Below are 455979 nucleotides of genomic sequence, written 5' to 3'. Positions count from 1 at the left end.
GCCAGTGGGTAGACCCGCTCGCGCCGCACGATCTCGAGGTCATCAACCCCGCCACCGAAGAGGCGATCGCCGTCATTTCGCTTGGCACCGAGGCCGATATCGAGCGTGCCGTGGCGGCCGCCAAGCGGGCGTTCCAGAGCTACAGCCTGACCTCGGTCGAAGAGCGGCTGGCGCTGCTTGAAAAGCTGCTCGCGATCTACGAGCGTCGCTACGAGGAAATGGCCCGGACCATCACGCTCGAACTCGGCGCACCCGCCACGATGAGCCGCGAGCAGCAGGCCGATGTCGGCGTCGGCCACCTCAAGGGCTTCATCGACGCTCTGAAAAACCTGCACATGCGCGAAAAGCTGCCGAATGGCGACACGCTGCTGCGCGAGCCGATCGGCGTCTGCGGCCTCATCACGCCGTGGAACTGGCCGATCAACCAGATCGCGCTCAAGGTCGTGCCGGCCCTGGCGACCGGCTGCACCTGCGTGCTGAAGCCGTCGGAGTTCACGCCGCTCAACGCCATGCTCTATGCCGAGATGGTGCATGAGGCGGGCTTCCCGGCCGGCACGTTCAACCTCGTCAACGGGGAGGGGGCGGCCTGCGGTGCGGCCCTGTCGCGCCATCCCGATATCGAGATGATGTCGTTTACCGGCTCCACCCGCGCCGGCAAGGCAGTGACCCGGGACGCGGCCGAAAACATCAAGCGCGTGACGCTGGAACTCGGCGGCAAGTCGCCCAACATCGTGTTCGCCGATGCCGACCTCGAAGACCGCATTCCGGCCAGTGTCGCCGAGATCTTCAACAATTCCGGCCAGTCCTGCGATGCGCCGACCCGCATGCTGGTCGAGCGCTCGGTCTACGACAAGGTCGTTGCGCTGGCGGAAGAGGCCGGCAAGGCGGCTCGCGTCGGCGATCCGACGGAGGAAGGCGACCATATCGGACCGCTCGTCAGCGACATCCAGTTCGGCCGCGTGCAGGCGCTCATCGAGGCCGGCATTGCCGAGGGTGCGCGCGTGCTCGTCGGCGGGGCGGGCAAGCCGGAAGGTTTCGAGAAGGGCTATTTCGTCAAGCCGACGATCTTCGCCGATGTCACCAACGACATGAAGATCGCCCGCGAGGAAGTGTTCGGCCCGGTGCTCGTCCTCATTCCCTTCGACACGGAGGAGGAAGCGATCGCGGTTGCCAACGACACGCCCTATGGCTTGGCGGCTTACGTGCAGAGCGGCGATCTCGAGCGCGCCCAGCGCGTCGCGGCCCGACTGCGTGCCGGCATGGTTCACATCAATGGCGGTCCGCACCGCTACGGCAGCCCCTTCGGCGGCTACAAGCAATCCGGCAACGGCCGCGAGGGCGGTCGCTTCGGGCTGGAGGATTTCCTCGAGGTGAAGACCGTTCACCTGCCGGATGTGGCGTGACGTTCGAGCCTGCTTCGCCCCGCGCTGCTCTGTAGCGCGGGGTTTTTTCTCGTGCCGCCGTCAGATGCCCGGCAGCACGAAGGTCCGCAGCCGCTCGCGCAACTGGTCGATGACCTCGACGCCGGCATTGGCGAAGGCGAAGCGGAGATAGGCGTCCTGGCCGGCGCCAAAGAAATCGCCGGGCAGGCAGATGATGCCGGCGAGCTTGGCGAGCTTCTCAGCCACGAAGGCGCTGTCGATATCCGCGTAGGGGTGGCGGATATAGGCGAAATAGGCGCCGATCGCCTGGATCGACCAGTCCGGCACATCAGCCATCACTACCTTCAGCGCATCGGCGCGCCGGACGATCTCGGCGCGGTTGTCGGCGCGCCAGTCATCGAGGGCCGGCAGGGCCTTTTCCAGCGCGATCTGGCCGGCGCGGGGCGCGCAGATCTGGACATTGTCCATGACCTTGGCGATCTCGGCGACGGCGGCCGGGCTTGCCGTGATTGCGCCAAGGCGATGGCCGGGCACGCAAAAGGACTTGGAGAAGGAATAGAGCCCGATCAGCGTGTCCTGCCAGCCGTCCCGCGAGAACAGCGCGTGCGGGGCTTCGCCGCCCGGCAGGAAGTCGCGATAGGTCTCGTCCAGCACCAGCCAGGTGCCGTTCGCCTTGCAGAGCGAGAAGATGTCTTCGAGCAGGTCCGGCGGATAGATAGCGCCGGTCGGATTGTTGGGCGTCACCAGCGCCAACGCCCGCACCTTCGGCGTCAGCGCCTCCTTCAGCGCACCGAGATCCGGCAGGAAGCCGGTGGTCTGGTCGCAGGGCACGAGATCCACGTCGATGCCGAGCATGGTCAGCGTCGTCTCGTGGTTGAAATAGAAGGGATTGGTCACCAGCACCGTGTCGCCGGCGCCGGCCAGCGCCATCATGGTGACGATGAAGGCCTGGTTGCAGCCGGCGGTGATGTGGATGTTGCCGGCCGTGACATCCGCGCCGTAGAGGGCGGCGACATGGGTCGCATAGGCGGCACGAAGCCCCGCTTCGCCTTCGATCGGCCCGTAGCCGGACGACGCGGTCGAGGCGGCGGCCTCGCCGAGCCACCGCAGCATGTCGGGGTGGGCGGGATAGCCGGGCACGGCCTGCGAAAAATCGATCAGCGGCCCCTGGCTGCCGTCATAATCCTTCGCCCAGGCGAAAACGGAGGGGATCGGCGGCGGGGCGAGCGCTGCGACGCGGGGATTGAAGCGGGGCATTGTCGGAGTTCCGTGGTTGGACGTCATCGTCATCGTCATTGTGTCTTGATCATCGGGTCTTGCGCGTATTCGCCTTTGCCGGAAGCGGCGCGGGCTCCGTCCCGGATCGTCGTCTGGATATGGGGTGTTTCTGTCGTTTGTCCGTGCCGTCAGCGGGGGCTGCACCATGTCCGCTGCTCATTTTTCCGTGACGGGTGCGCAGGACGGCGCGGCCGGAGGATTGCGGTTCCGGCAGAGGATCGGCTTCCAGTGCTGCGAACACCCAGTCGATGAAGACCCTGACGATGGGTGCCGCGCGGTTTTCCGGCCGGCAGGCGACGTAGAAGGCATCGTTGGCGGGCACCGAGAGATCGAAGGGGGCGATGAGTTCGCCCTGAGCGATCAGGCTGCCGGCGGTGATGGTGTCGCCGAGCGCCACGCCCTGGCCGTGCAGGGCCGCTTCGGTCGACAGGCGCGCGTCGCTCATGAAATGCTGGCGGCCGCGTACCACGTCGGCAGCGTCGGCCGCAGCCAGCCAGGTGTTCCACTCGCGCCCGTCATCGCCATGCAGCAGCGTGTGATCGCCGAGATCCTTCACCGAGCGCAGCGGGCGGCTGGCAATGAGCGCCGGGCTGACGACGGGGAAGAGCGACAGGCGGCTCCAGAGCCGTGTCCAGACATCCCCCCAGGTGCCATCCCCGTAGAGCAATGAAAGGTCCACCAGCGGGTTGAAGACATTGGCCGGATCGTTGGAGGCCGTCAGGGTCAGGCGGACATCCGGATACTGCTCTGTGAAGAGATGCAGGCGCGGGATGAGCCAGAAAGACAGCAGTGCCGGCACGCAGGTGATCGACAGCGTGCCGCTGGTCGCGGGTCGTGTCATCGCGGCCGTGGCGGCGGCGATCTCGTCAAAGGCGCGGGTAACGGCCGGCAGCAGCAGCGCGCCCTGCGGCGTCAGCTTCAGCCGCTTGCTGCCGCGCTCGAAGAGCGGCGTGTTGACCGACAGTTCGAGCGCCCGGATCTGGTGGCTGATCGCCCCGTGAGTGACGTTGAGCTCCCGCGCCGCCGCAGAAACGGAGCCGCGCCGGGCCGTCGCCTCGAAGGCACGCAACGGATTGAGGGGCGGAAGGCGGGCGGCCACGGATGGATGCTCCGGTGTTTCATCATGTGAGCTTTTCTCAACTGTGACGCTATAACAATGTCAATTGATTTTCAAAGGCGTTTCGGCTCTATTTTGATCAACGATCAAAAAAGACCGAAGGGGAACACAAGGGAGATGCGGGGGACCGGCCGAGGCCGTGCCTGCGCGTGCTCCCCGGTGCGCATCTTTTGCGATGTGCGCGTGCCACCTCTTCGCTCCGGAAGAAGGGCGAACGACCATGGCCATCGACGAGACGAAATTGCAGGAGCTGCGCCAGAAATACGGCGAGGCGCATGGGGGCGAGATGTTCGATCCCACCTTCCGCAAGGTCGCCGACAAGATCTTCTCGAAGAACGGTACGCGTCTTGCGCCCTATTCCGGTGTTCCCACGCTTTTGGCGGCGCCGCACATGCCGATCAATGCCGGCGATCCCGATTTCGGCAACCTGCAGGTCGCGCTGCTTGGCGTGCCCATGGACCTTGGCGTGACGAACCGCCCGGGCGCGCGCTTCGGGCCGCGCGCCATGCGCTCCATCGAACGCATCGGCCCCTATAACCATGTGCTCGGCTGCGCACCCATCCATGACCTGCGCGTGGCCGATATCGGCGACGTGCCGTTCCGCAGCCGCTATCGGCTGGAAATGTGCCACGAGGACATCGAGGCGCATGTGGCGAAGATCGTTGCAGCCGGCGTCATCCCGCTGTCGGTGGGCGGCGACCACTCCATCACGCATCCGATCATGCGCGCGGTCGGCAAGGATCGCCCGGTCGGCATGATCCACATCGATGCCCATTGCGACACGGGCGGGGCCTACGATCTCACCAAGTTCCACCATGGCGGGCCGTTCCGCAATGCGGTGCTGGACGGCGTGCTCGACCCGACCCGCACCATCCAGATCGGCATCCGCGGCTCCTCGGAATATTTGTGGGAATTCTCCTACGAGTCCGGCATGACCGTGATCCACGCGGAAGAGGTGACCGGCATGGGTATCCCGGCCATCATCGAGAAGGCCAAGGCAATCGTCGGCGACGGCCCGACCTATCTCTCCTTCGACATCGATAGCCTCGACCCCTCCTTCGCGCCGGGCACCGGCACGCCTGAAATCGGCGGGCTGACGACGCGGGAAGTGCTGGAGCTGGTCCGCGGGCTGAAAGGGCTGAACCTTGTTGGCGGGGACGTCGTGGAGGTCGCGCCGCAGTATGATTCGACAACCAACACAGCCCATGCCGGCGCGCAGGTGCTGTTCGAGATCCTGAGCCTGATGACGTTCAGCCCGGCCGTGACCGGCAAGGCGTGACCGTCACCGGCATCAGCCATTTGCATGCCAAACAAGGGAACGGACCCGGTACGCCGAATGCGGTGGCCGGCCAAAACAGGAGAAGACGATGAAAGACAGTCTCAAGACATCCGTCAGCCGCCGCGCCGTGCTTGGTGCGGGCCTTGCCGGCGCCTCCATGCTTGCGATGCCCTCCGTGCTGCGGGCGCAGGACAAGTCGCTGAAGGTCGGCGTCTACGGCGGCTACTTCAAGAACAGCTTCGACAAGCATATTTTCCCCGACTTCACCAAGGCGACCGGCATTGCCGTTGAAAGCGTCGCCGAGCCGACGGGTGAAGCCTGGCTGGTGCAGCTGGAGCAGGCCGCAAAGGCCGGACAGGCGCCGGCCGACGTCTCGATGATCTCGCAGGTCGCCATGATCAAGGGACAGTCCACGGAGCTCTGGGCGCCGCTCGATGCGGCAAAGCTCAAGAACATGGGCAACCTCAAGGACAATTTCATCAACAAATATGCCGATGGCCGCATCGCCGGCATCGGTGCCGTGTCGTGGTACATCACGCTCGTCACCAACACCGACACGTACAAGGAAGCGCCGACCAGCTGGGCGGCACTCTGGGATCCGGCGAACGCCGACAAGCTCGGCCTGATGTCGCTCGTCTCCAACTCCTTCCTGCTGGAAGTCACCGCCAAGACCTTCATGGGCGGCACCAATGCGCTCGACACGGAAGAGGGCCTGCTGAAGGCTTTCGAAAAGCTCGCGGAAGTGAAGCCGAACGTGCGCCTATGGTATCGCGACGAAGCGCAGTTCGAGCAGGCGCTGAAGTCTGGCGAAATCCCGATGGGCCAGTATTACCACGACGTGACGGGTCTTGCGGCGGCCGACGGCAATCCGGTGCGTTCCACCTTCCCGAAGGAGGGCGGCATTCTCGACAGCGGCAGCTGGGCTGTCTCGCGCGCGTCGAAGAAGAGCGAAGAAGCACACGTCTTCATCGACTACATGTCGCAGCCGGCCATCCAGGCGACCCTGTCGCGCAAGGTCGGCACCTCGCCGACGGTCAAGCGCGACCTGCTCGACCTCAAGCCGGAGGAATTCGCTGCCGTTTCCTCCGATATCGAGCCGATCATCCCGCGCTACGACCTGCAGACCTCCAAGGCTGACTGGCTGAACCAGAAGTGGACGGAGCTGATCGTCGGTTGAACCGGACTGCTGGACGTGGCGGTCCTTCGGTGGCAATGTAGTCACGCGTAACCATAAGAGGTCGCCATGTCCAAGGTCAGCTTGCGGGATGCGAAGGCGGGGCTTTCGAGCCTCGTCGATGCCGCCGTCAAGGGCGAGATTACCACGATCACCCGTCACGGAAAGCCGGTCGCCGCCATCGTGCCCATCGAAGCGGTGGAGCAGGTGTTGACGGCGGGGCGCAAGGCGCAGACAAGCCTCACCGGCTTTCTGCGCAGCTTTCCGGCGGATGATCTTGAGATCGAGCGCAACGCGTCGCCCGGCCGGGACGTTGCGTTTTGACGGGGTATCTCCTCGATACGAACTGCCTGTCGCTGTTCTTCAACAACCGCGCCAGCGCCGCCTTCGATGAATGGGTCGAGAGACAGCATGCGGATGGTCGGATCTTCGTTTCCGTCATCTCGCTGCAGGAAATCGAGAAGGGCGGCGTCAAGCTCGGCGCGACGAAGGGCGGCAGCCAGACCAAGGCGCTCGACATCGGGCGCTGGGTGCGCGAACTCTCCGTCCGCTTCGCTGGTCGGGTGCTGCCGGTGGATATGACGGTGGCGCTGGTGGCGGGGCGGATCGAGGGCGCGGCCGTCGCCCGTGGGCATACGCCTTCGCTGGCCGACGTGTTGATCGGGGCGACGGCGGAGGCCTTCGATCTCACGGTCGTCACGCTCAATCTCAGGGACTTCAAAGCCCTCGGGGTGCGGTGCGAGGCGCCTCTATAACATCATCGGGACCTGCTGCGTCAGCATGTTCGGTCCTTGAAAGCATGCATTCCACGTCGCGCGACTTGCTGCCCGCGTCTCTGCCGGGCTCGTTGCGAGACCGTCTTTCCTCCTGTCGAGAGCGTTCCATGTCAGGTCTTGTCCTCCAGAATGTCGTCAAGGAATTTGGACCGTTCACGGCCGTCAAGGGCGTGGACCTCGAGGTGCCGAACGGCACCTTCGTCTGCCTGCTCGGGCCATCCGGTTGCGGCAAGACCACGCTGCTGCGGATGATCGCCGGGCTCGACCTGCCGACCCGCGGGGCGATCCGGCTGGGCGGGGAGGACATCACGGCGGTGCCGACCCACAAGCGCAAGCTCGGCATGGTGTTCCAGTCGCTGGCGCTGTTCCCGCATCTGACGGTCGGTGAAAACATCGCCTATCCCTTGCGCATCCGCGGCATCGACAAGGCGACGCAGGCGCGCCGGGTCGAGGAGCTCCTGGCGATGATCCACCTCAAGGGCTATGCGGACCGGCCGGTCTCCAAGCTTTCCGGCGGCCAGCGGCAGCGCGTGGCGATTGCGCGCGCGCTCGCCATCTCGCCGAAACTCTTCCTGCTCGACGAGCCGCTCTCGGCGCTCGATGCCAAGCTGCGCGAGGCCATGCAGGTGGAACTGCGCCAGTTGCAGCAGAGCCTCGGCATCACCACCATCGTCGTCACCCATGACCAGCGCGAGGCCATGACCATGGCCGATACCGTCGTCGTCATGCAGGCGGGGGAAATCCGGCAGGCGGCTTCGCCGATCGAGATCTACCGCCGCCCGGCCGACAGTTTCGTGGCCGACTTCATCGGCCAGACCAACCTGATCGAGGCGGAGACCACGGCCGGTAGCGCCACAGTTCTCGGCGTCGCTGTGCCCGGGCTTTCGCTGCCGGCGGCCGGCAAGGCGCTGCTCTCGGTCCGGCCGGAGGATGTGCACCTGACGGCGCCGGGCGGATCGGCTATCCCCGCCACCGTCACCTTCGTGCGCGATCTCGGCGGCACGATCGAGACCTTCCTCGATGCCGGCGGCCGGCAGGTCGTTGCCGTCTCCACCCCGCGCGAGCGGCCGGAGGTTTCGGTCGGGCAGGCGGTCGGCATTGCGCTCAAGGCCGAAGACTGCGTGGTGCTGAAGTCATGAGACGCGAAGCTCCCCGCCATCCGCTCGACTATCTGCCCATCGCCTTTCCCGGCCTGATGCTGATCGTCTTCTTCGTCATTCCCTTCGGCACGATGATTGCCGTCTCCTTCTTCCGGCGCGATCCGGCCGGCTTCTATGCGCCGGATTTCGTCTTCGACAATTACGCCCGTTTCCTCAGCCTGTTTTTCGCCAATGTGCTGGGCTTTTCGCTGTTCCTGGCGATTGCGGTCGCCATCGTCTGCGTGGCGCTGGCGCTGCCCTTCACGCACATGCTGGCGCGCCTGCCGCGTCGGGCGCAGGTTGTCTGGCTGGTGGCGCTGCTGTCGGTCCTGTCGCTGTCGGAGGTCATCATCGGCTTTGCCTGGTCGACGCTTTTCTCGCGCACGGCCGGCATCACCAATCTCTTCGTCTGGCTCGGCATCATGGAACAGGCGCAGGCGCTGACGCCCTCCTTCGGGGCGGTGCTGACGGGCATGGTCTACCAGGCGTTTCCCTATACGGTGCTGGTGCTCTATCCCGCCATCGTCCGGCTCGATCCGACGCTGACGGAGGCGGCGCGCACGCTCGGTGCCTCACCGCTGAAGGCCTTCTTCACGGTCGTCGTGCCGGCGCTGCGCAACACGCTGGTCGCAACCCTCGTCATGGTCTTCATCTTCGCGCTCGGCTCCTACCTTTTGCCACAACTGCTCGGGCGTCCGCAGCACTGGACACTGTCGGTGCTGATCACCGACCAGGCGATCTATCAATCCAACATGCCCTTTGCCGCCGCCATGGCCGTCTTCCTCGTGCTTGTCACGCTGGGGCTGGTGGCCGTGACGGTGCTTCTGGGCCGGAAGGGAGAGGCGTGATGGACAGCGTTTTCCGCAAACTCTTTTTCGGCGCCATCGGGCTTTTCCTGGCGCTTCCGATCATCGTGGTCGCCGGCGTTTCGGTGAACCAGAAGCAGTCGCTGACCTTCCCGCCGCAGGGTTTTTCGCTCGGCTGGTATGGCCAGATCTTCACGGATCCGGAATGGCGCAATGCGCTGATCGCCTCGCTGACGCTGGCCGTCACGTCGGCGGCGGTGGCGGTTGCCATCGCGCTGCCGCTCGCCTGGTTCCTGTGGCGGCGCATCGCGCCGTGGGCCAACATCTTCCAACTGCTGGGGGTTGCACCCTTCACGCTGCCGCCCGTCATCACTGCGCTCGGGCTTCTGACCTTCTGGGCGACGGCCGGCTTCTACGGCCAGCCGTGGACGGCGGCGGTCAGCCACGGCATCTTCTTCGTGACGCTGCCGCTCGTGACGCTGTCGCTCGGCTTTTCCTCGATCGACCGTTCGCTGGTGGAAGCGGCCGCGACCATGGGGGCCGATGACCGGACGATCTTCCGCACGGTGATCCTGCCGCTCATCCTGCCCTATGTCGTGTCGGGCTATGCCTTTGCCTTCGTGCTGTCGCTCAACGAATATATCGTTGCCTACATGACGGTCGGCTTCACCATGGAGACGCTGCCGATCAAGATCTTCAACGCGCTGCGCTACGGGTACACCCCGACCATGGCCTCGGTCACGATTCTCTTCGTGGCGACGGCGGCAGTCGTCTTCGGGCTCATCGCCCGCTTCGGCGACCTGCCGAAGCTGCTGGGCGCGATGTCAGGCGATGACAAGTAAGGAGTGAGACCATGGCACGCATTGCGGCCTTGCAGATGAAGGTGGCCTGCGGCGATGTCGCGGCCAATCTGGCGCGGATCGCGACGGCGGCGGAGGAAGCGAAGGCCGCCGGCGCCGACCTCCTCATCCTGCCGGAACTGGCCCTGACCGGCTACGGCGCCGATGCCGCGCTTGCCGGCATGGCCGAGCCGGTGGACGGGCCGCAGGTGATGCGGCTGCGGGCGATTTCGCGAGAGACGGGCGTCGCGATCATCGCCGGTTTCGTGGAGCTTGATGGCGGGACCGTCTACAACAGCGCGGTTTATCTCGATGGTGACGGGCCGGCGACGGTCTATCGCAAGTCGCATCTCTACGGCGACTACGAGCGCGGCCATTTCACGCCCGGCCAGCCGGCCGCGACCGTCTTCTCCCACCGCGGCCTCTCCTGCGGCATGCTGATCTGCTACGACGTAGAGTTTCCGGAGAATGTGCGGCGGCTGGCCGATGCCGGCGTCGATGCCGTGCTGGTGCCGACTGCGCTGCCGGCGGGCTGGTCGGGGAATGTGATCACCGATGTGATGATTGCGACGCGCGCCTTCGAAAACCAGGTGCTGGTCGCCTATGTGAACCATTGCGGGGCCGACCCGCTCTTCACCTTTGCCGGCCAGTCGCGCATCGCGGCACCCGATGGCACGATCCTCGCCAAGGGGCCGGCGTCGGGCGAGTGCCTGATGGTGTTCGACTATGATCCGGCCGACTATGCCGTGTCCAGGGCGGAGAATACCTATCTCAAGGATCTGGTGCGCCTGCCTGCCTGAGGGGGCGCATGAAACCGGCGGCGGTGTTTTTCCGTATGAGGCTCAAACAGCCAAACGGGAGACCGCCCATGTTTCGCACACTTTCCGCCTCGCTCCTTCTTGCCGCCGGCATCCTTTCCGCCAGTGCTCCGGCGCAGGCCGCCGATACGCTGATGGAAACCTTCTTCCGCGGCAAGACGACCGCGACCGGATCGTTTTCCGCCATCAACGGCGTTCGACGCCAGTTTGATGTGAAGCTGACCGGCACCGTGCGCGGCGATATGCTGACGCTGCGCGAAGACTTCGTCTACAAGGACGGCGAGCGCGACACGAAGACCTGGCGCTTCAAGCGGACCGGTCCCACCACCTATGTCGGTACCCGGGAGGATGTGATCGGCGAGACCGTGCTGACGGTTTCCGGCAACACCGCCACCTTCACCTATCTCGTCGATCTCGATTCGGGCCCGGGCGAAAACATCGTCCGTTTCCACGACCGGATGACCCTGTCCAAGGATGGCAAGACGATGGAGAACACGGCGACCGTCACGAAGTACGGTTTCCCGGTCGCGATCGTCGCGGTCCATTTCCGTCGCTGATCACGGATTTGTCGTTCACGAATAGTGAACACTACGTGCTTGTCGGCCATCTTTATCAAACGCTCGGAACGTCCGATATTCCACCCATCGAACGAACCAAGTGCCCGAGAGGATGCCGGAAAGCCCGGCATCCGGGCCGAGGAGGATCTGTCCATGACCCTGCAACTGACCGGCATTCACCACCTGACCGCCGTCACCGGCAATGCGCCCGGCAATCTTGATTTCTACACCAACGTGCTCGGCCTGCGCCTCGTCAAGAAGACGGTGAACCAGGACGACACGACGGCCTATCACCTGTTCTATGCCGACGGTCTCGCATCGCCGGGCTCTGACATCACCTTCTTCGACTGGCCGGTTGCGCCGGAAAAGCGTGGCACGCATTCCATCGTACGCACCGGCCTGCGCGTTGCCGGGGCGGAGGCGCTCGCCTACTGGAAGGCCCGCTTTGCCGAGCTCGGCATCAAGGCCGGCGAGATCGCCGAGATCGATGGCCGCGCCTCGCTCGATTTCGAGGATCGCGAGGGCCAGCGCCTGCGGCTCGTGGATGACGGTGGCAAGACGCCCGGCCATCCCTGGGAAAAGAGCCCGGTGCCGGCCGAATTCCAGATCAAGGGTCTCGGCCCGATCGTCATGAGCGTGCCCGATATCACCAACACGGAGATCGTGCTCACCCAGTTGATGAACATGGAGAAGGTGCGCGCCTATGCCTCGCCTGATGGCGTGGGCGAGGTCCATGTCTTCTCCATGGGCGAGGGCGGGCCGGCTGCGGAATTGCATGTGGCGGTCCAGCCGAGCCTTGCGCCGGCGCGCCAGGGTGCCGGCTCCGTCCACCATGTCGCCTTCCGCGTGCCCGACAATGCCGCGCTCACCCAGTGGGCCAACCGGCTGAACGGCATGCGGGTGCCCTCCAGCGGCGAGGTCGAGCGCTACTATTTCCGCTCGCTCTATTTCCGCGAGCCGAACGGCGTGCTCTTCGAGATCGCCACCGACACGCCCGGTTTCGACGTGGACGAGCCGATGGAAACGCTGGGCGAAAGCCTGTCGCTGCCGCCCTTCCTCGAGCCCAAGCGCGCCCAGATCGAGGCCCGCCTGAAGCCGCTGACGTAAGCCAATGACGACGACGCCCCTTGAGATGTTCTCCGGGGGCGTCATCTTATGGGCCAACGACATCCATCAGGAGCTATAGATGACCCGCCTCGTCGGCCTTTCCGGCAGCCTTCGCCGCAATTCGTTCAACCGGTCGCTTCTGAAGGAAGCCGTGCGCCTTGCGCCCGACGGCGTCGAGATCGAGCCGCACGGCATCGAGGGCGTGCCGCTCTACAATGCCGATGTGGAGAAGGAAGAGGGCGTGCCGGAAGCCGTGGCGCGACTTCGCTCCGCCATCACCTCGGCCGACGGGCTCATCCTCTTCACGCCCGAATACAACAATTCGCTGCCGGGCGTCTTCAAGAACGCCATCGACTGGATCACCTCGAGCGGGTCCGACGGCGGCAAGGTGCTGTCGGGGAAGCCCGTGGCGCTCGCCGGCACGACGCCGGGCGGCTTCGGCACCATCCTCTCGCAGAATGCCTGGCTGCCGGTGCTTCACACGCTCGGCGCCGACATCTTTTCCGGCAAGCGGCTGATGCTGGCCCATGCCGGCAAGCTGTTCGACGCGGACGGGCACATTGCGGATGGAGAAAACCGCGACAAGGTGGTGCAGTTCCTGAAGGCATTCGGGGAGTATGTGAGCGCCAGGGTGTGACGGCGCCACGCTCTATTCCAGCCGTCCCCCCTCGGGCTTGACCCGAGGACCCACGCGGCCATCCGCGTGCTTGGCTGTGGATCCTCGGCTCGAGGCCGAGGATGACGGAGTGTGGAGTGGCCCGTCTTGCCCAAACGCGAGGCGGCAGACGGTTTGCGGTAGCGTGAAGAACTTCTCTGATCGGCTCGTCACCGACCTCTGCGTCGTCGTCCTCTGGCTCGACCCGAGGACCCATGCGGCCTGCGGCGCCGTTCACGCCTGCTGATCCCCACCCTCATCCAGAAACACCGTCAGCCCATGCTTCACGGTCTTCAGGGTGATGAGGCTTTTGTATTTGCGCACGAGCCCCTGCTGGTCGTCCATCATGCGGCTGATGAAGGCGTTGTACTCGTCGAGGTCGCGGACGGTGACGATGAGTACGAAGTCCATGTCGCCCGTCACGTAGAAGCAGGATTGCACCTCCGGCGCCTTCGCGATCCAGCGCTGGAACTGCTCGATGCTGTGCCGGTGCTCGTTCTGGATTTCGAGCTCAACGAGAATGGTCAGCGCCCGGCCGGCGGCCCTGGGATCGACGATGGCGACAACGCGGTCGATGATGCCGTCGCGTTTCAGGCGCGCGATGCGGCGCTCGACGGCGCTGGGGGAGAGGCAGACCTGTTCGGCGAGTGCCTTGGCGGGGCGGTCGGCATTCTCCTGCAAGAGCTCCAGCAATGCGTGATCGATTGCGTCCATGCGGCGCCTCTCCGTATCATCACGCGGAATTCCAGCGTCTATGGTCGTACAGACGCGGTTTTGCCGCCGGTCGAATGCGTATCATCCCGGCCATGACCCATCAAGCACCCCCATCCCCCGCCCGTATCCGCGACGCCCGCGCCGCCATCGATCCGGTGTTCCTGAACGCGCCGCTTCTCGAAAGCCACAGTCTCGGCCTTGCGGCCTTCGTCAAGGACGAGACGGACAATCCGATCCGCAGCTTCAAGGGCCGCGGTACCGGGTGGTATGTCGCCTCGGGTGCCGGCGGGCCGGGGCCGCTCGTCACGGCATCGGCGGGAAATTTCGGGCAGGGGCTGGCCTATGCCGCCACGCGTGCCGGCCGGGCGGTGACTGTGTTTGCCAGCGTCTCCGCAAACCCCGTCAAGATTGCTGCCATGCGGGGCTTCGGGGCGGATGTCGTTCTGGAGGGTGAGGATTTCGATGCCGCGAAGGCTGCGGCGCGGGCCTATGCCGCGGGCCACGGGCTGACCTTTGTGGAGGATGGCGCGAGCGCGGCCATTGCCGAAGGGGCGGGGACGATGGCGGCTGAGCTGACGGAAGCTGCCGGCGATCTCGATGCTGTCTTCGTGCCGCTTGGCAACGGTGCACTGGCGGCCGGCATCGGCTGCTGGTTCCGGCATGCCTCGCCCCGGACGCGGGTGATTGCGGTGGCGGCACGAGGCGCGCCCTGCATGGCGCTGTCCTTTGCCGCGAAAGCGCCGGTCTCGACGCCGGAGGCGCTGACCATCGCCGACGGGATCGCCGTGCGCGAGCCGGTGCCGGAGGCGGTCGCGTGGCTTGCCGATACGGTGGACGAGGTGATGCTGATCGACGACGACGCGATCATCGAGGCGATGCGCTTTGCCCATGCGGCCTTCCACCGGCTGGTGGAGCCGGCGGGGGCAGCGGGGCTGGCCGGGCTGATGGCGCGGCGCGGCGATTTTCGCGGGCGCCGCGTCGCCACCATGCTGTGCGGGGCCAACCTCACCGAGGATCAGCGCCGCCGGTGGCTGCCGGAGAGCTTTCGCTAGAGCCCGTCCAGCAAAAGTGCGTCAGCGGTTTTGCGTCCGGACTGCGTCAGAACAAGCGCTCCAGATCCCGTCAGACAGCCGTGATGACGTCGCGGGCGAGGCGTACGTCTTCCATCGTCAGCTCGTGGCCGGCGGAGAGAAGACGGTTGTCGACCGTTGCGCCGGCCTTCGCCAGAGCCGCTTCCAGCGATGCGGCGTAGCGGCCGTAGGGATCGTGCTGGCCGGTGGTCATCAGTACGCTCGTGCCGGCGAGGTTGGCGGCGGGGATCGCCTCCAGCACGTTCATGGCGCGGATGAGCACGGCGTGCCGGATGAGGCCGGGATGCGCCAGCATGACCGCGCCCAGAATGTTGGCGCCGTTCGAATAGCCGAGAAAGACCGTACGGGCCAGATCGAGGCCGTAGGCATCGCGCGCTCCCTCGATGAAGGCGGCCAGCGCCGCGCTTTCGCCGATAATGTCCTTCTGGTCGAAGGTGGTCGCGGTCAGGCGGCGGAAGAAGCGGGGGAAGCCTTCGTCCAGACTGCGTCCGCGCAGCGACACCATCAGCGCCTGCGGATCGAGCTCGCGGCCGAGCGGCAGCAGGCTGGTCTCGTTGCCGCCGGTGCCGTGCAGCAGCACCAGCGTGCGGCCATTGGCGTTTTCGGGTTCCACGATGCGGTGGATGAAGGGGAGTTCTCTTTCGGTCATGCGGGGTTCTCCGGGGAGGGCGAATTGCGGCAGGGAGGCGCGAACCGTCTCTGCCTGGCCCTCGAAGTGGGGTGGAATGAACAGGATTTCGCCGAGCCGATCGGCCGGCTCGTCGATCGCCATGCCCGGTGCATCGGTGGCGAGCTCGAAGAGCGTGCCCTGGGGTTCGCGGACATAGAGCGAGTGGAAGTATTTGCGGTCATGGGCGTTCGTCGCGCCCGCATCCGCAGCCTTGAGGCTGGCCTCCACGGTGGCGAGTTCACCCGTCGTGGCGGCCCTCAGCGCAATGTGGTCGATGGTGCCGGTGCCGGGGGCCGAGGTCCAGAAGCCGCCGGCATCGCGCACGTCGACTGCGTCGCCATCACGGCCGGTGAGCCGCGTGGTCGTACCCTCGCGCGCGCTTTCGGCAAGCCCGAAATGGCGGGTCAGGAAGGCGGCCGTCGCCTCCGGATTTTCGGAGAGCACGGTGGCGGCGCGAAGGCCGAGGATCGCGTCTTCGTCGGCGATGTCGCGAACGGGCGAGGCGAGCGGCGTGCGGGCGAGCGCCGCCGTGCCGACCAGCTTGACGATCACGCCGTCGGGATCCTTCAGCCGTAGCACGGGCTCGCCGAATTCCTGCGCGGGACCGCTGACGGAGACCTGGAAACGCAGCGCACGGGTCAGCCAGAAGCCGATCGCCTCGGGGCGGATGGAAAGTGCGATTTCCAGGGGCTGGCCGTGGCCGACGCGGCCCGGCGCGCCATCCTGCCAGACGAGGAAGGAGACGAGCGAACCGGGGCGTCCTTCGGCGTCGCCGTAAAACACGTGCAACTGTTCAGCATCCTCGAAGCCGGCGGTGCGCTTGACGAGCCGAAGGCCGAGGAAGCCGGCATAGAAATCAACGTTCGGCTGCACCTTGCGGGTGATCAGCGTGACGTGGTGCAGGCCGGCGCTTTTGAAGGCGGGGGCGGTGTCGATGGCGGAAGACATGGTGGTCTCTCCTTTCTGCCGCCACCAGACATCATTGCGATTGTTCACGATAGACCGTGCATGGTCGATGCACTGTCAACAGAACGCGACCTTATCGGGCCGTCTTCTCCACATGCGCCTTGAACCTGTCGGCGTAATCCGGATGCCAGCGCGACAGGGGCGGACGGTTTTCGACGATGTCGCCGGCGGCCCAGAGGATGCGCTTTTCGTCGAGCGCGCGGGGCACGTCGTTGTCCGGGCAGAGAATGTAGAAATCGCCGCGCTCGAGGCTTTCCAGCATGAAATCGACGGTCTGGTCTGCGGTCCAGGCTGCGGCCGGCTTTTCCGTGCGCCCACCGGCGGCGAGCGGGGTGAAGACGAAGCCCGGAATGAGGAGGTGGGCGGTGACGGTGCGCGGATCCCGGTTGCGCAGCTCGTGTTCAAGCGCCTCCGTGAAAGCCTTCAGGCCGGCCTTCGAGACATTGTAGGCGGGGTCGCCGGGCGGCGTGGTGATGCCCTGCTTCGAGCCGGTGTTGATGATCATGGCCGGCTCGCCGTGCTCGATCATGCCAGGGCCGAAGACGCGGGTGCCGTTGACGACGCCGAAGAGATTGACGGCGAGCACCTGCTCCCATTCGTCCTGCGGGCCGAAGATGCTGCTGCCCGGCTGCACGCCGGCATTGTTCATGAGAAGGTGGACGGGCCCGAGCTGGCCGCGCACCTCGCCGGAGAGCGTTTCCAGTGCCGCAAGGCTCGCCACATCGCAGGCAAGATCGAGGATGGTGCCGCCCTTGGCGATCTCCACCAGTTCGCGGGTTGCGGCATCCAGCCGCTCGCCGGGCCGGTCCACCGCCACGACATTCATGCCGGCGCTGGCGAAGCGACGGGCGGCGGCAAGGCCAATGCCGGAGGCGGCGCCGGTGACGACGGCAGTCTTGCCGGGGGCGATGACGGTTTTGGCGGACATGGGGCGGACCTTTCGAAGCAGTGTCGGGTGAGGCGCAACATAGGGCGGCGAGGGCTGCAGGCCAATGGCGGCAAGGCGAAAGCCCTGGTCTGCGCCCACGCACAGTCCTTTCGTGAAAAAAGCGTCTTTCTCCCTGAACTTAGCGATGTGGATGCAAGCTCTCTTGCACTGCGGCAGGCGCGCGATAAGTTCGTTGCGGGGTCACAAGACAGGACGGACGTGCCGCATGGCATCAGGCAATGGGAAGACGGCTGCGCGGACGGGAAACGGAAACGGGACCGGCGCGGTGGAGAACGGGCGCGGTGCGTCTGCGGATGCGGAAAGCCGGATCCGGCGGGCGGCGGGGCGCACACCGTGCGAGCTGTGTCCGCTGCGCATGCTGGACCACTTCCGGCCCTTCACGCAGCCGGAGCTGGATTTCGTCTCCACGTTCAAGATGGGCGAACTGGCAGTGGAGGCCGGTACGACGATCCTTGCCGAGGGCACGCGCAGCGCGCATCTCTACACGGTGCTGGATGGTTGGGGCTTCCGTTACAAGATGCTGGAGGACGGGCGCCGGCAGATCCTGAACTTCATGATGCCCGGCGATCTCGTCGGCCTGCAGGGCTCGCTGATGGGCGAGATGCAGCATTCGGTGGAGGCGCTGTCGCCCATGGCGCTCTGCGTCTTCGAGCGCGCCCGCCTGCACGAGATTTTCACGAACTATTCCGATCTCGCCTATGACCTCACCTGGATCGCGTCGCGCGAAGAACGGATGCTGGACGAGAATCTTCTGTCGATCGGGCGGCGCACGGCGCTGGAGCGGGCGGCCTATCTGCTCGTCTTCCTGTTCCAGCGGGCGCGGGCGGTGAAGCTTTTCGCAGGCCCGAGCGGCATCATTCCGATTACGCAGCAGCATGTGGCCGATACGCTCGGCCTGTCCATCGTCCATACCAACAAGACGCTGCGCAAGCTCGCGCAGCGTGGCCTGGTCCGCTGGGCAGACCGGGGCTACGAGGTGCTGGACGAACAGGCGCTGATGGAGGTCGGTCACTGGGACGGCTACAAGGAAAAACGGCGCCCCTTCATCTGAAGGAGCGCCGTTGGACATGCCTGGTCTGACGATCGATTACTCGGCGACGATGGCGCGGAGCATCCACAGGGCCTTTTCGTGGAAGGTCAGCCGGTCGGTCAGCATATCGGCCGTGACGACGTCTTCGTTCTCGTCGGCCTTGGTGGCGGCCTTGCGCATGGCCTGCACGGCGGCCTCGTGTTCGGCGATCAGGTCCGCGATCATGCCGGCGGCGGAGAGGTTTTCGACGTCACCGTTCTCGGGTGCGAAACGGGTAGCGTCGCCGATCTTGGCGGGCGCAAGGTGGCCAAGCGCGCGGATGCGTTCGGCGATGATGTCGATGGCGCCGAAAAGGGTCGTGTAGTGCTCTTCCGTCAGCTCATGCAGGGGCTTGAACAGCGGGCCGACCACGTTCCAGTGGTAGATGTGGCTCTTGATCATCAGGCGGTAGCTGTCGGCGAGGATGTCGGAGAGCGAGGCTGCGATTTCGCGGCGGTACTTGTCGGCAAGGCCGATATTCATCGTCTCGGAATGGGCCTTCGGCTTCAGGGTGGCGGCAACGGCCATGGTCGGTCTCCTTGTTGCGGGTTCGGCGGGTTCGCTCTGGCGGGAAAATCCGGTTTGGGTATGCTCGCAAGGGAACGCATTGGCCGCGCGCTTGTTCCGCCGCGATGGTGAGGAGGGGATTGCTGCGGGCGCTATGTCAAAGTTAAATGCCGATTAAGGCGGATAACCCTATGGATGGCATCGAGAATCGATCCGGAGGCTACCGGTTGCGGTAGGCCGAACGGCCTTAGCGCCGTTTGGGCCTAGACTGAGGAGGCTTCGACATGACTGAGGTGAATGCACTGGCCATGGCCCTGCCCGAAACGGTTCTGGTCCTCGAGGACAACTTCATCATTGCGATGGAAGCGGAGGATATTCTCCTCACGCTCGGATGCCGCACGATCGTGATCGCTGCGACGCTGGAAGAAGCGCAGGCGGCGATCGAGGCGACGCTGTTCGATTTCGCGCTGCTCGACGTCAATCTCGGCCAGCAGACGAGCTTCGACTTTGCCGCGACGCTGAAAGCACGCGGCATCGCCTTCGGTTTCGTCAGCGGCTACGGGGAGGACGAGGTGTTCCCGGCCGAATTCCGCACCGCGCCCCGGACGCTCAAGCCGTTTACGGCCGATAGCCTGTCGAGCCTGTTCTTCTCGGCCGGCTGAGCTGCCTTTTCAGAGCATCACCAACACGAGTTCGGTCTTGTTGAGGCCGAAATCCAGCGGCGTCGTGCCGGTGTGCCTCAGCGCCAGCCAGTCGCCGGCGGTAAGCATGGCAAGGCCGACGGCACTGCGCTGGTAGGCTGCGGTGGCCGTGTCGTTGTCGGCGATGCGGGCGAGCGCCGTCGCGCCATTGGCCTCGACCGTCACGGTGAAGGCACCGCTCGGATTGGCATCGACGCTGAGCGCGACCAGATACGGACCGGTGACGGGCACGATCAGTCGGTTACCGATGCCGCCGGGTACGGCTGCACCGAGACTGACATTGCCCTGCGAGACTGCCAGCGTCTGGAAGCCGGTGAGGCTGTTGTCCGCGGGGGTCTGGACGCCGCCGCCGAGCGTGGCGCGGGCCAGCGGCCGTTGCGGCATCAGCACTGCGCCGGCGGAGGAGATGGAGAGCGCGGTCGCCCAGCTTACGCCGTTGGCGCTGGTCTTGATGGTCAGCTGGTCGCTGCCGGTGAGGCCGATTTCGGCGCGGCCCGACCAGTTCGACTGGAAGAGCAGGCTTGCGGTTTCAGCGATCGCCGCCTTGTTGACGGTCATGCGGTGGCCGTTGCCGACATGGGTGAAGAGGCTTGCCGCACTCGCCACCGCAAGCCTGTTGGTGTCGTCTGGGCTCGTGTTGATGCCGAAGCGGGGCGGGTTGCCGATGGGATCGAAGATCTCCCAGCCCGCGCCGTCATGGACCATCATGCGATTGTCTTCAAGGAACCAGGCCCGCCAGCCGGCGCGCGGCGTGAGATAGATCCAGTCGCCATCCTGCCGGAGCGCGAGCTTGCCGGCGCGGCCGGCCCATAGCCCCGAAGCGCCGGCAGCAATCTCGAAGCAGGTGCCGTCGTCTGCCGTCGCGGGCGGGGCAGCCAGCGTGCCGAACACGGCGAGCTGGGCGACACCATCCAGGATCTGCAGGGCCTCGTTGTGCGTCACGTGCTTCATGGCCTGCGAGGGCAGGATGTAGGGCATTGCGAGATTGGGGGTGGTGTCGCTCATCGGTGTCTCGTCCTTCGGCAGGCTGCAATCGATGCAACGAGCCTAGGAGCGGGGTGAGCGAGGGGGATGGCGGAGCAGGGGGCGATTTGTCCCGAAACGGTTTTTCGCTGCTTTCTTCCCCGTTGTCTGACGGTTACGGGCGACCGCGCGAGACGAAGAAGGGGTTGGCGAAATCCTCCTTGCCGCCCATATCGCGCTTGCCATAGGCCAGCGGTGCGCCATCCATGGTCAGCGTTTCACCGCCTGCGGCCCGCAGGATGGCATCACCGGCCGCCGTATCCCACTCCATGGTGCGGCCGAAGCGTGGATAGATATCGGCAAGGCCTTCCGCCAGCAGGCAGAATTTCAGCGAAGAGCCGACCGCCTGGAAATCCTGAAGCCCGTGTTCGTGCAGGTAGGCCAGGGTTTCCTCGCTGTTGTGGGAGCGGCTGGCGACCGCCACGATCCGGTCGCCCCGGTTGCGGCAGCCGATGACGACGGACGGCTGTTCCACCGCATCCTCGCCGATCACCACCTTCTCGGCCCGGCCGCCGGCGCCGGTATAGAGCAGGCCCAGCGCCGGGGCGTAGATGACGCCGAGAACCGGCTTTCCCGCTTCGATGAGGGCGATATTGACGGTGAAATCGTCGTGGCGGGCGATGAATTCGCGCGTGCCGTCCAGGGGATCCACGAGGAAGAAGGTGCCGCCGGAAATATCCGGTACGCAGCCGGCCGCCACCGATTCCTCGGCGACCACGGGAATGTCCGGGAAAGCCTTCAGCAGTGCCGCGAGGATGATGCGCTCGGCCTCGCAATCGGCATCGGTGACCGGTGAGCAATCCGGCTTCCACTCGACAGACGCGCCGCGGCGGTAAATGGCGAGAATCGCCTGGCCGGCTTCGATGGCGGTCTGCCGGAGAATGTCGAGCATTGCTGGTCCTGTCTGCCTTTCGGCGTCTGACGACGCATCCGGGGAAGCATCTTCCCCGATCTTTCGCTACAAGCAAGGCCGAAGACGGCATTTCGGCCTCGGCCGGCGGCGACGTGCCAGCCTTGCCACACCTCGCCGGCAAAAGCGCGGTGCGGCGATTGCGATGCTTTGAAGCGTCTTCGGCCTATGCCAGTGTAGGCGCGAAACATACGGGTTGCTGCATGCGCTATTCGGCTCTTTCCATCCTTCGCAACGCTCTCAAGGGAAATCTCGGCTGGACGCCGGCCTGGCGCCAGCCGGAGCCGAAGCCGCATTACGATGTCATCATCGTCGGTGGCGGCGGGCATGGTCTATCGACGGCCTATTACCTCGCCAAGGAGTTTGGTGTGCGCAATGTCGCGGTGCTCGAAAAGGGCTATCTCGGCTCCGGCAATGTCGGGCGCAACACGACCATCGTGCGTTCCAACTACATGATGCCCGGCAACGAGCCCTTCTACGAGTTTTCCATGAAGCTCTGGGAAGGGCTGGAGCAGGACCTGAACTACAATGTCATGCTCTCGCAGCGCGGCATCATCAATCTCTACCATTCCGACGGCCAGCGCGACGAATATCTCAGGCGCGGCAATGCCATGTGGATGGAGGGCGTGCCGGCGGAGAACCTGACGCGGGCGCAGCTGAAATCCATGCTGCCTTACCTCAATTTCGACCATGCGCGCTATCCGATCCTCGGCGGCCTGCTGCAGAAGCGGGCCGGCACGGCGCGTCATGATGCGGTGGCCTGGGGCTATGCGCGCGGCGCCGACCGCAATGGCGTCGACATCATCCAGCATTGCGAGGTGACGGGCATTCGCCGCGAGGACGGCGTCGTCACCGGCGTGGAGACCTCGAAGGGTTTCATCGGCTGCGGCAAGCTGGCGCTGGCGGCGGCAGGCAACACGACCGTGGTCGGCGCCATGGCCGGGCTGAAGCTGCCGATCGAAAGCCATGTGCTGCAGGCCTTCGTGACCGAGGGCATCAAGCCGGCCATTGACCATGTCATCACCTATGGCGGCGGACACTTCTATATTTCGCAGTCCGACAAGGGTGGCCTCGTCTTCGGTGCGGAGATCGACGGCTTCACCTCCTATGCGCAGCGCGGCAATCTGGCGACTGCCGAGCATGTGATGGAGGAGGGGGTGACGATGATCCCCGGCCTGTCGCGGGTTCGGGTGCTGCGCGCCTGGGGCGGCGTCATGGACATGAGCATGGACGGCTCGCCGATCATCGACCGCACGCCGATCGATAATCTCTACCTCAACTGCGGCTGGTGCTATGGCGGCTTCAAGGCGACGCCGGCCTCCGGTTTCTGCTTCGCGCATCTGATCGCAAAGAACGATCCGCATCCGGTGGCGCGTGCGCTGCGTCTCGACCGCTTCGAGCGCGGCTACGAGATCGACGAACACGGCGCCGGGCCGCAACCGAACCTGCATTGAGAAGAACGCGTCATGGCAAGTCTGATCGCCTGCCCGCATTGCGGCATCCGTCCCAAGGAAGAATTCGTCGTGCGCGGTGATGCCGCGCCGCTGCGGCCCGATCCCGCCGCTTCCGACGAGGCGTGGACGGACTACGTCTTCGTGCGTGCCAACCCGCGCGGGCGCACCTTCGAGCACTGGCAGCATGTGGGCGGCTGCCGACGTTTCCTCGTCGTGGAACGCGATACGGTGAGCCACGAGGTCTATTCGGTGACGGATGGCGCGGTCTTCGCGCGGGGGAGAACGGCATGAACGCCCATCGTCTCGACAATGGCGGGCTCGTCGATCGCGGCGCCAGCCTCGACTTCTCCTTCGACGGGCGGCGGATGCGCGGCCTTGCCGGCGACACGCTGGCCTCGGCGCTGCTGGCGAACGGGATCACGCTGGTTGGCCGGTCCTTCAAGTATCATCGCCCGCGCGGGATCGTGACGGCGGGTGCCTCCGAGCCGAACGCGCTGGTGACGATCGGCAGCGGTGCGCGCAGCGAGCCGAATACGCGCGCCACGGTCGCCGAGCTCTATGACGGGCTGACGGCGAAGAGCCAGAACCGCTGGCCGTCGCTTTCCTTCGATGTCGGCGCGGTCAACGGGTTTCTCTCGCCGATGATCTCGGCTGGGTTCTACTACAAGACCTTCATGTGGCCGGCTGCCTTCTGGGAGAAGGTCTACGAGCCGATCATCCGCCGCGCCGCCGGTCTCGGCCGGGCCGTGTTGGAACGCGACCCTGACGGCTACGAGAAGAGCTGGGCGCATTGCGACCTGCTCGTCATCGGTGCCGGTGCCGCCGGCCTGATGGCCGCGGTGACAGCCGCGCGCGCCGGGCTCGACGTCATCCTCGCCGACGAAGGGTTCCGCCCCGGCGGCGGGCTGCTGGGCGAGACCGATGTCATCGACAACCAGGCGGCGCCCGTCTTTGCCACACATATCGTGGACGAGCTGAAATCGCTGTCGAATGTACGCATCCTCACACGCACCACCGTGTTCGGCTGGTACGACGACAATGTCTTCGGCGCGGTGGAGCGGGTGCAGAAGCATGTGGTCGAGCCCGTCTCCACGCGGCCGGTGGAGCGCGTCTGGCGCATCGCGGCGGCGCGCGCGATCCTTGCTTCCGGCGCAGAGGAACGGCCGCTGGTGTTCGGCGGCAATGACCGCCCCGGCATCATGACGGCGAGTGCGATCAGCACCTATGTCAACCGCTATGCGGTGACGCCCGGCCGCTCGGTCGCCATCTTCACCACCGGGCCGCAGGGCTACCAGACGGCGGCGGATCTGGTGCGTGTCGGCGTCTCCGTGCCTGCGATCATCGACGTGCGTCCGGGCGCGCAGGATGCCGCGCCGAAAGGCGTGCGCGTCATTGCCGGCGGTGCCGTGGTGGATAGCAGCGGCGGTCTCAGGGTCGATGGCATCACCGTCGAGCGATCCGGCTTCCGGGAGACGATCGCCTGTGATGCGCTCGCCATGTCGGGCGGATACAGCCCGGTCATCCATCTCGCCTGCCAGCGCGGCCTGAAGCCGGTGTGGTCTGAGGCGCATGCGGCGTTTCTGGCGCCCGACACCGGGCCGCAGCTCACCGTTGCCGGTGCGGCCGCGGGCCACGGCTCGCTGTCGGCGGCGCTCGCAGACGGTGTCTCGAAGGCGCTTGGCGCCGTTGCCGATCTCGGCCGTCGCGCTGCGCCTGCGCCCCTGCCACAGGCGGAAGCGCGCGAGGCATCCGAGCCCGCGACCCTGTGGTTCGTTCCGGGCGCGCGCTCGAAGGCCTTTGTCGATTTCCAGAACGACGTGACGTCGGACGATCTGGGGCTCGCGCTGCGGGAAGGCTTCGGTCACGTCGAGCATGCCAAACGCTACACCACCAATGGCATGGCGACCGACCAGGGCAAGCTCTCCAACATCAACGCCATCGGCATTCTGGCCGGCATGCAGGGTGTCAGCCCGGCCGAGGTCGGCACCACGACCTTCCGGCCCTTCTATACGCCCGTCTCCTTCGGCGCACTGGCGGGGACGGCACGCGACATGCATGCAAGCCCCATCCGCCGCTCGCCGCTGCATGGCTGGGCGGAGGCCGAGGGCGCGCGCTTTGTCGAGGCGGGGCCGTGGTATCGTTCCTCGCATTTTCCGCGTCCGGGCGAGAAGGGGCTGAACGACACCGTCAACCGCGAGGTGCTGGCGGTGCGTAATGGCGTCGGTATCTGCGACGTTTCCACGCTCGGCAAGATCGAGGTGTTCGGCGCGGATGCTGCCGAATTCCTCAACCGCCTCTATTCCAATGCCGTGCTGAAGCTGCCGGTCGGCCGCGCCCGCTATGGGCTGATGCTGCGCGAGGACGGGATCGTCTATGACGACGGCACCGTCAGCCGGCTCGCTGATACGCACTACCTCGTGACGACGACCACGGCGCTTGCCGCCGGCGTGCTCTCGCACATGGAATATGCCGCGCAGGTGCTGTGGCCCGATCTCGACGTGCGCTTCGTCTCGGTCAGCGACCAGTGGGCGCAGATGTCGATTGCCGGGCCGAAGGCGCGCGCGGTGCTCGCACCCTTCGTGGAGGCCGATCTCTCCGACGCTGCCTTCCCCGCACTTGCTGCCGGGGCCGTGACGCTGAAGGGCGGTCTTCGGGCCCGGCTGTTCCGCATCTCGTTTTCCGGCGAGCTTGCCTATGAGCTGGCGGTGCCGGCAAGCCATGGCGAGGCGGTGGCCGAAGCTCTCATGCAGGCCGGCCGCACTCACGGCATCACCGCCTACGGGCTCGAGGCGCTGAACGTGCTGCGCATCGAGAAGGGCTTCGTCACCCACGCGGAAATCGACGGCCGCACGACGCCTGACGATCTCGGCCTCGGCAAGATGCTCTCGACGCAGAAGCCCGACTTCATCGGCAAGCGGCTGTCCTCCCGCTACGGCCTGACGGCGGCGGACCGCATGCAGATGGTCGGCCTGCTGCCCGTCGACAAGGACAAGGCGATGCGGGCCGGGGCGCATCTCTTGCGGGAAGGCGCCAAGCCCTCGACGCTGAACGACCAGGGATGGGTGAGTTCGGCCTGCTATTCGCCCGTCGTCGGTCGCCACATCGCGCTTGCCTTCCTGAAATCCGGTCGCGAGCGCTATGGCGAGCGCATCGTGGTCTGGGATCGCATGCATGGCGAAGAGGTTGTCGCCGAAGTCGTACGGCCCGTCTTCGTCGATCCCGACAACCAGAAAATCAACGGGTGAGGCAAGCGCCATGACGACGACAACGCCTTCTTCCTCCGCCACCTTCCGCAAGGTCCATCCGCTCGATGCCCACAGCGCCATCCGGCTTGGCCTTCCTGCGCCCGATCACCTCGCCGTCATCCGCTCCGCCGCCATGGCGAGCGTGCTCGTTGCGCCGGCCTTTGAGGCGGAGGCAAAGGCCGTTCTGCTGTCGGCACTCGGCGCCGGCCTGCGATACGTTTCACCCGGCGAGTGGCTGGCGGTGTCGCGGGACGAGGTGCCGGAAGGGCTTCTCGGCCGGCTCTCCATGACGCTGGCCGGCATGGCCGATGTCATCGACCAGTCGGATGCCCGTGTGCTGCTCGACCTTTCCGGCCCCGCCGTGCGCGCCATTCTCGCCAAGGGGGCGGGCGTGGATCTGAGGCCCGATGCCTTCCCCGTCGGCCGCTCCGCAAATGTCGTGATCGGCCATGTCGCGGCCAATCTCGCCGCTGTCGCGCCTGACCGATTCGAGATCGCGGTGACGCGAAGCTATGCGGTTGCGCTCACCGACGACCTCCTTCTGATGGGGCGCGAATTCGGGCTTTCCGTGGGCTTTTCCGACTGACGACGGAATGCGTCATGATGTGACGCAAACGAGACGCTTATCGGCCAGAAAATGGCGCAATCGCGCCAATCGTCTTCGTCAGGATGGCTTTTGCGGCGCACGGATTCTGGGTAGCGTGGTGGAAATCGCGGTGCCCGCCGGTCGCTGTTTCCGGGTGGTGCCGCGCCAGAGCGCCCATTCCATCCCGGAGAAATCTTCATGAAAAGCCATGCCAGGGTCGTCGTCATCGGTGGAGGCGTCGTCGGCTGTTCCGTGCTCTATCACCTGACAAAATTCGGGTGGACGGATGTCGTGCTCGTGGAGCGCTCGGAGCTGACCTCCGGCTCCACCTGGCATGCGGCCGGCGGCATGCACACCATCAACGGTGATCCCAACGTCGCCAAGCTGCAGAAATACACGGTGGAACTCTACAAGGAGATCCAGGAGTATTCCGGCCAGGATATCGGCCTGCACATGACCTCCGGCATGATGCTGGCGGCGACCAAGGAGCGGTTCGACTGGATGAAGTCGATCCTCGCCAAGGGCCGCTACATGGGTCTCGACGCGCATCTGCTGACCCCGAAGGAAGCGCATGACCTGATGCCGCTGATCGATCCCGACCAGTTTGTCGGCGCCGTGTTCGATCCCGTCGAGGGCCATCTCGATCCCTATGGCACCACCCATGCCTATGCCAAGTCCGCCAAGAAGAACGGCGCGGAGATCTATCTCCACACCAAGGTCGAGGATCTCGTGCAGCGCGAGGACGGCCACTGGCGCGTCATCACCAACAAGGGCGAGATCATCGCCGAGCATGTCGTCAACTGCGGCGGCCTGTGGGCCCGCGAGGTGGGCCGCATGGTGGGGCTGGAACTGCCGGTGCTCGCCATGGAGCACATGTATCTCATCACCGAGGACATGCCTGAGGTCATCGAGTTCAACAAGACGCGCGGCAAGGAGCTGATGCACTGCGTCGATTTCGACGGCGAGATCTATCTGCGCCAGGAACGCAACGGCATGCTGATGGGCACCTATGAGAAGGCCTGCCGGCCCTGGTCGCCCGTCAACACGCCCTGGGATTTCGGCCACGAGCTGCTGGCGGAGGATATCGAGCGCATCACGCCCGAGCTCGAAGTCGGCTTCCGCCACTTCCCGGCCTTCAACAATGCCGGTATCCGCAAGATCATCAACGGCCCCTTCACCTTCTCGCCGGATGGAAACCCGCTCGTCGGTCCCGTGCGCGGCATGACCGGCTTCTGGTCGGCCTGCGCCGTCATGGCCGGCTTCAGCCAGGGCGGCGGCGTGGGGCTGGCGCTCGCCAACTGGATGATCCACGGCGATCCGGGCTTCGATGTCTTCGCCATGGACGTTGCCCGCTACGGCAGTTTCGCAACGCTCGGCTACACCAACAAGAAGGTGCGCGAGAACTATTCCCGCCGCTTCTCGATCCGCTACCCCAACGAGGAATTGCCGGCGGCCCGCCCGTTCCTGACGACGCCGATCTACGACCGGCTGAAGGATGCCGGCGCCGTCTTCGGCGCCTCCTACGGCCTCGAGGCGCCGCTGTGGTTTGCGCCCAAGGGTGTCCAGGATCACTTCTCCTGGCGCCGCTCCACCGATTTCGACACGGTCGCCGCCGAGACGAAGGCGGTGCGCGAGGGCGTCGGCCTGATGGAAACCTCCGGCTTTGCCAAATATGCGGTGAAGGGACCGGGTGCCGAAGCCTGGCTCGACCGGATGCTCGCAGCCCGCATTCCCGCCACGGGCCGCATGACGCTGGCACCGATGCTCAAGGAGGACGGCAAGCTCATCGGCGACTTCACGCTCGCCAAGCTGGGCGAGGGGGATTTCCTCGTCATCGGCTCCGGCATTGCGGAAGATTACCATATGCGCTGGTTCGAGAGCCATCTGCCGAAGGACGGGTCGGTGACGATCGAGGCGCTGAATCTCGCGCTTGTCGGCCTTTCGGTCGCCGGGCCGAAGGCGCGCGACGTACTGCAGGCGCTGACGCATCTCGATCTCTCCGACGCGGCCTTCCCCTTCATGGACATCCGCCGCATGGATCTCGGGATGGCGCCGACCATCGTCGGCCGTGTCAGCTATACCGGCGATCTCGGCTACGAGATCTGGATGAAGCCGGAATACCAGCGCTACCTGTTCGACGCGATCCTGGAAGCGGGAGCGCCGCATGGCATCCGGCTTTTCGGCCTCAGGGCGCTCAATGCGCTGCGGCTGGAAAAGTCCTTCGGCAGCTGGTCGCGCGAATATCGTCCGCTCTACGGGCCGCTGGAAGCCGGGCTCGGCCGTTTCGTGGCACTCTCCAAGCCCGCCGACTTCATCGGCAAGGCGGCGGCGGCGGCCGAAAAGGCCGAGGGCGGCACGCTGCGGCTGCGCACCTTCATCATCGATGCCCGGGATGCCGACGTGATCGGCGACGAGCCGATCTATCACAAGGGCGAAGTGCGCGGCTGGGTCACGTCGGGCGGCTATGCACACGCCTCCGGGCTTTCGGTCGCCATGGGCTATGTGCCGAAGGAGATCGCCGACGAGGCGGACGGCTGGTCGGTGGAACTGCTCGGCGAGGTGCTGGCGGCCCGTCTGCAGGCGCAGCCGCTGTTCGACGCGAACGGATCGCGCATGCGCTCCTGATTTTCGTCATGTGGCGACACCGGGGCGCGGTCACGACCGCGCCCTGCTTTCGTAGAAAATTCGAAAATGCGCTCAAAATCCACAGAATAATGCCGCCAAAGCGAGCGAAACGGCAGGAAATGCGGCAGATTCTTGCAAGTGTTACAAGAACCTGTCCTTTTCGTGATTTTTGACTTTCAATTTCGATCCAAACCGCTATGGAATCCTCATCCGCAGAAAAAGCCCGCAAAGGGTGCGAAAACAAGAGATATGACCGCTCAAGGATCATATCCGGGGGATTGGTATGGAATATTTCATCCAGCAGCTCGTGAACGGGCTGACTCTTGGCTCGATCTATGGCCTGATCGCCATCGGTTACACGATGGTCTACGGCATCATCGGCATGGTCAACTTTGCCCATGGCGATATCTTCATGCTCGGCGGGTTCGCCGCGCTCATCGTTTTTCTCCTGCTCACCTCCTTCTTCGCCGGCATTCCGGTGGCGCTGGCCCTGCTCATCATGATGGTGGTCGCCATGCTGATGGTCAGCCTGTGGAACTGGACGATCGAGCGGGTGGCCTATCGTCCGCTGCGCGGCTCCTTCCGCCTGGCGCCGCTCATCACAGCCATCGGCATGTCGATTGCGCTGTCGAACTTCATCCAGGTGACGCAAGGCCCGCGCAACAAGCCGATCCCGCCGCTCGTCACTTCGGTCTATGATGTCTTCGGCATCTCGATCTCGCTGAAGCAGCTGCTGATCGTGGTCATCACCGCGGTGCTCCTGACGGCCTTCTGGTACATCGTCAACCACACGCCGCTGGGGCGCGCCCAGCGCGCGACCGAACAGGACCGCAAGATGGCCGCCCTGCTCGGCATCGACGTGGACCGCACGATCTCGGTCACCTTCATCATGGGGGCCGCGCTCGCCGCCGTCGCGGGTACGATGTACCTGATGTATTACGGCGTCGTGGTCTTCACCGATGGCTTCGTACCCGGCGTGAAGGCCTTCACGGCGGCCGTTCTGGGCGGCATCGGCTCTTTGCCGGGCGCTGTCATCGGCGGCATCCTCATCGGCCTGATCGAATCGCTGTGGTCGGCCTATTTCAGCATCGACTACAAGGATGTGGCGGCGTTCTCGATCCTCGCTATCGTCCTGATCTTCAAGCCGTCCGGCATTCTCGGACGACCGGAAGTCGAGAAGGTTTGATCCCATGGCAAATCCTCAATCCAACACGCCCGCCGCCGGACCCTCTCTGACGGCGCAGGCCCTGCGCGAAGCCTTCTATGCCGGCCTCGTCTCGCTCGGCCTCTTCATCCTGTTCGTCGGGCTCAAGACCGACCAGAACATCCGCAACGAACTGGTGCTGGTGCAGCGCTGGGGCCTGCTGGCGATCTTCATCGGCGTGGCCATGGTCGGCCGCTTCATTACGGTCGCCTATCTGCGTCCCTACATGGCCGCCCGCAAGGCGACCCGGGATGCGGCGGTTGCCGATACGGAAGAGAGCTTCCTGAAGCGCAACTTCTCCAAGCTCGCCGTTCTCGCGCTGGTGCTCTTCCCGCCCGTCGTCATCGCGCTGTCGGGCGTGCAGGGCTCGCTGAAGTGGGTGGACAATTTCGGCATCCAGATCCTCATCTACGTGATGCTCGGCTGGGGTCTGAACATCGTGGTCGGCCTTGCCGGTCTGCTCGACCTCGGCTACGTCGCCTTCTATGCGGTCGGGGCCTATTCCTACGCGCTGCTGGCCTCCACCTTTGGGCTGTCCTTCTGGATCCTGCTGCCGCTCGCCGGCATTCTCGCCGCCTTCTGGGGCATGATACTCGGCTTCCCGGTGCTGAGGCTCAAGGGTGACTATCTCGCCATCGTCACGCTCGCCTTTGGGGAAATCATCCGTCTCGTCCTCATCAACTGGACGGACGTGACGCGCGGCACCTTCGGTGTCTCGGGCATCCCGAAGGCGACCTTCTTCGGTATCTGGTCCTTCGACGTGTCTGCGCCGAACAATTTCGCCAAGGCTTTCGGCCTGCCGATGTCGTCCGCCTACTACAAGATCTTCCTCTACTACCTCATCCTGGCACTCGCGCTGCTGACGGCTTACGTCACGATTAAGCTGCGCCGCATGCCGATCGGCCGTGCCTGGGAAGCGCTGCGCGAGGACGAGATCGCCTGCCGCTCGCTCGGCATCAACACGGTGACGACGAAGCTGACGGCTTTCTCGATCGGCGCCATGTTCGGCGGTTTCGCCGGCTCGTTCTTCGCGGTTCGCCAGGGCTTCGTCTCGCCGGAATCCTTCGTCTTCCTCGAATCCGCGATCATCCTCGCCATCGTCGTTCTCGGCGGCATGGGTTCGCTGATCGGGATCGCGGTTGCGGCGGCGCTCATGATCGGGGGTACGGAACTCCTGCGCGAAATGACCTTCCTCAAGGCCGTGTTCGGACCGGACTTCACGCCGGAACTCTACCGCATGCTGATTTTCGGCATCGCCATGGTGGTCGTCATGGTCTGGAAGCCGCGCGGCTTCGTCGGATCGCGTGAACCCACCGCCTTCCTCTATGAGCGCAAGGCCGTCTCCGGCAGCTTCACCAAGGAAGGTCACGGCTGATGGCTTCGACGGGTACGACAATGACCAAGGACAGCATTCTCAAGGTCGAGCATCTCTCGATGCGCTTTGGTGGCCTGATGGCGATCAACGACCTCTCCTTCGAGGCCAAGCGCGGCGATATCACCGCGCTGATCGGCCCCAACGGCGCCGGCAAGACGACCGTCTTCAACTGCATCACGGGCTTCTACAAGCCGACCATGGGCATGATCACCATGACCCAGAAGTCCGGCAAGTCCTACATGCTGGAGCGGCTGCCGGACTTCATGGTGACGCGCGAAGCCAAGGTCGCTCGCACCTTCCAGAACATCCGTCTCTTCTCGGGCCTGACGGTTCTGGAAAACCTGCTGGTGGCGCAGCACAATGCGCTGATGAAGGCATCGGGCTACACCGTTCTCGGCCTGCTCGGTCTTCCCGCCTACAAGAAGGCGGCGGCAGCCTCGATCGACAAGGCACGCTTCTGGCTGGAGAAGGCCGATCTGCTCGATCGCGCCGACGATCCGGCCGGCGATCTGCCCTACGGGGCCCAGCGTCGTCTGGAGATTGCGCGCGCCATGTGCACGGGGCCGGAATTCCTCTGCCTGGACGAGCCGGCCGCCGGCCTCAACCCGCGCGAGTCGCTGGCCCTCAACACGCTGCTGCGCGCCATCCGCGACGAGACCGGCACGTCGATCCTGCTCATCGAGCACGACATGTCCGTGGTCATGGAAATCTCCGACCATGTCGTGGTGCTGGAATACGGCCAGAAGATCTCCGACGGCACGCCGGAGCATGTGAAGAACGATCCGAAGGTCATCGCGGCCTATCTGGGCGTCGAGGACGAAGAGGTCGAAGAGGTGATCGGAGAGATCGAGGTCGTGGCCGAAGGCGCAGGGGAGGGCAAGCACTGATGAGCGAGACTCTTCTCAACGTAAAGGGCGTCGAAACCTACTACGGCAATATCCGCGCGCTCGGCGGTGTCGATGTCGAGGTCAAGAAGGGCGAGATCGTCTGCCTGATCGGCGCCAACGGTGCCGGCAAATCGACGCTGATGATGACGATCTGCGGCAGTCCGCAGGCGCGCACCGGAACGGTCACCTTCGAGGGCCGCGACATCACGCGCATGCCGACCCACGAGATTGCCCGTCTTCGCATCGCCCAGTCGCCGGAAGGGCGCCGCATCTTCCCGCGCATGACCGTCTATGAAAACCTGCAGATGGGCGCGAGCCTCGACAACCTCAAATATTTCAACGAGGACGTCGAGAAGATCTTCACGCTCTTCCCGCGCCTGAAGGAGCGCCAGAGCCAGCGCGGCGGCACGCTGTCGGGCGGCGAGCAGCAGATGCTCTCCATCGGCCGCGCGCTGATGGCGCGTCCGAAGCTTCTGCTCCTGGACGAGCCGTCGCTCGGTCTTGCGCCGCTGATCGTCAAGGGCATTTTCGAGGCGATCAGGAAGCTCAACGAGACGGAAGGCCTGACGGTCTTCCTCGTGGAGCAGAACGCGTTTGCGGCGCTCAAGCTGTCGCACCGCGCCTATGTCATGGTGAACGGCAAGGTGACCATGACGGGTTCGGGTCGTGAGCTTCTGGCCAACCCCGAGGTGCGCGCCGCGTATCTCGAGGGCGGGCGTCACTGAGGTCGGAGGACAGCATCATGCTTCAGGGTATCCTGCACGAAGAACCGTCGATCCTGCAGTTCTTCTTCATCACGATCATCATGGGCGGCTGGACGGCCTGGCGCACCGGCAAGAGCGTGGCCGAGGCCTGGCAGGGCACGACAACGCTCCTGATCTACACGCTTCTGCTGGGTGTCGCGATCCGTTTCATCCATCACGCACTCTTCAACGGCACGATGTTTTCGTTGCAGTTTTATGTCGTGGACACCGTCATTCTTTTGTTGTTTGCTGTCGCCGGATTCCGCTTCTACAGGACGAAGCAGATGACCAACAACTACTACTGGCTCTACGAGAAGGCCTCGCCCTTCTCCTGGAAATCGAAATAATCGGGAACACGGCGCGCGGGCTTCATCTCCCGGCGCCTCATAAATACCGGCGCAATTTTGGTGGGTTATTGCGACCGGTCCTAAACAGACACCCGCTTGGCTATTGGGAGTTACAAGATGAAGAAGTCTCTTTTGTCGGCCGTCGCTCTTTCGGCAATGGTCGCTTTCAGCGGCACTGCCTGGGCTGACATCCTGGTCGGCGTTGCCGGTCCCCTCACGGGCCCGAACGCTGCCTTCGGTGCACAGCTCCAGAAGGGTGCCGAGCAGGCTGCCGCAGACATCAACGCTGCCGGCGGCATCAATGGCGAGCAGATCAAGATCGTTCTCGGCGACGACGTGTCCGACCCGAAGCAGGGCGTTTCGGTTGCCAACAAGTTCGTTGCCGACGGCGTGAAGTTCGTTGTCGGTCACTTCAACTCGGGCGTTTCCATCCCGGCATCCGAAGTCTACGCCGAAAACGGCATCGTGCAGATCACGCCGGCTTCCACCAACCCGAATTTCACCGAGCGTGGCCTGTGGAACACCTTCCGTACCTGCGGCCGTGACGACCAGCAAGGTGCCGTTGCCGGCGCCTATATTGCTGCGAACTTCAAGGACGCCAAGGTCGCCGTCATTCACGACAAGACCCCCTATGGTCAGGGCCTTGCCGACGAAACCAAGAAGGCGCTCAACGCTGCCGGCGTGACGGAAACCGTCTACGAAGGCATCAATGCCGGCGACAAGGACTTCTCCGCCCTCATCGCCAAGATGAAGGATGCCGGCGTCAGCATGATCTATTACGGCGGTCTGCACACCGAATTCGGTCTGCTGGAGCGCCAGGCTGCCGACCAGGGCCTGAAGGCAACCTTCATGTCGGGTGACGGTATCGTCTCGAACGAACTCGCCTCCATCGCCGGCGACGCCGTCGACGGCACGCTGATGACGTTCGCGCCCGATCCGCGCAAGAACCCGGCCGCCAAGGAGCTCGTTGAAAAGTTCCGTGCCGCCGGCTTCGAACCGGAAGCCTACACGCTCTACTCCTACGCCGCTCTGCAGGTGATCGCCGAAGCCGCCAAGGCTGCCGGCAGCACCGATGGCCAGGCCGTTGCCGAAGCCATCAAGGCCAAGGGCCCGTTCGCAACCGCGATCGGCGAACTCGGCTTCGACGAGAAGGGCGACATCACGCGTCCGGACTACGTCATGTACACCTGGAAGAAGAACGCCGAAGGCAAGTACGACTACGTGCAGAACCCGTAAGGTTCAAAGCCGCGCCCTGCCGTCTGGTCGGGCGTGGCGACAGGATCGCTTTTGCGGAACGCCCGGCCATCGTGCCGGGCGTTTTCGCGTTCAGATCCCTGTTTGAAATCAGACGATGCCGCCTATGTCTCGTGCAGCACGTTGGCGGCGCGCACGGCGGCGGAGGCGCGGTTTTCGACGCCGAGCTTCACATAGATCTGTTCCAGATGCTTGTTCACCGTGCGCGGGCTCAAGCCCAGGATCTCGCCGATGTCGCGGTTAGACTTGCCATGGGCGATCCACAGCAGCACCTCCGCCTCGCGTTCGGTGAGCCCGAAGCTCTGGCGCAGCAGGGCGTCACCCGCCGCCCGGGTCGCGCTCGTCAGACGGAAGAGGAATTCGTCCGCGCCGATGGCGCCGACAAAGGCGAGATTGAGGGCGGGCGTCCCGCCGATGGCGATGACCAGCGTGTCGCCGCCGCTGCCGGCGGCGCGATCGGCCATGAAGGCGCGGATGTCGGCGGCGATCGCGCCCAGCCCCTCGTTCGTGCCGCTGGCGGCATCGACGAGGCGGGCGGCCTGCGGGGTCGCCCAGCGCAGCGCGCCATCGCCATCGACCGCCAGCAGGTGGCGCCCGGCGGCATCGAGGGCGGCGCGTGCGCTCTGGGCGGAGCGGGCATTGGCGAGGTGGACGCGGATGCGGGCGCGCAGCTCATCGATATTGATGGGCTTGGTGAGATAATCGACACCGCCCGATTCCAGCGCATGGACGATGTGCTCGGTCTCCGTCAGCCCGGTCATGAAGATGACGGGAACGTCCGCGACGGCGGCGCGGGTCTTCATCTGCAGGCAGGTCTCGAAACCGTCCATGCCCGGCATGACGGCATCCATCAGCACCACATCCGGCGTGATGCGATCGGCCACGTTGAGCGCCGCCTTGCCGGAGGTCGCGATCAGCACGGAAAAGCCGGATTGTTCCAGCGCATCGGTGAGGAAGCCGAGCGTTTCGGGGCTGTCGTCCACGATCAGCACGATGTCGCGGGGATGGGCTGCCGTGTCAGGAGGGGCCACGGGTCTTTTCCTTCGTGGTGAGGGCGTGCAGGAAGTCGGCGTAGCCGGCAAGGTCGAAGGCCTGTACGAAGCCGCGCGCCTGCTCGACGAAGGACCCGTTCTCCTCGTTCTTGGCGAGGTCCGCAAGCTTCGCCTCGATGCCCCTGACATAGCCGATCTCGCCGAGCCGGATCAGCTCTTCCAGATGCGCCGTGCCGGGGCTGACGACGGCACCCTTCGCTCGGGCGGCGGCGGCCGGCGCCTCGCCGGTGTCATGGACCCATTCGAGGTTCAGGTGGATGGCGAGCTTGTCCTGCATGCGGCGGATGTCGAAGGGCTTGGCGAGCGCATCATTGTGGCCGCTCTTGCCCTCGGCGGCGGAGACATCGCCGATATTGGCGGAGACCATGATGATGGGCGCCATCTGGCCGGTTTCGCGCAGGCGCGTCACCAGTTGCCAGCCGTTCATGCCGGGCATGGAGATGTCCACGAAGAAAAGGTCGGCCTTGACCCCCTCGATCAGCGCCAGACATTCCGGGCCGCTCGCCGCCGTCAGCACGATGAAGTCCATGGGCTTGAGGATCTCGCCCATGAGGTCGCGGTGGTCCTCGTTGTCATCGACCACGACGATGGTGCGGCGCGGGCCCTTGTAGGTGGCGATCTTGCGCTGCGAGGGCGGCGGGGCGGGGCGATCGACGGCCGAGAGCAGCAGGCGCACGCGGAAGGTGGAGCCGGCGCCGCGCTCGCTGGTGACGGCGATCTCGCCGCCGAGCGTCTGGGTCAGCAGCCGCGTGATGGTGAGGCCAAGGCCGAGGCCCGGCATGGGGCGGATATGCTCGGCCTCGCCGCGCTGGAAGGGCTCGAAGATGCGCGGCAGGTCGCTTTCGGAAATGCCGCGGCCGGTATCGGCAATGGTGAAGGTGGCGACCTGGCTGCGGTAGTCCACCTCGAAGCGGATCGTGCCCTGCTCGGTGAATTTCATGGCGTTGGAGAGCAGGTTGACGAGAATCTGGCGCAGGCGCTTCTCATCCGTCTTCACATAGAGCGGCAGGTTGCCGGCGCGCCGGTGCACGAAGGCAAGGCCCTTGGCTTCGGCCTGCGGGCGGAACATGTCGGCGATCTGGTCGAGGAAGTCGGCGATGTTGATCTCGTTGGAGTAGACCTGCAGGCGCCCGGCCTCGATCTTGGAGATATCGAGGAGACCGTCGATGAGGCCCGAAAGGTGGTCGGCGGAGCGGCGGATGACCTTGATGGCGGACTGGCGCGGGGCGGGGATCGTCTCGTCGCGTTCGAGGATCTGGGCGTAGCCGAGTACGGCGTTCAGCGGCGTGCGCAGCTCGTGGGAGAGGCCGACGACATAGCGGCTCTTGGCGCGGTTGGCGGCTTCGGCCGTTTCCTTGGCCTGCTGCAGGGCGGCGTCGGTCTTCTTGTGGGCGGCGATTTCTTTGAGCAGCAGCGTGTTCTGGCGGGAGGATTCCTCCTCGGCCACCACGCGGCTGTCATGGGCGAGCACGTAGAACCAGCAGACGACGCCGGCGACGACCGCGAAGACGAAGAAGACGACGGCGATCGTGCCGTTCACCACCTCCGCCGTCTCCGGCGAGGCTTCGCCGGCCTGATGGCCGATGAGGGCGAGGATGGCGCCGATGGCGCCGATCGACAGGCAGGCGCTCAATGCGTAGCGGCCGAGGCGGGTGGCGAGCTTTTCGATGATCCATTCGGGCAGCAGCTTGCGGGCGACGGTGACGGCCTGCGCGTTGAAGCGCGCATGGGGCTTGCACATGTCATGGCAGCGGCTGTCGAGCGAGCAGCAGAGCGAACAGATCGGCGCGGCATAGGCCGGGCACCAGGCCATGTCCTCGGGTTCGAAGGGGTGTTCGCAGATGGAGCAGGCGATGGTCGTCTGGTTGTGCCAGCTGGCGCGCGGCTTGCGGGCGAGGTAGTAGCGCCCCTTCGTCGCCGCCGCGATCGCCGGGGACGCGATGAAGGCGACGATCAGCGTGATGTAGGGCGCAAGCGAGGCCGCGATCTCGCCGAAGACGCCGAAATGGGCTGTCAGCGCAATGCCGGCCGACAGCGCCATGGCGCCGACGCCGACGGGATTGATGTCGTAGAGATGGGCGCGCTTGAACTCGATGCCGGGGGGCGCAAGGCCGAGCGGCTTGTTGATGAAGAGGTCGGCCGAAATCGCCGCGAGCCAGGACATGGCGATGATGGAGAAGATGCCGAGTGTCGCTTCCAGCAGGCCGTAAATGCCGAGTTCCATCAAAAGGAGCGCGATCACCACGTTGAAGACCAGCCAGACGACGCGGCCGGGGTGGCTGTGGGTGAGGCGGGAGAAGAAGTTCGACCAGGCGAGCGAGCCCGCATAGGCATTCATCACGTTGATCTTCAGCTGCGAGATCACCACGAAGGCGGCCATCAGCAGGAGGGCTGCCGTGTCGTTGGGGATCATGTAGCCGAAGGCGGCGAGGTACATGTGGGCGGGGTCTGCCGCCTCGCGGGCCGGAACGCCGGTGGAGAGCGTCAGCACGGCAAGGAAGGAGCCGGCCAGCAGCTTCGGCACGCCGAGCACCACCCAGCCGGAGCCGGCGAGGAAGACGGCAATGCGGTGGCGCAGCCTGTGGCTGCCCGTGGGCGGCAGGAAGCGCAGGAAGTCCACCTGCTCGCCGATCTGCGGCATCAGGGCGAGGATGACGGCGGAAGCGGCGCCGAACTCGATGAGGTCGAAGGGTGCGGCGCCACCGACCTCGGCATTCGAGTGGCCGATGCCGGCAAAGGCGCGCCAGAGGTCGATCTTCTCCCAGTCCAGAAAGGCGATGAAGATAAAGGGCAGGATGTTCAGCACGATCCAGAAGGGCTGGGTGACGAGCTGGAAGCGCGAGATGAGCCGGATGCCGTAGGTGACGAGCGGAATGACAACGACGGCGGAGATGATGTAGCCGAGCCAGAGCGGAATGCCGAAGGCGAGCTCAAGCGCGCCCGTCATGATCGATGCCTCGATGGCAAAGAGCATGAAGGTGAAGCTCGCATAGATCAGCGAGGTCACCGTGGAGCCGATATAGCCGAAGCTCGCGCCGCGTGTCAGCAGATCGATATCGACGCCGTGGCGGATCGCGTAGCGGCTGATGGGCACGCCGACGACGAGCATCAGCACGGAGGCGACGAGGATGGCGAAGAAGGCGTTGGTGGTGCCGTAGGCCAGCGTGATCGTGCCACCGATCGCCTCCAGCGCCAGGAAGGAGATGGCGCCGATGGCGGTCTGGGAAATGCGCTCGGAGGAAAAGCGCCGCGCGCTCTTGGCCGTGAAGCGCAGCGCATAGTCTTCCAGCGTCTGGTCGGCCACCCAGCGGTTATAGTCGCGCCGGACGGGAATGATGCGTTGGCGGGCGGTCATGCCTGTTTTCTGGCGCCTGTATCGGAGTGCTTAACCTGCGGGCACTTTTGGCCAAGGCGCGTCCAAAGGCAAGGGAAATGGGGGCGGGAAGGCCGCCCCCATCCTCTATCCAGCGTTCAGAGCCGGTCGAGCAGGTCAGCCTTCTTCGAAGAATATTCCTCGTCCGTCAGGACGCCCTTGGCGTGGAGGGCGGCCAGGCGTTCGATCTTGGCGAAGATCTCGTCGTCGGAGAGCGGCGCGGTTTGCGTCGGCTGCACAGCGGGCGCTGGCTGACGGATCTCCGCGGGAGGCTGCGTGGGGGTGAAGGACTGCGTCACGAAGGGCTCCTGCGCGACGGGCTCGGCTGCGGCCTGCGCCGGTTCCGGCACGCTGGCGGGAAAGCCATTTGCTTCGCCGTTCGCCTGCCCGTTCGCCGGGGCGTGGGTCTGTTGCGAGCCGTTCTGCCGGTCGGTGGAGGCGGTCAGTTGCGGCAGGTCGGCAACGCGCACCAGGCCGAACTGCGAGGTGAAGGTCAGCGACTGATCGCCCGACTGCTGCTGGCCGAAGCCGGAAATCTGATGGTCGCCGGTGTCATAGGTGGTCTGCTGGCCGTTGATCTCGATGACGAGGCGGCGGGAGGCGGGGAAGAAGGCGTAGCGCAGATTGTTCTGCGAGCCGACCGCCGAGGGGTGGCCGAATTCGCCCGGCCAGCCGCCCGAGGACATGGAGGTGCCGCCGGAGACGAAGAGGCTGGAGGTGCCGCCGCCCTGCTGTCCGGACGCCTGGCCCTGGAACTGGCCGTAGCCGCCGCCCTGCTGCTGCGACTGGCCGTAGCCCTGGCTTTGGCTCTGGCCCTGGGACGGCCACTGGTTCTGCGACTGCATCTGCTGCGGCACCGGGGCGGGCGCCGGCTGGCTGGCGAGGAGGTCTGACAGTTCCTGGCAGAGCCAGTCCACCTTGGCCTTCAGGCCATTGTTGAACATGTCGCCGATCATGGTCATGCCGCCGCGCGACCACTGGCCCATGCCGCCCACTTCCGGATGGTTGAACTGGGCCTGCGTGCCGCCGCCATTGGCGACCGCCATCAGCATATGGGTCGCGGCATCAAGGCTGACGCCATGGCGCGCGGCAAGATCCGTCAGGATGCGACGGCCGTCTTCGCTAAGGGGATGCATGGAATGTCCGATCGTGGGAGGAGGCGTGACCTGCGGAGGTGCCGGCCCTTGCGTCTGAAGAAAGACTAGCACGTCCATGTGACAGAAGACAGGAGAACGGCCCGTTTTCTCAGGCACCGGCACGCTTTCCCCCGCCGCCTACGTCAAACTACGTATACGGTTTTGCGGCGCAGCATCGGATAGTTCGTTTGCGAACGGTTAACGGCTCCCGAGGGACGGAAACGGGGTTCGCCAAACGAACGAGAGGGGTTCACCATGACATTCAAGGCGCATTTGATGAGCGCGTTTCTGGCCGGCGCTCTGGCCACCACGGCCATGACGACCGCCTTCGCGGAAGACACGATCAAGGTCGGCGTCCTGCACTCGCTGTCCGGCACCATGGCGATTTCGGAAACGACGCTGAAGGACACGATGCTCTTCCTCATCGACGAGCAGAACAAGAAGGGCGGCGTTCTCGGCAAGAAGCTCGAGCCCGTCGTCGTCGATCCGGCGTCCGACTGGCCGCTCTTTGCCGAAAAGGCCCGCGAGCTGATCGAGAAGGACAAGGTCGCCGCCGTGTTCGGCTGCTGGACCTCGTCGTCGCGCAAGTCCGTCCTGCCGGTTTTCGAAGAGCTGAACTCCATCCTCTTCTACCCCGTGCAGTACGAGGGTGAGGAATCCTCGCGCAACATCTTCTACACGGGTGCTGCCCCGAACCAGCAGGCCATTCCGGCCGTCGATTACCTCGCCGAGAACGAAGGCGTGGAGCGCTGGGTTCTCGCCGGCACCGACTATGTCTATCCGCAGACGACCAACAAGATCCTGAAGGCCTACCTGATGTCCAAGGGCGTCAAGGAAGAGGACATCATGATCAACTACACGCCTTTCGGTCATTCCGACTGGCAGACGATCGTCTCCGACATCAAGAAGTTCGGCTCGGCCGGCAAGAAGACCGCCGTCGTCTCCACCATCAACGGCGACGCCAACGTTCCCTTCTACAAGGAACTCGCCAACCAGGGCATCAAGGCCGAGGATATCCCGGTCGTCGCCTTCTCGGTGGGTGAGGAAGAGCTTGCCGGCCTCGACACGGGCCCGCTCGTCGGCCACCTCGCGGCCTGGAACTACTTCCAGTCGGTCGATACCGAAATCAATGCCGAGTTCATCAAGGAATGGCACGCCTTCATCAAGAACGACAAGCGCGTGACCAACGACCCGATGGAAGCCGCCTATATCGGCTTCAACGCCTGGGTGAAGGCCGTAGAGGCCGCCGGCACGACCGACACGGACAAGGTGCTCGACAGCATCATCGGCGTTTCCGTTCCGAATCTCTCGGGCGGCTACTCCACCGTCATGCCGAACCACCACATCACCAAGCCGGTGCTGATCGGCGAAATCCAGGCAGACGGCCAGTTCGAAATCGTCCAGCAGACCCCGCAGGTCGTCGGTGACGAGTGGTCCGACTACCTGCCGGACTCCAAGGACCTGATCTCCGACTGGCGCAAGCCGATGTCCTGCGGCAACTTCAACGTTGCCACCGGCAAGTGCGGCGGCAAGGGCAGCTGATAGCGCGAGGGGGCGTGCGGCGGGACGGGGCCGGCGAGATCCGGCTTCGTCCTTCCGTGCTGATTACCCCCCTCTGCCCTGCCGGGCATCTCCCCCGCAAGGGGGGAGATCCGCAGGCTGCAACGATGTCGCCTCTTCCGAAAACGCTTTGTTCTGGCAGGCGGCCGCTCCAACCGATCTCCCCCCTTGCGGGGGAGATGCCCGGCAGGGCAGAGGGGGGTATCCCCGCCCGATGCCCGCCCAGATCAGCACCAACAGGGGGCACGCATCGTGATCCAACGTCTTTTCCAGATCCTCTGGTTCATATTGGTGCTGGCCACGCCGGCGTTTGCGCAAGGGGGCGCCGATCCCAAGCCGCTCATCGACCAGCTGGGCTCTGCCAATTTCAAGCAGGCGGAAGACATTCTCGGCCAGATTGCCGCGACCGGGGACACCCGCGTGGTGCCGGCGCTGGAGGCGTTTGCCGAGGGCGATCTTTATCTGCGCAAGGCCGACAATGCCGTCTTCATCGCCAAGTCCGCCTCGGGCGGCTTCGATCTCATTGACCCCCTGACCGGCGAGAGCGCGGGAACCGCTGCCAAGGCCGATGTCACCAAGATCAAGGTCAACAACACGCTGCGCCGCGCCATTCGCTCGGCGCTGGGTGGCCTGACGCTGCTGTCGCCGGATCGCGACGTGCGGCTCGCCGCCGCTGACTCCGTGCTTAAGTCGCCATCGGCCGACAACCTCGCGCTGGTCGAAGCCGCGCTCGCCAAGGAAACCGATCCGGTGGTGAAGGTGCGGATGGAAGAGGCCCGCGCCGTTTCCGTGCTGACCTCCGACCGTCCGGTGGACGACAAGCGCCAGGCGGTTGCCACCATCAAGAACTTCGGCGGCCGCGAGGCGATCTCCATCCTCAGCGGTGCCGCCGCCAATGCCGATCCGGCGCTGGCCGAGGACATCAATTCGGCCATCGCCTCCATCCAGAGCGAGCAGGAGCTGTGGGATGTCGCGCAGAATGTCTGGTACGGGCTTTCGCTCGGCTCGGTTCTGCTGCTGGCCGCCATCGGCCTTGCCATCACCTTCGGCGTGATGGGTATCATCAACATGGCGCATGGCGAAATGGTGATGCTGGGCGCCTACACGACCTTCGTGGTGCAGGAGGTGATCCGCACCTCCTTCCCCGGCCTCTTCGACTGGTCGCTGATGATCGCGCTGCCGCTCGCCTTCGTCGTCACCGGCGCGGTCGGCCTGGTCATCGAGCGCGGCGTCATCCGCTTCCTCTACGGCCGGCCGCTCGAAACGCTGCTTGCCACCTGGGGCATCTCGCTCATCCTGCAGCAGGCGATCCGCACGCTCTTCGGCCCCACCAACCAGGAAGTCGGCAATCCCTCCTGGATGTCCGGTTCTTTCCCGCTCGGCGGCATGACCATCACCTATAACCGCATGTGGATCATCGCCTTCTCGCTGTCCGTCTTCGTGGCGCTGCTCATGCTCTTGAAGCGCACGCCCTTCGGCCTGGAGATGCGCGCCGTGACCCAGAACCGCAAGATGGCGGCCTCCATGGGTATCCGCACGCCTTGGGTCGATGCCTTCACCTTCGCGCTCGGCTCCGGCATCGCCGGCATTGCGGGCGTGGCCCTTTCGCAGATCGACAATGTCTCTCCGAACCTCGGTCAAGCCTACATCATCGACAGTTTCATGGTCGTGGTGTTCGGCGGGGTCGGCAATCTCTGGGGCACCTTCGTGGGCGCGCTGACGCTCGGCGTGCTCAACAAGTTCCTCGAGCCCTGGGTCGGCGCCGTGCTCGGCAAGATCCTGGTGCTCGTCCTCATCATCCTGTTCATCCAGAAACGTCCGCGCGGCCTGTTCGCGCTCAAGGGAAGGGCGGTGGAAGCATGATTACGAGCTTCATCATGCGCGCGCTGGAAGGCCGCATAGTCATCGCCGCCTCCATTCTGATGGCGATCGCCATTCTCGTGCCGGCCCTCAATCTCCTCGTGCCTGCCGGCAGTCCGCTGCATGTGCCGACCTACATCATGTCGCTGATGGGCAAGTATCTGTGCTATGCGCTGCTGGCGCTGGCGCTCGATCTGGTCTGGGGCTATTGCGGCATCCTCTCGCTCGGCCACGGCGCCTTCTTCGCGCTCGGCGGCTATGCGATGGGCATGTATCTGATGCGCCAGATCGGCCCGCGCGGCGTCTATGGCGATCCGGTGCTGCCGGACTTCATGGTGTTCCTCAACTGGAAGGAACTGCCCTGGTTCTGGCACGGCATGGACATGTTCTGGTTCGCCATGCTGATGGTGCTCTTCGTGCCCGGCCTGCTTGCCTTCGTCTTCGGCTGGTTCGCCTTCCGCTCCCGCGTCAACGGGGTCTATCTCTCGATCATCACGCAGGCCATGACCTATGCGCTGCTGCTCGCCTTCTTCCGCAACGACATGGGCTTCGGCGGCAATAACGGCCTGACCGACTTCAAGGACATCCTCGGCTATTCCGTGCAGGCGGATGGCACGCGCGCCGTGCTCTTTGCGCTCTCGGCCGGGATGCTGGCGCTCTGCCTCGTGCTCGCCTCGGCCATCGTGCGCTCCAAATACGGCAAGGTGCTGGTGGGCGTGCGCGATGCGGAAAGCCGCACCCGCTTCCTCGGCTACCGCGTGGAAAACGTGAAGCTCTTCGCCTTCGTGGTCTCGGCCATGATGGCGGGCATTGCCGGGGCGCTCTTCGTGCCGCAGGTCGGCATCATCAATCCCGGCGAATTCGCCCCGGCCAACTCCATCGAAGTCGTCATCTGGACGGCGGTCGGCGGGCGCGGCACGCTGATCGGGCCGATCGTCGGCGCCATCCTCGTCAATTTCGGCAAGAGCTTCTTCACCGGCGTCTTCCCCGAACTCTGGCTGTTTGCGCTCGGCGGCCTCTTCATCGCCACCACGCTCTTCCTGCCCAAGGGTATCGTCGGCACGGTGCAGCAGGCGCTGGCGAGCCGCCGCGAGCGGCAGGCGGCCACGCCGGGCGCCGGCCCCTCGGCCACCGTGCCGCCCGCATCCGATGCCGGCACGCCCGCCAATCCTCAAGCTGCGGAGTGAGATCATGACCGTCGTCAATCCCGATGCCAAACCCCGCAGCCTGCTCTATCTCGACGGCGTTTCCGTCGCCTTCGACGGGTTCAAGGCGCTGAATTCGCTCTCCTTCGTCGTGGAGCCCGGCGAGCTTCGCGCCATCATCGGCCCGAACGGGGCCGGCAAGACCACGATGATGGACATCATCACCGGGAAGACCCGGCCCGACAGCGGCGAGGTATTCTTTCAAGGGACGATCGACCTTACCACCAAAGACGAGGCCGACATCGCCCAGCTCGGCATCGGCCGCAAGTTCCAGAAGCCGACGGTCTTCGAAAGCCATACGGTGTGGGACAATATCGAGCTGGCGCTGAACCGCAAACGCGGCGTCTTCGCCACGCTGTTCTACACGCTCTCGCCCGCCGACAAGGCACGCATCGAGGAGATCCTCGCGACCGTGCGCCTCTCGCACCGCAAGGACGACCTCGCTGCCAACCTCTCCCACGGCCAGAAGCAGTGGCTGGAGATCGGCATGCTGCTGGCGCAGGAACCGAAGCTCCTGCTGGTGGACGAACCCGTCGCCGGCATGACCGACGCCGAGACGGCGGAGACCGCGATCCTGCTGAAGGAGATCGCCAAGACCCGGTCCGTCGTGGTCGTCGAACACGACATGGGCTTCATCCGCGACCTCGGCGTGAAGGTGACCTGCCTTGCGGAAGGCTCCGTGCTCGCCGAAGGCTCGATCGATTTCGTCTCGAACGATCCGAAGGTGATCGAGAATTATCTGGGGCGGTGAGGGGGATGGCGGAGGCGGAGGTTTGGCGCACCCCCCTTTGCCCTGCCGGGCATCTCCCCCGCAGGGGGGGAGATCCGGTGGAGCAACTGCCTGCCCCAAATCACAGGTCTCCTTTGAAGAGATGCGCAAGCCGCCTGCCAATCTCCCCCCATGCGGGGGAGATGCCCGGCAGGGCAGAGGGGGGTATTGCCCCGCAACGACACGCCAACCACTGGGGGCACCACATGCTGACCGTCGATAACGCAAACCTTCATTACGGCGCCGCCCAGGCCTTGCGGGGCATCACCATCCGGGCGGAGATGGGGAAGATCACCTGTGTGCTGGGGCGCAACGGGGTGGGGAAGACGAGCCTGTTGCGCGCCATCACCGGGCGGCATCCGCTGAGTGGCGGGGCGATCGCGTTCGATGGCAAGCCGCTCGACGGGGTCGCGGCCTACAATCGGGCGAAGATGGGCGTCGGTTTCGTGCCGCAGGGGCGGGAGATCTTTCCGCTTCTGACGGTGAAGGAGAATCTGGAGACCGGCTATGCGCCGCTCGCGCGCAAGGACCGCTTCATTCCCGACGACATCTTCTCGCTGTTTCCGGTGCTCAACACCATGCTGTCAAGGCGCGGGGGGGATCTGTCGGGCGGGCAGCAGCAGCAGCTCGCGATCGGCAGGGCGCTCGTCACGCGGCCGCGCATTCTGGTGCTGGACGAACCGACCGAGGGCATCCAGCCGTCGATCATCAAGGATATCGGCCGGGCGCTCAAATATCTGCGCGATTCCACGGGGATGGCGATCCTGCTTGTGGAACAGTATCTCGATTTCTGCCGCGAGCTTGCCGATCACGTCTATATCATGGATCGTGGCGAGATCGTCCATGAGGGGGCGGCCGAGACGCTGGATACGCCGGAGGCGCGCCGGCACCTGACGGTGTGAGGGCGCTGATACGGGAATGGCAGGGCAGATGGGTGAGACTGCGATGATCGCGCCGCAGCGGGCGTGGGGGCGGGGCCGGTTGACGGCGAAGCCCGCCGGCGGGCGCACGCGGCTCGACACCTTCTATCAGGAAGGCTGCGCCAAGATCCGCGTGCCCGAAAGCTTCGACGGCCGCATGGAGGCGATCCTCATCAATTCTTCCGGCGGGCTGACGGGCGGGGACGACCTCGCCTGGCGCTTCGAAGCCAAGGCCGGCACCGATCTGACGCTGACGACGCAGGCCTGCGAGCGCATCTACCGCGCGTCCGGCGGCGTTGCGCAAGTGGAAACGCGGATAACGGTTGGCGATGGCGCCCGGCTTGCCTGGCTGCCGCAGGAGACGATCCTCTTCGACGGCTCGACGCTGTCGCGGCGGCTGGAGGTCGATCTGGCGGCGGATGCGGGCTTTCTGGCGGTGGAGGCCGTGCTGCTCGGCCGCAAGGCCATGGGCGAGACGATGCGGCGCGGGCTGTTTCAGGACCGCTGGCGCATCCGCCGCGCCGGCCGCCTGCTGCATGCGGAAAATCTGAAGCTCGACGGCGACATCACCGCGCTTACCGCGCAGCCGGCCGTGCTCGGCGGCGCCCTCGCCTTCGCCACCATCCTCTATGTCGGGACGGATGCAGAGGGGCATGTCGCGCGGCTGCGGGCGCTGATCAGCCCGGCGCTTGGCGGCGTCAGCCTCGTCAGCAGCGCCGCCGGTGAAAGGCTCGTCGCGCGGCTTGTCGCGGCGGACGGTTTTGCCTTGAGAAAAATCCTCGTGCCGGTCATTTCGCACTTGCGCAAAGACGCGCCAGTGCCGAAAGTCTGGTCACTCTGACCCTTCGACTTCTGTGTGATGACGCAAACGCCTGACGCGAAACCGGTTCCCATTTTCGCTGGATTTGCTCCAACCATTGGTGACGACGCATGAACCTGACGCCGAGAGAAAAAGACAAGCTATTGATTTCCATGGCGGCCATGGTCGCCCGGCGGCGCCTGGAACGCGGCGTGAAGCTCAATCATCCCGAAGCGATCGCGCTCATCACCGACTTCGTGGTGGAAGGCGCGCGCGACGGCCGCTCGGTGCCGGACCTGATGGAAGCGGGCGCCCATGTGCTGACCCGCGACCAGGTGATGGAGGGCATCCCCGAGATGATCCATGACATCCAGATCGAGGCGACGTTTCCGGATGGAACGAAGCTCGTGACGGTGCACGAACCGATCCGCTGAGGTCTGCCGATGCTCGCGCTGCGCCCCAACTGCGAATGCTGCGACACGGATCTGCCGCCGGAGAGTGCGCGCGCCCGCATCTGCACCTTCGAATGCACCTTCTGCGCCGATTGCGCCGAGGGGGTGCTGGCCGGGAGCTGCCCGAATTGCGGCGGAGAGCTGGTGCGCCGTCCGGTCCGGCCTGCGGCCATGCTGGCAAAGTATCCTGCCTCCACAACGCGTATTCTCAAGGCCGAGGGCTGCGCGCCCGGCAAGGCGGCCTGAACCCCGCTCGACCAAAGGACGATACCCATGATCCCAGGTGAAATCATCGCAGCTCCCGGCGAGATCGAGCTGAATGCCGGCCTCGATGTCGTGACGCTCGACGTCGCCAACACGGGCGACCGGCCGGTGCAGGTCGGCAGCCACTATCACTTTGCCGAAACCAATGCGGGCCTCGTCTTCGATCGCGACGCCGCACGCGGCCGGCGGCTCGACATTCCAGCGGGGACAGCGGTGCGCTTCGAGCCGGGCCAGACGCGGACCGTGTCGCTGATCCCGCTGTCGGGCAAGCGCGAGGTCTACGGGTTCCGCCAGCAGGTCATGGGAAGCCTGTGATGCGCGCTGCCGTCGTGGCCATGGGTGTTTTCTTGTCGGCGCTCCCGGTTTGCGCCGAGGATGCGCCGGCGATCGACTGCAACAATGCCATGACGCAGGCGGACATGAACGCATGCGCGGCCGAGGATTTCCAGAAGGCCGACAAGGCGCTGAATGCGCTGTGGCCCAGAGTGCGCAAGGCGATGGCCGACTGGGACAAGACGGTGGCGGAGAGCGCGCTCACGACCGGCGCGGAAGCGGCCCTCCTCAAGGCGCAGCGCGCCTGGATCGACTATCGCGACGGCCAGTGCGAGGCGGAGGGTTTTTCCGCCCATGGCGGCACGATGGAGCCGCTCTTGATCGAAAGCTGCAAGGCGACGATGACGCGTTCGCGCACGCAGGAGCTCGAAGCCCTGCTGAAGATGTATTGAGGAGAGCCCCAGTGGCGGGACGGCGCTTTGCCATTGTGGGGAACGGACCGGTCGCGGCTGACGCCGAGGCGGCGATCCTTTCGGCCGATTGCGTGATCCGCTTCAACGACTGCCGTTCGGCGGGGGCTTTGGCCCATCGCACCGATATCGTTGCCGTCTGTAACACCGGCCGGCCGGGCAAGGCGATGACTGAAGAGCCGGCGTGGCGGCTCAATCCGGCAGTGATGGCGGCCGGCGAGATCTGGTCGATCCGCGATCCCCGGATGTTTGCCGCCATGCGCGCGCCGCTGTCGTTGACGCATCCCGAACTCGACGATTTCTGCGACGACTACACGGATGGCTTTGCGGCGATCTGTGCGGCCGATGGCAAGCGGCATGTCGTGCTGCCGGCGGTAACGCATAAGCGGCTGGCCCAAGAGTTGTCAGCGCTCGACCCGGCGCCCTTCGTGGTGCCCTCGACGGGCCTCATCGTCATTGCCGAGGTGCTGTGGAACCATGCGGGCGCGGGCGACGCCATCCTGCTTTCCGGTTTCGGGCATCAGGGCTGGGAGTGGCATCCGTGGGAGGCCGAGCGGCTGTGGGTGGAGGCGCATGTCGCGGCCGGCCGGCTGTCCCGGCTTGTGGCGGCGCCTGCGGAACTGGCCGGATAGGCCGACGATGATCGCGGGAGGCGCCAGGCTTCCCCGGGGCGGCCCCGTCAATGCCGTGGGTCTGCCGCAAGGCAGGGCCAGAGTGACGTGACCGAACGAGATGAGAGGGATGAACCCATGTCCTACAAGATGCCGCGTGCCGCCTATGCTTCCATGTTCGGTCCGACCACGGGCGACAAGGTGCGGCTGGCCGATACGGAACTCTTCGTCGAGGTGGAGAAGGATTTCACCACCTATGGCGAGGAGGTGAAGTTCGGCGGCGGCAAGGTCATCCGCGACGGCATGGGCCAGAGCCAGGTGACACGGGCGGCGGGCGCCGTCGATACCGTCATCACCAATGCGCTGATCGTCGATCACTGGGGCATCGTCAAGGCCGATATCGGGCTGAAGGACGGGCGGATCGTGGCGATCGGCAAGGCCGGCAATCCCGATACGCAGCCGGGCGTCGATATCATCGTCGGCCCCGGCACGGAGGCGATTGCCGGCGAAGGCAAGATCGTCACGGCCGGCGGCATGGATGCGCATATCCACTTCATCTGCCCGCAGCAGATCGAGGAAGCGCTGATGAGCGGGCTGACCTGCATGCTCGGCGGCGGCACGGGCCCGGCGCATGGCACGCTTGCGACGACCTGCACGCCCGGCCCCTGGCATATCGCCCGGATGATCGAGGCGGCGGACGCCTTTCCGATGAACCTCGCCTTTGCCGGCAAGGGCAATGCCTCGCTGCCCGGCGCGCTCGAGGAAATGGTGCTCGGCGGCGCCACCTCGCTGAAGCTGCACGAGGACTGGGGCACGACGCCGGGCGCGATCGATTGCTGCCTGTCGGTCGCCGATCAGTACGACGTGCAGGTGATGATCCACACGGATACGCTGAACGAGAGCGGCTTCGTGGAAGACACGATCTCGGCCATCAAGGGCCGCACCATCCACGCCTTCCACACGGAAGGGGCGGGCGGCGGCCATGCGCCCGATATCATCAAGATCTGCGGCCAGCCGAACGTCATCCCGTCCTCGACCAACCCGACCCGGCCCTACACGGTCAATACGCTTGCCGAGCATCTGGACATGCTGATGGTCTGCCATCACCTGTCGCCGTCGATCCCGGAGGACATCGCCTTTGCCGAAAGCCGTATCCGCAAGGAGACGATCGCGGCCGAAGACATCCTACACGATATCGGCGCCTTCTCGATCATCTCTTCCGACAGCCAGGCCATGGGCCGTGTCGGCGAAGTCGCGATCCGCACGTGGCAGACGGCCGACAAGATGAAGCGTCAGCGCGGCGCGCTCAAGGAAGAGACGGGCGACAACGACAATGTCCGCGTCAAGCGCTACATCGCCAAGTACACGATCAATCCGGCGATCGCGCATGGCCTTTCCCACGAGATCGGCTCGGTGGAAGTCGGCAAGCGCGCCGATCTCGTGATCTGGAACCCGGCCTTCTTCGGCGTGAAGCCCGACATGGTGCTGCTCGGCGGCATGATCGCGGCCGCGCCCATGGGCGACCCGAATGCCTCGATCCCGACGCCGCAGCCGGTGCATTACCGCCCCATGTTCGGCTCCTACGGCAAGGCGCGCACCAATTCCTCCGTCACCTTCGTCAGCCAGGCAGCCCTCGACAACGGCCTTGCCGGCCGGCTCGGTGTGGCCAAGCAGCTGGTTGCGGTCAAGAACACCCGCGGCGGCATCTCCAAGGCCTCGATGATCCACAACAGCCTGACCCCGCATATCGAGGTGGACCCGGAGACCTACGAGGTGCGCGCCGACGGCGTGCTTCTGACCTGCGAACCCGCAACCGTGCTGCCGATGGCGCAGCGCTACTTCCTGTTCTGATATCTGCCGCAATCACGCGGGATGCCCGGTTCAACGGGCACCCGGAAACAATCGAGGAGACATTCATGATCTACGTCCTGGCCGAACACCGCATCCATCCCGACAAGACCGCCGCCTTCATCGAGGCGGCCAAGATCGTGGCGGCTGCGACGCGCAAGGAAGAGGGCTGCATCCACTACACCGTCAACGTCGATGTCGAGGATGAGAACTTCGTCGTCTTCGTGGAGCGCTGGGAAAGCCGCGATCATCTGCAGTCGCATTTCGGCCAGCCGCATGTGGCGACGTTCCTGAAGGCGATCGAAGGCATGGTGGCGTGGCGCAATCTGGAAGTGGTGCATTCCGAAAAGGTCGAGGTGCTCTGAGATGACGCAGCGCTGCACGCGCATCCTGCCTGCCGGCGCCGAGCATCCGGTGCCGGTCGATGTCGTGGTCCTCGCTCACGACCAGCGGCACCTGCGTCGCAAGCTCCTGCATCTCCAGCATGGCGAGATGGTGATGCTCGATCTTAAGGAAGCTGTGATGCTGGCGCATGGCGACATGCTGGCGCTGGATGACGGCAACGTCGTCGAGGTGATCGCGGCGGAGGAGAAGGTCTACGATATCCGCCCGCGTGACCGGTTGCATCTGATCGAGCTCGCCTGGCATCTCGGCAACCGGCACCTGCCGGCGCAGATCGAGGAGGAGCGCATCGTCATCTTGAGCGATCCCGTCATCCGCACCATGCTGGAGGGGCTGGGCGCGTCGGTGAGCGAGGCGAACGAGCCGTTCCATCCCGTGCGGGGTGCCTATCATCAGGCCGGGGGCGGACATTCGCATGGTCATTCCCACAGCCACGGGCACGATCACTCCCACGGGCACGACCATTCCCGTGGCCATCATCACCATGATTGAGTCGCCATGACCGGGGCACCAAGGGCCGATGACGGGACGGCGGAAGCGGGCGGCGCGGCAACGCGCGGTCTGCTGCGGCTCGTCACCTGGCTGTCGCCCTCCTTTCCGGTCGGGGCCTTCGCCTATTCCGGCGGGCTGGAGCAGGCGGTGAGAAGCGGTCTCGTGACGGATGCCGCCTCGCTCCGCGGCTGGCTGGAAAGCCTGTTCGTTTCGGGCAGTGTCTGGGCCGATAGCGTGCTTCTGGCGGCGGCGCATCGGGCCGAAAGCGATCAGGCGGCTCTGGCCGAGATCTGCGAACTTGCCGTTTCCATGCTCGGCGGACGAGAGCGGCAGATGGAGGCTTTGCTACAGGGCGAGGCGTTTCTGACGGCCGCACGAAGCTGGCCGCATGGACTTTTCGATCGCCTGCCGCGGGATGTACCCTATGCCGTTGCCGTCGGGGCGGTGGCGGGTGCCCATGGCGTGTCGCTCATCGATGCGATCGCCGCCTATCTGCATGCCGGGGCGGCCAATGCGGTCTCGGCTGCGATTCGCCTGGGCGTCACCGGGCAGACGGGTGGCGTGGCGCTGCTTGCCGGCATCGAAGACACCACGCTCGATATCGCACGCCGCGCGGCGGCATCGTGCCTCGACGATCTCTGGTCGTCGACGCTGATCGCCGATGTGATGGTGCTGCAACACGAAACGATGGAACCCCGGTTGTTCCGCTCCTGAGGCGGCGGGATCACATGGAAGACGAGGACAGATGATGGCATCGAGAAACGGACCGCTTCGGGTGGGGATTGGCGGGCCGGTCGGCTCGGGAAAGACGGCCCTGACCGACAAGCTCTGCAAGGCGATGCGCGACCGCTACTCCGTGGCGGTGGTGACCAACGACATCTACACCAAGGAAGATGCCGAAGCGCTGGTGCGCATGCAGGCGCTGCCGTCCGAGCGTATCGTCGGCGTGGAGACGGGCGGTTGCCCGCATACGGCCATCCGCGAGGATGCGACGATCAATCTGCAGGCCATCGCGGAGCTCAATCGCCGTATTCCCGATCTCGATGTCGTCTTCATTGAATCGGGCGGCGACAATCTCGCCGCGACCTTCTCACCCGATCTCGCGGACCTGACGATCTATGTCATTTCCGTCTGCCAGGGCGAGGAAATTCCGCGCAAGGGCGGGCCAGGCATTACCCGTTCCGACCTGCTCGTGATCAACAAGACCGATCTCGCGCCCTTCGTGGGCGCCGATCTCGGTGTCATGGAGGCGGATGCGGGGCGGATGCGCGCGGCGCGGCCCTTCGTCTTCTCCGACATGAAACGGGGTGCGGGCGTCGATCGGATCGTCGATTTCCTGACCATCAATGGCGGGCTCTAAAATGGCGCCTGCCGCGCAGGCGCTCGCCGTCGAGCCCGGTCAATATGGCGCGCCGATGCGTGTGGGGGACTACACGGTCACGCGTCTTGTGGATGGTATCTTCAATGCGCCCGTTTCCGCGCTGACGCATCCCGACGGCGCCGCACCTGTTGCGGCTGCCACCGCGGGCTTCGGCGAGGTGATCCCGGTTCCGGTCAATGCCTTTCTGCTGGAGGGGCCCGGCGGCCTCAGCCTGATCGATTGCGGGACGGGAAGCATATGGGGGCCGAACTTCGGGCATGTGCCGGCGGCGCTTGCCGCCCTGCATGTCGAGCCGGCCGCGATCTCCCGCATTTTCATCACGCACCTCCACGGCGACCATGCCTATGGGCTGGTAACGGATGGCTTGCCCCGTTTTCCCAATGCCGAGGTTCTGGTGCCGGAAACCGAACTCGCCTTCTACACCGATCCGGCTGCGCGGGAGGCAACACCGCAGGCGCGGCGTGGCGGTTTCGATGTGGCGGCCAAGCTGACGGCCACGGAGGGATTGCGGATTCAGACGATCGCGCCGGGTTCTGTCGGTCCGGCCATCACCTGTCTGCCGATGCCGGGACATACGCCCGGCCACGCCGCCTACAGGATCGGCGAGGGTGAGGGCGCCCTGCTGCTGTGGGGCGACGTGCTGCACCTGGAAGCGCTCCAGCCGCAGGATCCCGCGCTCTCGCTCGTCTACGACCTCGCGCTTGCGACCGGACAGGAAAGCCGCCGGGCGGCGCTTGCCCTTGCTGCCGACGAGGGGCTGGTGGTCAGCGGTGGTCACATCGACGGGTTCCGGTGGGTCAGCCGGGAGGGCGAGGCGTTCCGGATGTCGCCGGCATCGTTGACCGGCTGACGGCCGCTGGCCCTCAGGCCTCGCGCAGCGCGGTCTTGTCGTGCACCTCGATGACCCGCCCACGCACGACGACGCCGCGCTGGCGTAGATGCGAAAAGGCACGCGACAAGGCTTCGGGCGCCAGGCCGAGCTTTCCGGCCAGCACGCTCTTCTGGAAGGGCAGACGGAAGCTGACGGGGCCATCGCCCTCCGGGCAATGCCGCAAAAGATAATGTGCGACGCGCTGGTGGGCGGTGAGCAGCCGGTCATCGGCCAGGGAATTCTGGAGATCGTGCAGCCGCCGGCACAGGAGCCCCATGACGGCGCTGCCGAAGCTCGTATCCTCGGCCAGCAACTGGCGGGCGCGGTGCATGTCGATATGGGCGATCAGGCTTGGCTCGAGCGCCTGGCCATGGGCACCGGCGATGCGCTCCTGCGAGAGGATCGCGCACTCGCCGAAGACGTCGCCGGCGGAGAACACGCCGAGGTCGGCCTCGCGGCCCTCACGGCCGCTGCGATAGACGCGCACCAGACCGTTCAGCACGATCATCAGGCTGTCGATAGCCTCGCCTTCACGAAACAGGATATCGCCGGACTCATGACTGGAGACATGGGCGCCATCGAGCAGTCGGTTGACCGTATCCGGGCGCACGCCCTGAAAGAGCTGGCATCTGACCAGCGTATCCCTGTCCCTGGAGTTCAATCGCAACGTTTTCAACATTCTCCCCTTTCCGGCTGCGCCGGTTCCTTGCCCGCCGCAGCCGCACGTTTCACAGGCGCGCGGGCGCCCTTGTCGCGAAGCATCCCCGCGCCGGGTCCTGGACCTGCCGTCTGACAGGATCCTGAACCGTGCAGCGGTTGTGGCCTTCCGCCACCATCGCGTCTGGTCATTGGGAGGATCATTGCAGGAAGACGGGCCAGCGGCCTTGATCTTGATCAAATGCGCGCGGAGCCCGGGAACGAAAAAGCCCCCGGCGTGACCGCCGGGGGCTTTGCAAACATATCACGCGCTCTAGAGGCTACTCGGCCGCCAGCGCCGGGTGGTTGATCACGTTGGACTTGGCGGGTGGGCCGCTTTCCTCGGTTTCCAGCTTGGCGAGGCGGGTCTGGAGCGCATTGATGACGCGGCTCTGGTCGATGACCGTTTCCGTCAGTGCCTCATTGTCCATCGGCGGGCTTTCCTCGTCCTTCTGGCCGACGAAGCGACCGAAGATGCGGCCGAGCAGGCGCGACAGATCATCCATGATCAGGAAGAAGGACGGCACGACGACGAGGCTCAGCACCGTCGAGACGATGATGCCGCCGATCACCGCGATCGCCATCGGCGCGCGGAAGGAGCCGCCTTCGCCGACGCCGAGCGCGGAGGGCAGCATGCCGGCCGACATGGCGATGGACGTCATGATGATCGGGCGCGCGCGCTTGCGGCCGGCTTCGATCATGGCTTCCACACGGTGCATGCCATGGCGCTTCATCTCGATGGCGAAATCCACCAGCAAGATGGCGTTCTTCGTCACGATGCCCATCAGCATGAGGATGCCGATGAGAACGGGCATGGAGAGCGCATTGCCCGTGAGGATCAGGCCCATCGCCACGCCGCCGATGGCAAGCGGCAGCGAGAAGAGGATGGTGAAGGGCTGGATCACGTCCTTGAAGAGCAGGATCAGCACCACGAGCACCATCAGCAGGCCGAGCAGCATGGCATTGCCGAAGCTCTGTGTCATTTCCGCCTGCACCTTGGCATCGCCGCTTTCGGCGAGGCGGACGGTCGGCGGCAGCTTGGTCTCCGCGACGATCTTCTTGAACTCGGCAGTCGCCGTATCGAGCGCGGTGCCGAAGGGCACGTCGGAGCCGATGGCGACGACGCGGTTGCGGTTGTTGCGCTTGATGGAGCTCGGGCCTTCCGCATAGTCGATGTCGGCCACCGTATAGAGCGGCACGCTGGCACCGGCGGCGGTCTTGATCTTCAGATTGCGGATCGACTGGAGGTCGCGGCGAACGTCGAGCGCCATTTGCACGCGGATCGGGATCTGCCGGTCGTCCAGCGAGATCTTCGCGAGGTTCGCGTCCACGTCGCCGATGGTGGCGACGCGCACGGTCTGCGCGATCTGCTGCGGCGTGATGCCGAGGCGGGCGGCTTCGGCCGTGCGCGGGCGGATCTGCAGTTCCGGCCGGGGCAGGGCGCCTTCGGACGAGACGTTGGCGAGCACGGAGGAGGCGCGCAGGCGCGATTCCAGCGTACCGATCGCCTCGTTCAGATCCTGCTCGTTGGTGGAGAGGAAGTTGAACGTCAGATCACGCTCGGCGCGGTCGTTGACCTTGGAGATGCGCACGTCCGGGATGGTGCGTACGGCCTGGAAGATCTCCCGCTCGATATCCCACTGCGGGCGCGTGCGGCCGTTGTCTTCCACCTTCGGTACGAGGTGGCCGACGAGCGGCAGGTTGCCGAGGCCCTTGTTGACGAGGGTCTTCAGGAGCGAATGGTCGATATGCTCGAGGATGACGCGCACGGTGGCGCGGCGCATTTCGAGGTCGCCCTTCGGCGACGCGCCACCGAGAACGAAGACGCTCTCGACGCCCGGGATGTCGCGCACGGCGGCATAGATGGCATTGGTCGTGGCGCTGGTTTCATCGAGCGTCGCGTTCGGCGGCAGCTCGACGGACAGCGTGACGCGCGAATTGTCTTCCGGCGGCAGGAAGCTGCCCGGCACCTGGGCGAGCAGCATGACGGAGCCGATGAGGAAGGCGATGGCGCCCATCAGCGTGGTATAGCGCCAGTACCAGCGGCGGGTCGTGCCGGAGACGAGTTTCGTGTAGGCCCGCATGATCGGGCCGTCCTTGTCGTGATGCTCGTCCATGCCGTCGCCGGAGCGCATCAGGTAGGCCGCCATCAGCGGCGTGATGAGGCGCGCCACCATCAGCGAGAAGAACACCGAGAAGGCAACCGTCAGGCCGAACTGGATGAAGTACTGGCCGGGAATGCCGGGCATGAAGGACACCGGCACGAAGACGGCAATGATCGTAAAGCTCGTCGCGATGACGGCCAGCCCGATTTCGTCGGCGGCTTCCAGTGCTGCGCGGTAGGGTGTCTTGCCCATCTTGATGTGGCGGGCGATGTTCTCGATTTCCACGATCGCGTCGTCGACGAGAATGCCGGTCGCGAGCGTCAGGGCCAGGAAGCTGACGAGGTTCAGCGAGAAGCCCATGATGTCCATGATCCAGAAGGTCGGGATCGCGGAAAGGGGCAGCGCCACGGCGGCAATGAGGGTCGCGCGCCAGTTCATCAGGAAGAGGAAGACCACGATGACGGCGAGCAGGGCGCCTTCCATCAGCGTGTGGAGCGCTGCTTCATAGTTGCCGTAGGTGAAGTAGACGCTGTCGTCGACCATGGCGATCGAGACATCCGGATGCGCCTTGCGCACGCCGGCGAGCGCTTCGGCCACGGTGTTGGAGACCGAAACCTCGCTGGCGCCCTTGGCGCGGAACACGGCGAAGGTGACCGTCGGCGCGCCGTTGAAACGTGAGAAGGACTTCTGTTCCTGATAGGTGTCCGTGATGGTGCCGAGCTCGGAGAGCTTGACGAAGGTGCCGGTCGGCAGGGCGATGGTGGTGTTGGCGAGTTGCTCAACGCTGCGGGCGTCGCCGAGCGTGCGTATCGTCTGCTCGTTGCCGGCCACCTGGCCGCGGCCGGAGCCGAGATCGACATTGGTGCCGCGCAGCTGCGCGTTCACGTCGGGCGCGGTGATGCCGTAGGCGTTGAGCTTGTCGGGGTTCAGCGCAATGCGCACCTCGCGGTCGGCCCCGCCGTAACGGTCGATGCGGCCAACGCCGGGCTGGCCCTGAAGCGCGCGCTTCACGGTATCGTCCACGAACCAGGACAGCTCCTCCAGCGTCATGTTGGGGGCTGTCACGGCGAAGGTCTGGATCGCCTGGCCCTCGACATCCACCTTGGTGATGACGGGTTCCTCGATGCCGGCCGGCAGGTCGCCGCGGATCTTGTCGATGGCGTCCTTGGTTTCCTGCAGCGCCTCGGCTGTCGGCTTTTCGATGCGGAAGACGACGGCCGTCTGGGAATTGCCGTCGGTGACGGTGGACTGGACTTCATCGACCCCGCTGATGGAGGCGACGGCATCTTCGATTTCCTTCGTCACCTGAACTTCGAGCTCGGCGGGAGAAGCCCCGCTCTGCTGGACGCTGACGGAAATGACGGGAACGTCGATATTCGGGAAACGGGTGATCGGCAGGGCGTAGAAGGACTGGATCCCCATGAAGAGGAGCAGGGCAAAGCCGAGAAGGGGCGCGATCGGATTGCGGATCGACCAGGCTGAAAAGTTCATGTCCTACCCTCAGTTCGAGGCAGCCTGGGTCTCGTCGCTCAGGATCGGCTTGATCTTGTCGCCATCCCGCACGAAAGCCCCCGCCTTCGCCACCACAAGGTCACCGGCCTTCAGGCCATTGACGATCTCGATGAAGCCGCCATCCTGGATGCCGGTTTCGATTTTGACCTGCTTGACCACGCCATCCTGCACGGCGCGGGCAAAAGACCCGTCGCGGCCGGTGGTGATGGCAGAAAGCGGCAGGGCGAGGCCCTCTTCCGCGCGAATGACGATCTCGGCCCCGGCATACATGCCGGCGCGCGCGCCATCCTTGCCGTCGACGACGATATGGACAGAGCCGAGGCGCGTGACGGGATCGACAGTCGGGGAGATGAGGCGCACCTTGCCCTCAATCGCCTCGCTGCCGCCAGCGACGGTGACGCTTGCGGTCTGGCCGACCTTGATCTTCTGGATGTCGGTCTCGGAAAGGTCTGCGACGAGCTCGATCGCGTTGTCGCGGATGATGGTGAAGAGCGGCTGGCCGGCGCCGCTGGCAATCGCGCCCACCTTGGCGGTCCGGGCCGAAACCACGCCGGCGACCGGCGCCTTGACGGCGGTGCGGGCGAGCCGGAGGTCGATATCGGAAATCTGCGTTTCGGCGACCTTGATGTCGGCCTTGGAGACAGCGATTGCCTGTTCGGCGGAGTTGACGCGGGCAAGCGCTGCCGTCGCAGCGGCGCGCGTCTGGTCGGCCAGGGCGGTGGAGATCACGCCGTTCTTGACGAGGCCTGCATTGCGGTCGCGGGTGCGGACAGCCTCGTCAGCGTTCGCCTGCGCTTCGGCGAGAGCGGCTTGGTACTGGGCAAGGCCGGCCTCGGCCTTTGCCAGCGTCGCTTCCAGCTGGCTCTTCTGCAGCAAGAGCTGGTCATCGTTGAGCACGGCCAGAACCTGATCCGTCGTGACGGTGTCGCCGACATCAGCCTCAAGGGTGCGGATCGACAGGCCTTCGACGAGGGGGGCGGCATAGACTTCCTCGACGGCGCGGATCGTGCCCGTCGCCATCACGCGGTCGACCATGTTGCGGCTCGTGGCCGCCGTCACCACGATGGCAGGCAGGGCGTGTTCGGCAGCCGGCTGTGCCGCCGCTTCTCCGGCCGGCTTGGCAGCCTCCTCAGCAAAGGCCGGCAGCGGCGCTGCGGCAGCAAGCGAGAGCGCAGCGAGCAGGGCGCCGGCTAGAAGGGGGGTCGTCGTGTCGGCCATCTTATATACTTTCAAAACCAAAGACTTCGCGCCGGTCACTTGCGCTTGTGCCCAACCGGGCAAATAGCGGACCTGCCGCTGTCCATTTCGCTGCGGTCATTTCTGGCGATCATCCCGCCTCAGGTCACCGCTTTTGCAGCATCCCCTTCGCATTCAAAGCCGACGCGAATGTAATTACGGCGCGAAATGCTTACAAGATTGCAAATCTTGTGGTGCCTCAATATTTTTTTATCCTGCTTTTCACTGCACTGCAATATGGGAGTTTCTCCCATGCAAAAGGGGCGTGCAGCGTCTGGCCGCACGCCCCTCTTACTCCTGGCCCGGCTGGCTGGATTACTTCAGCGCAGCATCGGTGACGTCATGCGTCCAGGCGCCTTCCGGCTCCTTCGAGATCACGGGGTCGGAGCCGCCGGCCAGAAGCGAGGCGACGGTGCGCTTGTAGTCGGCCTCATCCAGCGCGCCGTTCGAGCCGGCCGTCAGCTTGGCGACTTCGCCCATCATACGCTTCTGGTGCGCTTCCGTCTGGGCGCCGGTCGAGTCGTTTTCGAGCACGATTTCGGCGGCTTCGTCCGGGTTGCCTTCGGCATATTTCCAGCCCTTCATGGAGGCGCGGACGAACTTGACCATCTTCTCCTTGAAGGCCGAGTCCTTCAGCTTGTCTTCCAGCACGTAGAGGCCGTCTTCCAGCGTGGCGACGCCCTGGTCCTCGTACTTGAAGGTGACGAGGTCTTCCGGCTTGATGCCGGCGTCGATCACCTGCCAGTACTCGTTATAGGTCATGGTGGAGATGCAGGCTGCCTGCTTCTGGATCAGCGGATCGACGTTGAAGCCCTGCTTCAGCACCGTCACGCCATCAGGCCCGCCATCGGTCTTCAGCTTCAGCTGGCTCATCCAGGACAGGAACGGATATTCGTTGCCGAAGAACCAGACGCCGAGCGTCTTGCCCTTGAAGTCGGCGGGCGTCGCGACGCCGCTTTCCTTCAGACAGGTCAGCATCATGCCGGATTTCTTGAAGGGCTGGGCGATGTTGACGAGGGGCACGCCCTTTTCGCGGGTGGCAAGTGCCGACGGCATCCAGTCGACGATGACATCGGCGCCGCCGCCGGCGATCACCTGGGCCGGGGCGATATCCGGGCCGCCCGGCTTGATCTCGACATCAAGGCCTTCCTCCTCGTAATAGCCCTTTTCCTTGGCGACGTAGTAGCCGGCGAACTGGGCCTGCGTGACCCACTTCAGCTGCAGCGTCACCTTGTCGGCGGCATGCGCGGCAAAGGCCGTCAGCGCCAGCGCGGTGCCCGCGATCAGCGATGCGATGGTGGTCTTCATTGTCGTTCCCTCTTCTTGTTAGGCCTGCCCACCACGGACAGACGGATGCCAGAAGGTGACCATGCGCTCGATGAGCGCGACGGCACCGTAGAAAGCCGAGCCGGCGAGCGCGGCGACCGCGATCTCGGCCCAGACCATATCGACATTCATGCGGCCGACCTCCGTGGAGATGCGGAAGCCCATGCCGACGATCGGCGTGCCGAAGAATTCCGCGACAATGGCGCCGATGAGCGCGAGCGTCGAGTTGATCTTCAGCGCGTTGAAAATGAAGGGCCAGGCGGCCGGAAGGCGCAGCTTGACCAGCGTCTGCCACCAGCTCGCCGCATAGGTCCGCATCAGGTCGCGCTCCATGTGGCTGGCGGCGGCCAGGCCCTCAACCGTGTTCACCAGCATGGGGAAGAAGGTCATGATGATGACGACGGCGACCTTGGACTGCCAGTCGAAGCCGAACCACATGACCATGATCGGTGCGACCCCGATAACGGGAAGCGCCGAGACGAAATTGCCGAGTGGCAGCAGGCCCTTTTGCAGGAAGGGCGAGCGATCGATGAGGATGGCGACGAGAAAGCCGAGGCCGCAGCCCATGGCGTAGCCCGTCAGCACCGATTTCAGGAAGGTCTGGCGGAAATCGGCGGCGAGGATCGGCACCGAATTGATGAGCCGCGCCCAGATCATTGAGGGCGGCGGCAGCAGCACCGAGGGCACGTTGAAGCCGCGCACCAGCCCTTCCCACAGCACGAGGATGGTGATGCCGAAGATGAGCGGCACGGCAAGCCGCACGGCGCGGCGGGCGAGCGACGATGGGAAGCTCTGCCGCACGAGCCATTCATTCACCGCCCAGGCGGCGGCCCAGAAGAGAAGCGTGGCGAGGATGAGTCCGGTGTTGATCTCTCCGCTCATGGACGCACTCCCATGCGGCGCAGCACGGCGGTGTGCGCCATGCCGACGATGGCGACGAGGATGGCCGCAAGCGCTGCAGCCATGAAGAGCGCCGACCAGATCTGCACCGTCTGGCCGTAATAGGAGCCGGCCAGCAGCCGCGCGCCGAGGCCGGCGACGGCGCCCGTCGGCAGTTCGCCGACGATGGCGCCGACGAGCGAGATCGCGACGGCCACCTTCAGCGAGGTGAAGAGGTAGGGCATGGACGCAGGCCAGCGCAGTTTCCAGAAGGTTTGCGCCGGTGTCGCATTGTAGGTGTGCATGAGGTCGAGCTGGATGGTTTCGGGGCTGCGCAGGCCCTTCACCATGCCGACCACGACCGGAAAGAAGGAGAGGTAGGTGGAGATCAGCGCCTTGGGCAGAAGGCCGGAAATGCCGATGGCATTCAGCACGACGATGATCATCGGTGCGACCGCCAGAATCGGGATCGTCTGGCTGGCGATGACCCAGGGCATGAAAGAGCGGTCCATGGCTCTGTTGTGGACGATGCCGACGGCCAGCAGAATGCCGAGCGCGGCACCGATGCCGAAGCCGAGCAGGGTGGCCGACAGCGTGATCCAGGCGTGGTAGACGAGGCTGCGCTTGGAGGTGACCGCCTTGTTCACGGTCGTATCCCAGATTTCCGCGATCACCTGATGGGGGGCGGGGAGGACGGGGCGCTCCTGCGCCATCGTTCTCGGCAGGATCTCGGCAAAGGTGATCTCCGTGCCGGCGCGGGCAGCCGTATCACGCTCGAACGGCGCATTGAGGAAGACGGCGGCCACATACCAGAGGGCGATCAGGATGGCGATAACGGTGCCGACGGGGATGAGGCGGTCGCGCAGGAAACTTGGCTTGTCCATCGTTACGCCTTTCCGCCTGTTGGCAGCATCATCAGCGCCATCGCGACAATTCCAAGGCCGACGCCGGCCATCTGGATCGCGGTCAGCCGTTCGCCGAAGACGAGGAAGGCGATGATGTTGATGGCGACGAGCTGGACGACGGCCGACAGCGAGATGGCAAGGCCAAGCCCGCCCTCGCGCATCAGCTTCACCATCATCAGGTTGCCGGCGCAGTAAAGGCCAAGCGAGAGCGCCAGCATCCAGATCTGGTTGCTGGAGACATAGGCGCGCGAGGCGGTCGCGGCGGCGAGGAAAGTCGCCATGGAGACGGCGAGGACCACGAGGAAGGTCGGGGACATCCTAGACATGCTCCTCGTAGCTGTGGCCGGCGCGCAGGCCCTCGCGGACGCGGTGGGCGATTTCGAGGAATTCCGGCGTCTCGCGGATGTCCAGCGGGCGTTCCTTCGGGAGCGGACTGTCGATCACGTCGGTGACACGGCCGGGGCGCGGGCTCATCACCACGATCTTGGTGGAGAGATAGACGGCTTCGGGAATGGAGTGGGTGACGAAACAGATGGTCTTTTCCGTCGCCGCCCAGAGCTTCAGGAGCTGTTCGTTGAGGTGGTCGCGGACGATCTCGTCGAGCGCGCCGAAGGGCTCGTCCATCAGAAGCAGGTCGGCATCGAAGGCCAGCGCACGGGCGATCGAGGCACGCTGTTGCATGCCGCCGGAGAGCTGCCAAGGGAATTTCTTGCCGAAGCCGGTGAGGTTGACGAGGTCGAGCGTGCGGGCAATCCGCTTTTCCTGTTCGGCTTTGGTGTAGCCCATGATTTCCAGCGGCAGCGCGATGTTCTTCTCGATGGTGCGCCATGGATAGAGCGCGGCGGCCTGGAAGACATAGCCATAGGAGCGGTTCTTGCGCGCATCCTCGGGCGTGGTGCCGTTGACGGTGATGGTGCCGGACGTCGGCTTTTCCAGATCGGCGATGACGCGCAGGAAGGTGGTCTTGCCGCAGCCGGAGGGGCCGATGAAGGAGACGAAATCGCCCTTCTTCACCTCCAGATTGACGCCGGTCAGCGCATGCACCGGTCCGTCGCCGGTGTTGAAGGTGAGCCCGAGATCACGGGCGGAGACGACGGAGGCGTGGGGCGACGTCATGCGGCAAGGCTTTCGTGAGTGGAGGTTTTCCGCGTGTCCCGCGCGACGTTGCGCGGGCGGCGGAAATCATGCTTCTTTCGGTCATCGCAACAGGAGGACCGGGGATGGACGAGACGACGAAACCGACCTGCCATATCGTCAGGCCGGAGAGCACCTATGACGGCAAGCAGGGCTTGAGCTACTTCGCCGGCATTGCCGCCGAGACGGTGGGGTCGAAGGGCATCTGCATGCATCTGCTGACCATTCCGCCGGGCGGCCGGGCAAAGGCGCACCGGCACGAAAGCCACGAGACGGCAATCTACATGCTCTCCGGCGAGGCCCACACCTGGTACGGCGACCGGCTGGAGCACCACGTGATCGTGAAGGCCGGCGAACTCTTCTACATCCCGGCCGGCGTCCCGCACCTGCCCGCCAACCTCTCGGACCAGCCGGCCTGCGCGGTGATTGCCCGCACGGACCCGAACGAGCAGGAGAGCGTGGTGCTTATGCCGGAGCTGGATGCGCTTGCGGTGTGAGAGGGGGGCTGTAAGGGGCGGCGTTTGCAGGGCACCCCCCTCTGTCCTGCCGGACATCTCCCCCTCAAGGGGGGAGATTGGCGTGTGGCTCGCCCATTGCCTCAAACAACCAACGAAAGCGCGGGAAAGACCATCTTTCCCTGTGGATGCGGATCTAGCGCCCAGCGGATCTCCCCCCTTGAGGGGGAGATGTCCGGCAGGACAGAGGGGGGTGCTCCCGCCCAGCGCACGCATGCTTACTTCCCGCATCGCTTCAGCGGCCCCCATCGATTCCCATCCGCGAAGCGTACCGTATAGGCATCGCTGGATGGCTCCAGCGTGACGATTTCCTTCTCACCGACGCCGTCTTCGGCTTCGCACTGGATCTTGACCCGAAACGACTTTCCGGCCTTCTCGGCCGGGCCGAGAATGGTGCAGACCGATGCCGCGGTGGTGATGCTTTCCGCCGTGAGCAGGAAGAAGACATCGGCGCCCGAGCTTTCCCCCGTCGTGGCGTAATGACAGCCCTCCTTGTCCCCATAGGACGCGCCTGCGAGGAAATCGGCAGCGCCGGCGGGCGGCGCAAAGGTGGCCAAGAGCATCACGGCGACGGAGGCGTTGCGCATCACACCCCACTCGCCGGAATGCCAGTGCGCTCCACCTTGCGCGGCGCGGTGATCTCCTTCCAGGTCGAGAGCGCCTTGGAGACGGCGGGGAAAGGCTCGCGGGCAACGAACTGGCCGTGGCCCTCGCGGGTCTTCACGGCGCCATCGTCGATCGCCACAACGCCGCGCGTCAGCGTATAGCGCGGCAGGCCCTTCACGGCCTTGCCCTCGAAGACGTTGTAGTCGATCGCCGACTGCTGGCTTTTCGCGGTGATCGTCTTTTCCTTCGCGGGATCCCACACCACGATGTCGGCATCGGCGCCGACGAGGATGGCGCCCTTGCGGGGATAGACGTTGAGGATCTTGGCAATGTTGGTGGAGGTAACGGCGACGAATTCGTTCATCGTCAGGCGGCCGGTTGCGACACCATAGGTCCAGAGCATCGGCATGCGGTCTTCAAGGCCGCCGGTGCCGTTCGGGATCTTGCGGAAATCGCCGATGCCGAAGCGCTTCTGCTCGGTGGTGAAGGCGCAGTGGTCGGTGGCGACCACCTGCAGCGAGCCGCTGGCAAGGCCGGCCCAGAGTGAGTCCTGATGCTGCTTGTTGCGGAAGGGCGGGCTCATGACGCGCCGCGCCGCGTGGTCCCAGTCCGCGTTGGCATATTCGCTCTCATCCAGCGTCAGGTGCTGGATCAGCGGCTCGCCATAAACGCGCATGCCGTTCTGCCGTGCGCGGCGAATGGCTTCGTGGGCCTGTTCGCAGGAGGTATGCACGACGTAGAGCGGCGCACCGGCCATGTCGGCGATGATGATGGCGCGGTTGGTGGCCTCGCCCTCGACGGAGGCGGGGCGCGAATAGGCGTGCGCCTCCGGGCCGTTGTTGCCCTCGTCCATCAGTTTGGTCTGCATGGCGGCGACCACGTCGCCGTTTTCGGCATGCACCAGCGGCAGCGCGCCGAGCGCTGCGCAGCGCTGGAAGGAGGCGAACATCTCGTCGTCGTTCACCATCAGCGCGCCCTTGTAGGCCATGAAGTGCTTGAAGGTGTTGATGCCCTTTTCCTCCACGATGGTCTTCATGTCGTTGAAGACCTGCTCGCCCCACCAGGTGACGGACATGTGGAAGGAATAGTCGCAGGTGGCCCGGGTCGATTTGTTGTCCCAGCGCTTCAGGGCGTCCAGCAGCGACTGGCCCGGATCGGGCAGGCAGAAATCGACCACCATCGTCGTGCCGCCGGAAAGTGCTGCCCGCGTGCCGCTTTCAAAGTCATCGGCCGAATAGGTGCCCATGAAGGGCATTTCCAGATGCACATGCGGATCGATGCCGCCCGGCATGACATAGCAGCCGGTCGCGTCCAGAACGGTGTCGCCGGCAAGGTTCGGCCCGATCTCCACGATCTTCCCGCCCTCGACCTTCACATCCGCCTTGTAGGTGAGATCGGCGGTCACGACGGTGCCGTTTTTGATGACTGTGGTGGTCATGGTCAATGGTTCCCTCGTTTATTGCGGCCATGGAATGATGGATTGCCGAAGGCCGGTAATGTTGATCAGAGCGCTTTCGAGTCGTCGAAGATCGTCTGTGCCGAGTTTGCCGATCACCTGCCGGATCGAAGACTTCTTCAGGTGTGTCGTCTTGTCCACCATGATCTGTGAGGTGGTCTGCAGGCCGTTCTCGGCGGTTGGGTCGATCGTCGGTCGAAAGTTCGGAGAGTTGGCCAGATAGGTTGTCAGCGGACACAAAAGCAACGCCTCGTGAAGCTCGATATACTCGTCCGCATGAAGGATGACGGCTGGACGAGGCTTCCCGAGGTCGCCTTGAAACGCTGCCGTCACCATATCTCCCCGGCTCAACTTCACGGCTTGTCCCAATCCTCGTGAGCGGCCGGATCGATCAACTCCTGTATTCCTGCCTTTTGATCCGCTTCCACCGAAGCCCGGGCCTGCCGTGCAGCCTCTGCCCGATAGGCTTCGCTTCCCGTATCCGGAACCCAGATCTCGATCGGCTTGTAACCCTGCCGCAACAAGGCGGCCCGCTCTTCAGGCGTGATCTCCGTCGGTCTTCCCATGGCGGTTCTCCATCGTGGATGACGCTACCCATCGTTCATCAGGGTGCGGATCGTTGCTCAGCTTCTGCTATTTGATGATCTGGCGGCCGGCCTGTCGAGGGTCTTTCGCACCACCCGCCCCATCACCCCGCGATCCCCGCCGTCTCCACCACAGCGCGCAGCAGCACGTCGCAGCCGGCACTGGCCCATTCCTTCGAAATCTCCTCCGCCTCGTTGTGGGAGAGGCCGCCGACGCAGGGGCACATGATCATGGTGGAGGGCGCGACCTTTGCTGTCCAGCAGGCATCGTGGCCCGCGCCGGAGATGATGTCCATGTGGGAATAGCCGAGTTCTTCGGCCGCCTTGCGCACGGAAGCGACGAGCGTCGGATCGAAGGTGACGGGATCGAAATGGCCGACGGCTTCGACCGAATAGCCGACACCGAGCGCCGAACAGATCTCGGCGGCTTCCTTTTCGATGCGGGCGCGCATGCCATCGAGCTTCGTCTGATCCGGCGAGCGGATATCGACGGTGAAGATGACGGTGCCGGGCAGCACGTTGCGGGAGTTTGGCGAGAACTTCACCTGGCCAACGCCGCCGACGCATCCCGGCTGGTTTTCCATGGCCACCGTCTGCACCATCTCCATGATGCGGGCCATGGCGAGGCCGGCATTGACGCGCATGGTCATCGGCGTGGAGCCGGTGTGGGCCTCGCGGCCGGTGAGGGTGAATTCCAGCCACCAGAGGCCCTGGCAGTGGGTGACGACGCCGATCTGCTTGCTCTCGGCTTCGAGGATCGGGCCCTGCTCGATGTGATATTCGAAATAGGCGTGCATCTTTCGCGCGCCGACCGCCTCATCGCCGACCCAGCCGATGCGGGCCAGCTCCTCGCCGAAGCTCTTGCCGTCCATGTCCTTGCGGCCGTAGGCGTAATCCTGCGTCAGCACGCCGGCAAAGACGCCGGAGGCGAGCATGGCGGGGGCGAAGCGCGCGCCTTCCTCGTTCGTCCAGTTGGTGACGACGATCGGGTGCTTTGTCTTGATGTTCAGGTCGTTCAGCGAGCGGACGACTTCGAGGCCGGCGAGCACGCCGAGCACGCCGTCATATTTGCCGCCGGTCGGCTGGGTGTCGAGGTGGGAGCCGATATAGACGGGCAGGGCATCCGGATCGGTGCCGGGGCGCGTCATGAACATGTTGCCCATCGTGTCCACACCCATGGTGAGGCCGGCGGCTTCGCACCAGGACTGGAAGAGGCGGCGCCCCTCGGCATCGGCATCGGTCAGCGTCTGGCGATTGTTGCCGCCGGCAATGCCGGGGCCGATCTTCGCCATGTCCATCAGCGAATCCCACAGACGGTCGGCGTTCACGCGCATGTTTTCGCCCGGTGCGGCCACGGCGATGCTCCCATATTTGTCGTGGAGCCTTTGCGGCTCCCTCTTGTTCCCGCCGACCCAATCGGGGCATTCTTGCGTCACCCTCGCATCGACCGTTGCTCTTCCTGGCAAACTGATCGATAATTTGACCGGTTGGTAAACATTACTCTTTCCGGTGCGGCACTCAAGACGAAAATTGCGGGAATACGTGTTGTTTGCTCAAGTTTTTGGCTGGCCTCAAAATTGAGCATGTGCCTTGATGGAAAGGGTGTGCAAGCAAGGGGACAGGCATCGATGGCACTTCCGAGGGCAGCGAAAACCCAACGCCGCACCCGCATCCAGGAAGAGAAGGAGGAGCGCATCCTCGAGGCCGCTCTGGAGGTGTTTTCTCTGCACGGCTTTCGCGGCGCGACCATCGATCACATCGCCGAGGTCGCGGGCATGTCGAAGCCAAACCTGCTCTACTATTTTCGCACCAAGGAGGCCATGCACCGTGCCTTGATCGACCGTGTGCTGGAGACCTGGCTGGATCCGCTGAAGGCCTTCGACGCCACGGGCAATCCCGAAAGCGAGATCCGCAGCTATATCCGGCGCAAGCTGGAAATGGCGCGGGATTTTCCGCGCGAATCGCGGCTCTTCGCCAATGAGGTGCTGCAGGGCGCGCCGCATATCGAAGACATGCTGAAGGGGTCTCTGAAGAGCCTGGTGGACGAGAAGGCGCAGGTGATCCGCGCCTGGTCCAAGGCCGGCAAGATCGCCAAATGCGATCCCTACCACCTGATCTTCTCCATCTGGTCCACGACCCAGCACTATGCCGACTTCGACGTGCAGGTGCGCGCCGTGCTGGGGCAGGAAAATGACGGCGAGGGGCGCTTCGAGGATGCCGCGCGGTTTCTCGAGACGTTGTTCGTCAACGGCCTCAGGATGCGCGAGACCTGAGGCCGCTCAATCCGGCAGCAGCGCCACGACCAGAAGGCCGAGGGCCGTGACGACCGCGCCCATCACGACCGTCATCGTCGTCCAGCCGTGGCCGAGCAGGCCTTCCAGCAGGATGATGAAGCTCGGCGTCAGGTAGTTGTAGCCGAGCATCTTGGAAGCCGGCAGGCGCATCGAGGCGAATTGCAGCAGCATGAAGGTGATGGCCGTGGTGACGACGGCGAGATAGGCGAGGATCAGCCAGATCGTTGCCGGAACGGCGCCGTAGTCGATCGCCAGCACAGGGCGCAGCCCGAAGGGCAGGAGCCAGGGGACGGTGAAGACCACGACCCAGAACCCGAAGGCGACCGGATGTTCGCCGCGCTCGAACTTGCGGATCAGCGGGACATAGGCCGCGTGGGCGGTGACGCCGACGAGATAGATCAGCTCGCCACGGCCGACATCGAAGGCGAGGATGGCGTCGATATTGCCGCGAAAGATGACCCAGACGGCGCCCATGGCGGCAATGACGAGGGAGACGATGACGCCGCCCCTTGTCTTCTGGCCCATCAGCAGGAAGGCGAGAGCGGCGCTCAAGAGCGGCATCAGCGTGAAGACGGCGCCCGTCGCCACCGGGCTTGTGATTTCCAGCGCCGTGAACATGGTCAGCATGTAGATGGCGATGAGGCCGCCGAGCACGGCAAAGCGCCAGGGCTGGCGCGGAAAGACGCGCGGCGCCCGGAAAAAGCCGAAGGCGACGACGCCCATGACCACGACGGTCATCAGATAACGCAAAAGTGTAACGGGGGCCGCGCCGAGCGCCCGGGACGCCAGTCCGCCGAAGGAGAAGGAGCCGGCGACCAGCGCGGCAAAGAGCAGCATGGCGGCATGCGCCATCAGCTTTTCCCGGCCCTTGGCGTGGATATTGGCGGTTTGGGCGGGCTTTTCGAGGGGCATCGGGCATGGTCTCGTTGCAATGCGGGCGCTGACCGGGACGGCATTTTCCGGCGGCCTGGATGGTGCGGATCGGGTGGCCAAACCGCCCGGTCAGGCCTTCGGCGCGCCGCGTTTTCCATCGGGCGGTTGCCAACGGGAATGCGGCTTGCCTATCTCATGCGGGTGGCGGCGGTCGTCGCACGACTGTTGTCTTCCCTACTGCATAAGAGGCGGGCGCGGATATGGCCCCGCTCGGATTTTTTGCCGCCTGAAACGGTGGCGCAAGGATGATTGTACCGGTCCCGGCTATCGGCGTGAACCGCATGCCGGCCAACCGGCAAGAGGCTCTCGGGTTTAAGGATTGAGATGACGATCGAATTTCAGGATACGGAACGCCGCAGCAGCGATGCGCTGGCGGAGGTCATTGCGGCGATCAAGGGCGAGCGCGTGACGCTGCGTGACATCCTCGCCCAGATGGGGGAGAGCGGCCTGCTTCTGCTCTGCGGCCTTCTGAGCCTGCCCTTTCTGGTTCCGGTCTCGATCCCCGGCGTCTCCACCGTGTTCGGCGTCGGCATCGTGCTGATCGGTATCGCCATCACCTTCAACCGACTGCCCTGGCTGCCTTCGCGCCTTGCGGACAAGCCGCTGGATGCGGAAAAGCTGGTGCCAGTCTTGGAAAAGGGCCTGCGGATTCTCCGCCGCTTCGACCGCTTCTTCCGCGTGCGTCTTCACGCGCTGACCGATGGACGGCTGGTGAACCGGGTAAACGGACTGGCGCTGACGGGTGCCGGCGTTCTCCTGATGATGCCGCTGTCGATCATCCCCTTCTCCAACACGCTGCCGGGTGTCGCCATCCTCTTGCTGTCGGCCGGCATTTCCCAGCGCGACGGGCTGGTGGTGGCCGGCGGCTATCTGATGATCGTGCTGACGCTCGTCTATTTCGCCGTGCTGGCCTGGCTGGCGTTTGCTGCGGGGCAGAGCGTGCTTGGGGGGTGAGGGGCGGGATTGTCCGTTTAGCATGGACCCCCCTCTGTCCTGCCGGACATCTCCCCCGCAAGGGGGGAGATTGGCTGGGAGCACTGGCACAGCGTCCCTTCGACGTATCGCCATGCGGCCCCGTGTCGAATGGAATCGGAGTGTGCCGCCTGCCGATCTCCCCCCTTGCGGGGGAGATGCCCGGCAGGGCAGAGGGGGGTAGGCTCCACCCTCTGACGCCCTCTCTCACTCCGCCGCCTGCGTGGACATCGGGTTGTTCGGATGCGTCGTCCAGTTGGCATAGGTGGGATCGACGATCTTGCCGGTGCGCCTGTCGATGGCGCCGGGTTCGAGCGGCTGCATGGTAATGCAGTTCTCTACCGGGCAGACGTTGACGCAGAGGTTGCAGCCGACGCACTCTTCCTCGATCACCTCGAAGTGCCTGACGCCATCCACGAGTGATGTGATGGCCTGGTGGGACGTATCCTCGCAGGCGATGTGGCAGCGGCCGCACTTGATGCAGGCGTCCTGGTCGATATGGGCCTTGGCGACGTAGTTGAGGTTCAGGTACTTCCAGTCCGTGACGTTCGGCACGGCGCGGCCGCAGATGTCGTCGAGGGTCCGGTGGCCCTTGGCGTCCATCCAGTCGGAAAGACCCGTGATCATTTCCTGAACGATCTTGAAGCCGTAGGTCATTGCCGCCGTGCAGACCTGCACGTTGCCGGCGCCGAGCGCCAAGAATTCGGCCGCATCCCGCCAGGTGGTCACGCCGCCGATGCCGGAGATGGGCAGGCCGTGGGTTTCCCCGTCACGGGCGATTTCGGAGACCATGTTCAGCGCGATCGGCTTGACCGCCGGGCCGCAATAGCCGCCGTGGCTGCCCTTGCCGCCGATGCTCGGCACGGGGGCGAAACTGTCGAGATCGACCGACACGATCGAGTTGATCGTGTTGATCAGCGACACGGCATCCGTGCCGCCGCGTTTTGCGGCACGGGCAGGGTGGCGGATGTCGGTGATGTTGGGTGTCAGCTTGGTGATGACGGGCATGCGGGTGTACTGCTTGCACCAGCGCACGACCATTTCGATGTATTCCGGCACCTGGCCGACGGCCGAGCCCATGCCGCGCTCGGACATGCCGTGCGGACAGCCGAAGTTGAGTTCGATGCCGTCGGCGCCGGTCTCTTCCACCAGCGGCAGGATCGCCTTCCACTCTTCCTCCACGCAGGGCACCATGATGGAGGCGATGAGGGCCCGGTCCGGCCAGTTCATCTTCACCTGCTTCATTTCGCGCAGGTTCACGTAAAGATCGCGGTCGGTGATGAGCTCGATGTTGTTGAGGCCGAGCAGCCGGCGGTCGGCGCCCCAGATCGCGCCGTAGCGCGGACCGTTGACGTTGACGACCGGCGGCCCCTCGGAGCCCAGCGTCTTCCAGACCACGCCGCCCCAGCCGGCCTTGAAGGCGCGCTCGACATTGTAGGCCTTGTCGGTCGGCGGTGCAGACGCCAGCCAGAAGGGGTTGGGCGACTTGATGCCGACGAAATTGTTTCTGAGATCAGCCATAATTCAATCCTCCCCCGCTCTCAGGCCACGGCCGTGACGGGCGCTGCGGCGCTCATCAGGGCCCGGTTGATGCTTTCGGCCGCATCGCGACCCATGGCGACGCCCGAGACCGTCAGGTCCTGGCCGCCGAAGGCACAGTCGCCGCCGGCCCACACACCGGAAAGGGAGGTGCGGCCTTCGCCGTCCACGGCGATCTTGCCGCCCTGGAGCGCAAGGCCGTCGAGCGCGGGATTGTCGAGCCTCTGGCCGATGGCGACGAGGATCTGGTCGGCGGCAATCGCGCCGGTCTCGCCGGTGCCGGAAAGGCGGCCATCGACGAGCGCGGTATATTCCACCTCGATGCCGGCGACCTTGCCGTCCTTCTCGATGATCTGCTTCGGGGCCAGCCAGTGGCGGATGAAGACGCCCTTGGAGGCCGCGAGCTCCTGTTCGTAGACGGAAGCGTTCATCTGCTCCTTGCCGCGGCGGTAGCAGATCGTCACTTCCTCCGCGCCGAGCAGCTTGGCCTGCACGGCCGCGTCGATGGCGGTCATGCCGCCGCCGATCACGACGACGCGCCGGCCGACGGGAATGGTCGCCTTGTCGTCGGCGCTGCGCAGCCGCTCGATGAAATCGACGGCATCCTCGACGCCTTCGAGCGTTTCGCCTGCGACCCCCAGCGTGTTGACGCCGGCAAGGCCGAAGCCGAGAAAGACGGCGTCGTAGCGGGCCGAGAGATCGGCGAGCGTGAAATCGCGGCCGAGCGCCTTGCCGTTGACGACCTCGATGCCGCCAATGGCCAGCACGTAATCGACTTCGGCCTGGGCGAAATCGCCGGGCGCCTTGTAGGCGGCGATGCCGTATTCGTTGAGGCCGCCGGGCTTGGGGCGCGCGTCGTAGATGACGACGTCATGGCCGTTGAGAGCAAGACGGTGGGCGCAGGCAAGCCCGGCCGGGCCGGCGCCGACGACGGCGATCGTCTTGCCCGTGGCGGCGGCGCGGCTGTAGAACTGCATTCCGGCGGCCATGGCCGCGTCCGTCGCGTAGCGCTGCAGACGGCCGATCTCGACCGGGCGCTCCTCCGCGGTGTTGCGCACGCAGGCCTGCTCGCACAGCGTTTCGGTGGGACAGACGCGGGCGCACATGCCGCCCAAAATGTTCTGGTCGAAGATCGTCTTGGCCGAGCCGATCGGATTGCCGGTCGAGATCTGGCGGATGAAGAGCGGAATGTCGATTGCGGTCGGACAGGCCGTCATGCACGGCGCGTCGTGGCAGAAATAGCAGCGGTCGGAGGCAACCAGTGCCTCATGCCGGTCGAGCGGCGGATGGAGATCGGCGAAATTCGCCGCGTAATCGGCCGGCGCGAGGCGCCCCGCCGCAATCCCAGTCTGGTTCGTTCCCATTATCGGCTCCCAATGTTGTCTCAGGATGTCGAAACGGTAACACGGAAAATATTTTTATCAAACGGTAAAATATTGGTTCGGGCCTTTTCTCAATTCCTTGAAATCACGCGCTATTTTTCATTTCTGCTACTCCCTTTTGCAGGTGGTTTGACAGCATGCGGAAAAAAATGGCAGCAAAGTCGGATGTGAGGAAAGCCGATGGCCCGACGACCCGAAAGCACGACGAAACTGGATGATGCCGCCCGCGCGGGCTGGCTCTATTATGTCGCGGGCCGCACGCAGGACGAGATCGCCAGCCAGATGGGCATTTCCCGCCAGTCGGCACAGCGGCTGGTGTCGCTCGCCATGTCGGAGCGGTTGATCAAGGTGCGCCTCGATCACCCGATCGCGGCCTGTCTGGAGCTTGCGGCGGCGCTGAAGGCGCGGTTCGATCTCGGCCATGTCGAGGTGGTGCCGAGCGACCGGCAGTCCTCCTCCACCACGATCGGCATTGCAGAGGCCGCGGCGGAAGAGATCAGCCGCTGGCTGAAGACGGAACGGCCGATCATCATGGCGCTCGGCACGGGGCGGACCCTGAAGGCCGCTGTCGACCAGCTGGCGCCGATGGAATGCCCGCAGCACCGCATCGTCTCGCTCACCGGCAATATCGGCCGGGACGGGTCGGCGGCCTATTACAATGTCATCTTCTCCATGGCGGATGCGGTGAAGGCGCGGCATTTTCCCATGCCGCTGCCGGTGCTCGCCTCCACGCCGGAAGAGCGCGACATTCTCCACAAGCAGCAGCTGGTGCAGTCGGCGCTGGAGCTGGGGCGGGCGGCGGATGTCGCCTTCGTGGGCGTCGGCGAACTCGGGCCGGAGGCGCCGCTGGTGCTGGACGGCTTCCTGGAGCGCGAGGAGATGATGCGCCTCATCGCGGAAGGGGCCTGCGGGGAGATCTGCGGCTGGATGTTCGACGGTGAGGGACGGCTGATCGAGCGCGGCGCCAACGAGCGGGTCGCGTCCGTGCCGCTGCCGTCCCGCGACAGTGCCTCGGTGATCGGGATTGCCATGGGGCCGCGCAAGCTCCCGGCCCTTGCCGCCGCGCTCAAGGGTCGTGTCGTCAACGGCATCATCACGGATGAGGCGACGGCGCGGGCGATTCTCGGCGCCTGATCCACAGGCGCGGCCGTCGCCGGTAATCAGAAATTTCTCTTTCCAAACAATGACGAGACATTGTCCTTCGGCAGTGCAGCGACGATTGCTGTTGACAGTTCGCGGCAATTTGTGGGTAATTGCTCACGAGCGAAGCAAATGCTCACTCTTGCTTCTGGGAGGAAGACCATGAATTTGAAAGCTGTGTTGCTGGGCACCTGCTCGGCTGTTGTACTGTGCGGCCTTGCCCATGCTGAAACCTTGACGATTGCGACCGTGAACAATGGCGACATGGTTCGCATGCAAGGACTGACGTCCGAATTCACCGCGAAGAACCCCGACATCCAGATCGAGTGGGTCACGCTGGAAGAAAACGTGCTCCGCGAGCGCGTCACCACCGACATCGCCACCAAGGGTGGCCAGTACGACATCATGACGATCGGCACCTACGAGGTTCCGATCTGGGCCAAGCAGGGCTGGCTTCTGCCGCTCGACAATCTCGGCGCCGACTATGACGTCGACGACCTGCTGCCGGCCATCCGTTCGGGCCTGACCGGCGAAGACGGCAAGCTCTATGCCGCGCCCTTCTACGGTGAAAGCTCCTTCGTCATGTACCGCAAGGACCTGATGGAGAAGGCCGGGCTCACCATGCCCGACGCGCCCACCTGGGACTTCATCGCCGACGCCGCCCGCAAGATGACCGACCGCAATGCCGGCATCAACGGCATCTGCTTGCGCGGCAAGGCCGGCTGGGGCGAGAACATGGCCTTCCTGACGGCAACGGCAAATGCGTTCGGCGCCCGCTGGTTCGACGAAAACTGGAAGCCGCAGTTCGACCAGCCGGAATGGAAGAACACGCTCGATTTCTACGTCAAGCTGATGAACGACGCCGGCCCGCAGGGTGCTTCCTCGAACGGCTTCAACGAAAATCTGGCGCTCTTCCAGCAGGGCAAGTGCGGCATGTGGATCGACGCCACCGTGGCGGCGTCCTTCGTGACCAACCCGAAGGACTCGACGGTTGCCGACAAGGTGGGCTTCGCGCTCGCTCCGGATACCGGTCTTGGCAAGCGCGGCAACTGGCTGTGGGCCTGGAGCCTTGCGGTTCCCGCCGGCTCGCAGAAGTCTGCTTCTGCCGAGAAGTTCATCTCCTGGGCAACCAGCAAGGCCTATGCCGAGCTCGTCGCGTCCAAGGAAGGCTGGGCAAACGTTCCTCCGGGCACGCGCACCTCGCTCTATGAAAATCCGGAATACCAGAAGGCAGCGCCTTTTGCGAAGATGACCATCGACTCCATCAACGCCGCCGACCCGAAGAAGCCGACGGTAAAGCCGGTGCCCTATGTCGGCGTGCAGTTCGTGGCCATTCCGGAGTTCCAGAGCCTTGGCACGACCGTCGGCCAGCTCTTCTCGGCCGCCCTTGCGGGACAGTCGAGCGTGGATGATGCGCTCGCCCAGGCCCAGCAGGTGACCGAGCGCGAAATGACCCGCGCCGGCTACATCAAGTAAGCCATCAAGCTCCAAAGGACGGCTCGCCCGGCAGCAGCCGGACCAGCCAAGCCGGCCTCTTCCGCAAGGGGGAGGCCGGTCCTTCCGCAGGGCATTCCGCCAGGCGGACAGGGTTGCGCGACGCCAGAGTCGAACCTCAAGATGCGCCTGAGCATCTTGGAATACAGGCGAAATCTACCATCCGTCATCCTCGGGCTTGACCCGAGGATCCATGGCCACACCCGTAAGCGCTTGAAAAAGTGGATCCTCGGGTCAAGCCCGAGGATGACGTCGAGGAGATGTTCGGCCTTACAGGAACGTTATGCGGAAGGCCTCCCCGCACAGATGGCAGCGGGGCGCTTCACGGGGGAGGAGATTTCATCATGTCGACCCGCAACACGCAGGGACTGGCCCGAGCCATGATGGCGCCGTCCGTCGTCCTGCTTCTCATCTGGATGATCGTGCCGCTGGCGATGACGCTGTGGTTCTCGTTCCAGAACTACAATCTCCTCAATCCCGCCAATGTGAGCTTCACCGGGCTCTTCAATTATCAGTATTTCTACACCGACCCGGCCTTCTTCCAGTCGATCTGGAACACGCTGGTCATTGTCGGCGGCGTGCTTCTCATCACCGTCGTGGGCGGCACGGCGATCGCGCTTCTGCTCGACCAGCCGATGTTCGGGCAGGGCATCGTGCGCATCATGATCATCTCGCCCTTCTTCGTCATGCCGCCGGTGGCGGCGCTGATCTGGAAGAACATGATCATGCATCCGGAATACGGCGTGCTGGCCGACATCAACCGTTCCCTCGGCTTCCAGCCGGTGGACTGGTTCGCGCAATATCCGCTGCTTGCCATCGTCATCATCGTCGCCTGGCAGTGGCTGCCGTTTGCGACGCTCATCCTGCTGACCGCGCTGCAGTCCCTCGACGGCGAGCAGAAGGAAGCGGCCGAGATGGACGGTGCGGGCTTCGTGTCGCGCTTCATCTACCTGACGCTGCCGCATCTGGCGCGCGCCATGACGGTCGTCATCCTCATCCAGACGATCTTCCTGCTTGGCGTCTACGCGGAAATCCTCGTCACCACCAATGGCGGGCCGGGCTATGCCTCGACCAATCTCGCCTTCCTCATCTATCGCACCGCGCTTCTCGGCTACGACGTCGGCGGCGCCTCGGCCGGCGGTATCATCGCCGTCATCCTCGCCAATATCGTCGCCTTCTTCCTGATGCGCGCCGTCGGCAAGAACCTCGATCGCTAAGGGAGCAAAAGATGGCCCGCGCCGTTTCCACCCGCCGCAAGTTCGCCGCCACGATCGCCGCCTGGGCTGTCGCGCTCGTGATCTTCTTCCCGATCCTCTACACGGTCATCACCTCCATCAAGACCGAAGGCGAGGCCATCTCGGGCTTCCACCTGATCCCGTCCTTCACGCTGGAGAACTATGTCACCGTCCAGACGCAGAAGGACTACTTCAAGCCCTTCATGAACTCGGTGGTGCTGTCGCTCGGCTCCACGCTGCTGGCGCTTCTGATCGCGGTGCCCTCGGCCTGGGCCATGGCCTTTTCGCCGACGAAGCGCACCAAGGACATCCTGATGTGGATGCTCTCCACCAAGATGATGCCGGCGGTGGCGGTGCTGGTGCCGTTCTACCTGATGTTCCGCGATTTCGGCCTGCTCGACACCCGCATCGGCCTCATCGCCATGCTGACCATGATCAACCTGCCGATCGTGGTGTGGATGCTCTACACGTATTTTCGCGAAATTCCGGGCGAGATCCTGGAAGCGGCCCGCATGGACGGCGCCTCGCTCTGGGGCGAGATCGTCTACGTGCTGACGCCGATGGCGGTGCCGGGCATTGCCTCGACCATGCTGCTCAACATCATTCTCGCCTGGAACGAGGCCTTCTGGACCATCCGTCTGACGACCACCAATGCTGCGCCACTGACGGCTTTCATCGCGTCCTTCTCCAGTCCTCAGGGGCTGTTCTGGGCGAAGCTTTCGGCTGCATCGACGCTCGCCATCGCGCCGATCCTCATCATGGGCTGGTTCAGCCAGAAGCAGCTGGTCCGCGGCCTGACCTTCGGCGCCGTCAAGTAAAACACGTCTTACCGCGGGGAGCGGGCATATGGGCAAGATCATCCTCAAGAATGTCACCAAGTCCTTCGGCGCGACGACCGTCATTCCGGACATCAACCTGACGATCAATGACGGCGAGTTCGTCGTCTTCGTCGGTCCGTCCGGCTGCGGCAAGTCCACGCTGCTGCGCCTGATCGCCGGTCTCGAGGACACATCGAGCGGCGTCATCGAGATCGACGGGCGCGACGTGACGGCGGAAGCGCCGGCCAAGCGCGGGCTGGCCATGGTGTTCCAGTCCTACGCGCTCTATCCGCATATGAGCGTGCGCAACAACATCGCCTTCCCGCTGAAGATGGCCAAGACCGATCCGGCCATCATCGAGAAGAAGGTGACGGAAGCCGCGCGCGTTCTCAACCTCAGCGCCTATCTCGACCGGCGACCGGGGCAGCTGTCCGGCGGCCAGCGCCAGCGCGTGGCGATCGGCCGGGCCATCGTGCGCGAGCCCTCGGCCTTCCTCTTCGACGAGCCGCTGTCGAACCTAGATGCGGCGCTGCGCGGCACGATGCGGCTGGAAATCTCCGAACTGCACCAGACGCTCAAGACAACGATGATCTACGTCACCCATGACCAGGTGGAGGCCATGACCATGGCCGACAAGATCGTGGTTCTGAATGCCGGGCGCATCGAGCAGGTCGGCTCGCCGCTCGATCTCTACAACAGGCCCGACAATCTCTTCGTCGCCGGCTTCATCGGTTCGCCGCGCATGAATTTCGTTCCGGCAGCCAAGGCCGGCATTTCTGACGCGCATACGGTCGGCATCCGACCCGAGCACATTCGCATCAGCGGGGAAAAGGGCACGTTCCGCGGTACGGTCGGCGTTGCCGAGCATCTGGGCGCCGACACCTTCCTGCACGTCAATGTCGATGGCGTCGGGACCATGACGGTGCGTGCCGGGGGCGAAGTTCCGGTGTCGCATGGCGATATCATCTACCTGACGCCCGATATCGGGCGCGTGCACCGTTTCAATGACAAGGGAGTTGCAATCCGATGAAGAGACTGGACGGCAAGAGCGCCATCATCACGGGTGCTGCGCGCGGCATCGGCCGGGCGTTTGCCGAAGCCTATGTGCGCGAGGGTGCGACCGTTGCGGTCGCCGATATCGACATGGAACGCGCCAGCGCCACGGCAGCCGATCTCGGCCCGCAGGCCTATGCGGTGAAGATCGACGTCTCGAACCAGGAGTCCATCGATGCGGCCGTTTCGGCGTGCGTCGAAAGGGCCGGCGGTATCGACATCCTCGTCAACAATGCCGCGATCTTCGATCTGGCGCCGATCGTCGAGATCACCCGCAAGAGCTACCAGCGGATCTTCGACATCAATGTCGCCGGCACGCTGTTCACGCTGCAGGCGGTCGCCAAGCAGATGATCGCGCAGGGCCGCGGCGGCAAGATCATCAACATGGCGAGCCAGGCCGGCCGTCGCGGCGAGGCGCTGGTCGGCGTCTACTGCGCCTCCAAGGCTGCCGTCATTTCGCTGACCCAGTCGGCCGGCCTCGATCTCATCAAGCACGGCATTCGCGTCAACGGCATCGCGCCAGGCGTGGTGGGCAGCGAGATGTGGGACGAGGTGGACGCGCTGTTTGCCAAGTACGAGAACCGGCCGCTCGGCGAAAAGAAGCGCCTCGTCGGCGAGGCCGTGCCGCTCGGGCGCATGGGCACGCCGGAAGACTTGGCCGGCATGGCCGTGTTCCTCGCCTCCAGTGAGGCCGACTACATCGTCGCCCAGACCTACAATGTCGATGGCGGCAACTGGATGAGCTGATATATGCGCTGTTGCGCATGACATTTGTATGGAAAGGCAACGATGTCCGTTTCCTTTCCCGGGCCGCGCGCAAGGCAGGGGCGCGGCTCTACAGACCGTTATCGGCGGACGACCGCTTGTGAGGATGAGACCATGACGACCAGACTTTCGCTCGGCACGCTCGATGCCATCAGCAAGACGGCGACGGTGCCCGCCTACAGGCGCGACCAGCTTTCGGCCGGCATCCTGCATTTCGGCGTCGGCAACTTCCACCGCGCCCATCAGGCGGTCTATCTGGACGATCTCTTCAATCTCGGCCTCGACCACGACTGGGCGATCGTGGGTGCAGGCGTGCTGGCCTCCGACGCGGCCATGAAGGACAAGCTCGCGGCGCAGGACTACCTCACGACCGTGGTCGAGCAGGACAACAACAAGAGCGGCGCACGCGTCACCGGCGCCATGATCGATTTCGTCACGCCCGGCGATCCGGCCGCGATCATCGCGCGGCTTGCCGATCCGGCCATCCGCATCGTCTCGCTGACGATCACCGAGGGCGGCTATTTCATCAATCCGGCGTCGGGCCATTTCGATCCGGCCCATCCCGCGATCGCGGCTGATGGTGCCAATCCCGATGCGCCGAAGACGGTGTTCGGCCTGATCGTCGCGGGTCTGAAGGCCCGCAAGGCCGCCGGCGTCGCGCCCTTTACCGTCATGTCCTGCGACAACATTCCCGGCAATGGCGAGGTCACCCATGCCGCCGTCTCCGGTCTGGCGCGGCTGTCGGATGCTGGCTTCGCGGACTGGATCGATGCGAATGTCGCTTTCCCGAACGGGATGGTCGACCGCATCACGCCCGCGACCGGCCAGCGCGAAATCGGGATTGCGGCTTCGGACTATGGCATTGACGATGCCTGGCCAGTGTTCTGCGAGGAATTCAAGCAGTGGGTGCTGGAAGACAATTTCCCCCTCGGTCGCCCCGCACTCGAGAAGGTCGGCGTGCAGTTCGTGCCTGACGTGGCGCCCTACGAGCACATGAAGATCCGTATCCTCAACGGCGGCCATGCGGCGATCGCCTATCCGGCCTCGCTGCTCGACATCCATTTCGTGCATGAGGCGATGGAGGATGACGACATCCGCGCCTTCCTCGCCAAGCTCGAACATGACGAGATCATCGCCGTCGTGCCGCCGGTGCCGGACACCGATCTCAATGACTACTTCAAGCTGATCGAGACCCGCTTTCTGAACCCCAAGATCGGCGACACGATCCCGCGGCTTGCGCAGGACGGCTCCAACCGCCAGCCGAAATTCATCCTGCCGTCGGCGGCCGACCGGCTGGCGCGGGGCGAGGATGTCGTCGGGCTTTCGCTGGTGTCGGCGCTGTGGTGCCGCTATTTCGCCGGCACATCCGACAGCGGCAAGGCGATCGTCTTCAACGATGCCAGCGCCGAGCGGCTTCAGGCGGCGGCTCTTGCAGCCAAAACCGATCCGGATGCCTTCCTTGCGCTCTCCGACATCTTCGGCGATGTTGGCCGCTCGGATCTTTTCCGTCGGCGCTTTGCCCATGCGCTCGCAACCCTGTGGGAGAAGGGCACGCGCCAGACGCTCAAACTGTATGTCGAGGGACGGCTGGCGGACTGAGGCCGCCGGCGGCTTTCGAGCGACCGTGGAGACGTGACTGACATGGACTGGACGCCGCCCGCGCTGGTGATCTTCGATTGCGATGGCGTGCTCGTCGACAGCGAGCCGATCTCCATGGACGTGATGCTCAGCGTTCTCTCCGAGGCGGGTGTCGAGATGACGACCGAGGAGGCGACCCATCGCTTTCTCGGCCGCAGCATGAAGACGATCACCACCATTCTCCATGATGAGTTCGGCCTTCGCGCCGACGAGGCGATGCTGGAGGCGATGCGGGCGCGGCTTTACGATCGTTTCCGTGCGGAGTTGCAGCCCGTGGAGGGCATTGCCGAGGCAATCGACGGGCTGGATGTGCCGCATTGCGTTGCTTCCTCGAGTCAGCCGGAGCGCATTCGCCTGTCGCTCGGCGTCACGGGCCTGCTCGACCGGTTCGAGCCGAACATCTTCAGCGCGACGATGGTCGAGCACGGCAAGCCGGCACCCGACCTCTTTCTTCATGCCAGCCGCGCCATGGGTGTCGCGCCTTCCGACTGCATCGTCATCGAGGACAGTCCGGCCGGCATCGTGGCGGCACGGGCGGCGGGCATGCGGGTCTTCGCATTTGCCGGCGCCGGCCACTCCCGCAATGACCGGCATCGCGCGGTGCTTTCGGATCTCGGGCCAGACCTGCTGTTTGACGATATGCGCGCACTGGTCCACCTTGTGCGTGAAAAACAGGTCAACGGAAAAGCCATTTGATGCGTGACCTCGTCATCGCCCCGCGTGATCTCGTGATCGCGGTCGATATCGGCACGGGCAGCGCGCGTGCCGGCGTCTTTGACGTGCAGGGTGCTCTTCTGGCGCGTGCCGATCATCCGATCGCCATCAACAGGCCGGGCGAGGGCCGGGCCGAGCAGGATTCCGATGACATCTGGGAGGCCGTCTGCGCGGCCGTGAGGACGGCCAGGGCAGAGGCGGGCGTCGAAGCCGCACGGATTGCCGGCATCGGCTTCGATGCAACCTGTTCGCTCGTGGTGCGCGACGCGGATGGGCGCAAGATTTCGGTGAACGAGGCGGGCGAAGCGCGCTGGGATACGATCGTCTGGCTCGATCACCGCGCCAGCGCGGAGGCTGAAACCTGTACGGAGATCGGCCATCCCGTCGTGGTCGGCTCCGGTACGGTGATGTCGCCGGAGATGCAGATGCCGAAGCTCATGTGGCTGAAGCGGCACCTGCCGGAGCGCTGGGCCCAGGCCGGCCTCGTCTTCGATCTCGCCGATTTCATGTCATGGCGGGCGACCGGCTCGCCGATGCGCTCACGATGCACGCTGACGGCCAAGTGGAACTACGGGGGTCGCCCCGGTCGCGGCTGGGACGCCAGCTTTCTCGACGCCATCGGACTTTCCGACATCAAGGCCCGCTGCGGCCTGACGGATGAGGCCCTGCCGGTGGGGGCTGCGGTCGGCCAGTTGACGGCGGAGGCTGCTTGCGGACTTGGGCTCGACACGGACTGCGTGGTCGCAAGTGGGCTGATCGATGCCTATGCGGGTGCGCTCGGTGTTCTCGGCGGCCAGGCGGAGGATGCCGGCGCGCTGAAGCGGCACATGGCGCTGATCGGCGGCACCTCGGCCTGTCTCGTCGCCTTTTCGGATGCGTCTGATCCCGTCCGGGGGCTTTGGGGGCCTTATTACGAGGCTGTGCTGCCCGGGCTTTCGCTTGTCGAGGGCGGCCAGTCGGCCGCCGGTGCGCTGCTCGACCACATCGTGCGTCTGCATGGTGCCGGCCTGACGCCGGACACGGAAACGCACCGGCGCATCATCGCCCGCATCGCGCAGTTGCGGGCCGAGCAGGGCGCGTCCTTCGGCGAAAGGCTGCATGTTCTGCCCGATTTCCACGGCAATCGCTCGCCGCATGCCGATCCCGCAGCACTCGGGGTCATCTCGGGGCTGACGCTCGACAGTTCCTTCGATGCCCTTTGCCGGCTCTACTGGCGCACGCTCGTCGGTCTGGCGCTCGGCATCCGCCAGATCCTCGACCTCATGGCAGGGGCCGGCTATCCCGCCGAGACATTGCATGTAACCGGCGGGCATGTACGCAACCCGCTGCTGGTCGAGCTTTACGCCGATATCACCGGCTGCCGGATCGTGGTGCCGAAAACGCCGGATGCCGTACTGCTCGGCACTGCGATGGCCGCGAGCGTTGCGGCGGGTTGCCATGCCGACCTCGTCCGTGCGGGGCTTGCCATGCGGCCTGAAGGCGAGGTCAGGACGCCTTCGCCGGAGCGCGCGCGTCTCTACGACCGTGACTATGCGGCTTTCCTGCTGATGCAGCGGCAGCGCGCGGAGATCGATGCGCTGGCATAGGCGCAAAAAAATCGCATGCTGTAGGGAACCAAGTTCAGTGTCGCCTCGTTCTAGGGGTGTTCCTGATGCGTGCATGCCCCCAACTGCACGTCCGATGCATCGGAACGATCCAACTCACGCCCCCCGGTGAGTTGCGAAAAATCAGCCAGTGCCCCCCCTCGGCACTGGCTGTTCTTTTTTGTGCTGTGTATCGCGCCGGCGACAAGCCAATCGGGCTCACGCTGTTCTGCGTCCGCCCAGGCCCGGGCATCTCAGCCGGCGATGATCTCGTATTCGTTGGCGGGAATGGTCAGCCGGTATTCCACGCTGTGCTTCTCCGGCCGGTATTGCGACGCGCCGCCGACGGCGGTGGGGACGACACGTTCCAGTACGGTGCGGGCAAAACCGCGCGCTTCGCCCGCGTCGTCGCTACCGGTGTCCGGCCGGTCCTCTCGCCAGACCAGATCGATGGCGTCCTTTTCCTTGAAGGTCGTCGGCTCCGTGCTGATGTCGATCGGCTTTTCTCCGGCCGCAAGCGCGCCGTTCGTTGCGGAATTGACGATGAGTTCGTGGAGCGCGAGGCCGACATGCAGGGCGGCGTTCGGTGTGAGGCGGATATCGGTGCCGCTGCGGCGGACAGCCTCGCGCGCATCACCGGCGTAGGAGGTCATCTGCTGGTCGATGAGTTCGAAGAGATCTGCGCCGCGCCAGCTGGAATCGGTCACGAGATCCTGCGACTTTGAGAGCGAATGCAGGCGACCGCGAAACTGGGTCAGGAAGGCATCCAGCGAGTGGGCCTGACGGGCGGTCTGGGTGGCGATGCCCTGGATGATGGCGAGCAGGTTCTTGGAGCGGTGGCTGAGTTCGCGCAGCAGCGTCTTCAGCACCTTTTCCCTGTGGCGGGTCTCGGAGATGTCGGTGAAAACCAGCAGAACGCCTTTGTCGTCACCGGCTTCCAGCCATTCGAGGTCGATACGGTAGCTGCGCGCCCCGTCATTGGCGGCCATGTCGAGTTCGAGGGATTGGGGTGCTGCGCCCGGGATGGTGGCGCCAAGTGCCGAGCGGAACGTATCGCCCGCTTCCGACTGGAAAAGAAGCCCGGCATCACCGTCCTCCTCCATGAGGCTCGCAAGGGGCCCCGAGAGATTTTCGGCCGCAATCAGCCGCCCATCGCCGCGCTGGAACCGGAAGGCTGCTCCGCTTCGGGAAAGCACCGTTCTGAGGACCCGTTCCACAGGGTGCATGTCATCGTTTTGCTGCGTTCCGTCCGCCGTATCAGTCACGGTCTGCCTCATTGTTGTCGCCCGCGGTCAGCAGAAGACAGTGCGCGGACAGTGGGCGCCGCCGGACGGGTTCAAGGCGGCGCACCATTGCGATTGCGGATAAGCTAGGGGAGTGCGGGGCCACCGCAAGGGGCGGCCCTGCAGGATCAGGCGGCTGCCTTGGTGGATTCGTTGAAGAACAGGGCCTGGCTGATCAGCGCCTTGACCATGTCCGGGTTGAACGGCTTCGTCACCAGGAAGGTCGGCTCCGGGCGCTCGCCGGTCAGCAGACGCTCCGGGAAGGCGGTGATGAAGATCACCGGGATGGCGGCCGTCTTGAGGATATCGTTGACGGCGTCGATGCCGGACGAGCCGTCGGCGAGCTGGATGTCGGCGAGCACCATGCTCGGGCGTGTGTTCTTGTAGAGCGTCACCGCTTCCTCATGGGTGCGTGCGATGCCGACGACGCGGTGTCCAAGGCTTTCCACCATTTGCTCGATATCGATGGCAATCAGCGGTTCGTCCTCAATGATCATGATGTCGGTCGCAACCTGGCGCGAGATTTCGTGAGAGGCGCGGTCGAGGACGGAGGAAATCTGGCGTGCATCGATATCGAGGATATCGGCAGCCTCCGCCGGCTGGAAGCCTTCGACGGCCACGAGCAGGAAGGCCTGGCGGGCGAGCGGCGAGACGCTGGCGAGATTGAGCGAGGCGCGTTGTTCCCAGGCGAAGGGCGAGACGGGCTCGGGGATATCGAGCGAGGTCTGGCCATAGAGCTTGGTGAAGAGGCGGAACAGCGCGACACGGTCGTTATCGGAATCCGGGAATATCGAGATATCGGCAATCAGCGCCTCCAGCACGGCGGCGACATAGGCATCGCCCGATGTCTGGGAGCCCGTCAGGGCACGCGAGTAACGACGCAGGTACGGAAGGTAAGGCGCGATCCGGGTGGACAAGGACATTCAAAAAACTCCCTCATGCGGGGGTGTTCATCCCCCAATGGTGCCAGAACGCAAATCTTAAAAAAAGGTTCCGGGGGCTGGAACAAAAAATGACGCCGCGCATTACTGGTCAGGAAAATGTGCACAGGATGGCATCCGATTATGAAACACCAGCACGGGGAGGGGCGTCCGCCGGTACGCACGGTTGCGACCGACGACCCCAACGCGCAGATCGCAACACGGCTGCGGTCTCTTTACCTATCGGTTCAGGAAGAGGCGATTCCGGCTCGCTTCCTGGATTTGCTCGAGCAGCTCGACGCCGTCGAGCAGGGCTCGAAGAAGAGCTCCAACGAGTGAGCCCCAGCATGGAACCCGAAAAGACGAGCTTCAAGCGCGAAATGCTCGCGGCCTTGCCGAGCCTGCGCGCCTTTGCCATGTCCCTCATCGGTCGCCACGACAAGGCGGACGACCTCGTGCAGGATACCATCATGAAGGCCTGGGCCAAGCAGGACCACTTCGAGATGGGCACCAACATGAAGGCATGGCTCTTCACCATCCTCCGCAACGAACTCTACAGCCAGTTGCGCAAGCGGGGCCGTGAGGTGCAGGATAGCGACGGCTACTTCACCGAATCGCTTGCTCAGCACCCTTCGCAATACGGGTCGCTGGACATGCAGGATTTCCGCAAAGCTCTGGACATGCTGCCGCCCGACCAGCGTGAGGCGATCATCCTTGTCGGAGCGTCGGGCTTTTCCTACGAAGAGGCCGCTGAAATCTGCGGTTGCGCGCTCGGCACGATCAAGAGCCGCGTGAACCGCGCCCGCCAGCGGCTTCAGGATTTGCTGAAGGTGAACGGCGAGCACGAATACGGGCCGGATGCGACATCCGCGCCGCTGACATCCCGCGCCTTCGTGTCGTAGGCCAGCGGCATAGTGATGCCCGCGAGCGATGCGGTGGCTCGCAGGCAGGACGAGTCAAACGAGGCCGGCGGGGGATACCCGCCGGTCTTCGCATGAGGGACGAATTGGTTGAAACGGACACCTTGATGACTTTGGGCGCGCAGGATCTGATGGTGGCTCCCCCGCGTCTTGACGTGCTCAGCACGGTCGTGCCCCATCCAGATCGGGCGGACGATGACTTCCGCGATCTTGCCAGCATGGCGGCAACCGCCTTTTCCGCGCCGATCGGACTGGTGACGCTGGTCGGCGATCGCATCCAGTGGTTCGTCGCGGCCGAGGGAACAAAGGAGACCCAGGCGCCCGCCGATATCTCCTTTTGCGTCCACACGCTGACGGTTCCGGATGGCGAGATCTTTTCCGTGATGGATGCGACAGCCGATGCGCGCTTTTCGGGTCACCCGCATGTGGCAGGCGGGCCGAAGCTGCGCTTTTATGCCGGCGCGCCCATCCTCGTGCATGGTCAGCCGATTGGAACGGTATGCGTCTTCGACGTGGTCGCACGCGACGGCGTCTCGCCTGACCAGACGGCGCAGCTTCTGCGGTTGTCACGCATTGCGGCGCGGCTCTTCGAAATGAAGGATGTGACGAGGCGCCATCAGGCCGCAGAGGCGGCTGTCGCGCGCGAGGAGCAGCGCCATGCCGCTGCACTTGAAGCCGCCCAGGTCGGCCGCTGGCTTTGGGACATTCGCCGCGGCACCGTCCAGGGCAACAAGACGCTCGCCTGCATGTTCGGTCTGCCGCAGGCAAGCGAGATTTCCGCGGCAGCGCTGCTGAACGCCATCGATCCCGCCGACCGCCCGGCCATGCTGCGCCAGCTGAAAGCGGCAGCGCGCGGAACGGAGGACTATGACGGCACCTTCCGCATTCCTTCCAAAAATCGCTTCCTTCTGGGGCGCGGGCGCGTCTACGAGCGCGACGCCAGCGGCAAGCCGACCCATCTACTGGGTGTCACTTTCGACGTGACCGAGCAGCAGACGTCGGCGCGGCGCACCAAGCTCCTGTTGCGCGAATTGAACCACCGCGTGAAGAATACGCTCGCCATGCTGCAGTCCCTTGCCCGCCAGACGTTGCGGCGGACCAGCGACCCAGAACAGTTCATGACGGCCTTTGCCGGCCGCCTTCAGGCGATCTCCGAGTCCCACGGCCTGTTGTCGGACCACGAATGGGGTTCGATCCGGCTTTCGGCGCTGCTGCAAAAGCAGCTTCTGCCGCATGTGCGCGACTATGAGGGGCAGATCGAGATCCACAAGGACGAGATCGAACTCGGGCCGGACCAGGCCCTCGGGCTTGGTCTCGTTCTGCATGAGCTGGCCACGAATGCGACGAAATATGGTTCCCTTTCGGTGCCGACGGGCAAGGTCGTGATCACGGCGCGACGGATCGAGGAGGAAGGGGTCGGTCTCCTGAACCTGACCTGGACGGAAATCGGCGGGCCGCAGGTCGAAACGCCCGACAAGCGTGGTTTCGGCTCCATCCTCATCGAGCGCAGCCTGGACAAGGTTCTGGGCAGTGCAGTCTCCGTCACCTATCTGCCTTCCGGCTTGACGGCGCTGATCCGCCTGCCGCTCTGAGCCTGCCGGACGGCAGACGCGAAAAAACCCCGCGGCCGGTAGCGCGCGGGGCTTTGTGTTGCAGCACCTTTGGATGCAAAGCCAGTTCAGGCGTCGTTGTCGTCATCTCCGCTTCGCATCATCGCGAAGACGGCCGTGAGTGCAATGGCGGCACCAGCGGCAAGCACCGGCTTCTTGCGGGCAAGCGCGAGCGTCGTCGCTGCAATCAGGTTCGTGCGGGCCATGGCGCGACGGCGTTGGATTTCCCGCAAGCGCTTGTCGCGGGCATTCAGCACCATTGCCACGACGACCAGCACGAGGATCAGGCCGATTGCAATCCCCGCAACCGTGGCCACCGCGAGATGCGGCGGCATGCGCGTCGAGAGGTAAAGCGCCAAGGCCACGACCAGCGTGATGTAGGCCGTCAGGGCGAGAACGACGGCCACCCCGTAGACGATTGCGTTGCGCTTCATGCGATGGGTTGTGGCTGCGGCATCAAAAGACGCCGCAGCAGCGAGGAGTCCCGCAAGCGATCCCATGGAGGGCGTCTTAGCGGCGGCTGCTGAGCAGCGAAGCGACGATGAGGCCGAAGGCTGCGGCAGCGCCGACGGCAATCAGCGGGTTTTCGCGGACGGTCTTGGACACCTCGCGGCCAGTGCGCAGCGAAGCGCGGCGCAGTTCGCGCAGCATGGCTTCGCTGGTTTCCAGGAGGTCTTCGACGCCTTCCTGGGCCCGCTCGCGGGCGACGTGGGCCTTGGCGCGAATCGACTTGCCGGCATCCTGGCCACGATCGGCCAGTTCGTCCGTCAGTGTGGAGAGTTCGGCGCGAAGGGCCTCGATGCGTTCTTCGATCGAGGACTGAAGGTGGGCGCCATTATGCTTCTTGCTCGAGCTGGAAAAGAGACCGGTTGCCATTGGTTCAACTCCTTCATCAGGACAAATCTGAAGGCCGCGTGAGCGGCCGGGTTCGCCATCACAACGCGCCTTCAGGAGAATTGTTCCCGACTTTTCTAATGGAGGGCAGTCTGGGGCAGAATAAAGGGCATGCCGGCGGGGGGCGATACGCCAACCTGCATCGGGCAGCCGAAGACGGTCCGCATGGTCTCGTCGGTCAAGACGTCGGCTGGCGGGCCCGATGTCTCGACACGGCCGGCGCGCATCATGACGACGTGATCGGCGAACATGGCCGTGAGGTTGAGGTCATGCAGGATGGCGATGACGCCGCCGCCGGCATCGGCAAAGCGGCGGGCAAGCCTCATGATCGACAGCTGGTGGCGGATATCGAGGCTGGAGACGGGTTCGTCGAGCAGCAGGAAGGCGGGCTCGCCGTGTTTCACCGGCTCCGCGACCTGGCAGAGAACGCGGGCGAGCTGCACGCGCTGCTGCTCGCCGCCGGAAAGCTCCTGGTAGAACCGGCCGGCAAAGCCCGCGAGATCGACGGCCTCCAGTGCGCGGTCGATGGCGTGCCGTTCGGCCTCCGGCGACACCGCGCCGGTGCCGGCCGTGACGCCCATGCCGACAATCTCGCGCACGGTGAAGGGAAAGGCGATGACGGTGTGCTGGGCGAGCACGCCGCGCCTGAGGGCCAGCTCCCATGGCCTGAAGCTTTCCAGCGCGCGGCCGAACAGGCGGACGCTGCCGGCCCTGCGGATCTCGCCGGAGACGACCTTCAGCGTCGTCGTCTTGCCGCAGCCGTTCGGGCCGACAATGGCGGTGAGCGCGCCGGCGCGGGCGGTGAAGCTGACGCCGTCGAGCACGTGTTTCTTTCCAAGGAAGAGGCTGAGGTCGCGGGCTTCGAGCGTCATGGCCGGTCACAGTCCGAGCTGGGTGCGGCCCTTGAGCAGGAGCCAGAGGAAGAAAGGGCCGCCGACGAGCGCGGTGATGATGCCGATCGGCAGTTCGGCCGGGGCCACGATGGTGCGGGCGATCATGTCGGCAAACATCAGGAGCGTGCCGCCGAGAAGCGCGGAGGCCGGCAGAAGCGTGCGATGGTCCGGACCGATGACGAGGCGCAGCAGATGCGGCACGACAATGCCGACGAAGCCGATGCCGCCGCTGACGGCGACGGAGGCCCCGGTGGCGGCCGCGACCGCGATGATGGCGGTGCGCTTCAGCCGCTCGACGGGAATGCCCATGTGGAAGGCCGCGGCTTCGCCGAGCGTGATGGCGTTCAGGCCGCGGGCGAGGATGGGGATGACCGTGAGCGAGACGAGGATGATCGGCGCGATAGCGACGACCTTGGTCCAGGTGGCGCCGGAGAGAGAGCCGAGGCCCCAGAAGGTCAGGTCGCGCAATTGCTTGTCATCCGCCATGGAGACGAGGATGCCGGTGACGGCGCCGGTCAGGGCTGCAAGCGCGATGCCGGCGAGCAGCAGGGTTGCGACCGAGGTTTGCCCGCCGCGCGTGGCGATGCGATAGAGCAGGAAGGTGGTGGCGAGGCCGCCCAGGAAGGCGGCGAGCGGCAGGGTGTAGATACCGCCAAGCGCGAACAGGGGCGCCAGCGCCGTGCCGCCGAGCACGATGACGCCGACCGCGCCGAGGCTGGCGCCGGCGGAGACGCCGACCAGACCGGGATCGGCCAGCGGATTGCGGAACAGGCCCTGCAGCACGACGCCTGAGACCGCAAGCGAGGCGCCGATCATCAGGCCAAGCAGGGCACGCGGCAGGCGGATGTCGAGGATGATGATGCGGTCGCGCGCCGACAGCGCGCCGCCGGCCGCGTCACCGCCCAACACCGAGGCGAGAAGGCCGGCGACGGAGGCATCCGACGCACCGACCGTGATCGAGACCGTAAACATGGTGGCGGTGGTGGCAAGAAGGGCCAGGATGACGAGCGTGGCGAGGCCTGAGCGGTCGCCGTGCCGCCAGGCGGCGAAAGCGGCGGAAAGCCCACGCGACGGCATCATCTCCGCGCGCTCCGGCCCGAGATCCCGCAGATCACTGTGCGACATGGGGCTTGGCCTCGTAGATCGCGGCGTTCAGCTCTTTCACGGCGCTGGCCGTGCGCGGACCAAAGCCCAGGAGATGCAGGCCATCCATCCGGATGATCGCCTTGTGCTCGCCGGCCGGTGTCAGCCGGATTGCGGGGTGGGCGAGGAGGTCGCCGTCTGCGGCGCCATGATCGCCGCCGCGATCCATCATCAGAATGACGTCGGGCCTTGCGGTGATGATGGCCTCGTCCGACAGCGGCTTGTAGCCGGGAAATCCGGGCGTCGCATTCGCCGCGCCGGCAAGCCGGATGATCGCATCGGCGGCCGTGCCGGTGCCGGAGGCCATGATGCGGCCGCCCTGGGTGCTGAGGATGAAGAGCACGCGCCGGCGCTCGCTTTCCGGTCGCTGCGCGGCCTTGGAAGCGGCCTGCGTGACATCGGCTTCGACGGAGGCTGCCAGCGTTTCGGCCTTGGCATCGACGCCGAGGAAGCGGCCGATGGCGCGGACCTTGCCGGCAATCCCATGGGCGTCGAAGGTTTCGGGTACCGTCAGGAAGGCAATGCCGGATTTTTCCAGCGTGGCGAGCGCTTCCGGCGGGCCGCTGCCCTCGACGGCGAGAATGGCGGTCGGGTTCGTGGCCAGCACACCCTCGGCCGAAAGCTGGCGCATGTAGCCGACATCGGCGATCCCGGCAGCGGCGGGCGGGTAGATGCTGGTCGAATCGCGGCCGACGAGCCGCTTTTCCTCGCCGAGCGCATAGACGATCTCGGTGACCGCGCCGCCGATGGAGACGAGACGGGCCGTGTCGGCCGGCTTGACCTCCTCGGCAATCGCTGGCGCGGCGGCGAGAAGGGTGAGACCCACAAGCGCCTGGACAAGCCGCTTCGTTGGCGGAAAGGGGAAGGTCATGGTGAAATTCCTCGTCGGCAGGGAAGGACGGTGCGCCGGTTGCGCATGGCGCTGCCGGGCGGGGTACAAGCCCCGCCTGACATCGGCGACCGGGAACGTTCTGGCGCGGCCTGTGGATCAGGCTGCCGCGGTCTGGCTCAGGCGCGGCAGCGCTTCGGCCAGCGCGCGCCAGTCGTCGCGTTCCATCTTGCCTTCCTTGCGCTTGCCGAAGAACTGGATGATCAGCTCGCCGCGCGCATCCAGCACTTCCACGGATGTCACGTGGCCGTCGCTGGTCGGCTTGCGCACGAGCCATGCTTCCGCGATGTGATCGGTGCGCAGATGCAGGTGGAAGGTCGGGTCCATGACATTCAGCCAGGGGCCCATGGTCTGGACATTGGCGACCGGGCCGGAATGGATCTGGATCACCCCGCGATTGCCGACGAAGCACATCAGCGGCAGGTCCGCAGTTGCAGCACCGCGGAACATGGCCTCCACGGCTGCGGGCTCCAGCGCCTCGGCATAGTCGTCACCGGCATGGTGAAGGGCATCGCGGCGCGAGACGTTGAGACTGCGCAGCATTCCGTGGAACTGGTGCGTGTCCGTCATGCGGCTCCAGCGGTCGCGCAGTTCCAGCGCATCCACGTCGCCGGTCGGCATGTCGGCGGGAAGCGCTTCTTCCGTGAAGGTCTGCGACTGGTCGTCAAGTCTGAGATCCTCGAGGATCGCAGCGTAGGCGTCGAGGTTCGAGGCGGGGCGCATGTGCACCTTGTGAACGGCGGTGCCCGCGCGGTCGAAGAACTGGAAGCTGCGGCGGACCGTGTCGCCATCCGTCTTCGTCACCCCAAAGCCGTGCGCCCAGGCGGACGGGAAGATGCGCAGGTCGATCTCGCTGCCGAGCACCAGCGTAGCCTGCTTGCCGGCCTGGACCTTTTCAAAGGGGCCGATCTTCTCATGCACGGCGCTGTCGTTGCGGGTCAGCGCCATGACCTCGCCGAGTTCGCCGACGCGGGCGAGGAAGCGGTTGGCGTCGGCGTCGATCCGCACGACCGAGAGGCCGCATTCGGCCGCGACAAGCGCGGCTTCGCTGACGCCGAGGCGTTCGGCCGCATCGCGCTCGCGCATCTTCGGGTTTTCGGCGCGGAAGGCGCGGATTTCGGCGGGGGTCGGGCGACGGTCAATCATGGTCAGGCCTATTTGTTGAGAATGAGCTTGTTCTGGCGGGTAATCTTCATGCGGTAGAGCGCTCCGTCATGGCGGATCAGGATTTCGGTGCGGCCGGCAAAGAGGTCGCGGCTCTCCAGCACGGCGGGCGCATCGCGCGCCGGCGCGGCGGCGGTGGTCGATTCGGTTCGGATGGTGTCGGCGATCACGCTCGTCTGCCCCTTCGGCGCGGCCATCTCAGGCGCGCAACAGTCGCTTTCTTTCTTGACTGCATAACTCATCTTTTTCTATGACTGCAATACCGGATTTTTACATTCAAGTTTTATTGTGGTGGAGCGGCAGGCATGGCGAGCGTGGCAGGCAGGCGGATTTGGACGGTACTTCTGGGCGTGTGTTGCGTCGCGCTCCCGGCTGTTGCGCAGGAGGCCGCGCCAAGGGCCGCGGCCCCGTCGCTCTCCATCGAGCTCAACGATCTCGCGGCCTCGCAGAAGGGCTGCAAACTGACCTTTGTCGCCGAAAACGGCCTGTCGCAGTCCCTCGACAAGGCCTCGTTCGAAGTCGTGCTCTTTGATCGCAAGGGCCTGGTCGAGCGGATGGCAGTGCTGGATTTCCGGGATTTGCCGAGCGGCAAGACCAAGGTGCGGCAGTTCGATCTGGCCGGCACGCGCTGCGAGGATCTTGGCAGCCTGCTCATCAACGACAGCCCCTCTTGCACGGGTGAGGGTATCGCCGCGGATGCCTGCATGCGCGGGCTGAAGGCGGGGTCGAAAGCCGATGGCGTGACGCTGAAGGGCTGAGACGGGTTCGCGAACAGGCGGTCATGAAGGCCGACGGGACGAGACGCATGAAGACGATGTTGAAATGGGGTCTGGCGGTTGCCTTTTCGCTCGCGGCGCATGCGGGCGCAGCGGCTTATCTCATGCAGGCGGGACCGGAGGAGGCACAGGTGGCCGGCGGCGAGCCGATGGAGATCGCCGTTCTCGGCAATGCCTTCGAGGAGACCTTGCAGGCCGGCGCGGCGGCCGATGCGGTGACCCCGAGCGCGGTGCAGCCGGAAGAGACGCCGCCTGAGGAGGTCGCAGCCCTCCAGCCGGAAACGCCAGCGGAGCCTTCCGCCGATCTCACGCCCGCCCTCACGCCCGATATCACACCCGAGGTGAGCGAGGTTGCGCCTTCCGAGAGTGCGCCGCCCGTTGCGGCGGATGTGGTTCTGCCCGCCGGGGCAGAGCCGCCGGTAACGGCTGACGATCCGCTGGTGACTGCTTCGCTCCAGCCCTCCGAAGAGCTGATGCCGGACCTCGCCGACGTGGTGACGCCCCTGCCGCGGCCGGAACCCGCGACGGTCATGGAAAAGCCCGCGCCGAAGAAGACCGAGAAGAGAAAGGTCGAGAAGAAGGAGCCGCCGCGCAAGGTTGCCGAGCGTCAACAGGCCGGTGACGAGGGCAAGGCGGCCGAAACGAAGGTGCGGGGGGTGACGGATGGCCAGCAGCAGGCGAAGGCCAACGAGGGTGGCGAGGCCGCACGCAGCCAGCGCCCGCAGGCGGCCGGCAATGCGGCGGTCTCCAACTATCCCGGCAAAGTCCGCGCCAGGCTGACCCGGGCGCTGCGCTACCCGTCGGAAGCCCGTCGCGGCGGCATCAAGGGTGACGCGCAGGTGCGCTTCACGGTGCGGGCCGACGGGCAGGTGGCGAGCATCGCGCTCGCCCGCAGCACCGGCTCGCCCATCCTCGACGAAGCGGCGCTTGAGGCCGTGCGCCGGGCCGCTCCTTTCCCGAAGATCCCGGAGGGCGCGGGGCGTGACAGCTGGGCCTTCACCATTCCACTCGGCTTTTCCCGCTGAGGTCTGCGGACGGTCTCCGGGCGTTGACTTCTGCTCCGGCAGGGCGACGCCCATTGGTTTTGCAATATTTTCTTCCTGCGATGAAAATATGAGTTTTATCGTCAAGATTATACTTTACTGCTTTTGTCATGTTTTGTAGGGTCGCCGCATTCCAGCCGCCGCGGGGCGGATTCGATGTGAGACAGGCCGCCCGAGGCGGTGCCAGCGAGGGACAATCGACATGGCCGACAAGCGCCGGAAGAAGGATCAGCGGCAGGACAGGAAGGCTCCTGCCGGCATCGACACTCAGGCCCCGTCCGGGGACAGGCTTGCCGGCCGCAGCTTCCTCTATGTCGGCGGGCGGGATTGCCAGGTGGCGCATCTGCGCGAGATCGCCAGTTCCTTCGGCGCCGAGCTCATCCATCATGATGGCGGGCTGCGCGAGGCGGTGTCGCGCATCGACCGGGTGCTGCCCTCCGTCGATTGCGTCTTCTGCCCCATCGACTGCATCAGCCATGATGCGTGTCTGCGGGTGAAGACCGGTTGCAAGAAGTGGGGCAAGGCCTTCGTGCCGCTGCGCAACGGCAGCAAGTCCAGCCTGGAGCGGGCGCTGCAGGATCTCAAGACGGCCGGCGGCAACTGATCTTCGAGGAGGACGCGCATGCGCGACGAGAGACCCGACCCCTATCTGCTGATCGGCCTGCACAAGCTGGCGGAGATGCAGGGCGAGGGGATGCTGCCGGAACTGCACGACGCCCTCTTGCGCCTGCCGCAGCCTGGCGCGGAACGTCCGTCCGCGCTCATCCTGCCCTTCATCCGTAAAGAGGGGGCGCGTCTTCGCCGCAGGATCGCCGATGGCGGCCAGGTCATCCTCTTCGGTGCGTCATCGGCGCGGCGTTCGTAAGGGCAGGTCTTGTAACGGGCCTTAGTCCGGCCCATCCTTTGGCCTCAAACAAACCGGGGGAGAGCCCATGTTCATTGCCATGAACCGCTTCAAGATCGTCGCGGGCCACGAGGAAGCCTTCGAGGCCGTCTGGAAGAACCGCGATTCGACGCTTGCGGAGAATCCCGGCTTCATCGAGTTCCGCCTTTTGCGCGGCGAGACGAAAGCGGATGAGGGCTACACGCCGTTCATCTCCAACTCGCTCTGGGCAAGCCGCGAAGCCTTCGCGGCCTGGACGACATCGGAAAATTTCCGCGCCGCCCACCGCAATGCCGGCGACAACCGCGCCATGTATCTCGGACCGCCGCAGTTCGAGGGCTATACGGTGGTTGAGGGCGCGTAGCCCGATTACCGGCCTACCGCCCCTGCGGCAGCAGCGCGCCGATGGCCAGCACCACCCAGCCGAGAATGGCCGTCGTGCCGCCCGTGGGCGCAGCCATCGGGAAGACCGGGCCTCCCCAAAAGTGGCGGGAGGCCATGTCCAGCGAAAACAGGCCGGCGCCGGCAAAGAGCAGGATCGCTGCCAGCGCGCCGAGCCGCAGCCGGCCGCCGGAAAGCCCGAGCGCCAGCAGTGCCGGGGCATGGGCAAGGCAGATCGCCGAGGCGGCGCCGAGTTCGCGGGCGTCACCCCCATGGGCGGCAGCGGCGGCGAGCGCCACACCGGCAGCCCCCATCAGGCCGGCCACGGCCACGAAACTGCGCTGGGTGAGGGGAAGGGGCGCGTTGGCAGTCATGCTCTGTTCCTTGATGTCGTGGCGTTCGGGCGGGTCGGCGCCATCTACTCGGTGTTGCGCATATGGTGGGCGAGCCGCGTGATCGGCTCGCGGATGATCTCGCGAAGCTTCGGATGTGCTACGGTTTCGTCCAGTGCGCGATCAAAGCAGAGCAGCCATTCCTCCACCTCCACCGGGCCGATCGCTGCGCCGAAATGGCGTCGGCGCAGCATGGGGTGGCCGTAGCGCTCGACATAGACGGGCGGGCCACCCAGCCATCCCGTCAGGTAGAGGTAGAGCTTTTCCCGGCTGCCCGTGAGGTCGTCAGGGTGAAGGGCGCGGCAGCGGGCAGCTTCCGGCAGCGTGTCCATCAGCACGTAGAAGCGCTCCGTCAGCGCCTTCACCGCCTCGTCACCGCCGATCGCCTCATAGAGCGTGGTGGTCTCGCCTTCCGCCATGATCCGTCTCCCGTTCTCGGTTCCAGATAGGGCAGGCTGGCCGTGGCATGCAATGCGCCTCGCGACATTCATCGCGGGCTTCAGGCCTTGCCCCCTGCGGCAAATGGCGCGCAGCCGATGCGTGCGCAGGGATATGCGCCTCTCTTGCAAACCGTCCAGACGGTATGTTAGAGAGAGTGCATGACGAACGCGCACCGCAAATCGAAGCAGCCGGAACAGGTCCGCCAGCAGGTGCTGGCCGTAACGGGCGCGCTTGCGGCCGAGGCCGGCATTTCAGGCGTGACGCTGGATGCGGTGGCGGCGGCTGCGGGGGTCAGCAAGGGCGGGCTCCTGCATCATTTCCCAAACAAGGCGGCGCTGATCGATGGCCTGTTCGAGCGGCTTCTGGTCGCGTTCGACGCGGCCGTTACCGCCGCCATGGCCGCGGACAGCGTGCCGGCCGGGCGGTACTCACGGGCCTATGTCGCGGTCTGCTTCGACCTTGAGGATGCCCCTGCCGGCGCCGGCTGGCGCGTGCTGACCGTCGCGCTGCTGGCGGACCCGTCGCTGAAGGCGCGCTGGCAGGCTTTCGTGGCGGAGAAGGCCGCGCACCACGCCGAGACGGATGCCACGCCCGGCTGCCTTGCGGCGCGGTTTGCGGCGGACGGGGTCTGGCTGGCCGACATGCTGGGCAGCCACCGGCTCGAGCCCGGGGAACGGCAAGCGCTGAAGGCGCGTCTGATGGCCCTCACCACCGAGTGAGCCTTGCTGCGGCCCCCTTGGGCCGTCTCTTTTCCTATCCCGCCGCGCAGACCTGCGGCGCGCGGATCTTCCCCTTGTCGTTTCCTCTTGTCGTCCGGCGGGTCTTGCCGCCGTCTCCGGAGCCCTTCCATGAGCCCTGTTGCCGTCTACTCGCTTCTCGTCATCGCCATCGTCTTCGAGGTGCTGGGCACTTCGGCCATGCAGGCGGCGCAGCATTTCACCCGGCCCTGGCCGACGGCGATGATGGTGGTCTGCTATGCCATCGCCTTCTACTTCCTGTCGCTGACGCTGCGCACCCTGCCGGTCGGCATCGCCTATGCGGTGTGGAGCGGGCTCGGCATCGTGCTGATCTCGCTCGTCGGTTTCGTCGTCTTCGGTCAGACGCTCGATCTCGCCGCCGTTGTCGGCCTCGGCCTCATCATTGCCGGTGTTCTGGTCTTGAACCTTTTGTCGTCCTCCACATTTCACTAAGGCATGTCTCCTGAAAGTGTGTCGCGGTTTCAGGAAAAAGACATGCAAAACAGAATTCTCCAGCATGTCGCGTGAACCCAGGATCAGGCGACATGATGGAGGCGCCGGCACCGATGGTGCCGCTTCACGGAAACCGGAGCGATCCGCCCTTCACCAAGGCGCGGCATCATCCATGCGCAAGGGCTGAATTTCTTTCGCAGGCCGCCGTCACCCCGTCTTGCGGGCGGCGCAGGAGCGTTGTAACGCTTCATTTGAAAGCGGTTTCAAATTCCATCCATCTGGGGTCCCGATAGCGGACCGGAAAGGCGTGACGTCATGGCGATCAGAGCGGTCGTTTGGGGCGAGAACATCCATGAGCAGACCAATGATGTTGTCCGCAGCATCTATCCCGAGGGCATGCACACGACCATTGCCCGGGCGCTGAACGCCGATCCGGCGATCACCGCCACGACGGCGACGCTGCAGGAGCCGGAGCACGGGCTGTCCGTCGATCGGCTGGCCGAGACGGACGTGCTGCTCTGGTGGGGCCACAAGGATCACGGCGCGGTGGACGATGGCATCGTCGAGCGGGTCGCGGCGCGCGTGTGGGAAGGCATGGGCCTGATCGTGCTGCATTCCGGCCATTTCTCCAAGCCCTTCAAGCGGCTCATGGGTACGCCCTGCGCGCTGAAGTGGCGCGAGGCGGGCGAACGCGAGCGCATCTGGGTCATCAATCCCCGCCATCCCATCGCCGAAGGGCTCGACGAGAACTTCGTGCTGGAAAACGAGGAGATGTATGGCGAGCAGTTCTCGGTGCCGGAACCGCTGGAGACCGTGTTCATCTCCTGGTTCCAGGGCGGCGAAGTCTTCCGTTCGGGGCTGACCTGGCGGCGCGGCGCCGGGAACATCTTCTACTTCCGCCCCGGACACGAGACCTACCCGACCTATCACGATGCCAACGTGCATCGCGTGCTGACGAATTCGGTGAAGTGGGCGCACAACCCGCAGGGCACCTACGCGGCGATCCATGATGCGCCGAACGTGCCGGTCGAAAAGGCGCTGGAGCCGATCGAGGAGCGCGGCCCGAAGCTGCATCAGGCCGGCGAGGCGGGGTATCGCTGATGACGATCCGTCTTCTGGTGCTCGGTACGGGCGGCATGGCCAACAGCCACGCCGCCGCCTTTTCGGCCATCGATGGCGTGGAGATGGTCGCCTGCGTGGATGTGGACCCGGCCCGGGCCGCAGCCTTTGCGGAGCGGCATGCCATTCCGAAGACCTTTCCCTCGCTAGAGGCGGCGATCGAATGGGGCGGCTTCGACGCGGCCACGAATGTGACGCCAGACCGCATCCACTACCGAACCACCCTGCAACTGATCGCGGCCGGCAAGCATGTCCTGTGCGAAAAGCCGCTGGCCGAGACCTATGCCGAAGCCGACGAGATGGCGACGGCGGCGGAGAAGGCCGGTCTGATCGGCATGGTCAACCTCACCTATCGCAATGTCGCACCGTTGCAGGTGGCGCGGCAGATGGTGCTGGATGGCACGATCGGGCGCGTGCGCCACATCGAGGCCTCCTATCTCCAGAGCTGGCTGGTCTCCAAGGCCTGGGGCGACTGGGCGAAGGAGGCACAGTGGCTCTGGCGGCTGTCGCGCAAGCACGGCTCGAACGGGGTTCTCGGCGATGTCGGCATCCACATTCTCGACTTTGCGAGCTATGGCAGCGCGGCGGATGTGGAGCGCATCTTCACGCGGCTGAAGACCTTCGACAAGGCGCCGGAAAACCGCATCGGCGACTACGACCTCGACGCCAATGACAGCTTCGCCATGACGGTGGAGTTTTCCAACGGCGCCATGGGTGTCGTCCATTCCAGCCGCTGGGCGACCGGCCATCTCAACGAACTGCGCCTGAAGCTGCACGGCGACCGCGGCGCGCTGGAGGTGATCCACACCCCGCAGGGCTCGACCCTGAAAGGGTGCCTCGGCGAGGACATCGAGACCGGAACCTGGCGCGACATCGACGCCGGTACGGTGCCGACCAACTACCAGCGCTTCGTGGACGCCGTCACCACCGGCCACAGCCAGGAGCCGGATTTCCGCCGCGCAGCGACCTTGCAGCGCGTGCTGGACCTCTCTTTCGCGACGGAGACGGAGCGGCGGGAAATGAAGGTGTGAGGTAGGGTTGCGCCTCGGCCCGCTTGTGGCGGTAAGTCCTTCTCCTGCGTCATGCTCGGGCTTGACCCGAGCATCCATGCGGCGGACTCGGTGCCCGGCGTGTGGATCCTCGGGTCAAGACCGAGGATGACGGCTGGGGGCGAGGATGACGGCTGGGGGCAATGATGGCGGTTGGGGCAATGCGCCCCTTGGGCACCCCTCCGTGCCAATCGTAGACTACAGCCGGCATCTCACCCCGTCGCCCGTGGCCGTCCCGTCGAGCGGCGGATGACGAGTTCGACCGGCCAGACCTCGCGCAACTCTTCCGCCGGCCGGCCTTTCAGGCGTTGCAGCAGGAGTTCGGCGATGCGGGTGCCGGCGGCGCGGATGGAGGAGCGTGTGGTCGTGAGCGTCGGAATGAGGTTTTCGGGGCTGAGATAGGCGAAGACATCGTCATGGGCGATGAGGGAGACATCCTCGCCGGCCGTCAGCCCGGCCGCGCGGATGGCGCGCATGGCGCCGAGTGCGGACATCATGGAGCCTGCGATGATCGCGGTCGGCGGATGGGCACCGGCGAGGAAGGACTGGGTGAGGCGGAAGCCCATTTCGTCGGTGAAGTCGCCATTGCCGGTCAGCGAGGGATCGATGGCGATGCCGGCCTCACCGAGCGCCTCGCAATAGCCTTCGTGGCGGTGTTCGGCAAAGACCATGCCGCGGTGGCCGTTGACAAGGGCGATGCGGCGGTGGCCGAAATCGAGGAGCAGGCGGGTCGCCTGCCGGGTCGCGCCCCTGTTGTCGATGTCGAGAAAGGCGCAGCCGGGCGCCTGCGCGCGGCCATGGACGATGAAGGGCAGGCCGAGCTCTTCCAGCAGCGCAAGACGGGGATCGCCGAGGCGCGGCGAGTGCAGTACGAAGCCATCGACGCGCTTGCTGGCGGCCAGCCGGCGGTAGATCGACAGTTCCGCCTCCTCGCTTTCCACCGTCGAGATCAGCATGTCGATGTCGTCGGCCTGGAGGCGGCCGCCAAGGCCGCCCAGGAATTCCGTTGCATGCGGGCCGAAGCCCGTGCCGCGCAGCACGATGCCGATCGCGCCGGCCCGGCCGGTGGCAAGGCCGATGGCGGCCGTGTTCGGCCGGTAGCCGAGCTCGCGGGCGGCACGCATCACGCGTTCGCGGGTTTCGGCGCGGACCTCCGGATAGCCGCTCAGCGCCCGGCTGACCGTCGTCTGCGACAGGCCGAGATGGCTGGCGAATTCCTTGAGGTTCATGGCTGTGGCTTTGCCTTCACATGGGTGCCGGTGGTGCCGACCGTGTTCTGCACGGAGCGGCCGAGGCGTTGCCACTGTTCGTCGTAGTTCTCCCGGGTCTTCGGGTCGAAGACGAGGATCGGCGTGGACACGGCGACGCTGGCGGCTGTGCCCACCGTCTGGGCCGCGCCGAGCGCCACAGCACCCAGACGATCGCCGAGGCCGATATTGCTGTCAGTAATCGTCTGGCCGGCGATCAGGCGGTTGCCGATGAGTTTCACCACTTCAGGGCTTTCGGCGAACTTGCCGTGGTTCAAGTCGTCATCGCTGTCGAGATCGGTGAGGTCGAAGACGGTAATGCCGCGCTGCTCCAGCGCGCTGCGATAGGGCTCGACGGTCGGGTCGATCTGGCCGAGGCGGTCGATATCGCCGGCGATGATGCGCGAGGCAGCCAGCGCCCGGTCGTCGCGGGAGACGAAGATGGTGAAATGCGGCTTGTCCCGGCCCATCTGCTCCCACTGCTTGGCCACGACATCCACGTCGATGTCCGGAGAGGCGAGGATGACGTTCCTGATCTTGGGCGCGACGCGGCCGTCGCGGATGGCCATCTGGCGCAGCGATTCCATGGCAAGCCAGGTGCCCATGGAATGGGCCATGACGGTGATTTCGCCGACCTTCGGGCTGTTGGCGGCCTTGCGCAGCAAGTCCTCCAGCGCATCGCGGGAATAGTTGGTGCTCTCGCGGTCATAGACGTAATCGAAGACGCTGGCGCGCGAGGGCCATGTGAAGAGCACCGGCGCCACATCCGCCTTGGAATCATGCACGATCTGGGCGAAGCGATAGACGGCGTCTTCGTAGCGATTGTTGAAGCCATGCACGAAGATCAGCATGCGCCGGCTCTTCGGAATGTTGTCCTTCGCCCAGAGATTGACGCCTGTGTCATCATCGAGCGGCGTGACGCTGACCGTCGAAAACTCCTTGCGTGGATCGGCCGGCAATGTCTGCGGCCACTGAACCTGGCCGATCTTGCGGTTTTGATCCGGCGGGATGGACACAACGATTGAGGCGACCGAGATCTGGTCGCCGCGATCGCCGCCAAAGAGGACGCCAGGCTCGGTGGAGGGCGCACGCGTTGTCGCGACGAGAAGGTTCACCTCGCTTGCGCCGGGCGCTGTCCCGTTCGGGATGAGCACGCCTTCCGGTCGTCCGGCGCAGGCGTACAGCAGAGCGGCAGACGCTATCACCAGTGTCAGCCGCTTGAATACCGTCGTGACCGCCGTCATGGCTCTCCCGTTCCGCGGGCGTTTCCGAGGCTTGAAGCCGCCAGTCCGCCGCGGCGGGCCGGTGGCGATCCTTCGCCCCGTGGCCCGCATGTCATTTCTTCTTCGCCGGCCACGGTGTCCTTGCCGGCCAGGGTGCTACCTTTGCCACAAATCGCCATATTCGCAAGGCTTCAAATCCGGGCCGGCAGCGCCTTCCCACGGGAACATCGTGGGCTCTGCGTGGTTGGCGGGAGCGCGGCATTGATGCGGAGGGGTGGGTCCAGTACCGTCGCCTCCCATCGCACAATGATTCACGCCGTCCGCCAGACGGTGGCGCAACATTCCCGGAAAGGCAGACCATGCAGGCGGTATTCGACGGTCACAACGACGTTCTCTTGCGCCTCTGGTCGCTGAAGCGAGGTGGCGGCGACCCGGTCGCCGATTTCGTCAACGGCGCGGCCAACGGCCATATCGATGCGCCGCGCGCCCGCGAGGGAGGGTTGGCCGGCGGGCTTTGCGCGATCTACATTCCCTCGGGCGGCCTGATCCTGCGGCAGCCGGACGAAAACGGCCATTATGATACGCCCATGTCTGCGCCGCTCGAGCGGCAGCCTTCGCTCGGCATTGCGCTGGACATGGCCTCGATTGCCCTGCGGCTTGACCGTGCCGGGGCCTGGCGCCTGTGTCGTTCGGTCGGCGATATCAGGAACGCCATGGCCGACGGGGTGTTTGCCGCGGTCCTGCACATGGAAGGCTGCGAGGCGATTGGCGCGGACCTGTCAGAACTTGACGTCTTCTACGCTGCCGGCCTGCGCTCGCTGGGGCCGGTCTGGAGCCGTCACACGATCTTCGGTCACGGAGTTCCCTTCGCCTTTCCCCGCTCGCCCGATACGGGGCCCGGCCTGACGGAAGCGGGCGAGGCGCTGGTCAGGGCCTGCGACACGATGGGCATTCTCGTCGACTGCGCCCACATGACGGAAAAGGGGTTCTGGGATGTGGCGCGCGTCTCGACACGGCCGCTGGTGCACAGCCACTCGAATGCCCATGCGCTCACGCCCGTTGCCCGCAACGTCACCGACCGGCAGATGGATGCCATTGCCGAACGAAAGGGCGTGGTCGGCCTCAATTTCGCGACGACCATGCTGCGTGAAGACGGGCTCGAAAATGCGCTGACGCCCATGTCCGACCTGATCCGCCATATCGACTACATGGTCGAGCGCATGGGGATCGACTGCGTGGCGATCGGCTCGGACTACGACGGCGCGACGATCCCCGCCGAAATCGGCGATGCATCCGGCACCCAGGTGCTGGTCGATGCCTTGAGCGACGCGGGCTACCGCGGGGACGATCTTGCCAAGCTTCTCCGGGAAAACTGGCTTCGCGTGCTCGCTGAAACCTGGGGCGAGACGCCGTAACCCCGCCCGGCACATCCGGGCGAGGCGGGCCGCGCACGGTTCATTTTGCCGGACGGCAGGTCATTTCCGGCGCCTGGTAACCCCAGGTGATGGTCGCCTCGCCCTGGTGCTCCCAAAAGGTCTCGTTGCGCCCGGCATAGCGGGCGCCGCTGGCGGCCGGCGCGGCAAACATCAGCGATGTCTCGTCGCCGCGCTCGGCGATCATGGTCGGTGGTTCGGTCTTGAAGAAGGTGGTGATCACCTCATTGGCCGGGTTCTCATCGCAGATCCAGCGGTACGGGCCCAGAGACTTCACCAGCCGGTAGCGTGCCTGCAGTTCGGCAATGCGGTTTTCGTAGGCGAAGGCAATGCAGTCGCCGATGTCCTTCGCCTTCCAGCATTCGTCGCGGCCCTTGATCCAGCCGCGCTGCTCGGCGGCAAGGAGCGGCGGGTGTTCGTTCTTCGCTTTCCGAGCTGCCTGACGATAGACGGCGTCGAGCTTCCGGTCGGCGGCCGACAGTTTCGGATCGTTGCAGACCCGCTCGGCGATCGAACCCTTCTCGACCTTGCGGCAATCGAAGGTCGGGCCCTTGCCGGCGGCCATGCCCGGAGCGGCCGGCACCGCCAAAGCGAGCAGGCCCAGCGACAGCATGGCGGCATATCGTTGTCGCGACCCGGTCTTCGTTCTGTACATGGATGCCTCCCAGCTGTTCCAGTGCTGTTGCCCTGCCGACACGATAGCCCAAGGCAGCACGGCTTTGAACGGGCTTGCGGAGGAAAGCCCCGCTCCCGGTCTTTCCTTTGGGCGGCGGGCGTGGCAAAGGCCAGCCAAGCATCGCCCCGGCCTTCGCGCGGCCGCAGTCCTCAGGCCCGACCGTTCCATGATCCGCATCGACAATATCAGCAAGCAGCTCAGCCACCGTATCCTGTTCATCGAGGCGTCCGCTGCGCTCAACAAGGGCGAGAAGATCGGTCTCGTCGGTCCGAACGGGGCCGGCAAGTCCTCGCTGTTTCGCATGATCACCGGGCAGGACCAGCCCGACGAGGGGCAGATCTCCGTCGATCGCGGCGTTTCGATCGGCTATTTCGACCAGGATGTTGGCGAGATGGCCGGCCGCAGCGCCGTGCAGGAGGTCATGAACGGCGCGGGGCCCGTCAGCGAGGTGGCGGCGGAGCTTGCGAGCCTCGAGGCGGCGATGAGCGATCCCGACCAGCTGGACCGCATGGACGAGATCATCGAGCGCTACGGCGAAGTGCAGGCGCGCTACGAGGAACTGGACGGCTACGCGCTGGAGGGCCGCGCCCGCGAGGTGCTGGCCGGGCTTTCCTTCAGCCAGTCGATGATGGACGGCGATGTCGGCGGGCTTTCGGGCGGCTGGAAGATGCGCGTGGCGCTTGCCCGCATCCTGCTGATGCGCCCCGATGTGATGCTGCTCGACGAACCTTCCAACCACCTCGATCTCGAAAGCCTGATCTGGCTGGAAAACTTCCTGCGCGGCTATGACGGCGCGCTGATGATGACCTCGCACGACCGCGCCTTCATGAACCGCATCGTCGACAAGATCCTCGAAATCGACGGAGGTGGACTTACAACCTATAATGGTGACTACGCCTTCTACGAAGAGCAAAGGGCGCAGGCGGAGAAGCAGCAGCAGGCGCAGTTCGAGCGTCAGCAGGCCATGCTCGCCAAGGAAATCAAGTTCATCGAGCGCTTCAAGGCGCGCGCTTCCCATGCTGCCCAGGTGCAGAGCCGCGTCAAGAAGCTCGACAAGATCGACCGTGTGGAACCGCCGCGCCGCCGACAGGTGGTGGCCTTCGATTTCCAGCCCGCGCCGCGCTCGGGCGAGGATGTCGTCGTCATCAAGAACGTGCGCAAGGCCTATGGCGACCGTGTGATCTATGACGGGCTCGACTTCACCATCCGCCGGCGGGAGCGCTGGTCGATCCTCGGCATCAACGGCGCGGGCAAATCGACGCTCCTGAAGCTGATTGCCGGGGCCAGCACGCCGGACGAGGGGACCGTCAATCTCGGCGCCAGCGTGAAGATGGGCTACTTCGCCCAGCATGCCATGGAAATGCTCGATGGCGAGGAGACGATCTTCGAAGCACTCGAAAACGCCTTTCCGCGGGCCGGGCAGGGGCCGCTCCGGGCGCTTGCCGGCTGCTTCGGCTTTTCCGGCGACGATATCGAAAAGCGCTGCCGCGTTCTCTCGGGCGGAGAAAAGGCGCGCCTCGTCATGGCAATGATGCTGTTCGATCCGCCGAATCTTCTGGTTCTGGACGAGCCGACCAACCACCTCGACCTCGACACCAAGGACATGCTGGTGAAGGCGCTCTCGACCTTCGAGGGCACGATGATCTTCGTGTCCCACGACCGCCACTTCCTCGGCGCCCTGTCGAACCGCGTTCTGGAACTGACGCCGGAGGGCGTGCTGCGCTACGATGGCGGCTATCACGAATATGTCGCCCGCACCGGCCAGGAAGCGCCAGGCATCCACGCCTGACAGCCGGAACCGTATCGCATGCTCCGGCGCACCTGCATTTTGCGGGCAGGCGGCAGATGGCCCGCGAGCGCTTTGGCGGAGGCTACCACGTCGTTCCCGTCTGGCGACGGCAGGTCGGCGGTGCCGCCAGTCCCGCGCGGTTCCTGAAAAGATTGCGTCCGGCGCGCGCGGTTCCACCGCAACCATCATCGGTTGATTTTATAAGTGCTTTTATTCTAAGTTAAGAACAGTTGGTGCATGCTCAGGTCCTCGCGGATTTGCAGGTATCGCCGGTGGTTCGCGAGGCGGGTTCCGGGCCATGATACGGTCTGGAACAGGTGCCTGCGAGACCCGGCGGAAACGGGTTCGCTCAACATGATGAACGCCTGAATTGGGGTTGGGTGTGCTTGTTAACGTTCCGAAGAAATCCCTTCGTAAGGGGATGTTCATCGAAGCCGTCATGTGTCCTGAGGCGGAATTCGCCAAGCGGCGGTTTCTGCTCGAGACAGAGCTTGACTATCGTGCGATCGTCGCGTCTTCGGCTGACCTCGTTCTGGTGAATGCGGCGCGCAGCACCGTCTCCATCGACTCGACGGCCGGGCGAAGCGCCAAGGCGGCGGACCCCGTCGTCGCGGCGCGGACGCGCACGGCCATTGCCAACAACATCAAGGTTCTCGGCGACAGTCTCGACGTCATCCGTCAAGGCGACGAATTCGATTTCGATTCGCTCCAGCCGGCCGCAGCGTCCCTCGTCGACAGCGTGACGGAAGCGCCCGCCGTTCTGCTGCAGATGACGCGGCTGAAGAGCAAGGACCAGGGCACATTCGTGCATTCCATTGCCGTCGCCGGCCTCATGGCGCGCCTCGGCGCCGCCACCGGCATGGATGCGGATGCCATTCAACTGCTTGCCACGGCCGGCCTGCTGCATGACCTCGGAAAGCTCTTCATTCCCGACGCGATCCTGAAGAAGCAGGGCGAACTGACCGATGCGGAACGCAAGGTCATTCGCACCCACCCACAGATCGGCTATGACATTCTGAAGCGCTATCCCGGCGTTCCGCAGATGGTGCTCGACATCTGCCGCCTGCATCACGAGGCCCTGGATGGCAGTGGCTATCCGCTCGGCCTTTCCGGTGATGAAATCAGCCAGATCGTGCGCCTGTCCACGGTCTGCGATGTCTTTGACGCCCTGACGACGGTTAGACCCTACAAGCGTGCCTGGACACGCGAACAGGCCATCCACTGGATGTTCGACCGCGGCCATCTCTTCGACCGCAAACTTGTCCTCTCGCTTGGCCGACTGCTCGACGCAATGGAGTGAGGCAACGCCCTCACGCCTGCCGTTTTGCCGCAGTGAGGACTTTGATCGACCGACAGTCTCGGAAGGTTAAATGGCGCACCCGACAGGATTCGAACCTGTGACCTTTGGAATCGGAATCCAACACTCTATCCAGCTGAGCTACGGGTGCATCCGGTGACGACCCTCGGGGGAGGGTGTCGAAGCAGGCTGTGAGGGGTTCATAGCTCAGGTCGGGGCTGCCTTCAATGGGATAATCGGAGGATTGTCGGTGGCGGGGCGTTTGCGCTTCGCTTTCCCGTGCCGTCTTTTCTGCAATCCGCTGCTTCATGGTCCGCGTAGAGGGCCCACGGAAACGGAAGCGGGTCGGGAGTGCGTGCGCATGCAGAGGCTTCAGGATGGGTTCAGGGCTGTCGTCATCGGGGCGAGCGGGGGAATCGGGGCGGCGGTGCTGTCGGCTCTGGCGGCGGATCCGCGTGCGGGGCGGGTGATCGGGCTGTCGCGGTCGGTCGACGGGCTTGATGTGACCGACGAGACGGCGGTTTCGGCGGCGGCGGCGCGGCTGAAGGGCGATGGGCCGTTCGATCTCGTCTTCGATGCGACGGGCGCGCTGACGATCGACGGGGTCGGGCCGGAAAAGACGGTGAAGGCGATCGATCCGGCCATGATGATGAAGCAGTTCGCGCTCAATGCCATCGGGCCGGCGCTGATCGTCAAGCATTTCGTGCCGCTTCTGCCACGCGACCGGCGGGCGGTGCTGGCGACCTTGTCGGCCCGGGTCGGCTCGATCTCCGACAACCGGCTCGGCGGGTGGATCTCCTACCGGGCGTCGAAGGCGGCGCTGAACCAGATTTTCCGCACGGCTGCGGTCGAAGTGGCGCGCACCCATCCGCAGGCGGTGCTGGCGACACTGCATCCCGGCACGGTCGATACGGCGCTCTCCTCCAGCTACACGGTGAGCCACGCGAAGCTTTCGCCGGCCGAGGCGGCGGCGCATCTTCTCTCCGCGCTCGATGGGGTCGAGGCGGCGGAAAGCGGCGCCTTCGTCGCCTATGACGGCGAGAGGATCGGCTATTGAGCGGGTGCCGCCATCTCGTCTTCATTCTCGGCGACCAACTTTCCGAGGGCCTGTCGAGCCTCGAGGGCTTCGACGCCGCGCGCGACCGCGTGCTGATGGTGGAGGTGATGGAGGAGGCAACTTATGTGCGCCATCATCCCAAGAAGATCGCCTTCATCTTCTCCGCCATGCGGCACTTCGCCGAGGGGCTGAGGCAGAAGGGATTTGAGGTCGATTATGTGGCGCTCGACGATCGCGGCAACAGCGGGTCGTTTACCGGCGAGCTGGAGCGGGCGGTCAAGCGGCTGAAGCCGGAGGGTATCCGCATCACGGAGCCGGGCGAGTGGCGCGTGCTGCAAATGGTCGAGGGCTGGGAAGAGGCGCTGAAGCTGCCCGTGGCGGTGTTGCCGGACAGCCGCTTTCTCTGTTCGCGCGCGGAATTCGCCGCCTGGGCCAAGGGGCGCAAGCAGTTGCGCATGGAGTATTTCTACCGCGAGATGCGCCGCAAGACCGGGCTTCTGATGCGCGGCGAGGAGCCCGAAGGCGGCAAGTGGAATTACGATGCGGAGAATCGCGAGCCGCCGTCGGGCGGGCTTTTCTCGCCGAAGCCGCCGAAGACGCGGGCCGATGCGATCACCAAGGAGGTGCTCGATCTCGTCGGCAAGCGCTTTGCGGATCATTTCGGCTCGCTCGATGGCTTCCACTTTGCCGTCACGGCGGAGGAGGCGGAGGCGCATGCGGCGGATTTCATCGCCCACCGTCTCAAGGATTTCGGCCGCACGCAGGATGCGATGGTGGCGGGCGACCCCTACGGCCATCACTCGCTGCTCTCCTTCTATATCAACGTCGGGCTGATCGGCCCGATCGACCTCTGCCGCCGGGTGGAGCGGGCCTATCACGAAGGGGCGGTGCCGCTGAATTCGGCTGAGGGTTTCATCCGCCAGATCATCGGCTGGCGGGAATATGTGCGCGGCGTCTACTGGCTGTTCATGCCGGACTATCTGGAGATGAACGAACTGAAGGCGACCCGCGACCTGCCGGCCTTCTACTGGAGCGGCGAGACGCAGATGGCGTGCCTGAAGCATGTCATCACCGATACGCGCGAAAATGCCTATGCCCACCACATCCAGCGGCTGATGATCACGGGGAATTTCGCGCTGCTGATCGGCGCCGATCCAAAGCAGGTGCATCGCTGGTATCTGGAAGTCTATGCCGATGCCTTCGAATGGGTGGAGCTGCCCAATACGCTCGGCATGAGCCAGTTTGCCGATGGCGGCAAGCTGGGCTCGAAGCCTTATGCGGCCGGCGGCGCCTATATCGATCGCATGTCGGACTATTGCGGCGGCTGCCGCTACGATGTGAAGAAAAAGACGGGCGAGGGGGCCTGCCCCTTCAACGCGCTCTACTGGGATTTTCTGGATCGCAACGCGGCCAAGCTCAAGGGCAACCAGCGGCTGGCGACGGTCTATGCGTCGTGGGGGCGGATGAAGGAGGCGCAGAAGGCGGCGTATCGGGAAAGTGCGGCTGCGTTTTTGGAAGGGCTGGATGGGATGGCGGGGTATGGGCAGGGGTGAGGCAACGGCGATTTGCTAAAGAGCCTGGCCCGAATTCTCGTCTCTGAAAATGAGGTTACTGATTATACGATCTCCTTGAAAAGGGTTGACATATGACTTCGATCTCAAACAATAAAATTCTGTCTTCTGGAGCCATTTAATAATTTTTAATACAGTATCTGCGATTTATATTATATAAATGTGGGAATTTATACGTCTTCTATTTGTACAAGTTTGTGGAGAAGGATTCAGGACTCAAATACTCTAATTCGGGATCAGCAGCATTTACGCGCAGACGAGGCGGATTTGGAATGAGGGTAGGGCGTTCGCGTCCTATCGCTTCTAGCCAACCCAAAGCTGCGACAACCTTCCCTTTAGTCACCGGCTCATCCGTTATCTCCAGCGTGATGGAATTGAGCCGGTAGCCGCGGCCGAAGCTTGCCGGGAGGTCGCCGGGATCGACGCGGCGGACGCTGGCGGGGTCGTTGATGTTGTCGAAGGTGACGAGCAACGGATAGTTTTCGCGGGCGAGCGCACGGCTTTCCCGCATGTGTTCGAGCCGGTCGAACATGGCGTGCGCGTCGGCCTCGGTTCGCGGATGATCCTTCTTGTCAATGAAGGTCTTGCGTGCCGTCTCGTGGCTGTAGTTTTGCAAGAGCGCAAATAGGTATCGCCCTTTTCCCAGGTCGACCGTCACGGCTTCTCCGGAGAGGCTGCTGCTGCCCGAACCGGCCGCGTCACCGACACCCCACCAACGCGGCGAGGCGCCGACATTGACGCGGGTCACCGCGCTTCCGGTCTTCATGCCATCAGGCGTCATGACCGACACGGTCAGTTTCTGGTTCCACTCCCATGCGTGAAAGCCGAGCTGATCACAGCCCGAAATCAGGCTCAGCGACATGAGGCTGAAGGCCAGCCATCGATGTCGGGCTATCCGCTTTGCCGCGGCAACCAGCCTGGTGGTTTTCTGATGGCCCAGCGAATGATGCATGTGTTTCCCCAAAGGCTTTCCGACTTTTCGATAGGCCGAACAGTCTTATCGCCCTTGGATTGAATGATGGTGCAATCCAGACCTGCATTCGCTTGGAATGGTTGACGAATGGTGAAGGGGCGGGTGAAGCGCAACGCATCTGATTTGTTGCGACCGGCAGGTGCCTCAGTCCACCCGGCCCCCTCGCACGCTACTCCCTCACGCCGTCTGCATTGCCCCCGGTCCCGGGATCGCTTTTGGCGGCACCTTGCCGAGGATGATCATGCCCAGCACTTCGTCCTTGGTCACGTCCTCGGTGCGGGCGTGGCCCACCACCTGGCCGTTCTTCATCACCGAGACGCGGTCGGCGAGGTCGAAGACGTCGTGGATGTCGTGGCTGATCAGGAAGATGCCGATGCCTTCGCGCTTCAGCTGCTTGATGAGCTCGCCGACCTGGGCGGTTTCCTGCGGGCCGAGTGCTGCCGTCGGTTCGTCCATGATGAGGATGCGGGCGTTGAAGAGGATGGCGCGGGCGATCGCCACCGACTGGCGCTGGCCGCCCGAGAGCGCCTTCACCGGCTCCTTGAAGCGCTGGAAGTTGGGGTTGAGGCGGCCCATGACTTCGCGGGCCTTCGCCTCCATCGCGACGTCGTCCAGCGTGCCCCAGGGGGTGCGCAGTTCGCGGCCGAGATAGAGGTTGGCGGCGGCATCGACGTTATCGGCGACGGCGAGCGTCTGGTAGATGGTCTCGATACCGTATTTCTTGGCGTCGCGCGGGTTGCCGATATCGGCCGGCTCGCCATTGATGAGGATGTCGCCGGCATCGCGCTTGTAGGCGCCGGAGAGGATCTTGATCAGGGTCGACTTGCCGGCGCCATTGTGGCCGAGGAGCGCCACGACTTCGCCGGGATAGAGGTCGATCGAGGCATTGTCGACCGCGTGGATACCGCCGAAGGAAATCGAGATGTTGCGCATTTCGACGAGCGGCGTGCGTTGTTCTGTCATTGTCGTCTTCCTTCTTACTTGGCGCGGGCGCGGTAGACGGTGTCGAGCCAGACGGCGACAACGAGGACCATGCCGACCACGATACGCTGCAGCGGGCTGTCGATGCCGAGCAGCACCATGCCTGATTGCAGCGACTGCATGACCAGCGCACCGAGCATGGCACCGGCAATCGTGCCCATGCCGCCGGCGAGCGAGGTGCCGCCGATCACGGCGGCGGCGATCGTGTAGAGTTCGTCGAGCTCGCCCTGCGCGTTGGTTGCGGCGTTGAGGCGAGCGGTGGAGATGGCGGCGGCGATGGCGCAGAGCATGCCCATCAGCGCGAAGATGCGCACCGTCACCCAGCGGGTCTTGATGCCGGCGAGTTCGGCCGCTTCCGGATTTCCGCCGATGGCGAAGACGTAGCGGCCGAAGCGCAGGCGCGTCGAGATGAAGGTCATGAGGATGCCGACGCCGATGGCGATCAGCACGGGAATGGCAATGCCGTGGGCGATGAAGAGGCCGCCATCCGGCCAGGCGATGCCGTTTGCATCCGCATATTTGCGGGCAATGGCGACTGGCCAGGCATAGGAATTGACGATGGCGACGGCGCCGAGAACGATGACGCAGCCGACGCCGACGAGGAAATACTCCGCCCAGATCGGCCGCTGCGGGAAGCCGAAGCGCTGGCGCTGCTTGCGCGAATTGATGATGGCGAAGACGATGGCGATGCAGGCGAGAACGCCGACGACCCAGCTGGCCGTTGCGCCGATCGAGCCTTCCGTGCCGCCGCCCATGAGGCGGAAGGTGGAGTCCATCGGGGCGACGGTGCGACCCGATGTGACGAACCATGTCGCGCCGCGCCAGACGAGCAGGCCGCCCAGCGTGACGATGAAGGAGGGCACGTTCAGGAAGGCGATGATCGCGCCATGCAGCGCACCGATGGCGCCGCCGAGCGCGATGCCGCACAGAAGCGTCACGATCCAGATGGCCGGATGCTCGAAGCCGAGGAACTGCGGCAGGACTTCGGCCTGCAGCACGCCCATGATCATGCCGACGAAGCCGAGGATGGAGCCGACCGAGAGATCGATGTTGCGGGTGACGATGACCAGCACCATGCCGGTTGCCATCACGGCGACGGAGGCGGTCTGGACGGAAAGGTTCCACAGATTGCGCGGGGTGAGGAACAGGCCGTTCGACAGAAGGTCGAAGCCGATCCAGATGATCAGCATGGCGCCGATCATGCCGAGCAGGCGCGTATCGATCTCGGTCGCGCGGAAAAAGCGCTTCACCGGATTTTCCGCCGCGGCGCGGGCGCGGTTTGCATGTGTGGTATTCGTGATGTCGGCCATGATTTTGCCGGTCCCCCACTGGTCAAAACAGGTATGTGCAGCGCGGTGCGCGGGGCCTCTTCAGGGAGGCCGATTTCTCGCGCGGCCATCGCGGCGGTCACGTCGCTGGCGGGTTCATCGTGAACCAGACAGACGGTCGGTACTTTGGCTGCCGGTTGTCTTTTCGGGATAATCGGGTTCCACCTATCCCAGACAAACTGCAGGGCCGGTCGCCATCCGGCGGCGGCGTTTGAAGAAGCGCCGCAACGATGTCGCTGCGGCGCCTTTCAGAGGTTCAGGCGTCAAGCCTTACTTGCAGGCGGCGACGGAGCCGGCGGCTACGCCCTGGCAGACGGTGTCCTTGGTGACCCAGCCGGCGTCGATGACGACGTTGAGGTTGTCCTTGGTCACCGGCAGGGGCGTGAGGAAGACCGACTGCATGGCAACACCCTTCGGGCCGCCGGAGAAGGTCTGCACGTCCTTGATTTCCGTCATCTTCTTGCCGGATGCGAGTTCGGAGGCGATTTCTGCGGCGCGCTTTCCGAGTTCGCGGGCGTCCTTCCAGACCGACACGGTCTGGGTGCCGAGCGCCACGCGGTTCAGCGCCGCCTGGTCGCCGTCCTGGCCGGAGACCGGCACGGAGCCGGCAAGGCCCTGGGCGGTCAGTGCGGCCACGACACCACCGGCGGTGCCGTCGTTGGAGGCGACGACGGCGTCAACCTTGTTGTCGTTGGCCGTCAGGAACTGCTCCATGTTCTTCTGGGCGTTTTCCGGCTTCCAGCCATCGGTATAGGCCTCGCCGACATTCTTGATCTTGCCCGCGTCGATGGCTTCCTTCAGCACTTCCATCTGTCCGGAGAAGAGGAAGTCGGCGTTCGGGTCGGAAGACGAGCCTTTGATGAAGACATAGTTGCCTTCCGGCTTCACCTTGAAGACCTCGCGGGCCTGCATGCGGCCCACTTCCTTGTTGTCGAAGGTGATGTAGAAGGCAGCCGGGTTTTCGATCAGGCGGTCATAGCCGACGACCGGAATGCCTTCTGCGGCAGCCTTTTCGATGGCCGGGCCGATGGCTTCCGAATCCTGGGCGAGAACGATGAGGGCATTGGCGCCCTGCGAGATCAGGCTTTCCACGTCGGTCAGCTGCTTTGCAGCGGACGACTGGGCGTCGGCGGAGATGTACTTGTCGCCGGAGGCTTCCAGCGCGGCCTTGATGGCGGCTTCGTCGGTTTTCCAGCGTTCTTCCTGGAAGTTGGACCAGGACACGCCGATCACCAGGTCCTTGGCGATGGCGGCAGAATGCATGGAGACGATGATGGCAGCGCCTGCCATCAGCTTCATAACGGAATTCATCAATGTTCCTCCCAAAGAGCTGGCTGACCGCATGCGACCTCCCGCATGACAAACCGGTCAACCCGGATACTGTCGTCAAAAGTCCACCGTTCAACGGGTTCGAGACTTTTTTCTCGACAGTCGAGAAAATAGATGTCAGAGATTTTTAAGGCTGTCAACACACCCAACGGGCGCTTGAACAGCAGTCGAAAGGGTGCTTTGGGAGGAGCATGCGCTTTCGCTAAGATGTCCTCCCGCACGTTGTCGCCATGCTCACGAAATCCAGCACAGAACTCGTGCGGCAACAGAACAGCAGCCTGGTTCTGTCTGCCTTGCGGCGCGGTGGGCCGCTTGCCCACACGGATCTCTCCGCACTGACGGGGCTGTCGTCTGCGACCGTCTCGGCGATCACTGCGGATCTGGAGCGTGTCGGCATTCTCGAGCGGCTGGAGCAAAAGCCGGCCGCAGGGCGTGGCCGCCCCCGGGTGCTTTTCTCGCAGCGGCGCGACGGCGGCTATATTGTCGTGGTGCGCATCTCTTCCGATACGGTGCAATATTCGCTCGCCGACTACGGCGGCACGTTGATGGACCGGTTTGAGGAGGCGCGCGGCAGCCAGGGGGCGGCGCTCGGCGGCGGGGCCGGCGATACGCGGGCCTTTGCGGCCGGCTTCATGGCGGCGCTCAATCGGCTGGTGCAGCGTTCGCGGCTCGATCGGCGCCAGATCGTCGCCGTATCGATCAGCAGCAAGGGCGTCGTGGACAGGGAGGCCGCCCGTCTCGTCTGGTCGCCCGTCTTCGGCACGGCGGCGGTGGATTTCGCGGCGCTGCTCTCCGCCGATGGGTGGGATGCGCAGGTGGTGCTCAGCAACGAGACGCTTTTGGTGGCGCAGGCGCTGATGGCCAAGGAGGCGACGACGGCGATCCCGGCGCTCGCGGCGCTTTCGCTCGGCCACAGCATCGGGCTGGGCATTGCCCGGCGTGGCCGGGGAGGGGAAATCGAGGCGACCGCACCGAATTTCGGGCACATGCCGCATACGCCGGACGCCGGCCTGTGCCGCTGCGGCGCGCGCGGCTGCGTCGAGGCGGCGGCGGGCTTTTACGGCATCCTGCGCAAAGCCTTCGAGGTGCCGTCCGACACGATCCCGGCGAAATTCGTGCCGCTGGCCGAGATGGACAAGATCGCGCTTTCTGCCCGCCAGAAGAACCGGATGGCGGGCTATGCCTTCCGCGAGGCCGGGGCCGCCCTCGGCCAGGGACTTGCCCGGCTCATCAGCCTTCACGGCGCCATGCCGATCCACGTGACCGGGCTGGGGTTGCGCTACTTCGATCTCATGCACCAGTCGATGGAAGAGGCGCTGGCGCAGTCGCATGCCGCCCGTATTGGCGGCATGCCGGCCATCCACCTTGTTTCGGACGAGACGGGGCTGGTGTTTTCCGGCCATCTGGAGCTTGCTCTTCAAGTGGTGGATGCGAGCATTCTGGCTGCGCGGCTTTAGGATCGAACCCCCGTCAGGATCGGTGCTCTTCCGATGAGGACGGGATCGAATGGCCTTGAGTCCGCCCAAGGCGCGGCTTGGGTCCCTGTCGGGCATTGTTCGCCGGAAGCCGCCAAGCACGCCTCGACCTTTCAAAGCGCGTATCCTGAGTGGGTTCTGGACTTGCGGCCCGTCTTGGTGGCGGCGATGCATCTGCTGGATGCAATGATGAACGAGATTCCCGCAGGCTCTTGTTCTTTCTACATTTAAAACCTCTCAATCTTCGTAAGTTAACGTTTAATCAACCCGGTATCCCCAGTGTTCGGGATCTGATTTTCAGGTGGTCAGGGCGTGTCAGCCCGCTTCCACCGAAGGCACTGCGCGCTCGCTGCCATCGCTGGAGAGGTGGCCGTCGTGTGTCGAACCGCTCGGCGGTCAATGGAGGGGACACGGTGAAGCTTACCATCTCGAAGAGCCTGATTGCCTTTGCGGGCTGCGTGACGTTCGGTCTTGCCGTGGCCATCGGCCTGCAGAGCCAGACGCTGGAGCGGCTGAAGGTCAGCGGCCCCGTCTATCAACAGATCGTCGATGGCAAGGATCTGGTGGCCGACATCCTGCCGCCGCCGCTTTATCTGGTCGAGGCCTATCTGCTTGCCAACGAGTCCGACATTCGCCCGGATCTCGGCGGTGAGAACGCGGCCCGGATCCAGAAGCTGAAAACGCAATATGACGAGCGCAAGCTCTACTGGCAGTCATCGACGCTGCCCGCCGATCTCACCGCGCAGCTCTACGATCAGGTGCTGAAGGAAGGCGATGCCTTCTGGGCGCATATGCAGCAGGTCTATCTTCCGGCGCTGAAGGCCGACGATGCGGCGGCCCGGCACGCGGCACTTGCCACGCTGCGCACGCGCTTCAAGGCGCATGAGGCGGCGGTGTTGCAACTGGTTGGCATGACCGACCGCTACATGGTCGCCCGCGAGGCGGAGGCAAAGGCGGAAATCTGGCGGGGCAGCGCGCTGGCGCTCTCGGCGGGCATCGCCTCGCTGCTGCTGTTCCTTGCCGGTGTCGTCTATCTGCACCGCCGCGCCATTCGCCCGGTCGTCGGCATGACGGACCGCATGAGCCGTCTGGCGGCGGGTGACCTTGCCAGCGAGGTTCCCCATGCCGGGCGCGCCGACGAGATCGGCAGCATGGCGGCAGCCCTCGCCGTCTTCCGCCAGTCGGCGCTGGAGCAGATCAGGCTTGAGGCCGAAGCCGAGGCGGCGCGGTCTGCCGCCGAAGAGGATCGTCAGGCCCGCGAGGCCGTCGCGCTCGGTGAGGCGACCAATGTCCGGTTCGTCATCGAAGAGCTTGGTGCCGGTCTCGCACGCCTGGCCGAGTGCAACATACGCCAGACACTGGACCACCCCTTTGCCGGCCCCTTCGAACGGCTGCGCTGCGATTTCAATACCTCCATCGGCATGTTCCAGTCGGCGCTCGAAGAAGTCCTGCATGAAACCAGCCAGATGCAGGGCAAGAGCCAGGAGATGCGCGACGCTGCCGGCAATCTCTCGAAGCGCACCGAGCAGCAGGCCTCCGCGCTCGAGCAGACGGCGGCCGCGCTGGAAGAGGTGACATCCACGATCCGCTCTTCCGCCGAGCGCACGCAGACGACCCGATCGCTGGCCCGCGAGGCGCGTGACTGCACGCGTCAGTCCGGTACGGTCGTCACCGGGGCCGTGGAGGCCATGCAGCGCATCCAGAAGGCGTCGTCCGAGATCACCCAGATCATTGCCGTGATCGACGAGATCGCCTTCCAGACAAACCTCCTCGCGCTGAATGCCGGGGTCGAGGCGGCGCGTGCCGGCGAAAGCGGCAAGGGATTTGCCGTCGTGGCGCAGGAGGTGCGCGATCTGGCCCAGCGCTCCGCCACGGCGGCCCGCGAGATCAAGGGACTGATCGGCAATTCCGGCGTCGAGGTCTCCGCCGGCGTGAAGCTCGTGGCTGAAGCGGGTGCGGCCCTGCAGCGCATCGAGGATTTCGTGACCGCCATCGACGAGAATGTCGATGCGATCGCCACCGCCACGGCGGAACAGTCGGCCGGCCTTCAGGAAATCAGCACGGCCGTCAATCACATCGACCAGATGACGCAGCAGAATGCGGCGATGGTGGAGGAAACGAGTGCCATCAGCCAGTCGCTTGCCGAGGGCTCGATCACGCTGGCTTCGCTCGTCGCCCGCTTCAAGCTCAACCGCCGGCGGACCATTCGCGATCCGAAGGATGCGCAGGGCGGCGCCGTGCGGCGATCTTTCCAGACGGCGGCCTGAGGCGGGTTTTCCCCATGCCAGACATGCAAACGCCGGCCCGAAGGCCGGCGTTTCCCGTTCAGGCGCGGCAATCAGCCGATCGTGACACGGCGCTTTTCGGCAACCGACTGGACGGCGGCGTCGGCCAGCAGCAGGGCGGCGAGGCCATCATCGCCGGTCGGCGCGATCGGTGTGCCCTTTTCGATCGCCGAGATGAAGGTTGCGATCTCGTTGGCATAGGCCTGCGTGTAGCGCGTCATGAAGAAATCGTAGAGCGGCGGGCGGGTGTAGCCGCTGCCATTGGCGATTTCGATGGATACCGGGCGCTGGTTTTCGGCCGAGACGAGGCCCTTCGAGCCATGCACCTCGATGCGCTGGTCATAGCCATAGGTGGCGCGGCGGGAGTTGCAGATGATCGCCTGGCGGCCGGACGCCGTTTCGAGGATGACGGAAGCGCTGTCGAAGTCGCCGGCCTTGCCGATTTCGGGATCGACCAGCACGGAGGCATGGGCCGTGACGCTCACCGGCTCTTCGCCGAGCAGGAAGCGGGCCATGTCGAAATCATGAATGGTCATGTCGCGGAAGATGCCGCCGGAACGCTTGACATATTCGGCCGGAGGCGCGCCCGGATCGCGCGAGGTGATGGTGACCATCTCCACGGTGCCGATGGCGCCATCTTCGATCGCCTGCTTGACGGCCATGAAGTGCGGGTCGAAGCGGCGGTTGAAGCCGACCATGAGCTTGGCACCGGTTTCCTTGACGACCTTCAGGCAATCGCGCACGCGCTGGGCGTCGAGATCGACCGGCTTTTCGCAGAAGATTGCCTTGCCGGCGCGGGCAAAACGCTCGATGAGGTCGGCATGGGTGTCCGTCGGCGTGCAGATGACGACGGCGTCGATGTCGTCGGCCGCCTCGATCGCCTCGATGGTGCGGACCGCGCAGCCATATTGGGCGGCGATGGCTTCAGCCGCGGCGGGCATGGCGTCGGCAACGGCAACGAGAACGGCGTCCGGATCGCCGGTGACGGCTTTTGCATGGACCTTGCCGATGCGCCCTGCGCCAAGAAGGCCGAATCTCACTGTCATGTTCGTCTCTTTTCAAAAGCCGGCCGCGGCCAGCGGGAGGCGGTCGTGCTCATCGCCCACGATCGCAAAGGCGCAGGGCGGGAACCGCCACTGGAAACAGGGAGGGCACGAGCCGGTCCATCATCGGCCCACGCAATAGAATGAATGAAGCATTTCCTCCGTTGCGGAATTTTTATTCCATAACGGTCGCCGGCGTCAAGCTTGCCTGCGGCCGACCTTGCCCCTAAAAGATCGCGCAGATGGGCAAGAAGATGGCAGCTGAAAGATCCGCGCCGTCTCGTCCGCTGCCGGTCGGGCTTGAGGGCCCACCCGGTGACGTCCAGACACCCGAAAAGGCCCGCTGCCATGATGCTGAAATTCATTGACCCCGACCATCCCTTTTATCGCCCGCTCTGGGTGCGGCTCGTCATCGTCGGTTTCACCTCCGGCTGGACCGTTGTCGAGTTCATGAACGGCAACGAAATGTGGGGTTACATCTTTCTCGCCATGGCGGCCTACACGGGCGCCGCTCTCCTGGTGTTCTACAAGCCGAAGGATCCCGCGGCCGAGGTGACGCCGGCAGCCGAGGAGGCCGAGGCGAAGGCCCCGGCTGAAACCGACCGCAAGGACGGCTGACGGCTTCGATCCCGCCCGGCTCAAAAGGGCGAGGGCCGTTGCAGGCGGCGCAACGCTTCGTCGACCAGCATGTTGGCGATCATCATCCGCCGAGTCGCCTGCGCGCGGAAGACCGGCAGGTGACGGTCCGGATGGTTCAGCGCCGCGAAAGCCCGGCGGCGCAGAGCGAGGCTTTCGGGCGTCTCGCGGTCGGCCAGGGCAAGGTCAGCGGCGATCTCTTCGGGTGACAGGCGCATCAGATGCTCCGGCATGACCGGTTCGGGAGGCTCCAAGCCTTGCGCGGCTGACTCTTCCACGACCTGCGTCCGCCCGTCGTCATCCAGAGAGATGTCGTCATAGGCGCGGCGCACCATGTCGGTGTTTGCGGGGCGGGCCTCCTCTGGCTCGCCAACGACGAATCCCGCGCCGAGGCCGCGTGGACCGGCAGAATAGGCCTTCGCCGCCAGCGACTGGCCATCTTCGTCCGCATCCATCTCATGCTGCAGCCTTTCCAGGACCGACTGGAATACCGATCGTGCGAACATCGCGCCTGCCTCCGTGGCGGCAGGAAACCATGTCGCCGTTACGCGAGGCTGGCGGCAGGCATGGCACGGGCCTGCTTGAGGATGAGGTCGTAGAGCAGCTTGGCGCTCGGCGGAAGCGCCCGGCCATGGGCGGTGATCAGGCTGTAGGGTCGGATGCGAATCGGCGCGGTGATCGGCAGCACGCGAATTTCCCCGATGGCCGTGCCGTTGCCGGCGATCATGGTGGCCACGTCGCGGGCCACGGGGGCGATGGCGTTGGAATGGCGTACGATCGACAGCGTCAGGATGATCGAGGAGGTGTTGATGACGGTCGAGGGGAGGCGCACCCCGGTCGTGGCGAAACTGTCCTCGACGGCCCGGCGCAGAAGCGTGCCACGGGGCTGGAACACCCAGTCGAAATCCGTCATGTCCGCGAGCGTTGCGCCCTCCTGCTCCAGAAGCGGGTGGCCGTCGCGGACAATCAGGCAGACGTCTTCCTCGCCGATTTCGACGAGGTCGAAGAGGCGCGGGTCAACATCGTCGGGCACGCGGCCGATCACGAAGTCGTGGCGGGCGGCGAGCAGTTCGCGCGTCAGGACATTGCTGTTTTCGATCTGCACGTTGATGTAGATGCCGGGATAGGCGGCCGAGATCTGCCGGATGGCGGGGACGGCGAGGCTGAGGGCCGGGCCGGTGACCGAGCCGAGCGAGACCGAGCCGCCGCTGCCGCTTTTCAGCTCCGAAATCTCGCGCGCCGCCTCGCGCAATTCGAGAAGCACGGCGCGGGCGCGGCGGGCGAGCGCACGGCCATATTCCGTCAGTTCGATGCCGCGCGCGGCCCGTTCACACAAGGGTGCCTTGAGGATCGCTTCGATTTCCCCCAACATGCGCGAAGCGGCCGGCTGCGACATGTTGAGGGCTTCGCCGGCCGCGCTGATCTGGCGGTGCTCCTCAAGCGCGAGAATCAGCCTTAGATGGGTGATCTTCAGGCCGGCGCGCAGCATGGCGCCTTCGGAAATCTCTCCGCTGAGGGCAGGGTTGCGCGGGTTCATGACGCCGTTTCCCGTTCTGGTATGGATCGCACTTCGGGCTCGCGGATCGTTCGCATTTGCGAAAAATCACACTGTTTATATTCATCATAACAAAATTGGTATGTGAATACCCAAACAATGAATTTGACAGTTATGTCGATTGATTCCAGTTTGCGGCCAATGCGCCAGTGCACGTGGGAGCGTGTCAGGCCGGGAGGCAACCTTTTCTTCTTGAACCTCCGCCGGAAACTTCCGGACGCACGACGCCTTGCGCATGTCGCCCCGCCTTCCAGGTGGGGCACCAACACTCAGGGAGAGACGTATGAAATTTATCACTTCGCTTCTTGCAGCCGCCGCGATGAGCGTAGCCGCGTTCATTGCCCCGGCCGTTGCACAGGACAAGGGCGTCGTTGGCATTTCCATGCCGACCAAGACGTCCACGCGCTGGATCTCGGACGGCGAGACGATGGAGAAGCTGTTCAAGGAAGCCGGATACACGCCGGACCTGCAGTTTGCCGACGACGACATTCCGAACCAGCTCGCCCAGATCGAAAACATGGTCACCAAGGGTGCCAAGGTTCTCGTCATCGGCGCCATCGACGGCACGACGCTCTCCGACATCCTGCAGAAGGCTGCCGACGCTGGCGTGAAGGTCATCGCCTATGACCGCCTGATCCGCGATTCGGGCAACGTCAACTACTACGCCACCTTCGACAACTTCCAGGTCGGCGTTCTCCAGGCCAACACGCTGGTCGACGGCCTCAAGGCCAAGTTCCCGGACGTCAAGCCGTGGAACGTCGAGCTGTTCGGCGGTTCGCCGGACGACAACAACGCCTTCTTCTTCTATGACGGCGCCATGTCCGTTCTGCAGCCGCTCATCGACAAGGGCGACATCGTGATCAAGTCCGGCCAGACCGGCATGGAAACCGTTGGTACGCTGCGTTGGGACGGTGCTGTTGCCCAGGCCCGCATGGAAAACCTGCTGTCCTCGACCTACACCGATGCCAAGGTCAACGGCGTTCTGTCGCCCTATGACGGCCTGTCGATCGGCATCCTGTCGGCTCTCAAGGGCGTCGGCTACGGCTCTGGCGACATGAAGATCCCGGTTGTCACCGGCCAGGACGCCGAACTTCCGTCGGTCAAGTCGATGCTTGCCGACGAGCAGTACTCGACGATCTTCAAGGACACCCGCGAACTCGCCAAGGTCACCGTCGGCATGGTCAACGCGATCATGGAAGGCAAGGAGCCGGAAGTGAACGACACCAAGACCTACGACAACGGCGTCAAGGTCATCCCGTCCTACCTGCTGAAGCCGGTTGCCGTCACCAAGGCCAACGCCAAGGAAGTGCTGGTCGGTTCGGGCTACTACACCGAGCAGCAGATCGACAACTGATCCGTTCCGGATCCGTCATCCGGGGCCCGCTTCTCAAGCGGGCCCTTCTTCACTTCACGGATGGATGCCAGCGGCCCGACGTTGTCCGGCATCCGGATCTGGAATGCGCAAGATGGACAAGATCATTCTTGAAATGCGGGGCATCACCAAGACGTTTCCGGGCGTCAAGGCCCTGAACAACGTCAATATCAAGGTGCGCGAAGGCGAAATCCATGCCCTCGTCGGCGAAAACGGCGCCGGCAAGTCCACGCTGATGAAGGTGCTGTCGGGCGTCTATCCGGCCGGGACCTACGAAGGCGATATCGTCTATGACGGCGAAGTCCGCCGCTTCTCCACCATCGCCGACAGCGAACATCTCGGCATCATCATCATTCACCAGGAACTGGCGCTGGTGCCTCTGCTCTCGATCGCGGAAAACATCTTCCTCGGCAACGAGATCGCATCCGGCGGCGTCATCGACTGGCGCGAGACCTTTTCGCGCACCCGCGAGCTATTGGCCAAGGTCGGTCTCAAGGAAGCGCCCGCGACCCTTATCACCGACATCGGCGTCGGCAAGCAGCAGCTGGTGGAAATCGCCAAGGCGCTGTCGAAGAAGGTGCGCCTGCTGATCCTCGACGAGCCGACCGCCTCGCTCAACGAAACCGATTCGGATGCCCTCCTGCGCCTCCTTATGGAGTTCCGCGCGCAGGGCATGACCTCGATCATCATTTCGCACAAGCTGAACGAGATCAAAAAGGTCGCCGACAACATCACCATCCTGCGCGACGGCGGCACGGTGGAAACGCTCGACTGTCACACGCAGGACATCAGCGAAGACCGCATCATCAAGGGCATGGTCGGCCGCGACATGGAAGACCGCTATCCGCCGCGCGAGCCGAAGATCGGCGAGACGCTGCTGGAGGTGAAGAACTGGAACGTCTTCCACCAGCATCACCGCGACCGGCAGTTCCTGCATGACGTGAACTTTACGGTGCGGGCCGGCGAAGTCGTCGGTATTGCCGGCCTGATGGGCGCGGGACGCACGGAGACGGCGATGAGCCTCTTCGGCCGCTCCTGGGGTCACAAGATCACCGGCGAGGTGACGATGCGCGGCAAACCCGTGGACGTCTCCACGATCCCGAAGGCGATCGATGCGGGTCTTGCCTATGTGACCGAGGACCGCAAGCATCTCGGCCTCGTGCTGATCAACAACATCAAGGAAAACACCACCCTTGCCAATCTCGAGGGCGTGTCGCGCTCCGGCGTCATCGACGACCGGAAGGAAACGAAGGTGGCGACGGACTATCGCTCGCTGCTGCGCATTCGTTCCCATTCCATCTATCAGGAGACCGTGAACCTCTCCGGCGGCAACCAGCAGAAGGTGGTGCTGTCGAAGTGGCTCTTCACCAATCCCGAAGTCCTCATTCTCGACGAGCCGACGCGCGGTATCGATGTCGGCGCGAAGTTCGAGATCTATTCCATCATCAACCAGCTTGCCGCCGAAGGTAAGGGCATCCTGATGATCTCTTCGGAGATGCCGGAGCTGCTTGGCACCTGCGACCGCATCTACGTCATGAACGAAGGGCGCATCGTGGCCGAGCTCTCCAAGGCGGAGGCAAGCCAGGAAACCATCATGCGCGCCATCATGCGCTCCGGGGAGAAACACTAATGGCCGGTCAAACCAGCGCAGGCACCCAGACCTCGATCGGGGCCTACCTCAAGAACAACATCCGCGAATACGGGCTTCTCGTTGCGCTCGTCGTCATCATGGTGTTCTTCCAGATCCTCACCCAGGGCGTTCTGTTCCGGCCGGTCAACATCACCAACCTGATCCTGCAGAACTCCTTCATCGTCATCATGGCGCTCGGCATGCTGCTGATCATCGTGGCGGGGCATATCGATCTTTCGGTCGGCTCCATCGTCGCCTTCACCGGCGGCCTTTCGGCCATCATGCTGGTGAAATGGGGCATCCACTACTCGATCGTCGTGCCGATCTGCCTCGTGCTCGGCGGTCTGGTCGGCGCGGCGCAGGGCTACTGGGTCGCCTACCAGAAGATCCCGTCCTTCATCGTGACGCTGGCCGGCATGCTCGTCTTCCGCGGCCTGACCTATCTCGTCCTTGAAAACCGCCCGATCGGGCCGTTCCCGAAGGACTTCCAGATGCTGTCGACCGGCTTCGTCCCGGATCTGCTCTACTTCCTCAATCCGGCGCCGGAGACGATCACCAACCTCTTCGCTCTCGTCGTCGTGCTGGTGCTCGTGGCGCTCGCCGTCTATTTCGGCCTGAAGAACCGTGCGGTGAACGACAAGCACGGCACGGAGAACGAACCCTTCGTCTTCTTCGTCCTGCAGATGGCCGTCACCGGCGTGGTTGCGATCTTCATCGGCTACCAGCTCGCCACCTACAAGGGCTTCCCCAACGTGCTGGTGGTGATGGCGCTTCTGATCGCGCTCTACACCTTCATCACCAACCGCTCGACCATCGGCCGTCGCATCTACGCCATGGGTGGCAACGAGAAGGCCGCGAAGCTTTCGGGTATCAACACCGAACGGCTGACCTTCTACACCTTCGTCAACATGGGCGTTCTGGCATCGCTCGCCGGCATGATCATCGCGGCCCGCCTCAACTCGGCAACGCCGAAGGCCGGCGTCGGCTTCGAGCTTGACGTGATTGCGGCCTGCTTCATCGGCGGTGCCTCGGCATCCGGTGGTGTCGGCAAGATCACCGGCGCCGTCATCGGTGCCTTCATCATGGGCGTCATGAACAACGGCATGTCGATCGTCGGTCTCGGCATCGACTACCAGCAGCTCGTCAAGGGTCTGGTGCTGCTCGCCGCCGTGTTCTTCGACGTCTACAACAAGAACAAGGGCTGATCCTTCGGACAGTCCAGGCGGTCACCCTGCAGGCCGCCGCCAGCGTCGGCCTGCAGATGGTGCCGAAAGAGAAGATCGGCGCTGCACCCTCAGCGATCTTCGACGGAACAATGAAAGGGAATGCCTCGTGCTGATTTCGCAGTTTTTGAATTCCGACGGCTCGGTTTCCGTTGCGGTACGTACCGCAGTTGGTGAGCCGGCCCGCGTCGTGGCCGGTGCTTCGAGCGTCTATGCGCTGGCGCTCGAGGCCGCCGACAGTGGCAAGAGCCTGTCCGCGGTGATCGAGGCGAAGGGTTACGGCGAGACCGTCGATCTCCAGGCGGTCGCGGAGGCGGGCCGCTTCCTGCCGCCGATCACCCATCCGGATCCGGCGCACCTGCACCTGACCGGGACGGGCCTGACCCATCTCGGCTCGGCCGCCACGCGGGATGCCATGCATGCCGCCGTCTCCAAGGTGGAGGAGGGCGCCACCGACACGATGAAGATGTTCAAGATGGGGCTTGAGGGTGGAAAGCCGGCCGCCGGCCAGATCGGCGTGCAGCCGGAATGGTTCTACAAGGGCAACGGCTATCAGTCGGTCGCGCCCGGCGCCGATCTCGTCTCCCCCTCCTTTGCGAAGGATGGCGGTGAGGAGCCGGAAATGGCCGGCATCTACGTCATCTCCTCCAAGGGCGATGTGTTCCGCCTCGGCTTTGCCGTCGCCAACGAGTTTTCCGACCATGTGACGGAGCGGGTGAACTACCTCTACCTCGCCCATTCCAAGCTGCGTCCGGCAAGCTTCGGCCCGGAAATCCGCGTCGGTGCCCCGCCGGCCGATATCCGCGGCACCTCGCGCATCTGGCGCGACGGCGCTGTCCTTTGGGAAAAGCCGTTCCTGTCGGGCGAGACGAACATGTCGCACAGCTTCGCCAATCTGGAGCATCACCACTTCAAATACGGCCTCTTCCGCCAGCCGGGCGACGTGCATGTGCACATGTTCGGCACGGCGACGCTGTCCTTCGGGGACGGCATCGAGACGAAGGCCGGCGATATCTTCGAAATCGAGGCCGAGGGCTTCGGGGCGCCGCTGCGCAACCGGCTGGCCATCGCAGAGACTGAAACCATCGCGATCCACGACCTCTGAGGTCTGGCGGATCGCGCCGGAGCCTGTCCGCTGGGGCAGGGGCCGGAACTGAAGCCGGACTGGACGCCGGCATTGAGGATTGAGACATGACGAAGAAAGCCGAATGGCCGCGCAAGCTTCGGTCGCAGGAATGGTACGGCGGCACCAGCCGTGACGTGATCTACCACCGCGGCTGGCTGAAGAACCAGGGACACCCGCACGATCTCTTCGACGGGCGCCCGGTGATCGGCATCATGAACACCTGGTCGGACCTAACGCCCTGCAACGGCCACCTGCGGGAACTGGCCGAAAAGGTGAAGGCGGGCATCTGGGAAGCCGGCGGCTTCCCGGTCGAGGTTCCCGTCTTCTCGGCGTCTGAAAATACCTTCCGCCCGACGGCGATGATGTATCGCAACCTCGCCGCACTCGCGGTCGAGGAAGCGATCCGCGGCCAGCCGATCGACGGCTGCGTGCTCCTTGTCGGCTGTGACAAGACCACGCCGTCGCTGATCATGGGCGCGGCGTCGTGCGACCTGCCGTCGATCGTCGTCACCGGCGGCCCGATGCTGAACGGCTATTTCCGCGGCGAGCGCGTCGGCTCCGGCACGCATCTGTGGAAGTTCTCCGAAATGGTGAAGGCCGGCGAGATGACGCAGGCCGAATTCCTGGAAGCCGAGGCCTCCATGAGCCGCTCGTCCGGCACCTGCAACACGATGGGCACGGCCTCCACCATGGCCTCCATGGCGGAAGCCCTCGGCATGGCGCTGTCGGGCAATGCCGCGATCCCGGCCGTCGACAGCCGCCGCAAGGTGATGGCGCAGCTTTCGGGCCGCCGCATCGTGCAGATGGTCAAGGACGACCTGAAGCCCTCCGACATCATGACCAAGCAGGCCTTCGAAAACGCCATCCGCACAAATGCGGCCATCGGCGGCTCGACCAATGCCGTCATCCATCTGCTCGCCATGGCCGGCCGCGTCGGCATCGACCTGACGCTGGATGACTGGGACCGTTGCGGCCGTGACGTGCCGACGATCGTCAACCTGATGCCGTCGGGCAAATACCTGATGGAAGAGTTCTTCTATGCCGGTGGCCTGCCGGTGGTGCTGAAGCGTCTCGGCGAGGCCGGCCTGCTCAACAAGGATGCCATCACCGTTTCCGGCGACACGATCTGGGACGAGGTCAAGGATGTCGTCAACTGGAACGAGGACGTGATCCTGCCGGCCGAGAAGGCACTGACCCAGTCGGGCGGCATCGTCGTCCTGCGCGGCAATCTGGCACCGAAGGGCGCCGTTCTGAAGCCGTCGGCCGCCTCTCCGCATCTCATGGTGCATCGCGGTCGCGCCGTGGTCTTCGAAGATATCGACGACTACAAGGCCAAGATCAACGACGAGGCCCTCGACATCGACGAGACCTGCATCATGGTCATGAAGAACTGCGGCCCGAAGGGCTATCCGGGCATGGCCGAGGTCGGCAATATGGGCCTGCCGCCGAAGGTGCTGCGCAAGGGCATCACGGACATGGTGCGCATCTCGGACGCCCGCATGTCCGGCACGGCCTATGGCACCGTCGTGCTCCACACCTCACCGGAAGCCGCCGTCGGCGGTCCGCTGGCGGTGGTGAAGAACGGCGACATGATCGAGCTCGACGTGCCGAACCGTCGCCTGCACCTCGACATTTCCGAGGAAGAGCTGGCGGCGCGCCTGGCCGAGTGGAAGCCGTATCCCGACCTGCCGACCTCCGGCTACGCCTGGCTGCACCAGCAGCACGTCGAAGGCGCCGACACCGGCGCCGACCTCGACTTCCTCAAGGGATGTCGCGGCAATGCGGTGGGCAAGGACAGCCACTGAGCGGGCTGACGTGATGGATCTGGAGAGGGGCGGCGCGCGTGCGTCGCCCTTCTTGCGTTTCGGGGTGTTGCTTGACGTGAGGGGACAGACTACATCTGATGTGGTCAGGAGACATAGTCATGTCAGGGAAGATGATTGGGGCTGCGGAGTTTAAGGCAAAGTGCCTGTCGCTGATCGACGAGGTCGCCGAGACCCGGGAGCCGGTCATTGTCACCAAACGTGGCAAGGCCCTTGCTGTTCTCACCCCCTTGCCGCCGTTACAGCCGAGCCCTTCGATCGTCGGTGCCCTGCGGGGTAGCGTGCTGCGGTTTGATGATCCCTTTGCACCTGTCGCTGACGGTGATTGGGACGCCAACCGTTGATCGTTGTTGACACGCATGTGCTGGTTTGGGCGGTTGAGGGAAATCCGCGCCTTGGTCGCACGGCTCTCAGCCGCCTGGAAGACAGTACGGATGCCGGATCCGTGCTTCTCGCCGCAATCAGTCTCTGGGAAATTGCCATGCTCGTCGAGAAGGGCAGGCTACAGCTCGACGGATCGATTGATAGATGGTTCGAGCGTGTCGTTGCTCTCCCTAGTTTGCGTCTTGTGCCACTGGATGCCCGCATTGCGATTGAGAGCGTGCGACTTCCAGGCTCCTTTCACGCTGACCCCGCCGACCGCATGATCGTCGCCACGGCTCGTGCTCTTCGATGCCCCCTTATGACCGCCGACGGGGCTATCCTTGCCTACTCGCATTCGGGGCACGTCGACACCATCGACGCGCAAAGCTGACTATCGACCGGATCGACTTCGGAAAACCCGAGCGTAAACCGCGCCGTGCCGTGGGCTGACACCCCAGCCATTCACCCCTGTGACTGGCTCTGGCTCTGTCCGCCGTCCTGCACCGTCAAGGTTACATCCAGCGTCTCGTTCACTGCGCCGTGGACGAGACCGGAGATGGGGGCGGCGTCGGTATAGTCGAGACCGGTGGCGATGCGGACGTAGCGGGCGTCGGGGCAGATCTTGTTGGCGGCGTCGAAGCCGACCCAGCCGAGGCCGGCGAGGTGGACTTCGGCCCAGGCGTGGGTGGCCGTCTGCTCGTCGGTGTCTTCCATCAGCAGGTAGCCCGAGACGTAGCGGGCGGGCAGGCCGATGCTGCGGGCAGCGGCGATAAAGATGTGGGCGTGGTCCTGGCACACACCTGCTTTGGCTTCCAGCGCCTGTTCGGCCGTCGTGGTGCTTTCCGTCGCGCCGGGCGTATAGGCGACGGTGGTGTTGATGAGTTCCATCAGCGCATGCATGCGGGCAAGGTCGCTTTCGCCCGTCGCGCTGCGGGCAAGGTCGCGTATCGGCTTACCGGGTTTCGTCAGGGGCGTGTCCCGCAGGAAAAGCCAGAGCGGCGTATAGGCCGTGTGCGGGCCGAAGACGCCGGCGCGGTCTTCCGTCTCGATCTCGCCCTGCGCCGTCACCACGATCGAATCGCGGCCGCTGGTCACGCTGACGAGGTGGGTCTGGTTGAGGAACTGGTCGGCGTAGCTCACCTCCACGGCGGCGCCATCGACCTCGACGGTCCATTCGACGACGGTCTGGCCGGGCCCGGTCGCGGGCGTCAGGCGCAGGCGCTGGAGGGCGAACTGCACCGGCTCGTCATAGCGATACTCGGTGCGGTGATGGATGGTCAGTCGCATGCCGCCTCCGCCTTACTGGTAGAATCGATAGCCATCGGAGATTTCCTGTCCCAGCCGGTTGTTGCTGGTGACGAAATCCTCGATGAATTCGTGCAGGCCGCCGTTCATGATGTCGGCGATGGAGCCCGTGGTGAGCGAGGCCAGCGTGTCTTCCGCCGTGCGGTGCGCGGCGAGCTTCTCGCCGTATTCCAGCGCGAGATAGTTCAGGTTGCTGACGATCTTCTCGTAGCTGTAGGCGAGAGAGCGCGGCTGGCGGCCGTTGAGGATCAGGAAGTCGGCGATGTTGGCCGGCTTCAGCTCGGCATCATAGACCCAACCGTAGGAGCGGTGGGCCGAGACCGAGCGCAGGATCGATTCCCACTGAACATTGTCCATGGAGGAGCCAACCTGCGTGACCGCCGGCAGCAGGACATAGTATTTCACGTCGAGAATGCGGGCGGTGTTGTCGGCGCGCTCGATGAAGGTACCGATGCGGGAGAAGTTGTAGAGCTCGTTTCTCAGCATCGTGCCATGGAAGGCGCCGCGGATGAGGCCGGCGCGGCGCTTAATCGTGTCGATCACGCCCGGCAGGTCCGTCGGCTTGACACGCTTGGCAAGCAGCGCCTTCAGCTCGATCCAGCATTCGTTGACGGCTTCCCAGGTCTCGCGGGTCAGCGCGGTGCGCACCATGCGGGCATTGTTGCGCGCTGCCTCGATCGATGAAAGCACGCTGGAGGGATTGGCGCGGTCGCGCAGGAGGAAATCGACGGCGTCCTGGCTCGTCAGTGTCTCATGCGTCTCGTCGTAGAGGGCGCGCACGTCGGCGCTTTGCAGCACGCCGTCCCAGTCGTCCTCCACCCCTTGCGAGCGGGTCAGCGACATGCGCAGGCCGGCATCGACGAGGCGGGCGGTGTTTTCGGCCCGCTCGATATAGCGGAACATCCAGTAAAGGCCGTTGGCCGTTCTTCCGAGCATCGATCAGTCCTCCAGAACCCATGTGTCCTTGGTGCCGCCACCCTGGCTGGAATTGACGACGAGCGAGCCCGCCTTCAACGCCACGCGGGTGAGCCCGCCGGGAATGATCTGCACCTTGTCGGAAACAAGCACGTAGGGTCTGAGATCGACGTGGCGGGGCGCGATGCCCTTGTTCACGAGGATCGGGACGGTGGAGAGCGACAGCGTCGGCTGTGCGATGTAGTTGTTGGGCTTGGCGGCGAGCTTTTCGGCGAAGAGCTGGCGCTCCTTCTTGGTCGCCGTCGGCCCCACCAGCATGCCGTAGCCGCCGGACCCGTGGACTTCCTTGACGACGAGGTCGGCGAGGTTTTCCAGCACGTATTTCAGGCTGTCCGGCTCGGAGCAGCGCCAGGTGGGAACGTTTTCCAGCAGCGGCTTGCGGCCGGTGTAGAACTCGACGATCTCCGGCATGTAGGAATAGATCGCCTTGTCGTCGGAAATGCCGGTGCCCGGCGCATTGGCGATGGTGATGTTGCCGGCGCGGTAGACGTCCATGATGCCGGGCACGCCGAGACAGGATTCCGGCTTGAAGGTCAGCGGATCGAGGTAGTCGTCGTCGACGCGGCGATAGAGCACGTCGATCGCCTCGTAGCCGCGCGTGGTGCGCATCTTCACCTTGCCGTCCATGACCTTGAGGTCCGAACCCTCGACCAGTTCCACGCCCATCATGTCGGCGAGGAAGGCATGTTCGTAGAAGGCGGAATTGTAGATGCCGGGGGTGAGGACGGCGACGCGAGGCTTGCCCTTGCAGCCGGGCGGTGCGAGCGAGGCGAGGCTCTGGCGCAGCAGGTAGGGGTAGTTCTCGACCGGACGCACGCGGTTCTCGTGGAAGAGCTCCGGGAACATCTGCATCATCGTCTCGCGGTTCTCCAGCATGTAGGAGACGCCGGAGGGCGTGCGGGCATTGTCTTCGAGAACGTAGAACTGGTCCTCGCCGGTGCGCACGATATCGGTGCCGACGATGTGGGTGTAGACGCCGCCCGGCGGACGGAAGCCGATCATCTGCGGCAGGAAGGCGACGTTCTTTTCGATCAGTTCGCGGGGGATGCGACCGGCGCGGATGATTTCCTGCTTGTGGTAGATGTCATCGAGGAAGGCGTTGAGCGCGATGACACGCTGCTCGATGCCTTGCGCCAGCTTGCGCCATTCGCGGCCGGAAATGATGCGGGGGATGAGGTCGAAGGGGATCAGCTTTTCAGAGGAATCGGCATGGCCGTACACGGCAAAGGTAATGCCGGTCTTTCGGAAGATGGTCTCGGCATCCTTGGATTTCGAGATCAACCGGGACCGATCCTGGCTTGCATACCAGTCATGATAGGTCTGGTAGGGTTGTCGCGGCGTGCCGTCCGCGTTCATCATTTCATCGAATGCCAATGCAGCGGTCCCCATTCATTTTGCAGCATTTGAGTACAACGACATGCACAATGCAAGAAGCATGCACATTTCGCGCGCAGGAATTTTGCAGCGCGAGAACAGCAGTATTCCTGTCTCAAATAGGTGCGTCTGCTGAGGATTTCGGCAAGCCGTGATTAGATTTTAAGTTGTGACTTCGCCGCAGTCCTGATTGCTGCGGGTGAGGCAGAAGATACTGCATTTAATTTGTGCAACACACTGCCGCGGCAGGCGGAGTTCGGGCGCTTTCGAAGCAGTGGTTTCGTTGATGGTTGCGATCAGGAAAATTCCTTTGACCCGAGCCGGTCTCAGGCCTAACCCGCGCGGACGATACCGGGGCCATGCGGGAAACGTTCGGCCGGCCAGGGCGACAGGAGTTTTCAGATGACACTCGACAGGATGGCGCCGGCGATTTTCGTGCTGCTCTGGTCGAGCGGCTGGGTGCTGGCGAAATATGTCGGTCCCTATGCCGATCCCTTCACGCTGCTGGCGCTGCGCAATGCGCTGACGGCGCTGGCCTTCGGCGCGATCGTCGTCGCCTTCCGGGCGCCGTGGCTGTCGCGGCCGCGTGATGTCGGGCATGCACTCGTCACCGGCGTCTTCCTGCACGGGCTTTATCTCGCCGGTGTCTGGTGGGGCGTGCGCCACGGCGTGCCGGCCGCGCTGTCGGGCATCATTGCGGGCCTTCAGCCGCTGATGACGGTGGCCGCCGCCCCCTTCATGATTGGCGAGCGCGTCAGCCGCCTGCAGGTCGCCGGCATCCTGCTCGGCTTTCTCGGCATTTCGATCGCCGTGCTGCCGCGGGTCCTCGCGATTGATCCCGGTATTACGCCAATCAGCCTCGTTGCCGTCGGTGTCAATGTGCTCGGCATGGTCTCGGTCACCTTCGGCACGCTCTATCAGAAGCGGTTTCTCGCCGAGGGGGATTTGCGCACGGTTGCGGCGCTCCACTATGTCGGGGCGCTGCTGGTGACGCTGCCGCTGGCGCTGGTGTTCGAGCCCGAACACCGGCTCGTTTTCGGCTGGCCGCTCGTCTTCATCCTGTTCTGGTCGGTCGCCGTTCTCTCCATGGGGGCGGTCGGGCTGCTGCTCTATCTCATCCGGCGCGGGCAGGTGTCGCGGGCAGCTTCCCTCATCTACCTCGTGCCGCCGCTTGCCGCCGTGCAGGCCGCCATCGTCTTCGGCGAGGCACTGACACTGCCGATGATCCTTGGCACGGTGATCGCCGTCACCGGCGTGTGGCTGACAAACCGCAAGGCTAAATCGCCGCCGGTTGAGGTGACGCCGGCTGAGTGATGGGAGCGGAGCGATGGCGGGTCGAGCGATGGGCCGGAGCGACGTGGGCAACGTGGCCCCGACATGAAAAGACCGGCGCGGCCTGTGCGGGCTGCGCCGGTCTTCGTCATTCTAGCCGGGCCCTCGCGGAGCCCTGTTGCCCGTTACGCCGTTTCGCGGCGGCGCTGGCCGTTGCCGCGGTTCTGGCCGCCGGCGTTCTGGCCGGCATTGCCGCCATTGTTCTGGCCGCCGCTCGGGCGGGCCGGACGGTTGTTGCGGCGGTTGCGCTTGGCCTGGGCGTTTTCGTGCGCGGCCTGGGCGGCCGGGCCCTGGCCCTTGCGGTGCTGGCTCTGCTTGCGCTTCGGCTGCTGGCCGGCGGGGGCGCCCTGGGCGCGGACCGGGGGCTCGCCGCTGGCAACGGCGATCTCGATCTTCATCAGCTTTTCGATGTCGCGCAGCAGGCGCACTTCATCCGGCGCGCAGAAGGCAATCGCGATACCGTCGCGGCCGGCGCGGGCGGTGCGGCCGATGCGGTGGACATAGGCGTCCGGCACTTCCGGCAGATCGTAGTTGAAAACGTGGGTGACGGCCGGGATGTCGATGCCGCGGGCGGCGACGTCGGTGGCGACCAGCACCTTGATCGTGCCGTCCTTGAAGCCGGCAAGCGCACGCTCGCGCTGGCCCTGGCTCTTGTTGCCATGGATGGAGGCGACCTTGAAGCCGATGGTTTCGAGGTGCTTCGACAGCTTCTCGGCGCCATGCTTGGTGCGCGAGAAGACGATGGAGCGGCCATCGGGATTGTCGGCCAGCGTCTTGCGCAGGATGTCGGTCTTCTGTTCCTTGCCGGCCACGAAGTGCACGTACTGCTCCACCTTGTCGGCAGCCTTGCCGGGCGGTGTCACTTCGACGCGCAGCGGATCGGTCAGGTAGTCGCCGGCCAGTTCCGCGATCGCCTTCGGCATGGTGGCGGAGAAGAGCAGCGTCTGGCGCTTCTTCGGCACGAGTCTCGAGATCTTGCGCAGGTCGTGGATGAAGCCGAGGTCTAGCATCTGATCGGCTTCGTCGAGCACGAGGAAGCGCGCCGTCGTCAGCGTCACGGCCTTTCGGTTGATGAGGTCGAGCAGGCGGCCCGGCGTGGCGACGAGAATGTCGGTGCCGCGGGCCAGCGTTTCGATCTGGCGGTTGATGGAGACGCCGCCGACGACCGTCGTGATGCGGATCGGCGACTTGGCGACGAAGGTCTTCAGGTTCGCGGCGATCTGGTTGACGAGTTCGCGGGTGGGCGCGAGCACGAGAGCGCGGACGTTGCGCGGATCGGCGCGGCGGTTTTCAACGGTCAGGTTCTGGATCATCGGCAGGCCGAAGGCGGCCGTCTTGCCGGTGCCCGTCTGGGCGAGGCCGATGACGTCACGGCCTTCGAGCACGATCGGGATCGCCTTTTCCTGGATGGGGGTAGGGGTCTCATAACCGGCGGTCGCGAGCATGGAAAGCAATTGCGGCGACAGGCCGAGGTCGGAGAAGGTGGTCAATATCTTTGCCTTTCGGGGGCGCCAAAGCACAATCCCCGGGACGGCCGCATGCCGATCCGGTGTCTCTGGCGTCAAGAACCCCGCGTGATTGGGAACTTGTGGGTTGATTGAGTTGGCGTCAGGCGGCTGGCCACGGAGTGCGGCAACAGGTATCTCGCGCCCGCCTTCCTCGCAGAACAGTCTCTCTGCACGGCGCTCACGCGGCTGCCGGAAGGTACGCTGGCCTGCATGTCGGTGTTTTCGCCCGGAAAGTCAAGCGATTTTCCCGCAGTGCGAAAGGCGCGCCCGGCCCGGTGTGCCGTCCGGATGGCCGGAGCGGCCCTTTCCAGGGTGCCGTTTCTGTCGGCGCCCTCTGATCCGTTCCGCGATCTCACGGCATCGTGATGGAAACGGGATGGGAGAGCTGCGTTGGGCCCGGGTGCTGTTTGCGTCCGATTGTTGCTGTCCGGCGCACAGCCAAGCGATATCGATGAAAGGACCACCTTATGACCATGACGAACACCTGGATTCTCGCCGCCGATGGCAACAGCGCCCGGCTTCTGAAGGGCGTCAATCTCGTGAAGGACACGGGCTCGCTGCCGGAGCAGGAGGTCTTCGAGATCGAGACCAAGCAGGCCAAGGACATCATGAGCGACAAGCCCGGCCGCAGCCACTCCTCGGTCGGTCCCGGTCGCTCGGCGATGGAATATTCGTCCGATCCGGTTCAGGTGGAGCAGGAGCGGTTTGTGGCCGACCTCGCGGCCAAGCTGGATGCCTATGCGGCCGATGGCGCCTTTGACGGGTTGGTCGTTTGCGCGGCGCCGCAGACGCTCGGTACGTTGCGCACCGTGATGGGCGCCAAGGTGCGCGAGAAGACGGTGGCTGAGATCGACCGCAACTATACGAACCTGCCGACGGAGCAGTTGATCAGTTCGGTGCGGTCGGTGGTGTTTCACTGAGGGTGGGCTGGCGGAGGCTTACCCCCCTCTGCCCTGCCGGGCATCTCCCCCGCAAGGGGGGAGATCGGCTTGGAGCAACACCTTCGCCAGGACATGGCATTTCGGCATTTTCCGCGCTGGCTGAGAGCGAGCGTTTGCCTCCAGCCAATCTCCCCCCTTGCGGGGGAGATGCCCGGCTGGGCAGAGGGGGGAACCTGCGGGCGCACCGTCGGTTCCATGCGGGCCACGCCGCAGTCCCCCTCAAAAATCCGTCGCCACGCCGCCTTCCGCCTTCCGCTTCGCCACGAAGGCATCCAGCTCCTCCTCGATGGCCGGGTCGAGTGGCGGGCGCTCATACTGGTTGAGCTTGTCCTTGAAGATGCGGTTGGCGTGGTCGTAAGTGGTGGGGCGGCCGGCTTCGGTCCAGGTTTCGAAATTGCGCCAGTCGGAGAGGATCGGCGAATAGAAGGCGGTCTCGTAGCGGGCGAGCGTGTGGGCGGTGCCGAAATAGTGGCCGCCGGGGCCGACGTCGCGCACGGCGTCGAGGCCGAGCGCATCGGTGCTGACATCGAGCGGCGTCAGATATTCCGCCACCATCTGCAGGAGATCGACGTCGAGGATGAATTTCTCGAAGGAGGCGGTCAGGCCGCCTTCCGTCCAGCCGGCCGAATGCATGATGAAATTGCCGCCGCCCTGCGTGACCGCCCAGAGCGAGAGCGCCGATTCATAGGCCGCCTGCGCGTCGAGCGTGTTGGCGGCGTTGGTGTTGGAGGTGCGGTAGGGGATCTTGTACTTGCGGGCGAGTTGCCCGCCGGCCACCACGGCTTTCATGTATTCCGGCGTGCCGAAGGCTGGGGCGCCGGTCTTCATGTCCACGTTGGAGGTGAAGCCGCCATAGACGACGGGCGCGCCCTTCCTGACCATCTGCGTGAAGGCGATGCCGCAGAGCGCCTCGGCATTCTGCTGCACCAGCGCGCCGGCGATCGTGACGGGCGCCATGGCGCCGGCCAGCGTGAAGGGGGTGACGACGACGACCTGCCCGCGCGAGGACATTTCGATGATGCCCTGCAGCATGGGACCATCGAGGCGCAGGGGCGAGGAGGTGTTGATGATGGTGAAGAGCGAGGGTTCGCGTTCCATCTGCTCCATGGAAATGCCACGGCCGATGCGGGCGATCTCGATGCCATCCGTGTTGCGCTGCTGGCCCAGCGAATAGACGTGGAAGACCTTGTCGGTGAGTTTGACGAGGTCCGAAAGGCAGTCGAGGTGGCGCACGGAGGCGTGGATATCGACGGGCTCGACGGGATAGCCGCCGGTGGTGTGAACCACGTCATACATCTGCGCGAGCTTCACCAGCTTGCGGAAATCCTCCTGATTGCCGGTGCGGCGGCCGCCATCGCGGTCGGCCACGAAGGGGGCGGAGGCGATCTGCGCGAAGACGAGGTTGTTGCCGCCGATCCGGACGTTCCGCAGCGGGTTGCGGGCATGCATGGTGAACTGCTCGGGAACGCTCGCCATCATTTCCATGATGAGGCCGCGGTCGAAGCGCACACGGTCGGTGCCGGGCGTCACATCCGCGCCGGCCGCCTTCATGCGCTGGCGGGCCTCCGGCAGGATGATGTCCATGCCGATTTCCTCGAGGATGGTCAGTGATGCCTCATGAATTGATTCAAGGGCTTCGGGCGAGAGCACAGAAGACTTCTCGATCGTATTGATCAGATTGAGATATTTCGATCCGGGGCCGAGCTTTCGGCCGCGCTCCGCGCCGCGTCCGCCGCTGCGCCGACGGCGCTCCACCGGGGTTGCGCCCGTCTCGATAGCTGCACCCTCGTGCTCGTCCATGATGCTCTTCCCGTCCTCGATTCCGATGGTGGGAAGCTCGCAGATTTTTCCGACACGGGCTCTGCCAAATGCGACAAGCCAGTTCGACCGCAAGGGCTTGTTTTGCTTCGATTGCGCCGTTTGCGTGTCAATCCGCGACGGATGGCGCCACGGCAGGCTTTTCGCCGCATAGCATCTCGCGTTTTCCCGCATAGCCCTTGCGGCGTTCGATGGCAAAGCCGGCGGCCTGCAGGTTGCGGCGCACGAAGCCCGCCGCGGCATAGGTGCCGAAGCGGCCGCCGGGGCGGGTGAGATCGTGGACGCGGGCGAGCGTTTCGAGCGACCACATGGCGGGGTTGCGGGACGGGGCGAAGCCGTCGAGATACCAGGCGTCGAAGGGTGCTGCCCAGGCTGGCAGCGTTTCCATCACGTCGCCGCAGACGACGGTCAGGGTCACGTCACCGGTAAAGGCAAGCTTAACGTGGCCTGCGGGCGCCGCGGGCCATTGCGCGACAAGTTCACCCCGTTCGCGGTCGATTTCCGGCCAGCGGGAGAGCGCCCGGTCGATCTCTTCTGCCGTCATGGGGTAGCGTTCGAAGGAGGTGAAGGCGAGGCTCGATCCTTGCACCTGCGTTTCCCGCCACTGGCGCAGCGTCTCGCAAAAGTTCAGGCCGGTGCCGAAGCCGAGTTCGCCGATCGAAAAGGCGGCGGGTCGGCGCCAGCGTTCCGGCAGGCCGTTGCCGCCGAGGAACACGTGGCCGCATTCGGCGCGGCCGTCCTCGCGGCAATAAAAGTGATCGCCAAAGGTGGGGGAATAGGGCATATCGCCGTCGTGCCAGGTCAGCGGCGCGGCGGCTTCGATACCGGATTCCGGGTTCGGATGCTGCGTGTTCGACATGGTGGTCGCGATAGCGCAAAACGGGGCGCGGCGAAAGCGGATCCGGGAGTCGCATCAGCGGTTTGCCGGTGGACCTTCATGTTTTCGTGAGCATGTTTTCTCAAAGGATGAGCAATGGCGGATCTGGTGATCGTCGGCGGCGGCATCATGGGTCTTTGGGCCGGTGTGCACGGCGTGCGGGCCGGGATGGAGACGCTGGTGCTCGATGCGGGCCACCCCGGTTCCGGCGCCAGCGGCGGTCTGCTCGGGGCGCTGATGCCGCATCTGCCGGAGCGCTGGAACGAGAAGAAGCAGTTTCAGCTCGAGGCGCTGGCAAGCCTTGAGGGCGAGATCGCGGCACTGGAAGCGGCGACGGGACTTTCCGCAGGATACAGGCGCACCGGCCGCCTCCTGCCGCTGTCGAAGCCGCATCACCGGGTGCTGGCCGAGGCGCGCGCGGCGCAGGCTGCGACTCTCTGGCAGGTCGCGGATCAGGTGTTTTCCTGGCGGGTCATGGACCGGCCGGAGGTCGAGGGCTGGCCGGATCCCGCGGCCTGCGAGGCCGGCGTGGTGGTGGAGACGCTCGCCGGGCGGGTCTCGCCCCGCGCCATGATCGCGCTTCTGGTGCGGTTTCTGGAGATGTCACCGCTTGCCTCCATCCGGCCTCACGCGAAGGTCGTGGCGGTCGAGGGGGGCGGGAGCGCCGTGGTTCTGGCCGATGGCGAACGGATCGGCTTCGGCCATTGCGTGATCGCTGCCGGTCCCGGCGCCTTTCCGCTGATCGACGGGCTCGTGCCGGATCGCGCTGCTGCCAGCGGCCGACCCGTGAAAGGGCAGGCGGCGTTGGTGGCCGGCGGCGGGGCCGAAGGTCTGCCGGTTCTCTTCCAGGACGGGCTCTACATCGTCCCGCATGACAATGGCACGGTTGCCATCGGCAGCACGAGCGAGGATGCGTTCGACGATCCCTTCGGCACCGACGGGCAGCTGGACGATCTCCTGTCGCGGGCCGTTGCGCTGGCGCCCGCGCTGGCCGGTGCACCCGTCATGGAGCGCTGGGCGGGCCTGCGGCCCCGGGCGATCGGGCGGGAGCCGATGGTGGGTCGGCTTGGGGCACACCCCGCCGTTTCGGTGCTCGCCGGCGGGTTCAAGGTCAGTTTCGGGCTGGCGCATCTCTTGGCGGAGGCGGTCATCGACGAGGTGGCCAGGCAGCCGCCCAAACGAAAGCTCCCCGCATCTTTCGATGTCGGGGAGCATATCAGGCTCATGCGGCGCGGGTGATCGTCAGACGGCGAACTTCATGTTCTGAATCAGAGTCACATCCTGCCGCCAAGCCATTGATGCCGATTCACAATTACATCCAGTAGGGCGGCACGCCGTAGTAGTCGTAGATCTTGCGGCCGTTATCGGCGCTCCAGCTGTAATCGTCATCGCTGTCATAGCGCGGGGCGTTTTCCACCTGGTCGCGCGTCACGTCGGTGCGGTAGCCGCCGAGGCTTTCATCATAGGTCAGCTTCGACCAGGGCAGCGGGTAGTGATCGTGGCCGATGCCGAGGAAGCCACCGAAGGCGAGCACAGCATAGGCGACGCGGCCAGAGCGCTTTTCGATGATGACGCGCTCGATGGAGCCGATGTGCTTGCCATCGCTGCCGTAGACCTTCGTGCCTTCGACCTTATCGCTGGCGATCAGGTCGTGGGTTTCGCGAACGGAGGCGTCGCGGACGCCATGGGTGGAGGCGGTGTCCTGATAGGTCATGGTGTTTCTCCCTGTTGTTGTCTGAAGGGGAAATGCGGGAGAGTCGGGATGGTTCCGCGTCACTTTCGCGTGCCCACCGCAGGTTTCGTCAAGCTGTCACGCAAATCACCTAGCAAGCGGCCTCAAGAACAGGCCTGCGCCAATGCGTGCGCGGCCGAACGGAGAGATCCCGATGCGGTATGCGATTCATTTCACGCCGCCGATCCATCATCCGCTGGCCATTGCCGCGGCAGGCTGGCTTGGTCGCAATGTCTATTCGGGCGATCAGGTGGATCATCCTCCGGTTGCCGGTTTCACCCAGCGCGAGATCGCCTTTCACACCGCCCTGCCGCGCCGCGACGGTTTTCACGCGACGATGAAGGCGCCGTTCCGGCTGGCCCCGGAGGTCAGCGAAAGCGACCTGCTCAAGGCGCTGATGCGCTTTGCCGGCACGATCGAGCCGATCGTCATCGAGCAGCTGGAGGTGGCGCGCCTTGGCGAATTCATGGGGCTCCTGCCGCATGCGCCGAGCGAGGCGGCGGCCTATCTTGCGGCCCGCACCGTGCAGGAATTCGATCATTTCCGCGCACCGCTGACGGAAGCGGAAATCGAGCGGCGCGATCCCTACCGCCTGTCGGCCGCGCAGTTCGCCAATCTGCACCGCTGGGGCTACCCTTACGTGATGGATGAATATCGTTTCCACATGCCGCTGACGGGGCCGGTGGACCGCACGCTTGCCATGCGGCTGGAGCCGGCGCTCAGGCAGGTGTTCGAGCCGCATCTTGCGGAACCGCTGAAGATCGCCAGTCTCGCGCTCTTCATCGAGCCGGAGCCGGGCGCGCCGTTCCGCGTCCATTCCCAGCATCCGCTCGGCCGCATCGGCGTGAAGCGTTCGGCCTGAGGACGCGCGGCCGGCAGGGCGAAATCGTCCTGTGCATGTGCAGCAAATCCATCTCGACTTTCGCAAGGCCGATGCTACCGTCGGGCAAAAGACGAGAGGGTGACAGAGCATGACAGACACGGCCTATCCGCGCGATCTCATCGGCTACGGGCGCCATCTTCCCGAGGTGCGCTGGCCGGGCGGGGCGAATATCGCGGTGCAGTTCGTCGTCAATTACGAGGAGGGCGGCGAGAGCTGCATTCTCGACGGCGATCCGGCATCGGAGTGCCTGCTGTCTGAGATCGTCGGGGCACAGCCCTGGGCCGGGCAGCGCAATCTCAACATGGAATCGATCTACGAATATGGATCGCGCGCCGGCTTCTGGCGCCTGTGGCGGATGTTCACGCAGCGCAACCTGCCGGTCACCGTCTATGGCGTGACGCTTGCCATGGCGCGCAATCCGGATGCCGTGGCGGCCATGAAGGAAGCGGGCTGGGAAATCGCCAGCCACGGCTATCGCTGGCTCGAATACAAGGATTTTCCCGAAGATGTGGAGCGCTGGCACATCACCGAGGCGGTGCGCCTGCACACGGAGCTGACCGGATCGCACCCGCGCGGCATGTATCAGGGCAAGCCGTCGGCCAATACGCTGCGGCTGGTGATGGAGGAAGGCGGTTTCCGCTATTCCTCCGACAGCTATGCCGACGAATTGCCCTTCTGGGTGCCGGGGCTGACGGCGGACAAGCCGCATCTCATCATTCCCTACACGCTCGATGCCAACGACATGCGCTTTGCGACAAGTCAGGGCTTCAATTCGGGCGACCAGTTCTTCACTTACCTCAAGGACACGTTCGACGTGCTCTGGCAGGAGGGCGAGGAGGGCAGCCCGAAGATGATGAATATCGGCCTGCATTGCCGGCTCGTCGGACGTCCCGGCCGTGCGGCGGCGCTGGCGCGGTTCCTCGATTATGTCCAGTCGAAGGACAAGGTGTGGGTGACGCGGCGCATCGACATCGCCGATCACTGGTACGCGCACCACAAGCCGGCCTGAGGGCCGGGACGCGGCTTGTCCACAGCTGCTGCCTTTGCACGATTTCGTGAAGGGCGCGTGCAGGGGCTGGCGCAAAGCGGGCGCTAATCTTTCCCACCGCGCAAAGGCTTGCGCGCCACCTTCACGATCAAGTGGGCCCGCAGCCTGCTTCATCATCTGTTGCGCGCTTGCGTCACCGCCTGGATCGCTCATGGCGTGGCCTTCCGGTGGGGTGGACAGGGCAGGGTGGGGCGGTATCTCTCCGGGCAGGGCCTGCATCCTCCCGGCCGGCCCAGGAAGAAGAGCCTCAGATGTCACCGATTTCCCGCCGTACTTTCGTTTTCGGGGCGCTTGCCGCGCCCGCCATCCTTTCCGGCTGCGCGACCACCGCCGGCAACGGCGCGCCCGCAGGGCCGGTCGCCACGCCGGTCGTGGCCCGCCGCCCGATCGTGTCCACCACGGAGGCCGAGCTTCAGGCCCGCTATGCCGCCTTTGAAGATGACGGCCATCTTGTGCCGGCCGTGCCCTATGAGCGGATGGACCCGAAATACTACCGCCAGCGTGTCATCGACCCCACCGGCGAGGCGCCCGGCACGGTGGTCGTCGATACGCCGGACCGGTTCCTCTATCTCGTCGAGCCTGGCGGCACGGCCATGCGCTATGGCGTTGGCCTCGGCCGCGAAGGTTTCGCCTGGGAAGGCGAGGGCGTGATCCACTGGCGGCAGAAATGGCCGCGCTGGAAGCCGCCGGCAGAGATGATCGCGCGCCAGCCGCAGCTTGCCCAGTATTCGGTGGAGAATGGCGGCATGGAGCCGGGCGTGAAAAACCCGCTCGGTGCGCGTGCGCTCTACATCTTCAAGGAGGGCAAGGATACGCTCTACCGCCTGCACGGCACGCCGGAATGGAACTCCATCGGCAAGGCTGTGTCCTCGGGCTGCGTGCGCCTCGTCAACCACGACATCGTCGATCTCTACGAGCGCGTGCCCTATCACGCCCGCATCGTCGTCTACCAGGGCGAGATGGCGCGGGTCTGAGACAGGCATCTCATCCTGCGGTTGGAGAAAGGGCGCTTGGGCCTTGTCTTCAGGCCGGCTGCGCTTTTATGGTCGTCGTCTTGAGTTTGATGAAGGACGGCGCATGACCCGTGATGACTTCGTCGCCCGCTTTGGCGGCGTATTCGAACATTCCCCCTGGATTGCCGAGCGGGCTCATGATGCCGGTGGCGTGGATGGCGGCGGGGAACTGACGGCGGGACGGGTGCACGGGGTGCTTGCAGCGCAGTTTCGCGCCGCGTCTGACGCCGAACGGCTTGGTGTGCTGAACGCCCATCCCGATCTCGCCGGCAAGCTCGCCATTGCCGGCGGGCTGACGGAGGACAGCCGCAAGGAGCAGGCCGGCGCCGGCCTCGACCGCCTGTCGCCGGAGGAGCACGCCCGTTTCACGGCACTCAACAGCGCCTATGTCGAAAAATTCGGCTTTCCTTTCATCATCGCAGTCAAGGGGCTGACCAAGGACGATATCCTCGCTGCCTTCGAGACGCGCATCGACAACAGCGTGGCGGCCGAATTCGAGACGGCCTGTGCGCAGGTCGAGAAGATCGCGCGCCTCAGGCTGGAAGCCATGCTGCCGGGAGAGGCAGCATGAGGGGAAAGTCGTTTCATCGGGCGGGGAGGGCCTGAGATGACGGAACCTGCAGGCACCGCACTCACCCGGCTTTCGCCGCCCATCGGCCGGGCGCCGGAACTCCTCACCATAGAGCCTTTGACGGCAGAGGCCTTCAAGCCGTTCGGCAGCGTGATCGAGGCCGATCCGGCATCCATGCGCCTCATCAATGGCGGCACGACGGAGCGCTACCATGCGCTGGCCGAGGCCGAGGCGCTGGGGGCTGGCGCGAAAGTCATCATCAGCCTGTTTCGCGGCCGGCCGCGCAGTTTTCCCTATCATGTCGGCATGATGGAGCGGCATCCCGAGGGATCGCAAAGCTTTTCGCCGATCGACAATCAGGACTGGCTGGTCGTCGTTGCGGCGGACGAGGGCGGGCGTCCCGGTGTGCCCCGCGTCTTCCGCGCCACGGGCCGGCAGGGGATCAACTACCGCGCCAATGTCTGGCATCACCCGCTGATGACCTACGGGGCCGAGCAGGACTTCGTCGTCGTGGACCGGATGGGCCCGGGCGGCAATCTGGAGGAGCACGTCTATGCCGTGCCCTTTCTCATCGATGCACCGGCCTGAGCGGGGCAGGACGCGTGACGAACCGGCAGGAACAGGGGAACGAGCCATGAGCGCAGGCAGCACGGAAAAAGTCGGGCGATTGACCACCCATGTCCTGGATGCCGCGGCGGGAACGCCGGCACGGGGGCTTGTCATCGACCTCTACCGCATCGAAGGCGAGGCGCGGATCTGCGTGAAGCGGGTGGTGACCAATGATGATGGCCGGGTCGACGGGCCGGTGCTGACCGGGGCCGAACTGACGGTCGGTGTCTACGAACTTGTGTTCCACGCCGGCGACTATCTGCGCGCGGCGGGCGTCGCCCTGCCTGAACCGGCCTTTCTGGACATCATTCCCCTGCGCTTCGGGATCGCCGATGCGGGTGCGCATTATCACGTGCCACTGCTTCTCTCGCCCTACAGCTACTCTACCTATCGCGGCAGCTGACGCCGGCTTTCTTCCAGTCGGGCAGCGGAGCACTTTCAGTGCCCTGCAGGGCGCGCCTTGCATCTGCGGCAGGGCCGGCCTGACGGGATGAGGGTGGTCTTTGTGGATGACATGCGTTAGGCGACTGTTTCCAATCGCGGCGAATCTGCATGTAAAACCGCAGGCTTGCCGAGGGGCGGTCGCGCGTGGGGCGTGCACCGGACCACGAAACCGACGACAGAGAAGCGGACAAACGGTTCAATGCCTGCGGCTACACTGCCCATCGTCATCAATATTCTCGTGGCGGGCATGTTCGTCGCCAGCTTCCTGACGATTGCGCATCTCAATCCCGAGTTTCCGCGCATTCGCTGGTTTGCCCTGAGCTATGCGGCGGGCATGCTGACGCCGGTTGCGGAATTCCTCCTGCCATTGATGCCGGTGCAGGCACCCTTCCTCGTGATGAGCTATGCCGGGCTTTTCATCGGTATCGTGCTGATGTCGCCGGCGCTTTCCATGCTTTACGAGCGGCAACCGGCCTGGCGGGTGGTCGGTGCGATCATCGTGGCGGGTATCGCCGTTCGCATCGCGATCTGGAACGGGCCGCGCGGGGTCTTCTGGTACGAGATGGCCTATCAGATCCCCTTTGCCGTCGCGTCTTTCCTGTGCGTCGTCACCTTCGTCAAACATGGCCGCAATACGGGTTTCGACCGGGCGGCCAAGATGCTGTTCTTCATCATCGGGCTGCACTTTCTGCTCAAGCCCTACTTTGCCGTGACGATGGGGCCCGGCATGACCGCGGCCGACTACATTCGTACCCATTATGCGCTGATCTCGCAGGCGACATCGGGGATTTTGCTGATTGCAGCCGGCCTGCTCGTGCTGATGAACGCGCTGCATGTGGTGGTCCTGCGCGACCGGCAGAGGGCCACGACGGACCCGCTGACGGGACTTGCCAACCGGCGCGCCCTGCATGCCGCCTTCGAACGCCTGATGCGCAAGGATGGCGGCGCCAACCTCTACGTGGCCCTGTTCGACATCGACCGTTTCAAGGCGATCAACGACAGCTGGGGGCATGATGAGGGCGACAAGGTGATCTGCGGCTTCGCCGACTGCCTGAGACAGACCGCGCCGGCAAACGGGCTTGTGGCGCGGATCGGTGGCGAGGAGTTCGTGCTGCTGATGACGGCGCCCGACGTGGAAACGGCACAGGCGCTGTGCGAGGCGGCGCGCATGTCTGTCTCGCGCATCTCCTTCGGGCTGGCCGGCACGGTGACGGCGAGCGCGGGCTTCACCGGCGCGCTTGCCGGAGAGGATCTGGGCGCGGCGCTCGCCCGCGCGGATCTGGCGCTCTACCGCGCCAAGGAGAACGGCCGCAACCGTGGCCTCTACGAGCCCGCGATCACGCGGGGGGCGCGCCCCGGCATGACGCGGTTGCGGTAAGGCCGGCCGCCGTTATCCCTCGAGATCGAGTATGTCGCGGTCTATGCCGTTGATGTCGCGGCGGCCGCAGAGCGCCATGGAGAGGTCGAGTTCCCTGCGGATGATCTCCAGCACGCGCGTCACGCCCGGCTTTCCCATGGCGCCGAGCCCATAGAGGAAGGGGCGGCCGATATAGGTGCCCCTGGCGCCGAGTGCCACCGCCTTCAGCACATCCTGTCCGGAGCGGATGCCGCCATCCACATGCACCTCGATCTTGTCGCCCACCGCCTCGACGATGCGCGGCAAAGCGGAGATGGAGGAGCGGGCGCCATCCAGTTGCCGGCCGCCATGATTGGAGACGATGATGGCATCCGCGCCGCTATTGGCGGCCATCTTCGCGTCCTCGACATCGAGAATGCCCTTGAGGATGAGCGGCCCGCCCCAGAGACGGCGGATCTCCTCGACATTTTCCCAGGACAGGCGCGGGTCGAACTGCTCATGGGTCCAGACCGCCATGGAAGCGATGCTTTTGACATTCTGCGCATGGCCGATGATGTTGCCGAAGCTTCGGCGCTTCGTGCCGAGCATCTTCAGCGCCCAGCCGGGCCGGGTCGCCACCTGCCACATGTGCTTCGGCGTGAATTTCGGCGGTGCGGACAGCCCGTTGCGCAGATCCTTGTGACGCTGGCCGAGGATCTGCAGGTCAATCGTCAGGACGAGCGCCGAGCAATGCGCCGCCTTGGCGCGGTGGATCAGATTTTCCACGAACCTGCGGTCGCGCATCACGTAGAGCTGGAACCAGAAGGGCTTGCTGGTCGCAGACGCCACGTCCTCGATCGAGCAGATGCTCATGGTGGACAGGGTGAAGGGGACGCCGAACTCTTCCGCCGCCTGCGCCGCCAGCATCTCGCCATCTGCATGCTGCATGCCGGTCATCCCGGTCGGCGCCAGTGCCACGGGCATGGCGACCTTTTCGCCGAGCATGGTGGTCTCGAGATTGCGGTCGCTCATGTCCACCAGCACGCGCTGACGCAGCTTGACCTTCGCGAAGTCCGCCTCGTTGGCGCGGTAGGTGCTCTCCGTCCAGGCGCCGCTATCGGCATAGTCGAAGAACATTTTTGGCACACGACGCTTGGCGAGCGCCTTCATGTCGCTGATATCGAGGGGCAAGGACATGGGGAGATCCGGCTATCTTGTTTTGCTGGAAGCGATCTAGCACTTCACGGCATGGACGGGCAGTGGGAAAGTTCCGACTGGTCAAGCGGATTGACCAGTGCTCCGATCTCAGAGCGCAGCCTTCAGCGGCTCGCCGGCGACGTAGGTTTCGACGATGGTGCGGTCGTCGCCCATGGTCTGCATCAGGAAAAGCTCTTCGGCGAGCGTCGTGACCACCTCGGCCTTGAGCGCCATGGCGGGTGTCGCGCGCATCGACAGGACGACGATGTCGGCGTCGCTGCCGGCTTCGAGCGTGCCGATGCGATCGACCAGCGACAGCGCTTCGGCATTGCCGCGCGTCATCAGGTAGAAGCTCTCCATCGGGTTCAGCCGTTCGCCCAGCAATTGCTGGATCTTGTAGGCCTCGTCCATGGAGCGCAGCATGGAATAGCTGGAGCCGCCGCCGATATCGGTGGCGACGCCGATGCGAACCGGCTTGTCCCGCCGCGCCAGTTCCTTCAGCGGGAAGAGGCCGGAGCCGAGGAAGAGGTTTGAGGTCGGGCAGTGGACGGCGACCGAGCCCGTCTCGCTCATGGCATCGCGCTCGCGCTCGGAGAGGTGGATGGCGTGGCCGAAAAGCGTCTTTGGACCCATCAGGCCATAGCGGGCATAGATGTCGGTATAGTCGGCCGCTTCCGGGTAGAGCGAGCAGGTGAAATCGATCTCGTCGCGGTTTTCCGACAGATGTGTCTGGATATGCAGGTCGGGGAATTCGGCGGCGAGCGCCTGAGCCGCCGACATCTGCTCCGGCGTCGAGGTGATGGCGAAGCGCGGCGTGATGGCGACGTGGTTGCGGCCCTTGCCGTGCCATTCGGCGATGACGGCGCGGGTCTCGTCATAGCCGAGTTCGGCTGTGTCGAGCAGGCCCTGCGGGGCGTTGCGGTCCATCATCACCTTGCCGGCCACCATGCGCATGTTGCGGCGCATGGCTTCCGCAAAGAAGGCATCGGCTGAAGTCTTGTGGACCGAGCAGTAGGCGACCGCCGTCGTCGTGCCGTGGCGGATCATCTCGTCGAAGAAATGCGTGGCGATGCGCGCCGCATGGGCGCTTTCCACGAAGCGGCATTCCTCCGGGAAGGTATAGGTGTTCAGCCATTCCAAGAGATTGGCGGCGTAGGAGCCGATGACCTGCATCTGCGGGAAATGCAGGTGCATGTCGATGAGGCCGGGCAGCAGAAGATGCGGGCGGTGATCCACCTCCTCGGCATCGCCGGGGGCTGCGGCCTTGACCGTGGCGTAGGGGCCGGCAGCGGCGATCACGCCATCCACCAGCAGCAGGCCGCCGTCTTCCTCGTAGGTCCAGGCGGCGGTGTCGTCGATGGCAAGCGGCGCGCGGTGAAAGGTCAGCGTGCGCCCGCGCAAGAGGCGGGCGGTCATCGGGTGGCCTCACTGGCAACGGCGCTCTCATACCAGGCGGTCACGAGCTTGCGCTCCTCCGGCGTCATTTCGGAGACATTGCCGGGCGGCATGGCGTGGCTGCGGCCGGCCTGCAGGTAGATTTCGCGCGCATGGGAGGCGATCTCGGCATCCGTCTCCAGCTTCACGGCCTTGGGCGGGCGCACGATGCCCTCATAGACGGGCTCGGCCGCATGGCACATGGAGCAGCGGGTGGAGACAGTGTCCTTCACGGCCGGGAAATGGGCATTGTCGGCAAAGCGCTGGAAGACGGGGGCGGGCGCCTCAGCGGTTTCGTCCTCGCCGGTCAGCACCTTCGGCACAGTGGAAAGCCACATGATCAGGATGAAGAGGATCAGCGTCACGATCCAGGTCCAGGTCGGCTTTCCCTTCCGCGCATGGGTGGTGTTGAACCAGTGGCGGATGGTGACGCCCATCAGGAAGACCAGCGCCGCGATCACCCAGTTGAAGGCGGTGCCGAAGGCCAGCGGATAGTGGTTCGACAGCATGAAGAAGATGACGGGCAGCGTCAGGTAGTTGTTGTGCAGCGAGCGCTGCTTGGCCTGGGCGCCGAGCTTCGGGTCCGGCGTCCGGCCGGCCTTCAGATCCGCCACCACGATCTTCTGGTTGGGGATGATGATGAAGAAGACGTTGGCCGACATGATGGTGGCGGTAAACGCGCCGAGATGCAGAAAGGCGGCGCGGCCGGTGAAGAGCTGCGTATAGCCCCAGGCCATGGCGACCAGCACCACGTAAAGCAGCGCCATCAGCCCCCAGGTGTTCTTGCCGATCGGCGACTTGCAGAGCAGGTCGTAGCAGATCCAGCCGACCGAGAGCGAGGCAAGCGAGATGAGGATGGCGACGGGGGCGGAAACGTCGAGCACGTGGCGGTCGATGAGGAAAAGATCGGCGCCGCCGTAATAGACCAGACAGAGCAGCAGGAAGCCCGACAGCCAGGTCATGTAGCTTTCCCACTTGAACCAGGTCAGGTGCTCGGGCATGGCGGCCGGGGCCACGAGATATTTCTGGATGTGGTAGAAGCCGCCGCCGTGGACCTGCCACTCCTCGCCATAGGCGCCCTGGGGCAAATGCGGCCGCTTCACCAGGCCGAGATCCAGCGCAATGAAGTAGAAGGATGAGCCGATCCACGCGACGGCCGTCACCACATGCAGCCAGCGGACAGCGAAATGCAGCCATTCCCAGGCGATGGCGAATTCATACATGCGGTTCCCCTTCTTGTTTTTCCGCACTGCACATTGCGCAAAATTCGCGGCGGAGGGAAGGGGCCGCATGCGGCATCCACGGCTGATGGCCGCCGCGTTCGCTCACATGGTGCTTGCCGTGCCATCCGTTGCAAGGGCTGCGAGGATCCAGTCGCGAAAGGCGCGGATCTTCGGCACGTTGCGGCGGCTTTCGGGATAGGTGAGCCAGTAGTCGCGCCCGTCATTGGCGGTGAGCGGAAAGGGCTGGACGAGCCGGCCGGCGGCGATGTCCTCGGCGTAATGCTGCGGGCTGACGATGGCGACGCCGGCGCCCGCCATGGCCGCGCCGGCATCGAGCGCCTGAAGGCCGAAGGCGTGTGGCGGGCGGCGGTCGAGCTCGGAGGCATCGACGCCGGCGGCGGAAAACCAGACTTTCCACCAACTGTCGCCAGGGCTGATGATCGGCAGCGTCAGGAGATCGGCGGGGGTCTGGAGATTGGCCTCGGCCGCAAGCCTCGGGCTCATGACGGGCGCGAAATCGAGCCGCATCAGCAGATGGGCGGCAATGCCCGGCCAGTTGCCGTCACCCCAGCGGATGGCGAGATCGGCGGGCTCGCGGGCGAAATCGAAATTGATGGGAATGGTTGTGAGCCGCACCGCAATGGTGGGGTTGCCGAGCTGGAAGGCACCAAGCCGGGAGGCCAGCCACTGCTGGGCAAAGGTCGGCGTCGTGTAGAGGTTGAGGATATCGTCGCCGGCGCGCATGGAGGCGAGCGCCTCATCCAGAATACCGAAGGCCTCGCTCACGCGCGGTTGCAGCCGCTGGCCGGCTTCCGTCAGCGCCACCTGTCGCGGGCGGCGCAGGAAGAGCTGTTCGCCGAGCCGGTCCTCAAGCTGCTTGATCTGGTAGCTGACGGCGGTCTGGGTGAGGCCCAGTTCCTGTCCGGCGCGGGTGAAACTCAAATGCCGGGCGGCGGCCTCGAAGGTTTGCAGCGCGTTCAGCGGCAGGCTGCGCGGGCGTTTCATGGATCAGCTTTCCTCATGCATGCAGACCGATCTTCCATTGATCAATCAGCATGTTCGCTCGCATCCTGCAAGGGCGATGCATGAAGGAAGCGGGGTTTCGGGATGGTCATTCTCGAACGCGATGCGGCGGTGCCGACGGACCCGCAGGCTGCCGGGGCGACGGGTGGATATCGCTGGCGTTTCACAATCCGGCTCGTCGCCCTGTTGCGCCGGATCGGCAAGCTCAGCGACAGGCTGGCTCGGCAAGCGCTGGATCTGGAGATCCTGTCGGACGAGAGGCGCCGCGACCTCGGCTTTCTTGACGGGCGGCCGATCTATCGGCCGGATGATGTGCCGCGCTGGTGAGCGGCAAGCGCCGTCAGGATTTCGGCGGCCGTCAGGGCCGCGATCACGGCGGGGCGTTTGTCGCGCACCGCGCTGCCGCCGATGGGGAGCGTCAGGCGATCAAGGGCTGCGGGATCGCCGCCCTCGGCGGTGAAGGCGTGGGCGAAGGTGGCGCGTTTCGATTTGGAGCCGATCATGCCGACATAGGCGAGGTCATGGCGGGCGAGCGCGCGGGTCGCGATGAGGAAATCGAGTGCATGATCATGGGTGAGGATGACGATGGCCGCGCCCGGTGCGGCGCGATCGATCTCCGCTTCCGGAAGCGGCGTGGCGATGGCGGTCGTGTCCGGCGGAAGGTCCGTCAATTCCTCCGGGCGGGTTTCGACGACCATGACGGTGAGCGGCAGGGGGGCGAGGGCTGCGGCGAGCGCCTTGCCGACATGGCCGGCACCGAAGAGCCACACTTGCGGCCGGGCGGCGCGCTCGTCGCTTTCCTGCATCAGGAGCGTTTCGCGCAGGCTGGCGTTGCAGGCGGAGAAGACGAGTTCGGTGCGGCCGCCGCAGCATTGGCCGATTTCGGGGCCGAGGGGAATATCCAGCCTGTCCGGCATGCTCTCGCCGGCCAGCATCCGGCGGGCGTGATCGATGGCGATGAATTCGAGTTGCCCGCCGCCGATCGTGCCGAAGAGGGTGTTGCCGGAGACCAGCATGAAGGCACCGGCCTCGCGCGGCGTCGAGCCTTTCGCAACGGCAATCGCCACGTGGATGAGAGCGGGGTGGCTGTCGAGGAAGATTGCGAGCGGCGTCATGGGGTCAGGCATGACGAAGCGGCGTGATGGGCTTCGCCCCCCTCATCCGCCTGCCGGCAACTTCTCCCCGCCGGGGAGAAGAGGGCTGGGCGAGAGCGCTCGTTCGCGGTCGGGCGTTCTGGAAGAAGAGCAGCCGAGGGAGATCACGGCATGAGAGAGGAACGGTGACGGTGCCGACGACCCTTCTCCCCAGCGGGGAGAAGGTGGCCCGAAGGGTCGGATGAGGGGGGACTTTCGGCGCTTTGTGCATCGTGTTCATCCCCGGCGGCTGCCCTCGCACCTCAGCAGCCCTCGCCGTCACCCACGGGCGGGCGGGGCGGCTGGTAGCGCAGGCCGGGATGGGCGGCGGGGTCGAGGCGGCCTTCGAGCGCATCGAGGATGATGGCAAGGATGTCGCGGCGTTGCGCGCCGATATCCTGCGCCCAGAAGCGCAGCACGCCGAAACCTTGCATGGCCAGCCAGTTGTCGAGCTGCCGGTCGCGCGGGTCGCGGGTCTGGCGCAGGCTGTCGATCTGCACGGCGAGCTTTGCATCGCGGCAGAGATAGTCGATCACATAGGGGCCGAATGGCGCCTGGCGCACGAAGCGGTGGCCCTCCAGTTGCCCGTCGCGCAGGTCATGCCAGAGGCGCAGCTTCTCTTCCGTCTCGCGGCTTTCGCGCGAGCCGGCAATGCCCATGCCCGAACCGGGACCAGGGCCGGAGGGGCCGCCGGCGCCCGGACGCCGGCTGTTGCGGTCGCCGGGGCCGCCCCGCCCGATCATGCGCCCGCCTTCAGCCGCTCGACGGCCATCAGCACGCGTTCGGGCGTTGCCGGCGCATCGAGACGCGGGCATTCGCGGTAATCGGCAACACTCGCCACGGCCATGGAAAGCGCTTCCAGCACGGAGATCGGCAGCATGAAGGGCGGTTCGCCCACGGCCTTCGAACGGCCGATGGTCGGTTCGGCATTTTCCGACCAGTCGGCGAGCCGCACATTGAAGACCTTGGGTCGGTCGGAGGCGAGCGGGATCTTGTAGGTCGAGGGCGCATGCGTGCGCAGCCGGCCCTTGCCGTCCCACCACAGTTCCTCCGTCGTCAGCCAGCCCATGCCCTGCACGAAAGCGCCTTCGATCTGGCCGATGTCGATGGCCGGGTTCAGCGACTTGCCGACATCGTGCAGCACATCCACCCGGTCCACCATGTATTCGCCGGTCAGCGTGTCGATGGAGACTTCGGAGACGGAGGCGCCATAGGCGTAGTAGTAGAAGGGTGTGCCGCGCCCCGTTGTGCGATCCCAATGGATCTTCGGCGTCTTGTAGAAGCCGGCGGCCGACAGCTGCACGCGGGCGAAATAGGCGAGCTTGATGAAGTCAGGGAAGGGGATCAGCTCGTCGCCGACCTTCACGTGATGGGGCACGAAGCGGATATGCTCGGGCGCGACCTGAAAGCGTTCGGCGGCGAAGGCCACGAGGCGCTCCTTGATCTGGCGGGCCGCATCGAAGGCGGCCATGCCATTCAAGTCGGAGCCCGACGAAGCGGCGGTGGCCGAGGTGTTCGGCACCTTGCCCGTGGTGGTCGCGGTGATCTTCACCCTGTCTATATCGACCTGGAAGGCATCGGCCAGCACCTGCGCGACCTTGGTATAGAGGCCCTGGCCCATCTCGGTGCCGCCATGGTTCAGGTGGATCGAGCCATCCTGATAGACATGCACCAGCGCGCCCGCCTGGTTGAAGGCGGTCATGGTGAAGGAAATCCCGAACTTCACCGGGGTCAGCGCGATGCCCTTGCGGATGACGCGGCTTGTCCGGTTGAAGTCGAGGATCGCGGCGCGGCGGGCCTGATACTGGCTCGTCTCTTCCAGTTCCGCGACGATGCGGGCGGCAATATTGTCCTCCACCGTCTGGTGGTAGGGCGTCAGATCCCGGCCGGAGCCGACCGCGCCGTAGAAATTGCGCTTGCGGATCTCGAGCGGATCGACGCCGATCCGGTAGGCGATCTCCTCGATGATGCGCTCGCCGCCCACCATGCCCTGCGGGCCGCCGAAACCGCGATAGGCGGTGTTGGAGACCGTGTTGGTCTTCAGTGGCTCCGAAGTCAGGAGCACATGCGGATAGAAATAGGCATTGTCGGCGTGGAAGAGGGCGCGGTCGGTGACCGGGCCGGAGAGGTCGGAGGAATAGCCGCAGCGGGCGGCATAATTGGCTTTCACCGCCTGAATGCGGCCCTCGGCGTCGAAGCCGACATCGTATTCGACGAGGAAATCATGGCGTTTGCCGGTGGCCGTCATGTCCTCGTCGCGGTCGGGGCGGAATTTCACCGGGCGCTTCAGCTTCTTGGCCGCGACGGCGGCGAGCACGGCGAACTGGTTGCCCTGCGTCTCCTTGCCGCCGAAACCGCCGCCCATGCGGCGCACCTGCACGGTGACGGCATTGGAGGGCACGCCGAGCACGTGCGCCACCATATGCTGCACCTCGCTCGGGTGCTGGGTGGAGGACCACACCGTCACCTCGTCATCCTCGCCGGGAATGGCGAAAGCGATGTGGCTTTCGAGGTAGAAATGCTCCTGCCCGCCGATGCGCATGCTGCCCTGCAGGCGCAGATCCGCCGTCTCCAGTTCGGCTTCGGCCTCGCCACGGCGCAGCGTCAGCGGCTTGGTTACCAGCGTACCGCCGGCGGCGCGGGCATCAAGGATGTCGGTGGCGTGCGGCAGATCGCTGTACTCGATCTTCGCCTTGCGGGCGGCACGCCGCGCGATGTCGCGGGTCTCGGCGATGACGGCGAAGGCGGGCTGGCCATGGAATTCAACCAGACCATCCGCCAGCACCGGCTCGTCATGCAGATGGCTCGGCGAGATGTCGTTGGAATGCGGCATGTCGCGGGCCGTCAGCACGGCAACGACACCGGGCGTGGCGATGACGGCGGAGAGATCCATGGAGACGATCTCGGCATGGGCCCGGTCGGTCATGCCGAGTGCGCCATGCAGCGTGCCGGCCGGTTCGGGAATGTCATCGATGTAGTCGGCGGTGCCGGCCACATGCTTGTGGGCGCTGTCGTGGCGCAGCTTGGTGTGCATGCGGCCATTGACGGCCTTGCGGTCCTCGAAGGTCGATCCGTCCATCAGGCCACTCCCTCGTAGCGGACGAGTTCGGCGCTTTCGCCCTTCGTTTCCAGGTAGAAGCGCGTGAGCAGGTTCTTCGCCGTCAGCAGGCGGTAGGCGGCGGTGGCGCGCCAGTCCGTCAGCGGCTGGTAATCGGCCTTGAAGGCGGCGCGGGCGGCGTTGACCGTCTCCTCCGTCCAGGGCTTGCCGATGAGGGCAGCTTCGACCGCTTTCGCGCGCTTCGGCGTGCCGGCCATGCCGCCGAAGGCGATGGTGGCCGACGTCACGGTGCCGTCGTTGCCGAGCGCGATGCGGAAGGCGCCGCAAAGCGCCGAGATATCCTCGTCACGGCGCTTGGAGATCTTGTAGACCGCGTAATGCGCACCCGGTTTCGGTGCCGGCACGAAGACGCTTTCCAAGAACTCGTCCTTGCGGCGGTCCTGCCGGCCGTATTCGATGAAGAAGTCTTCGAGCGCCAGTGTGCGGCTGCCGGTGCGCGCCGTCAGCGTGACGGTCGCGCCCAGCGCGATGAGGGCGGGCGGCGTATCGCCGATGGGCGAGCCGTTGGCGATGTTGCCGCCGATCGTGCCCATGTTGCGCACCTGTTCGCCGCCGATGCGGTCGATCAGCCGGCCAAGCGCGGGATGGAGGCGGGAAAGCGCCGTGAAGGCACGCGAATAGCTCACACCCGCGCCGATGGTGATCCCGTCAGGCGTCTGCGAGACCGTCTGCAGCGCATCAATGCCGGTGATGAAGACGACCGGGTTCAGGGCCCGCATCTGCTTGGTCACCCAGAGGCCGACATCGGTGGAGCCGGCGACGATGGTGGCGCTGTGATGTTCGGACAGGATATCGGCGAGTGCCGCCGGCGTCTGCGGCACCATGAGGCGCTGGTCGCCCTTGCCGGTGACGATTGTCTGCTCACCTTTCATGTCCGCGAGGCGCTTGCGCACCATTTCGCGGGTCTTTTCGATGGGGTCGAAGACATCCGCCGGTCTTGCCTTGGCGGCCGCTTCCGCCGCCTTGACGATCGGCTCGTAACCCGTACAGCGACAGAGATTGCCTTGCAGGGCCTTTTCGATTGCCGCGCGCGACGGGTTGTCGTTCGTGAGCCACAGTCCGTAGAGCGACATGACGAAGCCCGGCGTGCAGAAGCCGCATTGCGAGCCGTGATAATCCACCATTGCCTGCTGCACGGGATGCAGGGCGCCATCCTTGCCGGCGAGATGCTCGACCGTCACCACATGGGTGGCGTGGAGCGAGCCCACGAAGCGGATGCAGGCATTGACGCTTTCATAGGCGAGCGCGCCATCGACGATACGGCCGACGAGCACGGTGCAGGCGCCGCAATCGCCTTCCGCGCAGCCCTCCTTGGTGCCGGTCAGCCGGCGGGCGAGCCTCAGATAATCCAGCAGCGTCTCGGTCGGGTGCAGTTCCGACAGCGCTACTTCGGTGTCGTTCAGCAGAAAGCGGATGGTGTTGGCGGTCTCGCTCATCGAACCCCTTCGTCGTGCTGGCCGGTTGATCCGGCATCTTGTCTTCGGTGCGGTGCCGGCCGTTCTCCTGCGGCCGGACCCCGCAAGGTTACTGCGCCGTCCAGCCGCCGTCGATCGACTGGTGCGTGCCGGTGATCTGGGCGGCGACATCGGAGGCGAGGAAGGTGGCGAGCGCCGCCACCTGCTCCACCGTCACGAATTTCTTGGTCGGCTGCGCCTTCAGCATCACGTCGTTGATCACCTGTTCCTCGGTGATGCCGCGTGTCTTGGCCTGATCGGGGATCTGGCGCTGCACGAGCGGCGTCAGCACATAGCCGGGGCAGATGGCATTCACGGTGATGCCGGCCTCGGCGACTTCCAGCGCCACCGTCTTGGTCAGGCCGAGAATGCCGTGCTTGGCAGCGACGTAGGCCGACTTGAAGGGCGAGGCGACCAGGCCATGGGCCGAGGCGATGTTGATGATGCGGCCTGTGCCGGCCTTCTTCATGTGCGGCACGGCGGCGCGAATCGTGTGGAAGGCGGAGGAGAGGTTGATCGCGATGATCGCGTCCCATTTCTCGACCGGGAAATCCTCGATCTTCTCGACATACTGAATGCCGGCATTGTTGACGAGGACATCCACGCTGCCGAAGCGGCTGGCGGCCTCCTCGATCATCGCGGCAATTTCGGCCGGCTTCGTCATGTCGGCCGGGTTGTGCACGACATCGGCCGCGCCAGCGGCCTTGACCTTGTCGATGCAGGCGGCGATCTCGTCGGCCGTACCGAAGCCGTTCAGAACGATGCTCGCGCCTTCGGCCGCAAAGCCCAGCGCCACGGCAAGCCCGATGCCGCTGGTCGATCCCGTTACCACTACCGTTCTGGCCATGTCAGCGTCTCCCTGGCGCGATGCGAAGTGATCGTTTCATCTTGTTTTTGCATCGCAACAGAGGCCAGACTATGCCCAAATCAGGGCGGCTGTCCATGCTGCTTTTCAGCCGGCGGCGGGTGCCCAAAGGGCGCGTTTGTTTTCGTTTGACATTCGTTTTTGGCTTGTATTGAAATTCGGCGAAACAGCGGTCGGGCCAGGGAGGGCGTGCCGCGGGGAGGGAGACATATCATGGCAGGTTACGTTCTCGCCATCGACCAGGGCACCACATCGAGCCGGGCGATCATCTTCGACGCCGACCAGAAGGTGGTGGGCGTCGGGCAGAAGGAATTTACTCAGCACTATCCGAAATCCGGCTGGGTGGAGCATGATCCCGAAGAGATCTGGGACACGGTGGTGACGACCGTGAAGGCGGCGCTGGACAAGGCGAAGCTTTCGGCTTCCGATATTTCCGCGATCGGCATCACCAACCAGCGCGAGACCGTCGTGCTGTGGGATCGCAAGACGGGCGAACCCGTCCACCGCGCCATCGTCTGGCAGGACCGCCGCACCGCCGGCCATTGCGAGAAGCTGAAGCAGGCGGATCTCGAGGCGACGTTCACGAAGAAGACCGGCCTGCTGCTCGACCCCTATTTCTCCGGCACGAAGATCGCCTGGCTGCTCGATAATGTGAAAGGTGCACGCAAACGGGCGGAAAAGGGCGAATTGTGCTTCGGCACCATCGACACCTTCCTGATCTGGCGCCTCACGGGCGGCAAGTCCTTCGTGACTGACGCCACCAACGCGTCCCGCACGCTGCTCTACAATATCGCCAAGAACAAATGGGACGAGGATCTGATGATGATTCTCGATGTGCCGGCGCAAATCCTGCCGGAGGTGCTGGATTGTGCCGCCGATTTCGGCGTGACGGACAAGGATCTATTCGGCGCTGAAATTCCGATCCTCGGCGTTGCCGGCGACCAGCAGGCGGCGACCATCGGCCAGGCCTGTTTCGAGCCGGGCATGATGAAATCCACCTATGGCACGGGCTGCTTTGCCATTCTCAACACGGGTGCCGACATGGTGCCCTCGAAGAACCGGCTCCTGACCACGATCGCCTATCGTCTTGACGGCAAAACCACCTATGCGCTGGAAGGCTCGATCTTCATTGCGGGTGCTGCCGTTCAATGGCTGCGCGACGGTCTTGGTATCATCAAGTCGGCGTCCGAAACGGGTGCTCTGGCTGAAAAGGCTGACCCGACGCAGGAGGTCTATCTGGTGCCGGCCTTTACCGGGCTCGGCGCGCCGCACTGGGATCCGCAGGCGCGCGGCGCCGTTTACGGCATGACGCGCAATACGGGGCCGGCGGAGTTTGCCCGCGCGGCGCTGGAGGCCGTCTGCTACCAGACCCGCGACCTCCTGGACGCCATGCACAAGGACTGGAAGAAGAAGGGCGGGAAGGGCGAGAAGGAAACGGTGCTGCGCGTCGATGGCGGCATGGTTGCCTCCGACTGGACCATGCAGCGTCTTGCCGACCTGCTCGATGCGCCCGTCGATCGCCCCGTGATTCTTGAGACGACGGCGCTCGGCGTCGCCTGGCTTGCCGGTAGCCGTGCCGGTGTCTGGCCGGACCGCTCGGGCTTTGCCGCCACCTGGAAGCGCGACCGCAGCTTCGAGCCCTCCATGGACGAGAAGACGCGAAAGGCCAAGCTCAAGGGCTGGCACAGGGCGGTGGAGCGCACGCTGGGGTGAGGGGGGCGCGGCTCACGTTTGAGCCGGCGCTCAGCATGGTGTAGACTGGCGGCACACCGGAGGCGCCGCCATCATGACCTTCAACAAGCCCCTGTCCTTCAATACGCCGATGACCATCCCCTCGACCCGCTTCGACGCGGAAGGCGGCCGTGCGCTGAAGGCTGCCGATGGCGGCCCGGTGATTATCACCGAGGCCGGCGCGCCCGCCTATGTGATGATGCCGATGGAGGATTATCGGCGGCTGAAGGGGGAGGAGGGGGAAGATGTGTCTGAACCCGAGCCGCCGAAAAGCTTTGCAAGCCGTCTTGCCATGCCCGGAATCGAAGACATCGAGCTCGATATCCCGCCGCGCCTCCATGAGGAGGGTCGCCCCAATCCTTTCGCGGGGGACTGATGTATCTGCTCGATACGAATGTCCTTTCCGAGGCGCGGAAGATCGAATCCGGGCGAGCTGATCCACGGGTCGTTTCCTGGTTCTCGATGGTGTCCGACGTCGATCTCCACATCTCGGTGCTGACGCTCTTCGAAATTCAAAAAGGCATGCTGTTGAAGGCGCGCCGTGACGCCGTGCAGGCGCGGCAGATCCAGATCTGGCTGAGCGATTGGGTTCGACCGGCCTTCGAGGGCCGTATCATCGGCCTCAACGAAGAAACGGCCCTCAAGGCTGCAGAACTTCACGTCCCGGACCCACGTCCGCTGCTTGATGCCCTCATCGCCGCCACTGCCCTCATCCATGGCCTGACGCTCGTCACCCGCAACACCCGCGATTTCCGCAACACCGGTGTTTCGCTCCTCGATCCCTTTGATGCATCCTCTTCCGATTGAACACTGCGTTCGCCGCGCCTGCGATAGGCAAGGCGGGTGATTGCCCTTATGTGTGGGCAAACACTTGGAGATACTGCCATGGAATTCGGGCTCTATACCTTCGCCGACGTCGATCCGAACGCTGCCGACAAGGGCAGGGAGGGCGAGCGACGGCTGAAGAACCTGCTGGAGGAAATCGAACTGGCGGACAAGGTCGGGCTCGATGTCTTCGGTCTCGGCGAGCATCACCGTCCGGATTATGCGGTTTCGGCGCCCGCCGTCGTGCTGGCGGCGGCGGCGGCGAAGACGGCGCGCATCAAGCTGTCGAGTGCGGTGACGGTGCTGTCGTCGGAAGATCCGGTGCGCGTCTTCCAGCAATATGCGACACTCGATCTCATCTCCGGCGGGCGGGCCGAGGTGATGGCGGGGCGGGGCTCGTTCATCGAATCCTTCCCGCTCTTCGGCCAGTCGCTCGATGATTACGACGATCTCTTCTCCGAGAAGCTGGATCTTCTCATGGCGCTGCGCCAGCAGGAGAAGGTGACGTGGTCCGGCACGATGCGCCCGCCGATCGAGGGGCGCGGCGTCTATCCGCGCCCGCTGCAACAGGAACTGCCGCTGTGGATCGCGGTCGGCGGCACGCCGCAGTCGGTGGCCCGCGCCGGGGCGCTCGGGCTTCCGGTCGCGCTGGCCATCATCGGCGGTGAACCGCGCCGTTTTGCGCCGCTCTTCGACCTCTACCGGGAAGCGGCCCGCCGGGCGGGGCAGTCGGCGACGCGGCTCAAGACCAGCATCAACGTCCACGGCTTCATCGACACGACGACCGAGCGGGCGGCCGATATCTTCTATGGCCCGCAGGCCGAGGTGATGAACCGGATCGGCCGCGAGCGCGGCTGGGGTCCGACGAGCCGGGCGCATTTCGATCAGGCGCGCGGGCCGGACGGCAATCTCTTCGTCGGCAGTCCGGAGCTGGTGGCCGAAAAGATCGCGCGCCACCAGAAGCTCTTCAAGAATGACCGCTTCCTGTTGCAGATGGCGATCGGCCTGATGCCGCACGACGCGATCCTGCGCGGCATCGAGCTTTACGGCACCAAGGTGGCGCCGATGGTGCGCGAGATGCTCGCGGCGGATGCGCCGGTCGAGGCGTGAAGCACAGGCAACGCACAGTTTTTGCGCTGTCCCGTCTCGCTTCGCGTTGCGCGCCGCGCTAGATGACGCGGCGAAAGCGAGACGGACATGACCCTGAGAGACGAAGGCGACCTCGAAAAGCTGAAGGATATCGGCCGCATCTGCGCGCGGGCGCTGAAGCTGATGGGCGAATCGCTCGAGCCGGGGATCACCACCGCCGAACTCGACGACATCGGCCGGCGCTATCTGGAGGCGCATGGCGCGCAGTCGGCGCCGGAGCTCTGCTACCGCTTTCCGGGCGCGACCTGCATCAGCGTCAACGAGGAAGTGGCCCACGGCATTCCGGGTGCCCGCGTGATCCAGGCGGGCGATCTCGTCAATATCGATGTCTCCGCCGAGAAGGCAGGGCTTTTTGCCGATACGGGCGCCTCCTTCCCGGTGCCGCCGGTCAGGCCCGATATCGAGCGTCTGGTGCGCGACGGCCGCCGGGCGCTGTTCGTCGGCCTGAAGACCGTGAAGCCCGGCCAGTCGCTGGCCGCCATCGGCAATGCCATCGGCGAATTCGCCCGCAAGAACCGCTACACGCTGATCACCAACCTTGCCAGCCACGGTGTGGGCTATTCCCTGCATGAGGAACCCGGGGAGATCGCGACCTGGCCGGACCCGTCCGAACGCCGGGTCATGAAGGACGGCATGGTTTTCACCATCGAGCCGTTTCTCTCCACCGGCGCTCACTGGGCGGAAAGCGGGGAGGAGGACGACTGGACGCTCTACAGCGAGCCGCGCGCGCCGACCGTGCAGTTCGAACACACGCTCGTCGTCACGCGCAACGGGCCGCTGATCGTCACGCTGCCGGACTGACCTGCCACCTGCCTCAATGGCCCGAGGGCAAAAAGCGTTAAATCTCCGTAAGGTGGGAGAGGCGCGATTGTTGCGGCGCGCAAATTGTCCTAGGTTCGCGCCTCAGACGGGCCTTTCAAACGACTGATTGCGCGCCCGGAAGAAAGCGAGTGCCCCGCCCGTGTTCAAGTCCTTCTTTCCCAATCCCAAACTGTTCTTCTCGTCCGTCGTTCTCTGGTCGCTGGTCTCCGTGGCGATCTGGTACGTCTTTGGCGAGCAGGCCGGGTCTTACTTCGGCATGCCGCCGGTGGCTGCCGATGCGCCGCCGGTTGTCGGCGTCTCCGCCTTCTGGTCGCCGGCCTTCATCTGGTTCTACATCTACTTCGGCATAACGGTCTTTCTGTTCGCCGGTTTCTGGTACTGGTTTTCCCCGCACCGCTGGCAGAACTGGTCCATCCTTGGGTCCGCGCTGATCCTGTTCGTCACCTATTTCCAGGTGCAGGTGAGCGTGGCGATCAACAACTGGTACGGTCCGTTCTGGGATCTCATCCAGGGTGCAGTGTCGAAAACCCAGGTGGTGACGGCCGAGCAGTTCTATGGCCAGATCGGCGTGTTCCTGGGGATCGCGCTCGTTGCCGTGACCGTCGCGGTCATGACGCGTTTCTTCGTCAGCCACTACATCTTCCGCTGGCGCACGGCGATGAACGAATACTACATGCACCACTGGCCGAAGCTTCGGCATATTGAAGGCGCCTCGCAGCGTGTGCAGGAAGACACGATGCGCTTCTCGAGCACGGTGGAGGGCCTCGGCGTCAGCCTCATCGACAGCGTCATGACGCTGATCGCCTTCACGCCCGTGCTGATCCGCCTCTCGGCCAATGTCACCGAACTGCCGATCGTCGGCGCCATTCCCTATCCGCTGGTCGTGGCGGCCGTTCTCTGGTCGCTGTTCGGGACCGTGTTTCTGGCACTTGTCGGGATCAAGCTGCCGGGGCTGGAATTCCGCAACCAGCGCGTGGAAGCCGCCTATCGTAAGGAACTGGTCTACGGCGAAGACGACGCCGCCCGTGCCCAGCCGCCAACGGTCGCCGACCTTTTCTCGGATGTGCGCAGCAACTATTTCCGGCTCTACTTCCACTATCTGTATTTCAACGTCGCCCGCATTTTCTATTTGCAGATCAACAACATCTTCTCGCTGGTGATCCTGGCGCCGTCGATCATCGCCGGCAAGATCTCGCTCGGCGCGCTGAACCAGATTACAAACTCCTTCGGGCAGGTGACGTCCTCGTTCCAGTATCTCGTCTCGTCCTGGCCGACGATCGTCGAGCTCCTGTCGATCTACAAGCGCCTTCGCGCTTTCGAAGCCGCCATCGAAGACGAGCCGCTGCCGGAGATCGACCAGCGCTATCTGGCGCGGCAGACGGAAGATTGAGAGCGCGGCATCTGCCGCATTCCTCTCGATGTCACACTCAGAGGGCGGCTCCGGCCGCCTTCTTCTGTTTCGGTTCCTGCCGCACCTCCGGCATTTTCAGCGCGTCGGCATAGCTGACGCAGGCAACCTCGGGGCGTTTGCAGGTTTCGGTCAGGAAGCGTTCCAGCGCGCGCCAGTAGGCGCCGCCATTCATCTCCACGAAATGGAAGCCGAGCTGGAGGGGGATGCGCTCGCCGGCATATTGCGCCTCGAAGGCCTGCCGGTAGGCGGTGAGCGCGCGTTCCTCGAAGGCGGCGCTCTCGCGGCGGTTTTCGACGCCCATGGAGTGGCGGATGAAGAGGTTGTAGTCCATGGCGATCACGGGCCGCCCGCTCGGACCCTCCGGCACCAGCGGCAGGGCGAAGCGCGGCAGGCCGTCGCGCCTGTCGGGGGTGGCCGGCCCCTTGGAGACGAGGCTCGCGTCATAGGTGAAGCCGGCGGCCTTCAGCGCCGGCACGAGCCCCGGACTCGTGGCGAGATAGGGCGCACGGAAGCCGAGGATGTCGGTCTTTACGAAATCCTGCCAGCCGGCGGGTTGCCTGTCCGCCACCCTGCCGGTCGTCCAGGCGTTTTCAAGCGCGGTGCGGAAGGCGGAAAACTCGCCTTGCCAGTCGGCCTTCGACCAGTCGCTGCCATCGAAATGGCCGCAGGCATGGCTGCCGATGTCGTGCCCGTCGAGATGCGCCTGCCAGATATGGCCGACACGTTCGGCGATTTCCGCTTCGCTCTGCGCGAAGCCCACATTGGAGCGGCCGAAGGCCTTGCCCGGGGCCTTGTACCGGCTGCCGTCGCCGGCCTTGGTAATCAGGAAGGTGCAGGAGAGGAAATAGGTGAAATGCGCGCCCGTGCGTTTTGCCATGTCGAGGCTTTTCATCCAGAGCCGGTTGTCGTGGGCGCCATCGAAGGAGACGATGACGAGCTGGCGCGGCCTGGCGTTCATATCCGACTCTGCCGTTTCTTCGGCTGCTGCCAAGGCGGGCAGGGCGACGAGGGAGGCGGCAAGGACACAACGCAGCATCGGCAGGACTTCCGGAATCATGGCATGGGCGAGACCGGTTGCCGCAGGAATGCGGCGCGGATGTGATGCGGCTGGCATTCACGCCGCGCTCGGGCTATTGGCTGAAGGAAAGAATTCGGAGCGAAGCACCCATGGCCATTCTTGTTCTCGGCATCGTCATCTTCCTTGTCACGCATCTCGTGCCGGCCTTCGGACCCGGCCTGCGCGACCGCGTGATCGCCAATCACGGCAATGGTGTCTGGTATGGGGTGCACGGCGCCGGCTCCATCCTCGGCGTGCTGCTCATCGCCTATGGCTTTAGCGAATCCCGGCTGACGACGGGCATGCTCTATACGCCGCCGACGTTTCTTGCCCACATCACCCTGACGCTGATGCTGTTGGCCTGCATCTGTCTCGTGGCGGCTTTCCTGCCGCCCGGAAAGATCCGCGCCGTCCTCAAGTTTCCGGGACTGGTCGCCATCAAGATCTGGGCGTTTTCGCATCTTCTGGCCAATGGCGAGACGAACTCTGTGCTGCTCTTCACCACCTTCCTCGCCTGGGCGGTCATCGTGCGCATCCGCAAGAAGCGGCAGGTGCGGGCCGGCCTCATCGCCTATCCGGTCTTCGTGTCCTATCGCTACGACCTCATGGCGCTGATCGGCGGCGCGGTGCTCTATGTCCTCATCCTCCTGAAGCTGCATCTGTGGCTGATCGGCGTTTCGCCGATCGTGATGGGCTAAGCGTCCGGCGGATTCGCTTTTTTCCTTACAATCGGCGCGAAATCGGCTAGAAGGCGCGTCTTCGGACAATGCGACAAAAGGGCCGGGACATCCGGGCAGGCAATGGTACAGCAGGACGACAGCTTCATCCGCGAGGTCAATGACGAGCTTCGCTCCGACCAGGTCAGACTGGTCTGGACGCGGTTTCGCGGTGTCATCATCGGTATCGCCGTTCTGATCGTGCTCGGCACGATCGGCAAGGTCGGCTACGATTACTGGGACGAAAGCTCTGCGTCCGCCTCCGGCGACCAGTTCCTGACGGCCATGCGGCTTGCCGGCGAAAACAAGCCGGATGAGGCGCTTGCCCAGCTGACCGCCCTGGAAAAGGACGGCTACGGCTCCTATCCGCTGCTCGCCCGCATGCGTGCCGCCACCATCCTGCAGCAGAAGGGCGATGCCGCCGGTGCCGCGCGCGCCTTTTCCGAAATCGGCAAGGATGGTTCGGTCGCCGAACCGGTGCGCGATGCTGCGAAGCTGCGCGCAGCCTACATCCTCGTCGATACCGGCTCCTATGCGGATGTTTCGGCAGAGGTCGAGGCCTTCGCCGTTCCGGAAAACGGCATGCGCCATTCGGCGCGTGAGGTTCTGGGGCTTGCGGCCTACAAGGCGGGCGATTTCGCCAAGGCGCGCGACTGGTTCCAGGAAATCACCAATGATGCGCAGGCACCGTCCAACGTTTCCAATCGCGCCCAGATCATGCTCGACCTGATCGCGGCGAGCGGCAAGGCCGCCTGATCGCCTCTCTCCCGGATGTCCGGGAGGCGGCGCGTCCCGGCATCGGCAGGAGAGACACCATGAATTTCACCGTGGCCATCGTCGGGCGCCCCAATGTCGGCAAATCGACGCTCTTCAACCGTCTGGTGGGCAAGAAGCTGGCGCTGGTGGACGACACGCCGGGTGTGACGCGCGACCGGCGGCCGGGCGATGCCAAGCTCATCGACCTGCGCTTTACCATCATCGATACGGCCGGTCTCGAACAGTCCGGCCCCGATACGCTGCAGGGCCGCATGTGGGCCCAGACGGAAGCGGCGATCGAGGAAGCCGATCTCTCGCTCTTCCTCGTGGATGCCAAGGCGGGCCTCACGCCCGCCGACCAGACGCTGGCCGAAATGCTGCGCCGGCGCGGCAAGCCCGTCGTGCTCGTTGCCAACAAGTCCGAAGCGCGCGGCTCCGATGCCGGTTTCTACGATGCCTTCACCCTCGGTCTGGGCGAACCCTGCCCGATCTCGGCCGAGCACGGCCAGGGCATGATCGACCTGCGCGATGCGATCGTTGCCGCGCTCGGCGAAGAGCGGGCCTTTCCGCCAGAGGTGGATGAGGCCGAGACGAACATCGATCTTGCGCCGACCTCCGATGACGTCGGAGATGATGAGGTGGAGCCGGTCTATGACGAGACCAAGCCGCTGCGCGTCGCCGTCATCGGCCGCCCGAATGCCGGCAAGTCCACCCTCATCAACCGTTTCCTCGGCGAAGACCGCCTGCTGACGGGACCGGAAGCGGGCATCACGCGCGATTCCATCTCGGTCGAATGGGAATGGCGTGGCCGCAGCATCAAGATGTTCGATACGGCCGGCATGCGCCGCAAGGCCCGCGTGCAGGAGAAGCTGGAGAAGCTCTCCGTCGCCGACAGCCTGCGCTCGATCCGCTTTGCCGAAACGGTCGTCATCGTCTTCGACGCCACGATCCCCTTCGAGAAGCAGGACCTGCAACTGGTCGATCTCGTGATCCGCGAGGGACGTGCGGCCGTGCTCGCCTTCAACAAGTGGGACATGATCGACGATCCGCAGGCGGTGCTCGCCGATTTGCGCGAAAAGACCGAGCGGCTGCTGCCGCAGGCGCGCGGCATCCGCGCCGTGCCGATCTCGGGACAGACGGGTTACGGCCTCGACAAGCTGATGCAGTCGATCGTCGATACGGACAAGGTGTGGAACCGCCGCATCTCCACCGCGCGGCTCAATCGCTGGCTCGAGACCCAGCAGGTCCAGCATCCGCCACCGGCCGTCTCCGGCCGCCGGCTGAAGCTGAAATACATGACGCAGATCAAGGCTCGCCCGCCGGGCTTCATGATCTCCTGCACGCGCCCGGATGCCGTGCCGGAATCCTACCTGCGCTACCTGACCAACGGCCTGCGCAACGATTTCGACCTGCCGGGCGTGCCGATCCGCATCCACCTGCGCGCGGCCGACAACCCGTTCGAGAACCGTGCGAAGAAGCGGTAGGGTTGTTGCTTGTTTCGCGCCATTCCGGACGCGAAACGGCTGCACACTTCTGCTGTAATTGCTACGGCCTCTACCAGGTGATGAAGGTCGGGCTGTAGGCCGCGATCTTGCTGTCGCGGGTGATGAGGGCCAGCGGCTCGGTGATGGCCTGCGCGATCAGCAGGCGATCGAAGGGGTCGGCGTGCGCGGTGCTGATCTGCTCGACGGCAGCGGCATGCTCCGGGGTGATGTCGAGCAGATGCAGGTTCGATTGCCGGAAGAGCGTCAGGGCCGAGGCGGAATCGAGCGGCATGGCCTTGGCCCCGCGCCGTGACCGCTTGATCGCGATTTCCCACACGCTGACTGCGGAGACGTAGGTCCGGTTCTCCGGGTTGGTCAGCAGGGTGCGGATCGACAGCGGTAGTTTGTTGGGCTCGCTGACGATCCAGATGGCGACATGCGTATCGACCAGCAGCTTCACGAAAAATCCTTCTCAGCCTCGAACATCTCTCGAATGAGATCGTTGTCGGCGTCGAACTCTTCCAGTGTCATGGGCGGGTAAAGGCCCTCGGCGAGACCCAGACGCACGCCGCGTTTCTCCTCAACGATCGGCACCAGCCTTGCCGCCGGCTTGCCGTTGCGGGCGATGATGATCTCGCTTTCGCTGCCGTCTTCCACCGCTGCCACGAGCTGCGACAGGCGGGTCTTAGCTTCCAGCATGTTGATGACGGGCATGATCGCCTCCCTGGTCAAGTCTGACCAAGGATAGGCTGTCCAGCGCGGATTTTCAAGGTTGGGTGCCGGTCAGGCCGGTAGCAGCGCCTTCTCGATCAGGGCGCCGTGATGGGCGATGACGGCGGATGCCACGCGGGCGGCAAAGGCTGCGGCGCCTTGCGGGTCGCCGTGCTGGGTCAGATGCGCGAGGAAGGCGCCGTTGAAGCTGTCGCCGGCGCTGGTCGTGTCCACGATGGCGGTCGGCTTTGCAGCGGGCACCAGAACCGGGGCTGCGGCCCCGAAGGCCACGGTCGCGCCGTTCGCGCCGTCCTTGACGACGATGTTTTCGACGCCGAGGGAGCGGTAGCGCGCGATGGTGTCGGCCACGGTCGCATCGCCGAAATGGGTGGCCTCGTCGTCGAAGCTCGGCATGACGAGGGTGGCCGCGCGCGCGCCATCGGAGATCGTCGCCAGCATGCGGGTCTTGTCGCTCCACAGGCGCGGGCGGATGTTGGGGTCGAAGACGACCGTGCGGCCGGCGGCCTTGGCGCGGCGCAACTCGGCGAGCAGGGTTTCGACGGCGGTTTCGGAAAGGATCGCGAGCGTCACGCCGGTCACGACGATCGTATCGGCGCTGTCGATGGCGGCGCGCAGGGCGTCGGCATCGTCGGCAAGACATTTGGCGGCGGAGGTGGAGCGCCAGTAGGAGAAGCTGCGCTCGCCATTCTTCAGGTGGATCATGTAGAGGCCGGGCATGCGGCCCGCGATGCGGCGGATGTGGCGCGTGCTAACGCCGGTGCCGGCCATGAAGGCGAGCATCTCCTCCGACACCGTTTCGTCGCCGACGGCGGTGAAATAATCGACGGTGATGGTTTCAGGCAGGAAGAGGCGGACGTAATAGGCGGTGTTGAAGGTGTCGCCGGCATAGCCCTTCTTCAAGAGGCCGTCGCCCGCCTGCATGAGTTCCACCATGCACTCACCGATCGACAGAATATGTCCAGCCATGTTTTCCTCCCGCGCCGGTCGTCAGCCAGGCGGTGATACGGTCATGCAGGGCTTTCGGCAAGCTGATCCCGTCCCGTTCTGCGCGGCGACGGGCGGCCAGCTTGCGCCGGCCGGGAATGTGGACGCCATGGATCCGCTCCAGCCGCTTCAGTTGGGCCGAGAGGCGGGCGGAAAAATCCCGATCGAGCACCGCCGGCGCGATGGCGACAATCAGCAGGCCGGCGCCGGGCGAGGCCTGGCCCTCAGTGAAGGGGGCCGCATCGAGCGACCAGTTGGCACCGGTCAGCCCGGCCGCGAGCACTTCCACCATCAAGGCGATGTTGGCGCCGCGCTCGGCGCCGAAGGTCAGCAGGGCGCCGCGAAGTGCTGCGGCGGGATCGGTGGTCGGCGCGCCGCTCACATCGACGGCGATGCCTTCGGGCAGGCTCTCGCTCCTGTCGGCTGCCGCGCGGATGTTCACGAAAGCCGTGGCGCTGGAGGACTGGTCGAAGAAGACGACATCGCCATCGGCGGCCGGTGCGGCGAAGGACACGGGGTTGGTGCAGTAGACCGGTCCCGTGGCGCCGGGCACGCTCATGATTGCCGGCCCATTGGTGGCGGCGACGGCGACGAGGCCTGCCTGGGCGATGCGGCGGGTGTAATAGCCGAGTTCGCCCGTCGTGTAGGAGCCGGAGAGGCTGAAAAGCGCGATGCCGAAGCTGCCCGCGCGGGCGACGAGATCGTTGAAGGCGAGCGCAAAGCCGTGCTGGGCGATGCCGCCGGCGGCATCGATGCGGATGATGGCGGGGGCGGGGTCGTCGCGGCGGGGCTCGGCAGCGCCCTTGATCCGGCCTGCCTGGAGGCTTTCGAGATAGTCCACGAGGTGGACAAAGCCGACCGCCGGCTGGCCGTGGGCTTCCGCATCCACTGTCGCGGCGGCCAGCGCGCGTGCCATGTCACGCCCCGCGCCGGCGGCCAGAAGCGCGCCTTCCGCCAGTTCGAAGGCTTCGGCAAGCGGCAGTTTCACCGGTCTTTCGCTGCGGGCCGTCGTTGCCGTCTCCACCGGTGCTCCTTCACATGTGTTGCGATGCGAGCGGCAATCTTCGGGGGTGGGGGCCTCAAGGTCAATGCGGGATGTTGCAGGCGCGAGATGGCGATTGTCGGGGCGGGCGTTTACTCCGGCCTTGCCCGCCGCTACCTATGGCGGAGCAGACAGGCGAGCGAAGGGATACGACATGGCATCGCAATCGGAATGGTGGCGCGGCGCGGTCATCTATCAGGTCTATCCGCGATCTTTCCAGGATACGAATGGCGACGGCATCGGCGATCTCAGGGGCGTCACGCAGCGCCTGCCGCACATCGCCTCGCTCGGGGTCGATGCCATCTGGCTCTCGCCCTTCTTCACCTCGCCGCAGGCCGACATGGGCTACGATGTCTCGGATTACTGCGATGTCGATCCGATGTTCGGCACGCTTGCCGATTTCGACGCCATGATGGCGGAGGCGCATCGCCTCGGCCTCAAGGTCATCATCGACCAGGTGATTTCACACACCGCCGACAAGCACCCGTGGTTTGTCGAAAGCCGCTCCAGCCGCAGCAACGACAAGGCCGACTGGTATGTCTGGGCCGACCCCAAGAAGGATGGCACGGCACCCAACAACTGGCTGTCGATCTTCGGCGGTCCGGCCTGGGAATGGGACGGCGTGCGCAAGCAATATTACATGCACAACTTCCTGACCTCGCAGCCGGATCTGAATTTCCACAATCCGAAGGTTCAGGATGCCGTGCTGGAAACGGTGCGCTTCTGGCTGGAGCGGGGCGTCGATGGCTTCCGGCTGGATACCGTCAACTTCTATTTCCACGATGAGGAACTGCGCGACAACCCGCCGCTGATCCCCGACCCGGATGCGACGGGCCTCGATGCGCCCGACGTGAACCCCTACGGCATGCAGAACCATCTCTACGACAAGACACAGCCGGAAAACATCGGCTTCCTGCAGCGCTTCCGCGCCCTGCTGGATGAATATGGCGATCGGACCTCGGTCGGTGAAGTCGGCGACGGCGCCCGCTCGCTGAAGACGGTGGCGGCCTATACGTCCGGCGGCGACAAGCTGCACATGTGCTACACCTTCGACCTGCTGGGGCCGGATTTCACCGCCAGCCACATCCGCAAATGCGTGACCGCCTTCCAGGCGGCTGTCACGGATGGATGGGTCTGCTGGGCCTTCTCCAACCATGACGTGATCCGCCACGTGAGCCGTTTCATCTGGTCGCCGGAGGAGCGTGAGCGGGTGGCGAAGCTTGCGATCAGCGTGCTTGCGGCCCTGCGCGGTTCCATTTGCCTCTATCAGGGCGAGGAGTTGGGGCTGACGGAGGCGGATCTCGCGTTCGAAGACCTGCGCGATCCCTACGGCATCCGCTTCTGGCCGGCCTTCAAGGGCCGCGACGGATGCCGCACGCCGATGGTCTGGGAAGCAGGCGCCGAGCACGCCGGCTTCAGCACGGGCAAACCCTGGCTGCCGGTGCCGGTCGATCATGTTCCCCTGTCCGCGGACCGGCAGGAGGATGCGGTGAGCGTGCTCCAGCATTATCGCGACACGCTCGCCTTCCGCCGCAGCCATGCGGCGCTTCTCGACGGCGGCATGCGCTTCCTGGACACCAATGCCGACGTCCTGGCCTTCCTGCGCGAAAAGGCCGGCGATACGCTGCTCTTCATCTTCAACCTGCACCGCGGCCCGCAGGAGGTGCTGCTGCCCGATGGCATCGGCATCCGCGAAACCTGCACCATGCCCGGCTTCGGTGAGGCGCATCTCGATGGCCGCACGGTGAAGCTTGAGGCCTTCGACGTGTTCTGTTGTGCGATCTGAGAACGGGAGACGCGCGAGCCTGCGGGTCTGCTGATCGTCACCCGATCAGTTCGAACTTGTCCACATCCACCATGCCCCTGTCCGAAATCTTCAGATGGGGGATGACGGGCAGGGGCAGGAAGGCAAGCTGGAGGAAGGGTTCCTGCAGCGTGGCGCCGAGCGCGAAGGCGGCCTGGCGCAGGTGGTGCAGGGTGTCGCGGACGCTTTCGTAGGGTTCGAGGCTCATCAGGCCGGCCACGGGCAGGGCGATTTCGCCGGTGACCTTGCCGTCTTCCACGACCACGAAGCCGCCGCCGATCTCGCCCAGGCGGTTTGCGGCGGTGGCCATGTCGTCCTCGTTGACGCCGACCACGCAGATATTGTGGCTGTCATGGCCGACGGTGGAGGCAATCGCCCCCTTCTTCAGGCCGAAGCCCTGCACGAAGCCATTGGCGTGGTTGCCGTTGATGCCGTGGCGCTCGATGACGGCGACCTTGATGATGTCGCGGCCAAGGTCGAGCCCGGTGCGGTTGCCATCCGCCGGCAGGCGGTAGCGGCGGTGTTCGGTGATGATCTTGCCGGGCAGGACGCCGATGACGGAGGTTTCCTCCTCGCGATAGGGCACGCCGAAATCGGCGGCGGCGACGCGGCCGGCCTTCACGCTTTCCAGACCGACCGGAGCCACGGCTTCGCGGGTGGCGAAGAGGGCGGCATCGACGCGGCGGCCGGCCGAGAAGACGTGCGCCGCGCGGCAGCTTTCGAGGCTGTCGATGATGACGAGGTCGGCGCGCCAGCCGGGTGCGACGAGGCCGCGGTCGCGCAGGCCGAAGGCGCGGGCAGCCGAGATCGAGGCGGCACGGTAGACGGCGAGCGGCTCGACGCCGTTCCGGATCGCCTCGCGGATCATATAGTCGAGATGGCCTTCCTCGGCGATATCGAGCGGGTTGCGGTCATCGGTGCACAGCGCAAGGAACGGTGACAGGCGCTCGGTGAGGATCGGCAGCAGCGCGTGCAGATCCTTGGAGACGGAACCTTCGCGGACCAGAATGTGCATGCCTTTGCGGATCTTTTCGAGCGCTTCCTCCGCGCTCGTGCATTCGTGGTCGGTGCGGATTCGGGCGGAAAGATAGCCGTTGAGATCGAGGCCCCGCAGCAGCGGTGCGTGACCGTCGATATGCCCGTCCTGAAAGGCTTCCAGCTTGGCCATGCAGACGGGATCCTTGTGGATCACGCCGGGGAAATTCATGAATTCGGCGAGACCAATGACCTTCGGATGGTCACGGAAGGGCAGCAGCGTCTCGATCGGCAGCGAGGCGCCGGAGGTTTCGAGATGGGTCGCGGGCACGCAGGAGGAGAGCTGGACGCGGATGTCCATGATGGTGCGTTCGGCCGACTCCAGGAAGAAGCGGATGCCCTCGGTGCCCAGCACATTGGCGATCTCGTGCGGATCGCAGATCGCCGTCGTCACGCCGTAGGGCAGGACGCAGCGGTCGAATTCATGCGGGGTAACGAGGGAGGATTCGATGTGGAGATGCGTGTCGATGAAGCCCGGCACGACGGTGAGGCCGGAAATGTCGATCTCCTGCCGGCCGGTATAGCTGCCGCAGGTGCCGACGATGGTCTCGCCGCAGATGGCGATGTCGGAGGTGACCAGTTCGCCCGTGACCAGATCGAAGAAGCGGCCGCCCTTCAGCACGATCTTGGCCGGCTCGCGGCCCGTTCCCTGGTCGATGCGGCGGGCAAGGTCGGTCGTCATGGGCGGGTTCCCCGTATTGGGCCGTGAAGGCCGGATGTGCAGTGCCGGCGCATCGGGGCGCCGGCCACGATGGGTCGGCGGCTCAGAGGGCGGCGGAGAAATCGACCGTCATGGCATAGCGGGCGCTTTCGCCGGGCGGCAGCGTGACGTTGAAGGGGCGGGCGGCAAGCTCGCTGCCGGCGCCGGCCAGCGCCGCCATGCCGTGCCAGGGCTCGACGCAGAGATAGGGCGCGCCCGGCTTCTGCCACAGCGCAAGGGCCGGCAGGTTTTCGAAGCGGAAGGCGAGCGCCGGGCCGTTCTCGGCGGCAAAGGTCATGCTGTCGCCGGCGCCCTCGGGCATGATGAGGGCATCGTTGAGGAAGAGGTCGTGATGGAGCGCCAGCCGTCCGTCGACGAAGGGCGTGGGCAGGCTGGCGGGGCCGATCAGGCCGCCTTCGAGGCCGACCAGGGGCGGGCTGGCGCCGTTGCCGAGCGTCACGACATGCGGCCTGCCTTCGCCTCCCGGCAGCGGCCAGGAGAAGGCGGGGTGGAAGCCGAAGCCGTAGAGGATCGGGCGGCTGTCGGTGTTGGTAACGGTCGCGGTGATGACGAGCGCCTTGCCGTTGAGGCGATGTTCCAGCGTCAAAAGGAAGTCGAACGGGTAGATCGCCCGGCTTTCGGCATCGGCGGCGAGCGTGTGGGCCACCTGATCGGCGGCGTCATCGGCGCGGGTGAAGATGCGCTTGCGGGCAAAACCGTGCTGCGCCATCGGGAAGGCTTCGCCGTCGATGGTGATCGTGTTGTCGGGCGCGCGGCCGACGATAGGGAAGAGGATCGGCGCGCGGCCATTCCACCAGGCCGGGTCGCCGTTCCACAGCCACTCGCGACCATCCGCGCTTTTGATGCTGTGCAGTTCGGCGCCGAGGCGGGACACTTCGACGGTCAGGTGCTCGTTGGCGATGCTGTCGATGACGGCTGGCTGTGGGGTCTCGGTCATGGCGGGTCTCCGGTACGCCCCTGTGCGGCGCTACCCGACCATGCCGCAGAGATCGACGCCGATCAAGGCAAGACGGCGGCCAGCCACAGGCCGCCGCAAAGCACCCCTCAGGCCAGCCAGACGCGGGCGTAGGGCGGCAGGGCGATCGCGCCGTCGTGGAGTTGAAGATCGGCATCCGAGAGAAGATCGTGGAAGCGGGTGACGCCGTGATGGGCGGCGAGGCCCGAATCGATCGAGGTCCATTCCTCCGAAAAATTGAAAAGGCAAAGGAGCGGGCCGGCGGGCGCCTTGCGCAGGAAGGCGAAGAGGCGCGGATTGCCGGTGTCGATGACGATGGTCGGATTGGCGCCGTGCAGGGCCTTCACGGTGGCGCGGCGATGCAGGATGTGGCGCACGCCGTCCCGCACCCGCCCGGCCGGCGTGTCGCTGGCGGCCTCGGTGCGCGCCCAGTCCATTTTGGGCCGGTTCAGCCAGCGGCTGTCATGGGCGTGCTCGGGCACGGCGGTATAGCTGTAGTCATTGGTGAGCGCGATTTCGTCGCCCATGTAGATGAGCGGCACTCCGCCATAGCTCGCGATCAACGCATGGCCCATCAGGATGCGGTCGATGGCGCGGTCGATCTTGCCCGCATCGCCTTCGTCCTCGGCCTGTTCGAGGCCGGCGAGCGAGGCGAGCGCACCCGTGATGCGCTTGTCGCCGGTGTCCGGGTTTTCCTGAAAGAGGGCACCGCGCGCAAAGGAGCCCGGGAAGGTGCCCTCGTAGAAATCCGAGAGAAAGGCGCGGTGGGCGCGTCCGCCGATGCCGATGGCGGAGGCATCCTCGTCCGTCACAGCCCAGCCGATGTCGTCGTGGCAGCGCAGATAGGTCGCATAGGTGGCGTTGGTGACGACGGGCGGGAAATGCGTCTTCATCACATGTGTCATCAGCCGCGTATCTCGGGCGGCGAGTGCGGACCAGAACTGCACCATCAGCGAATTGTGGTAGGCGAGGTTGCCTTCCTTGCCGTCATGTTCGCCGCGGCCGAGATAGGGCAGCATTTCCGAGGGCGAGACGATCGCCTCTTCCAGATGGATGACGGCAGGCGCGACGATGCGGGAGACGGCGCGCAGCGCCTGCAGCAGCATGTGCACCTCCGGCTCCGACTGGCAGCGCGTGCCCATCCGCTTCCACATGAAGGCGACGGCATCGAAGCGCAGCACATCCACGCCCTTGTTGGCGAGGAAGAGCATGACCTCGGCCATTTCCAGGAAGACGTGCGGATTGGCCCAGTTGAGATCCCACTGGTGTTCGTTGAAGGTGGTCCAGACCCATTTGCCGAACTCCGGATAATGGGTGAAGCTGCCCGGCGCGTGTTCCGGGAAAATCTCGATCAGGTCACGCTCATAGGCCTTGGGCTCGGCGTCGTCGTCGAACATCAGGTAGTAATCCTGATAGTGCCTGTCGCCGGCCGCCGCCTTGACGGCCCATTCGTGTTCCTTGGCGGTGTGGTTCAGCACGAGATCGATGCAGACGCTGATGCCGTTGTCGCGCAGGAGCTTCGTCGCGGCTTCCAGGTCGGCCATGGTGCCGTAGGCGGGGTTCACGGCGCGGTAGTCCATGACGGAATAGCCCCCGTCGCTGTCGCCGGGGCGCGGTTTCAGGCACGGCATGAAATGCACGTAGCTGATCGCGAGATCCTTCAGGTAGGGCAGCTTGTCGGCCACGCCCTTGAGGTCGCCGGCGAAGCGGTCGATGTAGAAGACATAGCCGTTGAGGTCGGAGCGCTGGAACCAGTCGGGTTCCAGATCACGCTTCAGGTCCAGCCGCTTGAGATCGTCGGAACGCTCCGCCCAGGCGCGCCGCATCACGCCGTCGAGTGCCGTCAGGAACTGCTCGTAATTCCGGTGCCGGCTGTAGAGCCGCTCCAGCATGCCGAAGAGATCGTCATGGCTGCGCTTCAGGCGCAGGTCGAAAATCTCGCGGTTGAAATCCGCGATAACAGGCTTTTTCGGCACGGTGTCTCGTCCTCCCGGCGCGCAGAACGTCGCGCGCGTCAGCGGAAATTAGCGGGGAATGGCGGAGGCGGGAAGGGGGCGGCGCCGCGTGGCTGCGGCTTTGCACGGGGAGTTTTCGGGGCGGATGTCCGATCCGGGTGCCGCGCGGGTCTGGGGATGCGGAGAGCCTGCCCCTCATCTGCCTGCCGGCATCTTCTCCCCGGCGGGGAGAAGAGCGGGTGGGGTGCGGTTGTGCGCCAGAATCCCTTCTACCGCCGGGGAGAAGGTGCCCGAAGGGCGGATGAGGGGGGCTTTCTTGCCGTATCTTTCGGCGACGTTCCGGCCCCCCGAGCCATCTTCAGATGTTGTTGACGAGCACCTTGCGCAGCTTGTCGAAGAGTTCGTCGATCTCGTCCTTGGAGATGATCAGCGGCGGCGAGAGCGCGATGATGTCGCCGGTGGTGCGGATCAGGAGGCCATCATTGTAGGCGTTGAGGAAGGCGTTGAAGGCGCGCTTGGTGGGCTCGCCGTCTATGGGCTTCAGTTCGATGGCGCCGATGAGGCCGATGTTCCTGATGTCGATGACATTCGGGCAGTCGGCGAGCGAATGTAGCTTCTCTTCCCAGTAGGCGGCCATGTCGGCGGCGCGGGTCAGCAGGCCCTCGTCGCGGTAGGTGTCGAGCGTGCCGAGGGCTGCGGCGGATGCGATCGGGTTGCCGGAATAGGTGTAGCCGTGGAAGAACTCGATCATGTGTTCCGGGCCGTTCATGAAGGCGTCGTGGATTTCCGACGTCACGAACACGGCACCCATGGGAATGACACCGTTGGTCAGGCCCTTGGCGGTGACGATGATATCGGGCTTCACGTCGAAGAACTGGGCCGCAAACGGCGCGCCGAGACGGCCGTAGCCGGTGATGACTTCGTCGAAGATCAGCAGGATGCCGTGCTTGGTGCAGATGTCGCGCAGCTTCTGCAGATAGCCCTTCGGCGGGATGAGGACGCCGGTAGAGCCGGCGACGGGCTCGACGATGACGGCGGCGACGGTGGAGGCGTCATGGAGCGTCACGATGCGCTCCAGCTCCTCAGCGAGGTCGGCGCCATGCTCCGGCTGGCCCTTTGTGAAGGCGTTCTTCGAAAGCTGGTGGGTGTGGGGCATGTGATCGACGCCGGTCAGCAGCGTGCCGAACATCTTGCGGTTGGCGACGATGCCACCCACGGAAATGCCGCCGAAGTTGACCCCGTGATAGCCGCGCTCGCGGCCGATGAGGCGGGTGCGTGAGCCCTGACCCTTCACGCGCTGGTAGGCGAGCGCGACTTTCAGCGCGGTATCGACCGATTCCGAGCCGGAATTGGTGTAGAGCACGTGGGCCATGTTGTCGGGGGCGATATCGATCAGCCGGTTGGCGAGTTCGAAGGCCTTGGGATGGCCGAGCTGGAAGGCCGGGGCGTAGTCGAGTTCGCCCGCCTGTTGCTGGATCGCCTCGGTGATCTGCGGGCGGCAGTGGCCGGCATTCACGCACCAGAGACCCGCCGTGCCATCCAGAACCTGCCGACCGTCATGGGTCGTGTAATACATGTCCTTGGCGCCCACGAACATGCGCGGCTCCTTCTTGAACTGCCGGTTCGCGGTGAACGGCATCCAGAAGGCGCGCAGGTCATTGGGGGTGGCATTGAGGCGGTTCGACATTGTTTTCTCCGTGGTCCGTCCATCCGGACGGCAAAGGCGGCGCAAGCGAGGTGATTTGCCGGCGTTTTACTGTTTGGTCAACGTATCAGGGCGCCTATCGGCGTCAAGCGCGCCGGGGGGATGCCGAGGGTGCGTCCGTTTATCCTCTTTAGAGGATATTGTGGCTGAATGGCGCCGCTTGGGAGGGATCGGCTGCTGTCCGCCCGGTCTTGCCCGAACACTGATTTCGCCTGCCGAAGGTGTGGCGAGCCTGATGACATCGAACGAGGACATGATGGCGTTTCATTGGACCATATCCGGGCTCACGGCGCCGCTCATTCTTTCCACCTCCGTTCTCACCCTTCTTCCATCTTGGCCGGCGCGGGCGGCCGGCGAAATGATCGCTGACGGAGGTTTCGAGACAGGGGGCGACGGCTTCTGGACGGGTGATGGCGTGACAGCCGAGCGGCGCGGGGGGCGGCTTTGCCTCATGGTTCCCGCCGGCGGCCAGCCATGGGACCGGCTTGCCGGGGTCAACGGCCTCCTTCTCTCTCCTGGGCAAAGCTACCGGCTCGCGCTGACCCTGGCGTCGGAGCCTGCAGGTGCGGTGCGGGTGCGTGTCCAGCGCGACGGCGAACCCTATACGACCCATATGGAGGTGCCGGTCGACGCGCTGCCGGGCGGTGTCCTTGTGGAGGAAACGTTTCGCGCCGTCGAGCGCCAACCGGCGCAGCTCCTCCTGCAACTGGGCGGGCAGGGCGCCGACCGTACGGTCTGTCTCGACGATGTCTCGTTGACAGCCTCCAAGCCTGCCGGAACCGCTGACGGGGTGACCTCGGCCAAAGCCGTGCTCGTCAACCAGGCAGGCTATTTCGCCGACGGACCGAAACGGGCGACGATCGTCTCGGATGCTGCAGGCCCTATTCCGTTTCGCGTATTGAGTGCCGACGGCGCCGTTGTCAGCGAGGGAAAGACCACGCCGGTCGGGCTGGATCGCAATGCGGGAGCGGCCGTCCATGTCGCAGATTTTTCCGGGGTATCGGACAAGGGCGACGGGTTTCGACTGGAGGCCGGCGGCCAGACGAGCGCCGCCTTCGGGATCGGCGCCCCCCTCTACGGGCGGCTTCGCATCGATGCGCTTTCGTGGTTCACCCTGCAACGCAGCGGCATTGCCATCGATGCCAGCTTTGCCGATCCGGCCTATCAGCGGGCGGCCGGGCATCTCGGGCTTTCGCCCAACAAGGGGGATACGGATGTCGGCTGCCTGACGGGCGGGGTGGCGCAGAGCCTCTATGGTGACTGGCGCTGCGACTACCGGCTCGATGTCTCCGGCGGCTGGTACGATGCCGGCGATCAGGGCAAATATGTCGTGACGGGTGCGCTCTCGGTCGCGCAGATGATGTCGGCCTTCGAGCGCGGAATGGCCCATGGCGGCGGTGCCTCGCCTGTCGTCAGCGACACGCTCGGCCGCATGCCGGAAAACGGCAATAGCGTGCCCGACATCCTGGACGAGGCGCGCTGGGAACTTGAATTCCTGTTGAAGATGCAGGTGCCGGACGGGCAGCCTCTGGCCGGCATGGTGCATCACAAGGTGCATGATGTGGCCTGGACCGGGCTGCCGATGCTGCCCGCCGACGATCCGCAGGAGCGTGCCCTGCACCGTCCCTCGACGGCAGCGACCTATGATTTTGCCGCAGCGGCGGCCATGGGCGCCCGGGTCTTTGCCGATTACGATGCGGATTTCGCAGGCGAGCTTCGTGACGCTGCCCTGACGGCCTATGCCGCAGCCGAGGCCCATCCAGATCTCAGGGCCCCGTCATCCGATGGCTTGCAGGGTGGGGGCGACTATTCGGACGAGACGGTAACGGATGAGGCCTACTGGGCAGCGGCCGAACTCTTCATCACGACCGGGGAGGACCGCTTTCTCGAGGCCGCCAAGGCTTCGCCCTTCTGGGCAGGCAGCGTGTTTTCGCCCGGTGGCTCCTATGACTGGGCCAATGTCGCGGGCTTTGCGCGGCTGCAGCTGGCCGCCCACGGAGACCAGCTGCCGGCCGGGGATCGGCGGGCCGTGACGGCAAGCGTGGTGGCCGGCGCGCGCGATCTGCTTGCCCTGCAGGAGGCGGATGCCTTCGGCCAAGTCTATCAGCCCGGGGGCGCCGGATACAGCTGGGGCTCCAACCATGCCATGCTGCAGAACATGACCGTGCTCGCAGCCGCCTTCGACCTGACGGAAGATCCGCGCTACCTTGCCGCTGTCCGGCAGGGCATGGACTACATCTTCGGCCGCAATGTGCTCGGCCTTTCCTACGTGACGGGGTATGGCGAAACCTTTGCCCGCAACCAGCATAGTCGCTGGTATGCCCATCAGCTCGACCAGGGCCTGCCGTCCCCGCCTGCCGGAACGCTTGCGGGCGGGCCGAACGGTACGCTGCTCGACGATGTCGCCAAGGAAAAGCTTGAGGGCTGCGCGCCGCAGGCCTGCTATATCGACGACATCATGTCCTGGGGCACGAACGAAATGGCCATCAACTGGAATGCGCCGCTCTTCTGGCTCGCATCCTTCCTGGCCGATGCGCGATGATCCGTCGTCGCGCGCGTGGAGATCGACCGCAGGAGACTGCGATCGCATTCGGTACATTGACCGGCTTTCAGCGCGCGAGGCCTCCCGAGAAGCCTCGTCCGTCGCTTACTTCGCAGCGCGCAGGCCGGCGGAGTGAATGACCGGCTTCTGCTTCGCGTAGGGGAGGCCATCCCCATAGATATCGGTAATGGTGTGAAGCACCTTGGCAACCGATTCAGACGACGTCGAATAGTAGATCGTCTGTGCATCACGGCGCGTCGAAACCAGATTCTGGGCGCGCAGCTTCGAAAGATGCTGCGACAGCGCCGACTGGCTGAGCCCGACACGGTTCGCAAGCGCGCCGACCGGCATCTCCGTCTCCATCAGAGATGACAGGATCAGAAGCCTTTTCGGGTTTGCCATTGCAGACAGAAAGTTCGCCGCAGCCTCCGCAAACTCGTTCTGTTCAGGTGTTATTTCTTGCATTTTTATCTCCATGCCGAATCCGTTGTCCCACGCTTACGGAGTCGGCCACGCGATATTTAAGGCCGGCTCGACAAAGGACAACCGGCGATGGCTAAATTTGGGGGGCCTTATGCCCCGCCAAATTTGAGATATTTGAACGCAGTCCGTAAACTCGTCACATCCGTGACAGGTTCCACGAATCGAATGCGCCGAAGCTGGTCGCCGAGCGCCAGATCAATGCCTGCCACATCGATGCCGACCAGCTCCCATCCGGCCGCATCGCTCTTGAGGTAACGGAGCGCGTAGGCAGCGATCGCGTCCGCATGATCGGTATTCATATGCGATATGGCATCGGCTTCGATTTCTGCCAGTGGCCAGACGGCCGCGTTGGTGAGCAGAAAATCGTTGCCTTCGAGAAGATAGGCTCGTCCGAAGCCGCCATTCAGGCTTGCCCGCAGCGGATCCAGCCGGAAAAATCGGAAATCCGGGAAATCCGCGTAAAGCCTGGCCTTTGGATGCCGGCGCAGAAACCGCGCACGGATACGCTGGTGGTCGGCACTGTCGCGCTCAACGGGCGCTGCCAGACATTGCAGCGTCAGCCGAGGATGGGCGAGCGGATCGCCCTTGCCCGCTTCGCCTGCAAGCAGCGAACAGCGCGGGTCCACCGACAGCGCCTTCGTGTGGGCGGACAGGCCGGAAACGAGAAGCGTGGGCCTGCCGTCGCAGTCGATCCCGAGCAGGACCCGGCTTACGAACGGAAATCCGCTTTCATCCGGCTCCGACGTCGCAAGCGCCACCGCGCGGGCCTCGCGCAGCAATGTGAGCGCGAGATGCCGTGCCTCGTCGTCCGTCTCCCTGACGACGGAAGGTCTATCGGCTTTTTCTGAGTTCGTCATCTAACTGGTATGACAAGGGTGGCCGCGCTTTCCAAGATACCCGCCTATCGATCACGGAGACGTGAACGCGCGGGATCGCTTCGCACAGGGGGGATCGACGCTCCTTCGCGTCGATCGATCGGTCTCAACCTTGCTCCCGGCTGCGATGGCGGGTCAGGCCTTCCACCACGTTTTGCGCGGTGATCGTGCCGAGCACGGCGCCGTTTTCCACCACGCCGATCGCGCCCGGCTGGCGCGACATGGCGTCCAGTATGTCGATCAGCGGCGTGGCAGGCTTGGCCGTGGCCGTGACGCCGCCCGTGGTGTCGTGGGCAGTACCCGTCTTCATCACGTCTTTCGCCGTCAGCATGGTGATGGGGTTCATGTGCTGCACGAAATCGGCCACGTACTGGTTGGCCGGGTTCTTCACGATTTCCTGCGGCGTTCCGCACTGGATGATGCGGCCGCCTTCCATGATGGCGATCCGGTTGCCGATGCGGAAGGCCTCGTCGAGGTCGTGGCTGACGAAGAGGATGGTCTTCTTCAGGCGCGACTGGAATTCCAGGAGTTCGTCCTGCAGGCGGTTGCGGATCAGCGGATCGAGCGCGGAAAAGGGCTCGTCCATCAGCAGGATCGGGGCTTCCGTCGCAAAGGCGCGGGCGAGGCCGACACGCTGCTGCATGCCGCCGGAGAGTTCGCCTACCTTGCGGTCGGCCCATTTGGCGAGGTTGACGAGTTCGAGCTGGGTCGCCACGCGGCGCTTGCGCTCGGCATCCGGCACGCCGGCGAGTTCAAGGCCGAAGCCGACATTTTCCGCGACCGTGCGCCAGGGAAGCAGCGCAAACTGCTGGAACACCATGGAGACGGTGTTCATCCGCAGGTCGCGCAGCGCCTTGGCGCTTGCCTTGTAGGGATCGACATTGCCCGTCGTCGTCTTGACGCTGACATTGCCGCGCACAACGGGAGCGAGCCCGTTGACGGCACGCAGGAGGGTCGATTTGCCGGAACCTGACAGGCCCATGAGAACGAGGATCTCGCCCTCCTTGACCGCGAGCGAAGCGCCGGCCACGCCGAGAACGAGGCCGGTGGCAGCGCCGATTTCGTCGCGGGTCTTGCCCTGATCGACCATTTCCAGCGCCTTGGCGGGGTTCTCGCCGAAGATGATGTCGACATTTCCGAAAATGACGGCGTCGCTCATGCTGCGTCCTCCGAGCTGTCGGTGCGGAACATACGGTCCAGGATGATGGCGAGGATGACGATGCACAGGCCCGCCTCGAAGCCGCGGGCGATGTTGACCGTGTTGAGGGCGCGCACCACGGGAACGCCGAGACCGCTCGCACCGACGAGTGCGGCGATGACCACCATCGACAGCGAGAGCATGATGGTCTGGGTCAGGCCGGCCATGATCTGCGGCGTGGCATAGGGCAGTTCCACCTTGCGCAGCACCTGCATGGGCGTTGCTCCGAAGGCGACGGCGGCTTCCACCAGCGAGGGCGGGGTGGAGACGACGCCAAGCCGCGTCATGCGGATGGGCGCGGGGATGGCGAAGATGACGGTGGCGATGAGGCCGGGCACCATGCCTAGCCCGAAGAGGATGAGGGCCGGGATCAGGTAGACGAAGGTCGGGATCGTCTGCATGAGGTCGAGCACGGGCCTCAGGAAGGCGTAGAACCAGGGCCGGCGCGCGGCCGCTATGCCGAGCGGGACGCCGACCAGCATGCTGACCCCGGCCGAGGCACCCACGAGCGCCAGCGTCTCGGTCGTTTCCTTCCAGTAGCCCTGGTTATAGATCAGCAGGAGCCCGAGACAGGTGAAGAGCGCTGCGCCGACCGAGCGGCGCAGATACCAGGACAGGCCCGTAAACAGTGCGATCAGCACGAAGGCGTGCGGCCATTGCAGCACGAAGAGGATCGCGTCGATGGCGCGGGAGAGGACGGCGGAGAGCCAGTCGAAGAACCAGCTTGCATTAGCCGTCAGCCAATCAACGAAGGTCTTGGCCAAAATGCCGATTTTCAGCTTGCCGCTGGAATCGACCATCCATTCGGGGAGGAAGTTCACGGGGTGACACCTGCCAGATCAAAGAGAACGAGGGAGAAGCGAAGCGGGCCGCCGAAGCGACCCGCAGGCAAGTACCGATCAGAGACCGAGGCCGGACTTGACAGCCTCGAGGCCCGGTTTCCCATCGAAGGTGGTGACGCCGGCAAGCCAGGGTTCGACGGCTGCGCCGTTCGCCTTCAGCCATTCGGTCGCGGCCACTTCCGGATCCTCGCCGTCGTTCAGGATCTTGCCCATGATGGCGTTTTCCATGTCGAGGGAGAATTTGAGGTTGGTGACGAACTTGCCGACGTTGGGGCAATCCTCGACGAAGTTGGCGCGGGTGTTGGTGTAGACGGTCGCGCCGCCGAAGTTCGGGCCGAAGGTGCTGTCGCCGCCGGTCAGGTAGGTCATCTTGAAGGTGTTGTTCATCGGGTGGGGCGCCCAGCCGAGGAAGACGACCGGCTTGCCGTCCTTGTCGGCACGGGCGACCTGCGCCAGCATGCCCTGTTCGGAGGATTCCACGAGTTCCAGGCCACCCATGCCCATCTCATTCTTCTCGATCAGCGTCATGACCAGACGATTGCCGTCATTGCCCGGCTCGATGCCGTAGATCTTGCCGTCGAGCGCATCCTTGTGCTTGCCGATGTCGGAGAAGTCCTTGATGCCGAGTTCGGCGCCCTTCTCGTTCGTGGCGAGCGTGTACTTGGCGCCTTCGAGGTTGGCGCCGAGGGAGACGACGGTCTTTTCCTCGAGGTAGGGCTTCACGTCCTTTTCCTGGGCCGGCATCCAGTTGCCGAGGAAAACGTCGATGTCCTTGTTCTTCAGCGACTGGTAGGTGACCGGAACGGAAAGCACGGTGATCTGCGGATCATAGCCCAGCGCCTTCAGCACGACGGCGGTGGTTGCGGTCGTGGCGGTGATGTCGGTCCAGCCGACGTCGGAGAACTTCACGGTCTTGCAGCTCTCGGCATCGGCGGCGAAGGCAACGTTGGTTGCGAGCGCGGTAAAGGACACGGTGGCTGCGAAGATCATTCTGGTGGCGGTGGTCATGATGTCATTCCCCTGTGTTTCTTTTTTAGCCAATCACCAATGGCGCCCTGTTTCAAGCACCTTGATCGGCGGCGAGTGTATGGCCAGAGTCTGCCGGGCCGGTTCCGACATGCGACGCAAAATGTCGCATGATCAATTTATTGCCAGTCCGCGCCGAAATTTCTGTGGTCTTGGCGTGGCGACGCTGGCCTTTCCGGCCCCGCTTCGCCATGGGGTTTGCTCACAGCATCCCAGACGCTGCGGGAATGGAAAATGGCCAAGCTCTACTTCAATTACGCCACGATGAATGCCGGCAAATCCACCATGCTTCTGCAGGCCTCCTACAATTACCAGGAGCGCGGCATGCGCACGGTGATCCTGATCGCCGGTTTCGACGACCGGGCGGGGCGGGGGCGGATTTCCTCGCGCATCGGGCTTTCTTCCGATGCCGTCGCGTTCGAGCAGGATGACAATCTCTTCGAGATGATCGTCCACCTTCATGCCGAGGCGGAGGTCGCCTGCGTCTTCGTGGACGAGGCGCAGTTTCTCTCCGAGGCGCAGGCCTGGCAACTGGCGCGCATTGCCGATCGGGTCGGCATTCCCGTCATGTGCTACGGTCTGCGAACCGACTTCCAGGGCAAGCTGTTTCCGGGCTCGCAGGCGCTGCTGGCGATTGCCGACGAGATGCGCGAGGTGCGCAGCATCTGCCATTGCGGGCGCAAGGCCACCATGGTCGTCCGGCTCGCACCGGACGGATCGGTGGTGCGCGAGGGGGCGCAGGTCGAGGTGGGCGGCAACGAGAAATACGTGCCCTTCTGCCGCCGTCACTGGGAAGACAAGATGAACGGGCATTGATCTGGCGCAAGGCGGGTGACGCGGCGCAACGCTACCGGCATGATGCCGAGGTATCAGCCTCTTTCGTCCCGCCATCCAAGGAGACCGCTCCGCATGTTCATGAAATCCACCTTCATCCTCGCACTGTCGCTGGCCGCCGCCGGCATCGTCGCCCCGTCTGCCCGCGCCGACGGCGATGCGGCTGCCGGCAAGACGGTGTTCGGCAAGTGTGCTGCCTGCCACACCGCGACGGAAGCCAAGAACAAGGTCGGGCCGAGCCTGATGGGCGTCGTCGGCCGGCCGGTCGCCACCGCCGAGGGCTATAAATATTCCGAGGCGATGACGGCCTTCGGCGCCGGCGGCAAGGTCTGGGACGAGGCGACGCTGACGCAGTATCTCCTGTCGCCGAAGGGCGTCGTGCCGAAGACCAAGATGGCCTTTGCGGGGCTGAAGACGCCGGAAGAGGTCGCCAATGTCATCGCCTATCTCAAGGCGCCGGTGAAGTAATCCGCGCCGTCCTGTCGCTGTCCGAGGGCGGATCGATCCGCCTGGCGCTAAAATAACCGTGAGCGCCGTGTTGCCGCGACAGGGGCGAGGCCATATCTGAAGCGCCAGACCCACATGTCCCGCCGCCCTTATCCGCCCTGCGGGCGCGCGGCGGGGCCAGAGACAAGGATCGTGCCTGCGATGTTTGAACCCGTCATCGCCTTCTTCCAGCGCATTGGCTATCTCATCGGCCGCCCCTTCGTGGCGATCGGCCGGTGGTTTTCGCAGCGCCGCTGGATCGTCAAGGGGCCGATCGCGCTTGTCGCGGTCCTGATCATCGTCGGCTATGGCTACTTCCTTGTGCAGACGCAGAGTTGGACGAATTTCAATCCCGACTACGTGGATGCCTACAAGCTCTCCGAGCAGACGGTGGATGCCGGCATCGCGCTGCCGACGACGGCATCTGCCGCACCGGCCACAACGACCGGGACAGGCACGACGCCAGCCACGCCCGTGCAGCCGGCGGCGCAGACCTGCCAGCGCTCTGCCATCGTCAACGTCACGGCAGGCCTGATCGACTTCAACGTGGATGAGAATGCCTGGGTGTCGTCCATGCTGCTCTACAAGCTTGGCTTCTTCGGCATCGACTGGGACCACACGCCCTGGCTCGACAACAAGGCCGCCTTCCAGCGCGGCGTGAACCAGGCGATCCGCCGCACCAGCGTGGAACTTGTGGATTCGCTCGGCCGCATGCGCGGCACGTCAGGCATCAATAACAATCTGCAGGCGGCCCGCGGCAACATGCAGTTCGACGAGGAGAGCTGGTATTTCGGCCTCAACCCCTTCGGTCCGAAAACCCCGAGCCCCAGCTATTACCGTGCGGCGGCCCGGGACCTTCGCCTCTTCGACGATGCGCTGGCGACCTGCGCTGCCATTTTCGACGCCCGCGCCGACAATCTGGTCGAGTTCATCGACCGGGTCACCAGCGATATCGGCGACACCTCGTCCATCCTGCGAGAGCGCTCCGAATTCTACAATGGCGGCTGGTTCGACACGCGCGCCGACGATCGCTTCTGGTTCGCCTACGGCCAGCTCTACGGCTATTACGGCATCCTGAGCGCGGCGCGGGCCGACTTCCAGACGGTGATCCAGCAGCGCAACATCGCGCCGCTCTATGCCGAGACCCTAAAGCAGTTGCGTGCGGCACTGCGCATCCAGCCGCTCATCATCTCCAATGGCGCCGAGGATGGCTGGATCATGCCGACGCATCTGGCCACGATGGGCTTCTATATTCTGCGCGTCCGCTCCAACCTCGTGGAAATGCGCGACGTTCTCGCCCGCTGACCGGCACCGGCTTCCGCATGGTCCGTCAACGGCAGAAGCGGAAGCCGCCCTTGCGCTCGATCGTGTCGAGATGCAGGTGCGTCTCGTGCGTGGCGTCGCTGCCAGGTGAGAGCACGGTCGAAAAGTGAAGGCAGGCGGCGGCCGTGAGGCTGCGCTGCAGGGCGCCCTCCATGGTTCCGTCTTCCTGGCGCGGCTTCATCTCAAGCCGTGTGCCGTCCGAGAAGACGAGGGCTGCGATGTCGACGGCGTTGCCGTGGGCGTGTTCGGAGATCTTGCCCGTCGTCGCGCCGTTGCGACGCTTGCAGACATAGGTGGAGGCCTGTTCAAGGGCCGTCAGCGTCGCCGTCCGGCCGGACAGGCGGGCTGTCGGCACGACCGTTTCCTTCGTCCAGCGGGCGAGGGCCGATGCGGTGCGGCAGCCCATGACGCCTGCGGGTTCCAGCCGGATGCCCGGCAAGACTTCCGAGACGCTGATCGGTGCCGCGATGCCGCACCCGTCGCCGTCATCGATCGGCTTTGCGGCTTCGAAGCGCGCGCCAAGGATTTTCAGGTTTTCACGGCACGCCGCGTCATCAGCCGGGGTTGGCGGGATTGCTGCGGCGACGACGTCAGCTCCGTCTTCCGCGTCCTTTCTTGAGTCCGGAGTTGCCGGTTGCGGGGTGGCAAGGGTCGATGGAGAGCGAGTGTTCGTCCCTGCCGGCACGTCATTCGTCCGGTCCGTCGTCGCCGGCTTTTCGGCCGGAATCGGCGGTGCTTCGTCCCGCGCCGATTCGGACATGTCGCCTGTCTGCGCGGTGGCCGGCTTCGGGTCGGGCAGGGGGCCTTTCGGTGGCAGTTCGGCTGCGAGGGTCGCCTGCGACAGAAGCATCGTCGCGGTGGACAGGAGCGCGATCATCCGTGCCATCTCGTCTCTCCTCATCGTTTCAGAGGAAACAAACGCGTCGAGAGCCGTTTCGTTCGGCAAGGCGCGGGAAGGGCGAGGTTCCGCGCGGCCGTGGAGAAGCCTGTTTTATTTCTTGACTAACGTAATCATGTTTTTTAAGTGACTGAAATCGGGCGGTCATCTGGCCGCGCCCGCGCCCTTCGACCCAGCCAGCCATGAGCGCCGCAGGCGCCTCGCCAGCCCGGTCCTGTCGTCTCAAAGGATTGGTTATGTTGCTCCGGCTTTCCCGCTCGATGCTGCGCGCCTGCACGGCGCTCGCGCTCGTTTCCGTTTCATGTGCCCTGCCAGCCATGGCTGAGGATGCCAGCCAGCAGGAGGGGGCAACGCAGCTGAAGAAGATTTCCGTGAAGGGCAACCGTCTCGGCGTCACGGATACGCCGGTTGCGACAACCGTCGAGGCCGAGCAGATCGCCGACAGGCAGGTGACCGACATCAACGACCTCGGCCGCACGCTGGAGCCGGGCGTCAACTTCAACCGCACCACCGGCGCGGTCAACATTCGCGGTCTGGAAGGCGTGCGGGTGCTGACGACCATTGACGGCATTCCGGTGCCCTATCTGCAGGATGCGACCCGCGATGCCGACGGGGGCGTCGACAGTTTCGACTTCTCCTCGCTTGCCTCCGTCAGCGTGGTGCGCGGCGCCGATTCCAGCCGCGGCGGTTCCGGCGCGCTTGGCGGCATCCTCGCGCTTTCCACGCTGGAGCCGGAAGACCTGATCCGCGACGGCAAGGACTGGGGCGGCGCCTGGAGCTTCACCTATGACAGCGCCGACACAAGCTTCAGTCCGACGGCGGCCTTCGCCAAGTCCTTCGGCGATACGTCGATCCTCGTGCAGGGCGGCTATCGCCGTGGTCACGAGCGCAAGAACCAGGGCACGATCGACGCCTACGGCACGACCCGTACCGAGGCAAATCCGTCGGATTACGATCAGAACAATGTGCTGGTGAAACTGCGCCACCACGCCGAGGGCGGCCATATGTTCGGCATCACCGCCGAACGCTATCGCAAGGACCGCGACACGGATGCGCGCACCAGCCAGTCGCTGACCGGCAACTATCGCCCCGGCAATTATACCACGACGGATGACAGCGACCGGGACCGCGTCTCGCTGGACTATGCCTTCGAGGCGGAAGAGGAGGGCACGCTGTTCGACCGCGTGGCGGCTTCGGTCTACTGGATGAATCAGTTGCGCGGCAACGGCTACAATGGCTATCGCTCCACCTCGGTCATCGGCCCGATCGTGCGCGACAATACCTATGACGAGAAGACCTGGGGCGCTGTGGGCACTGCGGAGAAGACGCTGGAACTCGGCGGTCTTGAGCACCGCTTCTCCCTCGGCTGGGATTTCGCGACCACATCGACGGAGCAATATTCCGCGGGTTCCGACAATTGCCGCCTGCCTTATACCGGTGCGTTTGCGGGCTGCGCCAATCTTCACACCAATCAGGCCGACACGCCGAAGGTGGACAGCAACAAGATCGGTCTTTCTCTGGAAGACCGCATTGCGCTCGGCGCCTCCGGCTTCACGCTGACGCCCGGCGCGCGCTTCGACTGGATCGAGCATTCGCCGGTCATGACCGAGGGCTATGCCAACAACGCCAACCGACCGGCGCTTCCGGCCGGCTTCGACGATACCGCAATTTCGCCCAAGCTGCGTCTCGGCTACCAGCCGAGCGAGGCGGTGGAGCTTTACGCCCAGTGGGCCATGGGCTTCCGCGCCCCAACGGCGGGTGAACTCTACGCCGTCTTCGGCGGTCCCGGCACCTATCTGAGGCTTGGCAATCCCGCGCTCCAGTCCGAGACCAGCAACGGCATCGAACTCGGCGCCAATATTGGCGACGATGATCTCGGCGCCCGCGTGTCCGCTTTCTACAACCGCTACCGCAACTTCATCGATGCCCGCGCCCTGAGCGCGGCGGAAGCGGCCGCCGCAGGCTATACGCTCGCGGCCTATCCCCAGGGCGGCATCACGCAATATGCCAACATTGCCAAGGCCGAGATCTACGGCGCCGAGCTTTCGGCTCACAAGCGCTTCGACAATGGCATCACGCTACGCGGTGCGGTCGCCTATGCGCGCGGCAATGACCTGACCAACGACACCTTCCTTGCCTCCGTCGCGCCGGCCAAGGTGGTGCTGGGCATCGACTACGATGCCGGCGAATGGGGCGTGGGTCTCGACTGGATCGGGGTCGCGGCAGCACGCGGCCAGACGGTGCGCAGCGGTTCGAACGTCACCTACTTCAAGACGCCGGGCTACGGGATCGTCGATCTCTCCGCCTGGTGGGAGCCGGAGCAATTCAACGGTCTCAAGGTCAATGCCGGCATCTTCAACGTGCTCGACAAGACCTATTATGACTATTCCTCGGTCCGCAACGGTGGCTCCATGCCCTCGGAGTTCTATTCGGAGCCGGGTCGCACGTTTAAAATCTCGCTCTCGCAGAAGTTCTGATGCCTTCGCCGGCTCCGGATGTCGTCCGGGGCCGGCCTTCCATCGACCACAGGCAATCACGAAAATTCCGCAGCATTCCCGCTTGCGCGCCCCTCGCACTCACGATAACAGTTTTGTCCATGACACAGGCACGCAACATGTCCGGTTGGTGGTGGGCTCGCTGAAGCGGCCTTGACCAGTCATGCGTGAATGGAACCAGAGCCGCCCGAATTTCGAGGCGGCTTTTTTCGTATCCGGGCCGCTGCGAATGTCGGGCCTCAAGCGGAGCGACTGAGAATGGTGACGACACTTCTTGCGGATGGATCGGAAAGCTATGTGACGAAGGGTGGCATCACTGTCCGCCGCCAGCGTCGCGATGCCGATTATGCCGAGGCGATCTCTTCCTATATCGATCGGCTGGACGAGCGCCGCGGCGCGGTGTTTTCCTCGAACTATGAATATCCCGGCCGCTATACGCGCTGGGATACGGCCGTGGTCGATCCGCCGCTCGGCATTTCCTCCTTCGGGCGTTCGCTCTGGATCGAGGCCTATAACGGCCGCGGCGAGGTGCTGCTGGAGATCATCGCGGAGCATCTGAAGGGTGTATCCGACCTGACGCTCGGCGCCCGCAGCGCCACGCGCCTCGACCTCACCATCAACCTGCCCGACCGCGTCTTCACCGAGGAAGAGCGCTCGAAGATGCCAACGGTCTTTACCGTGCTGCGCGCCATCACGCAGATCTTCCATTCGGAAGAGGATGCCAGCATCGGCCTTTACGGCGCCTTCGGCTACGATCTCGCCTTCCAGTTCGATGCCATCGACCTCAAGCTCACCCGGCCCGACGACCAGCGCGACATGGTGCTGTTCCTGCCGGACGAAATCCTCGTCGTGGACCATTATTCGGCCCGCGCCTGGATCAACCGCTACGATTTCACCAGGGGCGGCCTGACCACCGAGGGCAAGGCGGAGACGATCGCGCCGGAGCCGTTCCGCACCGTCGACAGCATTCCCCCGCATGGCGATCATCGTCCGGGCGAATATGCCGAGCTCGTCGTCAAGGCGAAGGAGAGTTTTCGGCGTGGTGACCTTTTCGAAGTTGTGCCGGGCCAGAAATTCTACGAGCGCTGCGAGAGCCGGCCATCGGAGATTTCCCGCCGGCTGAAGGCGATCAATCCGTCGCCCTATTCCTTCTTCATCAATCTCGGCAATCAGGAATATCTGGTCGGCGCCTCGCCGGAAATGTTCGTCCGTGTCTCCGGCCGCCGCATCGAGACCTGCCCGATCTCCGGCACGATCAAGCGCGGCGACGATCCGATCGCCGATAGCGAACAGATCCTCAAGCTCCTGAATTCCAAGAAGGACGAGTCCGAACTCACCATGTGCTCGGACGTGGACCGGAACGACAAGAGCCGTGTCTGCGTGCCCGGTTCCGTCAAAGTCATCGGCCGGCGCCAGATCGAGATGTATTCGCGCCTCATCCACACCGTGGACCATATCGAGGGCCGGCTGCGAGACGACATGGACGCCTTCGACGGGTTCCTCAGCCATGCCTGGGCCGTGACGGTGACCGGTGCGCCGAAGCTGTGGGCGATGCGTTTCATCGAAGCGCATGAGAAGAGCCCACGCGCCTGGTATGGCGGGGCGGTCGGCTGGGTCGGCTTCAATGGCGACATGAACACCGGTCTGACACTGCGCACCATCCGTATCAAGGACGGCATTGCGGAAGTTCGGGCCGGCGCCACGCTGCTCTACGATTCCGTGCCGGAAGAGGAAGAAGCCGAAACCGAACTGAAGGCCTCCGCCATGATCGCCGCCATCCGTGATGCGAAGTCGAATTCCGCGGCCAAGGGCGCGCGCGACGTGCAGGCTGTCGGGGCCGGCGTCAAGATCCTGCTCGTCGATCATGAGGACAGTTTCGTCCACACGCTGGCGAACTACTTCCGCCAGACGGGTGCGGAGGTGGTGACCGTGCGCACGCCGGTGCCGGAAGCGGTGTTCGACAGCGTCAATCCGGATCTCGTCGTGCTCTCGCCCGGCCCCGGCAGCCCGAAGGATTTCGACTGCAAGGCAACGATCAAGAAGGCGCGGGCGCGCAACCTGCCGATCTTCGGAGTCTGCCTTGGCCTGCAGGCGCTGGCCGAAGCCTATGGCGGGGATCTGCGCCAGCTCGCCATCCCCATGCACGGCAAGCCCTCGCGCATCCGCGTGCTGGAGCCCGGCATCGTCTTCTCCGGCCTCGGCCGCGAGGTGACGGTCGGCCGCTATCACTCGATCTTCGCCGATCCCTCGACGCTTCCCGCCGAGTTCATGATCACGGCCGAAAGCGAGGACGGCACCATCATGGGCATCGAGCACATGAAGGAGCCGGTCGCCGCCGTGCAGTTCCACCCCGAATCCATCATGACGCTCGGCGGCGACGCCGGGATGCGCATGATCGAGAACGTGGTCTCGAAGCTCTCGAAGCGGGCAGATGCGAAGACGCGGGTGGCGTGAGATGAATTTCAACGCAGCGCGGGGGGCGCAGCCTCCGCGCCTGCTTGCATTGCGTCTTGATCGGCCTATAGTAACGATATCATTTTTTGATATCGTTCCGACCCATGAGCCGTCGCCATCATGCTACGCTGACCCAGATATTTGCCGAGCCCGTCCCGGCAGGTATCGCGTGGCGGGACATTGAGGCTCTTCTCCTGTTTCTTGGTGCGGAGATTTCAGAAGGGCAGGGATCACGCGTGCGCATTGCGCTGAATGGCGTGCGGTCCGTGTTTCATCGTCCGCATCCGCAAAAGGAAACGGATAAGGGCGCGGTCAAGTCGATGCGACGATTTCTGACAGAGGCAGGGATCAAACCATGACAGTGATGCACCACCAAGGCTATGAGGCCGTCATCGAATTTGATGAGGATGCCAATCTCTTTCATGGAGAGGTGATGAATCTGCGCGATGTCATCACCTTCCAGGGCAGTTCGGCCGACGAATTGAAGCAGGCATTTGCCGAGTCGATCGAAGACTACATTGCTTTCTGCCGGGAACGTGGCGAGGAGCCGGAGAAGCCGTTCTCCGGGCAGTTCATCGTGCGCACAGACCCGGCTTTGCATCGTGCCCTGACGACGGCTGCCCGCCGCGCGGGCGTCAGTCTCAACAAGTGGGTGACGACGGCGCTGGAACGGGCTGTGCTGTAGCTTCCAGGCTTTGAGTTACCGGTGATTGCTATGCTGTGTCTGCAACGCTGCAACGCCGACATTCCCCTTTGACATCCCCGCCGACTTCGCCGATATAGCCGCCCATTGACCGTCCGATCCCTTGCCGGGGCCGGGCGGTCATGCCGTTTCAGGGCGGCATTTCTTGCAACTCGTTCGCATCCGCAGGGGACTTCCGATGGACGCTTCTCAAAACGCTTTTGTCCGGCGCCTCGCCTTCTGGGGCATTCCGCTTGCCTTCGGGGTCATGGGGCTGAAGCTGGTTGCCTGGTGGGTCACCGGATCGGTGGCGCTGCTTTCGGATGGGCTGGAATCGACCGTCAACGTGATCGCGGCCTTCATCGCCTATTTCGTCATCCGCTATGCGCAGAAGCCGGCCGATGACGACCATCCCTATGGCCACCACAAGGCGGAATATCTCTCGGCGGTTCTGGAAGGCGTGCTGATCGTGGTCGCGGCGCTGCTCATCATCCGCGAGGCGGTGCCGGCGGTGATGGCGCCGCAGCCGATGGAGGCGCCGGTGCTTGGCCTTGCCATCAATGCGGTGGCCGGCATCGTCAATCTCGTCTGGGCGCGACTGCTGATCCGGGTCGGCGCGTCGCATCGCTCGCCGGCTCTTTCGGCCGACGGGCATCACATCATGTCGGATGTGGTGACGTCGGCGGGCGTTCTCGTCGGCCTCGTGCTCGTCATCTTCACCGGCTATGCGGTGCTCGATCCGGCGCTTGCCATCATCGTCGCCTGCAACATCATCTGGCAGGGCTGGAAGGTGATCTCGCACTCGATCGACGGCCTGATGGACAAGGCGGTGGAGCCTGCCGAGGAAGACGCCATCAAGGCGGCGATCGCGGCGGAGGCGAAGGGCTCGCTCGGCGTGCATTTCCTGCGCACGCGCCGCGCGGGGGCCGCGACCTTTGTCGGCTTCGACCTCGTGGTGCCCTCGACCATGACGGTCAGCGAGGCGCATGATATCTGCGACCGGCTGGAGGCGGCGATCCATGCCGCCCAGCCGGGCTCGCGCGTGGCGATCCATGTGGAGCCCGAAAGCGAGCGGGCGCATGGGGTAAAGGTCAAAGTGGAAAGGGCGGCGGAATGACGATGACGGATGTTTCCGGGCTGACGCAACTCGGGGAAAAGGTGGGGCTGCCGGATAGTCCGGAGACGGCGGTGCTGGAGCGGGTGCCGAGCGGCCATGCCGGCACCGATTTCGTCGTGCGGTTTACCGCGCCGGAGTTCACCTCGCTCTGCCCGATGACGGGCCAGCCGGACTTCGCCCATATCGTGATAGACTATATTCCCGATGGCTGGCTGGTGGAATCGAAGTCGCTGAAGCTCTTCCTGCATTCCTTCCGCAATCACGGCGCCTTCCACGAGGATTGCACCATCGACATCGCCAAGCGGCTCGTCGATCTGCTGGCGCCGAAATGGCTGCGGATCGGCGCCTACTGGTATCCGCGCGGCGGCATTCCGATCGATGTCTTCTGGCAGACGGGCGCTGTGCCCGCTGGTGTCTGGCTGCCGGAGCAGGGTGTCGCGCCCTATCGCGGGCGCGGCTGAGGTTTTCCGGCGACAGCCTGCTGTAGTCAGACGTCGAAGCTGTCGCTGCCGAAATCGTCGCCGCCGCCGTAATCGGCCGTATCATAGCCCTGGTCGTTGCCGGCGTCGTTATCGACGGTCTGCCAGCCGCTGTCATCCTGCTGGCCGACATCCTGTTGGGCGTTGTCTTGCTGGTTCGGGGCCGTGTCATAATAGTTGTTGATCACGGTTTCCTCGACAACCGGCTGTCCCATGGCGGCCGCTGCCGGATTGCCCCAGCCAAGCCCGCCGAACTGGCTGCCGAAGATGTGCGAGAGGCCGTTGGCGAGGAGCATGCCGCCGGCAACACCCGCCGCTGTCGTGGCGGCACCGGACAGGAAGCTCGATCCGGCCGATGGCGCGGCCTGCTGGCGACCCCAGGGGCCCGACGCGAAGGGACCGCCATTGCCGTAGGCAGCGGGATCGGGCTGGCGCTGCTGGGCGGCCCAGGCGGGGGCGGCTGCGCCGGGGCGGTCAGCACCGTTGCCCCAGGGGCCGCTCTGCTGCGGGCGGGCATTCTGTGCGTAGGCGTCCGTTTGGCGCGGCGCGCGGTCGGCGTCCGGGTCGCGGCGGCTGCCGAAGATGGAGGCGAGGAAGCCGCCTTCACCGGCGGCGGGCCTTTCGGCCTGCGCGGCTTCGAGATCGCGGATGCGGGATTCCAGCTCGCGAATGTGGTTGCCGGCCGCTTCGAGACCCTTTTCCTGCACGATCACGGCCTGGGCGAGATAATAGGGGGCGGCGGGTTCGGCGCGGATCTGGTCGGCGATGAGCGCTTCGGCCTCGCGGTCGCGCGGCGTGCCGCTTGCGGTGCGCACGCGATCGAAGAGGGCGGTGAGAAGCTGGCGTTCTTCCGGTGACATGGCGGCCTCCTTGGGCTCGTCTCGGGTCAGTCTGTCACGGAAGCATGTGGGCGTGGATTCCGGCAAATCAACGCCGGAATCCATGACAAATTTTTAATTTTGCTGCCGATCAGCCCGCCATCAGCGCCACGCCCGCCAGCGCCGTCGCCGCGCCGGTCAGGCGGGCGAGGATGCGGCCATGGCCGAGCCGCGTGAGGCCAAGACCGAGCCCGATGCCGGCGGCGTGCAGCAGCGCGGTCGCGATCGCAAAGCCGATGCCGAAGGAGAGTGCGCCGGCGCTGCCGAGTTCGGCGCCATGGGCATGGCCATGGAAGAGAGCAAAGAGGCCGACGAGGCCCATGGCCAGGCGGGTGTCGAGCTTCACCGCCATGGCGACGAGGAGGCCGAGTGCCACGACGGACGCGAGGATCGCCGGTTCCACGAAGGGCAGCGGCAGGCCGGCGAGCGCAAGCCCGAAGCCCAGCATCATGACGGTGACGAAGGTGGCGGGAACGGCCAGCACGGCGCGCCCGCCGATCTGCGCGGCCCAGAGGCCGACCGCGACCATCGCGAGCACATGGTCTGCGCCGAAGATGGGGTGTGAGAGGCCGGCCATCAGCGAGCCGTGCTCTTCGGGATTGAGATGCGCGAAGGCCGGGGCGGCGGAGAGCACCAGCGCGGCGAAAGCGGCGAGCGGCAGTTTTTTCATGGACGGATTCCCTCTCAAGATGGCCGCAACGGCACCCCTTGGGAGGACGGGCGACGGGCGGCCGGATCGGCATGCGAAGGCCGATCTTAAGCCGGATGGCGGCGCTGTCCATACGGCAAATGACGGTCGCACGGAGTGGCGCCGCACGGCGGGGTCGCGTCGCGGAAGGCCGGCCTTTACCATCTTGGCAGGAGGGCGCGCGACGGCCTTTCGGAGCGGCGGGCTTTTGTTGCATTGTTTTCGGGGTCGAGTCGCATTATCTCACTCGACAGACAGAACGGATGAAAACGGAGAATCGCCGATGAGCGACGAGGAAGACAAGAAGACGGAACTGCCGCTCGGCAAGGAAACAGAGGCGAACCTCTTCAAGTCGCGCTCGATCTTCATCTACGGCCCGATCAACCAGGAACTGGCCCAGAAGGTCTGCTCCCAGCTCGTGGCGCTCGCCGCCGCCAGCGACGAAGACATCCGCATCTTCGTCAATTCGCCGGGTGGCCACGTAGAATCGGGCGATTCCATCCATGACATGATCAAGTTCATCAAGCCGAAGGTCTGGATGATCGGCACTGGCTGGGTGGCGTCTGCCGGCGCGCTCATCTACGTCGCCGTTCCCAAGGAACGCCGCCTGTGCCTGGAAAACACCCGCTTCCTGCTGCACCAACCGTCCGGCGGCACCCGCGGCATGGCCTCCGACATCGAGATCCAGGCCCGCGAAATCATCAAGATGAACCAGCGCCTCATCAAGATCTTCTCCAAGGCCACCGGCCAGTCGGAAGAAAAGATCGCCAAGGACATCGACCGCGACTACTGGCTGTCTGCCGAAGACGCCGTCGGCTACGGCCTCGTCTCGAAGGTCATCACCTCGCAGGCCGATATCGGCTGAGTGTGATTGCCCATTCCACGCATTTAGAACCCCGTCGGTGGAAGCCGGCGGGGTTTTCAATTTTAGAGAAGCGCAACCTCGCTGATTGCCTGTCTCCGCTACGTCGCGGCTGATGCGGAGGCGAGCTCGTGCCTTCTTGCCAGCCAGATCGTTGCGTTACCGCAGGCCGGATCCTGCTCCGCATGCTGAACAAGGTCAAAGCCGTTTGCCTCCAGCAGAGCAGCATACTCCGCCTTATCGAGGCTCGCGTGATAAAGCGGCTGCCCTTCAAACGTGCCGATCGACACGCCTTCGCGGGCGCCACTCGTGAAGAGAAGCGCCGCCCCGGGAAGAGCCAATGCCGCAAGGCGGGGAAACATTGCGCGCTGTTCAGCGGGCGTCAGGTGAAAGAGGCTGTGCCAGGCGATCACGCCGTGGAACCGGCCAAGCGGCGGCAGGGCGCGCATGTCGGCCGTCAGCCAGCGGTGATCGGGAAAGGTTCGGGCGGCCATGTCGACGAGCGGCGCGGCAGCATCAACGCCGGTCAGCGCACAGCCGCGCTCGATCAGATCTGCGGCGATAGGGTGCCCGGAGCCGCAGCCGAGTTCGAGCACGGAACGCCCGTTTGCCGGCAGGACGCTGACGAAAGCGTCAAGCCATGGGCGTTCGATCGTGCTGTCACGCCGTAGCGCCGCCCAGGCCGAAGCGTTTGAGGCGTAGAGGTCGATCACCCTTTCGGCATGTTTGGCTTGCTCAGCTCTTTCGGGGTCGGCACCCGCGATCATTCCTTCACAACCCCTGCGCCGCGTTGATCGAGGCCACGAAGCGGCCGGTGCGGGCCTGTTTCGGGTTGCGGAAGATGTCGGCGGAGGAGCCGGATTCGACGATCTCGCCGGCTTCGAGGAAGACGACGAGGTTGGCGATGCGGGAGGCGAGGCGCAGGTCATGGGTGGCCATGACCATGGTTGTGCCTTCCCTGGCGAGGTCGCCGAGAACGTCTACCACTTCGGCCGAAAGTTCCGGGTCGAGCGCCGAGGTCGGTTCGTCGCAGAGCAGCACCTTCGGCGAGGGGGCCAGCGCGCGGGCGATCGCCACACGCTGCTGCTGGCCGCCGGAGAGGTTGGCGGGCCAGGCATCGGCCTTGTGGGCCATGCCGACCTTGGTCAGCAGTTCCATGGCGCGGGCGCGGGCCTTGTCCTCCGGCCATTTCTGCACGACGCGCAGGCCCTCCATGACGTTTTCGATTGCGGTCAGATGCGGGAAGAGCTGGAAATTCTGGAAAACCATGCCGGTCTGGCGGCGGATCTTCTGGATGTCCTTCCAGGCGGGCTTGCGCGGGCCACCGAAAGACAGGCTTTCGGTGCCGATGCTGACGGTGCCTTTCGAGGGCAGTTCAAGCAAGTTGATGCAGCGCAGGAGCGTGCTCTTGCCGCCGCCGGAGGGGCCGACGAGGGCGGTCACGCTGCCTTCGGGGAAGCTCGCCGAGATGTTCTTCAGGATGACGGCGTCGCCGAAGCGCTTTTCGATATGGGTGAGTTCGATCATCGGTTGGCCTCCACCATGCCGCCATAGCGCGCGAAGCGCTTTTCCAGCCGTCCCTGAAGTGTCGAGAGAACGGAGGAGAGCGCGAGATAGATGAGTGCGGCCTCGATGTAGAGGATCAGGGGCTCATAGGTGGTCGCAACGATCCGCTGGGCCGACTGGAAGAGTTCCGGCACCGTAATGGCGGCGGCAAGCGAGGTGTCCTTCACGAGCGAAATGAAGGTGTTGGACAGCGGCGGCACGGCCACGCGCGCGGCCTGCGGCAGGATGGTGCGCTGCATGGCCTGGCGCCAGCTCATGCCAATCGAATAGGCCGCTTCCCACTGGCCCTTCGGCACGGAGGAGATGGTGGCGCGGATGATTTCGGAGGTATAGGCGCCGATGTTGAGCGTAAAGCCGATCAGCGCTGCCGGGAAGGCATCGAGCAGGATTCCGATGCTCGGCAGGCCGTAGAAGATGACGAAGAGCTGCACGAGCAGCGGCGTGCCCCTGATGACCCAGACGTAGAAGCGGGCGATCCAGGCAAATGGCGCCGGCGCAAAGAGCCTGACAACGGCCGTCAGCAGGCCGAGCGCGATCCCGAAGGTGAAGGAAAGCAGGGTGAGCGGAATGGTGAACTTGATGCCGGCCCAAAGCAGCGTCGGCAGTGAGTCGATCATCAGTTGAAGCCAGTGCGGCACGGGTCACCTTTGAAAGCAGAGCGTCCGGCACGGGGGCCGGACGCGGGGGTCGATGCTCGATTGGACGTCACCGCGCCGGGTGATGCGGCAATCGTCCTTTAGCGGTCGTCGGGACCGCTTACTTCGAGACGTCCTGGCCGAAATACTTGTCCGAGATGGTCTTGTAAGTACCGTCGGCCTTGATCTCGGCAAGGGCCTTGTTGATGGCGGCGACGAGGTCGGCATCGCCCTTGCGCACGATGATGCCGGAATAGTCGGCATCCGGCTTCTCGGCGACGACCTTTACGGGGGCCTGCGGCTGCTGCTTCTTGAAATCGAGGAAGGAGAGGCTGTCATTGATGGTGGCGTCGGCGCGGCCGGTCAGGACGAGCTGGATCGACTGGTCGAAACCGTCGGTGCCGACCAGTTCAGCGCCGGCGGCCTCGGCGATCTTGCCGAAATTGCTCGACAGCGACTGGGCGGACGTCTTGCCCTTCAGGTCGTCGAAGCTCTTGATGTCCTCGTTGCCTTCCTTGACGATGAGGACGGCCTTGGAGGCGATGTAGGGCTCGGAGAAGTCATACTTCTGCTTGCGGGCCTCGGTGATGCCCACCTGGTTGATGACGGTGTCGTAGCGGTTGGCGTCGAGGCCGGCGATCAGGCCGTCCCACTTGCCTTCGATGAATTCGGCCTTCACGCCGAGCTTGGCGGCAACCGCTTCGCCGATCTCCACGTCGAAGCCGACGAGCTTGCCGCTCTTGTCGTGGAAGGTGAAGGGTGCGTAGGTGCCCTCCGTGCCGATCTTGATCACCCCGGCCGACTTGATCTGGTCGAGGTTTTCGCCTGCTAATGCCGGGGCGGCGACGAGGGTGGTGAGAGCGGCAGCGGCTGCGGCGGTCTTGAACCAGTTCATGAAATGTCTCCTTCAGCACCATCGGGTGCGACAGCGATCTTGCGAAATCTGCAATTATGTTCTCAATGGCAGAATGTGGCGCGCGTCGCAGGATAGAAAAGAGCGAAAAAATGAGGCAGATGAGAAAAATCTACTCATTCCGCTGATGTTGCTCCTGGCCGTCAGGCGGATCCACCGATCCGCGCCGCCCCGTTCGCAGTCTTGTCGTCTGGATGCCCCGCATGCTCAAGGATTTCTCCGTTCAAAGCCTCTTCATGGGCTGCCTCGTCGCGTTTGTCGGCTTTGCCAGCACGTTTGCCGTCGTGCTGCATGGCATGAAGGGCGTGGGGGCGAGCGATGCGCAGGCGGCATCCGGTCTGATGGCCCTGTCGATCGCCATGGGGCTCTGCGGCCTCCTGCTCAGCGCCATCACGCGCAAGCCGCTCAGCGTTGCCTGGTCGACGCCCGGCGCGGCGCTGCTGGTGACGGCCGGGGTGCCGGAGGGAGGATATGCGGCCGCGGTCGGCGCCTTCATCATGGCGGCCGTGCTTCTAATCGCGGCCGGCCTCTTCCGCCCCATCGGCCGGGCGATCGCCGCCATACCCTCGGCTGTCGCCAATGCCATGCTAGCGGGCGTGCTGATCACGCTCTGCTTCGCGCCGGTGAAGGCCGTGGGGCAGAATCCCTGGCTCGGCCTGCCGATCGTGCTCGCCTGGCTGATCGCCGGGCGGTTCAACCGGCTGCTGGCCGTGCCGGCGGCGCTCGGCGCCTTCGTGCTGGTGCTGATCTTTGGCGTGCCCATGCCGGCCGATGCGCTGTCCAGCCTTTCCGGCAGGCTGATGCCGGAGCTGCATCTGATCACGCCCGTCTTCACGGTGGCCGGTTTCGTCAGCATCGCGCTGCCGCTCTTCATCGTCACCATGGCCTCGCAGAACATTCCGGGCATCGCCGTCCTGAAGGTCAACGGCTATACGCCGGAGCCGGGGCCGCTCTTTGCCGCGACCGGCGTCGGCTCGCTGCTGGCCGCACCCTTCGGTGCCATTCCGATCAACATGGCCGCGATCACGGCGGCCATGTGCGCGGGGGAGGATGCCCACCACGATCCGGCGCGCCGCTACTGGGCCGGCATGATCGCCGGCATCGGCTATGTCCTCTTCGGGCTCGCGGCGGGGGCGGTCACCGCGCTCGTCTCGCTGGCACCGCCGATCCTGATCGAGGCCGTCGCAGGTCTGGCGCTGGTCGGCGCCTTCTCCGCCTCGGCGCTCGCCGCTTTCAAGGATGTGGAAACGCGGGAGGCGGCGGCCATCACCTTCCTCGTCTCGGCCGCCGGCATTCCCTTCGGCGGCGTGTCTGCCGCCTTCTGGGGGCTGATCTGCGGGCTTCTCGCGCTCGGCCTCGGCCGCGTCCTGAAGCGGTGAGGGGAGCGCCTTGCGCTTTTTCGAATCAGCCGATATATCGATGGGCATGATCACCGCGCCGACCATTGCGATCCGTTTTGCGCCTGCCGTCTCCGGCATGAGCGCGGGCGCGCGTGCTGTTTCCTCGCTTCTTCTTCTCGGCCTTACGCGCGGTTGCCGGGTTTCCTGAGGAGCGCCCGGCGGCCGATGAAGCCAGCCGGCAATCGCTCCTTGAACAAACCCCATCAAAACCCTTTCCGCCCGCAGCCGATTTCCGTCGCAAAAGCCAGACGTATCGGCTATCTCAGCCCGGCGGTCGAGACTGAAGAGACGTGAGAACCATGATCCAGAAGAGCCATACTCCCAAGCAGGGCATGCCCGAGGCTGCCACCAAGTATCAGCCCTATCCGCAGATCAACCTGCCCGATCGCCAGTGGCCGTCGAAGGTGATCGACAAGGCGCCGATCTGGTGCTCGGTGGACCTGCGCGACGGCAATCAGGCGCTGGTCAACCCGATGGGCCATGACCGCAAGGCCCGCATGTTCCAGCTGCTCCTCGACATGGGCTTCAAGGAAATCGAGATCGGCTTCCCCTCGGCCTCGCAGACCGACTTCGACTTCGCCCGCTGGTGCGTGGAAGAGGGCAATGTGCCCGACGATGTGTCGCTGCAGGTGCTGGTGCAGTGCCGGCCCGAGCTGATCACCCGCACCTTCGAGGCCTTGGAGGGCGCCCGCCGCCCGATCATCCATTTCTACAATTCCACCAGCGAATTGCAGCGCCGCGTCGTGTTCGGCAAGGATGTGGCCGGCATCAAGCAGATCGCTACCGACGCCGCCAAGATGATCATGGACATGGCCGCCAAGGCCGGCGGCGACTACCGCTTCCAGTATTCGCCGGAAAGCTTCACCGGCACGGAGCTGGAAGTGGCGCTGGAGATCTGCAACGCCGTCACCGAGATCGTGAAGCCCACGGCCGCCAACAAGCTGATCCTCAACCTGCCCTCCACCGTCGAGATGTCGACGCCGAACATCCATGCCGACCAGATCGAGTGGATGTGCCGCAACCTCGACAACCGCGAGAACGTCATCGTCTCGCTCCACCCGCACAATGACCGCGGCACGGGCATTGCCGCCACCGAACTCGGCCTGATGGCCGGCGCCGATCGCGTGGAAGGCACGCTGTTCGGCAATGGCGAGCGCACCGGCAATGTGGACGTGGTGACGCTGGCGCTCAACATGTACACGCAAGGGGTCGATCCGGGGCTGGACTGCTCCGACATCGAGCGGATCAAGGCCGTCTACGAATATTCCAACGAGATGACGATCCCCGAGCGCCATCCTTACGTCGGCGAGCTGGTCTACACGGCCTTCTCCGGCTCGCACCAGGACGCCATCAACAAGGGCATGAAGGCGCTGCGCAAGGCCAACAAGCCCTTGTGGGAAGTGCCCTATCTGCCGATCGACCCGCAGGACGTGGGCCGTTCCTACGAGGCGATCATCCGCATCAACTCGCAGTCCGGCAAGGGCGGCATCGCCTATATCCTGCAGGAAGACTACGGCATCAACCTGCCGCGCAACCTGCAGGTGGAGTTCCGCGAGGACATCCAGCGCATCACGGACGAAGAGGGCGTCGAGCTGCCGTCGAAGCGCATACATGGCCGCTTCCTCGAGCGCTATGTGGAGCAGCCCGGCGCGCGGCTGAAATTCGTCGATCACCACACCTATCCGGCCGACAAGGATCACCGGGGCGTACGCGTGGTCGCAGCCGAGATCACCGACAATGGCGAGGTGAAGCGCATCGAGGGCAAGGGGACGGGGCCGATCGACGGCTTCATCAATGCGCTCTCCATCTATCTCGGCATCGACCTGTCGGTGGCAGACTATTCCGAGCACTCGCTGCAACACGGCTCGAATGCGGCGGCCATTGCCTATGTCGAGGTGGAGCATCCCGGCGGCAAGCTGTTCGGCGTGGGCATCAACACCAACATCGTCGCCGCTTCGCTCGAGGCGATCGTGTCTGCCGCCAACCTCGTGCTGCAGGCGCAGGCCCGCAAGGCCTGAGGGCTTTCAGAGACTGACACAATCGAGATCCTCGGCTTTCGGGCCGGGGATTTTTTGTGCGTCACTTTCCGGCGGGATCAGATTTCCTGGGATATGTCGGAGGCGATGGCTTGCAGCGCCGCATCGGATGATGGGCCGACGATCACGAAGGAGGCACCGGGCTTTTTCCAGGAGATCAGAGCGAGATCGTCGCGGATGTCTTCCTTGGGATCGGTGACGGATGTGTTGTCCGAGTTGCGCAGGAAGCAGAAGCCGATCACATCGCCTTCCTGATCGCGATACATCAGTTGCGCGACGGGCTTGCCCTGCACCACCAGCAGGCGGGCGCCCTGAAAGGCGAGGCCGCGGCTTGTGAGATCGGGAATGCGGAAGGGCACGCCGACGCTGGCGTTCAGCCAGCTCTCGATCTGCGGCTTTTCATCAGCGGCGAGCTCCACCAGATGGTCTCGCTGGCTGGCGTAGATGCGGTGGTAGTCGGCGATTTCGTCAAGCCAGCCGCGCGACGCGGCGGCCGTCTGGGGCAGGTCCGAAAGGCCGCCCTGCTTGCTGCCGATAATGTAGCCGGCCGTTCCGCCGAAGAGCAGGAGCGCCAGCGAAGCGGCCAGCGCCCGCGGCCAGAGCTTGGCGTTGGCTGCGGACGTGCGTGCCTCGACGATGCGCTCTCCGGCCGGGGAGACGCTGGCGCTCCCCTGCTTGATGCGGCGCACGACGTTGAGCGGCACGGGATCGTGCAGGAAATCCTGGAAGGCGGTGTTTCCGAAGGCGCTGCCGGCCTTCAGCGTATCGAGGATCTGTCGGGCTTCGTCGCTGCGTGTCAGGAGATCGTCGAGTTCCCGGCGTTCGGCATCGCCGAGTTCGCCATCCAGATAGGCCGAGAGACGGACTTCGAGGGCAAGACCCTTGGTATTCAGCAAGGCTCAGGCCCTCCTTTCCGTGTTCTTCTCAATCATCGCCGCCAGCCGGATGCGGGCGGCCGACAGGCGGCTCATCACGGTGCCGATCGGGATGCCGAGAATATCGGCGGCTTCCCGGTAGCTATGGCCTTCCACATTGACCAGCACGAAGACGCTGGCGAGCCCGTCCGGCATGGACAGGATCATTTTCTGGATCTGGTTGGCATAGACGGCCTTTTCGCCGGCCGCATCCACCACCAGTTCGTCCTGCTCCTCGGCGGCAACAAGGCCGGTGCCGGCGCGGACCTTGCGCTTGCGCACCTCATCCACCCACAGGTTCCGCGTCAGCGCGTAGACCCAGCTTTCCAGGCGTCCCTCGCCATTCCAGAGATGGTGGCGGGTGATGGCCCGCTCGCAGGCCTCCTGTACCAGATCGTCCGCATCAGTCGCATTGCGGGTCAGCGACAGGGCAAACCGGCGCAGCTTGGGCAGCAGGCTGACCAGCTCGCGTCTGAAGTCGTTCGGTTCCACCGCTGAACGCATCGCTCTTCCACAGGAACGGGCCAGGAGGCCGTCTTATTCGCCTTTCCGGAAGAAAAGCCGCCTTGAAGGGCGCGACCCTCTTTCCGGACCGCCCTGTGCTGCGCCGCAGGCGCGGAGGGGACGAGGTCTTCCGATCCGGGCTGCGGTCATCAATCAGGCGGGTCGAAGCGTTATGGGACGTTCGTCCCTGCTTCGCAAGACGGTAAGCCGAAGCCATCCGCAGATTTCGCGGGTGCGGGCGCCCGCGCGATCACGCCCTGCTAGGTGGAACCGCGCCTCCCTCGAGAGGCGCGCGCAATCGTAGCGGAAGTGTCTGTCGCTCAGTACTGGCGTTCGCCGCCGAGTGTCTTGAACAGCGCTTGATAGGCCCAGGTGTTTTCGCCGCCGCGGTCGCGGATCTCGATCAGCTGCGCCTTGGCTTCCTCGATGCGGCCCTGTTCGACGAGCGCCTGACCCATGTAGGAACGGGCGAGGATGTAGTTGGCGTCGACAGCCAGCGCCTTGCGGTAATAGTCCATGCCGATTTCCATGCGGCCGGCCTTGCGGTTGGCGTAGCCGCGATAGTTCAGCACGCGGGCGCTGTTCTGGTCGCGGACGGCGTCCAGCACCTTCAGCGAATTCTCGTACTGGCCGGCATAGGCCATTTCGCGCGCGGCCTTGAAGAGGATGTCGTCGCTGAGATCGCTCTTCTTGGGATCGACGCATTCCTTCTTGGCTTCGTCCCAGACCTTGCCGTCCTTGCATTCGGTGGTGGTCTTGGTTTCTTCCGGCGGCTTGGAGGTGTCTTCACCGGCGGCAAAAGCGCTGCCCGCAAAGGCGATGGCAGCGGCGCCTGCCAGGATGGTGGCGGCAAAATTACGGGTTTTCAGCATGTGCGGTTCCCTATTCTGACGAAGCAACCCGTGCGGCGCGCGGGTCTGCGGGGCAGGCTCCCGGCGCCAGTCTAGCGCCGTTACAGGAGGAACGGATAGGGCATGTCGATTATTCGTGGATTTATTCCAATTTTTGTCGATCGACCGAGAATCCCGCTTCATCCGGAAAAGCGCGTGGTTTCCGCCAGCCTCAGCGTGACGCCATCCGGCATCATTTCGTGGCGCTCGCGGAGCACCTGCCAGTGGCCTGGACTGCCGGTGATGGTGAAGAGGTTGTAGCCCGCCGGCGGCTTGTGGCCGCCCGGCCCCTGGGATGCCGAGGAGATGCCGACAACCGGCACGTTTCCGGTCTGGCCCTTCAGGCTGTAGACCGTGTTGAGATGGGTGTGGCCGTGCAGCACGAGTTCTGCGCCGCCAGCCCTGACGGTCGCGGCAAAGCGACGGATGCCGAGCATGCGCTTGTGCATGGAGGTGGCGCCGCGGATCGGCGGGTGGTGGATCAGCACGACGCGGAAAAGGCCGGCCTCGCCGGTGGCCCGCAGCATGTTGACCGTCTCGCGGGCCTGCCGCCGGCCAAAATAGCCGCTGGCCGCAAAGGGCGGCGTTGCGACCGCCGTCGAGCAACCGATGATGGCGACTTGGCCGCGCACGCGCAGATAGGGGAAGCAATGCTCGATATCGGCGGCACTTTCGGGCGCGATGTCGCCGCGCATGTAGGGATACCAGGCGGCCGTCGTGCGCTCATAGGCACCGGGGACGTAGGCATCGTGATTGCCTGGTACCAGCGAGATCATGTCCGGCTTGCCGGCCGCCGCCAGCCAGTCCGTGACAGCCGTGATCTCGCGGCCGGAGGCGAGGTTGACGAGGTCGCCGGTGATGACGAGGTGGTCCGGATCCTTCGTCTCGATATCGGCGAGAACGCTTGCCAACGTGTCGCCGAACATCTGCCGGCGCCGGTTGCGGTGCCAGTTGAAGAAGCCTGTGATCCGCTTGGAGGCGAGTTCACGAACCGTGAGGCGGGGCAGGGGGCCGAGATGGACATCGGAAATATGGGCGAGCTTGAACATCAGACCTACCTAGCGCAGCCTGCGCCGAAACCGAGAGCGAAATCGAAACGCTGCCCTCAAAAAGCCGTCAAGGCGCATGGCTGTCCCAGGAATGCAAGCCTGGTTGTTCGGTGGCCGATCTTGCCTGACACGGTCACGCCAGCATGGACGATCAAGTGATCCGGAACCGTTAACGCCAACCGGCCCGAAATAGAAATCATTAAGGCTGCGCGCCTGACTTCAGGCTGCTTTCCGTATTCCCGAACACCCATGGATTGTGCGGTTAATTGATATATGTGACAATTAGACGATAAAAGCATATCCCGTTGCTTTGCGGGTTTAAGGGAGGTCGTTCAAGTGGCTGATGAAGTGCCGCCCGAGAGGCGCAGCTGGCGCAAGCGCCTGCTGACGAAGGCCTTGCATTCGTATTTCTTCCTGACACGCGGCATGACGATTGGTGTGCGTGCGGCCTGTTTCAATGAGCAGGGGGAACTCTTCCTGGTCCGCCACAGCTATGTGGACGGCTGGCACATGCCGGGCGGTGGCGTCGAGCGCGGGGAGACGGCGCTGGATGCGCTTGCGAAGGAATTGAAGGAGGAGGGCAACCTTGAATTTGGTGCGCCCCCCGTCCTGGTTCACGTCTACTACAACCGTCTGACCAGCAAGCGCGACCATGTGCTCTTCTATCGGTGCGACGGCGTCACCCAGACCGGTCCACGCAAGCCGGATGCCGAAATTGTCGAGACCGGCTTCTTCTCGCTGGAAGATTTGCCGGAGGATACAACCTATGCCACGCGACGCCGGCTCGTCGAACTGATGGGCTACGCCCCGCGCGACGATGTCTGGTAAGGCCTTCAGCTGCCGATCGTGTCGCGACCGTGCGGGGTATCAAGCGCAAGCTCCGGGCCAACGGGCACGATACCGGTCGGGTTGATGGTGTTGTGGCTGCGGTAATAGTGGTGCTTGATGTGCGTCATGTTGACCGTGTCCGCCACGCCCTCGACCTGATAGAGGTCGCGCAGATAGCCGGAAAGGTTCGGATAGTCGGCGATGCGGCGGATGTTGCACTTGAAGTGACCAACATAGACGGGATCGAAGCGCACCAGTGTCGTGAAGAGACGCCAGTCGGCTTCGGTGATGGCATCGCCCGTGAGGTAGCGGCGCATGGCAAGGTGCTCTTCCAACCAGTCCAGCGTCTTGAAAAGCGTCGTGACGGCGTCTTCGTAGGCATCCTGCGTCGTCGCGAAGCCTGCCTTGTAGACGCCGTTGTTGACGTCGTCATAGATGCGGGCGTTCAGGGCGTCGATCTCGGCGCGGAGCGGTTCGGGGTAAAAATCCAGGCCGTTGCCGGTCAGGCCGTCGAAGGCGCTGTTGAACATGCGGATGATCTCGGCGGATTCGTTCGAAACGATCGTCTGGCGCTGTTTGTCCCAGAGGACGGGCACCGTCACGCGGCCGGAATAGGTGGCGTCGGCGCGGGTATAGACCTGCCAGAGATAGTCGGAGCCGAAGAGGTGATCGGCCGTGCCGCCGTCACGATCCTTGAACTCCCAGCCGTTTTCCAGCATCAGGGGATCGACGATCGACACGTCGATCAGCCCTTCCAGGCCCTTCAGCTTGCGGAAGATCAGCGTGCGATGCGCCCAGGGGCAGGCGAGCGAGACATAGAGATGGTAGCGGCCGGTTTCGGCCTTGAAACCGGCTTCGCCCGTCGGGCCGGCACTGCCATCGGCGGTGACGAAGTTGCGGAACTGCGACTTCGATCGCTCGAAGCGGCCCTTGGTTGCGGCGGTATCATACCAGACGTCATGCCAGACGCCGTCAACAAGCTTGCCCATGATCTTCCTCTCGCTTCATTCGTTGGGCGCGAAGATAGCGGTTCGGTCGGCGGGGCATAGGGTCCGTTCGGTGAACGATGCGTTTTTGCTTTGACGAAGAGCGATTTTCTGATATCCGGCCCTCCGACCATCTTTTGAGGTGAGGCCGTGCCGGCCGTACCCCTTCAGGAACCCGATCACGCCATGATCATTGCCGGAAGCCTGCGACGACGCTGACCCTGCCAACGCCCCGACGGGCGATCGCATGTCCGCACCCTCTCGTCCTGCCTTTCCGGTTCCTGATACCATGCTCATGATGCACAAGCACGACCTCGTCTATCTGACGGAAGATGCGTCGCACGACGCTGCCATCGAACTCATCAACGAAGAAGCCTTCGGGCCCGGCCGTTTTGCCCGGGCGGCGGCGCGTATCCGCGAGCAGGGGCCGCATGACCGGTCGCTGTCCTTCATCTGCGCCGATGACGGCGAGACGATTGCATCGGTGCGGATGACGCCGGTGCTGGCAGGCGGCGTGCGGGGCCATCTTCTCGGTCCGCTTGCGGTGCGGCCCTCGCACAAGAACAAGGGCATCGGCCGCGAACTGGTGCGGATCGCTGTCGATGCTGCCCGGCGCAAGGGATCGGAGGCCGTCGTGCTGATCGGTGACGGTCCCTACTACATGCCGCTCGGCTTCGAACGGGTGGCGATGAATGCGCTCATCTTCCCCGGTCCGGTCGATCCGGCCCGCGTGCTCGTCGTTCCCCTCGCGGACAATGTCCATCCGCGCCTGAAAGGCGAGATCGGCTGGCGGCGCGGCTAAGCCGCTTCCGGGCTCATGCGAGGCGGGCGGTTCCTGTACGAAATCGCCTGCGTTAACCTTCACTCTGCGAAATCGCCACGGCCTTTGCGAATCGGAACATTTCGAGTCGACAGGCGTTAATTTCGCGTGTTTTATATATTTGTTAATCAATTCTGGCCGTGAAAACGGTCCTTTTTCGCGGGATAATGACCCGCAGAAGAAGACGAAAGCTTTATCCCTTTCAGTCGCCCGCGGTGGCGGCGGATTTTTGTGTCGACGGACTATTTCCCGTTAAAACATTGAGATTGCGAGGGCACACCCATGGCATTCGCACACAGGCTCGCAGCAACACTTCTCATTCTGCTGATCCCGGCCAGCGGCCAGACGTCCGTCGATGGCGGAATGGAAGCGCCGTGGCGCGCGGTCAGGGGGCCTCAGCCCATGCCTGCGCCGGAGGTGAGCGGTTTCGCACCCATCCGTGGCATCCAGATGTATTACGGCATCTATGGCAAGGGTCATGGCACGCCCATCCTGCTCGTGCATGGCGGGATGGGCAGCAGCGATGTCTGGGGTTCCGAGGTTCCGGAACTTGCCAGGAACCATGAGGTCATCGTGGCCGACAGCCGCGGGCAGGGGCGCTCCACCCGCACCAACATCCCTTTTACCTACCATCTCATGGCCGAGGATTATGTCGCGCTGCTTGACTATCTCAAGATCGACAAGGTGGCGCTGGTCGGGTTCAGCGATGGTGGCATCATCGGCATCGACATGGCCATCCACCATCCGGAACGGCTGACCAAGCTTTTTGCCCAGGCCGCGAATGTCAGCCCCTCGGGCCTCTTTCCAGAAACGATCGCTTCGGCGGTCAACGATGTGAAAGCCAGCGCGGCAACGGGAGACGGGCAGACGGCGAGCGATGAAATGCCGCCGCTGCAGCAGGCCATCGAGACCATGTGGGCGACGGAACCTAACTATACCACAGCGGAACTGCGGTCGATCCGCGTGCCGACGGAAATCGTGGTCGGCGACCACGACGAGTTCATCAAGCCATCCCACTCACGCTACATGGCCGATACCATTCCAGGCGCGAAGCTCGTGGTGCTTTCCAATGTCAGCCACGGGGCGCTCTACCAGAACCCGCGCCAGTACCTCGACGCCATCGAACGCTTCATCGGTCGCTGAAGGCCATTCCGGCCAGACCTGTCGGAGATCGGAAGGGCTCAGCGCCCTTCGCGATACCACATGGCCGAGAAGGCGAGGATGAGGGCCGAGAGGCCGATCAGGCCGGCGAAGAGCGGCAGCGACAGAATACCCTTCAGAACGGTCTCATCGGTCATCTGGATCGACAGGCGCGCCGGATCGGCGACACGCAGTGCGCCGGATAGCGGCAGGACAGGCGGCACGCTGACGGTGGCATTTTCCGCGATGCGGGTCGCCAGGCCCTTGGTCTTCTCCACGACGGGCGCGATGATGTCCGGGGTCGATGTGGTCGCCTTGAACTCCGGCGCATCGACGGTGCCGACATGCACGAGGGTGGAGAGATCGCCGTTCTTCACTTCGAAAAGGCCGGTCTCGCTCGTCCGCAGCGTGGCGCGGAACAGGCCGGGCTCGGCCTGCGTCAGCGTCAGCGACTGGCGCTCGCCGGACGGCAGGGTGATCTCGGCCGGTCCGGGATCGGTCCCGAGCGTCTGGCGGCTGACCTCGATGGAGCGGCCAAGGGCGCGAGCCGTCAGGGCCTCTTCCTCCAGCGCCGGTTCCTTCATCAGCCAGTGAGCGGTGCGGCGGTAGAGCGAGGCGCTTGGTCCGCCACCTTCGAAGCCCCGCGCCCAGAGCCAGCCCTGATCCGACAGAAGCATGGCGACGCGGCCTTCGCCGACGCGGTTGAGCACCAGCAGCGGCTTGCCGTCGGCAGCCTGCATGACGGTCTCGCCCTGCGGGCGATCCACATCCACGGTGCGGAACCAGCGCCCCCAGGCCGGCGGCTCGCTGGCAGCACCTTCGAGCCCGCGCGTGACCGGGTGCTTCTTGCCCTCGTCAGACAGGCGCGGGAAGAAGGCCTTCTCGTTCATGCTGCCGGTCGGGTTGGCGGGCAGGACGGCCTGCAGCGGCGTCATGGCGATGGAATCCTCGCCGGCATGTTCCGGGCCGGCGGCGATCAGCAGCGCGCCGCCCTTTTCCACATACTGGGCGATGTTGTCGTAATAGAGGATCGGCAGCACGCCGCGATGCTGATAGCGGTCGAAGATGATCAGGTCGAACTCATCGATCTTGTCCACGAAGAGCTCGCGGGTCGGAAAGGCGATCAGCGACAGCTCGTTGATCGGCGTCCCGTCCTGCTTTTCCGGTGGCCGCAGGATGGTGAAGTGGACGAGGTCGACGGACGCATCCGACTTCAGCAGGTTACGCCAGGCGCGCTCGCCGGCATGCGGTTCGCCGGAGACCAGCAGCACGCGCAGGTTTTCCCGGATGCCGTCGATCAGATGGATGGCGCGGTTGTTGGCCTCGGTGACTTCGCCGGCAAGCGGCGACACCGCGAATTCGAGGATGTTGTTGCCGCCGCGCGGCACCTTGAAGGTGAAGGGGATCTCGGTGCCGGCGGTCGCGCCCTGACGGGCAATCTCGTTGCCGTTCAGGCGGATCGTCACCTCGGCCTCGCCGCCGGGCGAGGGGCCGTCATCCACCACCTTGAAGGTGACGGTCTGGTCCTCGCCGACGATGCCGAAGCGCGGGCCGCGCACCACTTCGATGCGGCGGTCGAACTCGTTGGCGCGGCCGGTGATCAGCGCATGGACGGGCGCGTTGAAGCCGAGTGGCTGGTTGACGTCGGGCACATCGTGGATGCGGCCATCGGTGATGAAGATGGCGCCGCCGACGCGGGACGGCGGCACATCGGCAAGCGCCGTGCGCAGGCTTTCGAAGAGGCGGGTGGAGGGTGCCTCGGACTCGCCGTCGTCGCGGGCTTCCACGATGCGCGCCTCGATGCGCGGGAAGGCGGCGAGGCGTTCGCGCAACTGGGCAAGTGCCTGATCCGTCTCGGCCTTCCGGGTGCCGTAGTCCTGGCTCTGGCTGCGATCCACCACCACGGCGACGACGGTGGAGAGCGGTTCGCGCTCTTCCTGCCGGATGACGGGATTGGCGAGTGCGAGGATCAGCAGGATGCCGGCGAGCGTGCGCAGCCAGACACCGCGCACCCCGCGCCACAGGCCGAGCACCGAAAGAACGGCGGCCGCGACGATGAGGACAACAAGTGCGGGAAGCGGGATGAGGGGCGAGAGATCGATGGTCATGCCGGTTCCTTACTGGCCGAGGCGTTCGAGCAGGGCGGGAATGTGCACCTGGTCGGCCTTGTAGTTGCCGGTGAGCATGTACATCATGATGTTGACCCCGGCGCGGTAGGCATATTCGCGCTGGTTCTCATCGGCCGGAACGGTCGGCAGCAGCGGATTGCCGGCCTCGTCGATCGCCCAGGCGCCGGCGAGGTCATTGCCCGTGATCATGATCGGGCTGACGCCATCGGCCGAGCGGGCGGGGCGGTCGGCCGCGCCATCCTGCTTGTCGAGCTGGGATTCGATCCAGAGCGGACTGCCGGAATAGCGGCCGGGAAAACTTGTCAGCAGATAGAATGACTTGGTCAGCACGTGATCGGTCGGCACCGGCTCCAGCGGCGGAATATCGAGATTGCCGAGGATCTGCTGCAGGCGCTCAGTGTTCGGGCTGTCGCCGCCGGAATTGCCGAGTGCGGAGATCTGGTCGCGCGTGTCGAAGAGCACGGTGCCGCCGGCGCGCATATAGGCGTCGATGCGGCTGACGGCCTGCGCACTCGGCATCGGTGCGCTTGCCGAAACCGGCCAGTAGATGATCGGGTAGAAGGACAGTTCGTCCTTGGAGATATCCACGCCCATCGGCGTGCCGGGCTCCAGCGTCGTGCGATAGGTGAGAAACTGGGTGAGGCCTTCGAGGCCGCGTTCGGAGATGCGGTCCACCTCCGCTTCGCCCGTGACGACGTAGGCGAGATGGGTGGTGTCGAGCCGTTTCAGGATCTCGTCGTCGCCGGGCTTCGTGTCATCGGCGAGGCCGATGCCCGGGGCGGCGAGCAGGCCAGCGCCGAGCATGGCGACTGCGAGGATCGTCGCGGCGCGGGCGGCGGGACGCGTGACGGCGCGCAGGCGGGCGAAGGCGCCGCCCATGACGAGCACGATGATGCCGTCGAGGATCAGGAGAAGCATGGCTGCCGTCAGCAGCCAGGGTTTCAGCGACCAGGTCTCGGCGCCTGCGAGCGGTGCGGTGGCATAGGGGATTGGAAGGCCCGTCAGCGTCAGCGGCTTCAGCACGGCGTCGCGCTCCATCAGGTTCAGCGCCGTGAAGCCATCCTCCGAGCCATAGAGGCCCGGCGGATTGTCAGGCGTCGCCTTCGGTGTGGCGCCGGCAGCGATTTCCAGAGGACGGGCGCCACCGGTCTCGCCGGTCAGAACGCCATCGGCGTTCAGCAGACGGTAGGGCGGCAGCGTGCGCGCGGCTTCCCCATTTCCGGCCGCGACACGGCCGCCGCGGGCCAGTTGCACGGTGCGGCGGAGCATTTCGACGAAGCTGCCCGAGATCGGCAGGTTCGACCAGGTCGCCTCGGCCGAAACATGGAAAAGCACGATGCGGCCCTGACCTTGGACCCGGGTCGTAACCAGCGGCGTGCCGTCGGCAAGGCTCGCCCAGGTGCGATCGGCGAGGTCTGCCGTCGGCTGGGCCAGAACCTGACGCTTCACCAGAATATCGGTCGGCTTCGGCATGCCGGCGAAGGGGCTGTTGGCGGGATAATCGGCGAGCGGCTGCGGCTCCGCCCAGGAGAGCGCACCGCCAAGGGCTCGTTCGCCCTGCCGGAGGATGACGGGCACCAGCGGGTCTTCGGCCGGGGCAGCGGCAAGACGCGGCCCGGCGAAGCGGATCAGCGTGCCGCCATTGTCGATCCAGCTTTCGAGCGGCCCATAGACCTCCTCCGGCAGGCGGCCGATATCGGCCATGATCAGCACGGAGGGTTTCTGTTCCAGAAGTGCGGGAACAGCCTTGGCGAGGTCGGGCTCTTCCGGCGCGACAAGATCGGCAAAAGGCGCAAGCGCGCGGTTGATGTAGTAGAGCGGCGAGAGCAGCGGCTGCGCCATGTCGCGGGCCTCGCCGCTTAAGAGCGCGACGCGGCGGCGGCGGAAGCCGTCATCCAGCAGATAGGTGGCGCCGGCATTGGCGTTGCCATTGATGCCGAGGCGGGCGAAATCGTTGCGCAGTTCGAAGGGCGCGGTGACGGTGGAGCGGGCGACACCTTCGCCGGGCGCAAAATCCAGCCGGCCCTCGCCGATGGCGCGGCCGCGCGTGTCATAGGCGGTCACGCCGAGGCTTTCGGCCTCGGCCGTGGCAAGGCGCGTGGCCGTGACGGCAAGGCCGTTCGCCTCGTTGGCGGCGGCTGACAGGGCCACCGGCCTGCCGGCTTCGGTGCCGATGACGCGCAGGTCGGCGGGCTGAAGGGATGCGAGCTCGGCCATCACCGGCGTACCGGCACCCTCCATGCCATCGCTGACGAAGGCAATCGTGCCGGGGCGCGTGCCGGCAAGCGCGGTGCGGATGGCGGCGATCGTGGCCGGATGGTCTGTCGGCAGGGGCTGTGGCCGCGCGGCGGCGAGGCGGCGGCGCGCTTCCTCCGCGCTTTCCGGGGCGGCATTGTGGTCGCGGTCGGCGGTAAAGGCGATCGAGACCGGCAGATCGCGGCTGGCGGCATCGTCGATCAGGCTGCCGGAGGTTTCCACGCGGCGTTCCCAGTCTTCCGCGCTCGCCCAGCCGTTATCGACGACCAGCACCAGCGGCCCCCCGGTCGACAGCGTGTTCACGCGCGGGTTCATGACGGGATCGGCGATGGCGAGGATGACGAGCGCCGCCATCAGCATGCGCAGCAGCGTCAGCCACCACGGGCTTTTCGATGGCGTTTCCTCGCGCTTCAACACGCGGGCGAGGATGCGCAGCGGCGGGAAGACCTCCGCCTGCGGGCGCGGCGGCGTCATGCGCAGCAGCCACCAGATGGCCGGCAGCGCGACGAGCGCCGCCAGCAGCGCGGGATTGGTGAAGAGGAAGGGCAGGCCGCTCACAGCTGTCCTCCATGGTTGGCGCGGCCTGGCGCGCCGGAAAGATACATGTGCACGGCCACCAGCGCTTCGGAGGCGAGGTGATCGGTGCGGTGCGGCGTGAAGCTCCAGCCGAGATGGCGAAGGCTGGCGCCGAGGGCCTCGCGACGGCCGAGATAGGCGCGGCGGTAATCCTCCGCCACGATCTCGGCGCGGCCGGCCGTCAGCTTCTCGCCCGTCTCCGGATCGGTGAATTCGGTGCGGCCGGCATAGGGGAAGACCTCTTCGGCGGGATCGGCGATCTCCACCACATGGCCGCGCATGCCGCGCCGCGAGAGCGGCGTCAGCCGCGTCATGATCGCATCGGAGGGGTCGAGGAAGTCGCCGATGAGCACGAGGTCGCTCGCGCCGCGGATCATGCCCGTGTCCGGCAGGCCGGCGCTCGGCGGGCGGTGGGTCAGCGCCGCCGCCAGACGCTCGGCCGCATTGCGGGCCGAGACCGGCTCCATGACGCCGGGGCAGCCGATGCGCTCGCCGGAGCGGGCGAGGATTTCGGCCAGCGCCAGCATCAGCACCAGCGCGCGACTTTCCTTGGAGACGGTGCCGAGGGTCGACTTGAACATCATGGACGGCGAGAGATCGGCCCAGAGCCAGATCGTGTGCGCCGCCTCCCATTCGCGGTCGCGCACATAGGTATGGTCGTCGCGAGCCGAACGGCGCCAGTCGATGCGCGACAGACTTTCGCCGACGCTATAAGGGCGGAACTGCCAGAAATTCTCGCCGATGCCGCGCTTGCGCCGTCCGTGCCAGCCGGCAATGACCGTATTGGCGACGCGGCGGGCCTCGACGAGGCAATCCGGGATGAGCCGGGCGCGCATCTGGGCGCGGGCCAGAACTTCTCCGGATGGTGTGCGTTCGACGATCTGTCCGATGGATGCCATGCGGTGTTCAGGCGCTCCTTCAGCGCTGAGCCAGCCGGTCGCACCACTTGGCGCCGCTGTCTTTACGAAGCAATGCCGGCCGCGGACCGCTTCATGCGCCCCGCGAACGGCCGGCGGCCTCAGCCGCGAGCGTCCTTGACCAGCGTGGCGATCACATCGCGCACGCCCATCCCTTCGGCGCGGGCCGAGAAATTCAGCGCCATGCGGTGCTGCAGCACGGGTTCGGCCAGCGCGAAGACGTCATCGATCGAGGGCGCCAGACGCCCGTCATAGAGCGCGCGGGCGCGTGCGCACAACATGAGTGCCTGGCCAGCACGCGGGCCGGGGCCCCAGGCCACTGTCTTGTCGGTCAGGCTGTGGCCGTTGCCGGGGCGGGCGGAGCGCACGAGCTTCAGGATCATGTCGACCACGGTATCCGGCACCGGCATCTGGCGCACCAGCTGCTGGATGGCCGAAAGGCGCTGGGCGTCGATCACCGCGCGGGCACCGGCTTCGCCGACGCCTGTGGTTTCAAGCAGGATGCGACGCTCGGCCTCGTATTCGGGGTAGTGAACGTCCACTTCCAGCAGGAAGCGGTCGAGCTGCGCTTCGGGCAGGGGATAGGTGCCTTCCTGTTCCAGCGGGTTCTGGGTCGCGAGCACGTGAAAGGGCTGCGGCAGGTCGTTGCGCTGGCCGGCGACGGTCACATGATATTCCTGCATGGCCTGCAGGAGAGCCGACTGGGTGCGCGGGCTGGCGCGGTTGATTTCATCGGCCATCAGGAGCTGGGTGAAGATCGGGCCGGGCACGAAGCGGAAGGAGCGGCGGCCACTGTCGTCCTGGTCCATCACCTCGGCGCCGAGAATGTCGGAGGGCATCAGGTCGGGCGTGAACTGGATGCGGCTGGAATTCAGGCCCAGAACCGCACCGAGCGTCGTCACCAGCTTGGTCTTGGCCAGGCCGGGCACGCCGACCAGCAGCGCATGGCCGCCGGAGAGCACGGCCAGAAGCACCTGCTCGACAACGCTTTCCTGGCCGAAGATGACCTTGCCCACTTCGGCGCGAATGGCGGCGATCTCTTCCAGCGCGCTTTCGGCGGCGGCGATGATCGTCTTTTCGTCGAGGGCGGTGTCGGCGGTCTTCATCATGCTCATCGCGCATCTCCCTCGATGTGTCCAAGGTGCCGGTCTGGCCGCGCCCGAATCGATGCGCTGCCGGTTACGGCGGATAAATTCAATTTAAGCGCGGGGTCTCGGCTGACAAGCCGGCCGGACCGCACTATCTCGTGACGGAGCGTGTCATCCACGCAATGTCGTCATCGACGTGCAAGAATAGGACCAAACGGGACGGAACGATGGCAGAGGCAGACACAACGACATCGCCCTCCAGCGGCGCGGCGACGGGCATTGCCGGCAGCGCGGACGCGTCCGGGCTCGCGGCGCTGATTGCGCGGGCGCAGGGCGACGCCGGTGGCGAGGGGCGCGGCCTGCCGCCCGTGGAGCGCTGGAACCCGCCCTTCTGTGGCGATATCGATATGGAGATCCGCGCCGATGGCACCTGGTTCTACCTGGGCACGCCGATCGGGCGGCAGCCCCTGGTGCGGCTGTTTTCGACGGTGCTGCGCAAGGATGAGGACGGCCGGACCTATCTGGTGACCCCTGTCGAGAAAGTCGGCATCCGGGTGGTAGATGCGCCCTTTCTCGCCGTCGAGATGAGCGTCGAGGGCGAGGGCGCCGGACAGGTGCTGACCTTCCGCACCAATGTGGGCGACGTGGTGACCGCCGGCTCCGAACATACGCTGCGCTTCGAGACGGGCGGCCTTGACGGCGAATTGAAGCCCTACCTGCATGTGCGCGGCCGGCTGGAAGCGCTGGTGTCGCGCGCCGTCATGTACGATCTCGTTGCGCTCGGCGAGCGGCTGGAGGTCGAGGGCGTCGAGATGTTCTGCCTGCGCTCGGGCGGCGTCGTCTTTCCGGTCATGCCGGCCGGCGAGCTCGATCGCCTGTCGCAATGAGTGCCATGTCCTTTTCCGCCGCCGATTTCCGCCACCGGGCGCTGTCCGACGGTGTGCAGTCGAACGCCGACGCCTGGCGGGAGCATGGGGATATCCTGCTCAATCCTGGTGTCGTTCCCTATCTGGAAGGGCTGACGCTGCGCGACGCTGCGGTGCTGGTGCCGGTGGTGGACGATCCGGATGGTGCCAAGGTTATCCTTACCCAGCGGACGGCAAAGCTCAGAAAGCACTCCGGGCAGATCGCCTTTCCGGGCGGCGGCATGGACCCGGAGGACCGCACGCCGGAGGTGGCGGCGCTGCGCGAGACGGAGGAGGAGATCGGGCTCGACCGCGGCTTCGTGGAGCCGGTGGGGCGGCTGCCCTATTATATGGCCATGTCCGGCTTCCGCATCACGCCGGTGCTGGCCGTCGTCAGGCGCGGCTTTTCCATCGTGCCCAATCCGGACGAGGTGGATGCCGTTTTCGAGGTGCCGCTGTCGTTCCTGATGAACCCGGACAACCACATTGTCGGCAGCAGCGTCTGGCAGGGTCGTGAGCGGCACTATTACCGCATGCCCTATGGCGAGCGGAACATCTGGGGTATCACGGCGGGCATTCTTCGCACGCTCTATGAAAGGCTTTACGCATGACCGCTGAAACGGCGCCCTCGGTGGCCGGGGAGACCTGGTTTCGCGACAGTGCGCTGACGCGCATCCTCACGGTTTTGAACGGCGATGATGCGGAGACGCGCGTGGTGGGTGGCGCGGTGCGCAACAGCCTGATGGGCCTGCCGGTCGCCGATGTTGATCTCGCGACAACGCTGCTGCCGCAAGCCGTCACGGCGCGGGCCGAGGCCGACGGCATCAAGGTGGTGCCGACGGGGATTGCCCATGGCACGGTGACGCTCGTGGCCAATGGCCGCGGCTTCGAGGTGACGACGCTGCGTCGGGATATCTCCACCGACGGGCGCCATGCCGAGGTCGCCTTCGGGACGGACTGGCAGGCGGACGCGGAACGGCGCGACCTTACCATGAACGCGCTCTATGCCGACCGCGAGGGGCGGGTCATCGACCTCGTCGGCGGTCTCGCCGATATCGAAACGCGCGCCGTGCGCTTCATCGGCGATGCGCATCAGCGCGTGGCGGAGGATTATCTGCGGGTTCTGCGCTTCTTCCGCTTCTTTGCCCAGTATGGCAGCGGCCGGCCGGATGCCGAGGGCCTGCGGGCCAGCGCGCGGGCGAAGGACGAACTGACGCGGCTTTCGGCCGAGCGCATCTGGGCGGAAATGAAAAAGCTGCTTGGTGCGAAGGACCCCGGCCGGGCTCTCTTGTGGATGCGCACCTCCGGCGTGCTGACCGTGGTGCTGCCGGAAACGGAAAAATGGGGCATCGATGCCATTCCGGGCCTGATTGCGGCCGAGGCCGCCTATGGCTGGGCGCCGGATGCGCTGCTGCGCCTGATGGCCATCGTGCCTCCGGGTGCGGAGCGTTTGGCCGCGCTTGCCGAGCGCCTGCGTTTGTCGCGGGCCGAGGCGGGGCGGCTCAGGGCTTTTGCCGAGGCGCCAGTGGTGAAGCCCGATCTCGCAGGAACCGCGCTCGACCGGCTTCTCTACCGCACGGGTCGCGAGGGTATCGTCGACCGCCTGAGGCTGGCGCTTGCGGTTGCGCGCGCCAAGGCCGAGATCGAGACGGAGAAAATGGCGGAAGCCGCGCGGCTTCTCGACCACCTCAAGCGGGCGGAGGGCTGGGTGAAGCCCGCGTTTCCGCTCGGCGGTGCCGATCTCATGAGGGCGGGCGTCGCGGCGGGGCCGGAGATCGGTCGCGTGCTTTCAGCGCTTGAGACGATCTGGGTGGAAGGGAACTTCCACCTCGACCGCCAGGCCTTGCTCGCGCGGCTGCCGGCGGTGCTGGAGGCGGGGGAGAAGGGGTGAGGCAGAGACGCCTCACGCCACCTTCTGCTCGTCACGCACCCGCGCCTTGATCGCTTCCACCATGGTCTCGCGAATCATCGGCTCGTTGTGCGCTTCGCGGATGTGCTCGACGGCGCGGCGGATGACTTCGGCTTCGTTGTCGGCGCGGGTGTGCCAGTTGCAGCCGGGAACGAGAGTTCCGCATTCGAAAAGGCGCATGATGTCCTCCATCGGTTGAACGTGCATTGTTTCGTGCTGTGTGAGGCCGCTCCTTCGGCGACCGCATGGTCGAACTCCGGGGTGCTCGAAAGGTTCCGGCATTGACAGAAAGGCGTTGGGCAACGCCGCCGGCGATGCTAAGGCTTGCGGCCGAATGTTCCGCAGAAAGACCAGCAGAGGCAGCGCTTTCCCATGACGTCTTCTCCCCTCGAAGCCGAACTGATGGCCGCGATCCGCACGATTGCCGATTATCCGAAGCCGGGCATCCTGTTTCGCGACATCACGACGCTTCTCGGCAAGCCGCGTGCCTTCCGCCGCGCCATCGACGAACTGGTGCACCCCTATGCCGGCACGAAGATCGACAAGATCGCCGGCATCGAGGCACGCGGCTTCATCCTCGGCGGCGCGATTGCCCACCAGCTTTCGGCCGGTTTCGTGCCGATCCGCAAGAAGGGCAAGCTGCCGCATGACACGGTGCGCATCGCCTACAGCCTGGAATACGGCGTGGACGAGATGGAAATGCACCGCGACGCCATCGTGCCCGGCGAAAAGGTGATCCTCGTGGACGACCTGATTGCGACCGGCGGTACGGCCGAGGGCGCCGTGAAGCTCCTGCAGCAGATGGGCGCCGACATCGTCGCCGCCTGCTTCGTCATCGACCTGCCGGATCTCGGCGGCCGTGCCAAGCTCGAGGCGCTCGGCGTCAACGTGCGCACGCTGATCGCGTTTCCGGGCCATTGATGGCGTAACGGGCGTGGTGCCAGTCGCCTCGCTTGCGAGCCGATGCGGCGGCGCAGCCCCCACCCTTACATGAACTCGATCACCCGGTTCTCGAAGCGCATCACCTCTTCGCCGTTCTGGTTCTCGCCGCTTCCGATGCCGCAGGCAATGCGGCGGTCGGGGCGGGTCTGGGGTTCCGGGTCATGGGCGGTGAGGTAGAAGGTGATAGTGTCGCCGGCATAGACCGGTTTCAGCCATTTCAGATCCTTGAAGCCAGGCGACGGGCCCATGCGGGGCAGGGCGCGCCCTTCGGCTGCCAGCCGGCGCGCCTCGTCCTGGCAGAAGCGGACGTAGCATTTCATCCAGCCGGCGGTGGTATGCCATCCGGAAGCACAGAGGCCGCCGAAGAGCGAGGCTTGCGCCTTTTCCGCGTCGAGGTGGAAGACCTGCGGATCGAAGGCTGTGGCGAAGCGGATGATGTCGGCCGGCGTATAGGTGAGCTGGCCGAGCGCGACCTTCACGCCGCGCGGGAAAATGTCCTCGAAGCTCATTCATGCACCTGCTGCTTGGCCGCGCTGCGGAACAGGATCGGACCTTCCGAGATTGCCACGGTCTCGCCGTGCTGGTTCATGACCGTGTTGCGGAAGCGCACGATGCCAATGCCCGGGCGCGAGCGCAGCAGGCGGGCTTCAAGCACCTCGCTGTGGCCCGACAACGTATCGCCGGCCAGAACCGGGCGGCGCCAGCGCATGCTGTCGATGCCGGGCGAACCTTGCGAGGTGGAGCGGCCGACGAAACTGTCGCACATCATGCGCATGACCATGGCGCAGGTATGCCAGCCCGACGCCGAAAGGCCGCCGAGGATGGAGCGTCGGCCGGCCTCTTCGTCGAGATGCATGGGCTGCGGATCGAACTCCATCGCAAAGGCCACAACCTCGTCGGCGGTGACCGTATGCGGCTGGTAATCGAAACGCTTGCCGGGCGTGAAATCCTCGAACATGAGCGTGGCGCTCATCCCCGTCCTCCCCTTGTCGGGCTGCCCTTTTCGGGCGTGCCTCACTGCTGACCGAAGAATGGTGGCGTGGCCGGCGATTTCAAGCGCCGCCGGCCGATCTCCACCGCTTCCGTGCGGCAGAGGCCTGATCAGGTGTTGAAGCGGAAGTGGATGACGTCGCCGTCGCAGACCACGTATTCCTTGCCTTCGTCGCGGCCCTTGCCGGCTTCCTTGGCGCCGACTTCGCCCTTGTAGGCGATGTAGTCGTCATAGCCGATCGTGAAAGCGCGGATGAAGCCGCGCTCGAAATCCGAATGGATGACGCCGGCGGCGGCGGGCGCCTTGGTGCCGCGCACGATCGTCCAGGCGCGGCATTCCTTGGGGCCGACCGTAAAATAGGTGATGAGGTCGAGCAGGTGATAGCCGGCGCGGATCAGGCGGTCGAGGCCCGCTTCCTCCAGCCCGAGGGCGGAGAGGAATTCCGTGGCTTCGTCTTCCGGCAACTGGGCGACTTCGGCCTCGATGGCGGCGGAGATGATGACGCATTCCGCACCCTGGGCCGCGGCCATGGCGGCGACGGCTTCCGTGTGCTTGTTGCCCGTCGCGGCGTCACCTTCGGCGACGTTGCAGACATAGAGCACGGGATGCGAGGTCAGGAGGTTGAGACCCTTGAGGATGGCGATGTCGTCGGTGGCGAGCGTCTTCAGCAGCAGGCGGGCCGGCTTGCCCTCGTTGAGCAGCTTGATGACGGCTTCCATGACGGGCAGGTTGGCAAGGCTTTCCTTGTCCTTGCTGGCGGCACGCTTGCGGGTCTGTTCGACGCGGCGCTCGAGGCTTTCGAGGTCGGCGAGCATCAGCTCGGTCTCGATCGTCTCGGCATCGCCGACCGGGTCGATGCGGCCTTCGACATGGGTGATGTCGGTGTCTTCGAAGCAGCGCAGCACGTGCACGATGGCATCGACTTCGCGGATATTGGCGAGGAACTTGTTGCCGAGACCTTCACCCTTGGAGGCGCCGCGCACCAGGCCGGCGATATCGACGAAGGAGATGCGGGTGGGGATGATTTCCTTCGAGCCGGCGATTGCCGCGAGCTTGGCCATGCGCGCATCCGGCACGGCCACTTCGCCGGTGTTCGGCTCGATGGTGCAGAACGGATAGTTGGCGGCCTGGGCGGCGGCCGTCTTTGTCAGCGCGTTGAAAAGGGTCGACTTGCCGACATTCGGCAGGCCGACGATACCGCATTTGAAACCCATGGGGGAGGCCTCTTGATCCTGAAGACACTGGTTGGGCCCGCTATGGTCGAAACGGCCGGGCGGGTCAAGCCTCGGCGCCTGCAGCGGGGTGCGTGGGCGCTTGCCGCAAGCGCTTGCAAGGCCCATATCAACGGAGTACCTCACATCTGCCGCGAAAAGCGCCCTGCGCTGCACGCGGAGCGGCAGGCGGACCAAACCGGCATGCGACACGAATGGACGACCCAGGGATGAGCGACAAGGACATCGCCCTCAAACCGAAAACCGTGACGAAGCCGAAGCTCGAACGGCCACGTCTCTACAAGGTCATTCTCTACAATGACGACTATACGCCGCGCGAATTCGTGACGGTGGTGCTGAAGGTCGTCTTCCGCATGTCGAACGAGGCGGGCTACCGGGTGATGATGACGGCGCACAAGCTCGGTTCCGCCGTCGTGGTGGTCTGCGCCAAGGATATTGCCGAGACGAAGGTGGCCGAGGCCATGGATCTCGCCAAGGAAGCGGGCTTTCCGCTCATGCTGAAGGCCGAGCCCGAGGAGTAGGGTGCCGGGGGCAGGTCGCGCGCCTACTTGTCCTCGGTCTTCGAAAACATCCGCTTGAGCATGTCGGCCATCGGGCCGGTCGTCGGCAGCATCTTCGGAACGTCAGGCCGCGCCTGCCGGATGTGGGACTTGCCGCCAGGCTTCGGTGAGGAGGGGGCTGCGGGCGGCTTCGGCCGCGCGGGCTGATCCGGCTCGGCCGGCGCGCCGGTGGCGATTGCCAGCTTGTTCAGGAACTGCGAGTCGAGCCCCTTCACCAGCAGGTCGGCATTGTCCGCCAGCGCATCCAGCAGGGGCTCCAGCCAGGCGGCATCGGACTTGGCGAAATCGCCGAGCACATGGCCGTTGACGAGCTCCTTGGCGCCCGGGTGGCCGATGCCAAGGCGCAGGCGACGGTAGTCCTTGCCGCAATGGGCATCGAGTGACTTGATGCCGTTGTGCCCGCCATGACCGCCGCCTGTCTTCAGCCGGGCGCGGCCGGGCGCAAGATCGAGCTCGTCATAGACGGCGATGATGTCGGCCGGCGTCAGCTTGTAGAAGCGCATGGCTTCGCCGACGGATTCGCCCGAGACGTTCATGTAGGTCTGGGGTTTCACGAGCAGGATCTTCTCGCCGGCGAGTTCCCCTTCGGCGATCTCGGCCTTGAACTTGCGCGTCCACGGGCCGAAGGCATGGCGGCGATGCAGTGCGTCCACGGCCATGAAGCCGATATTGTGCCGGTTGCCCGCATATTTCGGGCCGGGATTGCCAAGGCCGACGATGATCTTCATGTCACTTCTTTCGCACTTTTCTGCGCATTGCTGTGGCAGAAGCCACGCACGGGATCAACGGCTTGCGTCAAAACACGGGCAGTAGCGCGGAAATAAGGCGGTCGCCCCGGCGCGATTTTCAGAGTCTTCGCAATTTAGCGGGCATTGCCCATTCCGTAGCGGTCCAGGATCTGGTTCTGTCGCCCATCCGCGATCAGGCGGCCGAGTGCGGTGTTGAGGCGGGCGATGACCTCGTCGTCGACAGCCTTGTTGCAGGCCATTCCGAAAGTGCTGCGAACGATCGGCATGACTTTCTCGAGCTTGGGGCGCTGCTTCCTCGCGTTCTCGATCATGCCGTCGGCCATGACGGTCATGTCGATGCGGCCATTGTCGAGCTTTCTGAGCGTGGTTTCGAAATCGGTCGAGACATCGAGATTGGTGAAGTTCTCGGCCGCAAGGATCTCGCTTGCGAAATCGCCCCGCTGAACGCCGATGCGGCGCGTCTTCGCGTCCTCGGGCGAGGTGGGTGCGGGCGCTCCGTCCGACAGGCGCACGAGGCTTGCAATGTCTTCATCCAGCGGCTCAACCCATTTGAAGAGGGCGTCCCGCTTGGGCGTGTGGGCTGCGCCGAAGACACAATGATCGTCTTCGGCGAGCGCGAGTGAATAGGCCCGCGCCCAAGGGATGATTTCGATCGATCCGGCAACGCCGGCTTCGTGGGTGATGATCCTGATCTGATCCACCATGCTGCCCTGCATGTGGCCGTCCCGCGTGAAGGCGAGGGGGTAGTATTCCTGCGTCACGAAGGTCAGGCGCGGATTGGCCTCGGCCTTGGCGGCCATCAGCAGGAGAAAGAAGACGGCGAGGCGTTTCATGCGCTCTCCACGTTGAGGTGGGCGGTGTCATGATGCGATTCCTTGGCTTCGGAATCACTTTCGAGCATGGCCATCGTGCTGTTGATGTCGAGCGGGCGTGCGAAGAGGTAACCCTGGCCGAAGTCGATGCCGAGCTTGCCGAGGACTTCGGCCTGTTCGGCCGTCTCCACGCCCTCTGCCACTACGGAACAGCCCATCTGGTGGGAGATGGTTCTGATGCCCTTGATCAGCATGCGGCTCTTGCGGCGCGCATCGCTGTTGCCGATCGTCAGCGACCGGGTGAAGGACTGGTCGACCTTGACGATATCGACCGGGAAGCGGCTGAGATAGCTTAGCGAGGAGTAGCCGGTGCCGAAGTCGTCCAGCGCGATCTGGCAGCCGAACTCGCTGAGCTGGGCAAGAACGGCGTGCACGTCGGGATTGTCGAGCATCAGCACCGCCTCGGTGATTTCGATCACGATGCGCTTCGGGGCAATGTGGTGGCGCAGCAGAAGTGCCGCGAGCCGGCTCGGCAGGCTGATGTCGAACTGCAGCGGCGAGAAGTTGATCGCGAGGTAGGTCTCCTCGGTGCCTTCCAGTTCCGATATCCGGGCGAGATGGGCGATCGACTGTTCCATGACGCGTTCGCCGATGCGGCCGATCGAACCGTTCTCTTCGGCGATCTCGATGATCTTGCCGGGGGCGATCAGGCCGCGTTCGGGATGCTTGATGCGCATCAGCGCCTCGAAGCCGGCAATCATGCCGTTGCGCAGGCTGATGATCGGCTGCAGATGCGTCTCGACCCAGTCGTTTCGCAGCGCTGCCTCGATGCTCTGCTCCAGTTCGTGGCGCTCGCGGGCGTCGTCCAGCATGGAGCTGTCGAAGATGCACAGGCCGTTCTTGCCGGCGCGCTTGCGGTCGTACATGGCCATGTCGGCCTTGAGGATGAGGTCGGCGGAACTGTCGGCCTGCAGCGGGTAGATCGCCATGCCCATGCTGGCGCTGATGCCGACTTCGGTGCCGCGCAGGTTGAACGGGTTCCGCAGGGCGGCACAGACCCGCTCGCCGATCTCGCCGGCGATCGTCTGGGCCCGGGGCGCCGTGATCAGGATGGCGAACTCGTCACCGCCGAGGCGCGCCATGATATCCTTGTCGCGCAGATGCTCGCGGCTGCGTTCCACCACCTTGCGCAGGAGGTCGTCGCCCGCGGCATGGCCAAGGTTGTCGTTGATCCATTTGAAGCGGTCGAGGTCAATGAAGAGGCAGGCAAGCTGCTCGCCGCTTTCATCGGCGGTGCGGATCGCCTTGTGAAGGGCCGCCTCGAAGCCCTGGCGGTTCAGCTGGCCCGTCAGATGGTCGGTGATGGCGAGGGACAGGTTGCGGCTTTCGGCCTCCTTGAGGGCCGTGACGTCGGTCATCACCGACAGCGAGTTCAATTCGCTGTGGTCTGCCGGGCCGGTCGTTTCCAGGATCAGCACCGTCATCCAGGTGCCGTCTGCCTTGCGCAGCGGCAGCGTTACCTCGCAGGTCGTGCCGCCCTTGTCGTCGGGCCTGCCGGTGCGGTCGCGGTAGATGTCATGGGACTGCGGATCGAGGAGTTCCAGGAAGGAGCGGCCGATGACGTTTTCGCGGCTGTAGCCGGTGGCCGCCAGCCAGTAATCGCTGACGGCGGTGATGCGATCCAGGCTGTCGAGCGAGAAGAGCATGGCCGGCGTGCCGTTGTAGATTTCGGTCGCGCGGTCGTGCGCGCGTTTGAGTTCCAGTTCCTCGCGCTCCAGCTTGTCCTGCATGCGGTTGAAGCTTGCGGCGAGCGCGCCCATCTCGTCGCGGGAGTGCCAGTCGACGCGGCGGCGCGAGCTCAGCTGGTCCGTCGCCTCGATGGCCGCGGTCAGGCGGTTGAGGGGACGCATCACGATCAACCGGTTGCAGATCACAGCGGCGGCAAAGACGACGCCGACGGAGAGCAACAGCACGGCGAGCATGCTGATCTCGTCCTTCTCGAATCCGGCATGGGTTGCATGCTGGTCGATCGTCAGGGTGAGCGTGCCGATCTTGCGCGAGCCGTCGCGGTCGACATAGTTGATGTCACGCGTGACGATCTTGCTCTCGCGGCGGGTGGCTGCCTCGTCCTGCGCATTGCTGGCATTGACGGAAATGACGCCGGAGGTATCGCGGATCGATACGGCCGTCACGACGTCATCGAGAAGAAGCGAATTGGCGATGCGGCTGACGCTCTGGCTGTCGAGATCCCAGACCGGCTTGCCGAGCGACTGGGTCGCGGTTCCGATCAGAACGTCCACCGAATTCATGCGCTCGCGAACGATACGTTCGGATGTCAGCATGAAATAGACGGCCAGAAGCGGCACCACCACCAGAAGCGTCGTCGCCGTCACGATCGTCAGAAAACGGTTTTCCACCGAATGCATAGTCATCCGCCCCAAAAGCGCAGGTTTCCCTGCTCTCGGACCAGCTCGTCGGCCCGGTTGCTCCGAGGACATCATGAAAAGCTTAAATGTTATTGAAAAGTCACCACACACCTCCGGCATCGCTGTCTGCCCGTTCGATGCGGGCCGCTGTTTTCGTTCGATAAACAGCCCTGACATGCCGGCAACGAAAAGCCCGCCCGGCGATGCCGGACGGGCTCCAAAAGTCTTTCGTCAGCGATAAGAGTTTACTCTTCCTTCGCGCCTTCTTCTTCGGTCGCTTCGTCTTCCAGAACATCAGGAGCGGCGATCGTGGCGATCGTGAAGTCACGGTCGGTGATCGTCGGTGCGGCGCCTGCCGGCAGCTTGATGTTGGAGATGTGGATGCCGTCGCCGATCTTCAGGCCGGCGAGATCGGCCGTCAGCGATTCCGGAATGTCGTCGGCGGACACGACGAGTTCAACGGCGTGACGAACGATGTTGAGAACGCCGCCTTCCTTGATGCCCGGTGCCTTCTCTTCATTGATGAAGTGGACCGGAACTTCGACGGTGACCGTGCTGTTCTTCGACACGCGCAGGAAGTCGACGTGCATCGTGAAATCGCGGACCGGATCCAGCTGGTAGTCCTTCGGCAGGACGCGGATCTTTTCGCCAGCGACGTCGATGACGGCGACCGTCGTCAGGAAGCCGCCGGCGTGGATGCGCTGCGTGACGTCCTTGGTGGAAATCGCGATGGAGACAGGGGCCTGCTTGTCACCATAGATGACAGCGGGAATAAGACCGTTGCGACGAAGTTCACGGGAGGACCCCTTACCGACCCGTTCGCGCGTCTCGGCCTTGAGCTCGTAAGAAGCTTTGCTCATGGCAGTACCTTTCTTGTGTTCTGGAGAGCTTTCCGGTCCATGACCGGGAAAGCCGAGGCGTGAGCCCCATCCGCGTTGCCTCCAAGGGTGTCTACGCGGACGCGCGTCTCTAGCGGAGAATGCCCGGGAAAGCAAGGCTGAGCTGGTTCATTATCCCTGCGGATGCCGCATCTGGCTTTCCGCAAGTCCATGACGCGGTTTCAAGGCTCGGCTCGCTTTGCGACGTTCGCCTGACTGGACGTTGCGGCCGAAAGCTGCCACCATCACCGGATAACGATGCGTCTGGAGGAAGCCGCACCGGGAGGAAGACCCATGAGCCAGCACGTCGATCATTGCGAACGTGTCTACAAGGTCGCGACCGAAAAGTCATCGGCGGCCAGTTCGCCCATTGCCGCCTCGTGGCGGCGCTGCATGAGCCTGCATCATCTGACACCGGAAGAGGCCAAGGGGCCGCAGCGCCTGTCGGAGGCCGAATTCCGGCTGGTGCGCGAGCGCGCCACGCCGCTGATCGAGGAGGCCTCGGACGAACTCGACCGTCTCTTCTCGGTTGTCGGGCGTTCGGGCTGCTGCCTGCTGTTGACGGACGGGCAGGGGGTGGCGATCGATCGCCGCGGTGCGATGGGCGACGACAAGGAGTTCCGCTCGGTCGGCCTGTGGTCCGGCACGGTGTGGAGCGAGGCGAGTGCCGGTACCAACGGCATCGGTACGGCGCTCGCCGACGAGCGGCCCGTGATCATTCACCGCGACCAGCATTTTCTGGCACAAAACACCGGTCTTTCCTGTGCCACCGCGCCGGTGCGCGATCATCTCGGCCGGATCGCTGCCGCCATCGACGTCTCCACCTGCCGGGAGGATGCCACCGACATGTCGATGGCGATCCTTGCCCAGGCCGTGCGCGATGCGGCCGGGCGCATCGAGGCCAATCTCTTCCGCCGGGCCTTTTCGCGCGCCCGCATCCTTCTGTTGCCGCAGGCGGCGCGGTCGGGTCCGGCGCTTTTGGCCGTGGACCGCGACGATCTCGTGCTCGGGGCAACACGGGCGGCGCGCCATGCGCTCGATCTCGACGACAAGCGGATCGCGGCCGGCATTCCGGCAGCCGATCTCCTTGGCGATCGGGCGGACGAGGAGGCGGAACTGCCGGATGCCGAGCGTGCCGCGCTTCGCCGTGTTCTCGCGCGCGCCGATGGCAATGTCTCCCGGGCGGCGGAGATGCTCGGCATCAGCCGCGCTACCCTCTATCGCAAGATGCGCCGTTTGCAGATCGACTGATTGCCTGAATTTGCGGCAATGCAACATGGCAACCTGCCTTTTTCTGTCGCAGATGTGAGACAGATGTGACAGTCGGACGGCCCGGGCGGGCTGTTCAAGCGACCCAACTCGGCCCACCTTCTTCCCGACGGCCCCTGGAGGAGCCCTCACAGTTTGCCAACACATTCGGGAGGAATGGCCATGTTGCATCAGAAGATCGTCGAGAACCCCTTCAAGCAGAAGTACGGCAACTTCATCGGCGGCGAATGGCGCGAGCCGGTTGCCGGGCGTTACTTCGACAATACGACGCCGGTGACCGGTGGCGTCCTGTGCCAGATCGCACGCTCGCAGGCCGAGGACATCGAACTGGCGCTCGACGCCGCCCACGCCGCCAAGGACAAGTGGGCCCGCACCTCCACCACCGAGCGCGCCAACATCCTCATGAAGATGGCGCAGCGCATGGAGGACAACCTCGAACTGCTCGCCAAGGCCGAGACCTGGGACAACGGCAAGCCGCTGCGCGAAACCATGGCTGCCGACATTCCGCTCGCCATCGACCACTTCCGCTATTTCGCCTCCTGCGTTCGCGCCCAGGAAGGCTCGATCGGCGAGATCGACCACGACACGATCGCTTACCACTTCCATGAACCGCTCGGCGTCGTCGGCCAGATCATTCCGTGGAACTTCCCCATCCTGATGGCCGCGTGGAAGCTTGCGCCCGCGCTTGCCGCCGGCAACTGCGTGGTGCTGAAGCCGGCCGAGCAGACGCCGGCCTCGATTCTCGTCTTTGCCGAAATCGTCGGCGATCTCCTGCCGCCGGGCGTGCTCAACATCGTCAACGGCTTCGGTCTGGAAGCCGGCAAGCCGCTGGCGTCCAACCCGCGCATCGCCAAGATCGCCTTTACCGGTGAAACCTCCACCGGCCGCCTGATCATGCAGTATGCCTCGCAGAACCTCATTCCGGTGACGCTGGAACTGGGCGGCAAGTCGCCGAACATCTTCTTTGCCGACGTGATGGCGGAAGACGACGACTATTTCGACAAGGCGCTCGAAGGCTTTGCGATGTTCGCGCTGAACCAGGGCGAAGTCTGCACGTGCCCCAGCCGCGCGCTGGTGCATGAGAAGATCTACGACCGCTTCATGGAACGCGCCATCAAGCGCGTCGAGGCCATCAAGCAGGGCAACCCGCTCGACGTCTCCACCATGATCGGCGCTCAGGCCTCCTCCGAGCAGCTGGAGAAGATCCTCGCCTATATCGACATCGGCAAGCAGGAAGGCGCCAAGGTGCTGACCGGCGGCGCGCGCAACGAGCTTGAAGGCGATCTCGCCGGTGGCTTCTACGTCAAGCCGACGGTCTTCCAGGGCCATAACAAGATGCGCATCTTCCAGGAGGAAATCTTCGGGCCGGTGGTTTCGGTCACGACCTTCAAGGACGATGCCGAAGCGCTCGAAATCGCCAATGACACGCTCTACGGCCTCGGTGCCGGCGTGTGGAGCCGCGATGCGAACCGGTGCTACAACTTCGGCCGCAACATCCAGGCCGGCCGCGTGTGGACCAACTGCTACCATGCCTACCCGGCCCATGCGGCCTTCGGCGGCTACAAGCAGTCGGGTATCGGCCGCGAGACGCACAAGATGATGCTCGATCACTACCAGCAGACCAAGAACATGCTGGTCAGCTACTCGCCGAAGGCGCTGGGCTTCTTCTGAGCCGGAACCCGCAACGACGGCAAGAGACGGGGGGAGCGGCACGGCGCCGCTCCCCCATTCCTGTTTGACGGGGCGCCCGCGGGAGGAGACGCGGCCGGTCCCGAAGGCATTCGAAGGAGGTTTTCATGACGGACGATGTGGTGCGCGTCAGCGCGACGGCTGAGGCGCGGGCCTTTCTGGCCGAGATCCGGCAGGATCATCCGGATGTTCTGTTTCACCAGTCGGGCGGCTGCTGCGACGGGTCTTCGCCGATGCTCTATCCGGCTGACGACTATATTGTCGGCGATCACGACGTGAAGCTCGGCGAGATCGACGGCGTGCCGGTCTATATCTCGGCCTCGCAGTTCGAGGTGTGGAAGCACACCGAACTCATTCTCGACGTGGTGCCGGGACGCGGCGGCATGTTTTCGCTCGACAACGGCCGCGAGCGGCGTTTTCTCACCCGCTCCCGGCTTTTAAATGGCGGCGGCGAGGCCTGCGCCATCCCGACTGTCCGCCCCAGCGTCACGCTGGCCTGAGGCGGAAGAGACGGAGGGACGCGCCTTCCGGCTGCGGGATCGGTTCCAGGAACGCCGGTATCTCGTTTCGGTCCAGACGGGCGTAAAGGCCATCCGGCGCGCGGGTGGCGAGGATTCGCGTTTGCGGATCCTGTGCGCAGAATGTGACGATGGTGACGCCAAGCGCGCGCATCTGCGCTTCGGCTTCCGCAGGCGGCGCCATGCCAATCTTAAGCTCCGCCAGCATGCCGGCCTGGTTGCGGTGATAGGGTGCGGTCAGGACCCGGTGCGGCGTGAAGCGCAGCAGGGCGACGCCGAGGTCGGAAGGGGCAAGTACCGCGGTCGGCGCTTCGTTGGCGAGCGCTGCGAGATTGGCGGGGCTGCCGCAGGCTTCTCGGTGGCCGACCGTCTCGCCGCTGATTTCGGCAAGCTTGCGATCCCGTGCCTCGGAGGGGATGGCCAGTGCCAGTATCGACCAGACCGGACTGATGCTGGCGAGCGTCAGGCCCGCGAAGGCCAGGCCGCGGCCGATGTTTTTCGGCTCGGCGGTGGCGCGGGCGCGCAGGTCGGCAATGGCGGCCGACAGGGTGATGACGGCCAGAAGATCGAGAAAGAGCACGCCGCGCACCTGAAACAGGGTGACGCCATAGGCCGTCAGGATCAGCGGCAGCAGCACGAGATGCTGCGCGCGCCGGTCGTTTTGCGCAATGCGCCACAGGCAGACGAGAAGCGCAAGCGTGCCGGGGACATAATAGGTGGCGAGCTCGGCCGGCTCGCGGGCGAAGACGGCGGTCACCGGCTGCGCCTCCTGAATGCCGCTCAGCCACAGTTCGATCAGAAGCGGGTCCATGGTTGCGAAGGGGTCGGCGAGGCATTGCGGGGCGACGCGTAGGGTGACGACGACGACGGCTGCGCCGACCAAGGCGAGGCCGGCGAGGCGCGCGGGTAGGGGTGTCTTGCCGAGGGTCGCGGCAACGGCTGCAAGCGCCAGCGCGCCCGTCAGCGCCGGTGCGAGGAAACCGAGCGAGATGTTGTCGCAGGTGACGCGCAGGTAATGTGCGGGCGGGATGGTGGCGAGGAAGCTCGCAGCAAGGATGCCGGCAAGCGTGAGCGTGAAGGCGAGCGTTGCACCGCGGACTTCGGCGCCCAGCACGCACCACATCAGCGCGACCACGGTGCAGCTTGCCGCCACGAGCGGGATGGTCTCCACGCCGATGCAGATGGCGAGGGCGGTGCAGAGACCGGACAGTGCAAAGCTTAGAGGATGTCGGCCGCGATCCAAGAGGCCGGCGACCGTCAGCGCAATCAGCGACATCTGCACATTGTGATGATCGATCGCGCCCGGGCGGAACTTGACCCCCGCGATTAGCATGATCGATCCGAGGACCAGCGCGATCTGCAGAGCAGGCCTTCCGCCGAGATTCTGCCCGCTGCGGCCAATGCCGTAGAGAATGGGGACGACGAGGATGAGCGGCCAGATCGTGACCGCGATGCGCTCGGCAGTGACGGGATCCGTGAGGAGGGAGAAGCCGCGGATCATCGTTGCGATCGGCAGATCCACGAAACGCGACCAGTGCATTTCCGTGCCCCCCGGCGGGCCGAGACGATACTGCGTCGTGTCGAACCAGGACTGGCCGTTGACGAGGTCGCGGACCTCCACAAGGCGCATGCCGTCATCATTGTCGATGCCGACATAATCGGTGTTGTTCTTCAACCCAAAGAGGAAAAGGAGAGCGATGGTCAGGCCTGCGGCGATGAGCACGGCCTTCCATGGTGAAGCGGAGGATGCGGCCGACGAGAGGCCGGTACCGTTCGGCTGGATGGCAGGGGAAATGCGCGTGGTCATCGCTGTCTCCGGGCGTTTCGCAGGGCGTTGCGAGGCCCTGAACCCTAGCCGGCGCTGTTAAAGCAAATCTAAAGACTGCCACGGAAGTCGCCAGAAACCGGCTGTTAACCCTGTTTGCCTAGATTCGCGCGAGGGCTGTGCATCACGCCAAGCCCGCGTTTCTCCTCCACGGTGGTCGAGCCATTTCTGCGACGCCGCGACTGAAGGTTTTCATGCTCGCCGATCTCGATATTGCCGTGCTGCTGCCCTGCTACAACGAGGAAAAGACCATTCTCGATGTGGTGCGCGGCTTTCGCCAGGCGCTGCCGCGGGCGCGGATCTATGTCTACGACAACAACTCGCGCGACGACACGGCGCTGAAGGCGGCGCTCGCCGGCGCCATCGTCCGGACCGAGCGGCGGCAGGGCAAGGGCCATGTCGTGCGGCGCATGTTCGCCGATATCGATGCCGACATCTACATCATGGCCGATGGCGACGGAACCTACAGCCCGGAGGATGCGCCGCAACTGGTGCTGAGCCTTTTGACCGAGCGCGCCGACATGGTGGTCGGCACCCGCCGCGGGGTCACCGCCGATGCGGGCCGGCAGGGGCACGCCTTCGGCAACCGTCTTTTCAACCGGCTCTATCGCACCGTCTTCGGAGCGGATTTCACTGATATTTTCTCGGGTTACCGCGTCTTCTCGCGGCGTTTCGTCAAGAGCTTTCCCGCGCTGTCCGGGGGCTTCGAGATCGAGACGGAGATGTCGGTGCATGCCTCGCGGCTCAAGCTGCCCGTCTGCGAACTCGCGCTCGATTACGGCCGCCGGCCCGAGGGATCGACCTCCAAGCTCTCGACCTTCCGCGACGGCGGGAAGATCCTTTGGATGTTTGCGCTGCTGATGAAGGAGACGCGCCCCTTCGCCTTCTTCGGTGTCGTCGGCCTTGCCTTCATGCTGGCGAGCCTTGTGCTGATGGAGCCGGTGCTGGTCGAATATTTCCGCACCGGTCTCGTGCCCCGCCTGCCGACATGGGTGCTTTCGGTCACGCTGATGCTGATCGCCTTCCTCATGGGAACGGTCGGTCTCATTCTCGATTCGCTGGCACGCTCGCGGGCCGAACAGTTGCGCATCCATTATCTGTCGCTGCCGCAGGTAAGGTCACCGGCGTCTCGCGGCGGGTCGTCGTCCGAAGAGGATGCATCGTTGAGCGGCGGCGAGACGCTGTCTCTGGCCGCCCGTTCCGGAGGACATCGATGAACCGCGAAACCACCAACCGCATCCGCTTCGTCATCGAGGACGTGCTGCCGCCGATCCTGCGCGATTCCGCGATGTTCCGGGGGCTGGCGAAACTCGTCTGGGGCGAGCACATCGTGCATCTCGCCAGGTTCCGTGAACGCGCGCCGCTGCTGACCCCGGAGGAGTACGAGACGCTCTACCGCCATCATCCGCGTGTTCATGCCGGCACGGACAATTCCGAGGCCTGCATCCGCCGCATCGTGGGCGCGATCGAAGGCGAGAGCGTGTGCGATGTCGGCTGCGGCACGGGGGCGCTGCTCACCCATATCCGGGCCGGCAATCCGGGCCTCAAGCGCCTGACGGGCGTCGATTTCGTGGTGGAGGATGCCGCCCAGCTCGACGGCATCGATTATGTCGCGGCGCGCATCGAGGACCTTCCCTTTGCCGATGGCGAATTCGATACGGTGGTCTGCACCCATGTGATCGAGCATGTGCTGGATTACCGGCAGGCGATAGCGGAACTGCGGCGGATCGCGCGCCGCCGGCTCATTATCGTCGTGCCGCGCGAGCGAGAGTATCGCTACAGCTTCAACCCGCACTTCAATTTCTTCCCGTACACGCACTCCTTCCTTCGGGCCATGCATCCGCTGCCGGCCGATTATGTCTGCGTCGATATCGGCCGCGATATCTTCTACAGCGAGGTGAGGGGCGAGCAGGCGAAGGTGGCGGCGTGAACGGCGCGCCGCAATCGCCGCTGATCTGGGCGGGGCTTCTCGGCACGCCGCTCCTGATCGCGGTCGGGCAACTGCTGTTCAAGCTGACGAGTGCCCAGGTGGGAGAGCCGGGGGTGCGCAGCCTCCTCGGCCTGTTTCTCAATCCGACGCTGATTGTGGCGCTCGTCATCTACGGGCTCGGCACGATCATCTGGATCTTCGTGCTGCGCAGCGTACCGCTGACGCTCGCCTATTCCTTCATGGCGTTGACATTCTGCTTCGTGCCGGTGCTGGCCAGCCTGTTTCTCGGCGAAATCCTGACGGCGCGCACGCTGATCGGCGCGGCGCTGCTCGTTGCCGGCACCATCGTCATCAACAGCTGATTTTCGCTGGGGAAAAGAACGCCGGCAGACTCCGCCGGCGGTTCGGCGCGTCAGTCGAAGAGGCTCGAGACGGATTCTTCCATGCTCGTGCGGTTGATCGCTTCGCCGAGCAGGCTCGCAGTCGAGATGACGCGGATGTTGTGGGCCGACTGGACAGCCGTCGTCGGCTGGATCGAGTCGGTGATCACGAGTTCCTTGAGCTTGGACGCGGTGACGCGGGCAACGGCGCCGCCGGAAAGCACGCCGTGGGTGATGTAGGCCGTCACGCTGGTCGCGCCGTTCTTGAGAAGTGCTTCCGCCGCATTGCACAGCGTGCCGCCGGAATCGACGATATCGTCGATCAGCAGGCAGTCCTTGCCGGTGACGTCGCCGATGACGTTCATGACTTCGGATTCACCCGGGCGGTCGCGGCGCTTGTCGACGATGGCCAGGAGACAGTCGAGACGCTTGGCGAGCGAGCGGGCGCGCACCACGCCGCCGACATCGGGCGACACGACCATGACGTTCTTCAGATCGTAATTGTCCTTCACGTCGCGGGCGAGGATAGGGATGGCGTAGAGATTGTCCGTGGGGATGTCGAAGAATCCCTGGATCTGGCCGGCATGCAGGTCGAGCGTCATGACGCGGTCGGCGCCGGCTTCGGTGATCAGGTTTGCAACGAGCTTGGCGGAGATCGGCGTGCGCGGACCGGGTTTGCGGTCCTGACGGGCATAGCCGAAATAGGGAAGCACGGCGGTGATGCGCTTGGCCGAGGACCGGCGCATTGCATCGATCATGATCAGCAGTTCCATCAGGTGGTCGTTCGTCGGGAACGAGGTGGACTGGATGATGAAGACATCCTCGCCGCGCACGTTTTCCTGGATTTCGACGAAGATTTCCTGGTCTGCGAAGCGGCGGACCGTGGCTTTTCCAAGCGGTAGGCTGAGATAGGAGCAGATGGCTTCGGCAAGGTGTCGGTTCGAGTTGCCTGCGAATACCTTCATGGATGGTCCGCCTGTCTGGGCGCGTCACGGCAAAAGGCCGTGCGAGCGTTGGTCTGCAGCCCCGTCACCGAAAGAGGCTGCCTTTTCGGGCTTAATAACCGCCCACGCCCCGATTGCAAGGGGGCGCTGATGGAATCCTCAAAACGTAATCGGTTTAAAGGTGCAAAACCGTTGACGGGGCAAAGCCTTGCGGGGCGCCTCCGACGTTTCGATTTTGGTTAACGGCCGTTGCGCCAGGCAAGGTAGCTGTCGATCGTCTTGCTGGCGATGGCCTGCATAGTGGAGGCAGGGACACCGGCCCAGGGATCGCCGCCGCCGCCCGGTGCGGTCTCCTGTCCCTGGATGCGGTTCAGCCGGTTGCCGGAAGCATCCAGCACGTCCCAGACATAGGTGACGGTCGTGTTGGAGCCGTCGGCGAAGGCGGAGAAATAGCCCTTCAGCATATGCTCGGCTGAGGCATCCGTGGCGCTCTTGATGGTAATGCCCCTGGCCCGGGCATCCGCACCGAGCTGTCGGGACAGCGGCGTGACGGCCTGGACGGGAGCGCCAATGATCGGCAGGAAGCGCACGGAAAGCGCCGTTGCCTGCGGGTTGACCGCCGCGGTCTGGGTGGCCGGCTGCTGTTGCGTCGTCGTGGGCGTCGTCGCCGGCTGGGTCTGGGCCGCCTGGGTCTGGGTCGGCTGGGTGGCAATCTGCTGCTGGGCGGTGGCCGGCTGGTTGCCCAGCGCCGCAGCCTGTCCTTCCAGCGTGCCGGCCGGATCGCGGTAGGTGCCGTTGCCCGCAACCGTCGTCTGCTGCAGGGACGTCGTCGCGCTCGAGGGCGGGGCGGCAAGCGTCTGGCCGGTGATCGGCTGTTCGCTCTGGACCGGGCCGCGGTTTGCGGCCAGTTGCTGGCCGCCGGTCACGGGCGCCTGGTTGTCCATGCCGTCGAGGTCACGCTGGGTGACGGGCGGCGAGTTGAAGCTGGTGCCGTTTCCCACATCCACCTGCGGGGTCAGGGCATCGGTGCTGTTGCAGCCTGCGATGATGAGCAGGAGCGAGAGTGCGAGAGGGCCGCGCCCGACCAGGGTCAAAAGCCGCCGCTCGCGTGGCGCGGCACTCTGCGCCGGAGGGATGATCGTCTGGTCCTGTCGGTCGCACACGGGCGTCATCAGCTACTCCTACCTGCGTCCATCCGGGCAATGGGGATCATCGACCGGATCGACAGAAGCGTAGTTTCAAGGACCGATAACACCCTGGATGCGTCGAGAAAGAGGCGTGGCACGGATCGGCCCGATGATGATCAGGGCGTCTCCACCCTGTCAATCAGCCATCCTCGCCAGAGAATCTTAAGCAGAGATGAAGTCGAGCCCATATCGGGAAAGGGCGCGGGGCTCGCCAGCCGTCGTCAGGTAGGTCTGGCCGAGTGTCATGGCCGTGCCCGTCTCGCTGTCCATGATCACCATGTGGACGAAGAGCGACATGTCCGGCTCGATCGGATACGGATTGCCGACATGGAACATCTGGCTCTCCATCCAGGAGGGCGAGAAGCGCGCGCCGACGGAATAGCCGCAGGCGTTCAGCCGGTGCTTGGCAAGGCCGCGCTCGTCCATGATGCGGGCATGCACGTCGAAGACCGTGCCGAAGGTGTTGCCGGGGCGCAGCACCATCTCGATCGCCTGCATGGCCTCACGGCAGGCGCTGTAGAGTTCGCGGTGGCGGTTGGTGGGCTCGCCGATGATGACGGTGCGCATCATGGGGGCGTGGTAGTGGGCGCTGACGCCGGCCCATTCCAGCGTCAGCTGGTCTTCGGCATCGAGCTTGCGTCGGCCGGATTTGTAGCGGACGAGGAGGGCATCCGTGCCGGAGCCGATCACGAATTCGTTGGCGGGATAATCGCCGCCGCCGGCCAGCACCGCGCCCTGCATGGCGGCGAGGATATCGGCTTCACCAGCGCCGGGGCGGATGAGCGGGAGAGCGGCATCAAGGGCGGCATCGGCCAGTTCGCCGGCCTTCACGACGTGGGCGATCTCGGCCTCGCTTTTGACGAGACGCAGGTTGCCGACCAGCGCGGAGGCATCGACGATCGCGCCGAAGCTCGTCAGCTGATGGTCGAGCAGGCGGGCGATGCGGCCGGTCATGCCGTGGGTGTCGAATTCCACGCCGATGCGGCAGCCGAGCAGGTCGAGATCGGAGAGCATGTTCTTGAGATCGACGGTCGGATCGGCATTGACGCGGTCGACCCAGATCTGGATGCGCTCGATATTGGAGGTGTGGCGGGCCTGGCGCAGGTCGGCCGAGCGGGTCAGCAGCGTCATGGAGCCGTCGAGCTTCACCACCAGCGTCTGGAAAAAGCAGTAGCCGAAGGTATCGTAGCCGGTCAGCCAGTACATGCTTTCCTGCGCGAAGAGCAGCATGGCGTCGAGCTTTTCCTCCCGCATGCGGGCCGTCAGCCGCGTCAGGCGCGCGGCATATTCCTGTTCGGCGAAGTGCAGGGCCATGGCTTAGCGCTCCCGGATCATGATGGCAGAGATCTGCCGGCCGTAATCGGGCTCGGCGCGATGGGTGGTGCGGCGGTAGGAGAAGAAGCGGTCCTCGTCCGGATAGGTGCAGATGTCGAGATTGTCGGCGGCGACGCCGGCATCCGTCAGCCGCTTCACAGTCAGGGCCGGCAGGTCGAACATGAAGTGGCCGGGACGGGCGGCCGCGGTGAAGAAGCGGACATAGTCCGGATCATGGGCGAGGAATCGATCGTAGAACTCCTGGCCGACCTCGTAGTTCCGCCGGCTGATCGACGGGCCGAGGCTGGCTGCGATGCGCGTCCGGTCGGCGCCGAGCGCTTCCATGGCCGCGACGGTTGCCTCCAGCACACCGCCGAACGCGCCTTTCCAGCCGGCATGGGCGGCGCCGATGACGCCTGCTTCCGGGTCGGCGAACAGGATCGGCCCGCAATCGGCCGTCAGCACGCCGAGGATGAGGCCGGGCGTGGCGGTGACGAGGGCATCGGCCTCAGGCCGCGCGCCGTCATAGGTCCCGTCCACGGTGACGACGTCGGGCGAATGGACCTGATGGACGGTGGCGAGGCGGGCGGGTTGCGCGCCAAACCAGGCGGCGACGCGGCGACGGTTTTCGTGAATGGCTTCGCGGCTGTCATGCGAGCCGAGGCCGACATTCAGGCCGCGGTAGAGCGGGCCTTCGGAAACGCCGCCCGCGCGGGTGAAGTAGCCGTGCAGGATGCCGGCAGCCGACAGCGCGGCAAGACGGGGCGACTGGATGGGATCCGGGCCGGTGGATGTTTGCGCGGCGGTCTCGATTGGGGTCACGGTGTTGCTGTCTCCGCTGGTTCAGGCGTTGGCGGGGGCCTGTCTGCCAGTTCCTGGCCCTGAAGGGCGCGTCGTCGGGTTGAAACTACGGCTCGGGTCGATCGATCCTCGTTCGGCTCCGGCGTGGTGGGCGGATGCTGTCGCCCGAAGGTTTTGGTGCCGCGCAAGTCTCAGTGCGCGTGCGGACCTGTGATTTGCACCAAGGGTGGCGGCTGGCGGCGGCGCTGTCAACGCTGCAGACGCGTCCACCGTCGACCGGTGCGCTCCGTCATGGCACCCGGCCCGCTCTCATTTCTGGAAGGGGGCGATGCCGATGTCGGGGTGGCTGACGGCCAGAACCTTGAAAAGCTCGCCCATGCGGCCTTCGCCACTCCCGGCCAAGCGTTCCACAGCGGTGCGGATCTCCTCCTGCGTTTCCAGATCCTTGCCGGAGCCTAGCGCGCCGGCCCTCTCCGCGATGCCGAGCGCCAGCAGGAAATCGCCCTGGTGAGCGAGGCCGTTGACCTTCAGGCCCTCGGCTTTGGCGCGGCGGGCCAGCTGTTCGAAATCGACGTGGCTCGTCAGATCGGCGAGGCCGGGATTGGCGAGCGGCGGATCATAGGTGTGATCACGGATCGCCTGCAGCGTATCGCCGAAGCCGGTGGCCATGTGGCCGTAATCGATGATGAGCGCCGTGCCGTCATGGCTGGCGATACGCTGGCAGAGTGCTGCCATCACAGCGTCGCGGGCCGGCGCCACCTCGAAGACTGTGCCGGGCGGCACAGACTGGGCGGGCACGGGCAGGAGATCGGGATCGATGGTCGCGATACCGGGCACGAAGGTCAGGTGGTCCTCCGCATCGAGCCCGACGAGCCGTTCGCGAAAGCCCTGCGGCGTCTTCACGAACTGGCGGATGGGCACGGCATCGAAGAGTTCGTTCGCCACAAGCAGCAGAAAGCCCGGCGGCAGCGTGTCGAAGCTCGTATGCCAGGAGATCTTCGGCTTGTGCTCGACAAGCGTCTGGCTCTGTACCTTCTGCAGCCGCTCGCTGGTCTCGATGAGATGCACAGCGCAGAGTTCGTAGAGGCCCGGCGAGACACGCTCGATGACACGCAGGATATCGGCCATCATCGTGCCGCGGCCGGGGCCGATCTCCGCCAGGATGACAGGTGCTGGCGAGCCATGGCGCTCCCAGGCATTGACGAGGAAGATGCCGATCATCTCGCCGAAGAGCTGGCTGATCTCCGGTGCCGTGACGAAATCGCCTGAGCGGCCGAAGGGTTCGCGAATGCGGTAGTAGCCGTGTTCGGGGTCGGCGAGGCAGAGCGAGAAATAGTCGGTGACGCTCAGCGGGCCGTTGAGGCGGATGATCGACTTGATCTTCTGGGCAAGGGGCGTGGGCATGGCTCAGGCTCCCGCCTTGACCGGCTCACGCGGGGTCGAGAGGCCGCGGTAAAGCGCCCACAGGCCGGCAAGCAGCATCGGAAGCGACAGCAGCATGCCCATGGTCAGCCAGCCAAAGGCGAGGTAGCCGAGCTGTGCATCCGGCTCGCGGAAGAATTCGACGAATATGCGCGAGATGGCATAGCCGGTGGCGAAGATGCCGCTGACGAGCGCCGGGCGCTTCAGCGCGCCGAAGCGGAAGATCGCGATGGCGATGACGGTGAGCAGCAGGATACCTTCGAGCGCCGCTTCGTAAAGCTGGCTCGGATGGCGCGGGAAGGGGCCGCCAGTCGGGAAGATCACGGCCCAGGGTGCGGACGAAAGCCGTCCCCACAGTTCGCCATTGATGAAATTGGCGATGCGGCCGAAGAACAGGCCGATCGGCACGACGGCGCAGACGAGATCGAAGAGGCTCCAGGGCAGGATGTCGCGCTTCTTGGCAAACAGCAGCATGGCGATCAGCGTGCCGATCAGGCCGCCGTGGAAGGACATCCCGCCGTTCCAGATCTCGAAGGCGCGCAGCGGATTGGCGGCAACGGCCGGGAAATCGTAAAACAGGATATAGCCGATGCGCCCGCCGCCGACGATGCCGGCGGCTGCCCAGAGCAGGAAGTCGTCCATCTGCTCGGCGGTCACGGCAGGCGTGCCGTTGCGCCAGAGGGGCGGGCGTCTCGTCATCAGGACGGCGTAGCGCCAGCCCAGCACGATGCCGGCGACATAGGCAAGCCCATACCAGTGGATCGCCAGCGGTCCGATCTGGATGAGGACCGGATCGATCTCCGGAAAGGGCATGATGGCGAGAAGGCTCTCGAGACTGTGCACGGCGCGCTGGATCCGCTTCGCGAAGGGGCAGGGGGACAGGCATGTCCCGTTTGGGCGGGAACATGGCGTTCGAATCCGGTGTGGTCAAGGCAAGCGCGGCGTTGCGCCGCCACCCTCAACCGCATTTTTCCTTGCAACGCGAGCTGACGCACCCTACCTCAATCCCATGGACGGCGGCCCGCCGCGCGGGCGTTACGACAGGGAGCTTTCGACCATGACGACCGGCACCAACCGCATCTTCGACGATTTCGCCAAGCTGATGACCGATGCCGCCGGCGCGGCGCAGGGCGTGCGCACGGAAGTGGAGACCGCCTTCCGCGCCCAGGCCGAGCGCTTCATGAATTCGATGGACGTGGTCAAGCGCGAGGAATTCGAAGCCGTGCGCGAGATGGCGATTCGGGCCCGCGAGGAAAACGACGCGCTTTTGAAGCGGATCGAGGCTCTGGAAGCCCGTCTCGCTGGCAACGCCGGCGCCTGAACCGGACACGCGATTTCGACGGCATTTTCACTTTTCAGCAGGCCGCCGGCGTCATCCGGCGGCCTGTTTTGATTCCAAACGGTTTTTCCGCGAAAAGTTTTCCACCTGTGGACATGCCGGAAAAAGCCTTACGGCAGAGTCGGTTAAATCGCCGCGCTGACTCAATCTGGAAGGCATGTTGCGGCTTGGTGAGCGGGAAATTGCGGCGGGGGGGCTTTCTTGCTGACTCCGCCGTTATACACTGATTTTAAATGATGATTCGAAACGGACCACGCAAGCTCCAGGCAGGGTAGTGTCGCCAGGGTTGGCCGCGGGTCCGCAAATCAGAAGTCTGTTCCGGTGTTTGGTGTGTGTTGTCCCCGTCGACAAGGCAGGGCTGCGCGCGTCCGACCGGATTTTGGGGTGATGCATGAGCCTGATGGAATGGGAGCTTGAACGGCAATCGAACCCGGTCGACATGATCGAGTTCGTGGCCGCCAACAACGACTGGTCGTTCGAGCGTTCCGGCGAAGACGAAATCGCCATGACGGTCGAGGGGCGCTGGACGGATTACCACGTCTCCTTCTCGTGGATGGAGCAGTTCGAGGCCCTGCATCTGGCCTGCGCCTTCGACATCAAGGTGCCGGAAAGCCGCGTCAACGAAGTCATCCGCCTTCTCTCGCACATCAACGGCCAGGTGCTGATGGGGCACTTCGACCTGTGGCGGCAGGAAGAGGTGGTGATCTTCCGCCAGTCGCTGCTTCTGGCCGGCGGCGCCGAGCCCACCAACCAGCAGGTGGAGGTGCTTCTGTCGAGCGCCATCGATGCCTGCGAAAGCTATTTCCAGGCCTTCCAGTTCGTCGTCTGGTCGGGCATGGACGCGCAGCGCGCCGTCGATGCCGTGCTCTTCGAAACGGTCGGGGAAGCGTGATGGCATCGACTGCGGGCAAAGGGCCGATCGTTCTGGTCGGTGCCGGCAATATGGGCGGTGCGATGCTGGCCGGCTGGCTGAAAAGCGGTGTTGCGGCGTCCGACCTCCTCGTTCTCGATCCTGGCCCCGCGCCGGCCATGGCCGCGCTGATGGCCGAGCATGGGGTGACCCACGCGACGGCTGCGCCCGCTGGCCTCTCAGCATCCATGCTTTTCTTGGCGGTCAAGCCGCAGGTGATGGACGCCGTCCTTCCGCCGCTGAAGGGGCTGGTCGGACCCGATACGGTCATCGTCTCCGTCGCTGCCGGCAAGACGCTTGCTTTCCTCGAAGGCCATCTGGGCGCCGCCGGCATGGTGCGCGCCATGCCCAATACGCCGGCCATGATAGGGCGCGGCGTCACGGGCGCCTTCGCCAATGATCGCGTCACCCCGGAAGCCCGCGCTTCCGTCCACGAGCTGCTTGCCGTGAGCGGCCCGGTGGAGTGGGTCGATACTGAGGAAAAGATCGATGCCGTCACCGCTGTTTCCGGCAGCGGGCCGGCCTATGTCTTCCATCTTGTCGAGTGCATGGCGGAAGCCGGTCGAAAGGCCGGTCTTCCGGCGGACCTGGCCATGCGGCTTGCAAGAGAGACGGTGTCGGGGGCTGGTGAACTTCTTCACCGGTCCCCCGATGACGCCGCAAAGCTTCGCCAGAACGTGACATCGCCGGGCGGCACGACGGCTGCAGCGCTTTCCGTGCTGATGGCCGAGGATGGCATGCAGCCCTTGTTCGACAAGGCCATCGAGGCAGCCCGCCGCCGCGCCCAAGAACTCGCGAACTGAGGTGGATCATGGCTGACGCAGCGCCGACCTGGACGATCACCTTCGCCGATTTCGAGCGTGTCGATATTCGTGTCGGCACGATCGTCGAGGCCGTGCCCTTTCCGGAAGCGCGCAAGCCGTCGATCAAGATGGTGATCGATTTCGGCCCGGACATCGGGCTGAAGAAGTCGTCGGCTCAGATCACCGTCCACTATACGCCGGAAACGCTCGTCGGCCGGCGTGTCATGGGCGTGGTCAACTTTCCGCCGCGCCAGATCGGGCCGTTCCGTTCCGAAGTGCTGACGCTCGGCTTTGCCGACGAGACCGGCGCCATCGTGCTCGCCGTACCGGACAAGGCTGCGCCGAATGGCGCCAAGCTCTGCTGAGGCACTGCATTTCCTGAAATAAGAACCGTGCTGCCGCCTTACGCCGGAACGCGGATGATGGCGCGCAGGCCACCGAGCGGGCTGTCGGCCAGCGTCACATTGCCGCCGTGGCTGCGGGCGATGTCGCGGGCAATGGCGAGGCCGAGCCCGGTGCCGGAGGCATCGAGATTGCGCGCCTCATCGAGCCGGTAGAAGGGCTTGAAGACGTCCTCGCGATCCTTTTCCGCAATGCCGGGGCCGTCGTCATCGACGGTGATGGTCAGCCACTTGGCGCCGTGGCGGATATCGACGGCCACCGTGCCGGCGTAGCGGAAGGCGTTGGAGACGATGTTGCCGACCAGGCGGCTGAAGGCGTTCGGGCGGACGCGCACGTCGTCACTTCCTTCCATCGTCGCGGTCAGCGTCTTGCCCAGCAATTCGGCCTCGGCCTCCATGCGGGCGAGGAGATCGCTGAGCTTCAGGTTGCCCAGGTCTTCCTCCGCCTCGCTGCGGGCAAAGGCGAGGTAGCCCTCCAGCATGCTCTGCATGTCCTCGACATCCTGGTTGAGCCCTTCGAGGTCGGGATTGTTGCCGGCCAGCGCCAGTTGCAGCTTGAAGCGGGTGAGGATGGTGCGCAGGTCGTGGGAGACACCCGTGAGCATGGCCGTTCGCTGCTCGATCTGGCGTTCGATGCGCTCGCGCATGAGGATGAAGGCAAGGCCCGCCCGGCGGATCTCCTCGGCGCCGCGCGGCTGGAAGCTTGCGATCTTCTGGCCCTTGCCGAAGCTTTCGGCGGCCTGCGCCAGCGCGAGAATCGGCCGGATCTGGCCGCGCAGGAAGAGGATGGCGATCGTCAGCAGCACCAGCGAGGCCCCGACCATCCAGACGATGAAGATGTGCGTGTTGGACGCATAGGCGCTGTTGCGGCGGGCATAGATGCGCAGGATCCGGTCGCCATCAATCTTGATGCGGATCTCGACAATGTCGCTGTCGCCGACCGTGTCGATCCAGAAGGGGCGCCGGATCTGGCTCGAAATCTCTTCGCTGAGGATCTGGTCGAGGATCTCGAAAAAGGGCTTGGGGCGCGGGGCGGGCAGTTCGCCGCCCTGCTCGATCGAGAGGTTCAGGTTCAGGCGCTCGCGGGCAATGCGGATGATATCGGCATCGCTGATCGTTTCCGGCGAGAGGTCGATGAGGTCGATGAGGGCGGCGATATCGCTGGTAACCGCTGAGGAAAGGCGCTGCGTGACGAGCTGCCAGTGGCGCTCCATGAACACGAAGGCGACGACCGACTGCAAAAGCACCATGGGAATGATGACGATGAGCAGCGAGCGGGCGTAGAGGCCCATGGGGAGCTGGCGGCGCATCCAGCGGGTCATGCGCGTCCAGGCCTCGCCGCCCTTCTTCAGGCGCCGCCTCGCGGTCTCCAGGGGTGCGCCGACGTCTGCCAAGGTCCCGTCCTCAATCCGTGCTCAGCCGGTAGCCGATCCCACGCACGGTCTGCAGCCAGACGGGGTTGGACGGATCTTCCTCGATCTTGCGACGCAGGCGGTTGATCTGCACGTCGATGGTGCGCTCGCCGACTTCGGTGTCGTCGCTGATCAGTTCGTGGCGGGGGATCGTCTCGCCGGCACGCTCGGAAAACAGCGTCATGATCTCCTGCTCGCGGTCGGTGAGGCGGATCTGCTCGGCGCCCTTGCGCAGCTCTCGCTTGACGGGGGAATAGGTGTAGGGGCCGAAAATGACCTGGTCGACCTTCGACATCGAGGCGGGCGCGTTGCGGCGCAGGATGTTGTTGATGCGCAGAACGAGTTCGCGCGGCTCGAAGGGTTTCGGCAGATAGTCGTCGGCACCCGCTTCCAGTCCCTCGATACGGGCATGGGTTTCGGCCAAAGCCGTCAGCATGATGATCGGCACGGTCTTGATGGCGCGCAGGCTGCGCGTCAGGGATACGCCCGTTTCACCGGGCATCATGACATCGATGATCAGGAGGTCGAAATCGAGGCCTTCCAGCTTTCGCCGGGCCTCGGCCGCGTCGGCGGCGGCGGTGACGCGAAAGCCCTGGTCCACGAGGTACCGGTTCAGGAGGTCGCGGATACGCCGGTCGTCATCGACCACCAGCAGGTGGGGCGCGTCATCCGCGATCACCGGTCTTGTCGTCACGCTCTTCCCCTCCCGTCATCTGGCCTGCTCTCGCCCGTTCATGCCGCATCTTCAGCGTTGCGCATCGCTTCCAGAAAGCGGGCGATGGTCTCGCGCGCGTCCGGCCCGGCCTTTGCCAATGCCTCCGCGATGCGGCGGGACTGTGGCTCGGCCAGCGCGCGGGCTAATTGCCGGCCGCTTTTCGTCGTGTAGAGCTTGCGCTGGCGGCGATCCTCGGGACCGGCGACCTGGTGGATATAGTCGTTGTCGATGAGTTGCTTGAGAACGCGGGCCAGCGACTGCTTGGTGATCTTCAGCGTGTCGAGGAGATCGGCAACCGTCATGCCCGGCTCGCGGTCGACGAAGTGCAGCACGCGGTGATGGGCGCGGCCAAAGCCGCTGCGTTCCAGAATAGCGTCGGGATCGGAGGTGAAGTCGCGATACGCGAAGAACAGGAGCTCGATGATCTCGTAATCGATGCCGCCCGTTTCGGCGTCGCCGGCCGGCGCGCCGGTGCTCTCGGTCTGCAATGCCACTCTTTCGTTCCTTCGCGTTGCGACGTTTGCCGCATCGAAAATGTCCGTCATCCCGACGCACTTAGTGCCTGCTTTCGTCACAGTCCAGCAGGCACGCTTCGCGAGGATAAGCCGGGCGGCCCGGTGCCGCCAAACGAAAAGGAACCGCGGAAGCGGCGCAGGGGGGCCTTTCCACGGTAATTGCGCCCATTAGATGGGAAGGCCGCCCGGAATGGGCGGCCTCTGCCTCGGCGCATGGCCCGAAGAGCGGGCGCTTCTAGCGATAGACGTAGACGATGCGCCGGGTCTGCGGCTCGACCAGCACCGGCTGGCCGTTCACGCGGACGTAACGGTATTGATAGGCGGGGATTTCGCGGAAGGTCACCGTTTCCGGCACGGTGGCGCCCAGCACGACTTCGCCGTCGAGATAGACGGGGTCGGACGGGTTGCCATCGATATAGGTGCGCACGGTGGCCGGCGGCTCGATCGCATCGACAGCTTCGACCGGACCGATCAACTCGCCACCCATGGGGACTGAGGCGGTCGTTTCGACAGCGGGACCTTCATAGGTGACGGTCGGGATGGAGAGCGCCTCCCGCTCGTTCTCGATCACGACCGTGGTGCCGCCTTCATTGGCGGAGAGGTAGGTGGAATAGGCCCATCCGCGCGTTCCGTTTGCGTCCACCTGGCACCAGCGGCTGCCCTCAATGCAGCCATCGACGACCACGGCGCTGCCGCGACCGGCAAGGCCGACGGCCGGGTATTGCGGGCCCGGGCCCGAGCGGATGTTGAGATCGGTGGTGGCGGTGGCCGGGGTCGCTGCAGCGGCCGGGAGGGTGAAGACGGAAAACGCGATGGCCGTGGCGGAAAGGCCAAGGAGAAGGGGGCTGTTCTTCATTGCAATCACTCCGTTGTGAACGCGGCCTCAACCCGTAAGCCGCAGCTTCTGTTCCATTCTCGCTTTTGTCCGCCTGTTCCATCGGTGACGGCGGGCCGGCTTGCGGCGTGGCAAAAAGGCCGCAGACGCAAAAACGTCACGGTCTTTTCACGATTTCGGGAACTTCCGATGCCCTTCGGAATTGTGGGGGCGCGGAGATTCGATGAAGGACGCGTTCCAAGTCCGTCGAATATCAGAACAATCTGATCGGTTGCGGGTATGGGCCGGTCAGAAAAACAGAGCCTGCTTTGGCAGTGAGGGTGGACCCATGAAGACGATGTCAATGAACGCGGCCGGTGCCTTTTCGGATGACCGGGCGGACGACCGGGCCGGTGCCCTGAAGCCGGTAGTTATCGTGGTGGTGGCCGCCAAGATCGCCGTTGCCGGCCTGCTCATGGCGACGGTCAATCTGAACAGCCCGATCCAGACGCCGCTCGAAATCGCCGAGCTCCGGTAGGCTTCAAAAGGCAGGCTGACGGTCGGGCTTTGACTCGACCGTCGCCACCGGCTAGGCCTGCGCTGTCCATTTTAGCCTCGCCCGTTTGCCTCCCACAGCGCGCGCGGCGCGCCGACAAGGAGCAAGCCATGTTGCAGGCCGGTATCATTCCCGTCACCCATTTCCAGCAGAACTGCACCGTTCTCTTCGACAGCGAGACGAAGCGCGGCGTGGTGGTCGATCCCGGCGGCGACGTGGAGGTGATCCTCCAGACGCTGAGCGAAAACGGCCTCACCATCGAGGCCATCTGGCTGACCCACGGCCATATCGACCATGCCGGCGGCGCAAAGGCGCTGAAGCAGCACCTGAATGTCGACATCATCGGCCCCCACATCGACGACAAGCCGCTTCTGGAGCGGCTGGAAACCCAGGCCGAAAAATACGGGCTGGCGATGAAGGTGGAGAATGTGCTGCCCGATCGCTGGCTGACGGATGGCGAGACGGTGTCGTTTGGCGACCACGTCTTCGAAGTCTATCACTGCCCCGGCCATGCGCCCGGCCATGTCATCTATTTCAACCGCGCCCAGAACTTCGCCCATGTCGGCGACGTGCTCTTCCACGGTTCGATCGGCCGCACCGACCTTTATGGTGGCAATCACGAGCAGTTGCTGGAATCGATCCGCATCAAGGTGCTGCCGCTCGGCGACGATGTCGGCTTCATCTGCGGCCATGGTCCGGGCGGGCGCATCGGCGACGAGCGCCGTACCAACCCCTACCTGCGCGGGCTTTGACCGCTACCGTTTTCCCGAAGCAAAAAGCCCGCGGCCGGGAGGCGCGCGGGCTTTGTCGTTTCAGATGGCTGCAGGCAACTCAGCTTGCTGTGCAGAAGTAGTTGCGGCCATCGTGACCGCGGAAGGTGCCCGTGTCGGGGTTGAACGAGCGGTAGCGCTGGGCGCAGAAGCGGTACCAGGACGGTGTCCAGGGCTGGTAGCTGCCATAGGCCTGAACCGGACGCGGACGATAGACCGGCTGCGGACGGTAGACGGGTGCCGGACGATAGAGCGGCTGGCCGTCATAGGCCGGGCTGTAGTCGTTGTCGTAGGTTTCGCGATAGACGCGGCGCTCGCGGTAGACCGGGGCCGGCTCGTAATCGTCATAGGGCGGATCGATGTAGACGCGGCCGCGCGGCTGCTGGTTGGCGAGTGCGCCGCCGACGATCACGCCGGTGGCGAGGCCGAGTGCGCCGAGCGCGATCGCGTCGCCACGATCATGGTGGCGGCGCCAGTCGCCGGCTTCGGCAGGCGCAAACGCCGTCAGCGTGGTGGCGGCGGTGGCAAGGGCAAGGACGGCTGCTTTGACGAACCTGTTCATGGCGATTTTCCCATTCAGTCCCTGAAGGACCGGGTCATCCGGTCCGGGTTTATGGTGCGAAGATAAGGCGCTGCGGCTGAACGGCTGCTGAACAAAAAAACCCGGCATGATGCCGGGCTTCAACGTCAAACACTGCTGTCTCTTGCGATCAGCCGGAGACCTGCAGATTAACCGCCTTCGGGCCCTTGCCGCGGCGATCCGGTTCGGTGTCGAAGCTTACCTTCTGGTTTTCCGTCAGTCCGGTCAGGCCGGAAGCCTGGACAGCAGAGATATGCACGAAGATGTCGGCGCCACCGTTGTCGGGCTTGATGAAGCCGAAGCCCTTATCGGTGTTGAAGAATTTTACGGTGCCAGTTTCGGCCATGCGTCAGGTCCTTTTCACTCTGCCCGTTCGGGGGGCAGCATTACAATGTTTCCCCGAAGGGCGTGCAGCAGGCACTTCTAGACTAAGAGGAAAGGTCCCTGTTATCGCAGCCTGGCCCCCAATCATCCCTCTCCCGAGATGTTGCGTGCCCCTCCGCCCGAAGCTTTTTGCGTCTCCGGTCCGCATTCCTTGAAGGTCTTCCCGTTCTCGCAGATTGCCCGAACGCAGTAAGAGTGATGAGTTTATCTTCACTTGGCAAGCAAAAGTTTTTTGAACCGCAACGGAGTTTTCACTTTGTCCAAAAAACGGTCATCTGCCTGATTCTTCGCGTTTTGTGCCCTTGCATCGCAAGCTATTGAAGAAAAAGAGATTTGCGGTTGCGACAGCAAATGGCGCGCACAGGATACGCCCATGTCATGCGCATCGCGCCTGTTCGCAGAGGTGGTGGTCGAAGGCCGAAACTAAACTGACCATCTGGTCAATTTTTCTTTGAGCCTCAAGTATCGGCGCTTTCAGGCCGCGCGCCGCCGCCGTGACCCAGTCTGTTCTTGCCGAGTTCGGGCACGATTTCGACGCTCAGCATGGCGACGAAAAGGATGGCGCAGCCGAGATAGCCGATCGTCGGGATGGTTTCGCCGAGCAGCAGCACGCCGAAGAGGGCGGCAAACAGCGCCTCGCTGGACAGGAAGATGGCCGCCTGTGCGGCTGTCGTGTGGCGTTGGGCGACGATCTGGCAGATGAAGGCGAGGCCGCTCGAGAACAGGCCGGCAAAGAGAATTTCCGGGGCTGCGGCCATGACGGCATCGAATGCCAGCGGTTCGGTGAGGAAGCCGAGCGCCAGTCCGCCGATGGCGCAGAGGGCGAACTGGCAGAAGGACAGCGCCATGGGGCGGCCAACGGACGGCGCGACCACGCCGACGAAGATGATCTGCAGCGCCCAGAAGACCGCGCAGACGATCGTGAGATAATCGCCCGACGACAGCGCGTCGAGCTTGCCGCCGCCGAGCAGGAAGATGCCGATGAGGGAGAGGACGGCTGCCGGCCAGACGACCCAATGGGGCATGCGCCGGAAGAGCAGGACGGAGAGGATGGGCGTGAAGATGATGTAGAGGCCGGTCAGAAAGCCGGAATTGGTGACCGTCGTCGTCTGGATGCCGATCTGCTGGGTGACGGCGCCGCCGAAGAGCGAGAGGCCAACGGCGAGGAAGCCCGGGATGTTGGCGCGGGTCAGCGGCTTTTCCGCCCGCCGCGCCTCGACGAGGGCCAGTGGCAGGGCGACGAGGCTGGCAATTCCGAAGCGCAGGCCGATGAACCAGAGCGGGCCGATGGCCTGCATCGCCGTCGATTGCGCCACGAAGCCGGCGCCCCAGATCGCGCCGGTGACAAGGAGGAGGAGGTTTGCCTGCAAACGGGTCATGTCATGCCTGCCGATCGCGCCGGGCGGGGCTGCCTGCTGCGGGGCCGCGCCTGCTTATTCTGGGGTGGTTCGCTGTAACAGTTGCCTTTTTTGCGGGCAAGGCAGATGGTCTGGCTTCGCAGACGGGGAGAGATGGCATGCGCAAGGGCTTGATGCGAAACGCGGTGATCGGTGCGGTGCTTTTCGGCCTGCCGGGCGCGGCTGCGGCAGAAACCTATGGCAGCTTCGGCGACTGGTCGGTCTCCTGCGGCAATGGCATGACCTGCGATCTCGGCACGGATGATGCCCAGCAGGCGCTCTTCGGCCGGATTGACTTTACCCGCCGCTCGGACGGCGATGCACCGGTCGACATGGTGCTGTCAGTCCCGCCTGAAGGACTTGGCGATCCGGCGGCGAAGCTCTCCGCCGCCGTGGACGGGAAGGTGCTGGCGGATTTGCCGGTCTCGTCGCTGACGGCGCGGCCGGACGATTTCACTGTTGCGCTCACCGACGATGCGACGGTGCGCCGCCTCCTTGACGCGATGCGCAACGGCAAGACGATGGTGCTGACGCTGGAAGGAAAGGCCGGCAAGCAGGAGCGGACGGTATCGCTGACCGGACTTGCTGCCAGTCTTCTCTTCCTCGACGAAGCGCAGGGCCGGCTGAAGCGAACGGATGCACTGGTCGCCAAGGGCGAGGGCGTGCCGCCCAAGATCGCGCCGGTGCGGGCCATTGCGCGCTTTGATGATCTGCCAGCGGCGCTGAAGCCGATCTTCGCCGATCCCGATGCGGAATGCGGCGGGTTCGATGAGGCGAACCTGACGGCGGCTGGCGCCTTCGCCATCCATTTTGACACGGGCGACGACCTGATTGCCATGCCCTGCGCGCCGGGCGGCGCCTACAACCAGCCCTTCGTGATCTATGTGGGGCAGGGGGACGATTTCGATCTTCTGAGCGTGCCCGTCATGGCTGATGCCGGGCCGGGTATCGATCCGGCCCCTTACAATCTCGACCTCGACTGGCCGAAGCGCACGCTCAGTTCCTTCTTCAAGGGGCGCGGCATCGGCGATTGCGGCAGCTGGTATGTGTGGAAGCTTCCCGATCCGGATCGCGAAGCCACCGACATCGTGCTCACCGAGCAGCGCGTGAAGGGCGAATGCGACGGCAATGACGGCGGCGGGATCGAAAACTGGCCAGCTGTCTGGCCGCTGCCGCCCCGCAAGGGCTGACTTGCCGAAGCGCTATTCGGAGATCGGGCGCGTCAGGCGCAGCAACTGGCCATCTTCGGCGTCCGTCACGAGCAGGACGGAGCCGTCGGCGGCAACGGCGACATCGCGGATGCGGCCATATTCGCCGTCCAGCATGCGTTCTTCGGCGGTGATCGCGCCTGCATCGTCCCGGTCGAGCCGCGACAGGAGCTCGTATTTCAGGGCTGCCACCAGCAGGTCACCCTTCCATTCCGGGAACATGTCGCCGCGATAGACGACCATGCCGCCCGGCGCAATCGAAGGATCCCAGTAGAAGACGGGCTGCTCGTAGCCCGGCTTGGTCGTGCCTTCGCCAATCTCCGCGCCGGAGTAATCCTTGCCATAGGTGATGACCGGCCAGCCGTAATTCTTGCCGGCTTGCGGATAGTTCACCTCGTCGCCGCCGCGCGCGCCGTGTTCCACGGTCACGAGGCGCTGATCGGCCGGGTCTATGGCCATGCCCTGGATGTTGCGATGGCCCTTGGACCAGAGTTCCGGCAGGCCGTTCTTGCCATCCGCGTAAGGGTTGTTGGCGGGGATCGAGCCGTCGGCATTGATGTGGAGCACCGCGCCGGCGTGATCGCGCATGTCCTGGGCGCGGTTGCGCTCGCCCCGGTCGCCAATGCTGAAGAACAGGCTGCCGTCCTCGGCGACGGCAAGGCGCGAGCCGAAATGCTGCCCCTTGTCGGTCAGCTTGTTCATGCGGAAGATTTCCTTGACGTCTTCCAGCCGGCTGCCATCGTCGCTCAGCCGCGCGCTGACAATTGCCGTGCCGTAGGCGCCGTTCTCGCCGACGGCATGGGACAGGAAGAGGCGGCGCGAGGTCTCGAAGTCGCGGGAGAGTGCCACATCCAGCAGGCCGCCTTGGCCCATGACCGCGACTTTGGGAACGCCCTCTATCGGTTCAGAGACCTTGCCGTCCACGACCGTGCGCAGGTTGCCCCCAAGCTCCGTCACGATGTAGCCGCCGCCCGGCAGCACATCCACGGCCCAGGGCTGTGCGAGGTCTCCGGCAATGCTTTCGACGGCTACCGGGCCGGTCTTGGTGTTGAAGGTCTTGGTCTCCGCAAGGGCCGAACCGGCGGCGAACGACACGGCGGTCGCGCCAGCAAGCGCTGCGATGCGGGCGTAAAGGGCAATCGTTGGTCGGGCGGCCTTGGCCATCATTGTCTCCATCTGCCGTCTTTCAGGTGAAGGGGAGGTGGCGCGGGCCGCCACGCCCTTCAAGGCGGATCAAAAGGATTTGACCGGGCCGGCATCCGCCAGTGTCGTCGCGGGGTCCGTCATGCCATGTGTATCAAGCCTTGCGATCGTCCCGTCCGGCTGCGTCTCGCTGATCAGCTCGGCCGTCAGGATGTAGCGCAAGGGGCCGCGCTCGGTGGCGTCGAAGGGAAAGCAGGTGGCGAGCGCCAGATGCCTGCCGATCGCCTCGGCATTGATGCCGGAGCGATCCCAGGGGGCGACGCGGCCTTCGCCGGCCCGGAAGGTCAGCCGCGCGCCATCGGCGCGGGTGACTTCAAGGAGATCGCCGGGCTTCACGTCCTTCAGCCAGCGGAAATGCGTGTCGCGGTGGGCGGCGATGACAGCGGTGCCGGGTTCGCCGGGTTCCGGCGTGTTCGCAAGCCAGGCGGGGCCAAAGGCCAGCGCCTCGCCGCTTGCGCCTTTCAGCACGATGGCAGACTGACCTAGACGAGGCGCTGCGATGCGCGCTTCCGTGTCGAAATCCGCCCAGGGCCAGGGGCGCACATGGCTGTCGCCGGCAAGGCGGGAATCAAAGGCGCGCTCCAGCAGAACCTGCGACAGCTCTGCCTTGGCCTTCATATAGAGACCCTTGCCGACCAGCATCAGGCCGACAAGGATGATGAGCAGGAGAAGCGCGCCGAGCACGGTTTCGGCGGCGGAGAGGCGGGCGAGCAGGCCCGACCGCTCGCCCTGCATGCGATCGTCAACGCTCACGGCCGGCCTCCCGTGCCCCGCGCCCCGACCATGCGCGACAGGTCATCGCGCAGGAAGGCGTAGCCGGTGCCGATCATGATGGCGAAGGCGATCAGCACGAGGCCCATCAGAATATGCCGGTCTGCAAGCGTCGCAGTCTGGGGAAGGGTCACTTCGGCCGACTGTTCGGCAAGCAGGCTGGCGGCGCGTGCCGTCGGCGCGGCCTGCATCTTGCTCGCGACGGCCTCCGCCATCTGCATGACAGGGGCGGGAAGCGCCATGGCCTTCTGCATCGGCACCGTGCCCGTCGCGTCTGGTTCGCCATAGACCTTGCCGAAGTCCCAGCCGGCCGGCAGGTTCAGCGGCACGGCGGTGCTCGTCACCGGCTCGCCCTGGGGTCGCGACGGCGTGACATCGACGGCAACGAGGCTGGTGACGCGGGAGACAAGGTGGTGGGCGAGCGCGACCGTCTCGATCTTCTTGTCGAGCACGGCCGGGTCCGGCAGCGAATAGGCGCTGGCCTCCAGGTCGTCGATCTTGCGGCGCGCCCAGAGCTTGGCGATGCCGGTGCCTTGCGACGCCTTGGCGATGTCCATTTCGACGCGCCAGGGCTGGTCGCCGGCCCGGCCGGTGATCTGCAGCTTGCCGGCCGGAGTGGCGGAGGCAAGTTCGGCGGTCAGCGTCACAGGCTCGCCGCGATAGAGGTCGGGCATCGGGTTCGGCGTGATGTCGCCGACGGCGGCGCCGTCGAAGGTGGCGGCAATCTCGGTCATGGCGGGCTGTTCGAGCTTGGTGAAAAGCTCGCCCATGCGCTCGGCGACCTGATTTTCCGAGCCGATCAGCGTGAAAGTGCCCCGGCCCACCTGGGCGGCCTTGGTCATGAAGAAGGTGTTGGGGGCCGAGCCAATGCCGACGGTGAAGACGCGGGCCTCGCCCCGGTTGGCGGAGATCTCGTTGAAGAGCTGTTCCTCGTTGCCGATGGCGCCATCGGTGAGGAACACCACCTGGCGCAGCGCGCCATCGGCGACCGGGCCCTGGCTGCGCAGAGCCGCCTGCAGGGCGGGGAGCATTTCCGTTCCGCCATCGGCGGTCAGGCTGCGGACGAAGGCAATGGCGTCTTCGCGCTTGTCGGGCGTGGCTGCGACCAGCGAGGGGAAGTGAACGGTCATCGTGTCATCGAAACGGATGACATTGAACCGGTCTTCCGGCGACAGGCGGGAAATGGCAAGCGCCAGGCTGTCGCGGGCCTGCTCGATGGAGGGGCCTGACATGGACCCGGAATTGTCGATGACGAAGACGATTTCGCGCTTCGGCTTGACCGCGCTTTCCGTGCCGACCGGCGGCGTGACGAAGGCCATCAGATAGGTCTTGCCGTCGACGGTTTCGCGAAACAGGCCGGCATAGGGGCTCTTGCCGGCTTCGGCGCGCCAGGTCAGCTCGAAATCCTTGTCGGCCGGAATGCTCTCGGCTTTCAGTGTGATGCGGCGGGTGGCCGGATCGACGGTCTCGACGTTGACGTCGTGGAAGGCGGATTTGACCTCGCCGAGGGGGAAGCCGGCTGCAAGCGTCACCGTGAGCGTGACCGGATTGACCTTCGCATTGGTCTTCGGGTCGAGCACGGGTGCCGTGATCTTTTCGCGATCCGGAACCGGATCGGATACGGCATAGCCGGAGGTCTGGTCGACATCGACGGTCTGGACGACCGGCGCCGGATTGTAGCGCGGCGCCACGACCATCGGGAAACGCAACGAATAAAGGCCATCCGACTGCTTCGTGGAGGACTGGTACTCGATCTGCACGACGATGGTTTCGCCGGGGCCGATATTGGCGACCTGGTTGGTGAAGATGTTGGGGCGCTGCTGCTCGAGGAGTGCGGCCTTCTTGCCCTCTGCCTTTGCCTGTTCGTAGACCTGACGGGCCTCTTCGCGCGGCTTGATCTCGCCGGCGATGAAGCGCTCGCCGATCTGCATCTTCAGCGTATCGACGGCCGAATCTTCCGGCAGAGGGAAGACATAGGTGCCTTCGACCCAGCCCTTGGACGGGTTCAGGAAGCGCTGGGTGACGCGGGTGCGGATGACGGGACCGTTGACGTCGATGGCGACATCGGTGGAAAGCCGCGGCGCCTCGACGAAATAGCCGGGTTCGCGCGAGGGAAAGAGCAGGGCGCCGGTGCCCATGTCGTTCGGACGTACATAGCCTTCGGGCTCGGCCGCGGCCTTCGTGGCCGCGATCGCCGGCGCCCCCGTTTCGGCGCGCGCGTCGAAGGTCAGGCCCGCGACCATGAGGATGCAGGCCAGGAGCGCGGCCATGACCAGGCCCATGCGGTGGGAGGCGCGGCGCCGCAATGCGCGCTCCGTCGTGATGTCATCGAGAAACATGGCATATCCCCTTCCATGCACTGCTTGATGGAGGCGAGATTGACGATGGCATATCGGCTGTTGAAAGACTGAATTGGGGCACCCCATGGCAATTCTCGTGGCCAAATCGTGGCGGACGCCAGTTTCGGAGGGAGTTGCCGGCGTGCTGAATATATTCGCCTTTTCGCCCGTCATTTGATCTGGCTCGCCGGGGAGATGCGGTGCCCATGTTTAAGGTCGCCTGCGCGTGCGATCGTCATGGGCACGCCTCGGCAGGCTTCGAGCGGTCCTCCATCCGCCTTTCTGCTTGAAACGCCGGCTCTTCTTCGACATACAGCTAGCCGCCGGCTGCATGATCGGGCCGGTTATCCGAAACCGCAACAGGACCCTCGTTCCATGGCTTTCCTTGCCGACGCCCTTTCCCGTGTGAAGCCCTCCGCCACCATCGCCGTCTCGCAGAAGGCGCGCGAACTGAAAGCGAAAGGCATGGACGTGATCGGCCTCGGCGCCGGTGAACCGGATTTCGACACGCCCGACAATATCAAGCAGGCGGCTATCGAGGCGATCAAGCGCGGCGAGACGAAGTACACGCCCGTTGCCGGTATTCCGGAACTGCGCGACGCCATCGTCAAGAAGTTCAAGCGCGAGAACAATCTCGACTACACGGCCGCGCAGGTCATCGTCGGCACCGGCGGAAAGCAGATTCTCTTCAACGCCTTCATGGCGACGCTTAACCCGGGCGATGAAGTCGTGATCCCGACGCCCTACTGGGTCTCCTACCCGGAGATGGTGGCGCTGTGCGGCGGCACGCCGGTGTTTGTGGAAACGACTCAGGCCAACAATTTCAAGCTGAAGGCCGAGGATCTTGAGAAGGCGATTACGCCGAAGACCAAGTGGTTCGTCTTCAACTCGCCGTCCAACCCGTCTGGTGCCGCCTACAGCCATGCCGAACTGAAGGCGCTGACCGATGTGCTGGTGAAGCATCCGCATGTCTACGTGCTGACGGACGACATGTATGAGCACCTGACCTATGGCGACTTCAAGTTCGCCACCCCGGTCGAGGTCGAGCCGGCGCTCTACGATCGCACGCTGACCATGAACGGCGTGTCGAAGGCCTATGCCATGACCGGCTGGCGCATCGGCTATGCGGCCGGCCCGCTGGCGCTCATCAAGGCCATGGACATGGTGCAGGGTCAGCAGACGTCGGGCGCCTGCTCGATCGCCCAGTGGGCGGCCGTGGAAGCACTGAATGGCACGCAGGACTTCATTCCCGTCAACAAGAAGATCTTCGAAGGCCGCCGCGACCTGGTCGTCTCCATGCTGAACCAGGCAACCGGCATCGAGTGCCCGTCGCCGGAAGGTGCCTTCTACGTCTATCCGTCCTGCAAGGGCCTGATCGGCAAGACCGCGCCGTCGGGCAAGGTCATCAACACCGACGAGGACTTCGTGACGGAACTTCTGGAAACCGAAGGCGTGGCCGTCGTCCACGGTTCGGCCTTCGGCCTCGGCCCGAACTTCCGCATCTCCTATGCCACGTCGGAAGCCCTGCTCGAGGAAGCCTGCAAGCGCATCCAGCGCTTTGCCGCGGCTTGCAAGTAAGCGAAAGCCGCTGTTTCGATTGGTGACGCAACCTCTCGACCGTCGTCCTCGGGCTTGACCCGAGGACCCATGCGACCTTGGCGGTCGTGGCTGTGGATCTTCGGCTCTGTGGCCGAGGAAGACGGGGGGTTGGAGTGGCCGCTCGTCGCCACCTTTGACCTTAAGCGGTTTGGTGGGGGCGAGTGACGGTCGATTTTCTTGCACGAAACCCGCCGTCGCCGGCGGGTTTTTTCGTGTCATGCCCTGAAAAGCGCACAGCCGCGACCGATATTAGGCTGGCAAGACAGGAGACCCGTCATGACGAAAAGCCTCATCCTTCTCACCGCCAGCCTCGCGCTCACCGCCTCGGTCGCCTTTGCGGCGGGGCACGAGACGCGCAAGGGCGATCCGCTCCCGCCCGAGGGCGCCGTCGTCGTGCCGGCCGGCCCGTCGCAGATGAGCGTCTTTGATTACTTCTTCAACAATCCGGAGAAGTACCGCACGATGCGCAACGACGCGGGCGAGTATTATCAGGGCACCGAGCGGCGCTGAGCCCGCGATGCGGCAGCCGGCCCGATGGCCGGCTGCGCTGTCTTTCGTCAGGCTTCGATCCGTACAGGGATCGCCTTTGATGCCGGCGTCTTCGACAGTTCGTCGTGGTGATCGATGGCGTTCAGCACGTTGGCTTCGGGGTAATAGGCCGCGATCGTGCCGCGCGGCAGCGTGTGGACGCGGATTTCGAGGCCGGCGAGGCGGCGTTCGTGGCCGTCGCCGAAATCGCTGACCAGCGTCACTTTCTGCCCCTCCACGAGACGGGCTTCCACCATGTCCTCCCAGGAGATCAGCACCACGTCGCGCGTGCCCTCGATACCGCGGAAGCGGTCGGAATAGCCGTAGATAGTGGTGTTGAACTGGTCGTTGGAGCGGATCGTCATCAGGCGGTAGCGGCCGCGCGCGTCGGCGAAGGACAGCGCGTTGAGGCGGTCCGGTGTCGTGAAGACCGCCTTGCCTTCCTTCGTCTTCCAGATGCGTTCGCGCGCCGCATTGCCGCGATAGAAGCCGCCGGGCTCGAAGAGGCGCTGATTGTAGCCGCGGAACTGGTCGGGATAGGTCGCCTCAATCAGGTCGCGCACAAGGCCGTAATCCGCGGTCCAGTCGTCCCAGCGCAGTTTCGGATTGGGTTCGAGGGTCGCTTTGGCGATGCCGGTGACGACGGAGAGTTCGCTTTTCAGATGCGGCGAGGCCGGCGTGCGCTTGCCGGTGGAGCCGGAGATGTTGGAAAAGCTGTCCTCGCTGGAGACGGATTGTGGCCCGCCGGCCTGTTCATCGCGCTCCAGACGCGACAGGCAGGGCAGGATATAGGCCTGCCGGCCGGGGAAGAGGTGGCTGCGGTTGAGCTTGGTGGACACAACGACGGTGAGCTGTTGCGCGGCCCAGGCGCGTTCCATGGCTTCCTGATCCGGTACGGCGCGCAGCAGGTTTCCGCCGAGCGAGATATGGGCCTTGATGCGGCCCTCCATCAGGCCTTTCACGGCATCCACGATGGCGACGCCGTCCTTCGTCGGCGGATCGAAGCCGAAGAGGGCCTTCAGCCTGTCGAGCGGCACGAGTTCGGCCTTTTCCGCAATGCCCACCGTGCGCTGGCCCTGCACGTTTGAATGGCCCCGCACGGGACAGCAGCCGGCGCCCTCGCGCCCGATATGGCCGCGCATCAGCAGCAGGTTGACGAGCATGGCGATGTTGAGCGAGCCGTGAACATGCTGGGTGAGACCCATGCCGTAGACGCCGATCACCCGCTCGGCGCCGATATAGATCTCGCCGGCCTGGCGGATATCGGCTTCGCTGAGGCCGCTCTCCAATTCGATATCGGCCCAGCAGGCGGTGCGCACGCTGTCGAGGAAGGCCTCGAAGCCCGTCGTGTGTTCGGCGATGAAGCCCGTGTCGAGGATGCGCTCGCCGCCGCCGGCCTTTGCGGCGTCATCGGCCTCGATCACCACCTTGCAGAGGCCCATCAAGGCGGCGATATCGCCGCCGGCCTTGACCTGCAGGTAGAGGTCGGAGATCGCGGTCTCATGGCCGGTCAGCATGTCGAAGGGGCTTTGCGGGTTCACGAAGGATACCAGCCCCTGTTCGATGACGGGATTGAAGGTAACGATGCGCGCCCCGCGCTTCTTGGCTTCCTGCAAGGGATGCAGGAATCGCGGGCTGTTGGAGCCCGGGTTCTGGCCGAAGAAGAAGAAGGCGTCGGCCTTTTCCAGATCCTCCCAAACGACAGTGCCGACCGGCGAGCCGATCACCTTCTTCAGGCCAACCGATGTTGTCTCGTGGCACATGTTGGAGCTTTGCGGCAGGTTGTTGTTGCCGTAGGCGCGGGCCAGCAGGGCGTAGAGGTAGGAGGCTTCCAGGCCCGCATGGCCGGAGGCGTAGAAGACCACATCTTCGCGCGGCAGATCCTTCAGCGTTCTGCCGATCGCGGCGAAGGCCTCCTCCCAGCTCGTTTCGACATAGCGGTCGGTATCGGCGTCATACCGCAGGGGATGGGTCAGGCGGCCGGCCTTCTCCAGTTCGTGGTCGCTCCACGTCCTGAGCTTGGTCACGCTGTGATCGTGGAAGAAGGCGGGCGTGCAGCGGTCGCCGGTCAGATCCCAGAGCGTTCCCTTGGCGCCGTTCTCGCAGAATTCGAAGGCGCTGTAGTTCTTCGGCTTCGGCCAGGCGCAGGAGACGCACATCACGCCGCCGGGCTTGTTCTGGCGGCCAAGCTCCTCGACGAAGGCCAGCGGCGGATGGTTTTCGCTGACCATGCGGGCGATCGACTTCAGCGAGCCCCAGCCGCCGGCTGGTTCTTCCGATTCCGGATTGAGGACTGGCTTGTTCATCGACGCTTCCTTCGCTTCGGAGACGCGCGCGGGGAGGGGCTGCGCTGTCTTCCCGAAAAGCTTGGGCGGCGGGCGTCCGCTTCAAGGGCGCTTGCAATGAAAAGCCGTCAGAGACCGATCGCCGTCAGCATCACGAAGGTGGCGAAGAGGATGAAGTGGGTCATGCCCTCGATGGCATTGGTCTCGCCGTCGTTGAGGTTGATGGCAGCGGCAATCAGCGTGATCGCGACCATGGCCGTCTGGGTCGGCGTCATCGCCATGACGAAGGGCTGGCCGGTGTAGAGCGCGATCGCCTCCATCACCGGCACGGTGAGGATGACGGTGGAGAGCGAGGCGCCCATGGCGATGTTGACGGTCGACTGCATGCGGTTGGCGAGCGCGGCGCGCAGGGCGGTCAGGATTTCCGGCGCTGCGGAGATCGTGGCGACGATGACGGCCATCATGGCGGGCGGTGCGCCGGTGCCTTCGAGGCCCGATGTCATCAGGACTGACATGACCTCGGCCATGACGCTGATCAGGACGACGCCGATGACGATGATCGCGATGGAGAGGCTGACGGGCTCGTCGTCCGTATTCGCATGGCCGGAGGGGGCCTTGCTCGCCGCCCCCGTGCTCGGCTTGCCGTCCTTCCGCTCGGCGCGGGGATATGCGTAGCTGAAGAAATAGCTGTGGGCGCCCACCTGCATGCGCAGGAAGAGGCCGTAGAGCGCGATCATCGCGACGATGGTGAAGGCGGAATAAGCCTGCCAGTGTTGCTTCGGCACGAATTCCGGCACGATCATGGAAATGCCCATGGCCGTCAGGATCATCACGCCGTAGGTCTTGCCGGAATTGTCGTTATAGGGCTGCTCGCCATGGCGGATGCCGCCGAGCAGCGCGGCCAGCCCGAGGATGCCGTTGATGTCGAGCATCACGGCTGCGTAGATCGTATCGCGCACCAGCGTCGGCTCGGGATTGGCCTGCATCATGATGGCGAGGATGATGACTTCCACCATCACGGCCGAAAGCGTCAGGATCATCGTGCCATAGGGGTCGCCGACCTTGGAGGCAAGGATTTCGGCATGGTGGGCGATGCGCGTCGAGACGAGGATGATGACTGCGACAAGGGCGAAGGCGGCGATCAGCTCGATCGTCTGGCCCATATGGGCAATGCTCTCCTCGCCCACGAAGGCGGCGATGGCGACGGCAAGGCCGATGAGCAGGAAGCGTTCCTGGAGAAGGCGGGCGAGCATGGGCGGGTCCGGGTCAAGAAAGGGTGTGTTCCTATCTAGCCCGGTTCACGCAAAAGGGAACGCCCGCGGTGGTTTCCGCGGGCGCTTTTCACATCGCACGATCAGGCAACCTGCTCGAGCGTCGGGTAGTCCGTGTAGCCTTCCGCGCCGCCGCCGTAGAAGGTTTCCTGCTTCGGCGTGTTGAGGTCTGCGTTGGTGCGCAGGCGCTCGACGAGATCGGGATTGGCGATGAAGAGCTTGCCGAAGGCGACGAGGTCGGCATCGCCGTTCTCGACGGTCTTCAGCGCGAGGTCGCGGTCGAAGCCGTTATTGACCATCCAGGCCGCCTTGCCGCCGGCTGCCGCGTAAGCCGCGCGCAGGGCCGCGAAGTCGAAGGGCTTGTCGCCCTGCTGGTGGTCCCGCGCGCCGCCCGTGGCACCTTCGATGAGGTGGATATAGGCGAGGTCGTGCTTGGCGAGCCCTTCGACCACATAGTTGAACAGCGGCTGCGGATCGGCATCGAAGACGTCGTTGGCGGGCGTGACCGGCGAGAGGCGAATGCCGGTCCGGGCAGCGCCGATTTCCTTCGTCACGGCGTCCATCACTTCGAACAGGAAGCGGGCGCGGTTTTCAATCGAGCCGCCATAGTTGTCGGTGCGCTCGTTGGAGCTCGAGCGCAGGAACTGGTCGATCAGGTAGCCGTTGGCGGCGTGGACCTCGACGCCGTCGAAGCCGGCATCGATGGCAGCACGGGCGGCCTTGCGGTAATCTTCCACGATGCCCGGGAGTTCACCCGCTTCCAGCGCGCGCGGTTCGGACGTGTCGGCAAAGCCGCCGGTGCCATCCTCGTTGATGAGGTAGGTCTTGGATTTGGCGCGGATCGCGGACGGGGCGACCGGCTTGCCATTGCCGGGCTGGAGATCGGTGTGGGAAATCCGGCCGACATGCCACATCTGCACGACAATCTTGCCGCCCTCGGCGTGCACCGCGTCCGTCACCTTGCGCCAGCCGTCAAGCGCTTCCGGCGTGTAGAGCCCGGGGACGTCGGCGTAGCCCTGGCCCTGATGGGTGATGGCGGTCGCTTCGGTGATGATGAGGCCGGCGGTGGCGCGCTGCTCGTAATAGGTGACGTTCAGCGTGTTCGGAACGGCCTTCGGCGAGCGGTTGCGCGTCAGCGGGGCCATGACGACGCGGTTCTTGAGCGTGATGTCACCGATGGTGATGGGGTCGAAAAGAGAGGGCATGAAACGTCCTTTTTCTCTCGGGTGGTTTTGGGAGGGGGAGGTGGGCGCCTCAGAGCGCGTGTCCGAGGCTTTTCAGAAATCGGGAGATGGTGTCTTCGTTGCGCTGGTAGTAGATCCACTGGCCGCGGCGCGTGGCTGTGACGAGACCGGCCCGCTGCAGGGTGGCAAGATGCGCGGAGACGGTGGACTGCGACAGGCCGCATCGCTCGAACTGGCCGGCGCAGACACCGAGCCCCTCGATGGCGTGGCCGGGCTCGAAATGCGCATCCGGATCCTTCAGCCAAGCCAGCAGCTCACGGCGCATCGGATGGGCGATCGCCTTCAGGATCTCACTCACATCCTCTAGTTCGCCACTCTCTGCCGGTGCCATTGCCACCACCTCGCATATTCTGCATATCGATATATCGAGTAAACCCGATATTCCGATATGTTGGTCGTACGTTTATGCTTTCAAGAGTGCCGCGCAAAAAAAAGAGGGCCGCGGATGGACCGGGCCCTGCAAGGTATGAAGGCTTCCAAGCCTCCAGAGGGGAACAGCGGAAGCAAATCCCCGGGGAGGAGAAGGGGCGTCATGCAACCGCTGAAATGGAAATGGGGCGCGGTCGTGCAGACTTCAAGCACGCCACGCATAAAAATTGTAGGGCATGTCTTTTTGAATTGACGTCGCGGATTTTCGCTGATCGGTCCAGCCGGACAGCGGGCAAAAAAAGAGGGCCACAAGTAAACTTGGGCCCTTTATAAGTTATGAAGGTATCTAAACCTCCAGAGGGGAACAGCTGCTGCGGTGGCACTGGGAGGAGAAAGCCACCAAAAGTGCATCAGCTAGGTGCGGTATGATGCTTTTCTGGGCTGTGAGCAATCAAGAATTATGCATGACAGCTATGCTGGCGCCGCATCCCTGATCAAAATTTGAGCGATCGAGCGAGAGGCCAGGGCGCGCACGACTGCCCGCTCTCTGGGTGTGTTCAAAAAAATCATACAAATCAGAGGATTGCCGGTGACGCGCCCGGGTGGTGCATTTCTGAGCAGATTTTGGAATCCGTTCAGAAATTCCAGTTGCGTGCCTTGGCGACGATGAAATCGCGGAAGACCTTGAGCTTGGCGGCGTTTTTCATCTCGTCCGGATAGCAGAAATAGGTGTCGAAGGAGGGGATGTCGGCATTCGGCACGAGCTGAATCAGGCCGGGATCACGGCCGACGATGTAGTCGGGCAGCATGGCGATGCCGATTCCGAGCAGGCAGGCGCGCTTGATGGAGGTGAGGCTGTTGATCTGCAACTGCGAGACGCGCGGATTGTCGCTGTCCCGGCCGGCCACTTCCAGCCAGTTCACGTCGAGGAGATAGTTTGGTGCCGGCTCGCCGAAGGTGATGATGCGGTGGTTGTCGAGGTCGGCGATCGACTGCGGCTCGCCATGCCGGTTGATGTAGGAGGGGGCGGCATAGATGTGCATGTGCACGGTGAAGAGCTTGCGCTGGATGAGATCGGACTGTTGCGGCTTGCGCAGCCGGATGGCGCAGTCGGCGTGGCGCATGTTCACATCCAGCTCCTCATTGTCGAGGATGAGCTGGACCTGCATGTCGGGATAGAGCGACATGAATTCCTGCACCTTGTCCGTCAGCCAGCCTTGGCCGAGGCCGACGGTGGTGGTGATGCGCAGCTTGCCGGTGGGCTTGTCGGTCGTCTCGGTCAGCTGGACCTTGACGCTTTCGAGCTTCATCAGCACTTCATGGGCGGTGCGATAGAGGATTTCGCCCTGCTCGGTCAGGATCAGCCCGCGCGCATGGCGGTGGAAGAGCTTGATGCCGACGTCCTGCTCCAGCGAGGAAACCTGACGGCTGATGGCCGACTGCGACAGATGCAGCTTGTCGGCGGCATGGGTAAACGAACCCGCCTCCGCCGCAGCGTGGAAAATGCGCAGTTTGTCCCAGTCCAGCGGCATGCAATCCCCCAATGATCAAGGGTTCCGTGACAGCGCCCCTGCCGGCACGGGCCTTCATCTTCAGCTGTTCCCGACCGGACGGCAAGCCGCCCGGCATGACGCGGCTTCTATTCGGCCGCAATTGCGACAGGCATGTGGCCCGCCAGATACTTTTCGGCCTCGAGCGCGGCCATGCAGCCCATGCCGGCGGCCGTCACGGCCTGCCGGTAGATGTCGTCCGTCACGTCGCCGGCGGCAAAGACGCCAGGAATATCGGTCGCGGTCGAATCAGGCGCGGTCCAGAGGTAGCCGTTCGGCTTCAGCTTCAGCTTGCCCTTGAAAAGCTCGACGGCGGGCGCATGGCCGATGGCGACGAAGACGCCGTCCGTTACCATGGTGCTTTCCTCACCGGTCACGGTGTTGCGCAGCTTGACCGCGTTGACGGCCGGCGGCATGGGGCCGACCGAGGCGCCGCCGAGATATTCGAGGATCTCGTGGTTCCAGACGATCCTGACGTTTTCCTTTGCGAAGAGGCGTTCCTGCAGGATGCGCTCGGCGCGGAAGCTGTCGCGGCGGTGCACGACGGTGACGGTCTTTGCGAGATTGGCGAGGTAGAGTGCTTCCTCGACGGCGGAATTGCCGCCGCCGACCACGATCACGTCCTTGCCGCGATAGAAGAAGCCGTCGCAGGTCGCGCAGGCCGAGACGCCGAAGCCCATGAACTTGTGCTCGGTCTCGATGCCCAGCCATTTGGCCTTGGCGCCGGTGGCGATGATGAGGCTGTCGGCAGTCCAGAGCGTGCCGCTGTCGGTCTTGACGACGAAGGGGCGCACGTTGAGGTCGACTTCGGTGACGAGGTCGGTCACGAGTTCGGTGCCGACATGCTCGGCCTGCTTGCGCATCTGGTCCATCAGCCAGGGACCCTGGATCGGATCGGCAAAGCCCGGATAGTTTTCCACATCGGTGGTGATCATCAGCTGGCCGCCCTGTTCCAGGCCGGAGATCAGGACGGGGTTCAGCATGGCGCGCGCGGTGTAGATGGCGGCGGTGTAGCCGGCCGGGCCGGAGCCGATGATGAGAACCTTGGTGTGGCGGGTGGTCATGGCGCAGTCCTTCAAGGGCAGTCCCTTTGCGGCCGAAAGCGTGTGCGCCTTCAAAGCCGGTCGCGGACAGAGGGGGTCGGGCCAAGGCCCGACACATATTCACCCTCCATTTATGAGGGGACACCCGTCACTTTCAAGCCCGGCCGGGCTTTTGCCAACAGGCTAGACCATTTGGATGGTCATTGGAGCGCCGGAAACGAGCTGCCCTTTGCTTTCACATATTGTCCGGCGCGGAAGCGAAGCCGCTTCGGCTGGAGGCAGCATACCCGTTGCCGAAGCGCTGTTTTGCGGTGCAAGATGGGACGAGACGTCGTCTGCGCCTGACTCGACCGCAGGCGCTGCATGCTTCACAAGGGTTTTCCGTTCATGTTCCGAGCCGTCCTCGATGCCATCGATCTGCGTATTCTCAAGGAATTGCAGGCGGACGGGCGGATGACGAATGTCGAGCTTGCCGCCCGTGCCGGGATTTCTGCACCGCCTTGCCTGCGCCGCGTGCGCAAGCTGGAGGAAGAGGGGATCATTGAGGGCTATACGGCCCTGATCAATGCGCCGGCACTCGGCTACGACCTCGTCGCCTTCTGCATGGTGGGGCTCAAACACCAGTCGGAAGTCAACCTCAAGGCTTTTGCCGCCAGCGTGCAGCAGTGGCCGATCGTGCGCGAAGCCTGGATGATCAACGGCGACAGCGACTTTCTCCTGCGCTGCACCGCCCACAACCTTACCGTCTTCCAGGACTTCGTCATCGAGGTCCTGACCGCCGACGAGAATGTGGACACCGTGAGGACGATGCTGACCATCCGGCAGGTCAAGAAGTTGGGGCTGGTGGAGATTTGAGTAAGCGCAACAGGCCTGCCTCTTACGCGCTTCGCCTTAATTGCATTCTAAAGACTGGCATTTCGTGTCCGTCATACCTGCCTGCCCGTAACACTCGTCGAGATGCCCCAGCTGAGGCTCGAGAAATCGTTTTTATCAATAGCTTTATGTACTTGCATACATGGTTTCTGCCCATCCTACAGATTCAAGTTGCCTGCCTTTCGTGCGCTCTTTTATCTCGCCTCATCTTTCGCTAGAGACTGCTTATGAACAATCAGATCGACATCACCCTTGTAGCCGGCGCACGGCCGGATCTTCTCGCGACGACTCTGGAATCCTTTGGAGATAAGCTTTTCCCGTTCTTCGGCATTCGCACCTTCTTTGCGAATATCGATCCGATTTTCGGCGGGACGGAAGAACGGGACGCGTGTGTGCGGATGATCCGGGAACGTTTTCCCGATGCCGTGATCTTCACGCCGGAAACGCCGAGCTTCGGGGCGGCTGTCAAGCGGCTCTGGCAGGCAACGTCGGATGCGCATGTGCTGCACATGGAAGACGACTGGACCGTCAATGAAGTCGTGCAGGCGCAGGATATCCTGCCGCTCTTTGCGCCTGACGTCGGCATGGTGCAGCTCGCCATCGAAACACGCGAGCGCTACGGGGACGATTATCTTTATATCACGCGGCGCAAGCGCATTCTCGGATACGAAATCTGGTCGAAGAAAGTGAATGCCTACGGGACCAGTCCAAGGTTCATCCGCGGCCAGCTTTGCAAGCACTATGGCGATCTGCTGAAACCGAAGCTTGATCCCGAGAAGCAGGTCTACAAGAACAAGAACAAGCCCTTATCCCGTGCGCATCAGTCCTGGCGCTGTCGTGTTGCCTATGGCGCGAACGGCATGCCGCTGATTAAGGATATCGGGCGCGACTGGCGTGCCGAGCGGAGGATTGCCAAGGTGGACAAGGCGGGAAAGGCGACGTGGGTCACGCATGAGTAGCGTTTCGCTTCTCTCGACCTATTTCCGCCCGAAACCCGGCACGCCGGCTGCGGCGATCGATGCGATTTTGCGCGGGGATGAACAGGCGCGGCTGATGGGTCTCTCCTTTGCTGCGGCCAATCCGCTTTCCAAGCAGTACCTGATGGGGGACAGTGCGGTGCCCGTCGAGGGGATTATCCCCCTCCCGGTGGCGGAGCCGGCTGCCGGGTTCCTGACACTCGACATTCTCAGGCGCCAGCGCGACTTTTTCGCTTTGAATACGCCAGCCACCCCGTTCCTCGTCTGCGATCCCGACCTTCTGTTCTTCAAGCCGGTTTCCGAACTCTTCGCGGATGATTTCGACATTGCACTGACGCGCCGTGCCGGCAGCCGGCGCATGCCGTTCAACAGTGGCATCTTCTTCGTTAACAACCGTAATCCGCAAGCGGCGGAGCGCTTCTGGTCGATGCAGGTGGCCGCGATCGAAGACAGGTTCATGGGAGATGCCGGCTGGTATGGCGATCAATTGGTGCTGCGCCATCTGATCGAAGACGAGGCGACGGTCATCGCACCGGATCGATACCGGTTGCAGGGCTTGACCATCCGTGTTCTCGACGGTGACACCTATAACTTCTCGCCGGACCGCGAGCATCCCTATCTCTTCCGCCGGCCAGACGTGCATGTCTATCACTTCAAGGGCCGGTGCCGGTCCTACATGGAGCCCTTCTACCGTCATTTCATTGCCGACGGAGCACGCTCGCCTCTTCGGCCCATCGGCCGTCTCATTGAGGGCGTTCGCCTGGACATGGAACGGTCGCGCCTGAAGCCGCTTTACCTTCGTGCCCGCGAGCGCAGCGCTCCGAAGACCGCAACGTGAGCGCCGCTGGCATGCCAGACCGTGTTGACACAGGGCGCGGCGGGCGTCGGTCTCCACAAAGGCTCTGGCGGAATCCGGTTGTCTCCGCCGTGCCTTCGTCCTAAAGCTTGCGGCATCATGAACCAGGCCATTCCCGTCTTCGTCATCAATCTCGCGCGCCGCACCGATCGGCTGGAGCGCGTGGCCGATCATCTCGCGACGCGCGGGGTGTCTTGGCAGCGGGTCGATGCCTGCGATGCGAAGGCGGTGGCGCCCGAAGTGCTGGATAGGGTGATCACACCCGGCGGTCCGCTCGGTGATCTCGGCTTCGGCGACCGGGCCTGCACGGTCAGCCACACCTATGCGTGGGAGGCGTTTCTGGCGAGCGGCGCGCATTACGGCCTTTTCCTCGAAGATGACGTCTATCTCAGCGCGGACATTGCCTTGGCGCTCACGTCGGATACGTGGATTCCCGAGGGGACGAAGGCCGTAAAGCTTGAGAAATTCGGGTCCGGTATCTCGCGCGTGCTGCTCGGGAGGGCCATCGGCACGGTGGATGGAACAGGGCGAAAGCTGCACCGCATGTATTCGCGCCATGTGGGCGGCGGGGCCTATATCCTGTCGCGGGCGGGCGCGGAGATCGCGCTTGGCGCGCGCGGGCGCATGCAGGTGCCGGTCGATCACCTGCTCTTCAACGACACGGTCTCGCCGATTTTCCGCAAGCTTCAGCCCGTGATCGTGCAGCCGGCTATGGCGACGCAGCGGCATTACGAATACAATTCCGATATTTCCGCCTTCGGCAAGGCGGCCCGGCCGACCGGCTGGAAGCTCAAGAAGCGCAAGATCAAGCGCGGCCTTTACGAAATCAGCCAGGCGCATCGCCAGCTTCTGGCGCTCGTAACCGGCCGGGCGAAGGTCACCGACATCTTCTGGCAGGAAAGCATGGGCGAGCCCTGAGGGGGCTGCCGGCCGGCGGCCGGTTTTTGCGATGACAAGACCGGCCCTGTACGGCCGGCATCGGGGTTGACGGCATGACGGTTTCCAGAATTCTCCACATGCATTTCGGCAAGGAGGGTGGCGCGGAGCGCTTCTTCGTCAATCTCGCCACGGCCTTTGGCGAACGCGGCATCAAGCAGCGCTTCATCGTGCGCCCCGGCCGCGTGTGGGAAAACGAGATCGGTGGGCTGGGGCCCATGTTGCAGAGCGAGTTCCGGCCCTATTCGCCGAAGGGCCTGTGGATGCGCTGGAAGGTCCACCAGATCGTGCGCACCTGGCAGCCGGATGTGGTGATGGCCTGGATGTCGCGTTCGTCCAAGCTCCTGCCGAAGGGGGCACCGGCGGTCAAGCTGACGCGGCTGGGCGACTATCCGCGACACCTGAAGAACTTCCGCAACAACGACCTGATCGTCGCCAACGCGCCGGGCATCGCCGAGGCCTGCCGGGGGCTCGGCTGGCGCCGGCCACTGGCCGTGGTCTCGAATTTTGCCCGTGAGGTGACAATCACGCCGGTGTCGCGCGCGACGCTCGACACGCCCGAGGACGCGTTCCTCGTCATCGGGTCGGGGCGTTTCGTGAACCGCAAGGGGTTCGACGTGCTGGTGAAGGCGGTTGCCGACATCCCGGATGCCTGGCTCTGGCTGGTGGGCGAGGGCGAGAAGCGCGGCGAACTCGAGGCGCTGGTGCGCGAAAAGGGCATGGAGGGGCGCACGCGCTTCACCGGCTGGGTAGAAGAGCCGATGAACTACGTTGCCGCCGGAAATGTCTTCGTCATGCCGTCTCGCCATGAGCCGCTCGGTAATGTCATTCTGGAGGCCTGGCAGGCGGATGTGCCTGTCGTGACGACGCGCTCGGAAGGGCCGAGCTGGTTCGTCCGCGAGGGCGAGGACGCGCTGTTTTGCGAGATCGACGACGTCGCCGGCACGATCGCTGCGATCAACCGTCTGCGGTCCGATCCTGCGCTTGCCGAACGACTGCGCCGGGAAGGGCGCCGCCGGCTGGACGCCGATTTCCGCCGTGATGCTGTGGTGGATGCCTATCTCGATCTCTTCCGCCGCGTGCAGGCGGGCGATGTCGCCGATCTCACCGGCACGGGACTGGCGCCGGGGCAGGCGCGGCTGGCCTTCGGCCGCGGAGAAGAGGTGACGGCGTGAGCGAAAGCGGACACCAGGACTTCCTCTGCTTCGTCATCAATCTCGATGGTAGCACGGCGCGCATGGAGGGGATCGCCGACAGTCTCGGGCGAACCGGCATTCGTTTCAAGCGCCTGCCGGCCTTTGACGGGCGCAAGCTCGATCTTTCCAAGGTGGCCGATTACGATGCCGCGGCGGCGCGCCGCTACATGGGGCGCGAGCTCGTGGGCGGCGAAATCGGCTGCTATTACAGCCACCTGAATGCTGCACGCGCCTTTCTCGCAAGCGATCAGCGCCACTGCCTGGTGATCGAGGACGATGCGGCGCCGGACCAGCAGCTGAAGATGATTGTTGCCGCGGCCATCGCCTTTCTCGACCGGCACGATCCAGCCTGGAAGGTCGTCAATCTCGGCAATGAGCGGATGAAGATCTTCCGTCCGCTTTTGCCGCTTCAGGGTGCGCGCGGCGGTTACACGCTCTGCGCCGCCTATTATTTCCCGATGACGACGGGCGGCATTCTCTGGTCGCGGGAAGGGGCGCGCGCCTTCGTGGAGGGGCATCGCACGATCTTTGCGCCGGTCGACAATTTCTTCCGCCACTGGATCACGCGGGCCGGCGGTGGATATGCCTTCCTGCCCCGGCCGATCTCGACCACGGATGCGGAAAGCGACATCACCCATCCCGGTACGCAGCAGCGCAGCCGGCGCGGGCGCACGGCGCTTTATGGCCTGCGCAAGCAGCGCCGCCTTCTGGTCGACAAGCTGATCGCCACTGTCGCGAAGCTCTCCGATCGACGACGGGCAGGGGGCTGAGGCGCATGGCCATCCAACGCATCTTCCACATGCAGCTTGGCACGGATGGCGGCACGGAACGCTTCTTCCTGCGGCTGACCAAGGCGTTTCATGCACGCGGCATCGAACAGCAGTTCGCCATCCGCCCCGGCACGAGCTGGCGCGGCGCACTCGACGGCATGGGTCGGGTGCATGAGGGGCACTATCTGCGCCGCTGGCCGAACTGGTGGGTCAAAGTCCAGCTTCTCAAGCGCGAGATGCACCGCTGGCCGGCCGATGTCGTGATGGGCTGGCGGGCGCCGACGGCGCGTCTCATGCCGGCCTCCGGTCCGGCGGTTCGTATCGTGCGGCTCGGGGACTATCCGCATCATCTCGGCCACTTTACCCATGTGGACTGCATCGTCGGCAACGCGCCGCAGGTGCTCACCCATTGCGCGGATCTTGGCTGGACGGGGCGGCGCGAGATCATCTCGAACTTTGCGACCGACAGCGGTTCGGTGGCCGTCCCGCGCGCCTCTCTCGACACGCCCGAGAATGCGACGCTGGTCTTCGCGCCCGGTCGTTTCGTCTCCACAAAGGGCTTCGACACGCTGGTGCGGGCCGTGGCGAAGAGGCCCGATCTCTGGCTGTGGCTGGCGGGCGACGGGCCGGATCGCGCCGATCTCGAAAAGCTGGTGGATGACCTCGGCATGCGGACGCGCACCCGCTTCATCGGCTGGGTGTCCGATCCCTCGGCCTATGCGAAGGCCGCCGATATCTATTGCGTGCCGAGCCGGCAGGAGCCGCTGGGCAATGTGCTTCTCGAAGGCTGGATGGCCGGCGTGGCCGTTATTTCCACGTTGACGGAGGGGCCGTCCTGGGCGGCGACCGACCAGGAGAATGCGCTGATGGTCGGCATCGACGATGTGGATGGTTTTGCCGCCGCTCTTGCCGAACTTGCCGCATCGGCCAGCCTGCGCGCCTCCCTGGTCGAGGGTGGCCGCAGGCGGCTGGCCGAGCGTTTCTCGGAGGCCGGCGTCGTTGATCAGTATCTCGCGCTTTTCGAGCAGCTGAAGCGCGAGCGGGCCTGACGTATTTCGGTGCGCTCAGGTGATGGGATCGCCGGCCGCGGCGGCGGCGTAGACCTCGCCCAAAGCACCGGCTTCGCCTTCGATCGAGAAATTCTCGCGCGTGTGGACGAGGGCGCGGCTGGCCGCTTCGATCCGCCGCGTCTCATCATCCATCCACGCGCCCGTCTTGGCGATCATCGCGGCGAGATCGTTGCGTGCGATGATGCTGCCGGTTTCCTGCTCGCCCGTGACGATCAGTTCGGGAAAGGCGCCGACATCACTTGCCACCACCGGCACGGCGGTCGCCATGGCCTCCAGGGGCGTAAGGCCGAAGCCTTCCCAGCGCTGCGGGGCGACGAAGAGGTCGAGAGCGCGATACCAGTCCGGAATGTTGGTGTGCTCTCCGACGAAGAGGATGCGTTCCGACAGGCCTGCGGCGGCCACGCGGTTCTTCAGCTCGGCTTCGAAGCCCAGATGCTTGCCGGTGGCGCGGCCAGCGACGATGGCGATCCAGTCCGGACGGGTCGGCAGGAGCGCCAGCATGGAATCGACGAAGAGATCGGTGCCCTTCTGGTGGCGCACGCGGCCGAAGCAGCCGACCATGAACCTGCCGTTGGGAAGGCCAAGGGCTGCGCGGGCGGCTTCCTTGTCCGGTGCCGGGGAAAAACGGGTCGTGTCGATGCCGTGCAGAATGGTCCGGTTCGGCACCTTCAGATAGGCGGCAGTGCGCCCGGAGACGGCGATGACGCCGTCCATGCGGGAAATGAGGAATTTCGTCCAGCCGGTGTGCACGCGCTGCGAGGCAGAGGTAAAGACCAGCGCGAGTTTCATGCGCAGGAGGTCGCGCAGCACGATGCCGGCCAGCATTTCGAGATTGCGCCGCGCATGCCAGACACGCGGTGCGCCATGCGCCGTCGCCTGCCACAGGCGCCAGAGATCGAGCGCGCTGGCATGCGGAAGATGCGCCGGCAGGCCGGGGCCGATGACCGCGATGCGCTGGCCGAGACGGCGCTGCACGGGCACGAGCTGGATGATGGTTGATGTAACGCCCGACAGACGCACCTTGAAGTTCGGCGCGATGACGTCGATGTCACGGAGATCCACGCGGGTCATGATGGACGCATCCCGCAATGCGGCCGCAGCCGCACCGCGTGACGATCGGCCGGATAGCCGATCAGCCCCACTGTACGGCGAGGATTTCGTAGGCCTTCGAGCCGCCGGGCGCGTTGACCTCGATCGAGTCACCGACTTCCTTGCCGATCAGGGCGCGGGCGATGGGCGAGGAGATGGAGATGCGGCCGGCCTTCACGTCGGCTTCCTGGTCGCCGACGATCTGGTAGGTCTTTTCCTCCTCAGTGTCTTCGTCCACCAGCTTGACGCGGGCGCCGAACTTCACCTTGGAACCGGACATCTTGGAGAGATCGATGACTTCGGCACGCGCGATCAGGTCTTCCAGTTCGCTGACGCGGCCTTCATTGTGGCTCTGGGCTTCCTTGGCGGCATGATATTCGGCGTTTTCCGAGAGGTCGCCATGGGCGCGCGCTTCCGAAATCGCCTCGATGATGCGCGGACGCTCGTCCTGCTGACGCCAGCGAAGCTCTTCCTGCAGCTTCACATAACCGTCGTGAGTCATCGGCACCTTTTCAACCATTTCCATTGTCCTCATCACGTGGCCGCGGAGACCGCGAACACAAAAAGAAACAGGTTCCGAAGCGAACTCCGGAACCATCCCAAAATCACGATATAGGGCTCTATATCAGATTTTATCAGCCCGACGCTAGGAAATTTGATCCAGCCACCGCGTGCCAACGTGTTGGAGCTTGTCGGATCTTGACGACAAAGTAAAGAACATATAGTGAACATGCATTATGAAAAAGTCGCTGCAGGAACGCCTCGCCATTCTCTCCGACGCCGCCAAGTATGACGCCTCGTGCGCGTCGAGCGGCACCACGAAGCGCAATTCGGCCGCATCCGGCGGGCTCGGCTCGACGGAAGGCTCCGGTATCTGCCATGCCTACGCCCCGGACGGTCGGTGCATTTCGCTTCTGAAGATTCTGCTCACCAATTTCTGCATCTATGACTGTGCCTACTGCATCAACCGTTCCTCCAGCAATGTGGAGCGGGCGCGCTTCACCCCGGACGAGGTGATCTGGCTGACGCTGGAATTTTACCGGCGCAACTATATCGAGGGACTTTTCCTGTCGTCCGGCATCATCCGCTCCTCTGACGACACGATGGAGCAGATGGTGAAGGTGGCGCGCGAGCTGCGCACCGTCCACAATTTCCGGGGCTACATCCATCTGAAGACGATCCCCGAGGCGTCGCAGCGGCTGATCGAGGAGGCGGGGCTTTATGCCGATCGCCTGTCGATCAATATCGAGCTTCCGACCGATAGCGGCATCAGCGCCTATGCGCCGCAGAAGCAGCCGGAAGGCATTCGCCGCTCCATGGGCGATCTCCGGCTGAAGATGGAGGAGATGGCGGAGCCGACGCTGCGCACCCGCAAGCGCCGCACCTTCGCGCCGGCCGGGCAGAGCACGCAGATGATCGTCGGCGCCGACGGGGCCAACGATGCGACGATCCTTGGCACCAGTGCGCGGCTTTACGGCAGTTATCGCCTGAAGCGCGTCTATTACTCTGCCTTCAGCCCCATTCCCGATGCCTCGCGCGCACTGCCGCTCGTCAAGCCGCCGTTGATGCGGGAGCATCGGCTCTATCAGGCCGATTGGCTCTATCGCTTCTACGGGTTCGATATCGGCGAGATCACGCAGGGGCAGTCGGGCGGCATGCTCGACCTCGACATCGATCCGAAGCTCGCCTGGGCGCTTGCCAATCGCGGCCGCTTCCCGGTGGATATCAACAAGGCGGAGCGGGAAATGCTGTTGCGCGTGCCCGGTTTCGGCACCAAGACGGTTGCGTCTATCCTGTCGGCGCGCCGGTTCCGGCGGCTGCGGCTGGAAGACCTGAAGCGGCTCGGCGTATCCCTTCGCAAGGTGCAGCCCTTCATCGTCGCGGAAGGCTATACGCCGGCGGTGCTGACGGACCGGGCCGATCTGCGCGCCCGCTTTTCGCCGGCACCGGAACAGTTGTCGCTGCTGTGATGCACCGGATCGTGCTGAAGGGCCGGGGCGATTTCGCCGAGTGGCGGGAGGCGGCGCGCGGGCTTCTGGCGCGCGGCGTCGCGCCAGGAGAGGTGGAGTGGCTGAGCGAAGCGGGCGCAAACGATCTCTTTGCCGGCGGATTTGCGGAGACTGGCCTGCCGGACAGCGGTGGTGGCAGTACGGGGCAGGCCCTGTTCGAGCCGGCGCCGGCTGTACCCGCGTCGGCAGGCACGGTGCCTGCGGCGTTCCCGCGGCTTGCCGAAACCGTCCTGTGCCACAGCGATCCCGGCCGCTTTGCGCTGCTCTACCGCCTGCTGGTGCGGCTTCAGGCGGATCGCAGGCTGTTGGAGGTGGCATCGGATGCCGATGTCGTGCTGGCGGCGCGCCTTGCCAAGGCGGTCCGGCGCGACAGTCACAAGATGACAGCGTTCGTGCGCTTCAAGGAGGTACCGCTGCCGCCGGAGACGGTCGGGCGGCGGCGGTTTCTGGCCTGGTTCGAGCCGGATCATTTCATTGTGGCGCGCATGGCGCCGTTCTTCCGTCGCCGCTTTGCCGACATGGACTGGGTGATCGTGACGCCGAAGGGATCGGCCTCGTGGGACGGCGAGCGGCTTGCCGTCTCCGATTTGCCCGCGGAGAAGCCTGATCTCGAGGATGCGACGGACGATCTGTGGCGCACCTATTACGCCTCGATCTTCAATCCGGCACGGCTGAAAATCGGCATGATGCAGAAGGAAATGCCGAAGAAATACTGGAAGAACCTGCCGGAAGCGGCGCTGATTCCAGAGCTCATTGCATCGGCCGAGCGACGTGTCATCGACATGGCGGCCCGTGCTCCGACCGAGGCGCCGGCCTTCCATGCGCGGCTTCGGGCCATGGAAGCGGCGCGCAGCGAGGAGGGTGGCGGGCCGCCGCCGTCCGGTGCGCAGACGCTTGCCGGTATCAGGGCCGAGGCGGCCGGCTGTGCGCGTTGCCCCATCCATTGCGGCGCCACGCAGACCGTTTTCGGAGAGGGGCCGGAGCGGGCGGCAGTCATGTTCGTCGGCGAGCAGCCGGGGGACGAAGAGGATCTGGCGGGGCGCCCCTTCGTCGGCCCGGCCGGAAAGGTCCTGTCGGGCGCGATGGCGGATGCCGGCCTTGATCGTATCGGCATCTACATGACCAACGCGGTCAAGCACTTCAAATACGAGCCGCGTGGCAAGCGCCGCATTCATCAACGCCCGACACGTGGCGAAGTGGAAATCTGCCGCTGGTGGCTGACGCGCGAAATCGATCTGGTGCAGCCGAAGCTGGTCGTGGCGCTGGGTGCGACCGCGCTTTTCGCGCTCACGGGCGACACGGCGAAGCTCTCCGACCAACGCGGACGGCCGCTCCCCATGGCCGGAGGCCGCACCCTGTTCGTGACTGTCCATCCCGCCTATCTGCTGCGCATTCCTGATCCTGCCCGCCAGGCTGCCGAGCGGGATGCCTTCGCCGAGGACATGCGCGCGATCCGGCAGCTGGTTGCCGAAAGCGGGGCGGGCCAGTGTCTGGCGTGACGCATGATGCGGCCGCTCTTGGAGCATGCTCCGACCGGAGTGAAACGAGGATCGACAAGATCATGCTTAAAGAGAGGGCTTAGAGTGCCGATCTGATGCTGTCAGATCGAACAGCGCTCTAATGCGGATGGTCGACCGTCGCGGCGGTGATGTTTGCGCGGGCGTAGATGGCGCGCGAAAGGGCCGCGAGAACGAGCAGCGTGATGCTTGCCAGCACGCAGCAGGCGACGAAGCCGGCAGCGAAGGCCGCGCGCGCCTCCGTCAACCATCCGGGTGGTGTTGTCATCCCGAGCAGCCGTGTCGTTTCGACTGCGCCGGCCAGCGTGGCGCGGACGGCCTGGCTGGCCGTCTCATCGAGACCGCCGAGTTCTGCCGATTGCATCATGATGCGATAGATGACCGTGCCGATGCTGCCGAGCACGGCCACGCCGAGTGCGCCGCCGAACTCCGCGCTTGTTTCCGAAATGGCAGAGGCAGAACCCGCCCGTTCCGGGGGTGCCGTGCCGACGATGAGGCCCGTCGTTGTCAGGATGACGGGCACGAAGCCGGCGCCGATCACCATGCTGGCGGCCAGGATGGCATAGAGATTCTGATGATAGGCCGCGATGGCCATGGCAGCCGTGCCGACCGCATTGACGACGAGGCCGAGAAGCACGGTGCGCACCGGCCCCAGCCGGCCGGTGACCCGCCAGGCCTGCATGGACATGATCGTGAACACGAGAGCCGGCGGCATGCCCCACAGCGCTGCCTCGAGCGGGGTCAGGCCGAGCACCAGCTGCAGATAGAGGTTCTCGTAGAGGAAGACACCGAAAATGAAGAAGACGCCGGCGAGATTGACGACGAGCGAGGCGGTAAATGCCGGAACCTGGAAGAGCTGGAGATCGAGCAGGGGATTTTCGAGTTGCTTCTGCCGGCGGATGAAGAGCAGGCCAACGAGGAGGCCGCCGCCGATCCACAGCAACTGGTCTGCGGCAAAGCCGGAGGCGGCCATGTGCTTGAGGCCGTAGATGACGGGCAGCACGCTGAGCAGGGAGAGCGCCACGCTGATAATGTCGATCCGCGCGACCGTGGTATCCCGGTATTCCGGCAGGAGCACGGGAGCAATGGCCAGAAGAGCGGCCATGATCGGGATGTTGATCAGGAAGACCGCGCCCCAGTGAAAATGCTCGAGCAGCAGGCCGCCGATGAGCGGGCCGACAAGACCGCCGAGCGAAAATGCGGTGCCCCAGATGCCGATGGCGCGGGTGCGCTCGCCTTCGTCCGGGAAGAGATTGACGACCAGCGAAAGGGTGGAGGGCGCGATCGTTGCGCCGGCGATGCCGAGGAAGGCGCGGGCAAGGATGAGCTGGCCTGAGGTGGCCGCGAAGGCGGCGAAGGCCGAGGCGACACCGAAGGCAAAGGCGCCGATCAACAGCACCCGGCGACGGCCAAAACGATCGCCGAGTGTCCCCATGGTCACGAGGAAGCCGGCGACCATGAAGCCATAGATGTCGTTGATCCACAGAAGCTCGGTCGGGGAGGGATCGAGATCGGTGACGATCGCGGGCATGGCCAGGAAAAGCACCGACAGATCCATGGAATAGATCAGGCAGGCGATCGACAGCACGCCAAGGCCGATCCATTCGCGGCGGGTTGCCTTTGCCGCCCCTGTCTCGGCTATCGTGCCGCTGCTCTGCCGTTCGCTGTCCACCCGCGCCCCCGCTTGCCTGCCCAGTCCTGACAATCCTCCCGCTTCGGCAATTTGGCAAGGTTCGGTTGCCGGCAAGCGGGTGGTCTACCCATTTGTGGTTGGACAGGTGTTTCCGCCCGGCAACGGGGCGGGGTGCGCCCCGAACCCGTCAGGCTGTCGTGTGGGGCAGATTCGGCGGGCGGTAGCTGCGGTCGGCGTTCAGGCGTTCGAGGACGGAGGGGTGGATGTCCGCATCGGCGGGAATCAGGCGGTGATCGCAGCGTGGGAGATAGATGCCGCCGACCCGGCCCCGATGGCGGAAAGAGGTTTCCGGCACCTTGCGCGGCACCCATTCCAGAAGCGGCCAGATCGTCTGCATGGAATTGTGGAGGGGGGCCGTGGGCGAGGGCACCACATATTTCGAGACCGCCTTGCCCTCCACGATCTGGTTGACGGTGCGCTGGCGATAAAGGAGGCCGGCGGGCCGCGTCTCCTCTATCATCCAGCGCAGCGGGATCTTGATCTGGGCACTCTCGGCCTCCGGATAGCCGCCGCCGACATCGCCGTGGACGCCTGAGAACCAGACTTCGCGGACATCCTGCCGGCGGATCGCCTCGGCGGCCTTTGGCTTGAAGGGGCCGCCCCAGTAATCCTGGTCCCGCGTCCACAGTTCGGGCTGGAACATGGTGCGGCGCTCGTCGATCGCGACCGCATGGCGCACCGTTTCCACGCTCGGATTACGGCGGGTAAAGGGGTGCGTCTTCAGCTGAGGCCCGTGCTTTCCCGGCTCGATGACGGAGGCGACCGTGTCGAAGAGGCCGAGCAGCCGGATCGGCGGGCGGTCGTTGCGCAGCGTGCGCTCGTAAAGACGCATGGACTGGAAGGCCGAGGGCGCATCGCCGATCGCGGGGCCGGCATTGCGTTCCTCCTGCTCGGAAATGCCCTTGTAGGTGCGGTAGGCATAGTCGAGGAGGTTCAGGTGGATCTTCTGCGTCAGGCCGAAGGCGTGGATGAAACCGGCCAGAACGCGGGCGGTGTAAGCGCCGCGGCTGAAGCCGAAAATGTAGATGCGGTCGCGATCGATGTGGCGGCCTTTCTCGTCCACCGGGCCCGCATCATAGGTTTCCACCAGCATGCGGTAGGCTTCCTTGACGTTTTCATCGAGCCCCCAGCCGGTCGCCAGTCCCCAGACTTCGACCGCGTGGCGCTGCAGCCGCGACCAGGAATTCGCCGCACCGAAGGTACCGACGCCGGGATCGTAGTAGACCACCTGCTTGTCGTCACGCTTCAGGCAGCCGAAGAGGCGCAGGATGTTGGTGCGGTTGGCCGAGATTTCGTTGGACGTTCCGTCAAACAGGATGACGATGTTTTTCGACATGCGATGCCCCCCGTGCTGGTCCCAAGGGCATTCTGGTTGTGTTCTCCGGCAAGCGCAACCGCTATTCAGGGCCGGCCAGCACATGCTTCAGGCGGGCGAAGTTCTGCTCGTTGGCGAGTGCGAAGAACTTCGCCATCAGCCGGTTTTCCTCCGTCGCGGGCATGCGCATGCGCCAGGAAAGGCGTGTCTCCTGCGGCCCCAGCTCCTCGAAGCGCATGTCCATGTCGAAGCGGTGGATCGGCTCGTGATGCCGGAAGGCGATGTGTTCCGGCGCGACGATCTTCGTGAAGGTCGAGCGGTTCAGGAAATCCGTGCCGTCGGAGGCGGTCATGGTGATCTCCCAGGCGCCGCCATCCCTGAACTCGAAGCGGTGGATGACATTCGAAAAGCCATCCGGGCCCCACCACAGGGCCAGTTGCTCGGGCCTTGCGAAGGCATCGAAGACCGTCTGGCGTGCAAAGGGCAGGGTGCAGGTTGTGTCGATGTCGAGGGTGTCGTCAGCGGGCATGTCACGTTTCTCGTGAATTGACGATCGTGTGTAAAAGACGTCAACGCCTGAACAGCGTTCACTTTGATCTTCAAATGGCGTTCGCCTGGTCACCGTCATGGTCGGGCTTGACCCGACCATCCATAAGCCACCTGCACCGCCTGTAAAATGGATCCTCGGGTCAAGCCCGAGGATGACGGAGCTAGAAGGGGCGCCTCCAGTCGTCTCACCGGTCCGCGATCAGCGGAGCGACTTCATCTTCGCCCAATCAGAAATAGCTCTGCAGCGGGCGTACTTCCAGTTGGCCCTGCTTCAGCGCCCGGATCGCCATTGCGGCGGCTTCGGCGCCGGCCATGGTGGTGTAGTAGGGCACCTTCTGCATCAGCGTGGCGCGGCGCAGCGACTTCGAATCCGAGATCGCCTTGTTGCCGTCGGTGGTGTTGATGACGAGCTGGACCTGGCGGTTGCGGATGGCGTCCTCGATGTGCGGGCGGCCTTCCAGAACCTTGTTGATCTTGGTCGCCTCGATGCCCTGTTCGGCGAGGAAGCGGGCCGTGCCGCCGGTCGCCAGCACCTTGAAGCCGATCTCGACCAGAATGCGGATGGCGGGCAGGACGCGGTCCTTGTCCTCGTCGCGCACAGACACGAAGACGGTCCCGTCACGCGGCAGTTCCACGCCGGCGCCAAGCTGGCTCTTGGCGAAGGCGAGCGCGAAATCCGTGTCGAGGCCGATGACTTCGCCGGTCGAGCGCATTTCCGGTCCGAGCAGGATATCGACGCCGGGGAAGCGGGCGAAGGGGAACACGGCTTCCTTGACGGCGATGTGCTTGAGGTTGCGCGGGTCCGGCTTCTTGCCATAGGCGGCAATCGCGGGATCGAGCTTCTCGCCGGTCATGACGCGGGCGGCGATCTTGGCGATCGGCGCGCCGATGGTCTTGGCGACGAAGGGCACGGTGCGCGAGGCGCGCGGGTTGACTTCGAGCACGTAGATCGTGCCGTCCTTGATGGCGTACTGCACGTTCATCAGACCGCCGACGTTGAGCGCCCTGGCGAGCGCCGTCGTCTGGCGTTCCAGTTCGTCGACGATCTCCTTCGACAGCGAGCGGATCGGCAGCGAGCAGGCCGAGTCGCCCGAGTGGATGCCGGCTTCCTCGATGTGTTCCATGATGCCGGAGACGAAGACATCCGTGCCGTCGCACAGCGCATCGACGTCCACTTCGATGGCATTCGTCAGGTAGCTGTCGAAGAGCAGCGGGTTCTTGCCGAGCAGGGTGTTGATCTGGCCGGTCTTGTCGTTCGGGTAGCGCTGCTTGATGTCTTCCGGCACGAGTTCCGGCACGGTGTCCAGCAGGTAGGTCTGCAGCATGCTCTCATTGTGGATGATCTGCATGGCGCGCCCGCCAAGCACGTAGGAGGGGCGAACGACCAGCGGGAAGCCGATCTCGCCGGCAACAAGGCGGGCCTGTTCGACGGAATAGGCGATGCCGTTGTTCGGCTGGGTGAGGTCGAGCTTCTGGAGAAGCTTCTGGAAACGGTCGCGGTCCTCGGCCAGATCGATCATGTCGGGCGCGGTGCCGAGGATCGGGATGCCGTTCTTTTCCAGCGCCTCGGCGAGCTTCAGCGGCGTCTGGCCGCCGAACTGCACGATGACGCCGACGACTTCGCCCTTTTCCTGCTCGGCGCGCAGGATTTCGATCACGTCCTCGGCCGTCAGCGGCTCGAAATAGAGGCGGTCGGAGGTGTCGTAGTCGGTGGATACCGTTTCCGGGTTGCAGTTGATCATGATCGCTTCGAAGCCGGCATCCTTCAGCGCGAAGGCGGCGTGGCAGCAGCAATAGTCGAACTCGATGCCCTGGCCGATGCGGTTCGGACCGCCACCGAGGATGACGACCTTCTTGCGGTCGGAGACGTCCGCTTCTGAGCGGGCGGCGCCGACGAAGGGGGTCTCGTAGGTCGAGTACATATAGGCCGTCGGCGAGGCGAATTCGGCCGCGCAGGTGTCGATGCGCTTGAAGACCGGGCGGACGCCCAGCGTGTTGCGCAGCACGGCGACATCCTTCGGCTTGCCGTTCGTCAGGCTTGCAAGGCGGGCGTCGGAGAAGCCCATGGCTTTGAGCATGCGCAGGTTTTCGGCATCCTGCGGCAGGCCGTGCTCGCGGATACGGGCTTCCATGTCGACGATCGCCTTGAACTGGGCGATAAACCACGGATCGATCTTGCAGCCCTCATGCACCTCTTCCGGCGACATGCCGAGGCGCAGCGCCTGGGCGACCATGCGCAGGCGGTCCGGCGTCGGCGTGCCGATGGCGGCGCGGATGGCGTTCTTGTCGTTGGCATTGTCGCCGAGGCCGGGGATCTCGATCTCGTCGAGGCCGGTGAGGCCGGTTTCGAGGCCGCGCAACGCCTTCTGCAGCGATTCGGCGAAGGTGCGGCCGATGGCCATGACTTCGCCGACCGACTTCATGGCGGTGGTCAGCACCGGCGAGGCGCCCGGGAACTTCTCGAAGGCGAAACGCGGGATCTTGGTGACGACGTAGTCGATGGAGGGCTCGAACGAGGCCGGCGTCGCGCCGCCGGTGATGTCGTTGTCGAGTTCGTCCAGCGTGTAGCCGATGGCGAGCTTGGCGGCGACCTTGGCGATCGGGAAGCCGGTAGCCTTGGAGGCGAGCGCAGACGAGCGCGAGACGCGCGGGTTCATCTCGATGACGACGAGACGGCCGTCCTTGGGGTTGACGGCGAACTGCACGTTCGAGCCGCCGGTCTCGACGCCGATCTCGCGCAGTACCGCGATCGAGGCGTTGCGCATGATCTGGTATTCCTTGTCCGTCAGCGTCAGCGCCGGCGCAACGGTGATCGAGTCGCCCGTGTGGACGCCCATCGGGTCGATGTTCTCGATCGAGCAGATGATGATGCAGTTGTCCGCCTTGTCGCGGACGACTTCCATCTCGTATTCCTTCCAGCCGAGCACGCTTTCCTCGATGAGGACTTCGGTGGTGGGCGAGGCGTCGAGGCCGCCGGAAACGATGTCGAAGAATTCCGAGCGGTTATAGGCAATGCCGCCGCCGGTGCCGCCCAGCGTGAAGGAGGGGCGGATGATGGCGGGCAGGCCGACATGGTCGAGCGCCTGGGCGGCGACGGCCATGGCGTGGCTCATGTAGCGCTGCTTGCGGTCGCTCTCGCCGAGGTTCCACTGGTTTTCGAGCGCGTCCAGCGCCTTGTCGAGTTCGGCGCCGGAATGCTTCGCCTTGAGCTCGGCGCGGGCGGCCTCATGGGTCTTGCGGTCGGCGTCCTTGATCTCGGTGGCGTTGGCAAGCATCGACTTCGGCGTTTCGAGGCCGATGCGGGCCATGGCTTCGCGGAAGAGGGCCCGGTCTTCGGCCATGTCGATGGCGGCGGGCTTGGCGCCGATCATCTCGACATTGTAGCGGTCGAGCACGCCCATGCGCTTGAGCGACAGCGCGGTGTTGAGCGCCGTCTGGCCGCCCATGGTCGGGAGCAGCGCGTCCGGGCGTTCCTTGGCGATGATCTTGGCGACCACTTCCGGCGTGATCGGCTCGACGTAGGTTGCGTCGGCAAGGCCCGGGTCGGTCATGATCGTGGCGGGGTTGGAGTTGACCAGGATGACCCGGAAACCCTCTTCCTTCAGCGCCTTGCAGGCCTGGGTGCCGGAATAGTCGAACTCGCAGGCCTGGCCGATGACGATCGGTCCCGCGCCGATGATGAGGATGGACTTGATATCTTGGCGCTTCGGCATGGGCTCTATCCGTATCTCGTGCCTGCGCGAAAAACCGGCCTGGGTGAGGGAGGTCACCGGCCGGGCGCAGGAGGATGGTCATTTCAGGCTAGAAGCGGCTTATAGGGAAACTCGGGCCCTAAACCAACCCCATAAATGCCGAGGAAGGAAGGAAAGTTGGGGACCGGCGGCAGCACGCTCATGGGGTGAGGGCGGGCCTGTCACACGCCTTTCGCACTGCCTGCTTAACCCCGTGCGGCGATAGTTCAAAGGAAGCCGCCGATGCCCCTTTCCGCCATACCGGACCACCTGCGCTTTGCCTCGAGCACGCTGAATGCCGCCCCCATCCCGCATCTCGGCCGGCGTTATGACACGAACGGAAGCTTTCTCACCGAGCGTGGCAACACCATCGTCAGCCATCTCGTCGAGGGGTCCGACAGCGCAGAGGCGGTGCTCCAGATGCGCGAGCGCTACAGGGCGATGCCCGGCGCCGAGACGCTGGCCTTTACCGCGGCGTCCAGCCTGCACATGACGTTGTTTCAGGGAATCATCGAAAGCCGGCGTGAAGCGACCTTCTGGCCGGCCGGCATCCCCCTCGAGACGCCGATCGACGACATGACGGCGCTCCTGTCGGACCGTCTGGCGCTCTTTGCGCCCGGCCCGGCATTCCAGATGGTTGTCAGCCATGCCACCCCGCTCGGGCTCCAGCTCGAAGGTGCGACGGAGGCCGACAAGGCGGCGCTGAAGGACTGGCGCAACCGCTTCGCCGACCTGCTCGGCTACCGTCATCCGGACCATGAGACTTACGTTTTCCACATCACCTTCGCCTACATGATCGAGCGCTTCGATGATGAGACGATGGGTGCCTGGGTGCCGTTCCTGGCCGAGGTGGAAGCGGATCTGAGGCGGCTTACCCCCGTGATTGCGCTTCGGCCGCCCGCCTTCTGCGCTTTCGATGACATGAACCATTTCGAGGAACTGCTGGTCTTCGACCCTGCCTGAACGAAAATGGCGGGCACCGGGCCCGCCATCTCTCATTTCGCTTTGCCGGGATGGGCTCAGAACTCTTCCCAGTTGTCCTGTGCAGATGCGGCGGCCGGCGAGGCAGCGCCCACGGCCTTTGCGAGGCGGTCACCCAGCGCGCGGGCAGGGGAGGCGACGGGGCGGGCGGCCTGCGTGGCCGCGACCGGTGCGCGGGCGGGGGTTGCACGAACCTGCGCCGTGGAAGGGGCCGCCGCCCGATGCGGGATGGCGGTCGCCGTTGACGCGGGGCGGAACGACTGGCGGCTGCCGCCGGCGCCACCGAGCCGGAACTGGTCGAGGCGGTCGGAAAGCTGTCCGACTTCGGTCGCCAGCGTATGGGAGGCGGCGTTGGTTTCCTCCACCATGGCGGCATTCTTCTGGGTGCCCTGGTCCATGATGTTCACCGCGGCGCTGATCTCCTGCAGGCTGGTCGATTGCTCGCGCGCGGCCTGAACGATGCCCTGGACGTTGGCATTGATCTGCTCGACTTCGGAGGCGATGGCCGTCAGGGCAGCGCCTGCCTGGTCGACGAGCGTCACGCCCTGGCGGACCTGATCGCTGGAGGCGGTGATCAGCGCCTTGATTTCCTTGGCGGCATTGGCAGATCGCTGGGCAAGTTCGCGCACTTCCTGGGCCACGACGGCGAAGCCCTTGCCGGCTTCGCCTGCGCGGGCCGCTTCCACACCGGCATTCAGCGCCAGAAGGTTCGTCTGGAAGGCGATCTCGTCGATCACGCCGATGATGTTGGAGATCGACTGCGAGGACTGCTCGATCGCGCCCATGGCTTCGACGGCGGAGCGCACGACAGTACCGGAGCGTTCGGCGTTTGCACGGGTGCGGCTGACCTGGGCGCCCGCTTCTTCGGCGCGGTCGGTCGATTCGCGTACCGACCGGGTGATTTCGCTGAGCGCCGCGGAGGTCTCTTCGACGGAGGCCGCCTGCTGTTCCGTTCGACGCGAGAGATCGTCGGCAGCGTTGCGGATTTCCGTCGCGCCGGCCTCGATCGTGCTGGCGTTGTCGCGGAAGGAGATCATCGCCGATTCCAGCTTTTCGACGGAAGCGTTGAAGTCCGAGCGGATCACGTCGAGCGCAGGCGCGAAAGGCTTTTCGAGGCGGGTCGTCATGTCGCCTTCCGACAGGCGCTTCAGGCCGTTGCCGACTTCTGTCACGACGAGGCGGATTTCCTCCTCGCGCGCCTTGTGACCGATGGAGCGTTCGACGCGATCGGCCTCTTCCTGGGCGAGGCGCGCTTCGGCTTCCTGTTCCAGCTGAACCTTGCGGCGGTTGGCGTCGAGCAGAACGCCGAGCGACCGGGAGAGATCGCCGATCTCGTCGCGCTGTTCGACGTCGGTGAGCTTGACGTCAAGCTTGCCCGACGCGATCTCGCCGGTCTGGGAAATGATGCGGTTGAGACGTCCCATGAAGCGGCGTGCCAGTCCCCAGCCGACGGCGATCAGAACGATCGTGGCGCCGACGATGATGATGCCCGACATCCAGACGGTCTGGTTCAGCACGCTGAAGACGGTCGCGGTCGGTGCGGAGACGACGACGTGCCAGATGGTGCCCGGCACGGGCTCGATCGGAACCGCCATCAGCAGGTTGTCAACGCCTGCGCTGTCGCGGATCGTCTCGACCTTGCCGGGGTTGGTGATCAGCTTGTTCCAGGCGGCCTCGTCCAGCCCGCTGCCCTTCAGCGGCTTGCCCATCAGCTTCTGGTCGGGGTAGCTGACGAAGGTGCCGGCGGCAGACAGGAGGGCGACATAGCCATCGCCGAGCGGGCGGTTTTGCGCGAGTTCTGCGGCCGTCTTGTCGAGATCGATGTCGGCGCCGACATAGCCCACCGTCTTGCCGTTATCGGCAATCGGGATGGAAATCGTTGTCATCAGAACGTTCTTGCCCTCGATCGGGTAGATGTAGGGCTCGAGCAGCGTCGTTTTGCCGGTTGTCACCGGCAGGATGTAGTAATCGCCGATCCCCGGCTTGTCGTAATCGACGAGCACATCGCGCTTGATCGTGTCGCCGGAGCGGAAGATGTACGGCAGAAAGCGTCCCGTCTTGTCGTGAACGGGCTTGGAAACGAAATCCGCATCCTTGCCATCGAAGGCGTTCGGCTCGAAGCCCATGGAAACGCCGATGGCTCCGGGGAAGTTCTTCAGGGCCGTCTCCATGACGTCCATGGTCGTATCGCGGTCGCCCATGCCGCGACTGCGCAGCGAGGCGGTGGCGGTGTTCAGGCCTTCGATCATCTGGTAGGCGACGCGAATGGTCTGCTGGACGGTCCCGGCCGCACCGGTCGCCGCCAGTTGCATCCGGTCTATCCCGGTATTGCGGATGTGATCATAGGTGATCGCAAGAAGAGTTGCGGCGACGCTCACGGTCGTCACGACACCCAGACTGACGAGAAGCGACGTATTCCGACCCGTCGCGGATTTGAACAGCATTCTGGTATCCCCTTTGGATTTGGCGTCCGATGTCCCGAACGACGAACGCCAGCCCTACACCTTGCTGGAGCCGACAAAGGCTCCTCAAAGCCGGAATACTGCCCAATACCTTTTAATTAAGGGTTGCCTTTATCCTAACCTATTCAGCGTTCGGTAAGACCATCACGCGAATTTCACCACGACGGGGCGGGTTGCTGATCACCTCGACCGCTTCTTCGAGGCCGACCGTGCGCGAGATCAGCTTGTCGACCTTGACGGCGCCGGACGCGATCATGTCGGCCGCGCGGCGGTGGGTGAAGGGGTTGACGAAGGAGCCGAGGACGCGAAGCTCGCGGAACAGGATGTCGAAGGGCTCGATCTCGATCTTTTCGCCCGCTGCCATGACGCCGAGAATGACGACGGTGCCGCCGGCGCGTGCCATTTTCGGGGCCTCCATCATCGTCTCCGCCACGCCGGCGCATTCGATCACGACATCGGCGCCGCCCGGCAGAAGGCCGTTCTTGCCGGCCAGAAGCTCGATGGCGTTGCCCTGCGACGGGTCGATGCTGTGCGTTGCGCCGATCTCTTCGGCGAGATGGCGCTTGTCGGCCTGGCGGGTGGACATGACGATTGTGGTGGCGCCGGCGATCTTGCAAAGCTGGACCGTGAGCATGCCGATCACGCCGCCGCCGAGGATGACCACCGACGAGCCGGGCTTGATCTCTGCCATGTCGACGCCGTGCAGGCAGCAGGCCAGCGGCTCGCAGAAGGCGCCGTGATGCGGATGCAGCGACAGCGGGATTTCATAGGCCTGGCTTTCGGGCACGATGGCATATTCGGCAAAACCGCCATCCTGCTGGATGCCGATGGCCTTGAGGTTGTGGCACAGGTTGACGCGGCCGTTGCGGCATTGCGGGCAGAGGCCGCAGGAAATGTTCGGGTCGCCGGTAATGCGGGCTCCAATGGCAACCGTCGAGACCCCGCTGCCGATCGCCTCCACGATGCCGCAGAATTCGTGGCCGAGGGTCACGGGCGGGCGTGAGGGGAACTCGCCGGCCAGAATGTGCCGGTCGGTGCCGCAGACCCCGCAGGCCTCGATCTTCACCAGAAGCTCGTTCGGTCCGGGGACTGGCTTTTCGACAGTCTCGACCGACAGGTTTCCAACGGATTGCAGGCGTACGGCCTTCATGGATGCTCCTCCAGGCATGGTCTGTTTGTCGACCCTTGACGGGTCTTGTTCTCCTCACCGGCTGCCGGCTGCATCCTCCTCAGCAGGCCTCCGGTGCCGGCACCCCCAGAGGGCGCCGATCGTGCGGCACAGGGTGCTGCTTTCGTGGCAAACGTCAAGCCTTGTTTGCATTTTCCCGCAGATGGTCGCGCAAGGCCGGAGCGTAGGGCCGGCTGACGGGAACGCGCGTGCCATCGGCCGTCTCCAGCGTCAGGCGGCTGGCCTCGCGGGTGAGGGTTCGCATATGGGCAAACGCGACCCAGTGGGAGCGATGGACCTGCAAGCCTGTCTCGCCCGCCTCGGCGACGGCATCGCCAAAGCGCATCAGGACCAGTTCGGAACCGCGGGCGGTGACAACACGCGTGTAGTGATCTTCGACGGACATGCGCAGCACCGGCGCCCGGTTTGCCGGTTTCAGCCGCGCCAGAAGCCGCGGTGGTGCATCCGTGGAGCGGGGGAGCGGCGCTGCCGCCGAAGCGCCGACGTCCGCATCGGTCGGCACGGGCGCAGGGGCAGGCGTTGGCTCCGGCACCGCCTGCGCAGGCCTCACTTCAGGGGTCGCGGCGACGTAGGCCAGGAGGCAGAAGAGCAGGCTCAGCGGCACCGCGCCTATACTTTCCTGTACCCAGCCGGAAAAGCTTGCCGGCGCGCCTGTCGCGCCCAGGCGAACCACGACGATCGACGCGCCGATCAGCGGGCAGGCAAGGATGGAGCCGATGGCGAGCCGCAGGAACTCCGGGCGAATGAAGGTGGGCAAGGCAGCGTTCGCGAAGACGGCGAGCGTGGTCGCGAAAAACCATGCCGAACCCTGGATGGCGAGCCAGAACCCGAAACGGGCGAGCGGGGCGAAGGCGTCTGTTCCGAACGGGCCGATCAGAGTGAACAGCAGGACCACGACGAGGAAGGTGACGCCGTAACGCCAGTTGCTGGCAAAGAGGTGCAAGTCGCGAAGCGCGGATTGCAGCACGGGTCGTTTCACGAAGTCCTCCGGCAGGTCCGGGCATCTCGGTTTGATGTCGGCGCACTCTCATTGAAAAACCACCGCGGTTCAAGCGGATGAAAGCAGTTCTGCCTGTACCGTCCAGACCTGATGACGATCGCGAACCTGCCGGAGAGATCCATGTCCTTTGCTCCCTTGCTCGATGCACCCCTTGCCGTGCAGGTGCACGTCGCTGCCGTCGTGCCGGCCGCCCTCATCGGCGCTTTTCTCCTGGCCAATCCCAAGGGCACGCCGGTTCATCGCCGGCTGGGGCGCGTGTGGTTCGTGCTGATGATCGCGACGTCAATCTCCTCGTTCTTCATTCACGGCATCAACCTTTTCCACGGCTTCAGCCCGATCCATCTCATTTCCGCCTTCGTGCTCTTTGCTGCCTGGCGGGCCTTCGGCGCGGCTCGGCGGGGAGACATCCGCGCGCACCGGTCGGGCGTTGTGTCCATCTATGTCTGGGGCATCGGCGTCGCCGGTCTTTTCACGCTTTTGCCTGCCCGCATCATGGGACAACTCGCCTTTTCCGGCGGCGCATCAAGCCTGTTCGTGATCACCCTCATCTCGGCCATCCTGGCATTGCTCCTGCCGCTCGTTCGTCGCTGGCGTCGAGAGCGTGCATTCTGAACCGGCCCACATCTGTCTTTCTGTCACCGGCGCGCTATAAGTCTGGGTAAGGCATCACATGGTCGTGACAAGCGGGCCGTGACAGCAGGGAGTGGGACCGATGGAATGGAGAGGGCGCCGCCAGTCGGACAATATCGAGGATCGTCGTGGCGACAGCGGCATCGGCGGAAACCCGCTCGGACGCAGCGGCATGCGCATTCCGATCGGCGGCGGCGGCGGTCGCATGAGCGTCGGCACGCTGGTGCTGTTCGTGGTCATCTATTTCGTCTTCAAGGCCATGGGCATCGATCTCCTGCAGGTCATGGATGGCGGCAGCCTTGGCCCGTCTTCCGGTTACGAGCAGAGCCAAAACGCGCCCCGGCAGGGAAGCCCGGCTGAAGAGGAAATGAAGGCGTTCGTCTCCACTGTCCTTGCGGAAACCGAGGATACCTGGAACGGCATCTTCCAGGCCAATGGCGAGACCTATCAGGAGCCCAAGCTGGTTCTGTTCAGCAATGGCATCCGCTCGGCCTGCGGCGAGGCGTCGTCGGCCATGGGCCCGTTCTACTGCCCGGGTGACCAGAAGGTTTATCTGGACATGGCCTTCTTCGACGAACTCAAGACGCAGTTCAACGCTTCCGGCGATTTCGCCCAGGCCTATGTCATCGCCCATGAGGTCGGCCACCACGTGCAGAACCTGCTCGGCGTCCTGCCCAAGTTCAACCAGATGCGGCAGGGCATGAGCGAGGTCGAGGCGAACCGCATGTCGGTGCGGGTCGAACTGCAGGCCGATTGCTTTGCGGGTGTGTGGGGCCATTTCACCAAGCAGAAGGGACTGCTGGACGCCGGAGACCTGGAGGAAGCGCTGAACGCGGCAACGCAGATCGGCGACGATACACTTCAGCGGCGCAGTCAGGGTTACGTGGTGCCCGACAGCTTCAACCACGGCACCTCGGAACAGCGCCGGACCTGGTTCCAGCGCGGCTTCCAAAGTGGCCGCATGTCGGACTGCGACACGTTCAAGGGCAACATCTGAGCCGCAGGGCCAGGGATGTGCGGTTGATCAAACTTTGTGATGTTTGCATGAAAAAGTGGCAGTGCGGGCCATCCGCACTGGCCTCCTTACTGCAAAGCGACTAGGAACGGATCACCGGTCGCCTTTCCAGTTCGCTGACCGCGGGCCGCCTTCCTGCGTCTTCAAAGACGCGGCGGCAAGCTTTCCAGGGACGGGACATCCGCCATGCAGACCACCACCGCGACTGCCGCGCGGCACGCCTTTGACAATTCCTGGTCGACGCATCTGCGTGCCAGTCTGGTGCTCGGCATTCCCTTTGTCGGCGCACAGCTCACCCAGCTTGCCATTCACACCACCGACGTGCTGATGGTCGGCAGGCTGGGACCGACCGAGCTTGCAGCCATCGTTCTCGGCACGCAGTTCTTTTTCACCTTCTTCGTCTTCGGCTCGGGCTTCACCCATGCCGTTGTGCCGATGGTGGCCCACGCGGTCGGCCGTGGCGATGCGGTCGCCGTCCGGCGCTCCGTGCGCATGGGCATCTGGGTGGTACTGCTCTATGGCCTGCTCACCATGCCCGTCCTCTGGAATGCCGAACCGATCCTCATCGCGCTCGGCCAGCAGCCGGCGGTGGCGGCCCTTGCGGGGCACTATCTGCACATTGCGCAGTGGGGCATGTTTCCGAGCCTGATCATCATGGTGCTGCGCGCCCTTCTGGCGGGCTATGAACGGGCAGGGGTCATCCTTTGGGTGACGATTGCGACGCTGCTCCTCAACGTGCTCCTGTGCTACGTGCTGATCTACGGCCATTTCGGCTTCCCCGCGCTTGGCATCGAAGGGGCTGCCTATGCGGCGCTCGGCGTTGCCACGCTCGGTGTCGTGCTGCTGCTGATCTACATTCGTGCGGTGCCGAAGCTCCACGACCTCGACATTTTCGTTCGCTTCTGGCGACCGGACTGGGGTATGTTCCGCGAAGTGGTGATGCTCGGCCTGCCGATCGCCTTCACCATTCTCGCCGAAGCAGGGCTGTTTACGGCGGCGTCCTTGCTGATGGGCACGGTTGGCACCAGCGAGCTTGCCGCGCACGGCATCGCGCTGCAATTCGCCTCGATCGCCTTCATGATCCCGCTCGGTCTCGCGCAGGCGGGCACGGTGCGGGTCGGGCTGGCGCTCGGCCGCGGCGATGTCTTCGGCGTGCGCCGTGCCGCCATGGCGATCCTCGTGCTCGCCAGCGTCGTCTCGATCATCGGGTCGCTGATCTTTGCGGTGATGCCCTACCGGCTCGCCGGTCTCTTCCTCGATACGGCCCGGCCGGACGCGGCGGCGGTACTGGCGGTAGCGGGACCGCTGATCGTGATCGCCGGCGCCTTCCAGCTGGTCGACGGGCTTCAGGCCGTCGGCGCGGGGCTCCTGCGCGGCCTCAAGGATGCGCGCGTCCCGATGATCCTGGCGATGATCGCCTACTGGCCGATCGGCTTCTTTTCCGCCTGGCTCTTCGCCCTTCCGCTCGGGCTCGGCGCCAACGGCGTCTGGTACGGTTTCGTTCTGGGACTGATCGCAGCGGCGGTGATGCTGCTCGGCCGGTTTTTCCGGACGTTGAAGCGCATGGAGGCCAACCCCGCCGCCTTTCAGGCCGGTCTGGCGGCGAAGGGCTAAATCGCACACCCTTCCTCACCTCGCTCGCCCCGTATCCTCGGCGGAATGACGGCGAGGGCGGGACTTACGGCTGACAAACAAAAGACCCGGCGGCGATTGCTCGCGGCCGGGTCTTTTTCATCTGTCGCGTCCTGAGGTTTCGCCTCAGGCCCGTTCGGCCAGCAGCGTCTCGCCCTTGCGTTCCTTCACGAGGTTGACGAAGCGGCGGAAGAGGTAGTGGCTGTCCTGCGGGCCCGGCGAGGCTTCCGGGTGATGCTGCACGGAGAAGACCGGCTTGCCGACGAGGCGCAGGCCGCAATTGGTGCCGTCGAAGAGCGAGACGTGAGTCTCTTCAACGCCTTCCGGCAGCGACTTCGAGTCGACCGCGAAGCCGTGGTTCATCGAGACGATCTCGACCTTGCCGGTCGTGTGGTCCTTCACCGGGTGGTTGGCGCCGTGGTGGCCCTGGTGCATCTTTTCGGTCTTTGCCCCGACGGCGAGGCCGAGCATCTGGTGGCCAAGGCAGATGCCGAAGATCGGCAGATCCTTGTCGATCAGCGTGCGGATGACCGGAACGGCATAGGTGCCGGTCGCGGCGGGGTCGCCGGGGCCGTTGGACAGGAAGACGCCATCCGGCTTCAGCGCCAAAACGTCCTCGGCCGAGGTGTTGGCCGGCACGATGGTGATGCGGCAGCCGAGGCCCGTCAGGAGGCGCAGGATGTTGCGCTTCACGCCGAAATCGAGGGCGACGATGTGGTAGGCGGCGTCGGCGTCGCCGAGCGTTGCATAGCCCTCGTTCCAGACCCAGGGGCGCTCGTCCCACTTGGCCGACTGGCCTGAGGTCGCGACCTTGGCGAGGTCGAGGTCGACGAGGCCGCTCCAGGCCTTGGCTTCGGCCTTCAGCGTATCGATGTCGAACTTGCCATCGGGATCATGGGCGATGACGGCGTTCGGCATGCCGTTCTCGCGGATCCAGGCGGTCAGGGCGCGGGTGTCGATGCCGCTCATGCCGATGATGCCGCGGGCCTTCAGCCACTGGTCGAGGTGTTTGGCCGAGCGGAAGTTGGAGGGATCGGTGATGTCGGCCTTGAAGATGACGCCGACGGCGCCGTGGCGGGCGGCGGGTGTCAGATCCTCGATATCCTCGTCATTGGCGCCGACATTGCCGATATGCGGGAAGGTGAAGGTGACGATCTGGCCGAGATAGGAGGGGTCTGTCAGGATTTCCTGGTAGCCGGTGAGCGCCGTGTTGAAGCAGACTTCCGCCTGCACGCGGCCGGTGGCGCCGATGCCCTTGCCTTCGATGACGGTGCCATCGGCGAGCACGAGAAGTGCGGTCGGCTTGGAAGTGGTCCATGCAGGGGTTGACGTCATCGGATCTTTCCCGTTGCGGCCGTATGCCTGCGCCTTGAAGGGCGCATCGCACGTGGCCATGTGTGTGGTCGAGCGAGGACCGGCGCGCCGGAAGGGCCGCGTTCCCCAAGTCGTCGCTGATGATGTTGTGCAGGTGCGGGAAAATAGAGAAACCCCAACCGGCGGTCAATCGCAGCGCGGCAACAATGATGATTTAGGCCGGGAAAAAGGCCGGCGCGTGGCACGGGGTTTGCGAAGGCGGCCCGTCCGGTCTATGAGACGGCCCACATGAACCGGCCTTGCGGCTGCGGCGGCGTGCCTTTGCGCTGCCGGCCGGCCGGCCCGACAGGAGTGACCATGCGCGACGAATTCGCCACCGTTTTGAAAGATGCGATGCGGGCCAAGGATACGCGCCGCATCTCGACGATCCGTCTGATCCAGACGGCCATCAAGGACCGCGACATCGCCAATCGCGGTCAGGGCAAGGATCCCGTCAACAATGACGAGATCATGCAGATCCTTGCCAAGATGATCAAGCAGCGCGAGGAATCCGCCCGCATCTACGACGAGGGCGGGCGTCCGGAGCTGGCCCAGCAGGAGCGCGAGGAAATCGTGATAATTTCCTCCTTCCTGCCGGCACAGCTTTCGGAGGATGAAGTCCGTGCGCTCTGCGCGGGCGTCATTGCCGAGATCGGCGCGCAGGGGCTTCGCGACATGGGCAAGGTGATGGCCGTTCTGAAGGAGCGCCATCCCGGCCAGATGGATTTCGCCAAGGCCTCGGCGATCGTGAAGGATCTTCTCAAGTGACAGCGTGAAGGGCCGTCGGCGCATGCCGCGCCGCGGCCCGGCCGACGTTCAGGCGGCAGAGGAGGGCACGGTTGCCACGGGCGCGCCCGAGGCCAGCTCTTCCTGACGCATCACCGTCTTGAAGGCGTTGTCGACGATGGCGAATTTTTCCGCCTGGTAATCCCAGTATTCGCGCACGAAGCCGGCGGAAATCCACATGGGGCTGCGCCAGGGCGTGCCCTCCCACCCAAGGCTTCCGGCTTCTGCCGCGCGCAGGATCAGCCGTTTGAAATGGGTACGCGACATCATGAAGCGCTCGACCATCTCGCTGGTGGAGACGGGCCCGATGGGGTGGCGCTCGCGCTCGGGGTCGAAATCGGCGATCAGCGAGAAGAGATGATCGAGCACCACGCCGCCATTGTTGGCCCACGTGAAGAGATCGAAGCTCGGGCCGACGGAGCCGGTGAGGCGGCTGGCCAGAATGCCGTCGCAGATGAGCGGCTGCACGGTCGCAACGCGGGTCGAACCGGCCGGCAGCATCTCCGCCCGCATGCCGCCATCGTAGCGATCAAGCGTGGCCAGATGAACGTAGAGCCATTCCCACATGCCGCGCTCGGCGAGTTCCGTCGGCTCGATCGGTCTGCTGCGGCGGTCGGGCCGGTCGGCGCGGTTGCGCAGGAACTTGTAGGCCACCATCTCGTGCAGGAAGGCGGCGGCCGTATTGCGGCTGGCGACCGAATTGGCCTGCACGACCTCCGTGAAGGCCCCGACCGTGAGGCCCGTGGCAGGGTCGGCGGGATTGCGGCGATGATGCAGGCAAAAGCCGATCTGCGCCATCAACCAGCGCTGCTGGGAGGCGAAGACGGAGTAAAGCCTGGGATTGACGCCATAGAGATCCACGACCTGTCGCACATGCTGCAGGACAATACGGAAAAAGGCCGGGTCGCGCCCAAGGCTGCTGACGTCTGTCATCGGAACACGTTTCATGTGGATGCCTCTCCGCGATAGGGCATCTTTCGGCGTGTGGTCAATTGCTTTGTGTATTCGCAGCCGGGGCTTGCGGCGAAAGGCGCAGGGAAAAGGTGCAGGGAAAACGCCGCGCAGGCTGTATGATGGCCGACAAGGCGGCGAAGGTGCCTCGTTGCGCTTTACCTCCCTTCTCCCGTGGACTACGAGAACGGCATGCGCTTTTCACCCAGCTTCCTCGACGAGATCCGCGACCGCGTGCCGATTTCGGCCGTGATCGGCCGGCGCGTGACCTGGGACCGCAAGAAGACCAACACCTCGCGCGGCGATTACTGGGCCTGCTGCCCCTTCCATGGCGAGAAATCCCCGAGCTTCCATTGCGAGGACCGCAAGGGGCGCTACCATTGCTTCGGTTGCGGCGTTTCGGGCGATCACTTCCGCTTCCTGATGGAGATCGAGGGGCTGCCCTTTCCCGAAGCCGTGCAGCAGATCGCCGATATGGCGGGTGTGGCGATGCCCGCGCCCGACAAGCAGGCGGAGGAGCGCGAGAAGCAGCGCACCACGCTGCTCGACGTGATGGAACTCGCGACCCGCTTCTTCGAGGATCAGCTGCAGGCCGCCGGCGGGGCGAAGGCGCGCGCCTATCTCAGGGATCGCGGCCTGACGGGGCGTACCATCGAGACCTTCCGCCTCGGCTATGCGCCCGAGAGCCGCAATGCGCTGAAGGAATTTCTGGCGGGCAAGGGTGTGCCGAAGGAGCAGATCGAGGCCTGCGGGCTCGTCGTGCACGGGCCAGACATCCCCGTCTCCTATGACCGCTTCCGCGACCGCATCATGTTCCCGATCCTGTCGTCGCGCGAAAAGGTGATCGCCTTTGGCGGCCGCGCCATGGCGGCGGATGCCATGGCGAAGTACCTGAATTCCAACGAAACGGAACTCTTCCACAAGGGGCAGGTGCTCTACAATTTCGCCCGCGCGCGGCGCGCCGTGCAGGAGGGTAGCCGCGGCGGCGGCGAGGGGACGGGCGCGACCGTGATTGCCGTCGAGGGCTATATGGACGTGATCGCGCTCCATCAGGCCGGAATCGAGAATGCGGTGGCGCCGCTCGGCACGGCGCTGACGGAAAACCAGATGGAGCTGCTCTGGAAGATGACGCCGCAGCCGGTGCTGTGCTTCGACGGCGACGGTGCCGGCATCCGCGCGGCCTTCCGGGCGGTCGATATCGCGCTGCCGCATATCCGGCCGGATCGCACGGTGCGGTTTGCGCTGTTGCCCGACGGCAAGGATCCGGACGACCTCGTCAGGCAGGAGGGCCGTGCGCCCTTCGACCGGGTGATGGCGGGCGCCCGCAGCCTCTCCGACATGGTCTGGACGCGCGAGGTCGGCAGCGGCACCTTCGAGACGCCGGAGGCACGTGCGGACCTGGAGGCACGGCTGAAGCAATCGACCAATGTGATCGCCGACGAGAATGTGCGCCGTTATTACCAGCAGCACATGCGCGACCGGCTGAACGCGCTGTTCCGTCCCCAGCAGGCGGCGCGGCAGGAGCGTGGCGGCTTTTCGGGCGGCGGCTACGCCGGCAGCGGCGGGGCCAAGCGCGCCGGCCGGTTCGGCGCGGGCGGGCGCGGCGGCGCGGCAGAGGGGCGCGGCATGGGGCAGGGCAGCGTCTCCGACCGGCTGACGCGCTCGGCGCTGGTGCGCGGGGCCGACGCCCTGCCGGCGCTCAGGGAATCCGTGCTTGCCATCACCGTCATCAACCATCCGCAGATCCTGTTCGAGGATTACGACGAGATCGCCGCGCTGGAATTCGACAATCGCGACCTTCAACGGCTCTGGTCGGCGGTGCTCGGTGCTGCCGCATCCATCGGCTCGCGGCTGAACCATGAGATGCTGACCGATGCGCTGGCTGCGAGCGGCCACGGCGCGCTGGTCGCCTCGCTCGATCAGCAGGTGCGCAATTCCCGCCTGTGGAGCGCGACGGAGGAGGCCGCGATCGAGGATGCGCGCGAGGCCTATCAGCAGGCGATCGGCCTGCACAAGCGGGCGCGCGACCTGTTCTGGCAGCGGCGCGAATTGCAGCGAGAGCTGGCGCAGGCGACCGAGGACGGCGACGACGAGACGGTCGGCCTCATTCTGCGCACGCTGCAGGAGGTGCAGAACGAGACCCAGCGGCTGGAAAACCAGGAGGCCATCATCGAGGGCTTCGGTGTTCTTTCCGGCCGTGTGAAGGGGCCGGCGGCGCGCTAGCGCCTGCCTCGCCTTCCTTAAGACAGATGATGACGAATCCGGACATGCCGTCATGAGACCCTTTGCCACCGACCCTTCCGCCGTTTCGACGGTTCCGTTTCCCGCGGCCGATCCGCGCCCGCTGGAGGTGCTGAAGCGCGTCTATGGTTACCCGGCCTTTCGCGGCAAGCAGGAGGCCGTCATCAATCATGTGACGGAGGGCGGCGATGCGCTGGTGCTCTTTCCGACCGGGGCGGGCAAGTCGCTCTGCTTCCAGATCCCGGCGCTCTGCCGGCCGGGTGTGGGCATTGTCGTTTCGCCGCTGATCGCGCTGATGCGCGACCAGGTGGAGGCCTTGAAGGCCCTCGGCATTCGGGCGGCGGCGCTGAATTCCGGGCTGACGCGGGAGGAAGCCTTCGCGGTACGCGACAGCCTGCGCGCCGGGGCGCTCGACATGCTCTACGTAACGCCGGAGCGGATCGTGACCGATGGCTTTGCCGAGCTGCTGCAGGGCGTGAAGATCGCGCTGTTCGCCATCGACGAGGCCCATTGCGTGTCCCAGTGGGGTCACGATTTCCGGCCGGAATATCGCGCGCTCGGGCAGCTTGGCGAACGCTGGCCGGGCGTGCCGCGCATTGCGCTCACCGCCACCGCCGATCCGCACACGCGCGACGACATTGCCGAGCGGCTGGGGCTGAACGGCGCGCGGGTGTTTTCCACGAGCTTCGACCGTCCCAACATTTCCTACGAGATCGTCGAGCGTGACCAGCCGCGCCAGCAGCTCCTGCGCTTCCTGTCGCGCTTCAAGGATGCGAGCGGCATCGTCTACTGCCTGTCCCGCGCCAAGGTGGAGGATACGGCCGAGTGGCTGGAGACGCAGGGCATCCGCGCGCTGCCCTACCATGCCGGTCTCGACCGCGCCGTACGCGACGCCCATCAGGATGCGTTCCTGAAGGAGGAGAACCTTTGCCTCGTCGCCACCGTCGCCTTCGGCATGGGCATCGACAAGCCGGACGTACGCTACGTCGCCCATCTCGACCTGCCGGGCTCGGTGGAGGCCTACTATCAGGAAACGGGCCGCGCGGGGCGTGACGGCCTGCCGTCCGAGGTCTGGATGGCCTATGGCATGGCCGATGTCGTGCAGCGCCGCCGGATGATCGACGAGGGGGGCGCGGCCGACGAGATCAAGCGCATCGAGCGCGGCAAGCTGACGGCGCTGCTCGCCATTTGCGAGACGGCGTCCTGCCGGCGGCAGGCGATCCTTGCGCATTTCGGCGAGAGCCATCCGGGCAATTGCGGCAATTGCGACACCTGCCTCAACCCGGTCGAGACCTGGGACGGGACGGATGCGGCTATCAAGGCGCTCGCCGCCATCTATCGCACCGGGGAGCGCTTCGGTGCCGGGCATCTGGTCGATGTCCTCCTTGGAAACCGCAACGAGAAGACCGAGCGCTTCGGCCATGCGGAGATGCCGGTCTTCGGGGCGGGGAGCGATCTTCCGGCCCGCACCTGGCAGTCGGTCTACCGCCAGCTTCTCGCCTCCGGCCTCGTCAGCGTCGATCACGCCGCCTTCGGCGCGCTGAAGCTGGAGCCGGAGGCGCGTGCCGTCTTCAAGCATGAACGCAAGGTGTTCTTCCGCAAGGACCGGCCGACCTCGGCGCGTGCCGCCAAATCCGCGAAGACGCCGGCGGCGCGCGAAAGGGCGGCGCTCGGCGGCGAGGAGGCCGTTCTGTTCGAGGCACTGCGCAAGCTGCGGGCCCAGATCGCCAGGGAGGCGAACGTACCGCCCTATGTGGTCTTCCCGGATACGACGCTGATCGGGCTCGCCAAGGCGCGGCCCCACAGCCTCGACGCCATGCTGGAGATCTCCGGCATCGGCCAGAGCAAGCTGGAGCGCTACGGCGCAGCCTTTCTGGAGGTGATCCGCGCGCAGGATTGACGGGCTGCGGCGTGATGTGTCGCGTTCCGGCGCTCCCGGGGCCAGGGCTGCGGCGGAGCCTGACGCTTGCAGGTGGGAATCCGATGCGGTTTCCGGTTATAGGTGGTGCACCGCCGCCTGCCGTCCCTTGCTTCAGGAGCCGCCACCATGACCAATGCTTTTCTCTCCCATCTTCGTTCCGAGCTCGATGGCCTGAAGGCCGGGGGGCTCTACAAGGCGGAGCGGGTGATCACCTCCAAGCAGGCGGGCGAGATCGCGGTGGCTTCCGGCGCGCGGGTGCTGAATTTCTGCGCCAACAACTATCTCGGGCTCGCCGACAACGAGGAACTGGCAGAGGCCGGCAAGGCGGCGCTCGATCGCTACGGCTATGGCATGGCCTCGGTGCGCTTCATCTGCGGCACGCAGGAGGAGCACAAGCAGCTCGAAGCCCGCATCTCCCGTTTTCTGGGCCTTGAGGATACGATCCTCTATTCCTCCTGCTTCGATGCCAATGGCGGTCTCTTCGAGACTCTGCTGTCGGAGGAAGATGCGATCATCTCCGATGCGCTGAACCACGCCTCGATCATCGACGGCGTGCGGCTCTCCAAGGCCAAGCGCTTCCGCTATGCCAACAACGACATGGCCGCTCTCGAGGAGGAGCTGAAGAAGGCGGAAGGTGCGCGCTTCAAGCTGATCGCCACCGATGGCGTGTTTTCCATGGACGGCATCATCGCCAATCTGCAGGGGGTCTGCGACCTCGCCGAAAAGTACGGCGCGATGGTGATGGTGGACGACAGCCACGCCGTCGGCTTCGTCGGCAGGCACGGGCGCGGCTCGGCCGAACATTGCGGCGTCGAGGGGCGCGTCGATATCATCACCGGGACGCTCGGCAAGGCGCTGGGCGGGGCCTCTGGCGGCTACACGTCCGGCAAGGCGGAGGTGGTGGAGTGGCTCAGGCAGCGTTCGCGGCCCTATCTCTTCTCCAACACGCTGGCGCCGGTGATCGCGGCCGCCTCGCTGAAGGTCTTCGACCTCATCGAAAATGGCGATCATCTGCGCCAGCGCCTCACGGCCAATGCCGACCTCTTCCGCCGTGAGATGACCAAGCTCGGCTTCACGCTGGCCGGCGAGGGGCATCCGATCATTCCGGTGATGCTCGGCGATGCGGCGCTGGCGCAGGCCATGGCGGCGCGCATGCTGGAGAAGGGCGTCTATGTCGTCGGCTTCTCCTTCCCCGTCGTGCCGCGCGGGCAGGCGCGCATCCGCACCCAGATGTCGGCCGCCCACACCGAGGCGGATGTTCACAAAGCGATTCAGGTCTTCGCCGAAGTGGGTCGCGAACTCGGCGTCATCTGAGAGTCATTTGAATCCCTTGGGAGGGTTTTGTCATGTCGAACATGATGCGGGCGCTCGTTAAAGCAAAGCCTGAAGTCGGCCTCTGGATGGAGCATGTGCCGGTGCCGGAGGTCGGGCCGAACGACGTGCTGATCCGGGTGAAGAAATCCGCGATCTGCGGCACGGACGTGCATATCTGGAACTGGGACAGCTGGGCGCAGAAGACCATTCCGGTGCCGATGGTGGTCGGCCATGAATTCGTCGGCGAGATCGCCGAGGTCGGCTCCTCCGTGACCAAGTACCGGGTCGGCGAGCGGGTCTCGGGCGAGGGGCACATCGTCTGCGGCAAGTGCCGCAACTGCCGGGCCGGGCGCGGGCATCTGTGCCACTACACGAAGGGCGTCGGCGTCAACCGCCCCGGCTCCTTCGGCGAGTTCGTCTGCATTCCCGAGCACAATGTCGTGCCGATCCCGGCCGACGTGCCGGACGAGGTGGCGGCGATTTTCGACCCTTTCGGCAATGCCGTCCACACAGCACTCTCCTTCGATCTCGTCGGCGAGGATGTGCTGGTGACGGGGGCAGGGCCGATCGGCATCATGGGCGCGATGGTGGCGAAACGCTCCGGCGCGCGCAAGGTGGTCATCACCGACATCAACCCCGTGCGCCTCGACCTCGCCCGCAAGGTCGGGATCGACTATGTCGTGGATGCCTCAAGGCAGGATCTCGCCGAGGTCATGACCGAGATCGGCATGACGGAAGGCTTCGATGTGGGGCTTGAAATGTCCGGCGCGCCGCCGGCCTTTCGCTCGATGATCGATACGATGAACAATGGCGGCAAGATCGCCATCCTCGGCATTGCGCCGGACGGCTTCGGCATCGACTGGAACAAGGTCATCTTCAAAATGCTGACGCTGAAGGGCATCTACGGGCGCGAGATGTTCGAGACCTGGTACAAGATGATCGCCTTCGTGCAGGGCGGACTGGACCTTTCTCCCGTCATCACCCACCGTATCGGCATCGATGATTTCCGCGACGGCTTCGAGGCGATGCGCTCCGGCAATTCCGGCAAGGTGGTGATGGACTGGGGCTGGTAAGGACAGTCTTTCCAATCCATCGCGATCCGTGAAGCGTTGGTCATAAAGTTTGAATGGTGCATCTGCCGGTTTCATCCTATGAGGTGCGTGCCCGTTGAACCGCTTGGTTCAATGCGACTCACACCCATCACCGCCTGCCACGTTCAACCCCGATACGGTTGGCCGTGGCGGGCGGTGGCGTCATGGGCCGGGAAACCGGCCGGGAGGACTTCAATGACGACTGCCATGCCGTCGACACCGACACGCACCGCAACGACCTTTTCCATCATCCTGGCCGCCAGCCTCTGCCACATGCTGAACGACATCATGCAGTCGCTGCTGACGTCGATCTATCCGCTGCTGAAGGCCAATTACCAGCTCGACTTCGTGCAGATCGGCCTCCTGACGGCGGCTTTCCAGATCACGGCCTCGCTGCTTCAGCCAGCCGTCGGGCTCGTCACGGATCGCTGGCACATTCCCTTCTCGCTGCCCTTCGGCATGGCCAGCACCTTCTGCGGCCTCATCATGCTGGCCTTTGCGCACAGCTTTCCGGTGCTGGTGTTCGGCGCCTGCCTGATCGGCTTCGGCTCGGCCGTCTTCCATCCGGAATCCTCGCGCATCGCGCGCGCGGCATCGGGCGGCCGCCACGGGCTGGCGCAGTCCTTCTTCCAGGTGGGCGGCAATGCCGGCACGGCGATCGGGCCGCTGCTCGCCGCCTTCATCGTGCTGCCCTTCGGCCAGGAAAGCCTCGCCTGGTTTGCGAGTGTCGCCGTCGTCGGCATGGTGATCCTGACCTATATGAGCCGCTGGTACGAGGGCCATCGCCGCCTTGCCGCCGGACGGCCGGCGCCGAGCCGGGACCTGCCGCTGCCGCGCGGCAAGGTGATGGCGACGCTGCTCGTGCTGGTGCTGCTGACGGTCACGAAGAACGTCTATCTCTCCAGCCTGTCGAGCTATTTCACCTTCTACACGATCGAGCGCTTCGGCCTGTCGGTGCAGTCGGCGCAGATGATGCTGTTCCTGTTCCTCGGGGCGTCCGCCGTCGGCGTGTTCTTCGGCGGACCGATCGGCGACCGCTATGGCCGACGCTTCGTCATCTGGTTCTCGATCCTCGGCGTCATTCCCTTCGCGCTGATGCTGCCCTATGCCAACCTCTTCTGGACGGGTGTGCTGACGGTTCTGATCGGCTTCATCTTCTCGTCTGCCTTCTCGGCGATCGTGGTCTTCGCGCAGGAACTGGTGCCGGGCCGCGTCGGGCTGATTGCCGGGGTGTTCTTCGGCTTCGCCTTTGGCGCCGGCGGGCTGGGCGCCGCGCTGCTCGGTGTCGTCGCCGATCACCAGGGCATCAACTTCGTGTTCCAGCTCTGCTCCTACATGCCGCTGCTCGGCATCCTCACCGTGCTCCTGCCGAAGCTGCCGTCGCGCTGAGTCGGCGATAGCGCCCCGTATTCTCGTTTCTGCCAGTCGCGGCAGGCGGTTGCGGGGCGTTGTGCGATTTTGGCGCAGACTTGTTTTCAGGTCGAGCCGACCCATATAAGGCCCATGAACCGCACGGAAAATCGGTCTGCGGGGCGCGAGGTGGAAAGCATAATTATGCTTTTCTGCCCGGAAACGCTTGACGGGGCCGATTTTTCTGGGAATCACCATCTCTGATGTGAAGGTGAAATGGATCGGCGGACTGTGCATCATGACAGACCTGTTCCCCGAGCGAGCCGGACGGCGTGCGTCTGCTCTCCGGCAGGACGTCTGGTGGTTAATCAGGATTTAAACATCATCCCGTTACGTCAGGGGCAATGATTCGGCGAAAGCGCTTCGCGCCTTCGCCCCGCACGCAGCGCGGCCGATCATTGGAATGCGGGCTGTCCAAGGAAAGCGACGATTTAGATGGCAACCAAAGTCAAAGAAAACGAAGAAGCCGAGAACGAACGCGATGGTGCGCCGGACGGTCCGCTTCTCGATCTTTCGGATGACGCCGTCAAGAAGATGATCAAGGCTGCCAAGAAGCGCGGCTATGTGACCATGGACGAGCTGAATTCGGTCCTGCCGTCGGAGGAAGTCACCTCCGAGCAGATCGAAGACACGATGGCAATGCTTTCCGACATGGGCATCAACGTGGTCGAGGACGAGGAAGCCGAAGAGGCTGCCGGCGGCGACGACGACGAGGCCGACAGCGACGGCGAGAGCGAAGGCGGCGAGATCGCGCCGTCGGCCGGCACGGCGCTGGCCGCGTCCAAGCGCAAGGAACCGACCGACCGTACCGATGATCCGGTGCGCATGTATCTGCGCGAAATGGGCTCGGTGGAGCTTCTGTCGCGCGAAGGCGAAATCGCCATTGCCAAGCGCATCGAGGCCGGCCGCGAGACGATGATCGCGGGCCTTTGCGAAAGCCCGCTGACCTTCCAGGCACTGATTATCTGGCGCGACGAACTCAACGAAGGCCAGACGCTGCTGCGCGAGATCATCGATCTCGAAACGACCTATTCCGGCCCCGAGGCCAAGGCTGCCCCGCAGTTCCAGAGCCCGGAGAAGATCGAGGCCGACCGGAAGGCCGCCGAGGAAAAGGAAAAGTCCCGCAAGGCGCGCATGCCGGCCAATGACGACGACATCACCAATGTCGGCGGCGACATGCCCATGCCGGAAGAAGAGGAAGAGGACGACGACGAGTCCAACCTCTCGCTCGCCGCCATGGAAGCGGAACTGCGTCCGCAGGTCATGGAAACGCTCGACGTCATCGCCGACACCTACAAGAAGCTGCGCAAACTGCAGGACCAGCAGGTGGAAGCCCGCCTTGCCGCGACCGGCACGCTGTCGCCTGCGCAGGAGCGCCGCTACAAGGAGCTCAAGGACGAGCTCATCAAGGCGGTGAAGTCGCTGTCGCTCAACCAGAACCGTATCGACAGCCTCGTCGAGCAGCTCTACGACATCAACAAGCGTCTCGTGCAGAACGAAGGCCGCCTGCTGCGCCTGGCCGAAAGCTACGGCGTGAAGCGTGATTCGTTCCTCGAGCATTACTCGGGCGCGGAACTCGATCCGAACTGGATGACGGCGATCGCCAACCTGCCGGGCAAGGGCTGGAAGGATTTCGCCAAGAGCGAAACCAAGATGGTCCGCGACATCCGCCAGGAAATCCAGAATCTCGCGACCGAAACCGGCATCTCGATCTCGGAATTCCGCCGCATCGTGCACATGGTGCAGAAGGGCGAGCGCGAAGCCCGCATCGCCAAGAAGGAGATGGTGGAAGCCAACCTCCGCCTCGTGATCTCCATCGCCAAGAAGTACACGAACCGCGGCCTGCAGTTCCTCGACCTCATCCAGGAAGGCAATATCGGCCTGATGAAGGCGGTCGACAAGTTCGAGTATCGCCGCGGCTACAAGTTCTCGACCTATGCCACCTGGTGGATCCGGCAGGCGATCACCCGCTCGATCGCCGACCAGGCCCGCACGATCCGCATCCCGGTCCACATGATCGAGACGATCAACAAGATCGTGCGCACGTCGCGCCAGATGCTGCACGAGATCGGTCGCGAGCCGACGCCGGAAGAACTGGCCGAAAAGCTCGCCATGCCGCTCGAAAAGGTGCGCAAGGTGCTGAAGATCGCCAAGGAGCCGATCTCGCTCGAAACCCCCGTGGGTGACGAGGAAGACAGCCACCTCGGCGACTTCATCGAGGACAAGAATGCGCTGCTGCCGATCGACGCCGCCATCCAGGCGAACCTGCGCGAGACGACGACCCGCGTTCTCGCTTCGCTGACGCCGCGCGAGGAACGCGTTCTGCGCATGCGCTTCGGCATCGGCATGAACACCGACCATACGCTCGAAGAAGTCGGCCAGCAGTTCTCGGTCACCCGCGAACGTATCCGCCAGATCGAAGCCAAGGCGCTGCGCAAGCTCAAGCATCCGAGCCGCTCGCGTAAACTGCGCTCCTTCCTGGACAGCTGAGGCGGCGTTTTCCACAGATCAGAAGGGCCCGGTCACACGCCGGGCCCTTTGTCGTTTGGGGATAGGGATCCGATCAAAACGTTTCGTTAAAGTTTACCCTTCATAAATCTCTTGGAAACGAGAGGTTCTGCGATGCGTTGCGTTTTTATCGTCGTCCTCCTGATGCTGGCGGGATGTGCCACGGCGCCGAGCCGGGTGCAGAATGCCTGCGCGATTTTTTCGGAAAAGGGCGGGCTGTTCGGGAGCTGGAAGCGGGCGGCGGTGAAAGCCGAGCGCGAATATGGCGTGCCGGTGCCGATCCTTATGGCCACCATCTACGCCGAATCCGGGTTCCGGCCCTATGCGCGGCCGCCGCGCACGAAGCTGCTCGGCTTCATCCCCTGGAAGCGTCCGTCAAGCGCCTACGGATTTGCCCAGGCGATTGACGGGACCTGGGAGAGCTATAAGCGCTCGACCGGCCGCTGGACGGCCAGCCGGACCAATTTCAGCGACTCGGTGCATTTCGTCGCCTGGTATCACCGTCTCAGCCACCAGAAGAACGGCATTGCGCTGAACGATCCCTATCGGCTCTATCTCGCCTATCACTCCGGGCAGGAAGGCTATGACCGCGGTGCCTATCGGGCGCGGCCGGAAGCGATGAGCGGCGCGCGGCGCACGGCCCAGCAGGCGCAGCGTTATGCCGCCCAGCTCAGGCAATGCATGTGACCGGGTGAGGGGCGTCAGCTCAGCGCGCCCAGCGCTTTCTTGAGGTCGGTGGGGTCGCGTTCGCGCAAGTCGAGATCCGCCTCTATGTGGTCGATATGGTGCACCATCAGGCGCGCTGCTTCCCCGGCGTCGCGCCGCTCCAGCGCATCGACGATCGACTGGTGTTCGTTGTGGCCGCAGCTCGAAACGACGGACTGGCCGTAGACGGCGATCGCCAGCGAGGAGCGGGCGACGAGTTCTCCCATGAAGCGCAGCAGGATGGCGTTTCCGGCAATCTCGGCGATGGCGAGGTGAAAATCGCCCGATGCCTTGATTTCGGCGCGCCGCGCGGTCGGTCCGCGCTCGGCGGTCAGGCGTCCTTCTTCCAGCAGAAGCTGGCGCAGATACTGGATCTGCGAGGGGCTGATGAGGCGCGCCGCTTCCATGACGATGCCCGGTTCGATCAGCTTGCGCGTTGCGAAGATCTGGCGTGATTCATCCGGCGAGGGGCTTGCGACGAAGGCGCCGCGGTTCTTCTCCACCGTCACCAGCCCTTCGTAGGACAGCGCCTGCAGAGCGGCACGCACCAGCGTGCGGCTGACCTTGAACAGCGCGCCGATATCGCCTTCCGTCAGCTTCGTACCGGGCGACAGCCGACGGTCCACGATCGCGTCGCGCAGCGCATCGCGGATCGACTGGGCGTCGAAATCCTGGTCGGTCGTGTCGGGCAGGGTGGATTGCATCGGACATCCGGGGGTTGGTGCGCCATCCTATCGGGCTTCGCCGCCCAAGGGAATGATTTTCGTCGTCCAATCCGCCGCCATATTGTATACGATTTTCGATTATCTTGTAGACGATCGCTTATTAATTGGGCGCTCCTCTGTTTGGGAAAGAGGCACCGTTCGCCTCTGTCCGGCGTCTGTGCCGGAAAATACTGCGACTTCGAAACTGGCACGCTTGATGCATTGCTCTGTCCGACAACGGAGAGCCACGCATGTCCAAAGCTGCAGAGATCGATATCGCGTCCGTATCCAAGGTCTACGGCCAGACCACGGCGGTGCATGCGATCAGCCTGAAGATCCCGGCCGGAACCTATTGCTGCTTTCTCGGCCCCTCCGGCTGCGGCAAGACCTCGACGCTCCGGATGATCGCGGGCCACGAAAGCATTTCGTCCGGCGATATCCGGCTCGGCAATACGGTCGTGACCGATCTGCCGCCGGCCAGGCGCGGCACTGCGATGATGTTCCAGTCCTATGCTCTGTTTCCGCATCTCGACCTCATCGACAACGTCGCCTTCAGCCTGAAGATGAAGGGGGTGGAGCGCGAGGCGCGCCGTGCCAAGGCGCTCGAAATGCTGAAGCTGATGCAGATGGAGCCCTATGCCAACCGGCGTCCGGCGCAGCTGTCCGGCGGGCAGCAGCAGCGCGTGGCGCTGGCCCGTGCGCTGATCACCGATCCGGAGGCCTTGCTGCTGGATGAGCCGCTGTCGGCGCTCGATCCCTTCCTGAAGGTGAAGATGCGCGCCGAGCTGAAGAAGCTGCAGAAGACGCTCGGCATCAGCTTCGTCCACGTGACTCACAGCCAGGAGGAGGCGCAGGCGCTCGCCGATCTCATCGTCATCATGAATGACGGTCGCATCGAGCAGGCCGGCACGCCACGCGAGGTGTTCGAGCGTCCGGCGACCGCCTTCGTTGCCCGCTTCATGGGCGATCACAACGTCATTTCCGGCCGCATCGCCGCCTTCGCGGACGGCGTGGCGACGGTGGAGGTGCCGGATGGCGGAGCGTTCCGGGTGGCGGCTGCGACGGCCGAGGTCGGCGCTCCCGCCGATATCGGGCTGCGCATCGACCGCATCCGCTTTGCCGAGGCGACTGCGGCCGGGACCGGTTTTACCGGCATCGTCTCTAACGTCGAATATCGCGGCTCCAGCGTGAAGATCACCGTCATCGGCGCTGGCGCGGACGACTTCACCGTCGTTGTCGGCGACCAGGCCTTTTTCGACCGGCCGATCGCGCCGGGCGATGCCGTATCGCTCAGCTGGGCCTTCGATGAGGCGCTGCTTCTGGGCCGCGTGCACTGACAGGCATCCATTTCAAGACATCCATCATCATCACCATAACAAGGGGAACGACATGACGATGAAGACCAAGACCACCAAGGCGGCAACGGGCATCACGCGCCGCACGCTTCTGAAGACGGGTGCGGCGGCGGCCGGCGCGGTTGCCGGTTCGGGCCTCATCACGGGCTTCCCGACGATCTGGGCGCAGAACCCGATCACGCTGCGCCAGTTCGGCACGGGCGTTTCGAACATCAATGCCATCGCCGAAAAGTGCAAAGCCGACCTCGGCATCACGCTGGAGATGACGGCGACCGATTCCGACGCCGCCGCCCAGCGCGCCGTGACACAGCCCGACAGCTACGACATCGCCGACATCGAATACTGGATCCTGAAAAAGGTGTTCCCGTCGGGCGTGCTGCAACCGATGGACACGTCGAAGCTCAAATATTTCGACAAGGTCGTGCCGCTGTTCATCAACGGCAAGCTGAAGCCGGATTCGGTGATTGCGCAGGGCACGGCGCCGCACACGGTCGGCTTCGTGGAGGCGCAGGACTCGAAGACCTTCGCCAAGGAACCCACCCAGTGGTTCACCATGATGCCGACGATCTACAATGCCGACACGCTCGGCATCCGTCCCGACCTCGTCGGCCGCGAGATCACCACCTGGGCAGACATCATGGACCCGGCCTTCAAGGGCAAGACGTCCATCCTGAACATTCCCTCGATCGGCATCATGGATGCCGCAATGATCATGGAAGCCACCGGCGAGATCAAATATGCCGACAAGGGCAACATGACGAAGGAAGAGATCGACAAGACGATCGAATTCCTCATCAAGGCCAAGCAGGCCGGCCAGTTCCGCGCCTTCTGGAAGTCCTTCGACGAGTCCGTCAACCTGATGGCATCTGGCGAAGTCGTCATCCAGTCCATGTGGTCGCCGGCCGTTGCCGCCGTGCGCTCCAAGGGGATTGCCTGCAAGTACCAACCGCTGAAGGAAGGCTACCGCTCCTGGGGCGGCGGTCTCGGCCTCGCCTCGCACCTGTCGGGCGCGCAGCTCGACGCGGCCTATGAATATATCAACTGGTACACCTCCGGCTGGGTCGGCGGCTATCTCAACCGTCAGGGCTACTATTCCGCCTGCATGGAGACCGCCAAGAACTTCATGACCGCCGACGAGTGGGGCTACTGGATCGAGGGCAAGCCGGCAGCCGGCGACATCATGTCTCCGGAAGGCAAGGTGATGGAAAAGGCCGGTGCCGTGCGCGACGGCGGCTCCTTCGAGGACCGCATGGGCAAGGTCGCCTGCTGGAACTCCGTCATGGACGAAGACCGCTACATGGTCCGCCGCTGGAACGAGTTTATCGCGGCCTGATGCGGGTGAGGGGGCGGTTGCCAAGCGTGGCGATACCCCCTCTGCCCTGCCGGGCATCTCCCCCTCAAGGGGGGAGATCCGATGGAGCAACCGCCTGCCCGAAAGCAGGCGTCTGCCTTGAAGCGATGCGCAAGCCGCCCGCCGATCTCCCCCGTTGCGGGAGAGATGTCCGGCAGGACAGAGGGGGGTGTTCCAACCTCCACCCCCTCCGTCCCGCCACCCTGCACACCCTTGCCAAGAGGATGACGAGGAATGACCACTGTTCGCCTGATCGGCGCCGGAAGCCCGAAAGAGAAGCGTGCCATCCGCATTCCGCCGGCGCTCGCCGCCTATCTGCAGGCGCTGCCGCTGACGGCGATCCTCGGGTTCTTCTTTGCGCTGCCGATCCTGATGATCGTCGTGGTCAGCTTCTGGGACTATGATTTCTCCGGCCTCTATCCGGATTTCATCACGCTGAACTACGAGGAGGTGCTGGGATCCTGGGTCACCTGGAAGACCTACCTCAACACGCTGAAATACATGGCGATCGTCTGGGTGCTGACGCTCGCGATCGGCTTCTGGGTCGCCTATTTCCTCGCCTTCCACATCCGCACCACCACCATGCAGATGGTGCTCTTCCTTGTCTGCACCGTGCCGTTTCTCACCTCCAACATCATCCGCATGATCTCGTGGATCCCGGTTCTCGGGCGAAACGGGCTGGTCAATCAGGGGCTTGTCGGTCTCGGCATCGTGCCGCAGCCGATCGAGTGGCTGCTTTATTCGGATTTCGCCGTGGTGCTGGCCATGGTGCATCTCTACACGCTCTTCATGGTGACGCCGATCTTCAACACGTTGATGCGCATCGACCGATCGCTGTTCGAGGCGGCGCGCGATGCCGGCGCCACCTCCTGGCAGATCCTCTGGAATGTCGTCATCCCGCTTGCCAAACCCGGCATCGCCATCGGCACGATCTTCGTCGTCACGCTGGTCATGGCGGATTTCTCGACCGTGCAGGTCATGTCCGGCGGGCAGAGCGCCTCGGTGGCGCTGATGATGAAGAACCAGATGTCGCTCTTGCAATATCCGGCGGCGGCCGCCAACGCCGTGGTGCTGCTCGTCCTCGTCCTCCTCATGGTCGCCGCCATCCTGCGCGTCGTCGATATCCGCAAGGAGCTCTGAGCCATGGCCCATGACAAGCGCACGCTCGAATTCTACATCCTCGCCGCCTTCTTCGCGCTCTTCGTGCTGTTTCTCTACGGCCCGCTGTCGGCGGTGCTGATCCTCTCCTTCCAGGGGCCGGAAGGGGGGCTCACCTTCCCGCTCAACGGGGTCTCGCTGCACTGGTTCGGCAATCTCTTCGAAAAGCAGGCGGTGGGCGATTTCGGCGCGGCCTTCCGGCGCTCCTTCGCGCTGGGGGCCATGGTCATGGTCGTCAACGTGGTCGTGTCGCTTCTGGCCGGGCTTGCCTTCCGGCGCCGCTTCCTCGGCTCCAACGGGCTCTTCTACCTGACGGTCGCCAGCCTCGTCGTGCCATCCATCATCATCTCGCTCGGCATCGGCGTGGTCTTCCAGCAGCTGGGCCTGAAGCCCGCCTGGTATTCCTCCGGCTTCGGCGCGCATCTGACCTGGACGCTGCCCTTCGGCGTGCTGATCATGTTCGCCGTCTTCAACCGTTTCTCGCCGTCTTACGAGGAAGCGGCGCGCGATCTCGGCGCCTCGTCCTGGCAGACGTTCCGGCACGTCCTGCTGCCGATGATCGCGCCAAGCCTCGTTGGCGTCGGGCTCTTCGGCTTCACGCTCTCCTATGACGAGTTCGCGCGCACGCTGATGACGTCTGGCACCTACAACACGCTGCCGCTCGAAATCTACGGCATGACCACCAATGTAACGACGCCGGTGCTCTATGCGCTGGGCACCGTCACCACGCTCTTCTCCTTCACCATCATCCTCGCCACGCTCGGCATCATCCTGATGCTGCGGCGGCGGCAGGCGAAAGTTTCCTGATGCGCATTCTGATCGTCAATCCCAACACCACCGTCTCCATGACCGAGAAGGCGGCGGAGGCGGCGCGCGCGGTTGCCGCGCCCGGCACCACCATCCTCGCTGCCACCTCCCGCATGGGGCCGGCCTCCATCGAGGGCCATTATGACGGGGCGATCGCCGTTCCCGGCATGCTGGCCGAAATCCGCGCGGCAGAGGCTGACGGCATCGATGCGGCAATCGTCGCCTGCTTCGACGACACCGGGCTCGATGCGGCCCGCGCCATGGCTGGCGTTCCCGTCCTCGGTCTCTGCCAGTCGGCGGTGACGACGGCGTCGTTCCTTGCCCATCGCTTCACCGTGGTCACGACGCTGGAACGTTCGCGCGTGCTGCTGGAGGACCTGACGCGCCATTACGGGATGGGGGGACGCGCGAAGGTGCGCGCGGCCGACATTCCGGTGCTGGAACTGGAAGATGCAGCCTCCGGTGCGCTTGGCAAGCTGTCTGCCCAGATCGAGGCGGCGCTGGCCGAGGATGGCGCGGAAGCCATCGTGCTCGGCTGTGCGGGGATGGCCGACCTTGCCGGAAAACTTCAGGCCACCTACGGCGTGCCCGTCATCGACGGCGTTTCGGCAGCGGTGAAGCTGGCGGAGGGGCTGGTCTCGCAGCGGCTGACGAGCAGCAAGCGCGGGTCTTACGCCGCGCCACTGCCAAAGGCCTATGCCGGGGCAATGGCAGGATTTGCGCCGACATGAGGCTGTGGGCCGCGCCGTGTCACTGTTCCTGTTGACCGTCCGCGACCGTCTTCATGAGCCCGCAAGACAGTTGGCCCTCGGCTCTCGGGAAAGCCTGATGTCGTTTCGGTTCTTGCGGCCCTTGCCGTCGTGCTTGCGGCGGGCGTCGGGATCGATCTGACCGCTTGGCCGGCCTTATCCAGCCTTTGCCATCCGCGCTATTGCTCCGCAGAGGGCGGCAAACGCTTCAGCTGCGCCCTCGCTCATGAAGCGGGCGCGCAGCCAGGCATGCACCATCTGGGGCTCTTCGCGGAACCAGACCTCGATCCCTGACATCGCCAGGCGCGCGGCATAGGTCCGTCCATCGTCGCGCAGCGGGTCGAAATGCGCGACGGTGATGAAGGTTGCGGGGAGGCCGGCGATGTCGGCAGAGGCAAGGGGAAAGGCGTAGGGTTCGTTCGGCGGGGCGGCGTAGATGTCGCGATAGTAGCGGACGTCGGCCGTCGTCAGCCCCGGCGCATTGGCCATGTCGGCGTAGGAGCCGGACACGAGATCGCCGCCGAGCGCGGGGTAGACGAGGGCCTGTCCGACCACGCCGCAGAGCCCCGTGTCGCGCGCCTTCAACACGATACCCGCCGCAAGGTTGCCGCCGGCGCTGTCGCCGATGACAACGACCTGTCGGCCATCCGCCAGCAGCGATGCGAGCACGGCGAAACTGTCATCGAAGGCTGCCGGCCAGACATGCTCCGGCGCCAGCCGATACGCGACGGCGATCAGTTCCGCCCCGGCTGCTGCGGCAATCTCGCCGCAGATGGCATGATGGCTGTCCAGCGAGCCGACGACAAAGCCGCCGCCATGCAGATAGAGGAGCACCGTATCGTTTGCCCGCAGCGCCGGCCGATACCAGCGCACCGGAATACGTCCTTCAACGATGCCGTCCTGCGTGGTCATTCCCTCCGGCAGCGGCGGAGAGAATTGCGCGCAGAGTGCGTCGTAGAAGCCGCGTTGCTCGGCGATCGTGGCATTGACGGCATCCGGCGGATAGAAGGCGTCGCACTTGGCCAGGAAGGCGAGAATGCCAGCTTCGGTCGGGCTCGGCGATACGGTCATGGGGCTTCGATGTCCACGCTCATTCAAAAGGATGCGGCAATCAGCTGCGGTGCAGCGCGAGGTTGACGCCGAGCCCGACAAGCACGGCGCCGCCCGCCCGCTGCATCAATCGCTGGGCCCGGCCGGAGCGCCTGAGCCGCGTGACGACGAGGCCGGCCAGGAGGACGCAGACGACGTCCGCCAGCGAGAAGATCAGGTTGACGATCGTCCCGAGGATCAGAAGCTGCGCCCAGATCGGCAAGGTTGCGGCGGCATCCACGAATTGCGGCAGGAAGGCCAGAAAGAACAGCGCGGTCTTGGGGTTCAGGGCCTCAACGGACACGCTTTCGAAAAACGCCCGGCGTCCATCCTGCGCCGCCGGTCGCGCCGGCTCCGAGCCGGCTTCCGGCTTCCTGAAAAAGAGGCGCAGGCCGAGAAAGACCAGATAGGCGGCACCGGCAAACTTGACGATCGCATACAGAACCGGAACGGCATGAAAGAGCGCCGAAAGCCCGGCCGCTGCCGCGACCACATGCACGTAGCCGCCGATCTGGATGCCGAGCGCGGCCATCAGGCCGGAGCGCCGGCCGCGCGCGATGGTCTGTGCTGCCGTATAGAGCATGGCGGGTCCGGGCAGGAACGCGAACATGATGGTTGTCAGCAGGAAGGCGAGCAGAAGGTCGGTTGATGGCACGGCTCACGTCTCCTCGTTGCCCGGTCGGTGCATCCTCCTCGCGAATCCATCCGCCATGCAAGCCCAAAGGTGATTTCAGCGCGCGCGAGCCTCGCATTTCCCCTGACTGCATTGATATGCCCGCAGCCTCCTTGCCCTTGCCCGCTTCGCCCCGGTCGGCTTATCTAGGCCATGGCCTTCACGCTTCGCCAGTTGCAGTATTTCGTCGCCGTGGCCGAGCAGGGATCCGTCACGCGGGCCGCGCAGAACCTGTCGATCTCGCAATCCTCCATCACCGAAGCGATCAAGGAACTGGAAGGCGATCTTGGTGTCAGCCTGTTCGAACGCCATCCGCGCGGTCTTTCCATCACCCATCATGGCCACCAGTTCCTTCGTCATGCCACCAAGATTCTTGCCGGCGTCTCCGATGCCCGACGGTCGCTTGCCGAGCCGGCGTCTGCGCAGAAGGGTACGTTGAACCTCGGGGTTACCTCGCTCGTTGCCGGCTACGTGCTCTCCGATCTGCTCGCGCGCTATCGCCGTGCCTGTCCGGGTGTCGAGGTTTCCGCCATCGAGGACAACGGCTCCTATCTCGAACATCTGCTGATCGGCGGCGAACTGGATGTTGCCGTCATGGTCATTTCCAACCTGCGCGACCGCATGGCGCTGCAGGCCGAGATCATCGAGACCTCGCCCTACCGCCTCTGGCTGCCGCTCGGCCATCCCCTCGTTTCAGCCGATATCATCTCGGTCGCCGATATCGCGAAGGAACCGTTGATCATGCTGACGGTGGATGAAATCGAGGAGAATACCGGCAAGCTGCTGTCGGCGCTCGGCGCCCGCCCGCATGTCGCCTTTCGCACACGCTCCGTGGAGGCCGTCCGCAGCCTGGTCGCGACCGGCGCCGGCATCGCGCTCCTGCCCGACCTCGTCTACCGCCCCTGGTCGCTGGAAGGCGATCGTATCGAAAGCCGGGACGTGTCCGGTGCGCTGCCGGTGGTGCAGGTCGGCATGGTCTGGCGCAAGGGATCCGGCCTGCCGCAATCGGCCCGCGACTTCATCGGCGTGGCGGAAGCGCTGCGCAGCGGCCGCATCCGCTGACGCGGCATGTTAGCCATCGGAAATTCCGATACCACGTTTCTGTTTAATGAATTTGCGAATACGGCGGAAGGACGGCACCTTGATATCCGGGAACAACGAGACCGCCAAAGGCGGCTCACCAGACCGGGAGATCGACGATGAGACACGTCCTGAAGTCCTGCACCGCGCTTGCTCTTTCCTTCACCTTCGCCACCGCCGCCATCGCCCAGGAGCCGCTGAAGGCTCTCGGCGCAGGCGAGGGCGAGGTCTCCATCGTCGCGTGGGCCGGCTATATCGAGCGCGGCGAGACCGACAAGAATTACGATTGGGTCACCGATTTCGAAAAGCAGACGGGCTGCAAGGTCTCGGTCAAGACCGCCGCCACCTCGGACGAAATGGTGGCGCTGATGAACGAGGGCGGTTTCGACCTCGTCACCGCCTCCGGCGACGCATCGCTGCGCCTCATCGCCGGCAAGCGCGTGCAGCCGATCAACACCGACCTCATTCCGAGCTGGAAGACGGTGGACGAGCGCCTGCAGAGCGCGCCCTGGCACACGGTCAACGGCGTTCATTACGGCACGCCCTATCTCTGGGGCCCGAACGTGCTGATGTACAACACGGAAGCCTTCAAGGATAAGCCGCCGACCAGCTGGAGCGTCGTCTTCGAAGAGCAGACGCTGCCCGACGGGAAATCCAACAAGGGCCGCATCCAGGCCTATGACGGCCCGATCCATGTCGCGGACGCCGCCAACTACCTGATGTTCCACAAGCCGGAACTCGGTATCAAGGATCCCTACGAGCTCAACGAAGAGCAGTACAAGGCAGCGCTTGACCTGCTGCGCACCCAGCGCACCCTCGTCAACCGCTACTGGCACGATGCCATGATCCAGATCGACGACTTCAAGAACGAGGGCGTCGTCGCCTCCGGCTCCTGGCCTTTCCAGGTCAACCTGATGGAAGCCGAAAAGCAGCCGATCGCCTCTACCTTCCCCGAAGAAGGCGTCACCGGCTGGTCGGATACGACCATGCTGCATGCCGAGGCCGCGCACCCGAACTGCGCCTATATGTGGATGGAACATTCGCTTTCCGCCAAGGTGCAGGGTGATGCGGCTTCCTGGTTCGGCGCCGTTCCCTCGGTTCCGGCCGCCTGCAAGGGCAATGCGCTCCTCACCGACGAAGGCTGCAAGACCAATGGTTTCGAGAACTTCGAGAAGATCAAGTTCTGGAAGACGCCGACCTCCAAATGCGCGAGCCAGGGCGAGTGCGTGCCGTACCACCGCTGGGTCTCCGACTATATCGGCGTGATCGGCGGTCGTTGAGACGGGCTTCATGAGGAACGCGGTCCGCCACCGGCAGGTGGCCTGACCTCCGGCCTGTCCGGACGGCGGACCGCGGTTTCCTCCATTGTCCGACGTGCGACCTCTCGCGGATCGCGGAGGCCCCCTCATTCGCCCTTGGGGCACCTTCTCCCCGAGGGGAGAAGGACGATGGGAGCACGACGCCCACCCGACGACCCTTCTGCCCTCGGGGAGACGGTGGCGGCAGCCGGATGAGGGGCCATGCTTGCCCTATGCGGACCCGCGCCCGCCAACCTGGCACATTCAAACCACCCACGGAGCTCCAGATGACCGCTGCCGTTTCCTTCGAAGCCGTCTCCCGCCATTTCGGCGCGGTGAAAGCCGTCGACAGCGTCGATCTGACGATCGCGGAGGGCGAGTTCTTCGCCATGCTCGGGCCCTCCGGTTCCGGCAAGACCACGTGCCTGCGGCTGATGGCCGGTTTCGAGCAGCCGACGGCGGGGCATATCGAGATTTTCGGGGAGACGGCCGAGGGCGTGCCGCCCTACAAGCGCAACGTCAACACCGTCTTTCAGGACTACGCCCTTTTTCCGCACATGACGATCGCCGAGAATGTCGCCTATGGCCTGATGGTCAAGGGCGTCGGCAAGGCGGAGCGGATGAAGGCGGCCGAAGATGCGCTCGCCATGGTCAAGCTTCCCGGCTACGGGTCGCGCCGGCCCGGCCAGCTCTCCGGCGGCCAGCGCCAGCGCGTCGCGCTCGCCCGTGCCCTCGTCAACAAGCCACGCGTGCTGCTGCTCGACGAACCGCTCGGCGCGCTGGACCTCAAGCTGCGCGAACAGATGCAGGAGGAGCTGAAGGGCCTGCAGAAATCGCTCGGCATCACCTTCGTCTTCGTTACCCATGACCAGGGCGAGGCCCTTTCCATGGCCGACCGCATCGCCGTCTTCAACGACGGACGCATCCAGCAGCTCGGGACGCCGGAAGAGGTCTACAACAAGCCGCGCACGCGCTTCGTGGCGGATTTCGTTGGCTCCTCCAACGTGCTGACGCCGGATGTTGCCGCCCGTCTCGGCGGCCCGCGCAGGGATGCGAGCCTGAGGCCGGAAGCGATCCGCCTCGGCCCGGCCGCTCCCGGCGAAACCGCCGTCACCGGCCGTCTGCTGTCGAGCGCTTTCCTCGGGGCGACGCACCGCCTGACGGTGGAGGTCGATGGCGCGCGTCTCGCCGTCAGCGCGCCGGCCGGAAGCGCGGTGCCGGCGATCGGCGCACCCGTCATGCTCGCCTTTTCGTCCGCCGACCTGCACCCGATGGAGGCGGCATGACAAGCGCTGTCCTGCCCACCAGCGGCACGGTCCACGATCGCGGTTTCACCGGCCGGCTATCCGACACGCTCTGGCGCCATCCGCAGCTTTTTGCGGCCATTCTGCTGGTCCCGCCGTTGCTCTGGCTCGGGATCATCTATGTCGGGTCGCTCTTCGCGCTGCTTGCGCAAAGCTTCTTCTCGATCGACGATTTCTCCGGCCTCGTCACCTACGAGCTGACGTTCTCCACCTATCGACAGCTTCTCAGCGACGCCAACTTCGACATCATCATCCGCACGGTGCTGATGGCGGGGCTGGTCACGCTCGCTTCCGCGGCCATCGCCTTTCCCATCGCCTATTATGCGGCGCGCTATGCCAAGGGCCGGATGAAGGCCTTTTTCTATCTGGCCGTCATGCTGCCACTCTGGTCGAGCTATCTCGTCAAGGTCTACGCCTGGAAGCTGATCCTCGCAAAAGAAGGCATTCTCACCTGGTTCGTCGACAAACTGCACCTGACCTGGCTGCTTGATGCCTGGCTGGCCCTTCCGATCATCGGCGGCTCGTCGCTCTCGGTCAGCTACACCGGCACCTTCCTCGTCTTCCTCTATGTCTGGATGCCCTTCATGATCCTGCCGATCCAGGCGGCACTCGAGCGCGTGCCCGGCAATCTCGTGGAGGCCTCCGCCGATCTCGGCGCCACGCCGGGCCAGACCTTCCGCACCATCATCTTTCCGCTTGCGCTGCCGGGCATCGTCGCCGGTTCCATCTTCACCTTCTCGCTGACGCTGGGCGACTACATCATCCCGCAGATCGTCGGCTCCTCGCGCCTCTTCATTGGCCAGGCCGTCTATGCGCAGCAGGGAACGGCCGGGAATATCCCGCTCGCCGCGGCTTTCTCGGTCGTGCCGATCGTCATCATGGGGCTCTATCTCGCTGCCGCCAAACGCATGGGGGCCTTCAATGCGCTCTGATCGCTCCACCGCCGCGCCGCTGCCGTCGAAGATCGCCGCCGGTGCAGGCCTGCTCTTCCTGCATCTGCCGATCCTCATCATCTTCCTCTATGCCTTCACGACGGAGGAGAAGAGCTACCAGTTTCCGCCGCCGGGCCTGACGCTGCAATGGTTCGCGGTGACCTGGAACCGTCCGGATGTCTGGGCAGCGCTGACGCTCTCGGTCAAGGTCGCCTCTATCGCGACCGCCATCGCGCTCGTGCTCGGCACGCTCACCGCAGCCGCCGTCAGCCAGACGCGCTTCTTCGGCCGCGAGGCTGTCTCGCTTCTGGTCATCCTCCCGATCGCGTTGCCCGGCATCATTACCGGCATCGCGCTGCGGTCGGCCTTTTCGATCCTCGACATTCCCTTTTCCACCTGGACCATCGTGCTCGGCCACGCCACCTTCTGCATCGTCGTGGTCTACAACAATGCCGTGGCCCGCTTCCGGCGCATTTCCGGCTCGCTTGTGGAAGCCTCGATGGATCTGGGCGCCGATGGTTTCCAGACCTTCCGCTATGTGATCCTGCCCAATATCGGCACGGCGCTACTGGCCGGCGGCATGCTCGCCTTCGCGCTGTCCTTCGACGAAGTCATCGTCACCACCTTCACCGGCGGCCAGCAATCCACGCTGCCCATCTGGATGCTGGAGGAACTGATCCGCCCGCGCCAGCGCCCCGTCACCAATGTGGTCGCCATGGTCGTGGTGCTCGTCACCTTCCTGCCGATCCTGGCGGCCTATTACCTCACACGCGACGGCGATCAGGTCGCCGGCAGCGGCAAATGACTGTCCGACAAAGGGAGATCTCTCATGGACACTGAACTCTTGATCGGTTCCCGCTTCGAGGCCGGCACGGAAGCCGAGGAAAAGATCCTCAATCCCAAGACCGGCGGCGAGATCATTGCGCTGCCGGAAGCCTCCCACGCGCAGGTCGAGGCCGCCGTGGATGCCGCCGAGGGTGCTTTCGTCGCCTGGTCGCAGACGACACCTGCCGAGCGCTCTGCCTATCTCCTGAAGATCGCCGATGCGATCGAAGCGGACGCGGATGCCTTCGCCGCCCTCGAATCGCTGAACTGTGGCAAGCCGATCAATGCCGTCCGCAATGACGAATTGCCGGCGATCGTCGATTGCTGGCGCTTCTTTGCCGGCGCGATCCGCAACCTGCATGCTCCCGCGGCTGGTGAATATCTGCCGGGTCACACCTCGATGATCCGCCGCGACGCGGTCGGCATCATCGGCTCGATCGCGCCGTGGAACTATCCCCTGATGATGATGGCCTGGAAGCTGGCGCCCGCGCTCGCCGGCGGCAACACCGTCGTCTTCAAACCCTCCGAACAGACGCCGCTGACGGCGCTGAAAATGGCGAAGCTGCTCGCCGACATCCTGCCGGAAGGCGTGGTCAATGTCGTGCTCGGCCGCGGCGAAACGGTTGGCAATGCCATCATCAACCATCCGAAGATTTCCATGGTCTCCATCACCGGCGACATCGCCACCGGCAAGAAGGTGCTGACCGCCGCCTCCAAGACGGTGAAGCGCACCCATCTGGAGCTGGGCGGCAAGGCCCCCGTGATCGTCTATGACGACGCCGACCTCGAAGCCGTCGTCGCCGGCATCCGCACCTTCGGTTACTACAATGCCGGCCAGGACTGCACCGCCGCCTGCCGGATCTACGCCCAGGACGGCATCTACGAGAAGCTTGTCGCCGATCTCTCCGCCGCCGTTTCCACCATCCGCTACAACCAGGCCGACGACACCGAAAACGAGATCGGCCCCCTGATCTCCAGGCGCCAGCGCGATCGCGTCGCAAGCTTCGTCGAGCGGGCGAGCGAGCAGAAGCATATCCAGGTCACGGCCGGCGGGGCGCCTGGCTCCGAGCAGGGGTTCTTCTTCCAGCCCACGGTGGTGGCCGGCGCCACGCAGGATGACGAGATCGTCCGTCGCGAAGTCTTCGGCCCGGTCGTTTCCGTGACGCGTTTTTCGGACCCCGAACAGGCCGTCGTCTGGGCCAATGACAGCGACTACGGTCTCGCATCCTCCGTCTGGACGAAGGATATCGGCAAGGCCATGAAGGCCGCCGCTCGCCTGCAGTATGGCTGCACCTGGATCAACACGCATTTCATGCTGACCAACGAGATGCCGCATGGGGGCGTGAAGCAGTCCGGCTACGGCAAGGATATGTCGATCTACGCGCTGGAGGACTATACGGCCGTCCGCCACATTATGATCGCGCACGGCTGATCCGCGCGTCGTCTCAACGCCCGTGATTTTCGCCGGCCCGTCCGCGGAGCCGGCGGAACTTTTCGGCCTTTCGCGCGTCATCTTCACGCAAAACGTGGAGAACCAACATGTTGAAATGGGCCCTTATTTTCTTCGTCGTCTCGCTGATCACCGGCTTTCTCGGATTCTCGGGCGTATCGGCCGCAACAGCCTCGATCGCCAAGATCCTGTTCTTCATCGCCGTCGCGATCTTCCTCGTCTTCCTGGTGCTGGCGCTGATGGCCGGCGCTGCCGTGACGTGACACAGACGACTGTCTGACGCTGAAAGGCCCGGCTTGCCACGCGAGCCGGGCCTTTTGCATTGGCAGGCCCGGGCTGTGCTCTCACTTTCCTGCTATCCCATTGGTTTTCCGGCATGCGCTCGATATAGTCCGCGCCGGAGGCCGTGCATGATCTGGTTGTTGTTTGCCATTCCCGCCGTCGTGATCGTCTATCTGGCGGCTCGTTTCTCGCGTTTTCGGCATATTGCAGAGCCGGTCGTCAGCGTCATCGTCGCCCTCGGGCTGATCGTGGCCGCAACCGTCTGGTGGATTGACGAGGCGCGCAAGCCTGCGGCCGACATCGAGCCGCCCGGTGCCACCAGCGTCAACGCCGCCGCCGAGCGGGCCAACCTTTCCATCTCCAATCTCGAGGTGACGGAAAGCCGGCCGGCCGGCGTCTTCCATGCCAAGGGCATCATTGCCAACGGCACTGCCCGCATGACCGACTACATCCGCCTGTCCGTCGTGTTGCAGGACTGCGCCGCAAACCCCTGCCGGCGCGTGGGGGAGGATACGCCGCTGCTTCTGCTCTCCATCCTGCCCGGTGAGAGCAAGAGCTTCGAAACCTATGTCACCGTGCGCCCCGGCGTGCGTCCCGTCGCCAGGCCCGAATGGTCGGCCACCATCACAGATGCCCGGCTTTCCGACCCCTGATGGACGCGCGTGAGGGAGCCCGCGTGCCACGCAGGGCTGCCGCGCATTTGCCGCCCTGTACTTTTGACCGGATGCATTGTAAGGGAGCGCGCATGTGAAGGTCGGTGCTTTGCCGGCCAGGACTTTGCTCCGTCTGGAAACGCGCCCTGCGCGCTGCCGCCGCGGCAGGGACTAGAAGACCCCGAAAGACAATGGAATGACTGAATTCGAAGGCATGGCGCCGGCGATCGCCGCGGCGTTGAGCAAGCGCGGCTACACGACGCTGACCCCCGTGCAGAAGGCCGTGATCGCGAGCGATCTCGAAGGCCGCGATGCGCTCGTCTCCGCCCAGACGGGCTCCGGCAAGACGGTGGCCTTCGGCCTCGCGCTCGCCCCGGACCTGCTTTCCGGCCATGAGCGCTTCGAGCGCCCCGGCGCCCCGCTCGCCCTCATCGTCGCGCCGACGCGCGAACTGGCGCTGCAGGTCATGCGCGAACTCTCCTGGCTCTATGCCGAAGCCGGCGCCACGGTTGCCACCTGCGTGGGCGGCATGGACCCGCGCACCGAACGCCGCACGCTGGAGCGCGGCGCCCACATCGTCGTCGGCACGCCCGGCCGCCTGCGCGACCACATCACCCGCGGCGCCCTCGACATGTCGGAAATACGCGCCGTGGTGCTGGACGAAGCCGACGAAATGCTCGACCTCGGTTTCCGCGAAGACCTCGAATTCATTCTCGAGGAAGCGCCGGATGACCGCCGCACCCTGATGTTCTCGGCGACCGTGCCGCGCGCCATCGAGACCATGGCGCAGAACTACCAGAAGAACGCCGTGCGCCTGGAAACGGCCTCCGAAAGCCGCCAGCATGGCGACATCGAATACCGCGCGCTGGTCGTCGCCCCGGCCGACCGCGAAAACGCTATCGTCAACGTGCTGCGCTTCTATGAAGCCAAGAACGCCATTGTCTTCTGCTCGACCCGTGCGGCCGTGAACCATCTGACGGCCCGCTTCACCAATCGCGGCTTTGCCGTCGTGGCGCTCTCTGGCGAACTCAGCCAGAACGAGCGCACCCACGCGCTGCAGGCCATGCGCGATGGCCGCGCCCGCGTCTGCATCGCAACCGACGTTGCCGCCCGCGGCATCGACCTGCCGGGCCTCGAACTCGTCATCCATGCGGATCTGCCGACCAACTCGGAGACCCTGCTGCACCGTTCGGGCCGCACAGGCCGCGCCGGCAACAAGGGCGTCAGCGCCCTCATCGTGCCGCTGTCGGCCCGCCGCAAGGCCGAGCGACTGCTGTCGGGTGCCAATGTCGTGCCGAACTGGGCTCTGCCGCCGTCGGCCGACGAGGTGACGGCGCGCGACCACGAGCGCCTCGCGACCGATCCGGCGATTGCCGAGCCGCTGCTGGACGACGAGCGCGACGCCGTGGCGACGCTTGTTGCCAACCACACGCCCGAACAGCTCGCCACCGCGTTCCTCCGCCTGTGGAGCGCCGGTCATTCCGCGCCGGAAGACCTGATCGAAGTGCAGCTCGACGCTGGCGCCAAGCGCGCCCGCAAGGACGCGACCGACGGTCCGGTCGATTTCGGCCCGGCGCGTGCCCGTACCGATTTCGCCGGCAGCCTGTGGTTCTCGCTCTCGGTCGGCCGCAAGCAGCGCGCCGAGCCGCGTTGGCTGATCCCCATGCTCTGCCGCGCCGGAAAGATCTCCAAGTCGTCGATCGGCGCGATCCGCATGCGCGAGGACGAGACCTTCGTGGAAATCGACGCGGCCTCCGAAGATGTCTTCCTCGGCGCCATCGGCCCGAAGATGACCATCGAAAAGGGCATCCGCCTGACGCAGATCGACGGCAAGCCGGATTTGGGCGGCGGCAGCGCGCGCGAGGCCTCGGATGGCGAGCGCCGTCCGCCCCGCGCCGACCGCGCTCCGCGCGATGATGCGCGGCCGGCAAAGCCGCGTGGCGAATGGACCGACAAGCCCCGCGGCGACTATGCCGACAAGCCCCGCAAGGCCGGCGGCTGGAAGCGCGACGGCGAGGGTGACGCCCGCTCCGCCAATGCTCGCCCTTACGCCAAGCGCGAGGGTGGCAATGACAAGCCGCGCGGCGAAAAGGCCTATGGCGAGAAGTCGTTTGGTGACAAGCGCCCGAAGCCCAAGGGCGAGTGGCAGGATGCCCCGGCCCGCAAGTCGGCTGCCGGTGATCGCCCTCGTTTCAACGACGGCGAAGCGGCCATGCGCCGCGAAGACGACCGCGCCTGGAAGACCAATGAGAGTGCGTCGGAGCGTCCCGCCCGTAAATTCGCCGACAAGTTTGCTGACAAGGGCGACAAGGCCTATGGCGACCGCAGCTTCAAGCCCCGCGCCAAGCCTGCCGGCCGTGCCGACGGTAATGCCCCGCAGGCCGGAGCCGGCAAGCCGAAGAAGGCCAAGCGCAAGGACGCGTGAGGCCGATCGTTTCCGCCTCAAGGCGGGCAAGTTTCGAACACCGTTTTGAGATCGTCCCCGGGTTTGACCCGGGGACGATTTTTTATTGGGCATCACGACCGAGACTGCTGCGCGGTTTCAGGATCGATCGAAGCCGTCGCCCCTGCGTGGTTCAGGGCTCACATGAAGTCGCGCGCAATCACCTTTTCGAAGTGCTTCTCGAAAACCTGCATCTCCCCCTCGAAAGCGGTCACGTCGGCTGATGTCAGCCAGTCCGTGGTGGTGCAGGCGAGGCGGGCGGTGGCGACCGTCTTCACCTGCCAGCCGGGGCGGCGTGCTTCGCAGGTCCAGGTGGATGTGCCGGTCATGGAGAGTGGATCGGCTGGATCGATGGTCCAGGTTTCCTCGCGAATGTCGCGCGTCGCAAGGCCAGTGCCGGGATGCTCGAAGAGACCGGTATCCTCAAGGATGCGGTAGTGGGTGAGGCCGGTCGTCAGGTCGCGTTCGACGCGGCGGCTGGTACGGCCGGGCGCATGCTCGATATAGGTCGGGAGCGGATTCGGGTTTTCCGGTTCCGGCACGGTGATCCGTTCGTGCGCGCCGAGGAGCGGCAGGGAGAGCGTCAGCCAGCCGGCATCGATGGTGAGACCGGGGTTCTCCGGCTGCGGCAGGATCATCGGCCAGTAGCTGGTGGAGATGGCGAGGCGGATGCGGTGGCCGGGGGCGAAGCGGTAGCCGCAGGCATCGAGCGTCACGCGTACCGGTACATCCTTGCCCGGCGGCAGCGACTCCGGCGTCTCGTTGCCGTTGCGGTGGGCGAGGTTCAGAACGCCGAAGGCGACGCGGGTGGCAGTGCCGTCCGGGTGGATATCGACGAGGCGCACGGCGATATTGGCGCGCTCCGCCGTGCAGGCGAGCACGAGGTCGAGATCGGGCATGCCGAGCACGGTGACGGCGTCGGAAAGCGGCGCGGTCTCGTAGACCAGCGAGCCGGCATCGTCGCCGCGTTGGTCGCCGGCCATCTCCGCGTCGGGCTTTAGGGTGAAGTATTCGCCGCTCGCCGTGCCGGTGTCGAGCGGCGAGCAGATGAAGGCGCGGGCCTTGGAGCGATCGGCGGGATCGCGCGCCAGCCTGCCGTCGGCGGCGACGGCGAAGGTGGCGGTCGGACGATCCGCCCAGTCCTTCACCGCGACCCAGAAGCCGGGATCGGCATTGCGGCGCAGCGCCGGTTTCGGTCCGTCGAGAATATAGGCGCGCATCGGCGGCAGGGTCTCGACGCCGGTTTCCTCGTTGCAGAGCCAGCGCCGCCACCAGGCGATGGCCTCGGCGTGGAAATCCATGCGCGGCTTCGGCCAGGCGAAGTGCGGATACTTGTGCACCCAAGGGCCGATGAGGGCGCGGGCGCGCTCGCCCAGACCTTCGAGCGCCTTGACCGGCGTGTTGCGGTAGCCGTCCGCCCAGCCGGCGATGACGAGGGCAGGGACGGGGAAACCGTCGAAGTCTTCACAGATCGAGCCGTGTTTCCAGAAGGCATCGCGGCGCTGGTGGGTCAGCCATTCCTCCAGGAAGAAGGGCTCGCCCTCCAGCCGCTCCATCCACATGTCGCGCCAGCGGTCGCCGACGAGTTCGGGATCGGGCGAGCGGGACTGGTAGCCGAGCATGGTGGCGGCCCAGGAAAGCTGGGCGGAGAGGTGGCAGCCATTTTTATAGTGGATGTCGTCATTGTAGCGATCGACGGTGGAGGCGATCGAGATCACGGCTCTGAGCGCCGGGGGCTTCAGGGCCGCGACCTGCAGGCAGTTGAAGCCGCCCCAGGAGATACCCATCATGCCCACCGCTCCGTTTGACCAGGGCTGGCGGGCGATCCAGGCGATGATCTCGCAGGCGTCCGAGAGTTCGCGCGGCGTATATTCCCCGTCGATCACGCCGTCGGATTCGCCCGAGCCGCGGATATCGACACGCACGCCGGCAATGCCGGCGCCGGCAAAGACGGGATAGGTGGATTCGTCGCGCGGGCTGGTGCCGTCGCGCTTGCGGTAGGGCAGGAATTCCAGCACGGCCGGCACAGGATCGGCACTCGCCCCCTCCGGCATCCAGATGCGGGCGGCGAGCCGCGTGCCGTCGGCAAGCGTGATCCAGTCATTTTCGATGACGGTGAAGGGACGGGCTGGGGAGGGGCTTTTCATCGCGGCTGCTTCTGGTTCATGCTGGCCCGGCCGGCGACGCTGCCGGCGGGATAGGAAAGGGATCGCCGATGCGTCCGGCGTCATGTCTTGTCGGCCTGCTCCTCGTGTCCACGCCAGTCGTGGCGGACGATGCAGTCAAAATTCCGGCCTGCGCGCTTTCGGGCGCGACGAGTGTGATGATCGGCGGCCAGCCGGCCCTGCGCCTCTCCGACGTCGCGAACTGTCCGCCGGCGCTGTACGACATTCTTCCCTCGATCCGCATCGAGGGCCAGCCAGCCGTGCATTTCAAGCCTGGCGCCACAGACGCCACGACCTGCGGTGCCGGCAGCGAGGCGAGCGTGACGCTCGAGGGCAAGGCGGCGACGCGGCTCGGAGACGTGGCCTGCACCGGAAAATGAGGTCAGTTTCTTATTGCTCGCTCAATAGCCCCCGCTTTCCATGCGTCGTTCTGACAGCACGCGTTCCAGCCAGCCGATTTCCATCTCCGGCACGGATTTCAGCAGGAGGTCCGTGTAGTCGTCGAAGGGGGGCGAGAGGACCTTGGATTTGGGGCCGAAACGGACAAGGCGGCCGCGATACATGACGGCGACGGCGTCGGCGATGGCGCGGACGATGGCGATGTCGTGGGTGATGAAGAGATAGGAGACGGAGGTCTCGTCCTGCAGCTTGGCGAGCAGGTTGAGAATGCCTTCGGCGACCAACGGATCAAGCGCCGAGGTCGGTTCGTCGCACAGGATGAGATCGGGCTTGGCGGCAAGCGCCCGGGCGATGGCGACGCGCTGCTTCTGACCGCCGGAGAGTTCGGCCGGATAGCGGTCGAGGAAGCGGGCGCCCATCTCGATCTGATCCAGCAGTTCCTTGACGCGCTCGGTCTTTTCCTTGCCCGATAGACCGAAATAGAAGCTCAAGGGGCGGCCGATGATGTCGCGCACCGTCTGGCGCGGGTTCATGGCCGTATCCGCCATCTGGTAGATCATCTGGATGCGGCGCAGCTGGTCCTTCGATCGGGCCTTCAGCGTGGACGGCAGGCTCTCGCCGTCGAAGGTGACCCGTCCTTCCAGGGGCGGCAGAAGGCCTGTAATCACACGGGCGAGCGTCGATTTTCCGGAACCGCTCTCCCCGACCACGGCCAGGGTCTGGCCCTTCGGCAGGTGCAGCGTCACGTCATGCAGCACCTTGAAGCCGTTGGAGTAGCCGGCGGTGACATTCTCGATCGACAGGAATTTCGACGTCTGTTCCTTCGCCTCGTCACGCCGGGTCTGCCTGACACTGACAAGCGCACGGGTATAATCTTGCGTCGGCGTCTCGATGATTTCCCGGGTCGTGCCGTATTCCACCATGCGGCCGCTTCTCAGCACCATGATATGGTCGGAGATCTGGGCAACGACGGCGAGGTCGTGGGTGATGTAGAGGGCGGCGACCCCGGTTTCGGCAATGGCGTGCTTGATGGCGGCGAGCACGTCGATCTGGGTCGTCACGTCGAGCGCCGTGGTCGGCTCGTCGAAGACGATCAGCTCCGGATTGGGGCAGAGCGCCATGGCGGTCATGGCGCGCTGGAGCTGGCCGCCGGAGACCTGGTGGGGAAAGCGGTCACCAAAGGTTTCGGGGCTCGGCAGGCCAAGCACGCGGAAGAGATCGCGGGCGCGTTTCCGTGCCTCCGCCTTGGTCATGATGCCGTGCCGGACAGAGGCCTCGATCACCTGGTCGCCCAGCTTGTGGGCGGGGTTGAAGGCGGCGGCGGCCGACTGGGCGACGTAGCAGACACGCCTGCCCCTGATGTCGCGGATGCCGGCGCGGTCGAGCTGGAGGAGATCGGCGCCGCCAAGCACGACCTCGCCGCCGGTGATGCGTACACCGCCGCGGCCATAGGCCATGGCCGACAGGCCGATGGTGGACTTGCCGGCACCGGACTCGCCGATGAGGCCGAGCACCTTGCCCTTTTCCAGCGTGAAGGCGACATCCTCGACCAGGGTGACGGTCTTGGGCGGCTCGCCCGGCGGATAGCTGGTCGCCTCGATCTTGAGGTTGCGGACGGACAGGATTTCAGGCATCGCCGCGTCCTCCCTTCAGGCTCGAGGTTCGCTTCATCAGCCAGTCCACGACGAGGTTGACGCAGATGGCAAGCGCGGCGATTGCCGTGCCCGGTACGAGGGCGGCGGAAATGCCGAAGATGATGCCGTCCTTGTTGTCCTTCACCATGCCGCCCCAGTCGGCGGCCGGCGGCTGGATGCCGAGGCCGAGGAAGGAGAGGGTGGAGAGGAAGAGGATGGAGAAGGCGAAGCGCAGGCCGAATTCGGCCAGAAGCGGCGACAGCGTGTTGGGCAGGATCTCGCGGAAGATGATCCAGAGCGAGCCTTCGCCGCGCAGGCGCGCCGCTTCCACGAATTCCATGACGGCGACATCGAGCGCCACGGCGCGGCCGATGCGGAAGACGCGGGTTGAATCGAGGATCGCCATGACGAGGATGAGGATCCAGATGTTCTGCGGAAGCACGGCGAGCACGACGAGCGCGAAGATCAGCGTCGGGATCGCCATCATCAGGTCGTTCAGGCGCGAAAGGCCCTGATCCACGAGGCCGCCCGTGACGGCGGCGGTGAAGGACAGGATCATGCCGAGCGCAAACGAAATGAAAGTGGCAGCGAGCGCCACGAAGATCGTGGTACGGGCGCCGAAGATGAGACGCGACAGGAGATCGCGGCCGAGATTGTCGGTGCCGAGCAGATACTCGCCGCTCATCGGCAGCCAGATGGGGCCGACGACTTCCGTCTCGCCATGCGGGGCGAGCCAGGGGGCAAAGAGGGCGCAGGCAAGCGCAATGGCGATGCCGGCCATGCCGATCAGGGCGCTCAAGGGGATGGCTTTCAGGCGCATGATGTCCTCACCTTGGATGTCTGAGGCGGGGATTGGCGAGGATGGCGATGATGTCGGCCGCCATGTTCAGGAAGATGTAGAAGGCCGCGAAGATGAGGCCGCAGGCCTGCACGACCGGCATGTCGCGCACCGTCACCGCATCCACCATGTACTGGCCCATGCCGGGATAGACGAAGACCACCTCGACCACGACGACGCCGACGACGAGATAGGCGAGGTTGAGGGCCACGACGTTGACGACCGGGGCGACCGCATTCGGCGCAGCGTGGCGGGCGATGATGCGGAAGGCGCCGAGGCCCTTCAGTTCCGCCGTCTCCACATAGGGCGATGACATGACGTTGAGGATCGCGGCGCGGGTCATGCGCATCATGTGGGCGAGGACGACGAGCACCAGCGTTGCCGTCGGCAGCGCGATGGCCGAGAGGCGGTCGGTGAAGGCCATGCCATCGTAGACGGTCGAGGGGAAGGTCGCGATGCCGAATTTCACGCCGAAGAACAGGATGAGCAGATAGCCAACGAAGAACTCCGGAAGAGAGATCGCCGCCAGTGAGACGACATTGATGATGCGGTCCGGCAGGCGGTTGCGGAACTGCACGGCGATCATGCCGAGCGCGATCGCCAGCGGCACGGAGATGGCAGCGGCGAAGGCAGCGAGAAAGAGCGAATTGCCGAGCCGCTTGCCGATCTGCTCGCTCACCGAGTTCTTCGAGGCCCAGGAGGTGCCGAAATCGCCGGTCAGCGCGCCGCCGAGCCAGGAGAGGTAGCGTTCCGTTACGGGCCGGTCGAGGCCGAGATCCTTGCGGATGTTTTCGACGGCCTGCGGGGTGGCAGACTGGCCGAGATAGGTGGTGGCGAAATCGCCCGGCAGCGCCTCGACGCCCCCGAAAATCATGATGGAGACGGCAAGGAGCAGGCCGATGCTGAGGCCGAGGCGCTGGAAGATCAGGGCGGCCAGCGGCCGGCGAAGCGAAAATCGCCGCCAGGGACCGCCCGTGACAACGCCGCCCGCAAGCGGGCTCGTCGCTGCCGTCGATGGGGAAGAGGTGCCGGAAACGGAACGGTCGCGCGGGTGGAGCCCACCCGCGCCGGTTTCGTTCGCCGTTCCCGGGCCACTTGCGGAGCCCGGCGCCGCCATCAGGCGTCGAGCCAGACGCGGGTTGCGACGTAGCCGTTCGACATGTCGTTGCCGATGTCGTGGACGTAGCCCTTGACCTGCTTGCTGGCCGCGTTCACGAAGTCGTTGAACATCGGCAGGATGAGGCCGCCTTCGTCGCGCACCATCATCGCCATGGCGCGGTACAGATCCTTGCGCTTGGCCTCGTCGAGTTCCGAGCGGGCCTCCAGCAACAATTTGTCGAAGTCGGGACGCTTGAAGCGCGTATCGTTCCAGTCCGCCGTCGAGAGGTAGGCGGTGGAATACATCTGGTCCTGCGTCGGGCGGCCGCCCCAGTAGGAGGTGGAGAAGGGCTGCACGTTCCAGACGTTCGACCAGTAGCCGTCGCCGGGCTCGCGCTTGACCTCGATCTCGATGCCGGCCTTCTTCGCCGTTTCCTGGTAGAGCACGGCCGCATCCACCGCACCGGGGAAGGCGACGTCGGAGGTGCGCAGCAGGACCGGGCCGGAATGGCCCGACTTCTTGAAGTGGAAGGCGGCTTTGTCCGGATCATAGGCGCGCTGCTCGATGCCTTCGGGGAAGAGGGCATAGGTGTCGTTGATCGGGAAGTCGTTGCCGATCTTGCCGTAGCCGCCGAGGATGGTCTTGACCATCGTCTCGCGGTCCATGGCGTATTTCAGTGCCAGACGCAGGTCGTTGTTGTCGAAGGGCGCGGTGTTGCAGTGCATGATGAAGACGTAGTGGCCGCGGCCGGAGGTGGAGAGAATCTCCACGGTCGGCGCGCGCTTCAGGAGGTCCACCGTCTTCGGATCGACGCGGTTGATGTAGTGTACCTGGCCGGACGACAGCGCCGCGATGCGGGCGGTCGCGTCGTTCATGTTGATGATTTCGATGCTGTCGACATAGCCGCGGTCGGTGCGCCAGTCGTCGGCATTGCGCTCCAGCGTGGCGCGCACGCCCGGCTCGAAACTCTTCAGCTTGTAGGGGCCTGTGCCGATGCCGGCGGTCGGGTTTTCGTAGCCGCCGCCGGGCTGGATGACGAGGTGGTAGTCCGTCAGAAGAAGCGGCAGGTCGGCATTGCCTTCCGTCAGCGTCAGGACGAGCTTGTCGCCGTCCGCCTTGATTTCCTTGATCGACTTCATGACGCCGAGCGCGCCGGACTCGGACTTCTCGTCCGTGTGGCGCTGCAGGGTCTTCACCACGTCATCGATGGTCAGTTCCTTGCCATCGTGGAATTTGACGCCCTTGCGCAGCGTGAAGGTCCAGGTCGCCGCATCGGCAGAGGGCTCCCAGCTTTCGGCCAGCGCCGGAACGGCGGCACCCGTCGTCGGATGGCTTTCGACCAGCATGTCGCCCCAGCAGCGGCCGATGCAGAACATGACCTGCGAAAGGAACTTGGCGGGGTCGTTGCTGTCGGTGGCCGAGCCGCCCTCGAGGCCGAGCTTCAGGTGTCCGCCGCGCTTGGGTTCTTGGGCGGCTGCGCTGGTCGCGAACATCGTCCCGGCGGCCGAGAGCGCCACGCCGGCCGCCAGCGTGCGGCCCATGAATTCACGACGGTTCATCTTGCCGAGCATGACCTGCCGGGCGAGGTAATTTTCGTAATCGCTCATTTCCAGTTCCCTTCTGGCTTGGCGTTTCCGCCTTTTGATTCTGATCCGATGTCTGCCGGTCTTGTCGCCGGTCTTGCAGGCTTTGGAGGGCTGCCTGACCCCGCCCTCAGGCCTCAAACGTTCATCGTCTTTGCCGAGCTTAACGTTCGCGGCGAAGGATGTAACCTCTTGATTGTGTGGTCGTTGAATAAATCCTCCTTATGGCAGGCGGCAGCGTGGCCGCAGGTTCGAGGTATCAGCGTCCCTTCCAGACGGGATCGCGCTTTTCGGCGAAGGCGCGGGCACCTTCCAGCTGGTCTTCGCTGCCGTAAAGCACATCCACGGTCCGCAGCTGCCGGCGGGTGACCTTGTTCATCGTCGTCTGGAAAGCCTCGCCTTCTGCCTCGCGCACCACTTCCTTGATGGCGGCGTAGACGAGCGGCGGGCCGCTTTCGAGCAGGCGTGCAAGCGCCCAGGCGCGCTCCATGAGCTTGTCCGCAGGCAGGATCTCGTTGACGAAGCCCCAGCGGTGGGCTTCCGCCGCATCCAGCCAGCGGCCGGTCAGCAGCATGTCCATGGCGATGTGGTAGGGGATGCGCTTCGGCAGCTTGATGGAGGCGGCATCGGCCACCGTTCCGGAGCGGATTTCCGGCAGCGCGAAGGTCGCGTGTTCGGCGGCAAGAATGAGGTCGGTGGACAGCGCGATCTCCAGACCGCCGCCGCAGCAGATGCCGTTGATGGCGGCGATGATCGGCTTGTTGAGGTCGCGCAGTTCCTGCATGCCGCCGAAGCCGCCCACACCATAGTCGCCGTCCACCGCATCGCCGGCGGCAGCGGCCTTCAGGTCCCAGCCGGGGCAGAAGAATTTTTCACCCGCGCCGGTGATGATGGCGACGCGCAGGCTCTCGTCGTCGCGGAAATCCTGGAAGATGCGGCCCATGATGCGGCTTGTGACCAGATCGATGGCGTTGGCCTTGGGGCGGTCGATGGTGACTTCGAGAATGCCGCCGTCGCGGCGGGTGCGGATCGGGTCGGTCACGGGGTCTTCCTCCTGCGGATCAGGGCGTCGGCGGCGAAGACACCCTGGCCTTCGGGCAGCACCATGAGGGGATTGATATCGAGTTCGTCGAGATCTGCGGCGTTGGCAGCGACATAGCCGGCCGCAGCCGCGATAGCGGCGACGAGCGCCTCCATGTCGCCGCGCCGTCCGCCCCTGTAGCCGGCGAGCAGGCGCGAGATCTTGAGCCCGGCAAGGGCCGCGCGGATGGTTTCGCTGTCGGTTGGCAGCGTCAGAAGGGCCGAATCTTCCAGCAGTTCCACCAGAATGCCGCCGGCACCGATGGTCAGCACCGGCCCGGCGACGGGATCGCGCAGCGCGCCGATGATGAGTTCGGCAACCGGCCGTGCCACCATACGCTCGACAAGGAAGCCCGTGGCAACGCCGGCCATGCGCCCGGCCGCCTGCCGCACGGCGCCGGCATCGGCGAGGTTGAGGATGACGGCGCCGGCCTCGGTCTTGTGGGCGACGCCGAGGCCCTTCAGGACCACGGGGAAGCCGAGCTTCTCCGCAGCGCGGGCGGCGGCATCGGGGCTGTCGGCGGTGATGCCCTGTGGCACTGGCAGGCCGGCGGCGGCAAGCTCGGCCTTGGCCTCGGCTTCGGTCAACAGTTCCGTGTCACCAGAGGAGGGCGGTGTCGTCAGGAGGGGCGCGGGCGCGGGTTTGGCCCAGGCCTCGCCGATGTCGGCGGCGATCTCGGCGGCGGCGAGCGCTTCATCGATGCCGGAGAAGGGCACGATGCCTTGCGCCATCAGCCGCTCCGCGACCTCTTCCGGCATGTTCTCCGCCATGCTGGCGACGATGCCGGCGACGGCGCCGGTGGCACGCGCCGCATCCATCACCGCGTCGGTGGTGGTGTCCCAGTCCGCTCCGTTGCAACGGTCGGCGCGGGGAAAATCGAGGACCAGGAGGTTGAGGTCGTAGCCGCCCTGCATCATCGCACCGAAGGCGGCGGCCTGCTTGTTGCGGTCGCCCCAGACGAAGGTGTGGTAGTCGAGCGGATTGGCGAGTGCCACCATGGGGCCGAGGGCGGCGCGCAGCGGCGGGCGTTGCTCGTCCTTCAGCGGGCGGAATTCAACGCGCCGACGGACGCCCGCATCGGCCACCAGCGAGGCCTCGCCGCCCGAACAGCTCATCGAGGACACCGCCCGGCCGGAAAGCGCGCCATGCGCATGCAGGAGCTTCAGTGTCTCCAGCATTTCCGGCAGCGTATCGACGCGGCCGATGCCGAGACGGGCGAGAAGGGCGGAGGAGACGGCGTCGTTGCCGGCGAGCGAGGCCGTGTGCGAGACGGTGGCGGCCTGTGCGGCTTCGGAACGGCCGACCTTCAGCATGATCACCGGCTTTTTCAGTTCGCGCGAGCGTGTCGCCAGCCGTTCGAGGGAGGCGATGCTGTCGAAGCCTTCCACATGCAGGCCGACGGTGGTGACGCGGGGGTCTTCCAGCGCGGCGATGGCGAGATCGCAAAGGCCCGTCTGGGCCTGGTTGCCGGCCGTCATGAGATAGGCGAGCGGCAGGCCGCGGCGCTGCATGGTGAGGTTCAGCGCGATGTTGGAGGACTGGGTGAGGATGGCGACGCCGCGTTCGACGCGGGTCATGCCATGCTGGTCGGGCCACAGCAGGGCCCCATCGAGCATGTTGATGAAGCCGTAGCAATTGGGGCCGAGCACCGCCATGCCCGTGGCGGCCTCGATCAGCCGCGCCTGCAACGCCGGGCCATCCGGCAGTTCGGCGGCCGCTTCGAGGAACCCGGACGCGTAGCAGACGGCGCCGCCGGCTCCGCGCGCGGCAAGGCTTTTGACGATGTCGATGGTCAGTTCCCGGTTCACGCCGATGAAGGAGGCGTCGGGCGCGCCCGGCAGATCGGCGACGCTGCGGTAGCAAGGCCGGCCGGCGATCTCGTCCAGCTTCGGATGGACCGGCCAGATCGCGCCGGAATAGCCCATCCGGTCGCATTGCTCGATGACGCGGCGGGCCTCCTTGCCGCCGAAGACGGCGATGGTCCGGGGGCGGATCAGGCGGGCGAGGGCGTCATGGGGCAGGGTCACGGGCGGGCTCCGGTGGAGGCGGCTGTTGGATGTCGGCGCGTTTGGGGCGGCACCCCCCTCTGTCCTGCCGGACATCTCCCCCGCAAGGGGGGAGATCCGCAGGAGGCTGGCTCCGTGTTACGCCGGAGAGGTTTCCGTATGACGAGCGCGCGCCGCGTCCGATCTCCCCCCTTGCGGGGGAGATGCCCGTCAGGGCAGAGGGGGGCAAGCCCCGAGCGCCGACGCGATAATCCCATCCTCACGCCCCCAGCGGCCGCAGGAGATCACGGCTGATGATGTGGCGCTGGATTTCCGAGGTGCCGTCCCAGATGCGCTCGACGCGGGCGTCGCGCCAGAAGCGGGCGAGCGGCAGGTCGTCCATCAGGCCCATGCCGCCATGGATCTGGATCGCCTCGTCGGTGACGCGGGCGAGCATTTCGGTCGCGTAGAGCTTGGCGGAGGCGATCTCGCGGTTGGCGGGCAGCTTGTTGTCGAGGCGCCAGGCGGCCGAGAGCGTCAGGAGATCGGCGGCGTCGATTTCCGTGATCATGTCGGCGAGCTTGAAGGAAACGCCCTGGTTGGCGCCGATCGGCTTGCCGAACTGCTTGCGCTCGGCGGCGTAGGAGAGCGCATAGTCGAAGGCGCGGCGGGCCCGGCCCACGGAGGTGGCGGCGACCGTCAGGCGGGTGGCGTAGAGCCAGTCATTGGCGATGTCGAATCCCTTGTGGACCTCGCCCAGCACCTGCGAGGCCGGCACGCGGCAGTCGTCGAAGGTCAGGATGCAGTTATGGTAGCCGCGATGCGAGACGGAGCTGTAGCCCTCCCGGATCTCGAAGCCCGGCGTGCCGCGATCGACCAGGAAGCAGGTGATCAGCTTCTTCTTGCCGCGCGGCGTATCCTCCTCGCCGCTCGCCACGAAGACGATGACGAAATCTGCGAGATCGGCGTGGCTGATGAAGTGCTTGGAGCCGTTGATGATCCAGTCGTCGCCGTCCTTCTTCGCCATGCATTTCATGCCGCGCACGTCTGAGCCGGCATCCGGTTCCGTCATGGCGAGCGCATCGACGCGGTCGCCGCGCACGGCCGGCAGCAGGTAGCGTTCGCGCTGCTCGCCTTCGCAGGCCATGAGAATGCCGGAGGGCCGCCCGAAGAAGACGGTGAGGCCCATGGAGCCGCGGCCGAGCTCGCGCTCCACCAGCGTGAAGGAGGTGTGGTCGAGGCCGGCGCCGCCGACCTCTTCGGGAAAATTGCAGGCGTAGAAGCCGAGCGCCTTGCACTTGTCGGCGATTTCCTTGCCGAGTTCGGGCGGCACGTGGCCGGTGCGCTCCACCTCGTTTTCATGCGGGTAGATTTCCGTCTCCACGAAGCTGCGCACCGTATCGACGATCATTTCCTGCTCGGGCGTCAGGGCGAAATTCATGTCTCGGTCCTCCCTGGCTCACGCCCGCTTCTGGCCGACATGCCGGCCGACACCCTCGGGGGCGGGCAGGCGCGCATGGCCGTCTGCGATCGCGGCGATCTTTTCCAGCACGGCGGCCGGGGCCGGCGCGGACTTGCCGGCGGCGCTATCGACATGCAGCATGATCTGCTCGGCGGTGGCGAGGGCAGCGCCTGTTTCGGCATCGTTGACGGTCGAGAAGAAGTGCAGGCGCTTGTCGTCGTGGGAGAGGATCTGCAGCGTCGTGTAGAGCCTCTGGCCGAGCTTGGCTTCGCCGAGATGGCGGATGTGGGTCTCTACCGTGTAATAGCTGTGGCCGGCCTCGACATAGGCGAAATCGACGCCGATCAGTCGCAACAGCGCGTCGGATGTATCGCCAAAGAGCTGGAGATAGCGGTGCTCGGTCATGTGGCCGTTGTAATCGACCCAGGCGGCATTGACGCGTGTGTCGAGGAGGCGCAGCGGCGCGGAGGTGTCGGGCGCTGCCTCTTTGACGCCGGCCTCGGCCCAGAGGCGCTTTTCGAAATCGGCGAGCAGCTTGCCGGCGCCCCAGCCTTCGCCGCCATTGCCCGACTTCAGCGCCTGCATGATGCCGACGAGGTTTTCGTCGCGGATGCGTTCGAGTTCGCGGATCGAGCGCCCCCTGGCCTGGGCATCCGACTGCGCCCCGATCTTTTCCACCAGCGCATCATCGAGATCGACGACGTCGGTGAACTTCGTCCAGGGCCAATGCAGGCAGGGGCCGAACTGGGCGAGGAAATGGCGCATGCCGGCTTCGCCGCCAGCGATGCGGTAGGTTTCGAAGAGGCCCATCTGGGCCCAGCGCATGCCGAAGGAATAGCGCATGACATCGTCAAGCGTCTCGGTGTCGCAGATGTCGTCCTTGATGAGCCAGAGCGCCTCGCGCCACAGGGCTTCCAGCAGGCGGTCGCCCACGAAGGCCTCGATTTCCTTGGCGATGACGACGCCCTTCATGCCGATCTGGGCGACGCCCGTCTTGGCCTTCTCGATGGTTGCGGCAGAGGTCTTCGCGCCGCCGACCAGTTCCACCAGCGGCAGCAGGTAGACGGGGTTGTAGGGGTGGGCGACGAAGAGGCGTTCGGGATGTTTCATCTCCGCCTGCAGATCGCTCGGCAGGAGGCCCGAGGTGGAGGAGCCGATCAGCGCCGTCGGGCTTGCGGCCGCATCGATCTGGTTGATGACGCCGCGCTTCAGTTCGAGGCGCTCGGGCACGCTTTCCTGAATCCAGTCAGCACCTTCCACGGCTTCGGCAATGCTGTTGAAGAAGGTGAGCGTGCCCTTCGGCGGCAGCGGCGCCATGGTGAGCAGGCCATAGGCGCGCTCGGCATTCGCCATGACTTCGCCGACGATGCGGGCGGCTTCCGGGTGGGGGTCGTAGATGGCGACGTCGATGCCGGCGAGCGCAAACCGCGCTGCCCAGGCCCCGCCGATGACGCCGCCGCCGATGCAGGCGGCCTTGGTGATGGTGGTCATGATCCGAGTTTCCGTTTTCACGTCGAGGAAAGGGGCGATGGCAGGCGCGGCCGCTCTCAGGCGCGGGGCGCGCGCTTGGTCAGCTTCAGCTTTTCGCGCACCTCGGCCGGGCCGATGATGCGGGCACCCATGTTCTCGATGACGTTGACCGCCTTTTCGACGAGCTGGGCATTGGTGGCGAGCTGGCCCTTGCCGACATAGAGATTGTCTTCAAGGCCGACGCGGACATTGCCACCGGCCAGGATCGCGGCGGCCGGATAGGCCATGGCGTTGCGGCCGATGGAGAAGGCCGAGAAGGTCCAGTTGGCCGGCACGTTGTTGACCATGGCCATGAAGGTGTTGAGGTCGTCGGGCGCGCCCCAGGGAATGCCCATGCAGAGCTGGATGAGGACCGGATCCTCGATCAGGCCTTCCTCCACCAGCTGCTTGGCGAACCAGAGATGGCCGGTGTCGAAGGCTTCGATTTCCGGGCGCACGCCGAGATCGGTCATCAGCTTTGCCATGGCGCGCAGCATGGAGGGCGTGTTGGTCATCACGTAGTCGCCGAGCGAGAAGTTCATCGTGCCGCAGTCGAGCGTGCAGATTTCCGGCAGGCATTCGGCAACGTGGCTGACGCGCTCGGTGGCGCCGGCCATATCGGTGCCGACGGGGTTCAGCGGCAGGGGCTGCTCGACATTGCCGAAAATCAGGTCGCCGCCCATGCCGGCGGTGAGGTTCAGCACGACGTCGATGTCGGCGGCGCGGATGAGGTCGGTCACCTCGCGGTAGAGGTCGTTGCGGCGGCTGGCGGCGCCGGTCTCGGGGTCGCGCACATGGCAGTGCACGACGGCGGCGCCGGCCTTGGCCGCATCGATGGCGGAGGCGGCGATTTCCTTCGGTGATTTCGGAACATGCGCCGACTTTCCGGTCGTGTCGCCGGCCCCGGTGACGGCGCAGGTGATGAAGACATCGCGGTTCATGGCGAGCGGCATGTGATGTTCCCTCTTTTGTCGTTAAACCCATTAAGGAGCAGGTTGTGCTGCTTGGCTTTGCATTTTCGGAACTCTCCTTTACAGTTTCAGCGGTTGTGGGGAGGGAAAGATGCTGGAGCGGACCGACGAGCGGCTGGAGATCGACCTTCTCGTGCTGCCGGAAACCAACCTCATCCTCGTCGCCTCGGTCATCGAGCCGCTGCGCGCGGCCAACCGCATTTCCGGCCAGCCGCTCTATGGCTGGCGGGTGTTTTCGCCCGATGGCCTGCCGATCGAGACGAAGGGCGGCATTCCCATTCCCGTTGCCGGCGCCTTCCGGGTGGAGCGGGAGACGCGGCCGCTGTTCATTCTTTCGAGCTACAACTGGCAGCGCAGCGCCACCGCGCAGTTGCGCATGCAACTGTCCCAGACGGCGCGCCACCGCAGCCTGATGGCGGGCATCGAATCAGGCAGCTGGCTGCTGGCCGAATCAAGCCTGCTCGACGGCCATCGCGTGACCGTTCACTGGGAGGACCGGACGGAGTTCGAGACGACCTATCCGCAGATTGCCGTCGGCGGCGATCGTTTCGTCATCGACGGCAAGCGTATCACCACGGGCGGCTCGCTGCCGACGCTCGACCTGATGCTGGAAATCATCCGTCGCCGGCAGGGCTATTCGCTGGCGCTCGAAGTGTCGCGTCTCTTCATCTACGAGCAGGAGCCGGTGGATCGCCTCTTGCAGGTGGCGCCGCTCGGCACGATGCGGATCAAGGATGCGCGGGTGGCGGAAGCGATCCGGCTGATGGAGGCTTCCGTCGAGGCGCCGCTGACCCTGGTGCGTCTTGCCCGCAAGGTGGGTGTCAGCGCGCGGCATCTGCAGGATCTGTTCCAGGCGACCATGGGCGTGGCGCCGCATGCCCACTACATGGCGCTGAGGCTGAATGCGGCGCGCCGCCGGGTGATCGAGACGCGGGAGGCCTTTGCCGATATCGCCGCCTTTGCCGGGTTCAATTCGGCGGCCGCCTTTTCGCGCAGCTACCGGGCGCATTACCGCGAAAGCCCGACCGAGACGCGGCGGCGCACGGGGACTTCGAAGCCGACGTGAAGCCGTTCAGAAACCGATTCAAGTGTGGGCGGAAAGGCGAGTCCGATCAGGCCCTTGTATCGGCTGGCTGCAAATCCGATTCCGGCTGGATGGGCGCGCGGGAGAGGTCGCGCAGCATGGAGAGAACGGCTTGCGCGCCGTCGCGCGCGGCGGGTTCCGGCAGCCAGACGAGGGAAAGCGTCTGCCGGTAATCGTCCGGCAGCGGACGGATTAGGAGAGCGCCGGGCGGGCTGCTGACTGCCGTCTCCGGCAGGATCGCGGCATGGCCGTGGTGCAGCACGAGGTTCAGGATGATGGGGATGGAATCGACTTCCACCACTCTCAGCCTCTGGCGCGCGGCGGCATCGAAGGTGACATCGAGGTAGCGGTTGGCGATCTGGCGCAGGCCGCTTTGCGGGCTCGGCAGGGCCAGCGGCTGGCCGGCCCGGAGGCCTTCCAGCAGGCTGTCTGCCGTATCTCCGGTGGAGCGGCGCGCGGCCATCAGGGCAAGGCTCGCGGTGGCGACCGGGCGGCCTTCGACGCCCGACGGCAGCTCCGCCACGTCGAGCAGGGCGGCGTCGAAGCGGCGGTGGCGCAGGCCCGCAACCAGCTCGTCGGCGGTGGTGGAGGCGAGGTAGAGCGGCTGGCGCGGGCGCTCGCGGTGCCAGCGGGCCATAAGGGCGGCGAGCAGGCGGGCGACGCGGCTCTCCGGGCCGAGCGGCATGATGGTGCCGAGCCGCCAGGTGGCGGCGCTGTGGCGGAAGCGAAGCCCGGAGCCTGCCGCAAGCTTCTGCCAGCGATCGACGATGGTGCGCATCACCGGCAACAGTGCAGCACCCTCAGGCGTCAGGCGCACGCCGTCCGGCTGGCGGACGATGAGCTTGCGGCCGGTGGCGGCCTCCAGCGTCGCGATCTGCCGGGACAGTTGCGGCTGGCCGATGCCGAGACGGGCGGCCGTGGCGCGGATCGATCCGCCATCGGAAAGCGCCAGGAAGCGGAAGAGGGTGGTGAGGCTGATCGACAGACCCGCCAGGTCGCCGCCGGCCGCGTCCTTACGGGGCCTCCCGTCCCGGCCAGCCGGTATCAGCGCCTCGGCGGCGCGAATGATGGCTTTCAGCTCCGGCAGGCGGCGGCGGGCTTCCACGGTCGCAACCGTCATCTTGGCCTCGCGCCGCACGAGCGGAAGGGAGAGGGCGGCTTCCACCCGGCGGATGGCGGCACTGACGCTGGCGGCCGGTCGGCTCGTGGCGCGGGCGGCGGCGCGGATCCCGCCGGCTTCGATGACGGCGACGGAGATGGCGATCGTGGCGATGTCCATGGCGGGTCCGTTCACCCGTTTCGGGTCCGGTGTTGATCTCTGGTGCGCGGAGCGCGGTGCGCATCGGCCCGCTCCGCACCCGCGTCATTGGCCGGCATGTCCGGCTCGCGGCATAGGATGTTCCGCTTTTGGGATATAGCACGCCGGCCGGCCTTGGGCATAGCATTGCGTTCATACGCGATGCGCCGGGGCCCGGCGGCCCTCCCGTCCGAGCGCGCATTGCCGGAGACCGCGACCGCATGCCGACTTCCTCGCCGCTCGTGCTGACGGGCCATCCGCTCGATTTTGCCACGCTCGACGCCATCGGGCGGGGGGCGCTGGTGCCGGTGCCGGGCAAGGCGGGGCTCGCAAAGGCTGCGCTCGCGCATGAGGTCGTGCTGGAGAGCATGGCGGCGGGCCGGCCTGTCTACGGCTCCAACACCGGCGTCGGCTCCCTGAAGGACCGCCTGTTGAGCGACGACGACATCGAGGCTTTCAACACAGCACTCGTGCGCGCCCACAATTTCGGCACCGGTCCCTTCTTTTCCGCGCCCACGGTGCGCAAGGCGCTGGCGATCCGCATCAACACCGCGTTGACCGGCCATAGCGGATGCAGCCCGCAGCTGATCCTCGCCTTTGCCGATCTCTTCCGCTGCGGGATCATTCCCGCCGTGCGCCGTCACGGCTCTATCGGCTGCGCGGATATCGGGCTGATGGGCCAGATCGCGGCGGCGCTGACGGGTAGCGGCGAGGCCTTCTACAACGGCATGCTGCTGCCGGCCGGCGAGGCGCTGCGGCAGGCGGGGCTCCAGCCGCTGCGGCTTCGCCCGCGCGATGCGCTGGCGGCACTCAGCACCAATGCCATTGCCTTTGCCGCCACCTCCGACGTGCTGCGCGAGGCGGCGCGGGCGCTGCGGGTGGCCCTTGCCACCGGGCTTCTCTCGTCGCTGGCGCTCGGGGCCTCGGCCGATCCGTGGACGGTCGCGGCTGAGCTCGGCACGCGTGGCGAGGCGCTGGCCGCGACCTGGCTCGCCGGGCAGGCGACGGGCGAGGGCTGGCCGGCCCCCTCCGGCGTGCATGATCCGCTCTCGCTGCGCATGACGGCGCAGGTCTTCGGCGCGGCCGTCGATACGCTGCTGGTGGCGGCGGGCCGTATCGTGGAGGCAACCCACGTCTCCGACGACAATCCCGTCGTCATCGGCAACCGGGTGATGGCCTCGGGTGCCTCGCTGCCGCTGACGGTGGCGCTCTATGTGGAGACGGCGCAGATCGCCTTTTCCCATGTCGCCCGCAACATCCTCAACCGCTGCATCCAGCTCACCAACGGTGTTCGCCGCAACCTGCCGGTCAACCTCGTGGCCCCCGGCGTCGTCGCCACCGGCATGGGGCCGCTGATGAAGCTGGTGGTGGAGCTCTACATGCGCGTGCAGTCGCTCGCCGTCCCTCTGTCGGCCCAGTCGATCGTGGTGGCCGGCGGGCTGGAGGAGGAGGCAACCTTCCTGCCGCTGATCGTGGAGCGGATGGAAACGCAGGTGCGGGATCTGCGCCAGATGGCCGCCATCGAGGCGATGCTGTCGGCGCAGGCGATCGATCTGACCGGTGATGCGCCGGACGGCGTGGCGCTGCTGGCTTATGAGCGGGTGCGCGCGACCAGCGCCACCTATCGCGAGGACCGGCCGCTCTCGCTGGAGATCGAGGCGCTGGACCGCAGCTTCTCCGCGGAGGACTTCCTCGCCGGCCTCATCGGTCTGGCGCCGATGCCGGAATTCGACCAGTGCTTCGCGCTCAGCGGGGCGATGGCCCCTGTTTCAACGGGGCGGGAGGCAGGCTGATGGGCGATTTCGATCTCGTTCTGAAGGGCACCGTCGTGCTCCCCGATCGCATCGTGGAGGCGGGTCATGTGGCCGTGCGCGATGGCACGATCGCCTTCATCGGGCAGGGGGCGATGCCGGCGGCGCGGGAGCGGCATGATCTGGGCAAGGCACTCATTCTGCCCGGTGCCATCGATGCGCAGGTGCATTCGCTCTCCCAGAAGAACCAGGAGGATTTCGTCTGGTCTACCCGCTCGGCGGCGGCCGGCGGGGTCACGACCATCGTCGACATGCCCTATGACGAGGGGGATCTCGTCTGTTCGGGTGACGCCGTGCGCCGCAAGATCGCCCATGCCGGCGCGCAGGCGCGCATCGACTTCGCGCTCTACGGCACGATCGACCCGGAGGAGGGGCCGGGGCGGATCGGCGAGATGGTGGAGGCCGGCGTCGCCGCCTTCAAATTCTCCACCTTCGGCACGGATCCGAAACGCTTTCCGCGCATCGCGCCAAACCTTCTCGCCGACTGCTTCCGGGCGATTGCGCCCACCGGCCTTGCCGCCGGTGTCCACAATGAGGATGACGAGACGGTGCGTGCGGCGATGGCCGCGGTGCGGGCGAGCGGGATCACCGACTGGCGCGCGCACGCCCTGTCGCGGCCGCCTCTTGCCGAGCTTTTGGCGACAACGCAGATCTACGAGACGGGGGCGGAGACCGGCTGCCCGGCCCATGTGGTGCATTGTTCGCTGTCGCGCGGCTACGCGCTTGCCGCCGCCTACCGCGCGAGCGGGCACGCGGCGACCATCGAATGCTGCATCCACTATCTCGTGCTCGACGAGGAAAACGACGTGCGGCGCCTTGGCGGCAAGGCCAAGATCAACCCGCCGATCCGTCCGCGCGCGGAAGTCGAGGCGCTGTGGCGGCATGTGGCGGACGGAAACGTCACGCTGGTCTCCACCGACCATGTCAGCTGGTCGGAGGACCGCAAGACCGATCCGGATATGCTGAAGAATGCGTCGGGCGTGCCGGGGCTGGAGGTCATGCTGCCGCTCTTCGTGAAGGGCGCGCTGGAGCGCGGCATTCCGCTGACGCGGGCCGCCGAACTGATGGCGAAGAACCCGGCCCGGCATTTCCGCATCGACCATCGCAAGGGCGCGCTGGAGATCGGCAAGGATGCCGATATCGCGGTGCTGACCCCGGAGCCTTTCACCTATGATGCGGCGGCAAGCGGGCACAATGTGGTCGGCTGGTCTCCCTATACCGGCATTGAGCTGCCGTGGCGGGTGGCGGGCACGTGGCTGCGCGGGCAACAGGTCTTCGACGGGCGGCAGGTGATGGCGGATCCGGGAATCGGCCGGTTCGTGCGACCGCCGGCCGTCATCGCGGCGGAGTGGCGGGCATGATGGCGGTGCCGGACGGCAATCTGCCGGTGCGCGCGGAGGCGATCGGCGATCTCATCGCGGAGCTTTCCCGCATCACCGAGCCGGACAGGCCCTATACGCGCCGTGCGTTTACGCCGCGCTTTCTTCAGGGACGCGCCTTTCTCGATCGTGCTTTCCGCGCCGCGGGCCTCGAAACGCGCATCGATGCGGCCGGCAATCTCATCGGCCGGCGCAAGGGCCGAAGGCCCGGTCTCGGCACGATCATGCTCGGCTCCCATTCCGATACGGTGCCGGAGGGCGGGCGTTTCGACGGTATTGCCGGCCTTGCGGCGGCGCTGGAGGTGGCGCGGGGGCTCGAAGAGAACGGTATCAGGCTCGACCACGATCTGGAGATCGTCGATTTCCTCGCCGAGGAAGTTTCGATCTTCGGTGTCTCCTGCATCGGCAGCCGGGGCATGGCCGGGCTTCTGCCGGATGGCTGGCTCAGCCGGCAGGCCGGCGACCTGACGCTGCGGCAGGGGCTCATCGAGGCGGGCGGCGATCCCTCGCGACTGGCGGCTTTGAAGCGGACGGATATCCGCGCCTTTCTCGAACTGCATATCGAGCAGGGGCCGGTGCTGGAGGCGGAGCGCTCAGATATCGGCCTCGTGACCGCCATTGCCGGCATCACCCGCGTGGAAATCGTGGTGGAGGGGCGGGCAGACCATGCCGGCACGACGCCGATGGACCGGCGGATCGATGCGCTTTCGGCCGGGGCGCGGCTGGTGACGGGCGTTGAGGCGATCGCACGGCAGCTTTCGGAGGGGCCGACGCACTTTACCGCAACGGTCGGTGAGTTCGCGATCGAGCCGAATGCGGCCAATGTCGTGCCGTCGCGGGCCCGGCTGCTGATCGATGCGCGGGCCGAGGACCGGGCGCGGATGGAGCTTTTTCTGGGCGCGGTAAGCGCGCTTGCCGGCGAGGTGGCGGCGGAGACGGGCGCGGAGATCGCGCCCCCCAAGGTCATCTCCGACAATCCGCCGACGCCGTCCGACCGCATCCTCATCGATGCCCTCGACACGGCCTGCCTTGAGCTCGGCGCCAGCCGCCGCCGCATGGCGTCTGGTGCCGGGCACGATGCGGCCTGGCTGGCGCGCATCACGCGCTCGGCCATGATCTTCGTCGCCTGTCGCGACGGGCGGTCCCATACGCCGGACGAGTGGGCGGATACGGACGACATCACGCTGGGCGCCGCGGTTCTCTACGAGGCCGTGCGGCGTCTCGACAAAACCCTGCAGGAGATCGGAACCGATGGGACGCATTCTTAGGGAGACGGATGTCGAGGCGGCCGTGCGCGGCGGCTCGATCTATGCGGCGGGCGGCGGCGGCTGGGCCGATCATGGCCGCATGCTGGGGCGCGCGGCCGTCTCCATTGGCCGGCCGGAGCTGGTCTCGATCGATGAACTGAAGGAAGAGGACTGGGTGGCGACAGCAGCCGCGATCGGCGCGCCGGCCTCCACGACGGCCTGGGAAATGCAGGGCGTCGATTACGTCAAGGCCGTGCAATTGTTGCAGGAGGCGCTCGGCGAACCGCTGGCGGCGCTGATGGTGGGCCAGAACGGCCGCTCCTCGACGCTGAATGGCTGGCTGCCCTCGGCCATTCTCGGCACGAAGGTGCTGGATGCCGTGGGCGACATCCGCGCGCATCCGACCGGCGACATGGGCTCGATCGGCATGGCGGGCTCGCCCGAACCGATGATCCAGACGGCGGTCGGCGGCAATCGGGCGGAGAACCGCTATATCGAACTCGTGGTGCGCGGGGCGACGGCCAAGGTCTCGCCGGTCCTGCGCACGGCCTCCGACATGTCCGGCGGCTTCATCGCCTCCTGCCGCAATCCGCTGCGAGCCTCCTATGTGCGCCGGAACGCGGCACTCGGCGGCATCTCGCTGGCACTGGCTTTAGGCGAGGCGATCCTTGCCGCAGAGCCGAAAGGGGCGAGCGCCGTCATCGACGCCATCGTCAAGACCACCGGCGGGTCGATCCTCGCCGAAGGCGAGATCACCGCGAAGGACGTCGTCTACACCAGGGAAGCCTTCGACATCGGCACGGTGACGCTCGGCGCTGGCGACAAGCGAACCGTGCTGCATGTGATGAACGAATACATGGCCGTCGAGGACGCTGGCGGCGCCCGCCTTGCCACCTTCCCGGACGTGATCACGACGCTTTCGACGGCCGGCGAGCCCCTGAGCGTCGGCGAGCTCCACGTCGGCATGCGCGTTCTGGTGCTGCATGTGCCGAAGACGATCATTCCGCTCGCATCCAGCGTCCTCGACCCGAGCGTCTATCCGCCGGTGGAGAAGGCGATGGGGATCGAGATCGCGCGGTATGCGCTGGCGGAGAGCGTGTAGCGGGGGGCGTCGGCGGGTGAGGTTTCACCCCCCCCCTCTGCCCTGCCGGGCATCTCCCCCGCAAGGGGGGAGATCGGCTGGGCATGCCGACGTCCCGCCTCTCTTCGTTTTCGCAGGGAGCAATGTTTCATTGGGGCAAGGTTCCCACCCCAACCAATCTCCCCCCCCCCCTTGAGGGGGAGATGCCCGGCAGGGCAGAGGGGGGTGCTCCCGCCCCGCCCTCAACACCGACAAGGAGACGACCATGCCGAAACCCAATCCGCGTCATCCCGCTTTCCCCATTCCCGGCGGGCCGGAGCTGCGCGCGAAGGGGTGGCGGCAGGAGGCCCTGCTGCGGCTGCTCGAAAACGTGCTGTCGGTTGGCGAGGACCCCGACAACCTCGTCGTCTATGCCGCCCTCGGCAAGGCGGCGCGCAACTGGGCGGCGCATCGGGCGATCGTAAAGGCGCTGACGGAGATGGGCGAGGACCAGACGCTGATCATCCAGTCCGGCAAGCCGGTGGGTCTCCTGAAGACCCATGCGAAGGCGCCGCTGGTGATCATGGCGAACTGCAACATTGTCGGGCAGTGGGCGAAGGCTGAGGTGTTCTACGAGTTGCAGCGCAAGGGGCTGATCTGCTGGGGCGGGCTGACGGCGGGCGCCTGGCAGTATATCGGCAGTCAGGGCGTCATCCAGGGCACCTACGAGATCTTCATGCGCATCGCCGAGCGGCGCTTCAACGGTGAGCTTGCCGGACGCTTCATCCTGACGGCCGGGCTTGGCGGCATGGGCGGGGCGCAGCCGCTGGCGGGTCGCATGGCGGGCGCCGCGATCCTCTGCGTCGATATCGATCCTGTGCGCGCCGAAAAGCGCAAGGCGATCGGCTATCTCGAAGAGATCGCGCCGGATCTCGATACGGCGCTCGCGATGATTGCCGAAGCGGTGAAGGAAAAGCGGGCGCTGTCCGTCGGGCTCGTCGGCAATGCGGCGGAGATCTATCCGGAAATCCTCCGGCGCGGCATCATTCCCGACATCGTCACGGACCAGACGTCCGCGCATGATCTCGTCTACGGCTATGTGCCGAAGGGAATGGATCTCGAAACGGTGCGGGGCCTTCGCGAAGACGGACAGGGCCAGCTGATGGCCGCCAGCCGCGCCTCGATCGTTGAGCATGTCACGGCGATGCTCGGTTTCCAGAAGGCCGGCGCCGAGGTCTTCGACAATGGCAATCTGATCCGCACGCAGGCGCGCGAGGGCGGCGTTTCCGATGCCTTCGACATTCCGATCTTCACCGAGGCCTATCTGCGGCCGCTCTTTGCGCAGGCCATCGGCCCGTTTCGCTGGATGGCGCTGTCAGGCGAGGAAAGCGACATTGCGCGCATCGACGACCTGTTGCTGGAGATGTTTCCCGACAACCGCATCGTCACCAATTGGATCCGGCTCGCACGCGCCCATGTGCCCTTCGAGGGCCTGCCGGCCCGCATCGCCTGGCTCGGCCACGGGGAGCGGACGGAACTGGCGCTTGCTGTCAACCGGCTCGTTGCGGAGGGCACACTTGCCGGTCCGGTCGCGTTTTCCCGCGACCATCTCGATGCCGGCGCCATGGCGCATCCCAACATCATGACGGAGCGGATGAAGGACGGTTCGGATGCCATCGCCGACTGGCCGATCCTCGACGCCATGCTGCTGACGGCCTCCATGGCCGACCTCGTCGTGGTCCACTCCGGTGGCGGTGGCTATGCCGGTTTCATGACGAGCTGCGGCGTTACCGTCATTGCCGACGGCACTGCGGCTGCGGCCGAGCGGCTGTCGCACGCGCTGACCAACGATACGGCACTCGGCGTCATCCGTTATGCGGACGCGGGCTACGAGGAATCCTTCGAAACGATCGCGCGCAGCAGGATCGGGCATATCCGGGCGGAGTAGCGACACTTCCATCCCCACCTTCGCAATCCCCCTCCCGCATCGCACTGTGGAATGGATGCGGTGCCGCATGCAATTCGCTTGACAAAATTTTCAGCTGGTGAAATTTTTCGCACGAAAGAATTTTCAGTCTTCGAAAAAAATATCAGGCTGAAGAGCGGACGTGGTGGGGAGCATGGCCAGTCTGGGAGGAAATCTGCGGGACGATGAGACCAGCATGGCGACCCGTGCTGCATGGTTGCACTATGCCGGCGGCCTCACGCAGGCGGAGGTGGCCAAGCGGCTGGGTCTGACGTCGCTGAAGGCCCATCGTCTGATCATGAAGGCCAACCAGGATGGGTTGGTGAAGGTCTATATCGACGGCGACGTGTCCGAATGCGTGGAGTTGGAGCGGCAGATCGCCGATCGCTTCGGGCTGGATTATTGCGAGGTCGTGCCGGATTTCGATGCGGACGACCTGCCGCTGAAGGCGCTCGGCATTGCCGGCGCGCAGTTTCTGAAGCGCGAGATCGAGCGGGGCGAGGCCAAGCTGATCGGGGTCGGCCATGGCCGGACACTTGCCGCCGCGGTCGAATATCTGCCGCGCATGGCGCGCGACGATGTGCGCTTCGTGTCGTTGCTCGGCGGCCTCACGCGCAAATTCTCGGCCAATCCGCATGACGTGATCCATCGCCTCGCCGAGCGGACGCGTGCCGAAGCCTATGTGATGCCCGTGCCGTTTTTCGCCAATACGGTGGAGGATCGCGACGTGCTCTTCAGCCAGCGCGGCGTGCGCGAGGTGTTCGAGCTGGCCGCCTCGGCCGATCTTCTGCTGGTCGGCATCGGTACCGTCGAGCGCGAGGCCTCGCTGGTTGCGACGGGCATGATCGAGCGCTCGGAGTTCCAGGACGTGATGGATGCGGGTGCTGTCGGCGAGTTGCTGGGCCACTTCTTCGATGCAGACGGTCAGCCGATCGAGACGACGCTGTCGGACCGGACCTTCACGCTGGCGCGGGAGGATCTGCGCCGGAACCGTTCACTGGCCATTGCCGGCGGCAAGGTGAAGGCGGCGGCCATGCTGTCTGTCCTCAAGAGTGGATATTTGAGCGGCCTGATCACGGACGAGCGCACGGCGCGGGAACTGGCGAAGGGCTGAGAGTGAGGATTTGCCGGTGGTGGCCATCCGGGGAGGGTGGTGCCGTCGGGAAGGTGCCGGTCGGGTAGACGGCATGCTCGGAGGAGCGAATGTTACCCATCAAGGAGGAGAGAACCGATGTATGAAAAGGAAAAAGACCTGATCAGCGCGTTCCTGCGCGGTGAGGTAGACCGTCGCGGCATGCTGAAAGGTCTGAGTGCTGCCGGCCTGATGGCCGGAACGGCCGGCACGCTGTTCAACATGATGTCGACGCAGGCGCTGGCCGCCGATTTCGACTGGAAGGCGCATTCGGGCAAGAAGCTGAAGCTTCTGCTCAACAAGCACCCCTATGCCGACGCGATGATCGCCAACCTCCAGACCTTCAAGGATCTGACGGGCATTGAAGTCACCTACGACGTGTTCCCGGAAGACGTCTACTTCGACAAGGTGACGGCGGCGCTGTCGTCCTCCTCGTCGGAATACGACGCCTTCATGACCGGCGCCTACATGACCTGGACCTACGGTCCGGCCGGCTGGATCACCGACCTCAACGAGTGGATCAAGGACCCCGCCAAGACCAACCCGAACTACGCCTGGGACGACATGATCGAGGGCGTGAAGGGCTCCTGCGCCTGGAACGGTGTTCCCGGCGGCAAGCTCGGTTCGGAAGACGCCAAGCAGTGGTGCATTCCGTGGGGTTACGAGCAGAACAACATTTCCTACAACCAGGAAATGTTCAAGAAGGCCGGCGTCGAGGTTCCGAAGAACATTGACGAACTCGTTGTCGCCTCTGCCAAGCTTTCGAAGGATGTGGGCGGCGGCGTCTACGGCATCGGCGTTCGCGGCTCGCGCTCCTGGGCGACGATCCATCCGGGCTTCCTCTCCGGCTATGCCAACTTCGACCAGAAGGACCTGAACGTTGCCGAGGACGGCAAGCTTTCGGCAGCCATGAACACGGCCGAATCGAAGGCCTACCACGCCAAGTGGGTGCAGATGATCCAGGAAAGCGGCCCGAAGGACTGGTCGACCTACACCTGGTATCAGGTCGGTACCGATCTCGGCGCCGGCGCGTCCGCCATGATCTACGACGCCGACATTCTCGGCTACTTCATGAACGGCGCGGGCAACAAGATGGCCGGCAAGCTGGCCTATGCACCCTTTGCCGCCAACCCGGCCGCCAAGGGTCCGACGCCGAACATCTGGATCTGGTCGCTCGCCATGTCCAACTTCTCGAAGGACAAGGACGCCACCTGGTACTTCATGCAGTGGGCTTCCGGTCCGGAACACGCCATCTTCGGCGCCACGAAGATGGACTTCGTCAACCCGGTCCGCAAGTCGGTCTGGAAGGACGAGATGTTCCGCGAGCGTCTGAACAAGAGCTATCCGGGCTATGTGGAGATGCACGACACCTCTGCACCGGGCGCCTCGATCAAGTTCACGCCGCAGCCGCTGTTCTTCGATCTCACCACCGAATGGGCGGCAACGCTTCAGAAGATGGTGGCGAAGGAAGTGCCGGTGGACGAAGGTCTCGACCAGCTCGCCGAAAGCGTCAACACCCAGCTCAAGGAAGCCGGCCTCGGCTGATTTCAGCTCTCCCGGCGGCCGGGCGCGCTCTCCCTTGCGTCCGGCCGCATCTCTTTCGTCTTCTTCGGCCTTCCCTTTGAAAAGGGCTTCCTGAGGAGGAAGGCGCGCCAGGCTTTTGCCAGGCGCGCGGCCCCTCTGCCCGCCGGTGTCAGGCGTGGCGGGCAGAGGGTGAAGACGGCAGGAGCGCCTCGACGGTGCTCCAAGCCAGGCCATGGCGTTTTCGTCGCACGGGCCGGCAATATCCATTCATGCAGCCTTTCCCGAGGCCCGCGGCGCGTGCCGCGCCGGGGCAAGGCTGTTCTAACGACACCTCCAGGACAATGGAGACAAAGATGGCTACGGTCGCCAAAGCCGCCAGATCGGGCTCCGGTTTCAAGATTTCGAAGCGGGCGCTTCCTTACGTGCTCAGCCTGCCGGCGCTTCTGGTCTGCATCGGCATTCTCATCCCGTTCTTCACGGCGGTGGTCTATTCCTTCCAGCGCTACCGGCTGTCCCAGCCCTTCGCCCGCAAGTGGAACTGGGGTGAAAACTACATCACCTTCCTGACCGATCCGGGCTTCTGGAGCACGTTGAAGGTGTCGCTGAGCTATGCGATCATCACGGTCGGGCTCGAGCTTCTGTTGGGTCTCGGCATTGCGCTGCTCTTGCAGCGCCGCTCCACCATCAACAATTTCGTCTCGATCATGCTGCTTCTGCCGCTGATGACGGCGCCGGCGCTGGCCGCGCTGATGTGGAAGCTGATGACCAATCCGGGCTTTGGTATCCTGAGTTACCTGCTGACGCTTATCGGGATCGACAATTTCCGCTGGGCCTCCTCGCCGGATACGGCGCTGTTGACGGTGGTTCTCGTCGATATCTGGGTCTACACGCCCTTCATCATGATCCTGCTTCTGGCCGGTCTTCGTTCGCTGCCGACCCAGCCCTTCGAGGCGGCGGCACTCGATGGCGTACCGCGCAGCTTCGTCTTCTTCCGCATCACGCTGCCGATGCTGACGCCCTACATCCTGACGGCGACGCTCTTCCGCCTCCTCGACAGCATCCAGCAGTTCGACATCATCTATGCGATGACCCAAGGCGGGCCCGGCGATACGCTGACCGTCTTCCAGGTCGAGGCCTATCTCAACTTCTTCCAGTCGACCAATGTCGGCCGATCCGCGGCGCTGATGATCATCCTGTGGGCCATCACCTACACGCTGTCCAACGTCTTCATCAAACACTGGCTGCGGCTGCGCGAACGCGCTCGCGGCGAAGCCTGAGGGGATCCGCCATGGAAACCACATCTGCGCTCGAAAAGGTGCTGCGCGGTGTCGCCCTGACACTCGTCGTCATCTTCTTCATGTTCCCGATCGTCTGGATCCTGCTCATGTCGTTCCAGACGAACGAGACGATCCTGTCCATCCCGCCGTCCGTCATCTTCACGCCGACGCTTGAAAACTACCAGGCGCTGATCACCGGCAAGCTTCAGACGGCATCGGGCACGCTCGACATCGCCTTCATGAAGAACCTGCTCAATTCCGTCTTCCTGTCGGTGTCGTCGGTCGCGATCGCGCTGGTGCTCGGTGTGCCCGCGGCTTACGCCTTTGCCCGGCACAAGTTCCGCGGTTCGGAGGACATCGCCTTCACGCTGCTCTCCTTCCGCTTCGCACCGCCGCTTCTCGTGCTCCTGCCGCTCACCCAGTATTTCCAGTGGATGGGGCTTTCCAACACCTATGTCGGCCTCATCTGGGTCTACCAGCTGATCTGCCTGCCGCTGATCCTGTGGATCGTGCGCGGCTATTTCGAGGATATCTCGGCCGACGTCGAATATGCCTACCGTATCGCCGGGCATTCCTGGTTCGCGACCTTCCGCAAGATCGCGCTGCCGCTCGCCGGTCCGGGTATTGCGGCAGCCGGTCTGCTCGCCTTCATCTTCGCCTGGAACAACTTCGTCTTCGCGCTGGTGCTGGCATCCGCCGACAAGCAGCCGGTGACGGTGGGCGCGCTCGCCTTCGTCACGGCGTCGGGCATCCAGTACGGGCAGATCGCGGCCGCCATCGTGCTCTCGATCACGCCGACGCTCGCCCTTGCTCTCTACGCCCAGCGCTACCTCGTCGAAGGCCTGTCGCTCGGCGCGGTCAAAGGATAGGGATCATGACCACACTCAGCCTCCAGAACATCGTCAAGCGCTACAAGAGCCAGACCGTTCTCGACAATCTCTCGCTCGATGTCGCCGATGGCGAAACCCTCGTGCTGTTCGGTCCCTCCGGCGCCGGCAAGACCGTGCTGCTGCGCCTCGTGGCCGGCGTCATCGAGCCGGAAGAGGGCCGCATCGTGATCGGCGGCGAGGACATGACGGACGTCGATGCGGAGCATCGCGGCATCGGCATGGCCTTCCAGAACTTCGCACTCTTCCCGCATATGAGCGCCTTCGACAACATTGCGAGCCCGCTCACGGCCACGCGCTCCACGAAGGAGGCGATCGCGGCGGGGGTCGGCAAGGTGGCGAAGCTGCTCAAGATCGACCATGTGCTGTCGCATCATCCGAAGGCGCTGTCGAACGGCCAGAAGCAGCGCACGGCGCTGGCCCGCGCACTGGTCGGATCGCCGCCGGTGCTGCTGCTTGATGATCCGCTTCGCAACGTCGATGCGAAGCTGCGTTTCGAGATGCGTCTGGAACTGCCGCGTCTGCTCGCCGCGCAAGGAGCGACGGTCGTCTACGTGACGCAGGACTACAAGGAGGCCATGGCGCTCGGCGACCGCATCGCCGTCATGGCCAAGGGGCGTATCCGCCAGATCGGCACGCCGGAAGATATTTACAACGCGCCGGCCGATATCGAGATCGCCCGCCTCTTCGGCGATCCCACCATCAACCTGCTCGACGTGACGCCGAAGGCGGCCGGTACCGGCGTCGAGGTGGAGCTGTCGGGGGTAAAGGTCGCCTTGCCGCATCTGCCGGCAAGCCTTGCGGGGCGCAGCCTCGTCATCGGCATTCGCCCGGAGACGCTGCATTTCGTGGAGGCCGGCACGCCGGGCGCCATCCCGGTCGAGGTGGAGGCGGAAACGCCGCTGAACGAGAAGACGGTGACGCTGGTGCGTGTGTCGGGCGGGCGCGAAGTGCTCGTCTCGCGGCCGGCCGGAACGCCGGGGCCCGTCGCCGGCACGGCGCATATCGCGGTCGATGGCGCTGCCACCTTCCTCTTCGACAAGGAGACCGGCCAGCGTGTGGCTGCCACCGGCCAGACTGCAAAGACACAGGGAGCCGCGGCATGAGCCAGACCGCCCTCAACATCAAGGCCGTCGACAAGTTCTACGGGCCGATCGACCACGGCGTGCATGCCGTGAAGAACCTTTCCATGACGATCGAGAAGGGCGAGATCATCGCGCTGCTCGGCTCGTCCGGTTGCGGCAAGACCTCGACGCTGCGCATGATCGCCGGTTTCGAGCCGGTGTCGCGCGGCACGATCTCGCTTGGCGGGCGCGAGGTGCACATGCTCGCGCCTGTCAAGCGCAATGTGGCGATGGCCTTCGAGGGCTACTCGCTCTATCCGCCGCTGACGGTGCGCGAGAACATCGCCTTTGCGCTCAAGGCCTCGCGCCTGCCGCAGGCAGAGGTGGACAAGAAGGTCGCCTATATCGCCAAGCTCCTGGAGATCGAGGACATTCTCGGCCGCTACCCGAGCTCGATTTCGGGCGGTCAGCAGCAGCGCGCCTCGCTTGGCCGCGCGCTGATCCGCGATGCAGACCTGCATCTGCTCGATGAGCCGATGGGCCAGCTGGAGCCGCAGCTGCGTGCGCTTCTGCGCGGCCGCATCAAGCATTTCATCAAGGAGCGGGGGCTGACCGCCATCCTCGTCACCCACGACCAGACGGAGGCCAATGCGCTTGCCGACCGGATCGCGGTCATGGAAGGCGGCGTGCTGCAGCAGTTCGATACGCCGCAGATGATCAAGGAGCGGCCGGCCAATCTCTTCACCGGCACCTTCGTCGGCGAGCCGCCGATGAACGTCTTCGAGGCCGGCGTGGAGGCGGGTGAAAGCGCCGTTTCCTTCGGGCTTGCGGGTGGCGTGAAGCTCTCCTACGCGGCGTCGGATTTCTCGCCAGCGGTGCGCAATGCGCTGTCGGGCCGCAAGAATGTTGTGCTCGGCATCCGTCCCTATGCGGTGCGCCGCACTGAAGGCGGCGTGCCGGCAAGGGTGGCCGTGAACCAGTGGCTCGGCGACCAGACGCATATTGCGACCGACTTTGCCGGTGCGACGCTGGTGCTGGTCGAGCATGACCGCACCCGGCTTGCCGCAGGGGAAACGGTCGGCATCCGGCTTGATCCGGCAGCGCTGCACGTCTTTGATGGCGCCAGCGGCAAGGCGATCAGCCACGGACAGGAGCTTGCCTGAGATGACCTCCTCCGGGACGCGTGACGTGCTGATCGGCATCGATGCCGGCACTTCCGTTCTGAAATCAGTCGCCTTCGACCGCACGGGACGGCAGATCGCCTCCGCTGCGATTGCAAACAGCTACCAGAGCGTGGGGCGCGGCGGCGTGGTGCAGGATCTCGCCCGCACCTGGGCGGATGCGGCCCGCACGCTTTCCGACCTTGCCGACAAGGTGGAGAACCTGAAGAACCGGGTGATCGCAATCTCCGTGACCGCGCAGGGCGACGGCACATGGCTGATCGACCGCAAGGGCGATCCCGTCGGCGGCGGCTGGTTGTGGCTCGATGCGCGCGCCGGCGACATCGTTGATCGCCTCAGGGCCGAAAGCGGCGACGTCGCGCGTTTCGCCAACACTGCCTCCGGTCTTGCGGCCTGCCAGCAGGGGCCGCAGCTGAAGTGGATGAAGGAGAATGCGCCGGAGATGCTGACCGGCGCGACCACCGCCTTCCACTGCAAGGACTGGGTCTATTTCAACCTGACGGGCGTGCGCGCCACCGACCCGTCGGAGGCCTGTTTCTCCTTCGGCGATTTCCGTCGCCGCGCCTATAGCGATGATGTCATCGACTTTCTCGATCTCAAGGGTGAACGCGGCCTTTTGCCTGACATCGTCGATGGTGCCACGACGCATCACCCGCTTTCCGAGGCTGCCGCGGCCGCAACCGGCCTGCTGGCCGGCACGCCTGTCGTGCTCGGCTACGTCGATGTGGTCTGCACCGCGCTCGGGGCAGGGCTCTACGAGCCTGGAACGGATGCCGGCTGCTCGATCGTGGGATCGACGGGCATGCACATGCGGCTTGCGTCTACGCCCGACCAGGTGCAGTTGAACGACGACCGGACCGGCTACACCATGTGCATGCCGATCCCGGGCGTCTATGCGCAGATGCAGTCGAACATGGCGGCGACGCTCAACATCGACTGGCTCCTGTCGCTGGCCGGCGGCATCCTGAAGGACATGGGGGTGGAGAAGAGCAAGGCCGACCTGCTTGCCCATGTCGAGACATGGCTGTCGAAGGCCGGCGACGCGCCGGTGCTTTACCAGCCCTATATTTCGGATGCGGGCGAGCGCGGACCTTTCGTCGACGCCTCGGCGCGGGCCTCCTTCATCGGGCTTTCCAGCGCGCATGGTTTCAGTGATCTGGTCCGCTCGGTGTTCGAGGGGCTGGCGCTTGCGGCACGCGATTGCTACGCCGCCATGGGGCCGCTGCCGGCGCGCGTGCGGCTGACGGGCGGGGCTGCGCGCTCGGCCTCGCTGCGGCGCATTCTCGGCGGTGCGCTCGGCGCATCGGTGCAGACCAGCGAGCGGGAGGAGGCGGGTGCTGCCGGCACCGCGATGATCGCGGCGGTCAGCCTCGGGCTCTACCCGGACATGGCGGCCTGCGTGGCGGAGTGGGTCACGCCCTGCCAGCGGCCAGCCGAACCCGTCGATGCCGCGCTCAAAGAGCGGTTCGACAGCATTTTCCCCGTCTACCACCAGTCGCGGCAGGCGCTTCGGCCTGTCTGGCCGGCGCTGCAAGGCGTACACACTGATCTGAAGGACATGACCCGATGAAGAAGATCGCGATCATTGGCGACCGTTTCATGCTGCCGGAGGTCTTCCGCGAGAAGATCGTCGAGGCTTGTGGCGAGGACCACGATATCCGCATGCTTCAGCAGCCCTGGCCGGACGAGCCCATGGAGCACGGCTACGCTGTCGAGGGCATGGACGGATTGAAGGAATATATGGGGACGGCCGACGAAATCGTTGATTTCGTTGCTGATGCGGAGATCGTCATCACCCAGCTTGCGCCGTTCTCCAAGGGTATTCTCGCGCAGCTTCCGTCTCTGAAGCTGATCGCGGTATCGCGCGGTGGACCTGTCAATATCGACATGAAGGCGGCGCGCGAGGCCGGCGTCCTCGTCGTCAACACGCCCGGCCGCAATGCCGGTGCGGTCTCCGAATTCACGATCGGCGCCATTCTCGCTGAAACGCGCCTCATCCGCTCCGGCCACGAATCGTTGCGCAAGGGCGAGTGGCGGGGCGATCTCTACCGGGCCGATGTGACGGGCCGGGAACTGTGCGAAATGACGGTCGGCGTCGTCGGCTACGGCAATATCGGGACCAAGGTCGTGCGGCTGTTGCGCGCCTTCGGCACCAAAGTACTCGTGCACGATCCCTATGTGCAGCTCTCTGCCGAGGACCGCAATGCCGGCGTCGAGCACGTCTCGCTCGACGATCTGCTGTCGCGCTCCGACGTCGTGACGCTGCATCCTCGCGTGACGGAAGAGACGCGGCAGATGATGAATGCCGGGACCTTCGCCAAGATGAAGAAGGGCGCCATCTTCGTGAACACGGCGCGCGGGCCGCTGGTCGATTATGATGCGCTTTACGAGGCGCTCACCTCCGGCCATCTCTACAGCGCCATGCTGGAAACCTTCGCGGTGGAGCCCGTGCCGGCCGACTGGCCGCTGCTGCAACTGCCGAACGTGACGCTGACCCCGCACATTGCCGGCGCCTCGGTGCGCACCGTGACCTATGCCGCAGAGATGGCGGCCGAGGAAGTCCGGCGCTATATCGCCGGTCTGCCGCCCGTGAACCCATGCTGATGGACCGCCGGTCCCGCTGACGCTGAAAGGAGAGACGAAACCATGAGCAAAAGGGAAGACGAGATCGTTGATCTCTTCGTCATCGGCGGCGGCGTGAACGGCGCGGGGATTGCCCGCGATGCCGTGGGACGCGGCCTTTCCGTCGTGCTGTGCGAGAAGGACGATCTGGCGCAGGGCACCAGTTCGCGCTCCGGCAAGCTCGTGCATGGCGGGCTTCGCTATCTCGAATACTACGAGTTCCGTCTGGTGCGCGAGGCGCTGATCGAGCGCGAGGTTCTGCTGGCGAATGCCCCGCATATCATCTGGCCGCTGCGCTTCGTTCTGCCGCACAATCCGGAAGACCGGCCCGCCTGGCTCGTGCGCCTCGGTCTCTTCCTCTACGATCACCTTGGCGGCCGCAAGCGGCTGCCGGGCACGCGGGTGCTGAACCTTGCCACCGCGCCCGAAGGCAAGGCGATCAAGCCGCAATACCGCAAGGCCTTCGAATATTCCGACTGCTGGGTGGATGATGCCCGCCTCGTTCTCCTGAATGCGCTCGATGCCTCCATGCGCGGTGCCGAGGTCTATACCCGCACGGCCTGCACCTCCGTCCGGCGCGTGGAAGGGCTCTGGCAGATCGAGATGACGGATGTGGTGACGGGGGCCAAGCGGCAGAGGAAAGCCCGCGCCATTGCCAATACGGCCGGGCCCTGGGTCAACGAGGTCATCGGCCGGGTGGCGGGCCTGAATTCGTCGCGCAGCGTGCGCCTCGTCAAGGGCAGCCACATCATCGTGCGGAAGTTCTGGGAGGGGCCGAACGCCTATCTGGTGCAGAACAACGACAAGCGCGTCATCTTCATCAACCCGTATGAGAACGACATGGCGCTGATCGGCACGACCGACATTCCCTATGACGGCAAGCCCGAGGATGTGAAGATTGCCGAAAACGAGGTGGATTACCTGCTGAAGGCGGTGAACCGCTATTTCAAGACGCAGCTGACGCCTGCCGACATCGTGCACAGCTTCTCCGGCGTGCGCCCGCTTTACGACGACAATTCCGACAATCCGTCGGCGGTCACCCGCGACTATGTCTTCGAGGTGGATGCGCCCGAGGGACAGGCGCCGCTGCTATCGGTCTTCGGCGGCAAGATCACCACTTTCCGCAAGCTGGCCGACCATGCCATCGAGCGACTGAAGCCGTTCTTTCCCGAAATGGCGCCGGCCTGGACCTCGCAGGTGCCGCTGCCCGGTGGCGAAATGCCCGGCGCAGATTTCGAAACATTCCTCGCCGAACAGCGCCGGCAGTATCCCTGGCTGCCGCCAGCCCTTGTCACGCATTACGCCCGGCTTTACGGCACGCGCATGCGCTGGCTTCTGGAGGGGGCGTCCAGCCTTGCCGATCTCGGCACCTTCTTCGGTCCGCTTTTGACGGAGCGCGAGGCTCGCTTCCTGATGGAGAAGGAGTGGGCGCGGCGGCCGGACGACATTCTGGAACGGCGAACCAAGCATGGCCTGCACATGACGGATGCGGAACGTCAGGCTTTCATACAATGGTGCGAAAATCAGGCGATTGCGGCCTGACATTCCGGCACTGTCCACAAGCGGAGCTTTATTGATGCAGTCTTCCGAACTCGATGCCCTCATCGATCTCTCCGCCCGGGTGGGCGCGGATCCCGCCCTCGTGCAGGGGGCCGGGGGCAATACCTCGCTGAAGGACGGCGACACGCTGTGGATCAAGGCCTCCGGCCTCTGGCTGATGAATGCGCGCGCCGGCAACATGCTGGTGCCGGTGCGGCTTTCCACCCTGCTTGCGGCCGTCGCCGAGGATCATCCGAGTGCCGAGAAGGCGCAGGAACACGTGATCGCCGATCTCAACCCGTCGGGCCTGCGCCCGTCGATCGAGACGACGGTGCACGGTCTGCTGCCGCAAAAGGTAGTGGTGCATGTCCACTGCGTCGAGACGATCGCGATTGCGGTTCGTGCCGATGCGGAGGCGGTGCTGGCCGAGCGGCTTGCCGGCGTGCCCTACGCCTTCGTGCCCTATGCCCGGCCGGGCCTGCCGCTCGCCCGCGCCATTGCCGCACGGGTAAAGTCGGATACGACGGTGCTGATTCTCGGCAATCACGGTCTTGCGGTCGCTGCCGATACGGTGGCTGACGCCGAGGCTCTGCTGCGCGATATCTCGGCGCGGCTGAGGCAGGAGCGGCGTGCCGCGCCTTCGCCGGATCTCGACGCCCTGTCGCGGCTGGCTGTCGACAGCAATTTTCGCCTGCCGGACGACGAGGCTCTGCACGGGGTTGCGACCGATCTCGCCAGCTGCCGGATCGCGGCGAGCGGCAGCCTCTATCCCGATCATGTGATCTTTCTCGGCAAGGGCGTGGTTATCGCTGGACCCGGCGAGACGGCAGCGGCGGTTGCCGCGCGTCTGGAAACCGAGCTTCAGCCGCCGACGCCGCTCATCCTCTTCCCGGGCAAGGGCGTGCTGGTGGCGCGCGACATTTCGGCCGGTGCGGCTGCCATGGCGCGCTGCCTTGTCGATGTCACCTCGCGCATTCCCGAAAGCGCGCGCCTGCGCATCTTTACCGATGCGGAGAATGGCGAACTGCTGAACTGGGATGCGGAAAAGTATCGCCAGCAGCTGAATGCCGCCAAGACGGCCTCGGTACAGTGATATGACGCGCGATCCTCTCGTCATCGGCATCGATGTCGGCACCTCCGGTGCGCGTGCCGTCGCGATGACGCCCGACCACGCGATCGTGGCGGAGGGCGCGGCGAAGCTTTCCGGCTTTTCCGACGATCACCGCGATCCCGTCGCCTGGTGGAAGGCGGTGCAGGCAGCGCTCGTCACAGTCGTTGCAGCCATCGATCCCGCCCGCGTCAGGGCCCTTGCCATTGATGGCACGTCCGGCACCATGCTGCCGGTCTCCGAAGATGGAGCGCCGCTGGCCCAGCCGCTGATGTACAACGATCCCGTCGAAGATCAGGCGATCCTTGCGCGCATCGCCGCCCATGCGCCGAAGGACAGCGCCGCCCATGGCGCAACGTCGGGTCTCGCCAAGGCCATGTATTTCGCCGGGATCGACGGCGTGGCACGCATCATCCATCAGGCCGACTGGCTGTCGGGCCACTTCACCGGTCTCTACGACGTCTCGGACGAGAACAATGCGCTGAAGACCGGCTACGACCCGGTGGCGCGGCTCTGGCCGGACTGGATCGATGCGGCCGGTGGACCGCGCGATCTGCTTCCGGACGTGTTGCCGGCGGGGTCGCCGATCGCGCAGATTTCGCCCAATGCCGCCGATGCCTTCGGCCTGCCACGTGATGTGGTGATCGTCACGGGCACGACGGATGGCTGCGCCTCCTTCCTTGCGACAGGGGCCGACCGGCCGGGTGACGGCGTCTCGGCGCTCGGCACGACGCTGACGGTCAAGATGCTCTCCGACAAGCCGCTGTTTGCGCCCGAATACGGGCTCTACAGCCACCGGATCGGCGATCTCTGGCTGGCGGGCGGAGCCTCGAATACTGGCGGCATCGTTCTCGCCACGCTTCTGAAGGATGCCGATCTCGCCGCGCTTTCGGCGCGTATCGACCCTGAAACCGATAGCGGGCTCGATTATTATCCGCTGGTGAAGGCGGGCGAGCGCTTTCCGATCAACGATCCGGCCCTTCAGCCCCGTCTCGAGCCGCGGCCGGCGGATGATGCGGATTTCCTCAAGGGCATTTTCGAGGGCATTGCCGCGATCGAGACGCTGGCCTATGGCCGGCTCGTTTCGCTCGGAAGTCCGGCGCTCGCGTCGGTGCGCAGTGTCGGGGGTGGTGCCAGGAACCCGGTCTGGTCGCGCATTCGCGAACGGCGGCTCGGCTGCCCCATGCCGGGCGCCGAAAGCCAGGAGGCTGCCGCGGGTACGGCGCGGTTGGCGCTGAAGGGCGCGCGCGAAGCAGGAGTTGTTTGACATGACCGACACGAAGCCCGAGCGCGTGACGGGGGTCGGCGCGCTGGCCGACCGTTTCGATGCCTTCCTGATCGACCAGTTCGGCGTGCTGCGCGACGGGCGCGGACCCTATCCGCTGGCAGCCGAGACGCTGTCGCGGCTGAAGGCGGCGGGAAAGCGCATCGTCATCCTCTCCAACTCCGGCAAGCGGTCGATCGAAAACGACCGGCGCCTCGCCAAGCTCGGCTTCGACCCTGAAAGCTGGGACTGGTTCCTGACCTCCGGCGAGGTGGCTTACGAACTGCTGAAGGCCGAGCAGGGGGCCAGAGAGGGCAAGCCTCCGCAGCGCTGCCTGTTGATCAGCCGCGACGGCGACACGTCGCCGATCGACGGCTTAATGATCGACCGGGTCGCAGACGGGGCGTCGGCCGACGTCATCCTGCTTGCCGCCAGCGAGGGCGACATCCATCCGCTCTCCCACTACGAGGCGCTGCTGGCGCCGGCGGCCAAGCGCGGCGTGCCGTGCCTGTGCACGAACCCCGACAAGATCATGCTAACGGCCGACGGCACCGCTTTTGGCGCCGGCCGGATCGCGGAACTCTACGAGGAACTCGGCGGCACCGTGCGCTGGATCGGCAAGCCCTTTGCCGACATCTACGCGGTGGCCCGCGACTTCCTGGGCGCCACGCCCGCCAGCCGCATCTGCTGCATCGGTGACAGTATCGAGCACGACATCGCGGGTGCAGCCGGGGCGGGGCTTTCCTCGCTGCTCGTCACGACCGGCATTCTCGCGGATGCCTCGGACGCGGAGCGGGCGGCGCTCTTTGCCGAGCACGGCGCGGTGCCGGATTTCGTGGCGGACGGATTCGTTTGGGATGAAGCGGTGTGAAAGATCACATCTGCTTTTCCGTGCAGGATTGCCTGTCGTCAGCCCTGACGCGACGATGCATGTGACGTCCGCATCGGAGCGCACGCGGCTCCCTCTCCACCGTTATCCTCGGGCTTGACCCGAGGATCCACGCCGCGTGCGCGGAGAGTGGGCCTGGATGCTCGGGTCAAGCCCGAGCATGACTGAAAGGGCGTCGACGGTCATTTCTCCGCAGCGTTGCAACACCATCATCACACCATCTGTGACAAATATCGCATTACATCATCACAAAATCCCATTTTTCTGTTTCATCATCACGTGATCTCCTGTAATGTCACATCCGTCGCCTGAGGAGAGGCGGCGGGAGGATCAGCGGATGAGGCCGGAAGAGCGGCGGCAGGGCATCATGGATGTCCTGATGGAGACGGGAGCGGCGACGGTCGAAGACCTTTCGCAGCGCTTTGCCGTCAGCCGCATGACCATTCACCGCGATCTGGACGAGCTGGAGCAGGGCGGTTTCCTGCGCAAGGTCCATGGCGGCGCCTCGCTGCAATCCAGCATGCAGTTCGAGAGCGATTTCCGATATCGCGAGAAGATCGCGACCGCGGAGAAGCGGCGGCTGGCGGCGCATGCGGCTTCGATGGTGGAGCCGGGGCAGATCGTGCTGATCGACGACGGCTCGACGGCCGGCGGGGTGGCGGCGTTTTTGAAGGACATTCGGCCTCTCACCGTCATCACCAACAATCTCGGCGTGGTCGATGCGCTCTGCGGCACGCCGGGCATCGAGGTCATCTGCCTCGGCGGTCAGTATTCCAAGAAATTCCACGGCTTCTTCGGCATCGTGACGGAGGAGGCGCTGGCCGCGCTCAGGGCCGACATCGCCTTTCTTTCCACATCCGCCGTGCATGGCGTGACGGCCTTCCATCAGGACCAGGAGGTCGTGCAGGCCAAGCGCCGGATGATGGCGTCGGCGACGCGGACCGTGCTGATGGTGAACCATGGCAAGTTCGGCCGCTCGGCGATCCATCTCTATACGCCGCTGGCGGCCTTCGACACGGTGCTGACGGGGGCGGAACTGCCGGAACGGCAGGCCCAGCAACTGGTGGAGGCCGGTGTGGCCCTGATCCGCGTCGGCGAGATGACAGAAAAGACCAATACGGGAGAGGAAGCGGCATGAGCAAGGACGGGCTGTGGGTCGGCACGAGCTGGAAAATGAACAAGACGCTGGCGGAGGCGCTGGCCTATGCCGACGGGCTGGCGGCGGCGGATGGCGGGCGTGACGCGCGCATCCAGCGCTTCATCATCCCGTCGTTTACCGCCTGCCGGCAGGTGAAGGAGCGGCTGGCCGGAACGAGCGTCAAGGTCGGTGCGCAGAACATGCATTGGGACGATGAGGGCGCCTGGACGGGCGAGGTCTCGCCGGTGATGCTGAAGGACTGCAATCTCGATCTCGTGGAACTCGGCCATAGCGAGCGGCGCGAGTTCTTCAACGAGACGGACGAGGGCGTCGGAAGGAAGACGGCAGCGGCGGTACGCCACGGGTTGGTGCCGCTGGTCTGCATCGGCGAGACGCTGGCCGAGCGGCAGGCAGGCGAGGCGGATGCGGTGCTGAAGCGGCAGGTGGAAGGCGCGTTCGCCTTCCTCGATGCCGACGCAAAGACGAAGTCCATCCTGCTCGCCTACGAGCCGGTCTGGGCAATCGGTGTGAACGGTATTCCCGCGACGTCCGACTATGCCGACGAGCGGCATGCGAAGATCGCGGATGTGGCGGAGGCCGTTCTCGGGCGGCGCATCCCGGTGCTCTACGGCGGCAGCGTCAATCCCGGCAACGCAGCCGAACTGATCGGCTGCCCGCATATCGACGGCCTCTTCATCGGCCGATCGGCGCTGGACGTGGCCGGCTATCTCGACATTCTCGACAGATGCGCGGCCGCTCTCTGAGACGGCGCCGCAACAACAAAACAGGAAGGAAACAGCCATGAAAATCGCCATCGGAGCCGACAGCGCCGGCAAGCCGCTTCTCGACATCATCGAAGCCCATCTCGCCACCAAGGCGGGGCTCGAGGTGAAGAACCTGAGCCAGTCCGGCTTTTATGCCGATCTCTCCAAGGGGCTGGCCGACACGATCGTGTCGGGCGAAAACGAACGCGGCATCCTGATCTGCGGGACGGGCATCGGCGTATGCATTTCCGCCAACAAGGTACCGGGCATTCGCGCGGCTCTGACGCATGACACCTATTCGGCCGAGCGGGCTGCCAAGTCCAACAACGCGCAGATCATCACCATGGGTGCGCGCGTGATCGGGCCCGAGCTTGCCAAGGCGATCGTGGACAAGTGGCTGGAGTCGGAATTCGATCCTCAGGGCTCTTCGGCCGGCAATGTCGATGCCATCAACCGGCTGGATGCCGGCAAGTCAGCATAAGCCATCTCCCAGGACGGGCGCGGCGCAGTGGCCTTCGGGTCGCGCGCCGCGCCGGACCGCAACCGCCGACGAGTCAGCCCCCGGCGTGTCCCAGAATTCCCGTTTGCCCTCCGATCCTCCCGAATGGCCAACGGAAAACGCCCGGCAGCGATGCCGGGCGTCGTCGTTTGAGCGGCAGGGTCGTTCTGATCAGACGTGGGCAAGCGCAAGGTTGGCGCGGGCCTGCAGGATCTGCGAGGCGGCGCGCGCGGCTTCCTGGCCCTTGATGACGAAGTGGTCCTCGAAGAAGCGGATATGGGCTTCCGACTCCTGGAAATTGTGGGGGGTGAGCACTGCCGAGAGCACCGGCACGTTCGTGTCGAGCTGCACGCGCATCAGGCCGTCGAGCACGGTGCCGGCGACGAAATCATGGCGGTAGATGCCGCCGTCGACGACGAAGGCAACGCCGAGCACGGCGGAGAAGCGGCCGGTGCGGGCGAGGGTCTGGGCGTGCAGGGGGATTTCGAGCGCGCCGGGCACGTCGAAGATCTTCACGTCGGCCTCGTTGCCGCCGAGCGCCTTCCATTCGGCGACGAAGCTGTCGACGGCGCGGTCGACGATGCCCGTGTGCCAGCGGGCGCGGACGATGGCGATCTTGGTGGAGGGATTGGAGAGAATGGTCATTTCAAGTGGCCTTTCAGGGTTTGCCGTTGACGCAGCCGGCTTTTGACCGGCGACTGGGACCCTGGGCGAACATCATGGCACGACGCGCTGGCCCGTCAGGGCCAGTTCGCTCACGTCACCATGCTGTCCTCTTTCATCCGGACTATTAACCGTCGGCTCCGGCATCGCACCGGATCTGCTGACCCGCTGGCCTGGAAAGCCAGCGGCGCTCGCGGGCTCCGGGCAGACCGAAGGCCGCCCGATACCGCCGGTGGGGAATTCCGCCCCGCCCTGAGAACGCCATGATCTTAAGAGGGAAAATCGATGGAAGCAAATGCCGATGCGGCATTGCAGCAGGAATTCGCGACAGAATTTTGCGCCGCCCGCGGGCGGTGGCGCAAAAACATCCTCAGTCGCGGATGACCAGCAGATCGCTTGCGGTGAATCGCAGCGTCGCGGTTTCGCCAACCTGCGGCACGGCAAGGCCGGGCGCGTTGAACATGTCGAAGGAGATCACGCTGGCGCCGACCTGCATACGGCTGCGGATGACCGAGCCGAGGAAATTGGTGGAGACGACCTCGCCGGTCAGCGCCGTATCACCCTTGGCGCCCTCGGCAATCGAACCGGCTTCCGGGCGCAGCGCCAGCGAGACGGTGTCGCCCGCCTTGACCGGGCCAAGCGGCTCGCGCAGCGTGATGGTCTGCCCGCCGATCTCGACGCTGTTGACGGCGGGATCGATCACCTTGGCTTCGATGAGGTTCAGCGTTCCCACGAACGACGCGACGAAGCGGGTGGCGGGGCGGTTGTAGATCTCGGACGGTGCGCCGATCTGGTCCGCGCGGCCGGCATTCATGACCACGATGCGGTCGGAAATCGACAGGGCCTCTTCCTGGTCGTGGGTGACGAAGACGGTGGTGATGCCGAGGCGCTGCTGGATCTGGCGGATTTCCTCACGCAGCGACACGCGGATCTTGGCGTCGAGGGCGGAGAGCGGCTCGTCGAGCAGCAGCACTTCCGGCTTGGGGGCAAGGGCGCGGGCGAGCGCCACGCGCTGCTGCTGGCCGCCGGACATCTGGTAGGGATAGCGGTCTGCGAGGTGGCCGAGATGGATGAGGTCGAGCATTTCCTTCACCCGTGCCTCGATCTCGGCCTTGGGCCGTCCCGCGACCTTCAGGCCGAAGGCGACATTGTCGAAGACGTTCATGTTCGGGAAGAGTGCGTAGGCCTGGAACACCATGCCGATATTGCGCTGGTTGGGGCGCAGCGACGTCTGGTCCTTGCCGTTGATGGTGATCGAACCGCCGGTCGGCGTTTCAAAGCCGGCGATCATGCGCAGAACCGTGGTCTTGCCGCAGCCCGACGGGCCGAGAAACGAGATGAACTCGCCCTTTTCGATGGCCATGTTGAAGTCGTGGACGACGCGGGTCTGGCCGAAGGACTTCTGGAGACGGGTGAGGGTTAGGAAGCTCATGGGATATCCTTAGGCCTTGGGAGGGGCGCTTTTCTGCAGTCGGGAGACGAGCTGGATCAGGCCGAGGCATCCCCAGGTGATGGCGAAGGCGATCACGGCGAGTGCGGCCGGCTCGTAGGCGCGGTTGGCGCCCAGCAGCTGCATGTAGGGTCCGAATGCAGGCCGGTTCAAAAGTGCGGCCATGGTGAATTCGCCGAGCACGATGGCGAAGGTGAGAAAGGCGCCGGAGAGCACGGCGACCAGCACGTTCGGCAGGATGATGCGGCCGAGAATGGTCGTCCAGCCGGCACCGAGACTCTGGGCCGCTTCCGTCAGCGTCGCCACGTCGATGGTGCGCAGGCCGGTATCGACGGCGCGGTACATGTAGGGCAGGGCGAGCGTCGTATAGCCGAACATCAGCAGGATGTTGGTGCCCATGGAGGTCCCCGTCAGCGGCAGCCAGCTCGACGTGTTGTAGAGGCGGATATAGCCAAAGACGATGACGATGGCCGGGATGACCAGGGGAAGCAGTGTCACGAACTCGATATAGGGGCGCAGGCCCGGCAGCTTGAGGCGCACCCAGTAGGCGGTCGGCACCACGAGGACGACACCGAAGATGATGGTGACGACGGCCATGATCACGGAATAGCTGAAGGTGGCCTGGAAGTTGGGGTCGTTCAACACCACCGCATAGGCATCGAAGGAATAGACGCCGCGACGCATCTTCAGCGAAAAGTTGGTCATGCCGATCAGCGGCAGGAAGAAATAGAGCAGCCCGAAGATCAGGGCGCCCCAGGCGAAGAACCGCTTCATTTCAGCCACCTTTCGCTGCGGGCGCGCAGCCAGATGTAGAGCGCATTGGCAATGCCGGTGACGACGATCATGCCGAAGGCCAGCGCATAGCCGAGGTTGGGATTTCCGAGCACGTCGCCGCGGATCTGCGCGTAGAGCAGGATGGGCGCGATGTTCAGCGAGGAACCGGTCAATGCAATGGCCGTTGCGACGGCGCCGAACGCGTTGGCAAACAGCAGAGCAAAGGTACCAAGCAACGACGGCAACAGAATCGGGAAGCCGACATATCGCCAGTACTGCGCACCTGTGGCACCGAGAATCTCGGAAGCTTCACGCCACTCTCTCTTCAAGCCATCCAAGGCGGGCGTGATGATAAGGATCATCAGCGGGATCTGGAAGAAGAGGTAGGTGATCGTCAGTCCCCAGAAGGAGATCAGATTGAAGCCAAGAAGACGCAGATCGATACCGAACTGCGATCGAAGGAAAATGGTGATGATGCCTGCTGGTCCGAGCGTGGCCAGAAACGCGAAGGCGAGCGGCACGCCGGCGAAATTTGATGCCACACCAGAAAAGGTGAGCAGGGGGCTTCGCAGCGATTTCGGCAGCCCTCCCAGCACGATACCCGCAGCCATGCCAAAGCCAATGAGGCAGCCTAGCACCGCTGAAGCAACCGAAATGCGGATGGATATCCAGTAGGCTGCCAGAATGGAGTCGGTGAAAAGGCCCCTGATATTGTCGAAGGTCAGGCCGCCGTCTGGGGTTTGGAAGGCGCCAATGACGATCTTCATCGTCGGCAGAATGAGAAACAGCAACGAAAAAAGCGCAAACGGGACAACGCCGATCCAGGCAAGCGGCAAACGAGGACGATGCACAGCGGGTTCATTGTCGGTCTGGTGTCCGCCGCGCAATATGGCGCCTGCTTGTTTGTCTGACATCCCTTTTACCTTTGATTGCCGATGGGAGGACCGCGTAACGGTCTCTTGCTTGTCGCCGTCTGTGACAGACGGCGCCCAGAACAACCGGCCCTTATGCGACACTTTCAATGCAGAACCGCCCCGGCCGGGGCCGGGGCGGTTTTTAGGAAGGCTTACTGGACGTTGGCGCCCACCGTCTTGTCCCAGCCGCCGGTGACGGCAGCTTTGTTGGCATCCACTTCCTCGAGTGTCGGGAAGTAGGCCTTTTCATAGGATGCAGCCGGCGGCAGGGCGTCGATGAGTTCCTGCGGAACCTTGCCGGCCTTGACCATGGCGTTGAAGCGGGCCGGGTGGCAGAAGCCCTTCAGCCAACCGAGCTGACCTTCGTCCGAATAGAGGTGTTCCATCCAGAGCTTGGCAGCGTTCGGATGCGGGGCGTAGGCGGAGATGCCCTGCACGTAGACGCCGGCCAGAACGCCGGTGGCGGGAACGACGACTTCCGTCGGCGGGTTGCCGTTCAGCGTCTTGGCCCAGGACAGCGCGTTGTAGTCCCACGCGATGATGATCGGCGTGGAGCCCTGCGCCAGCGTACCGGCCTTGCCCACGGTCGGAACGAAGTTGCCGGCCTTGTTCAGTTCGGCAAAGTAGGCGAGACCGGCTTCGCCGGCGTCCTTGCCAGCCTTCGCACCCTTGCCGAGGCCGGCGGCGAGAACGCCGAGGATGGCCTGGTTGGATGTCAGTGGCGGGCCTGCGAGAGCGACCTGGCCGGAGTATTCCGGCTTCAGCAGGTCGGCCCAGTCCTTCGGCGTGTTGGCGACGAGGTCCTTGTTCACGATGAAGGACATGACGCCGTAATAGTCGCCGTACCAGTAGCCTTCGGCATCCTTGATGCTGTCCGGGATCTCGTCCCAGGTCGAGACCTTGTAGGGCTGCAGCAGGCCTTCAGCCTTCATCTGCGGGCCGAAGGCGAGACCGACGTCGACGACGTCGGGAGCCTGCGGGCCCTTGTTGTCCTTGTTGGCCTTGACGGCTTCGACTTCGTCGGCCGAGCCGGCATCCGGGTTCAGTTCGTTGACCTGGATTTCCGGATACTTGGCCTTGAAGGAGGCGATGACGTCGCCGTAGCCGCACCAGTCGTGGGGCAGGGCGATGGTGGTCAGCATGCCTTCCTTCTTGGCAGCCTCGATCAGTTCGGCGCTCGGCTCGGCGAAAGCGATGGCAGAGCTTGCCACGACCATGGCGGTCGACAGCGAGAGCAGGCGGCGGATGTTCGACATTTCGGGTTCTCCCTTTTTAATGCCCGTTGACAGGTTCGGATTGCTGATAGTGAGGCTGTATGAAGGCGATATGACAGGCTTTTTCAGGTTCGTGCCGGACCTCTAAGGTCCGGCGGAGCGGCCTCCGGGCGCGGTTTGCGGAACAGGCGGCTCGCCTCGAAGAGTTCCTCCAGCCCCTTCATGCGCTCGCGTGTTTCGTCCCAGGTTGCGCTCTGCACCGCCTCGATCAGCGCCTCGACGATGAAGAGGCTGACGACAGAACTGTCCCAGGCCGATGGCACTTCGATGTGCACGCGGAAGCTGAAGGCAGCGATCTTGGCAATCGGGGAGGCCCAGCGGTCGGTGAAGAGCACGATCTCCACGCCGCGCGCCCTGGCGATGCGGGCAAAGGTCTCCATCTCCTGCTCGTAGCGCCTGATATCGAAGATCACGAGCACATCGCCGGGGCGCATGTCGATGATGGTATGCGGCCAGGCGCTCGGCGAGTTGGCGAGGTGGGTCACCTTCTGGCGAACCACCTGGAGATGCGTGAAGAGATATTGCGCCAGCGCGTGCGTGATGCGGCCGCCGACGATGAAGACCTGACGCGAGCGGTCGGCCAAAAGGGCCGTTGCGGCGTCAAAGTCGGCGGGATCGATCTGGCCCAGCGTCTCCCGCATATTGGCCATCACGGCATCGGCAAAGCGATTGAGCACATGGGTGCCCGGGGCATTGGACGCCCACCGGTCATGCTTGGCGATCGGGTTCGAAATCGTCGCTTCGAGTTCCTGGTGAAGGCGCGCCTGAAAATCGGGAAAGCCGCGAAAACCGAGCTTCTGCACCATCCGGGCCACCGTTGGCGTGGAGACCCGCGCGTTTTCGGCAACCGTGGTGATGCTGCCGAGACCCGAGACCGGGTAGTTGTCGAGCAGTGTTTCGGCCAGTTGCCGCTCGGCGCGCGTCAGCGCGTCAAACCGCGCATGAATCACGTCCGACACCGTCATACTGGTGGCCGTTGCGGTCACGTTTTTCCCCCTGATGCCGGTCTTTGCTGGCTTTGTGACAGATTAATCCGCGCTGTCACAATTCAAGTCAATCCCCCCGTGCTTGAAGAGATCGTTTCAGGATTTCGGTTGACAGACACGAATCTGTGAAGAATTCTTTTCAGAGTGAACACGGAAGGGGAGCCGGTTTGCGATGCGACTTCTGACGGACAACGAAGGGCCTGCGGTCGCTATCGAGAACGTCGGCGCGCGCGGCGACGTCATCGTCGTCTGCGAGCATGCGTCGCGCGTGCTGCCCGCCGCTCTCGGCACGCTCGGTCTTTCGGACGAGGCGCTGCAGAGCCATATCGCCTGGGATCCCGGCGCGCTGGATGTGGCGCGCTTCGTCGCGTCTTCCCTAGACGCGACGCTTATCCATCAGCGCTTTTCGCGTCTTGCCTATGACTGCAACAGGCCGCCCGAGGCTGAGGGCGCCATGCCTGTCGTGAGCGAGATCTACGACATTCCCGGCAATCGCGCCCTTTCGGCAGAAGCCCGGCAGGCCCGGATCGAGGAGATCTACCTGCCCTTTGCCGGTGGACTGCGCGACCTCATCCGCGGGCGTCTGGAAGCGGGGCGCAGACCCGTTCTGGTGACCGTTCACAGCTTTACGCCGGTTTATTTCGGCCGCTATCGAACTGTGGAAATCGGTATCCTGCATGACGCCGACAGCCGTCTGGCCGACCGGATGCTGAAGGCTGCGGAGGGGGCGGGCGCGGCCTATATCGTGCGGCGCAACGAGCCATACGGGCCGACGGACGGCGTCACACACACACTGATCCAGCACGGGCTGAAAAACGATCTGGCCAATGTCATGATCGAGGTGCGAAACGATCTCATACGAACGGAAAGCGGTGCCAGGGTCGTGGCCGACTTTCTGACGGGGCTGCTGGGCCAGAGCCTGGCAGACCTCACCTAAAAAGAACGACCCGGGGAGCGGCATGTCCGCGGATGGAGCGTCGATCCGGCTGATGCCGGGTGGGCGGCAAGAAGCTTCCGGCAATCCCGCCGGGGCCTTCGGAACAGGGGAAAACGATGTCGGACTATAACGAAGTCGACAAGCATGCTGACCTGCAGGTCCTGCATTCCATGGGCTATGCGCAGGAACTGGAACGGCGGATGAGTTCGTTCTCGAACTTTGCCGTATCCTTCTCGATCATCTGCATTCTTTCGGGCGGCATCAACTCGCTGGCGCAGGCGACGGCGGGCGCGGGCGGCGCGGCCATCGGCATCGGCTGGCCTGTCGGCTGCCTCGTCTCGGCCGTGTTCGCGGTCGCGATGGCGCAGATCTCGTCGGCCTATCCCACCGCCGGCGGCCTCTACCATTGGGGTTCGATTCTCGGAAACCGCTTTACCGGCTGGCTGACGGCCTGGTTCAACCTGCTCGGCCTCGTCACCGTGCTCGGCGCTATCAATGTCGGCACCTACTACTTCTTCATGGGCGCCTTCGGCACGCCCTATCTCGGGCTGGAAGACACGACGACGTTCCGCATCCTCTTCCTCGTGGTCATTACGGGTGCACAGGCCCTGGTCAACCATCTCGGCATCGGCCTGACGGCGAAGCTCACGGACTTTTCGGGTTACCTGATCTTTGCAACGGCCATCCTGCTTTCGCTCGCCTGCCTCGCCTCGGCGGATGCCTACGACATCGGCCGGCTGTTCACCTTCTCCAACTTCTCGGGTGCTGCCGGCGGCAATGTCTGGCCGGAAACGTCGGGCACCTGGGTGTTCCTTCTGGGGCTTCTCCTGCCGATCTACACGATCACCGGCTATGACGCCTCCGCGCATACGTCGGAAGAGACGATTAAGGCGGCGACTTCCGTTCCGCGCGGCATGATCTCCTCGGTCCTGTGGTCGTCGCTCTTCGGCTATGTGATGCTGTGCTCCTTCGTGCTGATGATCCCGACCCAGGCCACCCTGGCGGACGGCACCGCGACCGACGGCATGACCGCCGCGGCCGCGCAGGGCTGGAATGTCTTCTTCTGGGCGATGGAGACGCAGGTGAACTGGTTCGTGAAGGACGTGCTTTATCTCGCGATTTTCGTCTGCCAGTGGCTGTGCGGCCTTGCGACCGTCACGTCCGTCTCGCGCATGATCTTCGCCTTCTCGCGCGATGGCGGCCTGCCGGCATCGAAGGCGCTGGCAAAGGTCAGCCCCAAATTCCGCACGCCGGTCTCGGCCATCTGGACCGGCTCGATCCTTTCGGTTCTGTTCGTCTGGGGGTCGTCGCTGATTTCGATCGGTGACACGCCCGTCTACACGATCGTCGTGTCCTGCACCGTCATCTTCCTGTTCTTCTCCTTCGCCATTCCGATCACGCTGGGGCTGTTTGCCTACGGCACGTCGAAGTGGTCGCAGATGGGGCCCTGGAACCTCGGTGCAGGCGTGTTCAAGCTCTTCGCCTTCCTGACGGTGCTGGCGATGATCCTGATCTTCGTCCTCGGCGTGCAGCCGCCGAATGGTGCGGCGCTCTACGTCACGGTCGGCTTCCTGGTGCTCAGCGGCATCGTTTGGATCGGCTTCGAACAGCGCCGCTTCAAGGGGCCGCCCATCGGTGACGAAGTGGCCCGCCGCGCCGCCGAGATCGCTGCCGCGGAGCGAGCCGTCGGCGAGGCGTAAACGTCATCGTCAAAGAAGGGCGGGCGCAGGGCGCGCCCGCCACCATCATCATGCCCCAACGCGTCTGCGTTGGCCTCTACGCTCGGTCGCTTCGGCGGCCAAAGACAGGATCCGTGCCGATGACAACATCCTACACTTTCGACAATCTGAAATCCGACGTGGCGGACGGGCGCATCGACACGGTGCTGGCCGTGCTTGTGGACATGCAGGGCCGTCTCATGGGCAAGCGCTTCCACGCCCAGTATTTCGTGGACTCCGCTTATGAGGAGACCCACAGCTGCAACTATCTGCTCGCTACCGACATGGAGATGGAGACGGTGTCGGGCTACAAGTCGACGAGCTGGGAGGCGGGCTACGGCGACTATACGATGAAGCCGGACCTGTCGACGCTGCGGCGCATTCCCTGGCTCGAGGGGACGGCACTGGTCCTCTGCGACGTGCTCGACCACCACACGCATGAGGAAGTGCCCCATTCGCCCCGCGCCATCCTGAAGAAGCAGGTGAAGCGGCTGGAGGCCATGGGCATGAAGGCCTTCATGGCGAGCGAGCTCGAATTCTTCCTCTTCGACCAGACCTATGACGACGCGCGTGAGAACGGCTACCGGGATCTGCGCCTCGTTAGCGGCTACAACGAGGATTACCACATCTTCCAGACCACCAAGGAAGAGGACGTGATGCGGGCGATCCGCAACGGATTGCAGGGCGCCGGCATTCCCGTGGAGAATTCCAAGGGCGAGGCATCTGCCGGGCAGGAGGAAATCAACGTGCGCTATGCCGAGGCGCTGACCATGGCCGACCGGCATGCGATCATCAAGAACGGCTGCAAGGAAATCGCTTGGTCGCGCGGCAAGGCCATCACCTTCCTCGCCAAGTGGAACTATTCGGCCGCCGGCTCCTCCTCGCACATCCACCAGTCTCTCTGGTCACTGGAGGGCAAGCCGCTCTTCTATGACCATGACGACGAACACGGCATGTCGGGCCTCATGAAGTCCTACGTGGCCGGGCTTCTTACCCATGCCAGCGAGATCACCTATTTCCTCGCCCCCTACATCAACTCCTACAAGCGCTTCATGGCCGGCACGTTCGCGCCGACCAAGGCCGTGTGGAGCATGGACAACCGCACGGCCGGCTATCGCCTGTGCGGCGCCCACACGAAGGGCATCCGCGTGGAATGCCGCGTCGGCGGTTCCGACCTCAATCCCTACCTTGCCATGGCCGCGCTGCTGGCGGCCGGCATTGCCGGCATCGAGGGCAAGCTGGAACTGGAGCCGGCCTTCGTGGGCGATGCCTATGGCGGCAAGGGCGTGCGCGAAATTCCCAAGACGCTGCGCGATGCGACCGAATTCATGACCGGTTCGGCCATGCTGCGATCGGCCTTCGGTGACGAGGTCATCGACCACTACACCCGCGCGGCGCGCTGGGAGCAGGAAGAATACGACCGTCGCGTCACGGACTGGGAGGTGGCGCGCGGCTTCGAGCGGGCGTGAGGGGCGCGTTGCGGCCCTGATGCGGTTGATGATATAATCGCAGCGTCTGTGGAGATTATCTCATGATCGACAGTGCGTGGTTTTATCAACAGCTGGAGTCCAAGGGCAGTTCGGTGCGTGATCTCGCCCGCTTCCTCGACCTCGATCCGAGTTCGGTCTCGCGCATGCTGCGGGGCGAGCGGAAGATGAGCGCGGAGGAGCAGGATGGCATTGCCGACTATCTCGGAGTGCCGCTGGTGCAGATTGCGTCGCGCCGGCGGGGAGATGCGGACGGATTTGCTGAACGCGGACAGGAGCCGCTGGTGATGGACGCCTTGGTACCGGAAGCCCGTGAGGGTGGGTCTGCGCGATGGCTCGACGATGGGCTGAGCTTTTACGAGCGCGTGCGTGGGTGCATGAAGGGGACAATCACCGTCGCACCGGGGGTAGATCTCACCGAACCTGCAGATCCGGAATGGGCGAAGGTTTACGATGACTGAGCGCTATCTGCTCGACACGTGCGCTATGCTGTTTATTGCCCGTGACGAGCCGGTGTCGGAAGCGGTGAGGGGCCTGCTCGGCAACCTGCCCTCCCATCCATACGAGATCGTTCTGTCGGCCTTCTCGGCTTGGGAAATCGGCATGCTGGTGGCCAAGGGCAGATTATCGCTGGAGCGCGAGCCACTCGCCTGGTTTCGTGTGGTGGCGGCTCGCTTCGACGTGGAGGTGCTGTTGCCGACGCCCGATCTTCTGGTCGCCGCTTCGTTCCTGCCGGAACCCGTCCATGGCGATCCGGCGGACAGGATCCTGATCGCCACCGCGCGTGAGAACGATTTGACGATCATTACCCGGGACCGCGCCATTCTGGCCTATGGCGCGGCGGGACATGTGAAGGTACTGGCCTGTTAGGCAAAGGCGCCACGGGCCGAAGGAGAGACGGATGACGACGATGATACAATGCATTTCGCCGGTGGATGGCTCGGTCTATGCCGAGCGGCCGGCAGCCAGCCCGGAGGCGGCCCGCGCCGTGGTGGCCCGCGCCCGCAAGGCCCAGAAGGCCTGGGCGAAGCGGCCGCTGGAGGAGCGTGTCCAGCTGGTGCTGAAGGGTGTTGCGCGGCTGAACGAGATGGTCGATGAGGTCGTGCCGGAGCTTGCCTGGCAGATGGGCCGTCCGGTGCGCTATGGTGGCGAGTTCAAGGGCTTCAACGAGCGCTCCAACTATGTCGCTGACATCGCTGCATCGGCGCTTGCGCCGATCGTGGTGGAGGAGAGCGAGCGCTTCGAGCGGCGGATCCTGCGTGAGGCACATGGCGTCGTCTTCGTCATCGCGCCGTGGAACTACCCCTACATGACCGCGATCAACACGATCGCGCCGGCGCTGATGGCGGGCAACACCGTCATCATCAAGCATGCCGCCCAGACGCTTCTCGTCGGCGAGCGCATGGTGCGCGCCTTCAACGAGGCCGGCGTTCCCGATGACGTGTTCCAGAACATCTTCCTCGATCACGCCACGACGTCGGCGCTGATTGCCGAAAAGAGCTTCGACTTCATCAACTTCACCGGTTCTGTCGAGGGCGGTCGCTCTATCGAGCGGGCCGCGGCCGGCACCTTCACCGGTCTTGGCCTTGAACTCGGCGGCAAGGATCCGGGCTATGTGATGGAGGATGCCGATCTCGACGCTGCCGTCGATACGCTGATGGATGGCGCGACCTACAATTCCGGCCAGTGCTGCTGCGGCATCGAGCGCGTCTATGTGCATGAGAGCCTCTACGACGCCTTCGTGGAGAAGTCGGTCGCGTGGGTCTCGAACTACAAGCTCGGCAATCCGCTGGAGCAGGAGACGACGCTGGGGCCGATGGCGCACAAGCGCTTTGCCGCCGTCGTGCGCCAGCAGGTCGCCGATGCGGTTGCCAAGGGCGCGAAGGCGCTTGTCGATCCCAAGCTCTTCCCGGCCGATGATGGCGGCGCCTATGTCGCGCCGCAGGTGCTCGTTGATGTCGATCACTCCATGGACTTCATGACGGAAGAGACGTTCGGCCCTGCCGTCGGTATCATGAAGGTGAAGAGCGATGCCGAAGCGCTCTCCCTGATGAACGATTGCAAATACGGGCTCACCGTTTCGCTCTGGACCAGGGACGCCGAGCGTGCCGACCGCATCGCCGCCGATCTTGAAACCGGAACCGTCTTCATGAACCGCGCCGACTATCTCGATCCGGCGCTCTGCTGGACCGGTGTAAAGGAAACGGGCCGTGGCGGCTCGCTCTCCGTCATCGGTTTCCACAACCTGACCCGTCCGAAGTCCTATCATTTCAGGAAAGCACTCTAATGAGCATCACCGCAAACTGGAGCTACCCGACCGCCATCAAGTTCGGCGCGGGCCGCATCAAGGAACTGGCCGACCACTGCAAGGCCGTTGGCATCAAGAAGCCACTCCTGGTCACGGACCGCGGCCTCGCGTCCATGGCGATCACGCAAGGGGCGCTGGACGTGCTGGAGGCCGCAGGCCTCGGCCGGGCGATCTTCGCCGATGTCGATCCGAACCCGAACGACATCAATCTCGCCGCCGGCGTGAAGGCCTTCAAGGATGGCGGCCATGACGGCGTGATCGCCTTTGGCGGCGGCTCGGGCCTCGACCTCGGCAAGGCCGTTGCTTTCATGGCGGGCCAGTCGCGCCCCGTCTGGGATTTCGAGGATATCGGCGACTGGTGGACGCGTGCCTCGATCGAGGGCATCGCGCCGATCATTGCCGTGCCGACCACGGCCGGTACGGGCTCGGAAGTCGGCCGCGCCTCGGTCATCACCAATTCCGAGACACACACGAAGAAAGTCATCTTCCATCCGAAGTTCCTGCCCGCAGTGACGATCTGCGATCCGGAACTGACGGTCGGCATGCCGAAGGCGATCACCGCCGGCACCGGCATGGATGCGTTCGCACACTGCCTGGAGGCCTATTCCTCGCCCTTCTATCACCCGATGTCGGCCGGCATCGCGCTGGAAGGGATGCGGCTCGTAAAGGAATACCTGCCGCGCGCCTTCAAGGACGGCACGGATATCGAGGCGCGCGCCCACATGATGTCGGCCGCCGCCATGGGCGCTGTCGCCTTCCAGAAGGGTCTCGGCGCGATCCACTCGCTGTCGCACCCGGTCGGCGCGCTCTACAACACGCACCACGGCACGACCAATGCCGTCGTCATGCCGGCCGTGCTCGCCTTCAACCGCGCGGCCATCGAGGAGAAGATTGCGGCTGCGGCTGCCTATCTCGGCATTTCCGGCGGTTTCGACGGTTTTGCCGATTATGTGCTGTCGCTGCGCGCTGAACTCGGCATTCCCGAAAAGCTCTCCGCCCTCGGTGTCGGCACGGACCGTATCGACGAGATGGCCGCGATGGCGATCGTCGATCCGACGGCCGGCGGCAATCCTGTCGAGCTGACGCTTGATTCGGCCAAGGCCCTGTTCCACGAGACGATCTGACGCGCGAGGGTGCGTCACCGCCTGATACATAAGGCCGTTCTTGTCACACCGCGCAGGGCAACCTGCGCGGTGTTCTCGTTTTGCGGCATGCCGCAACCGCCTTGCCGGGCGGGATTTCGACCCCCGATAGCATCGATATAGAATTTTGCCGGCTAATTTTATGACTTGCAAAAGCTTCGCTTAACCGTTCTCATTCACATAATGGAAAACGGTCATGCGAGCGGGATATCGGCCTCTCGCGACGTGGGGCGTTCTAGGGCGAAAGTGAACTCGATGAGGGTGGTTGGCATCGCCAACATGAAGGGCGGTTCGGGAAAGACGACGGCTTCGTTGCTTCTCGCGACGGAGCTGGCGGGCAGGGGGGCCTCGGTGGTTCTGCTTGACTGCGATCCCCAGGGGCATCTGACGCAGTGGCGTCAGCTGGAGCGCTCCGCCACACAGCCGCCCGTGATCGACAAGATCACGACTGCGGGACTGCCGAACCTGCTGCGGCGGCTGCGCCTCGACACGGATGTGGTTGTGATCGACCTTTCCGGGGCGAGCGATATTCTCGCAGCCATGTGCTTCGGCCTTTCGGATCTCGTTCTCGTGCCGCTTCAGGGCTCGGCCATGGATGCGCGCGGCGCGTCGCGGGCTCTCGAACTCGTGCGCTATGTGGCGGAGAACGCCCATGCTCCCGTGCGGCAGGCGATCCTGCTCAGTCGTGTCAGCCCGATCGCCGCAACCCGCTCCTTGCGCCGTGCCATCGAGACGCTCCGGGCTGCAAAGGTGCGTGTGCTGGATACGCCGCTGGTGGAACGAGGCGCCTATCGCGCAGTGTTCGACCACGGGGGCGACCTGGCGTCACTGCCGCAGGATATGGGCGGCAACCTTGCCAATGCCCGGGCAAATGTCGCGCAGTATGTCGATGACGTTCTGGCCCTGATGGATGCCGACGGCGGGAGCCAGGTTCGGGCGCCCTTCTCGTCCTTCTGTTTTCGAGGGTCGCGCGGTGACCTTCTCGAGGGCGCGACCCGTTAACGCGCAGCGCTTTCTTGGCGGACGCCAAGCGTCCGTCTCCCCAGAACTGGGGAGGGCGTCGGGTGCATTTTTCCCCAAATTACAATGATTTGCCATTTGCACCGACCATATTTCGGGAGCAGGGTTTTCCGAATTGTTAACCATGTCATGGAAAAGTTTGTTAACGGGCGCCATGAGGGACAGCGGTGCTCCGAAACAGCGATGACGGGCTGATGCTCCAGCAGCGAGGCATGACACTATGGCGGTAATCTCTTTCGCCAACACCAAGGGCGGCGCCGGCAAGACCACAGCGGCCCTTCTTCTTGCAATGGACTGTGCCCGTCAGGGCAAGCGCGTGGTGATCCTGGACGGTGATCCGCAGAAGTGGATCACCAGCTGGGCAGAAGTCTCCGGCGCGGTCGCCAACATCACGGTCATTTCGCATGTAACCCCGGCTTCGCTCCAGACGCATATTCGCGAACTTCGCAGCCAGACCGACATCTTCATCATCGATCTCGCCGGCCAGCGCGACACGCTCCTGGCAACTGCTCTCGGTCTTTCCGATCACGTGCTGATCCCCGTCCAGGGCTGTGCCATGGACGCGCGCGGGGGCGCGCAGGTCCTCGAAATCCTGCAGCAGATGAAGATGCGCGACGGCATCAACATTGCCCACTCCGTCGTGCTGACCCGGGTCAACTCGATCGTTACCACCCGCGCCATGCAGGTGATCAAGCAGCTGCTGGCCAGCCGGGGCGTCAACGTGCTCGATACGGCGATCGTCGAGCGGACCGCATACCGCGATCTTTTCGAGCTCGGTGGGACGCTGCAGATGATGGACGAGAAGGGCTCCGGCAACATTGCCAAGGCCCGCGAAAATGCCGAGGCCTTTGCGGCCGAGGTGATGCGTCTTTTGCCGGCGCGCGCGTCCGGCAGCCTCGTGCGCAAGACCTGGTTTCAGACACGCGCTGCCTGAACGCTGAACTGGCGGCCCGCCTCCCGGAAATCCGGTGGCGCGCCGCCGGCGGGCGTCAATGCCCGGCGCTATCACGAGAGGCCGGACAGGTGCTCTGACATGGGCGGTTGCTTGCTGCCTCGGTTCCGGCGGGAGGTAAGCATTCCTTTAGAATGCTTGACTAGCATTTGTTTACCAAGACCTGCAGATGGAGCGCATGCCGGCGGTGACCAGGAAGCCGGGCACCGCACGCATCGCATTTTGAAGACGGTGGGAAGAGGGCATGTCCACGGATAAGGTGCAGACGACGAGCGGAAAGACCGATATCGAGGGGCGTCTGTCCTTCATGGGCCTGGACGCCGAGATGCGCGGCGCCCTTGTTGGCCTGAAGCCGCTGATCGAGAAGGCACTGCCCATCGCACTCGACCGGTTCTACCAGCGTGTGCGCGAGACCGGTGAGGTTGCCCGTTTCTTCTCCTCTGACAGCCACATGGCGGGGGCAAAGGCAGCACAGGTCGGGCACTGGAATGCCCTGTCTTCCGCAGGTTTCGATGCCGCCTATGCCGAGCGGGTGAGCAAGATCGGCCGGATTCACGCCCGGATCGGCCTTGAGCCGCGCTGGTACATTGGCGGCTACGCCATGATTGCTGAGCATCTGGTGACCGAGATCCTCAAGGCCGACTGGCCAAAGGGTGGATTCTTTGCCCGCAAGGATGAGGGGCCGGAGGTGGTGGCCAAGCGGATCAGCGCGGTCATCAAGGCGCTGATGCTGGATATGGACATTGCCATCTCCGTGTATAACGAGGCCGTCGATACGTCGCTGCAGGCGAAGGTGGCGGATCAGGTGCAGGATTCCGAGCGGCAGACCGTGACCGCCGGTTTCGGTGCCGCCATCAAGCGGATTTCCGAGGGCGATCTCACGGCCCGCATTACAGCCGATCTGCCGCCGGCCTATGCCGGTCTCAGGGACAATTTCAACGCAGCGATCGCCGACCTTGCCCGCGCCATCGGCGGCATCGGTGCCGGGGCCAGCCAGATCCATATCGGTGCCAAGGAGATCGCCACTGCGGCCGACGACCTTGCCCGGCGCACGGAGCGGCAGGCCGCCAGCCTGGAGGAAACGGCGGCCGCGGTCGAGCAGGTGACCCGCACGGTGCGGCAGACGGCGGAAGGGGCGGACCAGGCCAATTCCGTGGTCATGGCCGCGCGCGGCAATGCGGAGCAGAGCGGTGCGGTGGTGGAGCACGCCATCGACGTGATGACCAGCATTCAGGAAAGCTCCGCCAGCATCGGCAAGATCGTCGGCGTGATCGACGAGATCGCGTTCCAGACCAATCTTCTGGCGCTGAACGCCGGCATCGAGGCGGCCCGAGCCGGCGACGCCGGGCGCGGCTTTGCCGTTGTTGCGGCCGAGGTTAGGGCTCTCGCCCAGCGCTGCGCGGATGCGGCCAAGGACATTCAGGGACTGATCGCCAAATCGCAGCAGCAGGTGGAGGACGGCGTCAATTCCGTCAACCAGGTTGCGCAGTCGCTGAACCGCATTGTGGAGCAGGTTGTGGAAGTCTCTGCCGTCTTCGCGCAGATCCGGGCCTCCACCGCCGAACAGGCCACGGGCCTGCAGGCGGTCAACAGCGCCGTGCGGCAGATGGACCAGATCACCCAGCAGAATGCCGCCATGGTGGAGCAGGCCAATGCCGCCAGCCAGGCGCTGACCAGCGAATCCGAACAGATCGCGACGCGGCTGCGCGCCTTCCGCACCAGTGGCAGCGCCTCCACATCGACCGGCTACCGGCAGGTCGCGTGACGGCACGGATCGGGGTCGCCGTGCCTGCGGAAGGCCTGCGCGGACAATCTCAGAAGCGGTGATCGATCATGTGCTTGGCCTTGGAACCGAGGCCAAGAAGCAGCGCTCGGGCCTTGCGCCACGCATCGGGCCTGACCGGCGTTTCGCTCAAGGGAATGGCGCCGGCATGACCGGTGACGTGATCGGCGAGCGCCTTGCCAAAGACCGAGCCGGGTGAAATGCCGCGGCCATTGTAGCCACTGACGGAGACGACGCCCGGTGCCAGTGCGTGCAGGCGCGGCAGGTTCGTCGTCGTCATGCCGATGCGGCCATCCCACCAGTGCTCAAAGTCGAATTCACCGATCTGCGGGAACAGCTTGCGCACAGCGCGCTTGGCGAAGGCGCGATGCGTGCCCTCGGCGATGGCATCGAGATTGCCGATGCTGCCGAAGACGAGGCGGTTTTGCTGGTCGAGGCGGAAAGACGTCATGACAAGGCCCGTGTCCCAGCAGCCCTGCCGTTCCGGCAGGATGGAGCGGGCGACATTGTGCGACAGGGGCCCGGTCGCGAACTGGAAATAGCCGAGCTTTGTCAGTTCACCGACATGCTGCTGCCAGGGCGTGCGTGGTACGAGATCACCATAGGCATTGGTGGCGACGATGACCTTTTGCGCCGTGATCGCGCCATCGGGAAAGCGGAGCTTCCAGCCGGCGCCGGCCTTTTCCGCCGCAAGGAGCGGCGTTTGCGTGAAGAGCTCCGCCCCGGCGGCGACCGCAGCATGGGCAAGGCCGCGGGCATAGGCGAGCGGCTGGACCGTGCCAGCCCGCTTGTCGAGCAGGGCGCCGGCGAAGCCTTCCGCACCCGTCAGACGCCGCGCATCATCGGCGCTAAGAACGGAAACCGGTGCGCCGCGCGCCTGCCATTGCGCCTCGCGGTCGCGGATATCCTTCATGCCGTCCTCGCCGATCGCCATGTGCAGCGTGCCATTGCGGACGGCCTCGCAGGCGATGCCGTGGCGTTCGATGAGGTCGAAGACGAGGGAGGGACCGTTGCCGAGAGCGGTGAGCAGCCGGTCACCCTCGGCCTGGCCGAGGGTCGCGATCAGGTCGTTCGGCTTCACCCACATGCCGGCATTGACGAGGCCGACATTGCGCCCCGAGCCGCCATGGCCGATCTGCCGCGCCTCCGCGAGCGCCACCGAGACGCCTTTTTCAGCGAGATGCAGCGCCGCCGACAGGCCTGTATAACCGCCCCCGATGATGGCGACATCCACGGTCCGTTTACCGGACAGCGGCCCGGTGGCCGGAGCGGCGGGCGCCGTCGCCTGCCAGAGATTGGGTTGGGTCCGTTCCGCAGTCATCGGCCTTTGCCTCTTTCGTGATCCTTGCCCTCAGACCTGCCGTGTCACAGCCGATCCTGTCGCCACGCGGTTTCGCGTCTCGCCCGTTCCGGACCTGCGAGGTTGCACGGCAGCCTGACCCGTGTCGCCCGGCGACGGCCTGCGGCGCAGGCAGCCGCGCGCGATGTCGTCGCCGAAGGCGGTGGTCTCACAGCCATAGCGCAGTTGCCGTCATGCGTCCTCATGACAATTCGGCATGAGATTATCGCTGGGGATAGAGGCCATGGCAGAGGCGATCAGGTTGCGTCGGTGGCGTGTGGCGTGCGTACAACCGGATGTGAAACGACGTCAGACGAGGCGCGACAGGACGCGCGCAGGCGTCAGGATGGTCCGGCCGGCGCCATTCCTTGCAGGCGTCAGGTCGCGGAGGCGTAAACAGCGCCGGCGTCAGTCGATGAATTCGACCGTTACGCCGGGGCTGACCATCTTGCCGAGTTCGGTTGCGTCCCAGTTTGTCAGGCGGATGCAGCCATGGCTCTGGGTCTTGCCGATCTTGGACGGCTCCGGCGTGCCGTGGATGCCGTAGGTGGGCTTGGACAGCGCAATCCAGACCGTGCCGACCGGACCATTGGGGCCCGGCGGGATGGAGAGAACCTTGTCGTTGTTGCCCTGTTTGAAGTTGATCTTCGGATTGTAGGTGTAGCCCGGATTAAAAGCGATGCGCTCGACCGTCACCGTGCCGGAGGGCGAGGGCGTGTCGGCGGAACCGATGGACGCCGGGTAGGCGGCGATCAGCTTGCCCTCGGCGTCATAGGCCAGCACCTGCTTGCGACCCTTGTCGGCGAGGATTTTCGCGACCTTGCCGGTCCGGTTGGCGCCGGGATTGATGACCTTGATCGTTGAACCCGGGACGGTGAAATCGACGCCGGGGTTCAGCTCCTTCAAGAAGCCTTCGTCCATGTGGAAGCGCTCGGCCAGCATTTCCGTGGTCGAGGTGAAGGAGAGCGCCGGCAGGGCTGCCTTGTGGGCATAGTCTTCCGGGATGGAGGCGACATAGGGGCCGGCAGCATCGGCCGCAGTGATCGTGTAGCTCGTGATCGGCATCCCGCCATTGAGGCGCAGACGTTCGACGATCGCGTCGGTGTTGTTCGGGTCGAGCGTTTCGCCGGTGGACTGCTGGAAGGCCTCGATCGCCTTGGTGACGTTCGAGCCCATCTTGCCGTCGATGACGCCCGGCGAGAATCCCTCGCGATCCAGGAAGACCTGAAGCGCGGTGATTTCGAAGCTCGACTTCTTGGTGACGGCCGCCGCCGGCGGGAAGGAGAGGGTCCGGCCGGGCGCCGTCTGCTCGATCACCGCACCGGAGCCGGAGGGATCGCTGAAATCGGCACTGCCGCCATCGGTCGGCGCGCCGCCACCCAGCGCGGCGGTGTTCTCGTCATAGGCCGGAAGCGGTTCGCGATCGACATTCACAGGTGCCGGCTCGCGATACTCCGGGATCGAGCCGGTGACGGTTCCTGGCTCGCCATAGACCGGCGCGCCATAGGAATCGGTGCCTTCCGGACCGTAATAGGGGTCGCGCCCGGCGGTGCCATAGCGCGGACCGTTGGGGTCGTAGACCTGAGGCTCGCGGCGCTGCCGGTTGGGCATAACGGTGGCGATGACGTTGCCCCAGTTGTCGACAAACACGGTCCGCCCGCGGCGGTCGCGCGTCACCTGCACGTCCGGACCTTCGGGCACGAAATCGAGGATTTCGCCATCCGGCGTGACGAGCAGCATATTGCCCGTCGCCGATTGCGCGGATGCACCGCCAGCGCCAAGCGCCAGAAGGCTTGCTGCGGTCAGAAGCATAAGGCTCTTACGGCGGATGGCTGTCACGGCAGGACCTGTACTCTCGGGTTCACGTGGATGCGCTACAAGCGAATTTCGACGTTAATGTGAAAAAGCTGAACTCACGGTAAACGCTTTGCTAAATCACCTCGTTGCGGCTTATACCGGAGATCGGATGCCGGGTGAAGCACGCGGGTCTTCAACGAGGTCACGTCGTTGCGAGTTCCCTTGGTATCCTCGATCGCCGCGAGCGCGGCCGCGCGTGGGGCAAGGGCCGGGCCCGGACAATGCCTGCGTGGGGCCCGAGTGGTCGGGAGCATGGCAATCGCTGGCGGGGGCGCTGGCGAGGGCGCTGGTGGGGCATGGGCGGGGGAGGGACACGTCATGGACGGCGAAAGCACGCAGTCGCGCGCAGGCGGACGCGAAACCGGGGAACGGGCGTCTCGCCCCGAAGCCGTGAAGGCCGTGGAAACCTCCGGAACTTCGGCCAATCATGTGCTTCTCGACCGTCAGTCCGGGCTCGATATTGCCGCCTTCGTCGTCGACGGCGTGGACCTGGCGCCGGGCGTCGCTATCCCGGCCGGCGAGGAGCCGCGCATCGCACGTCTCCTGCAGGGTTTTCTGTTCACCTGCGGTCCCGACCATATCCGCCTCCCGGAGCCTCGCGAAAGCGGTGACGGCAACTATCCTCTGCATGGCTCCCTGCCGGGAACGCAGGTGGTCGCGACCTCCATCGAGACGGGGCCGGATGGTCCCGTCTGCCATGCGCAGACCGTGGTGTCGCTTGCCGATGGCGGGCAGGCAACGGTTGCACGCCGGATCTACACTGCCATCGACGGATATGTGACGATCGAGGACCGGCTGACCAATACGGGCACGACACCGTTTTCGCCGATGTGGATGTATCATCTCAACCTCGGTGCCTGGCTTTTCGACGACGAGACGTGGATCGAGGCGCCTGTCTTCGGTGAGGGAGCGCTGTTCTGGCGCTTCGGTGACGGGGAGCGCGCGCACCTGTGCCTCGACACCCGGCCCACGCTTGCGGACACCGGCCTGGTGACGGTCACGCTCGGCCCCCTTGCGATGCTTGGCGGACGAACCCTGTCGATCCGGTTTCCCGCCGCATGCCTGCCCTGGCTGCAGTTCTGGCGTTCGGAACGCAACGGCGGCAATGTCTTCTCCATCGAACCTGCCTCGCACCGCCTTGCAAGCCGGGCCGAGCTTGCCGAAAACGGCGAGCTTGTTTCGCTGGCGCCCGGCGAAAGCCGCAGCTTCGGGATCGCCTTCCGAATGGTCTGAGACGTCACATCGACCGTTCGCGTGCTGCCCTCCCTTCGGCCGGCGAACGCGATTGACGGCGCGATCCGGGGGGCCTACATCTCGCTCATCAAGGGTCGGCCGACCGCTCTCATTGTTGATCGGCCGACCTCCCATCGGCATCAGGGCGTTTCTGGAAGGGCAGACATGGATATCCGCGAGATCAACGACGAATACGCCGTGACCGGCCAGATTACGGCGGAAGACCTCGATACGGTGAAGTCCCTCGGCTTCAAGTCGCTGGTCTGCCACCGCCCGGACCATGAGCAGCCCGGACAGCCGGATTTTGCGGAGATCGCCGCGCGTGCCGGCGAGCTTGGGCTTGAGATCACGCATATTCCGGTTGGCCCGATGGGTGTGACGGCGGAGGCCGTGCATGCCATGGTCGACGCGCTGGACACGCTGCCGCGGCCGATGCTCGGCTTCTGCCGCTCCGGTGCCCGTTCCACGGCCATTTACCAGCAGACCCAGCATATTCGTCGCTGACCGTTCCATTCTCTCGCATCCTGGCGAAGGGTTTGGCCTAGCGAAGAGTTTGGACAGCGGGGCCGCCGGCTTCGACGATAGCCTCCGCGCATTTTTCCGGCGTCGCAGCGGCCGTCTGGATCAGGTTCGCCAGTGGCGTCGGGTTCGACGTCGAGGGCAGGGCGCCGAGCCCGATGGTCAGGCCCGTCACCACCTGACGGTCGCCGGCCTTGCGGCAGGTGATGCGGACACGTTCGCCGCTGCCGGGACCAAAGCCCTGATCAAAGGCGGTTCGCACCTCCTTTGCCGTCACGGTTTTGCCGCCGCGGTCCCGAAAGAGCGCCAGGACAGGCGAGGCATTCAGCCGCTCCAGAAATTCATCCTGCAGCGTGAAATAGGCATCCGGCGAAAGCCCGGTGCAGCTTCCGCTCCGCACCCATTGATGGCGATCGAGCCCCGAGCGTCGGCCCGGCATGCGGGCATCGAGCGCTTTTGTGGTGGCGGCGTCCAGTGTCAGCTGTGCGAGATCGGTCCATTTTCCGGCCTTGTCCCCAGACTTCACCGCGGCATCGATGCCGCAATAGCTCTGCCGCATCGGCCAGAGGCCGTGCAGTGTGAAATGCGTGCTCTCGAAACTTTCGGGTGTCGCCGCGCGGCATTCCGTGCGCGTGGTACGCGTCGCGCAGAAGCCCGGTTGCCAGCTGACCGAGAGGATCAGCGCCGTCTTCGGCGGCGGTTCCGCCTCCGCGGCGCGGACGGGTCCGGCGACCGTCATGACGGCGACAAACAGGAACGACAGGACGCAGGCAGCCATCGCTGCCGCAAGGGGCAAACGCATCATGGATCAACTCCGCTCAATGGAACATTATGAGAACATAATCGCCAAAAGCGGGAGAAATGCAACCCCTGATTCGCGTTGGAATGAAAAAGGGGATGTGCGCGCGCGGCCATGGATGACATCATGCGAAACCAGCAAGAGCGGTCGATTGCCTTTCCCGGCGGAATGGCTTTGAGTGGCCGGCGCGGACCTTCAGGAGTGACGATGTTTTCGCAAACGCAGCGTATGACGAGCCCGACGGGCGCCGATCTCGCCTGGCACCGTGCCGAGGCGGCGGGCGCGGCGCGCGGTGTGCTGCTCGTCTGCCACGGGCTTTCGGAGCATTCGCGCCGCTATGCCCGCTTTGCCGACGCGATGGCGGCCCATGGCTTCCATGTCTATGCCCATGATCATCGCGGCCATGGCGAAACGCGTGCGCCGGATGCGATCCGCGGGCAGTTCGCGCCGCGGGGCGGCGCCCGCAAGGCGCTTGCCGATGTCGCGGCGATGCGCGCCATGGTCCGGGCCGCGCATCCCGGTCTGCCGCTCATTCTGTTCGGCCACTCCATGGGGGGGCTGATTGCGCTGAACGCCGCAGAGGAAGAGCCGAGCGGCTATGACGGCGTGGCGGTGTGGAATTCCAATTTCAATGCCGGGCTTGCGGGCCGGGCCGGGCAGGCGATCCTTGCCGTCGAGCGCGCCCTGAAGGGATCGGACGTTCCGAGCGAAACGCTGACGGCGCTGACCTTCGGGGCCTGGAAGAAGAAGATCGCCGATCCGCGGACCGATTTCGACTGGCTTTCCAAGGACGCCGCCGAGGTGGATGCCTATATCGCCGATCCGCTCTGCGGATTCGATGCGACCGTGTCGCTGTGGATCGATCTCTTTGCGCTCTGCTATGGGGGGGCTTCGCAGGAGCGGCTGGCGCGCCTGCCGAAGGGGCTGCCGGTGCATCTCCTGGGTGGCAGCGAGGATCCCGCGACGAATGGCGGGCGGGAAACGCGATGGCTGGCCGAGCGGATGCGCGCTGCCGGCCTGACGGACGTAAGCCTCAGCGTGCTCAACGGTTTCCGTCATGAGACGCTCAACGAGGTGGGTCGCGATGCGGCGACCGAGGCCTTTGCGGCCTGGGCGCGCGGTGTTGCGGCACGCCGTTCGGCAGGGGGGCACTGAGCCATGGCCGCGACCTCGCGCCCCGCATCTCTTGCGGCGATAAATGACATTCCGGCCGGGCTGACGCTGATGGTGCTCTCCGTGCTCGTCTCGCCGCTGATCGACGTTTTCGGCAAGCTGGCGCTTTCGACCATTCCTTCCGGCCAGATCGTCGCCACGCGCTTCGTGCTGCAGGTGGCCTTTCTGCTGCCGATCGTGATTGCCGGGCGGCGGCTGAAGCCGACGAGCCTTGCCGCCATGGGGCTGAATGCCGTGCGCGGGGCGCTGCTCGTCATCGGCATGTTTTCCTTCATGACGGCGCTGATCGTGATGCAGATTGCCGATGCGCTGGCGATCTTCTTCGTGGAGCCGATCATTCTCACCATTCTCGGTGGTCTCGTGCTGCGCGAGAAGATCGGCTGGCGGCGCTATCTTGCCTGCGCGGTCGGGTTCGGCGGGGCGATGCTCGTCATCCGGCCCTCGCTGGAAGATGTGGGGCTGGTGGCGCTGCTGCCGGTCGTCTCGGCCTTCTGCGTGGCGATCTTCGTGCTGATCACCCGGCGGCTGGCCCAGAGCGAGGATCCCTTCGCGATGCAGCTGCATGCCGGTGTCTGGGCGCTGGGTTTTTCGCTGATCGCGCTGTGGATCGGTTCCGGCACGGGCTCGCCGCTCTTCGATCCCGTCTGGCCGGACCGGCTGGCGATCGCCTATCTCCTCGGTGTGGGGCTGACGGCAACGGTGGCGGGGGTGCTCGGGGTCTATGCCTATCGCGCCGCGCCGGCCTCGGTGCTCGCGCCGCTGCAATATCTGGAAATCGTCTCCGGCACGCTCTTCGGCTATCTCGTCTTCGATCATCTGCCGGACGCGCTGAAATGGCTCGGCATCGCCATCATCATCGGCTCCGGGCTCACCATCATCTGGCGTGAACGTGTCGTGAGCCGGCGCGAGAGCCGGCCGGATACGCCGCCCGTGCCGCCGGTCGCCTGAGGCGCCGTCGATCTCGAAAGGAAGCATCATGTCGAACACCGAAACCACCACCGTCCGCAAGACGGGCGGCCAGCTGATCGTTGACGCGCTCGTCGCCAATGGCGTGAAGCGGATCGCCTGCGTGCCGGGCGAGAGCTACCTCGCCGTGCTCGATGCGCTGCACGACGTCGCGATCGACGTGCTCGTCTGCCGGCAGGAGGGGGGAGCCGCGATGATGGCGGATTGCTGGGGACGGCTGACGGGCGAGCCCGGCATCTGCATGGTCACGCGCGGGCCGGGCGCCACCAATGCCTCGGCGGGGCTGCATGTGGCAAAGCAGGATTCGATCCCGATGATCCTCTTCATCGGCCAGGTACAGCGCGAGGCGCGCGAGCGCGAGGCCTTCCAGGAGGTGGAATACCGCCGCGCCTTCACCGAATTCGCCAAGTGGGTGGGCGAGATCGACGATGCCCGCCGCATTCCGGAATTCGTGACGCGCGCCTTTTCCATCGCCACCTCCGGCCGGCCAGGCCCCGTTGTGCTGACGCTGCCGGAGGACATGCTGGTGGAGACGGTGGAGGCGCCGGCGGCACGCGCTTACGTGCCGGTCGCGGCCCATCCCGGCGCATCGCAGATTGCCGAATTCACAGCGCTGCTTGAGGCTGCCAAGCGCCCCGTCGCCATTCTCGGCGGCGCGCGGTGGAGCGCGGAGGCGGTGGCGGATTTCACGGCCTTTGCGGCGCGCTGGCACCTGCCGGTCGGCTGCTCCTTCCGCCGGCAGATGCTGTTCGATCACCTGCATCCGAGCTATGCCGGCGATGTCGGCATCGGCATCAATCCGGCGCTTGCCAAGGAGATCAAGGAGGCCGATCTGGTGCTGCTCATCGGCGGACGCCTGTCGGAAATGCCGTCGTCGTCCTACACGCTGCTTGATATTCCCTATCCGAAGCAGACGCTCGTCCACGTTCATCCCGACCCTTGCGAACTCGGCCGCGTCTATTCCGCGGCGCTGCCCATCGCGGCGGCACCCGATGCCTTTGCGGCGGCGCTTCGGGATGTGGCGCCGGCGGCCGAACCCGTCTGGGCGGATCGCACCGCCGCCATGCATGCGGCCTATCTCGGGTGGTCCACGCCGCCCGCCACCGGGCCGGGTGCCGTGCAGATGGGGCCGATCATGGAATGGCTGGAGGCGAACACGGCCGAGGACACGATCTTCACCAATGGCGCCGGCAACTATGCCACCTGGGTGCACCGTTTCCATCGTTTCCGCCGCTTCGCCACGCAGGCGGCGCCGGCTTCCGGTTCCATGGGTTACGGCCTGCCGGCGGCAGTGGCGGCGAAGAAGCTGCATCCAGAGCGGGAGGTCATCTGCTTTGCCGGCGACGGCTGCTTCATGATGCATGGGCAGGAATTTGCGACCGCCGTGCGCTATCGCCTGCCGATCATCACCGTCGTCGTCAACAATGGCATTTACGGCACGATCCGCATGCATCAGGAGCGGGAATATCCGGGCCGCGTCTCGGCGACGGATCTCACCAACCCGGATTTCGCCGCGCTTGCCCGCGCCTATGGCGGCCACGGCGAGACGGTGGAGGCGACGGACCAGTTTGCCGACGCCTTCCTTCGCGCGCGGGCCAGCGGCAAGCCTGCCATCATCGAGGTAAAGCTCGATCCGGAAGCGATCACGCCCACGCGGACCCTGTCGGAAATCCGCGGCGCCTGACCGCTTCTCTTGATTGAAGGCCGGCCGGCTTCGTGTTGACGGGGATGGCCGGCTTTCGGCGTTGCCCCGTCAGGGCAATTGCTTTAGGAAGCGGGCACATCCCAAATCATGCCTTTTCCCGTTGCGGAGCATTCTTCATGGCGCGTCAGTTCATCTATCATATGTCGGGGCTCAACAAGGCCTACGGCCACAAGAAGATCCTCGAGAACATCCATCTCTCCTTCTACCCGGATGCCAAGATCGGTATTCTCGGCCCGAACGGTGCGGGTAAGTCGACCATCCTGAAGATCATGGCCGGCCTCGACAAGGAATGGACGGGCGAGGCCTGGCTCGCCGAGGGTGCCACGCTCGGCTACCTCGCGCAGGAGCCGAAGCTCGATCCGGAAAAGACAGTGTTCGAGAACGTGATGGAAGGCGTCGCCCACAAGAAAGCGATCGTCGACCGCTACAACGAACTGATGATGAACTATTCCGACGAGACCGCCGACGAAGGCGCGAAACTCCAGGACGTCATCGACAGCCAGAACCTCTGGGACCTCGAAAACCAGGTCGAGATGGCCATGGATGCGCTGCGCTGCCCGCCCGGCGATGCCGACGTGACGAGCCTTTCGGGCGGTGAAAAGCGCCGCGTGGCGCTCTGCCAGCTTCTGCTGCGCCAGCCCGACCTGCTGCTGCTCGACGAACCGACCAACCACCTCGACGCCGAGACGATCGCCTGGCTCGAAAAGCACCTGCGCGAATATCCGGGCGCCATCCTGATGGTCACCCACGATCGCTACTTCCTCGACAATGTCACGGGCTGGATCCTCGAGATCGACCGTGGCCGCGGCATTCCCTACGAGGGCAACTACTCCGCCTACCTCTTGGCCAAGGCCAAGCGCATGCAGCAGGAAGCGCGCGAAGAGGCCGGCCGCCAGAAGGCCATCTCCCGCGAGCAGGAGTGGATCGCCTCCTCGCCCAAGGCCCGTCAGGCCAAGTCCAAGGCGCGTATCAACGCCTATAACGAGCTGGTCGATTCGGCCGCCGAGCGCCGCCCGTCCGACACGCAGATCGCCATTCCGATCGGCGAGCGTCTCGGCCGCGTCGTCATCGAAGCCGACAACATCACCAAGTCCTATGGCGACCGCGTTCTCATCGAGAACCTGTCGTTCAAGCTGCCGCCGGGCGGCATCGTCGGCATCATCGGTCCGAACGGTGCGGGCAAGACCACGCTGTTCCGCATGATCACCGGCCAGGAGACACCCGACAGCGGCACGATCACCATCGGCGACACGGTCGATCTCGGCTATGTCGATCAGAGCCGCGATACGCTGGCCGCCAACAAGACCGTCTGGGAGGAAATCTCCGACGGCAACGACATCCTGAAGCTCGGCAAGTTCGAGATGAACTCGCGTGCCTATTGCGGTTCGTTCAACTTCAAGGGCGGCGACCAGCAGCAGAAGGTCGGCAACCTCTCGGGCGGTCAGCGCAACCGCGTGCACCTCGCCAAGATGTTGAAGGGCGGCCACAACGTGCTGCTGCTCGACGAACCGACCAACGACCTCGATACGGAAACGCTGGGGGCGCTCGAAGACGCGCTGGAAAACTTCGCCGGCTGCGCCGTCATCATCTCGCACGACCGCATGTTCCTCGACCGTCTGGCCACCCACATCCTCGCCTATGAGGGCGACGGCCATGTGGAATGGTTCGAAGGCAATTTCGAGGACTACGAGAAGGACAAGGTCCGCCGTCTGGGTCCGGATGCGCTCAACCCGAGCCGCATGAGCTACAAGCGTCTGACGCGCTAAGGCCGGGCAGCGCCCGCCACGTTCAGGATATTTGCAAAACCGGGCGGCAATCGCCCGGTTTTTTCGTTGCGGCCTCTTCGTGCCTTCGAATGAAAGAATGTACCTTTCAAGGGCCTGATTCCATTCGTGGAAATATATTCTGCGTTTCGTATATTATGTTCTTCGTTCTGCCTGGGAACATTTCCAATTAAAAAACTAGTCTAAACGGATTTACCTGATTTTTAAATTATCTGTGGAAGCTCTGTCTTACGTGAAAGAGGGGCTTTGACATGTCCATTCGAAATATTCTTATTGCCGTATTATTTGTTGTCAGTTTTGTGCTGGCGCTGATGGTTGGAAACTCTACTCTCGAGGCCTACCAGCAGTTCCGGGCGTCCGAGCGTGTGGAAACGCTGGCGCGCTACGACAAGGCGCTGTTTACGGCGCTGCTGAGCTTCCGCAGCGAACGCGGCGACAGTGCAACGGCGCTGACGCTTTCACCGGAAAAGGCGACGGGCTCCATCAACAGTTTCAAGGGCATGCGCGCGAAGGTGCAGGCGGCCATGGCCGAGGCGAGCGCGATGGCCGCCAGCTTCGATGATCCGGGTCTGAAGGAGGCCATTGCGGGGCTGGATGCCGCCTATGGAAAGTTCGATGCGCTGCGCCAGAAGGTCGATGCCAACATCGCGCTGCCGCTTGACCAGCGCGAGGCCGGTCTCGACAAGGTCGTGCTCTCCCAGGGCAGCGAATTGATCGCCAGCCTCGAGAAGACCTCGACGGCCGCCGAAGGGGTCATTCGCTCGCTGGATGAGGGCAAGGTCGCGTTGATCCAGACGCGTGCCTATGCCTGGGCGACACGCTCGCTCGGCGGTTCGGCTGCCGTTGTTCTCAATGGTCTCATCGTCCAGAACCGCAAGCCGGACGGCACGGAGACGACCAATCTCACCTCGCTCGATGCGGGCGCGGCCTTTGCCTGGCGCGCCGTCGAGACGCTGGTCAAGCATCCCAGCGCATCCGAGGCCCTGAAGGAGCGCTACGCCGCGGCCGACGAAGCCTATTTCAAGGGTGACTTTCCGAAGTGGCGCGGCGAGATCATTGCCAAGCTGACGGCCGGCGAGGGGTCTCCGGTCAGCATCGACGACTGGCGCCCCAAGGTCACGGCCGCCCTCGGCAAGATCGCGGATGTCGCGTCGCTTGCCATGGACAATCTGAACGAGAGCGCGGCAGCCAGCCGTTCGAGCGCGCAGCTGAAGCTCGTTCTGTTCTCGACGCTGCTGGTTGCCGTTCTTGCCATTGGTGTCGGCGGCATGGCCATTGTCGTGCTGCGCGTCGTCCAGCCCATCGGCCGCCTGACGCGCTGCATGAACGCGCTTGCCGAGGGCAACCGCGAGGTTGTCGTCACGGGTGCCCTCCGCAAGGACGAGATCGGGGAAATGGCCCGCGCGGTGGAGGTGTTCCGCGAAGCCGCCATCCGCAATGCGCAGCTGGAAGCGGAGGCGGACGAAGTGCGCCGCCGGCAGGAAGCCGAGCGTGCCGAGCTGCAGCGGCGTGCGGAAGAGGATGCCAATATCCGTCTCAACAAGGCAACCGGCGCGCTTGCCGCCGGGCTCAAGCGGCTGGCAACGGGCGACATGCTCTGCGAGATCGACGAGCAGTTCGCGCCGCAGTTCGAGGCCCTGAGGGAGGATTTCAACACCTCGGTGTCGCAGTTGCGCCAGGTGCTGCTTGCCGTCGGGGAATCGGCCGTGGCCGTGGACAATGGTTCGGGCGAGATTTCGGGTGCTTCCGACAATCTGGCCCGGCGCACGGAGCAGCAGGCCGCATCGCTGGAAGAAACCGCCGCGGCGCTCGAGGAGATCACTTCCAACGTCAAGATGACCTCGCGGCGGACGGTCGAGGCGCGTGATCTGGTGCGCGATGCCCGGGCAAAGGCGGAGCAGTCCGGCGTCGTCGTCGGCAATGCGGTCGAGGCCATGCAGCGCATCGAGCAGGCGTCCGGCCAGATCAGCCAGATCATCGGCGTCATCGACGAGATCGCCTTCCAGACCAACCTCCTTGCCCTCAATGCCGGTGTCGAGGCAGCCCGTGCCGGCGATGCGGGCAAGGGCTTTGCGGTCGTGGCGCAGGAAGTGCGCGAACTTGCCCAGCGTTCGGCAAATGCGGCCAAGGAGATCAAGGCGCTCATCAACAACTCCGAAGCGGCGGTCAACCAGGGCGTCAAGCTCGTCAGCGAGACGGGCAGTGGCCTGTCCTCGATCGCCGAGGTGGTGCAGTCGATTACCGGGCACATGGATGCCATCGCATCGGCCGCGCAGGAACAGTCTGTCGGTCTCGGAGAGGTCAACACCGCCGTCAACCACATGGACCAGGCGACCCAGCAGAATGCCGCGATGGTGGAGGAAATGAATGCCGCCTCCGCCGGGCTGGCCGAGGAAGCCAGCCGGCTTGCCTCCCTGCTCAGCCAGTTCCGCATGCAGGGCCAGTCGCAGCCGGCGGCGCGCAACCGCGCTGCCTGAGTGGCCGCGGAGGTCGATCCGTCCTCGTCTGCGGCCGGTGGCGCCTGCCTTCGGCTTGTGGCTTGTGTCTTACGCCGGCGGCCCTTCGGGGTCGCCGGTTTTGTTTTGGGCGGCGGCCGTCTTCGCGCTTGCATCGTCCTCACAAATCACATAAACATATCTTTATATGTAAATGGGGTTTGTGATGGCGGAGACGCGGTGGCTGGGGCTTGATCCCCTTGTAGACGTGCTGAAGGCGGCTGGCGAGCCGACCCGGCTCAGGCTGCTGGCCTTGCTGGCTGGCGGTGACCTGACCGTGACGGATCTCACCGAAATTCTCGGCCAGTCGCAGCCGCGCATCTCCCGGCATCTGAAGCTTCTGGGCGAGGTCGAACTGATCGACCGTTACCAGGAGGGAGCCTGGGCCTATTTCCGGCTGCGACAGGAGGGCAGGGCCGCGCATGTGGTGCGGCAGGTTCTTTCCGCGGCAGCGAGCGACGATGCGGTGCTGGCGCGCGATGCGGAGCGGCTGACGGCGCTGAAGGCGGCGCGGGCCGAGCGGGCGCAGGCCTACTTCAGCCGCAACGCCGCGGAATGGGACGCGCTGCGGCAACTGCATGTCAGCGAAACCGCGGTGGAGGCCGCGCTGGTCGAGGCTGTCGGCGTTGAACCCGTTGATGCCCTGCTCGACCTTGGCACGGGCACGGGTCGTATCCTGCAGCTTCTGGCGCCGGCCTACCGGCGCGGCGTGGGCGTCGATGCCAGTCGCGACATGCTGACGGTAGCGCGGGCCAATCTCGACCGTGCCGGCGTCTCCAAGGCTCAGATCCGCCACGGCGACATCTTCAACCTGCCGCTCGACGGCGAGTTCGATCTCGTGACCATCCATCAGGTGCTCCACTTCCTCGACCAACCCGAGGCGGCGATTGCGGAAGCGGCGCGCGTGCTGGTGCCGGGCGGGCGTCTGGCGATCGTCGATCTCGCGCCGCACAGCCTCGATTACCTGCGCGACGAGCATGCGCATCAGCGTCTCGGCATATCGCATGCCACGATGGCCGACTGGCTGGCGCGCGCCGGACTGGTGGTCGAGACGGTGGTGGACGTGCCGCCGGTGGCCGGTGACAGCACGGGGCTGACCGTGACGATCTGGATTGCGCGCGACCAGCGCGCTGCCTTTTCCCAGGAAGCAAGACAGAGCCGGCGCCGGGCCGGAGAGCGGAGACTTTGACCATGGCAATCCATACGCTTTATCCGGCCGAACGCGGCAACCTGACCCTGTCCTTCGAATATTTCCCGCCGAAGACGGACGAGGCGGAGGCCCAGCTTCACCAGACAGTGGCCGAGCTCAACGTGTTCCAGCCGGGCTTCGTCTCCGTGACCTATGGTGCTGGCGGCACGACGCGGGAGCGTTCACTGACCGCCGTCGCCCACATGATCGGCGATGCGGGCGTTGCCAATACGGCGGCGCATCTGACCTGCGTCAGCGCCACGCGGGCGGAAGTGGATCATGTCATCGACGCGTTCACGGCCTGCGGCGTCAAGCATTTCGTGGCCCTGCGCGGTGATCCGCCGGCCGGGATCGGCTCGGCCTACCAGCCGCATCCGGGTGGTTACGAGAATGCGGCGGCGCTGGTGGCGGCGCTGGCCGCGCGCGGCGGGCTGGAAATTTCGGTCTCCGCCTATCCGGAAAAGCATCCCGAGAGCGCGGATGTGAATGCCGACATCGACATGCTGAAGCGCAAGGTGGACAATGGCGCGACCCGGGCGCTGACCCAGTTCTTCTTCGACAATGACGATTTCGAGCGCTATCTGGAACGCGTGCGGGCGGCCGGCATCTGGATCCCCATCGTTCCCGGCATCCTGCCGATCAACAATTTCGCGCAGGTCGTGCGCTTCGCGGGCCTGTGCGGCGCGCGCGTGCCGGAGGTGCTGCGGGCGCGGCTCGCGCATCTCGACGACAAGCCGGAGGAGCGCTTCCATGAGGCGACGCACATCGCGGCCGAGCAGATCGTCGATCTCGCCCGGCGCGGCGTGCGCGACTTCCATCTCTACACGATGAACCGCTCGCCGCTGATCACCGCCGTCTGCGATCTCGTGGGCTTTGCCCGGCAGGATGCGCCCGTCGCCAGCATCGCAGCACCGGCACGCCGCATGGCGGTCTGAGCCGGCACGATCTGCAGTGCACTGAAACGACAAAGCGCCCGGCCATCATGGCTCGGGCGCTTTGCGTTCGCCTGGCAAAATCCGCGACGCGCCTGCGCCCGGCCTCGCATTGTTCTTGTTGTTGGAGTTTACGCCTTACTCGTCTTTCACGCTCCGGTCCAAGCTCAGATGAAGAGCATCGTTCCGACAAAGATGAAGGCTGCACTGATCAGAAGCATGTTGAACGACTGGGTCAGTCCCATGTGTTACCCTCCTGATGTTGACGGCCTCACGATACGGCGAAAATGTCACATCTAAAAGGAAATCTTGTGCTGCGCTGCGGCATCAGAGGGGTGTGGCGAGCGTGGGGCAGCGCTCAACTTTTTGATTGAAAAGCGCAAATCGCCCTTAATTTTTTGTTCACGCAATGCGACCGGCGGTTAACGAAGCGTGTGGACAATCCTTGTCTGTGTTTCATCCGACACGAATCGATCATGCGGTCTGACGTGACAGGCTGGCCATGATCCGCTTCGGAAGCCGGCCGTCGAGCATGACGAGGCCGAGGGCGATGACGAGCATGCCGGCCGCATCGACAAGGGAAAGTGTCTCGCCGAGGAAGAGCACGCCGAGCAGGATGGCGCTTGGCGGAACCAGCAGGGTGACGAGCGAAGTATTGGTGGCGCCAGCCCGCGCCATGATCCGGAAGAAGAGAATATAGGCAAAGGCGGTCGAGAGGAGGGCAAGGGCGAGGATCGACACGATCGCCGCGCCCGTGGGCATGGGCAGCGTCCAGGGCTGATCGACGGCCAGCGCCACCGGCAGCACGAGGAGGCTCGAGGCGGTGAGCTGGCCCGTTGCGGTGACGGTCGGCGGAAGGTCGCTGAAGCGGCGTCCGAAGGTGTTGGAAATGCCGTAGCTGATCGCCGCGCCGATCGGCAGCAGCAGCGCCCAGAGCGGCACGGCATGGTCACCGCCGAAGAGATCGGCGATGGCGGCCGGGCCGACCAGCAGCACGGTGCCGGCAAGGCCGAGAAGGGTTCCGGCCAGTTTGCGCGCGGTCAGCTTTTCGTCGGCGGTCCAGACATTGGCGATGAGCACGGTCCAGATCGGCGTCGTGGCATTGAGGATCGCGGCGAGACCCGCGCCGATCTGTGTCTGCCCCATCAGGATCAGCGTGTGCGGAACGGCATTGTTGACGAGCCCGATGAGGAAGAAGGCCGGCGCGCGGGCTCTGAGGGCAGCATAGACGCCCTGCTGGCCGTGCAGGTAGAGATGCAGCGCGATGGCGGCGATGGCCAGCCGCAGGAAGGCGATGGTCAGCGGCGGGACCTGCTGCACGGCAATGCGGCCGAAGAAGAAGGAACCGCCCCAGATGATGCCGAGCAGGGTGAGGAGCGCCCAGGTGCCGGGGCTGATGCCGATGCCGGCGGGAACGCCGCTGCCCGCGACACGGTCCGCAGGCGCCTCGGATGCGGGGCTGGCCTTTGGTTCGTTCATGATCATCCTCCTTCGCCGTCAGGGCGGAGCGCCTGCGGGGCCGGGCGGCCGCGCCATGACCGGGTTATCGGTTCGCCGTGAACGGCGCCACCCGGAAATGGTGCGGCCAGACTTTCTGCTGTGAAGAGGATGAAGGCGCGCCGCCGGCGTGATGGGGCGGCGGCGGTCAAGTCGCCTCTCTTGCTGCCGCGCGGGCGGCCGGCGGCCCGCGCCGTCCTTGTGAAGCGGCGGGCCGTCGGCATCAGCGGAGTCTATCCATCAGAGGCTGTTCAGGAGCGCCGCATTCGGCCAGCCATCGGCCGGCACGCCGAGACGCTGCTGTTCCACCTGAATGGCAGCGCGGGTGCCGGAGCCGAGAATGCCGTCGATCTCGCCGACATTGTAGCCTCGGTCGGCCAGCTTCTGCTGCAGAACCTTCATGCTGTCGACATCAAGACCCGGATCGGGATTGCCAGCCTGATAGACCGGGCCGCCGGCAAGGCGCGTGGCGAAATAGGCGGCCGAGGTCGTGTAGATGAAGGACTTGTTCCACTCGAGATAGATGTTGAAATTGGGATAGGTGATGAAGGCCGGGCCCTTGCGGCCCTGCGGCAGGGTCAGCGAGGCGGGAAGCGAGGCGAAGCTCTTGTTGCCGTCGCGCGGCTCCACGCCGGCTGCAAACCAGTCGCCGGCCGTCATGCCGGGCTGCAGGCCGGTCTTTTCGAAGGGAATGCGGTCGGAGATCGTGACTTCCTGGATCCACGGCTGACCGCGGGTGAAGCCGAGGCTCTGGATGAACTTGGCGGCGGTCATGATCACGTCCGGCGCGCTGGTCTTCAGCGTCACGTGGCCATCGCCGTCGCCATCCGTGCCGAAGCGGATAATGTCGCGCGGCAGCATCTGCACCTGGCCGATTTCGCCGGCCCAGGCGCCCGTGCCGGTCTGAGGGTCGAGGTCGCCATGCTGGACCATCTCGATGGCGGCGATCAGCTGCGGGCGGAAGAGTTCCGGGCGGCGGCAGTCATGCGCGAGCGTGACGAGCGCGTTTCGGGTGTTGAAATCGCCCTGTACGGCGCCGAAATCGGTTTCCAGCGCCCAGAAGGCGGTGATGACGGGAGCAGGCACGCCGAATTCCTGCTCGGCGCGGGCGAAGACCTCGGCATATTCCTTCATTTTCTGCCGGCCGATGTCGAGGCGGGCCTGGCTGACGACGCGCTTGGAAAATTCGAGGAAGGTCTGGCGGAAGACGCCCTGGGCCCGGTCGCGGGCCAGCACCTTCTCGTCGATCCGGGCGCCGGCCAGCGCACGATCGGCGGCCTCTGCCGGCACGCCGGCGGCAATGGCTTCAGCCTTCACGCCCGCCAGGAAGGTCGCGAGATCGCCGCCGCAGGCGACCGGCGCCGCAGAGGTCGCGGGCGCGGCCTGAGGGGCGCTCGCATCCTGTGCGTGGGCGGACAGGGCGGCAGCGAGCCCGAGGGTCAGGCAGGCGGCGAGGCGGGGCAGGCGGGATGACATCGATCTTCCTCTCGAATGGGTGGCGGCCTTGCGGCCAGCCGGCACAAACAGGGCCGCGCGCGGGCGCAGCGGCGTGGCAAACGGGCGGACCTTCCCGTCGCAGGGCGACAGGGCGCGGCATGCGCGGGTCCGAAACGTATCACAGTGCTGTTTCAGAGCATTATGACCGAAAGAAGAAAAGCGGCATGATTGGGGGCAAACGCGCGGTGATAAGCGCTGCAATCACTTCGGCTTGCTGACCTCGGCGACCCATTTGCGCCAGTTGGCCTTGGAGCCGGCAAAGACGTTGATGTCCGTCGTACCGGAAATTCCTGGGATCTCGCCGGTGCTCGTATACTGCCAGAAGGCCCAGCGGCGATCGACATAGGTGACCGACGGGTGCTTGGCGACGGAGCGAACCCAGAAATGGTGGTCCTTGAACTGGTCGACGAGATTGTCGCGGTGGAAATCGACGGAGGTGTAGATGATCGGCCGCTTGCCGTAATAGGCCTCCAGCCGGTCCATGAAGCGCTTCAGCTCCGTCTGCACGGTCAGCGGGGATGGACGGTAGGTGCAGGTCTTCGACTCACCGTTCCATTCCGCATCCAAGACCGGCGGCAGGAAGACGGCGGCCTTTGGCACATTGGCAATGAACCAGTCGGCCTGCTCGTCGGCGGTCGAGCAGAAATAGTAGAAGTGATAGGGCGCGTAGGGTACGCCGGCGGCGCGTGCGGCCTGCCAGTGATCGCCAAACTTGCTGTCCACGCGGTCCTTGCCCTCGGTCGCCTTGATGAAGGCGAAGGAGACGCCGGAGCGCTTGACGGTCGGCCAGTCGATGTCGCCATTCCACTTGGAGACGTCGATGCCGTGGATCTCGTGGCGATGCGGGTTCATCGTTCCGAAATCCTGCGGATCGCGATCGGCGAATTTCGGCGGGATGGAGGCCGTCGACATGAGGTCGTAATCGGTGGAGCTGCAGGCTCCGAGCAGGAGGCCGAGAACCGGGAGAAGGGCGAGCGAAAGCCTGCGCATGGAATACCCGCTAAACTGAACGGACGACGGTGTCTTCCTCACAAGCCGGTTTCCATGTCACGATCCTCCCCGCAGCAGCCGAGCAGGGTTCGGACCCTGAAGAATCCCCCTGAGGCCTACCCCCATTAACCATAACAGCGTAAATAATCGGTTAGCTCAAGGGGGGGCAGGCAGCGATCCGCTGACGGCCGAGAGAGTGCCGCATGATGAGGCGGGCCGACGGCGCGGTTGACCCGGTGCGTCAGGCGGCGCGGTACACGGCGAGCCAGGCATATCCGCCACCCAGCGTGCGGAAGTCCAGACGGGCACCGTTGGCGCGGGCACGGTCCTTCAGGGCTTCGAACAGGGTGGCCCGCGGGGTGACGTGGAAGCGGGTGAGCCAGCCGGTCAGCAACCGGCGCGCCAGCGAGGGCAGGCCCTCCTGCTGGCCGAAGTCGGCAATATGGATCGAGCCGCCGGGCGCGAGTGCCGCAATCGACGCGTCGAGGGCCGCTTCCCAGTCGGGGATCATCGAGAGCGCATAGGAAATGACGATGCGGTCGAAACCATTCGTGCCGAAGGCGCGCGGTGTGAAGTCGGTGGCATCCGCGACCGTCAGCACCGCATCGTTGCGGCCGGCCTTGCGCAGGGTGGCGCGGGCGGATGTCAGCATCTCCGCGGAAATGTCGAGGCCGTAGAGCGCGGCATGCGGATAGAGGCTGGCGATGCGGGCCATGTTGCGGCCGGTGCCGCAGCCGACTTCGAGCACGCGGGTGCCGTAGCCGGCGTCCAGGCCGTCGATCATCGTGTCGCGGCCGAAGAGGTAGTATTTGCGGGTGAGATCGTAGATGTGCCGCTGGTAGCGGTACATGCGGTCCATGCGGCCGGCATGGCCGACATCGGCGAGCGTTTCGAGACTCATCCCTTCCTCCGATAGATGTGGAAGCCGCCGTAAATCGCGGACCGGTCCCTGGCGCCGAGCTCCAGCGAATGCTCCCGGTCATAGGTCCACTGCTCAGCGATCGCCGGCGAGAGGCGCCCTTCGATGATGCTGTCTTCGGCGGCGGTGCGGAAGATGGCGATGGCGCCGGGCGTGGCGGTGCGGGTCATTTCGGCCCAGAGGTCGTTCAGCTGGCGGTCGTTCATCCAGTCCTGGGCATCGAGCAGCACGAAGCGATCGACGGTCTCGGCGCTTTTTCCTGCCAGAAGCTCGGTGAAGCTGGCATGGTGAACGCGCACGCGGTCGGCGCCATTGCGCACGGCCTCATAGTTTTCCGGCATGAGATAGGCGGGCAGGTTGCCCTCGTGCGGCTGCGGATAGCGGCGGGCGAAGGCCTGCCAGGCGAAATAGTTGTCCCGCAGCGGGAAGTGGCAGGTCAGCTTTTCCAGGCGCTGGCGCAGCACCTCGGCAAGGTTTTCGCCCGAGCCCGCCAGTGCATCATACTGCTGCGGGGGAATGCCGAGGCCGAAGAGCGAGCTCTTTCGGGCCGTCAGCCAGCGGATGGAGCGCGTGTCGAAGAGCGGCGCAAGCTGCCGGTCGAAGAACTGGCGCTGTTCGCGCAGCGAGCGCGCCTCGACGAAGTCCGCCGGGTTGACGCCGTGCAGGCGGGCAATCAGGTGGCTGACCCAGATGAAGCGGCCAAGCAGGCCGGTGCGGTAGATGTTCCCGGCAAAGGTGGCGATGCGGCGCTTGCCGTTCAGGCGGCGGCCGGTCCAGTAGTCGCGCGTCGCCTGGTCGAGCTTCGGTGCGAGGAAGAGGTCGAAAGCCTGGACGTTGCTCTTGAGGCCGGCCCGCGAGAGGAAGCGCACGGCATCCGCATGGGAGGGCAGGTGGCGCATGGCGGCCAGCTTCAGCCGGTTCAGCGCGATGTGATGCGGATTGAGATCAACGACATCGATCCGGTCCGGTCGGGCGGAGAGATAGGTGAGCATGTTGCAGCCGCCGGAACCGATGGTGACGATGCGATGGCCACCGGAGGCAAGCTGCATGGCTTCCATGTCGACGATCGGATCTTCCCAGATCTGCGGATAGACGAGGCCTGAGAACAGAAGTCCGAAGAGGCGCTCGGAAAGACCGGCCTTGCTGAGCGGCGCGTGCTGCAGAAGGGCGTCCTTGAGCTTTTCGTTCGGCTTGCCATAGCCAATGTCTGTCGCGAATTCGGTCATCGGGCCATCGTCCCCTGTTTTGGTCTGCGGGTGATAGCGCCGGCCCGCTACACTTTCATGACGGAAGGCGTGGGAAAACGCGCGCTCGGTGGCATTTGCGCGTCCTCTTAAAGGCATTGGTAAGTTATGGGGCGCTAAGGTCCACGTCATTCTGGCCGCCATGATGAGCGGCTTGCCGGTGGTCACGTGTCTCGGAGTCGACATGCCAGTAAAATGGCTTTCAAGCCGTCAGGAATGGCGATGGGCCGTGCGGGGCGCAATGGCGGGACTGACAGTTCCCGTGTTCTGCCTCGGTGCCGGCCTGTGGCCGGTGGCGGCCGATGGTGCGCTGGCGCTGGCCTTCGACACCAGCGTTGCCTTTCTGCCAGCCGTCAGCGCGGCGTCGGGCTACCGGCTCGGCCGGCTCAGACGGCAGATTGCCGAAACCCGCGAAAAACACCTTCTTCTTCAGGCGGAGCTGAACGGCGATGCCTTTACGGACGCCCTGACGGGGCTGCCGAACCGGGCGGCGCTCGAGCGGTCGATCGACATCATCCTTCAGGGCGATCCTGCGGTCGGCAAGGGGCATGGCATCATTCTGCTCGACCTCGACCGGTTCCATTTCGTCAACGAGACGATGGGACGTGACGCCGGAGACCAGATCCTTCTCATCCTGTCCCAGCGCCTTCGTCATGCGCTTGGCGCGCATGCATCGCTCTACCGACCCGGTGGCGACGAATTCGTGGTCATCGTTCCCGGCACGCCGTCGCGTGGCAAGCTGGAGGATGTGGCGCGTCTCCTAGGCGGCGTTCTGCGCGAGCCGTTCGAGCTCAGCGGCGGCCAGTTCTGGACCGGGGGCAGCATCGGCGTGACCTTCCTTCAGCCGGCGGACCGGTCGCTCGACGACATCCTGGCGCGTGCGGAGCTTGCGCTCGACCGCTCCAAGGAGATGATGGGCAACAGCGTCGCCTTCCACGAGCCGCATCTGGCATCGCCCGAAAATCGTCGGCAGGTGACGACGCGGGACGTGGCGCGCGGGATCGCCGCGGGCGAGTTCTTTCTCGAATACCAGCCGATCATCGGCATCAAGAGCCGCAGCATCCGCTGCATGGAGGCGCTGGTGCGGTGGCGCCATCCCGAGCGCGGGGTCGTGCTGCCGGAGGCGTTCATTGCCGCCGCCGAGCATAGCGGCGCCATCCAGCCGCTCGGGCGCTGGGTTCTTGCCACGGCCTGTCGCGAGGCCATGGGATGGCCGAGCTGTGTCGGTGTCTCCGTCAATGTCTCGAAGGAACAGATCCGCGATCCGGATTTCGTGATGCTCGTGACCAACTGCCTCGCCGAGACCGGGCTTGCGGCCGAACGGCTGACGATCGAGGTGACGGAAGCCGTCTTCTCGCTCGAGCCGCATCGTGTCACCGCAGTCTTCCAGGCGCTCCGCCGTCTTGGCGTAAGGCTGGCGCTCGACGATTTCGGCGTCGGCTTCACGGCGGTCAGCAATCTCGGCGCGTTTCCGCTCGACCAGTTGAAGATCGACCGGTCCTTTACCGACGCCATGCTGCGCAGCCAGCGTGATGGGGAACTGATCGACCTCATCCTGAAGGCCGGTGCTGCCTTTGCGGTTTCCACCATCATCGAGGGCGTGGAGACCGAGGGGCAGATGGAGCTTGTCCGTGCCATGGGTGTCGGGGAAGCCCAAGGGTTCCTCATTTCGCCGCCCGTGCCGGCTGGCGATGTGGGCGCCTTGATCCTCGCCTTCGAGGCGGGTGCCTCGCGGGTGTCGGCGGCCTGAGCCGGCGCCCGGTCCTCACCACGGCCATCGTCCCCATCAAAAGCATGGCATTTCTGCTGCCGGGGCTTGCAACCGCCGTGTAGCTGCCGCACATCCTCACCATGGAATGCGACTGCCGGATGTGGCAGCGGCAGATGTCATGGACCGGTCACTGCTGCTTTCCGGCGTTGCGGACAGATCAGGCGATGCGAGGAGAAAACAGGTGATCCGCAAGGCGCTCGCCGTCGTGGGCATTCTGGTCGCCACCGTGGCTGTGGGCGTGCCCGCATGGCTTTATATCGCACCGCCGGAACTTCTGCGCATCGGTGATGGCTATGCGGCGAAGATCGTCTGCTCGAACGTCTTCATCGCGGGGCGTGACCCGGATCAGGTTCTCGCCGAGGACGTCCAGGCGCCCGGCCATCCGCTGCTGCGCTTCGTGTCCGTTTCCGTCGATCGCGAGCAGCGCAGCGTGACGGCGCATATTTTCGGCTTTGCCGCACCGGCCGAGGCGGTCTATCGCGAGGGGCTTGGCTGCACGTCGCTTCCCGACGGGACGGTTGCGGTCGCGCCGCGCTACAGTCCCAACTATTTCAGCGGTTTGCGCCCGCCGGCCGACAAGCCCTGGCCGGAGGGGACGACGACGGATGGCAATGCTGCCATTCAGGACATCATCGTCAAGCCGGAGCTGCAGGGCCCCGGCATGAGGGCGATCATCGTCGTCAAGGATGGCCGCATCATCGCGGAAACCTATGGCAAGGGTTTCACGCGCGAAACGCCGCTTCTCGGCTGGTCGATGACGAAGACCGTGACGGCGGCGCTGGTGGGACGGCGCATTGCCGATGGTGCCATGTCGCTTGCCGCCAACAAGCTGTTGCCGGCCTGGGCGGGCGATGGTCGCGCGGCGATCACGCTCGGCGACCTGATGGCGATGCAGAGCGGCCTTGATTTCAACGAGGACTACGGGACGGTCGCAGATGTGACGCGCATGCTCTACCTCGAAAGCGACATGGCGGCCTATACGGCAGCCAAGCCGCTGGTGCATCCGCCGGGCACGCAATTTTCCTATTCTTCGGGAACGACGACGTTGATTTCGCGTCTTTGGATGGACAGTTTCGGCAGTGAGGACGAGGCGCTCGCCTATCCCCGCCGGGCGCTCTTCCGACCACTGGGAATGACGAGTGCTGTGCTTGAGCCCGACGCACGCGGCACCTTCGTCGGATCCTCCTACATGTATGCAACGGCGCGCGACTGGGCACGCTTTGCTCTCTTTTTGCTGAGAGATGGCACGTGGCAGGGCAGGGCGCTGCTGCCGGAAGGTTTCGTCGCCTTCATGCGCAAGCCCACGGATGTCTCCGGCGGTCGCTACGGGCAGGGGCAGGTCTGGACCGAAACGCCGACGCCGCCCGCAGGCAAGCCCGCCCTGCCGCCCGAAACCTTCTGGATGCGGGGCCATGACGGCCAGTCGATCATGATATCGCCGACGCTCGATCTGGCGGTGGTGCGCCTTGGGCTCACGCCATCTTCGGCCGGTTACGAGGTGCGGGAAATGAACGCCCGGATCGTTGCCGCGCTCGCACCGGCAGATACGGCCGTGACCGCCGGCCCCTGAGCCAGCGGTACATCACGACATGCGGCGCAAACGAAAAGCCCGGCGCGCAGGCGGCCGGGCTTCTTGCAGGATAAATGTCAGTTTGTGCTCAGCGCATGTCTAGCTGGTCGAGCAGGCCCTTGCGCTTGGCGTCGAAATAGTAGCCGCGGGCGTAGAGCTTGACGGCATTGTCGTGGCTGTTATCGGCCACGATGAAGGCGCCGCGCAGATACTTCGTCGCATATTTCAGGTTGGTTTCCGCATCGAACAGGCCTTCCGGCGGGCCGTCGTAACCGAGGCTGCGGGCGGTGTTGTAGCGGATCTGCATGAGGCCGTAATTGCCATGCGCATAGGCGCGGGGATTGTAGGTCGACTCGCGCTTGACGACGCGGTGGACGAGTTCCAGCGGCAGTTCGTTCAACTTGGCATAGAAGGCGATAAGCTTGTCGAGTTCCGGGCGCGTGCTGGTCGGTGCGCCATCGGCGGAGAAGGTGAGGGCAGACTGCGGCTTGCGAGAGCGGTAGTCGGGGCGCGCCATGGGCACGATCATCTGCGAACTGACCAGCGTCTCGAGGCCGACAGGCTCGCCTGTGTCGAAGGTCGATTCCATGACGGAGCCAAAGCTGTAGCTGGCCGCAACCGGGAGAGCGGCGACGCGCTCGCCGCGAACGGCTTCCTTGCCGACCGCCGGGGCGGTTGCTGCAAGCTCGCTGGCTACGGCGGTCACGGCCGGTGCCGGACGCTGGCCGGAGACGGCCATGTTGGCCGCGGCGATCGCCGGGCTCGTCACCTTCGACTCGTTCTGCAGGGCCTGCGGCGCGATGGTTGCTGCCTGCATGGTTGCCTTGCGCGGATCAGTGCCGGGCACGGGCGTGCCGTCGATGATGGTGGCGACCTGCACCGGAGCTGCCGTCTGGGCCGCAAGCGCCGCTGCTGTCACCGGTGCCGTGGCGCCGGTTGTGACGCCCGGGGCGGTCGCGGATGCTGCTGCGGCGGGTGCCGTTCCTGTGACTGGCGTGCCGATTGTCGCCGTCGTAGCGGCGGGCGCGGCATAGGCCACCTGCTGTGTCGTTGCGGGCAACGCACCTGCCGTCTGGACGGCGGGCTGCGTGGCGCCGGCGGGCTTGATCGTGTTGATCGAGGAGAGCGTGTTCTTGGGCTTCTGGTTCGCCGTCGAGCATCCCGTCAGGACGACGCAGACCGATGCCGTGGCCGCTGCGAGCGCTGTTTTCAGCGGGAAGCGGGTGTCATTCGCCATGTTGAAAGCCTTCAAGCTGTCGGGCCGGACGTCGTTTGAAGTCCGGCGATTCAGCGGCGCCACCCGCCATGGTTCGCGAATTCATTAACGCAAGCTTTCGTGAACCGCAACCCGGCCCCCCGTTCAGCTCGCCGATGCGCGCTTCAGGCCGGCCGTCAGAACACCTGCCGCGATCAGAAGGGAGCCGCCCGTGCGGTTCACCGCACGTTGTACCGAGGGCTTGCGGATTGTGCTGCGCGCGGCCGATGCCATGAGGGCATAGAGCGTGGCGTTGAGGGTTGCGAGAACAAGGAAAGTGATTTCAAAAACAACCATCTGGCCCAGAACCGGCCTGCTGGTATCGAGAAACTGCGGCAGGAAGGCCACGAAGAAGATGATGCTCTTCGGGTTCAGCGCCGTTACCACGTAGGCGTGCAGGAAAATGCCAAGCGGCCGCCCCTTCTCGGCATCGCGAGAAGTGATGGCGTCTTCACCCACCGGCGCGCGCCAGAGCTTGATGCCGAGCCGTACGAGATAGGCCGCGCCAACCCACTTCAAGACCGTGAAGATCGCCGCCGATGTCGCAAGCAGGGCCCCGAGGCCGAGCATCGACGCCGTCATGGCCGTGAAGTCGCCCAGCGCGACACCGGCAACCGTGGCGCCGGCTGTCCGGCGTCCGTGACCGAGCGCATAGGAGATGACGAGCAGAATGGTCGGACCCGGGATCGCCAGCATGACGGCGGAGGCGGCTGCGAAGGCCGCCCAGTGTTCGAGCGACATCGGAAAGGTAATGGCCATGTCCATCGGCTGATCTCCCAAGGGTGAGAGGGGAGCAAGCCATCGCCATTGCCGTCTGTCCAGCCTGAAACGAAAGCGCCGCGCCAGGAGATCAGGCGCGGCGCGGAGCGGTTAGGGATGGAGAGGGGGCCTAGTGCGCGGCCTTCCAGGGCTGGCCGATCTTGTCCATGACCTCGCCGAACCAGGCGGCGGAGGTATCGAAGTGCTTGCCGCCGCGGATGCGGGGGAACTCGATGATGCGCAGCTTGCCGTTCTGGTCTTCGTCATGGCCGGTGACGCCGGAGATCTTGTCGAGCGCGCCATCGACGGCAAGATCGACCATGCTCTGGATGAGGCGCAGGTCGTCGACATTGGCCGGGGCGGAGCGGGCATAATAGCCGGACTTCTGCACCATGGAGCGCTCCGCGCCCAGAAGGGCGGCGAACTGCTTGGTGAACCAGTTGCCGACATTGATACTGTCGATTTTCACGTGGCCGAAGGCATCGCGCTTCACCGTCTCGCCGGCAGCTTCGCGCTCGGCCACGATGGCGTCGAGGCAGGCGCCTTCCGAGACGAAGAGCGTGACGAAGCCGGTCTTGTCCATGACGCCCCGCAGGCGCTCGGCTTCGGCCTGCAGGTCAAACGCCGTCTCCGGCAGGTAGAGACCGTCGATGCTCTTCAGCTCGCGGTTCATCATGAAGCCGTCGACATAGGCGTGGGAGGCCGACAGCGTCTGGTAGGCGCGCGCGGTGGCGGCCGTCAGCCAGCCGCAGTGACGGCCCATGACCTCGTGAACGACGAGTGTGCGCGGCGCGGCGCTCTGCTCGTTGGAAACATGGTCGAAGAAGCGGGCGCCGTGTTCGGCCGCCGTCCAGGCGCCAAGCGTCTGGCGGATCGGCACGACGTCGTTGTCGACGGTCTTGGGCAGGCCGACCACCGTCAGGTCGTAGCCGTTGGCGCCGAGATAGGCGGCGAGGTCGGCGGCCGTCGTGTTGGTATCGTCGCCACCGATGGTGTGGAGAATGGTGATGCCATCCTTGGCGAGGCGCTCGGCGGCAACCCGCAGCGGGTTCTCGCCGTCCTTGACGAGGCCGCGCTTGGCGCAGTCGGCGGCATTCGTCAGCTTGACGCGGCTGTTGCCGATCGGCGATCCGCCATGGCGGTGCAGCAAATGCGCCTTCTCGCGCATGGACGGCGTGATCTCGATCTGGTCACCGAGAAGCAGGCCCTGATAGCCGGAGCGATAGGCGACGAGCTCGATATCGGGTGCGATGTCCGAATAGCGTTCGATCAGTCCGCCCACCGCGGACGAGAGGCAGGGCGCGAGGCCCCCGGCGGTGAGCATGGCCACTTTCTGCTTCGGCATGGGTTCTCCCTTGGACGGTTCACTGCGATGCGGGCCCTGTCTAGCGCAATTCGAATGGCAGCGGAATGACGCCCCGGCGGGCTAAATCGGTTTGGCTGTGATTGATTTTCGTGGCTGTGCACAAGAGGATCGCAGATCGTCCCTCTCGCGAAAAAGACGCGGACGCAGGATGGAACCAGAGGGCGTCTCTGTTCGTAAGGAAGGTCAGGGCGCGTCTGAGATGGGACCAGAATATTTTCGTACCATCTATTGAGGGCCATCAAGAATTTGCTACAGTGTCGGCTCAGCGGCGAGCGGTCGCGGCTGGCGGGGTTGTCCGGAGGATCCATCCGGGCCATGCTGCCGCCTCTTTGCTCCGGCCGCCCGATTCAGGGGAATATCGCGGATGTCTATCTGGGAACGTCTTGTTTCGATCGTCAGCTCCACCGGCAATGCACTTGCCGCCGTGGTGGAGGCGGTGCGCACGCTGCTCGAGGGCGATCCGGAGACGCGGCGGCAGGTGGCGTTTTCGGTGTCGATGATCGCGCTTTCTGCCAAGATGGCCAAGGCCGACGGCGCCGTCAGCGAGGCCGAAGTGCAGGCCTTCCGTGACATCTTCAAATATCCCGACGACCAGGCCCATAACGTGGCGCGGCTCTACAACCTCGCGCGTCAGGACGTGGCGGGCTACGAGGCCTATGCGGAAAAGCTGTCCGGTCTTTGCGTCTCGTGCAATGGCGACTGCTCGATGCTGGAAGATATCATCGATGGCCTCTTCCACATCGCCAAGGCCGATGGGGCGCTGCACGAGAAGGAACTCGCCTTTCTGACGCGCGTCGCCGACATCTTTGGCATGAGCGAGCAGCGCTTTCGCGGCATCATGGCCCGCCATGTCGATATCGGCGAGTCCGACCCCTACGAGGTGCTGGGCGTGTCCCGCAAGGACGATTTCGCGGAGATCCGGAAGCGCTACAGGGCGCTCGCATCGGAAAACCACCCGGACAGGCTGGCCGCGCGGGGCGTTCCCGTTTCCCTGCATCGGGTCGCAAGCGACCGCATGGCGGCGCTGAATGCCGCCTACGAGGCGATTGCCCGCGAGCGCAAGGCGGCATGAGCTTGTTCAATGCTGATTTTCCGGGCGCCGACGTCGTGCCGTCGCCCAACCATGGGGGGCGGCGCGAGGGGCGGTCGCCCGACATGATCATCCTCCATTATACCGGCATGCCGACCGCCGAGGGTGCACTCGACTGGCTGTGCCGGCCGGAAAGCGAAGTTTCCAGCCATTATATGGTCTATGAGGACGGGCGGATCGTGCAGCTCGTCCCGGAGGCCCGTCGCGCATGGCATGCCGGCAAGAGCGCCTGGATGGGCGAGATCGACATCAACTCGGCCTCGATCGGCATCGAGATCGCCAATGCCGGCCACCCCGGCGGGCTTCCACCTTTTCCGGACGAGCAGATTGCGGCGGTCATCGAATTGTGTCGGGACTGCGGCGCGCGGTGGCAGATCGCGCCCGAGCGGGTGCTGGCGCACAGCGATGTGGCCCCCATTCGCAAGGTCGATCCGGGAGAAAATTTCCCCTGGCATCGTCTCCATGCCGAGGGTGTCGGGCACTGGGTTGAGCCGGCGCCGCTCGCCGGCGGTCGCTTCTTCCAGCGCGGCGATAGCGGCCAGCCGGTGGAAGCCTTGCAGTCGATGCTGGCCTATTACGGTTACGCCGTTGACATTACAGGCGAATTCGATCTGCGGACCGAAGGCGTCGTGGCCGCGTTCCAGCGGCATTTTCGGCCCCAGAAGGTCGATGGCGTAGCCGATGCATCGACCATCGACACGCTGCACAGGCTCCTGACCAGCCTGCCGCGACTTGGTGGCTGAGGGCAACTTCCGGTCCGTTTTCACCCTGCTGCGCCGCACGCTGCGGCTGCGGTTTTGTTGCGCTGCCACAGGATGACCAAATTGCTCCCGTCATTTCCCGGCCGGCGGCGGTTGGTTCAGCAGGTGCTGGCCCGCTGCCAGGCACGGGGATGTGCCGCGCCGGTTTCGACCGGTCGGCAATCCCCGCGGACAGGAGCTGACGCCCATTCAATCCGGGGGGCAAGGCGACGTTCGAATAGGACAAGCGCTGCATCGCCAGCCGGCCGTTTCGCGCCGGCGGGATGCTAAGATCAATAGGTTGGAGCGTCCCTCATGCGTCCGAAACGCACGGCGCTCCGATGACGGAGTAGTCAAACGAAATGAAGCGATCTGCTGCAACCGTGGTTGCGGCATGCCTTGGCATGCTCGTGGCCGGGACGGGACCCCTTTACGCCGCAAACGGCGACGACCGTCCGGTCACCCGAACCCAGACCTCCTCATCCGCCGGAAGCAAGGCCGGCGCCGACGGCAAGACGCTCGGATCTTCAACCCTCGACTTCGACACCCGCGACGCCGGCTTCCCGATGGTCGATCCCACGCTGAAGACGGCCTACACGCCGATCATCGCAAACTATGCCCGCCAGTACGGCGTCCCCATCGAACTCGCCCACGCCGTCATCAAGGTCGAGAGCAACTTCAATCCCAAGGCGCGTGGACGCGCCGGCGAAATCGGCCTCATGCAGATCAAGCCCGCCACGGCCCGCATGCTCGGCTATTCCGGCAGCGCGAAGGGCCTCTACGACCCCGAGACCAACATCCGCTTCGGCATGAAATACCTCGCCATGGCGCACGAACTCTCCGGAGGGGTGACCTGCGGGACGATCCTGCGCTACAATGCCGGCCACGGTGCAACGCGCATGAATCCCACGTCCAAGCGCTACTGCGGCAAGGTGCAGGCGATCATCGACTGATCGCGTGCGTCCGGCTCGTCACCGGACGCGGGTTTGCAAGGAGGGTGGCGACGGCTCCGTCGCCGCCAGCGAGGTTGGAATGACTGAGACGTTTGATGTGGTGGTGATCGGCAAGGGGATGATGGGTGCTGCGGCAGCCCGATACCTTGCCGAAGGCGGACATTCGGTGGCGCTTGTCGGCCCCGGAGAACCCGCCGACCGGAAGCACCATGACGGTGTCTTCGCCAGCCACTACGACAGCGGCCGCATCACCCGTACCATCGATACCAGTGGGCTCTGGGCCTTCCTCGCACGCCGCTCGATCGAGCGTTACGGCGACATCGAGGCCCGGAGCGGCATCCGCTTCTACAGCGAGGTCGGATGCCTGATCGTCGGCGAGACGCCGGGCGGCGCCGACGACAGTCTCGACCAGGTGCTGCAGGCTCGCGACGCGCTGCATGTGCATGCGCCGCTCTTCGACCGGCAGGCCATGGCGGCACGCTTTGGCTATTTCTCTTTTCAAGAGGGACTGTCGGGGGTCTACGAACCGGAGGGCGCCGGCGTCATCGATCCGCGTGCCTTTGTCGCCGCCGAAGTGCTGCTGGCGGAGATGGCCGGGGCAGCGCTGATTGCCGAGGAGGCCGTTTCCGTCAGGGACGATGGTGTGGGGCAGGTGGTGGAGACGCGCTCGGGCCGCCGATTGTCCTGCGGCCGGGTGCTGGTTGCGGCAGGCGGGTTCAGCCTCTCGCGGCGCCTGCTGTCGCGGCCGCTCGATCTGACGGTGAAGGCCCGCACGGTGCATTTCGCGGAGGTTTCCGACGAGGATCTCGCCCGCTTCGCCGGCATGCCCTCGCTGATCCGCTGGGCGCCGGAGCAGGCCGACAGCTATTACATGCTGCCGCCGGTGCGCTATCCGGACGGGCGGCATTACATCAAGATCGGCGGCGATCCCGATGATGTGGATCTGACGGACGAGGATGCGGTGAAGACCTGGTTCCGCGGGGAGGGCCGTGCCGGCACGGCCGCGCATCTGTCGCGCCATCTCGGCGATGTCATGCCCGGCTTCACGCCGGCATCGACCCATTCGGCCCCTTGCGTCACGACCTTCAGCCGGCACGGCAATCCCTATATCGGCTGGGTGGAGGAGGGACGTCTTGCCGTCGTGACGGCCGGCTGCGGGGCGGCGGCCAAGAGCGCCGACGAAATCGGACGGCTCGCCGCCCTGATGATCGACGGGATGACCGAGGAGCGGGCGCTGAACGCCTTCGTTCCCGTCTTTGCCGAGGAGACGGCGTCCGCCTGACGTTTCCGGCTTCCCTTCCGGGGCGCGGTCGTCTATTGACCCCCTGCCAGTCGGCCGGGCAGCCGCGCTCCGCATGTGGTCGAAAGGCCGCGGGGTGAGGAAAGTCCGGGCTCCACGGAAACACGGTGCCGGATAACGTCCGGCGAGGGCGACCTTAGGGAAAGTGCAACAGAAAGCAAACCGCCCCGCCTTCTCGACGGCCGCCGGACCCTTGGGTCCATTGATGCGGCCGCCGAGGTGGCGGGGTAAGGGTGAAAGGGTGGGGTAAGAGCCCACCGCGACGCTGGCAACAGGGTCGGCATGGCAAACCCCACCGGGAGCAAGACCGAATAGGGACGACACGGCAGGCGCAAGCCTGCCAGCCTGTTTCCGGGACCGTCGTCCGGGTGGGTTGCGCGAGGCGGCAGGCAACTGCCGTCCCAGATGAATGGCTGCCACGTTCCGCTCCTCGGGGCGGGGCCATACAGAACCCGGCTTACAGGCCGACTGGCAATTTTCCCCCACTCTCCACCATGGCGCGCACGGCGGTTGCAGCCCCGCCGCGCGTGGCATTTCCTCGCCAATTTCAGGGATATTTGCGGGCTTCCGGCCTGGTTGATTTTACTGGTCTTTTATTGTCCGGCCCATGACGGCGTGTTTTGCAAACAGCTGCTTGTTCACCTGTGATTCCAATACGTTGAATCCGCCATCGTAACGATTTGTTAAACTTAACAGGTCATAAACGAAGGCTGAAACCGAGCCTCGGTGCAGAGCATTTCCCATTGACGCCCATATGGTCCCATGCTATCCCAAAATTGCACTGCACACGGGCTATTAGAGCCCTCTCCCCACCAAGTTTCCGCCTCGTTCAGGCATGGGAAACGGCACGGTGTTCACCGTGGCGGGGAGCGTGCGTGTGCCTTCGGGCATCCTGCGTTCCCGTCCGGGATGGAGCCTGCAACCGGTCGGGAAACGGATGTCGAGCGTTATGGGCCGCTTCCTTTCGCACGCGACGAACAAGATCGATGCCAAGGGCAGGGTTTCAATCCCCTCGGCCTTTCGCACCGTCATTGCTCAGCGCGGCATAGGGGAGCTCTACTGCTTCCAGGATTTCGTCTTCCCGGCGATCAGTGTCGGCGGGCAGGACGTGCTCGACCGTTTCGAACGGCAGATCGCGGCGGAAGACCCTTTTTCGCCCCTTGCCAACGAGATGTCGCTCCTGGTCCACGGGGGCGGGGTCTTCATGAAGCCCGATACCGAGGGCCGGCTGATGGTTACGGATTTCATCCGCTCCTTCACCGGGATCACGGCGGAAGTGACCTTCGTCGGTCGGGCCGATCACTTTCAGCTTTGGGAGCCGTCTGCTTTTCACGAGGTGCAGAGGGCTGCCAGGGAGGCGCAGAGGCAGCGGGGTCTCGGCGCCCGGTAGAATGGAGAAACGGGATGATGGCGGATCACGGCGGAGGGTCAACTGAAGCCGGTGGCGGACCGGTCCCCCACATCCCGGTTCTTCTCCAGGAAGTGCTCGACAGCCTGAAGCCTTCCGATGGCAAGATCATTCTCGACGGCACATTCGGCGCCGGTGGTTACAGCATGGCGCTGGTTTCGCGCGGTGCCGACGTGATTGCGCTCGACCGCGATCCGACGGCGATTGCGGCCGGTCAGGCCGTCGTGGGAGAGGCCGGCGGCAAGCTTTCCCTGCATCACGCCCAGTTTTCCGATCTCGCCCGTTTCGCCCCTGAAGAGGGGCTCGACGGCGTCGTGCTCGACATCGGCGTCTCCTCCATGCAGATCGACGAGGCCGAGCGCGGCTTTTCCTTCCAGAAGAACGGTCCTCTCGACATGCGCATGGCGGCCGATGGCGTTTCGGCGGCCGATGTCGTCAATCGCGCCAAGGTCGGCGATCTCATCCGCATCTTCTCCTTCCTTGGCGAGGAAAAGCAGGCCGGCCGCATTGCGCGCGCCATTGAAAAGCGTCGTGAGAGCGATCCCTTCGTCACGACCCGCGACCTTGCCGGGCTGATCGAGATCGTCACGCCGCGCAAGGCGACCGACAAGATCCATCCGGCGACGCGCGTCTTCCAGGCGCTGCGCGTCTTCGTCAATGACGAGCTTGGCGAACTGGCGCAGGCGCTCTTTGCCGCCGAGCGCGTTCTGAAGCCCGGCGGCATCCTGACGGTGGTCACTTTCCATTCGCTTGAAGACCGCATCGTCAAGCGCTTCTTCCAGGACCGCGCCGGCAAAGCGTCCGGCTCGCGCCACATGCCCATGGTGGCCGTGCGCGCCGCGACCTTCGAGCCGCAGGGCCGCGGCATGGTGGGCGCGAGCGAGGCGGAAGCGGCCGAAAACCCGCGGGCGCGCTCGGCAAAGCTGCGCGCCGGCATCCGCACGACGGCTCCGGCGGAGCGCGCGGACTTTTCGATCTTCGACCTTCCCGACCTTGCTAGCCTTGAAAAGTTCGGAGGCTGAGACCCGTGCTCAAGACATTCGACATCATTCTCATCCTCGTCATGACGGCGACCGCGACGGTCACCTACACGATCAAGCATCGTGCCGAGAACATGGAGACGGAAGTCCGTCGCCTCGATGCCGCGATCAAGCTGGAGGAAGACACGATCGACCTCCTGCGCGCCGACTGGGCGCTCCTGACCCAGCCGAGCAGGCTCGAGGCGCTCGCCAAGGCCTTCGACAAGGATCTGCAGCTTCTGCCGACCGCCTCCACGCAGCTGGCGCGTGAAAACGAGCTGCCGATGTTGCGCAAGGATCTGCCGCCGCCGGAAGAGATTGCCGAGAAGGGCAAGGCGGGTGCCAAGGACAAGACCAAGGTCGCCGCCAAGGCTGCCGAGAAGACGATCGAAGATATCGTTGCCGCAGACGATGCGGCCGATGACATGACAACCGGATCGGTGGACCGCTGATGTCTTTTCTGTCTCGTATCATGGTCGTGAAAAGCCGGGCGCATTTCTCTTCGGGTCCGGCCCGGTTCGGTGCCGTCGCCTTCGAGGGCGCCCGCAAGCGCAACGGCAGCCAGGCGAAAAGCCGCGTCGCCATCCTGATCGCCGGCTTCGTGGTGGCCTATGGCATCATCGGCGGGCGCCTAGTGCAATATGCGATGGAGCAGCCCGAGACGGTTTCGAGCATCGGCCCCGCCGACCATCTGATGGCGTCGCGCCCCGACATTCTCGACCGCAATGGTGAAATCCTCGCCACCGACATCCGCACCGTCTCGCTCTACGCCGAGCCGCACAAGATCGTCGATGTGGACGAAGCGGTCGAAAAGCTCGCGACCGTCTTGCCCAATCTCAACATGAAGGAGATGCACCAGAAGCTGAAATCGCCCACGCGCTTCCAGTGGCTGCGCCGTCAGCTGACCCCGAAGCAGCAGAGCGATATTCTGGCGCTCGGCATCCCCGGCATCGGCTTCCGTCCGGAAAAGCGTCGCTTCTATCCCGGCGGCCCGACCGCCTCGCATATCCTCGGCCATGTCAATATCGACAACCGCGGCATTGCCGGCATGGAGCGCTACATCGACAGCATCGGGCTCGCCGATCTCGCTGCCATCGGCATGACGAGCGATGCGAAGCTGGAACCGGTGCGCCTTTCCATCGACCTGCGCGTGCAGAACATCGTCCGCGACGTGCTGGCCGAAGCCGTGAAGAAATATGAAGCCATTGCCGCCGGCGCCGTGGTGCTCGACGTGCATACCGGCGAAGTGCTCGCCATGGCCTCTCTGCCCGACTACGACCCGAACCGTCCGGCCGAGGGTGCGCAGGAAGGCTGGATGAACCGAATGTCGAACGGCACGTTCGAGATGGGATCGACCTTCAAGACCTTCACGACGGCGATGGCACTCGACTCCGGCAAGGTCAAGATGACCGACAGCTTCGACGCGCGCTTCCCGATCCGTATCGGCGGCTTCACCATCAAGGATTTCCACGGCAAACACCGTGTCCTGACCGTACCCGAGATCTTCCAGTATTCCTCCAACATCGGTACCGCCAAGATGGCCGATATCGTTGGCATCGAGGGGCACAAGGAATTCCTGACGCGCATGGGCCTGCTGACGAAGCTGCAGACCGAACTGCCGGAAGTGAAGACGCCGACGCAGCCGCGCGAATGGAAGAAGATCAACTCGATCACCATCTCCTTCGGCCATGGCGTATCGACGACGCCGCTGCAGACGGCCGTTGCGGGTGCTGCTCTCGTCAATGGCGGCAAGCTCATTCAGCCGACCTTCCTGCCACGCACCCGCGAAGAGGCCGACAGCATCGCACAGGTCGTGGTGCGCCAGCAGACGAGCGACGAAGTGCGCTCGCTGCTGCGCTGGAACGCCGTTGCCGGTTCCGGCAAGCGGGCGCTGGTCGAGGGCTTCAATGTGGGTGGCAAGACGGGCACGGCCGACAAGGTGATCAATGGCCGCTATTCCAACGACCACAACTTCAACGCCTTCCTCTCGGCGTTCCCGATCGACGACCCGAAATATCTGGTGCTGAGCTTCATCGACGACCCCCGCACGGGCGAGGGCGGCGGGCATACGGCCGGCTCCAACGCGGCTCCGATCGTCGGCAACATCATCGCCCGCTCGGCCGCCCTTCTTGGCGTCAAACCGAAATTCGGCCCCGACGGCTCCGCCTTGCTTGTGTCTTATTGAGTGTCGATTGAAAATCGGGGCGATTCGGAGCCCCGTCTATCGTTCCATTGGATGAAATACAGTCGATGAAAATCAGAGATCTCGCGGGTCGTCGCTTTCCTGACCTTGAACGCCAGCTGAGCGGCCCCGTGGGCGACATCGATGTGAGCGGGCTGGCTTCCGACAGCCGCAAGGTGCAGCCCGGCAACATCTTCGTCGCGCTTGCGGGTTCCAAGGCCGACGGCGCTTCGTTTGTCGCCGATGCGCTGGCGCGCGGGGCGGCCGCGATCGTTTCCACGCCGGGAGCAGGGGCCATTGCGAGCGTTCCTGTTCTGACCGTGGGCGAGCCGCGCCTGTTCCTCGCAGAAGCTGCCGCCCGCTTCTTTGGCGGCCAGCCGGAGATCATGGTCGCCGTCACAGGCACGGCCGGAAAGACATCCGTTGCCTCCTTCACCCGCCAGATCTGGGCGTCTGCCGGCTTTGCCGCCGCGATGATCGGTACGACGGGCGTCGTTTCGCCGACCCGCAACGATTATGGTTCGCTGACCACGCCGGATCCGATCTCGCTGCACCGGCTGCTGGCAGAGCTTGCCGACGAGGGCGTGACCCATGCGGCGATGGAGGCCTCCAGCCACGGCCTCGACCAATACCGCCTCGACGGTGTACGCCTGTCGGCCGCCGGCTTCACCAATCTCGGCCGGGACCATATGGATTACCACCCGACGGTAGAGGACTATTTCCAGGCGAAAATGGCGCTGTTCGAGCGCGTGCTGCCGAAGGGCTCGCCGGCCGTGGTCTTTGCGGATGACGTCTGGTCGGAAAAGGTGGTTGCGATTGCCCGCAACGCGGGTCAGGAAGTGCGCACTGTTGGCCGCAAGGGTGATTTCATCGCCCTGAAGCGCGTCGAGCACTTCCGCCACAAGCAGATTGCCGAAGTGCATTGCGACGGCGGGATCTTCGAGATCGAAGTGCCGCTCGCCGGCGATTTCCAGGTGGGCAATGCGCTGGTCGCGGCGGGTCTTGCGATTTCCTGCGGCGTTTCGCCGGCGGCTGCCTTCCGCGCGCTCGAGAAGCTGAAGGGCGCTTCGGGCCGTCTGGAACTGGTGGGCCAGACGAAGGACGGGGCGCCGGTCTACGTCGATTATGCCCACAAGCCGGATGCGCTTGAAAACGTTCTGACGGCGGTGCGTCCCTTCACGACCGGCCGTGTCGTCGTCGTCTTCGGCTGCGGCGGGGACCGGGACAAGGGCAAGCGTCCGATCATGGGCACGATCGCCAGCCAGTTGGCGGATGTCGTGATCGTCACCGACGACAATCCGCGCTCGGAAGTGCCCGCCACGATCCGCAGCGAAGTGCTGGCCGGTGCGCCCGGCGCGACCGAGATCGCCGACCGCGCCGAGGCGATCCGCACGGCGATCGCCATGCTGAGGCCCGGCGATACGCTGATCGTGGCCGGCAAGGGGCATGAGGAAGGCCAGACCATCGGCTCCGTGACGTTGCCCTTCTCCGACCATGAAGAGGTGCGCAAGGCTCTGGGAGGAGAATGATATGGCCTGGCTCTGGACAATCGCGGATCTGATCGCCGCCACCCATGCGCGGCCGATCGGCAATCTGCCCGCCGGCATTTCCGGCATTTCCATCGACAGCCGTTCGATCAGCAAGGGCGAGGCCTTCTTCGCCATCAAGGGTGACCGGGTGGACGGGCATGACTATGCGAGCGTGGCGCTTGCCAATGGCGCTTCGCTGCTTGTCGTTGCGGAAGGGAAACTTCCGGCGATGGGCCGGCTCGTTGCGCCGATGCTGGTGGTGGATGACGTCCTGGCTGCGATGGAACGGCTGGGCACTGCGGCGCGCGACCGTTCCCGCGCCAAGGTGATCGCGGTAACGGGGTCCGTCGGCAAGACGACGACGAAGGAGATGCTGCGGCATGTTCTTTCCGCCTGCGGCAGCGTTCATGCCTCGGCTGCGTCCTTCAACAATCACTGGGGCGTGCCGCTGACGCTGGCCCGCATGCCTGAGAATACCGATTTCGGCGTCTTCGAAATCGGCATGAACCACCCGAACGAGATCCGGCCGCTGGTGAAGATGGTGCGCCCGCACATTGCGATCGTCACGACGGTCGCTGCCGCCCATCTCGGCAATTTCCGCGATCTCGACGAGATTGCCGCTGCCAAGGCTGAGATTTTCGAGGGTGTGTCGCCGGGCGGGCACGCGATCATCAACCTCGACAACGAGAAGTTTCCGCTGCTCGAAGCGGCGGCGCAGGCAGCCGGTGTCGCCCATATCCACGGTTTTGGCAGCGATGCGCGCGCCGACTTCCGGCTGGCGGAATATGTGGCCGATGGTGCCACGGGGCAGCTGTGGGCGTCGGTCGCCGGCCATACCTACGAGGTGACGATCGGTGCGCCCGGACGCCATATCGCTGAGAACGCCGTCGCTGCGCTCGGCGCGGCGCATCTGGCGGGCGCCGACATGCCGGCGGTGGTCGAGGCAATGGCGAGCCTGACCCCCGAAAAGGGCCGTGGCCGGCGCTACCGGCTCTCCGTCGGCGGCGGGACGGCGACACTGATCGACGAGAGCTACAATGCCAATCCGGCCTCGATGCGGGCCGCGATCGCGCTGTTGCGTGACACGCCGCCCGAGGGCGAGGGACGGCGGATCGCCGTTCTCGGCGACATGCTGGAGATGGGCGTTCATTCGGCCGAGGCCCATGCCGATCTTTCCGGCCCTCTCCTGGCCGCCGGGATCCGCAGCATCTGGCTTGCCGGCCCCGATATGGCGCACCTGCGCGATTCGCTGTCCGGCGACCTCGATGTCGTGCATGCCGATTCCGTCGATGCGCTGCAGCCAATGGTGATCAAGTCGCTCCGGCCGGGCGATGTAATCATGGTCAAGTCGTCGAAGGGGACCGGATCGGGCCGGATCGTGGCCGCCTTGCTTGACAAGTACCCGCCGATTGCAGACACGGAGGCCGCCCCGGCTTCGGCCGACTAGGCGAGCGCATCGCGCGCTGCCAGTCCGGTCCGGCCGTCGAGGCCATGACTTACGACGCTTCTCCGCCTCAAGGCGGAGCCATTCCGGGGAAAGGTCCCTCATGCTGATCTGGCTTGTCGAACTGGCGGACCACGTTCAAATCTTCAACCTGTTTCGCTACATCACCTTCCGCACGGGGGCGGCGCTCTTCACCTCGCTGCTGATCGTGTTCCTGTTCGGACCGCGCATCATCGACAGCCTGCGTATCCGCCAGGGCAAGGGCCAGCCGATCCGCGCCGATGGGCCGCAGACGCATTTCAAGAAGGCGGGCACGCCGACCATGGGCGGGCTGATGATTCTCGCCGGCATCGTCGGCAGCTCGCTGCTGTGGGCCGATCTTTCCAACGTCTATGTGGTCTGCACGCTGCTCGTCACGCTCGGCTTCGGCGCCATCGGCTTTTACGACGACTATCTGAAGGTCACCAAGCAGTCGCATCTCGGCCTGTCCGGCAAGGCGCGTCTCGGCATCGAATTCGTGATTGCGGCGATCGCCGTCTATTTCATGATGAAGACGTCGCTTGCCAGCACCACGCATGGCCCGACCTTCGGCACCTCCGTCACCTTCCCGTTCTTCAAGGATCTGGTTCTCAATCTCGGCTATTTCTTCGTGCTGTTCGGGGGCTTCGTCATCGTCGGTGCCGGCAATGCCGTGAACCTGACGGATGGCCTCGACGGTCTTGCCATCGTGCCCGTCATGATCGCTTCGGCCGCCTTCGGCCTCATCGCCTATCTCGCTGGCAACGCGGTCTTCGCCAATTACCTGCAGATCCATTTCGTGCCGGGCACCGGCGAGCTTGCCGTCATTCTCGGCGCCGTGATCGGTGCGGGCCTCGGCTTCCTCTGGTTCAATGCGCCGCCCGCCGCCATCTTCATGGGCGACACGGGATCGCTCGCACTCGGCGGCCTGATCGGCTCGATTGCTGTGGCCACCAAGCACGAGATCGTCATGGTCATCATCGGCGGCCTCTTCGTGATGGAAACGCTGTCGGTCATCATCCAGGTGTTCTGGTTCAAGCGCACCGGCAAGCGCGTCTTCCTGATGGCGCCGATCCACCACCATTTCGAAAAGAAGGGCTGGACCGAAAGCCAGGTCGTGATCCGCTTCTGGATCATCGCCGTTATCCTCGCCATGGTCGGCCTCTCGACCCTCAAGCTCCGGTAAGCCGATGATCCCGGTCGAAACTTTCCGCGGCAAGACGGTTGCCCTTTTCGGTCTTGGCGGGTCGGGGCTGGCGACAGCGAAGGCGCTTGTCGCGGGCGGGGCGAGCGTTCTGGCCTGGGACGACAGCGCCGACAGCGTTGCGAAAGCAGCTGCGGCCGGGATCGGCACCGCCGACCTCATGACGATCGACTGGAGCGGCGTGGCGGCCTTCGTGCTGTCGCCCGGCGTGCCGCTGACCCATCCGAAGCCGCACTGGACGGTGGATCTCGCCAAGGCGGCCGGCGTCGAAGTCATCGGCGATGTCGAGCTCTTCGTGCGCGAGCGCCGGCGTCTTGCGCCCGACTGCCCGTTCATTGCGATCACCGGCACCAACGGCAAGTCCACGACGACGGCGCTGATCGCGCATATTCTGCGCGAAAGCGGCCGCGACACGCAGCTCGGCGGCAATATCGGCACAGCCGTGCTGACGCTGGAGCCGCCGAAGGCCGGCCGCTTCTTCGTGGTGGAATGCTCATCCTACCAGATCGATCTTGCGCCCTCGCTGAACCCGACGGCGGGCATTCTCCTCAATCTCACACCCGACCATCTCGACCGTCACGGCTCGATGGAGCATTACGCCTCCGTGAAAGAGCGGCTGGTCTCGGCAAGCGGCACGGCGATCTGCGGCGTGGACGACAGCTACAGCGCCGCCATCGCCGATCGTATCGAACGGAACGGCGGTCGCGTGGTGCGGATTTCGAAGGGGCTGACGCTCGCCGACGGTCTTTACCGTGACGGCACGCGGCTGATCGATGCGCATCAGGGCGCGAAATCCGTCCTCGCCGATCTCGCGGAGCATGCGACGCTGAAGGGCGCGCACAATGCGCAGAATGCGGCGGCTGCGATTTCCGCCTGCCGGGCCGTGGGGCTTTCGGATGCCGAGATCCTTGCGGGTCTTGCGACCTTTCCCGGTCTCAAGCACCGCATGCAGCCGGTCGGTCGCATCGGCCAGATCATTTTCGTCAATGACAGCAAGGCGACCAATGCGGATGCCGCGGCGCCGGCGCTGTCGAGCTTCGATCGCATCTACTGGATCGCCGGCGGCGTGGCGAAGGAGGGGGGAATCGAAAGCCTCTCCGACTTCTTCCCGAAGATCGCCAGGGCCTATCTGATCGGCAAGGCGGCTGAGGATTTTGCGGCGACGCTCGGGGACGCCGTTCCCTTCATCATCTCCGCCACGCTGGAGGCGGCGGTGGCGGATGCAGCGGCGGATGCCGAGGCAGATGGACGTCCCGCCGCGGTGCTTTTATCCCCGGCTTGCGCAAGCTTCGACCAGTACAAGAACTTCGAAGCGCGTGGCGATGCCTTTGTCGGGCATGTCGCGGCGCTTGAAGGCGTGACGATGCTGGTCTGACCGACCGGCGAAACATCAGCGGATTGCCGGGGCGGACGGCGGTCCAGACGAAACGACGAGCGGCGCACATCTCGCGCCTGACGAGGGACAGACAATGGTGAGCCGAGCCGAGCGTGGGCCACTGGCCGATTGGTTCTGGACGATCGACCGGTTCTTTCTGGCGATCTTCATCCTTCTCATGGGCATCGGCCTGATGCTGTCGTTTGCGGCAAGCCCCGCGGTCGCCGAGCGCATCGGGCTGGACAGCTTCCACTTCGTCAAGCGCCAGGCGCTCTTCATCATCCCGTCGCTGGTGGTGATGATCGGGATTTCCTTCTTCTCGCCGCGGCAGGTGCGGCGCACGGCGATCGTGCTTTTGGTCGTCTCGCTCGGCGCCATGGTGCTGGCGCTGTTCTTCGGCGCGGAGGTCAAGGGCTCGCGGCGCTGGGTGTCGTTGGCCGGCATTTCCATTCAGCCCTCGGAATTCATGAAGCCGGCCTTCGTCGTCGTCTGTGCCTGGCTTTTTGCCGAGCATCAGCGCCAGCCGGAAATTCCGGGCAATCTCTTCGCCATCCTTCTCTATTGCATCGTCGCGGCACTCCTCGTCGCGCAGCCCGACCTTGGCCAGACGATCCTGACGACGGCGGTGTGGGGCGGCATGTTCTTCATGGCCGGCATGCCGTGGCTGTGGATCATCGTGCTCGCGAGCCTCGCGGTCGGCGGCTTCTTCGTCGCCTATACGCTGCTGCCGCACGTGGCGGGCCGTATCGACCGCTTCCTCACCGGAGAGGGCGACACGTTCCAGGTGGACACGGCGCGCGAGGCGATCATTCGCGGCGACTGGTTCGGGCAGGGCCCGGGCGAGGGCATCGTCAAGCGCATCATTCCCGACAGCCACACCGACTTCATTTTTTCCGTGGCGGCGGAGGAATTCGGCATCATCTTCTGCATGGCGCTCGTCAGCATCTTTGCCGTGCTCGTCATGCGGGGCCTGAGCCACGCCTTCCGTGAGAAGAACGATTTCAACCGCTTCGCCGTCGCCGGCCTCGTGCTACAGATCGGCTTCCAGTCGATGATCAATGTCGGCGTAAACCTCGAACTCCTGCCTGCCAAGGGCATGACGCTGCCGCTCATCTCTTATGGCGGCTCGTCCATGGTGGCGATCTGCGTCACGGCGGGCTTCATCCTGGCGCTGACCCGCCATCGTCCGGAAAAGCGCGCCTCCGAGCGCAGCCTGTTCCGCGCCGGTGTCGGTGTTCCCGCGGAGTAAGGCATGGCGAAGCGACCGATCTTTCTTGCCGCCGGGGGCACCGGCGGCCATCTCTTTCCGGCCGAGGCACTGGCGCACGAATTGAAGGCGCGCGGCCATGCCGTGCATCTCGTGACCGACAGCCGCGCCGAGCGCTATGCCGGCGCGTTTCCAGCCGACGAGATCCATGTCGTGCCGTCGGCCACCATCGGCTCGAAGAACCCGGTGGCCGTGGCGAAGGCGCTGTGGCGACTGTGGAGCGGCATGCGCGCGGCGCGCCGGCTGATGCTGAAGACGAAGCCCGCCATCGTCGTCGGCTTCGGCGGCTATCCGACCGTGCCGCCGCTGATGGCGGCGAGCGGGCTTGGCCTGCCGACGCTGATCCACGAACAGAATGCCGTGATGGGTCGCGCCAACAAGGCACTCGCCAAGCGCGTCAAGGCGATTGCCGGGGGCTTCCTGCCGCCGGAAGGCGGCGCCTATCCGGAAAAGACGGTCGTGACGGGCAATCCGGTCCGCCCGTCGGTGCTTGCCGCTGCCGAGAGCCCTTATCAGCCCTCGCATGCGGGTGAGGAATTCCGACTGGTGGTTTTCGGCGGCAGCCAGGGCGCGCAGTTCTTTTCAAAGGCCATCCCGCAGGCGATCTGCCGGCTCGATGACAGCGTGCGGGCGCGCTTCCGTATCACCCAGCAGGCGCGCGCCGAAGACAAGGACGCGGTGATCGCGACCTACCAGAAGCTTGGACTGCCGGCGGATGTCGCCCCCTTCTTCACCGACATGGCCGAGCGGATCGCCCGCGCGCATCTCTTGATCTGCCGCTCCGGTGCCTCCACCGTCTCCGAAATTTCCGTGATCGGCCGCCCGGCCGTGCTCGTCCCCTATCCCTACGCGCTCGACCATGATCAGGCGGCCAATGCCGCTGCGCTGGCGGCCACGGGCGGGGCGAAAGTCATTGCGCAGGCCGAGCTTTCGGTCGAGCGTCTTACCTCCATCCTGACGGAAGCCTCAGGCGATCCCGACAAGCTCTCCCGCATGGCGGCGAGTGCCCGGACCTCCGGCAAGCCCGATGCAGCGACGCGCCTTGCCGATCTGGTCGAGGCGATTGCCGGCGGCGCTTCCGTCCTGTCCTTCAAGGAAACACATCCATGAAAATGCCGCAGAGCATCGGCCTCGTCCACTTCATCGGCATCGGCGGTATCGGCATGAGCGGCATCGCCGAGGTGCTGCACAATCTAGGCCACCGCGTGCAGGGCTCTGACCAGGCCGACAGCGCCAACGTGCAGCGCCTGCGCGACAAGGGCATCGAGGTCTTCGTCGGCCATCAGGCCGAGAACCTCGGCGAGGCGGAAGTGGTGGTCGTCTCCACCGCCATCAAGAAGAACAATCCCGAACTGATCGCCGCACGCGAGAAACTGCTGCCGGTGGTGCGCCGCGCCGAGATGCTCGCGGAACTCATGCGCTTCCGCAATGCGATCGCTATCGGCGGCACCCATGGCAAGACGACGACGACCTCGATGGTCGCGACCCTGCTTGAGGCCGGCGGTCTCGACCCGACCGTCATCAATGGCGGCATCATCAATGCCTACGGCACCAATGCCCGCATGGGCGAGGGCGAGTGGATGGTGGTGGAGGCCGACGAATCGGACGGTACCTTCCTGAAGCTGCCGGCGGATGTGGCGATCGTCACCAACATCGACCCGGAGCATCTCGACCACTACGGCAATTTCGACGCGGTGCGCGCCGCCTTCCGCCAGTTCGTGGAAAACGTGCCCTTTTACGGTTTCGGCGTCATGTGCCTCGACCATCCCGAAGTGCAGACAATGGTGTCGAAGATCGAGGATCGCAAGGTCATCACCTATGGCGAGAATCCGCAGGCCGACGTGCGCTTCCACAATGTGCGCATCGATCGCGGCACCTCGACCTTCGACGTAGAGATCCGCCGCCGCCGCACCGGCAAGGTGATCCAGCTCAAGGATCTGAAGCTGCCCATGCCCGGCCGCCACAACGTCTCCAACGCGACGGCGGCGATTGCGGTCGCCAACCGTCTCGGCATCAGCGCGGAGGCGATCGCGAAGGGAATCAGTTCCTTCGGCGGCGTGAAGCGGCGCTTCACCTTTACCGGCGAGTGGAACGGCGTCAGCGTCTATGACGACTACGGCCATCACCCGGTGGAGATTCGCGCCGTGCTCAAGGCTGCACGCGAGGCGTGCAGTGGGCGCATCATTGCCGTGCACCAGCCGCACCGCTACTCGCGCCTGTCGAGCCTGTTCGAGGACTTCGCCGCCTGCTTCAACGATGCCGATACCGTGTTGATTTCGCCTGTCTATGCAGCCGGTGAGGAGCCGATCGAGGGGGCGAGCGCGGAAGAGCTCGTCTCGCGCATGAAGGCGGCCGGCCACCGCGATGCGCGACATATTGCCGGTCCGGAAGCCATTCCCGGGATCGTCGCCTCCATTGCGCAACCGGGTGACTTCGTGGTTCTTTTGGGTGCAGGCAGCATTACATACTGGGCGCAGGCGCTGCCGCGCGACCTTGAGGCATTGGCAGGAAAGACGGCATGAAACAGGTAGACGGTCTAAAGCTCCTCGAGAAGCTCGGTCCCGGCGTAGAGGCGCTGCGCGGCCGGCTGACGCCCGATGCGCCGATGGATCGCGTCACCTGGTTCCGTGCCGGCGGGCTGGCCGAGCTGATGTTCCAGCCGCATGACGAGGACGATCTCATCACCTTCCTCAAGCTGGTGCCGGAGGATGTGCCGCTGATCGTCACCGGCGTCGGCTCCAATCTTCTGGTGCGCGACGGCGGCATTCCCGGCGTCGTCGTGCGTCTGTCGGCCAAGGGCTTCGGCGATGTCGAGCTTGTCGGCGAGAACCGCATCAAGGCGGGCGCCATCTGCCCGGACAAGAATATCGCGGCCATGGCGCTCGATCATTCGATCGGCGGTTTCGAATTCTTCTACGGCATTCCCGGTTCGATCGGCGGGGCGCTGCGCATGAATGCGGGTGCCAATGGCGGCGAGACGAAGGATCGCGTCGTGGAGGTGCATGCCGTGGACCGGCAGGGCAACCGTCATGTGCTGTCGAATACGGACATGGGTTACAGCTACCGCAAGTCCACCGCGCCGGCTGACCTCATCTTCACCTACGGCATTTTCGAAGGCTATACGCGCGACAAGGCGGCGATCCGTGCCGACATGGATGCGGTGCGCCAGCATCGCGAGACAGTGCAGCCGATCCGCGAGAAGACGGGCGGTTCGACCTTCAAGAACCCCGAGGGTCATTCGGCCTGGAAGCTGATCGACGAGGCGGGCTGCCGCGGCGTAATGATCGGCGGCGCGCAGATGTCGCCGATGCATTGCAACTTCATGATCAACACCGGGCAGGCCACCGGCTACGATCTCGAATATCTCGGCGAGATGGTGCGCCAGCGTGTCTATGAGACCTCCAACATCATGCTGGAATGGGAAATCAAGCGGCTCGGGCAGTTCATGCCGGGACGCGAGGTCAAGCCCTTCATGGGCGAACTGACGGCCTGACACCTGTCATCGATCCGCTTCAAAGGCCTGCCGCGCGATGCCGCCCGGCGGGCCTTTTCGTGTCTGCCGCCTGCCTGCCGCCCGTTGATCCGCTTGCGGCCACGTGGGGGAAGGCGAGGGATCGAAAAGATCCCAGTCTGCGCTTGCGCTCTCCGTAACACTTTGATTCAAGGGCCCGAATCCGGGTCGATCCGATTCGGTCGTGCCGTTGGCCCGGTAAAACTCCGGCATTCCGGTTAACCAAAGTAAACGGTTCATTAACCATAAGGCGCTCTATTGGGAGCACGTTTTCGGGGCGAGTCGTCCCCAGTCTACAAGCCAGACGCAAGGGCGGGCCGGTAGCCTGTGGTAATGTCGGGGATAGTGATGAACAGCAAGCATGTGGCGGTCCTGATGGGCGGGTTTTCCTCGGAGCGGCCGGTGAGCCTCTCCTCGGGGAATGCCTGCGCGGATGCGCTGGAAGCTTTCGGTCATCGCGTCACGCGCGTCGATGTCGGTCGCGACATCGCCTCGGTGCTTTCCGCCCTGAAGCCGGATGTCTGCTTCAACGCGCTGCATGGCCCCTATGGCGAAGACGGCGCGATCCAGGGCATCCTCGAATATCTCGAGATACCCTACACCCACTCCGGCGTGCTGGCCTCGGCACTCGCAATGGACAAGGCGCAGGCCAAGCTCGTGGCCGCCGCGGCAGGCATTCCGGTTGCGGAAGCCCGGGTCGTGGATCGATTCGAGATCGGCAATGTGCATCCGATGCGTCCCCCTTACGTGGTGAAGCCCGTGCGGGAGGGGTCCAGTTTCGGCGTCGTTATCGTCAAGGCGGATCAGTCTCATCCCCCGCAGGTCATTTCGTCTGCGGAGTGGAAATATGGCGATCGCGTCATGGTCGAGCGCTACATTGCGGGGCGTGAATTCACCTGTGGCGTCATGGGCGATACCGCGCTCGGCGTCACGGAAATCATCCCGCAGGGGCATGCCTTCTACGATTATGATTCAAAGTATGTGAAAGGTGGTTCGCGACACGTCCTTCCGGCAGAAATTTCACCGAATATTTACCAAAAAATACAAAGACTCGCGCTTGAGGCACATCGGGCAATCGGGTGCCGGGGCGTCAGCCGATCGGACTTCCGGTTCGACGACAGCCGCTCCGAAGATGGCGAGCTTATCTGGCTGGAGGTCAATACCCAGCCCGGCATGACCCCCACCTCCCTCGTGCCCGAGATGGCCGTTCATGCCGGTTACACATTCGGTGAATTCCTCAACTGGCTCGTGGAGGATGCGTCTTGTTCGCGTTGAAGGGCAGAAGATCGCGCAGAAAGCGTGACATGGCGGAACTCGCCATGGCGGAAGGGGATGGCGGCATCGTATTGCCGCGCCCGCTGCGCCGTGTCGTGCGGTTTTTCGTCAGTCTCGGCACCGGCCGCATCCAGTTCCCGGCCCATACGGGCTCCGTTTCGGCCGTCGCCTTTCTCGCGGCGACGGGGCTCTATGGCATGCATCTGGGCGGTCACGGGCAGGATTTCGCCCAGACCACAACGACGGCAGCCGGCTTTGCCATCGAGGACGTGAAGGTCTCCGGCAATGCGCAGACCTCGGAAATCGACATTCTCCAGCAGCTCGGCCTCGACGGCACAACCTCGCTCGTCGCGCTCAACGTGGAAGACGCGCGCAAGCTGATCGCCGCGCTTCCCTGGGTCCAGAGCGTTTCGGTCCGCAAGGTCTATCCCGGCACGATCGAGGTGGAGCTGAAGGAGCGCAAGGCCTTCGGCATCTGGCAGCATGGCTCGGATCTCTCGCTCATCGAGGAAAGCGGCAGCGTGATTGCGCCGCTGCGTGACAACAAGTTCGCCGCGCTTCCGCTTTTCGTCGGGCGCGACGCCGAAACGGCGGCCGCCGATTTCTACCGCGAATTCTCCCGCTGGCCGGATTTCCATGCCCGCGTGAAGGCCTTCATCCGGGTGGCTGGCCGGCGCTGGGATCTGCAGCTCGACAACGGCATCGTCGTCAAGCTGCCGGAAAACGACCTGCCGCGCGCCATGGACGTGCTGGCGCGCCTCGAAGGCGATCACCAGCTTCTGGAGCGGGATATCGCCGCCGTCGATCTTCGCCTGGCTGATCGCACCACGATCCAGCTGACGGCGGGTGCGGCCGAGCGGCGCAAGGAACTGGTCGAGGCGCGTGCCAAGGCCCTGAAGAAATCCGAAAAGCTGGAGGCCCCGACGCTATGAGCATCTTCGGTTCCTCCCATTTCGGCCTGCCGCGGCTGAAGCCGTTGAATTCCAAGCGCACGCAGATCGTCTCCGTGCTCGACATCGGCTCGACCAAGGTCGTGTGCATGATCGGGCGGCTGACGCCGCGCGAGGAAAGCCAGATCCTGCCGAACCGCTCGCACAATATCGAGGTGATCGGCATCGGCCACCAGAAATCGCGCGGCGTGAAGAACGGCGTGATCGCCGATCTCGATGCGGCCGAAAGCGTCGTGCGCCATGCGGTGGATGCCGCCGAGCGCATGGCGGGGCTCACCATCGACAGCCTGATCGTCAACCTCTCGGCCGGGCGCCTGCAGAGCGACGTCTATACAGCGACGATCGATCTCGGTGGCCAGGAAGTGGATGCGAGCGACCTGCGCAAGGTTCTCGCCGCTGCCTGCCAGCAGTCCGCCCGCTCCGACCGCGCGATCCTGCATTCCCTGCCGACCGGCTACCAGCTCGACGGCGAGCGCGGCATTCGCGATCCGCTCGGCATGTTCGGCGACGTTCTCGGCGTCGATATGCATGTGCTGACGGCCGAACGTGCGGCGCTGAAAAACCTCGAACTGTGCATCAACCGCGCGCATCTCTCCGTCGAGGGTATCGTCGGCACGCCCTATGCCAGCGGTCTTGCGGCGCTGGTCGACGACGAAGTCGAACTCGGCTGTGCGGCGATCGACATGGGCGGCGGCACGACGACGATCTCGGTTTTTGCCGAAGGCAAGCTGGTGCATGCCGATGCCGTCAGCCTTGGCGGCCACCACGTCACGACCGATCTGGCCCGTGGCCTGTCGACCCGCATCGAGGATGCGGAGCGGCTGAAGGTCGTGCATGGCTCGGCCATCCCGAATGCGGGCGACGAGCGCGACATCATCGCGGTTCCGCCGATCGGCGAGGATGACCGCGACCAGCCGACGCATGTGCCGCGCGCGCTCGTTTCGCGCATCGTGCAGGCCCGCATCGAGGAAACGCTCGAACTCATCCGCGACCGTATCCAGCGCTCGGGTTTCTCGCCGATCGTTGGCAAGCGGATCGTGCTGACGGGCGGCGCCAGCCAGCTGACCGGCCTGCCGGAAGCGGCGCGCCGCATTCTCGCCCGCAACGTGCGCATCGGTCGCCCGCTTGGCGTCTCCGGACTGCCGGCCGCGGCCAAGGGTCCGGCATTCTCGACGGCGGTCGGGCTCATCATCTACCCGCAGGTCGCCGATCAGGAGACGCATGCGGGAGACCGCGGCCTTCTTTCCGCGCTCGGCTCCGGCAATGGCCGGATCGCGCGGGTGGGGCAGTGGCTGAAGGACAGTTTCTGACGCCGGCAACGGCGTCTTAGCGGCCCGGTGACGGTCGCAGTCAAGGTTTGGCCGGCTCGGCAAGGCGGCCAGAAACAAGGAAGGAAATGGGTACAATGACGATCAATCTGAGAAAGCCTGATATCACAGAGCTGAAGCCTCGCATCACCGTGTTCGGTGTGGGTGGCGGTGGCGGCAACGCCGTCAACAACATGATCACCGCAGGTCTCGAAGGCGTCGATTTCGTCGTCGCCAACACCGACGCCCAGGCGCTGACCATGACCAAGGCCGAACGCATCATCCAGATGGGTGTTGCCGTGACCGAAGGTCTCGGCGCCGGCTCGCAGCCGGAAGTCGGCCGCGCGGCTGCCGAAGAGTGCATCGATGAGATCATCGACCACCTGAACGGCACGCACATGTGCTTCGTCACCGCCGGAATGGGCGGCGGCACGGGTACGGGTGCTGCTCCGATCGTTGCCCAGGCTGCCCGCAACAAGGGCATCCTGACCGTCGGCGTCGTCACCAAGCCGTTCCACTTCGAAGGCCAGCGCCGCATGCGTCTTGCCGACCAGGGTATCGCCGAGCTGCAGAAGTCTGTGGATACGCTGATCGTCATCCCCAACCAGAACCTCTTCCGCATCGCCAACGACAAGACCACGTTTGCCGACGCCTTCGCGATGGCCGACCAGGTTCTCTATTCGGGCGTTGCCTGCATCACCGACCTCATGGTCAAGGAAGGCCTCATCAATCTCGACTTCGCCGACGTCCGCTCGGTGATGCGCGAAATGGGCCGCGCCATGATGGGTACCGGCGAAGCCTCCGGCGAAGGCCGTGCAATGGCCGCTGCCGAAGCTGCGATCGCCAACCCGCTGCTTGACGAAACCTCGATGAAGGGCGCTCAGGGCCTGCTGATCTCCATCACCGGCGGTCGCGACCTGACGCTGTTCGAAGTGGACGAAGCCGCCACGCGTATTCGCGAGGAAGTGGACCCGGATGCCAACATCATCCTCGGCGCCACCTTCGACGAAGAGCTCGAAGGCATCATCCGCGTTTCTGTCGTGGCTACGGGTATCGATCGGGCGGTCTCGGAGGTGGCCGGCCGGAATGCTGACTTTCGTCCGCTGACCGCACCCAAGCCCATCATCCGCCCGGCAGCTGCCGTTTCCCCGTCCATCCAGCCGGCTCCGCAGCCCGTGATGCAGGCTGCGCCGGTGCAGCAGGCTCCGCTCCAGCAGGCCCCCGTGCAGCAGAGCATGGCGCCGCAGCCGGTTGCCCGCCATCCGGAACCGCAGACCACGGACGAAATCGCCCGTGCGATCCGCATTGCCGAGATGGAACGCGAACTGGAACTCGCCCAGCGCGCCGCCGCCGAGCGTGCTTCCGCCCAGGTCCAGCAGCCGGCTCCGGTCGCGCAGCAGGCCGAGCCGGAATTCCGCCCGCAGAGCAAGCTGTTTGCAGGCTCCGCACCCGCCGAAGTCCAGCCCGTCATGGCCCAGCCCGTGATGGCGCGTCCGCAGCCGGTGATCGAGCCGGTCATGCAGGCCCAGCCGGTGCATCAGCCGGTTGCCGCCGAGCCGCGCTTCGAGCCCGTGGTGCGCCGCGAGCCGGAAGCCGTGCGCATGCCCAAGGTCGAGGACTTCTCGCCGGTGGTGAAGGCCGAGCTTGACCATCGCAGCCAGCCCCAGGCCCCGCAGGCCGAAGAGCGCGGCCCGATGAGCCTGCTGAAGCGCATCACCTCGTCTCTCAACCGCCGTGACGAGGAGGAGCCGACCGTTTCCTCCGACATGACGGCCGGTGCACCCAGCGCTGCCTCGCAGCAGCGCAGACCCCTGTCGCCCGAAGCCAGCCTCTACGCACCGCGTAAGGGCCAGCTTGACGACCGCGGCCGCGTTACCCCGCAGTCGCGTCAGCAGGACGATGATCAGCTCGAAATTCCGGCCTTCCTGCGCCGGCAGTCGAACTGATTAGACGTCCTCCTTCCACCTTGCCGGATGCCTGGGCCTCGTGCCCGGGCATTTTCGCGTTTTCGTTGTCTGGACAGAGACTTGGCTGGTGAAAGGCGCGTTACAATGCGACATCAACAGTGATTTGGATTGGCACGGTGCGGGCGCTAAATTCAGAATCGGGACAGCAGGGAAGACGGGCATAATGCCCAGACCTCGTGCATGGAGCCATCCCGCCTCAGGCTCGCGGAACGCGGCTGACGGTCGGGCGTTCAGGTTTCCATGCGTTGCCTTGCAATGAAAGCGCCTGATGCGCCGTTCGTGGCGCCACGGCTTCATGTTGCCGGCTTGGCCGGCAGAGACGGAAAGTGACGACCATGGGAATTGAACTGCTGGGCTTCCAGACCACGATTGCAAATCCGATCAGCCTGTCGGGCATCGGTGTGCATTCCGGCAAGGATGTGACGCTCACCTTCCATCCCTCGGATGTCGATTGCGGCATCGTCTTCCAGCGTGTCCTGCCCGATGGTCGCACCGTCGAGCACCGCGCCGTCTCCTCCCAGGTTGGCAACACCGATCTGTGCACCATTCTCGGCTTTTCCATGGCGACCGCCGTTGCCACGATCGAGCATGTCATGGCGGCCGTCTACGCGCTCGGCCTCGACAATCTGACGATCGAGGTGACTGATGCCGAAATGCCGATCATGGACGGCAGTTCCGCCCCCTTCATCGAAGCCATCGAGCAGGCCGGCATCAAGGCTCTCGCCAAGAAGCGCCGCTATATCCGCATCCTGAAGCCGGTGCGCATCGAATCGGGCGCCTCCTGGGCTGAATTCGTGCCCTACGACCTCGGCATGCGGTTCGAGGTGGAGATCGATTTCGACTGCCCGCTGATCGGCCGGCAGTCCTGGAAGGGCGACATGACGCCCGCCACCTTCAAGAACGAACTGTCGCGGGCCCGCACCTTCGGCTTCATGCGCGACGTGGAGCGCCTGTGGGCGGCCGGTTTCGCGCTCGGTTCGTCGCTCGAAAATTCCGTCGTCATCTCCGACGACAACACGGTCGTGAATGTCGAGGGCCTGCGTTACGCCGGCGACGAGTTCGTGCGCCACAAGACGCTCGATGCGGTGGGCGATCTCTCGCTTGCCGGTGCGCCCTTCATTGGTTGCTACCGCTCCTATCGCGGCGGCCACAAGATGAATGCCAATGCGCTGAAGGCATTGCTGGCCGATCGCTCGGCTTACGAGGTCGTTGAAACCGCCATGCCGCGCGGCCGCACCTATGTGCGTGACCTCGTTGCGGTCAGCGAGCCGGAATTTGCGCCCTGGTCGGCGTAAGCGCGCGCGGGTGATTTGACACCGAGGCCGGCCGCAGGGCCGGCTTTTTCATGTCGGCCGCGCCACAAATTTGCATGAATTGCCGATCATGTGATTGCGGTGGCCCCGCGTTTACGGCTAGAAACGCCGGTGATGCGGCTACGCTCGGGTAAGTGTCCGGTTCTCTGGCTTCCTTCACGGGAGAAGGAGGCGGGATACCGGAAATCGGCCGGAACAGGCCAGGATTTGGATCGTCTTATGGTGTTTGCAGCTTCGTTCGGTTTGAAAAAGTCGGTGCGTATCGGCCTGACGGTCGTGTCTCTCGTTGCCGCCGGCGGCCTCCTTTCGGCCTGCCAGAACGATCCGGACATCGACATTACCAAGCTTGCCGCCGACACCGATCCGCCGGACATGCTCTACAATCAGGGCCTTGCAAACCTCAATGCCGGCAAGACCGGCGAGGCGCAGCGCAAGTTCGAGGCCGTCGACAAGCAGCATCCCTTCTCCGAATATGCCCGCAAGTCGCTGGTGATGAGCGCCTTCGTCTCCTACCGCCAGGGCCAGTATCCGGAGGCGATCAAGTCGTCGCAGCGCTATCTCTCGCTCTACCCGCAGTCGGAAGAGGCCGCTTACGCCCAGTATATTCAGGGCCTTGCCTACTCCAAGCAGATCCCGACCGTCACGCAGGACCAGAAGCCGGCGCTGAAGACGATCGAGGCCATGCAGGCCGTGATCGACAATTATCCGAACTCCGAATATGTCGACGACGCCAAGGCGAAGATCCGCTTTGCGCGCGACCAGCTGGCCGGCAAGGAAATGCAGATCGGCCGCTACTATCTGGAACGCAAGGAATATCTGGCGGCTCTCACGCGTTTCCGCACCGTGGTCGAGCAGTACCAGAACACCAACCAGATCGAGGAAGCGCTGGCGCGTCTCGTCGAGACCTATTACGCCATGGGCGTGGAGAGCGAAGCGCAGACGGCTGCCGCCGTTCTCGGCCACAACTATCCGGACAGCCAGTGGTATGCCGACAGCTACAAGCTCCTGAAGAGCGGCGGCCTCGAGCCGCGCGAGAATTCCGGTTCCTGGATCTCGCGTGCGGGCAAAAAGATCCTCGGCGTCTGACGCCGGTTGCCGCCTCTTTCAATCGGACGGGCGCTTCGGCGCCCGTTTGCGTCTCAAGGCCCGAGGCACAGGACTTGTATTCGTGCTGTCCGGTGCCACATCTGCGAGGGCGAAGGGCGCTGTCGTGGCGGCGATTTTGCGCTAGCGTCCTTTCAACCGAATCACACTCATCTGTTCGTCCCGGCGTTGCCGACGACCCGCGCCGCCGACAGTCCTGAACCGGAAAAGCGACCTGCCGATGCTCTCCCAGCTCTCGATCCGCGACATCGTTCTGATCGAAAGGCTCGACCTCGGCTTTGATGCGGGGCTTTCAGTGCTGACCGGGGAGACCGGCGCCGGCAAGTCGATCCTGCTCGACAGTCTTTCCCTCGCGCTCGGCGGGCGGGGCGATGGCTCGCTGGTGCGCCATGGCGAGGACAAGGGGCAGGTGACGGCGGTCTTCGACGTGCCGCTGGACCATGCCGCGCGGCTGCTGTTGCGCGAGAACGGTATCGACGACGAGGGCGATCTGATCTTCCGGCGGATGCAGAATGCCGACGGGCGGACCAAGGCCTATGTCAACGACCAGCCTGTCAGCGTGCAGCTGATGCGCGAGGCGGGGCGTTTCCTTGTCGAAATCCACGGCCAGCACGACGATCGCGCGCTGGTCGACATGGATGCGCATCGCGCCCTTCTCGACGCGTTTGGCGGGTTTGGAGGCGATCGCGAGCAGGTGACGCGTCTGCATGGCCTCTGGCGCGAGGCGGAAAAGGCCTTCCGCAAGCATCGCGAGAAGGTGGAGGCGGCCGCGCGTGAGGCCGATTACATCCGCGATTCCGTCGCCGAACTCGAAGCGCTGGCCCCGACAGATGGCGAGGAGGAAGAGCTGGCTGAAAAGCGGGCACGGATGATGAAATCCGAGCGCATTGCCGGCGACATCAACGAGGCGAGCGAGTTCCTCAATGGTAATGCGTCTCCTGTGCCGCTGATCGCCTCCATGGTGCGGCGTCTGGAGCGCAAGAGCCACGAGGCGCCGGGCCTGCTGGAAGAGACGGTCGAGCTGCTCGATGCCGCGCTTCATCATCTCTCTGACGCGCAGATGGCCGTGGAAGCCGCACTGCGGCGCACCGAATATGATCCGAAAGAGCTGGAGCGGGTCGAGGAGCGGTTGTTTGCCCTGCGTGCCGCGGCCCGCAAATATTCCGTGCCGGTGACGGAGCTTCCGGCGCTCGCCGCCCGCATGGTCGCCGATCTCGGCGATCTCGATGCGGGCGAGGAAAAGCTGAAGCGCCTTGAGGCGCAGGTGACGGAGACGCGTGCCGCCTACCGCGCCGCCGCCGTCGCGCTCTCCGACAAGCGCCGGAATGCGGCAAGCGCTCTCGCCGAGGCCGTGATGGCGGAACTCCCGGCGCTGAAGCTGGAGCGGGCGCGCTTCATGGTCGAGATCACCTCCGACGAGAAGGACGGCGGGCCTGATGGCATCGATACCGTCGAGTTTCATGTCCAGACGAACCCCGGCACGCGCGGCGGCCCGATCATGAAGGTCGCGTCCGGCGGGGAACTGTCGCGTTTCCTTTTGGCGTTGAAGGTGGCGCTCGCCGACCGTGGATCGGCGCCGACGCTGGTCTTCGACGAGATCGACACCGGTGTCGGGGGGGCGGTGGCGGATGCGATCGGCCAGCGGCTGAAGCGTCTGTCGGCGACCGTTCAGGTTCTGTCCGTCACCCATGCGCCGCAGGTGGCGGCGCGGGCGGCGACGCATCTTTTGATCTCCAAGGGACCGACGGCGCCGCAATCGGAGCGTATCGCCACCCGTGTGGCCCGAATGGACGAGGAGGCGCGGCGCGAGGAAATCGCCCGCATGCTCGCCGGCGCCTCCATCACCGAGGAAGCCCGCGCGGCGGCAGCGCGGCTGCTGGCGGCAGAGGGCTGAGGCGATCGGTCCAGCGTGGACGCCGCGCAAACGGCTTGCGGCTTCACTCCGTTGCGGTAGATAGGAGCTCGATGCGCGGAGACCTGTCATGCCCACTGAAAAAGCCCCTGTCGAGACGCTGACCGAGCTGGAGGCCGCGGCCGAGCTTGCCTTTCTCGCTGCCGAGATCGGCCGGCACGACGGGCTCTACCACACGCAGGATGCGCCGGAGATTTCGGATGCGGATTACGACGCGCTGAAGGCCCGAAACCTCGCCATCGAGGCGCAGTTCCCGCATCTGGTGCGCGATGACAGCCCCTCGAAGCGGGTGGGGGCCGCGCCGCTTGCAACCTTCGCGCCGATCACCCACGCCCGGCCGATGCTGTCGCTCGACAATACGTTTTCGGATGAGGATGTCGCGGAGTTCGTCGCCTCCGTTTACCGCTTCCTCGGGCTCCTGCCGGACGATTCCATCGCCTTTACCGCCGAGCCGAAGATCGATGGTCTCTCCATGTCGATCCGCTACGAGAATGGCCGGCTCGTCAGCGCCGCCACGCGCGGAGACGGGACGACGGGCGAGAATGTCACTGCCAATATACTGACCATCGACGAGATCCCGAAGCGCCTGCCGGCCGGTGCGCCCGCTATCATGGAAGTGCGCGGCGAGGTGTATATGGCGAAGAGCGACTTCCTGGCGCTGAACGAGAAGATGGCGGCAGAGGGCAAGCAGACCTATGTGAATCCGCGCAACACGGCGGCCGGGTCGCTCCGCCAGCTCGACGCCGGCGTCACGGCGAGCCGCAAGCTGCGCTTCTTTGCCTATGCCTGGGGCGAGATTTCCGAGCCGAACGACATGCCGGCGACGCAGTTCGAGCGCGTAAAGCGTTTTGCGGATTGGGGTTTTCCGGTCAATCCCCTGATGAAGCGGCTGAACAAGGTCGAGGAGATCATCGGCCACTACACCGATATCGGGCTGAAACGCCCCGGCCTCGACTATGACATCGACGGTGTCGTCTACAAGGTTGATCGGCTGGATCTGCAGCAGCGCCTCGGCTTCCGCTCGCGCAGCCCGCGCTGGGCGACGGCGCACAAGTTTCCGGCCGAGCAGGCCTTTACCACGGTGGAGAAGATCGACATCCAGGTGGGGCGCACGGGCGCGCTGACGCCGGTGGCGCGGCTGACGCCGGTGACCGTCGGCGGCGTGGTCGTCACTAATGCGACCCTGCACAACGAGGACTACATCAAGGGCCTCGGCAATGCCGGCGAGCCAATCCGCGCCGAGGGACACGACATCCGCGTCGGCGATACCGTGATCGTGCAGCGGGCCGGTGACGTTATCCCGCAGGTGCTGGATGTCGTGCTGGAGAAGCGGCCGGCGGATGCCACCCCTTACGTCTTCCCGCGCACCTGCCCGGTCTGCGAGAGCCATGCGGTGCGCGATATCAACGAGAAGACCGGCAAGGTCGATTCGGTCATGCGCTGCACGGGTGGCTTCAGTTGTGCGGCCCAGGCTAAGGAGCACCTGAAGCATTTCGTCTCGCGCAATGCCTTCGATATCGAGGGTCTCGGTGCCAAGCAGATCGACTTCTTCTTCGATGCCGCCGATCCCGCGCTGTCGATCCGCACGGCACCGGACATTTTCACGCTGAAGGCGCGGCAGGAACAGTCGCCGCTGGCCAAGCTCGAGAACATCGACGGTTTCGGCAAGGTGAGCGTGAAGAAGCTCTTCGACGCCATCGATGCGCGGCGCAGCGTGGCGCTTGCCCGCTTCATCTATGCGCTCGGCATCCGCCATGTGGGGGAGACGACGGCGAAGCTTCTGGCGCGGGCCTATGGCACCTATGAAGCCTTCGAGGCCGGGATGAAGGCGGCGGGCGAGGCGGGCAGCGAGGCCTGGGCCGAACTGAACGCCATCGACGGCATCGGCGAGGTCGTGGCGCGCACCATCGTGGAATTTTATCGCGAGCCGCGCAATCTGGAGGTCGTAGACCGGTTGCTGGCCGAAGTGACGCCGGAAGCGGCCGAGGTGATCTCGACGGCCGGCAGCCCGGTCGTCGGCAAGACCGTGGTCTTCACCGGATCGCTTGAGAAATTCACCCGCGACGAGGCCAAGGCGCGGGCCGAAGGGCTGGGCGCGAAGGTTGCCGGGTCGGTTTCCAAGAAGACCGATTATCTCGTGGCGGGGCCGGGTGCGGGCTCCAAGCTCGACAAGGCGCGCGAGCTTGGCGTCACGGTGATGGACGAGGACGAGTGGCTGGCGCTGATCGGCGGATAACATGCGAGAAAACCAGCCGAATCGCGACTTCCGGCGAATGGCAATTGCGGCGGCGAGCCCCTATCTTCCTCCTTTGACGTGACGCGGGAGGAGGGGCGCGGCATGAAGATCGCGATCCTGTCGGATATTCACGGCAACCGGGAAGCCTATGAGGCGGTCATCGCGGCGGCGGAGGCTGCGGGGGCCGAGCGTTTTGCCGTGCTCGGCGATATCGTTGGCTATGGCGCGGACCCGGAATGGTGCGTGGAGCGGACGCGGGCGCTGGCGGAGGCCGGCGCGATCGTGGTGCGCGGCAACCATGACGATGCGATCGCGACTTCGGCGAGCGGCATGAACGAGACGGCGCGCATCGCGCTCGACTGGACGCGCAACATGCTGCCGGGGCCGTCGCGGCTGTTTCTCTCCCGCCTGCCGCTGACGGCGGTGCTGGATGACATTCTCTTCGTGCATGCCGAGGGCAGCCGGCCGGAGCGCTGGAACTATGTGCTGGAAACCGAGGATGCGCGGGCGCATTTCGAGGCGACGGCGGCGCGGGTGAGCTTCTGCGGCCATGTGCACAAGCCCTGTCTTTACGGCACGCTGGATGCCGGCAAGGTGACGCGCTTCGTGCCGGGGCCGGCGGCCATTCCGCTTCTGGCGCGGCGACGCTGGCTTTCGGTGGTCGGCTCGGTCGGCCAGCCGCGCGACGGGCGGCCGGAGGCAGCGTTCGCCCTCTACGACACCGACAGTCTCGACCTCGCCTTCCTGCGCGCGCCCTATGACGTGGAGGCGGCAGCCGCAAAAATCCTGGCGGCCGGCCTGCCGCCGCGGCTCGCCGATCGCATCATGGAGGGGCGGTGAGCTGATGGGCACGACCGCCACGCATCGCCTCACCACCGGTAGCGTCATCGACGGCTTCACCATTGGCGAACTCGCCCATCGCGGCGGGATGGCGCGGCTCTGGCACGTGACGCGGCCGGACATCGATTTTCCCATCGTCATGAAGGTGCCGATGATCGGGGAGGGGGATGATCCGGCAGCCATCGTCTCCTTCGAGATGGAACAGATGATCCTGCCGCGGCTTTCGGGCCCGCATGTGCCGCGCTTCGTCGCCAACGGGGATTTTTCCACCCAGCCCTATATCGTCATGGAGCGCCTGCCGGGCGCGTCGCTCTATCCCATGCTGGAGCGGCTTCCGCTGCCGCCCGACGAGGTCGCGGCGCTCGGCGCTTCCATCGCCACGGCGCTCTCGGCGTTGCACCGGCAGTTCGTCGTCCATCTCGACGTGAAGCCGTCCAATGTGCTGTTTCGCAAGACGGGCGAGGCGGTGCTGATCGATTACGGGCTGGCGCGTCATACGCAGCTGCCCGATCTCATGGACGAGGAATTCCGGCTGCCCTACGGGACGGCACCCTACATGGCGCCCGAACAGGTGATGGGAACGCGCAGCGACTATCGCTCCGATCTCTTCGCACTCGGCGTTCTCCTGTATTTCTTCGCGACCGGCAAGCGGCCCTTCGGCGATCCGCAGAGCCTGCGCGGGCTGAAGCGGAGGCTGTGGCGGGATCCGGTGCCGCCGCGGGCGCTGAATGCCGCCGTGTCGCCCGCGCTGCAGGAAGTGATCCTGCGCTGCCTGGACGTGAACCCGGCGGCGCGGCCACCGACGGCGGCGCAACTGGCGCTGGAACTGAAGGATCTCGCTGCCGTGCCTTTGACGGCGCGGGCGACACGGCTTTCGCGCGACGGTTTCTTCAAGGTGCTGAAACGCCGGTTCGATCCCGACCGGATGGACGCGGCACGGCCGCAGCAGGCCGCCGCGCATCTTGCCAGCGCGCCGATCGTCGCCGTCGCCATCGATGTCAATGATGGAGCGCCGGAGCTTTCGGATGCGCTGCTGAGGACCGTGCAGCGGGTGGTAGAAACGACGCCGAATGCGCGGATCGCCTGCCTGAACGTGCTGAAGCTCAACCGCATCGCGCTTGACCATACGCTGGACGAAGAGGGCCGCAACAAGCATGTGCAGCGGCTGGTGGCGCTGAAGGCCTGGGCGCGGCCCTTGGGGGCGGCGGAGGGGGCGGTGACCTTCCACGTCATTGAGGCGGTCTCGCCGGCGGAAGCCATCCTCGAATTCGCGCGAGAAAACCAGGTGGACCATATCGTCATGGGAGCGCGGGCCGCCTCCACCATGCGTTCCCTGCTCGGCAGCGTTTCCGGCGAAGTCGCCGCGCATGCCCCCTGCACGGTGACGGTCGTGCGCCGTCCCTATGTGGCGCGGCGGGATGGGGCAGGGCCGGCTGAGGACTTGAGGGCCTGAGGCGGTCGCCCTTTGGCGCTGCGGGATTGTCTTTTTGCACTGCACAGGATAGGAAACGCGGCCTGACGGGAGGCCTTCCGTCGCCGGGGAGGAGATCGTTTCGCCGTGCCGAAGAGCGCGCGAGGGATGCCGGCAGGAAGGTCTGGCCGAAAACCGGTGTGCGACGGGCGCCTGCCCGGCGGGCGCCGACTGGCATGATTGATGTTCGGGCGGGCCGGCTTCGGTTTCGTCCGGTTTCCCCGCGTGGAGGAGGCACCCGCTTGCAGACGCTGACCTCGATCGCTTCGCTTCGCGCGGCGCTGGCCGTTCATCGCCGTGCCGGCCGCAGCATCGGGCTTGTGCCGACCATGGGCTATCTTCATCAGGGCCACATGGAGCTGGTGCGCCGGGCGCGCGCGGAAAACGACGTCGTTGCCGCCAGCATCTTCGTCAATCCGCTGCAGTTCGGCGCCAACGAGGATCTTTCGAAATATCCGCGGGATCTGGCGCGCGATCAGGCCATGCTCACCGAGGGCGGCGTGGACTTCCTCTTCGCGCCCGGTGTCGCGGATATGTATCCGCGGCCGATGGAGACGGTGGTGGATGTGCCAACGCTCGGCAACGAGCTGGAAGGGTCTGTGCGGCCGGGGCATTTTGCCGGTGTCGCCACCGTCGTTACCAAGCTTTTCAATATCTTCCAGCCGGATCACGCCTATTTCGGCGAGAAGGATTTCCAGCAGTTGCAGATCATCCGCCGCATGGCGGAGGACCTCGCGCAGCCGGTCACCGTGATCGGCGTGCCGACGGTGCGCGATGCCGACGGGCTGGCGCTGTCGTCGCGCAATGTCTATCTCTCGGCTGACGAGCGCCGGGCCGCTGTCGTGGTGCCCAGGGCGCTTCAGGAAGCCGAACGGCTGGTCGCCGCCGGCATGACGGATGCGCGGGCCATCGAGCGGGCCGTGACAGATTTCATTGCCGCCGAACCGCTGGCGGTGCCCGAGGTGGTGGCGTTGCGCGACCCCGACACGCTGGCGAAAGCGGCTTCGGCCGGCGACAGGCCGGTTCTACTTCTCCTCTTCGTGCGGTTCGGGACGACCCGGCTGCTCGACAACCGGGTCATCGCGCCCAAGGGAGCCCAGGCATGAGCGTACAGGGACAGAAGCGGCGTCTGGCGCCATCGGCGATTGCGGCACTGAAGGGCGAGCGGCCCATCGTCAGCCTCACCGCCTATACGACGCCGATTGCGCGGCTGCTCGATCCGCATGTGGATTTCATGCTGGTCGGCGATTCGCTCGGCATGGTGCTCTACGGCCTCGATTCCACCGTCGGCGTCACGCTCGACATGATGATCGCCCACGGGCAGGCCGTCATGCGCGGTTCCGAGCGGGCCTGCGTGGTCGTGGACCTGCCGTTCGGCTCCTACCAGCAGTCCAAGG

412 protein-coding genes, 1 tRNA gene, 1 other RNA gene and 1 riboswitch (2 of these 415 only partly in view) are annotated in these 455979 nt (G+C 64.9%); of the genes, 246 read left to right on the top strand and 168 right to left on the bottom strand.

What is annotated here, in order from left to right:
* A protein-coding gene (locus ACED18_RS07480; protein ID WP_377290502.1) for an aldehyde dehydrogenase family protein crosses the window boundary here: on the top strand, nucleotides 1-1403 show its 3' portion. 31 nt of this gene lie to the left of the window's left edge; the window shows 1403 of its 1434 coding nt (coding positions 32-1434); its start codon lies off the left edge, out of view; its stop codon occupies nucleotides 1401-1403.
* A 60-nt stretch (nucleotides 1404-1463) separates the two neighbouring features.
* Here the strand turns inward: ACED18_RS07480 and ACED18_RS07475 are convergent, their stop codons facing one another.
* Both ACED18_RS07475 and ACED18_RS07470 read right to left on the bottom strand, forming a co-directional pair.
* Nucleotides 1464-2639, bottom strand: a complete 1176-nt coding sequence (locus ACED18_RS07475; protein ID WP_377290500.1) for an aminotransferase — start codon at nucleotides 2637-2639, stop codon at nucleotides 1464-1466.
* Nucleotides 2640-2688: 49 nt separating this feature from the next.
* Nucleotides 2689-3759, bottom strand: a complete 1071-nt coding sequence (locus tag ACED18_RS07470) for a LysR substrate-binding domain-containing protein (RefSeq protein ID WP_377290498.1) — start codon at nucleotides 3757-3759, stop codon at nucleotides 2689-2691.
* A gap of 238 nt (nucleotides 3760-3997) precedes the next feature.
* On the opposite strand from ACED18_RS07470, the gene speB reads away from it, so the two are divergent.
* The 11 genes from speB (at nucleotide 3998) to ACED18_RS07415 (ending at nucleotide 12909) form a co-directional block, all read left to right on the top strand.
* On the top strand, nucleotides 3998-5056 hold the full coding sequence (gene speB / locus ACED18_RS07465) for an agmatinase (RefSeq protein ID WP_377290496.1): 1059 nt from the start codon (nucleotides 3998-4000) through the stop codon (nucleotides 5054-5056).
* 88 nt (nucleotides 5057-5144) lie between these two features.
* Entirely contained in the window at nucleotides 5145-6233 is a 1089-nt protein-coding gene (locus ACED18_RS07460; RefSeq protein ID WP_377290494.1) for a PotD/PotF family extracellular solute-binding protein, read from the top strand.
* 66 nt (nucleotides 6234-6299) lie between these two features.
* Complete coding sequence (locus tag ACED18_RS07455; RefSeq protein ID WP_377290492.1) at nucleotides 6300-6554, top strand: type II toxin-antitoxin system Phd/YefM family antitoxin; 255 nt, start codon at nucleotides 6300-6302, stop codon at nucleotides 6552-6554.
* Nucleotides 6551-6985, top strand: a complete 435-nt coding sequence (locus ACED18_RS07450) for a PIN domain-containing protein (protein ID WP_377290490.1) — start codon at nucleotides 6551-6553, stop codon at nucleotides 6983-6985. Before ACED18_RS07455 ends, ACED18_RS07450 begins: the two co-directional genes overlap by 4 nt.
* A 128-nt stretch (nucleotides 6986-7113) precedes the next feature.
* A complete protein-coding gene (locus ACED18_RS07445; RefSeq protein WP_377290487.1) occupies nucleotides 7114-8145 on the top strand; it encodes an ABC transporter ATP-binding protein in 1032 nt (343 codons plus the stop codon).
* Nucleotides 8142-8993: an ABC transporter permease gene (locus ACED18_RS07440; protein WP_377290485.1), complete on the top strand. Its 852-nt coding sequence runs from the start codon at nucleotides 8142-8144 to the stop codon at nucleotides 8991-8993. Before ACED18_RS07445 ends, ACED18_RS07440 begins: the two co-directional genes overlap by 4 nt.
* Nucleotides 8993-9793 carry an ABC transporter permease gene (locus tag ACED18_RS07435; protein ID WP_377290483.1) on the top strand — a complete coding sequence of 267 codons (801 nt, stop codon included), beginning with the start codon at nucleotides 8993-8995 and terminating at the stop codon, nucleotides 9791-9793. The genes ACED18_RS07440 and ACED18_RS07435 overlap by 1 nt, the downstream gene beginning before the upstream one ends.
* Nucleotides 9794-9804: 11 nt before the next feature.
* Entirely contained in the window at nucleotides 9805-10590 is a 786-nt protein-coding gene (locus ACED18_RS07430; RefSeq protein WP_377290481.1) for a carbon-nitrogen hydrolase family protein, read from the top strand.
* Between the two features lie 68 nt (nucleotides 10591-10658).
* The gene (locus tag ACED18_RS07425) at nucleotides 10659-11165 is read left to right on the top strand and encodes a DUF3833 family protein (protein WP_377290479.1); all 507 of its coding nucleotides are present in this window, start codon (nucleotides 10659-10661) and stop codon (nucleotides 11163-11165) included.
* Between the two features lie 153 nt (nucleotides 11166-11318).
* Nucleotides 11319-12272 (top strand): ring-cleaving dioxygenase, encoded by a 954-nt coding sequence (locus ACED18_RS07420; RefSeq protein WP_377290477.1) that lies wholly within the window; start codon nucleotides 11319-11321, stop codon nucleotides 12270-12272.
* A 79-nt stretch (nucleotides 12273-12351) separates the two neighbouring features.
* Nucleotides 12352-12909 carry an NADPH-dependent FMN reductase gene (locus ACED18_RS07415; RefSeq protein WP_377290475.1) on the top strand — a complete coding sequence of 186 codons (558 nt, stop codon included), beginning with the start codon at nucleotides 12352-12354 and terminating at the stop codon, nucleotides 12907-12909.
* A gap of 252 nt (nucleotides 12910-13161) precedes the next feature.
* On the opposite strand, the gene ACED18_RS07410 is transcribed toward ACED18_RS07415, so the two are convergent.
* Nucleotides 13162-13641 carry an Lrp/AsnC family transcriptional regulator gene (locus ACED18_RS07410; protein ID WP_377290472.1) on the bottom strand — a complete coding sequence of 160 codons (480 nt, stop codon included), beginning with the start codon at nucleotides 13639-13641 and terminating at the stop codon, nucleotides 13162-13164.
* A gap of 92 nt (nucleotides 13642-13733) precedes the next feature.
* On the opposite strand from ACED18_RS07410, the gene ACED18_RS07405 reads away from it, so the two are divergent.
* Nucleotides 13734-14693: a threonine/serine dehydratase gene (locus tag ACED18_RS07405; RefSeq protein WP_377290470.1), complete on the top strand. Its 960-nt coding sequence runs from the start codon at nucleotides 13734-13736 to the stop codon at nucleotides 14691-14693.
* A gap of 70 nt (nucleotides 14694-14763) precedes the next feature.
* Here ACED18_RS07405 and ACED18_RS07400 read toward each other — a convergent pair whose 3' ends face one another.
* Nucleotides 14764-16350, bottom strand: coding sequence for a VOC family protein (locus ACED18_RS07400; protein WP_377290468.1), 1587 nt, complete (start codon nucleotides 16348-16350; stop codon nucleotides 14764-14766).
* 91 nt (nucleotides 16351-16441) lie between these two features.
* Nucleotides 16442-17296 (bottom strand): SDR family NAD(P)-dependent oxidoreductase, encoded by an 855-nt coding sequence (locus tag ACED18_RS07395; protein ID WP_377290466.1) that lies wholly within the window; start codon nucleotides 17294-17296, stop codon nucleotides 16442-16444.
* A 376-nt stretch (nucleotides 17297-17672) separates the two neighbouring features.
* On the opposite strand from ACED18_RS07395, the gene ACED18_RS07390 reads away from it, so the two are divergent.
* Nucleotides 17673-18368: a Crp/Fnr family transcriptional regulator gene (locus ACED18_RS07390; RefSeq protein WP_377291097.1), complete on the top strand. Its 696-nt coding sequence runs from the start codon at nucleotides 17673-17675 to the stop codon at nucleotides 18366-18368.
* Between the two features lie 36 nt (nucleotides 18369-18404).
* Here the strand turns inward: ACED18_RS07390 and ACED18_RS07385 are convergent, their stop codons facing one another.
* A complete protein-coding gene (locus ACED18_RS07385) occupies nucleotides 18405-18914 on the bottom strand; it encodes a Dps family protein (protein ID WP_377290464.1) in 510 nt (169 codons plus the stop codon).
* Nucleotides 18915-19177: 263 nt separating this feature from the next.
* On the opposite strand from ACED18_RS07385, the gene ACED18_RS07380 reads away from it, so the two are divergent.
* Nucleotides 19178-19555, top strand: coding sequence for a hypothetical protein (locus ACED18_RS07380; RefSeq protein WP_377290462.1), 378 nt, complete (start codon nucleotides 19178-19180; stop codon nucleotides 19553-19555).
* A 9-nt stretch (nucleotides 19556-19564) separates the two neighbouring features.
* Here ACED18_RS07380 and ACED18_RS07375 read toward each other — a convergent pair whose 3' ends face one another.
* Nucleotides 19565-20599, bottom strand: coding sequence for a DUF2793 domain-containing protein (locus tag ACED18_RS07375; protein ID WP_377290460.1), 1035 nt, complete (start codon nucleotides 20597-20599; stop codon nucleotides 19565-19567).
* A 133-nt stretch (nucleotides 20600-20732) separates the two neighbouring features.
* Entirely contained in the window at nucleotides 20733-21509 is a 777-nt protein-coding gene (cysQ, locus tag ACED18_RS07370; RefSeq protein WP_377290458.1) for a 3'(2'),5'-bisphosphate nucleotidase CysQ, read from the bottom strand.
* Nucleotides 21510-21730: 221 nt separating this feature from the next.
* On the opposite strand from cysQ, the gene ACED18_RS07365 reads away from it, so the two are divergent.
* The 11 genes from ACED18_RS07365 to ACED18_RS07315 all read left to right on the top strand — a co-directional run bounded on the left by ACED18_RS07365 (nucleotide 21731) and on the right by ACED18_RS07315 (nucleotide 35229).
* Complete coding sequence (locus ACED18_RS07365; RefSeq protein ID WP_377290456.1) at nucleotides 21731-22981, top strand: sarcosine oxidase subunit beta family protein; 1251 nt, start codon at nucleotides 21731-21733, stop codon at nucleotides 22979-22981.
* Between the two features lie 12 nt (nucleotides 22982-22993).
* Complete coding sequence (locus ACED18_RS07360; RefSeq protein WP_377290454.1) at nucleotides 22994-23272, top strand: sarcosine oxidase subunit delta; 279 nt, start codon at nucleotides 22994-22996, stop codon at nucleotides 23270-23272.
* A complete protein-coding gene (locus ACED18_RS07355; protein ID WP_377290452.1) occupies nucleotides 23269-26226 on the top strand; it encodes a sarcosine oxidase subunit alpha family protein in 2958 nt (985 codons plus the stop codon). Before ACED18_RS07360 ends, ACED18_RS07355 begins: the two co-directional genes overlap by 4 nt.
* A 10-nt stretch (nucleotides 26227-26236) precedes the next feature.
* The gene (locus ACED18_RS07350; protein ID WP_377290450.1) at nucleotides 26237-26812 is read left to right on the top strand and encodes a sarcosine oxidase subunit gamma; all 576 of its coding nucleotides are present in this window, start codon (nucleotides 26237-26239) and stop codon (nucleotides 26810-26812) included.
* A gap of 198 nt (nucleotides 26813-27010) precedes the next feature.
* On the top strand, nucleotides 27011-29437 hold the full coding sequence (locus tag ACED18_RS07345; RefSeq protein WP_377290448.1) for an FAD-dependent oxidoreductase: 2427 nt from the start codon (nucleotides 27011-27013) through the stop codon (nucleotides 29435-29437).
* A gap of 283 nt (nucleotides 29438-29720) precedes the next feature.
* Nucleotides 29721-30623, top strand: coding sequence for a branched-chain amino acid ABC transporter permease (locus ACED18_RS07340; protein ID WP_377290446.1), 903 nt, complete (start codon nucleotides 29721-29723; stop codon nucleotides 30621-30623).
* 4 nt (nucleotides 30624-30627) lie between these two features.
* Nucleotides 30628-32016 carry a high-affinity branched-chain amino acid ABC transporter permease LivM gene (gene livM / locus ACED18_RS07335; protein ID WP_377290444.1) on the top strand — a complete coding sequence of 463 codons (1389 nt, stop codon included), beginning with the start codon at nucleotides 30628-30630 and terminating at the stop codon, nucleotides 32014-32016.
* Entirely contained in the window at nucleotides 32016-32903 is an 888-nt protein-coding gene (locus ACED18_RS07330) for an ABC transporter ATP-binding protein (RefSeq protein ID WP_377290442.1), read from the top strand. Before livM ends, ACED18_RS07330 begins: the two co-directional genes overlap by 1 nt.
* Complete coding sequence (locus tag ACED18_RS07325) at nucleotides 32903-33628, top strand: ABC transporter ATP-binding protein (protein ID WP_377290440.1); 726 nt, start codon at nucleotides 32903-32905, stop codon at nucleotides 33626-33628. The genes ACED18_RS07330 and ACED18_RS07325 overlap by 1 nt, the downstream gene beginning before the upstream one ends.
* Nucleotides 33629-33645: 17 nt before the next feature.
* Nucleotides 33646-33993 (top strand): DUF6867 family protein, encoded by a 348-nt coding sequence (locus ACED18_RS07320; protein WP_377290438.1) that lies wholly within the window; start codon nucleotides 33646-33648, stop codon nucleotides 33991-33993.
* 117 nt (nucleotides 33994-34110) lie between these two features.
* Nucleotides 34111-35229, top strand: a complete 1119-nt coding sequence (locus ACED18_RS07315) for a branched-chain amino acid ABC transporter substrate-binding protein (protein WP_377290436.1) — start codon at nucleotides 34111-34113, stop codon at nucleotides 35227-35229.
* A gap of 122 nt (nucleotides 35230-35351) precedes the next feature.
* Here ACED18_RS07315 and ACED18_RS07310 read toward each other — a convergent pair whose 3' ends face one another.
* The 3 genes from ACED18_RS07310 to ACED18_RS07300 form a co-directional block, all read right to left on the bottom strand.
* Complete coding sequence (locus tag ACED18_RS07310) at nucleotides 35352-36278, bottom strand: response regulator (RefSeq protein ID WP_377290434.1); 927 nt, start codon at nucleotides 36276-36278, stop codon at nucleotides 35352-35354.
* The gene (locus ACED18_RS07305; protein WP_377290432.1) at nucleotides 36265-39654 is read right to left on the bottom strand and encodes an ATP-binding protein; all 3390 of its coding nucleotides are present in this window, start codon (nucleotides 39652-39654) and stop codon (nucleotides 36265-36267) included. Before ACED18_RS07305 ends, ACED18_RS07310 begins: the two co-directional genes overlap by 14 nt.
* 116 nt (nucleotides 39655-39770) lie before the next feature.
* Entirely contained in the window at nucleotides 39771-40808 is a 1038-nt protein-coding gene (locus tag ACED18_RS07300) for an SHOCT domain-containing protein (protein ID WP_377290430.1), read from the bottom strand.
* A gap of 276 nt (nucleotides 40809-41084) precedes the next feature.
* Between ACED18_RS07300 and urtA the strand changes: the two genes are divergently transcribed.
* The 17 genes from urtA (at nucleotide 41085) to ACED18_RS07215 (ending at nucleotide 54964) form a co-directional block, all read left to right on the top strand.
* On the top strand, nucleotides 41085-42350 hold the full coding sequence (gene urtA, locus ACED18_RS07295; RefSeq protein WP_377290428.1) for an urea ABC transporter substrate-binding protein: 1266 nt from the start codon (nucleotides 41085-41087) through the stop codon (nucleotides 42348-42350).
* Nucleotides 42351-42659: 309 nt separating this feature from the next.
* Nucleotides 42660-44231: an urea ABC transporter permease subunit UrtB gene (urtB, locus tag ACED18_RS07290; protein ID WP_377291095.1), complete on the top strand. Its 1572-nt coding sequence runs from the start codon at nucleotides 42660-42662 to the stop codon at nucleotides 44229-44231.
* A complete protein-coding gene (gene urtC / locus ACED18_RS07285) occupies nucleotides 44228-45415 on the top strand; it encodes an urea ABC transporter permease subunit UrtC (RefSeq protein WP_377290426.1) in 1188 nt (395 codons plus the stop codon). Before urtB ends, urtC begins: the two co-directional genes overlap by 4 nt.
* Before the next feature lie 4 nt (nucleotides 45416-45419).
* Entirely contained in the window at nucleotides 45420-46184 is a 765-nt protein-coding gene (gene urtD, locus ACED18_RS07280; RefSeq protein ID WP_377290424.1) for an urea ABC transporter ATP-binding protein UrtD, read from the top strand.
* A 224-nt stretch (nucleotides 46185-46408) separates the two neighbouring features.
* Complete coding sequence (gene urtE / locus ACED18_RS07275) at nucleotides 46409-47104, top strand: urea ABC transporter ATP-binding subunit UrtE (RefSeq protein WP_377290422.1); 696 nt, start codon at nucleotides 46409-46411, stop codon at nucleotides 47102-47104.
* Between the two features lie 28 nt (nucleotides 47105-47132).
* Nucleotides 47133-47963: an urease accessory protein UreD gene (locus ACED18_RS07270; RefSeq protein ID WP_377290420.1), complete on the top strand. Its 831-nt coding sequence runs from the start codon at nucleotides 47133-47135 to the stop codon at nucleotides 47961-47963.
* 89 nt (nucleotides 47964-48052) lie between these two features.
* The gene (locus ACED18_RS07265; protein WP_149737921.1) at nucleotides 48053-48355 is read left to right on the top strand and encodes an urease subunit gamma; all 303 of its coding nucleotides are present in this window, start codon (nucleotides 48053-48055) and stop codon (nucleotides 48353-48355) included.
* Between the two features lie 9 nt (nucleotides 48356-48364).
* A complete protein-coding gene (locus tag ACED18_RS07260) occupies nucleotides 48365-48619 on the top strand; it encodes a DUF1272 domain-containing protein (RefSeq protein WP_377290417.1) in 255 nt (84 codons plus the stop codon).
* 27 nt (nucleotides 48620-48646) lie between these two features.
* The gene (locus tag ACED18_RS07255; RefSeq protein ID WP_377290415.1) at nucleotides 48647-48952 is read left to right on the top strand and encodes an urease subunit beta; all 306 of its coding nucleotides are present in this window, start codon (nucleotides 48647-48649) and stop codon (nucleotides 48950-48952) included.
* Nucleotides 48952-49362 (top strand): lysozyme inhibitor LprI family protein, encoded by a 411-nt coding sequence (locus ACED18_RS07250; protein WP_377290413.1) that lies wholly within the window; start codon nucleotides 48952-48954, stop codon nucleotides 49360-49362. The genes ACED18_RS07255 and ACED18_RS07250 overlap by 1 nt, the downstream gene beginning before the upstream one ends.
* Before the next feature lie 11 nt (nucleotides 49363-49373).
* The gene (locus ACED18_RS07245) at nucleotides 49374-50012 is read left to right on the top strand and encodes a Urease operon accessory protein (protein WP_377290411.1); all 639 of its coding nucleotides are present in this window, start codon (nucleotides 49374-49376) and stop codon (nucleotides 50010-50012) included.
* Between the two features lie 117 nt (nucleotides 50013-50129).
* Nucleotides 50130-51842 carry an urease subunit alpha gene (gene ureC / locus ACED18_RS07240; protein WP_377290409.1) on the top strand — a complete coding sequence of 571 codons (1713 nt, stop codon included), beginning with the start codon at nucleotides 50130-50132 and terminating at the stop codon, nucleotides 51840-51842.
* Nucleotides 51843-51907: 65 nt separating this feature from the next.
* Nucleotides 51908-52204, top strand: coding sequence for a putative quinol monooxygenase (locus ACED18_RS07235; RefSeq protein ID WP_377290407.1), 297 nt, complete (start codon nucleotides 51908-51910; stop codon nucleotides 52202-52204).
* Between the two features lies 1 nt (nucleotide 52205).
* Nucleotides 52206-52733: an urease accessory protein UreE gene (gene ureE, locus ACED18_RS07230; protein ID WP_377290405.1), complete on the top strand. Its 528-nt coding sequence runs from the start codon at nucleotides 52206-52208 to the stop codon at nucleotides 52731-52733.
* 6 nt (nucleotides 52734-52739) lie between these two features.
* On the top strand, nucleotides 52740-53447 hold the full coding sequence (locus ACED18_RS07225; RefSeq protein WP_377290403.1) for an urease accessory protein UreF: 708 nt from the start codon (nucleotides 52740-52742) through the stop codon (nucleotides 53445-53447).
* A 34-nt stretch (nucleotides 53448-53481) separates the two neighbouring features.
* The gene (gene ureG / locus ACED18_RS07220; RefSeq protein WP_377290401.1) at nucleotides 53482-54093 is read left to right on the top strand and encodes an urease accessory protein UreG; all 612 of its coding nucleotides are present in this window, start codon (nucleotides 53482-53484) and stop codon (nucleotides 54091-54093) included.
* Nucleotide 54094: 1 nt separating this feature from the next.
* Nucleotides 54095-54964: an MBL fold metallo-hydrolase gene (locus tag ACED18_RS07215; RefSeq protein ID WP_377290399.1), complete on the top strand. Its 870-nt coding sequence runs from the start codon at nucleotides 54095-54097 to the stop codon at nucleotides 54962-54964.
* A 13-nt stretch (nucleotides 54965-54977) separates the two neighbouring features.
* Here ACED18_RS07215 and ACED18_RS07210 read toward each other — a convergent pair whose 3' ends face one another.
* The 8 genes from ACED18_RS07210 to ACED18_RS07175 all read right to left on the bottom strand — a co-directional run bounded on the left by ACED18_RS07210 (nucleotide 54978) and on the right by ACED18_RS07175 (nucleotide 64760).
* A complete protein-coding gene (locus tag ACED18_RS07210; RefSeq protein ID WP_377291093.1) occupies nucleotides 54978-55661 on the bottom strand; it encodes a Crp/Fnr family transcriptional regulator in 684 nt (227 codons plus the stop codon).
* Nucleotides 55662-55962: 301 nt separating this feature from the next.
* Entirely contained in the window at nucleotides 55963-59277 is a 3315-nt protein-coding gene (locus ACED18_RS07205; RefSeq protein WP_377290397.1) for an efflux RND transporter permease subunit, read from the bottom strand.
* Between the two features lie 9 nt (nucleotides 59278-59286).
* Nucleotides 59287-60516, bottom strand: a complete 1230-nt coding sequence (locus ACED18_RS07200) for an efflux RND transporter periplasmic adaptor subunit (RefSeq protein WP_377290395.1) — start codon at nucleotides 60514-60516, stop codon at nucleotides 59287-59289.
* 333 nt (nucleotides 60517-60849) lie between these two features.
* Complete coding sequence (locus tag ACED18_RS07195; RefSeq protein WP_377290393.1) at nucleotides 60850-61842, bottom strand: ABC transporter substrate-binding protein; 993 nt, start codon at nucleotides 61840-61842, stop codon at nucleotides 60850-60852.
* An 18-nt stretch (nucleotides 61843-61860) separates the two neighbouring features.
* Complete coding sequence (locus tag ACED18_RS07190; RefSeq protein WP_377290391.1) at nucleotides 61861-62742, bottom strand: ABC transporter permease; 882 nt, start codon at nucleotides 62740-62742, stop codon at nucleotides 61861-61863.
* Complete coding sequence (locus ACED18_RS07185) at nucleotides 62739-63623, bottom strand: ABC transporter permease (RefSeq protein ID WP_377290389.1); 885 nt, start codon at nucleotides 63621-63623, stop codon at nucleotides 62739-62741. Before ACED18_RS07185 ends, ACED18_RS07190 begins: the two co-directional genes overlap by 4 nt.
* A gap of 2 nt (nucleotides 63624-63625) precedes the next feature.
* On the bottom strand, nucleotides 63626-63961 hold the full coding sequence (locus tag ACED18_RS07180) for a hypothetical protein (RefSeq protein WP_377290387.1): 336 nt from the start codon (nucleotides 63959-63961) through the stop codon (nucleotides 63626-63628).
* 1 nt (nucleotide 63962) lies between these two features.
* A complete protein-coding gene (locus ACED18_RS07175; protein ID WP_377290385.1) occupies nucleotides 63963-64760 on the bottom strand; it encodes an ABC transporter ATP-binding protein in 798 nt (265 codons plus the stop codon).
* A 104-nt stretch (nucleotides 64761-64864) separates the two neighbouring features.
* On the opposite strand from ACED18_RS07175, the gene ACED18_RS07170 reads away from it, so the two are divergent.
* Complete coding sequence (locus ACED18_RS07170) at nucleotides 64865-65275, top strand: cupin domain-containing protein (protein WP_149737905.1); 411 nt, start codon at nucleotides 64865-64867, stop codon at nucleotides 65273-65275.
* Between the two features lie 236 nt (nucleotides 65276-65511).
* Here the strand turns inward: ACED18_RS07170 and ACED18_RS07165 are convergent, their stop codons facing one another.
* From ACED18_RS07165 to ACED18_RS07145, 5 genes are all read right to left on the bottom strand, one after another.
* Nucleotides 65512-65880, bottom strand: a complete 369-nt coding sequence (locus tag ACED18_RS07165) for a hypothetical protein (protein WP_377290384.1) — start codon at nucleotides 65878-65880, stop codon at nucleotides 65512-65514.
* Nucleotides 65880-67337: a dihydropyrimidinase gene (gene hydA / locus ACED18_RS07160; protein WP_377290382.1), complete on the bottom strand. Its 1458-nt coding sequence runs from the start codon at nucleotides 67335-67337 to the stop codon at nucleotides 65880-65882. The genes ACED18_RS07165 and hydA overlap by 1 nt, the downstream gene beginning before the upstream one ends.
* An 18-nt stretch (nucleotides 67338-67355) precedes the next feature.
* Nucleotides 67356-67691 (bottom strand): type II toxin-antitoxin system PemK/MazF family toxin, encoded by a 336-nt coding sequence (locus tag ACED18_RS07155; RefSeq protein ID WP_377290380.1) that lies wholly within the window; start codon nucleotides 67689-67691, stop codon nucleotides 67356-67358.
* A gap of 17 nt (nucleotides 67692-67708) precedes the next feature.
* Nucleotides 67709-67921, bottom strand: a complete 213-nt coding sequence (locus tag ACED18_RS07150; protein WP_377290378.1) for an antitoxin MazE-like protein — start codon at nucleotides 67919-67921, stop codon at nucleotides 67709-67711.
* A gap of 122 nt (nucleotides 67922-68043) precedes the next feature.
* On the bottom strand, nucleotides 68044-69294 hold the full coding sequence (locus ACED18_RS07145; protein WP_377290376.1) for a Zn-dependent hydrolase: 1251 nt from the start codon (nucleotides 69292-69294) through the stop codon (nucleotides 68044-68046).
* Between the two features lie 273 nt (nucleotides 69295-69567).
* Here ACED18_RS07145 and ACED18_RS07140 point away from each other — a divergent pair, with 273 nt between their 5' ends.
* A complete protein-coding gene (locus ACED18_RS07140) occupies nucleotides 69568-70212 on the top strand; it encodes a TetR family transcriptional regulator C-terminal domain-containing protein (RefSeq protein WP_377290374.1) in 645 nt (214 codons plus the stop codon).
* A 6-nt stretch (nucleotides 70213-70218) separates the two neighbouring features.
* On the opposite strand, the gene ACED18_RS07135 is transcribed toward ACED18_RS07140, so the two are convergent.
* Nucleotides 70219-71145, bottom strand: a complete 927-nt coding sequence (locus ACED18_RS07135; protein ID WP_377290372.1) for a DMT family transporter — start codon at nucleotides 71143-71145, stop codon at nucleotides 70219-70221.
* Between the two features lie 345 nt (nucleotides 71146-71490).
* Between ACED18_RS07135 and ACED18_RS07130 the strand changes: the two genes are divergently transcribed.
* On the top strand, nucleotides 71491-72120 hold the full coding sequence (locus tag ACED18_RS07130) for an exopolysaccharide biosynthesis protein (protein WP_377290369.1): 630 nt from the start codon (nucleotides 71491-71493) through the stop codon (nucleotides 72118-72120).
* A 225-nt stretch (nucleotides 72121-72345) separates the two neighbouring features.
* On the opposite strand, the gene preA is transcribed toward ACED18_RS07130, so the two are convergent.
* Nucleotides 72346-73659, bottom strand: coding sequence for an NAD-dependent dihydropyrimidine dehydrogenase subunit PreA (gene preA / locus ACED18_RS07125; protein WP_377290367.1), 1314 nt, complete (start codon nucleotides 73657-73659; stop codon nucleotides 72346-72348).
* A gap of 20 nt (nucleotides 73660-73679) precedes the next feature.
* Nucleotides 73680-75041, bottom strand: coding sequence for an NAD(P)-dependent oxidoreductase (locus tag ACED18_RS07120; RefSeq protein WP_377290365.1), 1362 nt, complete (start codon nucleotides 75039-75041; stop codon nucleotides 73680-73682).
* A gap of 198 nt (nucleotides 75042-75239) precedes the next feature.
* On the opposite strand from ACED18_RS07120, the gene ACED18_RS07115 reads away from it, so the two are divergent.
* From ACED18_RS07115 to ACED18_RS07075, 9 genes are all read left to right on the top strand, one after another.
* A complete protein-coding gene (locus ACED18_RS07115; protein ID WP_377290363.1) occupies nucleotides 75240-76193 on the top strand; it encodes a sugar-binding transcriptional regulator in 954 nt (317 codons plus the stop codon).
* 168 nt (nucleotides 76194-76361) lie between these two features.
* Nucleotides 76362-77675, top strand: coding sequence for an ABC transporter substrate-binding protein (locus ACED18_RS07110; RefSeq protein ID WP_377290361.1), 1314 nt, complete (start codon nucleotides 76362-76364; stop codon nucleotides 77673-77675).
* Nucleotides 77676-78037: 362 nt separating this feature from the next.
* Nucleotides 78038-78910, top strand: a complete 873-nt coding sequence (locus ACED18_RS07105; RefSeq protein WP_377290359.1) for a carbohydrate ABC transporter permease — start codon at nucleotides 78038-78040, stop codon at nucleotides 78908-78910.
* An 11-nt stretch (nucleotides 78911-78921) separates the two neighbouring features.
* Nucleotides 78922-79746, top strand: coding sequence for a carbohydrate ABC transporter permease (locus ACED18_RS07100; RefSeq protein ID WP_377290357.1), 825 nt, complete (start codon nucleotides 78922-78924; stop codon nucleotides 79744-79746).
* Between the two features lie 28 nt (nucleotides 79747-79774).
* Nucleotides 79775-80776 (top strand): ABC transporter ATP-binding protein, encoded by a 1002-nt coding sequence (locus ACED18_RS07095; protein WP_377290355.1) that lies wholly within the window; start codon nucleotides 79775-79777, stop codon nucleotides 80774-80776.
* A complete protein-coding gene (locus ACED18_RS07090) occupies nucleotides 80773-81546 on the top strand; it encodes an L-iditol 2-dehydrogenase (RefSeq protein ID WP_377290353.1) in 774 nt (257 codons plus the stop codon). The genes ACED18_RS07095 and ACED18_RS07090 overlap by 4 nt, the downstream gene beginning before the upstream one ends.
* 132 nt (nucleotides 81547-81678) lie before the next feature.
* Entirely contained in the window at nucleotides 81679-83163 is a 1485-nt protein-coding gene (locus tag ACED18_RS07085) for a mannitol dehydrogenase family protein (RefSeq protein ID WP_377290351.1), read from the top strand.
* Between the two features lie 42 nt (nucleotides 83164-83205).
* Entirely contained in the window at nucleotides 83206-83898 is a 693-nt protein-coding gene (locus ACED18_RS07080; protein ID WP_377290349.1) for an HAD family hydrolase, read from the top strand.
* Entirely contained in the window at nucleotides 83898-85502 is a 1605-nt protein-coding gene (locus ACED18_RS07075; protein ID WP_377290347.1) for an FGGY-family carbohydrate kinase, read from the top strand. Before ACED18_RS07080 ends, ACED18_RS07075 begins: the two co-directional genes overlap by 1 nt.
* Before the next feature lie 251 nt (nucleotides 85503-85753).
* Here ACED18_RS07075 and ACED18_RS07070 read toward each other — a convergent pair whose 3' ends face one another.
* Nucleotides 85754-86764, bottom strand: a complete 1011-nt coding sequence (locus ACED18_RS07070) for a sensor histidine kinase (protein WP_377290345.1) — start codon at nucleotides 86762-86764, stop codon at nucleotides 85754-85756.
* A gap of 146 nt (nucleotides 86765-86910) precedes the next feature.
* A complete protein-coding gene (locus tag ACED18_RS07065; protein WP_377290343.1) occupies nucleotides 86911-87705 on the bottom strand; it encodes a response regulator in 795 nt (264 codons plus the stop codon).
* A 141-nt stretch (nucleotides 87706-87846) separates the two neighbouring features.
* On the opposite strand from ACED18_RS07065, the gene ACED18_RS07060 reads away from it, so the two are divergent.
* The 3 genes from ACED18_RS07060 to ACED18_RS07050 all read left to right on the top strand — a co-directional run bounded on the left by ACED18_RS07060 (nucleotide 87847) and on the right by ACED18_RS07050 (nucleotide 90214).
* On the top strand, nucleotides 87847-88041 hold the full coding sequence (locus tag ACED18_RS07060; RefSeq protein WP_377290341.1) for a NepR family anti-sigma factor: 195 nt from the start codon (nucleotides 87847-87849) through the stop codon (nucleotides 88039-88041).
* Nucleotides 88042-88049: 8 nt separating this feature from the next.
* Nucleotides 88050-88604 (top strand): RNA polymerase sigma factor, encoded by a 555-nt coding sequence (locus ACED18_RS07055; RefSeq protein ID WP_149738254.1) that lies wholly within the window; start codon nucleotides 88050-88052, stop codon nucleotides 88602-88604.
* A gap of 125 nt (nucleotides 88605-88729) precedes the next feature.
* Entirely contained in the window at nucleotides 88730-90214 is a 1485-nt protein-coding gene (locus ACED18_RS07050) for a sensor histidine kinase (RefSeq protein ID WP_377290338.1), read from the top strand.
* Between the two features lie 86 nt (nucleotides 90215-90300).
* Here ACED18_RS07050 and ACED18_RS07045 read toward each other — a convergent pair whose 3' ends face one another.
* The 7 genes from ACED18_RS07045 to hemP form a co-directional block, all read right to left on the bottom strand.
* Nucleotides 90301-90666, bottom strand: coding sequence for a hypothetical protein (locus tag ACED18_RS07045; RefSeq protein ID WP_377290336.1), 366 nt, complete (start codon nucleotides 90664-90666; stop codon nucleotides 90301-90303).
* A gap of 76 nt (nucleotides 90667-90742) precedes the next feature.
* On the bottom strand, nucleotides 90743-91108 hold the full coding sequence (locus tag ACED18_RS07040; RefSeq protein WP_377290334.1) for a YqjD family protein: 366 nt from the start codon (nucleotides 91106-91108) through the stop codon (nucleotides 90743-90745).
* A gap of 95 nt (nucleotides 91109-91203) precedes the next feature.
* On the bottom strand, nucleotides 91204-91998 hold the full coding sequence (locus tag ACED18_RS07035) for a heme ABC transporter ATP-binding protein (protein ID WP_377290332.1): 795 nt from the start codon (nucleotides 91996-91998) through the stop codon (nucleotides 91204-91206).
* A 6-nt stretch (nucleotides 91999-92004) separates the two neighbouring features.
* Nucleotides 92005-93099 (bottom strand): FecCD family ABC transporter permease, encoded by a 1095-nt coding sequence (locus tag ACED18_RS07030; RefSeq protein ID WP_377291091.1) that lies wholly within the window; start codon nucleotides 93097-93099, stop codon nucleotides 92005-92007.
* Between the two features lie 31 nt (nucleotides 93100-93130).
* Nucleotides 93131-94033: a hemin ABC transporter substrate-binding protein gene (locus ACED18_RS07025; RefSeq protein ID WP_377290330.1), complete on the bottom strand. Its 903-nt coding sequence runs from the start codon at nucleotides 94031-94033 to the stop codon at nucleotides 93131-93133.
* 117 nt (nucleotides 94034-94150) lie between these two features.
* Complete coding sequence (locus ACED18_RS07020; protein ID WP_377290328.1) at nucleotides 94151-95197, bottom strand: hemin-degrading factor; 1047 nt, start codon at nucleotides 95195-95197, stop codon at nucleotides 94151-94153.
* Between the two features lie 8 nt (nucleotides 95198-95205).
* The gene (hemP, locus tag ACED18_RS07015; RefSeq protein WP_377291089.1) at nucleotides 95206-95319 is read right to left on the bottom strand and encodes a hemin uptake protein HemP; all 114 of its coding nucleotides are present in this window, start codon (nucleotides 95317-95319) and stop codon (nucleotides 95206-95208) included.
* Between the two features lie 201 nt (nucleotides 95320-95520).
* Here hemP and ACED18_RS07010 point away from each other — a divergent pair, with 201 nt between their 5' ends.
* From ACED18_RS07010 to ACED18_RS06990, 5 genes are all read left to right on the top strand, one after another.
* Nucleotides 95521-95973: a hypothetical protein gene (locus ACED18_RS07010; RefSeq protein ID WP_377290326.1), complete on the top strand. Its 453-nt coding sequence runs from the start codon at nucleotides 95521-95523 to the stop codon at nucleotides 95971-95973.
* Nucleotides 95974-96020: 47 nt separating this feature from the next.
* Nucleotides 96021-97016: a TonB family protein gene (locus tag ACED18_RS07005; RefSeq protein WP_377290324.1), complete on the top strand. Its 996-nt coding sequence runs from the start codon at nucleotides 96021-96023 to the stop codon at nucleotides 97014-97016.
* Between the two features lie 220 nt (nucleotides 97017-97236).
* On the top strand, nucleotides 97237-97638 hold the full coding sequence (locus ACED18_RS07000; RefSeq protein ID WP_377290322.1) for a DUF2325 domain-containing protein: 402 nt from the start codon (nucleotides 97237-97239) through the stop codon (nucleotides 97636-97638).
* 18 nt (nucleotides 97639-97656) lie between these two features.
* Complete coding sequence (locus tag ACED18_RS06995; RefSeq protein ID WP_377290320.1) at nucleotides 97657-97899, top strand: hypothetical protein; 243 nt, start codon at nucleotides 97657-97659, stop codon at nucleotides 97897-97899.
* A 67-nt stretch (nucleotides 97900-97966) separates the two neighbouring features.
* Entirely contained in the window at nucleotides 97967-98281 is a 315-nt protein-coding gene (locus ACED18_RS06990) for an antibiotic biosynthesis monooxygenase family protein (RefSeq protein ID WP_377290318.1), read from the top strand.
* A gap of 13 nt (nucleotides 98282-98294) precedes the next feature.
* On the opposite strand, the gene ACED18_RS06985 is transcribed toward ACED18_RS06990, so the two are convergent.
* Together ACED18_RS06985 and ACED18_RS06980 are read right to left on the bottom strand one after the other, a co-directional pair.
* Nucleotides 98295-98672: a DUF423 domain-containing protein gene (locus tag ACED18_RS06985; protein WP_377290316.1), complete on the bottom strand. Its 378-nt coding sequence runs from the start codon at nucleotides 98670-98672 to the stop codon at nucleotides 98295-98297.
* Between the two features lie 44 nt (nucleotides 98673-98716).
* Nucleotides 98717-99109 carry a group II truncated hemoglobin gene (locus ACED18_RS06980; RefSeq protein ID WP_377290314.1) on the bottom strand — a complete coding sequence of 131 codons (393 nt, stop codon included), beginning with the start codon at nucleotides 99107-99109 and terminating at the stop codon, nucleotides 98717-98719.
* Between the two features lie 180 nt (nucleotides 99110-99289).
* On the opposite strand from ACED18_RS06980, the gene ACED18_RS06975 reads away from it, so the two are divergent.
* The 4 genes from ACED18_RS06975 to ACED18_RS06960 all read left to right on the top strand — a co-directional run bounded on the left by ACED18_RS06975 (nucleotide 99290) and on the right by ACED18_RS06960 (nucleotide 102471).
* Complete coding sequence (locus tag ACED18_RS06975) at nucleotides 99290-99850, top strand: TetR family transcriptional regulator (RefSeq protein WP_377290312.1); 561 nt, start codon at nucleotides 99290-99292, stop codon at nucleotides 99848-99850.
* 129 nt (nucleotides 99851-99979) lie between these two features.
* On the top strand, nucleotides 99980-100321 hold the full coding sequence (locus ACED18_RS06970; protein WP_377290310.1) for a DMT family transporter: 342 nt from the start codon (nucleotides 99980-99982) through the stop codon (nucleotides 100319-100321).
* Nucleotides 100322-100636: 315 nt separating this feature from the next.
* On the top strand, nucleotides 100637-101422 hold the full coding sequence (locus ACED18_RS06965; RefSeq protein WP_377290308.1) for a ThuA domain-containing protein: 786 nt from the start codon (nucleotides 100637-100639) through the stop codon (nucleotides 101420-101422).
* 5 nt (nucleotides 101423-101427) lie between these two features.
* On the top strand, nucleotides 101428-102471 hold the full coding sequence (locus ACED18_RS06960; protein WP_377291087.1) for a Gfo/Idh/MocA family protein: 1044 nt from the start codon (nucleotides 101428-101430) through the stop codon (nucleotides 102469-102471).
* Nucleotides 102472-102701: 230 nt separating this feature from the next.
* Here the strand turns inward: ACED18_RS06960 and ACED18_RS06955 are convergent, their stop codons facing one another.
* Nucleotides 102702-103718 carry a LacI family DNA-binding transcriptional regulator gene (locus ACED18_RS06955; protein WP_377290306.1) on the bottom strand — a complete coding sequence of 339 codons (1017 nt, stop codon included), beginning with the start codon at nucleotides 103716-103718 and terminating at the stop codon, nucleotides 102702-102704.
* Entirely contained in the window at nucleotides 103715-104980 is a 1266-nt protein-coding gene (locus ACED18_RS06950) for an alpha/beta hydrolase (protein ID WP_377290304.1), read from the bottom strand. The genes ACED18_RS06955 and ACED18_RS06950 overlap by 4 nt, the downstream gene beginning before the upstream one ends.
* Nucleotides 104981-105318: 338 nt before the next feature.
* Between ACED18_RS06950 and ACED18_RS06945 the strand changes: the two genes are divergently transcribed.
* Nucleotides 105319-106374, top strand: a complete 1056-nt coding sequence (locus ACED18_RS06945; protein WP_377290302.1) for a dipeptidase — start codon at nucleotides 105319-105321, stop codon at nucleotides 106372-106374.
* 40 nt (nucleotides 106375-106414) lie between these two features.
* Here the strand turns inward: ACED18_RS06945 and ACED18_RS06940 are convergent, their stop codons facing one another.
* The gene (locus tag ACED18_RS06940) at nucleotides 106415-107047 is read right to left on the bottom strand and encodes an MliC family protein (protein ID WP_377290300.1); all 633 of its coding nucleotides are present in this window, start codon (nucleotides 107045-107047) and stop codon (nucleotides 106415-106417) included.
* A gap of 187 nt (nucleotides 107048-107234) precedes the next feature.
* On the opposite strand from ACED18_RS06940, the gene ACED18_RS06935 reads away from it, so the two are divergent.
* Both ACED18_RS06935 and ACED18_RS06930 read left to right on the top strand, forming a co-directional pair.
* The gene (locus ACED18_RS06935; RefSeq protein ID WP_377290298.1) at nucleotides 107235-108857 is read left to right on the top strand and encodes an ABC-F family ATP-binding cassette domain-containing protein; all 1623 of its coding nucleotides are present in this window, start codon (nucleotides 107235-107237) and stop codon (nucleotides 108855-108857) included.
* Between the two features lie 439 nt (nucleotides 108858-109296).
* Entirely contained in the window at nucleotides 109297-110157 is an 861-nt protein-coding gene (locus tag ACED18_RS06930) for an HD-GYP domain-containing protein (protein ID WP_377290296.1), read from the top strand.
* 71 nt (nucleotides 110158-110228) lie between these two features.
* Here the strand turns inward: ACED18_RS06930 and ACED18_RS06925 are convergent.
* A tRNA-Arg gene (locus ACED18_RS06925) sits at nucleotides 110229-110305 on the bottom strand.
* A gap of 210 nt (nucleotides 110306-110515) precedes the next feature.
* Between ACED18_RS06925 and ACED18_RS06920 the strand changes: the two genes are divergently transcribed.
* The gene (locus ACED18_RS06920; protein ID WP_377290294.1) at nucleotides 110516-111211 is read left to right on the top strand and encodes an SDR family NAD(P)-dependent oxidoreductase; all 696 of its coding nucleotides are present in this window, start codon (nucleotides 110516-110518) and stop codon (nucleotides 111209-111211) included.
* A complete protein-coding gene (locus ACED18_RS06915) occupies nucleotides 111208-112764 on the top strand; it encodes a cryptochrome/photolyase family protein (protein ID WP_377290292.1) in 1557 nt (518 codons plus the stop codon). Before ACED18_RS06920 ends, ACED18_RS06915 begins: the two co-directional genes overlap by 4 nt.
* 199 nt (nucleotides 112765-112963) lie before the next feature.
* Here ACED18_RS06915 and ACED18_RS06910 read toward each other — a convergent pair whose 3' ends face one another.
* The 4 genes from ACED18_RS06910 to xylF all read right to left on the bottom strand — a co-directional run bounded on the left by ACED18_RS06910 (nucleotide 112964) and on the right by xylF (nucleotide 117375).
* Nucleotides 112964-113734: a hypothetical protein gene (locus tag ACED18_RS06910; RefSeq protein ID WP_377290290.1), complete on the bottom strand. Its 771-nt coding sequence runs from the start codon at nucleotides 113732-113734 to the stop codon at nucleotides 112964-112966.
* A 198-nt stretch (nucleotides 113735-113932) separates the two neighbouring features.
* Nucleotides 113933-114718: an ATP-binding cassette domain-containing protein gene (locus tag ACED18_RS06905; RefSeq protein ID WP_377290288.1), complete on the bottom strand. Its 786-nt coding sequence runs from the start codon at nucleotides 114716-114718 to the stop codon at nucleotides 113933-113935.
* A gap of 14 nt (nucleotides 114719-114732) precedes the next feature.
* Nucleotides 114733-116046: a sugar ABC transporter permease gene (locus tag ACED18_RS06900; protein WP_377290286.1), complete on the bottom strand. Its 1314-nt coding sequence runs from the start codon at nucleotides 116044-116046 to the stop codon at nucleotides 114733-114735.
* A gap of 288 nt (nucleotides 116047-116334) precedes the next feature.
* Nucleotides 116335-117375, bottom strand: a complete 1041-nt coding sequence (xylF, locus tag ACED18_RS06895; protein WP_377290284.1) for a D-xylose ABC transporter substrate-binding protein — start codon at nucleotides 117373-117375, stop codon at nucleotides 116335-116337.
* Nucleotides 117376-117623: 248 nt separating this feature from the next.
* Here xylF and ACED18_RS06890 point away from each other — a divergent pair, with 248 nt between their 5' ends.
* Entirely contained in the window at nucleotides 117624-118850 is a 1227-nt protein-coding gene (locus ACED18_RS06890) for an ROK family protein (protein WP_377290282.1), read from the top strand.
* A gap of 431 nt (nucleotides 118851-119281) precedes the next feature.
* Entirely contained in the window at nucleotides 119282-121135 is a 1854-nt protein-coding gene (locus tag ACED18_RS06885) for a methyl-accepting chemotaxis protein (protein WP_377290280.1), read from the top strand.
* 71 nt (nucleotides 121136-121206) lie between these two features.
* On the opposite strand, the gene iolG is transcribed toward ACED18_RS06885, so the two are convergent.
* Nucleotides 121207-122199, bottom strand: a complete 993-nt coding sequence (gene iolG / locus ACED18_RS06880) for an inositol 2-dehydrogenase (protein WP_377290278.1) — start codon at nucleotides 122197-122199, stop codon at nucleotides 121207-121209.
* A gap of 345 nt (nucleotides 122200-122544) precedes the next feature.
* On the opposite strand from iolG, the gene ACED18_RS06875 reads away from it, so the two are divergent.
* Nucleotides 122545-122814, top strand: coding sequence for a hypothetical protein (locus ACED18_RS06875; RefSeq protein WP_377290276.1), 270 nt, complete (start codon nucleotides 122545-122547; stop codon nucleotides 122812-122814).
* Between the two features lie 20 nt (nucleotides 122815-122834).
* Here the strand turns inward: ACED18_RS06875 and ACED18_RS06870 are convergent, their stop codons facing one another.
* The gene (locus ACED18_RS06870) at nucleotides 122835-123338 is read right to left on the bottom strand and encodes a hypothetical protein (RefSeq protein WP_377290274.1); all 504 of its coding nucleotides are present in this window, start codon (nucleotides 123336-123338) and stop codon (nucleotides 122835-122837) included.
* A 38-nt stretch (nucleotides 123339-123376) separates the two neighbouring features.
* A complete protein-coding gene (locus tag ACED18_RS06865) occupies nucleotides 123377-124369 on the bottom strand; it encodes a LysR family transcriptional regulator (protein ID WP_377290272.1) in 993 nt (330 codons plus the stop codon).
* 301 nt (nucleotides 124370-124670) lie between these two features.
* Between ACED18_RS06865 and chvE the strand changes: the two genes are divergently transcribed.
* From chvE to ACED18_RS06830, 7 genes are all read left to right on the top strand, one after another.
* Complete coding sequence (gene chvE / locus ACED18_RS06860; RefSeq protein ID WP_377290270.1) at nucleotides 124671-125741, top strand: multiple monosaccharide ABC transporter substrate-binding protein; 1071 nt, start codon at nucleotides 124671-124673, stop codon at nucleotides 125739-125741.
* A 112-nt stretch (nucleotides 125742-125853) separates the two neighbouring features.
* Nucleotides 125854-127389 (top strand): multiple monosaccharide ABC transporter ATP-binding protein, encoded by a 1536-nt coding sequence (gene mmsA, locus ACED18_RS06855; RefSeq protein ID WP_377290268.1) that lies wholly within the window; start codon nucleotides 125854-125856, stop codon nucleotides 127387-127389.
* Nucleotides 127389-128594 (top strand): multiple monosaccharide ABC transporter permease, encoded by a 1206-nt coding sequence (gene mmsB, locus ACED18_RS06850; protein ID WP_377290266.1) that lies wholly within the window; start codon nucleotides 127389-127391, stop codon nucleotides 128592-128594. Before mmsA ends, mmsB begins: the two co-directional genes overlap by 1 nt.
* 127 nt (nucleotides 128595-128721) lie before the next feature.
* Nucleotides 128722-129717: an AraD1 family protein gene (araD1, locus tag ACED18_RS06845; protein WP_377290264.1), complete on the top strand. Its 996-nt coding sequence runs from the start codon at nucleotides 128722-128724 to the stop codon at nucleotides 129715-129717.
* Nucleotides 129718-129803: 86 nt separating this feature from the next.
* Complete coding sequence (araD, locus tag ACED18_RS06840) at nucleotides 129804-131543, top strand: L-arabinonate dehydratase (protein WP_377290262.1); 1740 nt, start codon at nucleotides 129804-129806, stop codon at nucleotides 131541-131543.
* A gap of 119 nt (nucleotides 131544-131662) precedes the next feature.
* The gene (locus ACED18_RS06835; RefSeq protein ID WP_377290260.1) at nucleotides 131663-131905 is read left to right on the top strand and encodes a type II toxin-antitoxin system Phd/YefM family antitoxin; all 243 of its coding nucleotides are present in this window, start codon (nucleotides 131663-131665) and stop codon (nucleotides 131903-131905) included.
* A complete protein-coding gene (locus ACED18_RS06830) occupies nucleotides 131902-132315 on the top strand; it encodes a type II toxin-antitoxin system VapC family toxin (protein ID WP_377290258.1) in 414 nt (137 codons plus the stop codon). Before ACED18_RS06835 ends, ACED18_RS06830 begins: the two co-directional genes overlap by 4 nt.
* A gap of 71 nt (nucleotides 132316-132386) precedes the next feature.
* Here the strand turns inward: ACED18_RS06830 and ACED18_RS06825 are convergent, their stop codons facing one another.
* The 3 genes from ACED18_RS06825 to ACED18_RS06815 are packed head-to-tail and all read right to left on the bottom strand — an operon-like array spanning nucleotide 132387 to nucleotide 135563.
* Nucleotides 132387-133211, bottom strand: a complete 825-nt coding sequence (locus ACED18_RS06825; protein WP_377290256.1) for a transglutaminase domain-containing protein — start codon at nucleotides 133209-133211, stop codon at nucleotides 132387-132389.
* A gap of 12 nt (nucleotides 133212-133223) precedes the next feature.
* Nucleotides 133224-134165 (bottom strand): alpha-E domain-containing protein, encoded by a 942-nt coding sequence (locus ACED18_RS06820; RefSeq protein ID WP_377290254.1) that lies wholly within the window; start codon nucleotides 134163-134165, stop codon nucleotides 133224-133226.
* Nucleotides 134166-134168: 3 nt separating this feature from the next.
* Nucleotides 134169-135563 carry a circularly permuted type 2 ATP-grasp protein gene (locus tag ACED18_RS06815; RefSeq protein WP_377291085.1) on the bottom strand — a complete coding sequence of 465 codons (1395 nt, stop codon included), beginning with the start codon at nucleotides 135561-135563 and terminating at the stop codon, nucleotides 134169-134171.
* A gap of 417 nt (nucleotides 135564-135980) precedes the next feature.
* Here ACED18_RS06815 and ACED18_RS06810 point away from each other — a divergent pair, with 417 nt between their 5' ends.
* Complete coding sequence (locus ACED18_RS06810; protein WP_377290252.1) at nucleotides 135981-136892, top strand: DMT family transporter; 912 nt, start codon at nucleotides 135981-135983, stop codon at nucleotides 136890-136892.
* A 143-nt stretch (nucleotides 136893-137035) separates the two neighbouring features.
* Here the strand turns inward: ACED18_RS06810 and ACED18_RS06805 are convergent, their stop codons facing one another.
* Nucleotides 137036-138400 (bottom strand): DEAD/DEAH box helicase, encoded by a 1365-nt coding sequence (locus tag ACED18_RS06805; RefSeq protein ID WP_377290250.1) that lies wholly within the window; start codon nucleotides 138398-138400, stop codon nucleotides 137036-137038.
* A gap of 491 nt (nucleotides 138401-138891) precedes the next feature.
* Between ACED18_RS06805 and ACED18_RS06800 the strand changes: the two genes are divergently transcribed.
* The gene (locus tag ACED18_RS06800; protein WP_377291083.1) at nucleotides 138892-139338 is read left to right on the top strand and encodes a host attachment protein; all 447 of its coding nucleotides are present in this window, start codon (nucleotides 138892-138894) and stop codon (nucleotides 139336-139338) included.
* A 240-nt stretch (nucleotides 139339-139578) separates the two neighbouring features.
* On the opposite strand, the gene ACED18_RS06795 is transcribed toward ACED18_RS06800, so the two are convergent.
* Nucleotides 139579-141159, bottom strand: coding sequence for a trimethylamine methyltransferase family protein (locus ACED18_RS06795; RefSeq protein WP_377290248.1), 1581 nt, complete (start codon nucleotides 141157-141159; stop codon nucleotides 139579-139581).
* A gap of 127 nt (nucleotides 141160-141286) precedes the next feature.
* On the bottom strand, nucleotides 141287-142036 hold the full coding sequence (gene mnmD, locus ACED18_RS06790; RefSeq protein ID WP_377290246.1) for a tRNA (5-methylaminomethyl-2-thiouridine)(34)-methyltransferase MnmD: 750 nt from the start codon (nucleotides 142034-142036) through the stop codon (nucleotides 141287-141289).
* A gap of 114 nt (nucleotides 142037-142150) precedes the next feature.
* On the opposite strand from mnmD, the gene ACED18_RS06785 reads away from it, so the two are divergent.
* On the top strand, nucleotides 142151-143293 hold the full coding sequence (locus ACED18_RS06785) for an NAD(P)/FAD-dependent oxidoreductase (RefSeq protein ID WP_377290244.1): 1143 nt from the start codon (nucleotides 142151-142153) through the stop codon (nucleotides 143291-143293).
* A gap of 73 nt (nucleotides 143294-143366) precedes the next feature.
* Here the strand turns inward: ACED18_RS06785 and ACED18_RS06780 are convergent, their stop codons facing one another.
* Complete coding sequence (locus ACED18_RS06780) at nucleotides 143367-143768, bottom strand: PRC-barrel domain-containing protein (RefSeq protein ID WP_377290242.1); 402 nt, start codon at nucleotides 143766-143768, stop codon at nucleotides 143367-143369.
* A 172-nt stretch (nucleotides 143769-143940) separates the two neighbouring features.
* Here ACED18_RS06780 and ACED18_RS06775 point away from each other — a divergent pair, with 172 nt between their 5' ends.
* From ACED18_RS06775 to ACED18_RS06745, 7 genes are all read left to right on the top strand, one after another.
* The gene (locus ACED18_RS06775; RefSeq protein WP_377290240.1) at nucleotides 143941-144648 is read left to right on the top strand and encodes a DUF1045 domain-containing protein; all 708 of its coding nucleotides are present in this window, start codon (nucleotides 143941-143943) and stop codon (nucleotides 144646-144648) included.
* Nucleotides 144649-144757: 109 nt separating this feature from the next.
* Nucleotides 144758-145678 (top strand): allantoinase PuuE, encoded by a 921-nt coding sequence (gene puuE / locus ACED18_RS06770; protein ID WP_377290238.1) that lies wholly within the window; start codon nucleotides 144758-144760, stop codon nucleotides 145676-145678.
* Nucleotides 145679-145968: 290 nt separating this feature from the next.
* Nucleotides 145969-146691, top strand: coding sequence for a L,D-transpeptidase (locus ACED18_RS06765; RefSeq protein WP_377290236.1), 723 nt, complete (start codon nucleotides 145969-145971; stop codon nucleotides 146689-146691).
* A 103-nt stretch (nucleotides 146692-146794) separates the two neighbouring features.
* Nucleotides 146795-147301: a 2-oxo-4-hydroxy-4-carboxy-5-ureidoimidazoline decarboxylase gene (gene uraD, locus ACED18_RS06760; RefSeq protein WP_377290234.1), complete on the top strand. Its 507-nt coding sequence runs from the start codon at nucleotides 146795-146797 to the stop codon at nucleotides 147299-147301.
* Between the two features lie 36 nt (nucleotides 147302-147337).
* Nucleotides 147338-147889, top strand: a complete 552-nt coding sequence (locus ACED18_RS06755) for an ureidoglycolate lyase (protein WP_377290232.1) — start codon at nucleotides 147338-147340, stop codon at nucleotides 147887-147889.
* A gap of 46 nt (nucleotides 147890-147935) precedes the next feature.
* A complete protein-coding gene (gene uraH / locus ACED18_RS06750; protein WP_377290230.1) occupies nucleotides 147936-148313 on the top strand; it encodes a hydroxyisourate hydrolase in 378 nt (125 codons plus the stop codon).
* Nucleotides 148314-148553: 240 nt separating this feature from the next.
* Nucleotides 148554-149732, top strand: coding sequence for a GGDEF domain-containing protein (locus tag ACED18_RS06745; protein ID WP_377290228.1), 1179 nt, complete (start codon nucleotides 148554-148556; stop codon nucleotides 149730-149732).
* 12 nt (nucleotides 149733-149744) lie between these two features.
* On the opposite strand, the gene ACED18_RS06740 is transcribed toward ACED18_RS06745, so the two are convergent.
* The 4 genes from ACED18_RS06740 to ACED18_RS06725 form a co-directional block, all read right to left on the bottom strand.
* Nucleotides 149745-150887 (bottom strand): L-lactate dehydrogenase, encoded by a 1143-nt coding sequence (locus tag ACED18_RS06740; RefSeq protein WP_377290226.1) that lies wholly within the window; start codon nucleotides 150885-150887, stop codon nucleotides 149745-149747.
* 108 nt (nucleotides 150888-150995) lie between these two features.
* Complete coding sequence (gene guaD / locus ACED18_RS06735) at nucleotides 150996-152303, bottom strand: guanine deaminase (protein WP_377290224.1); 1308 nt, start codon at nucleotides 152301-152303, stop codon at nucleotides 150996-150998.
* Nucleotides 152300-153544 (bottom strand): urate hydroxylase PuuD, encoded by a 1245-nt coding sequence (locus ACED18_RS06730; RefSeq protein ID WP_377290222.1) that lies wholly within the window; start codon nucleotides 153542-153544, stop codon nucleotides 152300-152302. Before ACED18_RS06730 ends, guaD begins: the two co-directional genes overlap by 4 nt.
* A gap of 102 nt (nucleotides 153545-153646) precedes the next feature.
* Nucleotides 153647-154549 carry a LysR substrate-binding domain-containing protein gene (locus ACED18_RS06725; protein ID WP_377290220.1) on the bottom strand — a complete coding sequence of 301 codons (903 nt, stop codon included), beginning with the start codon at nucleotides 154547-154549 and terminating at the stop codon, nucleotides 153647-153649.
* A gap of 102 nt (nucleotides 154550-154651) precedes the next feature.
* On the opposite strand from ACED18_RS06725, the gene ACED18_RS06720 reads away from it, so the two are divergent.
* Nucleotides 154652-154894 carry a hypothetical protein gene (locus ACED18_RS06720; RefSeq protein ID WP_377290218.1) on the top strand — a complete coding sequence of 81 codons (243 nt, stop codon included), beginning with the start codon at nucleotides 154652-154654 and terminating at the stop codon, nucleotides 154892-154894.
* Here ACED18_RS06720 and xdhC read toward each other — a convergent pair.
* The 5 genes from xdhC to ACED18_RS06695 all read right to left on the bottom strand — a co-directional run bounded on the left by xdhC (nucleotide 154864) and on the right by ACED18_RS06695 (nucleotide 161119).
* A complete protein-coding gene (gene xdhC, locus ACED18_RS06715; protein ID WP_377290216.1) occupies nucleotides 154864-155682 on the bottom strand; it encodes a xanthine dehydrogenase accessory protein XdhC in 819 nt (272 codons plus the stop codon). The genes ACED18_RS06720 and xdhC overlap by 31 nt on opposite strands.
* Nucleotides 155683-155963: 281 nt before the next feature.
* Nucleotides 155964-156443 carry an endonuclease domain-containing protein gene (locus ACED18_RS06710; RefSeq protein ID WP_377290214.1) on the bottom strand — a complete coding sequence of 160 codons (480 nt, stop codon included), beginning with the start codon at nucleotides 156441-156443 and terminating at the stop codon, nucleotides 155964-155966.
* Nucleotides 156440-158779, bottom strand: coding sequence for a xanthine dehydrogenase molybdopterin binding subunit (gene xdhB / locus ACED18_RS06705; RefSeq protein ID WP_377290212.1), 2340 nt, complete (start codon nucleotides 158777-158779; stop codon nucleotides 156440-156442). The genes ACED18_RS06710 and xdhB overlap by 4 nt, the downstream gene beginning before the upstream one ends.
* Nucleotides 158779-160254, bottom strand: coding sequence for a xanthine dehydrogenase small subunit (xdhA, locus tag ACED18_RS06700; RefSeq protein WP_377290210.1), 1476 nt, complete (start codon nucleotides 160252-160254; stop codon nucleotides 158779-158781). The genes xdhB and xdhA overlap by 1 nt, the downstream gene beginning before the upstream one ends.
* Nucleotides 160255-160342: 88 nt before the next feature.
* Complete coding sequence (locus ACED18_RS06695) at nucleotides 160343-161119, bottom strand: 3-hydroxybutyrate dehydrogenase (protein WP_377290208.1); 777 nt, start codon at nucleotides 161117-161119, stop codon at nucleotides 160343-160345.
* Between the two features lie 231 nt (nucleotides 161120-161350).
* Between ACED18_RS06695 and glpK the strand changes: the two genes are divergently transcribed.
* The 6 genes from glpK (at nucleotide 161351) to sbmA (ending at nucleotide 167054) form a co-directional block, all read left to right on the top strand.
* Nucleotides 161351-162850: a glycerol kinase GlpK gene (gene glpK / locus ACED18_RS06690; RefSeq protein WP_377290206.1), complete on the top strand. Its 1500-nt coding sequence runs from the start codon at nucleotides 161351-161353 to the stop codon at nucleotides 162848-162850.
* A 73-nt stretch (nucleotides 162851-162923) separates the two neighbouring features.
* Entirely contained in the window at nucleotides 162924-163244 is a 321-nt protein-coding gene (locus ACED18_RS06685) for a type II toxin-antitoxin system prevent-host-death family antitoxin (protein WP_377290204.1), read from the top strand.
* Entirely contained in the window at nucleotides 163244-163675 is a 432-nt protein-coding gene (locus ACED18_RS06680) for a type II toxin-antitoxin system VapC family toxin (protein WP_377290202.1), read from the top strand. The genes ACED18_RS06685 and ACED18_RS06680 overlap by 1 nt, the downstream gene beginning before the upstream one ends.
* Before the next feature lie 78 nt (nucleotides 163676-163753).
* On the top strand, nucleotides 163754-164803 hold the full coding sequence (locus ACED18_RS06675; protein ID WP_377290200.1) for an LLM class flavin-dependent oxidoreductase: 1050 nt from the start codon (nucleotides 163754-163756) through the stop codon (nucleotides 164801-164803).
* Between the two features lie 87 nt (nucleotides 164804-164890).
* Nucleotides 164891-165643 (top strand): type I methionyl aminopeptidase, encoded by a 753-nt coding sequence (map, locus tag ACED18_RS06670; RefSeq protein ID WP_377290198.1) that lies wholly within the window; start codon nucleotides 164891-164893, stop codon nucleotides 165641-165643.
* Between the two features lie 160 nt (nucleotides 165644-165803).
* Complete coding sequence (gene sbmA / locus ACED18_RS06665) at nucleotides 165804-167054, top strand: peptide antibiotic transporter SbmA (protein WP_377290196.1); 1251 nt, start codon at nucleotides 165804-165806, stop codon at nucleotides 167052-167054.
* A gap of 37 nt (nucleotides 167055-167091) precedes the next feature.
* On the opposite strand, the gene ACED18_RS06660 is transcribed toward sbmA, so the two are convergent.
* Nucleotides 167092-168111 (bottom strand): polysaccharide deacetylase, encoded by a 1020-nt coding sequence (locus tag ACED18_RS06660; protein ID WP_377290194.1) that lies wholly within the window; start codon nucleotides 168109-168111, stop codon nucleotides 167092-167094.
* Between the two features lie 131 nt (nucleotides 168112-168242).
* Here ACED18_RS06660 and ACED18_RS06655 point away from each other — a divergent pair, with 131 nt between their 5' ends.
* The 3 genes from ACED18_RS06655 to der all read left to right on the top strand — a co-directional run bounded on the left by ACED18_RS06655 (nucleotide 168243) and on the right by der (nucleotide 171088).
* The gene (locus ACED18_RS06655) at nucleotides 168243-168830 is read left to right on the top strand and encodes an NnrU family protein (protein WP_377290192.1); all 588 of its coding nucleotides are present in this window, start codon (nucleotides 168243-168245) and stop codon (nucleotides 168828-168830) included.
* A gap of 102 nt (nucleotides 168831-168932) precedes the next feature.
* Entirely contained in the window at nucleotides 168933-169604 is a 672-nt protein-coding gene (locus tag ACED18_RS06650; protein WP_377290190.1) for a tetratricopeptide repeat protein, read from the top strand.
* A 59-nt stretch (nucleotides 169605-169663) separates the two neighbouring features.
* Nucleotides 169664-171088, top strand: coding sequence for a ribosome biogenesis GTPase Der (gene der / locus ACED18_RS06645; protein WP_377290188.1), 1425 nt, complete (start codon nucleotides 169664-169666; stop codon nucleotides 171086-171088).
* Between the two features lie 70 nt (nucleotides 171089-171158).
* Here the strand turns inward: der and ACED18_RS06640 are convergent, their stop codons facing one another.
* The 4 genes from ACED18_RS06640 to ACED18_RS06625 form a co-directional block, all read right to left on the bottom strand.
* A complete protein-coding gene (locus ACED18_RS06640; RefSeq protein ID WP_377290186.1) occupies nucleotides 171159-171548 on the bottom strand; it encodes a type II toxin-antitoxin system VapC family toxin in 390 nt (129 codons plus the stop codon).
* Nucleotides 171545-171802 (bottom strand): type II toxin-antitoxin system Phd/YefM family antitoxin, encoded by a 258-nt coding sequence (locus ACED18_RS06635; RefSeq protein ID WP_377290184.1) that lies wholly within the window; start codon nucleotides 171800-171802, stop codon nucleotides 171545-171547. Before ACED18_RS06635 ends, ACED18_RS06640 begins: the two co-directional genes overlap by 4 nt.
* Nucleotides 171803-171871: 69 nt before the next feature.
* Nucleotides 171872-172786, bottom strand: a complete 915-nt coding sequence (locus ACED18_RS06630; protein WP_377290182.1) for a sugar kinase — start codon at nucleotides 172784-172786, stop codon at nucleotides 171872-171874.
* A complete protein-coding gene (locus ACED18_RS06625) occupies nucleotides 172758-173828 on the bottom strand; it encodes an Ldh family oxidoreductase (RefSeq protein WP_377290180.1) in 1071 nt (356 codons plus the stop codon). The genes ACED18_RS06630 and ACED18_RS06625 overlap by 29 nt, the downstream gene beginning before the upstream one ends.
* A gap of 172 nt (nucleotides 173829-174000) precedes the next feature.
* Between ACED18_RS06625 and ACED18_RS06620 the strand changes: the two genes are divergently transcribed.
* The gene (locus ACED18_RS06620) at nucleotides 174001-175632 is read left to right on the top strand and encodes an alpha-glucosidase (protein ID WP_377290178.1); all 1632 of its coding nucleotides are present in this window, start codon (nucleotides 174001-174003) and stop codon (nucleotides 175630-175632) included.
* Between the two features lie 37 nt (nucleotides 175633-175669).
* Here the strand turns inward: ACED18_RS06620 and ade are convergent, their stop codons facing one another.
* The 4 genes from ade to ACED18_RS06600 all read right to left on the bottom strand — a co-directional run bounded on the left by ade (nucleotide 175670) and on the right by ACED18_RS06600 (nucleotide 182003).
* Complete coding sequence (gene ade, locus ACED18_RS06615; protein ID WP_377290176.1) at nucleotides 175670-177367, bottom strand: adenine deaminase; 1698 nt, start codon at nucleotides 177365-177367, stop codon at nucleotides 175670-175672.
* 82 nt (nucleotides 177368-177449) lie between these two features.
* The gene (locus ACED18_RS06610; protein WP_377290174.1) at nucleotides 177450-178343 is read right to left on the bottom strand and encodes an aldose 1-epimerase family protein; all 894 of its coding nucleotides are present in this window, start codon (nucleotides 178341-178343) and stop codon (nucleotides 177450-177452) included.
* Between the two features lie 107 nt (nucleotides 178344-178450).
* Nucleotides 178451-180337, bottom strand: a complete 1887-nt coding sequence (locus ACED18_RS06605) for an amylosucrase (RefSeq protein WP_377290172.1) — start codon at nucleotides 180335-180337, stop codon at nucleotides 178451-178453.
* Between the two features lie 337 nt (nucleotides 180338-180674).
* Nucleotides 180675-182003, bottom strand: coding sequence for an aspartate aminotransferase family protein (locus ACED18_RS06600; RefSeq protein ID WP_377290170.1), 1329 nt, complete (start codon nucleotides 182001-182003; stop codon nucleotides 180675-180677).
* A 376-nt stretch (nucleotides 182004-182379) separates the two neighbouring features.
* Here ACED18_RS06600 and ACED18_RS06595 point away from each other — a divergent pair, with 376 nt between their 5' ends.
* On the top strand, nucleotides 182380-184563 hold the full coding sequence (locus tag ACED18_RS06595) for a glycoside hydrolase family 9 protein (protein WP_377290168.1): 2184 nt from the start codon (nucleotides 182380-182382) through the stop codon (nucleotides 184561-184563).
* A gap of 105 nt (nucleotides 184564-184668) precedes the next feature.
* Here ACED18_RS06595 and ACED18_RS06590 read toward each other — a convergent pair whose 3' ends face one another.
* From ACED18_RS06590 to ACED18_RS06570, 5 genes are all read right to left on the bottom strand, one after another.
* Entirely contained in the window at nucleotides 184669-185028 is a 360-nt protein-coding gene (locus ACED18_RS06590; RefSeq protein ID WP_377291081.1) for an ArsR/SmtB family transcription factor, read from the bottom strand.
* Nucleotides 185029-185135: 107 nt separating this feature from the next.
* Nucleotides 185136-185903 carry a HugZ family protein gene (locus ACED18_RS06585; RefSeq protein WP_377290166.1) on the bottom strand — a complete coding sequence of 256 codons (768 nt, stop codon included), beginning with the start codon at nucleotides 185901-185903 and terminating at the stop codon, nucleotides 185136-185138.
* A gap of 124 nt (nucleotides 185904-186027) precedes the next feature.
* Nucleotides 186028-187080: a choline ABC transporter ATP-binding protein gene (gene choV, locus ACED18_RS06580; protein ID WP_377290164.1), complete on the bottom strand. Its 1053-nt coding sequence runs from the start codon at nucleotides 187078-187080 to the stop codon at nucleotides 186028-186030.
* A complete protein-coding gene (choW, locus tag ACED18_RS06575; RefSeq protein ID WP_377291079.1) occupies nucleotides 187077-187919 on the bottom strand; it encodes a choline ABC transporter permease subunit in 843 nt (280 codons plus the stop codon). The genes choV and choW overlap by 4 nt, the downstream gene beginning before the upstream one ends.
* A gap of 99 nt (nucleotides 187920-188018) precedes the next feature.
* The gene (locus tag ACED18_RS06570) at nucleotides 188019-188972 is read right to left on the bottom strand and encodes a choline ABC transporter substrate-binding protein (RefSeq protein ID WP_377291077.1); all 954 of its coding nucleotides are present in this window, start codon (nucleotides 188970-188972) and stop codon (nucleotides 188019-188021) included.
* Between the two features lie 249 nt (nucleotides 188973-189221).
* Between ACED18_RS06570 and ACED18_RS06565 the strand changes: the two genes are divergently transcribed.
* From ACED18_RS06565 to ACED18_RS06555, 3 genes are all read left to right on the top strand, one after another.
* Entirely contained in the window at nucleotides 189222-189803 is a 582-nt protein-coding gene (locus tag ACED18_RS06565; protein WP_377290162.1) for a thymidine kinase, read from the top strand.
* A 99-nt stretch (nucleotides 189804-189902) separates the two neighbouring features.
* A complete protein-coding gene (locus tag ACED18_RS06560) occupies nucleotides 189903-190289 on the top strand; it encodes a c-type cytochrome (protein ID WP_377291075.1) in 387 nt (128 codons plus the stop codon).
* A 180-nt stretch (nucleotides 190290-190469) separates the two neighbouring features.
* On the top strand, nucleotides 190470-191612 hold the full coding sequence (locus ACED18_RS06555; protein WP_377290160.1) for a DUF2333 family protein: 1143 nt from the start codon (nucleotides 190470-190472) through the stop codon (nucleotides 191610-191612).
* Between the two features lie 25 nt (nucleotides 191613-191637).
* Here the strand turns inward: ACED18_RS06555 and ACED18_RS06550 are convergent, their stop codons facing one another.
* Nucleotides 191638-192516: an extensin family protein gene (locus ACED18_RS06550; RefSeq protein WP_377290158.1), complete on the bottom strand. Its 879-nt coding sequence runs from the start codon at nucleotides 192514-192516 to the stop codon at nucleotides 191638-191640.
* A gap of 248 nt (nucleotides 192517-192764) precedes the next feature.
* Here ACED18_RS06550 and ACED18_RS06545 point away from each other — a divergent pair, with 248 nt between their 5' ends.
* The 6 genes from ACED18_RS06545 to queF all read left to right on the top strand — a co-directional run bounded on the left by ACED18_RS06545 (nucleotide 192765) and on the right by queF (nucleotide 199737).
* Nucleotides 192765-195005, top strand: coding sequence for a TonB-dependent hemoglobin/transferrin/lactoferrin family receptor (locus ACED18_RS06545; protein ID WP_377290156.1), 2241 nt, complete (start codon nucleotides 192765-192767; stop codon nucleotides 195003-195005).
* 276 nt (nucleotides 195006-195281) lie between these two features.
* Nucleotides 195282-197477, top strand: a complete 2196-nt coding sequence (locus ACED18_RS06540; protein ID WP_377290154.1) for an anthranilate synthase — start codon at nucleotides 195282-195284, stop codon at nucleotides 197475-197477.
* 104 nt (nucleotides 197478-197581) lie between these two features.
* A complete protein-coding gene (locus ACED18_RS06535) occupies nucleotides 197582-197836 on the top strand; it encodes a type II toxin-antitoxin system HicA family toxin (RefSeq protein ID WP_377290152.1) in 255 nt (84 codons plus the stop codon).
* On the top strand, nucleotides 197833-198162 hold the full coding sequence (locus ACED18_RS06530; protein ID WP_377290150.1) for a type II toxin-antitoxin system HicB family antitoxin: 330 nt from the start codon (nucleotides 197833-197835) through the stop codon (nucleotides 198160-198162). Before ACED18_RS06535 ends, ACED18_RS06530 begins: the two co-directional genes overlap by 4 nt.
* Nucleotides 198163-198358: 196 nt before the next feature.
* The gene (locus ACED18_RS06525) at nucleotides 198359-199276 is read left to right on the top strand and encodes a cation diffusion facilitator family transporter (protein WP_377290148.1); all 918 of its coding nucleotides are present in this window, start codon (nucleotides 198359-198361) and stop codon (nucleotides 199274-199276) included.
* Entirely contained in the window at nucleotides 199273-199737 is a 465-nt protein-coding gene (queF, locus tag ACED18_RS06520) for a preQ(1) synthase (RefSeq protein ID WP_377290146.1), read from the top strand. The genes ACED18_RS06525 and queF overlap by 4 nt, the downstream gene beginning before the upstream one ends.
* A gap of 26 nt (nucleotides 199738-199763) precedes the next feature.
* Here the strand turns inward: queF and ACED18_RS06515 are convergent, their stop codons facing one another.
* Together ACED18_RS06515 and ACED18_RS06510 are read right to left on the bottom strand one after the other, a co-directional pair.
* Complete coding sequence (locus tag ACED18_RS06515) at nucleotides 199764-200615, bottom strand: DUF2076 domain-containing protein (protein ID WP_377290144.1); 852 nt, start codon at nucleotides 200613-200615, stop codon at nucleotides 199764-199766.
* 109 nt (nucleotides 200616-200724) lie between these two features.
* Entirely contained in the window at nucleotides 200725-201303 is a 579-nt protein-coding gene (locus ACED18_RS06510) for a HupE/UreJ family protein (protein WP_377290142.1), read from the bottom strand.
* A 229-nt stretch (nucleotides 201304-201532) separates the two neighbouring features.
* Here ACED18_RS06510 and ACED18_RS06505 point away from each other — a divergent pair, with 229 nt between their 5' ends.
* Complete coding sequence (locus ACED18_RS06505; protein ID WP_377290140.1) at nucleotides 201533-202186, top strand: ATP-dependent Clp protease proteolytic subunit; 654 nt, start codon at nucleotides 201533-201535, stop codon at nucleotides 202184-202186.
* A 98-nt stretch (nucleotides 202187-202284) separates the two neighbouring features.
* Here the strand turns inward: ACED18_RS06505 and ACED18_RS06500 are convergent, their stop codons facing one another.
* The 4 genes from ACED18_RS06500 to ACED18_RS06485 form a co-directional block, all read right to left on the bottom strand.
* On the bottom strand, nucleotides 202285-202950 hold the full coding sequence (locus ACED18_RS06500) for a class I SAM-dependent methyltransferase (RefSeq protein WP_377290138.1): 666 nt from the start codon (nucleotides 202948-202950) through the stop codon (nucleotides 202285-202287).
* A 4-nt stretch (nucleotides 202951-202954) separates the two neighbouring features.
* Nucleotides 202955-203710, bottom strand: a complete 756-nt coding sequence (locus tag ACED18_RS06495; protein ID WP_377290136.1) for an amino acid ABC transporter ATP-binding protein — start codon at nucleotides 203708-203710, stop codon at nucleotides 202955-202957.
* Nucleotides 203707-204387 carry an amino acid ABC transporter permease gene (locus ACED18_RS06490; protein WP_377290134.1) on the bottom strand — a complete coding sequence of 227 codons (681 nt, stop codon included), beginning with the start codon at nucleotides 204385-204387 and terminating at the stop codon, nucleotides 203707-203709. The genes ACED18_RS06495 and ACED18_RS06490 overlap by 4 nt, the downstream gene beginning before the upstream one ends.
* Before the next feature lie 118 nt (nucleotides 204388-204505).
* Nucleotides 204506-205279 (bottom strand): amino acid ABC transporter substrate-binding protein, encoded by a 774-nt coding sequence (locus ACED18_RS06485; RefSeq protein WP_377290132.1) that lies wholly within the window; start codon nucleotides 205277-205279, stop codon nucleotides 204506-204508.
* A 221-nt stretch (nucleotides 205280-205500) separates the two neighbouring features.
* On the opposite strand from ACED18_RS06485, the gene ACED18_RS06480 reads away from it, so the two are divergent.
* Both ACED18_RS06480 and leuA read left to right on the top strand, forming a co-directional pair.
* Nucleotides 205501-206676, top strand: coding sequence for a benzoate/H(+) symporter BenE family transporter (locus ACED18_RS06480; protein WP_377290130.1), 1176 nt, complete (start codon nucleotides 205501-205503; stop codon nucleotides 206674-206676).
* Nucleotides 206677-206996: 320 nt separating this feature from the next.
* Nucleotides 206997-208715 (top strand): 2-isopropylmalate synthase, encoded by a 1719-nt coding sequence (leuA, locus tag ACED18_RS06475; RefSeq protein WP_377290128.1) that lies wholly within the window; start codon nucleotides 206997-206999, stop codon nucleotides 208713-208715.
* A gap of 77 nt (nucleotides 208716-208792) precedes the next feature.
* Here the strand turns inward: leuA and ACED18_RS06470 are convergent, their stop codons facing one another.
* From ACED18_RS06470 to ACED18_RS06455, 4 genes are all read right to left on the bottom strand, one after another.
* Complete coding sequence (locus ACED18_RS06470) at nucleotides 208793-209629, bottom strand: anti-sigma factor family protein (RefSeq protein ID WP_377290126.1); 837 nt, start codon at nucleotides 209627-209629, stop codon at nucleotides 208793-208795.
* A 3-nt stretch (nucleotides 209630-209632) separates the two neighbouring features.
* Nucleotides 209633-210151, bottom strand: coding sequence for an RNA polymerase sigma factor (locus tag ACED18_RS06465; RefSeq protein WP_377290124.1), 519 nt, complete (start codon nucleotides 210149-210151; stop codon nucleotides 209633-209635).
* Between the two features lie 320 nt (nucleotides 210152-210471).
* Nucleotides 210472-211023, bottom strand: a complete 552-nt coding sequence (locus ACED18_RS06460; protein ID WP_377290122.1) for a hypothetical protein — start codon at nucleotides 211021-211023, stop codon at nucleotides 210472-210474.
* A gap of 158 nt (nucleotides 211024-211181) precedes the next feature.
* Complete coding sequence (locus tag ACED18_RS06455) at nucleotides 211182-212090, bottom strand: metallophosphoesterase family protein (RefSeq protein ID WP_377290120.1); 909 nt, start codon at nucleotides 212088-212090, stop codon at nucleotides 211182-211184.
* 336 nt (nucleotides 212091-212426) lie between these two features.
* On the opposite strand from ACED18_RS06455, the gene ACED18_RS06450 reads away from it, so the two are divergent.
* On the top strand, nucleotides 212427-212918 hold the full coding sequence (locus tag ACED18_RS06450; RefSeq protein ID WP_377290118.1) for an NUDIX domain-containing protein: 492 nt from the start codon (nucleotides 212427-212429) through the stop codon (nucleotides 212916-212918).
* A gap of 5 nt (nucleotides 212919-212923) precedes the next feature.
* On the opposite strand, the gene ACED18_RS06445 is transcribed toward ACED18_RS06450, so the two are convergent.
* Nucleotides 212924-213907 carry a glutathione S-transferase family protein gene (locus ACED18_RS06445; RefSeq protein WP_377290116.1) on the bottom strand — a complete coding sequence of 328 codons (984 nt, stop codon included), beginning with the start codon at nucleotides 213905-213907 and terminating at the stop codon, nucleotides 212924-212926.
* 295 nt (nucleotides 213908-214202) lie between these two features.
* Between ACED18_RS06445 and ACED18_RS06440 the strand changes: the two genes are divergently transcribed.
* Together ACED18_RS06440 and ACED18_RS06435 are read left to right on the top strand one after the other, a co-directional pair.
* Complete coding sequence (locus ACED18_RS06440; protein WP_377291073.1) at nucleotides 214203-214706, top strand: GNAT family N-acetyltransferase; 504 nt, start codon at nucleotides 214203-214205, stop codon at nucleotides 214704-214706.
* A gap of 300 nt (nucleotides 214707-215006) precedes the next feature.
* Complete coding sequence (locus ACED18_RS06435) at nucleotides 215007-215867, top strand: alpha/beta fold hydrolase (protein ID WP_377290114.1); 861 nt, start codon at nucleotides 215007-215009, stop codon at nucleotides 215865-215867.
* Between the two features lie 38 nt (nucleotides 215868-215905).
* On the opposite strand, the gene ACED18_RS06430 is transcribed toward ACED18_RS06435, so the two are convergent.
* The 4 genes from ACED18_RS06430 to ACED18_RS06415 form a co-directional block, all read right to left on the bottom strand.
* Nucleotides 215906-217972, bottom strand: a complete 2067-nt coding sequence (locus ACED18_RS06430) for a hypothetical protein (protein WP_377290112.1) — start codon at nucleotides 217970-217972, stop codon at nucleotides 215906-215908.
* Nucleotides 217973-217981: 9 nt separating this feature from the next.
* The gene (locus tag ACED18_RS06425; RefSeq protein ID WP_377290110.1) at nucleotides 217982-220807 is read right to left on the bottom strand and encodes a DUF4159 domain-containing protein; all 2826 of its coding nucleotides are present in this window, start codon (nucleotides 220805-220807) and stop codon (nucleotides 217982-217984) included.
* The gene (locus tag ACED18_RS06420) at nucleotides 220804-221724 is read right to left on the bottom strand and encodes a DUF58 domain-containing protein (RefSeq protein ID WP_377290108.1); all 921 of its coding nucleotides are present in this window, start codon (nucleotides 221722-221724) and stop codon (nucleotides 220804-220806) included. The genes ACED18_RS06425 and ACED18_RS06420 overlap by 4 nt, the downstream gene beginning before the upstream one ends.
* 119 nt (nucleotides 221725-221843) lie before the next feature.
* Complete coding sequence (locus tag ACED18_RS06415) at nucleotides 221844-222857, bottom strand: AAA family ATPase (protein ID WP_377290106.1); 1014 nt, start codon at nucleotides 222855-222857, stop codon at nucleotides 221844-221846.
* Between the two features lie 200 nt (nucleotides 222858-223057).
* Here ACED18_RS06415 and ACED18_RS06410 point away from each other — a divergent pair, with 200 nt between their 5' ends.
* From ACED18_RS06410 to ACED18_RS06400, 3 genes are read left to right on the top strand one after another with little or no spacing between them, the layout of a single operon-like run.
* Complete coding sequence (locus ACED18_RS06410) at nucleotides 223058-223717, top strand: DUF1285 domain-containing protein (protein WP_377290104.1); 660 nt, start codon at nucleotides 223058-223060, stop codon at nucleotides 223715-223717.
* On the top strand, nucleotides 223714-224346 hold the full coding sequence (locus ACED18_RS06405) for a CoA pyrophosphatase (RefSeq protein WP_377290102.1): 633 nt from the start codon (nucleotides 223714-223716) through the stop codon (nucleotides 224344-224346). The genes ACED18_RS06410 and ACED18_RS06405 overlap by 4 nt, the downstream gene beginning before the upstream one ends.
* On the top strand, nucleotides 224343-225626 hold the full coding sequence (locus tag ACED18_RS06400; RefSeq protein ID WP_377290100.1) for a CCA tRNA nucleotidyltransferase: 1284 nt from the start codon (nucleotides 224343-224345) through the stop codon (nucleotides 225624-225626). The genes ACED18_RS06405 and ACED18_RS06400 overlap by 4 nt, the downstream gene beginning before the upstream one ends.
* A gap of 12 nt (nucleotides 225627-225638) precedes the next feature.
* Here ACED18_RS06400 and ACED18_RS06395 read toward each other — a convergent pair whose 3' ends face one another.
* The gene (locus ACED18_RS06395) at nucleotides 225639-225824 is read right to left on the bottom strand and encodes a DUF1059 domain-containing protein (RefSeq protein ID WP_377290098.1); all 186 of its coding nucleotides are present in this window, start codon (nucleotides 225822-225824) and stop codon (nucleotides 225639-225641) included.
* Nucleotides 225825-226016: 192 nt separating this feature from the next.
* Here ACED18_RS06395 and ACED18_RS06390 point away from each other — a divergent pair, with 192 nt between their 5' ends.
* Complete coding sequence (locus ACED18_RS06390; protein WP_377290096.1) at nucleotides 226017-226565, top strand: adenine phosphoribosyltransferase; 549 nt, start codon at nucleotides 226017-226019, stop codon at nucleotides 226563-226565.
* Between the two features lie 65 nt (nucleotides 226566-226630).
* On the opposite strand, the gene ACED18_RS06385 is transcribed toward ACED18_RS06390, so the two are convergent.
* The 3 genes from ACED18_RS06385 to ychF all read right to left on the bottom strand — a co-directional run bounded on the left by ACED18_RS06385 (nucleotide 226631) and on the right by ychF (nucleotide 228791).
* Nucleotides 226631-227095: a MaoC/PaaZ C-terminal domain-containing protein gene (locus tag ACED18_RS06385; RefSeq protein ID WP_377290094.1), complete on the bottom strand. Its 465-nt coding sequence runs from the start codon at nucleotides 227093-227095 to the stop codon at nucleotides 226631-226633.
* Nucleotides 227092-227559 carry a MaoC family dehydratase gene (locus ACED18_RS06380; RefSeq protein WP_377290092.1) on the bottom strand — a complete coding sequence of 156 codons (468 nt, stop codon included), beginning with the start codon at nucleotides 227557-227559 and terminating at the stop codon, nucleotides 227092-227094. Before ACED18_RS06380 ends, ACED18_RS06385 begins: the two co-directional genes overlap by 4 nt.
* A 128-nt stretch (nucleotides 227560-227687) precedes the next feature.
* Nucleotides 227688-228791, bottom strand: coding sequence for a redox-regulated ATPase YchF (ychF, locus tag ACED18_RS06375; protein WP_377290090.1), 1104 nt, complete (start codon nucleotides 228789-228791; stop codon nucleotides 227688-227690).
* Between the two features lie 227 nt (nucleotides 228792-229018).
* Here ychF and clpS point away from each other — a divergent pair, with 227 nt between their 5' ends.
* Entirely contained in the window at nucleotides 229019-229330 is a 312-nt protein-coding gene (gene clpS / locus ACED18_RS06370) for an ATP-dependent Clp protease adapter ClpS (protein WP_377290088.1), read from the top strand.
* Nucleotides 229331-229353: 23 nt separating this feature from the next.
* On the opposite strand, the gene pth is transcribed toward clpS, so the two are convergent.
* From pth to ACED18_RS06350, 4 genes are all read right to left on the bottom strand, one after another.
* A complete protein-coding gene (gene pth, locus ACED18_RS06365; RefSeq protein WP_377290086.1) occupies nucleotides 229354-230097 on the bottom strand; it encodes an aminoacyl-tRNA hydrolase in 744 nt (247 codons plus the stop codon).
* A 134-nt stretch (nucleotides 230098-230231) separates the two neighbouring features.
* On the bottom strand, nucleotides 230232-230951 hold the full coding sequence (locus ACED18_RS06360) for a substrate-binding periplasmic protein (RefSeq protein WP_377290084.1): 720 nt from the start codon (nucleotides 230949-230951) through the stop codon (nucleotides 230232-230234).
* The gene (locus ACED18_RS06355) at nucleotides 230948-233356 is read right to left on the bottom strand and encodes an EAL domain-containing protein (RefSeq protein WP_377290082.1); all 2409 of its coding nucleotides are present in this window, start codon (nucleotides 233354-233356) and stop codon (nucleotides 230948-230950) included. The genes ACED18_RS06360 and ACED18_RS06355 overlap by 4 nt, the downstream gene beginning before the upstream one ends.
* 245 nt (nucleotides 233357-233601) lie before the next feature.
* The gene (locus tag ACED18_RS06350) at nucleotides 233602-234216 is read right to left on the bottom strand and encodes a 50S ribosomal protein L25/general stress protein Ctc (RefSeq protein ID WP_377290080.1); all 615 of its coding nucleotides are present in this window, start codon (nucleotides 234214-234216) and stop codon (nucleotides 233602-233604) included.
* 312 nt (nucleotides 234217-234528) lie between these two features.
* Here ACED18_RS06350 and ACED18_RS06345 point away from each other — a divergent pair, with 312 nt between their 5' ends.
* The 3 genes from ACED18_RS06345 (at nucleotide 234529) to ACED18_RS06335 (ending at nucleotide 237692) form a co-directional block, all read left to right on the top strand.
* Nucleotides 234529-235485 carry a helix-turn-helix domain-containing protein gene (locus tag ACED18_RS06345; RefSeq protein ID WP_377290078.1) on the top strand — a complete coding sequence of 319 codons (957 nt, stop codon included), beginning with the start codon at nucleotides 234529-234531 and terminating at the stop codon, nucleotides 235483-235485.
* Between the two features lie 180 nt (nucleotides 235486-235665).
* Nucleotides 235666-237174: an aldehyde dehydrogenase gene (adh, locus tag ACED18_RS06340; protein WP_377290076.1), complete on the top strand. Its 1509-nt coding sequence runs from the start codon at nucleotides 235666-235668 to the stop codon at nucleotides 237172-237174.
* A 125-nt stretch (nucleotides 237175-237299) separates the two neighbouring features.
* Nucleotides 237300-237692, top strand: coding sequence for a DUF779 domain-containing protein (locus ACED18_RS06335; protein WP_377290074.1), 393 nt, complete (start codon nucleotides 237300-237302; stop codon nucleotides 237690-237692).
* On the opposite strand, the gene ACED18_RS06330 is transcribed toward ACED18_RS06335, so the two are convergent.
* Nucleotides 237679-239517, bottom strand: a complete 1839-nt coding sequence (locus tag ACED18_RS06330) for a hypothetical protein (RefSeq protein WP_377290072.1) — start codon at nucleotides 239515-239517, stop codon at nucleotides 237679-237681. The two genes, ACED18_RS06335 and ACED18_RS06330, sit on opposite strands and share 14 nt — an antisense overlap.
* Nucleotides 239518-239729: 212 nt before the next feature.
* Between ACED18_RS06330 and ACED18_RS06325 the strand changes: the two genes are divergently transcribed.
* Genes ACED18_RS06325 through ACED18_RS06315 form a run of 3 tightly spaced genes read left to right on the top strand, consistent with a single transcriptional unit; the run spans nucleotide 239730 to nucleotide 241827 of the window.
* Nucleotides 239730-240752, top strand: coding sequence for a glycosyltransferase (locus tag ACED18_RS06325; RefSeq protein WP_377290070.1), 1023 nt, complete (start codon nucleotides 239730-239732; stop codon nucleotides 240750-240752).
* Nucleotides 240749-241465 (top strand): class I SAM-dependent methyltransferase, encoded by a 717-nt coding sequence (locus ACED18_RS06320; RefSeq protein WP_377290068.1) that lies wholly within the window; start codon nucleotides 240749-240751, stop codon nucleotides 241463-241465. Before ACED18_RS06325 ends, ACED18_RS06320 begins: the two co-directional genes overlap by 4 nt.
* The gene (locus tag ACED18_RS06315) at nucleotides 241462-241827 is read left to right on the top strand and encodes a transporter (RefSeq protein WP_377290066.1); all 366 of its coding nucleotides are present in this window, start codon (nucleotides 241462-241464) and stop codon (nucleotides 241825-241827) included. The genes ACED18_RS06320 and ACED18_RS06315 overlap by 4 nt, the downstream gene beginning before the upstream one ends.
* Nucleotides 241828-241877: 50 nt before the next feature.
* Here the strand turns inward: ACED18_RS06315 and ACED18_RS06310 are convergent, their stop codons facing one another.
* The 6 genes from ACED18_RS06310 to lgt all read right to left on the bottom strand — a co-directional run bounded on the left by ACED18_RS06310 (nucleotide 241878) and on the right by lgt (nucleotide 248356).
* Nucleotides 241878-242810 carry a ribose-phosphate pyrophosphokinase gene (locus ACED18_RS06310; RefSeq protein WP_377290064.1) on the bottom strand — a complete coding sequence of 311 codons (933 nt, stop codon included), beginning with the start codon at nucleotides 242808-242810 and terminating at the stop codon, nucleotides 241878-241880.
* A gap of 218 nt (nucleotides 242811-243028) precedes the next feature.
* Nucleotides 243029-243961, bottom strand: a complete 933-nt coding sequence (locus tag ACED18_RS06305; protein WP_377290062.1) for a hypothetical protein — start codon at nucleotides 243959-243961, stop codon at nucleotides 243029-243031.
* 177 nt (nucleotides 243962-244138) lie between these two features.
* Nucleotides 244139-245290 (bottom strand): M24 family metallopeptidase, encoded by a 1152-nt coding sequence (locus ACED18_RS06300; RefSeq protein WP_377290060.1) that lies wholly within the window; start codon nucleotides 245288-245290, stop codon nucleotides 244139-244141.
* A gap of 3 nt (nucleotides 245291-245293) precedes the next feature.
* Nucleotides 245294-246103 carry a peptidoglycan editing factor PgeF gene (gene pgeF, locus ACED18_RS06295; RefSeq protein ID WP_377291071.1) on the bottom strand — a complete coding sequence of 270 codons (810 nt, stop codon included), beginning with the start codon at nucleotides 246101-246103 and terminating at the stop codon, nucleotides 245294-245296.
* Nucleotides 246104-246400: 297 nt separating this feature from the next.
* Nucleotides 246401-247495 carry a class I SAM-dependent methyltransferase gene (locus ACED18_RS06290; protein ID WP_377290058.1) on the bottom strand — a complete coding sequence of 365 codons (1095 nt, stop codon included), beginning with the start codon at nucleotides 247493-247495 and terminating at the stop codon, nucleotides 246401-246403.
* A gap of 3 nt (nucleotides 247496-247498) precedes the next feature.
* Nucleotides 247499-248356: a prolipoprotein diacylglyceryl transferase gene (gene lgt, locus ACED18_RS06285; protein WP_377290056.1), complete on the bottom strand. Its 858-nt coding sequence runs from the start codon at nucleotides 248354-248356 to the stop codon at nucleotides 247499-247501.
* 214 nt (nucleotides 248357-248570) lie between these two features.
* Here lgt and ACED18_RS06280 point away from each other — a divergent pair, with 214 nt between their 5' ends.
* The 4 genes from ACED18_RS06280 (at nucleotide 248571) to ACED18_RS06265 (ending at nucleotide 250930) form a co-directional block, all read left to right on the top strand.
* Nucleotides 248571-248834, top strand: a complete 264-nt coding sequence (locus ACED18_RS06280; RefSeq protein ID WP_377290054.1) for an accessory factor UbiK family protein — start codon at nucleotides 248571-248573, stop codon at nucleotides 248832-248834.
* A gap of 409 nt (nucleotides 248835-249243) precedes the next feature.
* The gene (locus ACED18_RS06275; protein WP_149737742.1) at nucleotides 249244-249744 is read left to right on the top strand and encodes a YbjN domain-containing protein; all 501 of its coding nucleotides are present in this window, start codon (nucleotides 249244-249246) and stop codon (nucleotides 249742-249744) included.
* Nucleotides 249744-250565, top strand: a complete 822-nt coding sequence (proC, locus tag ACED18_RS06270; protein WP_377290051.1) for a pyrroline-5-carboxylate reductase — start codon at nucleotides 249744-249746, stop codon at nucleotides 250563-250565. The genes ACED18_RS06275 and proC overlap by 1 nt, the downstream gene beginning before the upstream one ends.
* An 8-nt stretch (nucleotides 250566-250573) precedes the next feature.
* Complete coding sequence (locus ACED18_RS06265; RefSeq protein ID WP_377290049.1) at nucleotides 250574-250930, top strand: tRNA-binding protein; 357 nt, start codon at nucleotides 250574-250576, stop codon at nucleotides 250928-250930.
* Nucleotides 250931-250968: 38 nt separating this feature from the next.
* Here the strand turns inward: ACED18_RS06265 and ACED18_RS06260 are convergent, their stop codons facing one another.
* The 4 genes from ACED18_RS06260 to ACED18_RS06245 form a co-directional block, all read right to left on the bottom strand.
* The gene (locus ACED18_RS06260; RefSeq protein WP_377291069.1) at nucleotides 250969-252288 is read right to left on the bottom strand and encodes an ATP-binding protein; all 1320 of its coding nucleotides are present in this window, start codon (nucleotides 252286-252288) and stop codon (nucleotides 250969-250971) included.
* Between the two features lie 82 nt (nucleotides 252289-252370).
* The gene (locus ACED18_RS06255) at nucleotides 252371-253072 is read right to left on the bottom strand and encodes a response regulator (RefSeq protein ID WP_377290047.1); all 702 of its coding nucleotides are present in this window, start codon (nucleotides 253070-253072) and stop codon (nucleotides 252371-252373) included.
* Nucleotides 253073-253110: 38 nt separating this feature from the next.
* On the bottom strand, nucleotides 253111-253587 hold the full coding sequence (locus tag ACED18_RS06250) for a MarR family winged helix-turn-helix transcriptional regulator (RefSeq protein ID WP_377290045.1): 477 nt from the start codon (nucleotides 253585-253587) through the stop codon (nucleotides 253111-253113).
* A gap of 256 nt (nucleotides 253588-253843) precedes the next feature.
* Nucleotides 253844-254464, bottom strand: coding sequence for a DUF1236 domain-containing protein (locus ACED18_RS06245; RefSeq protein WP_377290043.1), 621 nt, complete (start codon nucleotides 254462-254464; stop codon nucleotides 253844-253846).
* Nucleotides 254465-254771: 307 nt separating this feature from the next.
* Between ACED18_RS06245 and ACED18_RS06240 the strand changes: the two genes are divergently transcribed.
* Together ACED18_RS06240 and ACED18_RS06235 are read left to right on the top strand one after the other, a co-directional pair.
* The gene (locus tag ACED18_RS06240; protein ID WP_377290041.1) at nucleotides 254772-254960 is read left to right on the top strand and encodes a hypothetical protein; all 189 of its coding nucleotides are present in this window, start codon (nucleotides 254772-254774) and stop codon (nucleotides 254958-254960) included.
* Nucleotides 254961-255088: 128 nt separating this feature from the next.
* A complete protein-coding gene (locus ACED18_RS06235; RefSeq protein WP_377290039.1) occupies nucleotides 255089-255730 on the top strand; it encodes an MBL fold metallo-hydrolase in 642 nt (213 codons plus the stop codon).
* A gap of 79 nt (nucleotides 255731-255809) precedes the next feature.
* On the opposite strand, the gene ACED18_RS06230 is transcribed toward ACED18_RS06235, so the two are convergent.
* The 3 genes from ACED18_RS06230 to ACED18_RS06220 form a co-directional block, all read right to left on the bottom strand.
* Nucleotides 255810-256310 (bottom strand): BA14K family protein, encoded by a 501-nt coding sequence (locus ACED18_RS06230; protein ID WP_377290037.1) that lies wholly within the window; start codon nucleotides 256308-256310, stop codon nucleotides 255810-255812.
* Nucleotides 256311-256458: 148 nt separating this feature from the next.
* Nucleotides 256459-256674: a cold-shock protein gene (locus ACED18_RS06225; RefSeq protein WP_377290035.1), complete on the bottom strand. Its 216-nt coding sequence runs from the start codon at nucleotides 256672-256674 to the stop codon at nucleotides 256459-256461.
* A 496-nt stretch (nucleotides 256675-257170) separates the two neighbouring features.
* Complete coding sequence (locus ACED18_RS06220; RefSeq protein ID WP_377290033.1) at nucleotides 257171-258091, bottom strand: DMT family transporter; 921 nt, start codon at nucleotides 258089-258091, stop codon at nucleotides 257171-257173.
* Nucleotides 258092-258228: 137 nt separating this feature from the next.
* Between ACED18_RS06220 and ACED18_RS06215 the strand changes: the two genes are divergently transcribed.
* Entirely contained in the window at nucleotides 258229-259299 is a 1071-nt protein-coding gene (locus ACED18_RS06215; RefSeq protein ID WP_377290031.1) for a DUF1176 domain-containing protein, read from the top strand.
* Nucleotides 259300-259311: 12 nt separating this feature from the next.
* Here ACED18_RS06215 and ACED18_RS06210 read toward each other — a convergent pair whose 3' ends face one another.
* From ACED18_RS06210 to ACED18_RS06200, 3 genes are all read right to left on the bottom strand, one after another.
* On the bottom strand, nucleotides 259312-260481 hold the full coding sequence (locus ACED18_RS06210; RefSeq protein WP_377290029.1) for a PQQ-dependent sugar dehydrogenase: 1170 nt from the start codon (nucleotides 260479-260481) through the stop codon (nucleotides 259312-259314).
* Between the two features lie 69 nt (nucleotides 260482-260550).
* Nucleotides 260551-261255 carry a class GN sortase gene (locus tag ACED18_RS06205; protein ID WP_377291067.1) on the bottom strand — a complete coding sequence of 235 codons (705 nt, stop codon included), beginning with the start codon at nucleotides 261253-261255 and terminating at the stop codon, nucleotides 260551-260553.
* Between the two features lie 14 nt (nucleotides 261256-261269).
* Nucleotides 261270-263630, bottom strand: a complete 2361-nt coding sequence (locus tag ACED18_RS06200; RefSeq protein WP_377290027.1) for a marine proteobacterial sortase target protein — start codon at nucleotides 263628-263630, stop codon at nucleotides 261270-261272.
* A gap of 375 nt (nucleotides 263631-264005) precedes the next feature.
* Here ACED18_RS06200 and ACED18_RS06195 point away from each other — a divergent pair, with 375 nt between their 5' ends.
* Both ACED18_RS06195 and ACED18_RS06190 read left to right on the top strand, forming a co-directional pair.
* On the top strand, nucleotides 264006-265208 hold the full coding sequence (locus ACED18_RS06195) for a pyridoxal phosphate-dependent aminotransferase (RefSeq protein ID WP_377290025.1): 1203 nt from the start codon (nucleotides 264006-264008) through the stop codon (nucleotides 265206-265208).
* A 297-nt stretch (nucleotides 265209-265505) separates the two neighbouring features.
* Nucleotides 265506-265739 (top strand): hypothetical protein, encoded by a 234-nt coding sequence (locus ACED18_RS06190; RefSeq protein ID WP_377290023.1) that lies wholly within the window; start codon nucleotides 265506-265508, stop codon nucleotides 265737-265739.
* 47 nt (nucleotides 265740-265786) lie between these two features.
* On the opposite strand, the gene ACED18_RS06185 is transcribed toward ACED18_RS06190, so the two are convergent.
* The 6 genes from ACED18_RS06185 to trxB all read right to left on the bottom strand — a co-directional run bounded on the left by ACED18_RS06185 (nucleotide 265787) and on the right by trxB (nucleotide 273540).
* Nucleotides 265787-268063 carry an FdhF/YdeP family oxidoreductase gene (locus ACED18_RS06185; protein ID WP_377290021.1) on the bottom strand — a complete coding sequence of 759 codons (2277 nt, stop codon included), beginning with the start codon at nucleotides 268061-268063 and terminating at the stop codon, nucleotides 265787-265789.
* A 107-nt stretch (nucleotides 268064-268170) separates the two neighbouring features.
* On the bottom strand, nucleotides 268171-269295 hold the full coding sequence (locus tag ACED18_RS06180) for a calcium:proton antiporter (RefSeq protein ID WP_377290019.1): 1125 nt from the start codon (nucleotides 269293-269295) through the stop codon (nucleotides 268171-268173).
* 101 nt (nucleotides 269296-269396) lie between these two features.
* Complete coding sequence (locus ACED18_RS06175; protein ID WP_377290017.1) at nucleotides 269397-270518, bottom strand: alkene reductase; 1122 nt, start codon at nucleotides 270516-270518, stop codon at nucleotides 269397-269399.
* 49 nt (nucleotides 270519-270567) lie between these two features.
* Nucleotides 270568-270888, bottom strand: coding sequence for an ArsR/SmtB family transcription factor (locus tag ACED18_RS06170; protein WP_377290015.1), 321 nt, complete (start codon nucleotides 270886-270888; stop codon nucleotides 270568-270570).
* 673 nt (nucleotides 270889-271561) lie between these two features.
* A complete protein-coding gene (locus ACED18_RS06165; RefSeq protein WP_377290013.1) occupies nucleotides 271562-272458 on the bottom strand; it encodes a LysR family transcriptional regulator VtlR in 897 nt (298 codons plus the stop codon).
* A 107-nt stretch (nucleotides 272459-272565) separates the two neighbouring features.
* Nucleotides 272566-273540: a thioredoxin-disulfide reductase gene (gene trxB, locus ACED18_RS06160; protein ID WP_377290011.1), complete on the bottom strand. Its 975-nt coding sequence runs from the start codon at nucleotides 273538-273540 to the stop codon at nucleotides 272566-272568.
* A gap of 366 nt (nucleotides 273541-273906) precedes the next feature.
* On the opposite strand from trxB, the gene ACED18_RS06155 reads away from it, so the two are divergent.
* The 7 genes from ACED18_RS06155 (at nucleotide 273907) to ACED18_RS06125 (ending at nucleotide 280176) form a co-directional block, all read left to right on the top strand.
* Nucleotides 273907-274374, top strand: a complete 468-nt coding sequence (locus ACED18_RS06155) for an Lrp/AsnC family transcriptional regulator (protein ID WP_377290009.1) — start codon at nucleotides 273907-273909, stop codon at nucleotides 274372-274374.
* 245 nt (nucleotides 274375-274619) lie between these two features.
* On the top strand, nucleotides 274620-275351 hold the full coding sequence (locus ACED18_RS06150) for a hypothetical protein (protein ID WP_377290007.1): 732 nt from the start codon (nucleotides 274620-274622) through the stop codon (nucleotides 275349-275351).
* On the top strand, nucleotides 275344-276207 hold the full coding sequence (locus ACED18_RS06145; protein WP_377290005.1) for a hypothetical protein: 864 nt from the start codon (nucleotides 275344-275346) through the stop codon (nucleotides 276205-276207). The genes ACED18_RS06150 and ACED18_RS06145 overlap by 8 nt, the downstream gene beginning before the upstream one ends.
* Before the next feature lie 117 nt (nucleotides 276208-276324).
* Nucleotides 276325-277143, top strand: coding sequence for a glycosyltransferase family 25 protein (locus tag ACED18_RS06140; protein ID WP_377290003.1), 819 nt, complete (start codon nucleotides 276325-276327; stop codon nucleotides 277141-277143).
* A 74-nt stretch (nucleotides 277144-277217) separates the two neighbouring features.
* Nucleotides 277218-278336, top strand: a complete 1119-nt coding sequence (locus ACED18_RS06135; protein ID WP_377290001.1) for a glycosyltransferase — start codon at nucleotides 277218-277220, stop codon at nucleotides 278334-278336.
* The gene (locus tag ACED18_RS06130) at nucleotides 278333-279127 is read left to right on the top strand and encodes a glycosyltransferase family 25 protein (RefSeq protein WP_377289999.1); all 795 of its coding nucleotides are present in this window, start codon (nucleotides 278333-278335) and stop codon (nucleotides 279125-279127) included. The genes ACED18_RS06135 and ACED18_RS06130 overlap by 4 nt, the downstream gene beginning before the upstream one ends.
* Nucleotides 279128-279132: 5 nt before the next feature.
* Complete coding sequence (locus tag ACED18_RS06125; RefSeq protein ID WP_377289997.1) at nucleotides 279133-280176, top strand: glycosyltransferase; 1044 nt, start codon at nucleotides 279133-279135, stop codon at nucleotides 280174-280176.
* Nucleotides 280177-280191: 15 nt separating this feature from the next.
* Here the strand turns inward: ACED18_RS06125 and ACED18_RS06120 are convergent, their stop codons facing one another.
* Both ACED18_RS06120 and greA read right to left on the bottom strand, forming a co-directional pair.
* On the bottom strand, nucleotides 280192-281268 hold the full coding sequence (locus tag ACED18_RS06120) for a glycosyltransferase family 4 protein (protein ID WP_377289995.1): 1077 nt from the start codon (nucleotides 281266-281268) through the stop codon (nucleotides 280192-280194).
* Between the two features lie 61 nt (nucleotides 281269-281329).
* Nucleotides 281330-281806: a transcription elongation factor GreA gene (gene greA / locus ACED18_RS06115; RefSeq protein WP_377289993.1), complete on the bottom strand. Its 477-nt coding sequence runs from the start codon at nucleotides 281804-281806 to the stop codon at nucleotides 281330-281332.
* A 217-nt stretch (nucleotides 281807-282023) separates the two neighbouring features.
* Between greA and ACED18_RS06110 the strand changes: the two genes are divergently transcribed.
* Both ACED18_RS06110 and ACED18_RS06105 read left to right on the top strand, forming a co-directional pair.
* Entirely contained in the window at nucleotides 282024-283256 is a 1233-nt protein-coding gene (locus ACED18_RS06110; protein ID WP_377289991.1) for a putative DNA modification/repair radical SAM protein, read from the top strand.
* A complete protein-coding gene (locus ACED18_RS06105; protein WP_377289989.1) occupies nucleotides 283256-284794 on the top strand; it encodes a UdgX family uracil-DNA binding protein in 1539 nt (512 codons plus the stop codon). The genes ACED18_RS06110 and ACED18_RS06105 overlap by 1 nt, the downstream gene beginning before the upstream one ends.
* 118 nt (nucleotides 284795-284912) lie before the next feature.
* Here ACED18_RS06105 and ACED18_RS06100 read toward each other — a convergent pair whose 3' ends face one another.
* From ACED18_RS06100 to carB, 4 genes are all read right to left on the bottom strand, one after another.
* Nucleotides 284913-286484, bottom strand: coding sequence for an MFS transporter (locus ACED18_RS06100; protein WP_377289987.1), 1572 nt, complete (start codon nucleotides 286482-286484; stop codon nucleotides 284913-284915).
* A 148-nt stretch (nucleotides 286485-286632) separates the two neighbouring features.
* The gene (locus ACED18_RS06095) at nucleotides 286633-287841 is read right to left on the bottom strand and encodes a T6SS phospholipase effector Tle1-like catalytic domain-containing protein (RefSeq protein WP_377289985.1); all 1209 of its coding nucleotides are present in this window, start codon (nucleotides 287839-287841) and stop codon (nucleotides 286633-286635) included.
* A 61-nt stretch (nucleotides 287842-287902) separates the two neighbouring features.
* Complete coding sequence (locus tag ACED18_RS06090; protein WP_377289983.1) at nucleotides 287903-288349, bottom strand: SRPBCC domain-containing protein; 447 nt, start codon at nucleotides 288347-288349, stop codon at nucleotides 287903-287905.
* Nucleotides 288350-288596: 247 nt separating this feature from the next.
* Nucleotides 288597-292082 carry a carbamoyl-phosphate synthase large subunit gene (gene carB, locus ACED18_RS06085; protein WP_377289981.1) on the bottom strand — a complete coding sequence of 1162 codons (3486 nt, stop codon included), beginning with the start codon at nucleotides 292080-292082 and terminating at the stop codon, nucleotides 288597-288599.
* Nucleotides 292083-292343: 261 nt separating this feature from the next.
* On the opposite strand from carB, the gene ACED18_RS06080 reads away from it, so the two are divergent.
* Nucleotides 292344-293063, top strand: coding sequence for a DUF1868 domain-containing protein (locus tag ACED18_RS06080; RefSeq protein WP_377289979.1), 720 nt, complete (start codon nucleotides 292344-292346; stop codon nucleotides 293061-293063).
* A 56-nt stretch (nucleotides 293064-293119) separates the two neighbouring features.
* On the opposite strand, the gene ACED18_RS06075 is transcribed toward ACED18_RS06080, so the two are convergent.
* The 3 genes from ACED18_RS06075 to ACED18_RS06065 all read right to left on the bottom strand — a co-directional run bounded on the left by ACED18_RS06075 (nucleotide 293120) and on the right by ACED18_RS06065 (nucleotide 297711).
* Nucleotides 293120-295525, bottom strand: a complete 2406-nt coding sequence (locus tag ACED18_RS06075; protein WP_377289977.1) for a methyl-accepting chemotaxis protein — start codon at nucleotides 295523-295525, stop codon at nucleotides 293120-293122.
* A 139-nt stretch (nucleotides 295526-295664) separates the two neighbouring features.
* Nucleotides 295665-296693: a zinc-dependent alcohol dehydrogenase family protein gene (locus tag ACED18_RS06070; RefSeq protein ID WP_377289975.1), complete on the bottom strand. Its 1029-nt coding sequence runs from the start codon at nucleotides 296691-296693 to the stop codon at nucleotides 295665-295667.
* A gap of 154 nt (nucleotides 296694-296847) precedes the next feature.
* Nucleotides 296848-297711, bottom strand: coding sequence for a LytTR family DNA-binding domain-containing protein (locus ACED18_RS06065; protein ID WP_377289973.1), 864 nt, complete (start codon nucleotides 297709-297711; stop codon nucleotides 296848-296850).
* A 141-nt stretch (nucleotides 297712-297852) separates the two neighbouring features.
* On the opposite strand from ACED18_RS06065, the gene ACED18_RS06060 reads away from it, so the two are divergent.
* The 3 genes from ACED18_RS06060 to ACED18_RS06050 all read left to right on the top strand — a co-directional run bounded on the left by ACED18_RS06060 (nucleotide 297853) and on the right by ACED18_RS06050 (nucleotide 300991).
* Entirely contained in the window at nucleotides 297853-298344 is a 492-nt protein-coding gene (locus ACED18_RS06060; RefSeq protein ID WP_377289971.1) for a DUF2306 domain-containing protein, read from the top strand.
* Nucleotides 298345-298444: 100 nt separating this feature from the next.
* A complete protein-coding gene (locus tag ACED18_RS06055) occupies nucleotides 298445-299359 on the top strand; it encodes a neutral zinc metallopeptidase (RefSeq protein WP_377289969.1) in 915 nt (304 codons plus the stop codon).
* 204 nt (nucleotides 299360-299563) lie between these two features.
* A complete protein-coding gene (locus ACED18_RS06050; RefSeq protein ID WP_377289965.1) occupies nucleotides 299564-300991 on the top strand; it encodes an MATE family efflux transporter in 1428 nt (475 codons plus the stop codon).
* Nucleotides 300992-301135: 144 nt separating this feature from the next.
* On the opposite strand, the gene carA is transcribed toward ACED18_RS06050, so the two are convergent.
* A complete protein-coding gene (gene carA, locus ACED18_RS06045) occupies nucleotides 301136-302344 on the bottom strand; it encodes a glutamine-hydrolyzing carbamoyl-phosphate synthase small subunit (RefSeq protein ID WP_377289963.1) in 1209 nt (402 codons plus the stop codon).
* Nucleotides 302345-302680: 336 nt separating this feature from the next.
* On the opposite strand from carA, the gene ACED18_RS06040 reads away from it, so the two are divergent.
* The gene (locus ACED18_RS06040; RefSeq protein WP_377289961.1) at nucleotides 302681-303130 is read left to right on the top strand and encodes a GatB/YqeY domain-containing protein; all 450 of its coding nucleotides are present in this window, start codon (nucleotides 302681-302683) and stop codon (nucleotides 303128-303130) included.
* A 48-nt stretch (nucleotides 303131-303178) separates the two neighbouring features.
* Here ACED18_RS06040 and ACED18_RS06035 read toward each other — a convergent pair whose 3' ends face one another.
* A complete protein-coding gene (locus tag ACED18_RS06035; protein ID WP_377289959.1) occupies nucleotides 303179-304081 on the bottom strand; it encodes a hypothetical protein in 903 nt (300 codons plus the stop codon).
* A 210-nt stretch (nucleotides 304082-304291) separates the two neighbouring features.
* Between ACED18_RS06035 and dnaG the strand changes: the two genes are divergently transcribed.
* The 7 genes from dnaG (at nucleotide 304292) to ACED18_RS06000 (ending at nucleotide 315271) form a co-directional block, all read left to right on the top strand.
* Entirely contained in the window at nucleotides 304292-306322 is a 2031-nt protein-coding gene (gene dnaG, locus ACED18_RS06030) for a DNA primase (RefSeq protein WP_377289957.1), read from the top strand.
* Between the two features lie 52 nt (nucleotides 306323-306374).
* Complete coding sequence (gene recQ, locus ACED18_RS06025; RefSeq protein WP_377289955.1) at nucleotides 306375-308240, top strand: DNA helicase RecQ; 1866 nt, start codon at nucleotides 306375-306377, stop codon at nucleotides 308238-308240.
* A gap of 147 nt (nucleotides 308241-308387) precedes the next feature.
* Nucleotides 308388-309575 carry a glycine C-acetyltransferase gene (locus ACED18_RS06020; RefSeq protein ID WP_377289953.1) on the top strand — a complete coding sequence of 396 codons (1188 nt, stop codon included), beginning with the start codon at nucleotides 308388-308390 and terminating at the stop codon, nucleotides 309573-309575.
* A 32-nt stretch (nucleotides 309576-309607) separates the two neighbouring features.
* A complete protein-coding gene (tdh, locus tag ACED18_RS06015; protein WP_377289951.1) occupies nucleotides 309608-310648 on the top strand; it encodes an L-threonine 3-dehydrogenase in 1041 nt (346 codons plus the stop codon).
* Nucleotides 310649-310861: 213 nt separating this feature from the next.
* Nucleotides 310862-312055: an MFS transporter gene (locus tag ACED18_RS06010; protein WP_377289949.1), complete on the top strand. Its 1194-nt coding sequence runs from the start codon at nucleotides 310862-310864 to the stop codon at nucleotides 312053-312055.
* A gap of 456 nt (nucleotides 312056-312511) precedes the next feature.
* Nucleotides 312512-314566 carry an RNA polymerase sigma factor RpoD gene (gene rpoD / locus ACED18_RS06005; RefSeq protein ID WP_377289947.1) on the top strand — a complete coding sequence of 685 codons (2055 nt, stop codon included), beginning with the start codon at nucleotides 312512-312514 and terminating at the stop codon, nucleotides 314564-314566.
* Between the two features lie 132 nt (nucleotides 314567-314698).
* Nucleotides 314699-315271 carry a transglycosylase SLT domain-containing protein gene (locus ACED18_RS06000; protein WP_377289945.1) on the top strand — a complete coding sequence of 191 codons (573 nt, stop codon included), beginning with the start codon at nucleotides 314699-314701 and terminating at the stop codon, nucleotides 315269-315271.
* A gap of 14 nt (nucleotides 315272-315285) precedes the next feature.
* Here ACED18_RS06000 and ACED18_RS05995 read toward each other — a convergent pair whose 3' ends face one another.
* The gene (locus ACED18_RS05995; RefSeq protein ID WP_377289943.1) at nucleotides 315286-315993 is read right to left on the bottom strand and encodes a GntR family transcriptional regulator; all 708 of its coding nucleotides are present in this window, start codon (nucleotides 315991-315993) and stop codon (nucleotides 315286-315288) included.
* Nucleotides 315994-316244: 251 nt separating this feature from the next.
* On the opposite strand from ACED18_RS05995, the gene ACED18_RS05990 reads away from it, so the two are divergent.
* The 5 genes from ACED18_RS05990 (at nucleotide 316245) to ACED18_RS05970 (ending at nucleotide 321395) form a co-directional block, all read left to right on the top strand.
* Nucleotides 316245-317330 carry an ABC transporter ATP-binding protein gene (locus ACED18_RS05990; RefSeq protein WP_377289941.1) on the top strand — a complete coding sequence of 362 codons (1086 nt, stop codon included), beginning with the start codon at nucleotides 316245-316247 and terminating at the stop codon, nucleotides 317328-317330.
* A gap of 52 nt (nucleotides 317331-317382) precedes the next feature.
* Complete coding sequence (locus tag ACED18_RS05985; protein ID WP_377289939.1) at nucleotides 317383-318681, top strand: PotD/PotF family extracellular solute-binding protein; 1299 nt, start codon at nucleotides 317383-317385, stop codon at nucleotides 318679-318681.
* Between the two features lie 252 nt (nucleotides 318682-318933).
* Nucleotides 318934-319839: an ABC transporter permease gene (locus tag ACED18_RS05980; RefSeq protein WP_377289937.1), complete on the top strand. Its 906-nt coding sequence runs from the start codon at nucleotides 318934-318936 to the stop codon at nucleotides 319837-319839.
* 3 nt (nucleotides 319840-319842) lie between these two features.
* A complete protein-coding gene (locus ACED18_RS05975) occupies nucleotides 319843-320664 on the top strand; it encodes an ABC transporter permease (protein WP_377289935.1) in 822 nt (273 codons plus the stop codon).
* Nucleotides 320664-321395: an aspartate/glutamate racemase family protein gene (locus tag ACED18_RS05970; RefSeq protein WP_377289933.1), complete on the top strand. Its 732-nt coding sequence runs from the start codon at nucleotides 320664-320666 to the stop codon at nucleotides 321393-321395. The genes ACED18_RS05975 and ACED18_RS05970 overlap by 1 nt, the downstream gene beginning before the upstream one ends.
* Before the next feature lie 174 nt (nucleotides 321396-321569).
* Here ACED18_RS05970 and ACED18_RS05965 read toward each other — a convergent pair whose 3' ends face one another.
* The gene (locus tag ACED18_RS05965) at nucleotides 321570-322484 is read right to left on the bottom strand and encodes an alpha/beta hydrolase (RefSeq protein ID WP_377289931.1); all 915 of its coding nucleotides are present in this window, start codon (nucleotides 322482-322484) and stop codon (nucleotides 321570-321572) included.
* 40 nt (nucleotides 322485-322524) lie between these two features.
* A complete protein-coding gene (locus tag ACED18_RS05960) occupies nucleotides 322525-323157 on the bottom strand; it encodes a LysE family translocator (RefSeq protein ID WP_377289929.1) in 633 nt (210 codons plus the stop codon).
* A 171-nt stretch (nucleotides 323158-323328) separates the two neighbouring features.
* On the opposite strand from ACED18_RS05960, the gene ACED18_RS05955 reads away from it, so the two are divergent.
* The 9 genes from ACED18_RS05955 (at nucleotide 323329) to ACED18_RS05915 (ending at nucleotide 333424) form a co-directional block, all read left to right on the top strand.
* Complete coding sequence (locus ACED18_RS05955; protein ID WP_377289927.1) at nucleotides 323329-324237, top strand: LysR family transcriptional regulator; 909 nt, start codon at nucleotides 323329-323331, stop codon at nucleotides 324235-324237.
* A gap of 137 nt (nucleotides 324238-324374) precedes the next feature.
* A complete protein-coding gene (locus ACED18_RS05950; RefSeq protein WP_377289925.1) occupies nucleotides 324375-325535 on the top strand; it encodes an ABC transporter substrate-binding protein in 1161 nt (386 codons plus the stop codon).
* A 305-nt stretch (nucleotides 325536-325840) separates the two neighbouring features.
* On the top strand, nucleotides 325841-326839 hold the full coding sequence (locus tag ACED18_RS05945; protein ID WP_377289923.1) for an ABC transporter ATP-binding protein: 999 nt from the start codon (nucleotides 325841-325843) through the stop codon (nucleotides 326837-326839).
* Complete coding sequence (locus ACED18_RS05940; RefSeq protein ID WP_377289921.1) at nucleotides 326836-327789, top strand: ABC transporter permease; 954 nt, start codon at nucleotides 326836-326838, stop codon at nucleotides 327787-327789. Before ACED18_RS05945 ends, ACED18_RS05940 begins: the two co-directional genes overlap by 4 nt.
* Complete coding sequence (locus tag ACED18_RS05935) at nucleotides 327779-328594, top strand: ABC transporter permease (protein WP_377289919.1); 816 nt, start codon at nucleotides 327779-327781, stop codon at nucleotides 328592-328594. The genes ACED18_RS05940 and ACED18_RS05935 overlap by 11 nt, the downstream gene beginning before the upstream one ends.
* 24 nt (nucleotides 328595-328618) lie before the next feature.
* Nucleotides 328619-330046 (top strand): gamma-aminobutyraldehyde dehydrogenase, encoded by a 1428-nt coding sequence (locus tag ACED18_RS05930; RefSeq protein WP_377289917.1) that lies wholly within the window; start codon nucleotides 328619-328621, stop codon nucleotides 330044-330046.
* 107 nt (nucleotides 330047-330153) lie between these two features.
* Nucleotides 330154-330327, top strand: a complete 174-nt coding sequence (locus ACED18_RS05925) for a DUF1328 domain-containing protein (RefSeq protein ID WP_149737674.1) — start codon at nucleotides 330154-330156, stop codon at nucleotides 330325-330327.
* 147 nt (nucleotides 330328-330474) lie between these two features.
* On the top strand, nucleotides 330475-330999 hold the full coding sequence (locus ACED18_RS05920) for a hypothetical protein (RefSeq protein WP_377289915.1): 525 nt from the start codon (nucleotides 330475-330477) through the stop codon (nucleotides 330997-330999).
* A gap of 196 nt (nucleotides 331000-331195) precedes the next feature.
* The gene (locus tag ACED18_RS05915) at nucleotides 331196-333424 is read left to right on the top strand and encodes a DEAD/DEAH box helicase (RefSeq protein ID WP_377289913.1); all 2229 of its coding nucleotides are present in this window, start codon (nucleotides 331196-331198) and stop codon (nucleotides 333422-333424) included.
* A 158-nt stretch (nucleotides 333425-333582) separates the two neighbouring features.
* Here ACED18_RS05915 and ACED18_RS05910 read toward each other — a convergent pair whose 3' ends face one another.
* Entirely contained in the window at nucleotides 333583-335589 is a 2007-nt protein-coding gene (locus tag ACED18_RS05910; RefSeq protein ID WP_377289911.1) for a CocE/NonD family hydrolase, read from the bottom strand.
* A gap of 68 nt (nucleotides 335590-335657) precedes the next feature.
* Between ACED18_RS05910 and ACED18_RS05905 the strand changes: the two genes are divergently transcribed.
* Nucleotides 335658-335987 (top strand): hypothetical protein, encoded by a 330-nt coding sequence (locus tag ACED18_RS05905; RefSeq protein WP_377289909.1) that lies wholly within the window; start codon nucleotides 335658-335660, stop codon nucleotides 335985-335987.
* 21 nt (nucleotides 335988-336008) lie between these two features.
* On the opposite strand, the gene ACED18_RS05900 is transcribed toward ACED18_RS05905, so the two are convergent.
* The 9 genes from ACED18_RS05900 to ACED18_RS05860 form a co-directional block, all read right to left on the bottom strand.
* The gene (locus tag ACED18_RS05900; protein WP_377289907.1) at nucleotides 336009-337640 is read right to left on the bottom strand and encodes an ABC transporter ATP-binding protein; all 1632 of its coding nucleotides are present in this window, start codon (nucleotides 337638-337640) and stop codon (nucleotides 336009-336011) included.
* Nucleotides 337633-338460: an ABC transporter permease gene (locus tag ACED18_RS05895; protein ID WP_377289905.1), complete on the bottom strand. Its 828-nt coding sequence runs from the start codon at nucleotides 338458-338460 to the stop codon at nucleotides 337633-337635. The genes ACED18_RS05900 and ACED18_RS05895 overlap by 8 nt, the downstream gene beginning before the upstream one ends.
* Before the next feature lie 7 nt (nucleotides 338461-338467).
* Nucleotides 338468-339595, bottom strand: coding sequence for an ABC transporter permease (locus tag ACED18_RS05890; protein ID WP_377289903.1), 1128 nt, complete (start codon nucleotides 339593-339595; stop codon nucleotides 338468-338470).
* Nucleotides 339595-341184, bottom strand: a complete 1590-nt coding sequence (locus ACED18_RS05885) for an ABC transporter substrate-binding protein (RefSeq protein WP_377289901.1) — start codon at nucleotides 341182-341184, stop codon at nucleotides 339595-339597. Before ACED18_RS05885 ends, ACED18_RS05890 begins: the two co-directional genes overlap by 1 nt.
* Before the next feature lie 235 nt (nucleotides 341185-341419).
* Nucleotides 341420-342202: a carnitinyl-CoA dehydratase gene (locus ACED18_RS05880; protein WP_377289899.1), complete on the bottom strand. Its 783-nt coding sequence runs from the start codon at nucleotides 342200-342202 to the stop codon at nucleotides 341420-341422.
* Nucleotides 342199-344268: an acetate--CoA ligase family protein gene (locus ACED18_RS05875; RefSeq protein ID WP_377289897.1), complete on the bottom strand. Its 2070-nt coding sequence runs from the start codon at nucleotides 344266-344268 to the stop codon at nucleotides 342199-342201. Before ACED18_RS05875 ends, ACED18_RS05880 begins: the two co-directional genes overlap by 4 nt.
* A gap of 238 nt (nucleotides 344269-344506) precedes the next feature.
* Entirely contained in the window at nucleotides 344507-345667 is a 1161-nt protein-coding gene (locus tag ACED18_RS05870) for an acyl-CoA dehydrogenase family protein (RefSeq protein ID WP_377289895.1), read from the bottom strand.
* Between the two features lie 18 nt (nucleotides 345668-345685).
* Nucleotides 345686-347179 (bottom strand): carnitine 3-dehydrogenase, encoded by a 1494-nt coding sequence (locus ACED18_RS05865; RefSeq protein WP_377289893.1) that lies wholly within the window; start codon nucleotides 347177-347179, stop codon nucleotides 345686-345688.
* Nucleotides 347180-347235: 56 nt separating this feature from the next.
* Nucleotides 347236-348150 carry a 3-keto-5-aminohexanoate cleavage protein gene (locus ACED18_RS05860; protein ID WP_377289891.1) on the bottom strand — a complete coding sequence of 305 codons (915 nt, stop codon included), beginning with the start codon at nucleotides 348148-348150 and terminating at the stop codon, nucleotides 347236-347238.
* Between the two features lie 109 nt (nucleotides 348151-348259).
* On the opposite strand from ACED18_RS05860, the gene ACED18_RS05855 reads away from it, so the two are divergent.
* Nucleotides 348260-349234: a GlxA family transcriptional regulator gene (locus tag ACED18_RS05855; protein WP_377289889.1), complete on the top strand. Its 975-nt coding sequence runs from the start codon at nucleotides 348260-348262 to the stop codon at nucleotides 349232-349234.
* Between the two features lie 46 nt (nucleotides 349235-349280).
* Here the strand turns inward: ACED18_RS05855 and ACED18_RS05850 are convergent, their stop codons facing one another.
* Nucleotides 349281-350531 carry a LysR family transcriptional regulator gene (locus ACED18_RS05850; RefSeq protein ID WP_377289887.1) on the bottom strand — a complete coding sequence of 417 codons (1251 nt, stop codon included), beginning with the start codon at nucleotides 350529-350531 and terminating at the stop codon, nucleotides 349281-349283.
* A 239-nt stretch (nucleotides 350532-350770) separates the two neighbouring features.
* On the opposite strand from ACED18_RS05850, the gene ACED18_RS05845 reads away from it, so the two are divergent.
* The 20 genes from ACED18_RS05845 (at nucleotide 350771) to ACED18_RS05750 (ending at nucleotide 374882) form a co-directional block, all read left to right on the top strand.
* Entirely contained in the window at nucleotides 350771-352342 is a 1572-nt protein-coding gene (locus tag ACED18_RS05845) for an aromatic amino acid lyase (protein WP_377289885.1), read from the top strand.
* Nucleotides 352342-353721 carry a dihydroorotase family protein gene (locus ACED18_RS05840; protein ID WP_377289883.1) on the top strand — a complete coding sequence of 460 codons (1380 nt, stop codon included), beginning with the start codon at nucleotides 352342-352344 and terminating at the stop codon, nucleotides 353719-353721. The genes ACED18_RS05845 and ACED18_RS05840 overlap by 1 nt, the downstream gene beginning before the upstream one ends.
* Complete coding sequence (locus ACED18_RS05835) at nucleotides 353721-355007, top strand: Zn-dependent hydrolase (protein ID WP_377291065.1); 1287 nt, start codon at nucleotides 353721-353723, stop codon at nucleotides 355005-355007. Before ACED18_RS05840 ends, ACED18_RS05835 begins: the two co-directional genes overlap by 1 nt.
* Nucleotides 354991-356088 (top strand): DUF917 domain-containing protein, encoded by a 1098-nt coding sequence (locus ACED18_RS05830; protein ID WP_377289881.1) that lies wholly within the window; start codon nucleotides 354991-354993, stop codon nucleotides 356086-356088. Before ACED18_RS05835 ends, ACED18_RS05830 begins: the two co-directional genes overlap by 17 nt.
* A gap of 244 nt (nucleotides 356089-356332) precedes the next feature.
* A complete protein-coding gene (locus ACED18_RS05825; protein WP_377289879.1) occupies nucleotides 356333-357994 on the top strand; it encodes a urocanate hydratase in 1662 nt (553 codons plus the stop codon).
* 172 nt (nucleotides 357995-358166) lie between these two features.
* Nucleotides 358167-359126 (top strand): sugar-binding transcriptional regulator, encoded by a 960-nt coding sequence (locus ACED18_RS05820; protein ID WP_377289877.1) that lies wholly within the window; start codon nucleotides 358167-358169, stop codon nucleotides 359124-359126.
* A 117-nt stretch (nucleotides 359127-359243) separates the two neighbouring features.
* The gene (locus ACED18_RS05815; protein WP_377289875.1) at nucleotides 359244-360689 is read left to right on the top strand and encodes an ABC transporter substrate-binding protein; all 1446 of its coding nucleotides are present in this window, start codon (nucleotides 359244-359246) and stop codon (nucleotides 360687-360689) included.
* Between the two features lie 332 nt (nucleotides 360690-361021).
* A complete protein-coding gene (locus ACED18_RS05810; protein ID WP_377289873.1) occupies nucleotides 361022-361945 on the top strand; it encodes a carbohydrate ABC transporter permease in 924 nt (307 codons plus the stop codon).
* An 11-nt stretch (nucleotides 361946-361956) separates the two neighbouring features.
* On the top strand, nucleotides 361957-362814 hold the full coding sequence (locus tag ACED18_RS05805) for a carbohydrate ABC transporter permease (RefSeq protein ID WP_377289871.1): 858 nt from the start codon (nucleotides 361957-361959) through the stop codon (nucleotides 362812-362814).
* A gap of 5 nt (nucleotides 362815-362819) precedes the next feature.
* Nucleotides 362820-363938, top strand: a complete 1119-nt coding sequence (locus ACED18_RS05800; protein ID WP_377289869.1) for an ABC transporter ATP-binding protein — start codon at nucleotides 362820-362822, stop codon at nucleotides 363936-363938.
* Entirely contained in the window at nucleotides 363935-365059 is a 1125-nt protein-coding gene (locus ACED18_RS05795; protein WP_377289867.1) for an ABC transporter ATP-binding protein, read from the top strand. The genes ACED18_RS05800 and ACED18_RS05795 overlap by 4 nt, the downstream gene beginning before the upstream one ends.
* 1 nt (nucleotide 365060) lies before the next feature.
* Nucleotides 365061-366647: an FGGY-family carbohydrate kinase gene (locus ACED18_RS05790; protein WP_377289865.1), complete on the top strand. Its 1587-nt coding sequence runs from the start codon at nucleotides 365061-365063 to the stop codon at nucleotides 366645-366647.
* Nucleotides 366644-367681, top strand: coding sequence for a 2-hydroxyacid dehydrogenase (locus ACED18_RS05785; protein WP_377289863.1), 1038 nt, complete (start codon nucleotides 366644-366646; stop codon nucleotides 367679-367681). Before ACED18_RS05790 ends, ACED18_RS05785 begins: the two co-directional genes overlap by 4 nt.
* A gap of 42 nt (nucleotides 367682-367723) precedes the next feature.
* Nucleotides 367724-369241 carry a glycerol-3-phosphate dehydrogenase gene (locus ACED18_RS05780; RefSeq protein ID WP_377289861.1) on the top strand — a complete coding sequence of 506 codons (1518 nt, stop codon included), beginning with the start codon at nucleotides 367724-367726 and terminating at the stop codon, nucleotides 369239-369241.
* Nucleotides 369242-369272: 31 nt separating this feature from the next.
* Nucleotides 369273-370331: a class II aldolase/adducin family protein gene (locus ACED18_RS05775; RefSeq protein ID WP_377289859.1), complete on the top strand. Its 1059-nt coding sequence runs from the start codon at nucleotides 369273-369275 to the stop codon at nucleotides 370329-370331.
* Between the two features lies 1 nt (nucleotide 370332).
* Nucleotides 370333-371613 carry an FGGY-family carbohydrate kinase gene (locus ACED18_RS05770; protein ID WP_377289857.1) on the top strand — a complete coding sequence of 427 codons (1281 nt, stop codon included), beginning with the start codon at nucleotides 370333-370335 and terminating at the stop codon, nucleotides 371611-371613.
* Between the two features lies 1 nt (nucleotide 371614).
* Nucleotides 371615-372481 carry a TIGR01459 family HAD-type hydrolase gene (locus ACED18_RS05765; protein WP_377289855.1) on the top strand — a complete coding sequence of 289 codons (867 nt, stop codon included), beginning with the start codon at nucleotides 371615-371617 and terminating at the stop codon, nucleotides 372479-372481.
* Between the two features lie 355 nt (nucleotides 372482-372836).
* Complete coding sequence (locus ACED18_RS05760; RefSeq protein WP_377289853.1) at nucleotides 372837-373637, top strand: DeoR/GlpR family DNA-binding transcription regulator; 801 nt, start codon at nucleotides 372837-372839, stop codon at nucleotides 373635-373637.
* Nucleotides 373634-374401: a triose-phosphate isomerase gene (locus tag ACED18_RS05755; protein WP_377289851.1), complete on the top strand. Its 768-nt coding sequence runs from the start codon at nucleotides 373634-373636 to the stop codon at nucleotides 374399-374401. Before ACED18_RS05760 ends, ACED18_RS05755 begins: the two co-directional genes overlap by 4 nt.
* A gap of 37 nt (nucleotides 374402-374438) precedes the next feature.
* A complete protein-coding gene (locus tag ACED18_RS05750) occupies nucleotides 374439-374882 on the top strand; it encodes an RpiB/LacA/LacB family sugar-phosphate isomerase (RefSeq protein WP_377289849.1) in 444 nt (147 codons plus the stop codon).
* A 189-nt stretch (nucleotides 374883-375071) separates the two neighbouring features.
* On the opposite strand, the gene ACED18_RS05745 is transcribed toward ACED18_RS05750, so the two are convergent.
* The 6 genes from ACED18_RS05745 to ACED18_RS05720 all read right to left on the bottom strand — a co-directional run bounded on the left by ACED18_RS05745 (nucleotide 375072) and on the right by ACED18_RS05720 (nucleotide 380940).
* Nucleotides 375072-375545 carry a 6,7-dimethyl-8-ribityllumazine synthase gene (locus tag ACED18_RS05745; protein WP_149737634.1) on the bottom strand — a complete coding sequence of 158 codons (474 nt, stop codon included), beginning with the start codon at nucleotides 375543-375545 and terminating at the stop codon, nucleotides 375072-375074.
* Nucleotides 375546-375666: 121 nt separating this feature from the next.
* Nucleotides 375667-375827: riboswitch (FMN riboswitch) on the bottom strand.
* Between the two features lie 106 nt (nucleotides 375828-375933).
* Complete coding sequence (locus ACED18_RS05740; protein ID WP_377289847.1) at nucleotides 375934-376995, bottom strand: ABC transporter ATP-binding protein; 1062 nt, start codon at nucleotides 376993-376995, stop codon at nucleotides 375934-375936.
* 9 nt (nucleotides 376996-377004) lie between these two features.
* A complete protein-coding gene (locus tag ACED18_RS05735) occupies nucleotides 377005-377787 on the bottom strand; it encodes an ABC transporter permease (protein ID WP_377289844.1) in 783 nt (260 codons plus the stop codon).
* A complete protein-coding gene (locus tag ACED18_RS05730; RefSeq protein ID WP_377289842.1) occupies nucleotides 377784-378701 on the bottom strand; it encodes an ABC transporter permease in 918 nt (305 codons plus the stop codon). Before ACED18_RS05730 ends, ACED18_RS05735 begins: the two co-directional genes overlap by 4 nt.
* Nucleotides 378702-378853: 152 nt before the next feature.
* A complete protein-coding gene (locus tag ACED18_RS05725) occupies nucleotides 378854-379957 on the bottom strand; it encodes an ABC transporter substrate-binding protein (protein ID WP_377289840.1) in 1104 nt (367 codons plus the stop codon).
* A gap of 83 nt (nucleotides 379958-380040) precedes the next feature.
* On the bottom strand, nucleotides 380041-380940 hold the full coding sequence (locus ACED18_RS05720; RefSeq protein WP_377291063.1) for a MurR/RpiR family transcriptional regulator: 900 nt from the start codon (nucleotides 380938-380940) through the stop codon (nucleotides 380041-380043).
* 193 nt (nucleotides 380941-381133) lie between these two features.
* Between ACED18_RS05720 and ACED18_RS05715 the strand changes: the two genes are divergently transcribed.
* The 10 genes from ACED18_RS05715 to ACED18_RS05670 all read left to right on the top strand — a co-directional run bounded on the left by ACED18_RS05715 (nucleotide 381134) and on the right by ACED18_RS05670 (nucleotide 392290).
* On the top strand, nucleotides 381134-381898 hold the full coding sequence (locus ACED18_RS05715; protein WP_377289838.1) for an N-formylglutamate amidohydrolase: 765 nt from the start codon (nucleotides 381134-381136) through the stop codon (nucleotides 381896-381898).
* Between the two features lie 116 nt (nucleotides 381899-382014).
* Entirely contained in the window at nucleotides 382015-383598 is a 1584-nt protein-coding gene (locus ACED18_RS05710) for an amino acid permease (RefSeq protein WP_377289836.1), read from the top strand.
* 119 nt (nucleotides 383599-383717) lie between these two features.
* Nucleotides 383718-385085 carry a glutamine synthetase family protein gene (locus tag ACED18_RS05705; protein ID WP_377289834.1) on the top strand — a complete coding sequence of 456 codons (1368 nt, stop codon included), beginning with the start codon at nucleotides 383718-383720 and terminating at the stop codon, nucleotides 385083-385085.
* A 62-nt stretch (nucleotides 385086-385147) separates the two neighbouring features.
* On the top strand, nucleotides 385148-385564 hold the full coding sequence (locus tag ACED18_RS05700; RefSeq protein ID WP_377289832.1) for a helix-turn-helix domain-containing protein: 417 nt from the start codon (nucleotides 385148-385150) through the stop codon (nucleotides 385562-385564).
* Complete coding sequence (locus ACED18_RS05695) at nucleotides 385557-385973, top strand: type II toxin-antitoxin system VapC family toxin (RefSeq protein ID WP_377289830.1); 417 nt, start codon at nucleotides 385557-385559, stop codon at nucleotides 385971-385973. Before ACED18_RS05700 ends, ACED18_RS05695 begins: the two co-directional genes overlap by 8 nt.
* Nucleotides 385974-386004: 31 nt before the next feature.
* Nucleotides 386005-387390 (top strand): aldehyde dehydrogenase family protein, encoded by a 1386-nt coding sequence (locus tag ACED18_RS05690; protein WP_377289828.1) that lies wholly within the window; start codon nucleotides 386005-386007, stop codon nucleotides 387388-387390.
* Nucleotides 387390-388535 (top strand): iron-containing alcohol dehydrogenase, encoded by a 1146-nt coding sequence (locus tag ACED18_RS05685; RefSeq protein WP_377289826.1) that lies wholly within the window; start codon nucleotides 387390-387392, stop codon nucleotides 388533-388535. Before ACED18_RS05690 ends, ACED18_RS05685 begins: the two co-directional genes overlap by 1 nt.
* Before the next feature lie 273 nt (nucleotides 388536-388808).
* Nucleotides 388809-389555 carry an AAA family ATPase gene (locus tag ACED18_RS05680; protein WP_377289824.1) on the top strand — a complete coding sequence of 249 codons (747 nt, stop codon included), beginning with the start codon at nucleotides 388809-388811 and terminating at the stop codon, nucleotides 389553-389555.
* 238 nt (nucleotides 389556-389793) lie between these two features.
* A complete protein-coding gene (locus tag ACED18_RS05675) occupies nucleotides 389794-390507 on the top strand; it encodes an AAA family ATPase (RefSeq protein WP_377289822.1) in 714 nt (237 codons plus the stop codon).
* A gap of 262 nt (nucleotides 390508-390769) precedes the next feature.
* Nucleotides 390770-392290, top strand: a complete 1521-nt coding sequence (locus ACED18_RS05670; RefSeq protein WP_377289820.1) for a methyl-accepting chemotaxis protein — start codon at nucleotides 390770-390772, stop codon at nucleotides 392288-392290.
* 49 nt (nucleotides 392291-392339) lie between these two features.
* Here the strand turns inward: ACED18_RS05670 and ACED18_RS05665 are convergent, their stop codons facing one another.
* Together ACED18_RS05665 and ACED18_RS05660 are read right to left on the bottom strand one after the other, a co-directional pair.
* Nucleotides 392340-393629, bottom strand: coding sequence for an NAD(P)/FAD-dependent oxidoreductase (locus ACED18_RS05665; RefSeq protein ID WP_377289818.1), 1290 nt, complete (start codon nucleotides 393627-393629; stop codon nucleotides 392340-392342).
* A 426-nt stretch (nucleotides 393630-394055) separates the two neighbouring features.
* Nucleotides 394056-395387: a L,D-transpeptidase family protein gene (locus tag ACED18_RS05660; RefSeq protein WP_377291061.1), complete on the bottom strand. Its 1332-nt coding sequence runs from the start codon at nucleotides 395385-395387 to the stop codon at nucleotides 394056-394058.
* A 435-nt stretch (nucleotides 395388-395822) separates the two neighbouring features.
* Between ACED18_RS05660 and ACED18_RS05655 the strand changes: the two genes are divergently transcribed.
* Together ACED18_RS05655 and ACED18_RS05650 are read left to right on the top strand one after the other, a co-directional pair.
* Nucleotides 395823-396737 (top strand): DUF4432 family protein, encoded by a 915-nt coding sequence (locus tag ACED18_RS05655; protein WP_377289816.1) that lies wholly within the window; start codon nucleotides 395823-395825, stop codon nucleotides 396735-396737.
* Nucleotides 396738-396902: 165 nt separating this feature from the next.
* A complete protein-coding gene (locus ACED18_RS05650; protein WP_377289814.1) occupies nucleotides 396903-397241 on the top strand; it encodes a TIGR01244 family sulfur transferase in 339 nt (112 codons plus the stop codon).
* A 37-nt stretch (nucleotides 397242-397278) separates the two neighbouring features.
* On the opposite strand, the gene ACED18_RS05645 is transcribed toward ACED18_RS05650, so the two are convergent.
* Nucleotides 397279-398061 carry a ribonuclease gene (locus tag ACED18_RS05645; RefSeq protein ID WP_377289812.1) on the bottom strand — a complete coding sequence of 261 codons (783 nt, stop codon included), beginning with the start codon at nucleotides 398059-398061 and terminating at the stop codon, nucleotides 397279-397281.
* Nucleotides 398062-398262: 201 nt separating this feature from the next.
* On the opposite strand from ACED18_RS05645, the gene ACED18_RS05640 reads away from it, so the two are divergent.
* From ACED18_RS05640 to metF, 7 genes are all read left to right on the top strand, one after another.
* The gene (locus ACED18_RS05640) at nucleotides 398263-399210 is read left to right on the top strand and encodes an alpha/beta fold hydrolase (protein WP_377289810.1); all 948 of its coding nucleotides are present in this window, start codon (nucleotides 398263-398265) and stop codon (nucleotides 399208-399210) included.
* A 3-nt stretch (nucleotides 399211-399213) separates the two neighbouring features.
* Nucleotides 399214-400176, top strand: coding sequence for a DMT family transporter (locus ACED18_RS05635; protein ID WP_377289808.1), 963 nt, complete (start codon nucleotides 399214-399216; stop codon nucleotides 400174-400176).
* Nucleotides 400177-400204: 28 nt separating this feature from the next.
* Nucleotides 400205-401878, top strand: coding sequence for a thiamine pyrophosphate-binding protein (locus tag ACED18_RS05630; protein WP_377289806.1), 1674 nt, complete (start codon nucleotides 400205-400207; stop codon nucleotides 401876-401878).
* A 137-nt stretch (nucleotides 401879-402015) separates the two neighbouring features.
* The gene (gene ettA / locus ACED18_RS05625) at nucleotides 402016-403665 is read left to right on the top strand and encodes an energy-dependent translational throttle protein EttA (RefSeq protein ID WP_377289804.1); all 1650 of its coding nucleotides are present in this window, start codon (nucleotides 402016-402018) and stop codon (nucleotides 403663-403665) included.
* A gap of 269 nt (nucleotides 403666-403934) precedes the next feature.
* Complete coding sequence (locus ACED18_RS05620) at nucleotides 403935-406160, top strand: methyl-accepting chemotaxis protein (RefSeq protein WP_377289802.1); 2226 nt, start codon at nucleotides 403935-403937, stop codon at nucleotides 406158-406160.
* 184 nt (nucleotides 406161-406344) lie between these two features.
* Nucleotides 406345-407367, top strand: a complete 1023-nt coding sequence (locus ACED18_RS05615; protein ID WP_377289800.1) for a metalloregulator ArsR/SmtB family transcription factor — start codon at nucleotides 406345-406347, stop codon at nucleotides 407365-407367.
* A gap of 2 nt (nucleotides 407368-407369) precedes the next feature.
* Nucleotides 407370-408302, top strand: coding sequence for a methylenetetrahydrofolate reductase [NAD(P)H] (gene metF / locus ACED18_RS05610; protein ID WP_377289798.1), 933 nt, complete (start codon nucleotides 407370-407372; stop codon nucleotides 408300-408302).
* Between the two features lie 471 nt (nucleotides 408303-408773).
* Here the strand turns inward: metF and ACED18_RS05605 are convergent, their stop codons facing one another.
* The 5 genes from ACED18_RS05605 to ACED18_RS05585 form a co-directional block, all read right to left on the bottom strand.
* Nucleotides 408774-409778, bottom strand: a complete 1005-nt coding sequence (locus ACED18_RS05605) for a DMT family transporter (protein ID WP_377289796.1) — start codon at nucleotides 409776-409778, stop codon at nucleotides 408774-408776.
* Between the two features lie 258 nt (nucleotides 409779-410036).
* Nucleotides 410037-411272, bottom strand: coding sequence for a lytic murein transglycosylase (locus ACED18_RS05600; protein ID WP_377289794.1), 1236 nt, complete (start codon nucleotides 411270-411272; stop codon nucleotides 410037-410039).
* A 222-nt stretch (nucleotides 411273-411494) separates the two neighbouring features.
* Nucleotides 411495-412283 (bottom strand): GH25 family lysozyme, encoded by a 789-nt coding sequence (locus ACED18_RS05595; protein ID WP_377289792.1) that lies wholly within the window; start codon nucleotides 412281-412283, stop codon nucleotides 411495-411497.
* A gap of 241 nt (nucleotides 412284-412524) precedes the next feature.
* Entirely contained in the window at nucleotides 412525-413184 is a 660-nt protein-coding gene (locus tag ACED18_RS05590; RefSeq protein ID WP_377289790.1) for a class I SAM-dependent methyltransferase, read from the bottom strand.
* Entirely contained in the window at nucleotides 413181-414428 is a 1248-nt protein-coding gene (locus tag ACED18_RS05585; RefSeq protein WP_377289788.1) for a DUF3419 family protein, read from the bottom strand. The genes ACED18_RS05590 and ACED18_RS05585 overlap by 4 nt, the downstream gene beginning before the upstream one ends.
* 259 nt (nucleotides 414429-414687) lie before the next feature.
* Between ACED18_RS05585 and ACED18_RS05580 the strand changes: the two genes are divergently transcribed.
* Together ACED18_RS05580 and ACED18_RS05575 are read left to right on the top strand one after the other, a co-directional pair.
* Nucleotides 414688-416196 (top strand): putative bifunctional diguanylate cyclase/phosphodiesterase, encoded by a 1509-nt coding sequence (locus ACED18_RS05580; RefSeq protein ID WP_377289786.1) that lies wholly within the window; start codon nucleotides 414688-414690, stop codon nucleotides 416194-416196.
* Nucleotides 416197-416401: 205 nt separating this feature from the next.
* Nucleotides 416402-417787, top strand: coding sequence for a serine hydrolase domain-containing protein (locus ACED18_RS05575; RefSeq protein WP_377291059.1), 1386 nt, complete (start codon nucleotides 416402-416404; stop codon nucleotides 417785-417787).
* Between the two features lie 88 nt (nucleotides 417788-417875).
* On the opposite strand, the gene ACED18_RS05570 is transcribed toward ACED18_RS05575, so the two are convergent.
* The 3 genes from ACED18_RS05570 to ACED18_RS05560 all read right to left on the bottom strand — a co-directional run bounded on the left by ACED18_RS05570 (nucleotide 417876) and on the right by ACED18_RS05560 (nucleotide 421146).
* Nucleotides 417876-419024, bottom strand: a complete 1149-nt coding sequence (locus tag ACED18_RS05570) for a transglycosylase SLT domain-containing protein (RefSeq protein WP_377289784.1) — start codon at nucleotides 419022-419024, stop codon at nucleotides 417876-417878.
* A gap of 123 nt (nucleotides 419025-419147) precedes the next feature.
* Nucleotides 419148-419783, bottom strand: a complete 636-nt coding sequence (locus ACED18_RS05565) for a LysE family translocator (RefSeq protein WP_377291057.1) — start codon at nucleotides 419781-419783, stop codon at nucleotides 419148-419150.
* A gap of 148 nt (nucleotides 419784-419931) precedes the next feature.
* Nucleotides 419932-421146, bottom strand: coding sequence for a pyrophosphate--fructose-6-phosphate 1-phosphotransferase (locus ACED18_RS05560; RefSeq protein ID WP_377289782.1), 1215 nt, complete (start codon nucleotides 421144-421146; stop codon nucleotides 419932-419934).
* Nucleotides 421147-421531: 385 nt separating this feature from the next.
* Between ACED18_RS05560 and ACED18_RS05555 the strand changes: the two genes are divergently transcribed.
* From ACED18_RS05555 to panB, 29 genes are all read left to right on the top strand, one after another.
* On the top strand, nucleotides 421532-422239 hold the full coding sequence (locus ACED18_RS05555; protein ID WP_377289780.1) for a TerB family tellurite resistance protein: 708 nt from the start codon (nucleotides 421532-421534) through the stop codon (nucleotides 422237-422239).
* The gene (locus ACED18_RS05550; protein WP_377289778.1) at nucleotides 422236-423000 is read left to right on the top strand and encodes an N-acetylmuramoyl-L-alanine amidase; all 765 of its coding nucleotides are present in this window, start codon (nucleotides 422236-422238) and stop codon (nucleotides 422998-423000) included. Before ACED18_RS05555 ends, ACED18_RS05550 begins: the two co-directional genes overlap by 4 nt.
* A gap of 359 nt (nucleotides 423001-423359) precedes the next feature.
* Nucleotides 423360-423950 carry a lytic transglycosylase domain-containing protein gene (locus ACED18_RS05545; RefSeq protein WP_377289776.1) on the top strand — a complete coding sequence of 197 codons (591 nt, stop codon included), beginning with the start codon at nucleotides 423360-423362 and terminating at the stop codon, nucleotides 423948-423950.
* Nucleotides 423951-424029: 79 nt separating this feature from the next.
* A complete protein-coding gene (locus ACED18_RS05540; protein ID WP_377289774.1) occupies nucleotides 424030-425232 on the top strand; it encodes an NAD(P)/FAD-dependent oxidoreductase in 1203 nt (400 codons plus the stop codon).
* 46 nt (nucleotides 425233-425278) lie between these two features.
* Nucleotides 425279-425726: RNase P RNA component class A (rnpB, locus tag ACED18_RS05535), an RNA gene on the top strand.
* Between the two features lie 473 nt (nucleotides 425727-426199).
* A complete protein-coding gene (mraZ, locus tag ACED18_RS05530; protein WP_377291055.1) occupies nucleotides 426200-426640 on the top strand; it encodes a division/cell wall cluster transcriptional repressor MraZ in 441 nt (146 codons plus the stop codon).
* Nucleotides 426641-426654: 14 nt separating this feature from the next.
* Nucleotides 426655-427680, top strand: a complete 1026-nt coding sequence (rsmH, locus tag ACED18_RS05525) for a 16S rRNA (cytosine(1402)-N(4))-methyltransferase RsmH (protein WP_377289772.1) — start codon at nucleotides 426655-426657, stop codon at nucleotides 427678-427680.
* 5 nt (nucleotides 427681-427685) lie between these two features.
* Nucleotides 427686-428129, top strand: coding sequence for a hypothetical protein (locus tag ACED18_RS05520; RefSeq protein ID WP_377289770.1), 444 nt, complete (start codon nucleotides 427686-427688; stop codon nucleotides 428127-428129).
* The gene (locus ACED18_RS05515; RefSeq protein ID WP_377289768.1) at nucleotides 428129-429862 is read left to right on the top strand and encodes a peptidoglycan D,D-transpeptidase FtsI family protein; all 1734 of its coding nucleotides are present in this window, start codon (nucleotides 428129-428131) and stop codon (nucleotides 429860-429862) included. The genes ACED18_RS05520 and ACED18_RS05515 overlap by 1 nt, the downstream gene beginning before the upstream one ends.
* A 65-nt stretch (nucleotides 429863-429927) precedes the next feature.
* Nucleotides 429928-431388, top strand: coding sequence for a UDP-N-acetylmuramoyl-L-alanyl-D-glutamate--2,6-diaminopimelate ligase (locus tag ACED18_RS05510; RefSeq protein WP_377289766.1), 1461 nt, complete (start codon nucleotides 429928-429930; stop codon nucleotides 431386-431388).
* A 1-nt stretch (nucleotide 431389) separates the two neighbouring features.
* A complete protein-coding gene (locus tag ACED18_RS05505) occupies nucleotides 431390-432835 on the top strand; it encodes a UDP-N-acetylmuramoylalanyl-D-glutamyl-2,6-diaminopimelate--D-alanyl-D-alanine ligase (protein WP_377289764.1) in 1446 nt (481 codons plus the stop codon).
* A 100-nt stretch (nucleotides 432836-432935) separates the two neighbouring features.
* Nucleotides 432936-434036: a phospho-N-acetylmuramoyl-pentapeptide-transferase gene (mraY, locus tag ACED18_RS05500; protein WP_377289762.1), complete on the top strand. Its 1101-nt coding sequence runs from the start codon at nucleotides 432936-432938 to the stop codon at nucleotides 434034-434036.
* 4 nt (nucleotides 434037-434040) lie between these two features.
* Nucleotides 434041-435429, top strand: coding sequence for a UDP-N-acetylmuramoyl-L-alanine--D-glutamate ligase (gene murD / locus ACED18_RS05495; protein ID WP_377289760.1), 1389 nt, complete (start codon nucleotides 434041-434043; stop codon nucleotides 435427-435429).
* A 94-nt stretch (nucleotides 435430-435523) separates the two neighbouring features.
* Nucleotides 435524-436678: a putative lipid II flippase FtsW gene (gene ftsW / locus ACED18_RS05490; RefSeq protein ID WP_377289758.1), complete on the top strand. Its 1155-nt coding sequence runs from the start codon at nucleotides 435524-435526 to the stop codon at nucleotides 436676-436678.
* 3 nt (nucleotides 436679-436681) lie between these two features.
* Nucleotides 436682-437806, top strand: a complete 1125-nt coding sequence (gene murG, locus ACED18_RS05485; protein WP_377289756.1) for an undecaprenyldiphospho-muramoylpentapeptide beta-N-acetylglucosaminyltransferase — start codon at nucleotides 436682-436684, stop codon at nucleotides 437804-437806.
* Entirely contained in the window at nucleotides 437803-439218 is a 1416-nt protein-coding gene (murC, locus tag ACED18_RS05480; RefSeq protein ID WP_377289754.1) for a UDP-N-acetylmuramate--L-alanine ligase, read from the top strand. The genes murG and murC overlap by 4 nt, the downstream gene beginning before the upstream one ends.
* The gene (gene murB / locus ACED18_RS05475) at nucleotides 439215-440189 is read left to right on the top strand and encodes a UDP-N-acetylmuramate dehydrogenase (protein WP_377289752.1); all 975 of its coding nucleotides are present in this window, start codon (nucleotides 439215-439217) and stop codon (nucleotides 440187-440189) included. Before murC ends, murB begins: the two co-directional genes overlap by 4 nt.
* A 366-nt stretch (nucleotides 440190-440555) precedes the next feature.
* Nucleotides 440556-441482, top strand: a complete 927-nt coding sequence (locus ACED18_RS05470) for a D-alanine--D-alanine ligase (protein ID WP_377289750.1) — start codon at nucleotides 440556-440558, stop codon at nucleotides 441480-441482.
* Nucleotides 441470-442414, top strand: coding sequence for a cell division protein FtsQ/DivIB (locus ACED18_RS05465; RefSeq protein WP_377289748.1), 945 nt, complete (start codon nucleotides 441470-441472; stop codon nucleotides 442412-442414). Before ACED18_RS05470 ends, ACED18_RS05465 begins: the two co-directional genes overlap by 13 nt.
* Nucleotides 442411-443742 (top strand): cell division protein FtsA, encoded by a 1332-nt coding sequence (gene ftsA, locus ACED18_RS05460; protein ID WP_377289746.1) that lies wholly within the window; start codon nucleotides 442411-442413, stop codon nucleotides 443740-443742. The genes ACED18_RS05465 and ftsA overlap by 4 nt, the downstream gene beginning before the upstream one ends.
* Nucleotides 443743-443837: 95 nt before the next feature.
* Nucleotides 443838-445685, top strand: a complete 1848-nt coding sequence (ftsZ, locus tag ACED18_RS05455) for a cell division protein FtsZ (protein WP_377289744.1) — start codon at nucleotides 443838-443840, stop codon at nucleotides 445683-445685.
* Between the two features lie 356 nt (nucleotides 445686-446041).
* The gene (gene lpxC, locus ACED18_RS05450) at nucleotides 446042-447001 is read left to right on the top strand and encodes a UDP-3-O-acyl-N-acetylglucosamine deacetylase (protein ID WP_377289742.1); all 960 of its coding nucleotides are present in this window, start codon (nucleotides 446042-446044) and stop codon (nucleotides 446999-447001) included.
* A 237-nt stretch (nucleotides 447002-447238) separates the two neighbouring features.
* Entirely contained in the window at nucleotides 447239-448105 is an 867-nt protein-coding gene (locus tag ACED18_RS05445) for an outer membrane protein assembly factor BamD (RefSeq protein WP_377289740.1), read from the top strand.
* A gap of 238 nt (nucleotides 448106-448343) precedes the next feature.
* Entirely contained in the window at nucleotides 448344-450017 is a 1674-nt protein-coding gene (gene recN, locus ACED18_RS05440; RefSeq protein WP_377289738.1) for a DNA repair protein RecN, read from the top strand.
* 88 nt (nucleotides 450018-450105) lie between these two features.
* Nucleotides 450106-452271, top strand: a complete 2166-nt coding sequence (gene ligA / locus ACED18_RS05435) for an NAD-dependent DNA ligase LigA (protein WP_377289736.1) — start codon at nucleotides 450106-450108, stop codon at nucleotides 452269-452271.
* Between the two features lie 102 nt (nucleotides 452272-452373).
* Complete coding sequence (locus ACED18_RS05430; protein WP_377289734.1) at nucleotides 452374-453111, top strand: metallophosphoesterase family protein; 738 nt, start codon at nucleotides 452374-452376, stop codon at nucleotides 453109-453111.
* A gap of 4 nt (nucleotides 453112-453115) precedes the next feature.
* A complete protein-coding gene (locus ACED18_RS05425; RefSeq protein ID WP_377289732.1) occupies nucleotides 453116-454564 on the top strand; it encodes a protein kinase in 1449 nt (482 codons plus the stop codon).
* 260 nt (nucleotides 454565-454824) lie between these two features.
* The gene (gene panC, locus ACED18_RS05420) at nucleotides 454825-455688 is read left to right on the top strand and encodes a pantoate--beta-alanine ligase (protein WP_377289730.1); all 864 of its coding nucleotides are present in this window, start codon (nucleotides 454825-454827) and stop codon (nucleotides 455686-455688) included.
* Nucleotides 455685-455979, top strand: the start of a protein-coding gene (gene panB, locus ACED18_RS05415) for a 3-methyl-2-oxobutanoate hydroxymethyltransferase (RefSeq protein ID WP_377289728.1). Its footprint extends 539 nt past the window's final position; the window shows 295 of its 834 coding nt (coding positions 1-295); its start codon is at nucleotides 455685-455687; its stop codon lies beyond the right edge, outside the window. The genes panC and panB overlap by 4 nt, the downstream gene beginning before the upstream one ends.

Origin of the sequence: Rhizobium sp. SG2393, assembly GCF_042610495.1 — a bacterium.
Lineage (GTDB): Bacteria > Pseudomonadota > Alphaproteobacteria > Rhizobiales > Rhizobiaceae > RU20A.
The sequence above is the reverse complement of the archived record's forward strand: the minus strand, read 5'-3'. Positions and strand labels throughout refer to the sequence as shown.

Coding starts and splice junctions, on each gene's coding strand:
- ACED18_RS05540 (WP_377289774.1), top strand. CDS start 424,030: ATGACTGAGACGTTTGATGTGGTGGTGATCGGCAAGGGGATGATGGGT.
- ACED18_RS07095 (WP_377290355.1), top strand. CDS start 79,775: ATGGGCAAGATCATCCTCAAGAATGTCACCAAGTCCTTCGGCGCGACG.
- ACED18_RS07205 (WP_377290397.1), bottom strand. CDS start 59,277: ATGAACTTTTCAGCCTGGTCGATCCGCAATCCGATCGCGCCCCTTCTC.
- ACED18_RS05700 (WP_377289832.1), top strand. CDS start 385,148: ATGATCGACAGTGCGTGGTTTTATCAACAGCTGGAGTCCAAGGGCAGT.
- ACED18_RS07090 (WP_377290353.1), top strand. CDS start 80,773: ATGAAGAGACTGGACGGCAAGAGCGCCATCATCACGGGTGCTGCGCGC.
- ACED18_RS05770 (WP_377289857.1), top strand. CDS start 370,333: ATGACGCGCGATCCTCTCGTCATCGGCATCGATGTCGGCACCTCCGGT.
- ACED18_RS05925 (WP_149737674.1), top strand. CDS start 330,154: ATGTTGAAATGGGCCCTTATTTTCTTCGTCGTCTCGCTGATCACCGGC.
- ACED18_RS05810 (WP_377289873.1), top strand. CDS start 361,022: ATGGCTACGGTCGCCAAAGCCGCCAGATCGGGCTCCGGTTTCAAGATT.
- ACED18_RS06120 (WP_377289995.1), bottom strand. CDS start 281,268: ATGACCCGCGTGGATCTCCGTGACATCGACGTCATCGCGCCGAACTTC.
- ACED18_RS06510 (WP_377290142.1), bottom strand. CDS start 201,303: ATGAAAAAACTGCCGCTCGCCGCTTTCGCCGCGCTGGTGCTCTCCGCC.
- ACED18_RS06185 (WP_377290021.1), bottom strand. CDS start 268,063: ATGAACAAGCCAGTCCTCAATCCGGAATCGGAAGAACCAGCCGGCGGC.
- ACED18_RS06355 (WP_377290082.1), bottom strand. CDS start 233,356: ATGCATTCGGTGGAAAACCGTTTTCTGACGATCGTGACGGCGACGACG.
- ACED18_RS06275 (WP_149737742.1), top strand. CDS start 249,244: ATGAGCCTGATGGAATGGGAGCTTGAACGGCAATCGAACCCGGTCGAC.
- ACED18_RS07315 (WP_377290436.1), top strand. CDS start 34,111: ATGAAGAAGTCTCTTTTGTCGGCCGTCGCTCTTTCGGCAATGGTCGCT.
- leuA (WP_377290128.1), top strand. CDS start 206,997: ATGATCCAGAAGAGCCATACTCCCAAGCAGGGCATGCCCGAGGCTGCC.
- ACED18_RS06350 (WP_377290080.1), bottom strand. CDS start 234,216: ATGAGCAAAGCTTCTTACGAGCTCAAGGCCGAGACGCGCGAACGGGTC.
- ACED18_RS06810 (WP_377290252.1), top strand. CDS start 135,981: ATGACACTCGACAGGATGGCGCCGGCGATTTTCGTGCTGCTCTGGTCG.
- ACED18_RS05630 (WP_377289806.1), top strand. CDS start 400,205: ATGTCGAACACCGAAACCACCACCGTCCGCAAGACGGGCGGCCAGCTG.
- ACED18_RS06110 (WP_377289991.1), top strand. CDS start 282,024: ATGAAAAAGTCGCTGCAGGAACGCCTCGCCATTCTCTCCGACGCCGCC.
- ACED18_RS07155 (WP_377290380.1), bottom strand. CDS start 67,691: ATGGTGACGGCAGCGTTTCAAGGCGACCTCGGGAAGCCTCGTCCAGCC.
- ACED18_RS06265 (WP_377290049.1), top strand. CDS start 250,574: ATGGCTGACGCAGCGCCGACCTGGACGATCACCTTCGCCGATTTCGAG.
- ACED18_RS05885 (WP_377289901.1), bottom strand. CDS start 341,184: ATGAGCGATTACGAAAATTACCTCGCCCGGCAGGTCATGCTCGGCAAG.
- ACED18_RS07445 (WP_377290487.1), top strand. CDS start 7,114: ATGTCAGGTCTTGTCCTCCAGAATGTCGTCAAGGAATTTGGACCGTTC.
- ACED18_RS07460 (WP_377290494.1), top strand. CDS start 5,145: ATGAAAGACAGTCTCAAGACATCCGTCAGCCGCCGCGCCGTGCTTGGT.
- speB (WP_377290496.1), top strand. CDS start 3,998: ATGGCCATCGACGAGACGAAATTGCAGGAGCTGCGCCAGAAATACGGC.
- ACED18_RS06035 (WP_377289959.1), bottom strand. CDS start 304,081: ATGACAGACGTCAGCAGCCTTGGGCGCGACCCGGCCTTTTTCCGTATT.
- ACED18_RS05995 (WP_377289943.1), bottom strand. CDS start 315,993: ATGCAATCCACCCTGCCCGACACGACCGACCAGGATTTCGACGCCCAG.
- ACED18_RS05600 (WP_377289794.1), bottom strand. CDS start 411,272: ATGTCATCCCGCCTGCCCCGCCTCGCCGCCTGCCTGACCCTCGGGCTC.
- murB (WP_377289752.1), top strand. CDS start 439,215: ATGAAACAGGTAGACGGTCTAAAGCTCCTCGAGAAGCTCGGTCCCGGC.
- trxB (WP_377290011.1), bottom strand. CDS start 273,540: ATGACCACCCGCCACACCAAGGTTCTCATCATCGGCTCCGGCCCGGCC.
- rpoD (WP_377289947.1), top strand. CDS start 312,512: ATGGCAACCAAAGTCAAAGAAAACGAAGAAGCCGAGAACGAACGCGAT.
- ACED18_RS06260 (WP_377291069.1), bottom strand. CDS start 252,288: ATGACCCGCTGGATGCGCCGCCAGCTCCCCATGGGCCTCTACGCCCGC.
- ACED18_RS07420 (WP_377290477.1), top strand. CDS start 11,319: ATGACCCTGCAACTGACCGGCATTCACCACCTGACCGCCGTCACCGGC.
- ACED18_RS06225 (WP_377290035.1), bottom strand. CDS start 256,674: ATGGCCGAAACTGGCACCGTAAAATTCTTCAACACCGATAAGGGCTTC.
- ACED18_RS05900 (WP_377289907.1), bottom strand. CDS start 337,640: ATGCCTGAAATCCTGTCCGTCCGCAACCTCAAGATCGAGGCGACCAGC.
- ACED18_RS06345 (WP_377290078.1), top strand. CDS start 234,529: ATGAGCCAGCACGTCGATCATTGCGAACGTGTCTACAAGGTCGCGACC.
- ACED18_RS06330 (WP_377290072.1), bottom strand. CDS start 239,517: ATGACCACGCGCATTTCCCCTGCCATCCAGCCGAACGGTACCGGCCTC.
- ACED18_RS06695 (WP_377290208.1), bottom strand. CDS start 161,119: ATGGCCAGAACGGTAGTGGTAACGGGATCGACCAGCGGCATCGGGCTT.
- ftsZ (WP_377289744.1), top strand. CDS start 443,838: ATGACGATCAATCTGAGAAAGCCTGATATCACAGAGCTGAAGCCTCGC.
- ACED18_RS06010 (WP_377289949.1), top strand. CDS start 310,862: ATGACGACTGCCATGCCGTCGACACCGACACGCACCGCAACGACCTTT.
- ACED18_RS06485 (WP_377290132.1), bottom strand. CDS start 205,279: ATGAACTGGTTCAAGACCGCCGCAGCCGCTGCCGCTCTCACCACCCTC.
- ACED18_RS06980 (WP_377290314.1), bottom strand. CDS start 99,109: ATGGCGGAAGGCGAGACCACCACGCTCTATGAGGCGATCGGCGGTGAC.
- ACED18_RS06550 (WP_377290158.1), bottom strand. CDS start 192,516: ATGGCACGGATGATCGCGCTCCTGTCCACCGCGACGATGCTTCTGTCG.
- clpS (WP_377290088.1), top strand. CDS start 229,019: ATGAGCGACAAGGACATCGCCCTCAAACCGAAAACCGTGACGAAGCCG.
- ACED18_RS07425 (WP_377290479.1), top strand. CDS start 10,659: ATGTTTCGCACACTTTCCGCCTCGCTCCTTCTTGCCGCCGGCATCCTT.
- pth (WP_377290086.1), bottom strand. CDS start 230,097: ATGAAGATCATCGTCGGCCTTGGCAATCCCGGCCCGAAATATGCGGGC.
- ACED18_RS06775 (WP_377290240.1), top strand. CDS start 143,941: ATGCGGTATGCGATTCATTTCACGCCGCCGATCCATCATCCGCTGGCC.
- ACED18_RS06445 (WP_377290116.1), bottom strand. CDS start 213,907: ATGGGCAAGCTTGTTGACGGCGTCTGGCATGACGTCTGGTATGATACC.
- ACED18_RS06325 (WP_377290070.1), top strand. CDS start 239,730: ATGCTCGCCGATCTCGATATTGCCGTGCTGCTGCCCTGCTACAACGAG.
- xdhB (WP_377290212.1), bottom strand. CDS start 158,779: ATGGACGGATCGACCTTCGAGGACCGCAAGGCCGTCAATGGCCGCATG.
- ACED18_RS05845 (WP_377289885.1), top strand. CDS start 350,771: ATGCCGACTTCCTCGCCGCTCGTGCTGACGGGCCATCCGCTCGATTTT.
- ACED18_RS07120 (WP_377290365.1), bottom strand. CDS start 75,041: ATGGGAACGAACCAGACTGGGATTGCGGCGGGGCGCCTCGCGCCGGCC.
- ACED18_RS05815 (WP_377289875.1), top strand. CDS start 359,244: ATGTATGAAAAGGAAAAAGACCTGATCAGCGCGTTCCTGCGCGGTGAG.
- ACED18_RS06440 (WP_377291073.1), top strand. CDS start 214,203: ATGCACAAGCACGACCTCGTCTATCTGACGGAAGATGCGTCGCACGAC.
- ACED18_RS05580 (WP_377289786.1), top strand. CDS start 414,688: ATGGCGGGACTGACAGTTCCCGTGTTCTGCCTCGGTGCCGGCCTGTGG.
- ACED18_RS06125 (WP_377289997.1), top strand. CDS start 279,133: ATGGCCATCCAACGCATCTTCCACATGCAGCTTGGCACGGATGGCGGC.
- ftsW (WP_377289758.1), top strand. CDS start 435,524: ATGGTGAGCCGAGCCGAGCGTGGGCCACTGGCCGATTGGTTCTGGACG.
- proC (WP_377290051.1), top strand. CDS start 249,744: ATGGCATCGACTGCGGGCAAAGGGCCGATCGTTCTGGTCGGTGCCGGC.
- urtA (WP_377290428.1), top strand. CDS start 41,085: ATGAGCGCGTTTCTGGCCGGCGCTCTGGCCACCACGGCCATGACGACC.
- ACED18_RS06655 (WP_377290192.1), top strand. CDS start 168,243: ATGGCCATTCTTGTTCTCGGCATCGTCATCTTCCTTGTCACGCATCTC.
- metF (WP_377289798.1), top strand. CDS start 407,370: ATGGCAATCCATACGCTTTATCCGGCCGAACGCGGCAACCTGACCCTG.
- ACED18_RS07415 (WP_377290475.1), top strand. CDS start 12,352: ATGACCCGCCTCGTCGGCCTTTCCGGCAGCCTTCGCCGCAATTCGTTC.
- ACED18_RS05505 (WP_377289764.1), top strand. CDS start 431,390: ATGGCCTGGCTCTGGACAATCGCGGATCTGATCGCCGCCACCCATGCG.
- ACED18_RS07195 (WP_377290393.1), bottom strand. CDS start 61,842: ATGAAGACCACCATCGCATCGCTGATCGCGGGCACCGCGCTGGCGCTG.
- ACED18_RS07395 (WP_377290466.1), bottom strand. CDS start 17,296: ATGTCCGCCAAAACCGTCATCGCCCCCGGCAAGACTGCCGTCGTCACC.
- ACED18_RS06195 (WP_377290025.1), top strand. CDS start 264,006: ATGGCTTTCCTTGCCGACGCCCTTTCCCGTGTGAAGCCCTCCGCCACC.
- murC (WP_377289754.1), top strand. CDS start 437,803: ATGAAAATGCCGCAGAGCATCGGCCTCGTCCACTTCATCGGCATCGGC.
- ACED18_RS06935 (WP_377290298.1), top strand. CDS start 107,235: ATGATCCGCATCGACAATATCAGCAAGCAGCTCAGCCACCGTATCCTG.
- ACED18_RS07105 (WP_377290359.1), top strand. CDS start 78,038: ATGTCGACCCGCAACACGCAGGGACTGGCCCGAGCCATGATGGCGCCG.
- ACED18_RS05955 (WP_377289927.1), top strand. CDS start 323,329: ATGGCCTTCACGCTTCGCCAGTTGCAGTATTTCGTCGCCGTGGCCGAG.
- ACED18_RS05765 (WP_377289855.1), top strand. CDS start 371,615: ATGACCGACACGAAGCCCGAGCGCGTGACGGGGGTCGGCGCGCTGGCC.
- urtC (WP_377290426.1), top strand. CDS start 44,228: ATGATTACGAGCTTCATCATGCGCGCGCTGGAAGGCCGCATAGTCATC.
- ACED18_RS05850 (WP_377289887.1), bottom strand. CDS start 350,531: ATGGACATCGCCACGATCGCCATCTCCGTCGCCGTCATCGAAGCCGGC.
- ACED18_RS05790 (WP_377289865.1), top strand. CDS start 365,061: ATGACCTCCTCCGGGACGCGTGACGTGCTGATCGGCATCGATGCCGGC.
- ACED18_RS06685 (WP_377290204.1), top strand. CDS start 162,924: ATGACCTTCAACAAGCCCCTGTCCTTCAATACGCCGATGACCATCCCC.
- ACED18_RS06400 (WP_377290100.1), top strand. CDS start 224,343: ATGACCGCTGAAACGGCGCCCTCGGTGGCCGGGGAGACCTGGTTTCGC.
- ACED18_RS05930 (WP_377289917.1), top strand. CDS start 328,619: ATGGACACTGAACTCTTGATCGGTTCCCGCTTCGAGGCCGGCACGGAA.
- ACED18_RS05895 (WP_377289905.1), bottom strand. CDS start 338,460: ATGCGCCTGAAAGCCATCCCCTTGAGCGCCCTGATCGGCATGGCCGGC.
- ACED18_RS07305 (WP_377290432.1), bottom strand. CDS start 39,654: ATGACCGCCCGCCAACGCATCATTCCCGTCCGGCGCGACTATAACCGC.
- ACED18_RS06675 (WP_377290200.1), top strand. CDS start 163,754: ATGGAATTCGGGCTCTATACCTTCGCCGACGTCGATCCGAACGCTGCC.
- ACED18_RS07385 (WP_377290464.1), bottom strand. CDS start 18,914: ATGGCCGTTGCCGCCACCCTGAAGCCGAAGGCCCATTCCGAGACGATG.
- ACED18_RS06460 (WP_377290122.1), bottom strand. CDS start 211,023: ATGCTGAAAACCCGTAATTTTGCCGCCACCATCCTGGCAGGCGCCGCT.
- ACED18_RS05620 (WP_377289802.1), top strand. CDS start 403,935: ATGTCCATTCGAAATATTCTTATTGCCGTATTATTTGTTGTCAGTTTT.
- ACED18_RS05865 (WP_377289893.1), bottom strand. CDS start 347,179: ATGACCACCATCACCAAGGCCGCCTGCATCGGCGGCGGCGTCATCGGC.
- ureC (WP_377290409.1), top strand. CDS start 50,130: ATGTCCTACAAGATGCCGCGTGCCGCCTATGCTTCCATGTTCGGTCCG.
- carA (WP_377289963.1), bottom strand. CDS start 302,344: ATGACGTCAACCCCTGCATGGACCACTTCCAAGCCGACCGCACTTCTC.
- ACED18_RS05595 (WP_377289792.1), bottom strand. CDS start 412,283: ATGCGCAGGCTTTCGCTCGCCCTTCTCCCGGTTCTCGGCCTCCTGCTC.
- ACED18_RS06380 (WP_377290092.1), bottom strand. CDS start 227,559: ATGAGCGCCACGCTCATGTTCGAGGATTTCACGCCCGGCAAGCGTTTC.
- ACED18_RS07355 (WP_377290452.1), top strand. CDS start 23,269: ATGAACGCCCATCGTCTCGACAATGGCGGGCTCGTCGATCGCGGCGCC.
- ureG (WP_377290401.1), top strand. CDS start 53,482: ATGGCATCGAGAAACGGACCGCTTCGGGTGGGGATTGGCGGGCCGGTC.
- ACED18_RS06950 (WP_377290304.1), bottom strand. CDS start 104,980: ATGACGGCGGTCACGACGGTATTCAAGCGGCTGACACTGGTGATAGCG.
- ACED18_RS07270 (WP_377290420.1), top strand. CDS start 47,133: ATGGGTGAGACTGCGATGATCGCGCCGCAGCGGGCGTGGGGGCGGGGC.
- ettA (WP_377289804.1), top strand. CDS start 402,016: ATGGCGCGTCAGTTCATCTATCATATGTCGGGGCTCAACAAGGCCTAC.
- ACED18_RS07140 (WP_377290374.1), top strand. CDS start 69,568: ATGGCACTTCCGAGGGCAGCGAAAACCCAACGCCGCACCCGCATCCAG.
- ACED18_RS06180 (WP_377290019.1), bottom strand. CDS start 269,295: ATGCTCGCCCGCCTTCTCCAGGAACGCTTCCTGCTCATCGGCCTTGCC.
- ACED18_RS06360 (WP_377290084.1), bottom strand. CDS start 230,951: ATGAAACGCCTCGCCGTCTTCTTTCTCCTGCTGATGGCCGCCAAGGCC.
- ACED18_RS06515 (WP_377290144.1), bottom strand. CDS start 200,615: ATGTCACCGGAAGAACGCCAGCTTCTCACCGCCCTCTTCGATCGCGTG.
- ACED18_RS07080 (WP_377290349.1), top strand. CDS start 83,206: ATGGACTGGACGCCGCCCGCGCTGGTGATCTTCGATTGCGATGGCGTG.
- ACED18_RS05990 (WP_377289941.1), top strand. CDS start 316,245: ATGTCCAAAGCTGCAGAGATCGATATCGCGTCCGTATCCAAGGTCTAC.
- ACED18_RS06390 (WP_377290096.1), top strand. CDS start 226,017: ATGACGTCTTCTCCCCTCGAAGCCGAACTGATGGCCGCGATCCGCACG.
- ACED18_RS05515 (WP_377289768.1), top strand. CDS start 428,129: ATGTCTTTTCTGTCTCGTATCATGGTCGTGAAAAGCCGGGCGCATTTC.
- ACED18_RS06970 (WP_377290310.1), top strand. CDS start 99,980: ATGAGCCCTGTTGCCGTCTACTCGCTTCTCGTCATCGCCATCGTCTTC.
- ACED18_RS06310 (WP_377290064.1), bottom strand. CDS start 242,810: ATGAAGGTATTCGCAGGCAACTCGAACCGACACCTTGCCGAAGCCATC.
- ACED18_RS06540 (WP_377290154.1), top strand. CDS start 195,282: ATGGTGACGACACTTCTTGCGGATGGATCGGAAAGCTATGTGACGAAG.
- ACED18_RS06630 (WP_377290182.1), bottom strand. CDS start 172,786: ATGGCTGGACATATTCTGTCGATCGGTGAGTGCATGGTGGAACTCATG.
- ACED18_RS07005 (WP_377290324.1), top strand. CDS start 96,021: ATGAAGACGATGTTGAAATGGGGTCTGGCGGTTGCCTTTTCGCTCGCG.
- tdh (WP_377289951.1), top strand. CDS start 309,608: ATGTCGAACATGATGCGGGCGCTCGTTAAAGCAAAGCCTGAAGTCGGC.
- ACED18_RS07260 (WP_377290417.1), top strand. CDS start 48,365: ATGCTCGCGCTGCGCCCCAACTGCGAATGCTGCGACACGGATCTGCCG.
- ACED18_RS07250 (WP_377290413.1), top strand. CDS start 48,952: ATGCGCGCTGCCGTCGTGGCCATGGGTGTTTTCTTGTCGGCGCTCCCG.
- ACED18_RS06040 (WP_377289961.1), top strand. CDS start 302,681: ATGCGCGACGAATTCGCCACCGTTTTGAAAGATGCGATGCGGGCCAAG.
- guaD (WP_377290224.1), bottom strand. CDS start 152,303: ATGACCGCCCGCCTCTTGCGCGGGCGCACGCTGACCTTTCACCGCGCG.
- ACED18_RS06395 (WP_377290098.1), bottom strand. CDS start 225,824: ATGCGCCTTTTCGAATGCGGAACTCTCGTTCCCGGCTGCAACTGGCAC.
- ACED18_RS06335 (WP_377290074.1), top strand. CDS start 237,300: ATGACGGACGATGTGGTGCGCGTCAGCGCGACGGCTGAGGCGCGGGCC.
- ACED18_RS05715 (WP_377289838.1), top strand. CDS start 381,134: ATGCGACTTCTGACGGACAACGAAGGGCCTGCGGTCGCTATCGAGAAC.
- urtD (WP_377290424.1), top strand. CDS start 45,420: ATGACCGTCGTCAATCCCGATGCCAAACCCCGCAGCCTGCTCTATCTC.
- ACED18_RS07115 (WP_377290363.1), top strand. CDS start 75,240: ATGGCCCGACGACCCGAAAGCACGACGAAACTGGATGATGCCGCCCGC.
- ACED18_RS07255 (WP_377290415.1), top strand. CDS start 48,647: ATGATCCCAGGTGAAATCATCGCAGCTCCCGGCGAGATCGAGCTGAAT.
- ACED18_RS06920 (WP_377290294.1), top strand. CDS start 110,516: ATGCAGAGGCTTCAGGATGGGTTCAGGGCTGTCGTCATCGGGGCGAGC.
- ACED18_RS07320 (WP_377290438.1), top strand. CDS start 33,646: ATGCTTCAGGGTATCCTGCACGAAGAACCGTCGATCCTGCAGTTCTTC.
- mraY (WP_377289762.1), top strand. CDS start 432,936: ATGCTGATCTGGCTTGTCGAACTGGCGGACCACGTTCAAATCTTCAAC.
- ACED18_RS07400 (WP_377290468.1), bottom strand. CDS start 16,350: ATGTCTTCCGCCATCGACACCGCCCCCGCCTTCAAAAGCGCCGGCCTG.
- ACED18_RS06660 (WP_377290194.1), bottom strand. CDS start 168,111: ATGCTGCGTTGTGTCCTTGCCGCCTCCCTCGTCGCCCTGCCCGCCTTG.
- ACED18_RS07055 (WP_149738254.1), top strand. CDS start 88,050: ATGGAACCCGAAAAGACGAGCTTCAAGCGCGAAATGCTCGCGGCCTTG.
- ACED18_RS06020 (WP_377289953.1), top strand. CDS start 308,388: ATGACCAATGCTTTTCTCTCCCATCTTCGTTCCGAGCTCGATGGCCTG.
- ACED18_RS07410 (WP_377290472.1), bottom strand. CDS start 13,641: ATGGACGCAATCGATCACGCATTGCTGGAGCTCTTGCAGGAGAATGCC.
- ACED18_RS07475 (WP_377290500.1), bottom strand. CDS start 2,639: ATGCCCCGCTTCAATCCCCGCGTCGCAGCGCTCGCCCCGCCGCCGATC.
- ACED18_RS06595 (WP_377290168.1), top strand. CDS start 182,380: ATGATCGCTGACGGAGGTTTCGAGACAGGGGGCGACGGCTTCTGGACG.
- ACED18_RS05835 (WP_377291065.1), top strand. CDS start 353,721: ATGGCGGTGCCGGACGGCAATCTGCCGGTGCGCGCGGAGGCGATCGGC.
- ACED18_RS07150 (WP_377290378.1), bottom strand. CDS start 67,921: ATGGGAAGACCGACGGAGATCACGCCTGAAGAGCGGGCCGCCTTGTTG.
- ACED18_RS07430 (WP_377290481.1), top strand. CDS start 9,805: ATGGCACGCATTGCGGCCTTGCAGATGAAGGTGGCCTGCGGCGATGTC.
- ACED18_RS07330 (WP_377290442.1), top strand. CDS start 32,016: ATGGCTTCGACGGGTACGACAATGACCAAGGACAGCATTCTCAAGGTC.
- ACED18_RS06565 (WP_377290162.1), top strand. CDS start 189,222: ATGGCCAAGCTCTACTTCAATTACGCCACGATGAATGCCGGCAAATCC.
- ACED18_RS05750 (WP_377289849.1), top strand. CDS start 374,439: ATGAAAATCGCCATCGGAGCCGACAGCGCCGGCAAGCCGCTTCTCGAC.
- ACED18_RS06765 (WP_377290236.1), top strand. CDS start 145,969: ATGTCACCGATTTCCCGCCGTACTTTCGTTTTCGGGGCGCTTGCCGCG.
- ACED18_RS07375 (WP_377290460.1), bottom strand. CDS start 20,599: ATGAGCGACACCACCCCCAATCTCGCAATGCCCTACATCCTGCCCTCG.
- ACED18_RS07235 (WP_377290407.1), top strand. CDS start 51,908: ATGATCTACGTCCTGGCCGAACACCGCATCCATCCCGACAAGACCGCC.
- xylF (WP_377290284.1), bottom strand. CDS start 117,375: ATGAATTCCGTTATGAAGCTGATGGCAGGCGCTGCCATCATCGTCTCC.
- queF (WP_377290146.1), top strand. CDS start 199,273: ATGACGATGACGGATGTTTCCGGGCTGACGCAACTCGGGGAAAAGGTG.
- ACED18_RS06320 (WP_377290068.1), top strand. CDS start 240,749: ATGAACCGCGAAACCACCAACCGCATCCGCTTCGTCATCGAGGACGTG.
- ACED18_RS07365 (WP_377290456.1), top strand. CDS start 21,731: ATGCGCTATTCGGCTCTTTCCATCCTTCGCAACGCTCTCAAGGGAAAT.
- ACED18_RS06245 (WP_377290043.1), bottom strand. CDS start 254,464: ATGAAGAACAGCCCCCTTCTCCTTGGCCTTTCCGCCACGGCCATCGCG.
- ACED18_RS06590 (WP_377291081.1), bottom strand. CDS start 185,028: ATGCAAGAAATAACACCTGAACAGAACGAGTTTGCGGAGGCTGCGGCG.
- ACED18_RS06525 (WP_377290148.1), top strand. CDS start 198,359: ATGGACGCTTCTCAAAACGCTTTTGTCCGGCGCCTCGCCTTCTGGGGC.
- ACED18_RS06940 (WP_377290300.1), bottom strand. CDS start 107,047: ATGTACAGAACGAAGACCGGGTCGCGACAACGATATGCCGCCATGCTG.
- ACED18_RS05840 (WP_377289883.1), top strand. CDS start 352,342: ATGGGCGATTTCGATCTCGTTCTGAAGGGCACCGTCGTGCTCCCCGAT.
- ACED18_RS06385 (WP_377290094.1), bottom strand. CDS start 227,095: ATGAGCTTCGAGGACATTTTCCCGCGCGGCGTGAAGGTCGCGCTCGGC.
- ACED18_RS07190 (WP_377290391.1), bottom strand. CDS start 62,742: ATGAGCGGAGAGATCAACACCGGACTCATCCTCGCCACGCTTCTCTTC.
- ACED18_RS07170 (WP_149737905.1), top strand. CDS start 64,865: ATGGACGAGACGACGAAACCGACCTGCCATATCGTCAGGCCGGAGAGC.
- ACED18_RS06150 (WP_377290007.1), top strand. CDS start 274,620: ATGAACAATCAGATCGACATCACCCTTGTAGCCGGCGCACGGCCGGAT.
- ACED18_RS06415 (WP_377290106.1), bottom strand. CDS start 222,857: ATGAGCATGATGAAGACCGCCGACACCGCCCTCGACGAAAAGACGATC.
- ACED18_RS05660 (WP_377291061.1), bottom strand. CDS start 395,387: ATGCTGCTCGTCACGCCGGATGGCGAAATCCTCGATTTCGTGCCCGAA.
- ACED18_RS06585 (WP_377290166.1), bottom strand. CDS start 185,903: ATGACGAACTCAGAAAAAGCCGATAGACCTTCCGTCGTCAGGGAGACG.
- livM (WP_377290444.1), top strand. CDS start 30,628: ATGGCAAATCCTCAATCCAACACGCCCGCCGCCGGACCCTCTCTGACG.
- ACED18_RS06800 (WP_377291083.1), top strand. CDS start 138,892: ATGACGAACACCTGGATTCTCGCCGCCGATGGCAACAGCGCCCGGCTT.
- ACED18_RS06220 (WP_377290033.1), bottom strand. CDS start 258,091: ATGACCCGTTTGCAGGCAAACCTCCTCCTCCTTGTCACCGGCGCGATC.
- mmsA (WP_377290268.1), top strand. CDS start 125,854: ATGGACAAGATCATTCTTGAAATGCGGGGCATCACCAAGACGTTTCCG.
- ACED18_RS07085 (WP_377290351.1), top strand. CDS start 81,679: ATGACGACCAGACTTTCGCTCGGCACGCTCGATGCCATCAGCAAGACG.
- ACED18_RS07345 (WP_377290448.1), top strand. CDS start 27,011: ATGAAAAGCCATGCCAGGGTCGTCGTCATCGGTGGAGGCGTCGTCGGC.
- lpxC (WP_377289742.1), top strand. CDS start 446,042: ATGGGAATTGAACTGCTGGGCTTCCAGACCACGATTGCAAATCCGATC.
- ACED18_RS05585 (WP_377289788.1), bottom strand. CDS start 414,428: ATGACCGAATTCGCGACAGACATTGGCTATGGCAAGCCGAACGAAAAG.
- ACED18_RS06175 (WP_377290017.1), bottom strand. CDS start 270,518: ATGCCCTCTCTTTTCGACCCCATCACCATCGGTGACATCACGCTCAAG.
- ACED18_RS05780 (WP_377289861.1), top strand. CDS start 367,724: ATGAGCAAAAGGGAAGACGAGATCGTTGATCTCTTCGTCATCGGCGGC.
- ACED18_RS06975 (WP_377290312.1), top strand. CDS start 99,290: ATGACGAACGCGCACCGCAAATCGAAGCAGCCGGAACAGGTCCGCCAG.
- ACED18_RS05685 (WP_377289826.1), top strand. CDS start 387,390: ATGAGCATCACCGCAAACTGGAGCTACCCGACCGCCATCAAGTTCGGC.
- ACED18_RS05730 (WP_377289842.1), bottom strand. CDS start 378,701: ATGTCAGACAAACAAGCAGGCGCCATATTGCGCGGCGGACACCAGACC.
- urtE (WP_377290422.1), top strand. CDS start 46,409: ATGCTGACCGTCGATAACGCAAACCTTCATTACGGCGCCGCCCAGGCC.
- ACED18_RS05940 (WP_377289921.1), top strand. CDS start 326,836: ATGACAAGCGCTGTCCTGCCCACCAGCGGCACGGTCCACGATCGCGGT.
- ACED18_RS05915 (WP_377289913.1), top strand. CDS start 331,196: ATGACTGAATTCGAAGGCATGGCGCCGGCGATCGCCGCGGCGTTGAGC.
- xdhA (WP_377290210.1), bottom strand. CDS start 160,254: ATGAGCGAGACCGCCAACACCATCCGCTTTCTGCTGAACGACACCGAA.
- ACED18_RS07060 (WP_377290341.1), top strand. CDS start 87,847: ATGAAACACCAGCACGGGGAGGGGCGTCCGCCGGTACGCACGGTTGCG.
- ACED18_RS06190 (WP_377290023.1), top strand. CDS start 265,506: ATGACGAAAAGCCTCATCCTTCTCACCGCCAGCCTCGCGCTCACCGCC.
- ACED18_RS06300 (WP_377290060.1), bottom strand. CDS start 245,290: ATGGCCCTGCACTTCGCCGAACAGGAATATGCCGCGCGCCTGACGCGG.
- ACED18_RS05800 (WP_377289869.1), top strand. CDS start 362,820: ATGACCACACTCAGCCTCCAGAACATCGTCAAGCGCTACAAGAGCCAG.
- ACED18_RS06075 (WP_377289977.1), bottom strand. CDS start 295,525: ATGCTGTTCAAATCCGCGACGGGTCGGAATACGTCGCTTCTCGTCAGT.
- ACED18_RS06650 (WP_377290190.1), top strand. CDS start 168,933: ATGGTACAGCAGGACGACAGCTTCATCCGCGAGGTCAATGACGAGCTT.
- ACED18_RS06825 (WP_377290256.1), bottom strand. CDS start 133,211: ATGCGACTGACCATCCATCACCGCACCGAGTATCGCTATGACGAGCCG.
- ACED18_RS06500 (WP_377290138.1), bottom strand. CDS start 202,950: ATGATCGCGGGTGCCGACCCCGAAAGAGCTGAGCAAGCCAAACATGCC.
- ACED18_RS06710 (WP_377290214.1), bottom strand. CDS start 156,443: ATGATCGGGCGGGGCGGCCCCGGCGACCGCAACAGCCGGCGTCCGGGC.
- ACED18_RS05615 (WP_377289800.1), top strand. CDS start 406,345: ATGGCGGAGACGCGGTGGCTGGGGCTTGATCCCCTTGTAGACGTGCTG.
- cysQ (WP_377290458.1), bottom strand. CDS start 21,509: ATGCTCGACATTCTCCGGCAGACCGCCATCGAAGCCGGCCAGGCGATT.
- ACED18_RS06555 (WP_377290160.1), top strand. CDS start 190,470: ATGTTTGAACCCGTCATCGCCTTCTTCCAGCGCATTGGCTATCTCATC.
- ACED18_RS06755 (WP_377290232.1), top strand. CDS start 147,338: ATGACGGAACCTGCAGGCACCGCACTCACCCGGCTTTCGCCGCCCATC.
- iolG (WP_377290278.1), bottom strand. CDS start 122,199: ATGACAGTGAGATTCGGCCTTCTTGGCGCAGGGCGCATCGGCAAGGTC.
- ACED18_RS06720 (WP_377290218.1), top strand. CDS start 154,652: ATGGTCATTCTCGAACGCGATGCGGCGGTGCCGACGGACCCGCAGGCT.
- mmsB (WP_377290266.1), top strand. CDS start 127,389: ATGGCCGGTCAAACCAGCGCAGGCACCCAGACCTCGATCGGGGCCTAC.
- ACED18_RS05705 (WP_377289834.1), top strand. CDS start 383,718: ATGACAACATCCTACACTTTCGACAATCTGAAATCCGACGTGGCGGAC.
- ACED18_RS05555 (WP_377289780.1), top strand. CDS start 421,532: ATGTCTATCTGGGAACGTCTTGTTTCGATCGTCAGCTCCACCGGCAAT.
- ACED18_RS05445 (WP_377289740.1), top strand. CDS start 447,239: ATGGTGTTTGCAGCTTCGTTCGGTTTGAAAAAGTCGGTGCGTATCGGC.
- preA (WP_377290367.1), bottom strand. CDS start 73,659: ATGGCTGATCTCAGAAACAATTTCGTCGGCATCAAGTCGCCCAACCCC.
- ACED18_RS05760 (WP_377289853.1), top strand. CDS start 372,837: ATGAGGCCGGAAGAGCGGCGGCAGGGCATCATGGATGTCCTGATGGAG.
- ACED18_RS06815 (WP_377291085.1), bottom strand. CDS start 135,563: ATGATGAACGCGGACGGCACGCCGCGACAACCCTACCAGACCTATCAT.
- ACED18_RS06430 (WP_377290112.1), bottom strand. CDS start 217,972: ATGACCATCGATCTCTCGCCCCTCATCCCGCTTCCCGCACTTGTTGTC.
- ACED18_RS06210 (WP_377290029.1), bottom strand. CDS start 260,481: ATGGCCAAGGCCGCCCGACCAACGATTGCCCTTTACGCCCGCATCGCA.
- ACED18_RS05920 (WP_377289915.1), top strand. CDS start 330,475: ATGATCTGGTTGTTGTTTGCCATTCCCGCCGTCGTGATCGTCTATCTG.
- ACED18_RS06495 (WP_377290136.1), bottom strand. CDS start 203,710: ATGATCGAACTCACCCATATCGAAAAGCGCTTCGGCGACGCCGTCATC.
- ACED18_RS06820 (WP_377290254.1), bottom strand. CDS start 134,165: ATGCTCGGAAGAACGGCCAACGGCCTTTACTGGATGTTCCGCTATATC.
- ACED18_RS06060 (WP_377289971.1), top strand. CDS start 297,853: ATGTCCTTTGCTCCCTTGCTCGATGCACCCCTTGCCGTGCAGGTGCAC.
- murG (WP_377289756.1), top strand. CDS start 436,682: ATGGCGAAGCGACCGATCTTTCTTGCCGCCGGGGGCACCGGCGGCCAT.
- ACED18_RS05665 (WP_377289818.1), bottom strand. CDS start 393,629: ATGACTGCGGAACGGACCCAACCCAATCTCTGGCAGGCGACGGCGCCC.
- ACED18_RS07065 (WP_377290343.1), bottom strand. CDS start 87,705: ATGTCCTTGTCCACCCGGATCGCGCCTTACCTTCCGTACCTGCGTCGT.
- ACED18_RS05805 (WP_377289871.1), top strand. CDS start 361,957: ATGGAAACCACATCTGCGCTCGAAAAGGTGCTGCGCGGTGTCGCCCTG.
- ACED18_RS05975 (WP_377289935.1), top strand. CDS start 319,843: ATGGCCCATGACAAGCGCACGCTCGAATTCTACATCCTCGCCGCCTTC.
- ACED18_RS06985 (WP_377290316.1), bottom strand. CDS start 98,672: ATGACTGCCAACGCGCCCCTTCCCCTCACCCAGCGCAGTTTCGTGGCC.
- ACED18_RS06900 (WP_377290286.1), bottom strand. CDS start 116,046: ATGGCCGACATCACGAATACCACACATGCAAACCGCGCCCGCGCCGCG.
- ychF (WP_377290090.1), bottom strand. CDS start 228,791: ATGGGTTTCAAATGCGGTATCGTCGGCCTGCCGAATGTCGGCAAGTCG.
- mnmD (WP_377290246.1), bottom strand. CDS start 142,036: ATGTCGAACACGCAGCATCCGAACCCGGAATCCGGTATCGAAGCCGCC.
- ACED18_RS05680 (WP_377289824.1), top strand. CDS start 388,809: ATGAGGGTGGTTGGCATCGCCAACATGAAGGGCGGTTCGGGAAAGACG.
- ACED18_RS06835 (WP_377290260.1), top strand. CDS start 131,663: ATGTCAGGGAAGATGATTGGGGCTGCGGAGTTTAAGGCAAAGTGCCTG.
- ACED18_RS05545 (WP_377289776.1), top strand. CDS start 423,360: ATGAAGCGATCTGCTGCAACCGTGGTTGCGGCATGCCTTGGCATGCTC.
- ACED18_RS05980 (WP_377289937.1), top strand. CDS start 318,934: ATGACCACTGTTCGCCTGATCGGCGCCGGAAGCCCGAAAGAGAAGCGT.
- ACED18_RS06990 (WP_377290318.1), top strand. CDS start 97,967: ATGTTCATTGCCATGAACCGCTTCAAGATCGTCGCGGGCCACGAGGAA.
- ACED18_RS07440 (WP_377290485.1), top strand. CDS start 8,142: ATGAGACGCGAAGCTCCCCGCCATCCGCTCGACTATCTGCCCATCGCC.
- ftsA (WP_377289746.1), top strand. CDS start 442,411: ATGAGCATCTTCGGTTCCTCCCATTTCGGCCTGCCGCGGCTGAAGCCG.
- ACED18_RS05590 (WP_377289790.1), bottom strand. CDS start 413,184: ATGAGTCTCGAAACGCTCGCCGATGTCGGCCATGCCGGCCGCATGGAC.
- ACED18_RS06435 (WP_377290114.1), top strand. CDS start 215,007: ATGGCATTCGCACACAGGCTCGCAGCAACACTTCTCATTCTGCTGATC.
- ACED18_RS07350 (WP_377290450.1), top strand. CDS start 26,237: ATGACGACGACAACGCCTTCTTCCTCCGCCACCTTCCGCAAGGTCCAT.
- ACED18_RS07020 (WP_377290328.1), bottom strand. CDS start 95,197: ATGATTGACCGTCGCCCGACCCCCGCCGAAATCCGCGCCTTCCGCGCC.
- ACED18_RS07100 (WP_377290357.1), top strand. CDS start 78,922: ATGGCCCGCGCCGTTTCCACCCGCCGCAAGTTCGCCGCCACGATCGCC.
- ACED18_RS05735 (WP_377289844.1), bottom strand. CDS start 377,787: ATGAAGCGGTTCTTCGCCTGGGGCGCCCTGATCTTCGGGCTGCTCTAT.
- ACED18_RS06535 (WP_377290152.1), top strand. CDS start 197,582: ATGAGCCGTCGCCATCATGCTACGCTGACCCAGATATTTGCCGAGCCC.
- ACED18_RS06070 (WP_377289975.1), bottom strand. CDS start 296,693: ATGAAGGCCGTACGCCTGCAATCCGTTGGAAACCTGTCGGTCGAGACT.
- ACED18_RS06930 (WP_377290296.1), top strand. CDS start 109,297: ATGTGTCCTGAGGCGGAATTCGCCAAGCGGCGGTTTCTGCTCGAGACA.
- ACED18_RS06205 (WP_377291067.1), bottom strand. CDS start 261,255: ATGCAGGGCGAGCGGTCGGGCCTGCTCGCCCGCCTCTCCGCCGCCGAA.
- ACED18_RS05670 (WP_377289820.1), top strand. CDS start 390,770: ATGTCCACGGATAAGGTGCAGACGACGAGCGGAAAGACCGATATCGAG.
- uraD (WP_377290234.1), top strand. CDS start 146,795: ATGACCCGTGATGACTTCGTCGCCCGCTTTGGCGGCGTATTCGAACAT.
- ACED18_RS06200 (WP_377290027.1), bottom strand. CDS start 263,630: ATGTTTCTCGATGACATCACGACGGAGCGCGCATTGCGGCGCCGCGCC.
- rsmH (WP_377289772.1), top strand. CDS start 426,655: ATGATGGCGGATCACGGCGGAGGGTCAACTGAAGCCGGTGGCGGACCG.
- recQ (WP_377289955.1), top strand. CDS start 306,375: ATGAGACCCTTTGCCACCGACCCTTCCGCCGTTTCGACGGTTCCGTTT.
- ACED18_RS06955 (WP_377290306.1), bottom strand. CDS start 103,718: ATGAACCTCAAGGAATTCGCCAGCCATCTCGGCCTGTCGCAGACGACG.
- ACED18_RS05905 (WP_377289909.1), top strand. CDS start 335,658: ATGCGTCCGGCGTCATGTCTTGTCGGCCTGCTCCTCGTGTCCACGCCA.
- ACED18_RS06095 (WP_377289985.1), bottom strand. CDS start 287,841: ATGTCGAAAAACATCGTCATCCTGTTTGACGGAACGTCCAACGAAATC.
- ACED18_RS06740 (WP_377290226.1), bottom strand. CDS start 150,887: ATGTCCTTGCCCCTCGATATCAGCGACATGAAGGCGCTCGCCAAGCGT.
- carB (WP_377289981.1), bottom strand. CDS start 292,082: ATGCCGAAGCGCCAAGATATCAAGTCCATCCTCATCATCGGCGCGGGA.
- ACED18_RS06140 (WP_377290003.1), top strand. CDS start 276,325: ATGAACCAGGCCATTCCCGTCTTCGTCATCAATCTCGCGCGCCGCACC.
- ACED18_RS05640 (WP_377289810.1), top strand. CDS start 398,263: ATGTTTTCGCAAACGCAGCGTATGACGAGCCCGACGGGCGCCGATCTC.
- ACED18_RS06215 (WP_377290031.1), top strand. CDS start 258,229: ATGCGCAAGGGCTTGATGCGAAACGCGGTGATCGGTGCGGTGCTTTTC.
- choV (WP_377290164.1), bottom strand. CDS start 187,080: ATGAGCGACGCCGTCATTTTCGGAAATGTCGACATCATCTTCGGCGAG.
- ACED18_RS06600 (WP_377290170.1), bottom strand. CDS start 182,003: ATGTCGAACCGCCTCAATGCCACCCCCAATGACCTGCGCGCCTTCTGG.
- ACED18_RS06530 (WP_377290150.1), top strand. CDS start 197,833: ATGACAGTGATGCACCACCAAGGCTATGAGGCCGTCATCGAATTTGAT.
- ACED18_RS06290 (WP_377290058.1), bottom strand. CDS start 247,495: ATGCCCACGCCCCTTGCCCAGAAGATCAAGTCGATCATCCGCCTCAAC.
- ACED18_RS05725 (WP_377289840.1), bottom strand. CDS start 379,957: ATGTCGAACATCCGCCGCCTGCTCTCGCTGTCGACCGCCATGGTCGTG.
- ACED18_RS05785 (WP_377289863.1), top strand. CDS start 366,644: ATGAAGAAGATCGCGATCATTGGCGACCGTTTCATGCTGCCGGAGGTC.
- map (WP_377290198.1), top strand. CDS start 164,891: ATGACCCTGAGAGACGAAGGCGACCTCGAAAAGCTGAAGGATATCGGC.
- ACED18_RS06875 (WP_377290276.1), top strand. CDS start 122,545: ATGATGCTGAAATTCATTGACCCCGACCATCCCTTTTATCGCCCGCTC.
- ACED18_RS06420 (WP_377290108.1), bottom strand. CDS start 221,724: ATGGCATCCATCGGACAGATCGTCGAACGCACACCATCCGGAGAAGTT.
- ligA (WP_377289736.1), top strand. CDS start 450,106: ATGCCCACTGAAAAAGCCCCTGTCGAGACGCTGACCGAGCTGGAGGCC.
- ACED18_RS06305 (WP_377290062.1), bottom strand. CDS start 243,961: ATGACGCCCGTGTGCGACCGACAGGACCAGACGATCATCCCTCCGGCG.
- ACED18_RS06000 (WP_377289945.1), top strand. CDS start 314,699: ATGCGTTGCGTTTTTATCGTCGTCCTCCTGATGCTGGCGGGATGTGCC.
- ACED18_RS07175 (WP_377290385.1), bottom strand. CDS start 64,760: ATGACGTCGCCCCACGCCTCCGTCGTCTCCGCCCGTGATCTCGGGCTC.
- ACED18_RS06620 (WP_377290178.1), top strand. CDS start 174,001: ATGGCATCGCAATCGGAATGGTGGCGCGGCGCGGTCATCTATCAGGTC.
- murD (WP_377289760.1), top strand. CDS start 434,041: ATGATCCCGGTCGAAACTTTCCGCGGCAAGACGGTTGCCCTTTTCGGT.
- ACED18_RS05825 (WP_377289879.1), top strand. CDS start 356,333: ATGCCGAAACCCAATCCGCGTCATCCCGCTTTCCCCATTCCCGGCGGG.
- ACED18_RS07435 (WP_377290483.1), top strand. CDS start 8,993: ATGGACAGCGTTTTCCGCAAACTCTTTTTCGGCGCCATCGGGCTTTTC.
- ACED18_RS07030 (WP_377291091.1), bottom strand. CDS start 93,099: ATGATGCCGTCGCGTGGGCTTTCCGCCGCTTTCGCCGCCTGGCGGCAC.
- uraH (WP_377290230.1), top strand. CDS start 147,936: ATGAGCGCAGGCAGCACGGAAAAAGTCGGGCGATTGACCACCCATGTC.
- ACED18_RS06090 (WP_377289983.1), bottom strand. CDS start 288,349: ATGCCCGCTGACGACACCCTCGACATCGACACAACCTGCACCCTGCCC.
- ACED18_RS05910 (WP_377289911.1), bottom strand. CDS start 335,589: ATGAAAAGCCCCTCCCCAGCCCGTCCCTTCACCGTCATCGAAAATGAC.
- ACED18_RS06560 (WP_377291075.1), top strand. CDS start 189,903: ATGAAATCCACCTTCATCCTCGCACTGTCGCTGGCCGCCGCCGGCATC.
- ACED18_RS06480 (WP_377290130.1), top strand. CDS start 205,501: ATGCTCAAGGATTTCTCCGTTCAAAGCCTCTTCATGGGCTGCCTCGTC.
- ACED18_RS05710 (WP_377289836.1), top strand. CDS start 382,015: ATGTCGGACTATAACGAAGTCGACAAGCATGCTGACCTGCAGGTCCTG.
- ACED18_RS06795 (WP_377290248.1), bottom strand. CDS start 141,159: ATGGACGAGCACGAGGGTGCAGCTATCGAGACGGGCGCAACCCCGGTG.
- ACED18_RS05745 (WP_149737634.1), bottom strand. CDS start 375,545: ATGACCATTCTCTCCAATCCCTCCACCAAGATCGCCATCGTCCGCGCC.
- ACED18_RS05560 (WP_377289782.1), bottom strand. CDS start 421,146: ATGCCGAAGCAGAAAGTGGCCATGCTCACCGCCGGGGGCCTCGCGCCC.
- ACED18_RS07380 (WP_377290462.1), top strand. CDS start 19,178: ATGACTGAGGTGAATGCACTGGCCATGGCCCTGCCCGAAACGGTTCTG.
- adh (WP_377290076.1), top strand. CDS start 235,666: ATGTTGCATCAGAAGATCGTCGAGAACCCCTTCAAGCAGAAGTACGGC.
- ACED18_RS05605 (WP_377289796.1), bottom strand. CDS start 409,778: ATGAACGAACCAAAGGCCAGCCCCGCATCCGAGGCGCCTGCGGACCGT.
- ACED18_RS05935 (WP_377289919.1), top strand. CDS start 327,779: ATGCGCTCTGATCGCTCCACCGCCGCGCCGCTGCCGTCGAAGATCGCC.
- ACED18_RS05795 (WP_377289867.1), top strand. CDS start 363,935: ATGAGCCAGACCGCCCTCAACATCAAGGCCGTCGACAAGTTCTACGGG.
- ACED18_RS05655 (WP_377289816.1), top strand. CDS start 395,823: ATGGACGGCGAAAGCACGCAGTCGCGCGCAGGCGGACGCGAAACCGGG.
- ACED18_RS05550 (WP_377289778.1), top strand. CDS start 422,236: ATGAGCTTGTTCAATGCTGATTTTCCGGGCGCCGACGTCGTGCCGTCG.
- greA (WP_377289993.1), bottom strand. CDS start 281,806: ATGGTTGAAAAGGTGCCGATGACTCACGACGGTTATGTGAAGCTGCAG.
- ACED18_RS05970 (WP_377289933.1), top strand. CDS start 320,664: ATGCGCATTCTGATCGTCAATCCCAACACCACCGTCTCCATGACCGAG.
- ACED18_RS06155 (WP_377290009.1), top strand. CDS start 273,907: ATGTTCCGAGCCGTCCTCGATGCCATCGATCTGCGTATTCTCAAGGAA.
- ACED18_RS06945 (WP_377290302.1), top strand. CDS start 105,319: ATGCAGGCGGTATTCGACGGTCACAACGACGTTCTCTTGCGCCTCTGG.
- ACED18_RS07075 (WP_377290347.1), top strand. CDS start 83,898: ATGCGTGACCTCGTCATCGCCCCGCGTGATCTCGTGATCGCGGTCGAT.
- choW (WP_377291079.1), bottom strand. CDS start 187,919: ATGGTCGATTCCAGCGGCAAGCTGAAAATCGGCATTTTGGCCAAGACC.
- ACED18_RS07390 (WP_377291097.1), top strand. CDS start 17,673: ATGCTGGACCACTTCCGGCCCTTCACGCAGCCGGAGCTGGATTTCGTC.
- dnaG (WP_377289957.1), top strand. CDS start 304,292: ATGCGCTTTTCACCCAGCTTCCTCGACGAGATCCGCGACCGCGTGCCG.
- ACED18_RS05695 (WP_377289830.1), top strand. CDS start 385,557: ATGACTGAGCGCTATCTGCTCGACACGTGCGCTATGCTGTTTATTGCC.
- ACED18_RS07185 (WP_377290389.1), bottom strand. CDS start 63,623: ATGGACAAGCCAAGTTTCCTGCGCGACCGCCTCATCCCCGTCGGCACC.
- ACED18_RS07405 (WP_377290470.1), top strand. CDS start 13,734: ATGACCCATCAAGCACCCCCATCCCCCGCCCGTATCCGCGACGCCCGC.
- ureE (WP_377290405.1), top strand. CDS start 52,206: ATGACGCAGCGCTGCACGCGCATCCTGCCTGCCGGCGCCGAGCATCCG.
- ACED18_RS05830 (WP_377289881.1), top strand. CDS start 354,991: ATGGGACGCATTCTTAGGGAGACGGATGTCGAGGCGGCCGTGCGCGGC.
- ade (WP_377290176.1), bottom strand. CDS start 177,367: ATGACGACCGACCTTGCCCGCCGCATCGACCAGGGAACGGGCCGCGAG.
- puuE (WP_377290238.1), top strand. CDS start 144,758: ATGACAGACACGGCCTATCCGCGCGATCTCATCGGCTACGGGCGCCAT.
- ACED18_RS06145 (WP_377290005.1), top strand. CDS start 275,344: ATGAGTAGCGTTTCGCTTCTCTCGACCTATTTCCGCCCGAAACCCGGC.
- ACED18_RS07340 (WP_377290446.1), top strand. CDS start 29,721: ATGGAATATTTCATCCAGCAGCTCGTGAACGGGCTGACTCTTGGCTCG.
- ACED18_RS06610 (WP_377290174.1), bottom strand. CDS start 178,343: ATGACCGAGACCCCACAGCCAGCCGTCATCGACAGCATCGCCAACGAG.
- mraZ (WP_377291055.1), top strand. CDS start 426,200: ATGGGCCGCTTCCTTTCGCACGCGACGAACAAGATCGATGCCAAGGGC.
- ACED18_RS06240 (WP_377290041.1), top strand. CDS start 254,772: ATGAAGACGATGTCAATGAACGCGGCCGGTGCCTTTTCGGATGACCGG.
- ACED18_RS06780 (WP_377290242.1), bottom strand. CDS start 143,768: ATGACCTATCAGGACACCGCCTCCACCCATGGCGTCCGCGACGCCTCC.
- ACED18_RS06165 (WP_377290013.1), bottom strand. CDS start 272,458: ATGCCGCTGGACTGGGACAAACTGCGCATTTTCCACGCTGCGGCGGAG.
- ACED18_RS06050 (WP_377289965.1), top strand. CDS start 299,564: ATGCAGACCACCACCGCGACTGCCGCGCGGCACGCCTTTGACAATTCC.
- ACED18_RS05965 (WP_377289931.1), bottom strand. CDS start 322,484: ATGACCGTATCGCCGAGCCCGACCGAAGCTGGCATTCTCGCCTTCCTG.
- ACED18_RS07135 (WP_377290372.1), bottom strand. CDS start 71,145: ATGCCCCTCGAAAAGCCCGCCCAAACCGCCAATATCCACGCCAAGGGC.
- ACED18_RS06405 (WP_377290102.1), top strand. CDS start 223,714: ATGAGTGCCATGTCCTTTTCCGCCGCCGATTTCCGCCACCGGGCGCTG.
- ACED18_RS07265 (WP_149737921.1), top strand. CDS start 48,053: ATGAACCTGACGCCGAGAGAAAAAGACAAGCTATTGATTTCCATGGCG.
- ACED18_RS06170 (WP_377290015.1), bottom strand. CDS start 270,888: ATGGCACCGGCAGAGAGTGGCGAACTAGAGGATGTGAGTGAGATCCTG.
- ACED18_RS05820 (WP_377289877.1), top strand. CDS start 358,167: ATGGCCAGTCTGGGAGGAAATCTGCGGGACGATGAGACCAGCATGGCG.
- ACED18_RS06730 (WP_377290222.1), bottom strand. CDS start 153,544: ATGTATGAATTCGCCATCGCCTGGGAATGGCTGCATTTCGCTGTCCGC.
- chvE (WP_377290270.1), top strand. CDS start 124,671: ATGAAATTTATCACTTCGCTTCTTGCAGCCGCCGCGATGAGCGTAGCC.
- ACED18_RS05570 (WP_377289784.1), bottom strand. CDS start 419,024: ATGGCGAATGACACCCGCTTCCCGCTGAAAACAGCGCTCGCAGCGGCC.
- ACED18_RS05510 (WP_377289766.1), top strand. CDS start 429,928: ATGAAAATCAGAGATCTCGCGGGTCGTCGCTTTCCTGACCTTGAACGC.
- ACED18_RS06725 (WP_377290220.1), bottom strand. CDS start 154,549: ATGAAACGCCCGCGCAGCCTGCCGCTGAACGCGCTGCAAACCTTCGAG.
- ACED18_RS07225 (WP_377290403.1), top strand. CDS start 52,740: ATGACCGGGGCACCAAGGGCCGATGACGGGACGGCGGAAGCGGGCGGC.
- ACED18_RS07035 (WP_377290332.1), bottom strand. CDS start 91,998: ATGACGCTCGAAGCCCGCGACCTCAGCCTCTTCCTTGGAAAGAAACAC.
- ACED18_RS06905 (WP_377290288.1), bottom strand. CDS start 114,718: ATGACAGAACAACGCACGCCGCTCGTCGAAATGCGCAACATCTCGATT.
- ACED18_RS06635 (WP_377290184.1), bottom strand. CDS start 171,802: ATGCCCGTCATCAACATGCTGGAAGCTAAGACCCGCCTGTCGCAGCTC.
- araD (WP_377290262.1), top strand. CDS start 129,804: ATGACGAAGAAAGCCGAATGGCCGCGCAAGCTTCGGTCGCAGGAATGG.
- ACED18_RS06280 (WP_377290054.1), top strand. CDS start 248,571: ATGACGACCGGCACCAACCGCATCTTCGACGATTTCGCCAAGCTGATG.
- recN (WP_377289738.1), top strand. CDS start 448,344: ATGCTCTCCCAGCTCTCGATCCGCGACATCGTTCTGATCGAAAGGCTC.
- ACED18_RS06745 (WP_377290228.1), top strand. CDS start 148,554: ATGCCTGCGGCTACACTGCCCATCGTCATCAATATTCTCGTGGCGGGC.
- ACED18_RS06995 (WP_377290320.1), top strand. CDS start 97,657: ATGCGCGACGAGAGACCCGACCCCTATCTGCTGATCGGCCTGCACAAG.
- ACED18_RS07360 (WP_377290454.1), top strand. CDS start 22,994: ATGGCAAGTCTGATCGCCTGCCCGCATTGCGGCATCCGTCCCAAGGAA.
- ACED18_RS07300 (WP_377290430.1), bottom strand. CDS start 40,808: ATGCATCCCCTTAGCGAAGACGGCCGTCGCATCCTGACGGATCTTGCC.
- ACED18_RS07455 (WP_377290492.1), top strand. CDS start 6,300: ATGTCCAAGGTCAGCTTGCGGGATGCGAAGGCGGGGCTTTCGAGCCTC.
- ACED18_RS06235 (WP_377290039.1), top strand. CDS start 255,089: ATGTTGCAGGCCGGTATCATTCCCGTCACCCATTTCCAGCAGAACTGC.
- ACED18_RS05985 (WP_377289939.1), top strand. CDS start 317,383: ATGACGATGAAGACCAAGACCACCAAGGCGGCAACGGGCATCACGCGC.
- ACED18_RS06680 (WP_377290202.1), top strand. CDS start 163,244: ATGTATCTGCTCGATACGAATGTCCTTTCCGAGGCGCGGAAGATCGAA.
- ACED18_RS07180 (WP_377290387.1), bottom strand. CDS start 63,961: ATGTCCCCGACCTTCCTCGTGGTCCTCGCCGTCTCCATGGCGACTTTC.
- ACED18_RS07025 (WP_377290330.1), bottom strand. CDS start 94,033: ATGACCTTCCCCTTTCCGCCAACGAAGCGGCTTGTCCAGGCGCTTGTG.
- ACED18_RS06410 (WP_377290104.1), top strand. CDS start 223,058: ATGGCAGAGGCAGACACAACGACATCGCCCTCCAGCGGCGCGGCGACG.
- ACED18_RS06230 (WP_377290037.1), bottom strand. CDS start 256,310: ATGAACAGGTTCGTCAAAGCAGCCGTCCTTGCCCTTGCCACCGCCGCC.
- ACED18_RS07200 (WP_377290395.1), bottom strand. CDS start 60,516: ATGGCCGACACGACGACCCCCCTTCTAGCCGGCGCCCTGCTCGCTGCG.
- ACED18_RS06545 (WP_377290156.1), top strand. CDS start 192,765: ATGTTGCTCCGGCTTTCCCGCTCGATGCTGCGCGCCTGCACGGCGCTC.
- ACED18_RS05565 (WP_377291057.1), bottom strand. CDS start 419,783: ATGTCGCTCGAACACTGGGCGGCCTTCGCAGCCGCCTCCGCCGTCATG.
- ACED18_RS06105 (WP_377289989.1), top strand. CDS start 283,256: ATGCACCGGATCGTGCTGAAGGGCCGGGGCGATTTCGCCGAGTGGCGG.
- ACED18_RS06965 (WP_377290308.1), top strand. CDS start 100,637: ATGGCGATCAGAGCGGTCGTTTGGGGCGAGAACATCCATGAGCAGACC.
- ACED18_RS06785 (WP_377290244.1), top strand. CDS start 142,151: ATGGCGGATCTGGTGATCGTCGGCGGCGGCATCATGGGTCTTTGGGCC.
- ACED18_RS06865 (WP_377290272.1), bottom strand. CDS start 124,369: ATGAACCCGCGCAACCCTGCCCTCAGCGGAGAGATTTCCGAAGGCGCC.
- ACED18_RS05675 (WP_377289822.1), top strand. CDS start 389,794: ATGGCGGTAATCTCTTTCGCCAACACCAAGGGCGGCGCCGGCAAGACC.
- ACED18_RS06055 (WP_377289969.1), top strand. CDS start 298,445: ATGGAATGGAGAGGGCGCCGCCAGTCGGACAATATCGAGGATCGTCGT.
- ACED18_RS06080 (WP_377289979.1), top strand. CDS start 292,344: ATGCCCCTTTCCGCCATACCGGACCACCTGCGCTTTGCCTCGAGCACG.
- ACED18_RS05860 (WP_377289891.1), bottom strand. CDS start 348,150: ATGCCGCTCGCCATGAACCGCGATGTCTTCATCACCTGCGCCGTCACC.
- ACED18_RS07040 (WP_377290334.1), bottom strand. CDS start 91,108: ATGGCAACCGGTCTCTTTTCCAGCTCGAGCAAGAAGCATAATGGCGCC.
- ACED18_RS05470 (WP_377289750.1), top strand. CDS start 440,556: ATGAACAGCAAGCATGTGGCGGTCCTGATGGGCGGGTTTTCCTCGGAG.
- ACED18_RS05635 (WP_377289808.1), top strand. CDS start 399,214: ATGGCCGCGACCTCGCGCCCCGCATCTCTTGCGGCGATAAATGACATT.
- hydA (WP_377290382.1), bottom strand. CDS start 67,337: ATGACCACCACAGTCATCAAAAACGGCACCGTCGTGACCGCCGATCTC.
- ACED18_RS07010 (WP_377290326.1), top strand. CDS start 95,521: ATGGCGAGCGTGGCAGGCAGGCGGATTTGGACGGTACTTCTGGGCGTG.
- ACED18_RS06455 (WP_377290120.1), bottom strand. CDS start 212,090: ATGTTCAAGCTCGCCCATATTTCCGATGTCCATCTCGGCCCCCTGCCC.
- ACED18_RS05855 (WP_377289889.1), top strand. CDS start 348,260: ATGCTGGAGCGGACCGACGAGCGGCTGGAGATCGACCTTCTCGTGCTG.
- ACED18_RS07215 (WP_377290399.1), top strand. CDS start 54,095: ATGGCGCCTGCCGCGCAGGCGCTCGCCGTCGAGCCCGGTCAATATGGC.
- ACED18_RS05755 (WP_377289851.1), top strand. CDS start 373,634: ATGAGCAAGGACGGGCTGTGGGTCGGCACGAGCTGGAAAATGAACAAG.
- ACED18_RS05425 (WP_377289732.1), top strand. CDS start 453,116: ATGGGCACGACCGCCACGCATCGCCTCACCACCGGTAGCGTCATCGAC.
- ACED18_RS07325 (WP_377290440.1), top strand. CDS start 32,903: ATGAGCGAGACTCTTCTCAACGTAAAGGGCGTCGAAACCTACTACGGC.
- ACED18_RS06135 (WP_377290001.1), top strand. CDS start 277,218: ATGACGGTTTCCAGAATTCTCCACATGCATTTCGGCAAGGAGGGTGGC.
- ACED18_RS06910 (WP_377290290.1), bottom strand. CDS start 113,734: ATGCATCATTCGCTGGGCCATCAGAAAACCACCAGGCTGGTTGCCGCG.
- ACED18_RS07000 (WP_377290322.1), top strand. CDS start 97,237: ATGGCCGACAAGCGCCGGAAGAAGGATCAGCGGCAGGACAGGAAGGCT.
- ACED18_RS05645 (WP_377289812.1), bottom strand. CDS start 398,061: ATGATGCGTTTGCCCCTTGCGGCAGCGATGGCTGCCTGCGTCCTGTCG.
- ACED18_RS07045 (WP_377290336.1), bottom strand. CDS start 90,666: ATGAAGCGCAACGCAATCGTCTACGGGGTGGCCGTCGTTCTCGCCCTG.
- ACED18_RS07165 (WP_377290384.1), bottom strand. CDS start 65,880: ATGCGCAACGCCTCCGTCGCCGTGATGCTCTTGGCCACCTTTGCGCCG.
- ACED18_RS06890 (WP_377290282.1), top strand. CDS start 117,624: ATGCTCACGAAATCCAGCACAGAACTCGTGCGGCAACAGAACAGCAGC.
- ACED18_RS05430 (WP_377289734.1), top strand. CDS start 452,374: ATGAAGATCGCGATCCTGTCGGATATTCACGGCAACCGGGAAGCCTAT.
- xdhC (WP_377290216.1), bottom strand. CDS start 155,682: ATGACGCCGCTCGCAATCTTCCTCGACAGCCACCCCGCTCTCATCCAC.
- ACED18_RS07130 (WP_377290369.1), top strand. CDS start 71,491: ATGACGATCGAATTTCAGGATACGGAACGCCGCAGCAGCGATGCGCTG.
- ACED18_RS05720 (WP_377291063.1), bottom strand. CDS start 380,940: ATGACGGTGTCGGACGTGATTCATGCGCGGTTTGACGCGCTGACGCGC.
- der (WP_377290188.1), top strand. CDS start 169,664: ATGAATTTCACCGTGGCCATCGTCGGGCGCCCCAATGTCGGCAAATCG.
- ACED18_RS05690 (WP_377289828.1), top strand. CDS start 386,005: ATGACGACGATGATACAATGCATTTCGCCGGTGGATGGCTCGGTCTAT.
- ACED18_RS05890 (WP_377289903.1), bottom strand. CDS start 339,595: ATGGCGGCGCCGGGCTCCGCAAGTGGCCCGGGAACGGCGAACGAAACC.
- ACED18_RS05950 (WP_377289925.1), top strand. CDS start 324,375: ATGAGACACGTCCTGAAGTCCTGCACCGCGCTTGCTCTTTCCTTCACC.
- ACED18_RS05740 (WP_377289847.1), bottom strand. CDS start 376,995: ATGAGCTTCCTAACCCTCACCCGTCTCCAGAAGTCCTTCGGCCAGACC.
- ACED18_RS07050 (WP_377290338.1), top strand. CDS start 88,730: ATGACTTTGGGCGCGCAGGATCTGATGGTGGCTCCCCCGCGTCTTGAC.
- ACED18_RS07110 (WP_377290361.1), top strand. CDS start 76,362: ATGAATTTGAAAGCTGTGTTGCTGGGCACCTGCTCGGCTGTTGTACTG.
- ACED18_RS05650 (WP_377289814.1), top strand. CDS start 396,903: ATGGATATCCGCGAGATCAACGACGAATACGCCGTGACCGGCCAGATT.
- ACED18_RS05870 (WP_377289895.1), bottom strand. CDS start 345,667: ATGAATTTCGCCCTGACGCCCGAGCAGGAAATGATCGTCGATACGGTG.
- ACED18_RS05945 (WP_377289923.1), top strand. CDS start 325,841: ATGACCGCTGCCGTTTCCTTCGAAGCCGTCTCCCGCCATTTCGGCGCG.
- ACED18_RS06465 (WP_377290124.1), bottom strand. CDS start 210,151: ATGCGTTCAGCGGTGGAACCGAACGACTTCAGACGCGAGCTGGTCAGC.
- glpK (WP_377290206.1), top strand. CDS start 161,351: ATGGCAGGTTACGTTCTCGCCATCGACCAGGGCACCACATCGAGCCGG.
- ACED18_RS06870 (WP_377290274.1), bottom strand. CDS start 123,338: ATGTTCGCACGATCGGTATTCCAGTCGGTCCTGGAAAGGCTGCAGCAT.